Annotated in this window: 420 protein-coding genes, 9 tRNA genes, 3 rRNA genes, 1 other RNA gene, 2 pseudogenes and 1 riboswitch (2 of these 436 only partly in view); of the genes and pseudogenes, 280 read left to right on the top strand and 155 right to left on the bottom strand. The window is 71.3% G+C overall.

Annotation, left to right across the window (positions count from 1 at the left end):
* The 3 genes in view from ACL00U_RS12880 to ACL00U_RS12870 are tightly spaced (at most 12 nt apart) and all read right to left on the bottom strand, a layout consistent with a single transcriptional unit that may run on beyond the window.
* On the bottom strand, nt 1-187 hold the 5' portion of the coding sequence (locus ACL00U_RS12880) for a carbohydrate ABC transporter permease (protein WP_274006660.1). 734 nt of this gene lie to the left of the window's left edge; only the first 187 of its 921 coding nucleotides appear in the window; it begins with the start codon at nt 185-187; its stop codon lies off the left edge, out of view.
* Nucleotides 187-1,155, bottom strand: a complete 969-nt coding sequence (locus ACL00U_RS12875) for a carbohydrate ABC transporter permease (protein ID WP_274006659.1) — start codon at nt 1,153-1,155, stop codon at nt 187-189. The genes ACL00U_RS12880 and ACL00U_RS12875 overlap by 1 nt, the downstream gene beginning before the upstream one ends.
* A gap of 12 nt (nt 1,156-1,167) precedes the next feature.
* Nucleotides 1,168-2,466, bottom strand: coding sequence for an ABC transporter substrate-binding protein (locus tag ACL00U_RS12870; RefSeq protein ID WP_412873466.1), 1,299 nt, complete (start codon nt 2,464-2,466; stop codon nt 1,168-1,170).
* Nucleotides 2,467-2,598: 132 nt separating this feature from the next.
* On the opposite strand from ACL00U_RS12870, the gene ACL00U_RS12865 reads away from it, so the two are divergent.
* A complete protein-coding gene (locus ACL00U_RS12865) occupies nt 2,599-3,828 on the top strand; it encodes an ROK family protein (protein ID WP_017888422.1) in 1,230 nt (409 codons plus the stop codon).
* Here the strand turns inward: ACL00U_RS12865 and ACL00U_RS12860 are convergent.
* A complete protein-coding gene (locus ACL00U_RS12860; RefSeq protein WP_081612352.1) occupies nt 3,740-4,432 on the bottom strand; it encodes an NUDIX hydrolase in 693 nt (230 codons plus the stop codon). The genes ACL00U_RS12865 and ACL00U_RS12860 overlap by 89 nt on opposite strands.
* A 182-nt stretch (nt 4,433-4,614) precedes the next feature.
* Between ACL00U_RS12860 and ACL00U_RS12855 the strand changes: the two genes are divergently transcribed.
* The 12 genes from ACL00U_RS12855 to ACL00U_RS12800 all read left to right on the top strand — a co-directional run bounded on the left by ACL00U_RS12855 (nt 4,615) and on the right by ACL00U_RS12800 (nt 24,424).
* Nucleotides 4,615-5,946: an alpha/beta hydrolase gene (locus ACL00U_RS12855; protein WP_017888425.1), complete on the top strand. Its 1,332-nt coding sequence runs from the start codon at nt 4,615-4,617 to the stop codon at nt 5,944-5,946.
* Nucleotides 5,947-5,951: 5 nt separating this feature from the next.
* Nucleotides 5,952-8,450, top strand: coding sequence for a bifunctional lysylphosphatidylglycerol flippase/synthetase MprF (locus ACL00U_RS12850; protein ID WP_083389392.1), 2,499 nt, complete (start codon nt 5,952-5,954; stop codon nt 8,448-8,450).
* Nucleotides 8,451-8,488: 38 nt separating this feature from the next.
* Nucleotides 8,489-9,022, top strand: coding sequence for a hypothetical protein (locus ACL00U_RS12845; protein WP_017888427.1), 534 nt, complete (start codon nt 8,489-8,491; stop codon nt 9,020-9,022).
* A gap of 67 nt (nt 9,023-9,089) precedes the next feature.
* The gene (locus ACL00U_RS12840) at nt 9,090-9,395 is read left to right on the top strand and encodes a hypothetical protein (RefSeq protein WP_139179816.1); all 306 of its coding nucleotides are present in this window, start codon (nt 9,090-9,092) and stop codon (nt 9,393-9,395) included.
* A 284-nt stretch (nt 9,396-9,679) separates the two neighbouring features.
* Complete coding sequence (locus ACL00U_RS12835) at nt 9,680-10,141, top strand: hypothetical protein (RefSeq protein ID WP_071251979.1); 462 nt, start codon at nt 9,680-9,682, stop codon at nt 10,139-10,141.
* 67 nt (nt 10,142-10,208) lie between these two features.
* Nucleotides 10,209-10,637: a hypothetical protein gene (locus ACL00U_RS12830; RefSeq protein ID WP_071251980.1), complete on the top strand. Its 429-nt coding sequence runs from the start codon at nt 10,209-10,211 to the stop codon at nt 10,635-10,637.
* A gap of 188 nt (nt 10,638-10,825) precedes the next feature.
* Entirely contained in the window at nt 10,826-11,038 is a 213-nt protein-coding gene (locus ACL00U_RS12825) for a hypothetical protein (RefSeq protein ID WP_139179817.1), read from the top strand.
* 76 nt (nt 11,039-11,114) lie between these two features.
* Complete coding sequence (locus tag ACL00U_RS12820; RefSeq protein ID WP_412873465.1) at nt 11,115-21,608, top strand: amino acid adenylation domain-containing protein; 10,494 nt, start codon at nt 11,115-11,117, stop codon at nt 21,606-21,608.
* Entirely contained in the window at nt 21,605-21,814 is a 210-nt protein-coding gene (locus tag ACL00U_RS12815) for an MbtH family protein (protein WP_017888435.1), read from the top strand. Before ACL00U_RS12820 ends, ACL00U_RS12815 begins: the two co-directional genes overlap by 4 nt.
* On the top strand, nt 21,811-22,827 hold the full coding sequence (locus tag ACL00U_RS12810) for a daunorubicin resistance protein DrrA family ABC transporter ATP-binding protein (protein ID WP_017888436.1): 1,017 nt from the start codon (nt 21,811-21,813) through the stop codon (nt 22,825-22,827). The genes ACL00U_RS12815 and ACL00U_RS12810 overlap by 4 nt, the downstream gene beginning before the upstream one ends.
* Complete coding sequence (locus ACL00U_RS12805) at nt 22,824-23,621, top strand: ABC transporter permease (RefSeq protein WP_017888437.1); 798 nt, start codon at nt 22,824-22,826, stop codon at nt 23,619-23,621. Before ACL00U_RS12810 ends, ACL00U_RS12805 begins: the two co-directional genes overlap by 4 nt.
* The gene (locus ACL00U_RS12800; RefSeq protein WP_056070424.1) at nt 23,618-24,424 is read left to right on the top strand and encodes a 4'-phosphopantetheinyl transferase family protein; all 807 of its coding nucleotides are present in this window, start codon (nt 23,618-23,620) and stop codon (nt 24,422-24,424) included. The genes ACL00U_RS12805 and ACL00U_RS12800 overlap by 4 nt, the downstream gene beginning before the upstream one ends.
* Nucleotides 24,425-24,512: 88 nt before the next feature.
* Here the strand turns inward: ACL00U_RS12800 and ACL00U_RS12795 are convergent, their stop codons facing one another.
* The gene (locus ACL00U_RS12795) at nt 24,513-25,097 is read right to left on the bottom strand and encodes an SGNH/GDSL hydrolase family protein (RefSeq protein ID WP_162243012.1); all 585 of its coding nucleotides are present in this window, start codon (nt 25,095-25,097) and stop codon (nt 24,513-24,515) included.
* A 199-nt stretch (nt 25,098-25,296) separates the two neighbouring features.
* Here ACL00U_RS12795 and ACL00U_RS12790 point away from each other — a divergent pair, with 199 nt between their 5' ends.
* Nucleotides 25,297-26,391: an SGNH/GDSL hydrolase family protein gene (locus tag ACL00U_RS12790; RefSeq protein ID WP_412873464.1), complete on the top strand. Its 1,095-nt coding sequence runs from the start codon at nt 25,297-25,299 to the stop codon at nt 26,389-26,391.
* Between the two features lie 146 nt (nt 26,392-26,537).
* Here the strand turns inward: ACL00U_RS12790 and ACL00U_RS12785 are convergent, their stop codons facing one another.
* From ACL00U_RS12785 to ACL00U_RS12775, 3 genes are all read right to left on the bottom strand, one after another.
* Nucleotides 26,538-27,080: a sigma-70 family RNA polymerase sigma factor gene (locus ACL00U_RS12785; RefSeq protein ID WP_052481708.1), complete on the bottom strand. Its 543-nt coding sequence runs from the start codon at nt 27,078-27,080 to the stop codon at nt 26,538-26,540.
* A 214-nt stretch (nt 27,081-27,294) separates the two neighbouring features.
* Complete coding sequence (locus tag ACL00U_RS12780) at nt 27,295-28,275, bottom strand: alpha/beta hydrolase (RefSeq protein WP_017888441.1); 981 nt, start codon at nt 28,273-28,275, stop codon at nt 27,295-27,297.
* A complete protein-coding gene (locus ACL00U_RS12775) occupies nt 28,268-29,809 on the bottom strand; it encodes an MFS transporter (RefSeq protein ID WP_308202496.1) in 1,542 nt (513 codons plus the stop codon). The genes ACL00U_RS12780 and ACL00U_RS12775 overlap by 8 nt, the downstream gene beginning before the upstream one ends.
* A gap of 167 nt (nt 29,810-29,976) precedes the next feature.
* Here ACL00U_RS12775 and ACL00U_RS12770 point away from each other — a divergent pair, with 167 nt between their 5' ends.
* A complete protein-coding gene (locus ACL00U_RS12770; RefSeq protein ID WP_071251986.1) occupies nt 29,977-30,339 on the top strand; it encodes a hypothetical protein in 363 nt (120 codons plus the stop codon).
* A gap of 115 nt (nt 30,340-30,454) precedes the next feature.
* Here the strand turns inward: ACL00U_RS12770 and ACL00U_RS12765 are convergent, their stop codons facing one another.
* Together ACL00U_RS12765 and ACL00U_RS12760 are read right to left on the bottom strand one after the other, a co-directional pair.
* Nucleotides 30,455-31,417, bottom strand: coding sequence for a glycoside hydrolase family 16 protein (locus ACL00U_RS12765; protein ID WP_228499926.1), 963 nt, complete (start codon nt 31,415-31,417; stop codon nt 30,455-30,457).
* A gap of 282 nt (nt 31,418-31,699) precedes the next feature.
* Entirely contained in the window at nt 31,700-32,893 is a 1,194-nt protein-coding gene (locus ACL00U_RS12760; protein WP_042538277.1) for an alpha-hydroxy acid oxidase, read from the bottom strand.
* Between the two features lie 226 nt (nt 32,894-33,119).
* Between ACL00U_RS12760 and ACL00U_RS12755 the strand changes: the two genes are divergently transcribed.
* A complete protein-coding gene (locus ACL00U_RS12755) occupies nt 33,120-34,046 on the top strand; it encodes a metallophosphoesterase (RefSeq protein ID WP_042538276.1) in 927 nt (308 codons plus the stop codon).
* A gap of 198 nt (nt 34,047-34,244) precedes the next feature.
* The gene (locus ACL00U_RS12750) at nt 34,245-35,306 is read left to right on the top strand and encodes an NADP-dependent oxidoreductase (protein ID WP_081612354.1); all 1,062 of its coding nucleotides are present in this window, start codon (nt 34,245-34,247) and stop codon (nt 35,304-35,306) included.
* Between the two features lie 52 nt (nt 35,307-35,358).
* On the opposite strand, the gene ACL00U_RS12745 is transcribed toward ACL00U_RS12750, so the two are convergent.
* Genes ACL00U_RS12745 through ACL00U_RS12735 form a run of 3 tightly spaced genes read right to left on the bottom strand, consistent with a single transcriptional unit; the run spans nt 35,359 to nt 38,256 of the window.
* Nucleotides 35,359-36,219 carry an ABC transporter permease gene (locus tag ACL00U_RS12745; protein ID WP_017888447.1) on the bottom strand — a complete coding sequence of 287 codons (861 nt, stop codon included), beginning with the start codon at nt 36,217-36,219 and terminating at the stop codon, nt 35,359-35,361.
* Nucleotides 36,206-37,183, bottom strand: coding sequence for an ABC transporter ATP-binding protein (locus tag ACL00U_RS12740; protein ID WP_017888448.1), 978 nt, complete (start codon nt 37,181-37,183; stop codon nt 36,206-36,208). Before ACL00U_RS12740 ends, ACL00U_RS12745 begins: the two co-directional genes overlap by 14 nt.
* Entirely contained in the window at nt 37,180-38,256 is a 1,077-nt protein-coding gene (locus ACL00U_RS12735) for a LolA family protein (protein WP_042538274.1), read from the bottom strand. The genes ACL00U_RS12740 and ACL00U_RS12735 overlap by 4 nt, the downstream gene beginning before the upstream one ends.
* Before the next feature lie 125 nt (nt 38,257-38,381).
* Here ACL00U_RS12735 and ACL00U_RS12730 point away from each other — a divergent pair, with 125 nt between their 5' ends.
* Nucleotides 38,382-39,863 (top strand): FGGY-family carbohydrate kinase, encoded by a 1,482-nt coding sequence (locus ACL00U_RS12730; RefSeq protein WP_042538198.1) that lies wholly within the window; start codon nt 38,382-38,384, stop codon nt 39,861-39,863.
* Nucleotides 39,864-39,962: 99 nt separating this feature from the next.
* Here the strand turns inward: ACL00U_RS12730 and ACL00U_RS12725 are convergent, their stop codons facing one another.
* The 4 genes from ACL00U_RS12725 to ACL00U_RS12710 all read right to left on the bottom strand — a co-directional run bounded on the left by ACL00U_RS12725 (nt 39,963) and on the right by ACL00U_RS12710 (nt 44,755).
* Nucleotides 39,963-40,445, bottom strand: coding sequence for a ribose-5-phosphate isomerase (locus ACL00U_RS12725; RefSeq protein ID WP_017888451.1), 483 nt, complete (start codon nt 40,443-40,445; stop codon nt 39,963-39,965).
* Nucleotides 40,442-42,181 carry a dihydroxyacetone kinase family protein gene (locus tag ACL00U_RS12720; protein ID WP_412873463.1) on the bottom strand — a complete coding sequence of 580 codons (1,740 nt, stop codon included), beginning with the start codon at nt 42,179-42,181 and terminating at the stop codon, nt 40,442-40,444. Before ACL00U_RS12720 ends, ACL00U_RS12725 begins: the two co-directional genes overlap by 4 nt.
* A 73-nt stretch (nt 42,182-42,254) precedes the next feature.
* On the bottom strand, nt 42,255-43,571 hold the full coding sequence (locus ACL00U_RS12715; protein WP_042538194.1) for an MFS transporter: 1,317 nt from the start codon (nt 43,569-43,571) through the stop codon (nt 42,255-42,257).
* 29 nt (nt 43,572-43,600) lie between these two features.
* Nucleotides 43,601-44,755: a zinc-binding dehydrogenase gene (locus ACL00U_RS12710; protein ID WP_412873462.1), complete on the bottom strand. Its 1,155-nt coding sequence runs from the start codon at nt 44,753-44,755 to the stop codon at nt 43,601-43,603.
* 107 nt (nt 44,756-44,862) lie between these two features.
* Between ACL00U_RS12710 and ACL00U_RS12705 the strand changes: the two genes are divergently transcribed.
* Both ACL00U_RS12705 and ACL00U_RS12700 read left to right on the top strand, forming a co-directional pair.
* Nucleotides 44,863-45,720: a GolD/DthD family dehydrogenase gene (locus ACL00U_RS12705; RefSeq protein WP_412873461.1), complete on the top strand. Its 858-nt coding sequence runs from the start codon at nt 44,863-44,865 to the stop codon at nt 45,718-45,720.
* Nucleotides 45,721-45,773: 53 nt separating this feature from the next.
* Nucleotides 45,774-46,745 (top strand): sugar-binding transcriptional regulator, encoded by a 972-nt coding sequence (locus tag ACL00U_RS12700; protein ID WP_017888456.1) that lies wholly within the window; start codon nt 45,774-45,776, stop codon nt 46,743-46,745.
* 177 nt (nt 46,746-46,922) lie between these two features.
* Here the strand turns inward: ACL00U_RS12700 and ACL00U_RS12695 are convergent, their stop codons facing one another.
* Nucleotides 46,923-47,447, bottom strand: a complete 525-nt coding sequence (locus ACL00U_RS12695; protein WP_412873460.1) for a DinB family protein — start codon at nt 47,445-47,447, stop codon at nt 46,923-46,925.
* Nucleotides 47,448-47,639: 192 nt separating this feature from the next.
* On the opposite strand from ACL00U_RS12695, the gene ACL00U_RS12690 reads away from it, so the two are divergent.
* The gene (locus ACL00U_RS12690; protein ID WP_042538189.1) at nt 47,640-49,175 is read left to right on the top strand and encodes an MFS transporter; all 1,536 of its coding nucleotides are present in this window, start codon (nt 47,640-47,642) and stop codon (nt 49,173-49,175) included.
* A gap of 226 nt (nt 49,176-49,401) precedes the next feature.
* Here ACL00U_RS12690 and ACL00U_RS12685 read toward each other — a convergent pair whose 3' ends face one another.
* A complete protein-coding gene (locus tag ACL00U_RS12685; RefSeq protein ID WP_017888459.1) occupies nt 49,402-50,430 on the bottom strand; it encodes a GTP-binding protein in 1,029 nt (342 codons plus the stop codon).
* A 45-nt stretch (nt 50,431-50,475) separates the two neighbouring features.
* Between ACL00U_RS12685 and ykgO the strand changes: the two genes are divergently transcribed.
* Nucleotides 50,476-50,598, top strand: a complete 123-nt coding sequence (gene ykgO, locus ACL00U_RS12680; protein ID WP_017888460.1) for a type B 50S ribosomal protein L36 — start codon at nt 50,476-50,478, stop codon at nt 50,596-50,598.
* Nucleotides 50,599-50,626: 28 nt separating this feature from the next.
* Nucleotides 50,627-51,283 carry a histidine phosphatase family protein gene (locus ACL00U_RS12675; protein ID WP_017888461.1) on the top strand — a complete coding sequence of 219 codons (657 nt, stop codon included), beginning with the start codon at nt 50,627-50,629 and terminating at the stop codon, nt 51,281-51,283.
* A gap of 92 nt (nt 51,284-51,375) precedes the next feature.
* On the opposite strand, the gene ACL00U_RS12670 is transcribed toward ACL00U_RS12675, so the two are convergent.
* The gene (locus ACL00U_RS12670) at nt 51,376-53,115 is read right to left on the bottom strand and encodes an FAD-dependent oxidoreductase (protein WP_412873459.1); all 1,740 of its coding nucleotides are present in this window, start codon (nt 53,113-53,115) and stop codon (nt 51,376-51,378) included.
* Nucleotides 53,116-53,328: 213 nt separating this feature from the next.
* Between ACL00U_RS12670 and ACL00U_RS12665 the strand changes: the two genes are divergently transcribed.
* The 3 genes from ACL00U_RS12665 to ald all read left to right on the top strand — a co-directional run bounded on the left by ACL00U_RS12665 (nt 53,329) and on the right by ald (nt 56,520).
* Nucleotides 53,329-54,270 carry a sugar-binding transcriptional regulator gene (locus ACL00U_RS12665; RefSeq protein ID WP_017888463.1) on the top strand — a complete coding sequence of 314 codons (942 nt, stop codon included), beginning with the start codon at nt 53,329-53,331 and terminating at the stop codon, nt 54,268-54,270.
* A gap of 48 nt (nt 54,271-54,318) precedes the next feature.
* A complete protein-coding gene (locus tag ACL00U_RS12660; protein WP_083389395.1) occupies nt 54,319-55,278 on the top strand; it encodes a helix-turn-helix transcriptional regulator in 960 nt (319 codons plus the stop codon).
* A 141-nt stretch (nt 55,279-55,419) separates the two neighbouring features.
* Nucleotides 55,420-56,520 (top strand): alanine dehydrogenase, encoded by a 1,101-nt coding sequence (ald, locus tag ACL00U_RS12655; RefSeq protein ID WP_017888465.1) that lies wholly within the window; start codon nt 55,420-55,422, stop codon nt 56,518-56,520.
* Between the two features lie 83 nt (nt 56,521-56,603).
* On the opposite strand, the gene ACL00U_RS12650 is transcribed toward ald, so the two are convergent.
* Nucleotides 56,604-57,413, bottom strand: a complete 810-nt coding sequence (locus tag ACL00U_RS12650; protein ID WP_017888466.1) for a tryptophan-rich sensory protein — start codon at nt 57,411-57,413, stop codon at nt 56,604-56,606.
* A gap of 153 nt (nt 57,414-57,566) precedes the next feature.
* Between ACL00U_RS12650 and ACL00U_RS12645 the strand changes: the two genes are divergently transcribed.
* The 7 genes from ACL00U_RS12645 to ACL00U_RS12615 all read left to right on the top strand — a co-directional run bounded on the left by ACL00U_RS12645 (nt 57,567) and on the right by ACL00U_RS12615 (nt 64,811).
* A complete protein-coding gene (locus tag ACL00U_RS12645) occupies nt 57,567-58,550 on the top strand; it encodes a magnesium and cobalt transport protein CorA (protein WP_017888467.1) in 984 nt (327 codons plus the stop codon).
* A 79-nt stretch (nt 58,551-58,629) separates the two neighbouring features.
* Nucleotides 58,630-60,741, top strand: coding sequence for an alpha-galactosidase (locus tag ACL00U_RS12640; RefSeq protein ID WP_071251995.1), 2,112 nt, complete (start codon nt 58,630-58,632; stop codon nt 60,739-60,741).
* A 100-nt stretch (nt 60,742-60,841) separates the two neighbouring features.
* Nucleotides 60,842-62,125, top strand: a complete 1,284-nt coding sequence (locus tag ACL00U_RS12635; RefSeq protein WP_017888469.1) for a chloride channel protein — start codon at nt 60,842-60,844, stop codon at nt 62,123-62,125.
* 95 nt (nt 62,126-62,220) lie between these two features.
* Nucleotides 62,221-62,433, top strand: coding sequence for an antitoxin (locus ACL00U_RS12630; RefSeq protein WP_017888470.1), 213 nt, complete (start codon nt 62,221-62,223; stop codon nt 62,431-62,433).
* A 135-nt stretch (nt 62,434-62,568) separates the two neighbouring features.
* Complete coding sequence (locus ACL00U_RS12625; protein WP_412874070.1) at nt 62,569-63,861, top strand: aminotransferase class V-fold PLP-dependent enzyme; 1,293 nt, start codon at nt 62,569-62,571, stop codon at nt 63,859-63,861.
* Nucleotides 63,858-64,307: a Fe-S cluster assembly sulfur transfer protein SufU gene (gene sufU, locus ACL00U_RS12620; RefSeq protein ID WP_214532265.1), complete on the top strand. Its 450-nt coding sequence runs from the start codon at nt 63,858-63,860 to the stop codon at nt 64,305-64,307. Before ACL00U_RS12625 ends, sufU begins: the two co-directional genes overlap by 4 nt.
* 27 nt (nt 64,308-64,334) lie before the next feature.
* Entirely contained in the window at nt 64,335-64,811 is a 477-nt protein-coding gene (locus tag ACL00U_RS12615) for a GNAT family N-acetyltransferase (protein WP_412873458.1), read from the top strand.
* On the opposite strand, the gene ACL00U_RS12610 is transcribed toward ACL00U_RS12615, so the two are convergent.
* Complete coding sequence (locus tag ACL00U_RS12610; RefSeq protein ID WP_412873457.1) at nt 64,798-65,850, bottom strand: zinc-binding alcohol dehydrogenase family protein; 1,053 nt, start codon at nt 65,848-65,850, stop codon at nt 64,798-64,800. The two genes, ACL00U_RS12615 and ACL00U_RS12610, sit on opposite strands and share 14 nt — an antisense overlap.
* A gap of 95 nt (nt 65,851-65,945) precedes the next feature.
* On the opposite strand from ACL00U_RS12610, the gene ACL00U_RS12605 reads away from it, so the two are divergent.
* Entirely contained in the window at nt 65,946-66,521 is a 576-nt protein-coding gene (locus tag ACL00U_RS12605; RefSeq protein WP_194590678.1) for a TetR/AcrR family transcriptional regulator, read from the top strand.
* On the opposite strand, the gene ACL00U_RS12600 is transcribed toward ACL00U_RS12605, so the two are convergent.
* Together ACL00U_RS12600 and ACL00U_RS12595 are read right to left on the bottom strand one after the other, a co-directional pair.
* Complete coding sequence (locus ACL00U_RS12600) at nt 66,475-66,930, bottom strand: GNAT family N-acetyltransferase (protein ID WP_194590677.1); 456 nt, start codon at nt 66,928-66,930, stop codon at nt 66,475-66,477. The two genes, ACL00U_RS12605 and ACL00U_RS12600, sit on opposite strands and share 47 nt — an antisense overlap.
* Nucleotides 66,931-66,958: 28 nt before the next feature.
* Complete coding sequence (locus ACL00U_RS12595) at nt 66,959-67,408, bottom strand: MarR family winged helix-turn-helix transcriptional regulator (RefSeq protein ID WP_194590676.1); 450 nt, start codon at nt 67,406-67,408, stop codon at nt 66,959-66,961.
* Nucleotides 67,409-67,470: 62 nt separating this feature from the next.
* Here ACL00U_RS12595 and ACL00U_RS12590 point away from each other — a divergent pair, with 62 nt between their 5' ends.
* From ACL00U_RS12590 to ACL00U_RS12580, 3 genes are all read left to right on the top strand, one after another.
* The gene (locus tag ACL00U_RS12590) at nt 67,471-67,839 is read left to right on the top strand and encodes a VOC family protein (RefSeq protein ID WP_017888480.1); all 369 of its coding nucleotides are present in this window, start codon (nt 67,471-67,473) and stop codon (nt 67,837-67,839) included.
* A 137-nt stretch (nt 67,840-67,976) separates the two neighbouring features.
* Nucleotides 67,977-69,380, top strand: a complete 1,404-nt coding sequence (locus ACL00U_RS12585; protein ID WP_017888481.1) for an LLM class flavin-dependent oxidoreductase — start codon at nt 67,977-67,979, stop codon at nt 69,378-69,380.
* A gap of 4 nt (nt 69,381-69,384) precedes the next feature.
* The gene (locus tag ACL00U_RS12580; RefSeq protein WP_412873456.1) at nt 69,385-69,876 is read left to right on the top strand and encodes an N-acetyltransferase family protein; all 492 of its coding nucleotides are present in this window, start codon (nt 69,385-69,387) and stop codon (nt 69,874-69,876) included.
* A 6-nt stretch (nt 69,877-69,882) separates the two neighbouring features.
* On the opposite strand, the gene ACL00U_RS12575 is transcribed toward ACL00U_RS12580, so the two are convergent.
* The 4 genes from ACL00U_RS12575 to ACL00U_RS12560 form a co-directional block, all read right to left on the bottom strand.
* Nucleotides 69,883-70,650: an SGNH/GDSL hydrolase family protein gene (locus ACL00U_RS12575; RefSeq protein WP_412873455.1), complete on the bottom strand. Its 768-nt coding sequence runs from the start codon at nt 70,648-70,650 to the stop codon at nt 69,883-69,885.
* A 75-nt stretch (nt 70,651-70,725) separates the two neighbouring features.
* Nucleotides 70,726-71,655 (bottom strand): acetamidase/formamidase family protein, encoded by a 930-nt coding sequence (locus ACL00U_RS12570; RefSeq protein WP_412873454.1) that lies wholly within the window; start codon nt 71,653-71,655, stop codon nt 70,726-70,728.
* Nucleotides 71,652-73,058: an APC family permease gene (locus tag ACL00U_RS12565; protein ID WP_017888485.1), complete on the bottom strand. Its 1,407-nt coding sequence runs from the start codon at nt 73,056-73,058 to the stop codon at nt 71,652-71,654. Before ACL00U_RS12565 ends, ACL00U_RS12570 begins: the two co-directional genes overlap by 4 nt.
* 112 nt (nt 73,059-73,170) lie before the next feature.
* Nucleotides 73,171-74,076: a proline iminopeptidase-family hydrolase gene (locus tag ACL00U_RS12560; RefSeq protein WP_284761008.1), complete on the bottom strand. Its 906-nt coding sequence runs from the start codon at nt 74,074-74,076 to the stop codon at nt 73,171-73,173.
* Nucleotides 74,077-74,163: 87 nt separating this feature from the next.
* Here ACL00U_RS12560 and ACL00U_RS12555 point away from each other — a divergent pair, with 87 nt between their 5' ends.
* A complete protein-coding gene (locus ACL00U_RS12555) occupies nt 74,164-74,895 on the top strand; it encodes a FadR/GntR family transcriptional regulator (RefSeq protein ID WP_017888487.1) in 732 nt (243 codons plus the stop codon).
* 61 nt (nt 74,896-74,956) lie between these two features.
* On the opposite strand, the gene ACL00U_RS12550 is transcribed toward ACL00U_RS12555, so the two are convergent.
* Nucleotides 74,957-75,520: a VOC family protein gene (locus ACL00U_RS12550; protein WP_042538151.1), complete on the bottom strand. Its 564-nt coding sequence runs from the start codon at nt 75,518-75,520 to the stop codon at nt 74,957-74,959.
* Between the two features lie 240 nt (nt 75,521-75,760).
* On the opposite strand from ACL00U_RS12550, the gene ACL00U_RS12545 reads away from it, so the two are divergent.
* The 6 genes from ACL00U_RS12545 to ACL00U_RS12520 all read left to right on the top strand — a co-directional run bounded on the left by ACL00U_RS12545 (nt 75,761) and on the right by ACL00U_RS12520 (nt 83,021).
* Nucleotides 75,761-77,326 carry an NCS1 family nucleobase:cation symporter-1 gene (locus ACL00U_RS12545; protein ID WP_194589811.1) on the top strand — a complete coding sequence of 522 codons (1,566 nt, stop codon included), beginning with the start codon at nt 75,761-75,763 and terminating at the stop codon, nt 77,324-77,326.
* Between the two features lie 168 nt (nt 77,327-77,494).
* Nucleotides 77,495-78,259, top strand: a complete 765-nt coding sequence (locus ACL00U_RS12540; RefSeq protein ID WP_259552860.1) for an aspartate/glutamate racemase family protein — start codon at nt 77,495-77,497, stop codon at nt 78,257-78,259.
* Entirely contained in the window at nt 78,256-79,635 is a 1,380-nt protein-coding gene (gene allB, locus ACL00U_RS12535; protein ID WP_259552858.1) for an allantoinase AllB, read from the top strand. The genes ACL00U_RS12540 and allB overlap by 4 nt, the downstream gene beginning before the upstream one ends.
* A 43-nt stretch (nt 79,636-79,678) precedes the next feature.
* Nucleotides 79,679-80,935 (top strand): pyridoxal-phosphate-dependent aminotransferase family protein, encoded by a 1,257-nt coding sequence (locus ACL00U_RS12530; protein WP_259552856.1) that lies wholly within the window; start codon nt 79,679-79,681, stop codon nt 80,933-80,935.
* Nucleotides 80,932-82,191 (top strand): allantoate amidohydrolase, encoded by a 1,260-nt coding sequence (locus ACL00U_RS12525; RefSeq protein ID WP_140449028.1) that lies wholly within the window; start codon nt 80,932-80,934, stop codon nt 82,189-82,191. The genes ACL00U_RS12530 and ACL00U_RS12525 overlap by 4 nt, the downstream gene beginning before the upstream one ends.
* Complete coding sequence (locus tag ACL00U_RS12520) at nt 82,188-83,021, top strand: MurR/RpiR family transcriptional regulator (RefSeq protein WP_412873453.1); 834 nt, start codon at nt 82,188-82,190, stop codon at nt 83,019-83,021. The genes ACL00U_RS12525 and ACL00U_RS12520 overlap by 4 nt, the downstream gene beginning before the upstream one ends.
* Here ACL00U_RS12520 and ACL00U_RS12515 read toward each other — a convergent pair.
* The gene (locus ACL00U_RS12515; protein ID WP_056070522.1) at nt 82,988-83,482 is read right to left on the bottom strand and encodes an SRPBCC family protein; all 495 of its coding nucleotides are present in this window, start codon (nt 83,480-83,482) and stop codon (nt 82,988-82,990) included. The two genes, ACL00U_RS12520 and ACL00U_RS12515, sit on opposite strands and share 34 nt — an antisense overlap.
* 144 nt (nt 83,483-83,626) lie before the next feature.
* Between ACL00U_RS12515 and ACL00U_RS12510 the strand changes: the two genes are divergently transcribed.
* The 3 genes from ACL00U_RS12510 (at nt 83,627) to epsC (ending at nt 86,442) form a co-directional block, all read left to right on the top strand.
* A complete protein-coding gene (locus tag ACL00U_RS12510; RefSeq protein ID WP_017888497.1) occupies nt 83,627-84,664 on the top strand; it encodes a dipeptidase in 1,038 nt (345 codons plus the stop codon).
* Between the two features lie 258 nt (nt 84,665-84,922).
* Nucleotides 84,923-85,861 carry a cysteine synthase A gene (cysK, locus tag ACL00U_RS12505; protein ID WP_017888498.1) on the top strand — a complete coding sequence of 313 codons (939 nt, stop codon included), beginning with the start codon at nt 84,923-84,925 and terminating at the stop codon, nt 85,859-85,861.
* The gene (epsC, locus tag ACL00U_RS12500) at nt 85,858-86,442 is read left to right on the top strand and encodes a serine O-acetyltransferase EpsC (RefSeq protein WP_235045701.1); all 585 of its coding nucleotides are present in this window, start codon (nt 85,858-85,860) and stop codon (nt 86,440-86,442) included. The genes cysK and epsC overlap by 4 nt, the downstream gene beginning before the upstream one ends.
* Before the next feature lie 118 nt (nt 86,443-86,560).
* Here epsC and ACL00U_RS12495 read toward each other — a convergent pair whose 3' ends face one another.
* Nucleotides 86,561-86,860 (bottom strand): excalibur calcium-binding domain-containing protein, encoded by a 300-nt coding sequence (locus ACL00U_RS12495; RefSeq protein ID WP_017888500.1) that lies wholly within the window; start codon nt 86,858-86,860, stop codon nt 86,561-86,563.
* A gap of 141 nt (nt 86,861-87,001) precedes the next feature.
* Here ACL00U_RS12495 and ACL00U_RS12490 point away from each other — a divergent pair, with 141 nt between their 5' ends.
* Nucleotides 87,002-87,403: an MmcQ/YjbR family DNA-binding protein gene (locus ACL00U_RS12490; protein WP_412873452.1), complete on the top strand. Its 402-nt coding sequence runs from the start codon at nt 87,002-87,004 to the stop codon at nt 87,401-87,403.
* A 60-nt stretch (nt 87,404-87,463) separates the two neighbouring features.
* On the opposite strand, the gene ACL00U_RS12485 is transcribed toward ACL00U_RS12490, so the two are convergent.
* Nucleotides 87,464-88,093, bottom strand: a complete 630-nt coding sequence (locus ACL00U_RS12485; RefSeq protein ID WP_031260441.1) for an MOSC domain-containing protein — start codon at nt 88,091-88,093, stop codon at nt 87,464-87,466.
* 180 nt (nt 88,094-88,273) lie between these two features.
* Here ACL00U_RS12485 and ACL00U_RS12480 point away from each other — a divergent pair, with 180 nt between their 5' ends.
* From ACL00U_RS12480 to ACL00U_RS12460, 5 genes are all read left to right on the top strand, one after another.
* Nucleotides 88,274-89,110 carry an alpha/beta fold hydrolase gene (locus tag ACL00U_RS12480; RefSeq protein ID WP_017888503.1) on the top strand — a complete coding sequence of 279 codons (837 nt, stop codon included), beginning with the start codon at nt 88,274-88,276 and terminating at the stop codon, nt 89,108-89,110.
* A 130-nt stretch (nt 89,111-89,240) separates the two neighbouring features.
* The gene (locus ACL00U_RS12475) at nt 89,241-89,390 is read left to right on the top strand and encodes a hypothetical protein (RefSeq protein WP_156155306.1); all 150 of its coding nucleotides are present in this window, start codon (nt 89,241-89,243) and stop codon (nt 89,388-89,390) included.
* 9 nt (nt 89,391-89,399) lie between these two features.
* The gene (locus tag ACL00U_RS12470) at nt 89,400-89,954 is read left to right on the top strand and encodes an RNA polymerase sigma factor (protein ID WP_017888505.1); all 555 of its coding nucleotides are present in this window, start codon (nt 89,400-89,402) and stop codon (nt 89,952-89,954) included.
* Nucleotides 89,951-90,607, top strand: a complete 657-nt coding sequence (locus ACL00U_RS12465) for a hypothetical protein (RefSeq protein WP_139179820.1) — start codon at nt 89,951-89,953, stop codon at nt 90,605-90,607. Before ACL00U_RS12470 ends, ACL00U_RS12465 begins: the two co-directional genes overlap by 4 nt.
* Entirely contained in the window at nt 90,604-90,915 is a 312-nt protein-coding gene (locus tag ACL00U_RS12460; protein WP_017888507.1) for a hypothetical protein, read from the top strand. Before ACL00U_RS12465 ends, ACL00U_RS12460 begins: the two co-directional genes overlap by 4 nt.
* A gap of 88 nt (nt 90,916-91,003) precedes the next feature.
* Here ACL00U_RS12460 and ACL00U_RS12455 read toward each other — a convergent pair whose 3' ends face one another.
* The 8 genes from ACL00U_RS12455 to ACL00U_RS12420 form a co-directional block, all read right to left on the bottom strand.
* Nucleotides 91,004-91,876: a hypothetical protein gene (locus tag ACL00U_RS12455; RefSeq protein WP_139179821.1), complete on the bottom strand. Its 873-nt coding sequence runs from the start codon at nt 91,874-91,876 to the stop codon at nt 91,004-91,006.
* Between the two features lie 299 nt (nt 91,877-92,175).
* Nucleotides 92,176-92,631: a MarR family winged helix-turn-helix transcriptional regulator gene (locus ACL00U_RS12450; protein WP_017888509.1), complete on the bottom strand. Its 456-nt coding sequence runs from the start codon at nt 92,629-92,631 to the stop codon at nt 92,176-92,178.
* A 176-nt stretch (nt 92,632-92,807) separates the two neighbouring features.
* A complete protein-coding gene (locus tag ACL00U_RS12445) occupies nt 92,808-93,458 on the bottom strand; it encodes a GntR family transcriptional regulator (RefSeq protein WP_017888510.1) in 651 nt (216 codons plus the stop codon).
* 133 nt (nt 93,459-93,591) lie between these two features.
* Nucleotides 93,592-93,744 carry a DUF1810 family protein gene (locus tag ACL00U_RS12440; RefSeq protein ID WP_412873451.1) on the bottom strand — a complete coding sequence of 51 codons (153 nt, stop codon included), beginning with the start codon at nt 93,742-93,744 and terminating at the stop codon, nt 93,592-93,594.
* On the bottom strand, nt 93,741-93,845 hold the full coding sequence (locus ACL00U_RS12435; protein WP_017888512.1) for a DUF1810 family protein: 105 nt from the start codon (nt 93,843-93,845) through the stop codon (nt 93,741-93,743). The genes ACL00U_RS12440 and ACL00U_RS12435 overlap by 4 nt, the downstream gene beginning before the upstream one ends.
* Complete coding sequence (locus ACL00U_RS12430; RefSeq protein ID WP_052481703.1) at nt 93,842-94,633, bottom strand: YqjF family protein; 792 nt, start codon at nt 94,631-94,633, stop codon at nt 93,842-93,844. The genes ACL00U_RS12435 and ACL00U_RS12430 overlap by 4 nt, the downstream gene beginning before the upstream one ends.
* Nucleotides 94,630-95,028, bottom strand: a complete 399-nt coding sequence (locus tag ACL00U_RS12425) for a DoxX family protein (RefSeq protein ID WP_017888514.1) — start codon at nt 95,026-95,028, stop codon at nt 94,630-94,632. Before ACL00U_RS12425 ends, ACL00U_RS12430 begins: the two co-directional genes overlap by 4 nt.
* 78 nt (nt 95,029-95,106) lie before the next feature.
* Nucleotides 95,107-96,375 carry a bifunctional phosphopantothenoylcysteine decarboxylase/phosphopantothenate synthase gene (locus ACL00U_RS12420; protein WP_031260447.1) on the bottom strand — a complete coding sequence of 423 codons (1,269 nt, stop codon included), beginning with the start codon at nt 96,373-96,375 and terminating at the stop codon, nt 95,107-95,109.
* Nucleotides 96,376-96,439: 64 nt separating this feature from the next.
* On the opposite strand from ACL00U_RS12420, the gene ACL00U_RS12415 reads away from it, so the two are divergent.
* Nucleotides 96,440-97,231, top strand: coding sequence for an NRDE family protein (locus ACL00U_RS12415; protein WP_071252014.1), 792 nt, complete (start codon nt 96,440-96,442; stop codon nt 97,229-97,231).
* A gap of 335 nt (nt 97,232-97,566) precedes the next feature.
* On the opposite strand, the gene ACL00U_RS12410 is transcribed toward ACL00U_RS12415, so the two are convergent.
* Nucleotides 97,567-98,505, bottom strand: a complete 939-nt coding sequence (locus tag ACL00U_RS12410) for an SDR family oxidoreductase (protein WP_159556818.1) — start codon at nt 98,503-98,505, stop codon at nt 97,567-97,569.
* 166 nt (nt 98,506-98,671) lie between these two features.
* Between ACL00U_RS12410 and ACL00U_RS12405 the strand changes: the two genes are divergently transcribed.
* The 3 genes from ACL00U_RS12405 to ACL00U_RS12395 all read left to right on the top strand — a co-directional run bounded on the left by ACL00U_RS12405 (nt 98,672) and on the right by ACL00U_RS12395 (nt 101,497).
* Entirely contained in the window at nt 98,672-99,781 is a 1,110-nt protein-coding gene (locus ACL00U_RS12405) for an LLM class flavin-dependent oxidoreductase (RefSeq protein ID WP_017888518.1), read from the top strand.
* Nucleotides 99,782-99,973: 192 nt separating this feature from the next.
* On the top strand, nt 99,974-100,636 hold the full coding sequence (locus ACL00U_RS12400; RefSeq protein ID WP_412873450.1) for a hypothetical protein: 663 nt from the start codon (nt 99,974-99,976) through the stop codon (nt 100,634-100,636).
* 369 nt (nt 100,637-101,005) lie between these two features.
* On the top strand, nt 101,006-101,497 hold the full coding sequence (locus ACL00U_RS12395) for a pyridoxamine 5'-phosphate oxidase family protein (RefSeq protein ID WP_017888520.1): 492 nt from the start codon (nt 101,006-101,008) through the stop codon (nt 101,495-101,497).
* A 223-nt stretch (nt 101,498-101,720) separates the two neighbouring features.
* Here ACL00U_RS12395 and ACL00U_RS12390 read toward each other — a convergent pair whose 3' ends face one another.
* Nucleotides 101,721-102,968 (bottom strand): hypothetical protein, encoded by a 1,248-nt coding sequence (locus ACL00U_RS12390; protein WP_052481701.1) that lies wholly within the window; start codon nt 102,966-102,968, stop codon nt 101,721-101,723.
* 250 nt (nt 102,969-103,218) lie between these two features.
* Here ACL00U_RS12390 and ACL00U_RS12385 point away from each other — a divergent pair, with 250 nt between their 5' ends.
* Nucleotides 103,219-104,628: an MFS transporter gene (locus ACL00U_RS12385; protein ID WP_017888522.1), complete on the top strand. Its 1,410-nt coding sequence runs from the start codon at nt 103,219-103,221 to the stop codon at nt 104,626-104,628.
* Nucleotides 104,629-104,761: 133 nt separating this feature from the next.
* Complete coding sequence (locus ACL00U_RS12380; RefSeq protein ID WP_017888523.1) at nt 104,762-105,538, top strand: endonuclease/exonuclease/phosphatase family protein; 777 nt, start codon at nt 104,762-104,764, stop codon at nt 105,536-105,538.
* A 713-nt stretch (nt 105,539-106,251) separates the two neighbouring features.
* Here ACL00U_RS12380 and ACL00U_RS12375 read toward each other — a convergent pair.
* From ACL00U_RS12375 to ACL00U_RS12365, 3 genes are read right to left on the bottom strand one after another with little or no spacing between them, the layout of a single operon-like run.
* On the bottom strand, nt 106,252-106,926 hold the full coding sequence (locus ACL00U_RS12375; RefSeq protein WP_017888525.1) for a methionine ABC transporter permease: 675 nt from the start codon (nt 106,924-106,926) through the stop codon (nt 106,252-106,254).
* Nucleotides 106,923-108,032, bottom strand: a complete 1,110-nt coding sequence (locus tag ACL00U_RS12370; protein WP_412873449.1) for a methionine ABC transporter ATP-binding protein — start codon at nt 108,030-108,032, stop codon at nt 106,923-106,925. Before ACL00U_RS12370 ends, ACL00U_RS12375 begins: the two co-directional genes overlap by 4 nt.
* Nucleotides 108,032-108,982: a MetQ/NlpA family ABC transporter substrate-binding protein gene (locus ACL00U_RS12365; RefSeq protein WP_056070549.1), complete on the bottom strand. Its 951-nt coding sequence runs from the start codon at nt 108,980-108,982 to the stop codon at nt 108,032-108,034. The genes ACL00U_RS12370 and ACL00U_RS12365 overlap by 1 nt, the downstream gene beginning before the upstream one ends.
* 177 nt (nt 108,983-109,159) lie before the next feature.
* Here ACL00U_RS12365 and ACL00U_RS12360 point away from each other — a divergent pair, with 177 nt between their 5' ends.
* Entirely contained in the window at nt 109,160-109,669 is a 510-nt protein-coding gene (locus ACL00U_RS12360) for a 2'-5' RNA ligase family protein (RefSeq protein ID WP_412873448.1), read from the top strand.
* Between the two features lie 110 nt (nt 109,670-109,779).
* Here ACL00U_RS12360 and ACL00U_RS12355 read toward each other — a convergent pair whose 3' ends face one another.
* From ACL00U_RS12355 to ACL00U_RS12345, 3 genes are all read right to left on the bottom strand, one after another.
* Complete coding sequence (locus ACL00U_RS12355) at nt 109,780-111,027, bottom strand: D-arabinono-1,4-lactone oxidase (protein WP_412873447.1); 1,248 nt, start codon at nt 111,025-111,027, stop codon at nt 109,780-109,782.
* A 99-nt stretch (nt 111,028-111,126) separates the two neighbouring features.
* Entirely contained in the window at nt 111,127-112,608 is a 1,482-nt protein-coding gene (locus ACL00U_RS12350; RefSeq protein WP_140449020.1) for an MDR family MFS transporter, read from the bottom strand.
* A gap of 165 nt (nt 112,609-112,773) precedes the next feature.
* The gene (locus tag ACL00U_RS12345) at nt 112,774-113,055 is read right to left on the bottom strand and encodes an acylphosphatase (protein WP_052481700.1); all 282 of its coding nucleotides are present in this window, start codon (nt 113,053-113,055) and stop codon (nt 112,774-112,776) included.
* A gap of 144 nt (nt 113,056-113,199) precedes the next feature.
* On the opposite strand from ACL00U_RS12345, the gene ACL00U_RS12340 reads away from it, so the two are divergent.
* The 7 genes from ACL00U_RS12340 (at nt 113,200) to ACL00U_RS12310 (ending at nt 119,852) form a co-directional block, all read left to right on the top strand.
* Complete coding sequence (locus ACL00U_RS12340; RefSeq protein WP_017888532.1) at nt 113,200-113,907, top strand: NUDIX hydrolase; 708 nt, start codon at nt 113,200-113,202, stop codon at nt 113,905-113,907.
* A gap of 8 nt (nt 113,908-113,915) precedes the next feature.
* Nucleotides 113,916-115,187: a quinolinate synthase NadA gene (gene nadA, locus ACL00U_RS12335; RefSeq protein WP_042538107.1), complete on the top strand. Its 1,272-nt coding sequence runs from the start codon at nt 113,916-113,918 to the stop codon at nt 115,185-115,187.
* 32 nt (nt 115,188-115,219) lie between these two features.
* Nucleotides 115,220-116,956: an L-aspartate oxidase gene (locus ACL00U_RS12330; RefSeq protein WP_042538105.1), complete on the top strand. Its 1,737-nt coding sequence runs from the start codon at nt 115,220-115,222 to the stop codon at nt 116,954-116,956.
* A complete protein-coding gene (gene nadC / locus ACL00U_RS12325) occupies nt 116,953-117,855 on the top strand; it encodes a carboxylating nicotinate-nucleotide diphosphorylase (RefSeq protein WP_259575939.1) in 903 nt (300 codons plus the stop codon). The genes ACL00U_RS12330 and nadC overlap by 4 nt, the downstream gene beginning before the upstream one ends.
* A gap of 2 nt (nt 117,856-117,857) precedes the next feature.
* Nucleotides 117,858-118,997: a cysteine desulfurase family protein gene (locus tag ACL00U_RS12320; protein WP_412873446.1), complete on the top strand. Its 1,140-nt coding sequence runs from the start codon at nt 117,858-117,860 to the stop codon at nt 118,995-118,997.
* Nucleotides 118,998-119,076: 79 nt separating this feature from the next.
* The gene (locus tag ACL00U_RS12315; RefSeq protein WP_017888537.1) at nt 119,077-119,343 is read left to right on the top strand and encodes a hypothetical protein; all 267 of its coding nucleotides are present in this window, start codon (nt 119,077-119,079) and stop codon (nt 119,341-119,343) included.
* A 218-nt stretch (nt 119,344-119,561) separates the two neighbouring features.
* A complete protein-coding gene (locus tag ACL00U_RS12310; RefSeq protein ID WP_017888538.1) occupies nt 119,562-119,852 on the top strand; it encodes a hypothetical protein in 291 nt (96 codons plus the stop codon).
* Between the two features lie 22 nt (nt 119,853-119,874).
* Here the strand turns inward: ACL00U_RS12310 and ACL00U_RS12305 are convergent, their stop codons facing one another.
* The gene (locus ACL00U_RS12305) at nt 119,875-120,342 is read right to left on the bottom strand and encodes an MSMEG_6728 family protein (protein WP_017888539.1); all 468 of its coding nucleotides are present in this window, start codon (nt 120,340-120,342) and stop codon (nt 119,875-119,877) included.
* Between the two features lie 88 nt (nt 120,343-120,430).
* Between ACL00U_RS12305 and ACL00U_RS12300 the strand changes: the two genes are divergently transcribed.
* Nucleotides 120,431-121,027 carry an NAD(P)H-dependent oxidoreductase gene (locus tag ACL00U_RS12300; RefSeq protein WP_412873445.1) on the top strand — a complete coding sequence of 199 codons (597 nt, stop codon included), beginning with the start codon at nt 120,431-120,433 and terminating at the stop codon, nt 121,025-121,027.
* A 197-nt stretch (nt 121,028-121,224) separates the two neighbouring features.
* On the opposite strand, the gene aroQ is transcribed toward ACL00U_RS12300, so the two are convergent.
* Entirely contained in the window at nt 121,225-121,668 is a 444-nt protein-coding gene (aroQ, locus tag ACL00U_RS12295) for a type II 3-dehydroquinate dehydratase (RefSeq protein ID WP_017888541.1), read from the bottom strand.
* A gap of 142 nt (nt 121,669-121,810) precedes the next feature.
* Between aroQ and ACL00U_RS12290 the strand changes: the two genes are divergently transcribed.
* The 5 genes from ACL00U_RS12290 to ACL00U_RS12270 all read left to right on the top strand — a co-directional run bounded on the left by ACL00U_RS12290 (nt 121,811) and on the right by ACL00U_RS12270 (nt 125,821).
* The gene (locus ACL00U_RS12290; RefSeq protein WP_194589793.1) at nt 121,811-123,481 is read left to right on the top strand and encodes a sodium:solute symporter family protein; all 1,671 of its coding nucleotides are present in this window, start codon (nt 121,811-121,813) and stop codon (nt 123,479-123,481) included.
* Nucleotides 123,482-123,503: 22 nt separating this feature from the next.
* Nucleotides 123,504-123,839, top strand: a complete 336-nt coding sequence (locus ACL00U_RS12285; RefSeq protein ID WP_017888543.1) for a hypothetical protein — start codon at nt 123,504-123,506, stop codon at nt 123,837-123,839.
* A gap of 175 nt (nt 123,840-124,014) precedes the next feature.
* Nucleotides 124,015-124,431, top strand: a complete 417-nt coding sequence (locus ACL00U_RS12280; protein WP_017888544.1) for a VOC family protein — start codon at nt 124,015-124,017, stop codon at nt 124,429-124,431.
* Between the two features lie 37 nt (nt 124,432-124,468).
* Nucleotides 124,469-125,089, top strand: a complete 621-nt coding sequence (locus tag ACL00U_RS12275) for a DNA-3-methyladenine glycosylase I (protein ID WP_412873444.1) — start codon at nt 124,469-124,471, stop codon at nt 125,087-125,089.
* Nucleotides 125,090-125,140: 51 nt separating this feature from the next.
* The gene (locus ACL00U_RS12270; RefSeq protein WP_017888546.1) at nt 125,141-125,821 is read left to right on the top strand and encodes a DJ-1/PfpI family protein; all 681 of its coding nucleotides are present in this window, start codon (nt 125,141-125,143) and stop codon (nt 125,819-125,821) included.
* A 151-nt stretch (nt 125,822-125,972) separates the two neighbouring features.
* On the opposite strand, the gene ACL00U_RS12265 is transcribed toward ACL00U_RS12270, so the two are convergent.
* Both ACL00U_RS12265 and ACL00U_RS12260 read right to left on the bottom strand, forming a co-directional pair.
* Complete coding sequence (locus ACL00U_RS12265) at nt 125,973-126,443, bottom strand: GNAT family N-acetyltransferase (protein WP_017888547.1); 471 nt, start codon at nt 126,441-126,443, stop codon at nt 125,973-125,975.
* Nucleotides 126,440-127,243 (bottom strand): LysR family transcriptional regulator substrate-binding protein, encoded by an 804-nt coding sequence (locus ACL00U_RS12260; protein WP_259552845.1) that lies wholly within the window; start codon nt 127,241-127,243, stop codon nt 126,440-126,442. Before ACL00U_RS12260 ends, ACL00U_RS12265 begins: the two co-directional genes overlap by 4 nt.
* Nucleotides 127,244-127,276: 33 nt before the next feature.
* Here ACL00U_RS12260 and ACL00U_RS12255 point away from each other — a divergent pair, with 33 nt between their 5' ends.
* Nucleotides 127,277-127,666, top strand: coding sequence for a DUF5997 family protein (locus tag ACL00U_RS12255; RefSeq protein WP_017888549.1), 390 nt, complete (start codon nt 127,277-127,279; stop codon nt 127,664-127,666).
* Nucleotides 127,667-127,705: 39 nt separating this feature from the next.
* Nucleotides 127,706-128,212, top strand: coding sequence for a hypothetical protein (locus ACL00U_RS12250; protein ID WP_017888550.1), 507 nt, complete (start codon nt 127,706-127,708; stop codon nt 128,210-128,212).
* Between the two features lie 61 nt (nt 128,213-128,273).
* Here ACL00U_RS12250 and ACL00U_RS12245 read toward each other — a convergent pair whose 3' ends face one another.
* On the bottom strand, nt 128,274-128,723 hold the full coding sequence (locus tag ACL00U_RS12245) for a phage holin family protein (RefSeq protein WP_194589791.1): 450 nt from the start codon (nt 128,721-128,723) through the stop codon (nt 128,274-128,276).
* Nucleotides 128,724-128,900: 177 nt separating this feature from the next.
* Nucleotides 128,901-130,376, bottom strand: a complete 1,476-nt coding sequence (locus tag ACL00U_RS12240; protein WP_214518810.1) for an MFS transporter — start codon at nt 130,374-130,376, stop codon at nt 128,901-128,903.
* A gap of 122 nt (nt 130,377-130,498) precedes the next feature.
* On the opposite strand from ACL00U_RS12240, the gene ACL00U_RS12235 reads away from it, so the two are divergent.
* Nucleotides 130,499-131,065 carry a TetR/AcrR family transcriptional regulator gene (locus tag ACL00U_RS12235; RefSeq protein WP_042538093.1) on the top strand — a complete coding sequence of 189 codons (567 nt, stop codon included), beginning with the start codon at nt 130,499-130,501 and terminating at the stop codon, nt 131,063-131,065.
* A 9-nt stretch (nt 131,066-131,074) separates the two neighbouring features.
* On the top strand, nt 131,075-131,602 hold the full coding sequence (locus ACL00U_RS12230; RefSeq protein ID WP_017888554.1) for an Lrp/AsnC family transcriptional regulator: 528 nt from the start codon (nt 131,075-131,077) through the stop codon (nt 131,600-131,602).
* A gap of 43 nt (nt 131,603-131,645) precedes the next feature.
* On the opposite strand, the gene ACL00U_RS12225 is transcribed toward ACL00U_RS12230, so the two are convergent.
* Nucleotides 131,646-132,077 carry a GNAT family N-acetyltransferase gene (locus tag ACL00U_RS12225; protein WP_017888555.1) on the bottom strand — a complete coding sequence of 144 codons (432 nt, stop codon included), beginning with the start codon at nt 132,075-132,077 and terminating at the stop codon, nt 131,646-131,648.
* A gap of 111 nt (nt 132,078-132,188) precedes the next feature.
* Between ACL00U_RS12225 and ACL00U_RS12220 the strand changes: the two genes are divergently transcribed.
* From ACL00U_RS12220 to ribH, 5 genes and pseudogenes are all read left to right on the top strand, one after another.
* The gene (locus tag ACL00U_RS12220) at nt 132,189-133,526 is read left to right on the top strand and encodes a hypothetical protein (RefSeq protein WP_412873443.1); all 1,338 of its coding nucleotides are present in this window, start codon (nt 132,189-132,191) and stop codon (nt 133,524-133,526) included.
* An 87-nt stretch (nt 133,527-133,613) separates the two neighbouring features.
* Nucleotides 133,614-135,413: a hypothetical protein gene (locus ACL00U_RS12215; RefSeq protein ID WP_412873442.1), complete on the top strand. Its 1,800-nt coding sequence runs from the start codon at nt 133,614-133,616 to the stop codon at nt 135,411-135,413.
* Nucleotides 135,414-135,664: 251 nt separating this feature from the next.
* Nucleotides 135,665-135,799: riboswitch (FMN riboswitch) on the top strand.
* A 94-nt stretch (nt 135,800-135,893) separates the two neighbouring features.
* On the top strand, nt 135,894-136,568 hold the full coding sequence (locus ACL00U_RS12210) for a riboflavin synthase (protein WP_042538091.1): 675 nt from the start codon (nt 135,894-135,896) through the stop codon (nt 136,566-136,568).
* A pseudogene (gene ribB, locus ACL00U_RS12205) lies at nt 136,568-137,230 on the top strand (3,4-dihydroxy-2-butanone-4-phosphate synthase); the annotation flags it as partial. The gene ACL00U_RS12210 and the pseudogene ribB, both read left to right, overlap by 1 nt.
* A 23-nt stretch (nt 137,231-137,253) precedes the next feature.
* Complete coding sequence (gene ribH / locus ACL00U_RS12200) at nt 137,254-137,733, top strand: 6,7-dimethyl-8-ribityllumazine synthase (RefSeq protein ID WP_071252031.1); 480 nt, start codon at nt 137,254-137,256, stop codon at nt 137,731-137,733.
* A 91-nt stretch (nt 137,734-137,824) separates the two neighbouring features.
* Here ribH and ACL00U_RS12195 read toward each other — a convergent pair whose 3' ends face one another.
* Nucleotides 137,825-137,995, bottom strand: a complete 171-nt coding sequence (locus ACL00U_RS12195; RefSeq protein WP_017888559.1) for a hypothetical protein — start codon at nt 137,993-137,995, stop codon at nt 137,825-137,827.
* Nucleotides 137,996-138,061: 66 nt separating this feature from the next.
* Complete coding sequence (locus ACL00U_RS12190) at nt 138,062-138,610, bottom strand: TetR/AcrR family transcriptional regulator (RefSeq protein ID WP_017888560.1); 549 nt, start codon at nt 138,608-138,610, stop codon at nt 138,062-138,064.
* Nucleotides 138,611-138,765: 155 nt separating this feature from the next.
* Between ACL00U_RS12190 and ACL00U_RS12185 the strand changes: the two genes are divergently transcribed.
* The 5 genes from ACL00U_RS12185 to ACL00U_RS12165 all read left to right on the top strand — a co-directional run bounded on the left by ACL00U_RS12185 (nt 138,766) and on the right by ACL00U_RS12165 (nt 144,835).
* Nucleotides 138,766-140,802 (top strand): aldo/keto reductase, encoded by a 2,037-nt coding sequence (locus ACL00U_RS12185; RefSeq protein WP_017888561.1) that lies wholly within the window; start codon nt 138,766-138,768, stop codon nt 140,800-140,802.
* Entirely contained in the window at nt 140,781-141,788 is a 1,008-nt protein-coding gene (locus ACL00U_RS12180; protein ID WP_042538087.1) for a LacI family DNA-binding transcriptional regulator, read from the top strand. Before ACL00U_RS12185 ends, ACL00U_RS12180 begins: the two co-directional genes overlap by 22 nt.
* A gap of 213 nt (nt 141,789-142,001) precedes the next feature.
* A complete protein-coding gene (locus tag ACL00U_RS12175) occupies nt 142,002-143,525 on the top strand; it encodes an MFS transporter (RefSeq protein WP_017888563.1) in 1,524 nt (507 codons plus the stop codon).
* Between the two features lie 141 nt (nt 143,526-143,666).
* Entirely contained in the window at nt 143,667-144,176 is a 510-nt protein-coding gene (locus ACL00U_RS12170) for a flavin reductase family protein (RefSeq protein WP_412873441.1), read from the top strand.
* Nucleotides 144,177-144,220: 44 nt separating this feature from the next.
* Nucleotides 144,221-144,835, top strand: a complete 615-nt coding sequence (locus tag ACL00U_RS12165) for a superoxide dismutase (protein WP_017888565.1) — start codon at nt 144,221-144,223, stop codon at nt 144,833-144,835.
* 155 nt (nt 144,836-144,990) lie between these two features.
* Here ACL00U_RS12165 and ACL00U_RS12160 read toward each other — a convergent pair whose 3' ends face one another.
* Nucleotides 144,991-145,572 (bottom strand): TetR/AcrR family transcriptional regulator, encoded by a 582-nt coding sequence (locus tag ACL00U_RS12160; RefSeq protein ID WP_017888566.1) that lies wholly within the window; start codon nt 145,570-145,572, stop codon nt 144,991-144,993.
* 160 nt (nt 145,573-145,732) lie between these two features.
* Here ACL00U_RS12160 and ACL00U_RS12155 point away from each other — a divergent pair, with 160 nt between their 5' ends.
* A complete protein-coding gene (locus tag ACL00U_RS12155; protein WP_159556777.1) occupies nt 145,733-146,704 on the top strand; it encodes a carbohydrate kinase family protein in 972 nt (323 codons plus the stop codon).
* A 74-nt stretch (nt 146,705-146,778) separates the two neighbouring features.
* Here ACL00U_RS12155 and ACL00U_RS12150 read toward each other — a convergent pair whose 3' ends face one another.
* From ACL00U_RS12150 to upp, 5 genes are all read right to left on the bottom strand, one after another.
* Complete coding sequence (locus ACL00U_RS12150; protein ID WP_412873440.1) at nt 146,779-148,248, bottom strand: serine hydrolase domain-containing protein; 1,470 nt, start codon at nt 148,246-148,248, stop codon at nt 146,779-146,781.
* Nucleotides 148,245-149,594 (bottom strand): cryptochrome/photolyase family protein, encoded by a 1,350-nt coding sequence (locus tag ACL00U_RS12145; RefSeq protein ID WP_017888569.1) that lies wholly within the window; start codon nt 149,592-149,594, stop codon nt 148,245-148,247. The genes ACL00U_RS12150 and ACL00U_RS12145 overlap by 4 nt, the downstream gene beginning before the upstream one ends.
* Nucleotides 149,591-150,103, bottom strand: a complete 513-nt coding sequence (locus ACL00U_RS12140; protein WP_235045702.1) for a MarR family winged helix-turn-helix transcriptional regulator — start codon at nt 150,101-150,103, stop codon at nt 149,591-149,593. Before ACL00U_RS12140 ends, ACL00U_RS12145 begins: the two co-directional genes overlap by 4 nt.
* Before the next feature lie 257 nt (nt 150,104-150,360).
* Nucleotides 150,361-151,128, bottom strand: coding sequence for a winged helix-turn-helix domain-containing protein (locus tag ACL00U_RS12135; protein WP_017888571.1), 768 nt, complete (start codon nt 151,126-151,128; stop codon nt 150,361-150,363).
* A 491-nt stretch (nt 151,129-151,619) separates the two neighbouring features.
* The gene (upp, locus tag ACL00U_RS12130) at nt 151,620-152,255 is read right to left on the bottom strand and encodes a uracil phosphoribosyltransferase (protein ID WP_017888572.1); all 636 of its coding nucleotides are present in this window, start codon (nt 152,253-152,255) and stop codon (nt 151,620-151,622) included.
* Nucleotides 152,256-152,331: 76 nt separating this feature from the next.
* Between upp and ACL00U_RS12125 the strand changes: the two genes are divergently transcribed.
* Nucleotides 152,332-152,766 (top strand): nucleoside deaminase, encoded by a 435-nt coding sequence (locus ACL00U_RS12125; protein ID WP_042538238.1) that lies wholly within the window; start codon nt 152,332-152,334, stop codon nt 152,764-152,766.
* On the opposite strand, the gene ACL00U_RS12120 is transcribed toward ACL00U_RS12125, so the two are convergent.
* Nucleotides 152,747-153,703 (bottom strand): cation diffusion facilitator family transporter, encoded by a 957-nt coding sequence (locus tag ACL00U_RS12120; protein ID WP_017888574.1) that lies wholly within the window; start codon nt 153,701-153,703, stop codon nt 152,747-152,749. The genes ACL00U_RS12125 and ACL00U_RS12120 overlap by 20 nt on opposite strands.
* 64 nt (nt 153,704-153,767) lie before the next feature.
* On the opposite strand from ACL00U_RS12120, the gene proC reads away from it, so the two are divergent.
* Nucleotides 153,768-154,598, top strand: a complete 831-nt coding sequence (gene proC / locus ACL00U_RS12115) for a pyrroline-5-carboxylate reductase (protein ID WP_412873439.1) — start codon at nt 153,768-153,770, stop codon at nt 154,596-154,598.
* Nucleotides 154,599-154,667: 69 nt separating this feature from the next.
* On the opposite strand, the gene ACL00U_RS12110 is transcribed toward proC, so the two are convergent.
* Complete coding sequence (locus ACL00U_RS12110) at nt 154,668-155,363, bottom strand: potassium channel family protein (protein WP_217499818.1); 696 nt, start codon at nt 155,361-155,363, stop codon at nt 154,668-154,670.
* Entirely contained in the window at nt 155,356-156,789 is a 1,434-nt protein-coding gene (locus tag ACL00U_RS12105; RefSeq protein ID WP_017888577.1) for a TrkH family potassium uptake protein, read from the bottom strand. The genes ACL00U_RS12110 and ACL00U_RS12105 overlap by 8 nt, the downstream gene beginning before the upstream one ends.
* Before the next feature lie 75 nt (nt 156,790-156,864).
* Between ACL00U_RS12105 and ACL00U_RS12100 the strand changes: the two genes are divergently transcribed.
* The 5 genes from ACL00U_RS12100 to ACL00U_RS12080 all read left to right on the top strand — a co-directional run bounded on the left by ACL00U_RS12100 (nt 156,865) and on the right by ACL00U_RS12080 (nt 158,572).
* The gene (locus tag ACL00U_RS12100) at nt 156,865-157,380 is read left to right on the top strand and encodes an ArsR/SmtB family transcription factor (RefSeq protein ID WP_017888578.1); all 516 of its coding nucleotides are present in this window, start codon (nt 156,865-156,867) and stop codon (nt 157,378-157,380) included.
* 156 nt (nt 157,381-157,536) lie between these two features.
* Nucleotides 157,537-157,731, top strand: a complete 195-nt coding sequence (locus ACL00U_RS12095; RefSeq protein ID WP_017888579.1) for a helix-turn-helix domain-containing protein — start codon at nt 157,537-157,539, stop codon at nt 157,729-157,731.
* A 109-nt stretch (nt 157,732-157,840) separates the two neighbouring features.
* Nucleotides 157,841-157,939: a 30S ribosomal protein bS22 gene (locus tag ACL00U_RS12090; protein ID WP_003792170.1), complete on the top strand. Its 99-nt coding sequence runs from the start codon at nt 157,841-157,843 to the stop codon at nt 157,937-157,939.
* Between the two features lie 88 nt (nt 157,940-158,027).
* Entirely contained in the window at nt 158,028-158,282 is a 255-nt protein-coding gene (locus tag ACL00U_RS12085; protein ID WP_042538082.1) for a glutaredoxin family protein, read from the top strand.
* The gene (locus ACL00U_RS12080; protein ID WP_017888581.1) at nt 158,279-158,572 is read left to right on the top strand and encodes a Dabb family protein; all 294 of its coding nucleotides are present in this window, start codon (nt 158,279-158,281) and stop codon (nt 158,570-158,572) included. The genes ACL00U_RS12085 and ACL00U_RS12080 overlap by 4 nt, the downstream gene beginning before the upstream one ends.
* Before the next feature lie 109 nt (nt 158,573-158,681).
* On the opposite strand, the gene aspS is transcribed toward ACL00U_RS12080, so the two are convergent.
* The gene (gene aspS, locus ACL00U_RS12075) at nt 158,682-160,022 is read right to left on the bottom strand and encodes an aspartate--tRNA(Asn) ligase (RefSeq protein WP_017888582.1); all 1,341 of its coding nucleotides are present in this window, start codon (nt 160,020-160,022) and stop codon (nt 158,682-158,684) included.
* A gap of 171 nt (nt 160,023-160,193) precedes the next feature.
* On the opposite strand from aspS, the gene ACL00U_RS12070 reads away from it, so the two are divergent.
* Nucleotides 160,194-160,532: a hypothetical protein gene (locus ACL00U_RS12070; RefSeq protein WP_412873438.1), complete on the top strand. Its 339-nt coding sequence runs from the start codon at nt 160,194-160,196 to the stop codon at nt 160,530-160,532.
* Nucleotides 160,532-160,777: a hypothetical protein gene (locus ACL00U_RS12065; protein ID WP_152427343.1), complete on the top strand. Its 246-nt coding sequence runs from the start codon at nt 160,532-160,534 to the stop codon at nt 160,775-160,777. Before ACL00U_RS12070 ends, ACL00U_RS12065 begins: the two co-directional genes overlap by 1 nt.
* Here the strand turns inward: ACL00U_RS12065 and ACL00U_RS12060 are convergent.
* Nucleotides 160,754-161,128 carry a MerR family transcriptional regulator gene (locus ACL00U_RS12060; protein WP_040420144.1) on the bottom strand — a complete coding sequence of 125 codons (375 nt, stop codon included), beginning with the start codon at nt 161,126-161,128 and terminating at the stop codon, nt 160,754-160,756. The two genes, ACL00U_RS12065 and ACL00U_RS12060, sit on opposite strands and share 24 nt — an antisense overlap.
* 69 nt (nt 161,129-161,197) lie before the next feature.
* On the opposite strand from ACL00U_RS12060, the gene ACL00U_RS12055 reads away from it, so the two are divergent.
* The 6 genes from ACL00U_RS12055 (at nt 161,198) to ccsB (ending at nt 167,515) form a co-directional block, all read left to right on the top strand.
* Nucleotides 161,198-162,691, top strand: coding sequence for a SulP family inorganic anion transporter (locus ACL00U_RS12055; RefSeq protein WP_412873437.1), 1,494 nt, complete (start codon nt 161,198-161,200; stop codon nt 162,689-162,691).
* Nucleotides 162,692-162,758: 67 nt separating this feature from the next.
* Nucleotides 162,759-163,415 carry a histidine phosphatase family protein gene (locus ACL00U_RS12050; protein ID WP_159556761.1) on the top strand — a complete coding sequence of 219 codons (657 nt, stop codon included), beginning with the start codon at nt 162,759-162,761 and terminating at the stop codon, nt 163,413-163,415.
* On the top strand, nt 163,412-164,038 hold the full coding sequence (locus ACL00U_RS12045; protein WP_017888588.1) for a TlpA family protein disulfide reductase: 627 nt from the start codon (nt 163,412-163,414) through the stop codon (nt 164,036-164,038). Before ACL00U_RS12050 ends, ACL00U_RS12045 begins: the two co-directional genes overlap by 4 nt.
* Before the next feature lie 45 nt (nt 164,039-164,083).
* A complete protein-coding gene (locus tag ACL00U_RS12040; protein WP_042538234.1) occupies nt 164,084-164,782 on the top strand; it encodes a cytochrome c biogenesis CcdA family protein in 699 nt (232 codons plus the stop codon).
* Nucleotides 164,766-166,490 carry a cytochrome c biogenesis protein ResB gene (locus ACL00U_RS12035; protein WP_412873436.1) on the top strand — a complete coding sequence of 575 codons (1,725 nt, stop codon included), beginning with the start codon at nt 164,766-164,768 and terminating at the stop codon, nt 166,488-166,490. Before ACL00U_RS12040 ends, ACL00U_RS12035 begins: the two co-directional genes overlap by 17 nt.
* A 5-nt stretch (nt 166,491-166,495) precedes the next feature.
* Nucleotides 166,496-167,515, top strand: a complete 1,020-nt coding sequence (gene ccsB / locus ACL00U_RS12030; RefSeq protein ID WP_031260492.1) for a c-type cytochrome biogenesis protein CcsB — start codon at nt 166,496-166,498, stop codon at nt 167,513-167,515.
* Nucleotides 167,516-167,792: 277 nt separating this feature from the next.
* Here ccsB and ACL00U_RS12025 read toward each other — a convergent pair whose 3' ends face one another.
* Nucleotides 167,793-168,791, bottom strand: a complete 999-nt coding sequence (locus ACL00U_RS12025) for an o-succinylbenzoate synthase (protein ID WP_017888613.1) — start codon at nt 168,789-168,791, stop codon at nt 167,793-167,795.
* Between the two features lie 119 nt (nt 168,792-168,910).
* On the opposite strand from ACL00U_RS12025, the gene ACL00U_RS12020 reads away from it, so the two are divergent.
* From ACL00U_RS12020 to ACL00U_RS12005, 4 genes are read left to right on the top strand one after another with little or no spacing between them, the layout of a single operon-like run.
* Nucleotides 168,911-169,450 carry a hypothetical protein gene (locus tag ACL00U_RS12020; RefSeq protein WP_214561996.1) on the top strand — a complete coding sequence of 180 codons (540 nt, stop codon included), beginning with the start codon at nt 168,911-168,913 and terminating at the stop codon, nt 169,448-169,450.
* A 31-nt stretch (nt 169,451-169,481) separates the two neighbouring features.
* Nucleotides 169,482-170,411: a 1,4-dihydroxy-2-naphthoyl-CoA synthase gene (locus ACL00U_RS12015; protein ID WP_017888615.1), complete on the top strand. Its 930-nt coding sequence runs from the start codon at nt 169,482-169,484 to the stop codon at nt 170,409-170,411.
* On the top strand, nt 170,411-171,550 hold the full coding sequence (locus tag ACL00U_RS12010) for an AMP-binding protein (RefSeq protein WP_412873435.1): 1,140 nt from the start codon (nt 170,411-170,413) through the stop codon (nt 171,548-171,550). Before ACL00U_RS12015 ends, ACL00U_RS12010 begins: the two co-directional genes overlap by 1 nt.
* A gap of 37 nt (nt 171,551-171,587) precedes the next feature.
* Nucleotides 171,588-172,589, top strand: coding sequence for a 1,4-dihydroxy-2-naphthoate polyprenyltransferase (locus ACL00U_RS12005; protein WP_042541197.1), 1,002 nt, complete (start codon nt 171,588-171,590; stop codon nt 172,587-172,589).
* Nucleotides 172,590-172,626: 37 nt separating this feature from the next.
* On the opposite strand, the gene ACL00U_RS12000 is transcribed toward ACL00U_RS12005, so the two are convergent.
* The gene (locus ACL00U_RS12000; protein WP_017888618.1) at nt 172,627-172,962 is read right to left on the bottom strand and encodes a DUF4229 domain-containing protein; all 336 of its coding nucleotides are present in this window, start codon (nt 172,960-172,962) and stop codon (nt 172,627-172,629) included.
* 65 nt (nt 172,963-173,027) lie between these two features.
* On the opposite strand from ACL00U_RS12000, the gene ACL00U_RS11995 reads away from it, so the two are divergent.
* Both ACL00U_RS11995 and menD read left to right on the top strand, forming a co-directional pair.
* The gene (locus ACL00U_RS11995; protein WP_017888619.1) at nt 173,028-173,387 is read left to right on the top strand and encodes a PLDc N-terminal domain-containing protein; all 360 of its coding nucleotides are present in this window, start codon (nt 173,028-173,030) and stop codon (nt 173,385-173,387) included.
* Nucleotides 173,380-175,128, top strand: a complete 1,749-nt coding sequence (gene menD, locus ACL00U_RS11990; protein ID WP_412874069.1) for a 2-succinyl-5-enolpyruvyl-6-hydroxy-3-cyclohexene-1-carboxylic-acid synthase — start codon at nt 173,380-173,382, stop codon at nt 175,126-175,128. The genes ACL00U_RS11995 and menD overlap by 8 nt, the downstream gene beginning before the upstream one ends.
* Nucleotides 175,129-175,186: 58 nt before the next feature.
* Here menD and ACL00U_RS11985 read toward each other — a convergent pair whose 3' ends face one another.
* The gene (locus ACL00U_RS11985) at nt 175,187-176,446 is read right to left on the bottom strand and encodes an isochorismate synthase (RefSeq protein ID WP_017888621.1); all 1,260 of its coding nucleotides are present in this window, start codon (nt 176,444-176,446) and stop codon (nt 175,187-175,189) included.
* An 86-nt stretch (nt 176,447-176,532) separates the two neighbouring features.
* Here ACL00U_RS11985 and ACL00U_RS11980 point away from each other — a divergent pair, with 86 nt between their 5' ends.
* The 4 genes from ACL00U_RS11980 (at nt 176,533) to ACL00U_RS11965 (ending at nt 181,013) form a co-directional block, all read left to right on the top strand.
* Nucleotides 176,533-177,324 (top strand): demethylmenaquinone methyltransferase, encoded by a 792-nt coding sequence (locus tag ACL00U_RS11980; protein WP_017888622.1) that lies wholly within the window; start codon nt 176,533-176,535, stop codon nt 177,322-177,324.
* A gap of 31 nt (nt 177,325-177,355) precedes the next feature.
* Nucleotides 177,356-178,432, top strand: a complete 1,077-nt coding sequence (locus ACL00U_RS11975) for a polyprenyl synthetase family protein (protein WP_017888623.1) — start codon at nt 177,356-177,358, stop codon at nt 178,430-178,432.
* 86 nt (nt 178,433-178,518) lie between these two features.
* Nucleotides 178,519-179,892 carry an FAD-dependent oxidoreductase gene (locus tag ACL00U_RS11970; protein ID WP_159556751.1) on the top strand — a complete coding sequence of 458 codons (1,374 nt, stop codon included), beginning with the start codon at nt 178,519-178,521 and terminating at the stop codon, nt 179,890-179,892.
* 5 nt (nt 179,893-179,897) lie between these two features.
* Nucleotides 179,898-181,013: a heparan-alpha-glucosaminide N-acetyltransferase domain-containing protein gene (locus ACL00U_RS11965; RefSeq protein ID WP_017888625.1), complete on the top strand. Its 1,116-nt coding sequence runs from the start codon at nt 179,898-179,900 to the stop codon at nt 181,011-181,013.
* A gap of 189 nt (nt 181,014-181,202) precedes the next feature.
* Here the strand turns inward: ACL00U_RS11965 and cls are convergent, their stop codons facing one another.
* Together cls and ACL00U_RS11955 are read right to left on the bottom strand one after the other, a co-directional pair.
* Nucleotides 181,203-182,663, bottom strand: a complete 1,461-nt coding sequence (gene cls / locus ACL00U_RS11960) for a cardiolipin synthase (RefSeq protein WP_017888626.1) — start codon at nt 182,661-182,663, stop codon at nt 181,203-181,205.
* 39 nt (nt 182,664-182,702) lie between these two features.
* Nucleotides 182,703-183,191: a YajQ family cyclic di-GMP-binding protein gene (locus tag ACL00U_RS11955; RefSeq protein WP_017888627.1), complete on the bottom strand. Its 489-nt coding sequence runs from the start codon at nt 183,189-183,191 to the stop codon at nt 182,703-182,705.
* A 137-nt stretch (nt 183,192-183,328) separates the two neighbouring features.
* Between ACL00U_RS11955 and ACL00U_RS11950 the strand changes: the two genes are divergently transcribed.
* The 5 genes from ACL00U_RS11950 to ACL00U_RS11930 all read left to right on the top strand — a co-directional run bounded on the left by ACL00U_RS11950 (nt 183,329) and on the right by ACL00U_RS11930 (nt 185,882).
* Nucleotides 183,329-183,413: transfer RNA gene (locus tag ACL00U_RS11950), tRNA-Tyr, on the top strand.
* Between the two features lie 58 nt (nt 183,414-183,471).
* On the top strand, nt 183,472-184,302 hold the full coding sequence (locus ACL00U_RS11945; RefSeq protein ID WP_056070644.1) for an inositol monophosphatase family protein: 831 nt from the start codon (nt 183,472-183,474) through the stop codon (nt 184,300-184,302).
* Between the two features lie 148 nt (nt 184,303-184,450).
* A complete protein-coding gene (locus ACL00U_RS11940) occupies nt 184,451-185,611 on the top strand; it encodes a M23 family metallopeptidase (protein ID WP_017888629.1) in 1,161 nt (386 codons plus the stop codon).
* A gap of 93 nt (nt 185,612-185,704) precedes the next feature.
* Nucleotides 185,705-185,776: transfer RNA gene (locus ACL00U_RS11935), tRNA-Thr, on the top strand.
* Between the two features lie 32 nt (nt 185,777-185,808).
* A tRNA-Met gene (locus ACL00U_RS11930) sits at nt 185,809-185,882 on the top strand.
* 101 nt (nt 185,883-185,983) lie between these two features.
* Here ACL00U_RS11930 and ACL00U_RS11925 read toward each other — a convergent pair.
* Nucleotides 185,984-187,882, bottom strand: a complete 1,899-nt coding sequence (locus ACL00U_RS11925; protein WP_214518821.1) for an ABC transporter ATP-binding protein — start codon at nt 187,880-187,882, stop codon at nt 185,984-185,986.
* Nucleotides 187,883-187,984: 102 nt separating this feature from the next.
* On the bottom strand, nt 187,985-188,383 hold the full coding sequence (locus ACL00U_RS11920; protein ID WP_017888631.1) for a hypothetical protein: 399 nt from the start codon (nt 188,381-188,383) through the stop codon (nt 187,985-187,987).
* 155 nt (nt 188,384-188,538) lie between these two features.
* On the opposite strand from ACL00U_RS11920, the gene ACL00U_RS11915 reads away from it, so the two are divergent.
* The 3 genes from ACL00U_RS11915 to ACL00U_RS11905 are packed head-to-tail and all read left to right on the top strand — an operon-like array spanning nt 188,539 to nt 190,441.
* Complete coding sequence (locus ACL00U_RS11915; RefSeq protein WP_082047026.1) at nt 188,539-188,988, top strand: FAS1-like dehydratase domain-containing protein; 450 nt, start codon at nt 188,539-188,541, stop codon at nt 188,986-188,988.
* Nucleotides 188,985-189,410, top strand: coding sequence for a MaoC/PaaZ C-terminal domain-containing protein (locus tag ACL00U_RS11910; protein WP_042541105.1), 426 nt, complete (start codon nt 188,985-188,987; stop codon nt 189,408-189,410). Before ACL00U_RS11915 ends, ACL00U_RS11910 begins: the two co-directional genes overlap by 4 nt.
* 2 nt (nt 189,411-189,412) lie before the next feature.
* Entirely contained in the window at nt 189,413-190,441 is a 1,029-nt protein-coding gene (locus ACL00U_RS11905) for a UDP-N-acetylmuramate dehydrogenase (RefSeq protein WP_017888634.1), read from the top strand.
* Between the two features lie 103 nt (nt 190,442-190,544).
* Here the strand turns inward: ACL00U_RS11905 and ACL00U_RS11900 are convergent, their stop codons facing one another.
* Nucleotides 190,545-191,771, bottom strand: coding sequence for a pyridoxal phosphate-dependent aminotransferase (locus ACL00U_RS11900; RefSeq protein WP_017888635.1), 1,227 nt, complete (start codon nt 191,769-191,771; stop codon nt 190,545-190,547).
* A gap of 152 nt (nt 191,772-191,923) precedes the next feature.
* Between ACL00U_RS11900 and ACL00U_RS11895 the strand changes: the two genes are divergently transcribed.
* The 6 genes from ACL00U_RS11895 (at nt 191,924) to ACL00U_RS11870 (ending at nt 195,546) form a co-directional block, all read left to right on the top strand.
* Nucleotides 191,924-191,996: transfer RNA gene (locus tag ACL00U_RS11895), tRNA-Trp, on the top strand.
* Nucleotides 191,997-192,031: 35 nt separating this feature from the next.
* The gene (gene secE / locus ACL00U_RS11890) at nt 192,032-192,295 is read left to right on the top strand and encodes a preprotein translocase subunit SecE (protein ID WP_017888636.1); all 264 of its coding nucleotides are present in this window, start codon (nt 192,032-192,034) and stop codon (nt 192,293-192,295) included.
* Nucleotides 192,296-192,429: 134 nt separating this feature from the next.
* The gene (nusG, locus tag ACL00U_RS11885) at nt 192,430-193,482 is read left to right on the top strand and encodes a transcription termination/antitermination protein NusG (RefSeq protein ID WP_017888637.1); all 1,053 of its coding nucleotides are present in this window, start codon (nt 192,430-192,432) and stop codon (nt 193,480-193,482) included.
* Nucleotides 193,483-193,640: 158 nt separating this feature from the next.
* Entirely contained in the window at nt 193,641-194,072 is a 432-nt protein-coding gene (rplK, locus tag ACL00U_RS11880; RefSeq protein ID WP_017888638.1) for a 50S ribosomal protein L11, read from the top strand.
* A 90-nt stretch (nt 194,073-194,162) separates the two neighbouring features.
* Nucleotides 194,163-194,852, top strand: a complete 690-nt coding sequence (rplA, locus tag ACL00U_RS11875; RefSeq protein WP_017888639.1) for a 50S ribosomal protein L1 — start codon at nt 194,163-194,165, stop codon at nt 194,850-194,852.
* A gap of 85 nt (nt 194,853-194,937) precedes the next feature.
* Nucleotides 194,938-195,546, top strand: a complete 609-nt coding sequence (locus ACL00U_RS11870; protein ID WP_139179796.1) for a Pr6Pr family membrane protein — start codon at nt 194,938-194,940, stop codon at nt 195,544-195,546.
* 35 nt (nt 195,547-195,581) lie between these two features.
* On the opposite strand, the gene ACL00U_RS11865 is transcribed toward ACL00U_RS11870, so the two are convergent.
* The gene (locus tag ACL00U_RS11865; RefSeq protein ID WP_017888641.1) at nt 195,582-196,265 is read right to left on the bottom strand and encodes a YqaJ viral recombinase family protein; all 684 of its coding nucleotides are present in this window, start codon (nt 196,263-196,265) and stop codon (nt 195,582-195,584) included.
* 68 nt (nt 196,266-196,333) lie between these two features.
* Nucleotides 196,334-197,545, bottom strand: a complete 1,212-nt coding sequence (locus tag ACL00U_RS11860; RefSeq protein ID WP_017888642.1) for an ROK family transcriptional regulator — start codon at nt 197,543-197,545, stop codon at nt 196,334-196,336.
* A 143-nt stretch (nt 197,546-197,688) separates the two neighbouring features.
* On the opposite strand from ACL00U_RS11860, the gene ACL00U_RS11855 reads away from it, so the two are divergent.
* The 6 genes from ACL00U_RS11855 to ACL00U_RS11830 all read left to right on the top strand — a co-directional run bounded on the left by ACL00U_RS11855 (nt 197,689) and on the right by ACL00U_RS11830 (nt 204,080).
* Nucleotides 197,689-198,435, top strand: coding sequence for a sugar phosphate isomerase/epimerase family protein (locus tag ACL00U_RS11855; RefSeq protein ID WP_042541083.1), 747 nt, complete (start codon nt 197,689-197,691; stop codon nt 198,433-198,435).
* Complete coding sequence (locus tag ACL00U_RS11850) at nt 198,432-199,583, top strand: Gfo/Idh/MocA family protein (RefSeq protein ID WP_412873434.1); 1,152 nt, start codon at nt 198,432-198,434, stop codon at nt 199,581-199,583. The genes ACL00U_RS11855 and ACL00U_RS11850 overlap by 4 nt, the downstream gene beginning before the upstream one ends.
* Before the next feature lie 113 nt (nt 199,584-199,696).
* Nucleotides 199,697-200,998, top strand: a complete 1,302-nt coding sequence (locus tag ACL00U_RS11845) for an extracellular solute-binding protein (RefSeq protein WP_412873433.1) — start codon at nt 199,697-199,699, stop codon at nt 200,996-200,998.
* Between the two features lie 178 nt (nt 200,999-201,176).
* On the top strand, nt 201,177-202,172 hold the full coding sequence (locus tag ACL00U_RS11840) for a carbohydrate ABC transporter permease (protein ID WP_017888646.1): 996 nt from the start codon (nt 201,177-201,179) through the stop codon (nt 202,170-202,172).
* The gene (locus ACL00U_RS11835; protein ID WP_017888647.1) at nt 202,165-203,004 is read left to right on the top strand and encodes a carbohydrate ABC transporter permease; all 840 of its coding nucleotides are present in this window, start codon (nt 202,165-202,167) and stop codon (nt 203,002-203,004) included. Before ACL00U_RS11840 ends, ACL00U_RS11835 begins: the two co-directional genes overlap by 8 nt.
* Before the next feature lie 131 nt (nt 203,005-203,135).
* On the top strand, nt 203,136-204,080 hold the full coding sequence (locus ACL00U_RS11830; RefSeq protein ID WP_412873432.1) for a TolB family protein: 945 nt from the start codon (nt 203,136-203,138) through the stop codon (nt 204,078-204,080).
* A gap of 133 nt (nt 204,081-204,213) precedes the next feature.
* Here ACL00U_RS11830 and ACL00U_RS11825 read toward each other — a convergent pair whose 3' ends face one another.
* Entirely contained in the window at nt 204,214-204,891 is a 678-nt protein-coding gene (locus ACL00U_RS11825) for an ABC transporter ATP-binding protein (protein ID WP_031260507.1), read from the bottom strand.
* A 101-nt stretch (nt 204,892-204,992) separates the two neighbouring features.
* The gene (locus tag ACL00U_RS11820; protein ID WP_412873431.1) at nt 204,993-206,540 is read right to left on the bottom strand and encodes an ABC transporter permease; all 1,548 of its coding nucleotides are present in this window, start codon (nt 206,538-206,540) and stop codon (nt 204,993-204,995) included.
* Between the two features lie 161 nt (nt 206,541-206,701).
* Here ACL00U_RS11820 and ACL00U_RS11815 point away from each other — a divergent pair, with 161 nt between their 5' ends.
* From ACL00U_RS11815 to ACL00U_RS11790, 6 genes are read left to right on the top strand one after another with little or no spacing between them, the layout of a single operon-like run.
* Nucleotides 206,702-208,156, top strand: a complete 1,455-nt coding sequence (locus ACL00U_RS11815) for an oligosaccharide flippase family protein (RefSeq protein ID WP_412873430.1) — start codon at nt 206,702-206,704, stop codon at nt 208,154-208,156.
* A 22-nt stretch (nt 208,157-208,178) separates the two neighbouring features.
* Nucleotides 208,179-208,925 carry a sugar phosphate nucleotidyltransferase gene (locus ACL00U_RS11810; RefSeq protein WP_412873429.1) on the top strand — a complete coding sequence of 249 codons (747 nt, stop codon included), beginning with the start codon at nt 208,179-208,181 and terminating at the stop codon, nt 208,923-208,925.
* A gap of 54 nt (nt 208,926-208,979) precedes the next feature.
* Complete coding sequence (locus ACL00U_RS11805; RefSeq protein ID WP_017888653.1) at nt 208,980-209,615, top strand: D-sedoheptulose-7-phosphate isomerase; 636 nt, start codon at nt 208,980-208,982, stop codon at nt 209,613-209,615.
* Nucleotides 209,612-210,586, top strand: coding sequence for a hypothetical protein (locus ACL00U_RS11800; protein ID WP_017888654.1), 975 nt, complete (start codon nt 209,612-209,614; stop codon nt 210,584-210,586). The genes ACL00U_RS11805 and ACL00U_RS11800 overlap by 4 nt, the downstream gene beginning before the upstream one ends.
* Nucleotides 210,570-211,163, top strand: a complete 594-nt coding sequence (locus ACL00U_RS11795; RefSeq protein WP_071251875.1) for a D-glycero-alpha-D-manno-heptose-1,7-bisphosphate 7-phosphatase — start codon at nt 210,570-210,572, stop codon at nt 211,161-211,163. The genes ACL00U_RS11800 and ACL00U_RS11795 overlap by 17 nt, the downstream gene beginning before the upstream one ends.
* Nucleotides 211,160-212,038: a glycosyltransferase family 2 protein gene (locus ACL00U_RS11790; protein ID WP_140448988.1), complete on the top strand. Its 879-nt coding sequence runs from the start codon at nt 211,160-211,162 to the stop codon at nt 212,036-212,038. Before ACL00U_RS11795 ends, ACL00U_RS11790 begins: the two co-directional genes overlap by 4 nt.
* 5 nt (nt 212,039-212,043) lie before the next feature.
* Here ACL00U_RS11790 and ACL00U_RS11785 read toward each other — a convergent pair whose 3' ends face one another.
* From ACL00U_RS11785 to ACL00U_RS11775, 3 genes are read right to left on the bottom strand one after another with little or no spacing between them, the layout of a single operon-like run.
* Nucleotides 212,044-212,754, bottom strand: coding sequence for a glycosyltransferase (locus ACL00U_RS11785; protein WP_042541096.1), 711 nt, complete (start codon nt 212,752-212,754; stop codon nt 212,044-212,046).
* Complete coding sequence (locus ACL00U_RS11780) at nt 212,751-214,109, bottom strand: PIG-L family deacetylase (protein ID WP_140448987.1); 1,359 nt, start codon at nt 214,107-214,109, stop codon at nt 212,751-212,753. Before ACL00U_RS11780 ends, ACL00U_RS11785 begins: the two co-directional genes overlap by 4 nt.
* On the bottom strand, nt 214,103-215,137 hold the full coding sequence (locus ACL00U_RS11775; protein WP_056070689.1) for an acyl-CoA dehydrogenase family protein: 1,035 nt from the start codon (nt 215,135-215,137) through the stop codon (nt 214,103-214,105). The genes ACL00U_RS11780 and ACL00U_RS11775 overlap by 7 nt, the downstream gene beginning before the upstream one ends.
* Nucleotides 215,138-215,241: 104 nt before the next feature.
* Between ACL00U_RS11775 and ACL00U_RS11770 the strand changes: the two genes are divergently transcribed.
* From ACL00U_RS11770 to rplL, 4 genes are all read left to right on the top strand, one after another.
* Nucleotides 215,242-215,982, top strand: a complete 741-nt coding sequence (locus ACL00U_RS11770) for a response regulator transcription factor (protein WP_017888661.1) — start codon at nt 215,242-215,244, stop codon at nt 215,980-215,982.
* A complete protein-coding gene (locus ACL00U_RS11765) occupies nt 215,979-217,505 on the top strand; it encodes a sensor histidine kinase (RefSeq protein ID WP_214584940.1) in 1,527 nt (508 codons plus the stop codon). The genes ACL00U_RS11770 and ACL00U_RS11765 overlap by 4 nt, the downstream gene beginning before the upstream one ends.
* A gap of 279 nt (nt 217,506-217,784) precedes the next feature.
* On the top strand, nt 217,785-218,300 hold the full coding sequence (rplJ, locus tag ACL00U_RS11760; protein WP_017888663.1) for a 50S ribosomal protein L10: 516 nt from the start codon (nt 217,785-217,787) through the stop codon (nt 218,298-218,300).
* Nucleotides 218,301-218,351: 51 nt separating this feature from the next.
* On the top strand, nt 218,352-218,732 hold the full coding sequence (gene rplL, locus ACL00U_RS11755) for a 50S ribosomal protein L7/L12 (RefSeq protein ID WP_017888664.1): 381 nt from the start codon (nt 218,352-218,354) through the stop codon (nt 218,730-218,732).
* A gap of 175 nt (nt 218,733-218,907) precedes the next feature.
* Here rplL and ACL00U_RS11750 read toward each other — a convergent pair whose 3' ends face one another.
* Nucleotides 218,908-219,666 (bottom strand): hypothetical protein, encoded by a 759-nt coding sequence (locus ACL00U_RS11750; RefSeq protein ID WP_194589762.1) that lies wholly within the window; start codon nt 219,664-219,666, stop codon nt 218,908-218,910.
* 387 nt (nt 219,667-220,053) lie between these two features.
* Nucleotides 220,054-221,478 (bottom strand): amino acid permease, encoded by a 1,425-nt coding sequence (locus ACL00U_RS11745; protein WP_056070694.1) that lies wholly within the window; start codon nt 221,476-221,478, stop codon nt 220,054-220,056.
* A 126-nt stretch (nt 221,479-221,604) separates the two neighbouring features.
* Here ACL00U_RS11745 and ACL00U_RS11740 point away from each other — a divergent pair, with 126 nt between their 5' ends.
* From ACL00U_RS11740 to ACL00U_RS11720, 5 genes are all read left to right on the top strand, one after another.
* Complete coding sequence (locus tag ACL00U_RS11740) at nt 221,605-223,479, top strand: ABC transporter ATP-binding protein (RefSeq protein WP_017888667.1); 1,875 nt, start codon at nt 221,605-221,607, stop codon at nt 223,477-223,479.
* A 173-nt stretch (nt 223,480-223,652) separates the two neighbouring features.
* Nucleotides 223,653-225,017, top strand: coding sequence for a cystathionine beta-synthase (locus ACL00U_RS11735; RefSeq protein WP_259493969.1), 1,365 nt, complete (start codon nt 223,653-223,655; stop codon nt 225,015-225,017).
* Between the two features lie 13 nt (nt 225,018-225,030).
* Nucleotides 225,031-226,176: a cystathionine gamma-synthase gene (locus tag ACL00U_RS11730; RefSeq protein WP_412873428.1), complete on the top strand. Its 1,146-nt coding sequence runs from the start codon at nt 225,031-225,033 to the stop codon at nt 226,174-226,176.
* A 149-nt stretch (nt 226,177-226,325) separates the two neighbouring features.
* Nucleotides 226,326-227,756, top strand: a complete 1,431-nt coding sequence (locus tag ACL00U_RS11725) for an MFS transporter (RefSeq protein ID WP_017888670.1) — start codon at nt 226,326-226,328, stop codon at nt 227,754-227,756.
* Nucleotides 227,757-227,786: 30 nt separating this feature from the next.
* Complete coding sequence (locus tag ACL00U_RS11720) at nt 227,787-228,359, top strand: substrate-binding domain-containing protein (protein ID WP_042541130.1); 573 nt, start codon at nt 227,787-227,789, stop codon at nt 228,357-228,359.
* Nucleotides 228,360-228,370: 11 nt separating this feature from the next.
* Here the strand turns inward: ACL00U_RS11720 and ACL00U_RS11715 are convergent, their stop codons facing one another.
* Nucleotides 228,371-228,952 carry a TetR/AcrR family transcriptional regulator gene (locus ACL00U_RS11715; protein WP_152427349.1) on the bottom strand — a complete coding sequence of 194 codons (582 nt, stop codon included), beginning with the start codon at nt 228,950-228,952 and terminating at the stop codon, nt 228,371-228,373.
* Nucleotides 228,953-229,179: 227 nt separating this feature from the next.
* On the opposite strand from ACL00U_RS11715, the gene ACL00U_RS11710 reads away from it, so the two are divergent.
* Both ACL00U_RS11710 and ACL00U_RS11705 read left to right on the top strand, forming a co-directional pair.
* On the top strand, nt 229,180-230,436 hold the full coding sequence (locus ACL00U_RS11710) for a multidrug effflux MFS transporter (RefSeq protein ID WP_017888673.1): 1,257 nt from the start codon (nt 229,180-229,182) through the stop codon (nt 230,434-230,436).
* Nucleotides 230,437-230,475: 39 nt separating this feature from the next.
* Nucleotides 230,476-232,461 carry a helicase HerA-like domain-containing protein gene (locus tag ACL00U_RS11705; RefSeq protein ID WP_412873427.1) on the top strand — a complete coding sequence of 662 codons (1,986 nt, stop codon included), beginning with the start codon at nt 230,476-230,478 and terminating at the stop codon, nt 232,459-232,461.
* Nucleotides 232,462-232,480: 19 nt separating this feature from the next.
* On the opposite strand, the gene ACL00U_RS11700 is transcribed toward ACL00U_RS11705, so the two are convergent.
* Both ACL00U_RS11700 and ACL00U_RS11695 read right to left on the bottom strand, forming a co-directional pair.
* Complete coding sequence (locus tag ACL00U_RS11700; protein ID WP_017888675.1) at nt 232,481-233,125, bottom strand: hypothetical protein; 645 nt, start codon at nt 233,123-233,125, stop codon at nt 232,481-232,483.
* Nucleotides 233,126-233,424: 299 nt separating this feature from the next.
* Nucleotides 233,425-233,509 (bottom strand) — tRNA-Ser (locus ACL00U_RS11695).
* A gap of 121 nt (nt 233,510-233,630) precedes the next feature.
* Here ACL00U_RS11695 and pta point away from each other — a divergent pair.
* Together pta and ACL00U_RS11685 are read left to right on the top strand one after the other, a co-directional pair.
* On the top strand, nt 233,631-235,739 hold the full coding sequence (pta, locus tag ACL00U_RS11690; protein ID WP_017888676.1) for a phosphate acetyltransferase: 2,109 nt from the start codon (nt 233,631-233,633) through the stop codon (nt 235,737-235,739).
* A 49-nt stretch (nt 235,740-235,788) separates the two neighbouring features.
* Nucleotides 235,789-236,985 (top strand): acetate/propionate family kinase, encoded by a 1,197-nt coding sequence (locus ACL00U_RS11685; RefSeq protein WP_017888677.1) that lies wholly within the window; start codon nt 235,789-235,791, stop codon nt 236,983-236,985.
* Between the two features lie 743 nt (nt 236,986-237,728).
* On the opposite strand, the gene ACL00U_RS11680 is transcribed toward ACL00U_RS11685, so the two are convergent.
* Entirely contained in the window at nt 237,729-238,403 is a 675-nt protein-coding gene (locus ACL00U_RS11680; protein WP_159556719.1) for an SDR family oxidoreductase, read from the bottom strand.
* Nucleotides 238,404-238,440: 37 nt separating this feature from the next.
* Here ACL00U_RS11680 and ffs point away from each other — a divergent pair.
* From ffs to ACL00U_RS11620, 12 genes are all read left to right on the top strand, one after another.
* Nucleotides 238,441-238,537, top strand: an RNA gene (gene ffs, locus ACL00U_RS11675) — signal recognition particle sRNA small type.
* Nucleotides 238,538-238,720: 183 nt separating this feature from the next.
* Nucleotides 238,721-241,564 carry a DNA polymerase III subunit gamma and tau gene (locus tag ACL00U_RS11670; protein WP_412873426.1) on the top strand — a complete coding sequence of 948 codons (2,844 nt, stop codon included), beginning with the start codon at nt 238,721-238,723 and terminating at the stop codon, nt 241,562-241,564.
* The gene (gene recR, locus ACL00U_RS11665) at nt 241,564-242,163 is read left to right on the top strand and encodes a recombination mediator RecR (protein WP_017888680.1); all 600 of its coding nucleotides are present in this window, start codon (nt 241,564-241,566) and stop codon (nt 242,161-242,163) included. The genes ACL00U_RS11670 and recR overlap by 1 nt, the downstream gene beginning before the upstream one ends.
* A 116-nt stretch (nt 242,164-242,279) precedes the next feature.
* The gene (locus ACL00U_RS11660; protein WP_017888681.1) at nt 242,280-243,545 is read left to right on the top strand and encodes an aspartate kinase; all 1,266 of its coding nucleotides are present in this window, start codon (nt 242,280-242,282) and stop codon (nt 243,543-243,545) included.
* A gap of 43 nt (nt 243,546-243,588) precedes the next feature.
* Nucleotides 243,589-244,641, top strand: a complete 1,053-nt coding sequence (locus tag ACL00U_RS11655) for an aspartate-semialdehyde dehydrogenase (protein ID WP_412873425.1) — start codon at nt 243,589-243,591, stop codon at nt 244,639-244,641.
* A gap of 98 nt (nt 244,642-244,739) precedes the next feature.
* Nucleotides 244,740-246,227: a malate:quinone oxidoreductase gene (locus ACL00U_RS11650; protein WP_017888683.1), complete on the top strand. Its 1,488-nt coding sequence runs from the start codon at nt 244,740-244,742 to the stop codon at nt 246,225-246,227.
* Nucleotides 246,228-246,285: 58 nt separating this feature from the next.
* A complete protein-coding gene (locus ACL00U_RS11645) occupies nt 246,286-247,416 on the top strand; it encodes an Rv2578c family radical SAM protein (RefSeq protein WP_262117773.1) in 1,131 nt (376 codons plus the stop codon).
* 170 nt (nt 247,417-247,586) lie between these two features.
* Nucleotides 247,587-248,807: a sensor histidine kinase gene (locus tag ACL00U_RS11640; RefSeq protein WP_412873424.1), complete on the top strand. Its 1,221-nt coding sequence runs from the start codon at nt 247,587-247,589 to the stop codon at nt 248,805-248,807.
* Complete coding sequence (locus ACL00U_RS11635) at nt 248,804-250,057, top strand: hypothetical protein (protein ID WP_412873423.1); 1,254 nt, start codon at nt 248,804-248,806, stop codon at nt 250,055-250,057. The genes ACL00U_RS11640 and ACL00U_RS11635 overlap by 4 nt, the downstream gene beginning before the upstream one ends.
* Complete coding sequence (locus tag ACL00U_RS11630) at nt 250,044-250,745, top strand: response regulator transcription factor (protein ID WP_040420063.1); 702 nt, start codon at nt 250,044-250,046, stop codon at nt 250,743-250,745. Before ACL00U_RS11635 ends, ACL00U_RS11630 begins: the two co-directional genes overlap by 14 nt.
* A complete protein-coding gene (locus ACL00U_RS11625) occupies nt 250,745-251,371 on the top strand; it encodes a thymidine kinase (RefSeq protein ID WP_017888688.1) in 627 nt (208 codons plus the stop codon). The genes ACL00U_RS11630 and ACL00U_RS11625 overlap by 1 nt, the downstream gene beginning before the upstream one ends.
* A 449-nt stretch (nt 251,372-251,820) precedes the next feature.
* The gene (locus tag ACL00U_RS11620) at nt 251,821-252,882 is read left to right on the top strand and encodes an LLM class flavin-dependent oxidoreductase (RefSeq protein WP_412873422.1); all 1,062 of its coding nucleotides are present in this window, start codon (nt 251,821-251,823) and stop codon (nt 252,880-252,882) included.
* An 85-nt stretch (nt 252,883-252,967) separates the two neighbouring features.
* Here the strand turns inward: ACL00U_RS11620 and ACL00U_RS11615 are convergent, their stop codons facing one another.
* From ACL00U_RS11615 to ACL00U_RS11595, 5 genes are all read right to left on the bottom strand, one after another.
* On the bottom strand, nt 252,968-253,585 hold the full coding sequence (locus tag ACL00U_RS11615; RefSeq protein ID WP_412873421.1) for a response regulator: 618 nt from the start codon (nt 253,583-253,585) through the stop codon (nt 252,968-252,970).
* Complete coding sequence (locus tag ACL00U_RS11610) at nt 253,582-254,622, bottom strand: sensor histidine kinase (protein ID WP_263136504.1); 1,041 nt, start codon at nt 254,620-254,622, stop codon at nt 253,582-253,584. The genes ACL00U_RS11615 and ACL00U_RS11610 overlap by 4 nt, the downstream gene beginning before the upstream one ends.
* A 273-nt stretch (nt 254,623-254,895) precedes the next feature.
* Nucleotides 254,896-254,969, bottom strand: a tRNA-Pro gene (locus ACL00U_RS11605).
* A gap of 93 nt (nt 254,970-255,062) precedes the next feature.
* Nucleotides 255,063-256,019, bottom strand: coding sequence for a metallophosphoesterase (locus tag ACL00U_RS11600; RefSeq protein WP_140448972.1), 957 nt, complete (start codon nt 256,017-256,019; stop codon nt 255,063-255,065).
* Nucleotides 256,016-258,577, bottom strand: coding sequence for a transglycosylase domain-containing protein (locus tag ACL00U_RS11595; RefSeq protein ID WP_052481775.1), 2,562 nt, complete (start codon nt 258,575-258,577; stop codon nt 256,016-256,018). The genes ACL00U_RS11600 and ACL00U_RS11595 overlap by 4 nt, the downstream gene beginning before the upstream one ends.
* A 50-nt stretch (nt 258,578-258,627) precedes the next feature.
* On the opposite strand from ACL00U_RS11595, the gene ACL00U_RS11590 reads away from it, so the two are divergent.
* A complete protein-coding gene (locus ACL00U_RS11590) occupies nt 258,628-258,786 on the top strand; it encodes a DUF4177 domain-containing protein (RefSeq protein ID WP_017888699.1) in 159 nt (52 codons plus the stop codon).
* The gene (locus ACL00U_RS11585) at nt 258,783-259,244 is read left to right on the top strand and encodes a RidA family protein (RefSeq protein ID WP_412873420.1); all 462 of its coding nucleotides are present in this window, start codon (nt 258,783-258,785) and stop codon (nt 259,242-259,244) included. Before ACL00U_RS11590 ends, ACL00U_RS11585 begins: the two co-directional genes overlap by 4 nt.
* Nucleotides 259,245-259,323: 79 nt before the next feature.
* Here the strand turns inward: ACL00U_RS11585 and acs are convergent, their stop codons facing one another.
* Nucleotides 259,324-261,276 (bottom strand): acetate--CoA ligase, encoded by a 1,953-nt coding sequence (gene acs, locus ACL00U_RS11580; RefSeq protein WP_412873419.1) that lies wholly within the window; start codon nt 261,274-261,276, stop codon nt 259,324-259,326.
* A 748-nt stretch (nt 261,277-262,024) separates the two neighbouring features.
* Between acs and ACL00U_RS11575 the strand changes: the two genes are divergently transcribed.
* From ACL00U_RS11575 to ACL00U_RS11500, 16 genes are all read left to right on the top strand, one after another.
* Entirely contained in the window at nt 262,025-262,954 is a 930-nt protein-coding gene (locus tag ACL00U_RS11575) for a CpaF family protein (protein WP_412873418.1), read from the top strand.
* Nucleotides 262,951-263,784: a type II secretion system F family protein gene (locus tag ACL00U_RS11570; protein WP_042538868.1), complete on the top strand. Its 834-nt coding sequence runs from the start codon at nt 262,951-262,953 to the stop codon at nt 263,782-263,784. The genes ACL00U_RS11575 and ACL00U_RS11570 overlap by 4 nt, the downstream gene beginning before the upstream one ends.
* A gap of 84 nt (nt 263,785-263,868) precedes the next feature.
* A complete protein-coding gene (locus ACL00U_RS11565) occupies nt 263,869-264,108 on the top strand; it encodes a DUF4244 domain-containing protein (protein ID WP_071251849.1) in 240 nt (79 codons plus the stop codon).
* Nucleotides 264,109-264,118: 10 nt separating this feature from the next.
* Nucleotides 264,119-264,424 carry a TadE family type IV pilus minor pilin gene (locus tag ACL00U_RS11560; protein ID WP_412873417.1) on the top strand — a complete coding sequence of 102 codons (306 nt, stop codon included), beginning with the start codon at nt 264,119-264,121 and terminating at the stop codon, nt 264,422-264,424.
* A gap of 1 nt (nt 264,425) precedes the next feature.
* Nucleotides 264,426-264,905: an Rv3654c family TadE-like protein gene (locus tag ACL00U_RS11555; RefSeq protein WP_412873416.1), complete on the top strand. Its 480-nt coding sequence runs from the start codon at nt 264,426-264,428 to the stop codon at nt 264,903-264,905.
* A complete protein-coding gene (gene topA / locus ACL00U_RS11550) occupies nt 264,881-267,697 on the top strand; it encodes a type I DNA topoisomerase (RefSeq protein ID WP_140448967.1) in 2,817 nt (938 codons plus the stop codon). Before ACL00U_RS11555 ends, topA begins: the two co-directional genes overlap by 25 nt.
* On the top strand, nt 267,694-268,329 hold the full coding sequence (tmk, locus tag ACL00U_RS11545; RefSeq protein WP_412873415.1) for a dTMP kinase: 636 nt from the start codon (nt 267,694-267,696) through the stop codon (nt 268,327-268,329). The genes topA and tmk overlap by 4 nt, the downstream gene beginning before the upstream one ends.
* 25 nt (nt 268,330-268,354) lie before the next feature.
* Nucleotides 268,355-269,497 (top strand): DNA polymerase III subunit delta', encoded by a 1,143-nt coding sequence (locus ACL00U_RS11540; RefSeq protein ID WP_017888709.1) that lies wholly within the window; start codon nt 268,355-268,357, stop codon nt 269,495-269,497.
* A gap of 24 nt (nt 269,498-269,521) precedes the next feature.
* Nucleotides 269,522-270,157: a TetR/AcrR family transcriptional regulator gene (locus ACL00U_RS11535; protein ID WP_017888710.1), complete on the top strand. Its 636-nt coding sequence runs from the start codon at nt 269,522-269,524 to the stop codon at nt 270,155-270,157.
* 44 nt (nt 270,158-270,201) lie between these two features.
* Nucleotides 270,202-270,274: transfer RNA gene (locus tag ACL00U_RS11530), tRNA-Thr, on the top strand.
* 181 nt (nt 270,275-270,455) lie between these two features.
* The gene (locus tag ACL00U_RS11525) at nt 270,456-271,253 is read left to right on the top strand and encodes a glycoside hydrolase family 16 protein (RefSeq protein ID WP_412873414.1); all 798 of its coding nucleotides are present in this window, start codon (nt 270,456-270,458) and stop codon (nt 271,251-271,253) included.
* Nucleotides 271,254-271,321: 68 nt separating this feature from the next.
* On the top strand, nt 271,322-271,882 hold the full coding sequence (locus ACL00U_RS11520; protein WP_140448915.1) for a BLUF domain-containing protein: 561 nt from the start codon (nt 271,322-271,324) through the stop codon (nt 271,880-271,882).
* Between the two features lie 113 nt (nt 271,883-271,995).
* The gene (locus tag ACL00U_RS11515; protein WP_042538856.1) at nt 271,996-272,991 is read left to right on the top strand and encodes a Gfo/Idh/MocA family protein; all 996 of its coding nucleotides are present in this window, start codon (nt 271,996-271,998) and stop codon (nt 272,989-272,991) included.
* 73 nt (nt 272,992-273,064) lie between these two features.
* Complete coding sequence (gene dacB, locus ACL00U_RS11510; RefSeq protein ID WP_017888714.1) at nt 273,065-274,576, top strand: D-alanyl-D-alanine carboxypeptidase/D-alanyl-D-alanine endopeptidase; 1,512 nt, start codon at nt 273,065-273,067, stop codon at nt 274,574-274,576.
* Nucleotides 274,577-274,599: 23 nt separating this feature from the next.
* Nucleotides 274,600-275,220 (top strand): isochorismatase family protein, encoded by a 621-nt coding sequence (locus tag ACL00U_RS11505; protein WP_040420065.1) that lies wholly within the window; start codon nt 274,600-274,602, stop codon nt 275,218-275,220.
* A gap of 56 nt (nt 275,221-275,276) precedes the next feature.
* Nucleotides 275,277-276,755, top strand: a complete 1,479-nt coding sequence (locus tag ACL00U_RS11500; RefSeq protein WP_071251890.1) for an NAD-dependent succinate-semialdehyde dehydrogenase — start codon at nt 275,277-275,279, stop codon at nt 276,753-276,755.
* A gap of 52 nt (nt 276,756-276,807) precedes the next feature.
* On the opposite strand, the gene ACL00U_RS11495 is transcribed toward ACL00U_RS11500, so the two are convergent.
* From ACL00U_RS11495 to ACL00U_RS11450, 10 genes and pseudogenes are all read right to left on the bottom strand, one after another.
* Nucleotides 276,808-278,661 carry an ABC transporter ATP-binding protein gene (locus ACL00U_RS11495; protein ID WP_017888717.1) on the bottom strand — a complete coding sequence of 618 codons (1,854 nt, stop codon included), beginning with the start codon at nt 278,659-278,661 and terminating at the stop codon, nt 276,808-276,810.
* 7 nt (nt 278,662-278,668) lie between these two features.
* Nucleotides 278,669-278,884 carry a helix-turn-helix domain-containing protein gene (locus tag ACL00U_RS11490; protein WP_017888718.1) on the bottom strand — a complete coding sequence of 72 codons (216 nt, stop codon included), beginning with the start codon at nt 278,882-278,884 and terminating at the stop codon, nt 278,669-278,671.
* A gap of 315 nt (nt 278,885-279,199) precedes the next feature.
* Entirely contained in the window at nt 279,200-280,579 is a 1,380-nt protein-coding gene (locus ACL00U_RS11485) for an MFS transporter (RefSeq protein WP_412873413.1), read from the bottom strand.
* A gap of 219 nt (nt 280,580-280,798) precedes the next feature.
* Nucleotides 280,799-281,428, bottom strand: a pseudogene (gene ribA, locus ACL00U_RS11480) (GTP cyclohydrolase II); the annotation flags it as partial.
* A gap of 29 nt (nt 281,429-281,457) precedes the next feature.
* Nucleotides 281,458-282,537, bottom strand: a complete 1,080-nt coding sequence (gene ribD / locus ACL00U_RS11475; protein ID WP_307360291.1) for a bifunctional diaminohydroxyphosphoribosylaminopyrimidine deaminase/5-amino-6-(5-phosphoribosylamino)uracil reductase RibD — start codon at nt 282,535-282,537, stop codon at nt 281,458-281,460.
* 91 nt (nt 282,538-282,628) lie between these two features.
* Nucleotides 282,629-283,183 (bottom strand): GNAT family N-acetyltransferase, encoded by a 555-nt coding sequence (locus tag ACL00U_RS11470; protein WP_052481769.1) that lies wholly within the window; start codon nt 283,181-283,183, stop codon nt 282,629-282,631.
* Nucleotides 283,184-283,185: 2 nt separating this feature from the next.
* Nucleotides 283,186-284,196, bottom strand: coding sequence for a tryptophan--tRNA ligase (gene trpS / locus ACL00U_RS11465; protein WP_071251841.1), 1,011 nt, complete (start codon nt 284,194-284,196; stop codon nt 283,186-283,188).
* A 41-nt stretch (nt 284,197-284,237) separates the two neighbouring features.
* The gene (locus ACL00U_RS11460) at nt 284,238-285,080 is read right to left on the bottom strand and encodes an exodeoxyribonuclease III (protein WP_412873412.1); all 843 of its coding nucleotides are present in this window, start codon (nt 285,078-285,080) and stop codon (nt 284,238-284,240) included.
* Nucleotides 285,081-285,208: 128 nt separating this feature from the next.
* Entirely contained in the window at nt 285,209-285,481 is a 273-nt protein-coding gene (locus ACL00U_RS11455) for an HPr family phosphocarrier protein (protein WP_017888725.1), read from the bottom strand.
* 69 nt (nt 285,482-285,550) lie between these two features.
* Nucleotides 285,551-286,321, bottom strand: coding sequence for a DeoR/GlpR family DNA-binding transcription regulator (locus tag ACL00U_RS11450; RefSeq protein WP_017888726.1), 771 nt, complete (start codon nt 286,319-286,321; stop codon nt 285,551-285,553).
* Nucleotides 286,322-286,572: 251 nt separating this feature from the next.
* Here ACL00U_RS11450 and ptsP point away from each other — a divergent pair, with 251 nt between their 5' ends.
* From ptsP to ACL00U_RS11405, 9 genes are all read left to right on the top strand, one after another.
* Complete coding sequence (gene ptsP / locus ACL00U_RS11445) at nt 286,573-288,231, top strand: phosphoenolpyruvate--protein phosphotransferase (protein WP_412873411.1); 1,659 nt, start codon at nt 286,573-286,575, stop codon at nt 288,229-288,231.
* A 67-nt stretch (nt 288,232-288,298) separates the two neighbouring features.
* Nucleotides 288,299-289,846 (top strand): PTS mannitol transporter subunit IICB, encoded by a 1,548-nt coding sequence (locus tag ACL00U_RS11440; protein WP_071251839.1) that lies wholly within the window; start codon nt 288,299-288,301, stop codon nt 289,844-289,846.
* Between the two features lie 88 nt (nt 289,847-289,934).
* Nucleotides 289,935-290,372 carry a PTS sugar transporter subunit IIA gene (locus ACL00U_RS11435; protein WP_017888729.1) on the top strand — a complete coding sequence of 146 codons (438 nt, stop codon included), beginning with the start codon at nt 289,935-289,937 and terminating at the stop codon, nt 290,370-290,372.
* Nucleotides 290,369-291,526, top strand: coding sequence for a mannitol-1-phosphate 5-dehydrogenase (locus tag ACL00U_RS11430; protein ID WP_140448910.1), 1,158 nt, complete (start codon nt 290,369-290,371; stop codon nt 291,524-291,526). The genes ACL00U_RS11435 and ACL00U_RS11430 overlap by 4 nt, the downstream gene beginning before the upstream one ends.
* Before the next feature lie 90 nt (nt 291,527-291,616).
* Nucleotides 291,617-292,549, top strand: coding sequence for a quinone oxidoreductase family protein (locus ACL00U_RS11425; RefSeq protein ID WP_412873410.1), 933 nt, complete (start codon nt 291,617-291,619; stop codon nt 292,547-292,549).
* A gap of 103 nt (nt 292,550-292,652) precedes the next feature.
* Nucleotides 292,653-293,198, top strand: coding sequence for a DUF805 domain-containing protein (locus tag ACL00U_RS11420; protein WP_017888732.1), 546 nt, complete (start codon nt 292,653-292,655; stop codon nt 293,196-293,198).
* 82 nt (nt 293,199-293,280) lie between these two features.
* Complete coding sequence (locus ACL00U_RS11415) at nt 293,281-293,847, top strand: DUF805 domain-containing protein (RefSeq protein ID WP_017888733.1); 567 nt, start codon at nt 293,281-293,283, stop codon at nt 293,845-293,847.
* Nucleotides 293,844-294,368, top strand: coding sequence for a DUF805 domain-containing protein (locus tag ACL00U_RS11410; protein ID WP_071251836.1), 525 nt, complete (start codon nt 293,844-293,846; stop codon nt 294,366-294,368). The genes ACL00U_RS11415 and ACL00U_RS11410 overlap by 4 nt, the downstream gene beginning before the upstream one ends.
* On the top strand, nt 294,365-295,057 hold the full coding sequence (locus tag ACL00U_RS11405; protein ID WP_056070800.1) for a DUF805 domain-containing protein: 693 nt from the start codon (nt 294,365-294,367) through the stop codon (nt 295,055-295,057). Before ACL00U_RS11410 ends, ACL00U_RS11405 begins: the two co-directional genes overlap by 4 nt.
* A gap of 64 nt (nt 295,058-295,121) precedes the next feature.
* Here the strand turns inward: ACL00U_RS11405 and ACL00U_RS11400 are convergent, their stop codons facing one another.
* From ACL00U_RS11400 to ACL00U_RS11375, 6 genes are all read right to left on the bottom strand, one after another.
* Nucleotides 295,122-295,763 carry a TNT domain-containing protein gene (locus ACL00U_RS11400; RefSeq protein WP_031260557.1) on the bottom strand — a complete coding sequence of 214 codons (642 nt, stop codon included), beginning with the start codon at nt 295,761-295,763 and terminating at the stop codon, nt 295,122-295,124.
* A 50-nt stretch (nt 295,764-295,813) separates the two neighbouring features.
* The gene (locus ACL00U_RS11395; RefSeq protein ID WP_017888736.1) at nt 295,814-296,587 is read right to left on the bottom strand and encodes a succinate dehydrogenase iron-sulfur subunit; all 774 of its coding nucleotides are present in this window, start codon (nt 296,585-296,587) and stop codon (nt 295,814-295,816) included.
* 1 nt (nt 296,588) lies between these two features.
* Nucleotides 296,589-298,382, bottom strand: coding sequence for a succinate dehydrogenase flavoprotein subunit (gene sdhA, locus ACL00U_RS11390; RefSeq protein ID WP_042538838.1), 1,794 nt, complete (start codon nt 298,380-298,382; stop codon nt 296,589-296,591).
* Between the two features lie 49 nt (nt 298,383-298,431).
* Nucleotides 298,432-298,878: a succinate dehydrogenase, hydrophobic membrane anchor protein gene (gene sdhD, locus ACL00U_RS11385; protein ID WP_056070803.1), complete on the bottom strand. Its 447-nt coding sequence runs from the start codon at nt 298,876-298,878 to the stop codon at nt 298,432-298,434.
* 11 nt (nt 298,879-298,889) lie between these two features.
* Entirely contained in the window at nt 298,890-299,339 is a 450-nt protein-coding gene (sdhC, locus tag ACL00U_RS11380; RefSeq protein WP_017888739.1) for a succinate dehydrogenase, cytochrome b556 subunit, read from the bottom strand.
* 78 nt (nt 299,340-299,417) lie between these two features.
* On the bottom strand, nt 299,418-300,653 hold the full coding sequence (locus ACL00U_RS11375) for a glycosyltransferase family 4 protein (RefSeq protein WP_240048676.1): 1,236 nt from the start codon (nt 300,651-300,653) through the stop codon (nt 299,418-299,420).
* Nucleotides 300,654-300,840: 187 nt separating this feature from the next.
* Between ACL00U_RS11375 and ACL00U_RS11370 the strand changes: the two genes are divergently transcribed.
* The 13 genes from ACL00U_RS11370 (at nt 300,841) to ACL00U_RS11310 (ending at nt 315,201) form a co-directional block, all read left to right on the top strand.
* On the top strand, nt 300,841-301,956 hold the full coding sequence (locus tag ACL00U_RS11370) for a mannose-1-phosphate guanylyltransferase (RefSeq protein WP_017888741.1): 1,116 nt from the start codon (nt 300,841-300,843) through the stop codon (nt 301,954-301,956).
* A 198-nt stretch (nt 301,957-302,154) separates the two neighbouring features.
* Nucleotides 302,155-303,219, top strand: a complete 1,065-nt coding sequence (locus ACL00U_RS11365; RefSeq protein ID WP_017888742.1) for a BMP family lipoprotein — start codon at nt 302,155-302,157, stop codon at nt 303,217-303,219.
* Between the two features lie 194 nt (nt 303,220-303,413).
* The gene (locus tag ACL00U_RS11360; protein WP_017888743.1) at nt 303,414-304,934 is read left to right on the top strand and encodes an ABC transporter ATP-binding protein; all 1,521 of its coding nucleotides are present in this window, start codon (nt 303,414-303,416) and stop codon (nt 304,932-304,934) included.
* Nucleotides 304,935-305,048: 114 nt separating this feature from the next.
* On the top strand, nt 305,049-306,416 hold the full coding sequence (locus ACL00U_RS11355; RefSeq protein ID WP_083389422.1) for an ABC transporter permease: 1,368 nt from the start codon (nt 305,049-305,051) through the stop codon (nt 306,414-306,416).
* Complete coding sequence (locus ACL00U_RS11350; RefSeq protein ID WP_412873409.1) at nt 306,413-307,702, top strand: ABC transporter permease; 1,290 nt, start codon at nt 306,413-306,415, stop codon at nt 307,700-307,702. Before ACL00U_RS11355 ends, ACL00U_RS11350 begins: the two co-directional genes overlap by 4 nt.
* 110 nt (nt 307,703-307,812) lie before the next feature.
* Nucleotides 307,813-308,295 (top strand): cytidine deaminase, encoded by a 483-nt coding sequence (locus tag ACL00U_RS11345; RefSeq protein WP_017888746.1) that lies wholly within the window; start codon nt 307,813-307,815, stop codon nt 308,293-308,295.
* Nucleotide 308,296: 1 nt separating this feature from the next.
* On the top strand, nt 308,297-309,595 hold the full coding sequence (locus ACL00U_RS11340) for a thymidine phosphorylase (protein ID WP_042538834.1): 1,299 nt from the start codon (nt 308,297-308,299) through the stop codon (nt 309,593-309,595).
* 120 nt (nt 309,596-309,715) lie between these two features.
* Nucleotides 309,716-310,828, top strand: coding sequence for an adenosine deaminase (locus ACL00U_RS11335; RefSeq protein WP_017888748.1), 1,113 nt, complete (start codon nt 309,716-309,718; stop codon nt 310,826-310,828).
* A 3-nt stretch (nt 310,829-310,831) separates the two neighbouring features.
* Nucleotides 310,832-311,278 carry a PTS sugar transporter subunit IIA gene (locus ACL00U_RS11330; protein WP_017888749.1) on the top strand — a complete coding sequence of 149 codons (447 nt, stop codon included), beginning with the start codon at nt 310,832-310,834 and terminating at the stop codon, nt 311,276-311,278.
* Nucleotides 311,275-311,553, top strand: coding sequence for a PTS sugar transporter subunit IIB (locus ACL00U_RS11325; protein WP_017888750.1), 279 nt, complete (start codon nt 311,275-311,277; stop codon nt 311,551-311,553). Before ACL00U_RS11330 ends, ACL00U_RS11325 begins: the two co-directional genes overlap by 4 nt.
* A 29-nt stretch (nt 311,554-311,582) precedes the next feature.
* On the top strand, nt 311,583-312,425 hold the full coding sequence (locus ACL00U_RS11320; RefSeq protein WP_017888751.1) for a purine-nucleoside phosphorylase: 843 nt from the start codon (nt 311,583-311,585) through the stop codon (nt 312,423-312,425).
* Nucleotides 312,422-314,098, top strand: coding sequence for a phospho-sugar mutase (locus tag ACL00U_RS11315; protein ID WP_412873408.1), 1,677 nt, complete (start codon nt 312,422-312,424; stop codon nt 314,096-314,098). The genes ACL00U_RS11320 and ACL00U_RS11315 overlap by 4 nt, the downstream gene beginning before the upstream one ends.
* 383 nt (nt 314,099-314,481) lie before the next feature.
* Complete coding sequence (locus tag ACL00U_RS11310) at nt 314,482-315,201, top strand: hypothetical protein (protein WP_412873407.1); 720 nt, start codon at nt 314,482-314,484, stop codon at nt 315,199-315,201.
* A gap of 88 nt (nt 315,202-315,289) precedes the next feature.
* Here ACL00U_RS11310 and ACL00U_RS11305 read toward each other — a convergent pair whose 3' ends face one another.
* Together ACL00U_RS11305 and ACL00U_RS11300 are read right to left on the bottom strand one after the other, a co-directional pair.
* Nucleotides 315,290-317,077 (bottom strand): acetyl/propionyl/methylcrotonyl-CoA carboxylase subunit alpha, encoded by a 1,788-nt coding sequence (locus ACL00U_RS11305; RefSeq protein ID WP_259552798.1) that lies wholly within the window; start codon nt 317,075-317,077, stop codon nt 315,290-315,292.
* A gap of 79 nt (nt 317,078-317,156) precedes the next feature.
* On the bottom strand, nt 317,157-317,951 hold the full coding sequence (locus ACL00U_RS11300; protein WP_056070832.1) for a Maf family protein: 795 nt from the start codon (nt 317,949-317,951) through the stop codon (nt 317,157-317,159).
* Between the two features lie 14 nt (nt 317,952-317,965).
* Between ACL00U_RS11300 and ACL00U_RS11295 the strand changes: the two genes are divergently transcribed.
* The 4 genes from ACL00U_RS11295 to ACL00U_RS11280 all read left to right on the top strand — a co-directional run bounded on the left by ACL00U_RS11295 (nt 317,966) and on the right by ACL00U_RS11280 (nt 322,426).
* The gene (locus ACL00U_RS11295) at nt 317,966-319,225 is read left to right on the top strand and encodes a class I SAM-dependent RNA methyltransferase (protein WP_194589684.1); all 1,260 of its coding nucleotides are present in this window, start codon (nt 317,966-317,968) and stop codon (nt 319,223-319,225) included.
* A 176-nt stretch (nt 319,226-319,401) separates the two neighbouring features.
* Entirely contained in the window at nt 319,402-320,121 is a 720-nt protein-coding gene (locus ACL00U_RS11290) for a response regulator transcription factor (protein ID WP_017888757.1), read from the top strand.
* Nucleotides 320,122-320,126: 5 nt separating this feature from the next.
* A complete protein-coding gene (locus ACL00U_RS11285) occupies nt 320,127-321,380 on the top strand; it encodes a sensor histidine kinase (RefSeq protein ID WP_017888758.1) in 1,254 nt (417 codons plus the stop codon).
* Nucleotides 321,377-322,426, top strand: a complete 1,050-nt coding sequence (locus tag ACL00U_RS11280) for a hypothetical protein (protein ID WP_307360103.1) — start codon at nt 321,377-321,379, stop codon at nt 322,424-322,426. The genes ACL00U_RS11285 and ACL00U_RS11280 overlap by 4 nt, the downstream gene beginning before the upstream one ends.
* Before the next feature lie 601 nt (nt 322,427-323,027).
* Here the strand turns inward: ACL00U_RS11280 and ACL00U_RS11275 are convergent.
* Together ACL00U_RS11275 and ACL00U_RS11270 are read right to left on the bottom strand one after the other, a co-directional pair.
* Nucleotides 323,028-323,282: an acyl-CoA carboxylase subunit epsilon gene (locus tag ACL00U_RS11275; RefSeq protein WP_412873406.1), complete on the bottom strand. Its 255-nt coding sequence runs from the start codon at nt 323,280-323,282 to the stop codon at nt 323,028-323,030.
* Nucleotides 323,282-324,877, bottom strand: a complete 1,596-nt coding sequence (locus ACL00U_RS11270) for an acyl-CoA carboxylase subunit beta (RefSeq protein ID WP_017888761.1) — start codon at nt 324,875-324,877, stop codon at nt 323,282-323,284. Before ACL00U_RS11270 ends, ACL00U_RS11275 begins: the two co-directional genes overlap by 1 nt.
* 74 nt (nt 324,878-324,951) lie before the next feature.
* Here ACL00U_RS11270 and ACL00U_RS11265 point away from each other — a divergent pair, with 74 nt between their 5' ends.
* The 3 genes from ACL00U_RS11265 (at nt 324,952) to ACL00U_RS11255 (ending at nt 327,683) form a co-directional block, all read left to right on the top strand.
* Nucleotides 324,952-325,752 carry a biotin--[acetyl-CoA-carboxylase] ligase gene (locus ACL00U_RS11265; protein ID WP_056070837.1) on the top strand — a complete coding sequence of 267 codons (801 nt, stop codon included), beginning with the start codon at nt 324,952-324,954 and terminating at the stop codon, nt 325,750-325,752.
* A gap of 4 nt (nt 325,753-325,756) precedes the next feature.
* Nucleotides 325,757-326,305, top strand: coding sequence for a PH domain-containing protein (locus ACL00U_RS11260; protein ID WP_017888763.1), 549 nt, complete (start codon nt 325,757-325,759; stop codon nt 326,303-326,305).
* A 70-nt stretch (nt 326,306-326,375) separates the two neighbouring features.
* Nucleotides 326,376-327,683: a UDP-glucose dehydrogenase family protein gene (locus tag ACL00U_RS11255; protein ID WP_194589682.1), complete on the top strand. Its 1,308-nt coding sequence runs from the start codon at nt 326,376-326,378 to the stop codon at nt 327,681-327,683.
* 71 nt (nt 327,684-327,754) lie between these two features.
* On the opposite strand, the gene ACL00U_RS11250 is transcribed toward ACL00U_RS11255, so the two are convergent.
* Entirely contained in the window at nt 327,755-328,957 is a 1,203-nt protein-coding gene (locus tag ACL00U_RS11250; RefSeq protein ID WP_412873405.1) for a glycosyltransferase, read from the bottom strand.
* A 48-nt stretch (nt 328,958-329,005) separates the two neighbouring features.
* Here ACL00U_RS11250 and ACL00U_RS11245 point away from each other — a divergent pair, with 48 nt between their 5' ends.
* Complete coding sequence (locus ACL00U_RS11245) at nt 329,006-330,229, top strand: polysaccharide pyruvyl transferase family protein (protein WP_159556674.1); 1,224 nt, start codon at nt 329,006-329,008, stop codon at nt 330,227-330,229.
* Between the two features lie 107 nt (nt 330,230-330,336).
* Here ACL00U_RS11245 and ACL00U_RS11240 read toward each other — a convergent pair whose 3' ends face one another.
* Both ACL00U_RS11240 and ACL00U_RS11235 read right to left on the bottom strand, forming a co-directional pair.
* Nucleotides 330,337-331,335, bottom strand: a complete 999-nt coding sequence (locus ACL00U_RS11240) for a GH25 family lysozyme (RefSeq protein WP_200942684.1) — start codon at nt 331,333-331,335, stop codon at nt 330,337-330,339.
* A gap of 125 nt (nt 331,336-331,460) precedes the next feature.
* Nucleotides 331,461-332,744 carry an acyltransferase family protein gene (locus ACL00U_RS11235; RefSeq protein ID WP_017888768.1) on the bottom strand — a complete coding sequence of 428 codons (1,284 nt, stop codon included), beginning with the start codon at nt 332,742-332,744 and terminating at the stop codon, nt 331,461-331,463.
* Nucleotides 332,745-332,847: 103 nt separating this feature from the next.
* Here ACL00U_RS11235 and ACL00U_RS11230 point away from each other — a divergent pair, with 103 nt between their 5' ends.
* Together ACL00U_RS11230 and ACL00U_RS11225 are read left to right on the top strand one after the other, a co-directional pair.
* Complete coding sequence (locus ACL00U_RS11230; RefSeq protein WP_017888769.1) at nt 332,848-334,722, top strand: hypothetical protein; 1,875 nt, start codon at nt 332,848-332,850, stop codon at nt 334,720-334,722.
* Nucleotides 334,723-334,823: 101 nt separating this feature from the next.
* Entirely contained in the window at nt 334,824-335,855 is a 1,032-nt protein-coding gene (locus tag ACL00U_RS11225; protein ID WP_017888770.1) for a lysylphosphatidylglycerol synthase domain-containing protein, read from the top strand.
* Between the two features lie 278 nt (nt 335,856-336,133).
* Here the strand turns inward: ACL00U_RS11225 and ACL00U_RS11220 are convergent, their stop codons facing one another.
* Both ACL00U_RS11220 and ACL00U_RS11215 read right to left on the bottom strand, forming a co-directional pair.
* A complete protein-coding gene (locus ACL00U_RS11220) occupies nt 336,134-337,690 on the bottom strand; it encodes a DUF2142 domain-containing protein (RefSeq protein ID WP_412873404.1) in 1,557 nt (518 codons plus the stop codon).
* A gap of 15 nt (nt 337,691-337,705) precedes the next feature.
* Nucleotides 337,706-338,194, bottom strand: coding sequence for a GtrA family protein (locus ACL00U_RS11215; protein ID WP_017888771.1), 489 nt, complete (start codon nt 338,192-338,194; stop codon nt 337,706-337,708).
* 113 nt (nt 338,195-338,307) lie between these two features.
* On the opposite strand from ACL00U_RS11215, the gene ACL00U_RS11210 reads away from it, so the two are divergent.
* From ACL00U_RS11210 to ACL00U_RS11185, 6 genes are all read left to right on the top strand, one after another.
* Nucleotides 338,308-339,444, top strand: coding sequence for a 5-(carboxyamino)imidazole ribonucleotide synthase (locus tag ACL00U_RS11210; RefSeq protein ID WP_017888772.1), 1,137 nt, complete (start codon nt 338,308-338,310; stop codon nt 339,442-339,444).
* Between the two features lie 206 nt (nt 339,445-339,650).
* Entirely contained in the window at nt 339,651-341,306 is a 1,656-nt protein-coding gene (locus ACL00U_RS11205) for a glycoside hydrolase family 6 protein (RefSeq protein WP_051067421.1), read from the top strand.
* Between the two features lie 50 nt (nt 341,307-341,356).
* Nucleotides 341,357-342,457, top strand: coding sequence for a glycosyltransferase (locus ACL00U_RS11200; RefSeq protein WP_017888773.1), 1,101 nt, complete (start codon nt 341,357-341,359; stop codon nt 342,455-342,457).
* Nucleotides 342,458-342,511: 54 nt separating this feature from the next.
* Nucleotides 342,512-342,979 (top strand): 5-(carboxyamino)imidazole ribonucleotide mutase, encoded by a 468-nt coding sequence (purE, locus tag ACL00U_RS11195; protein WP_081612388.1) that lies wholly within the window; start codon nt 342,512-342,514, stop codon nt 342,977-342,979.
* 65 nt (nt 342,980-343,044) lie between these two features.
* Nucleotides 343,045-343,317 (top strand): hypothetical protein, encoded by a 273-nt coding sequence (locus ACL00U_RS11190; protein WP_017888775.1) that lies wholly within the window; start codon nt 343,045-343,047, stop codon nt 343,315-343,317.
* 239 nt (nt 343,318-343,556) lie between these two features.
* The gene (locus ACL00U_RS11185; protein WP_017888776.1) at nt 343,557-344,324 is read left to right on the top strand and encodes a family 16 glycosylhydrolase; all 768 of its coding nucleotides are present in this window, start codon (nt 343,557-343,559) and stop codon (nt 344,322-344,324) included.
* 13 nt (nt 344,325-344,337) lie between these two features.
* On the opposite strand, the gene ACL00U_RS11180 is transcribed toward ACL00U_RS11185, so the two are convergent.
* The 5 genes from ACL00U_RS11180 to ACL00U_RS11160 all read right to left on the bottom strand — a co-directional run bounded on the left by ACL00U_RS11180 (nt 344,338) and on the right by ACL00U_RS11160 (nt 351,510).
* Nucleotides 344,338-345,480 (bottom strand): glycosyltransferase family 4 protein, encoded by a 1,143-nt coding sequence (locus ACL00U_RS11180; RefSeq protein ID WP_017888777.1) that lies wholly within the window; start codon nt 345,478-345,480, stop codon nt 344,338-344,340.
* Between the two features lie 204 nt (nt 345,481-345,684).
* Nucleotides 345,685-346,536, bottom strand: coding sequence for a dTDP-4-dehydrorhamnose reductase (gene rfbD / locus ACL00U_RS11175; protein WP_017888778.1), 852 nt, complete (start codon nt 346,534-346,536; stop codon nt 345,685-345,687).
* Nucleotides 346,537-346,547: 11 nt separating this feature from the next.
* Nucleotides 346,548-347,534 carry a dTDP-glucose 4,6-dehydratase gene (gene rfbB / locus ACL00U_RS11170; protein ID WP_017888779.1) on the bottom strand — a complete coding sequence of 329 codons (987 nt, stop codon included), beginning with the start codon at nt 347,532-347,534 and terminating at the stop codon, nt 346,548-346,550.
* A 90-nt stretch (nt 347,535-347,624) separates the two neighbouring features.
* Nucleotides 347,625-350,579 carry a hypothetical protein gene (locus ACL00U_RS11165; protein ID WP_412873403.1) on the bottom strand — a complete coding sequence of 985 codons (2,955 nt, stop codon included), beginning with the start codon at nt 350,577-350,579 and terminating at the stop codon, nt 347,625-347,627.
* On the bottom strand, nt 350,569-351,510 hold the full coding sequence (locus ACL00U_RS11160; RefSeq protein ID WP_017888781.1) for a glycosyltransferase family 2 protein: 942 nt from the start codon (nt 351,508-351,510) through the stop codon (nt 350,569-350,571). The genes ACL00U_RS11165 and ACL00U_RS11160 overlap by 11 nt, the downstream gene beginning before the upstream one ends.
* An 85-nt stretch (nt 351,511-351,595) precedes the next feature.
* On the opposite strand from ACL00U_RS11160, the gene ACL00U_RS11155 reads away from it, so the two are divergent.
* From ACL00U_RS11155 to ACL00U_RS11145, 3 genes are read left to right on the top strand one after another with little or no spacing between them, the layout of a single operon-like run.
* Nucleotides 351,596-352,204: a dTDP-4-dehydrorhamnose 3,5-epimerase family protein gene (locus ACL00U_RS11155; RefSeq protein WP_017888782.1), complete on the top strand. Its 609-nt coding sequence runs from the start codon at nt 351,596-351,598 to the stop codon at nt 352,202-352,204.
* A 10-nt stretch (nt 352,205-352,214) separates the two neighbouring features.
* Complete coding sequence (rfbA, locus tag ACL00U_RS11150; protein WP_017888783.1) at nt 352,215-353,078, top strand: glucose-1-phosphate thymidylyltransferase RfbA; 864 nt, start codon at nt 352,215-352,217, stop codon at nt 353,076-353,078.
* A gap of 8 nt (nt 353,079-353,086) precedes the next feature.
* A complete protein-coding gene (locus ACL00U_RS11145; protein WP_412873402.1) occupies nt 353,087-354,934 on the top strand; it encodes a glycosyltransferase family protein in 1,848 nt (615 codons plus the stop codon).
* A 53-nt stretch (nt 354,935-354,987) separates the two neighbouring features.
* Here the strand turns inward: ACL00U_RS11145 and ACL00U_RS11140 are convergent, their stop codons facing one another.
* From ACL00U_RS11140 to ACL00U_RS11115, 6 genes are all read right to left on the bottom strand, one after another.
* A complete protein-coding gene (locus ACL00U_RS11140; protein WP_042538807.1) occupies nt 354,988-355,527 on the bottom strand; it encodes a DUF805 domain-containing protein in 540 nt (179 codons plus the stop codon).
* Between the two features lie 132 nt (nt 355,528-355,659).
* Nucleotides 355,660-356,514, bottom strand: a complete 855-nt coding sequence (locus ACL00U_RS11135) for a glycosyltransferase family 2 protein (protein ID WP_214518766.1) — start codon at nt 356,512-356,514, stop codon at nt 355,660-355,662.
* The gene (locus tag ACL00U_RS11130) at nt 356,511-357,662 is read right to left on the bottom strand and encodes a glycosyltransferase family 4 protein (RefSeq protein WP_412873401.1); all 1,152 of its coding nucleotides are present in this window, start codon (nt 357,660-357,662) and stop codon (nt 356,511-356,513) included. Before ACL00U_RS11130 ends, ACL00U_RS11135 begins: the two co-directional genes overlap by 4 nt.
* A gap of 74 nt (nt 357,663-357,736) precedes the next feature.
* On the bottom strand, nt 357,737-358,753 hold the full coding sequence (locus ACL00U_RS11125; protein WP_017888788.1) for a glycosyltransferase family 2 protein: 1,017 nt from the start codon (nt 358,751-358,753) through the stop codon (nt 357,737-357,739).
* A 59-nt stretch (nt 358,754-358,812) separates the two neighbouring features.
* Complete coding sequence (locus ACL00U_RS11120) at nt 358,813-360,042, bottom strand: ABC transporter ATP-binding protein (protein WP_017888789.1); 1,230 nt, start codon at nt 360,040-360,042, stop codon at nt 358,813-358,815.
* 3 nt (nt 360,043-360,045) lie between these two features.
* On the bottom strand, nt 360,046-360,948 hold the full coding sequence (locus ACL00U_RS11115; RefSeq protein ID WP_017888790.1) for an ABC transporter permease: 903 nt from the start codon (nt 360,946-360,948) through the stop codon (nt 360,046-360,048).
* A gap of 189 nt (nt 360,949-361,137) precedes the next feature.
* Here ACL00U_RS11115 and ACL00U_RS11110 point away from each other — a divergent pair, with 189 nt between their 5' ends.
* Both ACL00U_RS11110 and ACL00U_RS11105 read left to right on the top strand, forming a co-directional pair.
* On the top strand, nt 361,138-361,743 hold the full coding sequence (locus ACL00U_RS11110; protein ID WP_056070885.1) for a hypothetical protein: 606 nt from the start codon (nt 361,138-361,140) through the stop codon (nt 361,741-361,743).
* A 77-nt stretch (nt 361,744-361,820) separates the two neighbouring features.
* Complete coding sequence (locus ACL00U_RS11105; protein ID WP_052481761.1) at nt 361,821-364,313, top strand: hypothetical protein; 2,493 nt, start codon at nt 361,821-361,823, stop codon at nt 364,311-364,313.
* Between the two features lie 80 nt (nt 364,314-364,393).
* Here ACL00U_RS11105 and ACL00U_RS11100 read toward each other — a convergent pair whose 3' ends face one another.
* On the bottom strand, nt 364,394-365,680 hold the full coding sequence (locus ACL00U_RS11100) for a glycosyltransferase family protein (RefSeq protein WP_159556656.1): 1,287 nt from the start codon (nt 365,678-365,680) through the stop codon (nt 364,394-364,396).
* A 138-nt stretch (nt 365,681-365,818) separates the two neighbouring features.
* On the opposite strand from ACL00U_RS11100, the gene ACL00U_RS11095 reads away from it, so the two are divergent.
* Complete coding sequence (locus tag ACL00U_RS11095; protein ID WP_042538799.1) at nt 365,819-368,305, top strand: glycosyltransferase; 2,487 nt, start codon at nt 365,819-365,821, stop codon at nt 368,303-368,305.
* Nucleotides 368,302-369,048, top strand: a complete 747-nt coding sequence (locus tag ACL00U_RS11090) for a polyprenol monophosphomannose synthase (protein ID WP_017888795.1) — start codon at nt 368,302-368,304, stop codon at nt 369,046-369,048. Before ACL00U_RS11095 ends, ACL00U_RS11090 begins: the two co-directional genes overlap by 4 nt.
* Before the next feature lie 155 nt (nt 369,049-369,203).
* On the opposite strand, the gene ACL00U_RS11085 is transcribed toward ACL00U_RS11090, so the two are convergent.
* Entirely contained in the window at nt 369,204-370,490 is a 1,287-nt protein-coding gene (locus tag ACL00U_RS11085) for an O-antigen ligase family protein (RefSeq protein ID WP_194589669.1), read from the bottom strand.
* A 107-nt stretch (nt 370,491-370,597) separates the two neighbouring features.
* On the opposite strand from ACL00U_RS11085, the gene ACL00U_RS11080 reads away from it, so the two are divergent.
* Nucleotides 370,598-371,950, top strand: coding sequence for a hypothetical protein (locus ACL00U_RS11080; protein WP_412873400.1), 1,353 nt, complete (start codon nt 370,598-370,600; stop codon nt 371,948-371,950).
* A gap of 13 nt (nt 371,951-371,963) precedes the next feature.
* Here ACL00U_RS11080 and ACL00U_RS11075 read toward each other — a convergent pair whose 3' ends face one another.
* Entirely contained in the window at nt 371,964-373,343 is a 1,380-nt protein-coding gene (locus ACL00U_RS11075) for an O-antigen ligase family protein (RefSeq protein ID WP_259493921.1), read from the bottom strand.
* A 66-nt stretch (nt 373,344-373,409) separates the two neighbouring features.
* Between ACL00U_RS11075 and manA the strand changes: the two genes are divergently transcribed.
* The 5 genes from manA (at nt 373,410) to ACL00U_RS11050 (ending at nt 380,680) form a co-directional block, all read left to right on the top strand.
* A complete protein-coding gene (gene manA, locus ACL00U_RS11070; RefSeq protein ID WP_056070907.1) occupies nt 373,410-374,618 on the top strand; it encodes a mannose-6-phosphate isomerase, class I in 1,209 nt (402 codons plus the stop codon).
* A gap of 156 nt (nt 374,619-374,774) precedes the next feature.
* Complete coding sequence (gene galE, locus ACL00U_RS11065) at nt 374,775-375,737, top strand: UDP-glucose 4-epimerase GalE (protein ID WP_412873399.1); 963 nt, start codon at nt 374,775-374,777, stop codon at nt 375,735-375,737.
* A 188-nt stretch (nt 375,738-375,925) separates the two neighbouring features.
* Nucleotides 375,926-376,258 carry a WhiB family transcriptional regulator gene (locus ACL00U_RS11060; RefSeq protein ID WP_017888800.1) on the top strand — a complete coding sequence of 111 codons (333 nt, stop codon included), beginning with the start codon at nt 375,926-375,928 and terminating at the stop codon, nt 376,256-376,258.
* 178 nt (nt 376,259-376,436) lie between these two features.
* Complete coding sequence (locus ACL00U_RS11055; protein WP_017888801.1) at nt 376,437-379,274, top strand: glycosyltransferase; 2,838 nt, start codon at nt 376,437-376,439, stop codon at nt 379,272-379,274.
* Nucleotides 379,271-380,680, top strand: a complete 1,410-nt coding sequence (locus ACL00U_RS11050; protein ID WP_412873398.1) for a DUF5719 family protein — start codon at nt 379,271-379,273, stop codon at nt 380,678-380,680. The genes ACL00U_RS11055 and ACL00U_RS11050 overlap by 4 nt, the downstream gene beginning before the upstream one ends.
* A gap of 84 nt (nt 380,681-380,764) precedes the next feature.
* Here the strand turns inward: ACL00U_RS11050 and ACL00U_RS11045 are convergent, their stop codons facing one another.
* Nucleotides 380,765-381,205, bottom strand: coding sequence for a metallopeptidase family protein (locus tag ACL00U_RS11045; RefSeq protein ID WP_017888803.1), 441 nt, complete (start codon nt 381,203-381,205; stop codon nt 380,765-380,767).
* A gap of 59 nt (nt 381,206-381,264) precedes the next feature.
* On the opposite strand from ACL00U_RS11045, the gene ACL00U_RS11040 reads away from it, so the two are divergent.
* A complete protein-coding gene (locus tag ACL00U_RS11040) occupies nt 381,265-381,480 on the top strand; it encodes a DUF3499 family protein (protein ID WP_017888804.1) in 216 nt (71 codons plus the stop codon).
* 103 nt (nt 381,481-381,583) lie between these two features.
* Entirely contained in the window at nt 381,584-383,062 is a 1,479-nt protein-coding gene (gene ahcY, locus ACL00U_RS11035) for an adenosylhomocysteinase (RefSeq protein WP_412873397.1), read from the top strand.
* 116 nt (nt 383,063-383,178) lie between these two features.
* On the opposite strand, the gene ACL00U_RS11030 is transcribed toward ahcY, so the two are convergent.
* Nucleotides 383,179-384,048 carry an RDD family protein gene (locus tag ACL00U_RS11030; RefSeq protein WP_412873396.1) on the bottom strand — a complete coding sequence of 290 codons (870 nt, stop codon included), beginning with the start codon at nt 384,046-384,048 and terminating at the stop codon, nt 383,179-383,181.
* A gap of 42 nt (nt 384,049-384,090) precedes the next feature.
* On the opposite strand from ACL00U_RS11030, the gene ACL00U_RS11025 reads away from it, so the two are divergent.
* Nucleotides 384,091-385,089, top strand: a complete 999-nt coding sequence (locus ACL00U_RS11025; RefSeq protein ID WP_042538793.1) for a stage II sporulation protein M — start codon at nt 384,091-384,093, stop codon at nt 385,087-385,089.
* Nucleotides 385,090-385,101: 12 nt separating this feature from the next.
* Here the strand turns inward: ACL00U_RS11025 and ACL00U_RS11020 are convergent, their stop codons facing one another.
* From ACL00U_RS11020 to ACL00U_RS11000, 5 genes are read right to left on the bottom strand one after another with little or no spacing between them, the layout of a single operon-like run.
* Nucleotides 385,102-386,454: a DUF58 domain-containing protein gene (locus ACL00U_RS11020; protein WP_017888808.1), complete on the bottom strand. Its 1,353-nt coding sequence runs from the start codon at nt 386,452-386,454 to the stop codon at nt 385,102-385,104.
* A complete protein-coding gene (locus ACL00U_RS11015; protein WP_412874068.1) occupies nt 386,454-387,461 on the bottom strand; it encodes an AAA family ATPase in 1,008 nt (335 codons plus the stop codon). The genes ACL00U_RS11020 and ACL00U_RS11015 overlap by 1 nt, the downstream gene beginning before the upstream one ends.
* Before the next feature lie 5 nt (nt 387,462-387,466).
* Nucleotides 387,467-388,738, bottom strand: coding sequence for a DUF4350 domain-containing protein (locus tag ACL00U_RS11010; protein WP_307361818.1), 1,272 nt, complete (start codon nt 388,736-388,738; stop codon nt 387,467-387,469).
* On the bottom strand, nt 388,735-389,376 hold the full coding sequence (locus ACL00U_RS11005; RefSeq protein ID WP_056070922.1) for a DUF4129 domain-containing protein: 642 nt from the start codon (nt 389,374-389,376) through the stop codon (nt 388,735-388,737). The genes ACL00U_RS11010 and ACL00U_RS11005 overlap by 4 nt, the downstream gene beginning before the upstream one ends.
* Entirely contained in the window at nt 389,373-390,632 is a 1,260-nt protein-coding gene (locus ACL00U_RS11000; RefSeq protein WP_412873395.1) for a glycerophosphoryl diester phosphodiesterase membrane domain-containing protein, read from the bottom strand. Before ACL00U_RS11000 ends, ACL00U_RS11005 begins: the two co-directional genes overlap by 4 nt.
* Before the next feature lie 331 nt (nt 390,633-390,963).
* Here ACL00U_RS11000 and mtrA point away from each other — a divergent pair, with 331 nt between their 5' ends.
* The 6 genes from mtrA (at nt 390,964) to secA (ending at nt 399,620) form a co-directional block, all read left to right on the top strand.
* A complete protein-coding gene (mtrA, locus tag ACL00U_RS10995) occupies nt 390,964-391,638 on the top strand; it encodes an MtrAB system response regulator MtrA (RefSeq protein ID WP_017888813.1) in 675 nt (224 codons plus the stop codon).
* 5 nt (nt 391,639-391,643) lie between these two features.
* The gene (gene mtrB, locus ACL00U_RS10990) at nt 391,644-393,350 is read left to right on the top strand and encodes an MtrAB system histidine kinase MtrB (protein WP_017888814.1); all 1,707 of its coding nucleotides are present in this window, start codon (nt 391,644-391,646) and stop codon (nt 393,348-393,350) included.
* The gene (locus ACL00U_RS10985) at nt 393,350-395,032 is read left to right on the top strand and encodes a GerMN domain-containing protein (RefSeq protein ID WP_017888815.1); all 1,683 of its coding nucleotides are present in this window, start codon (nt 393,350-393,352) and stop codon (nt 395,030-395,032) included. Before mtrB ends, ACL00U_RS10985 begins: the two co-directional genes overlap by 1 nt.
* A gap of 97 nt (nt 395,033-395,129) precedes the next feature.
* Entirely contained in the window at nt 395,130-395,792 is a 663-nt protein-coding gene (locus ACL00U_RS10980; protein WP_156463840.1) for a ComF family protein, read from the top strand.
* Nucleotides 395,793-395,951: 159 nt separating this feature from the next.
* Nucleotides 395,952-396,668, top strand: coding sequence for a ribosome hibernation-promoting factor, HPF/YfiA family (gene hpf / locus ACL00U_RS10975; RefSeq protein ID WP_017888817.1), 717 nt, complete (start codon nt 395,952-395,954; stop codon nt 396,666-396,668).
* A 171-nt stretch (nt 396,669-396,839) separates the two neighbouring features.
* On the top strand, nt 396,840-399,620 hold the full coding sequence (secA, locus tag ACL00U_RS10970; RefSeq protein ID WP_017888818.1) for a preprotein translocase subunit SecA: 2,781 nt from the start codon (nt 396,840-396,842) through the stop codon (nt 399,618-399,620).
* Nucleotides 399,621-399,709: 89 nt separating this feature from the next.
* Here the strand turns inward: secA and ACL00U_RS10965 are convergent, their stop codons facing one another.
* Nucleotides 399,710-400,150, bottom strand: a complete 441-nt coding sequence (locus ACL00U_RS10965) for an Rv3235 family protein (RefSeq protein ID WP_017888819.1) — start codon at nt 400,148-400,150, stop codon at nt 399,710-399,712.
* A 118-nt stretch (nt 400,151-400,268) separates the two neighbouring features.
* Here ACL00U_RS10965 and ACL00U_RS10960 point away from each other — a divergent pair, with 118 nt between their 5' ends.
* Complete coding sequence (locus ACL00U_RS10960; protein WP_042538784.1) at nt 400,269-401,771, top strand: sensor histidine kinase; 1,503 nt, start codon at nt 400,269-400,271, stop codon at nt 401,769-401,771.
* A 173-nt stretch (nt 401,772-401,944) separates the two neighbouring features.
* Here ACL00U_RS10960 and ACL00U_RS10955 read toward each other — a convergent pair whose 3' ends face one another.
* Nucleotides 401,945-402,193 (bottom strand): WhiB family transcriptional regulator, encoded by a 249-nt coding sequence (locus tag ACL00U_RS10955; protein WP_017888820.1) that lies wholly within the window; start codon nt 402,191-402,193, stop codon nt 401,945-401,947.
* 261 nt (nt 402,194-402,454) lie between these two features.
* On the opposite strand from ACL00U_RS10955, the gene ACL00U_RS10950 reads away from it, so the two are divergent.
* Nucleotides 402,455-402,886 (top strand): hypothetical protein, encoded by a 432-nt coding sequence (locus ACL00U_RS10950; RefSeq protein ID WP_056070938.1) that lies wholly within the window; start codon nt 402,455-402,457, stop codon nt 402,884-402,886.
* A gap of 79 nt (nt 402,887-402,965) precedes the next feature.
* Here the strand turns inward: ACL00U_RS10950 and bcp are convergent, their stop codons facing one another.
* A complete protein-coding gene (gene bcp / locus ACL00U_RS10945; RefSeq protein WP_017888822.1) occupies nt 402,966-403,436 on the bottom strand; it encodes a thioredoxin-dependent thiol peroxidase in 471 nt (156 codons plus the stop codon).
* A 95-nt stretch (nt 403,437-403,531) separates the two neighbouring features.
* On the opposite strand from bcp, the gene ACL00U_RS10940 reads away from it, so the two are divergent.
* Nucleotides 403,532-403,604: transfer RNA gene (locus tag ACL00U_RS10940), tRNA-Lys, on the top strand.
* Between the two features lie 138 nt (nt 403,605-403,742).
* On the opposite strand, the gene ACL00U_RS10935 is transcribed toward ACL00U_RS10940, so the two are convergent.
* A complete protein-coding gene (locus tag ACL00U_RS10935; protein WP_056071084.1) occupies nt 403,743-404,393 on the bottom strand; it encodes a YigZ family protein in 651 nt (216 codons plus the stop codon).
* A gap of 100 nt (nt 404,394-404,493) precedes the next feature.
* Between ACL00U_RS10935 and ACL00U_RS10930 the strand changes: the two genes are divergently transcribed.
* The 7 genes from ACL00U_RS10930 (at nt 404,494) to ACL00U_RS10900 (ending at nt 409,622) form a co-directional block, all read left to right on the top strand.
* Complete coding sequence (locus ACL00U_RS10930) at nt 404,494-404,934, top strand: hypothetical protein (RefSeq protein ID WP_017888824.1); 441 nt, start codon at nt 404,494-404,496, stop codon at nt 404,932-404,934.
* Nucleotides 404,931-405,392: an ImmA/IrrE family metallo-endopeptidase gene (locus tag ACL00U_RS10925; RefSeq protein WP_159556636.1), complete on the top strand. Its 462-nt coding sequence runs from the start codon at nt 404,931-404,933 to the stop codon at nt 405,390-405,392. The genes ACL00U_RS10930 and ACL00U_RS10925 overlap by 4 nt, the downstream gene beginning before the upstream one ends.
* Nucleotides 405,389-406,315 carry a hypothetical protein gene (locus ACL00U_RS10920; RefSeq protein WP_159556634.1) on the top strand — a complete coding sequence of 309 codons (927 nt, stop codon included), beginning with the start codon at nt 405,389-405,391 and terminating at the stop codon, nt 406,313-406,315. Before ACL00U_RS10925 ends, ACL00U_RS10920 begins: the two co-directional genes overlap by 4 nt.
* Before the next feature lie 157 nt (nt 406,316-406,472).
* Nucleotides 406,473-406,685, top strand: a complete 213-nt coding sequence (locus ACL00U_RS10915) for an SCO4848 family membrane protein (protein ID WP_412873394.1) — start codon at nt 406,473-406,475, stop codon at nt 406,683-406,685.
* Between the two features lie 149 nt (nt 406,686-406,834).
* Nucleotides 406,835-407,512 carry a response regulator transcription factor gene (locus ACL00U_RS10910; RefSeq protein WP_017888828.1) on the top strand — a complete coding sequence of 226 codons (678 nt, stop codon included), beginning with the start codon at nt 406,835-406,837 and terminating at the stop codon, nt 407,510-407,512.
* The gene (locus ACL00U_RS10905; RefSeq protein WP_412873393.1) at nt 407,505-408,914 is read left to right on the top strand and encodes a sensor histidine kinase; all 1,410 of its coding nucleotides are present in this window, start codon (nt 407,505-407,507) and stop codon (nt 408,912-408,914) included. Before ACL00U_RS10910 ends, ACL00U_RS10905 begins: the two co-directional genes overlap by 8 nt.
* Nucleotides 408,915-408,962: 48 nt before the next feature.
* On the top strand, nt 408,963-409,622 hold the full coding sequence (locus ACL00U_RS10900) for a PepSY domain-containing protein (protein ID WP_262159625.1): 660 nt from the start codon (nt 408,963-408,965) through the stop codon (nt 409,620-409,622).
* Between the two features lie 10 nt (nt 409,623-409,632).
* On the opposite strand, the gene ACL00U_RS10895 is transcribed toward ACL00U_RS10900, so the two are convergent.
* Both ACL00U_RS10895 and ACL00U_RS10890 read right to left on the bottom strand, forming a co-directional pair.
* On the bottom strand, nt 409,633-409,932 hold the full coding sequence (locus ACL00U_RS10895; protein WP_042538775.1) for a hypothetical protein: 300 nt from the start codon (nt 409,930-409,932) through the stop codon (nt 409,633-409,635).
* Between the two features lie 79 nt (nt 409,933-410,011).
* Nucleotides 410,012-411,556 carry an amino acid permease gene (locus tag ACL00U_RS10890; RefSeq protein ID WP_017888832.1) on the bottom strand — a complete coding sequence of 515 codons (1,545 nt, stop codon included), beginning with the start codon at nt 411,554-411,556 and terminating at the stop codon, nt 410,012-410,014.
* A gap of 138 nt (nt 411,557-411,694) precedes the next feature.
* Here ACL00U_RS10890 and ACL00U_RS10885 point away from each other — a divergent pair, with 138 nt between their 5' ends.
* Nucleotides 411,695-412,864, top strand: a complete 1,170-nt coding sequence (locus ACL00U_RS10885) for a mechanosensitive ion channel family protein (protein ID WP_412873392.1) — start codon at nt 411,695-411,697, stop codon at nt 412,862-412,864.
* Between the two features lie 188 nt (nt 412,865-413,052).
* Here ACL00U_RS10885 and ACL00U_RS10880 read toward each other — a convergent pair whose 3' ends face one another.
* The gene (locus ACL00U_RS10880) at nt 413,053-413,241 is read right to left on the bottom strand and encodes a hypothetical protein (RefSeq protein ID WP_042538771.1); all 189 of its coding nucleotides are present in this window, start codon (nt 413,239-413,241) and stop codon (nt 413,053-413,055) included.
* A 93-nt stretch (nt 413,242-413,334) separates the two neighbouring features.
* Between ACL00U_RS10880 and ACL00U_RS10875 the strand changes: the two genes are divergently transcribed.
* A complete protein-coding gene (locus ACL00U_RS10875) occupies nt 413,335-414,486 on the top strand; it encodes an SLC13 family permease (protein WP_042538770.1) in 1,152 nt (383 codons plus the stop codon).
* An 18-nt stretch (nt 414,487-414,504) separates the two neighbouring features.
* Here the strand turns inward: ACL00U_RS10875 and ACL00U_RS10870 are convergent, their stop codons facing one another.
* Together ACL00U_RS10870 and ACL00U_RS10865 are read right to left on the bottom strand one after the other, a co-directional pair.
* Nucleotides 414,505-415,476, bottom strand: coding sequence for a magnesium transporter CorA family protein (locus ACL00U_RS10870; protein WP_042538769.1), 972 nt, complete (start codon nt 415,474-415,476; stop codon nt 414,505-414,507).
* A 114-nt stretch (nt 415,477-415,590) separates the two neighbouring features.
* Nucleotides 415,591-418,344, bottom strand: a complete 2,754-nt coding sequence (locus tag ACL00U_RS10865; protein ID WP_259552767.1) for a hypothetical protein — start codon at nt 418,342-418,344, stop codon at nt 415,591-415,593.
* Between the two features lie 238 nt (nt 418,345-418,582).
* On the opposite strand from ACL00U_RS10865, the gene otsA reads away from it, so the two are divergent.
* The 25 genes from otsA (at nt 418,583) to ACL00U_RS10740 (ending at nt 453,847) form a co-directional block, all read left to right on the top strand.
* Entirely contained in the window at nt 418,583-420,175 is a 1,593-nt protein-coding gene (gene otsA, locus ACL00U_RS10860) for an alpha,alpha-trehalose-phosphate synthase (UDP-forming) (RefSeq protein WP_017888838.1), read from the top strand.
* Nucleotides 420,168-420,950: a trehalose-phosphatase gene (gene otsB / locus ACL00U_RS10855; protein WP_017888839.1), complete on the top strand. Its 783-nt coding sequence runs from the start codon at nt 420,168-420,170 to the stop codon at nt 420,948-420,950. The genes otsA and otsB overlap by 8 nt, the downstream gene beginning before the upstream one ends.
* Nucleotides 420,951-421,020: 70 nt before the next feature.
* The gene (ilvD, locus tag ACL00U_RS10850) at nt 421,021-422,715 is read left to right on the top strand and encodes a dihydroxy-acid dehydratase (RefSeq protein ID WP_017888840.1); all 1,695 of its coding nucleotides are present in this window, start codon (nt 421,021-421,023) and stop codon (nt 422,713-422,715) included.
* 45 nt (nt 422,716-422,760) lie between these two features.
* A complete protein-coding gene (locus ACL00U_RS10845) occupies nt 422,761-424,584 on the top strand; it encodes an acetolactate synthase large subunit (protein ID WP_031260624.1) in 1,824 nt (607 codons plus the stop codon).
* Entirely contained in the window at nt 424,581-425,081 is a 501-nt protein-coding gene (gene ilvN, locus ACL00U_RS10840) for an acetolactate synthase small subunit (RefSeq protein WP_017888842.1), read from the top strand. Before ACL00U_RS10845 ends, ilvN begins: the two co-directional genes overlap by 4 nt.
* A gap of 70 nt (nt 425,082-425,151) precedes the next feature.
* A complete protein-coding gene (ilvC, locus tag ACL00U_RS10835; protein ID WP_017888843.1) occupies nt 425,152-426,177 on the top strand; it encodes a ketol-acid reductoisomerase in 1,026 nt (341 codons plus the stop codon).
* A 209-nt stretch (nt 426,178-426,386) separates the two neighbouring features.
* Nucleotides 426,387-427,577: a mannitol-1-phosphate 5-dehydrogenase gene (locus tag ACL00U_RS10830; RefSeq protein WP_017888845.1), complete on the top strand. Its 1,191-nt coding sequence runs from the start codon at nt 426,387-426,389 to the stop codon at nt 427,575-427,577.
* A gap of 73 nt (nt 427,578-427,650) precedes the next feature.
* On the top strand, nt 427,651-428,115 hold the full coding sequence (locus ACL00U_RS10825; RefSeq protein ID WP_017888846.1) for a hypothetical protein: 465 nt from the start codon (nt 427,651-427,653) through the stop codon (nt 428,113-428,115).
* Nucleotides 428,112-428,492, top strand: coding sequence for a hypothetical protein (locus tag ACL00U_RS10820; protein ID WP_017888847.1), 381 nt, complete (start codon nt 428,112-428,114; stop codon nt 428,490-428,492). The genes ACL00U_RS10825 and ACL00U_RS10820 overlap by 4 nt, the downstream gene beginning before the upstream one ends.
* 217 nt (nt 428,493-428,709) lie before the next feature.
* A complete protein-coding gene (gene serA / locus ACL00U_RS10815; RefSeq protein WP_056070972.1) occupies nt 428,710-430,299 on the top strand; it encodes a phosphoglycerate dehydrogenase in 1,590 nt (529 codons plus the stop codon).
* 13 nt (nt 430,300-430,312) lie between these two features.
* Complete coding sequence (locus ACL00U_RS10810) at nt 430,313-431,386, top strand: 3-isopropylmalate dehydrogenase (RefSeq protein WP_031260625.1); 1,074 nt, start codon at nt 430,313-430,315, stop codon at nt 431,384-431,386.
* A 15-nt stretch (nt 431,387-431,401) separates the two neighbouring features.
* Nucleotides 431,402-432,511: a branched-chain amino acid aminotransferase gene (locus ACL00U_RS10805; RefSeq protein ID WP_412873391.1), complete on the top strand. Its 1,110-nt coding sequence runs from the start codon at nt 431,402-431,404 to the stop codon at nt 432,509-432,511.
* 30 nt (nt 432,512-432,541) lie between these two features.
* Nucleotides 432,542-433,312, top strand: a complete 771-nt coding sequence (locus ACL00U_RS10800; protein ID WP_017888851.1) for a fumarylacetoacetate hydrolase family protein — start codon at nt 432,542-432,544, stop codon at nt 433,310-433,312.
* Nucleotides 433,313-433,831: 519 nt separating this feature from the next.
* A 16S ribosomal RNA gene (locus tag ACL00U_RS10795) occupies nt 433,832-435,353 on the top strand.
* A 433-nt stretch (nt 435,354-435,786) separates the two neighbouring features.
* Nucleotides 435,787-438,914: ribosomal RNA gene (locus ACL00U_RS10790) — 23S ribosomal RNA — on the top strand.
* A 157-nt stretch (nt 438,915-439,071) separates the two neighbouring features.
* Nucleotides 439,072-439,188, top strand: a 5S ribosomal RNA gene (rrf, locus tag ACL00U_RS10785).
* The 16S, 23S and 5S rRNA genes sit together here, the layout of an rRNA operon.
* A gap of 126 nt (nt 439,189-439,314) precedes the next feature.
* Nucleotides 439,315-440,802, top strand: coding sequence for a glutamate--tRNA ligase (gene gltX / locus ACL00U_RS10780; RefSeq protein WP_412873390.1), 1,488 nt, complete (start codon nt 439,315-439,317; stop codon nt 440,800-440,802).
* A gap of 6 nt (nt 440,803-440,808) precedes the next feature.
* Complete coding sequence (locus ACL00U_RS10775; RefSeq protein ID WP_310803774.1) at nt 440,809-441,885, top strand: NAD(P)/FAD-dependent oxidoreductase; 1,077 nt, start codon at nt 440,809-440,811, stop codon at nt 441,883-441,885.
* A gap of 45 nt (nt 441,886-441,930) precedes the next feature.
* Nucleotides 441,931-442,002 (top strand) — tRNA-Gln (locus ACL00U_RS10770).
* Between the two features lie 298 nt (nt 442,003-442,300).
* Nucleotides 442,301-445,099, top strand: a complete 2,799-nt coding sequence (locus tag ACL00U_RS10765; RefSeq protein ID WP_412873389.1) for an alpha/beta fold hydrolase — start codon at nt 442,301-442,303, stop codon at nt 445,097-445,099.
* A 392-nt stretch (nt 445,100-445,491) separates the two neighbouring features.
* Nucleotides 445,492-446,433: a glycosyltransferase family 2 protein gene (locus ACL00U_RS10760; protein WP_307362434.1), complete on the top strand. Its 942-nt coding sequence runs from the start codon at nt 445,492-445,494 to the stop codon at nt 446,431-446,433.
* Nucleotides 446,430-447,395, top strand: a complete 966-nt coding sequence (locus ACL00U_RS10755) for a glycosyltransferase family 2 protein (RefSeq protein WP_259575179.1) — start codon at nt 446,430-446,432, stop codon at nt 447,393-447,395. The genes ACL00U_RS10760 and ACL00U_RS10755 overlap by 4 nt, the downstream gene beginning before the upstream one ends.
* On the top strand, nt 447,392-450,943 hold the full coding sequence (locus ACL00U_RS10750; protein WP_412873388.1) for a glycosyltransferase: 3,552 nt from the start codon (nt 447,392-447,394) through the stop codon (nt 450,941-450,943). Before ACL00U_RS10755 ends, ACL00U_RS10750 begins: the two co-directional genes overlap by 4 nt.
* On the top strand, nt 450,930-452,858 hold the full coding sequence (locus ACL00U_RS10745; RefSeq protein WP_228500784.1) for a DUF7402 domain-containing protein: 1,929 nt from the start codon (nt 450,930-450,932) through the stop codon (nt 452,856-452,858). The genes ACL00U_RS10750 and ACL00U_RS10745 overlap by 14 nt, the downstream gene beginning before the upstream one ends.
* Nucleotides 452,855-453,847, top strand: coding sequence for a glycoside hydrolase family 16 protein (locus ACL00U_RS10740; protein WP_052481845.1), 993 nt, complete (start codon nt 452,855-452,857; stop codon nt 453,845-453,847). The genes ACL00U_RS10745 and ACL00U_RS10740 overlap by 4 nt, the downstream gene beginning before the upstream one ends.
* A gap of 42 nt (nt 453,848-453,889) precedes the next feature.
* On the opposite strand, the gene ACL00U_RS10735 is transcribed toward ACL00U_RS10740, so the two are convergent.
* From ACL00U_RS10735 to ACL00U_RS10720, 4 genes are all read right to left on the bottom strand, one after another.
* Complete coding sequence (locus tag ACL00U_RS10735) at nt 453,890-455,074, bottom strand: glycosyltransferase family 4 protein (protein ID WP_071251625.1); 1,185 nt, start codon at nt 455,072-455,074, stop codon at nt 453,890-453,892.
* The gene (locus ACL00U_RS10730) at nt 455,071-456,576 is read right to left on the bottom strand and encodes a lipopolysaccharide biosynthesis protein (protein ID WP_412873387.1); all 1,506 of its coding nucleotides are present in this window, start codon (nt 456,574-456,576) and stop codon (nt 455,071-455,073) included. Before ACL00U_RS10730 ends, ACL00U_RS10735 begins: the two co-directional genes overlap by 4 nt.
* Nucleotides 456,573-457,493, bottom strand: a complete 921-nt coding sequence (locus ACL00U_RS10725; RefSeq protein WP_017887126.1) for a beta-1,6-N-acetylglucosaminyltransferase — start codon at nt 457,491-457,493, stop codon at nt 456,573-456,575. Before ACL00U_RS10725 ends, ACL00U_RS10730 begins: the two co-directional genes overlap by 4 nt.
* Before the next feature lie 113 nt (nt 457,494-457,606).
* Nucleotides 457,607-457,834, bottom strand: coding sequence for a hypothetical protein (locus ACL00U_RS10720; protein WP_412873386.1), 228 nt, complete (start codon nt 457,832-457,834; stop codon nt 457,607-457,609).
* A 182-nt stretch (nt 457,835-458,016) separates the two neighbouring features.
* Here ACL00U_RS10720 and ACL00U_RS10715 point away from each other — a divergent pair, with 182 nt between their 5' ends.
* On the top strand, nt 458,017-459,309 hold the full coding sequence (locus tag ACL00U_RS10715) for a glycosyltransferase (protein WP_056069007.1): 1,293 nt from the start codon (nt 458,017-458,019) through the stop codon (nt 459,307-459,309).
* A 142-nt stretch (nt 459,310-459,451) separates the two neighbouring features.
* Here the strand turns inward: ACL00U_RS10715 and ACL00U_RS10710 are convergent, their stop codons facing one another.
* Nucleotides 459,452-460,177 carry the 3' portion of a glycosyltransferase gene (locus ACL00U_RS10710; protein WP_412873385.1) on the bottom strand. 594 nt of this gene lie beyond the right edge of the window, so only the last 726 of its 1,320 coding nucleotides appear in the window; its start codon lies beyond the right edge, outside the window; it ends in the stop codon at nt 459,452-459,454.

Genomic DNA, 460,177 nt, shown 5'->3' with positions numbered 1-460,177 from the left:
TCGTCAGGGTGACGTAGAGCGGCACGAGGACGGTCAGTGCGCAGAGGACGAGGACGACGGTGACGGGCCAGTTGGCGGTGCCGCCGCGCCGACCGGCGGATCGTCCGCCGGCGGATCGGTCGGCGTCGACGGACCGGATGCTGCCGGTCGCGGTGGTCCCCGGTCGCAGGGGTGCTTGCAGGGACATCAGAGCGCTGCCTTCCCGCGGGTCGCCCGCAGCTGGATCACGGCGATGACGACCGCGATGACGAAGAAGATCGTGGCGTTCGCCATCTGGTAGGCGTAGTCGCCGCCGTTGAAGCCCTTGAAGATCGACATCGCGACACTGGTGGTCGAGGTGCCGGGGCCGCCGTCGGTCAGGCCGACGATGATGTCGTACGAGTTCAGGAAGTTCTTGAACCCGATGACCAGGTTGATCAGGATGTAGCCCGCGGTCAGCGGTGCGGTGATCGAGACGAGTTGGCGCCAGGCACTGGCACCGTCGAGGGCCGCCGCCTCGTACACCTCGCCCGGGATCGAGAGCACCCCCGCGATGTAGATGAGGAGCGTCGAGGGGATCGCCTGCCACGCGGTGACGACCACGATCGCCAGCCACGCCAGGTCGGGGTTCGCCAGGATGCTCTGCTCGAGCGGCCCGAAGCCGATCGCGGTGGCGAAGGCCGGCAGGCTGTTCGCGAACAGGAACGAGAACACGTAGGCGATGACGATCCCCGAGATCACCATCGGCAGCACGAACACCGCACGCAGCGCGATCTTGCCGCGGATCTTCGACGTCAGCGCGATGGCGAGCAGGAACGCGATCGCGTTCACGACGATCACGGTGACGAGCGAGAACCCGAGCGTGAACAGGTACGCCTGCAGGATCGCCGGGTCGGAGAACACCGCGATGTAGTTGGTGAGCCCGGTGAAGCGGAACTCGCCGAAGCCGACGGAGTTCGTGAAGCTCAGCACGATGCCCATCACGGCCGGCAGCGTGATGGCGAGCGTGAAGAGCACCAGCGCGGGCAGCAGGAACGCCAGGAACAGTGGGTCGACGCGGGGCTTCCGGCGTCCGTCCCGCAGTCCCTTCCGTCGTCCGGCCTGGAGGCCCGGGGCGGCCCCGCCACGGCGGCGGCGGTCCGCCGTCGTGATCGATTCGGTGGTCGTGGTTGCCATTCGGACGTCTCCTTACGCGGCCGTGCGGAGCGCGAGACGCGCCCAGTCGGCGTCGAGGGTGCGGAGCTGGCGCTGCGGGTCGCCGCCGAAGGCGATCGACTGCGCGTAGTTCGCGACCGGGATCTCGGCGGGGATGAGCTGCGAGGCACCGAGGTAGAAGGCTGCGTCGTCGTAGTACGACTGCATGCCGCGCAGGGCGGGGTTCGACGCGGGGGGAGCGTCCTTGCGCACGCCGAAGCCGTTGTTGTCCGCGTTGTACTGGTCGTTGACCTTCGACTGCATCAGGAAGGTCAGGAACTCGCGGGCGGCCTCCTGCTTGCGCGACGCCTCCGGGATCCAGAGGGCCAGGTCGACGTTCACGCGCACCTTCCGGTCGGCCGGGTCGTCGGTGACGGGCAGCGGGAAGGTGCCGAGGTCCATGTCCTTGTTCGTCTTGGCGATCTCACCGAGCGCCCACGGTCCCTGCAGGTACAAGCCCGCCTTGCCCTGGGCGAAGGCGAGGTTGCCGTCGCCGTACCCACGGCTCGCGGCGCCGTCCTGGTGCCAGGCGCGGAGTCGCACCATGCGCTCCATCGGCTCCCGCAGGTCGCGCTCGAACGAGACGGCCGATCCCGTTCCGACGTTCGTGCCCTCGCGCCGCAGGGCCTCGAAGGTCGCCGGAGTGTCGATCATGCCGCCGATCGAGTAGTCGAACATGCCCTGGGCGATCGTCCAGTTGTCCTTGAACGTGCCGTAGATCGGCGCGATGCCGGCCTTCGTCAGGCGCTCGCACACGTCGGCGAACTCGCTCCACGTCGTCGGGACCTCGATCCCCTGCTCCGCGAACAGTGCCTTGTTGTAGATCACCGACGCCGCGGTCACCGAGTAGGGTAGGGCGCTCTTCCGGCCGGGGTAGTCGGCGGTCTGCTCCATGAGCGGCCACAGGTCGGGGTTGATGGTGTCGGCCTGCGGCAGGTCGGACAGGTCCGTCAGCGCACCGTGCTCGACGAACGGCACGACCGAGAAGTTGTAGTTCCAGCAGCCGAGGTCCGGCGGTCGGTTCCGGACGAAGTTCGCGGACATGCTCGAGGTCGAGTCGCGGACGACCCGGATCTTCGACTGGGTCTGGTGGAACCGTGCGATGAGCTCGTCGAAGTAGCCGATGACCTCGGGCTTCGACACGTAGAACGTGATGGTCTCCGGCCTGGCGCTCGAGGACCCGATCGGGGCGCACCCGGCGAGCGCGAGGCCCGCCCCGATGCCGCCCGCTCCCAGTAGGAACGAGCGTCGGCTGACCGAGGCTGCGTTCCTGGCGGTGGCGTGTGCTTGCACGTCGTCTCCGTCCGTCCGGACCCGGCGTCCCTGCCGTTCCGTCCCGCGAGCGGCTCCGATGCAGCCCGCGGAACTAAATGTAGCGAGAAAATCTAATTCTGCAAGGAACTCGTCGCACGATAGGGTCACGGCATGCCGCCACCCCGTGGAACGAGCGCAGAGACGCTGCTCGCGTACGCCTTCGACTCCGCGGCGTTCACCGCGACCGAGGCGATCGACGCCACCGGGCTGACCCGGTCGACCGTCCTGGGTGCGGCCGAGGAACTCGTCCGGCTCGGCTGGCTCCGCGAGCTCGACGACGCCCGTGCCGCGGGGGAGTACCGGATGGGACGCCCCGCCCGGCGCTACGAACTCGACACCGTCGCCGGGGTCGTCGTCGGCGTGGACGCCGGCCAGCACCGGGTCACCACCTTCGTCGCCGACCTGCGCGGCACCGTCCTGGGCCGTGCCGAGGGGGCGCTCGGTGCATCTGGCCTCGACGTGCCCGTGCGGCTCCGGGTCATCGCCGACACCGTGGCCGCTGCGCTCGCTTCGGCAGGCGTCGACCGCACCCGGGTCCTGGTCACCGTCGTGGGTGTCCCCGCACCGGTCGACGCCGCCGGTGCCTCGCCCGACGACGGCGGCTTCTGGGTCCGGATGAACCCGGGGTTCGACGGCACCGTGCCGGGCGGGCGGGTGCTCGTCGAGAACGATGCGAACCTCGCCGCGCTCGCCGAACGGCCGTCCTCGGGTGACGCGTCCTTCGCGGCGCTGCTGTCCGGCGAACGCTACGGCGCGGGCCTCGTCGTCGACGGGGTCCTGCTGCGCGGCGCCCACGGCGGAGCGGGGGAGATGCGGGTGCTCGAGCTCGTCGAGGGCGTCGGTTCGTCCGCCGGCATCGGCGCCGTCGCCCGAACCTTCGTGGCCGACGCCGTCGCCGCGGGGCGCATCCCCGCGGACGCCGCGCTCGCCGCGGACGCCGCACTGGTGTTCGCGGCCGCACGGAGCGGTGATCCGGTCGCGCGCACCATCGTCGACCGCCTGGGCGACCGCCTGGCCCGGGTCTGCGTCCTGCTCGCGAGCCTGCTCGACATCGACCGCGTGGTGGTCGCCGGCGCGATCGCCCAACCGGCGGTCGCCGTCATTGACCGTGCCCGCGACCTGCTCGCCGAGGGGCACTTCGACCCGGTGCCCGAACTCGTCGCGTCGTCGCTCGGCGCCGACGTCGTCGTCATCGGGGCCGTGGCCCACGCGGTCGATGCGGTGCGGGCCGACCCGCTGTCCTTTCCGCTGCTCAGCCGGGCAGCGGCACCTCGTGGTCCCGGTCCCACGGTTCCGTCCAGCCGAGTCGGTCGAACAGTGCATCCAGCAGCATCGCGGTGAAGCCCCACACCAGGTGGTCGTCGCCGTCGGCCTCGATCGTGAACGCTGCTCCGCGCCACTCCTGACCACCGCGGCGGATCACCGTCACGCCGCGGTTCGCCGGGTCGAGCAGATCGGCAACCGGCACCCGGAACACCGCGGCCGACTCGTGCTCGTCGACGACGTGGATCGGTGACGGGTCCCGCCACCAGCCGATGACCGGCTGGACCAGGTGGTTCGAGAACGCCAGCGGTACGGCGGGCAGGGGGCCGAGCACCTCGACGCCGGCGGGATCGAGGCCCGTCTCCTCCTGCGCCTCGCGCAGTGCGGCGGCGACGGCGTCCACGTCGCCCGGGTCGATGCGCCCGCCGGGGAACGCGACCTCGCCGGCGTGGGCGCGCAGGGTCGTGGCCCGGGCGAGGAGCAGGACGTCGAGGTCGCGCGGGACCCCGGGTGCCGTCGCGGGTCGGTCGCTCGGGATGCGGTCGAGGACGCCGAAGAGCATCAGGACGGCCGCCCGTCGCGGGGTGGACGTCCCGCCGGGCTCGCCGATCGGCCCGGCGTCGCCCCAGCCGTCCGCAGCGACCGCGGCGAGTGCTGCCCGTGCTGATCCGTCGTGCGTCACCCGTTCACCATAGATGCGGCCACCGGGAGCTCCGGTGACGCTGGCGCGCAGGAAGCTTCACTGGGGATTGTTCGGGCGTCTCCTGGGAGCGGGGCAGGTGGGAACTGTGGGAACCGGAAGCGCCTCGGTGCCCCGTTCGCAGCGGGCCACCGCCACGATGGCAACGTCCGCCGGGAGGCCCCATGTTCCACGATCTGCTCCGACCCCTGTTCCACATCGCCGTCGTCGCACCGTCCGTGCTCGTCCCGGTCGACGTCATCGCGGTGCTCCTCACCGTCGCCGCGCTCCTGCCCGCGTTCGGTCGTCGCTCCCGGCACCCGGTCCGGGGCCTGGTCTGGCGGCTCGGCGCCATGGCCGTCGGAGCCGTGCTCGGCTTGGTCGCGGTGTGGTGGTTCGGCGACGTGCAGGACCTGTACGGGGTGTCGTTCACGCCGGTCACCCGGATGTGGGTGGCCTTGGCCTTCGGCGGTGTCGGCCTGCTCGTCGTGGTCGTCGTCCAGGGCGGCTGGCTGCGCCGCGTCCTCGGCCTGCTCGCGGCGGTGGCGGTGGCGCTGGCCGCCGTCCTCGGCGTCAACGTCGACTTCGGCGCGTACCGCACGATCGAGCAGGCCGTGACGACGGATCCGTACCCATCCGGTCCGCTGGGACACGAGACGGGGGTGGGGCGCGCCTCCAGTCCGGTGGTGGACCCGGCCACCTGGCGGGCACCCGCCGGCATGCCGCGGCGTGGGAAGGTGCTCTCCGTCGACATCCCGTCGACCGTCTCCCACTTCCACGCACGGCCGGCGGTTGTGTACCTGCCGCCCGCAGCACTGACCGAACGACCGCCGACCCTGCCCGTCCTGATCAGCCTCGCCGGGCAACCCGGCCAGCCGAGCGACATGTTCCAGGCCGGCCGGCTCGGCGCGGTGATGGACGCCTTCGCTGCGGCACACCACGGGCTCGCCCCGATCGTCGTCGCACCCGACCAGCTCGGAGCGCCGGACCGCAACCCGATGTGCGTCGACTCGTCCCTCGGCCGCTCCGCGACGTACATCATGACCGACACCACGAACTGGATCCGGCAGCACCTGCGCGTCGGAGCGTCCCCCTCCGCCTGGGGCATCGTCGGGTTCTCGCAGGGCGCGACGTGCGCCATGCAGTTCTCCACCGCACACCCCGGCGTGTTCGGCACGACCTTCGCCATCTCGAGCGAGCTCGCACCCCTGAACGGCTCCGTCCAGCACAGCATCCAGTACGGGTTCGGCGGCTCGGCCTCGCGGTACGCCGCAGCGGCACCGCGGGCGATCATGCGTGCGCACGGTCCCTACCCCGGGCACCTGACGGTGTTCGCCTACGGCAGCGACGACGCCCCCTACGTCGCGTCGACCAGGGCACTCCGCGCCGCCGCGAACGCCGCCGGCATGCAGACCCGGCTGTTCGTGTCCGAGGGCTCCGCCCATGACTGGAACACCGTCCGCTACGCCCTGCGCGTCGGGATGCCCGGCGTCATCGCGCACCTGGGCCTCCGGTGAGCGCGATGGCCGCGGCCTTCGCATGGGCGAGACCGAAGCGTCTCGTGCCGGTGGCCCGTCGGTACCCGCTGACGAGCGTCGTCTCGGCCCTGACGGTCGTCGCCGGCATCGCCGCCGTGGTGCTCCGCTGCGTCGGTGCGCACGACGGCCGGACGCCCGACTCCCTGGGCGGGACGATGGGTCCGCTCGGCGTGGTCGCGGTGACGAGCAGCGTCGTCGGGTTCCTCGTCACCTTCGTCGCCGTCGTGGTGTGCACCGGGGCGTCCGAACGGCTGCTCGGCTGGCGGCGCACCCTGCTCGCGATGGTCGTCACGACCGTCGTGGGGACCGGCCTCGGAGCCGTGCTGCAGCTGTTCGACGGCGCCCCGGCGAACCGCGGTTTCCTCGTACACCTGGGGCACGTCGGACCCTGGACGTGGATCGTCGGCACCATCGTCACCGCGAGCGCGTTCGCCGGCGCCCTGTGGCGGCGCCGGATCCGGGTCGTGTCGATCGCCGTCGTCGCGGCACTGCTCCTCTACGCCGGACACGCGTCCGACCTGCACGCGGCGCTCGCCCTGGTCGTCGGCCTGGTGCTCGGTCGCGTGCTGCGACGGTCCCCGGTGCGGAGCGGCTGGACGCGGAGCTCCTCACGCGAGACCCGGGTGCTGCTGGTGGCCGCGGTGACGGTGTCGGCGGTCGGACCCGTGCTCGCGCTCGTCACCGGTGCCCAGTTCGGACTGCTCGCCCCGCTCGCCGTGGTGCTCGACACCGGGCCGACCGGGAGGATGCCGCACTGCTCGGTGACCGGGGTGACCGCCAGCTGTGTCCGGGCGCTCGCCGCGGTGCACCCGCACGGCTTGTTCCAGTCGCTGCTGGCCGTGATGCCGCTCGTGGTCCTGGCGGTCGGCGCCGTGGGACTCCGGCGTGGCAGCCGGTTCGCGCTGTGGCTTGTGGTGACCGTCGACCTGATCACCGGCATCGCGACCGCCGTGTCGTACGGGGTGCTGCCCGAGCGGCACCACGCCGTCGTGCAGCGTCTGGCATCGGACCACCTCGCGGTATCGCTCTCCCTCGTCGCATCGGTGTTGGTGCCGATCGCCACCGCCGTGGTGCTCGTCCTGCGCCGCGCCGACTTCCCGGTCCGGACCGACCGGCGACGACTGCTGACCTTCGCGATCACGGTCGCCGGCGCGGCCCTGGTGCTCGCGGTCGTCGTCGTCGGCGTCGCCGTGGCCTCGGGCGACAGCGTGCGGGAGCCCCTGCACCTGGCGCTCGCCGTGCTCGGCCCGATCGCCCCCGTGACCCTGCCCACACACCTGGCACTGGCCGAGCCGGCGCTGCGGTTCGTCGTGGGCATCTCGGGCCCACTCCTGTGGCTGGCGGTGGCGATCGCCGCGGTCCGGCCGACCGGTGCCGGACGCTCGGACAGCGACCTCGACGGGCAGGACGCCGCCCGGGTGGCCGCTCGTGCCCTGCTGGTCGCGGGCGGTGGCGACACCTTCGGGTGGATGACGACCTGGCCCGGCAACGAGTACTGGTTCACCGAGGACGGCCGCGCCGGGGTCGCGTACCACCGCACCGGCAGCGTCGCCGTGACGACCGGTGGCCCCTTCGGCCACGAGGACGCACGGCTCGCAGCACTCGAGGGCTTCGCACGGGCCGCGGACGACCACGGTTGGACGCCCGTCTTCTACGGCATCGACGCCACCCTCGGTGCTGCACTCGCACGACTGGGCTGGACGACCCTTCCCGTCGCCGAGGACGCCGACCTCGACCCGCGCACCTGGACGACCACGGGCAAGCGCAAGCAAGACGTCCGCACGGCCGTCAACAAGGCCGCACGCTCCGGCACCACCGCGCTCTGGTCGGACTGGGCCTCGCTGCCCGGCTCGGTCACCCGCCAGATCGAGGCGATCTCGGAGGAGTGGGTCGCCGAGCGCGAACTGCCCGAGATGGGGTTCACCCTGGGCGGGATCGACGAGATGCGCGACCCCGCCGTCCGCACGCTCGTCGCTCTGGGCGAGGACGGCACCGTGCTCGCCGTCACCAGCTGGCTGCCCGCCCACCGCGCCGGCCAGGTGGTCGGCTGGACACTCGACGTGATGCGCCGCGCCCCGGACGCCCCGAACGGCGTCATGGAGTTCCTGGTCGCGAGTGCGGTCGACCGGATGCGCGCCGACGGGGCCGAGCGGCTCAGCCTGTCCGCGGCACCGCTCGCGTCCTCGGCGGAACCGCAGACCGGCGGCCGGAGCGGCGTCGAATCGGTCCTCGACGTCGTCGGCGGAGCCCTCGAACCGGTCTACGGGTTCCGCTCCCTGCTGCGCTTCAAGGCGAAGTTCGGCCCCGACCTGCACCCACTGGTGATGGCGTACCCGGACCCGGTGGCGCTGCCCACGATCGGCGTCGCCATCGTCCGCACCTACCTGCCGGGGCTGTCGCTCCGCCAGGCGGTGGCGATCATGCGCGAACGGCGTCCGGCGCCCGCAGCCCGGGCCGAGCAGCCAGCCGCGCGCGTCGGCTGAACCGGACGGCTCCCCAGCGCCGTCGGTACGTTCGGTGCATGGGAACCGAACGCGCCGACGGACCGGCGGTGGACGAGCACGATCCGTACGAACGTCGCCCCGGCTACGTCACGAGCGTCGACGGCCGGACCGACCGGATGACCACGGACATGTTCGCGGGCGTCGTGGTCGGGTTCGTCCTGCTGCTCGTCTTCGGGTTCTTCCAGCTCGTCGAGTGGATCGCGATCGGAGCGGCCGTCGTCATCGGTGCGGCGGTGTGGTTGGTCCTGCGCAGCCGTCGACGGCGTGCAGATCGTCGCGCGGGTCGGTCCCCCGACGCCGTCCCACGTGCGCGTGACCGCGCCATCGCCGAGGCGAACGGTGGCCGCCACTTCTTCGTCGCCCAGAACCCGGTCGTCGTCATCGTGATGGGCGCGATCTTCATCGCTGTTGCGGTCGCCCCACTGCTGTTCGGCGGGTTCTCCGTCGGCCGGATCGTGACCGGGGTCATCGTCGTCGCGAGCGGCGTCCTGTGCATCGTGCAGGGGATCGGCACGCTGCGGGTGCGGCGCCGGGAGCGCAGCGGCGGCTGAACCGCGGTCGGCGGCCCGCCCGAAGTGGGCGCATCGGCGTGGCCCGAAGGCCAATAAGCTCACTTCCGTGACTGCAGTGCAGACCGGTCGACGCTTCGGCGCGACCCGAGGCGAATTCGCGCTCCTGATGACCGTGACCGTCGTCCTCGGACTCGTGGTCCCGGCAGGCGGGCTGCTCGCCGCCTTCGGCTCGCTGCTGACCGGCGTCCGCGACGACCGTCGCCGCGTCCGCGCCCTGTTCATCGTCGGCCTGGGCATGTTGGTGCTACAGGTGGCGTTCGTCGCCGTCGCACTCTGGGGCCCGGTGCAGGTGTGCAACTCGACGAACGGCAGCCCCGAGACCTGCCAGACGTACTGGCCCTGGGAAGGCTGACGCGTCTTCGACGCGACCACAGGGCGGACGGGAGGCCCGGTGCCAGCTGGCACCGTCCCTCCCGGCACGGCCGTCGCCCCGCTGGCGCGGTGCGCCGGTACCGGCGGGTGGGGCCCACCTCCCGGCACGGCCGTCGCCCCGCTGGCGCGGTGCGCCGGTACCGGCGGGTGGGGCCCACCTCCAGGCACGGCCGTCGCCCCGCTGGCGCGGTGCGCCGTGTCCGGATCGGCCGTCGCACGACATCTCTCAGTGAGCGACCCTGCTCCCACCGAAGGAGAGAACCGATGAACACACGAACCCGCTTCAGCGTCACCGCGGTGGCTGCCTGCGTCGTGGTCGCCGCCCTCAGCGGTTGTGCTGCGAGCACCCCGACTCCGGCGCCGTCCGCCACCACGGCGATGACCGGGGACAAGACCCCCGTCCCGTCCCCGTCCCCGACCGCGACGGACGCCGCGACCACGGACGACCAGACTCCGTCGACGTCCCCGTCGAAGGCCCCCGGGACGTCGGCGCTCGCGCAGCACATCTACGACGAGTGCAGCAAGGGGGCCGCGGACGCCGGGGTCACCCTGACCTTTACGGACGACCCGTCGGGGTACCCGGGCAGCGACGGGACCTACCAGCTCGTCTACCCCTTCACCTTCGACGACGGGCACACCGATCCGTACGCCGTCTACAACTGCACGCTCACCGACGACACGGTGGACTCCTCGTACGTCAGCAGCGGGATGACCGACAGCCACTGACCTGCCGGGGTGCATCCGTTGCCGGACCGTGACCCGGTGGGGCGTTTCGGTGGGTCATGCTCGTCCTGTGCAGAAGCGCCTCGTCATCACCGCCGTCGGACTCGTGCTGGTCGTGCTTCCGCTCCTGTCGGGGTGCAGCCGGCAGCCGGCGGATCCCATCGCGTCGGCCAGAACCCTCGCCGACGCACCGGACTGGGTCAGCACGCCGACCGGCACAGATTGCGGCGAAGTGGAGCTCGAGACCGACGGCGCGCTCCCGGCCGAGAGCCTGCAGTGCCTGACGGACGCGAGCGGAGCCGGCGACGTGGCGTCACTCGCCTGGGTACGGCGGACGACCGAGGGCGATCCGACCCCGTACTTCGTCCAGACGGACGGGGCAGGGGCGACGGTCGCGTCGACGGCGGCCTACGACACCTACGGCCAAGGCGGGTGGCACGAGTACGGGTGCCCGGACATCGCAGCGTTGCCGGGCTGCTCGGACGAGGCAGATCGGTAGCTGATCGGCTGCCCGGACAACGCCCGCTGGCCGGCCCGTCGAGTGCGCCGAGACGGTGTCCGCACACTAGGTCGCACGAGCGGAGCGATCTGAACACCGTGTGAACGACCAAACCGGTCACCACGGTGGCCCCGAACGACTCCACGGTGGCCGAAGTCCGGCCGCCGACAGTCGACGAGGAGCTTCCCGTGAAGAAGAACACCCGCATCCTGAGCACCGCGACCATCGCCGTGGCGCTGACGCTCGGCGGTCTCGCAACGAACGCGACCGCTGCGAACGCCGCCGAGGACACCTCCACGAACGCGACGTCCCCGGCACTCATCCAGGGCCCCCTCGTCCAGGGCCCGCTCATCGACATCGGCGGGATCCTCGACTCGCTCCGCATCGGTCAGTTCCAGTAGCGCCCAGAGGAACCGGAACCAGCGGAACCGCGATCCGGCCCGGTAGCGGCCGCGTCCCGACAGGAAGAGTCTCTCTGTGACGAGCAAGCACCACCATGGCGACCGGGACGAGCAGGAGGCCGGCATCCGCGTCCCGTTGACCTCCGCGCAACGAGGCATCTGGTACGCCCAGCAGCTGGACCCGTCGAACGCGACGTACCAGATCGGGCAGTACCTCGACCTCCGGGGCGCGCTCGACCAGCGGCTCGTCCGGATCGCGCTGAACACGGTGGTCGCCGACCTCGACGCGCTGTCCATGCGCGTCCGGTCGGACGCGGACGGTCCCTACGGGGTCATCGTCCGTCCGCGTCCGACCGACGACGTCGTGCAGGTCGTCGATTTGCGTCACCTCGATCCGGAGGCGGCGCTCTCCGAGGCGATGGCGTCCATGGACCGGGCGATGGAGACCCCGCGCGATCTGCAGGGTGACGACCTGTTCGGCGCGGTCCTGTTCCAGATCACGGACACCCGGTCGCTGCTCTTCCAACGGGTGCACCACCTGCTGCTCGACGGCTACTCGGCGGTCATCGCGCTGCGGTACATGGCCGAGGTGTACACCCGTCTTTCGCAGCCCGCACCGTCGAGCCGGGGCCTCGACGTCGCTGCCGAGCCCCGCGCACACCTCGCCGCCCGGCGGCCGTCGGTGCTTCCCGGGTTGGACGAACTCCACCGTGACATCGCCGAGTACGAAGCATCCGCGCAGCGTGACGCCGACGAGGCCTACTGGCGCGGCGCACTGGACGACGACGCAACGGTCGCCGGCCTCGAGGGCACCGCGAGGTCGGCCGCGAGGTCCATCGTGCGGGTCGCCGTGCCCCTCGACGACGCGCGTGCTGCACGCCTCACAGCACTCGGCCGGGACCTCCCCAAGACTGTCGTCGCCATCGTCGCCCTGTACATGGCGAAGATCACGGGGGAGGAGCGTGTCGCGCTCGGGCTCCCGGTCACCGCCCGACGGGGAAGAGTGGCGAAGAGCACCCCGTCCATGCTCTCGAACATCCTGCCGCTGCGGATCGACGTCCCCGCGAACGCCGAGATCTCGGACATCATCGCCCATGCTGGCGACGTCGTCCGGAGCGCTGTCGGACACCAGCGCTTCCGCGTCGAGTCCCTCGCCGGGGCACCTCGGCACGCGGGGCCTTCGGTGAACCTGTTGCCCGTCATCGACGAGATCCGCTTCGCCGACGCCGTCGGCGCGGTGAACATCCTCTCGACGGGTCCGGTCCACGACCTCTCCATCGTCCTGTCGGGGCTGTCCAGCGACGCTGCCACCGCAACCCTGCAGCTCGAAGGCGACGCTGAGCTCCACACGACGGCGAGTCTCGCCGAGCACGCGGACCGGTTTCTCGCGTTCGTCGACCGTGTGGTCGGCTGCCCCGAGGGTCTCACCGTCACGGGCGCGACGATCCTCGACGAGGACGAGGTCCCGCTCCTCCTCGGCCAAGGTGCCGGGGAGACCGTCACCCTCGACCCGGAACCGGTCATGGAGGCGTTCGCCGACGTCGCCCGTCGACGCCCGGACGACCTCGCCGTCGTCGCCGAGGACGGCACGACGACGTTCGCGGCGCTCGACGCCGACGCGACACGACTCGCGCACCACCTGATCCGCGAAGGCGTGGTTCCCGGGAGCCGGGTCGCCGTCCGCATCGAGCGCAGTGCTCTCCTGCCGATGCTCGTCCTCGCCGTGCTGCGCGCCGGCGCGGTCTACGTCCCGCTCGACCCGGAGTACCCGACCGACCGGGTCGCCGGGATGATCGAGGACGCGAGTCCGACGCTGGTCCTCACGAGCAGCGCGCAGCTCGTCCGTGACCGGGCCGCCGGCGCCTCCTGGCAGGTTCCCTCGCTCCCGGTCGACGCCGACACCACGGTGTGGCGACGCCGGACGGACGACCCGAGTGCTCTGCCAGCGATCGCCCCGGACGCGCTCGCCTACATCGTCTTCACCTCCGGGAGCACCGGGCGCCCGAAGGGCGTCGGCGTGAACCGGGCCGCCCTGCGGAACCTGTTCCAGCACCACCGGGCCGAGATGTTCGACCCGGCCGAAGCGCGGCTCGGCCGGCCGCTCCGCGTCGCGCACACCGCTGGCCTGTCGTTCGACGCGGCGTGGGATCCGCTGCTCTGGCTCTTCGCCGGACATGAGCTGCACGTCGTCGCCGACGACGTGCGTCGTGACCCCGAGCGACTCGTCGAGTACTTCGTCCGCCACCGGATCGACGCCATCGAGACCACCCCGTCCTTCGCGGAGGCACTGCTCGCCGCGGGCATGCTCGACGCCGATGTCCACCCCACGGAGATCGCCGTCGGGGGCGAAGCGGTCGGCCCGGCCCTGTGGGACGCACTGGCCCACCGCGACGACGTGCACGCCATCAACCTCTACGGCCCCACCGAGGCCACGGTGGACAGTCTCACCGCAGTGCTGGAACCGGGACGCCCGCCGCACATCGGCTCGTCAGTGCGGAACACGCGGCACTACATCCTCGACGCTGCCCTCACACCGGTACCCGACCGCGCCGTCGGCGAGCTCTACCTCGCCGGGGCGAACGTGGCAGAGGGCTACGTGGGACAGCCCGGGCTCAGCGCCGAGCGGTTCGTGGCTGATCCGTTCTCCGCCGACGGTTCCCGCATGTACCGCACGGGAGACGTGGTCCGTCGTCGCCGTGACGGGTCCCTGCGGTTCGTGGGACGCATCGACGACCAGGTCAAGATCCGTGGCTACCGCGTGGAGCTCGCCGAGGTCGAGGCCGCGATGATCCGCCACCCCGGGGTGGACCTCGCAGCGGCCGTCGTGCTGGGCGAGGGTCCTTCCAGTCGCATCGTCGGCTACGTCACCTCCGACGGCGACCTCGGGAACCTCCCGGCGGCGGTCCGGGAGGGCATGCGCTCCGACGTCCCCGACTACATGGTCCCCTCGGTCGTCGTCGCGCTCCGCGAGATGCCCGTGACGCCGAACGGCAAGCTCGATCGTCGCGCGCTGCCAGCACCGGAGCTGTCGGGTTCCGGCACGGTGCTGCCGCCACGGAACGACGACGAGCGCGTCGCCGCTGCGGTGTTCGCCGAGGTCCTCGGGGTCTCCGCGGTCGGGATCGACGACGACTTCTTCGCAGCGGGCGGCCACTCCCTGCTGGCAACCCGGCTCGCCGCGCGTCTGTCGGAACAGTTCGACCGGACGATCACCGTGCGGGACGTGTTCGAACGGCCGACCGTGGCTGCTCTCGTCGGAGCACTCGACACGGGCACGCCGACCGATCGCGCAGCCCGCCTGGCACGGAGGACGCGCCCGGACACGATGCCGTTGTCGCTCACGCAGCGGCGACTGTGGTTCCTGAACCGCCTCGAACCGGACTCCGCCGCCTACAACATCCCCGTCGTGCTCCGCCTCGACGGTCCCTTGTCCGCCGAGGCCCTGCGCGCAGCGTTCGTGGACGTCGCGATGCGGCACGAGCCGCTCCGGACGATCGTCCCGTTCGTGGGCGACGGGCCGGTGCAGCAGGTCCTCGAGGGTGCTGCCGCCGAACCGCCGTTCCTGACGGTCACGGTCCCCGAGCACCGCATCGACGACGTCGTCCGCGCCGAGGCGACGCGTGGGTTCGACGTCACGAGCGAGACGCCACTCCGCGCGGTGCTGCTCCGCATCGACGACGACCACCACGTGCTCGTCGCGACGATGCACCACATCGCGTCGGACGGGTGGTCGCTCGCACCCTTCGCCCGCGACCTCGGGACCGCGTACGCGGCCCGTGTCGCCGGGACCGAACCAGCGTGGCTGCCGCTGCCGGTCGACTACGCCGACTTCACACTGTGGCAGCGGGAACAGCTCGGCGACGCCGATGACCCCTCGAGCGAACTCGCCCAGCAGCTGGCGTTCTGGCGGATGGCACTCGCGGGCGCGCCGGACGAGATCTCCCTGCCCCGGAACCGCGCACGTTCCGTCGACGACGGAACCGTTCGACAGACCGTCGGTGCGGTGGAGCTGACCCTCGACCCCGCGCGGCACGCCGAGCTCCGCCGCTTCGCCGGGGACCACCGCACCAGTCTGTTCATCGTGCTGCACGCAGCCGTCGCCGCCGTGCTCCAGCAGCACGGCGCGGGTGAGGACGTCGTCATCGGGACCCCGGTCGCCGGACGGACGGACGCGCAGCTCGACGACCTGGTCGGCTTCTTCGTCAACACCGTCGCGCTCCGCACCTCGCTCGACGGTGATCCGAGCGTCGAGGACCTGCTCGAACGGATCCGATCGGGCAACTCCGCGGCGTACGCCCACCAGGACGTCCCGTTCGATGCTGTCGTCGACGCCGTCCGGCCACCCCGGTCGGTCGGTCGTCACCCGGTGTTCCAGGTGATGCTGACACTGCAGAACACCCGGCCGGCGGCCCTCGATCTCGGCGACGTCGCGGTGACGGTCCCCGCCCAGTCCACCAGTGCCGGGGTGAAGACGGACCTGCTCCTCGACGTGACGACCCCCGGTGGTGACGACGGTGGAATCGTCGTCACGTTCGGGTACGACGCGACACTGTTCGACGAGACGACCGTCACGCGGCTCCGCGACGCGCTCGACCGCGTGCTCACCGCCTTCGTCGAGGGTCCGCACCGTCGCCTGTCCGACATCCCGAACGTGGACGCTGAGACCGCCCTCGAACTCGACCACCAGTCGCGTGGCCGGACGTTCGTCGTGACGGGGACCGTGCTCGACCGCCTCGACACCACGGTTGCGAGCTCGCCCGACGCAGACGCACTTGTCGACACCGCCGGGACGGTGTCCTTCGCCGACCTGGCAGTGCAGACGACCGCGGTCGCGACCAATCTGGCGCGCCTCGGCGTGCGTCGTGGTGACCGCGTCGCCGTCGCCCTCCGGCGCAGTTCCGACGCGATCGCAGTGGTGCTCGGCGTCCTTCGGGCCGGTGCTGTGGCGGTGCCGATCGACGTCGCCTACCCGGACGCGCGCATCGGTCAGATCCTCGCCGGGGCGGAACCGACCGTCGTGGTCGCCCACGACGCGGAGCGCACCTGGTCGGTCGCCGACGCGGCAGGGGTGCCCGTGCAGGTCGTCGCGCCCTCGGCGCTCAACCGTGACGTCGGCGACGCCGCAGCTCCCGTCGCCCCTGCACCGGAGGACGTCGCCTACCTGGTCTACACGTCGGGGACCACCGGGACGCCGAAGGGCGTGCAGGTGTCCCACGCGGCACTCGCCAACGTGCTCGCGCAGCACGAGGACGCGATGATCCGTCCGGTCCGCGACCGCGTCGGTGGTCGAGCCCCGCGGATGCTGCACCTGTCCGGGCTCGGCTTCGACGCGGCGTGGGACCCGATCGTCTGGCTCGTCGCCGGCACGACGCTCGAGGTGGCCGACGACGCCACCCGGACGAACGCGGAGACGGTCGTTCGAGACGTGGTCGAGCACGGCATCGACGTGATCGAGACCACGCCGTCGTACGCCCGTCAGCTGGCCGCGGTCGGACTCTTCGACGCCGTCGCGGAGCGCGACGGTCACCTGACCGTCGCGGTGGGTGGAGAAGCCGTCCCCGCGGACTTCTGGAACGAGGTCGCCGAAGCCGACCACATCGACGGTTGGAACCTCTACGGACCGAGCGAGAGCACGGTCGACGCCGTCGTCGCGCGGATCGAGCCCGGCGCCGTCACCATCGGACGGCCGATCGCGAACGTGACGGCCCGCGTCCTGGACGACTTCCTGCAGCCGGTGCCGCCCGGAGTCGAGGGAGAGCTCTACCTGTCGGGCAGCTCCCTCGCGCACGGCTACCGCGGACGGTCCGCCGAGACCGCCAGCCGCTTCGTCGCCGACCCCCAGGGAGACGGCACCCGGATGTACCGCACCGGCGACGTCGTGCGTCGCCGCGTCACCGGGGAACTCGACTTCCTCCGCCGTGACGACGACCAGGTCAAGCTCCGCGGGTACCGGATCGAGCTGGCCGACGTCACCCAGGCCCTCGAACGGATCGACGGCGTCGAGGCTGCCGTTGCTCGTGTCGTCGTGCCCGGCGGACCGGACACCGCACGGCTCGTCGCGTGGGTCGTCGGGACCGTCGACGAACAGGGTGTCCGCCGATCCGTCGCCGCCGATCTCCCCGACTACATGGTCCCCTCGGCCATCGCCGTCGTCGACGCGATCCCGCTGACCCCCAACGGCAAGGTGGACACCGCCGCGCTGCCCGAACCGACCTCGACCGGCGGCGACGGCCAGCCCGTGAGCGACGACGAGCGGACGATGTCGCGGGTGTTCGGCGAAGTGCTCGGTGTGCGCGACGTCGGCATGCACGACGACTTCTTCGCGCTCGGTGGACACTCGCTGCTCGCGGTCGGGCTGATCGGGCGCGTCCGGGACGAACTCGGTGCCACGCTGCCCCTCCGCAGCATCTTCGACGCCCCCACCCCGGCAGGTCTCCTCGCCGCGGTCGGATCAGCGGGAGCCGCCACCCAGCAGGGCGACCGGCAGACCGACCCGGCGCTCCGCGCGTGGGCCGCGCAGCACCCGCGACGGGAAGGCGAGCAGCTGCCGCTGTCGCCGAACCAGGCGCGGCTGTGGTTCCTCAACCGGCTCGACCCCACCTCCACCGACTACTCCGTGCTGTTGCAGGCGACGTTCCGCGGCGATCTCGACACGGACGCGTTCGCCGACGCCGTCGACGACGTGGTCGTCCGGCACGAGATCCTCCGGACGACGTACCCGGAAGTCGACGGTCAGCCGGTCCAGCGCATCCACGACGTGGTGCCGGGCATCGTCACCAGCGCCGCGGTCGACACCTCAGCGGGCTTCGACCTCACGGTGGACCTGCCTGTCCGGGCCGGGCTCGTGGCGACGGGAGACCAGCAGTGGCGTCTCGACCTGTTGATCCACCACATCGCCACGGACGGGGCCTCGCTCGGCCCGCTGGCGCGCGACATCGCCACCGCGTACGCCGCGCGGACCGGGAGCACGGCGCGTGCGCAGCGTCCGCTCGAGGTGCAGTACGCCGACTTCGCGCGGATGCAGCGCGCCCTCCTGGAATCCGACGGTGGACGGCACGACGCGTCGTTGTCGGCGTGGGTCGAGCAGCTCGCCGGCATCCCGGACGAGCTCGCCCTGCCTGCTGACGGACGTCGGCCGGAGTCGGCGACCCGAGCTGCCCGGCAACTGCGATTCACACTGCCCGAGGACGTCGTCTCCGCGGTGCACGCCGCTGCCGGACAGGCGCAGGCCAGCAGCTTCCACGCGTGGCTCGCCGGGCTCGCCGGCTACCTGCACCGCATCGGTGCCGGTGACGACGTGGTGATCGGATCACCGTCCGCCGGGCGGTCCGACCCGGACACCGCTGACCTCGTGGGCTTCTTCGTGAACACGTTGCCGCTGCGCATCGGGATGACCGACGCACCGGACCTGGTCGCGACCATCGAACGGGCCCGAGCCGCAACACTCCACGCCATCGAGCACGAGTCGGTGCCGTTCGAGCGCATCGTCGAGGCGATGGCCCCCGAACGTCGACTCGGACGACACCCGCTCTTCCAGACCATGCTCTCGGTGGAGGAGGACAGCGGGGTCTCGATCTCGCTGCCCGGCGTGACGACCGACCGACTCGAGCCCGACAGCACCGGAGCAGCCAAGGTCGACCTGTCGTTCGTCCTGCGCCCGCGTTCCTCGGGAGAGGTCGACGGCGTCCTGGAGTACGACGCGTCGATGTTCAGCGATCGCGCGGCGCGAGGGTTCGTCGAACGGTGGACGGCGTTCCTGGCAGCAGCGGCCACCGCCCCCCGGCGGCCGCTCCTCGACGTCCCCGTGCAGGCCGGCACCGGGCGCCTCGATGCCTGGCCGGCCGCGACCGACCACCGGCAGCAGTCGATCCTCGAGGCGTTCGCCGACTCCGTCGCCGCCCGCCCGACCGCACCCGCCGTCGTGGCCGGAGGCGTCTCGCTCACCACGGCGGAACTCGACGCTCGCGTCGACGGGATCGCGGCCCGGATGATCGCCGCCGGGCTCCGACGCGGCGACGTCGTCGCGCTGCCCCTGGGCCGTGGCGTCGACACCGTCGCCGCGCTCCTCGCGGCGTGGCGCGCCGGCGCGGTCGCCGCTCCGATCGACGTCGAGCTGCCCCGCGACCGGATCGCCACGATGCTGCGGAGCGCCGACGTGCGTCTGGTGCTGCACCACGGCGTCGGCGGCGGGACGACGGACACCACACCTGCGGACGTGGCGACCCTCGCAGCGTCCGACGCGGGCGTGCCGTCGGACCGGCTGCTCCGGATCGACGACGATGCGGCATCGGGGCCCGCCGTGCCGGCGCGCGTCGAGCCGCCGCGGCTCGACGACCCCGCCTACCTGGTGTTCACGTCCGGTACGACGGGCGAGCCGAAGGCCGTGCAGGTGCCGCACCGCGCGCTGGCCGCGCTGTTGTCGAGCCACCGTGCGACGCTCCTGCCCGACCCCGAGGAACGACGCGTCCGCGTCGCGCACACCACCGGCGTCGGGTTCGACGCGGCGATGGACCCCGTGGTCTGGCTCGCAGCAGGCCACGAGGTGCACGTCGTCGACGACTCCACCCGGCGCGACCCCCAGGCCCTCGTCGCGCTCCTCGCCGAGCGTCGGATCAGTGCGTGGGAGACCACGCCGAGCTACGTCACCGCCCTCGCCGGACAGACGGAGCTCGAAGCGCTGTTCGATGACCGCGACGAGGCCGACCCGTTCGTGCTCCTGCTCGGTGGCGAACCGCTCGACGCAGGTCTCTGGTCGTGGCTGCGCGACCGGCCGGCCGTCGCAGCGTGGAACCTGTACGGTCCGACCGAGGTCGGCGTCGACTCCATGGTGGCGAGGGTGGCCGACAGCCCCGCCCCGGTACTCGGCGCGACGACGGTCGACACCGTCGGGTACGTCCTCGACTCCCGCCTGCGCCCGACCCCGGTCGGCAGCGTCGGTGAGCTGTGGCTGGCGGGCGAGCAGCTGGCGCACGGCTACCGCGGCCGGCCCGGCTCGAGCGCCGAGCGGTTCGTGGCCGACCCCTTCGCCTCGGACGGATCGCGGATGTACCGGACCGGTGACCTCGTCGTCCGACGAGACGCCGACGGGGACGAGCGTCCCGGCGTCGTCTCCCTGGGCCGCAGTGACGGGCAGGTGAAGATCCGTGGCCACCGTGTCGAACCCGGCGAGGTCGAGGCGGTCCTGCGCGGTGCCGGCGGCGTCACGCACGCCGTGGTCCGTCCGGTCGACACCGCACGCGGCACGGAACTCGGCGCCTGGGTCGTGACGGACGGAGTCGCCTCCGATGCGTTCCTCACCGCACTGTCCGACCGTCTCCGCTCCCGTGTACCCGACTACATGGTGCCCGCCGGGATCGCGGCGATCGACGCCGTCCCGCTGACGCCGAACGGGAAGGTCGACGTGCGGGCACTCCCCGAGCTCCGGATCGGTGGCGGTGCCGGGGCGGCTCCGAGCGGACCCGCGGAACTCGCGATCGCCGCGGCGTTCGCCGCGACACTCGGTGTCGACGGCGTCCGCGCCGACGATTCCTTCTTCGCGCTGGGCGGTCACTCGTTCGTCGCGCAGCCGACGATCCAGGCGGTCAACGAAGCCCTCGACGCGGACCTGCCCGTGCAGGCGCTCTTCCAAGCGCCGACCGTGGCCGGACTCGCCGCCTTGGTCGAGTCCGGCGGTGCGGACGTGGCGGAGTCGCTCCGGACGATCCTGCCCCTCCGGCCCACCGGGCAGGGTGCCCCCGTGTTCGCGGTGCACCCTGCGAGCGGCGTCGCGTGGAAGTTCTCCACGTTCGTCGCTCGTCTGGCCACGACCCGACCGATCCTCGGCGTCCAGATGCCCGGGATCGCGCCGGACCGTCCGGAACCCGCGACGGCCGGATCGTTGGACGAGCTGCTCACCGAGTACGTCACCGCCATCCGCGGCGAGCAACCCCACGGCCCCTACCTGCTCACCGGGTACTCGTTCGGCGGCCGGCTTGCGCACCACATCGCGGCGCGGCTGCAGGCCGAGGGCGAAGAGGTGGCGCTCCTCGCGGTGCTCGACGCGTACCCGACCGAAGCATCAGCGTTCGACGGTGTGGCCGACACCGATGACATGTGGCGCGGTTTCCTCGACGCGAACGGTGTGACGCCTCCTGCTGGCCACCTCGACGGCGAACGGGTGCTCTCCCTCCTCGCTGAGGCTGGCAACCCGCTGGCCGACGTTCCGGGCCCCGTCGTCGACCGCATGGTGCGGCGGTTCCGCCGGCTCGGGGAGCTCCTCGACGACGCTCCGGTCCCCGTCGTCCACGGTGATCTCCACGTGTTCGCCGCGACCGAGGACGTCCCCGCGAACCGTCCGGCCCCCGCGGTGTGGGAGCAGTTCGTCACCGGGACGGTGACGTCGAGTTCCGTGGGAGCCCGTCACCAGGACATGCTCACCGACCGGGCACTCGACGACGTCGCACCGGTGCTCGACCACCTCCTCGAGAACGTCCGACACACCGACGCACGCAGAGCGAACCGACTCGGCGCCGGCTCCGAAGACCCAGGTGGGAACACCCCTGCAGCTGACCCAGAGGAGCATCGACCGTGACGAACCCGTTCGACGATCAGGACGGCACCTTCCGGGTGCTCGTGAACGAAGCCGGACAGCACTCGCTCTGGCCCGAGTTCGCCGACGTTCCCCGAGGGTGGGTCGCCGTGTTCGGTCCCGCCGTCAAGACGGCGTGCACCGACTACGTGTCGGAGCACTGGCACGACATCACACCGTCCTTCGAGAGCACCCGCGTCGCGTCGTGATCTCCGTACGAGGGATCACGAAGCGGTTCGGGACCCACCAGGCGCTCGACGGCGTCGAACTCGAGGTGCCCGAGGGCACGGTGCAAGGGCTCCTCGGGCCCAACGGCGCCGGCAAGACGACGACCGTGCGCGTCCTCACGACGCTGCTGCAGCCCGACTCCGGCGACGCCTTCGTCGCCGGACGATCGGTGTTGACCGAAGGCCACGCCGTGCGACAGCGTCTCGGCGTGTCCGGCCAGTACGCAGCGGTCGACGAGAAGCTCACCGGCTTCGAGAACCTGACGATGGTCGGCGAGCTGTACGGCATGCGTCGGAAGGACGCGAAGGCTCGAGCACGTGAGCTCCTCCGGGAGTTCCGCCTCGACGACGTCCCCGACGACAAACGTGCGGGCACGTACTCGGGGGGGATGCGCCGCCGGCTCGACCTGGCCGGGGCGATCGTCGCCCGGCCCCCGGTCGTCATCCTCGACGAACCGACCACCGGGCTGGACCCCCGCGGTCGTCGCGACACCTGGGACGCGATCGAGTCGCTGGCATCAGGTGGGACCACCGTGCTCCTCACCACCCAGTACCTCGAGGAAGCCGACCAGCTCGCTGACTCCATCGCGGTCATCGACGGAGGACGCATCATCGCAGAGGGCACGGCCGCGCAACTCAAGGCCCAGACCGGCGGAGCACGGCTCGACATCGTGCTCGCCCCCGGTAGCGACATCGACCTTGCCGTGGACGCTGTCCGTCGGGTGGGTCACGAACCCGCCGTCGACAGGCGAGTGGGTCGCCTCACCGTCGGTGCCGGCGGAGGCAGCAGTGATCTCCTCGACGTCGTCGGCGCACTCCGAGCCGTCGGGCTCGAGACGTCCGAAGCGGCACTCCGGCAGCCGACGCTCGACGAGGTCTTCCTGCAGCTGACCGGGACGCCAGCTGATCCGGACGCGCCCGTCGCAGCGGTGGGGGCGAGGTCCTCCGAGCCCGACCCGGTGATCGCCGGGGGACCGACGGAGGCGAGCCGATGAGCATCGCGAGCGTCCTCCGCGACGGCCGGGTCATCGCCCGACGGAACATGCTCGGCGTCCGCCGAACGCCCGGGGCGCTGGTGACCGGTGTCGCGCAGCCCATCATCTTCGTGCTCATCCTCGGGTTCGTGTTCGCCGACGCACTCGGCGGAGACGACTACCGCGAGTTCCTCATCGGCGGTGTCCTCGCGCAGACGCTGACCTTCAACTCGTCCTTCACCGCCGTGTACCTGGCGAAGGACCTGCAGACGGGCCTCATCGACCGGTTCCGGGCCCTGCCGATGTCGCGGGTCGGGGTCATCCTCGGGCGCACGACCTCGGACCTCATGACGAACGCCATCTCGATCGTCGTCGTGATCGCGTGCGGCCTGGTGATCGGCTGGCGTGTGCACTCCGACATCGGGTCCGTGGTGCTGACGTTCGGGCTGCTGCTGCTCTTCGCGTTCGCGACGTCCTGGATCGGGGCGTTCATCGCGCTGACCGCTCGCAGCGTCGAGGTCGCACAGTCCCTCGGCCTGCTCTGGCTGTTCCCCGTGTGCTTCGTCTCCGGAGCGTTCGTGTCCGCCGACATGCTCCCCGGTCCGCTCCGGGTGGTCGCCGAGTGGAACCCCGTCACCGCCGTCGCCACCGCGGTGCGGCGGGGCTTCGGGAACGAGCCGCCGTCCGGGTTCGCCGTCGGGCACGGATGGCCGGCCGACAACGCGCTGCTCTACGCGTCCTTGTGCTGCGTCGCCATCATCGCTGTCTTCGCACCCATCGCCGTCGTGCAGTACCGACGCATCAGCAAGCGGTGATCCATCTCCTGCTGACCACCGTCGACGACGTCCTCGCCACCGGGGATCGCCTGCTCGGATCGACGGGCGGCGCGGGTGCTGCCTCGCTCGTCAGCGCAGCCGATCGTGCCGCTGCCGACAGCAGGCGAGCAGACCTGGATCGACGGCGGACCCTCGCCGGGCGACTCGCGCTCCGGTTCCTGGCCTGCGCCGTGCAGGGCCGTTCGTGGTCCGACGCCGCGTCCGTCCCGGTGGACCGGACCTGCGAGCACTGCAGCGCGCCGCACGGTCGCCCTCGTATCGCTGGGTCCTCCGCGTCCACCTCGACCTCTGGACGACTGGTGCTCGTTGCTGTCGGCGATGACGCGGCTCGGCTCGGGGTCGACGTCGAGGAGTACCCCGAGACCCTGTGGGACGGGTTCGACGACTACGCGCTGCACCCGTCAGAGCGGGCGGCGATGCCGACCGGACGCGATGGCCTCGTCCACCGGGTCCAGGTGTGGACCGACAAGGAGGCACTCCTCAAGTCAGTCGGTGTCGGCTTGCGCGGCGAACCGTCAGGGCTCCGCGTCGCCGCGGCATCGGCCGGCGTCACGACGGCAGCTCCCCTCCTCGGATGGCGCCCCGTGGCGCAGTCAGCCGACCCGCGGCTCGCGACGGCGTGGACCGTCACCATCAACGCCGGTCGCCGGGCGGCTGCCTCGATCGCGGCGGCGCACCCGACCCCGATCCGCCCCTGGAGGATGGACCGACAGGGGGCCGAACCGGTGCAGCCGGACGTCCGCCGCGACACGGCAGCCAGCGTCCCTGCAGCGACAGCGTGAGCAGCCGGGCCTGGAGGGACGGTGCAAGCTGGCACCGGTCCTCCCGTCCGCCTCCTGGCGCACTCCACGACGGCAGCCCGCGCGCTCGTCACGTCGAGAGCACGGAATGCAGTTGCGGCTCGACCGCTGCGGCGAGGGCGGCGTGGCCGTGGTCGTTCGGGTGCACGCCATCGGAGCAGAGCAGCGCGGGGCTGCGGTTGATCGCCGTGGCGAGCCCGGGAACGAGCGAGAGACCCACTCGTCGGGTCTCCTCGTCCAGGATCCTCCTGACCGCCCGCCACCCCGGCGGGTAGTCCGTCCCGTACGGCGAGTACAGGTCCAGAACCGCGAGCCGACCGCTGGGGAATCGCCCGTGGAGAGCTTCCAGGTCCCGGGCGATCGCCGCGCGCACGTCGTCCTCCCGACCGAGAACGATCACCGAGTCGTTCACGCCGAGCGCGACGACACACGCGTCCGCGCCGGAGGCCAGGACATCGGAGAGCAGCCCGAGCGTCGCTCCGTCGTCCGATCGGTCGATCCCGCGACGTCGCACGAAGCCGACACCGTCGATCGCGAAGTGCAGCGCACCCCACCCGAGACGCTTCGCGACGATCGTCGACCACCGGTTCTCCGTCCTGCTGATCCCGCGCCACCCCGTGACGATGGAGTCTCCGTAGAACGCGACTGTCGGCACGACTGCAGCGTAGAGCGCAGCGTCGACGCCACGCGGAAACGTGACACCGATGCAGGCCCGGACGTCCACCGAGGGTCGTGCGTGCCCTGCGCGAATAGCCCCCTGGTCGTCCTCTCATGGCGCGGGGCGTCGTACCGACCTACCGTCTACTTGTCAGACGATCGTCTGTCGAATAGGCCCTCTGGAAGGAACCTGCTCCATGCGTCACGCTCCTCGCCTCCGCCGGACCAACGCGCTGCTGATCACCAGCGGTGTCCTCACGGCGGCAGCGCTCGCTGTCGGGGCAGCCGGGCCCGTCTCCGCGGCCAACGCCGACGGTACGGCGCACACCCAGTCCGTGGCCGCCGCCAGCGGTGGGAACTACGTGGCCCTCGGCGACTCGTACGCGGGCGGCTTCGGCGTCGCCCCCTACAGCTCGGGTCCGGCGGCCGGCTGCTTCCAGTCCACCACCGACTACCCGCACCAGGTCGCAGCGTCGCTGGGACTCCAGCTCGACGACCGCGCCTGCGCCGGTGCCACCACCGGCAACATCTCCCGGGTCGCGCAGAAGACCGGAGCCGGAAGCGCCACTGCGCCCGTCCAGGCCGATGCGCTGTCCAAGGACACGGACGTCGTCACGGTGTCGATCGGCGGGAACGACCTGGGGTTCGCCGGAGTCATCGCGAACTGCGTCGCGCTGGACAAGGCCGGCCCGGTGTTCGCGGAGATCCACGGGAAGACCTACAACCACTGCAAGGACTACTACGCACCGGTCGTGCACGGGGTCGAGCGGGACCGTCTCGCAGCGCGCGTCCGCACCGTCGTGGCACCTCGGCTCGCGCAGACGTTCCGCGTGATCGCGCAGCGCGCGCCGCAGGCGAAGGTGTTCGTCGTCGGCTACCCGATGCTCGCGCCCGGCACGGCGCAGGCCCCGAAGGGATGCTTCTCGAGCCTCCTCGGTGACTCCGGACTCGAGCCGCCGTTCCCGCAGAACGCGTTCCCCTTCACCCCGACCGACACCGCTTACTTCCACCGCACCCAGAACGCGCTCGACGGAGCGGTCAAGGCTGCGGCGAAGGCTCGTGGGTTCACCTACGTCTCGACGCTCCAGGGCTCTGCTGCGCACACCCCCTGCGCTGCGTCGGGCTCGGCATGGATGTCGGGACTCACCCTGACCGATCGCGGTACCGCTGCGGACAGCACCCCGCTGGCCGGGACGAAGTACTCCATCCTGTTCGGCGCACTCCACCCGAACGCTGCCGGCATCGCGTACCTGCGTGACCAGACCAAGGCCGCGATCGTCGGATCGCGCTGACACTCCGACGGCGGATCTGGTCGCGTCGCTGACGCGACCACGAGACGGACGGGAGGAACGGTGCCAGCTGGCACCGGGCCTCCCGTCCGTCTGCTGGATGCAGCTTCCGTGCCCTCCTGACCGTCAGCACGGGTGGCGGTCGGTCTTCAGGCCGCCCGCGTGGCAGCGATCAGTCGGTGCGCTCGAAGAGCGCTCAGGCCGTCGCGGACACGGGTCTTGGCCGTCCCGACGGTGATGCCGAGCTGACTGGCGACTTCTGCGGTGCTCCGTTCGCCGAAGTACCGCAACACCACAGCGTCCCGCTGTTTGTCCGAGAGGTCAGCCAGAGCGATGCGCAGGGTGGGGCGGAGGAACAACGCGTCGCGCTGGTCGTCGTCGCGGTCGACGCTGTGGTGGTCACGAGTGCCGATGCGGAGCTCGCGTTTCCGCAGGGCTTCGAGACTGCGGATCCGGTCGATCGCCCGACGATGCGCCACGGTGCGCAACCACGACTGCAGATCGGCTCGGTCCGGATCGTACCGATCCGGGTGCTGCCAGAACTCGAGGAACGCTTCGTGCACGACGTCCTCCGCGAGGTGTCGGTCGACGATGACCGTCCCCACGAACCGTCGCAGTCCCGGAGCGTGCTGCTGGTACGCAGCGATGAAGGCGGCGGGTTCGGACTGATCGGCACTGTGTGTTCGACACATGTTGCCCCCTTGCGTTGCTTCAACGTAGATCGTTCTGGACGGATCCGTCTCCCCCCTTTCGGGGCGTGCGAGCAGGCGACGAAGCGCCGTGGGTGATCTGATCGTGGGGCGCGGGGGCGCGGGGGTGACGGCCGAGACGGGAGGCACGGTGCCAGCTGGCACCGTGCCTCCCGTCAGGTTCCGTGTGGGCTTCCGGGCCTCGGACTGCCCGCGCTCAGGCGGACTGGCCGAGGAGGCCTCCGGTGAACTCGCGCAGGGCCCGGGTCGCACGCTGCGACAGGGTTGCCTCCGGCATCATGCTGGTCGACCCGTGGAACGCTCCCGGCCAGACGTGCAGTTCCGCCTGGACACCAGCGGCCCAGAGCGCGCTGGCGTAGGCGACGGTCTCGTCGCGGAACACCTCGGTGCTGCCGCAGTCGACGTACGCGGGCGGGAGCCCGGCGAGGTCCCTCGCGCGGCCGGGGGCGGCGTAGATCGACACGTCCTCGCCACCCCGCCGGTCACCGAGGTAGGCGTCCCAGCCGAACCGTGTCATCTCCCGGTCGGCGACCCCGACACCGTCGAACTGCCGAGCCGACAGGGTCGCGTCGCGGTCGTCGAGCATGGGACTCACGAGCACCTGGCCGATCACGGTCGGCCCCTGTCGGTCGCGGGCGAGGAGGGCCGTGCCTGCGGCGAGACCGGCACCGGCGCTCTGCCCGACGAGGACGATGCGCTCCGGGTCGATGCCGAGTTCGTCGGCGTGCTCGGCAGCCCAGACGAGTCCGGCGTAGCAGTCCTCGACCGGGTAGGGGTCCGGGTGCTCCGGAGCCAGGCGGTAGTCGGGGCTGACCAGGACGACGTCGTGCACGAGCAGCCACTCGTCGTAGGAGTCGAGGTTGCCGAGGTGGTGGCCGAACATCATGCCGCCGCCGTGGATCGCGTAGGCCAGGGCGGCCGTGCCGGTGCGGCCGGTGCGCTGGATCACGGCGAGGTCGATCGGGTCGCCGCGGTGCCCCGGGACCGTGACGCTGCGGCGCTCGAGGCCGCGAGCACGCAGTCCTTCGTCGAGCTGCGCTTCGGTCATGTCCAGCTGTCGCATCTGCGGCAGCATCTGGGTCGTGAGGTGGAAGCGGCCGCGCGCGTCCATGGCGGTGAGGAAGGGGACGAACTCAGGATCGAACGGCGGGCGGGGGAGGGCGATGGTGTCAGACACGTGAGGGCTCCTCGGTGATGGTGGTCTGGTCGGTGTGTGCGGGGGTGGGGGCGGCAGGGTCGGCGCGGATCGTGCCTTCCCGGACGTCGCTCGTCCGGGCTCGGAGCATGCCGGCCACGACGAGCAGGGCTGCGATCACGGCGAGGCCGAGACCGGCGATGGTGAGAGCGTCCTGGAACCCCTCGAGCCGGGCGGCGGTCCAGGTGGTCGTGGTGATGCTCCCGGCGACGAAGGCTGCGACGATCGTCCCCGCCGTGGCGACCGCAACACCGCTCGCGAGCTCGCTCGAGGTGTCGACGAGCGCGGCCCCGACCGACGTGCGGTCCGCGGGGAGACCGGTGAGGACGGAGGCGCCGGCGACGACGCCCACCACGCGCATGCCAGCAGCGACGAGCACGAGCGCGACGAGCACCCACGGGTACCCGTACCGGCTTAGGGTGCCGAAGACCACGAGGCCTGCGACGACCGAGACGGCGCTCGTCCAGGCGGCACGGCCCAGGCCGACCCGCTGCACGATCGGTCCGACGAAGCGGCCTCCCACGAGCAGCACGACCACCTGCGGCAGCGTTCCGACCGCGGCCAGGGCCGGCGGCCAGCCCCAGGCGAACTGCAGCTGCAGGGTCACGAGGTACGACAGCCCCGCGACGGCGAGACCCGACGCGGCCTTGAACGCCAGTCCGCTCGAGACCAGTGGTCGAGCGAGCAGGTGCAGGTCGATCAGCGGGTGCCGGGCGGTCCGCTCCCGGACGACGAACCCCACCGCGCAGGCGACGGTCAGGGCGAGGGCGGCCCACCCCGACCAGTCAGCGGCTCCGGACTCGACCAGGATCGTCGGCGTCACGAGCGCCCCTGCGGTCGTCGCGGTGCCGAGCAGTGCCCCGATCACGTCGACCGGGTCGCGGCGGAGCCCTGCAGCATCGTCGCGGACGACACCGAACCGGATCCCGACGAGCGCGAGGACCGCGATCGGCACGTCGGCCAGCAGCAGCACCTGCCACGGCGCGACGGCGAGCACGAACCCGCCGACGGTCGGCCCGATGGCCAGACCCACGAGTCCAGCCGTCGAGATGACGGTGAGCGCCCGGACCCGGAGCCCTTCGTCGTCGAAGAGCCGGAACGCCAGCGCCATCGACCCGGGCGTCGTCATCGCCGCAGCGACGCCCATCGCGACCCGCACGGCGATCAGTTGCTCGGTCGACGTGACCACCGCCGTGGCGAGGCTCGCCAGGGCCAGCAGGACGAGCCCGGCGAGCATGACCCGGCGGCGACCGATGCGGTCGGCGACGGCGCCGAACAGGAGCATCAGCCCGCCGAAGGCGACCGAGTAGGCACCCGAGACCCACTGCAGGCCCGTCGTCGACGAGCCCAGGTCGCGACCGATCGTGGGCAGGGCGACGTTGAGCACGGAGTTGTCGAGCATCTCGAACAGGAACACCGCCGACAGTCCGGCGAGGGCGATCCATGCGTCGCGCAGACGAGGAGACAGGCCACCGGCGGGCACGTGCCCGGGGCTGCGAGGGGAACTGGGGGACACGATGGCGCACTCCTTCGAGGGAAGAAGTGGCGACTCGTTCGATGCCGCGTGCTGGTGCGTCGCAGATCGCGGCGCCTTTTACCTCAGTGATCCAGACCATACACGGACCGACCGGTCGACGGAAGTCCGCGCGCGGGAGCGGTCGCCGCAGGACCTACCCTGGACGGATGCTCTCCCGCCGCGAAGCCGCCGTCCGGCTCGACATCCCCCTCGAGATGGCGACCCGCCACGGCATCCCGTCGCGCCTGAGCGAAGCGGAGCTCGACGCGATCGAGCAGGACCCGCCCGCCTGGCTCGTGCAGTCCCGCGCCAACCGCACCGGCACCAAGAAGGTCTGGGCCCGTCTGGAGTGCGTGGTCTGCGGCTTCGACGAAGAGGCACGTCCGAAGAAGTGGTGGCCCGAGTGGGACTACTTGATGTGCGACTACCACGCCCCGTACCAGGCGCCCGAGCCCACCGCCGGACTGACGCGGCGCGAGGTCGAGGGCATCGGCAGCCGTTTCATCGCCCTCGTCGACGAGAAGCCCTAGCCCACAGGCTCCGCCGGGCGCGCTGCGGCAAGCAGACGCGACCACGCAGACGGACGGGAGGCCCGGTGCCAGCTGGCACCGGGCCTCCCGTCCGTCGTGGTGCGGCCTGCGGACGCTACTCGGTCGTCGAGACCCAGTCGATGAGCAGGTTGCCCTGCTCGCCCCAGTTGCCGACCTGGAACATGAAGCGGTGCGGGGTGGTCGGCACGTCGTCCGTGACGGTGTCGAGGACCGTGCCGTCGACGCTGTAGGTCACGGATTCACCGGGCACCCAGTCGACCTTGTACGTGTGCCACTCGCGCCACGAGACACCGGTGCCGACCTGGACCCGGTCGGACTCCTTGCCCGGGGTCATCGAGTGGTGGAACGCCGAGGGGCTGTCCTCGAAGTTGCCCTCGGGGAAGTCGATCTCGCCGTCGGACCACACGTTCGACGTCGGCCACAGCATGAAGGCCGCGCCGTTGCCGTCGCCGCCGGTCGCCTTCGCGCGCACCGAGAACGAGCCGCCGACGTGGTCCCAGGCGCCGTCGGAGGAACCGAAGGTGCCGGCCGCTCCGGCACCGGTGCCGAGGGCGACGTCCATCACGCCGTCGTGGACCGAGACGGTCTTGCTCGGCGCGTAGATGCCCGAGGTGCCGTCGGGGTACGGGTGCCACGACTGCGGGTAGAGCGACTGGACCAGGCCGGTGACGGCGTTCGTGGTGAAGTCCTCGACGAACGGGGCGTCGGGCGCGAGTGCGGACAGATCTGCGGGGGAGGCATCGGCGTCCGGGGCAGCGTCCACTCCGGGTTCCGCATCGGGCGCGGGCGCGGGCGCGGGTTCGGGTTCGACGACGGGCGCGGTGTCCTCGACCGGCGCGGAGTCCTGCGTGGGCTCCGCCTCCGGGGTCCACTCGTCGGTGGGGGCCGTGGGCTCCGTCTCGTCCGGGACCGGTGTCGGGGTAGGGTCCACCGGGGCGTGGTGCCGGTGGCGCTCCCCGTCCCAGCCCCACCAGGTGCGGGCGGAAGCGGCGGTCGGGACGCCGAGGACCAGGGCGCCGGCGGTCGCGGCCGCCAGGATCGCGCGGTGGCGGATCATCGGGTGCGCCCGTCGGTGGCCGCAGAGGCGGTCGTGGACCTGGGAGTGGACGGGTGTCGTGGGGTCGTGCCGCGCGGCGGCGTGCACGTGCTTCGGGTCGAGATGTCGGGCTCCTCGTGGATGCTCGGGCGCAGGATGCGGGGAGGGACGGACGCAGCAGCCGGCCGGGTGCCGAGGGTTTCGTTGACGCGTCCACGCACATCTTGCATCATCTGTGACCCGTTCGGGGGGTGTCACGGAAATCGACCGACGAACATCCGGTGGCCGCAGTCGAACGCGCGATCAGGCCCGGGGGATCGGCTGCAGGCGCTGCAGCTGCGTCACGTGTCCCGGCTCGAGCTCGTCGAGCGAGGCCACCCCGAGCAGCCGCATGGTCCGCTCGATCTGCTCGGACAGGATCTGGATCATCCGGTCCACCCCGGCCTCGCCGCCGGCCATCAGCCCGTACAGGTAGGCACGGCCGACCATCGTGAACGTCGCGCCGAGGGCCACGGCGGCGACGATGTCGGCGCCGGACATGATGCCCGTGTCGAGGTGCACCTCGGTGTCGTTGCCGACCTCCTTGACCACGGAGGGCAGCAGGTGGAACGGCACCGGTGCCCGGTCGAGCTGCCGACCGCCGTGGTTCGACAGCGTGATCCCGTCGACCCCCAGGTCGGCGAGGCGCTTCGCGTCCGCCAGGGACTGCACGCCCTTGACGACGACCTTGCCCTGCCACTGGTCGCGGATCCAGGCGAGGTCCTCGTAGGTGACCGTCGGGTCGAACATGTGGTCGAGCAGCTCCCCGACGGTGCCGGACCAGCGGTCGAGCGACGCGAACGCCAGCGGCTCGGTGGTCAGGAAGTCGAACCACCACCACGGCCGCGGGATGGCGTTCACCACGGTCCGAGCGCTCAACTGCGGCGGGATCGAGAACCCGTTCCGCTTGTCCCGCAGCCGCGCACCCGCGACGGGGACGTCCACGGTGACCAGGAGCGTGTCGAACCCGGCCTGCTGGGCGCGGGAGACCAGCGCCATCGACTTCTCGCGGTCCTTCCACATGTACAGCTGGAACCAGTTGCGGCCGTGCGGGTTGGCGTCGCGGACGTCCTCGATCGCGGTGGTGCCCATCGTGGACAGCGAGAACGGGATGCCCGCTCGCCCGGCCGCCCGGGCTCCGGCCCGCTCGCCCTCGGTCTGCATCATCCGCGTGAAGCCCGTCGGCGCGATGCCGAACGGGTACGACACCGGCGCCCCGAGCACCTGACGCGAGGTGTCCACCTTCGACACGTCCCGCAGGATCGCCGGGGTGAACTCGATGTCCTCGAACGCCTGCCGCGCACGGGCGAGCGAGATCTCCGCCTCGGCCGCGCCCTCGGTGTAGTCGAACGCGGCCTTCGGGGTACGGCGGGCGGCGATGTCCCGCAGGTCCCAGATCGTCAAGGCCTGTTCGAGGCGCTGACGCCGACCCGGCAGCGACGGCTTCTTGAACTGCATGAGCGGCGCGAGGTCCCGCACCGTCGGCAGCTGCCGCTTGACCCGCGTGCGAGCGGCGGACGCAGGTCCGGTCGCGGGTGCCGGTGCCCCGGTGGCGGGGTCGATCCGGTGCTGGTCGTCCGTCGAGGTCATGCAGACATCCTACGTCTCCGGATCGATCGAGGGCCGGGACGATCTGCCGTGGCCGCCGCACCGGACTGACGGGGGCCGTGGCTACCGTGGACGCATGCAGCCGCCAGCAGCCGGGACCCTCCGCATCCTCCACCTCTCCGACACCCACCTGACCGGCGACGGGGCCCTGCACCAGGGCGCGGTCGACACCACGGTCGCGCTCGAACGGCTGCTCGCCCACGTCGACGACGTCCCCGGCATCGGGCTGGTGGTGGTCTCCGGCGACGTCTCCGAGGACGGCAGTCCCGAGTCCTACGCCACCGTGCGGGACCGCGTCGGCGGCTGGGCGCAACGGCACGGTGCAGCCCTCGTCGCGGTGCCCGGCAACCACGACCTGCGCGAGGGCTTCCGTCAGGTCCTGACCAACGGGCACGTCCTGGGCGAGGGCGGCGCGGCGCTCGTGCACACCATGGAGTACCTGCCGCCGACGGTCCCGGTCTCCGGGCAGTCGGTCGTCGCCGGTCGCCGGATCGTGACCGTCGACACGAGTGTGCCGGGTGCCGGGTACGGCGAGCTCAGCGACACGGCGCTCGAGCACCTGCGCACGGCCCTCGCCGACGCGGACGGCGCAACCGACGCCCCGCACGGCACCGTCGTCGTGCTGCACCACCCACCGCTGCCCGCCCCGACCGAGCTGCACGAGGCACTCCGCCTGCAGAACCCCGAGGCGCTCGCCGACGTCATCCGCGGTTCCGACGTCCGCGTCGTCCTCGGCGGCCACTACCACCACCACTTCGCCGGGTCGCTCGCCGGCGTCCCGGTCCTCGTCGCCCCCGGCGTCGCGAACGACACCGACGTCGTCGGCCCCTACGACGAAGAGTCCGCCGTCGTCGACAGCGGCGCACTCGTCGTCGACGTCGCCGCGGACGGCTCGGTCTGGTCCACACCGGTCCGCGTGCCGCGCGGCGACGCCGACCCGCGGGCCTTCCACCTCGACGCCGAGACGGTCCGGTCCGTCATCGCGGCCGCCGGCAAGCACTGATCCGAGCGCCAGCGGGCGCCGCGCCCGGTCGTTGCGTGCGGTGCACGCGCGTCAGGACGGACGGGAGGCCCGTGGCGGGGCCGCCACGGGCCTCCCGGCCGTCGTCTGGTCGCGTCCACAGCCGTGGTACCCCGCGTCTTCGGGTTGCATGCGGGAACACCGAGTAGCACGGACGCACACCTGAGCGAAGGAGCACCCATGCGAGTCGGCAGTGCAGTGCAGTACGACCGGTACGGAGACTTCGACGTCGTCGAGCTCGTCCCCCAGGAGAAGCCCACGGCAGGTCCGGGCGAGATCGTCGTCGAGATCGTGGCCGCGGGCCTGAACCACATCGAGCGGTTCCTGCGCGAGGGGAAGCTCCGCGACCACGTCGACCTCGAGTTCCCCGCGCACCAGGGTGTCGACTTCGCCGGCATCGTGCGCGCGCGGGGCGACGGCGTGAAGGACCTCCGCATCGGCGACGAGGTGATGGGACACGCGCCGACCGGCGGCGCCCACGCCACCTGGATCGCGGTGCCGCGCGGCGCCGTCATCAAGAAGCCGGAGCACGTCGGGTGGGAGGTCGCCGGCGGCCTGTACCTGGCGGGCTGCACGGCGGTGTCGATCGTCCGGTCGCTGCGGCTCGGACCGCAGGACACCGTCGTCATCTCGGCCGCGGCGGGTGGCGTCGGGCACATCGAGTGCCAGTTGGCGCACGACGCCGGCGCGACCGTGATCGCCCTGGGCAGCCCGCGCAACCACGACTACCTGCGACAGATCGGGACGCTGCCCGTCGCGTACGGCGAGGGCGAGGAGGACCGCATCCGCGACATCGCCGACGGACGGCCCATCACCGCGTTCATCGACAACCACGGCGAGAGCAACGCCGAGCTGCTGGCCGAGCGCCTCGGCGTCGGGCAGGAGCGGTTCGTGTCGTCCGAGGAACGCCGGGACATCGAGGTCCGGTTCCTCCGCGCGCCCGCCGAGGACGAGGAGACCCGCGAGCTGCTGACCCTGCTGGCGAAGGCCGTGCAGGACCGTCGCGTGCAGGTCCTGATCTCGGGCTTCTACCCGTTCGAGTACATCGTCGAGGCGTACGAGGACCTGGCCGAGATGAAGTCCCGCGGCAAGGTCGTCATCGGGATGCAGACCGTGGAGACCGGGGCGCGGCTCGACTGGTACCGCTCCGAGAAGGCGCGTGACCTGCGCGACCGGTACGCCGACGCGCGGGGGACCGACACGGAGACGATGGCCGGCGGATCGGCCTCGCCCGCGAGCTGAGCGAGCTGAGCGTTGACGGGGCCCGGCACCTTCGTGCCGGGCCCCGTCCGCGTCAGCTCAGGATGTCCTTCGAGGCGAACCGGCTGTACGCCAGCGCTCCGAACACCACGACGTACCCGAGCTGCAGCACCGCGTTCGACCCGAACGAGTCGAACGAGATCGGGTCGCGCAGCAGGTCGCCGAAGCCGAGCCACTGGTGCGAGAACAGGTACGGGTGCAGCCAGTCGAGCTGGGGGAGCTGGTCGAGCACCTGCGACGCCCCGGCGAGCACGACCGTCGCCGCCATCGCCCCGACCGGCACGTTCGTCAGGGTCGAGGCGAACATGCCGATCGCCACGAGCCCGAGCATCGACATCGCGACGTACAGCGCGAGCAGCAGGGCCCGGCCGGCGTACGACCAGCCGTCGACCTGCGTGCCGGACAACAGCGTGACCGGCCCGATCGGGAACAGCACGGCACCGATCGCGGCGCCGACCAGCACGACGAGCAGCGTGGCGGCCAGGCAGAACGCGACGGCGCCGACGAACTTCACCAGGACGAACCGCACCCGGCCGGTCGGTGCGACGAGCAGGTAGCGGATCGTGCCGTGGCTGGCCTCGCCCGCGACGGTGTCCCCGGCCACCACACCCACGGTGAGCGGCAGGAACAGCGGGATCGACACGGTCAGCGCGGTGAACGCCACGAACAGCCCGTTGTTGGTGATGTCGCCGAGGAACGCCGGCCCGCCGTCGTCGCCGTCGGTGGTCAGCCGCACGGCGACCGCGATCAGGATCGGCACGAGTGCCAGCGCCCCGAGCATCGCCCAGGTGCGGCGTCGCCGGAACACCAGCGCGAGCTCCGAACCGAGCAGTGCGAACGTGCGCTGCCGACGGCGGACGGGCACCTCCCGCACGGCCACGTCAGGCTGCGACATCGAATCCCTCTCCGGTGAGTGCGACGAACAGGTCCTCGAGGGTGCCACCGCCGACGTCAAGGCCACGGACCCGGACGTCGGCGCGCACGAGTTCGGCGGTGATGGTCTCGGGCAGCAGCCCGTTCGGCAGGTCGGCCACGAGCACGTCGGCCCCGCCGTCGTGCCGAGGAGTCAGCCCGAGCCGCGTGAGGACGGTGCCGGCCTGGCCGACGTCGGGCGTCCGCACGGTCACGGTCCGGGCGCCGGCTGCGCGCAGCTCGTCGAGGGGGCCCTGCGCGACGATCTTGCCCGTCCGCATGACGGCCGCGTGCGTGCAGACCTGTTCGATCTCGGCCAGCAGGTGGCTCGACACGAACACCGTCGTGCCGTCGTCGGCCAGGGACCGGATCAGGTTGCGGACCTCGCGCGTGCCCTGCGGGTCGAGGCCGTTGGTCGGCTCGTCGAGCACCAGCAGGTCACGCGGCGACAGCAGGGCGTTCGCCAGGCCGAGCCGCTGCTTCATGCCGAGGGAGTACGCGTGCGCCTTCTTGTCGGCCGCGTGGGTCAGCCCGACACGGTCGAGTGCACCGGCGACGCGGGCCTTGCGGGTGCGCGGGTCCGACGTGGGGTCGGCCGCGTCGAAGCGCTGCAGGTTCGCCCGACCGGACAGGTACGGGTAGAAGGCCGGCCCCTCGACGAGCGCGCCGACGCGGGGCAGGACGTCGTGCAGCGCCTTCGGCATCGGTTCACCGAGCAGTTCGATGGTGCCGCCGCTCGCGCTCGACAGACCGAGCAGCATCCGGATGGTGGTGGTCTTGCCGGAACCGTTCGGCCCGAGGAACCCGAACACCGCGCCGCGCGGCACCGCCAGGTCGATGCCGTCGACCGCGCGCTGCTTGCGGAACACCTTCTGGAGGCCCGTGGTGCGGATCGCCAGGTCGGGCGCCGGCCCGGCCGTGCTCACCTGGTGGTCGGCCGTGCTCACTTCGCGGCGTCGACCAGGGAAGCCACCGGCACGGCGCCCGCGAAGACGCGGCCGTCGTCGGTCAGGTAGACCGACACGAGCGACGTCTGCACCGCGCGGCCGCCGTCGACGGGCTTCGTCAGCTGGTCGAGCAGGCCCGAGGCGTCTCCGTCGAGCCCGGACTGGTCGGCGGTGCCCGTGGGGAGCTCGGCGATGGTGCCCCAGCCCGTGCCCGTGAAGGTCGGCTCGTCACCGCTCGGGGTGCCACGGCGGTCGCCGTGCTCGCCCTTCGTGTGGGTGCCGGCGTCGGACAGGTCCTTCTCCGTCACCTTCGCGTTCGACGGCGGGGTGAAGTCGAAGAGCCGGGCTGCCGGGGCGCCGTAGTCGAGGCTGGTGAACCCGACCTGCACCGCGGGCTCGTCCGCGCCGGCGGCCTGGACGCTCGCACGGAGCGGGAGCCCGGTCTGCTGGTCGACGGCCAACCGGACGGCTCCGACGAGGGTGTCGGACGACTTCGGGGTCAGGGTGATCTGCCAGGCGTCGTGGCCGGCGACGCTGACCTGGGTCGGCTTCGACACGGTGGTGGTCGGGGTGATGGCGTCGATGGCCTGCTCCGCGATGTCGGCCGGGGTCGTCGTGCCGTCCTGCGGGTCCTTCGCGGTGTCGCTCGGCAGCGTCACGTGCGTGGCGGTGCGCTCCTTCGAGTCCCAGGTCCAGACGTCGGAGCCGTTGTGGACGACGTCCTGCTCGGCGAGCTGCTGCGTCAGCTGGACGCGCTGCTTGTCGGGGCCGTCGACGTAGACACGGGCGGTGTGCGACGCGGTGAGGAGTCCGAGCACGTCGGAGGCGTCGCCTTCCACCGAGGAGCCGCCGGACCCGGTGGGCAGTTCGGGGAGCCCGAGCGCGCTCGTCTGCGAGAGCTTGCCCGAGTACTGGGCATCCGACGACTTCGCGATGCTGGCGATGACGGCCGCCGCAGTGGGGTTCGTCCCCGCGATCGGGTCGTTCGCGGCGTTCGCGATCATCGGCGCGGCCACGGCGCCGGCGACGACGACCGGTGCGATGACGGCTGGCAGCCAGGCTGACTTCTTCATCGGGTTCCCCTCGTGGAGCATTCGAGTCGTGGGTACCGTACGTCCGGCCCCCGACAGGCAGCTGGGCGTCGCTCGTAGACTCGTGGGGCGACCGGCGGCGGTCGTGTGGCGGCGAAGGAGGCGGCATGCGCGCGGTGCTCGGTCTGGACATCGGGACGTCGAGCACGAAGGCCTTGCTGGCCCGGTTCGACGGCACCGTGCTCGCCGAGGTGAGCCGTCGCCACGAGGTCGACCGCCCCGAACAGGGCCTGGTCGAGATGGACTCCGACGTCTGGTGGGAGGAGTTCACGTCGCTCACCCGCTCCCTGCTCGACCGTGTGCCCGACGTCGAGGTGCAGGCGGTCGGCGTGAGCGGCATCGGACCGTGCGCGCTGCTGACCGACGTCGACGGTGCGCCGCTCGGTCCGGCGATCCTGTACGGCATCGACACCCGGACGGCGACGCTGCTCGACGACGTCACGGCGGAGCTCGGCGGCGAGGGCGCGATCCGCGCCCGCTGCGGGTCCGCCCTGAGCACGCAGGCCGCCGGCGTGAAGCTCGCCTGGCTCGCGCGGCACGAACCCGACGTCTGGGCGCGGGCCGTACGGTTCACGATGCCGTCGTCCCGCGTGGTCGAACGGCTGACGGGGGAGTACGTCCTCGACCACCACTCGGCCAGTCAGACGACACCCCTCTACGACGTGCACGCGAACGCCTGGATCCCGGAGTGGTGCGACCGACTGGCACCCGGTCTCGCGATGCCTCGCCTGCTGTGGTCCGGCGACCAGGCGGGCGTCGTGACGCCCGAGGCGGCCGCGGCCACGGGCCTCCCGGCCGGCATCCCCGTGACGGCCGGGACCATCGACGCCTGGGCCGAGGGCGTGAGCGTCGGCGAGTCCGTGCCGGGCCGGATGTTCCTGCAGTACGGCACCACGATGTTCATGATCGTGCCGACGGCCGAACCCACGTCGGTGCCGGGCATGTGGACGACCGTCGGCACGCACCCGGGGCAGCCGAGCGTGTCCGGTGGGATGGCGACCTCCGGGGCGATCACGGACTGGCTGCGACGGCTGGTCGACGGCGAGTGGTCGACCATGCTCGAGGAAGCGCGGTGCTCCGGCATCGGGGCGAACGGGCTGCTGATGCTGCCGTACTTCGCGGGGGAACGGACGCCGATCGCCGACCCGGACGCTCGCGGCGTGCTCGCGGGGTTGACAGTCCGGCACACGCGCGGCGACATCTACCGGGCGACGCTCGAGGCGACGGCGTACGCGGTACGGCACCACCTCGAGGCCCTCGGCGACGCGGGGGTCGAGGTCCGCGAACTCGTCGGGGCTGGCGGCGGGCTGCTCGGACGGCTGTGGCCCACGATCGTGTCGGACGTCACCGGGCTGCGGCAGACGGTGCCGAGCGTGACGATCGGTGCGTGCTTCGGCTCGGCGTTCCTGGCGGCCGAACTCGTCGCGGGGCCGGGCGACACCGTGGACATCGGTGCGTGGAACCCGCCGGCGACGGTGATCGAGCCGGACCCCGAGGCGACGGCGGCGTACGAGGCGGGGTACCGCGACTACCGCGACCTGTACGAGGCGACGAAGGCCGTCGTGCACCGCTTGGCCGCGCGGGGCTGATCGGCGGCGGTGCCGCTCCGCGGAACACCGGTGTTCGCGTGCCGAACACCCGAATGGGCGTGTTCAGTGCGCGAACACCGGTGTCGTGCGGAACCCTGCCTACGCCTGCGCGTCGACCCCGGCGGGGGCGCTGCCGTCGTACTCGCAGATCGCCTGCACCTTCGAAGCGCTGGCACTGGAACGGTCGAACTCGTAGCCGAGCCACTCCTTCGCCAGCCGACGGGCGAGCTCGACGCCGACGACGCGCTGCCCCATGCAGAGCACCTGGGCGTCGTTCGACAGGATCGAGCGCTCCACGCTGTACGAATCGTGCGCGGTGACGGCACGGATGCCCGGCACCTTGTTGGCGCTGATCGCCACACCGAGGCCGGTGCCGCAGATCAGGATCGCCCGGTCGGCCTCGCCGTTCGCCACCAGGCGCGCAGCGTCCACGGCCACGTGCGGGTAGGCGGTGTGGCCGTCCGCGTCGACGCCGACGTCGGTGACGTCCGACACCCGGTCGTCGGCGAGCAGGTCGGCCTTGATGATCTCCTTGTAGTCGAACCCGGCGTCGTCGGACCCGATCACGAGACGGTACGTCATGCGTGTGTTCCTTCCTTGTCAGCACGGGCGGCGAGGACCTCGCCGACCCGCGTGAGGATCATCCCCATCGAGGTGGCACCCGCGTCGGGTGTCCCCAGGCTCTTCTCGGCCAGCGGCCTGGCCCGTCCGACCTTCGGCGTGAGGTCGGCGGTCTTGTCGGCCTCGTCCCGAGCGACTTCCGCTGCAGCTTGCCACGCTCCGGCGAGTGGCTGACCAGCTTCGACCGAGGAACGCAACTGCTCCACGAACGGCAGCAGTGCGTCGAGCAGTGTCTTGTCACCGCGCGACGCCCCGCCCAGGTGGACGATCGAGTCGGCGAAGGCCTGTGCCGCGTCGACGACGTCGGCTGCCTGGTACGACTCGCGGTCGTCGCCGAGGGAGCGGCCGAACGCCTCGAGTGCGGCGCCCCACAGGACACCGGAGGTGCCGCCCGCGAACGCGGCCCACGCATCACCGGCGCGTCCGAGGACGAAGGCGACCCCGGCCTCCGGGCCGAGCCCGTCGACCGCCTTGCGCGCCGCACCGATCCCCTTGACCATGCCGCGGCCGTGGTCGCCGTCCCCGGCGACCGCGTCGATGCGGCCGAGCGTCTCCTCGTGCTCGCGCAGGAGCGCGTCCATCGCCTCGACGGCGGCTCGCGCCGTCTGCGCGGTCTGCCGGGAGGCATCGGTCGCCTCCGGCACGACCGTCGCCTCGTCCTCGGCGGCGTCCACCGCATCGGCCGGCACGAGCGCCGCGACCGGTGCCGCCACCTTGCGGTACGCGGGCGTGTAGGCGTCGGCGCGCCAGAGCCGTTCGAGTTCGTCGTCGAGCCACTGCAGCGTCAGCGAGCAGCCGCCCATGTCGAGGCTCGTGACGAGTTCGCCGACCTCGGGTTCGACGACCTCGAGCCCGGCGTCCTGCAGCAGCGGCAGCACCCGGCCCCAGAGCAGGAAGAGCTCCTCGTACTTGGTGTCACCGAGCCCGTTGAGGATCGGGGCGACCCGGGTGCCGGCCGTCGCGGGGCGGTCGGCGAGCAGTCGTTCGGCGAGCAGCGACGCCAGGTCCGTCGCACGGAGCAGCGGGACGTCCTGGATGCCCGGCTCGCCGTGGATGCCGAGCCCCAGGCCGAGGTGGCCGTCGGGGACGGTGAACAGCGGTTCGGTCGCACCGGGCATGGTGCAGCCGGAGAACGCGACGCCGATGGTGCGGGTGGCGGCGTTCGACGCCCGGCCGATCCGTTCGACCTCGTCGAGGTCGGCGCCCTCGGCAGCGGCGGCGCCCATCGCCTTGAAGACGGAGAAGTCACCGGCGATGCCGCGGCGCTTCGTCTCGTCGTCGGCACTGGCGATGTCGTCGGTGACCACGACGATGCGGGTGTCGATGCCCTCGGCACGCAGCCGCTCGGCCGCGAGCCCGAAGTTCATGGTGTCACCGGCGTAGTTGCCGAACGACAGCACGACACCGCGGCCCTGGTCGGCGGCCTTGGCGACCGAGTAGACCTGCGCGGTCGACGGCGAGGTGAAGACGTTGCCGACGACGGCGCCGGTGGCGAAGCCCGGGCCGACGACGCCGCAGAACGCGGGGTAGTGGCCGGAGCCACCCCCGACGACGACGGCGACCTGCGGTGCGGCCCCCTCGGTGGGCAGGGTCACGACGCCGCCGTGGACGCCGCGGACCCGGTCGGCGTAGAGCGCGAGCCAGCCGCTCAGTTGGTCTTCGGCGAACTCGTCCGGGTCGTCGTGGATCGTGGTCATGGTGCGGGTCCTCCGGAGGTGGTGGTGGGGTGGTGCACCGGGCGACGACGGGACGACCGTCGTCGCCCGGGTCTCAGTGTCCTCGGTCGCCCTGCGGGACCTTGAGGAAGTGGATCATCACGAACGCGCAGGCGTACAGGCCGACGAACGTCCACGTGGCGGCCTGGCCACCGCCGCCCAGGGCGAAGACCGCGGCGACGACACCGGTGCCGAGGAACGCGGCACCGCCGGCGGCCGTGGTGTACATCGCCATGGCGGCGCCCTTGTGCTCGGGGGCCAGCGCCGGCATGATCGCGCCCATCGGCACGAACCCGGCGAGCAGGCAGCCGAACACGCAGCCGGCGACGACGGAGAGCACGTAGCCCCAGTCTGAACCGGCGGGGACGAGCTGCGGCACGTACCACCAGGCGATGAGCCCGAGGGCGGAGCCGACGATGCCGAACCACTTGACGGTGCGCTGCCAGCCGATCTTGTCGCCGACCCAGCCGAACAGGGCGTTGACCAGGATGTTCGTGGCGTAGACGCAGACCGTCATGAGCAGCCAGCGGCTCTGGCCCCAGCCGCGCTCGTTCGCGATCACGGCGGGCAGGACGACGAACATGCCGAACTCGGGTGCGGTGTTGATGAGTCGGACGAGGAAGCCCATCAGGATCTTCGGCCGCGTGACCGTCAGGCGGATGCCGCTCGTCAGCACCTGCCAGGCGCTCTCACCGGCGGGGGCGATGCGCGTGAACCCGTTCGGCAGCCGGACGCCGAACAGCATGATGAGGAACCCGATCACGACGAGGGCGATCGAGGCGACCATCGCCCCGGTCTCGCCGACGGTCCCGCCGCCGAACACCGGGATCGCACCGATCGCGAACAGCGAGCCGAGGGTCGGCAGACCACCCGTGAAGGCGACGTAGAACCAGCCGACCGCGGAGCCGTTCCGTTCGACCGGGGTGGTGATGTTCACCCAGACCAGGAACGCGAAGGCGAACAGCGGGTACCCGAAGCCGCGCAACGCGTACGTGACGGCGGCGAACGGGACGCTGCCGGCGCCGAGTGCCAGCAGGAACAGGACCTCGAACACGACCCAGACGGCGAAGCCGAGGATCATCACCCGGCGCGGCCCGACCAGGTCGGACAGGGCACCCGAGACGTAGCTGCCGATCAGTGCGGCCAGGCTGTAGAACGTGACGATCGTCGCCACGGTGGCCTCGGGGCTGCCGAGCACGGCCACCATGTGCGGCGTGATGAAGTTCGACTCGACGCCGTTCCCGGTCATGAAGACCAGGACGGCGACGAACCCGAGGGCGAGCGGACGGGGGATGCCCATCCGGTCCAGGCGGCCCTCGGCGCGGGGGGTGGTCGTGCGGGCGCCGGTGGCGCGTGATGTCGTCGCTGACATGCTCGTTCTCTCCCTGCTGGTGGAGTCGGTCAGGCCTGCGGCGCGGCCGTGGTGGGGGCGGTCAGGGACGGGATGATCGACACCTTGACGCTGGCACCGGCGGAGTCGCCGACCAGGTCGAGCGCCTCCTGGAACTGCTCGAGCGGGAACTGGTGCGTGCAGATCTCCGACATCGGCAGGGTCTCGGCCTCGAGCAGCTTGATCGCCGCCGGCCAGGTGTGCGGGCCGAGGTGGGCGCCGCGGACGTCGAGCTCCTTGTCGTCGGAGATGATCGACCAGTCCACGGACACGTCGTCCTTGAACACCGAGTACTCGACGAAGGTCCCGAGCTTGCGGAGCAGGTTCAGTCCCTGCGGCACCGCGGACGGGTGCCCGGTCGCCTCGATGTAGACGTCGGCCCCGTAGCCGTCGGTGAGCTCCTTGACCCGGGCGACCACGTCCTCCTGGGCGATGTTGATCGTCAGGTCGGCGCCGACCTTGCGGGCCAGCTCGAGCTTCGCCTCGACCACGTCGAGCGCGATGATCCGGAGCGGGTTCTTCTGCCGCGCACCGGCGATGGCGGAGAGGCCGATCGGGCCGGCGCCGGCGATCACCACGGTGTCGCCGAACTTGATGTCACCGCGCTCGACGGCGTGGAAGGCGCACGACAGCGGCTCGGAGAACGCGGCGACCTGGCCGGGCAGGGCCTTCGACACCGGGTGGGTCAGTGCCTTGGCGGGCACGAGGACGTACTCGGCCATCGCGCCGTCGTAGCCCTTGAAGCCGAACATGTCGTGCACGTTGCACATCCAGTACGCGCCCTCGAGGCAGTAGCGGCACTCCCAGCACGGCACGATCTGCTCGCAGGCGATCCGGTCGCCGAGGTCGACGCCGCGCTTGGCCAGGGCGGCGTCGTCGCCGGCGACGATCGTGCCGACGAACTCGTGCCCGGGGATGCGGTCGCGCTCGGCCCAGGCCGCACGGTTCTCGTCGCCCCAGAACTTCGCGGCGCCGTGGTAGCACTTCAGGTCGCTCGCACAGATGCCGACGGCGTCGGTGCGGAGCAGGAGTTCCCCGGGGCCGGGCGTCGGCACCGGACGCTCCTCGAGCCGGTAGTCACCGGGGCCGTGGACGACGACGGCGCGCATCGTCGTGGGGATCGTGGTGGGGGCGGTCGTGGCCGCGTTCTCGGTCGTCGTCGACATGAGCTGTTCCTCCGTTGGGTGGCTTCGGCGATGACTGTACACCTTCGAGAACGTTTGTCCAGAACACAATTTCTGGTACGTTCTGCACCGAACGCAAGGGAGCGAACATGACGACGGACTTCGCCGCGGCCCTCCGACCGGGCCCCGACACGATCGACCTGACCAACGACTTCAGCGGCCGCACGGCGGTGGTCACCGGCGGGGCGTCCGGCATCGGCAACGCGATCGCCCGGGTCCTGGCGGCCCGGGGCGCCCGCGTCGCCATCGTCGACGTCCGGGCCGACGGTGCCACGTCGGCCGCGGCCGACCTGCCCACGTCCGCCGTGCCGTCGACGGCCGCACCGGACACCGCCGCCGACGGGGCGGACGCGGCCACGAGCCTCCACGCCGGGTTCGCCTGCGACGTGACCGACGCCGACTCGGTGACCCGCACCGTGGCGGACGTCGTCCGGCACTTCGGCGGCGTCGACGTGCTGGTGAACTGCGCCGGCATCGCCGCCCTCGCCCCGGCCGAGGACCTGGCAGCCGACACCTGGGCGAAGACCATCGACGTCAACCTGACCGGCACGTTCCGCGTGGCGCAGGCCGTCGGCCGGCACATGCTCGACGCCGGGTACGGGCGGATCGTGAACATCGCGTCGCAGGCGGCCCACGTCGGCATCGACGGGCACGCCGCCTACTGCGCGTCGAAGGCCGGCGTCATCGGCCTGACGACGGTGCTCGCGCTCGAGTGGGGCGGACGCGGCGTCACCGTGAACACCGTGTCGCCGACCGTCGTCCTGACCGACCTCGGCCGTGCTGCCTGGGCGAACGAGAACGGCATCCGGCACCAGGACGAGATCCCCACCGGCCGCTTCGCGACGCCCGACGAGATCGCCGCGGCCGTGCTGTTCCTGGCGGGGGAGTCGAGCGCGATGGTGAACGGCGCGGACCTCCGTGTGGACGGCGGGTTCACGATCCGCTGAGCCGTGCTCGGACTACGATCGCGGTGTCCGATCGAGTCGAAGGGTCCCGCTCCATGTCGTCCGAGAGCACTGCCGGCCCCGGCCCCGACTCGTCGCGGACCCGGTTCCCGCTGGACACCGTCTACCAGGCGGCGCGGATGTACTACCTCGAGGACGCCACCCAGGTCGAGATCGCCTCGCGCCTCGGGGTCTCGCGCCCGACCGTCTCGCGGCTCGTGGCCGAGGCCCGCAAGGCCGGACTCGTCCGCATCGAGGTCGTCGACCCGTTCCAGGACGAGACCGTGGCGCTCGCCGAACGCCTGCAGGTCGTGCTCGGGCTCCGCGCGGTGCACCTCGCCGCGGTCACCCACGCCGCGACGCTCGGCGCCGACCTGGCCGCACCGCTGGCCGCCGCGGTCGAGGGCATGGGACTCGTCCCCGGCGACGCCGTCCTGATGTCGTCCGGTCGCACCGTGTACGACGTCGCACGATCGGGCATGCCGACCATGCCCGGCGTCCAGCTCGTGCCGACCGTGGGTGGGCAGGCCGACCCGATGCCGTGGTTCCAGACGAACGAGATCACCCGGACGGCCGCGGAGCACTCCGGCGCGATCCCGGCGTTCCTGTTCGCCCAGGCGCTGCCGTCCCCGGCGATGCGGTCCACCCTCGACGAGGACCCGGCGTTCCAGCACGTCGTCGGACTCTGGAGCCGGGCGAAGGGCGCGATCCTCGGCATCGGTGCGCCGACCCACACCCGCGACGCGCTGGCCCGGGGCATCCCGGTCGAGGACGCCGCGTTCGACCGGGCCGCCGGTGACGTCTGCCTGAACTTCTACGCTGCCGACGGCTCGGCGATCGAGTTCCCCGGCAGCGACCGGATGGTGCGGACCTCGCGCGAGGTCCTGTCGACCGTTCCGCACGCCGTCGGGGTGGCCGTGGGCAGCGCCAAGGTCACGAGCATCGTCGCCGCGGTGCGGGGCGGCCTGGTCAACGAGCTGGTGACGGACGCCGCGACGGCACGTGCGGTGCTCGACGCACTCGCCTGAGTGACCGTTCCTTCCCATCACGCGCGCGATGGATGGTGCTTCCGGGCATCCCTGGTCGTTTGTTCGTGGCAGGTACGCCCGGTTCCGGCAGGTACGCCCGGTTCCGGGGGCGACCGCCTGCGGCCGGGAGGCGCGGGGCGGGGCCGCACCGCGCCTCCCGACCGGTGGTCCCCACGTCTAGCGCGTGCGCTGCACGTCCCACAGGTGGTGCACCGGGTCGTGCGCGTAGTAGGTGGCGAGCGTCGCGACGGTGAAGGCGCTGCCGTCGGACCGGAGCCCGGTGCGCTCGAGCACCTCGTCGGGGACGGCGGCGAAGGCCCGGGCCGCGCGGTCCGCCGACTCCCGCAGCTGCCGGGCGACGACCGCGGGGTCCTGCTCGCCGTAGCGGTCCTCGACGGCGGTGGCGTCCTGGTCCCAGTTCGCGAAGGCGGGGGCGTCCTCGGTGAGCATCAGGTCCAGGCGTTCGGCCATCTTCCGGTGCACGTCCCGCACGTGGGCGCCGTACTCGAGCGGTGACCACGTGTGGTCGTCCGGGCGGTCCCGGACGTCGTCGCGTCCGAGGACCTCGGGCCACCCTGCGGTGTTGTCGTCGATGATGCCCGGCACGTCGCGGATCGTCACGGCGCTGCCGTCGTAGCCGCACTCGGGGCACGCGGTCTCGATGACCCACGTCCAGCTCTTCGTCTCGGGTTCGATCGCCACGGGCCCGATGTTACGGCGTCGTTACACAGTTCCGTCCTTCCGCGCGCTGGTGCGGATCGGGCGTGACCCCCGTCCGGGTGACACGCCGGTTCCTGAGAATCCCCGGCCAATGACATTTCGGTTGCTCGGTAACGTCGCTCGCTGTTCTGGGCCGGTACCCGACGGCCCACCGATCTTCTCGAGGAGCAAGGCATGGGTTCCGACCCCAGCAGTACCAACACCCGACCACACCGACGGCTGCGTGAGAGCGACGTCACCGTGGTCGACAAGAGCATGATGCGACGAGCCGTCAGCGGCATGGTCGTCGGCAACACCATGGAGTGGTACGACGTCGGCGTGTACGGCTACCTGGCCGTCACGATGGGGAAGGTCTTCCTGCCGACGGCCGAACCCTCGGTGCAGATCCTGTTCAGCCTCGGTGTCTTCGCGGCGACGTACATCGCACGCCCCCTGGGCGGCATCGTGTTCGGACGCCTGGGCGACAAGATCGGCCGCCAGAAGGTGCTCGCGACGACGCTGATCATGATGGCGGCGTCGACGTTCCTGATCGGTGCGCTGCCCGCGTACGCCACCATCGGCGTCTTCGGTCCGATCCTGCTCGTCGTGCTGAAGCTCGCGCAGGGCTTCTCGACCGGTGGCGAGTACGCCGGGGCCACGACCTTCGTCACCGAGTACGCCCCGGACCGCCGTCGCGGCTTCTTCGCGAGCATCCTCGACTTCGGCAGCTACCTGGGCTTCGCGCTCGGTGCCACCGTCGTGTCGGTGCTGCAGATCACCCTGGGCGACGAGGCGATGACCGCCTACGGCTGGCGCTTCCCGTTCCTGGCGGCCGGTGTGATCGGTGTCGTGGCCATCTACTTCCGTCTGCGCATCGAGGAGTCGCCGGTGTTCCAGGCGACCCAGGCCGCGCAGGAGGCCGCGAGCGAGTCCCGGGCGTCCTTCGACGGTGAGCGTCCGGCCAACGTCGTCGCGATGGTCCGCCAGCACTGGCGCCCGATCGTCATCGCGATCATGCTCGTCGCCGCGTCGAACACCGTGGGCTACGCCCTGACCTCGTACATGCCGACGTACCTGACCGACTCGCTCGGCTACTCCGCCATCGACGGCACCCTGCTGACGATCCCGGTGCTCCTGCTGCTCGCGGTGATGCTCCCGCTGACCGGCAAGCTCTCCGACCGCCTCGGCCGCCGCGTCGTGATGTGGATCGGTGCCGCCACCACGGTCGTGCTCGTCGTGCCGGCGTTCATGCTGATCGGGCACGGGGCGCAGTGGTCGACGCTCGCCGGCCTCGGGCTGCTCGCGCTGATGACCGCGCTGTGGGTGTCGAACCAGGCCGCGTCGCTGCCGGCGCTGTTCCCGACGTCGACGCGGTACGGCGGCATGGGCTTCGCCTACAACATCGCGATCGCGGTGTTCGGCGGGACCACGCCCCTGATCGTGCAGGCGCTGCTCACCGCGACGGGTGACGAGCTCGCCCCGGCGTACTTCCTGATGGCGATGAGCGTCGTCGGCGCGATCGGTGTCTTCTGCATGAAGGAGTCCTCGCAGCGCCCGCTGCCCGGCTCGATGCCGGCCGTGGAGACCGAGGACGAGGCGAAGGAGCTCGTGCTCACGCAGGACACGAACCCGCACCTGGACCTCGGCGACCTGCCGTTCGCCGCGCAGGACGCCGCGGCTGCCGCTGCGCGCGAGGCCGCCGCTGCGCGTGAGGCGTCACCGGCGCGTTGACGCTGCGGCTCTCGACGTGACCACGGACGGGAGGCGCGGTGCGGGTCCGACCCGCACCGCGCCTCCCGTCCGTGCGTGCGTGCGTGCGCTGCGACGATGCACGCGACGATCGACTCGTGCCCTGTCGCAACCTGCGCACGCAGCGGATGTGTGCGCATGAGACGACGATGCACGAGTCGATCGACTCGTGCTCTGTCGCGAGACGTGTGCGTACCCACGCGCGCCCTCACTCGTGCCGGTGCTCCGACGCCGGGTCCACCGCGGGCCACTCCGGGAACGGGTCCGCCCAGCTGCGCCACACGTCCGGCCCTGCGAGCAGCTCCGACGGCGTGAGCAGCGCCCCGTCGAGGGCCCGCTCGATCGCCCGGACGTCGAGCTGCTCGCCGACGAACCACAGCGCCTGCCCGATCGGGGCATCGGCGTCCCACGACGGGTTCGCGGTGGGGTCGAGCGCGAGCATCGACCCGAAGCTCGACCACGAGCCGACGTGGTCCGGCCGCGATGCCAGGCGGAAGAACCCCCGCGACCGCAGCACGCGGCCGTTCACCCCGGCGGACAGGTCCTCGGCGATGACGGACGACAGTCGCCCGGGGTGGAACGGCAGCGGCTCCCGGTAGCGCATCGAGACCAGGGCGTCGCGGGCGTCGCGCCCGGTGTCCGCGCCGCTCGACAGTGCGCGCATCCAGCCGGCGCCGGTGGCGAGCACCCGTGCCGCGCCGCCGTTCGAGGCCGGCAGGTCGGCGGCGCTCCGGATCGCGGGCAGGGCGACGATCACGGCCTGGGGCGCCATCCGGTGCAGCAGGGACACGAGCGCCCGACGCCGACGGCCGGACAGCGGCTCGATGCGGTCGAGGGCGATCACCGTCGCGTACTCGACGAGTGCCGCCATCCGGTCCGCGGCCACGAAGGCGTCGTCGACGTCCGACCAGAGCAGGTGTGCGACGTCGTCGGCCCGCAGCACGCCGACGACGTGCCTGAGCACCCGGTCGTCGCCGGTCTCGGACCGTGCCGCGTTGGCGAGCAGCATGCCGACGGCGCGGGCATCGGCCCCCGGGTGCAGGGTGACGACGAGCCCGTGGTCGGCCTCGGGCCCGCAGAGCCGGTCGAGCTGGTCGGCGCGGTCCGCCACGGCACGGGCGGTGGCGAAGGCGCTCCCGGCGACGTGCATCCGGTGCCCGTCGGAGATCCGGGCGGCGACGCGGTCGGCGTCGACCTGGTGCAGGGCGGTGACGAGGGTGATGGCAGCAGCACGCATGTGGGCTACTGTAACTGAAAACCGTTATCAACAAGGAGGCTCGTCGTGAAGGTCCGCAACTCCCTCAAGGCGCTCAAGAAGATCCCCGGCTCCCAGGTCGTCCGGCGCCGCGGCCGCGTCTACGTCATCAACAAGAAGAACCCCCGCTGGAACACCCGGCAGGGCTGACGTCAGCGGCGGTCCGTAGGGTGGCGGCATGCGACTGCTGCTCATCCGCCACGGCCAGACCCCCGCGAACGTGCACGGCATCCTCGATGCCGTGGTGCCCGGACCAGGACTGACCGAGCTCGGGCAGCAGCAGGCCGACGCCCTGCCCGCAGCGCTCGCCGACCGCGGGATCGAGCGGCTGTTCGTGTCGTCGATGGTCCGGACGCAGGTCACGGCGGCGCCCCTGGCGGCCTCGCTCGGCCTCGAGCCCGTGGTGCTGCCGGGCCTCCGCGAGATCGAGGCGGGCGACACCCAGGGCAAGAGCGACACGGTGTCCGTGCAGACCTACATCTCCACCGTGCACGGCTGGTCCGGCGGTGACCGCACGACCCGGATGCCCGGTGCCGAGAGCGGCGTCGAGTTCTTCGAGCGCTACGACGATGCCGTCCGCCAGATCGAGGCCACCGGGGTGGCGGTGGCCGCCGCCGTCAGTCACGGTGCCGCGATCCGCACGTGGGCGAGTGCAGCTGCGCAGAACACCCCGGACCACTTCGGCACGAAGCGCCACCTGGAGAACACCGGCATCGTCGAACTCGAGGGCTCGTTCGCCGACGGCTGGCGCCTGGTCGACTGGGAAGGCGAGCCCGTCGGCGGCGACCAGCTCATCGACCGCACGGCGCTCGACCCCACCGGCGAGCGGTTCTGACGCGACCAGCGGGCCGCCAACGCGACCCCGAACGGACGGGAGGCCCGGTACCAGCTGGTACCGGGCCTCCCGTCCGTCCGTCGGGGCGTCGACTACGCGAGCTGCGACGTCGGCGCCGAAGCGGACGTCAGCGGCACGATCACGCCGTGCGACTCGCGCAGGACGTCGAGCGTGCGCTGGACCTCGTCCGCGCGCTCCTCGGTCGTCCAGCCGAGCGCACCGGCGAGCACGTCGGCCAGCTCGTCGAGCAGGTCGATCGTGACCCCACCGACGAACGCCAGGTTCGTGCGGCGCAGGACGACGTCCACCAGGTGGACGGCCTGCTCGTGGCGGGCGAAGTAGGCGACCTCGGCGCGGGTGAGCGACGGGTCGGACTCGAGCGGCTCCACCGGGCCGTCGGTCAGGACGTCCACGACCTCGGCGGCACGGGTGCCGTAGCGCTCGAGCAGCCCCTCGACCAGTGACTCGTCCAGCCCGTCGCGGTGCGACTTGATCCACAGGGCGCGCTGGGCGTCGGTGGTCGGGAACTCCTTGCCACCGCCGATCGGCATGCCGGTGGTGTCGACCTTGCGGCTCATGCCGAGCTTGGTCGTCGCCTCGGTGGACAGGTGTGCAGCGAGGGCACGGAACGTCGTCCACTTGCCGCCGACGAGCGACAGCACGGTCGACTTCGGCAGGCCGGCGATCTGGGTGTCCACGATCCGGTAGTCACGCGACACGAAGCCGGGGGCGGTGTCCTCGTGGCGGGGGAGCGGGCGGATGCCGGAGTAGCTGTAGACGATGTGGTCGCGGGTGACCTCGATCTGCGGGAACACGTGCTTGACGAGCCCGAAGAAGTAGTCGATCTCCTCGTCGGTCGTCGTGACCGGCTTCGCGGGGTCGGCGTCGATGTCGGTCGTGCCGATGAGCACCCGGCCCTTGAGCGGGTAGATGAGGACGATGCGGCCGTCGTCGTTCTCGAAGAACAGCTCGCGGCCCTTGGTGGCTTTGAGCAGCTCGTCGTTGTGGACGACGATGTGCGAGCCCTTCGTGCCGCCCATGAACTTCGTCTCGCCGCCGAACGCCTCGTTCGTCAGGTCGGTCCAGGGGCCGGAGGCGTTGATCACGACGTCGGCCGTGAAGACGAACTCGTCGCCGGTCTCGCGGTCGCGCAGCAGGACGCCGCCGTCGCGGGTGCCGGCTGCCTCGACGTAGTTGACGGCGCGTGCCTTGTCGGCTCCCGCGGCCAGGCCGTCCTTGAGGACGTCGAGGGCCAGGCGCTCGGGCTCGTGCACGCTCGCGTCGTAGTAGGTGCCCGTGTACTTCAGGTCCTTGTTGAGGGCCGGCATGTCCTCGAGCGCCGCCTTCTTGGTGCGGAAGACGTGCTTCGGGACGGAGCCGCCGTCGCGCGAGAAGGAGTCGTAGATCGTCATGCCGATCTTGATGAGCATCGCGCCGCGCTCCTTGGTGGAGCGCTGCTTGTGCGTCAGCATGCGCAGCGGGGCGTTCATGATGCCGGAGAACGTCGAGAAGATCGGCATGGTCGTCTGCAGCGGCTTGACGTAGTGCGGGGCGATGCGGATCAGGCCGTTGCGCTCCTGCACGCTCTCGCGCACCAGGCGGAACTCGCCGTTCTCGAGGTAGCGGATGCCGCCGTGGATCATGTGGCTCGAGGCCGCGGAGGCGCCGGAGGCGTAGTCGCCACGCTCGACCAGGGCGACGTCGACGCCCTGGAGTGCGAGGTCACGGAACGTCGCGATGCCGTTGATGCCGCCGCCGACGACGAGGACCTGCGCGTTCGGGCGCTCGGTGAGGGCGGTCACCGTGTTCCGGGGCTGTGTCTTCTTCGACATGGTTCGTCGCTTCCTTCGTCTGTTCGTGGGGTCAGGATCGATCGTGCGCTCGTTCGACAGGGCGGGCAACTCGCGTGCACGAACGTGCAGCACACGTGTCGTCCAGGCCCGACGCGGCGGTCTGGAGGCGCGGCCGGGGTTGCAGAGGCCCTGCACGTCCGTGCATGGTTGCGTTCGACAGATCGGAGCACCATGAGTGACGCGGCTCAGCCCATGCGCACGCAGCAGGCGCTGCGCGCCGCCCACCTGTACTACCTGCAGGACCTGACGATGGACGCGATCGCCGACGAACTCAGCACCTCGCGCTCGTCGGTGTCGCGGCTGCTGAAGTACGCCAGGGACACCGGGCTCGTCGACATCCAGATCCGGTCGCCCCTGGACCAGGCCGCCGCGCTGAGCCGGAGCATCCGATCCCGCTTCGGGGTGCACGCGCACGTCGTCCCGGTGCCGGACCACACGAGCGACGTCGACCGGCTCGAGCGCGTCGCACTGTCCGCCGCCCGGATCCTGACGCAGTACGTCGAGTCGAACATGGTGATCGGGATCTCGTGGGGTTCGACCGTGAGCGCGGTCAGCCGGTACCTGGTGCCGAAGACCACCCACGGCTCGACGATCGTGCAGATCAACGGCGCCGCGAACACCCGCACCACCGGCATCGTCTACGCGTCCGAGATCCTGCGGCGGTTCGGCGAGGCGTACGGGGCGTTCGTGCAGCAGTTCCCGGTGCCGGCGTTCTTCGACGACCCCGCGACGAAGGAGGCACTGTTCCGCGAGCGCTCGATCCGCCGCGTGCTCGACCTGCACGAGCGGATGGACCTCGTCGTGTTCGGTGTCGGCGCCCCGCAGGCCCCGGTGCCCTCGCACGTCTACTCCGGCGGGTACCTGGACCCCGAGGACCGCGATGAGCTCACGCAGGCCGGGGTCGTCGGGGACGTCTCGACGGTGTTCTACCGGTCCGACGGCTCGTGGAAGGACATCGGCGTGAACGCACGGGCCGGCGCTCCCGACCTCGACACGATCAAGCGCGCGCCCCGGCGGGTCTGCGTCGTCGCCGGGCGGTCGAAGGCGGCGTCACTGCGGGGTGCGCTGGCCGCCGGGCTGATCACGGACCTGATCCTCGACGAGAGCGTGGGGCAGGCGATCCTGCAGCCCTGAGTCGGGATCTGACGCAGTTTGTCGGTGGTCCGTCCTACGTTCTGGTGCATGGTGCTTTCTCTCGAACGGCCCGGGCCGCGGTACTTCCGGCGGATGGTCGGCAGTGACGTCGACCAGGCCCTCGCGTTCTTCACGGGCGACTACGACTTCCGTGCTCCCGTCGTCCGGCGCACCCACGAGAACGCCCACTGGGACTTCGCGGGCGTCGGTGACGAGCGGATGTCCCTGCGCTCGTCGCGGTTCATGGTCGACCTGCGCAGCGAGAGCCAGGTCGACGACGAGTTCCTGGTCGCGTGGCTGCGCAGCGGTTCGAGCCGGATCACCACGGGCGGCGAGACGTTCGAGCTCCAGGCCGGGGTGCCGGTCGTGCTGCCGTTCGCCGAGCCCTACGCCCTGCACCACCACGACATCGCCCTGAACCTGGTGCAGCTCGACCGCGACTTCGTCCGTGCCGTCGCCGGTGACGACGACTTCGCGTTCGAACCGATGCGCCGCCCGACCGCCGACGGCATCGCGCTGTGGCGATCGGTGGTGCGGAAGTACTCGGCCGTCTGGCTCGACGTCGAACAGGCCATGAGCCCGATGGTCCAGCACGACATCGCCGAGGCGTTCGCGACCGCGGCGATCCGTGCGTTCCCGCGGCGCAACAAGTGGCGTGCGTCGGTGTCCGGCAGCGGCCCCGAGCACGACCGCCTGCGCCGGGCGCTCGAGTTCGTGCACGAGCACGCGCGTGAAGCGATCGGCACGCCGGACATCGCGGCGGCGGCCGGCCTCAGCCCCCGCGGGTTGCAGCAGTCGCTCCGTCGGCACCTCGACCAGACGCCGGGGGAACTCCTGCGCGGCGTGCGGCTCGACGGCGCCCGGACGGACCTGGTCGGCGGTGCGCTGGACGAGACGACCGTGGCCGAGATCGCGCGGACGTGGGGCTTCGGGCACCTCGGTCGCTTCTCGGCGACCTACCGCAGCCGCTTCGGTGAGCTGCCGAGCGAGTCGCTGCGCGGGCACTGACCGACTGCTGCGGCGGACGGTTCCGCCGAATCTCGTGACACGGATCGCGCTGCCGCTGTCCGGATGTTCGGCTCAGCGCTGCTGTGGGCGAATCCGGTGCTGAATGGACGGGACGAACGCACCGCCCACGAAGGAGTCCGCATGCGCATCGGCGTCCCCACCGAGATCAAGAACAACGAGTACCGCGTCGCGGCCACCCCCGCCGGTGTCGCCGAGCTCGCATCGCACGGCCACCAGGTCCTGGTGCAGGCCGGCGCCGGGTCCGGTTCGGCGTTCACCGACGACGAGTACCGCACCGCCGGCGCCACGATCGTCGACACCGCGGCCGAGGTGTGGGAACGCGCCGAGCTGATCCTCAAGGTGAAGGAGCCGGTCGCGTCGGAGTACCCGATGATCCGCCCGGGGCAGGTGCTCTTCACCTACCTGCACCTCGCCGCAGACCGCCCCCTGACCGACGCCCTCATCGACTCGGGTGCGACGGCCATCGCCTACGAGACCGTGCAGCTGCCGGACCGCTCGCTGCCCCTGCTGTCGCCGATGTCCGAGGTCGCCGGGCGGCTGTCCGCCCAGGTCGGCGCGTTCCACCTGATGCGGACGAACGGCGGACGCGGACTGCTGCTCGGCGGGGTCCCCGGCACGCCGAAGGGCCGCGTGGTCGTCATCGGCGGCGGCGTCGCGGGGGAGCACGCCGCGACGATGGCGCTCGGCATGGGGGCCGACGTCACCGTGTTCGACATCAGCCTGCCGCGGCTCCGGGCCCTGGACGCCCGGTTCGACGGGCGTGTCACGACCCTGCGGTCGTCGGCGCACGCCATCGCCGAGGCCCTGCGCGACGCGGACCTGGTCATCGGCTCGGTGCTGATCCCCGGGGCCTCGGCTCCCAAGCTCGTCACCGACGCCATGGTCGCCGACATGCGACCCGGCTCGGTGCTGGTCGACATCGCGATCGACCAGGGCGGCTGCTTCGAGGGTTCCCGCCCGACGACCCACGACGACCCCACGTTCGCCGTGCACGACACCGTGTACTACTGCGTGGCGAACATGCCCGGCGCCGTCCCGCGCACGAGCACGATCTCGCTGACGAACGCCACGCTGCCCTACGCCGTCGCGATCGCCGACCGCGGGTGGGAAGCCGCGCTCGAGGCCGACCCCGCCCTCGCCGGAGGCCTGAACGTGCACGCCGGCCGGGTCACGAACGCCGCGGTCGCCGCCGCGCACGGCCTGGTCGTGTCCGCGCGCTGATTCTTCGCGCTGAGCGACACCTCACGGCCCAATCGCTGCGTGAGGTGTCGCTCAGCCCGAAACGACGCGCAGGCAGTCGCGCGTCAGGCCGCCACCGGAGCCGCCGCCCGACCGGCACGGCCGCCGACCCAGCCGGCGCGGGCCCGCACCACCACGGTCACCACGACCACGGCCGCCGCAGCCACCACGGCCGCCACCGCCGTCGGGACGGAGACGAGCGGCCCGTCGAACCGGGCCACCGCGACCCACGCCAGGCCCCACGCGACCGAGGCCATCGGTGCCAGGCGTCCCCGGCCCCACAGCGCGATGAGCACCCCGACGAGCCCGGCCACCGCGGCGACGAGCACGCCCCACGGGTCCTGTCCGAGTCCGAAGCCACGGAAGCCCGCCGCCGTCAGCACCGCGGCGGTGTTGGCGGCCGTCGCGACACAGACCCACCCGAGGTACAGCCCGAACGTGCCGTCGGTCAGGATCGCCTCGACCACGCCCCGGGACGGGGTCCGGCGCAGGATCGTGAACGTCCAGATCAGCACGACGAGCAGTGCGACGATGATCGGTTCGCTCGCCCACAGGAACCCGAACTGCACCGACAGGATCCACGCGGCGTTGAGCAGCAGGGAGAGCACCGCCGGCACCACCAGCCGCTCGTGCCGTTCGTCGTTCGCGGTGCGGAAGAGCTGCAGCACCGCGTAGCCGATGAGCCCGGCGTAGACCACACTCCAGATCGAGAAGGCCGGGCCGTCCGGGGCGATCGCGGTCGAGGACGCCGACAGGGCGCCACCGGCGGCGTCCTGGATGGGCGTGCCGCCGGCAGCGCCCGACCCCACGTACGCGCCGATGACGGCGACGACCGCGCTCACGGCCACCGCGATGCGCTTCCAGATCCTCTTCATGACAGTCCCTTTCGTCAGCATGCTGATGACCTGCACCGTAGGCGGCCGGTGGCGGCGGTCGTGCAGCGCGCGTTCAGGCAGGACGCGGGGCGTGTGGCGGAGCCGGCACGGGCCTCCAGGCCGGAGACCGGCCACCCTGCGTACGGTGGGCGCGTGAGCGTCGAACTGAACACCGTCTACATCGACCGGATCGCCCCGATCGCGAGTCCGTCCCTCGACGACACCTTCCGGATGCTCGACGAGCAGGGCGCCAGTGCGTGCATCGTCCTGCACCAGCCCGACGCCCAGGAACTCGGCGACGTCGCGGTCGCCCTCGGTCTGCACGAGCTCGCCGTCGAGGACTCCGCCGAGGGGCACCAGCGACCGAAGCTCGAGCGCTACGGATCGACGCTGTTCGTGGTGCTCAAGCCCGCGCTGTACAACGACCAGCAGGAAGAGGTGGCGTTCGGCGAGGTGCACGCCTTCGTCGGTGAGACGTTCTTCCTCGTCGTGGTGAAGGCCGACCCGCGGGGCAAGCAGACCGTTCCCCGGGCACTGCAGCGGATGAGCGGCAAGCCGGGTCTGGTGACGGTCGGGCCGCAGGCGCAGCTCTGGGCGCTCATGGACTCCATCGTGGACGGCTACGTGCCGGTGATCGACGGGCTCGAAGAGGACATCAACCAGATCGAGGACCAGCTGTTCTCCGGCGAGGCCGGGGTGTCCCGCCGGGTGTACGAGCTGTTCGGCGAGGTCGTCGACTTCCAGCGTGCAGCGCGTCCACTCGTCTACATCATCGAGAACCTGCACCGCGGTGCCGAGAAGTACCACCTGCCGGTGGAGATGCAGCGCCGGTTCCGCGACGTCCTCGACCACTCGATCCGGGTGGTGGAGCGGCTCGACACCTTCCGGCAGCTGCTGCAGAACGCCCTGACCGTCGACTCCACCCTGGCGGCCCAGAAGCAGAACGACGACACGAAGAAGATCTCCGGCTGGGCGGCGATCCTGTTCGCACCGACGCTCATCGCCGCGATCTACGGGATGAACTTCACGCACATGCCCGAACTCGGCTGGACGTGGGGGTACCCGCTGTCGATCGTCGCGATGGTCCTGTTCGCGGCGATCCTGTACGTGGTGTTCAAGGTGAAGCGCTGGTTCTGAGCCGCGCCGCAGCCGGATTTGCAGCGGACGGCCCCGGACCGGAAAGCTCTGACGTGCAACGACGCCGACTGGAGCCCGCATGCCGCACGAACTCGTCCACCTGAGCGCCGGTGGCGTCTCGCTCGTCCTCGACTGCCGCGACGACGCGCTCCCCGCCGTCGTGCACTGGGGAGCGGCGCTCGGCCCGCTCGACACCGCCGCGCTGACGGCCCTCGCCGACGCCGACGTCACCCCGGTGTCCCCGAACGAGATGGACGCCCCCGTCCGCCTGTCGGTACTGCCCGAACCGCACCGGGGCTGGAGCGGCCGTCCGGGGCTCGCCGGGCACCGGGACGGTGCCGACTGGTCGCCGGCGTTCACGGTGACGGCCCTCGCGGTCACGGACACCACGGTCACCGCCGACGCCGCGGACACCACCGCCGGGCTCACGATCCGGGTGGTGGTCGAGATGCTCGGCTCCGGGCTCGTGCGGGCCCGGGCGAGCGTGACGAACACCGTCGACGGTGCCTACACCGTCGACGACCTGACGCTCGCGATGCCGATCCCGTCGGGGGCCCGCGAGATCCTGGACTTCGCCGGCCGCTGGGGCAAGGAACGGACCCCGCAGCGCCGGGAACTCGTCGTCGGCACCCACCAGCGCGAGGGACGGAAGGGCCGCACCGGCACCGACGCGGCGACCGTGCTGACGGTGGGGGAGCCGGGCTTCGGCTTCGCCCGCGGCCAGGTCTGGGGCGTCCACACCGCGTGGAGCGGGAACCACCGGCACCACGCCGAACGGCTCGCCACCGGCCGCCAGGTCATCGGCGGCGGCGAACTCCTGCTGCCCGGCGAGGTCCGGCTCGACACCGGTGCCACCTACGAGGGGCCGTGGGTGTACTTCGCGCACGGCGACGGACTCGACGACCAGGCCCGACGGTTCCACCGCTGGCTCCGCAGCCGCCCGCAGCACCCGACGACGCCGCGCCCGACGACGATCAACGTGTGGGAGGCCGTGTACTTCGACCACGACCTGGCCCGCCTCGTCGACCTCGCCGAGCGTGCTGCGGCCCTCGGCGTCGAACGCTACGTGCTCGACGACGGCTGGTTCCGCGGGCGCCGCGACGACCACGCCGGCCTCGGCGACTGGTACGTCGACGAGGACGTCTGGCCGGACGGGCTCGGCCCCCTGGTCGACCGCGTCCGTGCACTCGGCATGGAGTTCGGCCTGTGGTTCGAACCCGAGATGGTGAACGAGGACAGCGACCTCGCCCGCGCCCACCCGGAGTGGATCCTGCAGGCCGACGGACGACTGCCCGCGCGCTCCCGCGACCAGCAGGTGCTCAACCTGGCGATCCCCGAGGCCTTCGCGTACGTGCTCGAGCGGATGACGGCGATCATCGGCGAGTACGGCATCGAGTACGTCAAGTGGGACCACAACCGCGACCTCGTCGAGGCGGGCTTCCCCGGTGGCGGTGCAGCGGTCCACGAGCAGACCCTCGCGGCGTACCGGTTGATGGCCACGCTCGGCGAGCGGTTCCCGGCGCTCGAGATCGAGTCGTGCTCGTCGGGTGGCGGCCGCGTCGACCTCGGCGTCATCGAGCACACCGCGCGGGTGTGGGTGTCTGACGACATCGACCCGCTCGAGCGTCAGCAGATGCACCGGTGGACGCAGCAGCTCCTGCCGCCGGAGCTGCTCGGCTCGCACATCGCCAGCGGCCGGAACCACACCACCGGTCGGGTCCACGACCTCGCCTTCCGCGCCGGTACCGCCCTGGTCGGGCACCTCGGCATCGAGTGGGACCTGGCCGGTGCGACCGCCGAGGAGTCCCGGGCGCTCACCGAGTGGATCGCGCTGTACCGGGAGCTCCGCCCGCTCCTGCACGGCGGCGACCTGGTGCGCTCGGACGAGGTCGACGACTCGCGGCTCGTGTACGGCACGGTCACGCCGGACCGGCAGCAGGCGGTCTTCTTCCTGGCGAGCATCGGGCGCTCCGAGGTGTCCGGCACCGGCCGGGTCACCTTCCGCGACCTCGACCCGGACACGTCGTACCGCGTCGACCCCGTGGTCATCGGGGCCGGCCATGACCTGGTTCGACCGGACTGGTGGTCCGGCCCGCGCGTCTTCAGCGGACGGGTGCTCGGCACGGTCGGCCTGCAGCCGCCGCTCATGCCGGCCGAGGGCGTGGTGCCGTTCCGGGTGACGGCCGTCTGACGGCGGGTGGTCGGGACACCCGGCCTGGAGGCCCGCCCCGCGTCCGGCGGACCCGTCGCGGTCCGTCATCGGGTGCGTCCGGCCCGTTAGGCTTCCGGTCATGCCGCACTCCGGACACGCGACCCCGGTCTGGGCCCTCAAGCTCGCCGTCGTCACCGCCCTGGTGGGCGTCTCCGGCGGCATCGCCGGCATCGCGGTCTGGCTCGCGCTCCAGCTCATCCAGTTCGTCGCCTTCGGGTACGGGTTCGGTGGGCACCTCGAGGCGGCCGACGCCCCCTCCGGGCTGAACCGGTTCCTCGCGCTCACCGCCGCCGGGGTCCTGACCGGGTTCGCCTGGTGGGCGCTCCGTCGGTGGGGTCGTTCGATCGTCTCGGTCACCGCGGCCGTCGACGGCAAGCGGATGCCCGCCCTGGCGACGCTCGCGAACGCCGGCGTCCAGATCCTGGCCGTGGGGCTCGGGGCGTCCATCGGCAAGGAAGTCGCGCCGCGCGAGGTCGGGGCCTGGCTCGCCCAGCTCGTCACCCGTCGTGCGGGGCTGACGGCGCGCGAGACGAAGATCCTCGTGGCCTGCGGTGCCGCGGCCGGCCTCGCCGCCGTGTACGACGTGCCCCTCGGCGGTGCCCTGTTCGCGGTCGAGGTCCTGCTCGGCGAGATCAGCTTCGCGACCGCGCTGCCCGCCTTCGCCACGAGTGCCGTCGCCGCCATCACCGCCCGGCTCGTGATCCCGGACGAGGTGCTCTACCACGTGCCCGCGATGCACCTGTCGCCGTCGCTGCTGGTCTGGGCGATCGTCGTGGGGCCGGTGCTCGGGCTCGCCGGGGTCGGGTTCGTGAAGCTGACCAACCGACTGCAGGGCATCGCGCCGAAGGGCTGGCACCTGCTCGTCGTGCTGCCGCTGGTGTTCGCGATGGTCGGGCTCATCGCGATCCCGTTCCCGGAGATCCTCGGCAACGGGCGGGCGCTCGGCCTCGTCGCGATGAACAGCGCCCTGGACGATTCGTCGTTCGCCGGTCTCTCGCCGGTGGTGTTCCTGCTGCTGCTCGGGGTCCTGCGGACCGTGACCACCTCGGCCACCATCGGCGCTGGTGCGGTCGGTGGCACGCTGACCCCCTCGATCGCGATCGGTTCGGCGATCGGCGGCGGACTGGGTGGCGCGTGGCTGCTGCTCTGGCCGGCTGACGGCCCGAGCCTGGCGGCCTTCGCGTTCGTCGGTGCCGCGGCCTTCCTCGCCACCACCATGCGCGCACCGTTCACGGCGCTCGTGCTCGTCGTCGAGTTCACGCAGCAGGGCACCGACATCCTCGTGCCCTCGTTGCTCGCGGTGTCCGGCGCGGTCGCCGTCGGGTACGTCCTCGCCCGTCGTCGCAGCGCCCAGATGGTGTGAGGACCCCGGACGTTCCGGTGCGGACGGCGGCCCAGGGGCCTACTGTCGGCGCCAGGACGGAGCGACGGGCTCCGCACCGAGACGAGGAGCAGCCGATGGCGGGGTTCGACGACATCACGAAGAAGGCCCAGGAGTTCCTGAAGGACGGCAAGGTCCAGGACGCCCTGAAGAGCGAGAAGGCCGAGGACGTCAGCGACAAGGTGCTCGGCGGCGTGGCCGACGCGGTCAAGAAGGCCACGGGCGGCAAGTACGACGACAAGATCGACGGCGCCCGCGACGCAGCGGACGAGAAGATCGGCAACGAGTAACGAACGACGTGCGACGGCCCAGGTCCCGGCGTGGTCCTGGGCCGTCACCGTGCCGACTGGACGCGGTCGGGAACAACGGACACCATGGACGGGTTGCTCCGGACAGCAGCACCAGGAGGACGAGACGTGACAGTCGTGGCGCCGAACCAGCCGCTCACCGAGACCGAGGTCGAGGCGATCAAGCAGGACTTCCCGATCCTCGCGCAGGACGTGAACGGGCAGCCGTTGGCGTACCTGGACTCCGGGGCGACGGCGGAACGCCCGCGTCAGGTCCTCGACGCTGAGCGACGCTTCCTCGAGCACGACAACGCCGCCGTCCACCGCGGTGCGCACACGCTCGCGGCGCTCAGCACCGACGCCTACGAGGACGCCCGTGCCACCGTCGCCGGGTTCATCGGCGCGGCTGCCCCGGCCGAGGTCGTCTGGACCGAGAACGCCACCGACGCCCTCAACCTCGTCGCCTACGGCATGGCCAACGCCAGCCGCGGTCGCGGGGGCGTCGACGCCGCACGCTTCCGGCTCGGCGCCGGCGACGAGATCCTGGTGACCGAGGCCGAGCACCACGCCAACCTCGTGCCGTGGCAGGAACTCGCAGCCCTGACCGGTGCGACCCTGCGCTGGATCCCGGTCGCCGACGACGGCACCTGGACCGCCGACGACGCCGCAGCGCTGATCACCGACCGCACGAGGGTCGTCGCGTTCTCGCACGTCTCGAACGTCACCGGGATGATCGCCCCCGTGGAGCAGGTCGTCGGCCTCGCCCACGCCCGCGGTGCCCTCGTGGTGCTCGACGCCTGCCAGTCCGCGCCGCACCGTCCCCTCGACGTGCAGCAGCTCGGTGTCGACTTCGCCGCGTTCTCCGGGCACAAGATGCTCGGCCCGAACGGCATCGGCGTGCTCTGGGGACGGAGCGAGCTGCTCAACGCCCTGCCGCCGTTCCGCACCGGCGGCTCGATGATCACCACCGTGACGATGGAGGGCTCCGAGTTCATGCCGGCGCCCGAGCGGTTCGAGGCCGGCACGCAGCCCGTGTCCCAGGCGGTCGCCCTGGCCGAGGCCGTGCGCTACCTGCAGGGCATCGGCATGGAACGGGTCCGCGCCCACGAGGAGCACCTCGCCCGCCGGATGCTCGTCGGCCTCGCTGCCGTGCCCGGCATCCACCTGGTCGGCCCGCCCGCCGGTGTCCCGCGCTCCGGCCTGGTGTCCTTCGACGTCGACGGTGTGCACGCCCACGACGTCTCGCAGTACCTCGACGCGCAGGGCATCGCCGTGCGCTCCGGCCACCACTGCGCCCAGCCCCTGCACCGCCGGCTCGGCCTCGTCGCGACGAGCCGTGCCAGCACGTACGTGTACACGACCGAACACGACGTCGACCGGTTCCTCGCAGCCGTCGCCGAGATCCGCGACTACTTCGGAGCGACCGCGTGAACGCCCTCGACAGCCTGTACCAGCAGGTCATCCTCGACCACGCCAAGTCGCGGCACGGCGACGGTGCGATGCCGGACGCGGACGCCTCGCACTTCGAGCGGAACCCCACGTGCGGCGACGAGATCACGGTCAGCCTGCGGCTCGAAGCCGGCACCGACCGCATCGCCGGGCTCGCCTGGCAGGGTGACGGCTGCTCGATCTCGATGGCATCGGCATCGGTCCTCACCGACATGGCCGTCGGCCGCACGGTGCCCGAGTTCCTCGAACTGACCGAGGAATTCCGTACCATGATGCGCTCACGCGGCGTCGGTGAACCCGACGAGGACGTCCTCGAGGACCTCGTCGCCTTCCACGGCGTCTCCAAGTTCGTCATGCGCGTCAAGTGCGGCATGCTCGCCTGGGTCGCGGCGGAAGCCGCCGCGCGCGAGGCGACCGCGTCCCGCTGAGCCGGGTGCGGCCACGCAGGGGGCGCGATGATCTTCGAGACGGAGCGACCCGGCGCAGGCCGGGCCGACGCGATCGTGCGGGCCTACCTGACCGAGGTCGCGTCGCGGTGGTACGGGCGCGCGGCGACGTCGGCCGAGGTCGACCGTGCGCTCGACGAGGAGCCGTACGACGACCTGCAGGGTGACTCCGGGGTGTTCGTCGTCGCGAGTGAAGGGGAAGCCGCTGCCGCCTGCGCCGGCGTGCGCTTCGTGGGTGCCGTCGGCGAGCTGACGAAGGTGTTCACACTGCCGGAACACCGCGGCCGAGGCATCGGTTCGGCGCTCCTGCGCCACGTGGAGGACTTCTGCCGAGACCGCGGGACCACGTCGCTGCGGCTGGACACGCGGGCCGAGCTCGCCGAGGCCTGTGCGCTCTACGAACGGCTCGGCTTCGTCCGGGTGTCGCCGTTCAACGATGATCCGTACTCGGACCGCTGGTACGCGAAGTCGCTCAGGGGAGCGTGACGACGAGCTTCCGGGCGGAGACACCGTCGCGGAGCTCGGCCAGGGCGTCGGGGATCGCGGCGAGTCCCGATCCGACGACGGAGGCGGTCGGGGTGGCACGGTACCGACCCGTGCGGAGCGCTTCGGGCAGGAAGTCGCGGTAGATCGCCGGGCCGACCTCGGACTCCGTCGGGCGGCCACCCCAGATCGCGGTGATGTGCACCCCGTGTCGGCGCTCGAGCCGCGCACGGATCGTCGTCACCGGTGTCGGGTACGCGGATGCGAGCCGGCCGGAGCCGGTGGCCGTCCGGACGATCGGGAGCGTGCGGGTCAACGAACCCTGACCGAAGGCGAGGGTGCCGGCGAGCTCCCGGTCGCCGAGTGCGTCGAGGATGCGGCGTGCGGCACCGTCGTCGCGGTAGTCGAACACGGCCTCGGCCCCGAGGCCCTGCACGAACCCGTGGTTCTTCGGCGATGCGGTGCCGATCACGGCGTACCCGGCGGCGCGGGCGAGCTGGACGGCGTTGGCACCGACGCTCGTGGACGCACCCCACACCAGGACGACGCCGTCGCGGTCGACCGTGTCTACCGTCGGCAGTGACAGTGCGAGCTGGTCCGGTTCGAAGAGACCGGCCGCTGCGGTCGAGACGGCGAGTGGCAGGACCGCCGCCTGCTCGGCGGACAGGTCGTCGGGCACCGGGGTCGTCACGCGTTCGAGCAGCAGGACCTGGTGCTGGAAGGCGCCTTCGGCAGCGCTGTTCCGGTGCTGTTCCTGCCCCGCCGCGTGCCCGACGACCCGGTCGCCCACGCGGAACCGCTCGACGTCCGGGCCGATCGCGACCACGGTGCCGGCGACGTCCGACCCGAGGACCGCGGGGAACCGCAGCTTCGGGAACACCAGGTGCCGGAAGAGCCCGCTGACGGCGTCGACCGGGTTGACCGCGACGGCCTCGGCACGGACGACGAGTTCGCCGGGGCCGGGCTGGGGGACCGGAGCGGGTCCGACGGCGAACCGTCCGGTCGACGTGGTCCACAGTGCTGCGTTGCCGGATGACGACATGGTGTCCCGATCTCTTGCTCGAAGTGAGTCATGACACGACGTGTCATCGCCCAGTCAACCATGACACGCCGTGTCATCGCCACTACTGTGAACACATGCGTTGGTCTCCGGATGCCCGAGGGCGACTCGAACGAGCGGCGTTCGAGTTGTTCGCCGAGCAGGGCTACGAGGCGACGACCGTGCCGCAGATCACCGCACGGGCCGGACTCACGACCCGCACCTTCTTCCGGCACTTCGCCGACAAGCGCGAGGTGATCTTCGCCGGCGACGAGATCCCCGACCTCGCCCGGGCCGCCATCCAGGGCGCGCCGGCCGGGGTCGACCCGCTCGACATCGTCGTGCGCGGCCTCCGCACCGTCGCCGACGAGCGGTTCGAGGGGCGTCATGACCAGGTCGGTTCGGTGCGGCGGCTGGTGCTGTCCGAGCCGTCGCTCCGGGAGCGCGACGCACGGAAGCGTGCCGACCTGACGGACGCCGTGCGCGAGGCCTTCGTCGGCCGCGGGCTCGACCCGTCCGAGGCGGCGGTCATCGCCGAGACGACCGTGATGCTGTTCCACCTGGCGCTCGAGGCCTGGCTCACCGGACCGGCCGAGCGCCGGATGGCCGACATCGTCGACGAGCAGCTCAGTGCGCTCCGTGGGGTGCTCGATCGGCGGCCCGCAGCGTCATGAACACGTCGACACCGTCGTCGGTGTCGAGCACGAAGCCGTGTCGTTCGTACAGTCGGCGGGCAGGGCTGCCCACCAGCACGTTGAGCCGAGTCGAGCCGTCGTGGGGCTCGTCGAGGACGGCGCGCAGCACGGTCGACCCGACCCCACGGCCCTGGACGTCGGGCGCGAGGTAGAAGTGCTCGACCCAGCGGACGCCGTCCTCGTTGCGCACGGTGATCGAGCCCACGTCGCGGCCGTCGACCACGACGATGCGGGTCAACTGTGGCTGGAACGCGTCGCGGAGGCGCTGTCGCACACGCGCCTCGTCGAACACCTCGAGTCGTGTCAGGTCGTCGCGCAGCACCACGGCCCGGAGCTCGACGAGCCACTCGAGGTCTTCGGTGGTGCTGTTCCGCAGTGCGACGTCCATCCGCTCAGCCTACGAACCCCGCGAGCGCTCAGACCGCACTGCGGAGCGAAGTGACCATGCTCCGCAGGATCTGACGGGCCTCGGTCTGCTGGTCCGCGGTCAGGTCGGTGAGCATCCGCTGCTCGACCCCGCGGATCGCCGCACTCGCCTGCGCCAGGCTCCGTCGTCCGCTGTCGGTCAGCTGCGTGGGGAGCGCCTTGCCGACCGACGGCTCGGTGGCACGGGTGACGAAGCCGTCCCGCTCCAGGGTCTGCAGCAGCACGTTCATCGACTGCCGGGTGACGAACGTGCCGCGCGCGAGCTCGGAGTTCGACAGGCCGGGTCGCTGCGCCAGCAGTTCGAGGCAGGAGTAGTGCGTCACCGTCATGCCGAGTGGGCGCAGCACGGCTTCCATCGAGGCACGGAGGGCGCTCGCGGTCTCCTTGAGCAGGTAGCCGATTGACGTCTCGAGGTGGATGCCGGTGTCGTCTTGACGCATGTCAGTAGTCTGACATAGGTTGTCCCGTGTCAGAAGACTGACACGAACCTGAGGAGCACCACATGCCCGTCACCGGCCCCGACTTCATCTCCCTGCAGACCCGCGACCTCGATGCCTCGCAGGCGTTCTACGAGCGGTACCTCGGTCTCGTCCGTTCCCAGGCCGGCCCGCCGCACGCCGTCGTGTTCGAGACGACGCCGATCGCCTTCGCCCTGCGTGACATCGTCCCCGGCACGGACCTCGACGCGGTGGCACAGCCCGGCATCGGCGCTGCGATCTGGCTGCACGCGACCGACGTCCAGGCGATCCACGACGCGCTGGTCGCCGACGGGCACCGGATCGTCTCGGCGCCGATCGACGGCCCGTTCGGCCGGACGTTCACGTTCGCCGACCCCGACGGCTACCACGTGACGCTCCACGACCGCGCCTGAGCCCCGGAGCCGGCCATGCGTCGGGCGCGGGCGGCGCGCCGGACGCGGGGCGGGCCTCCAGTCCGTCGCCGGAGCCGACCGTCACGCTTCGTCACGATCCGTGACGGTCCGAGGTGTCCGACGTAGCGTCTCGACCCGTGACCACCAGCAGCGAGCACCGGCAGATCCGCTTCAACGCGTTCGACATGAACTGCGTCGCGCACCAGTCCTCCGGACTGTGGCGGCACCCCCGCGACCGGTCGCGGGACTACCGCGACCTGACCTACTGGACCGACCTGGCGAAGACGCTCGAGGGCGGGGCGTTCGACGGCATCTTCATCGCCGACGTCCTGGGCACCTACGACGTGTACGGCGGCTCGAACGAGGCCGCGCTCCGCACCGGGTCGCAGGTGCCCGTGAACGACCCGATCCTGCTCGTCTCGGCGATGGCGTCGGTGACCGAGCACCTGGGCTTCGGCATCACGGCCGGCACCGCGTACGAGCACCCGTACCCGTTCGCCCGACGCATGTCGACGCTCGACCACCTGACGAAGGGCCGGGTCGGCTGGAACGTCGTCACCGGGTACCTGCCGAGCGCCGCACGCAACATGGGCCAGACGGACCAGCTGTCGCACGACGACCGGTACGACGTGGCGGACGAGTACCTCGAGGTCCTCTACAAGCTGTGGGAGGGCTCGTGGGAGGACGACGCCGTCGTCGCCGACCGCGAAGCCGGGGTCTTCACGGACCCGGCGAAAGTGCACCCGATCGAGCACCACGGGACGCACTTCGACGTGCCGGGCATCCACCTGTCCGAGCCGTCCGTGCAGCGCACGCCCGTCATCTACCAGGCGGGCGCGTCGCCGCGCGGCATCCGCTTCGCCGCCGAGAACGCGGAAGCGGTCTTCGTGGGTGCACCGACCGTCGAGCAGCTCGCGTCGACCGTCGCGAAGGTCCGGGACGCCCTGGAGGCAGCTGGTCGCGACCGGTACGCCGCCCGCGTCTACACGCTGCTCACCGTGATCACGGACGCCACCGACGAGCTGGCCCAGGCGAAGTACGAGGACTACCTGTCGTACGCGTCGGAGCTCGGTGCGCTGGTGCTCAACTCCGGCTGGATGGGCGTCGACCTGTCGCAGTGGGACCCGGACCAGCCCCTCGGCGACGTCGAGTCGAACGCGATCCAGTCGGCGGCGGCGAACATCGCGGCAGCGACCGGCGAGGACGGGTCGAAGTGGACGATCCGCGACCTGGCGCGGCAGACGGCGATCGGCGGGCTCGGCCCGGTGGCGGTCGGTGGGGGAGCGACCATCGCCGACCGGCTGCAGGAGATCCAGGAGCTGACCGACGTCGACGGCTTCAACCTGGCGTACGCGGTCACCCCGGGCACGTGGGAGGACGTCATCGAGTTCGTGATCCCGGAACTCCGTGCCCGCGGGGCCTACCCGGAGGCGTACGAGCCGGGTTCGCTCCGGCAGAAGCTGCACGGCCGCGGGGACCGGCTGCCCGACGAGCACCGTGGGGCGTCGTTCAGGATCGGGAGCCGGGCGGTCGTAGGCTGATCGGGTGATCGAGTCGTCCGTGGTCGTACGTCCTGCGGCCCCGGACGAGACCGACACCTGCATCGACCTGTGGGCTGCGGCCGTGGCGGCCCGTGACGGCGTCGCCGAGGACCCGGCGGTCCGGGAGCGCGCCCGGCAGAAGTTCGCCGCTGACCACGTCGCCTGGCTGGTGGCGCCCGGACCGGACGGCGCGGTGGACGGCTTCGTGCTGGTCACGGCACCCGGCACCGGACGGTCGACGGACCCGGCGGACGCCGCCTACCTGTCGTTGCTCGCGGTGCGTCCCGGCGTGCAGGCCCGCGGGGTCGGACGGTCGCTGCTGTCCGAGGCCGTGCACGATGCCCGGGTTGCCGGCCACCCGCGCGTGGTGCTGCACGTGCTCGGCGACAACGACCGGGCGGTGCGGCTGTACGAGGCGGGCGGCTTCGTGGCGACGGGCGACGAGTTCGCGCACGCGCTGAGCGGAGTCACCACCCGCGTGTACGTCGCGGGCTGACGCTGGCTACGCGTCCCGACCGTGCACCGGCGTCCACGTCGGGTAGGTCGCCGAACGCCCGTCGCCCGACGACGTGCGGGTGATCCGGCGCTGCAGCCACGGCAGGACGTACTCACGGTAGTAGCGGAGCTCTTCTCCCAGGCGGGCCCGGGTGGCGCCGGCATCCGTGGGCTCGACCGGCACGGGGCCGTCGAGGACCGCGTGCAGCGCCAGGTCCGCGACGCGCTGGTGCCCGGTGGCGTTCATGTGCAGCCGGTCGTCCGACCAGAACTCGGCGCGGCCGAGGTGCGGGTCGCGGGAGACGTCGACGAACGGCAGGCCGCGGCGTCGGGCGAGGGTGCCGAGCGCCTCGGCCCAGGCGTCACCGCGGCGGTTGATCAGGGAACCGAGGGGCAGGCGGGCGCTCGGGTCGGCCGGGCTGAGGAGCGCCAGGCGTGCGCCGGTGGCCTCGACCCGGTCGGCGGCGGCCTCGACCTGCCCGATCAGCGCGTCCACCTCGAAGCGCGGGCGCAGCAGGTCGTTGCCGCCGGCGCAGAAGGTGATCAGGGTCGGCGCCGGGTCGAGCGCGAGGGCGGCCTCGAGCTGACCGCCGAGGACCCCGGCGAGCAGTCGGCCGCGCACCGCGAGGTTGGCGTACGAGACGTGGGCGTCCGAGGCGCCCGCCATCGCGCTCGCGAGTCGTCCGGTCCAGCCGGGGAACGGAGCGGCCCCGGCGTCGCCGATGCCCTCCGAGAAGCTGTCGCCGATCGCGACGTAGCGGATGGTGTCGTGCATGCGCCCATCATCGTGCACATGCCTGTGCAGGTTCCCGGCACGACAGTCGTACCGGGAACCCGCATCAGCGAACCCTCACAGCACCGACTTCGGGACCCGGTGCAGGGTGACTGCGCCGACGGCGGCGAAGGGGTGCAACGGGTCCGGCGCGGTGGAGCCGGTCGGCCCGCCGAGCTTCGAGTCACCGACCGCGCTGAGCACCGCGTAGGCGTCCTCGGCGGTCCAGCCGTGCTCGTCGACGAGGAACGCGAAGGCGTCCTCGTACCCGCGCCGGACGCTCTCCTGCACGGGGTCGCCGAGACCGACGAACAACCAGTCGTCAGCGGTCTCGATGCGGGGTGCGCGGAGCACGGGGCCGCCCTTGACCAGGTCGACGGAGACGATCGCGGTGCCCTGGGCCTCGATGGCGACGAACGACGACTCGCCCTCGGCCATGAGCGCGTGGATGTCGCCGATCGACAGCAGTGCACCGGGGACCCGGACGGGCAGGGACACGATCGAGCCGGGGCGGGCCTCGGTGACGTCCATGTTGCCGCCCTCCGGGTAGGCCGGCATGATCGTCGAGTTCTCACCCTCGGCCGGGGCCGTCCCGATGCACCCGATCATCGGCCGCACGGGGAACCGGTGCCGGTCGGACACCTGCACCGTGCCGTCCGAGATCGGGCATCGGCGGGCGAAGACCCGGTCGCCCATCACGTGCTGCAGGGCCCCGGAGCCGGGCAGGGACACCGACCACCCGTGCGTGGTCAGCTCGATGGCGTGGATGGTCACCACGAGGGTGTCGCCGGGTTCTGCCCCCTCGACGAACACCGGGCCGGTCACCGGGTTGATCGGTGCCTGCAGCTGCGCCATGTCGTGGTGCTGGTCGAGTTCGGCGTAGACGGCGTCGGTGGTCTCGAAGCCGATGGTCTCGCCGGTGCCGGGGCGGACCCGCAGCACGGGCTCCCGGTCTGCGGAGAACCCGGGGCGGCCGAGGGTGTTCGGCAGGAAGTGGTCCGGGGTCATCGTGCGTCCTCCGTCGTCGGTTCTGCTTCCGAGCCGACCTCGGTGGAACGGCCGGTGCGTCGGTAGTACAGGAACACGGCCGCGCCGACGATCAGCCAGACGATGCCGCCGACCTTCGCCTCGACCGCGGCGTTCAGCAGGACGTACCCGATGATCAGGAACCCGATCAGCGGCACGACCAGGTGCAGCAGCCAGTTGCGCGACTTCCCCTTGACGACGTGGTGCACGAAGACGGACACGTGCAGGAGCATGAAGCCGAACAGCGCGCCGAAGTTCACGAGCGACGAGATCGTGTCGATCTGCCCGACGAAGAACAGCACCAGGATCGCGGACAGCACCGAGACGACGATGATCGCGTTCTGCGGCACCTGGCGACCGTTGAGCTTGTGCAGGAACGCGGGCAGCTGACGGTCGCGGCTCATCGAGAAGAGGAGGCGGCTCGTCGCGGCCTGCGCGGCCATGGCGTTCGCGATGCCGACGGCGAGCACGTTGACGGCGAAGAACGCGGTGGCCCACCCGCTCGACGACGCCTGCTCGACGATGGTGAAGAAGGCGTTGCCGGCCTCACCCTTCGGGAACGCGTCACGACCCCCGGCGAGGGCGCTGGCGAGCCAGGTCTGCAGGATGAACAGGAACGCCACGATGACGAGCGCCAGGATCATCGCCGTGCCGGCTCCGCCACGACGGCCGGTGGACTCCTCGGACAGGGTGGAGATGCCGTCGAAGCCCAGGAAGCTCAACACCGCGATCGACAGCGCCGACGCGATGAGCGGGGCCGACACCTTGGCCGGGTCCCAGATCTGCGCGGTGCTGAAGGACGCGTCCGGGATCGTGCCGCCGGTCAGCGCGACGATCGCGATGACGACGAAGATCGCGACGAAGACGAGCTCGATGAGCAGGAAGATGCGGTTCGCGAGCTTGAGCGAGGACACCCCGGCCAGGTTGATGACGGTGTTGATCGCGACGAACACGAGCGCCCACAGCCAGCGGGGCGTGCCCGGGAAGATGCCGACCATGCTCTCGGCGGCGAACACGTAGAGCAGCGTCGGGACGAGCAGGTAGTCGAGCAGGATCGCCCAGCCGGCGAAGAACCCGGCGGTGGGGTGGATGCCGCGGCCGACGTACGAGAACACGCTGCCGGCGAGGGGGATCGACTTCGCCATCTGCGCGTAGGCCAGAGCGGTGAAGATCATCGCGACGAGGCCGACCAGGTACACCAGCGGCACCATGCCGCTGGAGGCGTTGTAGACGGTCCCGAAGATCGCCCACGGGGCGATCGGGACCATGAAGACCAGCCCGTAGATGAGCAGGTCGGTGGTGCTGACGGAGCGCTTGAGCTCCTGCTTGTAGCCGTAGGCCTCGAGCTGCTGCTGTGCGGAGAGCTCGCTGTGCTGCTGCGACATGTCGGGTTCCGTTTCGGGTGGAGGGACGGGTGCGGCTGTGGGGGGTGGGGACTTCCGGTCTGGAGGCGCGGGGCGGGCCCGCCCCGCGCCTCCAGGGATGGTCGTGGCCGGGTCAGGCGTCGTCGTGCGCGGCCAGGAAGGCCCCGACGACCCGGCGGAACTCCGCCGGCTGCTCCAGGTGCGAGCAGTGGCTCGCGCCGGGGAAGACGTGCTGTCGGACGTCGGCGATCCGCTCGACGAACGGGGCCCACGTGGCGGGGGTGGCCTCGTCGTGCTCGCCGGCGACGACGAGCGTCGGCACGGCGACGCGGTCGAGCCGGTCGACGATGGTCCAGTCGCGCATCGTGCCGACGACGTGGAACTCGTTCGGGCCGTTCATCGTGTGGTAGACCGTCGGCTCGCGCTCCATCTGCTCCTCGGAGTCGACGAAGTCCGGATGGCTCGGGACCACGCGGCAGACGTGCCGCTCGTAGAAGACCTGCGTCGCCGCAAGGTACTCGGGGTCGTCGACGGTGCCGGCCGTCTCGTGCCGGGTCAGGGCGTCCTGCACGTCGGCGGGCAGCTGCGCGCGGAGCTCGGCGGCGCCGTCGACCCAGAGCTGCATCGACGCGGGGGAGTTGCAGATCGCCAGCGAGCGGAGGCCCGCGGGCTGCTGCACCGCGATCTCGGCGCCGAGCATGCCGCCCCACGACTGCCCGAGCACGTGGTGGTCGCCGAGCCCGAGGTGCTCGACCAGGGCGGCGTACTCGTCGACGAACAGCTGCGGCTGCCAGGTGTCGGCCGGGGCGTCCGGGCGGTGGGTGCTCCGGCCGCAGCCGAACTGGTCGTGGTGGACGACGGTCCGGCCGGTCTCGTCGGCCAGGGCCGCGAGGTTCCGGAGGTAGTCGTGGGCCATGCCGGGCCCGCCGTGCAGGACGACGAGGGGCAGCGCGCCGGCGACCGGGGTGTCGGGCGTGGTGACCCGGTACCAGGTCTCGCCGTCGCGGAACGGCATCGTGGATTCGGTGATGCTGGACATGGGGGTCAGCATGGAGCGGAAAAAGGTCCCACGCAATACCTTTTCTGCTGCCTTAACGTGGTCGTAACACCGTGAAGGGGGGTCCGTGTGTCCGATCGTGCGACCGAGACGCGCGTCGACGAGGTCGAGGACCGCCTCGTGACCGCCGTCGCCGTGGGCGAGTACCTGCCCGGCGCGAACCTGCCGCCGGAACGCGAACTGGCCGGCCTGCTCGGCGTCGCCCGGGTCACCGTTCGCAGTGCGATCGCCCGGCTCGTCGAACGGGGGCTGCTCGAGACCCGTCGAGGCCGGGGCGGTGGCACGTTCGTCCGCACCGAGTGGCCGGACAGCTCGTCGGACGCCGTCGGGCGGGTGCTGCTCGCGCGGTGGGAGGCGATCCAGGACACCGCCGACGCCATCGCGCTGCTGCACGGGGCGCTCGCCACGGCCGCCGCGGAACGGGTGACCCCGGAGGACGCCGCCCTGATCCGGGCACGGCTCGAGGTGTTCCGCGACGCCACCTCGGGCCTCGAGAAGCAGCAGGCCGACGCCGTGCTGCACCGGACGATCATCGACGCCGCGCGGAACGACGCCCTGCGGACGGCGCTCGCCGGGTTGGAGGCGCAGATCTCCATCGCCGCTCCGGCGCACCTGTGGGGCACGGCCGAGGGCATGGCGGAGATGGAGACCCGTGCGCTCCACGAGCACGAACGGCTGGTGGACGCGGTGTGTTCTGGCCGCGCACCCGAGGCGGGCGTGATCGCCCGGCAGCACGTCGGGATCGACGTCGAACTGCTCGAACGGGCCGTGCGGCGGACGGGGCAGGTGCCCCGGCACTGAGGGGCGGTCTGTCGGTCGGTGTGTTGCTTCTCGGTTGGTCGGTCGGTGCGGCGGTTGCTCGTCAGTGCACGGCGGGTGCCGGCACCGGGTAGACGTCGTCCGGCATCGGCCACGGCGCCCACTTCGGCCGCGGCGCGTACACCAGGTACGGCTGCGGCGTCGGGTAGCTGACGAGCTCGAGCGTCGATCCCCACGGCGTGCGGGTGTAGACGAACCGGTTGCCGGCCCCCGCCTCGTCACCACGCAGGTCGCGGGGGTCGGAGTTCCGGGTGCCCCCGGCCGCCTCGACCCGGGCGAGCGTCTCGTCCAGGTCGTCGGCGTAGATCGCCAGGTGCTGCCACCCCAGGTCGGACGGGTGTGCGGCGTACCGCTGCTCGGGTCCCAGGTACTCGAACAGCTCGAGCCCCGGGCCTTCGGGCAGCGCGAGCATCCGCATGGCCCCCTGCGCCATGGTGCTCGGGATCCCCAGGTACCCGTGGGCCTCGGGACTGCTGTTCGGCATCTCGTCACGACGGCGCATGTCGTACAGGACGACGGCGTCGAACGCCGCCTCGAAGAACTCCGTGGCTGCGTCGATGTCCGGCACCGTGACGCCCACGTGATCGATCCTGATTCCCCTGCTCATGGTCGATTCGTACCACCGGCAGTCGCCACCGCTTCTGTCCGGGCGAGGTCCGTGCGGGGTGCGTGCCCATCGATGCGGCAAGCCGCAGTGCGGGTCTCCTGCGACCTTCCGGAACGGTCGTTCCAGGACGGGGGCTGGGACACACGACCGTTACACGAGGGAAACGGCGGGGGCGAAGTCGCTCCGTAGCTTCGTGCTCAAGCACGCACCGCCCCGCTTCCCACTCCCTCGGAGGACGCCATGGCTACCGACATCGCGACACCAGTCGCCGCGCCCCACGCCCCCACCACGACCGCCGCTCCTGCCCCGGCGGGTGCCGGCGTCGTCAAGCCCGGGTACGACCCGGCGCTCACGAACGAGGACCTCGCCCCGCTCCGCGAGCAGCGCTGGACGAGCTACAACTTCTTCGCCTTCTGGATGTCGGACGTGCACTCGGTCGGCGGCTACGTCACCGCCGGGTCGCTCTTCGCCCTCGGCATCGCGAGCTGGCAGGTGCTCATCGCCCTGGTGGTCGGCATCCTGATCGTGCAGGTCTTCGCGAACCTGGTCGCCAAGCCGTCGCAACGCACGGGAGTGCCGTACCCCGTGATCAACCGCGCGGTGTTCGGAGTGCTCGGCGCGAACGTCCCCGCCATCATCCGCGGTCTCATCGCGATGGCCTGGTACGGCGTGCAGACCTTCCTGGCGGCACAGTCGCTGAACATCATCTTCCTCAAGTTCATCCCGGCGTCGGCGGGGCTGCTCGACCACTCGTTCCTCGGGCTGTCGGCCCTGGGGTGGATCTCGTACGCGATCCTCTGGGTGGCGCAGGGGGCGCTGTTCTGGATGGGCATGGAGGCCATCAAGCGGTTCATCGACTGGGCCGGACCGGCGGTCTACGTGGTGATGATCGTGCTCGCGGTCTACCTGGTCAGCCAGGCGGGCATCGGCAACATCTCGTTCACCCTGTCGGCGGGCGAGCCGCTGTCGTTCGGGGCGTCGATCCCGGTGATGCTGTCCGCGGTCGCCCTGGTGGTCAGCTACTTCTCCGGCCCGATGCTGAACTTCGGTGACTTCTCGCGCTACGGCCGGTCGTTCCGGGCGGTCAAGCGCGGCAACTTCTGGGGACTGCCGATCAACTTCCTGTTCTTCTCGGTCCTGACGGTGCTCTGCGCGAGTGCGACGGTGCCGGTGTTCGGCAAGCTCATCACCGACCCGATCGAGACCGTGCAGGCCATCGGAGCACCCTTCGCGATCCTGCTCGGTGGCCTGACGTTCGTCACCGCGACCGTCGGCATCAACATCGTCGCGAACTTCATCAGCCCCGCGTTCGACTTCTCGAACGTGGCGCCCCGGAAGATCTCGTGGCGTGCCGGCGGCATGATCGCCGCCGTCGGCTCGGTGCTCCTCACCCCGTGGAACTGGTACGGCAACGACCAGGCGATCCTGTACACGCTCGGTGTGCTCGGTGCGCTGATCGGCCCGCTGTTCGGCATCCTCATCGCGGGCTACTACATCGTCGGCAAGCAGCGCATCGCGATCGACGACATGTACTCCACCAGCCGCACTGCCCGGTACTGGTACCGCGGCGGCTTCAACCCGAACGCCATCTGGACCCTCGTGGTCACCGGCGCGGTCTCGGTCGCGAGCGCGGTCCTGCCCCCGGCGCTGGGCGTGCTGCCGTGGCTGTCGAGCTACAGCTGGTTCATCGGCTGCGGCCTGGGCCTCGTCGTCTTCTGGGCACTCGAGCGCGCCCGGCCGAGCATGCCCGTGCTCGACGCGGACGACCCGACGGTCGACGACGGCGCGGCCGTCGGTCGCGCCTGACCGTCGGCGTCGCGGCCCGTCCTCCACAGGGCGGGTCGCGACGCTCGCTCGTCCACGGATCCACACCACGGCCGGGAGGTCCGCCCCGGCCCCGCCACGATGGTCACCACCCAGCACCACCGGTTCCACCGCTCCACTCGTTCCACCCGCTCCACCGGAAGGACCCCGATGCGCATCCGCGTCGTCAACCCCAACACCACCGCGTCGATGACGCGTTCGATCGGCGTCGCAGCCCAGGCCGTCGCCGCGCCCGGCACCCTGATCGAAGCGGTCGAGCCCACGATGGGGCCGTCCTCGATCGAGAGCCACTACGAAGAGGCCCTGGCCGTCCCCGGGTTGCTCGAGCAGATCGCCCGCGGTGAGCAGGACGGGGTGGACGCCTTCGTCGTCGCCTGCTTCGGGGACCCGGGGCTCGACGCCGCGCGGGAACTCGCGACGGTGCCGGTGATCGGGATCGCCGAGGCCGGGTTCCACGCCGCCGCGATGCTCGGCCGCCGGTTCGGCGTCGTCACCACCCTGGCGCGGACGACCGGCCGCGCCCACGAGCTCGCCCAGCGCTACGGGTTCGCACCGCTCGTCACCGAGATCCGTGCGTGCGAGGTCCCGGTGCTCGAGCTCGACGACCCCGCGTCCGGTGCGCGGGCGCTCGTGACCGAGGAGTGCCGAGCCGTCATCGACGGGGGAGCCGATGCCGTCGTGCTCGGGTGTGCGGGCATGGCCGACTTCTGCGCCGAGATCTCGCTCGCGATCGGGGCGCCGGTCGTCGACGGTGTCGCGGCTGCCACGGTCCTGGCCGAGTCGCTCGTCCGCCTCGGGGTGTCCACGGGCAAGCGTGGTGAGTACGCCCTGCCGCCGACGAAGGCGATGTCGGGGCTGCTGGCCGGCTTCGAACGCCACCCGGTGGCGGTCGCGACGGCCGGGGCGGGCGCGTGACGGGCCTCCCGGCGGCGGCCGCCACCGCCGACCTCGTCGTCCGCGCGCACCGAGCCTGGGTCGACGGCACGTTCCGTCCGGCCGCGGTCGTCGTCCACGACGGACGGGTCACCGACGTCCTGCCGGTCGATGCGGTCGTCGACACCGTGCAGGACCACACCGTGCCGGACGGGCAGGTACTGCTCCCCGGGCTCGTCGACACCCACGTGCACGTCAACGAGCCCGGCCGCACCGAGTGGGAGGGCTTCGCATCCGCGACCCGGGCCGCTGCGATGGGCGGTGTCACCACGATCGTGGACATGCCGCTCAACTCGATCCCCGCGACGACCACGGTCGAGGCGCTCGCCGTCAAGCGGGCGAGCGCCGAGGGCCGGGTGGCGGTCGACGTCGGGTTCTGGGGCGGTGCGGTCCCCGCGAGCCTCGGGACGCTCGACGCCCTGCACGACGCCGGCGTCTTCGGCTTCAAGTGCTTCACGGCGCCGAGCGGTGTGGACGAGTTCCCGCACCTCGACCCCGAGCAGCTCCGCGCCGCGATCGCCGAGATCGCGCGGATCGACGCCCTGCTGATCGTGCACGCCGAGGACCCGGAACACCTCGTGCCGCACCAGGCGCTCGGTGGCCGGTACGCGGACTTCCTGGCCACCCGGCCCGTCGCCGCCGAACGGTCCGCGATCGCGCAGGTCATCGACGGCGCACGGGCCACCGGGGCACGGGTGCACGTGCTGCACCTGTCCGACGCGGGCGCGCTGCCGATGCTCCGCGCGGCGAAGGACGACGGCGTGCGCATCACGGTCGAGACGTGTCCGCACTACCTGTCGTTCGAGGCGGGCACGATCCCGGACGGCGCGACCGCCTACAAGTGCTGTCCGCCGATCCGTGACGACGCCAACCGCGACGCGCTGTGGGCGGGCGTGCTCGACGGCACGATCGACCTCGTGGTGTCGGACCACTCGCCCTCCACCGCGGACCTGAAGACCGACGACTGGGGCCTGGCCTGGGGTGGGGTCGCCGGGCTGCAGGTCGGGTTCCGGGCGGTGTGGACCGAGGCCGAGCGTCGCGGAGTCCCGCTCCAGGCACTGCTGCCGCTGTTCACGACCGGTCCCGCAGCCCTGGTCGGGCTGCACGACCGCGGCGTTATCGCGCCCGGTGCGCTGGCCCACTTCGCCGTGTTCGACCCCGCTGCCCGGTCCGTGGTCGACGTCGCCGGGCTCGAGCACCGCAACCCGGTCTCGGCGTTCGACGGGCTCCGTGTGCGCGGCAGCGTCACCGAGACCTGGCTCCGTGGCCACCGCATCGCCACGGCCGACGGCGGCGTGGTGCGGGTCGAGGGTCGCCTGGCCGGTCGTCCCGTGCTCGCGTCGGAAACACCCCTGTAACGATCGTTCCGGTATCGTCGGATCAGGAACGGAAGGAACCACCATGCTCCCAGTGAACCCACCTGCCCGTCTCCTCATGGGCCCGGGGCCGATCGACGCCGACCCGCGCGTGCTCCGGGCGCTGTCGACGCCGCTCGTCGGCCAGTACGACCCGTGGATGACCGCGACGATGAACGAGACGCAGGCGCTCTACCGCCGTGTGTTCGGCACGCAGAACGACGCCACGCTGCTCGTCGACGGCACCTCGCGTGCGGGCATCGAAGCGGTGCTCGTGTCCCTGCTCGCCCCGGGGGATCGCGTGCTCGTGCCGGTGTTCGGCCGGTTCGGACACCTGCTCGCCGAGATCGCCGGCCGTGCCGGTGCCGAAGTCCACACCATCCAGACCCAGTGGGGCCAGGTCTTCACGCCGTCCGCGATCGAGTCGGCCATCGCCCGCGTCCGGCCGAAGGTGCTGGCGGTCGTGCAGGGCGACACCTCGACCACGATGAACCAGCCCCTCGACGAGCTCGGTGTGATCTGCGAGCGGTACGGGGTCCTGCTCTACACCGACGCGACCGCGACCGTGGGTGGCAACCCGCTCGAGGTCGACGCCTGGGGGATCGACGCCGTGAGCGCCGGGCTGCAGAAGTGCCTCGGCGGCCCGTCCGGCAGTGCTCCCGTCACGCTGTCGCCGAAGGCCGTGGCGGTGCTCGACGAGCGGCGGAGCGTCGAGGCCGGCATCCGCGAACCCGGCGACGTCGTCGCCGACGAACCGATCCGCTCGAACTACCTCGACCTCGCGATGATCCTCGACTACTGGGGTCCGCGCCGACTGAACCACCACACCGAGGCCGCGTCGATGCTCTACGCCGCCCACGAGTGCGCCCGCATCCTGCTCGAAGAAGGCCGCGACGCCGTCGTCACCCGCCACGAGACCGCCGGGCGCGCGATGCTCGACGGCGTGCAGGCCCTCGGCCTCCGGGTCTTCGGCGACGTCGCCCACAAGATGCACAACGTCGTCGCCGTCGAGATCCCGTCCGACGTGGTCGGCGACCAGGTCCGCGCCGCGATGCTCGACGACCACGGCATCGAGATCGGCACGTCGTTCGGGCCGCTGCACGGGCGGGTCTGGCGCCTCGGCACCATGGGCTACAACGCGCGGAAGGACACCGTCGTCACGACCCTGGCCGCGCTCGAGCACGCCCTGCGTCGGGCAGGGCACGCGGTGCCGCACGGCGGCGGGGTCGACGCGGCCCTCGACGTCTTCCGCGACACCACCGCCACCGCCACCGCACGCGCCCAGGCCGAGGTGCTCGCGTGAGCGCCGTGCCCGTCCTGAACGCGACCGCCGTGGGCACCGCCGACGCCGAACTCGTCGCCGGCTGGTGCGACGAGCTCGCCGCCCTCAGCGCCGAACCGGCCCGGATCACCCGCGTCTACCTGTCGCCGGAGCACGCTCGGGCCAACGCCCTCGTCGCGGGCTGGATGCAGGACGCCGGACTGTCCACGTGGCAGGACGCCGCCGGCAACCTGCACGGTCGGGCCGCGGGCGCGACGCCCGACGCCCCCGTGCTGCTGCTCGGCTCCCACCTGGACACCGTGGTGGACGCCGGCCGGTACGACGGCATCGTCGGGGTGCTCATGGCGATCCGCACCGCCGCCCGGCTCACCGCCGACGGCCCGCTGCCCGTCGCACTCCAGGTCATCGCGTTCTCCGACGAAGAAGGCACCCGCTTCGGCAAGGCACTGCTCGGGTCGTCCGCCGTGGCCGGGGTCTGGGACGACGCCTGGTGGGACCTTGCCGACGATGACGGCACGACCCTGCGGCAGGCCTTCACCGACTTCGGCCTCGACCCGGAGCGTGTCGGTGACGCTGCGGTCGACCCGGCCTCCGTGGTCGGCTACCTCGAAGCGCACATCGAGCAGGGGCCGCACCTGGAGCAGGCCGGCCAGGCCCTCGGGGTCGTCACGAGCATCGCGAGTGCCCGGCGGTTCTCGGTCGAGGCCGTGGGTGAAGCCCGGCACGCCGGCGGCACCCCCTACGAACGACGGCACGACGCCCTGCTCGCCGCTGCCGAAGCGGCGTTGGCGGTGGAACGGATCTGCCGGGCGTCGCACCAGGTCGGCACGGTCGGCACGATGACCGTCGAACCCGGAGCCGTCAACGTGGTCCCCGGACTCGCACGGTTCTCCGTCGACCTGCGGGGCGAGTTCGACGACGAGCGCGACGAGGTCTGGGACGAACTCACCAAGGCCTTCACGCTCATCGGTGAACGGCGCGGGGTGAGCGTCACCCCGACCGAGGTGCACCGTGCGCCCGCGGTGTTCTGCTCGCCCCGGCTGATGGACGCCGTCCGCGCCGGGATCGTGTCGACGGGCGAAGCCGCACCGATGGAGCTGTTCTCACGAGCCGGCCACGACGCGATGTCGCTCGGGCTCATCACCGACGTCGCGATGCTGTTCCTCCGCAACCCCGACGGCATCAGCCACCACCCGGACGAGTTCGTGTCGACGCCGGACATCGCCCTCGGCCTCGACGCCCTGGCCGTCGCCGTCGATCGGGTGGCACGCGCATGAGCACCGCCGGCCCCGACGTCCGCGCCCGGATCGACTCCGTCTGGGAACAGCTCTCGCCCGCGGAACGACGAGTCGCCGCCATGGTGCGGCACGATCCGGAACTCCTGCTCGTCGGCACCTCCGCTGAACTCGCGGCCGAGTCCGGCACCTCGAAGGCCACGGTCTCGCGACTCGTGCGGTCCCTGGGATTCCAGGACGCCGCCGAGGTCCGGCAGAACCTGATGTCGGCGCGGGGCTCGGGCCTGCCGTGGGTCGCCGAGGACGCCGCCCACGTCGACCAGCGTGCGGTGGAGACACGGAACCTCGACGCAGCCTTCGCGTCCCTCGGCCGAGCGGACCGGCCGCGGCTGGCCCGTCGGATCGTCCGTGCCCGCCGGGTGCTCGTCCTCGGCGAACGCGGGGCCTACCCGATCGCGCTGCAACTGCGGTCCCAACTGGCGCAGGTGCGGTCCGACGTCCGGGTCGGTCCGTCGCCCGGGCAGCGGCTCGGGGAAGAGGTCGCCGACCTCGACCGGCACGACCTCGTCGTCCTGGTGACCGTGCGCCGGCACACCGCCGGGGTCGAACGGATCGTCCGGCACTGCGTCGACTCCGGCGCGGACGTCGTCGTGCTCGGCGACCCGACGGCCGCGGTCATCGCCGCTCCCGCCACCACCGCGATCCTCTGCCCGGTCGACTCACCGTCGGCGTTCGACTCGATGGCCGCGCTGTTCGCCGTCGTCGCGGCGATCACGAACGACGTCTACGACGCCTCGGGTCCCGGTGGCCGGGTGCGGGTCGACGCCGTCGCCACCGCCTACGACGCCCTGGGGGAACTCGCAGCGCCCTGATCGCCGTCCCCGCCGCGCAGCTCGGCGGCGAGCGAGGCGTTGCGGTCGGCGATGAGCTTCGGCATGTACCGGGCCAACGCGAGCACCTCGGCCAGGCGGCCCAGCGGACCGAGCGGAGCGCGGAACGTGATGGTGTCGACCATGCGCGTCCCGCCGGCCGACGGCTCGAACCGGTGCTCGTGGTGGAAGCGGGCGAACGGCCCACGCACCTGTTCGTCGACGAACCGGTGGGGAGCCTCCAGGGCGGTGATGCCGCTCGTCATCTTCCAGACGATCCCGAAGTGCCGCGCCCGCCAGGTGACGGTCTCGCCCAGGCCGATCGTGCCGGTCGTCGTGCCGGCGACGGCGCGTTCGTCGGTCGCTGCCATCGAGCGCTCGTGCGCGCCGATGTCGAGCGACAGTGCGAAGGCGCGCTCCGGCGGCACCGGCAGTTCCGTCACGACACGGAACGAGACGGTCACGACGTCGGCCAGATCGTCGGGGCGGACCGGTCGTCGTCGGCATCGCTGATCTCGGGGACCGAGAGCACCAGGCGCTCGGTGCGGAGGGTGACGGGCTGCACAGAACGAGCCTAGCCACGACGGCGCGGGCGGTAGCGTCGGGGGATGACGTTCGACGCGCTCCCGTTCCCGGTCATCGACGGCCACAACGACCTGCCCTGGGAACGCCGTGACAGCCACGACTCCGGCGTCGACGGCATCGACACCGAGACCGACTCGCTGCACACCGACATCCCGAAGCTCCGTGCCGGCGGCGTGGTCGGGCAGTTCTGGTCGGTGTTCGTGCCCGCGGACGACCCGGACCCCGTGACGACCACCCTGCAGCAGGTCGATCTCGCACACCGGATCATCGAGCGTTACCCCGACGACCTCGCGCTTGCCCGCACCGCCGCCGAGGTCCGTGCGGCGGTCGACTCCGGCCGGATCGCGTCCCTGCTCGGCGCCGAGGGCGGGCACTCGATCGGCGACGACCTGGCCGTCCTCCGCACCCTCGCGCGGCTCGGCGTCCGGTACATGACGCTCACACACAACGACGACACCCCCTGGGCCGACTCCGCGACCGGGGAACGGGCGCACGGCGGCCTGACCGACCGCGGGCGACAGGTCGTCGCCGAGATGGAGCGGATCGGCATGCTCGTCGACCTGTCCCACACCGCCCCGGCCACCATGCGGGACACCCTCGACATCGCGACCCAGCCCGTCGTGTTCAGCCACTCGTCGACCGTCGCGATCGACGACCACCCGCGGAACGTGCCCGACGACGTGCTCGCCCGGCTCGCCGACAACGGTGGCGTCGTGATGATCACCTTCGTGCCGAAGTTCGTGTCGCGGGTGTGGGCCGACTGGGAGGAGTCGGGCATGGCCGGCGAACCGCCCCTGGTCACGGTGTCGGACGTCGCCGACCACGTCGAGCACGCCCGCGACGTCGCCGGTGTGGCGCACCTGGGCCTCGGCGGCGACTACGACGGCACCCCGGTGCTGCCGCCGGACCTGCGCGACGTGTCGCGGTACCCGGTGCTCGCGGCGGAGCTGGTCCGCCGCGGCTGGGGCGAGTCGGACCTGCGTGCGCTGGCCGGCGGCAACGTGCTGCGGGTGCTCGAGGCGACCGACGAGCGGTTCGCCCTGACGGCGTTCGTGCGCTGACGCGGTCGATCGCGCCACGAAAGCGACTCTCCTCGGCGCTGGTCGTGCTCACTCCCGCGAAAGCGACAGAACCCTGCGAACCTTCCGCGGACACCTGTCGCTTTCGCAGGCCGGGACCCGGGCGTGGATGCGCGAATCGGGTCCGGCGCGCACGCGCCGTCACGAACAGGACCACCTGGGGTCCGGTGGCTAGGATCGGGCGCACACCGCGCCTCCAGGAAGAGCGATGCGCGACCTGAGCTGCGAAGGACGGACCGGATGAGCGGCACCATCTACGAGAACATCTCCCAGGCGTTCGGCAACACCCCCCTCGTCAAGCTGAACCGCCTGCCGAAGGCGGGCGGCGCCGAGGTGCTCGCGAAGCTCGAGTTCTACAACCCGGGCGCCAGCGTCAAGGACCGCCTGGGCGTCGCGATCATCGACGCCGCCGAGGCCTCCGGAGCGCTGCAGGCCGGCGGCACCATCGTCGAGGGCTCGTCCGGCAACACCGGGATCGCCCTGGCCCTGGTCGGCGCCGCCCGTGGGTACCGGGTCGTCATCACGATGCCCGAGACGATGAGCGTCGAACGCCGTGCGGTGATCCGTGCGTACGGGGCCGAGATCGTCCTGACCCCCGGGCCCGAGGGCATGAAGGGCGCGGTCGCCAAGGCCGAGTCGATCGTCGCGGAGACCCCCGGCGCGATCCTCGCCCACCAGTTCGAGACGGCCGCGAACGCCGAGATCCACCGGAAGACCACGGCGGAGGAGATCCTCCGCGACACCGAGGAGCACGTCGACGTGTTCGTCGCGGGTGTGGGCACCGGCGGCACGATCACCGGGGTCGGGCAGGTGCTCAAGGAGCGCGTGCCCGGCGTGCAGATCGTCGCCGTCGAGCCGAAGGACTCGCCCCTGCTCACCGAGGGCAAGGCTGGTCCGCACAAGATCCAGGGCATCGGCGCGAACTTCATCCCCGAGGTCCTCGACCAGAGCGTCATCGACGAGGTGTTCGACGTCGAGCTCGACGACGCACTCCGTGTCGCCCGCGCCCTGGCGACCGAGGAGGGCATCCTGTCGGGCATCTCGTCCGGCGCGATCATCCACGCGGCCCTCGAGATCGCCGCCCGCCCCGAGAACGCCGGCAAGCGGATCGTCGCCATCGTGTGCGACACCGGAGAGCGCTACCTGTCGACGGTGCTCTTCGAGGGACTCACTGCGTGAGTCGTCCCGTCCGACGAGGCGTGCTGCGGACCATCCGCGAGGACCTGGCCGCAGCACGCCGCGGTGACCCTGCTGCGCGCGGCGACCTGGAGAACGCGATCGTCTACTCCGGGTTGCACGCCATCTGGACGTACCGGGTGACCCACCGGCTCTGGAACGCACAGGGGCTGCCCGGGTCGCGGTTCGCGGCGCGGCTGCTCGGGCAGGTCGCGCGGTCGGTCACCGGGATCGAGATCCACCCGGGGGCGCGCATCGGCCGCCGGTTCTTCATCGACCACGGCATGGGTGTCGTCATCGGGGAGACCGCGGTCATCGGGGATGACGTGCTCGTGTTCCACGGTGTGACCCTGGGTGGACGCGGTGGCGACCACGGCCCGAGCGCCCGACGGCATCCGGTGGTGGGGGACCGCGTGGTGCTCGGCGCGGGGTCGTCGCTCATCGGGGCGATCACGATCGGTCCGGACTCCGTCGTCGGCGCCAACACCGTGGTCACGAAGGACGTACCGGCGGGGTCGGTGGTCACCGGGGTGGCCGGGACGCCTCGTCCCCGGTCCGGGCACGAGGGCGTCCCGTCGCTCTGAGCGCGTCGCACCGCGCCTGGCACGCAAAACACCGGTGTTCACGCATTGCACCCCGGCGTGCGGGTGTTCAGGACGCGAACACCGGTGTCTTGCCGGTGTCACCGAGCGAGCGTGAGCGTCAGCTCTTCTCGCAGGCGATGCCGTCCTTGTCGCGGTCGAGCTTGGTGTTCGCCCGGTACAGCGCGTCGTCCTTCTTCACCGTGCCCTTGAGCGCGCGGTAGGTGGCCTTGCCACCGGAGACGACCTTGTTCTTCTTGACGGACTTCTTCGCGATGCCGCCGGAGTAGACCTTGTGCACCGCGGTGCAGTTGGCGTAGGACTTCGGTGCTGCCTGGGCGGTCGAGGTCCCGCCGACGACGACGGTGGTCGCGAGGACGGCGGTGGCGGCGGCGATGCCGAGGGTACGGATGATGCGCACGGGTTCCCCCTGGAACTGGTGGTGATCGCGCGAGCGATCGCCGCGTCGGGTACGCGGCGTGGTGATCCTACGACGTGATCGACGCTCACGACCTGCCCCCGAACGGGGTGCGCTGTCGGCGGCCTCGGGCATCCTGGTCAGATGGACGGCGAGCAGTTGCACGAGATCGCGAGCCGCACGGCCCTGGCGCTGCCGGCGGCCGTCGAGACGCACCCGTTCGGCGAGGGCTCCGTCGTCTACAAGGTCGTCGGCAAGATGTTCGTGATGGTCACCGAGGTACGCGGGACACCGATCGTCAACCTGAAGTGCGCGCCGCCGCACGGGGCGGCGCTGGTGCGCGACCACGACGAGATCACGCCAGGGTGGCACATGAACAAGCGGCACTGGATCACGCTGGCGCCGGGTGGCGGCATCGACGAGACCCTGGTCGAGGACCTCGTGGCGAACGCCTACGACCTGGTGGTCGCGGGACTGCCCGTGGCGAAGCGCCCGATCGACCCGTCGCGGGGCGCGCTGCCGGGCCGACCGGACGCAAGGAGCTGACCGGACGCAAGGAGCTGACCGGACGCACGGAGCGGCGCGGACGCACGCGGCTCGACGGGCTCAGGCCCGCGCGGCGACCTTCGACAGGTCCTGCACGACCTTCGGCGCCAGCCGTTCCCCCGACTCGAGCACGGCCCGTGCACGTCCGGGCGACAGGTCGCTGAAGATCTCGCCGATGGTCACCCCGTGCTCGGGCCGGTACGTCACCGCGATGGGGTCGCCCGCTGTCACCGATCCGGACTTGACCACGCGGAAGTACGCGCCGGGTCGGCCCTCGTCGGCGAACCGCTTCACCCACTTGTCGATCCCCATGCGCCTGGCGAAGGTGCCGCACGGGATCCGGGGGATCGTGACCTCGAGTTCCAGGGTGTCGCCGATCCGCCAGCGTTCCCCGGTCACGGCACCGGTGACGTCGATGCCGCTGGTGCGCAGGTTCTCGCCGAACAGGCCGGGCGTGACCTCGCGGTCGAGCAGCTCGGCGAAGTACGCGGCGTCCTCGTCGGCGTAGGCGTACACGGCCTGGTCCGGACCGCCGTGGTACTTGCGGTTCGCCTGCACGTCGGCACGCAGGCCGAGGGGCCGGACGCGGACGCTGCCGGCGACCGGGCGCTTGTCGATCGCGGTGACGCCGATGATGCCGGAGTCCGGCAGCAGGCGGTCGACGCGGCAGACGGCGGTGACGAGCGGCATGGAGCCACTCTGGCGCACGCAGGGCCCGTGCGCCAAGCCGCGCTCGCACCGGCCTGACACGTTGGTGCTAGCGGGTGAGCCTCCCTCGGAACTACGGTGAACGAGTTCCGGCCTCCCGCCGACGTGGAGGCAGCGGCCAGCCCGCGTCACGAGTGGAACAGACAACCAGGGAGGCACGAGATGGCGTTCGTCACCACGAGCGATGGGGCAGAGATCTTCTACAAGGACTGGGGGCCGCGCGACGCGCAGCCGATCGTCTTCCACCACGGCTGGCCCCTGTCTTCGGACGACTGGGACGCCCAGATGCTGTTCTTCCTCGGCAAGGGCTACCGCGTGATCGCGCACGACCGTCGCGGGCACGGGCGGTCGTCGCAGATCGGCACCGGACACGACATGGACCACTACGCGAGCGACACGGACGCGCTCGTGCAGCACCTGGACCTGCGGAACGCGGTCCACATCGGCCACTCGACCGGCGGTGGCCAGGTCGCGCGGTACGTCGCACAGTACGGCGAGCCCCAGGGCCGGGTCGCCAAGGCGGTCCTGGTGTCCTCGGTGCCGCCGATCATGGTGCAGAGCGACTCGAACCCGGAAGGCACGCCCATCTCGGTGTTCGACGGGTTCCGGAGCGCGCTCGCCGCGAACCGCGCGGAGTTCTTCCAGGCCGTCGCCGAGGGGCCGTTCTACGGCTTCAACCGGCCGGGGGCAGAGGTGTCCGCCCCGGTGGTCGCCAACTGGTGGCGCCAGGGGATGACGGGCAGCGCCCTGGCCCACTACGAGGGCATCAAGGCGTTCTCCGAGACCGACCAGACCGAGGACCTCAAGGCGATCTCGGTCCCGGTCCTCGTGACCCAGGGCGACGACGACCAGGTCGTGCCCTACAAGGCCGCAGCCATCAAGCAGGCGGAGCTGCTGCCCAACGCGACGCTCAAGATCTACGAGGGCTACCCGCACGGGATGCTGACGACCCACGCGGACGTCATCAACCCCGACCTGCTCGCCTTCATCCAGCAGTAGGACCGCCCAGCACACGAAGCGGCCCGGTCAGGGGCGCACACCGGCACCGTCCGGGTGCGTCCCTGACGTCGTGTGTGACGAAACGGGTCCGGCGTCCGTCTCATCGGTGACCACACCACGAGGAGCCGACGTGACCCGCACCGCTGCAGTCCCCAGGAACGCCCCCGCGCACGTGCTCGCCCTGGCGCGTGTCCGCTCGCTGGCCGCCCGACCGGTCGGACCGTTCACGGTCGTGCCGGCGCATCCGCGCACCCAGCCGTTCACCATCCACCACCAGTAGAAGGAACGCGTGCACCACCAGTCCCTCGCCGAGCTCGACGACGCGGTCCTCGCCGGCCGGTCGTCCGACGGCGACGTCCGGGCCTTCGAGGTCCTGATCCGTCGCCACACCCCGCTGCTCCGTGCCTACGCCCGTCGGACCCTCGGTTCCACCGACGAACTCGACGACGTCGTGCAGGAGACCTTCATCACCGCGTGGGACCGCCTCGACTCCCTCGACGACCTCGCCCGCGTGAAGTCGTGGTTGATGCGCATCCTCAGCCGGAAGTGCCTCGACCGCATCCGTGCGCGTCGCATCCACGACGACGTCACCGAGCTCGAGGTCGCCGCACCCGCGGACGACGCACCTGACCGGGTCGCTGAAGCGCGTTCCCGCGAGGACGCGGTGGAACGTGCACTGGCCGAACTGCCCGAAGCCCAACGACGGTGCTGGATCATGAAGGAGGTGCTCGAGTACCGGTACGAGGAGATCGCCGCCGAACTCGACCTGCCACCATCGACGGTCCGGGGACTGCTGTCCCGAGCGAGGAAGAACATGATCCGACTCATGGAGGGATGGCGATGACCGACCACGACGGCATCCGTCCGGACCTGCCCGACAGCTCCGAGGCGCTCGACGCCCTGGAGCCCGGCGACCTCGACGGTCACTCGATCGACGAGCTCACCGACTACCTCGACGCGGGGATGCAGCCGGCCGACCCGAGCATCGACGACTCACCCGCGTGCCAGAACGCCCTCGCGGCGATCATCCGTGTCCGTCACGCGTCGCTCCGATCACTCGAGGTGGCGGCGCGTGAGGAGGCCCCGGCCGACGAGTCGTGGATCAGTGGCGTCCTGGCGAACATCTCGATCGAGGCCCGATCCGGCCGCGACGTGCCGCTCCGCCCCCTGTCCGAGACGGAGCGCCCGGTGATGACCGAGGGCGCCATCCGTTCCCTCATCCGGCGGACCGGCGACGCCGTCACCGGCGTGCTCGTCGCCCGCTGTCAGCTGGAGGGCGACGTCACCGAGCTCGCGTCACCGGTGCGCGTGGTGGTCGAGATCGCGATCGCCCCGGGCCTGTCCATCCCGACGGCCGCCGACCTGGTCCGGACCGCGGTGGGCGAGGCGCTGGCGGAGCAGACCGACCTGCTCGTCGAGGCGATCGACGTGGTCGTCCGCGATCTGCTGCCGGAGCACGACGACGCGACCGGCACCGACCCGGAGGAGGCACGATGACGACCACCGACGAGGCCCTCGCGGCGATCGAGACCGCGGTGACCGAGGTCTCCGGGGTCACCGACCTCTACCGCTCCCGCCCGCTGGTCGCGAGCGCCGTGCAGGCGGTCCGGAGCATCGCCACGAACGCCGGCCCGCTCAGGATCGTCGTCGATGACGAAGGGGTCCTGCGCGTCGTCATCGGCACCGACGGCTTCCGCCCGGCCCCGGAGGTCGCCCGCGCCGTCCACGACGTCGCCCTGGCGACCGCCGCGGCCCACGACCTGGCGCTCAGCCGCGTCGACGTGCGCGTCGCGCGGGTGGGCTGACCGCGACCACACGACGAACGGGAGGCCCGTGGCGGATCCGCCACGGGCCTCCCGTTCGTCTGCCGGTCGCCGTCGCGACCCGCGCCGATCAGTAGAAGTTGCTCGCCTGCGAGTGCGCCCACGCCGCGCACGGGGTGCCGTACGCCGAGCTGATGTACCGCAGACCCCACGTGATCTGGGTGGTGGCGTTGGTGCGCCAGTCCGATCCGACCGTGGCCATCTTCGACCCGGGGAGCGCCTGCGGGATGCCGGTGGCACCGCCGTTGGCGTTGACGGCCTGGTAGTTCCAGCCGGACTCCTTGGTCCACAGGTTGTCCAGGCACTGGAACTGGTCGGCGCCCCAGCCGTACTCGGACGACGCGAGCGAGGTCGCCGTGGCCTTGGCCCCCGCGACGGTGTTGCCGGCGGCGAGCTTCCGGGCGGCCTCGGCTGCCTCGGCGGCGGCCTGCCGGTCGGCGGCGGCCTTCGCGGCGGCGGCTGCCTTCGCGTCGACGTCCCGCTTGTCCTGCGTCGCACTCGCCTCGGCGACGTGCGTGGCGGACGCGACGGTCGTCGAGATCCGGTTCGTCAGCGCCGCACCGGACAGTTCCGGGTAGTCGCTCAGGGCGTCGACCCGCTGCTCGAGCGACGAGGTGTCGACCTTGGCGTTCGCGGTCTGCATGACGGTCTTCGCCGTGGTGATCGTGGCGGCGGCCTGGGCGCGGTCGAGTGCGGTGCCGTGCAGCGCGGGCTGGGCGGTCGCCGAGGCACTCGGGGTGCCGGTCGGCATGCCGAGGGCTTCGCCGATCGCGGGCTGCGTGCCGACGGTCAACGCGCCACCGGCGACGGCGAGGACCGCGGCGCCGCCGGCGATCATCGTCGCCCGGTGTCGCAGGGCACGGCGCATCCGGCGGCTGGGGGTGTTCAGCGCCTCACGTCGGGTCGAGGCGGTGGGGGTGGGGAGCTCAGGGGTGTGTCGCATCGGTTCCGCAGGTCGGCGGCTCGGTGGGGACGGACTCCTGCTCGCACAACGGGTCGTGCGGGCGTGCCGGATGCTGGCGGTGTCGGTGACACCGTCGGCGACGACGGAGGAGTCCTCGAGCCGGTGAGGACCGGACGGTGGTGTGGGGCCCGTCCGTCCGCCGGGTACGCGGCCGTGGGGTGGCCGCGGTCAGGCGGAGCGGTCACTGTGACCGGTCCGACTGGGCAGCGCGTCCAGGAACGCTGGCAGAACGGTCCGTCCACCGCTTGGTAACGGTTCGGTAACGGTCCTGCGCGAGGCTAGAAGGTGTGAGGTTCCTGGGCGTGCTCGCCCTGGGCCACACGCTCGAGTGCGGCCAGGGCTCCGGCGATCGCCTCGACGTCCGGTTCGTCGAGCTCGGCGATGAGCTCGGCCACGATCCCGGTGCGGTTCGCGCGGGCCTGCTCGACCGCCTCGATGCCCTCCGGCGTCGCCGTGACCATGAACGCCCGACCGTCGCGCGGGTCGGCTTCGCGCTGGATGAACCCGCGCTGCTCGAGTTCGGTCAGGATGCGGGTCATCGTGGGCTTCGTGACCACCTCGATCCGCGACAGGTCGCCGGGGCGCAGCGGTCCGTGCCGCTGGATCGACGCGAGCGCGGAGACGATGCCGTACCCGAGCGAGGCCGAGTCGGTGCGGGCCCGTCGGTTGATCCGACCGACCGCTGCGGCCAGGCGTGCGGCGACCTCGGTACGGTCCGTCGGGCGGGGGTTCATGTGCTGCTCCGGGTGCCTGGTTCAGGTGGTCGCCAGCGATGCTATCGGTCCGTGCGGCCCCGGGACTGGGAGCGCCGGGCGCGTGGCCGGCGCTCCGGCCGGGAGGCCCGTGGAGCGCCGAGCGCCCGCCTCGCGTCGGCGAGACGGGCGGTTCCTGAACGCGGGTACAGGTGGACTCAGCGCTTCTCGCCCGGCAGCTGGTGGATCGCCTCGGTCGCGAGCTCGGCCGCGACGTTGTCGCCCGACTCGGTGGCCGCGCGCAGGCGTCGGAAGTCCTCGGTCATCCGGTCCCAGTCGACCAGTTCGTCGAGGTTCGGCAGCCGCAACCGGAACGCCAGGCCGTCCATCGTGTCGCGGCAGACGCGCTGCAGGTTCTCGTTGCCGCACTCGGCGACGTACAGGGCGAAGACGTCGAGGGCGTCGTGGTTGACGGCGGCGACCTCGTGGGCCTCGAGCTCGGTGATCGTCTTGTCGAGCTGGGCCAGGATCTTCTTCCGGCTCGCCGTGCCGAGGCGCGGGACCGCGAGCCGGACCACACCGCCGAACAGCACGCCGAGGGTCTGCATCGCCTCGATGACCTCGGCGGGGTCCGGCGTCGTGACGCGGGTGTACCGGTTCGGGGCCATCTCGATCAGGCCGGCGCGGGACAGCTGGCTCAGGGCCTCGCGGATGGGCGTGCGGGAGACGCCGAGCCACGAGATGAGCTCGTCGTCGTTCAGTCGTTCCCCGGGGAGCAGGGTGCCGTCCATGATCGCGTCGTGGATCTTGTGGCGGACGGTGTCACGGAGCAGCTGGTGCTCGGTCGGGGCGCTGCGGGGGACCGGCATGCGTTCTCCTTCGGGGGTGGCGGCGTCGGGGCGCCGGGCGAACGGGCACGGTCGACATCGCACGTGCTCGCATCACCGTACCTGATATGACAACGGCGTTGCGATCGGTTCAGCGCGTGTCAGTACCGGGGTGTCAGGTGCCGGTTCGGGCGGGTCCTCGATCGACGAGCAGGCGGATCGTGGCCGGGTCCGCGGCAGCGTCGTACCAGCGCTCCAGCACGGCGACGAACGGGCCCGGGTCGGCGGCGATCCGGGCGAAGAGCGTCATCGACGACCGGAGCTTCACCTCGACGACTTGCGGCCGCGGCGGAGTTCGTCGAGTGCGACGTCGTGCACCCCCTGCTGGGCGCGGACGAAGCGGTCGAGGTCGAACGGGTCGTCGGTCACCGGACGACCCCGCCCCAGCCGTACCGGACCGTCGTGCCGTCGACCACGAGCAGGGAGTCCGGCGCCCGGTCGAACAGCCCGGGCATCCCGACCGCGTCGGGCAGGTCGCCCTCGAGCCGGTCGAGCGTGGCCGCACGGGTGGTGAGCACCGGGTGCTGCCGCTGCCAGAACAACGTCTGCGCCAGGTACCGCGCGTGGATCCCGGCCCGGGTCGTGAGCTCCGCGGCCAGCGGCGTGTCGACGACCTCGCCCACGGTCACCCGCACCGACGCCGCGTGCTTCGGCTTGGCCGCCCCCGTCGGGCGTTCCTGCCGGAGCGACCGCGCCCACCGCACCGGGTGCAGTGCGCGGGTCGGGTGCCGGACGGAGCGGTGCGCGATCGCGTCACCCCGGCGCCGGGAGCGTGCGTGCGCGAACGTGTACGGCACGCCGAGCAGCGCGTGCGCCGCCACGATGGCGGGCACGTTCGCGGTGTCGACCGTGCGGTAGGTCACCCCGCGCCGCCCCTGGTCGTCGACCGTCAGGACCTCGATCGTGACCTCGGTCATGGTGCCGAGCCGCCCGGCGGACGGGAACGGCGGGACCCGGGTCTCACGGAACACGTACGCCGACAGTCCCACCCAGGCGCTGCCGTCGACGACGTCCGGGCGGGTGCCGCGCGGCACGAGCCGCCGCAGCGACGCCGGGTCGTGCCGCCAGTGCGCGAAGACGATGTCCTCCCACGCGTGCTGGGTGACCGGGCGGTGCAGCAACGGCACCGCCGCGCGGGTCCACGACGGCTGGGTCACGGCTTCGGCGCGTGCCGACCGACCCGGATGCTCCAGAGGACCAGCGGCAGCTGCAGGGGGAGCCGCAGGACCCCGACCAGCCGCATCGCCCGGCTCGAGGTGGGGTGCTCGAGCAGGTCGTTCGCCATCTTCAGGTTCGCCGGGAACACCGCCGCGAACAGTGCCGCCGCAGCCCAGCCCGAAGCGCGGCGGGTCGCGGGGAACGCGAGCCCCGCGGCGATCCCGAGCTCGGCCACGCCGGAGGCCAGCGTGGTCAGCCGCGGCGGCAGGGCCTCCGGCACGATCCGGTCGAAGTGGGTGGGGCGCAGGAAGTGCATGGCACCCGCCCCGCCGAGGGCCACTGCCAGGATGGTGGCAGTGCGGTTGGCACGTCGGATCCGCTCACGTCGTCGCATGTGCCCATCGTGCCCGCTCGTCCTCGGAAGCAGCCGGAGGCGCGGCTCAGTTCAGTGCGCACGCACGGCAGTGCGCGTTCACGTCAGTGCGGTCGCGACGAGGTCGAGGACCGCCGTCGCCACCTCGGCCTTCGTGCCGGAGGTCTCGCGGACGACCTGGCCACCGGGGACCAGGACCTCGATCGCGTTCTCCTCGCGTTCGAAGCCGGCCGACCAGCCGACGTGGTTCACGACGAGCAGGTCCGCGGGCTTCCGGCCGATCTTGGCGCGCCCGAGTTCGACCCGGGCATCGCGGTCGGGTTCGGTCTCGGCGGCGAACCCGACGATGACCTGCCCGGTCCGCCGTGCTGCGACGAGGTCGGCGAGCACGTCCGGGTTCCGCACCAGCTCGAGCGTCATGCGCTCGCCCTGCGCGTCCTTCTTGAGCTTCTCGGAGTGCACCTCGGCCGGTCGGTAGTCGGCGACCGCTGCGGTCATCACGACGACGTCGGCCTCGGCGGCGGCCGCGTGCACGGCGTCGGCGAGTTCGAGCGCGGACCCCACGGGCACCACCGTCGCGTCCAGTCCGGCGGTCAGCGAGCCGTCCACGTTCGCGGCGACGAGGGTCACGGACGCGCCACGACGGACGGCTTCGGCGGCGATCGCGATGCCCTGGCGGCCGCTGGAGCGGTTGCCGACGAACCGCACCGGGTCGAAGGGTTCGCGGGTGCCGCCGGCGCTGACGACGACGCGGACGCCGGCCAGGTCCCCCTGTTCACCGCGGGCCCCGGTCCCCGCGCCCGTGCTGGTCCCCCCACCGCGGCGGCCGGCCGGGGCGGGGTGCTCGTCGAGCACCGCGAGTGCCGCGACGACGATGTCCTCGGGCTCCGCCATCCGTCCGATGCCCGCGTCGTCGCCGGTGAGCGCGCCGACGACCGGTCCGACCAGGTGGACGCCGCGGTCACGCAGCGTGGCGACGTTCGCCCGGGTCGCGGGGTGCTCCCACATCTGCGGGTGCATCGCGGGGGCGACGACGACGGGTGCCTCGGTCGCGAGCAGCGTCGTACCGAGCAGGTCGCTCGCCAGGCCGTGCGCCATCCGGGCCAGCGAGTCCGCGGTGGCGGGGGCGATGACGACCAGGTCCGCCCGGCGACCGAGCGCGACGTGGCGCACCTCGGCGACGTCGTCCCACACGCTCGTGGTGACGGGGTTGCGGCTGAGGGCCTCGAGCGTGGGCAGACCGACGAAGCGCAGTGCGCCCTCGGTCGGGACGACGTGCACGTCGTGGCCACGCTTGACTAGGTCGCGGACGACCCCCACGGCCTTGTAGGCGGCGATGCCCCCGGTGATCCCCACGATGACGGTCAGGGCGCGCTCTGCTGCTGCGTTCACCTGGCTCACGCTACCGGGGCCACGTGCGAGGATCGACGGCATGTGCACCGTCGTCGTCCGCGTCGACCCCGGGTCCGCGTGGCCCGTCACCGTCCTGGCCCTGCGGGACGAGTCGCCCGAACGCCCGTGGGACCCGCCCGCCGCGTGGTGGCCGGACCGCGACCCCGAGGTCCGCGGTGTCCGTGACCGTTCCGCCGGTGGAGCCTGGCTCGCTGCGTCCGACCGTGCCGGACTGGCCGTGGTGCTCAACCGCGCCGAACCCGTCGCGAGCGCCGACGGGACGTGGACGACCCGCGGGGTGGTGCCGGTGGACGCCGTCGCCGACGACCTGCTGCCCGGACACGACGGCACGCTGCCGACCACCCGGGCCTTCAACCTGGTGCGCGCCACGGCCGAGGGCGCCTCGGTGCTGACCTGGGACGGCGATCAGGTCCGCACCACCGAGCTCGGTCCCGGCGTCCACATGGTCACCCACGGTGCGGCGGACGACCCCGCGGCACCGCGCATCGGTCGGTGGCTCGAGGCCTTCCGCTCGGTCGACGCGCCGACCGGCCCGCCGGTGCTCGGCCCATTCGACGAACTCCGCACCGTAGACGCCGGTGCCGACGCCGGGGACGGGTGGGGTGGTTGGTTCGGCGTGCTTGCGGAGTCCGCAGCGCTGCCGAGCGACCACCCCGACGCGATCCTCCGCGACGTGCACGAGACCGAGGGGCACATGACGACGCTGTCGATCGTCGCGGCAGCGATAGCTCCGGGCCGCACCGTCCTGCAGCACGCCCGGCTGACCGAACCCGGTCGGCTGGACGGGTCGGTGGAGCTGCACCGCGCCTGACGCGCTCGGCGCGCCGGACCCGACCCGGGCCTCCCGGCTGCGCCCCGCGCCCGTCGCGAGACGCCGGCGTCTCGCCGAGACGCCGCCGAAAACGGCGGCGTCTCGTGCGTTCCGGGGCGTCTCGGGATGACGCCGGCGTGCAGCGTGCGCTCCCCACCACCGGACGGGAGGCCCGTGGTGGCGCGACCACGGGCCTCCCGTCCGCCTGTCCCTGCGTTCTCGAGCGCGCGAGACGCCGGTGTGCCTGTCAGGCGCCGCCAGGTGCGCGAGACGCCTCCGGATTCGGCGGCGTCTCGTGGAGCTGGAGGCGTCCTGGGGAGACGACGGCGTCTCGGCTAGAGCGGCGGGCGCGTCCCCGTGAGGTCCTCGGCGACCGCCCAGAGCGAGCGGGCGAGGTCGGCGCTCCGCGCAGAGCCCGGGATCGACACGGTGGTGGTCGGACCGGTCATGCCGAACGGACCGGAGGGCCCGTAGTACGCGCCACCCACGGCGTTCGGGCCGACCGCCGCGTAGAGCAGCGGTTCGGTGCCCTGCTCGACGGCCTGGGTGAAGGGCAGCGCGCGGTTGCTCGACCGCACCGGCTTCGACCGACCGAGCGAGCGCCCGGCGGCCTGCAGGTTCGTCCGGGTGTAGCCGGGGTGGGCGGCGGTGCTGACCAGGGGCACGTCGGCCTCGACCGTCAGGCGGTGCAGGTGCAGCGCGAGGAGCAGGTCGGCGAGCTTCGACTGCGCGTAGGCACGCCAGCCGTTGTAGCCGCGCTCCCACTGCAGGTCGGCGAAGCGGATCCGGCCGGGGATCGCGGCGAGGCTCGACATCGTCACGACACGGGGTGCCTCGGCCAGGGGTGCACCGGTCCGGGCTGCCCCGGCGCGGAGCAGCGACGGCAGCAGCAGGTTCGTCAGGGCGAACGGGCCGAGGAAGTTCGTGCCGAACTGCAGCTCGAAACCGTCGACGGTCTCGAAGCGCTCCGGCGGGGCCATCACGCCGGCGTTGTTGACCAGGACGTCGATCGGACGTTCCTCGTCCACGATGCCGCTCGCGAAGCGGCGGACGCTGGCCAGGTCGGCGAGGTCGAGTTCGCGGACCTCCACGTCGGCGCCGGGGTGGGCGGCGCGGATGCCGGAGGCGGCGGACTCGCCCTTCTCGGTGCTGCGGACGGCGAGCACGACGCTGGCGCCGGCTCCGGCGAGGCGCAGGGCGGCCTCTCGTCCGGTGCCGCTGTTGGACCCGGTGACGACGATGCGGCGTCCGGTCTGGTCGGGGAGGTTCGGCATGCGGGTGACCGTACTCGTCCGGGCTGGCCGACCCCGGCCGGGCCTGTGCCGGACCGGTCGCCGACCCCGGCCGGGCCTGTGCCGGACCGGTCTCCGACACCGTGCGCGCTGGGGCGCATCGTGCTATGTTGATGCAAACGCATGGAAATGCGATCAGGAGGACACCATGAGCAACGCATTCGGCACCGACCGTCCGTCGGACGTCCCGCCGCCCGCACCCGATCGGGTCGGGCCCCTGCAGCTCGGCCTCGACACCTTCGGCGACGTCACCGAACGCGCCGACGGCAGCCTGCAGTCCGACGCGCAGAGCATCCGCGACGTCGTCGACCAGGCCGTCCTCGCCGACCAGGTCGGCGTCGACTTCATCGGCGTCGGGGAGCACCACCGCGCCGACTTCGTCGTCAGCGCCCCCGAGGTCGTCCTCGCCGCCATCGCCGCCCGCACCGAGCGCATCCGCATCGGCTCGGCCGTCACGGTGCTGTCCTCCGACGACCCCGTCCGCGTGTACGAGCGCTTCGCCACCGTGGACGCGCTGTCGAACGGCCGCGCCGAGGTCATCCTGGGCCGCGGCTCCTTCACCGAGTCGTTCCCCCTGTTCGGCTACGAGCTGAGCGACTACGAGGTCCTGTTCGAGGAGAAGCTCCAGCTCTGGGCAGCCCTGCGCGGCGGCGACGCCGTCACCTGGTCCGGCACCAAGCGCGCGGGCCTGGTCGACCAGGACGTCTTCCCGAAGCTCGAGCACGGCGCCATCCCGACCTGGATCGGTGTCGGCGGGTCCCCGCAGTCGGTCATCCGTGCCGCGTCCTACGGGATGCCGCTCTTCCTCGCCATCATCGGCGGGCAGCCGGCACAGTTCGCCCCCTTCTCGCGCCTGTACCGCCAGGCCCTCGCCCAGCTCGACCTGCCGCAGCAGCCCATCGCGATGCACTCGCCGGGCTTCGTGGCGGCCACCGACGAAGAGGCCGCCGAGCGCTACTGGCCGTACCACAAGGCCGTCACCGACCAGCTCGGACGGGAGCGCGGCTGGCCGCCCCTCGACGTCGCCGGGTACCGTGCGAGCCTGTCTGCCGGCGGGTCGCTCTACGTCGGCTCGCCGGAGACCGTCGCCCGCAAGGTCGCACGCAACATGCGGATCCTCGGCGCCTCGCGCTTCGACATGCGGTACGCGACGGGTCGCCTGCCGCACGCCGACATGATGCGGTCGATCGAGCTCTACGGCTCCGAGGTCGCGCCCCGCGTGCGCGAACTGCTGGCGCAGCCCGTCCCCGTCGCCTAGCGACCGGTCCCGGTCCGTGTCCGCAAAACACCGGTGTTCGCACTCCGCACCGCCCTTCGCGGGTGTTCGGAGCGTGAGCACCGGTGTCTTGCGGGTAGGTTCCGGCGGTCAGCGCGGCGCGCGGGCGACGGCCGGGAGGTCCGGGGCGGCCACCGAGATCGGCTCACGGGGGCCGCGGGTACGGTCCAGGGCATGTCGTCACACCCCGACCACGCCTCCGGTCCCGTTCCTGGTCACGCCTCCGACTCCGTCGTCGAGCGCCGGTTCCGCGGGCGGATCATGGGCGTCGGCACGACCTCGGGCGTCCGCATCGTCGTCGGCATGTGGGACCGCTCACCGTTCGGGCCGTTCACGGACGTGTTCCTCGAGCTCTCCGACGGCACCAGCGTGCTGCTCGCCCCGGACGAGATCGTCGCCGCGTACGTCTCCGGCACCTACCGCTTCGACACGGTCTCGGTCGTGGACGTCCACGCCCGCCGCACCGCCCGCGGCCTGGAGCTGAGCGCCGGTGCGCTGCAGGCCTCGATCGACGTCGGCGGGATCTCGCCGCTCGGCCGTATCCTGCGCATCGTGCCGAAGCCGATTGCCCGAGACCCGCGCTGGCTCGCTGCGATCGACCCCGTGGCGCGCCTGCTCGCGCCTGGGTCGGGCACCGCGGGCTCGGCGGGCAACGGCCGCCGCGAGTACTACGGCGTGACCGGGGCGCACGACGTCACCGGTGTGCGCGGCACCTGGGCGGGGGAGTCCCTGGGGGACCTTGCGCCGCTCGACCCGCCCGTGGCGTTCGGCTTCGCCTCGATGCCGAAGATCCCGCAGGTCGTCGACGTCGAGACCACCATCCGCGAACCCGTCTGAGCCCGGCCGGCCGGGAGTCGGTTCCGTGCGTGTGCATGTTCCGACGATGCACGTGTCGAACGACTCGTGTCCGATCGCTCGATGCACACGCATCCGGTGCGTGTGCATGCAACGACGTTCCACCTGTCGATCGACGCGTGTGGTGTCGCATCCTGCACACGCATGTGCGGCCCGACGGCCGGGATCTGCCGGGGCGGGGGCGGCGAGGCGGAGGTGCGCCGGGCCTCCAGGCCGACCTCGACCGGACCACCTCGACGCGCGGGGCTGACGCGTCCAGCGGCGGAGGGGCACACTGGTCGGAACGGTACGGCCCCGTGAACCGACGGTCGCACGTCGGGCGGATCGGGGCGCATGACGCAAAGGAGCACCATGACCGACACACAGACGGAGCAGCGCGCCGCGATCTCGGACATCGTCCACGGCGCCCACACGGCACTGCTCACCACGGTGAGCGAGGACGGGAACCTGCACGCCAGGCCCCTCGCGGTGCAGGACAAGACGTTCCACGGGACCCTGCGGTTCCTGGTGCAGGACGGCAGCGAGAAGGTCGAGGACATCGCGCGGAACCCGCACGTCAACGTCTCGATCGAGTCGCAGGGCGGGTACCTGTCCATCGCCGGGACCGCGACCGTGACCCAGGACGACTCCGTCGTCGACGAGCTGTGGTCGCCGTTCGCCGAAGCGTGGTTCCCGGAGGGGCGTCAGGACCCGACGATCCGGCTCCTGACGGTCGAGGGGGTCTCGGTCGAGTACTGGACCCAGGACACCGGGCCGGTCGGCAGCCTGGTGCAGATGTTCAAGGCGGCACTCGGCAAGCAGAGCCAGCCGGACACGGGCGACCACGGGACGCTCGAGCTCTGAGGCTCTGACGGCGTGGTGGGCCCGGCCCGGCCCGGTGCTGTGCTGTGGCGCCGGCTTGGTGCGCTGACGCCGTCGTGTTGCTGTGGCGCCGCCTCGCGCGCATGACGCCGCCGGATTCGGGGGCGTCCTGCGCGCGAGGCGGCGTCGTGACGAGACGCCGGCGTCCTGCCGCGACGAGACGACGGCGTCGCGCGAAGACCAGCCCGGTCTGCGCGTCAGCTGCTCACGGCGGGCCGAGCAACCAGAGCACCGCGACCAGCACCGGCTGCCCCGCCAACGCCGCGGACACGAGCGTCCACCGCATCCAGGGCTTCGCGACCAGCTCGGGCGACCCGAACAGCGGCGCGAGCGGCATGAGCAGCCGCGGGGTCGAGGCCATCGGCAACGACACCGCGAAGACGTACAGCGCGTACCCGGCCGAGTACAGCACCGTCGTGGGTCCGAGCCGGCGCGTCGACTTCCGGAGCAGCCAGATCGGGTACGCGACGAGCAGGAACACCACGATCAGGATCCCGCCCACGCCGAGCCAGCGGCCCGCGATGAGGAACCACGGCGTCAGCGGCACGAAGTCCACCCGGCCGATGAAGTTCACCCACCAGGACATCTCCGTCTCCAGGTACGCGTTCGGCGTCCCGGTGACGTGCGAGGCGATCACCGGCCAGGCGAGTCCGGCGGCGACCATGGTCAGGCCGGCGGCGACGACCCCGACCTGCTCGCGGAGCGGGAAGCCCTCGAACACGCGGCCGGTCTCCCGCCGCGCACGGACCCACCGGACGAGCGCGACGACGCCGAGCACGAGCGGGATCGCCAGGGCACCCGGGCGGGTGAACGCCGCGGCGACCCCGAGGGCGGTCAGGAGGGCGTACCGCCGACGTTCCAGCGCGAGCAGCGCCCCGAACGACAGCACGAGGAACATGCTCTCCGCGTACCCGACCTGCAGCAGGAACGACAACGGACCGCAGCTGAAGAAGAAGACCGCCCACATCGCCGCTGCGTGCCCCGCCCGGTCCCGCACCAGCCGGTGCAGCAAGAAGGTGGCGAGCAGGCCGGCGACGATCGCGACCAGCGGTGCGCCGAGGTCGAAGGGCACCCCGGTCGAGGCCGTCAGCGCCCGGATGGTGAAGGGGAACGCCGGCAGGAAGGCCCAGGCGTTCTGGGCCACGTTGCCGGCAGCGTCGAGGGGCAGGGCATCCGGGTAGCCGTGCAGCGAGATCTGCTCGTAGTACTGCCCGTCCCAGGCGACCAGGAACGCGCCGAACCCGTGTTCGTTGCCCCAGATCGCGTTGTCCGGCAGGGCACGACCGATGAGCGGGTACGCGAGCGCGAGCCACAGCGTGGACAGCACCCGGCCGCCGGTCCAGACGAGCAGGACCGCCGCCCACGCGGGCAGCGACGTCACGGTGTCGAGGGCACGCCGTCGGCCGGCGGACCACCGCCCGGCGAGCACGCCGGCACTGTCGGTGCGGCTCACGCGCGAGTTCCTCGGCGTTCGGGTGGTCGGGTCGGCACCCGGCCAGGGTAGTCGGCCCGAGCGTGAGGATCGCCCCGCACCGCGCCTGGAGGCCCGACCTGCGTCGTGCAACCCACCTCGCGCCCGGTGGACGGCCGGTGCCGAGTGCGGTGGGCGGCTCGTTCCGCGCGCCGTCTCGACGCCCGGTTCCGCGTGGGGACGGGCGACGCCGTGACGGCAGGGACGTCCGCGGGCATAGTCTCGATGGGCGATGACGACGACGGCGACGACACCCAGACGACGGACGGGCAGCACGGCGGTCGCCGTGCTGGTGGCCGGGGCCTACTTCATGGAGCTGCTGGACGGCACCATCCTGGCGACCGCCGCGCCGGCGATGGGGCGTGACCTCGGAGTCGACTCCGCCGCGGTCGGTGTCGCGATCACCGCCTACCTCGTCACCCTCGCGGTGTTCATCCCGGTGTCCGGCTGGCTCACCGACCGGATCGGTTCGCGGACCGTCTTCGCCGGGGCCATCGCGCTGTTCACGATCGCGTCCGCACTGTGCGCGCTGTCGACCGGGCTGGTGGAGCTGACGCTGTGGCGCATCCTGCAGGGCCTCGGCGGAGCGCTCATGGTGCCCGTCGGCCGGCTCGTCGTGCTCCGGAGCGCCGGGCGCGAACAACTCGTCACCGCCATCGCCATCCTGACCTGGCCGGCCCTCGCCGCCCCGATCATCGCGCCGTTCATCGGCGGCGTGCTCGTCGAGACGCTGTCGTGGCACTGGATCTTCCTCATCAACATCCCGCTCGGCGTCATCGCGTTCGTCGCTGCCCTGGTGCTCGTCCCGCAGGAGCGTGCGGCGCAGCGGGTGCCGTTCGACTGGTTCGGGTCGCTGCTCGCCTGCGTCGGGCTCGGCTCGCTCGTCGTGATGGCGTCCCTGCTCGCACTCGATGTCATCCCGGTCCTGGCAGTCGTCGTGTCCGGTGTCGTCGGAGCCGTCTGCTGCTGGTTCGCGATCCGGCACTTCCGTCGGGCGCCGCACCCGATCATGGGGCTCGACGCGTTCCGGCTCGAGACGTTCCGGGTGTCGCACGCCGGCGGCAGCCTGTTCCGTCTGGCGGTGTCCGCGGTGCCGTTCGTGCTCCCGCTGCTGTTCCAGGACGCCTGGGGCTGGAGCGCCGTGCTCGCCGGGTCAGCGGTGCTCTGGGTGTTCGTCGGCAACCTCGGCATCAAGCCGATGACGACCCCGTTCCTGCGCTGGTGGGGCTACCGCCCGGTGATCATCGTGTCGTCGGCCATCGCCGCGCTGACCGTGGTCGCGATGGCGTTCATGACCGAGGACACCCCGTTCTGGCTGCTCGCCGTGCTGCTCGTCGTCAGCGGTGCTGCCCGCTCCGTCGGCTTCACGGCCTACAACACCATCGCCTTCGCCGACGTCGAGCAAGCAGACATGACCCCGGCGAACACGCTGTCGTCGACCCTGCAGCAGACCGCGGCAGGCTTCGGGGTGGCCGTCGCCGCGGTGGTCATCCGCGCGGCCTCGGGGCTCGGGGGCGACGGACCGTACACGGTGGCCTTCTGGGTCATCGCCGCCCTGCTCGTGGTCGCCTGCGTCGAGGGCATCCTGATGAGTCGCTCAGCGGGCGACACCGTCCGTCCGGTCCGCCGTGTCCGCGCCTGATCCCGCCGCTGTCCGTTTCCGTCACGGTCACACGGACGAAACCCGGCAGGCGTTACAGTCTCAGCAACCGTCCGCGGTACCCGAGTACGGTGACCGCGGCAGGGTGACCGGAACACCCGGACAGGAAGGCAGCATGGCCGCGCCAGAGCAGCAGAGCACGATCGCATCGGACCAGACCGTGCAGCCCACGCAGCTCCGTGTCGTCAGCTACAACCTCCGCGAGCACACCGCCAACGGCGAGCTCGCCGCACTGGCCGAGGCATCCGACGCCGACGTCCTGTGCGTGCAGGAGTGCGACAGCAACGACCTCGCTCCGTCGATCGGCGGCCTGTCGCTCGCCGCGTCGACCCGCACCAACCGACTCGGGCTCGCGATCTACAAGCGCGACGACCGCTTCGAGGTGCAGGACTTCAGCATCCACTCGCTGCAGAAGTCGCTGCACGACCGGGTCCTCGCACCCGCGCACGAACGGCTCATCGCGATGCACCTGCGCGACACCGAGGCCGACGCCGAGGTCGTCGTCGCGTCGTTCCACGCCTCACCGTTGACCGCGACGAACTCCCTGCGCCGCAAGCAGATCGAGGCGGCGCACCAGTTCCTCCGCGAGCTGGCGAAGGACGTCCCCGCGGTCATGGTCGGCGACTTCAACTACCCGTGGTTCCAGACGAACCTGCGTCGCAAGATCGAGCAGGGCGGGTTCGCACTGTCGCTGTCCGACCAGCCGACGTACCTGCGCTACCGAAAGTTCACGGGCCACTTCGACTTCGCGACGAGCGTCGGGCTGCACATCGCCGGCGTCGAGACCCTGCCGGCGGGCATCTCCGACCACCGTCCGATCCTGGTGCGAGCACACTACGAGCACCCCGGCGAGACCGGCGCCGTCACCACCGTCGAGGCTCCCGCCGCCTGACCGGGTGCCCTCAGGCGCTGGCCGCTGGCTACCGCGGTCGCGCGACATGCCGCGCGCGCATGGCCGGCTGGTCACGAACTGTCGGTTGGCGGCCGGGTGGGCGACGGTTCGTGCGCCCGCGGCGGACGTGAGCGGGGAGTCGCGACCGCTCGGTGGTGGGCGGTCGGGCGTGTTGGCGTCGCGTTCCGGGGGCGCGACCTGCAGCGCGCGCATCGCCGGCTGGTCACGAAGTGTCGGCTGGCGGCCGGGTGCGCGACGTGCCGCGGGTGTGCCGCCGGCTGGTCACGAAGTGTCGGTTGGCGGCCGGGCGGGCGACGGTTCGTGCGACCTCGGCGGACGCGAGCGGGGAGTCATGACCGCTCGGCGGTGGGCGGTCGCGCGCGTCGGTGTCGCGTTCCGGGGCGTACGACCTGCCGCGTGTGCGCCGCCGGCTGGTCACGAAGTGTCGGCTGGCGGCCCGGCGGGCGACGGTTCGTGCGACCTCGGCGGACGTGAGCGGGGAGTCGTGACCGCTCGGTGGTGGGCGGTCGGGCGTGTCGACGCCGCGTTCCGGGGGCGCGACCAGCCGGCGGACGTGAGCGGGGAGTCGTGACCGCTCGGCGGACGACGCTGGGCGCGCCCGTTCAGCCCGCAACGCACTGGAGGCCCTGTGCCGGTCTCGTGGACCGGCACCGGGCCTCCAGGCGGTCGCCCGCAGAGCCCGCGACTGCGGGTCAGCGGCGCAGGGTCGCCCGCGCCAAGCGGTTGCCGATGAACTGGCCGAGCTGCACGATGACGACGATCGCCGCCACCGAGACGTAGACCACCCACCAGTCGTAGCGCTGCGAGCCGTAGGTGATCGCGTACTCGCCGAGGCCGCCGCCACCGATCAACGCACCCTGCGCCGTCATGTCGACGATGCCGATGTAGATGAACGTGTAGCCGAGGATCAGGGGGCCGAGACCCTCGGGGATGAGCACGGTCAGCAGGATCGAGACGGGGTGCGCGCCCGACGCCCGAGCCGCCTCGACGACGCCCGGGTCGACCGACAGCAGGTTCTGCTCGACGATCCGGGACACCGCGAAGGCCGCGGCCAGCGAGATCGCGAAGGTCACCGCGGGGACGCCGATCGTGGTCTGCACGACGACCCGCGACAACGGGGCGATCGCGGCGAGGAAGATCACGAACGGGATCGGGCGGATCAGGTTCACGAACACGTTGAGCACCGTGTACGCGGTGCGGTTGCCGAGCACGTTGCCCGGCCGGGTCGCGTAGAGCAGCAGGCCGAGCGCGAGGCCGATGACCCCGGCGATGACCAGCGAGATCAGCGACATCACGATGGTGTCGCGGATCGCTGCCAGGAAGACGTCGAACGTGTCGATCACGCTCTGGAACGAGTTGTTGTTCACGCGGCGGCCTCCTCGTCGGTGGTGACGCCGTCGGCGCGGAGCGCGGCGATTGCCCGGTCGATGGCGTCGGAACCGCCGGTCACCCCGGGCCCGCCGGACGCTCCGGGCCCGCTGGGCACTCCGGGCCCGCCGGAGGCACCGCCCGCTGCGCTCAGCTCGTAGGTGAGCGAGCCGATCCGACGCTCCCGGATCTCGCCGACCCCGCCGTAGACGAGCTCTGCGGTGACCCCGGCGGCGCGGAACGCGGCGTCGATGCGGTTCTGCAGCCCGGCCTCGTCGGTGATCTGCACCGTGACGAGCCGACCCGGGTGTCGGTCCCGGAGACGCCGGAGCGTCTCGGGTGAGGGCCGGTCGTGCAGCGCGGTGCGGACGAAGCGCTGCGCGGCACCGGTCTTCGGTGCGGAGAACACGTCGTAGACGTCCCCGACCTCGACGACCCGGCCCTGCTCCATCACGGCGACCCGGTCGGCGATCTGCCGGACGGCGTCCATCTCGTGCGTGATGACGATGATCGTGACGCCGAGCTCCCGGTTCACCCGGCGCAGCAGCGCGAGCACCTCGGACGTGGTGTCCGGGTCCAGGGCGCTGGTGGCCTCGTCGGCGAGCAGCAGGTCGGGCGACGCCGCCAGGGCGCGGGCGATGCCGACGCGCTGCTTCTGGCCGCCGGACAGCTGTTCCGGGTAGGCGTGGGCACGCTCGAGCAAGCCGACGAAGTCGAGCAGCTCGGCGACACGGCGGTCCCGCTCGACCTTCGGCACACCGGCGACCTTGAGCGGGTACGCGACGTTGCCGGCGATCGTGCGGGACCGGAACAGGTTGAACTGCTGGAAGATCATCCCGATGTTCCGACGTGCCAGACGGCGGTCCCGCTCGGGGATCGCCGTCAGTTCACGGCCCGCGACGGTGACCGTGCCGGAACTCGGCAGCTCGAGTGCGTTGACCAGGCGGACCAGGGTGGACTTGCCGGCACCGGAGTACCCGATGACGCCGAGGACCTCTCCCTGGTGCACGTCCAGGGAGACGTCCTCGACGGCCACCACGGTCTCGCCGGTGTCGGCGCGGCGGTAGTGCTTCGAGACGCCGCGGAGTTCGACGAGGACCGGCACTACTGCTTGGCCGCCTTCGCGTCCTGCTCGACCTGGGCGAGCTCGTCCTGCAGCTTCGAGGCGCTCTCGTCGCGGGCGACGGCCTCGGGCAGGTCCTTCGCGAAGGCCTTCTGCACGGCGTCGTCCTGGAACAGCTCCGCCAGCTCGAGGTAGGTCTTGTTGCCCTTGTCCTCGTCGCGGACGGCGAACACGTTCACGTACGGGGCAGCGGTCGCGCTCGAGGGGTCGTCCTGGTAGATCGCGTCCGAGATCGGCAGGCCGGCCGCGGTGGCGAAGTTGTTGTTCACGACGGCGGCGGCGACGGAGCCCTGCTGCAGCGCGTTCGCGGTCTGCGAGGCGTCGAGGGGCTGGACGTCGACCTTCTTCGTCTCGATGTCGTCCGCGGTGGAGAACGCCGAGCCACCGTCCTTGAGCGTGATCAGGTCCGCCGCCTGCAGGATCAGGAGCGCACGGGCCTGGTTGATCGAGTCGTTCGGGATCGCGACCTTCGCGTTCGCGGGCAGCTCGGACGGCTTGTCGTACTTCGTCGCGTAGAGCGGCAGCGGGTACACGGCGGTGGAGCCGATGGGCTGCAGGTCGTCGTCGGACGTGACGTTGTAGTCCGCCAGGTACTGGATGTGCTGGAACTGGTTGATGTCCAGCTGGCCGTCCTTGAGCGCGGGGTTCGGCAGCGAGTAGTCCGAGAAGTTCGTCAGCTTGACCGTGACGTTGAGCTTCTCCTTCGCCAGCTTCGTGTACGTGCTCCAGTAGCCGAGCGACTTGTCCGAGACACCGATCGTGACGGTCTTCGGCGCTGCGTCGCCGGCTGCTCCGGCACCGTCGCTGCCGGAGCGCAGGGCTCCGACGACCACGGCGACGACGATGGCCACGACGACGATCGCGGCGGCGACGATCCAGCCGATCGGACGCCTGCCCTTCGGCTTCTCGGGCAGTGCTGGGGCTGCGGACATGCTGGTGCTCCTCGTGGGCCGTGCGTGCGGGGGAGCCGCGGTGGTCCGCGGCGTGGAGACGAGTGTGACCTGCGCCCCACCGCCGGAGCGAGTTCCGTTCCGTCGTGTTACGCAGCACTCGACCCGTGCCGCGTGCGTCGCAGGACGCGTCCCGACACGACTTGGTTGACTCGGACCGTGCGCAGCATCGAACTCGTCCTCGGCCCGGGGTCGGACGCCGCCGTGCGGTCGGCCTGGCAGGCCCTGATCGACGCCGACCTGCCGAGCCTGGGACGACACCCGTCCCCGTCGAACGCGCCGCACGTCACCCTGGCCGCCGGGGAGACGCTGCCCGTGCCCGCCGGGTTCCGCACCTCGGTCCCGACGTCGATCCGGCTGGGCGGGCTGCTGCTCTTCCCCGCGGGCGCCGGCCGTTCGGTGCTCGTGCGCGCGGTGGTCCTCGACACGGCGCTCACCACCTTCCACGACGAGGTGCACGCGGTCGCCCCCGGCGGCGTCGAGACGTCGGTGCCCGGGCACTGGTCGCCGCACGTCACGCTGGCGCGCCGGGTGCGCGACGAGGACCTGCCACGGGCGGTCGCGGCACTGCGTGCCGTGCCGCTGCCGGAGACGCTGGACGTGGGCGGTGTTCGGCACTGGGACGGTGAGACGCGGACGATCACGCCGCTCGCGTTCACGTCGATCTGACCTCCGGCGGGGCGACGGCAGCACTGCCCGGCACTGCGCGGCACTGCGCGGCACTGCGCGGCGCTGCGCGGCGCTGCGCGGCACTGCGCTGCGCGGCCTGGAGGCCCGGGTCAGGTCCCGAGCACCCGCTCGCCGAATGCGGATGCGAACGTCCGACCCGGGTCGGCTCGGGCGGCCAGGTCGCGGAAGTCCGCCAGTCGCGGGTACAGCGCGGCGATCGCCGCGTGGTCGAGCGAGCTCATCTTGCCCCAGTGCGGTCGGCCGTCGAAGGGCGCGAGCCGGGCCTCCAGGTCGGGCAGGAGCGCGGCGACCTCGGCCGGGTGCTTCTGCCAGGTGAACGCGATGCAGAGGACGTCCTCGCCCTGGGTCGGGCTGAGCCAGAGGTCGTCCGCGGCCATCGTCCGGAGTTCGCAGACGTGCAGGTGCGGCTGGATCCGGTCCGCCAGTCCTCGGAGCGCGTCGAGGGCTCCAGCCGCGTGCCGGAGCGGGACGAAGTGCTCGCTCTGCACCTCGGATCCGTGGCTCGGGACCGACCCGATCGGGAAGTGCGGCAGACGGTCCCACCACGGGCCGACGGAGCCGTCGCGCGCGGTCCGGTGGTCGTCGCCGGGGGTGCCGGGCAGGCGGGGCGCCCCGGCCAGCGCGTCCGGAACCGGCACGTCTTCGGCCCCCTCGGGCACGCGCGACTTCACCAGGACCTCGGTGATCGCGTCACCGAACACCGTGTACGCGCACACCGAGTACGCGGCGGCGTGCACCTCGGCGACGTTCGCCGTGAAGGTGTCCCAGGGGATCGAGCCGTAGACGTCCTGACGCATCCGGTAGGTGGGCTCGACGTCGAGGGTCACCCGGATCACGATGCCGAGCAGGCCGAGGTGCAGCACGGCACCGTCGAACCCCGGGTCCGTCCGGTCGATCGTCCGGGCGGAGCCGTCCGGACCGAGCACCTCGAACGCGCGCACGGCGGTGGCGAGTGACCCCAGCGCCGTGCCGGAGCCGTGGGTACCGGTCGCGACCGCGCCCCCGACGGAGATGTGCGGCAGTGATCCGGTGTTGTGCAGGGCGAACCCGGCGCGGTCGATGTCGGACGCGACGTCGCCGTACCGGGTGCCGGCACCGAGCGTCACCGTGCGGTGCTCGGCGTCGACGACCAGGTCGGTGGGGATCCCGGTCAGGTCGAGCAGGACGCCCGGGGAGTCGGCGACGTCGTTGAAGGAGTGCCGGGTGCCGAGTCCGTGCGCCCGTTCGGCGTCCGCCACGACCTGGGCGGCCTCGTCGATCGACGACGGACGGACGACCCGTTCGGCCGTGTACGTGACCGTGCCGGACCAGTTGAGCTCGCTCGTCGTCGACCGCATGGCGCCCACCCTGCCACGCAGTCCGGCGCCCGGCGCGAGCCGGGTGTGAGCCGGGCGCCGGTCCCCGTCACGGGGTCGGCGCCCGGCGGGGTCCGTCGGTCAGTGCGCGGGCGGGGGCGTCGGTGCGCCCTCGGGCACCTCGGGTCGGCGGACGAACACCGACGCCAGGATGCCGAACAGCGAGATGATCGCACCGACCATGAAGGCGGTACCGACGCCCGACGCGGTGGCCACCTGGACCCCACGGGCACCGGAGCCCTCGACGGCGGTGGCCGCACCGATCGTCAGCAGCGTGACGAACAGGGCGGTGCCCGCCGCACCGGCGAGCTGCTGCGCCGTGCCGAGCACCGCGCTGCCGTGCGAGTACAGCTTCGGGGGCAGCCCGCCGAGCGCCGCGGTGAACAGCGGCGTGAAGGTCAGGGCCAGCCCGATGCTCAGCACCACGTGCGCACCGAGGACGAACCACACGCTCGTGTCGACGCCGACGGTGGAGAGCGCCCAGAGCACGGCGCTGACGATGATCGATCCGGGGATGAGCAGCACGCGCGGGCCGCGGCGGTCGTAGATGCGACCGACGATGGGGGAGAGCAGGCCCATCAGCAGACCACCGGGGAGCAGCAGCAGGCCGACCTGCAGGACCTCGAGCCCGAGGACGCGCTCCAGGTAGATGGGCAGCAGGATGAGCGTGCCGAACATGGCCATGAAGCTCAGACCCATCGCGACGATCGGCACCGTGAAGCCGCGGGTGCGGAACGTGCGCAGGTCGAGCAGGGCGCTGTCGGTGCGCTGCAGGCGCGTCTGCCGGACGATGAACACCGCGAGGGCGACGGCGCCGACGACCAGGGCGGTCACCGGGACGAGCGGACCGGTCGCGCCGGCTTCACCGATGCTGGACAGGCCGTAGACGATGCCGCCGAACGCGAAGGCGGAGAGCACCACCGAGACGACGTCGATCGGCGCCTTGCGCGGCGTCGAGACGTTCTGCACCTTGACCATGCCGAGGATGAGCGCCGCGATCGCGATGGGCAGCACGAAGCCGAACAGCCAGCGCCACGAGAAGGCGTTGAGGATCAGGCCGGAGATCGTCGGGCCGATCGCCGGTGCGACCGAGATGACGATGGAGATGTTGCCCATGATGCGGCCACGGTGCGCGGGGTCGACGAGGGTCAGGACCGTCGTCATGAGCAGCGGCATCATGATCGCGGTGCCGCTGGCCTGCACGATGCGGCCGATGAGCAGCACCGTGAACCCGGGGGCGAGCAGGGCGATCAGCGTGCCCACCGAGAACAGGCCCATGGCCCAGACGAACACCGGGCGGGTGTTGAACCGCTGCAGCAGGAACCCGGTGATCGGGATGACGACCGCCATGGTGAGCAGGAAGCCGGTGGTCAGCCACTGACCGGTCGCGGCGCTGATGTCGAGGTCGTCCATGAGCCGGGGCAGCGCCACGCCCATGATCGTCTCGTTGAGGATGACGACGAACGCGGAGACGAGCAGCAGCCCGATCACGAGTCGGGTCTCGGCAGCGGACGGCTGCGAGACGCTTCCCGTGCGGGGGGCGGAATCGACGGCCTGGGTCATGCGGGTGCTCCTGGTGGGTCACGACGGGTGGAACGGGTGTGGCGCAGGACGCGCAGACAGGCCAACTCCCTGAGTGGATGCGATTATTCCGCTTCGCTGGCGACGTCCGCAGGTGGACGATTGGCACCGCCCCCGACGTGCCCGCGCGACGTCGGGCGTGTCCGCTCAGTGCAGGATCGCGAACCCGTCGGCGTCCCCGTGCGGCACGACCGACCGCAGGGAGACGTCGGTCACGGTCGCCGACGGCGGCCCGGTGCGCAGGCACGCCATCAGGGAGTCGACCGCGACCGAGGGGCCCTCGGCCTCGACCTCGACCGTGCCGTCCCAGAGGTTCCTCGCGTAGCCGACCAGGTCGAGCCCGTCGGCCTTCCGAGCGGTCCAGTACCGGAAGCCGACCCCCTGGACGGTCCCCGACACCACGGCATGCACCCTCGTCACCGTCGTCATGCCCTCCACGCTAACCGCGGCGTGCTCCCGGGAGTTTTCGGCCCCGTGACGATCTGTTTCCGGCTCGTGACGAGCGCACCCCGTCGGCAGTGATAGTGTCATCCCAACCCGAACACTTCGAGTCAGATTGACACTATCTACCTCATGGACGAACCAGGCATCCGCGTCGCGGTCTCCACCGTGATCGTGGCGCTGCGCCCGCACCCCGACACCGGTGCGCCGGCGCTGTGGATGCCACTCGTGCGTCGCGTCGCCGAACCGTTCGAGGGATCCTGGGCGCTCCCCGGCGGCTGGGTCGGCGACGACGAGGGGCTCGAGGACTCGGCGGCCGCCCGACTGCGCGAGACGACGAACGTCCAGCCGCGCTACCTCGAGCAGCTCTACGCGTTCGGCGACGTCGGACGCTCCCCGAGCCGGGTCGTGTCGATCGTGTACTGGGCGCTCGTGCACCCGGACGAGGCGAACGTCGTGCCCGACGACTGGAACGTCCGGTGGTTCCTGGCCGACGAGCACCCGCCGCTCGCCTTCGACCACGACCGCATCGTCGAGTACGCCCTGTGGCGGCTGCGCAACAAGATGTCGTACTCGCGGATCGCGCAGGCGTTCCTCGGTGACCGGTTCACCCTCGCCGAACTCCGCGGCGTGTACGAGGCGGTGCTCGGCCGAGCACTCGACCCCGCGAACTTCCGTCGGCAGGTCGAGAAGACCGACGCGGTCCTGCCGACCGACGAGACCACGAGCGGGGGCCGGCACCGTCCGGCTCGGCTGTACCGCTCGAACCCCGACCTGGCCTACGCGGACAACGGCCCGCTGCAGACCGGGGCCGATCAGCACCAGCAGCGGAACCGATAGGAAACCCCGTGTCCATCGCCACGACGATCGAGCTCATCTCCAACGGCAAGGCCGGCGGCAGCACCTGCACGCCCGACCTCGCGATGCCGACGTGGGACTTCGACTCCCGCCCCGGGTACGGCCCGGGATCGTCGATGTCCGACGTCATCCCGACGAGTGCCCCGCGCCAGGGCGTCCTGCCCGACGAGTACAAGACGGCCCCGACCGACGAGCTCGACGAGCGCATCGAGCGGGCGAAGGCCACCCTCGGCGACCGGGTCGTCGTCCTCGGGCACTTCTACCAGCGCGACGAGGTCGTCCGGCACGCGGACTTCCTCGGTGACTCGTTCCAGCTCGCGAACGCCGCCCTGACCAAGCCCGACGCCGAGGCGATCGTGTTCTGCGGCGTGCACTTCATGGCCGAGACCGCCGACATCCTGGCGCGCGACGACCAGCGCGTGATCCTGCCGAACCTGGCCGCCGGCTGCTCGATGGCGGACATGGCCGACATCGACAGCGTCGAGGCCGCGTGGGCCGAGCTCACCGCCGTGTACGGCACCGAGCCCGACGCCGACGGCCGCGTGCCCGTGATCCCGGTCACCTACATGAACTCCGCCGCCGACCTCAAGGCCTTCTGCGGGCGCAACGGCGGCATCGTCTGCACCTCGTCGAACGCAGCGACGGTGCTCGAGTGGGCCTTCGAGCGCGGGCAGCGCGTCCTGTTCTTCCCCGACCAGCACCTCGGCCGCAACACCGCGAAGGCGATGGGCATCAGCACCGACCTGATGCCGATGTGGAACCCCCGGAAGCCCCTCGGCGGCAACGAGACGAGTGACCTCGAAGCGGCGAAGGTCATCCTCTGGCACGGCTTCTGCTCGGTGCACCGTCGCTTCACGGTCGACCAGATCGACCGGGCCCGCCGCGAGCACCCGGGTGTGCGGGTCATCGTGCACCCGGAGTGCCCGATGGCCGTCGTCGACGCTGCCGACCACGCCGGCAGTACCGACCTGATCCGGAAGACCGTCGCTGCCGCCACCGAACCGACGACCTTCGCGATCGGCACCGAGATCAACATGGTGAACCGGCTCGCCGCCGAGTACCCGCAGCACACGATCTTCTGCCTCGACCCGGTCGTCTGCCCCTGCTCGACGATGTACCGGATCCACCCGGGCTACCTCGCCTGGGTGCTCGAGGCACTCGTCCGCGGCGAGGTCCTCAACGAGATCGTCGTCCCCGCCGACGTGCAGGCCGACGCCAAGGTCGCGCTCGAGCGCATGCTCGCTGCCAAGCCCCGCGGCTGACACACGAGTCCGACCGAACGAGGGAGACCACCGTGCACGTCGTCATCGTCGGCTCCGGCATCGCCGGGCTGACCGCAGCGATCCGCGCCAGTGCCCTGCACGACGTCACCCTCGTGACGAAGGGCGCGCTCGCCGACAGCGCCACCGCGTACGCCCAGGGCGGCATCGCGGTGGCGCTCGGTGCCGACGACTCCGCGGCACTGCACCAGGCCGACACCCACGTCGCCGCGGCCGGCAGTGCCGACGCGCGTGCCGTCGAGGTCCTGTGCACCGACGGCCCGGCCCGCGTCCGCGACCTGCTCGCCCTCGGCGTGCCCTTCGACCGGTCGTCGGACCCGGCGACCCTCGACCGGTACGGCGACGACCTGGCCCGCGGTCGTGAAGCCGCGCACGGCCGGTGGCGCGTCGTGCACGCCGACGGTGACGCGACCGGGGCCGCCGTCGAGCGCACCCTCATCGCGGCACTGCACCGACGGCACGTCACGATCCTGGAGCGCACCAGCCTGACCGACCTCGTCGTCCGTGACGGGGTGGTCGTCGGCGCCGACGTCCTGGACCTGCTCGGAGAACCCCGCCGGCTCGACGCGGACGCCGTCGTCATCGCGTCCGGGGGAGCGGGGCACCTGTACCGCGAGACGACGAACCCCCTGGTGGCGACGGGCGACGGGGTCGCCGCCGCCTGGCGAGCCGGCGCCGTCCTCGCCGACCTGGAGTTCGTCCAGTTCCACCCGACGCGGCTGGCGGTCCCCGGCGGCGGCCTGGTGTCCGAAGCCGTCCGCGGTGAAGGTGCCGTCCTCCGCGACGCCGCCGGACACCGCTTCATGACGGACGTGCACCCGGACGCCGAGCTCGCCCCGCGTGACGTCGTCGCCCGCGGGATCGCCGCCGCGGTGCGCGACCAGGGCAGCGCACCCGTGCTCCTCGACGCCACCGGCCTCGACGCCGGGTTCCTGGTCGCCCGGTTTCCCGGACTCACCCGGGCCACCCGCGCCGCCGGGTTCGACTGGACCCGCGAGGGCGTCCCGGTCGCACCGGCCGCGCACTACTCGATGGGCGGCATCGCCACCGACGCCGAGGGCCGCACCAGCCTGCCCGGACTCCTCGCCGTCGGTGAAGCCGCCTGCACCGGGGTCCACGGCGCCAACCGGCTCGCCTCGAACTCCCTGCTCGAGGGGCTCGTCTTCGCGGTCCGCGCAGCGGACGCGGTCACCGCACCGCGACCCGGCCTGCTCCGCCTGCGCGGGGACGCCGGTCTCCACGTCACCAGCGTGCCCCGAGCGGCCGACGCGACCCCTTCCTCCCCCCATCTGCTCGGCCGTCACGCCGCTCCGCAGGCTCCGCAGCGCGCCGGAACCGGCAGGCGTGGGCCCAGTCCGACCCGGCCTGGAGGCGCGACCCACCTCGACGACGCCGGTGCCGTCCGGCAGGCGGTCCAGTCCGTCATGACGGACCGCGTCGGCCTGCTCCGTGACGCCGTCGGGCTGGCGAGCGCGCGCCGCGACCTCGACGCGCTGACCGCGCCGACCGGCGGCGGCGTGCGCGAGCACGAGGACCGTGCGCTCCTCGACCTGGCCCGACTTGTCGCGCTCGCCGCCGAGGCCCGCACCGAGTCCCGCGGGGCGCACGCCCGCACCGACCACCCCGACACCGACCCCACCGCCCCGGCCTCGTACGCCTGGGTCGCCGACCGCACCGACGCCGGTCCCGACCAGCACGCCCACGAACGCGCCGACGGTTCCGCAGCCGTCCCGCAGGAGGTACCCGCATGACCACCGACCCCGGCACCATCCCGCCGCACGCGCTCCGTCGCGTGATCGAGACCGCGCTCGAGGAGGACGCGCCCTGGGGCGACGTCACCAGCGAGACCCTGATCCCCGTGGAGGCGACCGCGACCGCCACCCTCGGCGCGCGCGAGTCCGGCGTACTGAGCGGCGGGTCGGTGTTCGTCGCCGTGATGCACGCCGTCGACCCGTCGATCCAGGCTGTGGTGCACGTCGCCGACGGCACGCGCTTCGCGGCGGGCGACGTCCTCGCGACCGTGACCGGGTCGGCGCGGGCCGTGCTGCGGGCCGAACGGGTCGCCCTCAACCTGGTGCAGCGGATGTCGGGCATCGCCACGGTCACCGCGGCCCACGTCGCCGCCGCCGCGGGCACCGCTGCGCGGATCGTCGACACCCGGAAGACGACGCCGGGCCTCCGGGCACTCGAGCGGTACGCCGTCCGGTGTGGTGGCGGACACAACCACCGCACCTCGCTCTCCGACGCCGTGCTCGCCAAGGACAACCACCTGGCGGTGCTCCTGGCCGGCGGGATCGGCATCGGCGACGCGATCGCCCAGGCCCGCCAGCGGCTCGGGCACACCGTGCACGTGGAGGTCGAGGTCGACCGCATCGACCAGATCGAAGCAGTCGTCGCGGCCGGGGTCGACACGGTCATGCTCGACAACTTCACCCCCGACGATCTGGTGACCGGGGTCGGGATCGTCGCCGGGCGCGCGCTCGTCGAGGCCTCGGGAGGCGTGTCGCTCGACACCGTCGCGGCGATCGCGGCCACCGGCGTCGACGTCATCTCGGTCGGGGCGCTGACCCACTCGGCGCGGGCGCTCGACCTGGGGCTCGACATCGACGTCGCGGTGCCCGAGCACGTCGCGGTGCCCGTGCAGGACTAGTCGTGTTCTACCTGGACCGCGCGGCCACCACCCCGGTCCGCCGCGAGGTGCTCGAGGCGATGTGGCCCTACCTGACGGGGGTGTTCGGCAACCCCTCGTCGACGCACGGGGTCGGGGACGAGGCCGCGCGAGGACTCACCGCCGCACGGGCCGCCGTCGCCGCGGTGCTCGGGTGCCGGCCCGCCGAGGTCGTCTTCACCACCGGCGGCACCGAGGGGGCGAACACCGGGATCAAGGGGATCGCCCTCGCCGCGCCCCGCGGTCGGCACGTGGTCACGAGCGCCATCGAGCACGAGGCCGTGCTCGAGAGCTGCGCCTACCTCGCCCGCTTCCACGACTTCGACGTCACCGTGCTGCCCGTCGGGCCGGACGGCCGCGTCGACCCGGCGGTGCTGCGCGCGGCGCTCCGCCCCGACACCACACTCGTCTCGATCGCGCACGCCGACAACGAGATCGGCACCGTCCAGGACGTCCCCGTGCTCGCCGCGGTGGCGCACGAGGTCGGGGCGCGGTTCCACACCGACGCCGTGCAGTCCGCGCCCTGGCTGCCGATCGGCCTCGGGACCCTGGGCGTCGACGCGCTGTCGTTGTCCGGGCACAAGCTCGGTGCTCCGAAGGGCACCGGCGTGCTCGCCGTGGGTTCCGGCGTCCCGCTCGAGCCGCTGCTGCACGGCGGTGGTCAGGAACGGGGCCGGCGGTCCGGCACCGAGGACGTGGCCGGAGCGGTGGCGGTGGCCACGGCGCTCGGGCTGGCGGCGGAGACGGTGCGGTCGGGGGCAGGCACGGCGACCACGGTGCGCGACGCGGTGCTCGACGGCGTGCTCGCCGCCGTCCCCGGTGCGTTCGTCTCCGGGTCGCGGGAGCACCGGCTGCCCGGGCACGCGTCGTTCTGCTTCCCGGGCGTCAACGGCGAGACCGTCCTGCTCGAGCTCGAGCAGCGCGACGTCGTGTCGTCGTCGGGCAGCGCCTGCGCAGCGGGCAGCACGGAAGCCTCGCACGTGCTCACGGCGCTCGGGATCCCCGAGGACGTGGCCCGGACCGCGCTCCGTCTGACGTTCGACGCGACGCTCACGGCCGGCGATGTCCCGTTCGTCGTGGGGGCCGTGGCCGACGCCGTGGCGACCGTCCGCGCCCTCGGCTGAGGTGTACTAGACGTTCTACTCCATCTCTGGGTACGTGTCCCCTCTTCTGCGGACAACCGATCTGCGTCAGAGTGTCGTCATGGCGAACGTGATGGTGGCCCGGACACGACGGGACGACCGCTTCCGAGCGGTGCAGCTCCTGCCGGCGCCGGCCACTCTCGTCGCGCTCGCCCTGGCAGCGCAGCACGACCTCGGCACGGCCCCGCTCGGGCTCATCGCCGTGGTCGGAGCGCTCGCGACCGCCGGGAGTGCCCTGCTCCCGATGGTCCGGCCAGCCGCCGCCCACCGGTCGATGCCTGCACCGACCGAGACGGACCGGTACCGAGAGGACACCGAACACCCTTGAGGTCCACCACCGTGCGGTTCCCCTGAACCGAGCCGCGCGGTGGACCCAGACCGGATGTCGACCCCCTGATCGGCGTCCGGCGCGGGGCGCGACGTTCCCCTGTCGTCGTGTCCCGCCGTACACCGCGATCCCGCCGTGGGTCGACGTCCGCACCCCTCCAGCGGCGTCGGTTCCCCTGCAGCCCACGGCGGGATCCGGTTCCCCGGTAGCGTCGTCGCATGCCCTCGTACCGCGTGACCCTGGCGATCGGCGCCCTCGCGCCCGGGACGGCACCGGACGCCGTCCTGCCCGCCGCTGCCGCCCTGGTGCGCGAACACGCCGTGGTCGAGGCCGAGGACGTCCGGCTGCTCCGTGGCGTCCCGTGCGCGGTCGTGCGCTTCGAGGCCGAGGACGACCGTGTCGCCGCGGCCGTCCGCGACGCCGCCGTCGACGGGCTGCGGGACGTGGTCGAGATCCGCTCCGACGTCGTCACCCGGCGCGAGGGCGGTCGCTGGATCCCGGTCGCCTGACGGTCTGGCGGTCGCCTGACCCTCAGACGGGGTGCTTCGCCGGCTCGGGGGTCCCCGGCCAGACGTAGTCCAGGTCGTCCGGCACGTCGGGGAACAGCTCCCGGTAGTGCTCCGGCGCCTTCTGCACGAGCTTCGACCGGTGCGAGACGTGCAGGGCCTCTTCGTCGTTCCACGGCGGGATCGGCACGTCGCCGCGCTCGTACACCGCCAGGTCCTCCGGCACGCGGCCCAGGTCGAGCAGGGTCTTCTCGAGACAGGTGTCTGCGTACCCGCGCTCGGCCCAGACGCGGCACGTGGCCTCCTGGTACGCCATCAGCGCCGGACGGTAGCCGCGCCACATCGCCGTCACCGGGTGGTGCTGCCAGCCGTAGTCCGGGAGCGTCAGTGCGCGCATCACCTGGAGTGTCTCGACCCGCTGCTTGCCGAGCCGCCGGTCGTCGAGGACCTCGGCGGATGCCCGGAAGTCGGCGTACGGCAGGAAGGTCTGCATGGCGCGGACGCTACCCCGACCGACTGGCACCCGACACATGTCGTCACGAACGTGCCGCCCGCCCCGGCAGCGTGTGAGCATCGACCCCATGAGCGGAGAACTGGTCGTCGGCGTCAGTGGCAGCCCATCGGACCCCTCGCGGACCTCGACCCTGGTCGCGGCGACGGTCGCCCGGCTCGCCGAGGAGATCGACGGGGCCCGGACCGAGACGATCGAGATCGGGCCACTGCTCGCCGACCTCGGCGCGGCCTCGGGTCGCGAGACGATGTCGGACCGCACCCGACGGGCACTGGAGACGGTGGAGTCCGCCGACGTGCTGGTGGTCGGCAGCCCGGCCTTCCGCGCGGCCTACTCCGGCGCCTTCAAGCTGTTCTTCGACTGGGTCGGCCAGTACGACCTCGTCGACACCCCGGTGCTCCTCACTGCCACCGGTGGCAGCGACCGGCACGCCCTGCTCGTCGAGTACCAGATGCGCCCGTTGTTCGGCTTCTTCCAGTCCACGACCCTGCCGCTCGGGGTGTTCGGCAACGAGCGGGACTTCACCAAGCGCGAGGGTGGCTACGACATCGCGAGCGTCGACCTCGAGCTCCGCATCGACCAGGCCGTGCGCCGCGCCGTACCGCTGGTCCGTGGCGGCTTCGCCACCGCAGGCCTCACCGACGTGCGGCGTCCCGCCGACTTCTGATCCGCGCGCGTGCGCCCCGTCCTTCCGGGCGTACCCGGTGCTTCCGGGTGTCCCTGGTCGGAAGTTCCCATCAGGGACGCCCGGAACCACCTGGCATCGCGCGTGCGATTGGAAGGAACGGGCGCGACCCAGCGTGAGCAGCAGGCGGACGGGAGGCCCGTGGCGGCGCCGCCACGGGCCTCCCGGTCTTCTGTGGGTCAGGCGAGCAGGGACGCGACGTGCGCGACCGCCAGTCGGTAGCCGTCGGCACCCGCGCCGGCGATGACCGCCGTCGCGGCGGTGGCGACGTGGTCGACGTGGCGGAACGGCTCGCGCTTCCACGTGTTCGACAGGTGTACCTCGACGACGGGGACCCACAGGGCCTCCACCGCGTCGTGCAGCGCGACCGAGGTGTGCGCGTACGCGGCGGGGTTGATCACGACCGCGGCGAAGTCGTCGAGCGCCTCGTGCAGCCACTCCACCAGCTCGCCCTCGCGGTTGGTCTGGCGGAAGTCGGCCTCGAGCCCGTGCACCGCCGCCTCGGTGTGCACGATCGCCTCGATCTCGGCGAGCGTCACGGTGCCGTACTGCTCCGGGTCGCGGCGCCCGAGGATGTCGAGGTTCGGGCCGTTGAGGACGAGGATGCGCGACGCGTCGGTCATGGGCCGAGCGTAGCGAACCGGGGGAGCGATGCGCGGCGCGGACGATGCATGCGCGGGCTATGTGAACGGTCACAAACCGGTGTAACGTCTTCGTCCGGGTCGGCAGAGTTGTCGACTGCAACACACTGACGTGGAGATGTGAATGGTTCTCGCTGCAGCGAACGAAGGGATCCGGCTCGACTTGGGCTGGGTCGACTACCTGATGATCATCGTGTACTTCGCGGTCGTCATCGGGATCGGGTTCACCGCCCGCAAGCAGGTCCGGACGAGCATGGACTTCTTCCTGTCCGGCCGCTCGATGCCGGCGTGGATCACGGGCCTGGCGTTCGTGTCCGCGAACCTCGGTGCCACCGAGATCCTCGGCATGGCGGCGAACGGTGCCCAGATCGGCATGGCCACCCTGCACTACTACCTCGTCGGCGCCGTGCCCGCGATGGTGTTCCTCGGCCTCGTGATGATGCCGTTCTACTACGGCTCGAAGGTCCGCTCGGTGCCGGAGTTCATGCTGCGCCGCTTCGGCAAGGCGCCGCACCTGGTGAACGCGATCGCGTTCGCGGTGTCGAACGTGCTCATCGCGGGCATCAACCTGTACGCGATGGCCATCGTCATCGAGGCCATGCTCGGCTGGCCGGAGTGGCTGGCGATCATCGTCTCCGCGGGCTTCGTGCTCGTCTACATCACCCTCGGCGGACTCTCGAGCGCGATCTACAACGAGGTCATGCAGTTCTTCGTGATCATCGCCGGGCTCATCCCGCTGACGATCGTCGGTCTGCACCGCGTCGGCGGCTGGGACGGCCTGTCGAAGGCGATCACCGAGACCCAGGGTGTGCAGCACCTGCAGGCCTGGGCCGGCACCGGCTTCGGTGACGTCACCAACCCGATCGGCGCCAACTGGCTCGCCATCGTGCTCGGCCTGGGCTTCGTGCTCGGGTTCGGGTACTGGACCACCAACTTCACCGAGGTGCAGCGTGCATTCTCGGCGAAGAACATGTCCGCGGCCCGCCGCACCCCGCTCATCGCCGCGATCCCGAAGCTCTTCATCCCGGCCATCGTCGTCATCCCCGGCCTCATCGCCGCGGCCGTGGTGGGCAACCAGTTCGCCGACGGCACGCTGACCTACAACGACGCGATCCCGAAGCTCATCCAGATGTACCTGCCGACCGGTGTGCTCGGCATCGCCGTGACCGGTCTGCTGGCATCGTTCATGGCTGGCATGGCGGCGAACGTCTCGTCGTTCAACACCGTCTTCACCTACGACATCTGGCAGCGCTACATCCGCCCGAACATGCCCGACCTGCACTACCTGAAGACGGGCCGCTGGGTCACCGTCGTCGGCGTCGTGGTCGGCATCGCGACCGCGTTCATCGCGGCCCAGGCGTCGAACATCATGACCTACATGCAGACGCTGTTCTCGTTCTTCAACGCACCGCTGTTCGCCGTGTTCATCCTCGGCCTGCTGTGGAAGCGCATGACGACGCAGGGTGCGCTGTGGGGCTACGTCCTCGGCATCGTGACCCCGACGATCACCTGGATCGCGTACCTGGTGAACCCCGACCTGTTCGCCACGGCCACCGCGGAGACCCTGTACGGCGCGATCATCTCGTTCGTCACCGTGCTGGTCGTCGGCTTCGTCGTCTCGATGCTGACCAAGCCGAAGGACGAGAAGGAACTCGGCGGGCTCGTCTACGGCATCGGCAAGATCGACCTGCACGGCGACTCGGTCGCGACGGACACCGCCTGGTACCGCTCGCCCGCGCTGCTCGGCACCGTCGCGCTCGTGCTGTGCGTCGTCCTGTACCTCCCGTTCCTCTGATCCGCGAAGGAGACCACTGCTCATGAGTGACACCACCACCCCCGGCGCGATGACCGAGGAGCAGAAGGCAGCCCTGGTCCGCTCCACCCGCCGGCTCGACCTGCGCCGCATCCTCGGCGGCCTGTTCGTCCTGTACGGCGTGATCACCACCATCGTCGGGATCGTGCACTGGAACACCGACCCCGAGAAGACCGGCGGGATCCACATCAACCTGTGGGTCGGGATCTCGCTGCTCGTCGGCGGCGGGTTGTTCTTCCTCTGGGACCGCCTGAACCCCGTGCCCGCCGAGGACATCATCGGCCAGGCCGAGGCCGAGGCACACCAGCGTGCCGCGGGCGAGGGGCGCGAGCTGGCCTGAGCCCGTCTGGCTCGGGCGTCCCCGGCCGACGCAGAACGACGAAGTCGCTGTCGCACGACAGCGACTTCGTCGTTTCCGCCCTCGTCGTCGGACGCCCGTACCGGTTGGTTCCCCCACGAAACGGTTGCGCGCTGATCCAGCTGGGTCCAGGTTGAGCGGAACGAAAGGAACCGCCATGGAAACGATGGTCTTCATCAACCTGCCCGTCACCGACCTCGAGCGCTCGAAGGCGTTCTACGAGGCGCTCGGGTACTCGATCAACCCGGCGTTCAGCGACGACACCGCGGCGTGCGTGGTGGTGAGCAACACGATCTCCGTCATGATCCTGACGACGGCGAAGTTCGCGGACTTCACCGACAAGACGATCGCCGGTCCGGACACGATCGAGGTCATCAACTCGCTCAGCGCACCGTCGAAGGAGGACGTCCACCGTGTCGTCGACGCCGCGGTGGCAGCCGGCGGCACCGAGGACCGCCCGGAGATGGACCTCGGCTTCATGTACCAGCGGAGCTTCACCGACCCGGACGGACACCGCTGGGAGTACGTGTGGATGGACGAGCAGGCGACGCAGGACGATCCGCCCGCCGAGTGAGTCCCGGGGTGTCGGCGGCGCCCGCCAGGATGGTCGCATGAGCACCGAGCCCGTCGACGCCCCGCCCGTGCCCGACCTCGTCACCGGTGACGACGGCCTGGCCCGGCCGGTCTGGGCGTCGTCGGACGACCTGCTGCGCGCCTACTACGACACCGAGTGGGGCATGCCCGTGCGCGATGAACGCGGGGTGTTCGAGCGGCTGTCGCTCGAGGCGTTCCAGTCCGGCCTGTCGTGGCGCACGATCCTGGCGAAGCGACCGGCGTTCCGTGCAGCCTTCGCCGACTTCGACGCCGACACCGTCGCGGCCTTCGGCGAGGACGACATCGAGCGGCTGATGGCCGATGCCGGGATCGTCCGGAACCGCGCGAAGATCCTCGCGACGATCACCAACGCGAACGCCACGATCGCCCTGCGGCAGGACGGCGGGCTCGCCGGCTTCGTGTGGTCGTTCCGGCCGACGACCACGCCCGAGCCTCGGTCCTCCGCCGAGGTCCCGACGAAGTCGGACGAGTCCCTCGCGCTGTCGAAGGCGCTGCGGAAGCGCGGCTTCGCCTTCGTCGGGCCGACGACGATGTACGCCCTGATGGAAGCGCTCGGCATCGTCGACACCCACCTGGTCGGCAGCCACCGGCGCGGGACCTCGGGCGTCTGGAACTGACGGCCGAGCCCACGAGCACGAGAACGAGAGCGCCGGGACTATGGTCACGACATGGCCGACGAGATCCGGATCGCGTTCCTGCTGTTCCCGCACCTGACCCAGCTGGACCTGACCGGTCCGGCCCAGGTGCTCAGCCGCGTGCCCGGCGCGCGCGTCGAGTACGTCGCGGCGACGCTCGACCCCGTGCCGAGCGACTGCGGCCTCGCGCTCGTCCCAACCGTGACGATCCAGGATGCAGGCGCCGCGGACGTGCTGGTCGTCCCCGGCGGTGACGGTGCCTTCGACGCGATGCTCGACCCGGACGTCGTGGCCTTCGTCCGGCGCCAGGCCGAGGACGCCACGTGGATGACGTCGGTGTGCACCGGGGCCTTCGTGCTCGGCGCCGCCGGGCTGCTCGCCGGCCGACGCGCGACGACCCACTGGGCCTCGAAGCCGATGCTCGAGGCCTTCGGTGCGCAGCCGGTCGACGCCCGGATCGCTCGGGACGGCGCCGTCGTCACCGCCGCCGGGGTGAGCGCGGGCATCGACATGGCGCTGTGGCTCGCGGCCGAGCTCGCCGGACGCCCCGCGGCCGAGGCGATCCAGCTGCAGATCGAGTACGACCCGCAGCCACCGTTCGACCACGGATCAGCCGAGCGCGCCGACGCCGTCGTCATCGCCCGGGCCCGTGCAGCAGCCGAGGAATCGCGCGGCGACCGGGTGACCCGCGCCGCCGCAGCCGTCCTGCGCTGACGCGGACCTCCACACGGTCACGAATCCCCGCTGGTCTCCGCCGAGTGGTCACGACACGTCGTTCCGGGCGCGGCCAGCCGACACTTCGTGACCGCTCGGGGCCATGCAGGCGGGGGGGTGTGACCGGCGCCGCGCCCGCGGCTGTCCTGCGCTAGCGCAGCGGCTTCCGCATCTGCGCCGACGTCACCTGGTACCCGAGGGCCGCGTACAGCTCCTGCGCTCCCGTGTTGTAGCCGAACACGTTCAGCCCGATGCTCGTCGCACCGCGTTCGGCAGCGGCGCGGTGCCCGAGCTCGAGCGCGCGACGGGCGTGCCCGCGACGCCGGTGCGCCTCGTCGATCTCGACGTCGAACACCCACCAGTCGGTGCTGCCCGTCGTGAACGGCCCGATCCAGAGCGACCCGACGACGGTGTCGTCCTGGTCGAGGACCTCCCACACCAGGTGGCCGTCAGCGGGGGAGCCGTCCGGGAACCAGCGGTCCCGCGACTGCTGCTCGTTCGCCTCGGCCTGCTCGCGGCTCTCGCCCGCCTGCATCCGCGACTCGACGTACTCGGCCATCGTGCGGTGGAGCCAGGCCGGGAGGCGCGTGGCCGGCATCGCGACGAGCCGCGTGTCGGTCATCGGTTGCCCTTGGAGCCCCGGCTCGGCTTGCCGCGCATCTTGCCGCGTCCGGGCGTGGGCCCCTTGCCGGTGTTGGACTTCTTGCCGGCGCCGGACTTGCCGCTGCCGGGTGACTTCGCCTTGGCCTTGCCGCCGGCGCCGCCGGCGCCCTTGGAGCCCGACGCACCCGACCCGCCCGACGCGCCCTTGGCGCCCGAGCCGGCCTTGGCGCCGCCACGAGCCGGACGCGAGTCGTCGTCGCCGTCGCGATCCGGGCCTCCTGGTTGGCGCGAGCTGTTGGCGGTCCGCCCGCGCACCACGCCGATGAACTCCTCGGTGGTCTCGGTGGCGTCCTCGTCCCGCCAGACCAGCGCGATGCGCGTGCCCTCGGCGTCCATGAGCGGACGACCGACCAGGTCCTTGCGGCTGGCGGCGCGGAACAGCGACTGGGGGAGCACCACGACGCCGACGTTCGCCTCGACCAGGTCGAGCGATCCGTCGATGTCGGCGGGCACCGGGCCCGCGTCGATCACGTGGACCTCGGCGTCGGCGAGGTCGACCTCGGCGAGTTCGGCGAGGGGGGAGTCCTTGGGCATCGCGACGACGGCCGTCTCGGTCCAGAGCGGGATGGCGTTGTGCCGCTCGGACACGGGCATGCGCGCGAAGACCATGTCAGCCTCGCCCGCCAGCGTGTCGTCGACGTCGTCGGCACCGATCGGCCGCAGCCGGAGCTCGATGGAGGGGAAGCGATCCCGCCAGACACGGGCCCACTTTGCGGGGGAGACCCCCGGCACGAAGGCGATGGTGAGAGCCGCGGTCATGCAGACGAGCATAGGGGCCGTACCCTTGTCCTCATGGCGCAGGAACAGACCATGAAGCCCGAGACGGCTGCGAAGAAGCTCGGCATCTTGCTGACGGCCGCTCCGGAGTCCTTCCAGAGCGCTCCCCTCACGCGGACCGCCTTCGACGAGCTCCGGACCGAACCCCCGACCTGGCTCGAGGACCTCCGACGCGACGGCCCGCACCCGCGACCCGTCGTGGCGCAGAAGCTCGGCATCTCGATCTCGGGTCTGAGCCGCGCCGGGATCGACGACGCGCTGACGACGGCGGACATCAAGACGCTGCTCGAGCAGAAGCCCGAGTGGCTCGTCCGTGAGCGTGCGACGCAGGCCGCCGTGCACGCCGAGAACGCCCGCGTGAAGCAGGAGCGTGCCGCCAAGGCCGCTGCCCGCGCCGAGGACTGACCCCACCCGCACCACTCCGCCGCACCGAGGACGCCCCACGTGCACGAGACCGTCGCCGACGCCATGCTGGTCGTGCCGCAGTTCGCGTCCGTGTGCTGCATCGTCGGTGACCGCTACCGGCCGCGTCCGGGCGTGATCGTGCCGGCGGGCGTGATGCTCGTCGCGATGCTCATGCCCGTCGTCGACGCCGGCGCCGTGTGGACCCTGTTCGCCGCCACCCTGCTGCTGTTGCTCGCACCGCTGCCCGTCATGCGTCGACGCCGCGCCGACGGCCGCCGTGCGGAGCCGATGGACGTGCACCGCGCGCTCTCCGCCGTCGTGATGGCGGGGATGCTGCTGATGGGCCACGCCTCGGGCGTCGCCGGTGACCACGCCGGGCACGGCATCGCGCTGTCCGCGGTGCTCGGTGCCGGCGTGATCGGCTACTGCGCCTTCAGTGGCTGGCTGCTCCGGTACGAGTGGGGGCGCGAGGACCGGCGAGCCGTCCGCAGCGGCGAGGTCTTCGCGATGACCGTCGCCGTGGTCGGCATGACCCTGGCGATGTAGCCCAGCCCAGCCCGCGCCGGCAGCAGCGGCTGCGCCCGCAGCGACGGCGGGAGCGGGGGCGTCAGTCGCGCGCGGCGCTGTCCGCCGGGGCGTCCGCCGCGTGCGTCACCCGCTGCTTGGCCGCCCGGATCGTGTCCTTCGGCACCGGCGGTACCCCGCGCCGGATCCCGCGCAGGCCGACGACGAACAGGATCGCGGTGACGATCGCGAACGCCGCGAACGTGATCCCGGTCGCCGCCCACAGCGGCAGGGCCAGGGCCAACAGCGCCACCGCGAAGCCCGCCAGTGCGACCAGGGTCGTCAGGGCGAACCCGACGGCCACCCCGGTGAGCACCAGCCCGGTCTTCGCACCGCTGGCGCGCTCGCCGATCTCCCGCCGCGCCGAGGCGACCTCCTCACGTACCGCGCGCAGCACCGGCTCGAGGGCCTTCTGCACGAGTCCGGCGGTCACGGTGTCGCGGAACGACGGCCGGCCGGGTGCGGTGGTGTCGTCGTGATCGGTGCTGCTCATGAGGGTCTCCTGTCCGGGCGCGGCGGTCCGCGTCCCCTGACAGGACGCGACCGACCCGATGATCGTCACGCCGCCGCGCGTGCGTGCGGTGCGTTCCCAGGTTGTGCAACGGACGCGGAGGCCCGCCCCGCGTCGACGACGCAGGACGGGCCTGGCGGGGTGGCCGGGTCCACCGCGCTACTCGGTGACCTCCTCGAGGTCGTCGATCCCGCGGGCGGCGGCCGCTGCGCGGCGGGCACGCATCGACGGGGCGACGAGTGCTGCGAGCACGGCCACGACCGCGACCCCGGTGCACGCCCAGAACCCGATCGTGAAGGCGTCGTCGGTCGGCAGCCCCTGCGGCGTGCTGTGCGAGGTGATGAGCGCGGCGATGACGGCGGTGCCGACGCTCGAGCCGATGGTGCGGACGACCGTGTTGGCGCTGATGGCCTCGCCGGTCTGGTTCGCGGGGACGCTCTCGATGATCGCGTTCGAGCAGGCTGCCAGGGCCATGCCGATGCCGATGCCGGTCAGGACGCCGGAGGCCACCACCTGCCACAGCTCGGCGTGTGCGATGGCTGGCAGCACGAACGCGGCGACGATGGCGAACCCGCCGATGAGCATCGGCGGCTTCGGGCCGACCTTGCGCACCAGGACGCCGGCGATCGGCCCGGCGACCACCATCATCACGACGGTCGGCAGCAGGAAGAGCCCGGCCTGGGTGACGTCCTTGCCGAAGCCGTAGCCGAGCGCCGTCGGGAGCTGCAGGAGCGTCGGGACGAGGACGAAGGTGCCGAACATCGCGAACCCGAAGACCAGTGCGACGACGTGGGCGGTCCAGACGCCGCGGACGGCGAAGAGCCGCACGTCGATGAGCGGCTCGGCGACCCGCAGCTCGACGAGGACGAACACGACCAGTGCGACGGCGCCGAGGACCAGCAGGCCGATGGTCTTGGCGTCGCCCCAGCCCCAGGTCTCGCCCTCGCTGACGGCGAGCAGGATCGCGACGAGCGACACCGCCAGGACGAACGTGCCGGCCATGTCGAGGCGTCCGGGCTTCCGCACCGGGGACTCCGGCATGCCGAAGACCGCCCCGAGCAGCGCGATGACGACGAGCACGGCGGGGAGCCAGAACAGCCAGTGCCAGGACAGGTGCTCGACGATGGGTCCGGCCGCGACGATGCCGACACCGGCACCGATCCCGAAGATCGCCGACAGCAGACCGATCGTGACGCTGACCTTCTCCTTCGGCAGCTCGTCCCGCACGATGCCGATCGACAGCGGCATCACGGCACCGGCGGCGCCCTGCAGTGCCCGTCCGACGATCAGCACGCCGAGGTTCGGCGCGAGCGCGGCGAGCACGGCCCCGACGAGCAGGATCGACAGCACGACGATCAGGACCTTGCGCTTGCCGATCATGTCGCCGAGGCGACCGAGGATCGGCGTGAGCACCGAGGCGGAGAGCAGGTAGGCCGTGAGCACCCAGCTCGTCGCACTGGTGGAGGCGCCGAGGTCCTGTCCGATGGTCGACAGCGCCGGGGCGACCAGCGACTGCAGGACCGCGAAGGACAGGCCGCCGAGGGACAGGGAGACGATGATCGCCGTGCTGTTCGGCCGGCGCCCGTTCGTGGTGGGGTGCGAGCCGGTCCGTGGGCTCTGCATGGTGTCGGTCATCGTGCTCCGTGTCCTCGTGGTCGATGGCGATGTAAACAACTGCTGACATCACGAGCGTACGCCGGAACGACCGCATGTCAACGCTTGCTTACATCCCTGTGAGGACCGCTAGGCTGCGCACCATGAGCAAGGACGCCGCGGCCACCCGACTCCTGCTCGTGCAGGCCGCCCGCCGACGGTTCGCCTTCGACGGGTACCGCGCGACGACCGTGCGCGAGATCGCCGGGGACGCCGGGGTCAACGTCGCCCTGATCAACCGGTACTTCGGGTCGAAGGAAGGGCTGTTCCGCGCCTGCCTCGACCGCGTCGTCCGTGACCTGGGCGCCGAGGAGACGAGCGAACAGGGGCTCGAGCGGGCGCTCACGGGGATCATCACCCACATCGTGCGGACGCCCACCGACGACGACTCGCTGCAGCTGATGCTCCTGCTCCGGTCCTCCGGCGACGACGGTGCCGACGCCATCCGCCGCGAGACGCTGCGTCGCTACGCCGAACGGCTCGCGGGCACCGTCGGCGGTGCCGGGTCCGACGCGCTGCTCGTCCGGGCCGAGATCGCGCTCGCGGTGGTGCTCGGGATGTCGATGCTCCGGCAGTCCACCGCGGTGGAACCCCTGGCATCCGCCGCCGACGCCGTCGTGTCGGCGGCGCTCGAGGACGCCCTCCGCGCCCTGCTCGCGCCGCCGCGGTAGCGTCGAGGGGTGTCCGACCGACCCGCACGTCGCCCCGACCCCGCTCCGCGCCTGGACGAGGTCGACGAGCGCATCCTCTGGACCCTCGCCGCGGACGCCCGGATCCCGAACAACCGGCTCGCGGCCGCGGTCGGCATCGCGCCCTCGACGTGCCTCGCCCGGGTCCGTGCCCTCGAGGACGCCGGGGTGATCCGCGGCTACCGGGCCGAGGTGGACGTCGCGCGCCTGGGGTTCTCGATCGAGGCGATGGTGTCCGTCCGCGTGCACGCCGCCGCTCGCCACGAACTGCGGGACTTCGCGAAGCGCCTGCTGCGGGTGCCGGTCGTGCAGGACGTGTCGTTCCTGGCCGGGGACAAGGACTTCCTCGTGCACATCGCGTGCGAGTCGACCGAGCAGCTCCGGGACTTCGTCGCCGACGAGCTCAGCGGTGACCCCTCGGTGGCGACGACGCAGACGAACATCGTGTTCGAACGCCTCGTCGCCGACCGCGCCGCCCAGGGCCGCTCGTTCGACGAACTGCGGCGCTGGCGGGCCTGAGGCACGAACCCCGCGTCAGGGGCCCCGGGGCAGTAGCTCCGGGTCAGCGCTTCCGCGTCATCGGGATGTGCGGGATGCGGTCCTCGAGGTACTCGTCCCCGGAACGCACGAATCCGAAGCGGCCGTACCACTGCTCCAGGTGGGACTGGGCGCCGAGGGCGATGCTCGGCGAGCGCGACTCGGCGATCGCCGCCTCCATGAGCTGCCCGGCGAGTCCCTGCCCGCGGGCATGCTGCGCGGTGGCGACCCGGCCGATGCGCTCGGTGCCGTCGGGCTCGCGGAGCAGACGCAGGGTCGCGTCCACCGAGCCGTTGCCGGCCCAGAACTGCACCGTCCCCGGCTCGAGGTCGCGGCCGTCGATGTCGCCGTACGCGGCCTCCTGCTCGACGACGAAGACATCCTGCCGGAGCCGCAGGATCTCGTGCAGCGTGACGATGTCCAGGTTGCGGGTCGGAGCGTTGAAGATCGAGACCACGGACGGCCCTTCCTGAGTATTTCTTCCGAAACAGGGTGTGTTCCGGACCGGATCGGCGTACATTGCCGATCAACCACTCTACGTGCGCAGCCGAGATCAGGAGGTGAGCGCATGGACAACCCGTTGCGCGCACCCTGGCGCGCCGCACTCCGCATCGTCCTGCTGGGCGTCGGGACCCTCGCTGCCCTCGTGCTGCTGTCCCTGCTGCTCGGCGCGCGCCCGGCATCCGCCGCCACGACCGCCCCGCCTGCTGCCGAGCAGCGCGGACTCGTCGGCAACGTGGTCGAGGGCGTCGGTGGCACCGTGCAGGGGGTGACCGGCGAGGTCGGCAAGGTCGTCGGCGGCGTGACGGACCCCGTCCGCAAGGCCGTCGTGCCGGCACCCGCGGCACCGGCACCTGCTCCCGCAGCCCCGGCACCGGCACCGGCAACATCGGCGCCTGCTCCCGCAGCCCCGGCGCCTGCCGCGGTCCCCGCCGCACCTGCTCCCGCCGCTCCCGCGCCTGCCGCCCCGGCCCCGTCGAGCCCCGCTCCGGTCGCCTCCACACCGGCTGCCCAGCCGACCACGACCGCCCCCGCGGCCGACCCGGCCACGCGCCCGGTGCGACAGGTCGTCGACCAGGTGACCAGTGCCTCCCGGCCGGTCACCGACGCCGTCGCGAACGTCCTGCGTCCCGTCACCGGCACCGTGGAACACGTCACCGGCGCACGCCCCGTGACCGCCGTCGTCGACACCGTCGACGACGTGGTCGGCAGCGTCCCGGTGGTCGGGACGGTCCTCGGCGACGACACCCTCGGCACCGTCACCGGTCCGGTCACGGGCCTGGTCGACGACACGCTCGGCTCGGTCGGCACGACCGTCGGCACCGTCCCTGCCATGGTCGAGGGCGTTGTCCCGTCCGTGGGCGGCGCCCTGCCAGGAGGCACGGATCCCGTCGTCGACGTCCCCGCACTCCCGGTGGGCGGCGGCTCGAACCCGCCCGCCGGGCCCGTCCCGTCGGCGCCGGTCGCCGACGTCCCCGTCCGGCCCGGAACCGTCGCCACGCAGGGCGCCACGGTGCCCACCGCACCCGCATCGGCGCGTGTCGTCGCCGCCGGTGCGGTGGGCGACCGCGCAGCCGGACTCCGGCCGTCGGTGCCGGTCGACGTAGCCGCCACGACGGCCACGGTCGGTCCGGTCGTCACGGCCGTCGATGTGCAGGACGCGACCCTCGGCGGACACGCGCTGCTCGTCCCCGAGGACGGCGAGGGCCACGGGCTCCCGTTCGACGGAGCCGACGCCGGCGTGCTCGGTGGCAGTGCCTCCTCGACCTCCGGCGGCGCAGCAGCCGTCGGCATCGTCGGCTCGACCGACGACATCGTCTCCCTCGCCGCGGGGTCTCGCGGCACGCTCTCCGACGACGCGGTCCCCGCATCGGTCGTCGGCGAGCACGACGTCGCCCCTGACTGAGATCGGTGCGCCTGTCCGCCACGGCAGGCACGCACACATCCCGGCTGCGTCCGCGGTCGGTGACGATCTCGATCAGGGAGCACGACCATGAACAAGTACGTCTCCAGAGGGCTCTGGTTCGCCCTCTTCGTCGGCGGGCTCACGCTCGGCGGCACGGCTGCGGCGAACGCGGCCACGACATCCGGTGCCGACGGCACCGTCTCGGGCACCCAGGTGGTGCCCTCCGTGGACGCTCCGGTGTCCCTCGGCGGCAACGCGATCGGCGTGCTCGGTGACGCAGTGTCCACCGTGACCGGCTCGGCCGGCGCTGCCCCGGCCCCGGCGGCTGCTCCGGCGCCCGCCGCCGTGTCCCCGAGCACCTCGGGCGAGGACGGCACACTCTCCGGCACGCAGGTGGTGCCGGACGTCGCAGCACCGGTGACGGTCGGGGGCAACGCCGTGGCCGTCGGCGGCGACGCGGTCTCGACGAGCGCCCCCGCGGCTGCCCCCGCGGCTGCTCCGGCTCCGGCCCCGGCGCCGGCGGCTCCCGCTCCGGCCCCGGCGGCTCCCGCTCCGAGCACCTCGGGGGAGGACGGCACCGCCTCCGGCACCCAGGTCGCCCCGACCGTGACGGCCCCGGTGACGGTGTCCGGCAACGGCATCGGCGTCCTGGGTGACGGCACGTCGACATCGACCGCCCCCGAGGCGACGGCACCGACGACCCCGACGGCCCCGGCCGCCGAGGCCCCGGCAGCGCCGACCACCTCGGGAACCGACGGACTGCTCTCCGGCACCCAGGTGACCGGTCTGGTCGACGTCCCGGTGACGATCGGTGGCAACGGCATCGGCGTCCTCGGTGACGGCAGCTCGACGAGCACGGCTCCGGCCGCAGGCACGAGCACGGGCACCGGGACCGCCCCGGCGGCCGGTGGTTCGACCTCGGGTTCGGACGGGACGGCCTCGGGCACGCAGGTGTCACCGGTGGTCTCGATCCCGGTCACGGTGGCGGACAACGGCATCGGACTGCTCGGGACGGGTACCTCGACGAGCACGGCTCCGCCCGCAGGCACGACCACGGGCACCGGGACCGCTCCGGCCGCCGGTGGTTCGACCTCGGGTTCGGACGGCACAGCGTCGGGCACGCAGGTCAGCCCGGTCGTCGCCGTCCCGGTCACCATCGGTGGCAACGGGATCGGCATCGTCGGTGACGGCACGAGCACCGGCACGACGGCTCCGGCCACCGGTACCGGCTCCACGACACCGACGACCGGCGGCACGACCTCCGGTGACGGCGGTCTGCTCTCCGGCACGCAGGTGACCCCCGTGATCAGCCTGCCGGTCACCATCGGTGGCAACGGGATCGGCATCGTCGGTGACGGCACCAGCACCACCCCGGGCACCGGCATCGTCGGTGACGGCACCAGCACCACCCCGGGCACCGGCACCGGCACGGACCCCGGCACCGACCCGGGTACTGACCCCGGGACCGACCCGGGCACGGACCCCGGAACCGACCCGGGCACGGACCCCGGAACCGACCCGGGTACTGACCCCGGGACCGACCCCGGCACGGATCCCGGCACCGACCCCGGGACCGACCCGGGAACCGTCCCCACCGGGACGGACCCCGGAACCGGCACCGAGCCCGGCACCGTGACCACCCCCGTGGGTGTGGTCGACGTCGTCGAGCCGACCCGGGCCTCCACAGCGGGCGTGGCGACCACCACGACCGCCGCCACCAGCGGGGTCCGGACCAGCGCCGGGACCGTCGCGGCGGCCGCCGCGGCCGGTGACGGCCAGCCGGAGCTCGCGTACACGGGAGCCGGCTCGCCGGTCCTGCCGGCCGGGTTCGCGCTCCTGCTGCTCCTCGCCGGAGCCGGCACGCTCGTGCTCCGTCGCCGGCACTGACCGCCGGGTGATCGAGGGGCGTCACACCGTGGCGCCCCTCGTCACCGTGCCGGGGGAGACCTCCGGTCACGTCGGCGCATCGGATGCGTGTGCAAGTTCCGACGGACCGCTCGTCGATCGACTCGTGGATCGTCGCGGTCTGGACGACGGACACCGCGGACGCAGGACCCGTCCGGGGGAGACGCCCGGTTACGACGGCGCTCACGAGCAGGGCGCGGCCGTCAGCGGCCTGGGGTATCGTTCCGACTACGCAAGCGCTCCGGGGTCGGTGGAAATCCGAGCCGGTGGTGACAGTCCACGAACTGACGACGGGTGCGAACCCGCCAGATGTTGACCCGGTGGAAATCCGGGACCGACGGTGAAAGTCCGGATGGGAGGCGCGCTGGGCGGACAGGACGACTCCACGACCCGTGGGGTGCGACCCGTCCGTCGATGCCGACGATCGTCGAACGCCCCCGGAGTCCCGTTGAGAGGACACCAGTGTTCACCGGCATCATCGAGGAACTCGGCACCGTCACCGCCGTCGAGCAGCAGGGCGACTCCGTCGCGCTCACCGTGCACGGCCCCGTCGTCGTGCAGGACGCCCGGCACGGCGACTCGATCGCCACGAGCGGTGTCTGCCTGACCGTCGTCGAGCAGACCCCCGAGACCTTCACCGCCTTCGTCATGAAGCAGACCCTCGACATGAGCGCCCACGGCACACTCCGGGTGGGGGACCGCCTGAACCTCGAGCGCGCTGCGTCGGTCGGCGACCGCCTGGGCGGACACATCGTGCAGGGCCACATCGACGGCACCGCCACGGTGCTCGAGACCTCCGACGGCGACGGCTGGCGGCGTGTGCGGTTCTCGCTCGCGCCGGCGCTCAGCCCGCTCGTGGTCGACAAGGGCTCCGTCGCGCTCGACGGGGTCTCGCTCACGGTCAGCGCCGTCTCCCCGGAGGACACCCACCCCGACGCCGCCTGGTTCGAGGTGAGCCTGATCCCCGAGACGCTCGAGGCCACGACGCTCGGGCTCCGTGTGCCGGGTGACCGGGTGAACGTCGAGACCGACGTGCTGGCCCGGCACGTCCGCCGCATGCTGCGGCTCGACGCCGCGGCGCAGTCCCTCGAGACCGCCGCGCAGCCGCTCGAGACCGCCGGATCGGAGGCCCGGTGATGGTCGCCGAGGCCGGCACCGTCCCGCAGGCGCTCGGCTCGTCGAGCATCGAGACCGCGATCGCGTCGATCGCGGCGGGCCGCCCCGTCATCGTCGTCGACGACGAGGACCGTGAGAACGAGGGCGACGTCATCCTGTCCGCCGAGCTCGCGTCGCCGGAGTGGATCGCCTGGACGGTCGCGCACTCGTCCGGGTTCATCTGCGCGCCGGTCAGCACCGAGATCGCCGATGCGCTCGACCTGCCGCCGATGGTGGCGCACAACGAGGACGTCCGCGGTACGGCCTACACGGTCACCGTCGACGCGGCCGTCGGTGTGACCACGGGCATCAGCGCCCACGACCGCGCCCGCACCCTGCGGGTCCTCGCCGACCCGGACTCGGTGCGCGACGACCTGCACCGACCCGGCCACGTGGTGCCCCTGCGCGCCCGACCGGGTGGGGTCCGCGAGCGCGCCGGGCACACCGAAGCAGCGATCGAGCTCGTCACCGCGGCCGGACTCCGTCCCGCTGCGGCGATCTGCGAGATCGTCGACGAGGACGGCAGCATGATGCGACTGCCGGCGCTCGTCGCACTCGGGGCGCGCGAAGGCGTGCCCGTCATCACCATCGCTGCGCTCGCCGAGTGGCTGGACGCGGCAGACCGGGCGGCGGCAGCGACTGCCGCGCCCACGGAAGGAACGACACGATGAGCGGAGCAGGCGCGGCGGACCGCGACCAGGTCGACGGCACCGGGATCCGGGTGGCCATCATCGCCGGACAGTGGCACGACACGATCGCTGCGGGACTGCTGGCCGGGGCGCAGCGCGAGGTCGAGCGGCTCGGGGCGACGGCCGACGTCATCCCCGTCCCCGGCAGCTTCGAGTTGCCCGTGGTCGCGAAGACCGCGCTCGGCGCCGGTTTCGACGCCGCGGTCGCGCTCGGCGTCATCATCCGCGGTGGCACCCCGCACTTCGAGTACGTCTCGGGCGCCGCGACGACCGGGCTGACGCAGGTCGCGATCGACACCGGCAAGCCCGTCGGGTTCGGTGTGCTCACCCTGGACGACGAGCAGCAGGGCCTCGACCGTGCGGGGCTGCCCGGCTCCAAGGAGGACAAGGGCGCCGAGGCCGCACACGCCGCGATCAGCACCGCGGTGACGTTGCGGTCGCTGCGCGTCCTGGTCTGAGCTGCTCTCGGCCTGACGCTCCACGCAGAACGGCCCCGCACCGGTGAGGTGCGGGGCCGTTCTGTCTGCGCTCGTCGAGCGGCTGCGCCCGCTAGCGCTTGCCGAACACGTGGATCGGCAGGAAGAAGGAGAGGCTCATCAGGAGCACACCCGCCATGAAGACGAAGGCCTGGCCCGACTCGACCTGGAAGGCGAACCCGAACAGGTACATCGACACCAGCAGCAGCAGGATCGAGAAAACAGCGGCGATGACGCGGCCCACGGGATACCTCCGGGTGTCGACGAGTGGATCGTTCCCCAGTCTATCCCCAGCAGGGGGTGTGCCGGTTCACGCGCCGGGTCGGGTCGCGATCAGACGGTCGACGACGGCGAGCAGGGTCTCCATGTCGACGCTGCCGCGCTTCGGTCGGACCTCGCTCGCGGCCCCGAGTGAGGCCTGGTGGTACAGCCCGTCGCCGAGGAGCTTGACGGCCTGCGCGGTCGGCTCGTCACCCAGGGCGTCGACGAGTGTCGTGAGCCAGGCGTTCTCGGTGTCGTCGAGGGTGCGACCCGCCTCTTCGTAGCCGGCCTGCTGCAGGCGGCTCGCGGCGAGCAGGGCGAGGTCGAGCTCGCTGCCGACGAACAGGCAGTTGCGGACGAAGTAGCGCGCGGCGCCGTCCTCGGCGTCCTGCATGCGCTCGACGTCGATCGCGGACAGGTCCGACAGCCGTTCGCAGAGCCCCTCGACCAGGGCGGCCTTCGAGCCGAAGTGGTAGAGCAGCCCACCCTTCGAGACACCGGCGCGCGCGGCGACGGCGTCGAGGGTGGCGGGGCGCTCGCCCTCTTCGCACACGATGGCGACGAAGCTGTCGAGGACACGGTCGCGGGCACTGGCCATGCCGAGAGTCTAGGAGCAGTTCCCGGGGGCGCGGACGCCAGCACGGCCGCAGTCGCCGTGAACGCTCACGAAGTGCCGTGTGCCCGTTGCTGATCGCGCCCGCAGGGGCTAGGGTCGGAGCGACCGTGAAGGTTCACGAGACGACAAGGATCCGCATGTCAGCGCAGACGGCGAACACCGCCACCACTCCGACCCCGACCACCACGGACCGCCCCGGGTGGGCCGTCCTCGGCCCCGGCGGCATCGCCCGACGCTTCCTCTCGCAGCTGCCCGCCAGCGGGGGCGTCCTGGTGGCGGCCGGCAGTTCCTCGACCGAACGCGCACAGGTCTTCGCCGACGAGGCTGCCGGGTACGGGTTCGCCGACGTGACCGCCGGCACCTACGACGAGGTCCTCGCCGACCCGCGCGTCGACGCCGTCTACGTGTCGACCGTGCACACCGGGCACGCCCGGCTCGTGCTCGCCGCACTCCAGGCCGGCAAGGCCGTGCTGTGCGAGAAGCCCCTCGCCGTGAACCACGGCACCGCGATGGCGCTGACCGATGCCGCTCGCCAGGCCGGCCTGCCGCTCGTCGAGGCGTTCATGTACCGCTTCCACCCGCAGACCGCGGCGCTGGTCGACCTGGTCCGCGACGGCGTGATCGGCGACGTGACCCACATCGACGCCTCGTTCGCGTTCCGGACGGGGGAGCGCACGGGGCGGCTGTTCGACGTCGACACCGCCGGCGGCGGGATCCTCGACGTCGGCGGCTACCCGGTGACGATGGCCGCGGCGATCGTGCAGGCCGCCACCGGGGTCGCGGTCGCCGAGCCCGTGGACCTCACCGCCACCGGCACGCTCGGACCGACCGGCGTCGACGAGTGGACGGTGGCGCAGCTCACCTACAAGGGCGGGGTCACGGCCTCGGTCCGCACCGGCGTCTCCGTGCAGGACGACAACGCGGTGTCGGTGTACGGCACGCGCGGCCGCATCGTCCTCACCGACCCCTGGACGCTCGGCGACGACCCCACGATCGAGATCCGCACGGTCGACGAACCCCCTCGTTCGCTTTCTTTCGCGGGAGAGCACCCCTACGCCCGAGAGGCCGACGCCACCACCGACGCCCTGCGTGCCGGTGCGGTCGAGGCAGCGCAGATGACCATCGACGAGACCCTCGCCACCGCGCGCACGCTCGACCGGTGGCGCGCGGCGATCGGCCTGCGCTACCCGTTCGAGGCCGAGTCCGCCGACATCCCGACGGTGTCCGGCCGACCGCTCGCCGTGCAGGACGGCAACCCGATGCGGTACGGCGAGGTGCCGGGGGTCGGCAAGCGGATGTCCCGCCTGGTGATGGGCGTCGACAACCAGCCCGACCTGGCCCACGCCAGCGCGATCTTCGACCTGTTCGTCGAGCAGGGCGGCAACGTCTTCGACACCGGGTACATCTACGGCGGCGGGGTGCTCGAGGGTCGGCTCGGGAAGTGGATCCAGAACCGGGGGATCCGCGAGGACGTGGTCGTCATCACGAAGGGGGCCCACACCCCGCACTGCGACCCGGAGTCGATCACCCGGCAGCTGCTCGAGAGCCTGGACCGACAGGGCACCGACTACGCGGACATCTACATGATGCACCGGGACAACCCGGACATCCCGGTGGGGGAGTTCGTCGACGTGCTCGACGAGCACCGTCGTGCCGGCCGCATCCGCGTCTACGGCGGCTCGAACTGGACCCCCGCACGCTTCGACGAGGCGAACGCCTACGCCCGGGCCAACGGGAAGCACGGGTTCGAGGTCCTGAGCAACCACTTCGGTCTCGCCGAGGCGTACGACGTGCCGTGGGACGGCTGCGAGCACGCGACCGACGCCGCGTCGAAGGCCTGGCTCGAGGAGCGCCAGGTCCCGCTGCTGCCGTGGTCGTCGCAGGCCCGCGGCTTCTTCACCGGCCGCGCGACGCCCGAGGACACCAGTGACGCCGAGCTCGTCCGCTGCTACTACTCGGACGACAACTTCGAGCGGCTCCGGCGTGCACGCGAACTCGGGGAGCAGTTCGGCGTCCCGGCGACGGCGATCGCCCTGGCGTACGTGCTCCACCAGCCGTTCCCGACGTTCCCGCTCTTCGGACCCCGTACGATCGCGGAGGCCCGGTCGTCCATGACCGGGCTCTCCGTCGACCTCACCCCGGAACAGGTGGCATGGCTGGACCTCCGCGCCTGACCCCGGGCGGCCGCGCGACGATCATCGACGTCGCCGCGGCCGCCGGGGTGTCCCGGCAGACCGTCACCCGCGCGATGAACGGCATGTCCGGCATCAGCGCGGCGACCAAGGACCGCGTGCTCCAGGCCGCGGCGGCGCTCGACTACCGGCCGTCGCGGTTCGGCCGCGGGCTCGTCACCGGCGGCGACCACCAGCTCGGACTCGTCGTCAACGACCTGCGGAACCCCTACGCCCCCGCGCTCGCGTCGGCGGTGCTCGGCCTGGCCGCCGCTCGCGGGTGGAACGTCATGCTCGCGGACGTCGGGCTCGCGAGCGACTCGGACCGGATGGTGGAGTCCCTCGGCGCGCAGACCGACGTCGTGATCGGCTACCTCGGGTCCCGGGCGCCGGAGTGGATCGAACGGCTCGGCTCGGTCCCCGTCGTCGAGCTCGACCCCTCGGGCCCGGTGACCCGCGCCGCGGTCCGGATCGACCCGACCGCCGCGATCGAGGACCTCGCCGACCACCTCGTCGACACCGGGGTGAAGCACCCCGTCGTGCTCGACGCCGCCGCCGACGGTGTGCCGAGCCAGCGGGGGGAGCGCATGGTCGCGGCGCTGCGGCACCGCGGGTACCTGCCCGACCTCGTCATCGCGTCCGTGCCCACCGCCGAGGCCGGTGCCGAGCAGACCGAGCGGATCCTCGCCGAGCACCGCCGTGTGGACGCGGTCCTGGCGTTCAACGACGTGCTGGCCCTCGGCGTGCTGTCGGCGTGCCGTCGTGCCGGCGTCGACGTCCCCGGTGACGTCCGCGTGGTCGGTGTCGACGGCCTGCCGCTCGGGACGCTCGTCGCGCCGACACTCACCACGCTGGCCGTCGACCTGGACGAGGTCGCCGGCCAGGCCCTCGACCTCGCGCTCGGCATGCTCGCGGGCGAGCTGCCGCGCTCCGGCGCAGCCGTGGAGCGCACGGTGCGACACCGGTTGCTGCTCCGCGAATCGGCGTAGGTCCGAGAACGCGACCAGAGGACGGCCCGACGGCAGACGGCACGACCGCCACGGGCCTCCCGGCCGTCGTCAGTTGCACTTGCAACCAAAACCGTCCGGACGGTACACTAACGGAGTCCTGACGGGGCGCGTGTCCATCCCGCGTCCCGTCTCGTCTGCCCCACGTACCACCCGCCGTCGACCTGGTCCGGCTCGAAGTCCCAGGAGTCCGCCGTGTCCGCACTGCTCACCAGCCCCGTCGCCACCCGCGTCACCGGGAGCCGCGCCCGACGGTTCCTGGCGCTCGCCGTGCTCATGCTGCCGGTGCTGCTCATCTCGGTGGACAACACCATCCTGAGCTTCGCGCTGCCGTCGATCAGCCGCGCGCTGAACCCGGACGCCACCACGCAGCTCTGGATCGTGGACGCGTACCCGCTCGTGCTCGCCGGACTGCTCGTCGTCATGGGCAGCATCGGCGACCGGATCGGCCGCAGGCGGATCCTGGTGATCGGCGCGACCGGCTTCGCCCTGTTCTCGGTGGCCGCGGCCTTCGCGACCGACGCCTGGATGCTCGTCGCGGCACGGATCGCGATGGGGGTCTTCGGCGCGATGCTCATGCCCGCCACGCTGTCGATCATCCGCAACGTGTTCGTCGACGCGGGGGAGCGGCGGATGGCGCTCGCCGTCTGGTCGACGATGTTCGCCGCCGGCAACGCGCTCGGCCCGCTCGTCGGTGGCGCCCTGCTCGCGCACTTCCACTGGGGCAGCGTGTTCCTGGTCGCGGTGCCGATCCTCGTGCTCATGCTCGTCGGTGTGCCGTTCTGCGTGCCGGAGTCCCGCGACCCGCTGCCCGGGCCGGTCGACCTGCCGAGCATGTTCCTGTCCCTCGGAGCCCTCGCACCGATCGCCTGGGCCATCAAGTCCGTCGTGCACCCGGAGGAGCGCGGCCTCGCGATCGCCATGCTCGCCGTCGGTGTCGTCTGCGGCATCGCGTTCGTCCGCCGGCAGCTGCGGTCCCGCACGCCGATGCTCGACCTGCGGCTGTTCCGCAGCACGGCCTTCACCGGCAGCGTGCTGATGAACCTGGCGGCGATGTTCTCGCTCACCGGGTTCCTGTTCTTCATCGCCCAGCACCTGCAGCTCGTGGCCGGGCTCGATCCGTTCGCGTCCGGCGTCGTGCTGATCCCGGGGTCGGTGCTGACCATCGTCGCCGGGCTCGCGGTCGTGCCGGTCGTCGCCCGGGTCGCACCGCGGTGGGTCGTGTCGGTGGCGCTGCTGTTCTCGGCGGCGGCGTACGCCCTCGTCGCGGTCCTCGGACACCACGCGTCCATCGCGGCCCTGGCGTTCGCGTTCGTGCTGCTCGGCATCGGCATCGGGGCGTCCGAGACGGTGACGAACGACCTCATCATCTCGACGGCCCCGGCGGACAAGGCCGGTGCGGCATCGGCGATGTCCGAGACGGCGTACGAGATCGGCGCCGTGCTCGGCACTGCGGTCCTCGGCACGATCCTGGCGACGACCTACCGGGCGCACGTGGTGGTGCCCGACGGGTTGTCCTCGTCGGCGCACGTCGCGGCACAGGAGACCCTCGGTGGCGCGGTCGCCGCGGCCGGTCAGCTCGGTGGTGGCGCCGGGCAGGCACTGCTCGAGTCGGCACGGGCGGCGTTCGACTCCGGCGTGACGATCACCGCGGGCGTCGCGGCGGTGCTCATGGTCGTGGCGGCAGCGGGTGCGCTCGTCATGCTCAAGCGCCGCTGAGCGGGCGCGGAGTCGTCGCCACGGCGCGCCCGGCCGTGCCCGAACCTGTGAATCGTTGACCTCAACCAGGGTTCAGGTCATACGTTGGGTGACAGCCGCCGAGTGACGGCAGCCCCTCCCGAAGGAACGACCACGATCACCATGCCCGACGAAGCAGCGGCCACCATCGCCGACGCGTACAAGTCCGCGTTCCGCGGGCACCCTGCCGGCGTCGCCGTCATCACGGCCGAAGGCCCGGACGGACCGACCGGCCTCACCGCGTCGAGCGTCGCGAGCGTCGCCGTCGACCCACCCGTCCTCGTCTTCTCGCTCTCCACCAACTCCGGCTCGGCCGGGGTCGTGCTCGGTGCGCCGATCTTCGTCGTGCACCTGGTCGACTCCCTCGGGGTCGCACTGGCCAAGCGCTTCGCCTCGACGGGCAGCCCGGCGGCCGACGACCCGATCTGGGGCACCTTGCCGTCCGGCGACCGCTACCTGCCGAGTGCGGCGAGTGCCCTCCGCTGCCGACCGCTGTCGACGACCCCGATCGGCAGCTCGACCGTCGTCGTCGCCGAGGTGCTCGACATCGTCGTCGGAGCCGACCGTGGCGAGCCGCTGGTCTACCACAACCGGGAATTCCACTCCCTCACCGATCGTTCCCGGCTCTCGTGAGCCGCGGAGCCGCGTCCACAACCCACTGATCGAAAGGACCTCACATGGCTGAGTACACCCTGCCGGAACTGCCGTACGACTACGCCGCGCTCGAGCCGCACATCAGCGGCAAGATCATGCAGCTGCACCACGACAAGCACCACCAGGCCTACGTCACCGGTGCCAACACCGCGCTGCAGCAGCTCGGTGAGGCCCGTGAGTCGGGCAACTTCGGTGCGATCAACAAGCTCGAGAAGGACCTCGCGTTCCACCTCGGTGGTCACGTGAACCACTCGATCTTCTGGACCAACCTCGGTCCGGACACGAAGGTCCCCGAGGGCGAGCTCGCCGCGGCGATCGACGAGTTCTTCGGTTCGTTCGAGCAGTTCCAGGCGCAGTTCGCCGCCGTCGCGAACGGCATCCAGGGCTCCGGCTGGTCCGTGCTGGCCTGGGACACCGTGGGCCAGAAGCTCACCACGTTCCAGCTCTTCGACCAGCAGGGCAACATCCCGTTCGGTCTCGTCCCGATCTTCATGCTCGACATGTGGGAGCACGCCTTCTACCTCGACTACCTCAACGTCAAGGCGGACTACGTCAAGGCCGTCTGGAACATCGTCGACTGGGAGAACGTCGCCGCTCGTTTCGAGAACGCGAAGTCGCAGCGGTTCGTCACGCTCTGATCCGCGTCGGCGGGTCACCACGGTGACGACCTGACGAACGGGAGGCACGGTGCCAGCTGGCACCGTGCCTCCCGTTCGTGGTCCCGGGGCGCTCCGGGCCGGGCGCGACTGCCGGGGACGCGATCGGTTGGTCGTGGGGACGCCGCCACGCGGGCTCAGCGCACGGCGTCGCGGCCGGGCGCACCGGCGGCGAGGTCGTGGGCGATGCGACGCAGTGCGGCGTCGACGTCGGTCTGTGCACGGTCGACCAGCGCGCTCCACTGGGCTCCGCGTGCGGCCATCACCGTGCGTTGGGCAGCTCGTTCGGCGAGGACGGGGTCGGCACCGTGTTCGCGGCACCACGCCCGGATGGCCGCGACGTGGCAGCGGTGCGCACGGCGCTGTCGGTCGCGCCCGTCGAGGGACTCGACCGATCCGAGTTCGAAGGTGAGTCGTGCGGCCAACGCGCGGTGCGGGTCGTCGAGTCCGCCGAAGGTCGCGACCAGGTGATCGGCGAGGGCATCCACATCGGATGCCGGATCGAGCGCCGTCGCCGGGCGGTTGGCCGCGAGGTGCTCGACGACGGAGTCGATCAGGGCGTCCCGCGAGCCGAAGTGGTACACGACGGGGTAGGCGCTCGTCCCGAGCACACGGCCGAGGCCCCGGACCGTGACGTCCTCGATCTTGGTCTCGACGAAGTGGTCGACCACCTTCTCGAGGATCGCGGGTTTGCGGGTCGGGTCGGGCTTCCTGGGCATGGCATCTCCGTCGTCGTGGCGGTGGTCGCGCGACCGTTCACATACTAGCATCGGTATATCAGTTTCGGGAGCGGACCTGACAGGAGGCATATCCTTGGTGCACCCTCCGTTTCCACCGATAGAAACGGAGAAATACTCGTTTCCAAGTACACTGTTGCGGATGTCCATGCCGTTCGAGCGCGCTCTGCCGCCGTCACGGCCCGAGGGGACCCCCGCTGGACGGGTGGTCGCGGGCCGTCGCCGTGGCGCCGGAAAACGCTTCCTGGTCGTCGGCGACGTCCTGGACGGCGTCCTCGTGCACACCACCGCGCACCGGATCGGGGTGCACGACCCGGCAGCGCAGATCCGCCACCGTCCGACCGGGGCCGGCGGCAACACGGCCACCTGGCTCGGCTGGCTCGGGGCCGAGGTCGACGTCGTCGCCCGGGTCGGGGTCGACGACGTCTACCGGCACGAGCGTGCGCTCGAGGACGCCGGGGTCCGAGCCCACCTGCGCTACGACGCGATGACGTCCACCGGCGTCGTCGTCTCCGTCCGCAACGACCACGGCCGCACCGCGATGTCCGATCCGGCGGCGAGCGGGAAGATCAGCGCGGCCGACGTCCCGCCCTCGTTGGTCGCACGTGCTGACATCGTGCACCTGACGGGTGCCGCCATGCTCGGCGGCGGGGTCGACCGGCTCGCCGCACTCGTCGCGTGTGCCCGGACAGGGCCGGCGCGCGTCGCGGTGGACCCCTCGTCGGTCGCGGTGATCGAGACCGTCGGCGCGGACCGGTTCCTCCAGGCGCTGCGGGGCGTCGACGTGCTCTTCCCCGACCAGCAGGAGGCGCTCGCCCTCGGCGGAGGGGACGACCTCGACGCCGCGGTGCGCCGGCTGACCGAGCACGTCCCGCTGGTCGTCGTCACGGCGGGGGCGGACGGCGCACTGATCGGGCGCCGGGGGCGGAGCGTCCAACGGGTCCCTGCGACGCCCGCGACCGTCGTCGACACCATCGGCGCCGGGGACGCCTTCGTCGCCGGGTTCGTCCGCGCCTGGGCGACCGACCCGGTGCGGGTCGGTGCGGCGGCACGCGAGGGCACCCGGGTCGCCGCTCGGGCACTCGGTTTCGTGGGCGGTCGGCCGCCGGTCTGAGCGACCTGAGCGACCTGGGTGATCTGCGTGATCTGCGTGCTCTGCGCGATCTGACCGGCGGTGCTGCCTGCGGGTCAGCGCTCCGACGGCTCGGCGACCACGTTCAGGGTCTGGACGAGTCCGGCACCCACGGGTGCGAGCCGGATCTCGACGCGCAGCCGCCCGCACGCGCCGGGCATCCACCAGCGCAGGTGCGACGGTGCGGAAGAGGACTCGGCCACCGGTGTCGCAGCGAGGTCGGCGTCGACCTCGGACACGGCCTGGGCGACCGCGCGCCGTCGACGGTCGTAGGGCACGTCCATCGCCACGTTGGGCGTGCAGATCGCGTCCGCCAGGTCGTCGCGCCAGTCGGCCAGGAGGCGCATCACCGCGGCCTGCGCGGCTCGCGTCGCGCGGCTGGTCACCCCCACCCCGGTGCTCGGTCCGGTCGCCGCGGGTGCGTCCGTCGTCAGCGCCGCCTCGAGCACGAGATCGTGCGCCTGCTGCGCGGCAGCGGAGACCTTGGCCTGGGTGGCGTTCTCGAACGCGACGACCCCGAGGCCGTCGCGCACGGACCACCGCATGTGGGCGGAGAAGCCCGGGTAGCCGCCGGAGTGGGACACGAGTTCGCCGAAGCGGTCGTCCTGCTCGACGAACAGCCCGAAGCCGTACGCGGTTGCGCGGGGCGAACCCGGGACGACCGACGGGGGGACGACCCGCATCGCCTGCTGCATGAGCCGGCGGTCGGCGGGGGAGACCGGACCGGGTTCGGGCGCGCCGGAGAAGCCAGAGCCGAGGTGGGTCGCCCAGCGAGCCAGGTCGCGCACGGTCGAGAACAGTCCACCGATCGACGAGAACGCGCCAGGCCCGGTCATCGGCAGGGGTTCCCAGTCGCCCTCGTGCCCGCGGACACCGGTGACCACGAACCCGCTGGACTCGTCGGCGCGGAACACCGTGTCGGCCAGTCCGAGGGGACGCAGCACGATCTCGCTGGCGGCCTGGGTGAAGGGCTGCCCCGTCACGACGGCGACGACCCGGCCGAGCAGTGCGTACCCCAGGTTCGAGTACGCGAAACGGGTGCCGGGCAGCGAGTCGAACAGCAGGCCAGCACGCAGGACCTGGTCGAGCTCGGTGTCCGAGATGGACTCCTGGCGGTCGGCCCAGGGATCGTCGGTGGGGAACCCGGCCGACATCGTCAGCAGCATCCGCACCGTGGGGACGGGAGAGTCCGGGGTCGGCAGGGCGACGGCGTCGAAGGCCGGCACGAAGTCGGTGATCGGGGCGTCGAGGTCGAGCAAGCCCCGGGCGACGAGCGTCAGCAGGGTCGCGGCCGTGACGCTCTTGGTGCACGAGGCGATGCGGTACACGGTGTCCGCGTCCGGCCGCTGACCGTCACCGCGGTCGCCGTGCCCGCCCGAGGCGACGAGCCCGGAACGGTCGAACACACCCCACACACTGCTCGGCGCGATGCCCTGTTCGACACGAGCGCGGAACAGCTCGTCGACCTGGTCGACGACCGCAGCCGCCGCGGGGTGCGCATCGTTCGCGAGCGGCGCATCCTTCACGAGCGGCGCATCCGCTCGTAGGCGTCCAACGCCCGCTGGCGTGACGCCTTCAGGTCGACCATCGGCTCGGGGCGCAGCTCGTCGGCGGGGACCCAGCGGTGGACGTACTCGCGGTGCGGGTCGAACCGCTCGAGCTGCCGATCGGGGTTGAAGACACGGAAGTACGGTGCGGCGTCGAAGCCGGAACCCGCGACCCACTGCCAGTTCGCCGCGTTGTTCGCGGGGTCGGCGTCGACCAGCGTGTCCCAGAACCACTGCTCCCCGACGCGCCAGTCGACGAGCAGGTTCTTCACCAGGAAGCTCCCGGCGGCCAGCCGCACCCGGTTGTGCATCGCACCGCTGTGCCAGAGCTCGCGCATGCCGGCGTCGACCAGGTCGAAGCCGGTCAGGCCCTGTCGCCAGCGCTCGAGCTCGGCTTCCTCGGGGTCACGCCAGGGGAACGCGTCGAAGTTCCGACGGACGTTGACGGTGGCGATGTCGTCGCAGTGGAAGTACTCGTTCCAGTTGAACTCACGCCATGCCAGCTGCCGGAGGAACGCCGAGGCGTTCTGGCGCTGCGCGGGCTCGAGCCGCTCGTGCAGGCGGTGCCACACCTGGTACGGGCTGATCTCGCCCCACCGCAGGAACGGGGAGAGGCTGCTCGTGGCCTCCATCGCGGGCTCGTCCCGCTGGTCGTAGTCCTCGAGCGCGTGCTCGACGAAGTGCTCGAGCTGCTGCCGGGCGCCGTGCTCGCCCGGGGTCCAGGCGTCGCGGAGCCCACCGGCCCAGTCGGGCTCCGTCGGCAGCAGCGCCCAGTCGGACAGTGCGTCACCGGTGACGTCGGCCGCAGCGGGCAGGTCGTCCGGATCCGGCAGGGGGTGCCGTGGCTCGGGCAGTGCCTGGACGGCGTTCCAGAACGGCGTGAACACCTTGTACGGCTCGCCCTGGCCGGTGAGCACCGTCCACGGTTCCCAGAGCAGGTTCGCGGCGAAGCTGTGCGCCTCGATGCCGCGATCGTGCAGTGCGCCCTTGATCCCGGCGTCGATGTCGCGCTCGACTGCGCCGTACCGACGGTTCCAGTACACGGCGTCCGCGCCCGTCTCGGCGACGAGCTGGTCGATAGTCTGCGCCGCGGCACCGCGTCGCAGGACCAGCCGGGAACCCCGCTCGCACAGGTCGGCGTCGAGCGCGGTCAGGGAGTGGTGCAGCCACCAGCGGCTCGCCGCACCGATCGGACGGAGTCCGGGGGACTGCTCGTCGAGGACGACCACCACGGTGACGTCGCCGCCGTGGTCGATCGCCGCACGGAGCGCCGGGTTGTCGGACAGCCGCAGGTCGTCACGGAGCCAGACGATCGCGCCGGTCACACCGTCGCCGAATCCAGCGTGGTGACCGCTCGGGGCGTCGACCGCCGGCCCGGTGCCGTGCCGACTGCCAGCCGGAGCTTGGTGCAGAGTTCGGTGAGGGTGCGGAGCTCGGGGTCGGACAGGCCGGCGCCCACCTGCTGGGCGATGCTCGCCGCGTGCTGCACGGCGACCTGCCGGTAGACGTCGAAGCCGTGCGGGGTCAGCGCCACGATCACGCCGCGGGCATCGGTGGGGTCCGGCTGCTTCTCGACGATGCCGCGGGCGAGCAGTCGGTCGACCAGGCGGCTGACGCTCGGCTGGGTGAGCAGCAGGTGCCCGGTGAGGTCGCGCATCCGGCAGCGTCGACCGGGCTGGGTCGACAGGTTGAAGCACACGTCGTACTCGTTGAACGAGATCTCGTCGCCGGGGAAGTCCGCGTTGAGACTCCGCATCACGGCGACCTGGGCGCGGAACAGCGCTTCCCAGGCGGCCACGGCGGTCGCCTTCTCACTGCGGCGTGTCTCGCTCACGTTCGCGTTCCCTCCGGTCGTCGGACTGACCACACTACCGACGGGCTCCGACAGGAGCCGGGCGACATGCACGAGGGCCGGCCACCTGTCGGCGACCGGCCCTCTCCCTTGCACCAAGAGTTTCCTGCAATCACATTCCGCAGGCGGTGCCACAGCAAACACCGTCTGCACCACCGACTGTATAACGAAGCGGTAACGGGGCGCCAGCCTCTCCGGGCCCGGTTCGCTGCGAGTTCACCAAGAGCAGTCGGAGCGTTTCAGAAGAGGTCGGGTGACGGGGTCGACGCGTACCGCACTGCGACGTCCGCGTGCCGGTCGAAGCGGTAGCCGACGCCGCGCACGGTCCGGACGATCTCCTCGAAGGCGCCGAGCTTGGAGCGGAGGCGACGGACGTGCACGTCGATGGTGCGCTCGTTCGGGGTCTCGTCCTCGCCGTCGGACCACAGGCCCTCGATGATCGCTGAGCGGTCGACGGTCTGGCCCTCGCGGAGGACCAGGAACTGCAGGAGCTCGAACTCCTTGTAGGTCAGGGGCGCGGCTTCACCGTCGAGGGTCACGCGCTTCCGGGAGATGTCGATGACGACGCCCGTCTCCTCGGGTTCGGGCTTCTCGGCCTGCTTGCGGGCGGCCACCGCGGAGCGGTCCTGCAGCGCGAGGCGGACGACGTCGACGTCGCGGCCACCGGAGTGCTCGGCGGCGACGGCGACGGCCGCGTAGGTCTCGGACGACGGGACGAGCTGGGCGGTGAGTGCCTTGAGCTGCTCGACGACCGCGGCCAGGGTCGTGCCGGCGGCCGCGGCCTTGGCTTCGTCGATGCCGACGTACAGGGCGAAGCCGCGAGCCTCGGTGCCCTCCGGCAGGGCGCGGTTCCGCTGCGGCGCGACCACCGGGCTCGTCGGCGCGGTGGCCGGTCCGCTCGCCGCCGGGGAGACGGGTCGCGGGCGGATCGGCGTCACGGTGCCGAGGTCGGTCGGGGTCGGTACCGAGCGGAGCGCGGTGCGGGGCTGGGCGATGGTGAGCGACATGGTGGTTCTCCGGGCGGTGTGGCCGGTGCGCGGGTGGGCGGCGGCCGGTGTCGAATGCGTCATCCCGGGTACGGCGGTACGCCGATGTGCCCTGCGGTCCTGCTGCGGACCGGGGCCGACCCGGGGGAACGGGAGACAGACCTCGTGACGTGGTGCGCGTCGCCGACGGTGTCCGTCACCCGGGGATCACGCTCGCGCGACGGGGGTGGTGTCGCGGGGGATCCGGCTGGAACGGGTGCCGATCAGGCACACATTCGACAACGCATGACCGACATGGTCGGCATCATCGTGCCGACGGTCCCCACTGCCCCTGCGGAGGAGCACGCCTCGGAGAGGACGCGGGTGGACACGGTTGCAGTCATGTGACGAGTATCTGCGGTATACCAACGCGGTGTCAACCGTCCGCACGGACGGTGCGGTGAGCGCGACCGCACGGACGACAGGAGGCGCGGTGCCGACCGGCACCGCGCCTCCTGTCCGTGGGGTGGTCGCTACTCGGCCAGGCCGTAGAGCCGGTCGCCGGCGTCGCCGAGACCCGGGACGATGTAGCCGTTCTCGTCGAGCTTCTCGTCCAGCGCGCCGAGGACGATCGAGACGTTGCGGTCGCCGACGGCCTGCTCGACCATCGCGAGGCCCTCTGGCGCGCCGAGGATGCACACGCACGTGACCTCCTGCGCACCGCGGGCGAAGAGGAAGTCGATCGCAGCAGCCAGGGTGCCACCGGTGGCGAGCATCGGGTCGAGCACGAAGCACTGGCGCCCGGTCAGGTCGTCGGGCAGGCGCTCGGCGTAGGTCTGCGGCTCGAGGGTCTCCTCGTTGCGGGCCATGCCGAGGAAGCCGACCTCGGCCGTCGGGACGAGCTTGACCATGCCCTCGAGCATGCCGAGCCCGGCACGGAGGATCGGGACGACGAGCGGGCGCGGCTTGGCGATCGCGACGCCCATGGTGTGCGCGACCGGTGTGTCGATCGGCGTCGCCGTGACCCGGACGCCCCGCGTGGCCTCGTACGCGAGGAGCGTGACGAGCTCCTCGGTCAGGGCGCGGAACGTGGGAGAGGGCGTCGTACGGTCGCGGAGCACCGAGAGCTTGTGGGTGATGAGCGGGTGGTCGGCGACGTGGACTCGCATAGGGTCGAGCCTAGCGTGCCGTCGACCGTCAGGAGGTCCCGTGGAGGAGCCCGCAGCCCGCCCGTTCGTCCAAGCGATGGAGCGCGCGCTCGACGAGGCTCGACGGTGCCTGGAGACCGACGACGTGCCGGTCGGCGCCGTGGTGCTCGACCGCGACGGGGCCGTGGTCGCCACCGGCCGGAACGAGCGCGAGGCGCGGCAGGACCCGACCGCCCATGCCGAGGTCCTCGCACTGCGTGCCGCCGCGGCGGTGACGGGGGACTGGCACCTCGAGCAGCACACGCTCGTGGTGACGCTCGAACCGTGCCCGATGTGCGCCGGCGCGGTCATGGCCGCGCGGGTGCCCCGGGTCGTGTTCGGCGCGTGGGACCCGAAGGCCGGTGCCAGCGGCAGCGTCTACGACATCGCCAGGGACCGCCGGCTGCCGCACCGCTCCGAGGTCATCGGCGGGGTGCTCGAGGCGGCGTGCGCCGAGTTGCTCGACGCCTTCTTCAGTCCGCGGCGAGGATGACGATCGCCTCGGTCGGCGGCTGCGGACCGGTGCGCAGGACGTCCGGCTCGACGTAGATCACCCGGGCGATCGGCACGGCGCTCCGGACCCGCTGCTCGACGGTGTCGATCCCCGCGGCGACGTCACCGAGCCGGCGGTCCCCGTCGACGGCGACCTTCACGCCGACCATGAGCTCGTCCGGCCCGAGGTACAGGGTCTTCAGGTGGATGATCGCGTCGACCTCGGGGCCGTCGAGCACCGCCTGCTTGATGCGCTCGACGTCGGCGGCGGTGGCGCCCTCGCCGACGAGCAGGCTCTTCGTCTCGATGCCGAGCACCACTGCGACGGCGATGAGCAGCGCCGCGATGAGCATGGTGCCGATCGCGTCGAACACCCCGTTGCCGGTGATCGCGGTCAGGCCGACGCCGAACAGGGCGAACACCAGGCCGAACAGGGCAGCGGTGTCCTCGAGCATCACGACGGGCAGCTCCGGGGCCTTCGCGCGGCGGACGAACTGCACCCAGCTCTGCGAGCCCTTCTGCGGCCGGGCTTCCTTCAGGGCCGTGCGGAGCGAGAAGCCCTCGAGCCCGATGGCGATGACGAGCACGACGAGGGGCAGCCACCAGTTCTCGAGCGGGTGCGGGTGGGCGAGCTTCTCGATGCCCTCGTAGAGCGAGAACACACCGCCGACCGAGAACAGGATGATCGAGACGACGAACGCGTACACGTAGCGTTCACGGCCGTAGCCGAAGGGGTGCTCTTGATCCGCGGCGCGTCGGGCCTTGCGGCCACCGAGCAGCAGCAGGAGCTGGTTCGCCGAGTCGGCCAGGGAGTGCACACCCTCGGCCAGCATCGACGCGGAGCCGCTGATCGCCGCCGCGATGAACTTCACGATCGCGATGCCGATGTTGGCACCGAGTGCGGCGAAGATCGCCTTCGTGCCTCCGGAAGCGCTCACAGCTGTCCCCTTCTCGTGGTCTGCGACACGATCCTAGGCGGGTGGCGTCGGTAGGGTCGGGAGCATGACGATCGACCTGCCCCGCACCGCCCTGCTCGGGGTCGGTTCCATGTCCGGCGCGGTCCTCGACGGCCTGCTCGCCGCGGGACTCGACCCGGCCACCGTGACCCTGACCACCAAGTCCGAGGCATCCGCAGCGGCCCACCGTGAGCGCGGTCTCGACGCCACGGCGAGCGACACCGACCCGGACGCCAACCGGGCGGCGGTCCGCGGAGCCGCCCTCGTCGTGGTCGGCGTGAAGCCGTACATGATCGCGGACCTGCTCGACGAGGTCGCCGGTGTCCTGGAGCCCGGCGCCGTCCTGGTCAGCGTCGCCGTCGGTACCACCACCGCGAGCATGGAGGCACGGGTGCCCGCCGGTGTCCGGGTCGTCCGTGCCCTGCCGAACACCCCGATCGGCGTCGGCCACGGCGTCACCGGCATCAGCGCGGGTACCTCGGCCGATGCCGAGGCCGTCGCGCTGGCGTCGTCGGTGTTCACCGCCTCGGGCGAGGTCATCGAGGTGCCCGAGTCGCAGCTCGACGCACTGTCCGCGGTGTCCGGCTCCGGACCCGCCTACGTCTTCCTGCTGGTCGAACAGTGGCAGCGTGCCGCCGAGGAGCTCGGGTTCAGCCACGAACAGGCGGCGATGATGGTGCAGGGCACGGTCCGGGGCGCCGTCGAGTTGCTCGGGCGCTCCGGCCGCGAGCCCGCCGACCTGCGCCGTGCGGTCACCAGCCCGAAGGGCACGACGGAGCGTGCCGTCGCGGTGCTGCAGGACGCCGACCTGGCGGACACGCTGCTGCGCGCGTCGCGCGCCGCGATCGCACGTGCCGAGGAGATCGCCGCGTCGTAGACGCAACCGCAGTGCGGACGGGAGGCCCGTGGCGACGCCGCCACGGGCCTCCCGTCCGTCCGCTGGTCGTTACTCGTACGCGGCGAAGCGCTCCAGGTCGGTCTCGGAACCCGAGACGATGATGACGTCGTCCTCGCCGATGACGCTGTCCGGCGTCGCCGGCACGAACGGGCTGCCGGGCGGCTTGATGCCGAGCACCGTCAGGCCGAAGCGGGTCCGGATGACCGTGGTGGCGAGGTCCTTGCCGCGGACCGCGCGCGGCGGGAACATCTTGACCACGGCGAAGTCGTCGTCGAACTCGATGAAGTCGAGCATCCGGCCGGAGACCAGGTGCGCCGTGCGCTCGCCGGCCTCACGCTCCGGGTAGACGACGTGGTTCGCGCCGATGCGGGACAAGATCGTGCCGTGCGACCGGCTGATGGCCTTCGCCCAGATCTGCGGGACGCCGAGGTCGACCAGGTTCGCCGTGATCAGGACGCTCGACTCCAGGTCACTGCCGGTGCCGACGACGGCGATGGCGAAGTCCTGTGCGCCGATCTGGCGGAGCGCGTCGATGTCGGTGGCGTCCGCCTGCACCGCGTGGGTGACCCGGTCGGACCACTTCTGCACCAGCCCGGCGTCGGTGTCGACGACCAGCACCTCGCGGTCCTGGCGTTCGAGCTGGCCGGCGGTGGCGGCACCGAAGCGACCGAGCCCGATGACCAGGACGGGAGCGTCGTGACTGATGGCACCGTGCTGGTGCGACGAACGGGTGCGGTCAGCCAACGATCGGCCTCTCCTCGGGACGGCGGAACAGTTGCCGGCTCTGGCTGGCGGCCAGGGCAGCGGCGATGGTCACTGTACCGACCCGGCCGAGGAACATGGTGGCGGCGAGGACGTACTTGCCCGGTTCGGGCAGGTCCGCGGACACACCGGAGGACAGGCCACTGGTCGAGAACGCCGAGATCACCTCGAAGAGCACGCGGTCGAGCGAGTCGTCGGTGATCTGCAGGAGCACCACCGTCGCGACCGCCACGATCGTCGCGCCCCAGAGCACGATGGCCACCGCGACCCGCAGGACGTCGCTCGGGATCCGGCGGCCGAAGGCCTCCATGCTCTGACGACCGCGGGCCTCGGCGACGGCGGCCAGGAACAGCACCGCGAGGGTCGTGACCTTGATGCCACCGGCGGTCGAGGCGGACCCGCCGCCGATGAACATGAGCATGTCGGTGACGAGCAGGCTCGAGCCGTTGAGCTGGTCGAAGTCGACGAGCGAGAAGCCACCCGACCGGGTCATGGTCGACAGGAAGAGTGCCTGGAACGCGGTGCGCCCGGCGCCTTCCTCGCCGAAGGTCGTCGGGTTCGACGCCTCGAGCGCGATGTAGACGGCCGCGCCGCCGAGGAGCAGGACCGCGCTCGTCGCCAGGGTGAGCTTGACGTGGATCGGCCAGCGGCGCGGGGTGCGCAGCTGCTTCGTCAGGGCACGGATCACCGGGAACCCGATGGACCCCGCCACGACCCCCACCATCAGGAGCGACAGGAACCAGTAGTCGTGGGCGAACGGGTCCAGGCCGTCGGCGTTGGGCGAGAACCCGGTGTTCGTGAAGGCCATGGCCGCGTAGTAGAAGGAGTCGCCGACCGCGGTCCAGAACGGGATGCCGGCGATGAGCACCGACGGCAGGAGCAGCAGCCCGAGGACGATCTCGATCGACAGCGTGCTCACCGCCACGGTCGCGAGCAGGGTGCCGACCTCGCCGAGCCGGACGGCCTGGCCCTCGGGCACGGCGCCGTGGTGGGTGCGGAGCGGGTTCGAGTCGCCGGCTGCCATCAGCTTGGCGCGCAGGCCGAGCTTGCGGGTGACGAACAAGCCGAGGATCGACGCGAAGGTCAGCACGCCGACGGCGCCGATCTGGGTGCCGATGACCACCAGGACCTTGCCGAACACCGACCAGTGCGTCGCCATGTCGACCGTGGACAACCCCGTGACGCAGACCACCGACGCGGCGGTGAACAGGGCGTCCGCAAAGTGGGTGCTGCTGCGGTCCGCCGTGGCCCACGGCGTCATGAAGAGCACCGTGAACAGGAAGATCAGCGCGATGAACACGACGATCGCCAGCCGGGACGGTGACGAGCGGAGCACCGTCGCGATCCGGCTCGCCCGTCGTCGGCCGACACCCACGTGGTGCGGGATCGGCTCGGTTCGGTCGAGCATGCGTATGCCTCCGAGGACATGGGCCGGGACGGTTCGTCATGGTACATCCGTGGCGCCCCGGCTAGCCTTGCCACCATGGCCGACATCTTCTCCGTCGTGGCGGACCCGACCCGGCGCGAGCTGCTCGGCACCCTGCTGTCCGCCTACGGTTCGGACGTCACCGGCGGGGAGCTCAGCGTCGGCCAGCTCGTCGAACGCCTCGGGGTCAGCCAGCCCACGGTGTCGAAGCACCTGCGTGTCCTGCGTGACATCGGTCTCGTCACCAGCCGTGAAGAAGGGCAGCACCGCTACTACCGACTCGACCCGGAGCCGCTCGTGCGCCTGGAGGAGTGGGTCCTGCCGTTCACGGGGGCGGTCGACGCCGACGGCACCCCGGCCACCACGGCGTGGACGCCGGACGGCCAGCCCGTGTCGATCCGCCGGAACGGTGCGGCCGGCAAGGCGACGGTGGAGGTCGGCACCGAACTCGGTCGCGTCATGGCGGAGGCGTCGTACCGGGCGACCGCCGCGATCTCCGGCGCGCAGCAGGGCTGGGAGCGCGTCGTCGACCGCAGCCGCAAGCGCTTCACCCGTCGGGGCGACGAGGACTGAGTCCCGTCACACCCGCCGGCGAGCACCTGGCGAGGGTCGGTGCGCGCTGCTCGGACTGATCCTGGACACCGGGTCGCACGCGCCTCTACAGTTGCCACTGACCACACAGGTCACACCACTGGCGTGCGCAGCGCGTGCGAGCCCCGAAGGCGGACCATGACCGGCAGTTTCGACGATGTGCGCTTCCTCACCGTCGCTGAGGTCGCCGAGATGATGCGCGTCTCGAAGATGACCGTCTACCGGATGGTGCACGCCGGGGAGCTCCCCGCGATCCGCTTCGGCCGCTCCTTCCGCGTCCCCGAGTCAGCCGTCGCCGACGTGCTGCGCGGTGGTGTGGCGGACGTCGGCTGAGCGCGCGTTCGACATCACAGCGGGCAGCCGGTAGACTCGGGCAGGTTGATTTTCCGCGGTCTCTTCGGCCCGGTGTCCGTACATCAGCATCAGTCCGAGCGAGGTCCACATGGGTTCTGTCATCAAGAAGCGTCGTAAGCGCATGGCGAAGAAGAAGCACCGCAAGCTCCTTCGCAAGACGCGTCACCAGCGACGCAACAAGAAGTAGATCCTCAACAGGTCTGCGCAGGTCGAAGGACCTGCACGAGAAGCCCCGGTTCGCCGGGGCTTTTGCGTTCCCGGGCTACGCTGGGACCATGCCCGCAGTGACGTTCCTGACGAAGCCCGGATGCCACCTGTGCGACGACGCCCGGCCCGTGGTCGAACGCGTCGTCGCCGACCACCCGGGGGTCACCCTGCAGGAACGCTCGATCCTCGACGACGACGCCCTCCGCCAGGAGTACGCGGAGGACATCCCCGTGGTGCTCATCGACGGGCGCGTCCACAGCAACTGGCACGTCGACGCCGACCGGCTCGCACGTGCCCTCGAGAAGGCCGGTTCCCCCGCATGATCTCCCACGTCGTCGCCTGGACCCTGCGCGAGGACCTCGACCGCGCCGCGTCCATCGCCCGGATCCGTGAGCTCCTGACCGGCCTCACCGGCACCATCGGGTCGATCCGTTCGCTCGAGGTCGTCGAGAACGTCGCCTACCCGGAGAAGAACAGCGACGTCGCGGTCGTCGCCACCTTCGACGACCTCGCCGGACTCGACGAGTACCAGGTGCATCCGGCGCACCAGGCCGCGGCAGCCGAGATCCGCGACCTGGTCACCGCGCGGGCCGCCATCGACTGGCAGAGCTGAGCCGGGCCTCCCGTCCCGCCCCGGCGCTGCGTGCGTTGCGTGCGTCCAGTGAGCAGAAGAGGTCGCCTCCGATTTCCGGAGGCGACCTCTTCTGCTCACTCGCTGGTGACTACGGGGTCAGGCGCGTCGGGCCACGGAACAGGTACGTGACCTCGCGGATCGACGGCTCACCGAGCATGAGCATCAGCACGCGCGCGAGGCCCATGCCGAAGCCGCCGTGCGGCGGGACGCCGTAGCGGAAGAAGTCGAGGTACCAGCCGAGCTCCTCCGGGTCGAGACCCTTCTCGACGGCCTGCGCCTCGAGCACGTCGACACGGTGCTCGCGCTGGGCACCCGTGGAGATCTCGGCGCCGTTGAAGATGAGGTCGTAGCTGTTGGTGACCGACGGGTCGCCGGGCTTCCGCATGTGGTAGTACGGCCGGATCGAGGCGTCGTACTCCGTGACGAAGACGAACTCGGAGCCGTGGTGCTCCTTCGCCCAGGCGGCGACGCGGCGCTCGCCCTCGGGGTCCAGGTCGCCGTCGGCGCGGACGACGTCGTAGCCGCTGTCGGCGACGATCTTGCGCGCGTCGGCCAGGGTCACGCGGGGGAACGGCGTCGCGGGGACCTGCAGCTCGAAGCCGAAGACCTCTTCGATGTCCTTGCCGTACTTCTCCTTGACGGCGGTGATGCCGGCGACCAGGACCGCTTCGTGCATCGCCATGACGTCCTCGTGGGACTCGATCCACGAGAACTCGGCGTCGACGCTGGTGAACTCGGTGGCGTGACGGCTCGTGAACGAGGGGTCGGCGCGGAAGGCGTCGGCGATCTCGAACACGGCACCGAAGCCGGCCGGCTGCGCCATCTGCTTGAAGTTCTGCGGCGACTGGGCCAGGTAGGCGGTGGTCTCGAAGTACTCGAGCTGGAACAGTTCGGCGCGCGACTCGGACGCCGACGCCATCAGCTTCGGGGTGTGGATCTCGATGTAGTCGCGGTCGACCCAGTACGTGCGGAACGCGTGCTCGAGCGTCGTCTGGATGCGGAAGATCAGGTTCTGCTTGCGGTTGCGCAGGTCGAGGAAGCGCCAGTCGAGACGCTTGTCGAGCGACGAGTCGTCGGCGATCGGGGTCTCCGGGATCGCGGCGCTCACCACCTGCAGCGCACCGATCTTGACCTCGAGCCCGCCGAGCTTCACGCGCTCGTCGTGCTTCAGCGTGCCGGTGACGTGCACGAAGGTGCCGTGCGCCAGGCCGGAGATCTCGTTGGTGGTCGCGAGCGCGGACTGTGCGGCGTCGTCGCCGTCCTCGGCCTCGCGCGTCGCCGGGTTCACGAGCTGGACGGCGCCGGTCTCGTCGCGCAGCACGACGAACTGCACCTTCTTCTGGTCTCGGACGGTCTCGACCCATCCGGCCACGGAGACGGGACCGTCGGGGAGGGCTGCCAGGTCGGCGATGCGGGTGCGTTCGATCACGGTGGTCGAGTCTAACCGCCTGCGTCCGGGGGCGTGGGCGGCAGCGCTCCTCCCTCAACAGGGCCGCCCGCGTCCGGCGTTCTCCACCGATGGCCGGGAGGCCCGTGGCGGCGTGCGAGGACTCCCTAGCGTTGTCGACGTGGCCGGGTCGCGGGACGAGAGGGGGACCGGGTGGGGACGGGGACGGGGGAGCTCGCGACCTGGCCGCCTGCGGCGGTCGCGGTGGTGGTGGCGGCGCTGTGCACTGCGGCGTTCACACTGCTCGCGGCGTTCGTCGGTGGGCTGTGGGCGGTCATCCGGTGGCGGCGGGACGTCGGGCGGGAGCAACGGGACCGCTACTGGGCGCGGTTGACCGTGGTGTTCGACCTGATCACCGCGGCCGAGGTCGGGCGTCGCGAGATCGGCCGGAATCTGGCGCAGGCGATGTACGACATGCAGAAAGTCCCCGCCGGAGAAGAACCCGCTGCAAGGGTGTCGGCGGAACTGTTCATCGAGAAGAGGAGACAGTGATGACGACTCGTCTGCGCCGTGCCTGGCGAGAGCTGGTGCGGAAGGAGGACACGGTTCCCGTGGAGCGGCCGTACATCGGTCCTGCGCCGGGCGAGAGCCCGTGGGACTGGGCGCAACGCGGGGCGATCGACTGGCAGCTCCATGTCGAAGAAGGGGAGCTGAAGCTCGAACTCGAGCGGCAGCGCATGCGTGCCAGGGTGCTCGCCGAAGACGGCGCGACGTCAGGGGAGCGACGCGCGGAGTGACCCGAGGGTGCCGATGAACTCCTCGGCCATGCCGGCGCGCTCGACGAGCTTCGCGTGGCGGGTGCGGGCGTCGTCCAGGTACGCATCGAGACGTGCAGCCAGCGCGGGTTCGTCCTCTGGGTCCTTCGCCGCGAGGGCGTCGACCACACGGAGCAGCTCGGCCATCTCGTCGAGCGTGAACCCGAGCGGCTTCATCCGGCGGATCACGAGCAGCCGTTCCAGGTCCTGCGCGGTGTACACCCGGAACCCGCCGGTGGTGCGGCCGCTCGGCACGAGCAGCCCGACCTCGTCGTAGTGCCGGATCGTGCGCAGGGACATGTCGGCGCGGTCGGCGAGTTCGCCGATGTGCATCGTGTCGGGGACGTCGCTGGTGCTCACGGAGCGCGACTCTACCCTCACGTGAAGGTAGAGTTCCGAACGATGTCCGTGATCACACACGCGCCGACGGCCCCGAGCGTCCTCGCCGCCCTCCGCTCGCCCCGCATGCTCACCCGGGAGGTCCTGGCCGGCATCGTCACCGCGCTGGCCCTCATCCCCGAGGCGATCTCGTTCTCCGTCGTCGCCGGCGTCGATCCCGCGGTCGGCCTCTTCTCGAGCGTCATCATCGCGATCGTGATCTCGATCGTGGGCGGTCGACCCGCCATGGTGTCCGCCGCCGCCGGTTCGGTGGCGCTCGTCATCGCGCCGCTCGTCCGACAGCACGGGATCGAGTACCTGGTGCCCGCGATCGTCCTGGGCGGTGTGTTCCAGCTCCTGCTCGGGTTCCTCGGGGTGGCGCGGCTGATGCGCTTCATCCCGCGCAGCGTCAACGTCGCGTTCGTGAACGCCCTGGCCATCCTCATCTTCACCGCCCAGCTGCCGAACCTGCTCGGCGACGACGTCCCGTTCATCGTCTGGCCGCTGACGGCACTCGGCATCGCGATCATCGTCGGGTTCCCGTTCCTGACGAAGGCGATCCCCGCGCCGCTCATCGCGGTGGTCGTCATCACCGGCATCACGATGGTGTTCAGCGTGGCCGTGCCGACGGTCGGCGACGAGGGGGCACTGCCGACGGCACTCCCCGGCTTCAACGGCATCGTGACGCCGTTCAGCTTCGAGACCCTGCAGATCATCGCGCCCTACGCGTTCGGCGTCGCGATCGTCGGCCTGATCGAGACGCTGCTCACCGCGCAGCTCGTCGACTCCATCAGCGAGACCGGGTCGAGCAAGTGGCGCGAGTCGTGGGGCCAGGGCGTCGCGAACATCGCGTCGGCGTTCTTCGGGGGGACCGGTGGGTGCGCGATGATCGGCCAGACGGTGATCAACGTGAAGACCGCGGGCGCCCGGACGCGCATCTCGACCTTCACTGCCGGCGTCTCGGTGCTCGTCCTGACGATCGTGCTCCACGACCTCGTCGCCCAGATCCCGATGGCGGCCCTGACGGCGGTCATGCTCATGGTCTGCGTCGCGACCTTCGACTGGCACAGCATCCGGCCGCGCACCCTGCGGCGGATGCCGCTCGGTGAGACCGCGGTCATGCTCATCACCGTCGTGGTGGTCGTCGTGACCGAGAACCTCGCCACCGGGGTGCTCGTCGGTGTGGTCGTGGCGGCTCTGGTCTTCGCCCGACGGGTGGCGCACGTGGTGACCGTGGTGCGCGAGCCGGTCGACGACCGCACCGTGCGGTACCGGGTCCGCGGGGCGCTGTTCTTCGCCTCGTCGAACGACCTCGTCACGCGGTTCTCCTACGCAGAGGACCCGGAGCACATCATCATCGACATGGCCGACGCCCACGTGTTCGACGCGTCCACGGTCGCGGCGCTCGACGGTGTCGAACAGCGGTTCGCCAAGCACGGCTCGACGGTCGAGGTGGTGAACCTCAACACGGGGTCGATCGCGCTGCACGGACGGCTGTCCGGAGAGCTCGGCGGCTGAGTGCTTCCGCATCCGGTGAATCTCCTGAGGGGGCGGTGGGAACCGCGGGCGACCTACACTGGAACCCATGCCCGCGACCCGTCTCCACCTCGTCCGGCACGGAGAGGTGCACAACCCGGGCCGCGTCCTCTACGGCCGGCTCCCGGGCTTCGGGCTGAGTGAGCTCGGCGCGCAGATGGCCGAGGCCTCCGCGGCCGCCTGGAAGGACGCCGGCATCGACGTCCGTCGGGTCGTCGCGTCCCCGCTGCAGCGCACGCAGGAGTCCGCCGCGCCCTGGTCGGCGGCCTACGGGCTCGACGTGACGCTCGACGAGCGGCTGATCGAGCCGACCAACCGCTACGAGGGGCAGCCCCCCGGGTTCACGAAGCGCTCGCTCGGCCGTCCGGCGGAGTGGCCGTGGATCGCGAACCCCCTGCGCCCCAGCTGGGGCGAGGCGTACGAGTCGATCGCGAACCGCATGCTCGCGGCGATGACCACGGCGTGGGAGAGCGTCGACGAGGGCGACGTCGTCCTGGTCAGCCACCAGCTGCCGATCTGGATGGTCCACCGGAAGCTCGCGGGGGAGCCCCTGTGGCACGACCCGCGCAAGCGTCGCTGCGACCTGTCGAGCATCACCACCGTCGAGCGTGTGCCCGCCACGTCGAGCGGTCGGTTCACCGAGGTCGGGTACGCGGACCCCGCGCAGGAACTGCGCGCGACCGCCGTCGACGAAGGAGCAGTGTGAAGACCACGACCAGCAGGAAGCGCATCGCGACGATCGCGGCGACGGTCGTCGTGGCCGCCCTCGCCCTGGCGGGGTGCTCGACGGACAACAGCGACCTCGCGAAGCAGTACGGCAACGGCACGACCCAGAACTACATCTCCGGTGACGGCGCGGTGACCGAGGTCTCCGCAAAGGACCGCACCGACCCGGTGACCTTCCGGGCCGAGGACTCGAACGGCGACACCGTCTCGTCGAAGGACCTCCGGGGCAAGGTCGTCGTCCTGAACTTCTGGTACGCCAGCTGCCCGCCCTGCCGTGCCGAGGCGAAGTACCTCAACGAGGTGCACGACGAGTACGCCGACTCGGACGACGTCGCGTTCATCGGCGTCAACGTCCGCGACGAAGCAGCGACCGCGGCCGCCTTCGAGCGCACCTTCGACGTGCAGTACCCGACCGTCCTCGACCAGCGCACGGGCACGATGCAGCTCGCGATGTCCGGGCAGATCGCGCCGAACGCGGTGCCTGCGACGATCGTCCTCGACACGAAGGGGCGCGTCGCTGCCCGCGTCCTCGGCGCGGTCGACGGCACGGGCATCCTGAAGACCCTGGTCAGCGACGAGCTCGACGCCGGCAAGGCCTCCTGACCCGTGGCCTCCAACCCCTTCGCCGACGCGATCCTGAGCGGCCAGATGGCCGTGGCGCTGCCCGTGGCGGCGCTCGCCGGGCTCGTGTCGTTCCTGTCCCCGTGCGTGCTGCCGCTCGTGCCGGGGTACCTCGGGTACGTCGGCGGTGTCGCCGAGGGCGGGCAGCGTCGGGGTCGTGTGGTGCTCGGTGTGCTGCTGTTCATCGTCGGGTTCACCGCGGTGTTCGTGGCGTACACGACGGTGTTCGGGGCACTCGGCTTCTGGCTCGTCCGCTGGCGTGACCTCATCACGCAGGTCCTCGGGGTCGTCGTCATCGCGATGGGCTTGGTGTTCGTCGGACGGTTCACGTTCCTGCAGCGCACCATCAAGCCCAGCTGGACCCCCGCGACGGGGCTGCTGGGCGCACCGCTGCTCGGCATCGTGTTCGGCCTCGGCTGGACGCCGTGCCTCGGCCCGACCCTCGCGGCCATCAACCTGCTCAGCGTGCAGTCGGGCAGTGCCTGGCAGGGCATGTGGCTCGGTGTGGCGTACTGCCTCGGGCTCGGCATCCCGTTCGTCCTCGTCGCGCTCGGCGCCGGCTGGGCCACGGGAGCCATCTCGGCGGTGAAGCGTCACATGCGCACCGTCAACATCATCGGAGGAGCGATCCTGATCGTCATCGGTCTGCTCATGGTCACCGGAATCTGGTCGGCCGTCATGTCGAGCGTCGGGGCGGTGATCCAGAGCTTTGTCCCCGCGGTCTGACCCGAACGAGCACACCCCGACGGGTGCAGGCGAGGGAGCCGACACCGCTTCGGACCCGCAGCGACCGTCCGACCACGTCGACGGCTCCGGCCCCACCGACGGCGGCGTCAACCAGCCGAAGCTCGGCTTCGTCGGGTACCTCCGGTTCTTCTGGCGGCAGCTGACGAGCATGCGCACGGCGCTGTTCCTGCTCATGCTGCTGGCCCTCGCGGCGATCCCGGGTTCGCTCGTGCCGCAGCGCACCGCCGACCCGAACGGCGTCGTGCAGTACAAGGCGGACCACCCGCAGCTCTTCCCGGTCCTCGACAAGCTCCAGGTCTTCGACACCTACACCTCGGTGTGGTTCTCGGCGATCTACCTGCTGCTCTTCGTCTCGCTCATCGGCTGCATCGTGCCCCGCACGAAGCACCACTGGCAGGCCCTGCGCACCCGTCCGCCGAAGACGCCCGCGCGTCTGACGCGACTGGCGGGATTCCGCACCGTAGCGGTGCAACCGGACGCGATGATCGACGGCACCACCGGGATCGACCCGGCCACGGGCCTCCCGTCCGCCGAGCACGCGGTGACGCGCGCGATGGCGATCCTGAAGCGCTCCGGGTACCGCGTCGAACGGTTCGGCGACTCGGTGAGCGCGGAGCGCGGCTACCTGCGCGAGACCGGCAACCTGGTGTTCCACTCGGCCCTCGTCGGGGTGCTCCTGGCGGTCGGTGTCGGCGGTGGCTTCGGCTTCACCGGTCAGCGCCTGCTGGTGGAGGGCCAGACGTTCTCCAACGTGCTCGGCTCGTACGACTCGTTCAACCCCGGGCGCTGGTTCCAGCAGACCGACCTCAAGGGCTACAACCTGACCCTCGACAAGTTCGTGACGAAGTACGAGGAGCGGAACCTCGACGCCCTCGGCCAGGCGCTCGACTACTCGGCCACCGTCACGAGCACCGAGAAGGGCGGCGAGCCGAAGACCAGCCGTCTCGGCGTGAACGACCCGCTGCACGTGGGTGGCACCAACGTCTACCTGCTCGGCAACGGTTACGCGATGCAGGTCACGGTGCGCGACGGCGACGGCAACGTGGCGTTCAAGGACGTCGTGCCGTTCCTGCCGCAGGACGCGAACTACACCTCGCTCGGCGTGATCAAGGCCCCGGACGCCAAGCCGGACCAGCTCGGGATCCGCGGGTTCTTCTACCCCACCGCGGTGAAGAACGCGAGCGGCGCCTACACGTCCTCGTACCCGGACACCGAGAACCCGCTCCTGACGCTGCAGGTCTACACCGGTGACCTCGGCCTCGACGACGGCGTGCCGCAGAGCGTGTACACGCTCAACACCGGCGGGCTGAAGCAGATCGCCGGCACCGACGCATCGACGGCGAGCCTCGCGCTGAAGCCGGGGCAGACGAAGAAGCTCCCGGACGGTGCCGGGTCGATCACGTTCGACGGCGTCAAGCGGTACGTCTCCCTCGACGTGCACCACGACCCGTCGCAGCTGTGGGTGGGCGGGTTCGCCCTGCTCTCCACCCTCGGTCTGCTCACCTCGCTGTTCGTCCCGCGCCGTCGCGTCTGGGTGAAGGTCGTCCCGCGCAAGGACACGCAGGGCGGCGAGTACGACCTCGAGTACGCCGGCCTCGCACGCGGCGAGGACCCGAACCTCGAACGGGCCGTCGCGGACATCGCACAGCGCCACACGTCGGACCTCGGAGTTAGGATGCCCCAGTGAACGACATGACCACGAACCTCGCGACCTACTCGGTCGTGCTCACGTACTCCGCGATGGCGGTGTACGTGGTCGCGTTCATCTCGTTCGCCCTCGACATGGCCAAACGCTCCGGTGAGGTCACGGCCGCCGCGAAGAACGCGGGCGCCGACGACAGCTCGGCGGGTGCGGCCAGCGCTTCTTCCGCACGCGGGGCGAAGACCGTCGCGACCGTCCGTGGCGGCACCGTCGTGCTCGAGCAGGTCGCCGCGCCGCCAGCGGGCGGTTCGTCCGGCCGCAGCACGAAGTTCGAACGTGTCGGCATGGCGATGACGATCCTCGCGCTCGTCCTGCACGTCGCCTCGGTCGTCCTCCGCGGCATCGCGGCCGACCGTGTCCCGTGGGGCAACATGTTCGAGTTCTCGCTGACGGGCACGGCGCTGATCACGCTGATCTTCCTGCTCGTGCAGTTCTGGCAGAACCTGAAGTTCCTCGGCGTCTTCATCACGGGCCTGACGATCATCCTGCTCGGCATCGCGACGGTGAACTACTGGGTCCCCGTCGTCCCGCTGCAGCCGGCCCTGCAGTCGTACTGGCTCGTCATCCACGTCTTCGTGGCGATCTCCGGCACCGGGTTCTTCGCGCTCGGGGCGGGGCTCGCGGTGGCGCAGCTCGTGCAGACGTACCGCCAGGGCCGCACCGCCTCCGGCAAGCTCCGCTTCATGGCGACGCTGCCCGACGCCGACCGGCTCGAGGTCCTGACCTACCGCGTCCTGCTCGTCGGTTTCGTCCTCTGGACCTTCACCCTGATCGCCGGTGCGATCTGGGCCGAGCGTGCCTGGGGTCGGTACTGGGGCTGGGACACGAAAGAGGTCTGGACCTTCATCATCTGGGTCGTCTACGCGGGCTACATCCACGCCCGTGCGACCCGCGGCTGGCGCGGTGCGCGGTCGTCCTGGCTGGCCTTGATCGGCTTCGCCGCGGTGATGTTCAACTTCTCGGTCGTGAACGTCTTCTTCAAGGGCCTGCACAGCTACTCGGGTCTGTGAACCACACCGGTCGCTGAGGCGGCTCTGGTCGTGACCACGGCCGGACGGGAGGCACGGTGCCAGCTGGCACCGCGCCTCCCGTCTGTCGTTCGGTCGCGTCCACGGACAAGAAGACGCCGTCGTGTCGGCTGGACGCCGCGTCCTCGGCGTCGAACGGAGACGACGGCGTTCTGCGGAGACGACGGCGTTTTGCGGAGACGACGGCGTCTTGCGGAGACGGCGGCGTCTTGCGGTGACGACGGCGTTCTGCGGAGACGACGGCGTCCCGCGCCCGGAGCTACTCGGCAGCAGCTGCGGCCAGCACGGTGTGCACACGTGCCACCCGCTCGCGCCACCACGCGGTGCGTTCCGGCGACGCGGCGTACCGCTCGACCATCTCCGCCGCGACGTCCACCCGACGCACCGGCACGCGGCCGTCCACCGGCAGCAGGGGCTCCGCCGTCACGTCCCCGGCGAACATCGCCGCCGTCCCGAGGCCCGCGGCGTACCCCGGGGTCATCGCCGCGGCGGCCAGGAACGCCCCCATCCCGAGTCCGACCGACGTGTCGAGCGCACTCGAGACGACGCACGGCAGCCCGGCGTCGGCGATGACCGCGCCCGCCGCGGTGATGCCCCCGAGCGGCTGGGCCTTGACCACCAGGACGTCGGCTGCGCCGGCCCGGGCGACCGCGAGGGGGTCGCTCGCCTTCCGGACGCTCTCGTCCGCGGCGATCCGCACCCCGAGGCCGGCGATCCGCGTCCGGAGCTCGGCGAGCTCGGGCAGCGTGGCGCAGGGCTGCTCGGCGTACTGCAGGTCGAACGGTGCGAGCCGCTCGAGTGCCGCGGCTGCCTGCTCGACGCTCCACAGCCCGTTCGCGTCGACGCGGACGGAAGCATCGGACCCCATCACCCGGCGGACGGCCGCGACACGGGCGACGTCGTCGTCGACGGTGGTGCCGGGCTCCGCGACCTTGACCTTCGCGGTGGCGCAGCCGGGGTAGCGGGCGAGCAGGTCGGCGACGTCGTCGGCGGCGATCGCCGGGACGGTGGCGTTGACCGGCACGGAGTCGGCGGCCGGCTCGTGGTCGGTCCACCCGAAGTCGACGGTGGCGCGCAGCCATGCCGCTGCCTCGGCGTCGTCGTACTCGACGAACGGCGAGAACTCCGTCCAGCCTGCGGGGCCGCGCAGCACGACCGCCTCGCGCGTGGTGATGCCGCGGAACCGCACCCGCATGGGCAGGGCCACCACGTTCGCGTCGGCGAGGAGTTCGGCGAGGTCGGGGAGCACGTCCGCCATCCTCCCACCGCACCCAGGTCGCCCGCCGGTTCCTCGGAGGGGACCGCCAGGGCAGGGCACTAGCATGCATCGGTCGGCTCCGGTCGGCGAGGGGAACGACCCGGAACGAGGGAGGCTCGGTGGCGGTGGATCCGCGGCAGCGCGCAGCACAGCAGCGGGCAGCACAGCGCCAGGCCGACCCGTCGAGCGCCGGCGCTCGTCCGGCAGCCCGTCCGGCGTCTGCAGCCCGTCCGAGCGCGGATGCCCGACCCGCGGCGAACCCGTCCCGAGCGACGGCGCGTCCGACAGCCGGGTCCGACGACTTCGCCCGGCTCATGCAGCGCAACACCGTCGACGTGCGGCAGGCGGCCTCCAAGAAGCGCCGCAACCCCGTCGTCGGCAAGATCGCCCTGGGCCTCGCCGTGGTCTCCGCTGCGGTCGACGCCAGCGCGTTCGCCGTGTTCATGGGCGGTGACACGAACTTCGCGTTCGGCATCTGCTTCGTCGTCGTGTTCCTGACGCTCATCGCCGCCGTGCTCGGGTTCGTCGCCGCCGTCGGATCCTTCGGCCGCTGGTACGGCGCCGTCGGGGTCGTCCTGGCGTTCTTCGCGAACCCCGTGATCCTCATCGTGATCATGGTGTTCGTCGCGCCGGAGCTCCTGACCGACATGGGCGCCTGACCCGGCAGACGCCCGGCGGTACGTTGGGGGCATGGCTGCTCCCGTCTCCGACCTGTTCGACCCCGACGTCTGGACCACCGCTCCGATCGCGGAGCAGTTCACCGACATCACGTACCACAAGCACGTCTCCAAGGGGATCGTCCGTGTCGCCTTCGACCGTCCGGAGGTCCGGAACGCCTTCCGCCCGCGCACGGTCGACGAGCTCTACCGCGCCCTCGACGACGCCCGGCAGGACCCCCGCGTCGGTGTCGTCCTGCTCACCGGCAACGGCCCGAGCCCGAAGGACGGCGGGTGGGCGTTCTGCTCCGGCGGCGACCAGCGCATCCGTGGACGGAGCGGCTACCAGTACGTCGGTGACGAGGGTGCACCGCCCGAGGGCGTCGACCCCGCGGCCGCGCAGGCGTCGATGGGGCGGCTCCACATCCTCGAGGTCCAGCGCCTCATCCGGATGATGCCCAAGGTCGTCATCGCGGTCGTCCCCGGCTGGGCCGCCGGCGGTGGGCACTCCCTGCACGCCATCTGCGACCTCACCATCGCGAGTGCCGAGCACGGCAGGTTCAAGCAGACCGACGCCGACGTCGGCTCGTTCGACGGCGGGTACGGCAGCGCCTACTACGCCAAGCAGATCGGGCAGAAGTTCGCCCGCGAGGTCTTCTTCCTCGCGCAGGAGTACTCCGCCCAGCGCGCCTACGAGATGGGTGCGGTGAACGCCGTGGTCCCCCACGAGGACCTCGAGCGTGAGGCGATCCGCTGGGGCGAGATCGTGCTCGGCAAGTCCCCGACGGCGATCCGGATGCTCAAGTACGCGTTCAACGCCGTCGACGACGGCATGGTCGGTCAGCAGGTCTTCGCGGGCGAGGCGACGCGGTTGGCGTACGGCACCGACGAGGCGGTCGAGGGCCGCGACTCGTTCCTCGAGAAGCGCGCTCCCGAGTGGACCGCGTTCCCCTGGCACTACTGATGCCCCGTCCGCTGGTCGCGACCGGTACGTCGGACCCGTCGGCCGTGCTGCGCGCCCTGGAGGCAGCGCTCGCCGGCGGCCCCGCGCTGCTCCCCGTCGCCGAGGGGGCTCCGGCGCGGCCGAAGGCACCTCCGGCCGAGGTCCGGCAGGCGGTCGCCCTGGTGGTCGAGACGAGCGGGTCCACCGGGACCGGCAAGCGCGTGGCGCTGTCGTCCGAGGCGCTCCTCGCCGGTGCGGCGGCGGCCGACGCGGCGCTCGGTGGTCCGGGGCGCTGGGTGCTCGCGCTGCCGACGCACTACATCGCCGGCCTCAACGTCCTGACCCGCTCGATCACCGCCGGCACCGAGCCCGTCGTCGTGGCACCCGGCCACTTCGCGGCCGCCGCGTTCACCGAGGCGGCCGAACGGCTCGTCACCGGTCCGGCCGCGCCCCGTCGGTACACCTCGCTGGTGCCTGTCCAGCTCGCCCGGGTGCTCGACGACCCGGACGCCACCCGCGCCCTCGCCGGGTTCGACGCGGTCCTGGTCGGCGGACAGGCGACCCCCGCGCCGCTCCGGCAGCGCGCGCACGACGCCGGGGTCCGGATCGTGACGACGTACGGCGCGAGCGAGACGAGCGGTGGGTGCGTGTACGACGGCGTCCCGTTCGGCACGGTGCGCACCGCACTGGTCGACGACGAGCTGCACCTGGCCGGGCCGATGCTCGCCGAGGGGTACCTCGACGACGACGACCGCACGGCATCGGCCTTCGTCGAGCGGGACGGGCTGCGGTGGTACCGGACCGGGGACACCGCGACCCTGTCCGGCGGGGTCGTCCGCGTGCTCGGACGCCTCGACGACGTGGTGATCTCCGGTGGCGAGAAGGTCCAGCTCGGGGCGGTCGAACGGCTCGTCCGGGGGCTGCCCGGGCAGCAGAGCGCCGTCGTCGTGCGGCGCTCGGCGGGGGAGTGGGGCGAGGTCCCCGTCGTCGTCACCGAGCAACCGCTCGACCCGGACACCGTGCGCGCCCACGTCGGAGCCGCCCTCGGCCGTGCCGCCCGGCCGGCCGACGTGGTCCTGGTGGGCCGGATCCCGATGCTGGCGTCCGGCAAACCCGACCGGCGGGCCGTGCAGGCGCTCGTCGACCCGGCAGGGCCGTAGGGGCGAGCCGCCGGGCGCCGCATCGGCAATAAGATCGGTGCTCGTGGCACGAACGAAGAACTCGACGCAGAAGCAGGGCCGGTCCGGCAACCCGGCGAAGGCCGCTGCCCCCGCCCGCACCAAGCGGAAGGCGACCGCACGCGACTGGATCGGCGGCGCGCGTCTGCGCACCCTGACCCTCGGCGTGGTCCCGGTCGTGCTGGGCACCGCCGTCGCGTTCGTCGACAGCGGTGAGCCCGGGGACTTCGGTGACTACCTGGCGAAGGGCAGCCACCTCGCCGTCGCGCTGCTCGCCCTGGCCGTGGCGCTGTTCCTGCAGATCGGCGTGAACTACAGCAACGACTACTCCGACGGGGTCCGCGGCACCGACGAGTACCGCGTCGGACCCGCACGGCTCACGGGTGCCGGGCTGGCCAAGCCCCGGACGGTGCTCACGGTCGCCCTGACGTTCTTCGGCCTGGCAGCCGTCGCCGGCCTGGTCATCGTGCTGCTCACCCAGCTGTGGTGGCTGCTGCTCGTCGGGGCCGCCGCCATCGTCGCCGCCTGGTTCTACACGGGCGGCAAGAAGCCGTACGGGTACAACGCCCTGGGCGAGGTGTTCGTGTTCGTGTTCTTCGGACTCGTCGCCGTGCTCGGTACGCAGTTCGTGCAGATCCGCGAGGTCACGCTGAGTGGCTGGGCCGCCGCGGTGGCCGCCGGGTTCTTCGCCTGCGCGGTCCTGATGGTGAACAACATCCGCGACATCGACGAGGACCAGCTGGCGGGCAAGCGGACGCTCGCCGTGGTCGTCGGTCGTCCGGTCGCCCGCGTGCTCTTCGGCCTGTTCCTGATGCTGCCGTACGTCGTGCTGCTCTGGTTCGTGCTGCTGTACTTCCGCACGGGCTTCACGTACTTCTCGCTGCTGCTGGCGCTGCCGGCCCTGGCGATCGGGGTGTCGTCGCGGAAGCCCCGCGAGCTCATCACGGCGCTGCAGCTGTCGTCGTTCGCGTCGCTCGCCTTCGGCGTGGTGCTCGGGATCACCCTGGCCGTGCAGCCGTAACCGTTTCGGCTCCGACCTGACGACCCCGTGCCCGGGGTCAGTCGGCGTCGGCGTCCCGGCGTGCTTCGTGCCGGTCCGCGTCGGACACCGGACGGACGACGGGAGCGGCCGCGGCATCCGAGTCGGCGGCGTCGACGAAGTCGTCCTCGAAGTCCGAGTCGGCGTCGCGCTCGGGGACGCCGCGGCGGTTCGCCAGGCTCAGGGCGACCTGCGTGCGGAGTCCGGACAGTGCGATGTACGAGATGAGCAGACCCACCAGGGCGGCGATGATCGTCGCCCAGTACCACTTCAGCGGCGTCAGGAGCAGGAGGAGCACGAGCGCCACCACGAAGATGCCGAGCCGAGCCAGGGTGTACAGGAGCCACGCTTTCACACGGTGAGTCTACGGAAGCGCCGACCGGCAGGGGCATCACAGGGTCGCGACCTAGACTTCACCGCATGGTCCGCTTGTGGTTGATCGTCGTCGTGGCCGCCGTTGCCTTCACGGTGTACGCGGCCATCGACTGCGGCACGATGCCCCGTCAGCGCATCCGTTCCCTGCGTCGCGGTGTGTGGCTGCTGCTCGTGATCATCCTGCCCGTGCTGGGCGGCGTCCTGTGGTTCCTGCTCGGTCGCACCCCCGCGACGGACCCCGGTGCATCCGCCCGGTACCGTGGACCCGAAGACGACCCGGACTTCCTCGGCACCACGCCGGAGCCGGGCGACACCCTCACGGACAAGGACCAGGACGACGCGACCCTCCGAGACCTCGAAGACCAGTTCCACGAGCGCGACGACGACGGCCGCACCGATCGCTGACGGCCCCGCCGGCTCGGGCAGCCCGGCGACCGACACCGCGCTCGCGCTCCTGCAGGAACTCGTCCGCGCCGGCGTCACCGACGTCGTGGTCAGCCCCGGTTCCCGGTCCCAGGCACTCGCGCTCGCCGCGGTCGCCCTCGAGCGTGCCGGCGGACTGACCGTGCACGTCCGGTTGGACGAACGGACCGCCGGGTTCTTCGCGCTCGGGCTCGCGGTCGAGACGCACCGAGCCGCCGCGGTCGTGACCACGTCGGGCACCGCGGTGGCGAACCTGCACCCCGCCGTGCTCGAGGCGCACCACTCGGGCGTGCCGATGATCGTGCTGAGTGCGGACCGCCCCGACGAGCTCCGCGGCATCGGGAGCAACCAGACCACTGTGCAGCCGGGGATCTTCGGCGAGGCCGTCGCCTTCGTCCGCGACGTCGAGGCCCCGTCGGCGCACGGCGTCGATGCCTCGGTCCGCGACACCCTGCGCGCCCTCGCCCGACAGACGGTCGCCGCCGCAGCCGGGCACACCGGGCAGCCGGGGCCCGCACAGCTCAACGTCGCGTTCCGTGAGCCGCTCTCCGCCGGGCTCACCCCGGAGCACGTCACCGCCGTCCCCGACGACGAGATCGACCTCGCCTTCGCCACCCGCCGCGCCCACACCGGTCTCCCGGTCGCCGAACTCACCCCGGACGACGAGCCGGCCACCGTCGTCATCGCCGGGCACGACGCCGGCGAGGAAGCTGAGCGGATCGCCTGGGAACTCGGGGCGCCGCTCCTCGCCGAGGTCTCCAGCGGCGCGCGCTTCGGCCGCAACCTGGTCGTGGCCTACCGTGAACTCCTGCGCGACGCGGACCACGGTGGCGCCGTCCGCCGCGCCGTCGTGCTCGGCCACCCGACCCTCAGCAGAGAGGTCCCCGCGCTCCTGCAGCGCGACGGGGTCGAGACGATCGTCGTCCGCGGACCGGCGGCCGACCCCTTCGACCCGGGGCGTGCCTCCCGACCGGACGCCGCGACCACCTTCGTGTCCGACGTCCGCGTGACGGGCCGCACCCGCCCGGAGCACCGTGCGTGGGTCGGCCGCTGGGTGAGTGCCAGCCGACGGATCCTGGGGGACGGCGACGCCGGCCCGGACCTCGACGCCAAGCGCTCCGCCGACCGCGCCGAGCGGAACAAGTTCCTGCGTGACGAGGTCGCGCTCCGTCGCCGACCCGTCGACCGGGCCATGCTCGCCGACGCCGTCTGGGGGGTGACCTGGCCGCACGACCGCCTGGTCCTCGGCGCCTCGCAGCTCATCCGCGAAGCCGATGCCCGGGTGCTCGGCAAGAAGATCCGGGTGCACGCGAACCGCGGACTGGCCGGCATCGACGGCACCGTCTCGACCGCGCTCGGCATCGCCGCGGCACTCGAGCAGTCCTCCGCCTCGGTGGGCACCACGCGCGTGCTCCTCGGCGACCTGACGCTGCTGCACGACCTCGGCGCGTTCGTCACCGGCACCGAGGAACGCACCCACCGGGTGCAGGTCGTCGTCGGCAACGACCACGGTGGCGCCATCTTCCGCGGGCTCGAGGTCGCGAAGACCACGCCGGACGCCGACATGCGCCGGATGATGTCGACCCCGCAGCACGTCGACGTCGAACGGGTCGTCACGGGTCTCGGGTGGGAGTACCGCCGGGCGGCCACGTGGGGCGACCTCGAACGGGTGCTGACGGACCCCGCCGAGCGCGTCGTGATCGAAGTACCGCTGGCCGACTGACCGGCCACGGGTGCCCCGGCCACGCTTCGACCCTGTCTCCGCGCGGCCCCTGGGTGCTTCAGGCCAGGGCGTCGGTGATCGGTCGGAACTTCAGGGCCGTCTCGGCGACCTCGCGCTCGGGCTCCGAGCCGGCGACGATCCCGGCGCCCGCCCAGGCGCGGACGCTGCCGTCGTCGTCGATCCGTGCGCTGCGCAGCGCGAGCATCCACTCACCGTCGCCCGTCGCGCTCATCCAGCCGACCGGCCCGGCGTAGCGACCGCGGTCGACGCCCTCGAGCTCGGCGACGAGCCGCACCGCGACGTCGGTCGGGGTGCCCGCGACCGCGGCCGTCGGGTGCAGCGCGTCGGCGACGTCGAGCGAGGTCGTGTCGGGCGGCAGCGTCGCCTGCACGTCCGTCGCCAGGTGCCACAGGTTCGGCAGCTGCAGCCGGAACGGTTCGGCGTCGGCGCGCAGGTCCGTGGCGAGCGGTGCGAGGGCCGCGAGCAGGCTGTCGATCGCGAAGGCGTGCTCCTCGACGTCCTTGGCGCTGCTGGCCAGGGCCTCGGCGGCGGCACGGTCGGAGACCTCGTCGGTGCCCCGTGCGGCGCTGCCGGCGAGCACCCGCGCGGTCAGCCGCGTGCCGTCGGTGCGGGCGAGGGTCTCCGGCGTGGCACCGACCAGCCCGTCCACTGCGAAGGTCACGCACTGCGGGTAGGCGGCGGCGAGGTCGAGCAGGACGGCTCGTCGATCGGCCCCCGACGGCAGCGTGCCGACCAGGTCGCGGGCGAGCACCACCTTCTGGGCGCTCCCGGCCACGATGCGGCGGACGGCCTCGGACACGTTGGCGGCGTAGGTGGCTTCGTCGATCTGCCCGGGACGCAGCTCGACGGAGACGTGCGGTCCGACCCGGGGGACCGGGACCGAGGTCCGGGTGAAGGCCAGGGGCTCCGCGCCGGCCGTGGTGTCGATGGCCGTCAGCCAGGCCTTGCCCCGACGGCGGCCGAGGACCACCCGGGGCACGATGAGCACGCTCTCGTCGGCGGAGTCGTCGGCGAACGCGAACGACCCGAAGGCGACGAGCCCCGAGCCGCGCAGCTGGACGGGGTCGTCGACGACGGCGGTCGCGACGACACTGCGCCAGAGCGCGGCCGCGTCACGCATCCGGTCGGGGCCGGTGAAGGTGAACCGCAGCGCCTCACCGATGCCGACGATGCCGTCGCCGTTCCGGACGAAGGCGAGGGGTCGATCGCGGAGCGTGTGGCGGAGGACGGTGCCCGGGTCGTCGAGGATCCGGGTCGAGACCGTCAGCGGGGGCGCCGCCGTGGTGGTTCGGGTCACGGCTCCGATGCTACGCGCCGATCCCGCACCGCCCGGGTGGCTGCGAGTCCGGTGAACGCTCGGTCGGGACCTCTAGGATTGACCACGTGAGCAGAGCGGACCTGAACAAGCGCCCGGACGAGGTGGCGGCGATGTTCGACGACGTCGCGGCCAAGTACGACCTCACGAACGACATCCTGTCGGCGGGCAACGCCCCGCTGTGGCGTGTCGCCACCGTCCGCGCGGTCGACCCCCAGCCCGGCGAGAAGGTCCTCGACATCGCCGCGGGCACGGGCACCAGCGCGGCGGCCTTCGCCAAGAAGGGCGCCGAGGTCACCGCGCTCGACCTGTCCGCGGGCATGATCGCCGTCGGCCGTGAGCGTCACCCCGAGATCACCTTCGTCGAGGGCGACGCCGAGCAGCTGCCCTTCGACGACGACACGTTCGACGCCGTCACGATCTCGTTCGGACTGCGCAACGTCAACGACCCGAAGCAGGCGCTCGCCGAGATGCTCCGCGTCCTGAAGCCCGGTGGCCGCGTCGTCATCTGTGAGTTCTCGACGCCGCCGCGTGCGCTGCTGCGCTTCGGCTACGGCACCTACCTGAAGCGCGTGCTCCCGGGCATCGCGCGGCTCTCGAGCAGCAACCCGGCTGCCTACCGGTACCTCGCCGAGTCCATCGACGCGTGGCCCGACCAGCAGGTGCTGACCCAGTGGCTCCGCGGTGTCGGCTTCTCGGTGGTCGCCTACCGCAACCTGACGGCCGGTATCGTCGCACTGCACCGTGGCCGCAAGCCCGTCGCCGACACGGTGCGCGAGTCCGCGGCACGGCGTGCGAAGGCCCGCCGTGACCACCAGAACACCGGCGAGCAGCCGCGCGTCGACCCGGCCGCCGACTGACCGGTCACCACCCCCGAAGACGGAGCAGCACTTGAATCCGAGCGTCCCGGTCGCACGTCGCGCGCCGAGCCTGCGCGCGTCGCTGGGCATCGGCGAGCGGTTGTTCGCCACGCCCGCCGACCGTCGCTTCATCTCCGCGGTCGACGACGGGCTCGAGCTCGTCGAGCAGGGGCTCGAGGACGCCATGCGCTCCACCGACACCCTCGCCGACACCACCAGCCGGTACCTGCTCTCCGCCGGGGGCAAGCGCATCCGTCCGACGCTGACGCTCCTCATCGCGCAGCTCGGCGACGGCGTGACCGACGCCGTGGTCAAGGCCGCGGTGAGCATCGAGACCACCCACTTGGCGTCGCTCTACCACGACGACGTCATGGACGAGGCGCCGGTGCGCCGCGGGGTCCCCGCCGCGCAGATCACCTACGGCAACAACGTGGCGATCCTGACCGGCGACCTGCTCTTCGCCCGCGCCAGCCTGATCACCGCGGACCTCGGCACCGAGGGCATCCGGATGCAGGCCGAGACGTTCCAGCGCCTCTGCATGGGCCAGCTGCACGAGACCACCGGTCCGCAGTCGCACGACGACCCGCTGGAGCACTACATCCAGGTGCTCAGCGACAAGACCGGTTCGCTCATCGCCACCGCCGCCCGCGCCGGTGTGATGTTCTCCGGTGCCGACCGGGCCTACCTCGACGCCGTCGGCACGTTCGGCGAGAAGGTCGGTGTGGCCTTCCAGCTCGTCGACGACGTCATCGACCTCGCCCCCGCGACGGACAAGACCGGCAAGATCGCCGGCAACGACCTGCGCGCAGGCGTCGACACCCTGCCGATGCTGCAACTGCGGCGGATGGCCGTGACGGACCCCTCGGCACAGCACCTGGTCGAGCGCATCGAGCGCGACGTCAACGGCGCCCCCGACGACGTGGTCGACTCCGCTCCGTACCAGTCGGCCGTCTCCGCCCTCCGTGAGCACGAGGCCACCGCAGCGACCCGTGCGGTCGCCGTCGCCTGGGCCCGCGAAGCCGTCGACGCCCTCGCTCCGCTGCCCGACGGCATCGTGAAACGGGCGCTCACCCGCTTCGCGGACTCCGTCGTCGACCGAAGCCGCTGAACACCCCTCCCGACACGGCACGCCCACCGCGGCACGGTCGGGAGGCACCCCCGGGAACCCCCACCCGAACGAACTGGAGACGATCAGTGCCCACCCTCCGACTCGCCATCGTCGGCGCCGGCCCGGCCGGCATCTACGCCGCGGACATCCTGCTGCGCGAGGCCCGCGGTTACGACGTGTCGATCGACCTGTTCGAGCAGCTCCCGGCGCCCTACGGCCTGGTCCGGTACGGCGTCGCCCCCGACCACCCGCGGATCAAGGGCATCATCAACGCCCTGCGCGACGTCCTCGACCGCGGGGTCGTCCGGCTGTTCGGCAACGTCCGCTACGGCGAGGACATCACCCTCGACGACCTCAAGAAGCACTACAACGCCGTCGTCTTCTCGACGGGTGCGATCAAGGACGCCGACCTCGACATCCCCGGCGTCGACCTCGACGGCTCGTACGGTGCAGCCGAGTTCGTGAGCTGGTTCGACGGCCACCCCGACGTCCCGCGCACCTGGCCGCTCGAGGCCGAGAGCGTCGCGGTCATCGGCGTCGGCAACGTGGCCCTCGACGTGTCGCGCATCCTGGCGAAGCACGCCGACGACCTGCTGCCGACCGAGATCCCAGAGAACGTGTACCAGGGACTCAAGGCCTCGCCGGTCACGGACGTGCACGTCTTCGGCCGCCGTGGCCCGGCGCAGGTGAAGTTCACACCCCTCGAGCTCCGTGAGCTCGGCGAGGTCCGCGACGTCGACATGGTCGTCTACGACGAGGACTTCGACCACGACGAGGCATCGAAGACCGCGATCGCGACGAACAAGCAGGTCATGGTCATCAACCGTGTCCTCGAGCAGTGGCGCACGCGCGAGGTCGGCCAGGCCAGCCGTCGGCTCCACCTGCACTTCTACGCGAAGCCGATCGAGTTCGTCGGCGACGAGCAGGGCAAGCTGACCGCCATCCGTTACGAGCGCACCCGTCCGAACGGCGAGGGCGGCGTCGAGGGCACCGGCGAGATCCGCGAGATCCCGATCCAGGCCGCCTACCGCGCCGTCGGGTACTTCGGTTCCCCGCTGCCCGGTGTCCCGTTCGACGAGCGGCACGGCGTCATCCCGAACCACGAGGGCCAGGTCCTCGACGACGACAACCAGCAGATCCCCGGTGTGTACGCCACCGGCTGGATCAAGCGTGGTCCGGTCGGGCTCATCGGGCACACCAAGTCCGACGCCATGGAGACCGTGCAGCACATCGTCAACGACCAGGCGAGCTGGTGGACGCCGGAGGACCCCTCGGACGAGGCGATCCCGGCCCTGCTCCGCGAGCGCGGTGTCGAGTACACCGACCTCGAGGGCTGGCACCACCTCGACACCCACGAGCAGGCCCTCGGGTCGATCGACGGCCGCGAGCGCATCAAGGTCGTGCCGCGCGACGAGATGATCGACGTCTCGCTCGGCCGCGTCGACGCACCGACGAGCTGACTGCCGTGACCGACACGCGCCCCGTCCCGCCCACCGCGGTGCGGGGCGCGTCTGCGTCGGGGGTCCGGTTGCAGGGCGTCGACGTGGCGCGCGCGATCGCGCTGCTCGGCATGGTGGCCGCCCACGTCGGCGCCATCGCGGAGCAGCTCGAGTGGACCGACCCGGCGACCTGGACCGCCGTCGCCCACGGCCGCCCGTCGACCCTGTTCGCAGTCCTGGCCGGTGTCTCGATCGGCTTGACGAGCGGCCGCACGGACCCGCCCGGCCCGCCGACGATCGGACGGATCCGCGCCCGGCTCGCGATCCGTGCGGTGGTGGTGGTCGTCATGGGCTTCGCGCTGATGGCGCTCGACACCCCGGTCTACGTGATCCTGCCGACGTACGGGGTGCTGTTCCTGCTCGTGGTCCCGGTGCTCCGCCTCCGGCCGGCGGCGCTGCTCGGCATCGCCGCCGTCTGCGCGCTGCTGTCGCCCGTCGCCGCGCTGGCGATCGCCCCCGCCTACGCGGATGCGGGCATGGTCGGTGTCCAGCTCGGCCTGGTCTACCCCGTGGTCACCTTCCTGGCGTACGTCCTGGTGGGGCTCGCGGTCGCCCGGGTCGGCCTGGAGGACCGTGGCCGGCAGGTCGCGCTCCTCGTGTCCGGCGCACTGGTCGCCGCCACCGCGTACGTCGCGGGCTCGTTCCTCGCCCCGCTGCCGGACGACGCGGCCCTGGCGTTCCCCGGCGTGCCGTACGCGGGCGAGGGCTCGACCCCCGGCCAGGCGCTCGCCCAGCTGTTCCTGTCTCCGCGTGACCACTCGTCGTCGGTCGTCGACGTGCTCGGGACGGCCGGCGTCGCGGTCGCGCTCATCGCGCTCTGCGTCCTCGTGTTCGACGGCCGCGGGCGGGTCGCCGAGCGGATCGCGTTCCCGCTCGCCGCTGTCGGGTCGATGCCCCTGACGGTGTACTCGGGGCACCTCGTGGTCCTCGCGACGCTGCCGACGTACCCCGAGTCGGCCGAGGCCTGGGGCTGGTTCGCCCTCGGCTCGGTGGTCTTCGCGATGCTGTGGCGGCGGTTCCTCGGCCGCGGCCCGCTCGAGCGGGTGGTGGGAGCCCTGGCGTCCCTCGTCCCGCTGCGCTGAGCGCACCTGGCGGACCCGCGCCGGCCACGGAACGCTTACCGCACCGTGCAGGGTTGTCCGTTCGCCGCGGGCTTGCTCGCAGGGTGCCCCGCTGTCGCGACGCACGGTGCGGCCAAGGTCGCACCGGGTGGAGGACGACGCACGGTGCGCGCCGCCACGGTGCGCGCTGCGACGCTGCGACAGCGTCGGCTACTGCAGCGCCGCCGTGAGCCGCGCGACGTTGTCGAGCACCTTGGAACGGCGCGGACGGTCGACCCACTCGTCGAGCGTGAGTTCGAAGCTGTGCTCCTTGTACGCTTCCTGCACCTCGCGCAGGGCGTCGACGAAGCGGTGACCGCGCACCATCACGGAGACCTCGAGGTTCAGGCTGAACGAGCGCATGTCCATGTTGCTCGAGCCGATCACCGACACCTCGTCGTCGATCGTGAAGTGCTTGGCGTGCAGGATCGTCGGCGCGCGGTAGAGCCAGATCTTCACGCCGGCCCGCAGGAGTCCCTCGTAGTAGGAGCGCTGCGCGTGCCAGGTCATCGTGTGGTCGCCCATCTCGCCGACGAACAGTTCGACCTCGACCCCACGCTGCGCCGTCGTGGTGATGGCGTAGAGCATCGAGTCGTCGGGCACGAAGTACGGCGAGGTGATCGACACCTTCTGCTGTGCGGAGTAGAGCAGCGCGTTGAACAGGCGCAGGTTGTTCTCGCCGTCGAACCCCGGTCCGGACGGCACCACCTGGCAGTCGAGCGCGTCGCCGCGGTCGGCCCGCTGGACGGGGTCGCTCTCACGCAGCAGCAGCTCGTCGGTCTCGCTGTACCAGTCGGTGACGAACAGGGCGTTGAGCCCGGCGACGACCGGCCCCTCGAACCGGGCGAACAGGTCCTTGTAGACCATGCCCTTCTCGACGTGGGACCTGATGTCGTAGGAGGCGTCGATCAGGTTCTGCGAGCCGGTGAACGCGACCGAGCCGTCGAGCACCATGATCTTCCGGTGGTTGCGGAGGTCGGGACGCTGGAACTTGCCCTGCAGTGGCAGGAGCGGGAGCATCAGGTGCCACTCGATGCCCGCCTGGTCCATGAACGCCAGGGTGTCCTTGTACCCCGGGTACCCGCGGCTGGCCCAGTGGTCGAGCAGGAACCGCACGGTCACACCGCGGGACTGTGCCCGCGCGAGCGCCTCGAAGAAGGGCCGGGTGGTGTCGTCGAGCGTCGCGATGTAGAACTCGACGTGCACGAAGCGGCGGGACTGGTCGATCGCCCGGGTCATCTCGGCGATGGACTCCTCGGAGTCGGGGTAGAGCTCCGCCGAGTTGCCCCCGACCAACGGCATCGCTCCGAGCTCGCGGTTCAGCCGTGTGACGCTCTCCAGCCACGCGGGCCACGGGTGGTCACGGCGGACCCGCTCGATGCCCTCGGTCTGCTCGAGGATGTACGCGTTGATCTCGGTCTGCTTCTCGCGTCGGGCGCGCGGGAGCTTCGTCGACCCGATGACCAGGAAGACGATGAAGCCGATGTAGGGGATGAGGAAGATCGCGAGCAGCCACGCCGTCGCGGTCTGCGGCTTCCGGTTGATCGGGACGTAGATGATCGAGAAGACGCGGATCGCCAGGTCCAGCAGGACGAGCAGGACGGTGATGACGACGGTGAGCCAGTGCTCCACGGGGTGCCGGTGTCGGGTGTCGTTCGCAGGGGCCGCGGGTCAGCGGAAGTTGATGAACTGCAACGGGACGTCGAACTCTTCACCCTTGAGGAGCTGGATCGTGTTCTGCAGGTCGTCACGGCTCTTCGACGAGACGCGGAGCTCGTCACCCTGGATCTGGCTCTTCACGGTCTTCGGGGCGTTGGCACGCAGGAACGCACCGATCTTCTTCGCCACGTCCTGCTCAATGCCGTTCTTGAACTTGACCTCGATGCGGTACTCCTTGCCCGAGGGGTACGGGTCGCCGGCGTCCAGGCTCTTCAGGCTGATGTTGCGCTTGATCGCCTTGCTCTGCAGCACGTCGAGGACCGCCTTGGCGCGCTCTTCCGAGTTCGCCTTGATCAGGACGTCCTCACCGCTGAACGCGACCGAGGCGTCGGCACCCTTGAAGTCGTACCGCTGCTCGATCTCCTTGGCCGCCTGGTTGAGGGCGTTCTCCGCCTCCATCTTGTCGACCTTGCTGACCACGTCGAAGGAACTGTCTGCCATGCGGAACAGCCTAACGGCGGACAGGAGGCCCGGTTCCGGTCGCGCGGATCGGCTGACGGTGGTCACGACCACCGTCAGCGATCCGCTATGCTTTTGTGCGCGCCTTCGGTTGGTGATCACACCGGCTGGGTGCGCATGGCAAGTTACCCAAGCGGCCAAAGGGATCTGACTGTAAATCAGCCGGCGTAGCCTTCGGGGGTTCGAATCCCTCACTTGCCACCATCTGATCGGCCCCGTCCACTGCGGACGGGGCCGACGGTGTTTCCGGGAGGATGGGTGCATGGCCTCCGACCTCACCCCCGCCCAGTTCGCCGACCTCGCCGAGTCGATCGCCCGTGACGCCGCGGCGCTGGCCGCACGGCGCCGCGCCGAGGGGGTCGAGGTCGCGGACCGGAAGTCGAGCATCGTCGACGTGGTCACGGCCGCTGACCGCGAGGTCGAGGCGCTGATCCGTGCCCGCATCGCCGAGGCCCGTCCCGACGACGCCTTCCACGGCGAGGAGTCCGGATCCGCCTCGGGTGCCTCGGGCATCACGTGGGTGGTGGACCCGATCGACGGCACGGTCAACTACCTGTACGGCAGCGACGAGTACGGCGTGAGCATCGGTGTCGTCCGCGGCGGGGCCGACCCGATGACCTGGGAGCCGATCGCGGGCGTCGTCGTGGCACCGGCGACGGGCACCGTCTTCCGCGCGGCCGCCGGACAGGGCGCGACGCGCGACGGGGAGCCGTTGTCCGTCGCCGCGCCCGGGTCGCTGGCGGAGACGCTCGTCGCCACCGGGTTCGGGTACACGGCGGACCGTCGCCGCGAGCAGGTGGCGGTGCTCGCCGGTCTCATCGGCGAGGTGCGGGACATCCGCCGTGGGGGAGCGGCGTCGCTCGACTGCTGCGCGGTCGGGGCGGGGACGGTGGACGCCTACTACGAACGCGGGATCAACCCGTGGGACATGGCGGGCGGGGCCCTCGTGGCACAGGAGGCCGGCGCGGCGATCCGCATCTGGGAGGCCGGGGGGACCCGCTCCTTCCTGTTCGCGAGCCCCGCCGTCGCCGACGAACTCGAGGCGCTGGTGCGTCGGCTCGAGGCCGGTGCGCTCGGATCCGTGCCGGCCTGACGACCCGCCGGGCACCACCTCCGGGGGTGCTGGGTGGACATGACCACGACTGGCGACCTGGGACGTCGCCTGCTAGCGTGCTCAGGTCCCGTTATCTGCTCGTTACCAACGAGTGGGCCCTTCTCCGATCAGGATCGCCACCGCACGCATGCCCCGTACTCCTCTGTCGTCCGCTCCCACCGACGGTTCCGTCGACGCCGCCACCCCGGTCGTCCACCAGACCCGACGCGCTCGGATCGAGGCAGAACGAGCAGCGGCCAAGGGCTCGACCACGGCGCAGGACTCGACGGGTCCGAGCTTCGACGACGTCATCGGAGCGGCCACGCCGGGGACCCCTGCGGCCCCCGTGTCGCCGATCGACTTCGCGCCGGCATCGCCCGCGCGCCCGGCCTCGCGCATCCAGACGCCGCCGGCACCCACCTCGCCCGACGTGCAGGCGCAGTCCGTCGCCCCCGTCGTTCCCGTGTCCGAGCCCCGCCGCGTGGCCGGTCAGGTCCCCGCCTCGCGCCGCCGCAACGGCCGGACAGCCACGACGGCCCCGGCCCCGGTCGACCGCGCGACGCGCCACATCCCCTCCACCAGCACGCCCGTCGCAGCGCCGACCCGGAAGCGGGGCGCGTCGTTCCGCCGGTCGGCCTCGCGCGTGACCGCCGTCGGCGCCCTGCTCTTCGCGGCCGGCCTGGTCGTCTCGACCTCCCTGCCGGCGCAGGCCCTCTGGGTGCCCGAGTCCGGGTCGACCGCGGCTCGTGCCACCTCCGGTGGTGCCACCCAGTCGATGCAGGTCGGGGCTGCCGCCGACGGTTCCACCGCCCGAGACCAGTTCACGGTGTCCGATGCCACGCAGTACGCGAACGTCGACTCCTCGAGCTTCACGAACGACCCGACCGGCACGATCCAGTGGCCGTTCCTGACCGGCGTCCCGATCACCTCGGGCTTCGGGGGCCGCCAGGTCGCCGGGTGCTCGTTCTGCTCGACGAACCACATGGGCGTCGACTTCGCACCGGGTGAGGGCACCCCGATCGGTGTCATCGCCGCCGGCACCGTGATCAAGGTGCAGGCGAACGACGGCGGCTTCGGCAACGACGTCTGGGTGGAGCACGACGTCGACGGCAAGCAGTTCGTCAGCGTCTACGGCCACATGGAGGACAACTCCTTCAAGGTGGTCACCGGCCAGCACGTCGAGGTCGGCGACATCCTCGGTCTCGTCGGCAGCACGGGCAACTCCACGGGCCCGCACCTGCACCTCGAGGTCCACGTCGACGGAGTCCCGGTGGACCCGCTGGCGTGGCTCAAGGCCAACGCGAACTAGCGGCCCACGACGCGGCACGCCCGGGCGTCTCGTCCGGTTCCGGAGCAGCGTCGGAGGTCTGCTATCCTCGTGTGGTGCCGTTCGCGGCACATCGCCCCGATAGCTCAGTGGTAGAGCACCTCCATGGTAAGGAGGGGGTCGTCAGTTCAATCCTGACTCGGGGCTCCGACCCGGTGCGCACGCCGCTCCGGATCTCTGGCGGGGTAGCTCAGTTGGTTAGAGCACACGACTCATAATCGTGGGGTCGCGGGTTCAAGTCCCGCCCTCGCTACGCGCAAGGCCCTCTCGTCCAGGATCCCCTGGGTCAGGGGGCCTTCTCTGTTGGTGGCGGCGCAGACCCCTGCTGCGCCGCCCGACTGCCCGACTGCCCGCTCAGTCCACCGCTGCTTCCGCGTCGGTATCGACGTTCTCCTGCGCGGCGAACTGGGTCCGGTGCAGCTCCTCGTACCGCCCACCGGTGGCCAGCAGCTCGTCGTGCGTACCGCGCTCCACGATCGAGCCGTCCTCGACCACCAGGATCAGGTCCGCGCTGCGGATGGTGGAGAGTCGGTGGGCGATCACCATCGCGGTCCGTCCCTCGAGCGCCTCGCCGAGTGCGGCCTGCACGGCGGCCTCGGACGTCGAGTCCAGCGCTGCCGTCGCCTCGTCGAGGATGACGACGCGCGGCTGGGCGAGCAGGAGCCGCGCGATGGTCATGCGCTGCCGCTCACCGCCGGACAGCCGGTAGCCGCGTTCTCCCACCATCGTGTCCAGCTGGTCGGGCAGGGACCGGATGAGCGGTTCGAGACGAGCGCGACGGACGGCGTCCCACACCTCGTCCTCGGTCGCCTCGGGCCGCGCGAACCGCAGGTTGGAGCGGATGGTCTCGTGGAACAGGTGGCCGTCCTGCGTCACCATGCCGAGGGTGTGCCGCATCGAGGCGAAGGTGACGTCGCGGACGTCCGTGCCCGCCAGGCGGACGGTGCCGCTGTCGACGTCGTACAGGCGCGAGAGCAACTGCGCGACCGTGGACTTGCCCGCACCCGACGTCCCGACGAGGGCGACGGTCTGGCCCGGCTCGATCCGGAAGGACAGCCCGTGCAGGACCTCCTCGCCGCCGCGGGTGTCGAGCGTCGCGACCTCCTCGAGCGAGGCGAGGGACACCTTGTCGGCCGACGGGTAGGCGAACCGGACGTCGTCGAACTCGACGGACACCGGCCCGTCGGGGATGGTGACCGCGTCCGGCTGCTCCTGGATGAGCGGTTCGAGGTCCAGGACCTCGAAGACGCGCTCGAAGCTGACCACGGCGCTCATGATCTCCACCCGGGCGTTCGCCAGGCTGGTCAGCGGCGCGTACAGGCGGGTGAGCAGGAGCGCCAGGGTGACGACCTCGCCGGTGTCCAGCCGCCCGGCGAGCGCGAGGAAGCCGCCGAGCCCGTACACGAGCGCCAGGGCGAGTGCGGAGACGAGCATCAGTGCGGTGAAGAAGACGAACTGCAGCATCGCGGTCCGGACCCCGATGTCGCGGACGCGGGCAGCGCGGACGCGGAACTCCTCGGCCTCCTCGTCGGGCCGGCCGAACAGCTTGACGAGGGTGGCGCCGGGTGCCGAGAAGCGCTCGGTCATCTGGGTGCTCATCGCGGAGTTGTGGTCGGCGGCCTCGCGGCGCAGTGCGGCCAGGCGGCTGCCCATCCGGCGCGCGGGGACCAGGAAGAGCGGCAGCATCACCACGGCGAGGACCGTCACGAGCCACGAGGTGCTGAGCATGACGATCAGGGTGAGGACCAGCGCCACCAGGTTCGTGACGACGCCGGACAGGGTGCCGCTGAAGGCCTGCTGCGCACCGATCACGTCGTTGTTCAGGCGGCTCACGAGCGCGCCGGTCCGGGTGCGGGTGAAGAACGCGATCGGCATCTTCTGCACGTGGTCGAAGACGGCGGTGCGGAGGTCCAGGATCACGCCCTCGCCGATCCGTGCCGAGTACCAGCGTGTCGTCAGCGACACGGCGGCGTCGGCGACGGCGACCAGGGCGATGACCACGGCCAGCCGGACGATGGTGGCGACCTCGCCCCGGGCGACGATGACGTCGACCACCTGTCCCGCGAGCACCGGCGTCGCGACGGCGAGGAAGGCACCGACGACGGAGAGGGCGATGAACACCAGCAGCTTCGCCCGGTACGGCACCGCGAACGTCAGGATCCGTCTAACGGTCGCGCGGGAGAACCCGTGCTTGCCGCCCTGCGCGGACGAGATCTTGTACAGCGAGCTCCAGGCAGCGCTCTCCATGCTCATGGCGGTTCCTTTCCCGGGCCCCGCGCCCAACCTAGATGGCCGACGGGGTCATCGGTGACCGATCCGGGCACGGTGCGCCGGGCGGCCACGTGCTGCAGCCCGCTACCGGGTGCGGTGGGAGCCGGTGTCGGTCCGCGTCGCGAGCACCCCGGCGGTGCGGAACGCGTCCTCGACGGCGGCGGTGACCTCGTGCCAGGCGGCCCGACGCCGGTTCGCTCCGATGCTGCCGCCGGACACGGCCGTGCCGTGCCCGGCCCGGCGCAGCGAGATCGTCGTGGTCGCACCGTCCACGACGGTGGACAGCTCGTACCGGCGGTACTCCCGGGCCGGCTGCACGAGCGCGCCGAGCAGGATGGTGAGCGCCCGGCTGCCTGCCGTCGCGGTCATCGTGCCACCGGTCGACTCGACGTGGTGACCGGTGCGGCGCAGCGCGGCGGCGGCGACCTCCATGGCGGTGCACCGGTCGCCCGTGTGCACGGCGAACTCCGTCGTGGTGTCCATCGGCCCTCCCCGTCCCGAACGAACGCGTGCCGAACGGCACGCACCGATTCCCCCGAATCGGTCTCAGACAGTCTAACTGATGCGTTCTCATGGCCGACAGTGCGGCCCGCGCGCCAGACGGACCCGCCCGGACGGGCCTTCAGTAGACTGCCGTGGTGTCAGTGAACCCCGAGCTCGTCGGCAGGACGTTCCCGCCGGCCCAGCCCTACCTGGTCGGCCGCGAGAAGGTGCGCGAGTTCTCTCGTGCGGTGTTCGCGACCAACCCCGTCCACCACGATCCGGACGCCGCCCGCGCCGCCGGGTACGCCGACGTGGTCGCACCCCCGACGTTCGCCGTCGTCGTGCAGGAAGCCACGCTCGCGCAGCTCCTGAACGAGCCCGACGCCGGCATCGACTTCTCCCGCGTGGTCCACGGCGAGCAGTCCTTCACCTACGACCGTCCGATCGTCGCCGGTGACGAGCTCACCGCGACCCTGACGGTGACCAGCGTGAAGACCCTCGGCGGCAACGCGATGGTCACGGCCCAGAGCACCATGAACGACGCCGAGGGGGAGCACGTCGTCACGGCGACCTCCACCCTCGTGGTCCGAGGAGACGACGCATGACCGCCGCACCCGCCACCGCGCTCGAGGTCGGCACCGTCGTCGCCGAACGTGCCGTGCACCTCACCCGTGATTCGCTTGTCCGGTACGCCGGCGCCTCGGGCGACTTCAACCCGATCCACTACCGCGACGACGTCGCCGCCTCGGTCGGTCTGCCCGGCGTCCTCGCCCACGGCATGCTCACCATGGGGATCGCCGTGCAGCCGGTGGCCGAGTGGCTCGGCGACCGCGGCTGGGTCGCGGGCTACGGCGTCCGTTTCACGCGCCCCGTCGTCGTCGACCCGGAGCAGGGTGCCACGGTCGGCATCGTCGCGAAGGTCGGCACCGTCGACGAGGACGGCCGTCCGAAGCGCATCGACCTCACCGTGACCGCCGCCGGGCAGACCGTGCTCGGCAAGGCGCAGGTCACGGTGGTGTTCCACTGACCGTGTCCGAGCCGGTGCTGGCCGACCTGACGACGCTCCGCGTCGGCGGGCCCGCCACCCGGCTGCTGACGGCGACGACGACCGACGAGCTCGTCGCCCACGCGACCGACGCCTTCGACGACCACGAGTGGCTCGTCCTCGGCGGCGGCAGCAACCTGTTGGTCGCCGACCAGGGCTTCGACGGCACCGTCGTGCTGGTCCGCACGACGGGCGTCGACGCGGACCGCGACGCCGACGGCGTCACCGTCCGCGTCGCCGCCGGTGAACCGTGGGACCCGTTCGTCGCCACGACGGTCGCGAACGGCTGGACCGGCCTGGAGGCCCTCAGCGGCATCCCGGGCACGGTCGGTGCGTCCCCGGTGCAGAACATCGGCGCCTACGGGGTCGAACTCGCCGACGTGCTCACCCGCGTCGAGTTCCTGGATGCGGCCACGGGGGAGCGCGCGTGGGTCCCGGCAGCCGAGCTGGCGCTCGGCTACCGCACGTCGACCCTCAAGCACGGTCGGCGCGGTGTCGTGCTGACGGTCGAGTTCCGGCTCGGACTCGCGGGGGAGCACGGCGTGCCCGTGCAGTACGCGCAGCTCGCCGGTTCGCTCGGGGTCGACCTCGGCGCGCTCGTGCCGCCCACGACCGTCCGCGACGAGGTCCTGCGGCTGCGCGGTTCCAAGGGCATGGTGCTCGACGGGGACGACCACGACACCTGGAGCGCGGGATCGTTCTTCACGAACCCGATCGTCTCGCCCGCGTTCGCCGAGACCCTGCCAGCTGATGCTCCGCGCTGGCCCGCGGGCGACGACGTCAAGCTCAGTGCGGCCTGGCTCATCGAGCACGCCGGCGTCCACCGGGGGTACGCGGTGCCGGGTTCGCGCGCGGCGATCTCGTCGAAGCACACCCTCGCACTGACGAACCGCGGCGGGGCGACGGCCGCGCAGGTGGCCGAGCTCGCCCGGTACGTGCAGGTGAGCGTCCTGAACCGCTTCGGTGTCTCGCTCGTCCCGGAACCCGTGGTGGTGGGGGACCTGCTCGGCTGAGCGTCCGCGCGATGGGACCGACGAGCACGACGCTCCACGGGCCTCCCGGAACGGGAAGAACGGGCCACCTCGACGAGGTGGCCCGTTCCGTGTCCGGCAGTGTCTACGCGAAGAACTCCGCCAGTCGGGCGACGCCCTCGGCGATGTCGTCGTCGCCCAGCGCGTACGACAGACGCAGGTAGCCGGACGGACCGAAGGCCTCACCGGGGACGACCGCGACCTCGGCGTGCTCGAGGATCAGGTCCGCCAGCTCGAGCGTGGTCGTCGGGGTGGCGCCGGCCCATTCGCGGCCGAGCAGTTCGGTGACGTCCGGGTAGACGTAGAAGGCACCCTGCGGGGTCGGCGTCCGGAACCCCGGGATCGCGTTGAGGCCGTCCACGATCGACCGACGTCGACGATCGAAGGCCTCGCGCATCGCGGCGACGGGTTCCTGGGGACCGGTCAGCGCGGCGATGGCGGCGCGCTGCGACACGTTGGAGACGTTGGACGACAGGTGCGACTGCAGGTTGGAAGCGGCCTTGACGGCGTCGGTCGGGCCGATGAACCACCCGACGCGCCAGCCCGTCATGGCGTAGGTCTTCGCGACGCCGTTCACCAGGATCGTGGTGTCGGCGAGGGCGGGGACCTCGGCCAGGATGCCGGCGAAGCGGACGCCGTCGTACACCAGGTCCTGGTAGATCTCGTCGCTGATGACCCAGATGCCGTGCTCGAGCGCCCACTCGCCGATCGCCCGGGTCTGCTCGGCCGAGTACACCGCGCCGGTGGGGTTCGACGGCGAGCAGAACAGCAGTGCCTTGGTCTTCGGGGTGCGGGCTGCCTCGAGCTGCTCGACGGTCACCAGGTAGTCCTGGTCGCTGCCGGCGAAGACCTCGACCGGCTCGCCACCGGCCAGGCGGATGGCCTCGGGGTAGGTGGTCCAGTACGGCGCGGGCAGCAGAACCTCGTCACCGGCGTCGACGATGGTCTGGAACGCCTGGTAGACCGCCTGCTTGCCGCCGTTCGTCACGATGACCTGAGACGGCTCGACCGTGACGCCGGACACCCGGGCGGTCTTGTCGGCGATGGCCTGCTTCAGTTCGGGCAGGCCGGTGGCGGGGGTGTAGCGGTGGTTCTTCGGGTCCTGCGCCGCGGCGACGGCGGCATCGACGACGTGCTGCGGGGTCGCGAAGTCGGGCTCGCCGGCGGCGAACGAGATCACCGGGCGCCCGGCGGCCTTGAGCGCCTTGGCCTTGGCATCGACCTTGAGCGTCGCGGACTCGGCGATGGCGGCGATGCGGGACGCGATGCGCGGGTGATCGGCCGACGCGGTGGCGAGGGTGTCGGGGGACACGTGGGCGGTGGACTCGGGGCCTGGGGCTGCGGTGCTCACGGGGCTCAGCCTACCGGCGCGGCACGCCGTGGAAGGGGTCAAGTGGACACCGTGTGACGGACTCCCGTAGACTCGTCCACCGGAACGCGGATCGGTGACGAACCGTGTTGCGAAGGGCGGTGGCTCAATTGGTAGAGCAGCGGTCTCCAAAACCGCAGGTTGCAGGTTCGAGTCCTGTCCGCCCTGCAACTCTGGAAGGGTAGAAGTTGGCGAGCAAAGACATGGAGACGACGGCGGACGACGTCGTCGCCCAGGCGAAGCAGGACCGGGCCGAGCGCCGCGGGCCCATCGCTGCCATCGTGCTCTTCATCCGTCAGGTGATCGGCGAGCTGCGCAAGGTCGTGACGCCGACCCGCAAGGAACTCTTCAGCTACACGGGTGTCGTGCTCGTGTTCGTCGTCGTCATGATGATCCTGGTGTCGATCCTCGACTTCGTGTTCGGTCTCGGCGTCGGGTACGTCTTCGGCAACGGGCCCACGGCCTGACCCCGACGTCGGTTGCCGTGCGCAGCCGTTCCGAGGAGTACGGTCGCCCGAGACGGCGTCGAGCGTGACGGCGTCGATCGTGACCATGACCGACCGCCAACCCGACCCGAACCACCGAACGGAAAGAATCGACTGTGTCTGACAACTCCCGCGATGACATCGACCTCGCGACGGCTGCCGAGCAGTCCTCCGAGGTCGAGGAGAACCAGGAAGGCGACGTCGAGACCGGCGAAGGACGCTCCGTCGAGTCCGCTGAAGAGCGTGCGATCTCGATCGAGGGCGACGACGACGAGTCGCTCGGCCTCAGCTCCGAGCCCGACGACGGCACCGTCGACGCCGGCCTCGACGAAGCGCTGACGGCTCTGCAGGAGTCCCGCGACCCCGAAGCCGACGCCGTCGTGGACGACGCCCTCGAGATCGACTCCGCCGACGAAGCCGAGGCCGCCGTCGAGGCCGTCGAGGACGAGGAAGAAGTCGAGCTCGAATCCGAGACCGCCGCCGAGGCCAACGAGACGCTCGCTGCCGACGAGGCACTCGACGCCGAGGACGAGGACGACGAGCCCGCCGAGGTCGACCCGTACGAGGCCTTCAAGGCCGAGCTGCGGATGAAGCCGGGAAAGTGGTACGTCATCCACTCCTACGCGGGCTTCGAGCGCCGCGTGAAGTCGAACATCGAGAACCGCATGGTCTCGATGTCGATGGAGGACTACATCTACCAGGTCGAGGTCCCGATGGAGGACGTCGTCGAGATCAAGAACGGGCAGCGCAAGCTGGTCACCCGCGTCCGGATCCCCTCGTACGTGCTCGTCCGCATGGACCTCAACGAGGACTCGTGGTCGGTCGTCCGCCACACCCCGGGCGTCACCGGCTTCGTCGGCAACGCCCACAACCCGACCCCGCTCCGCTTCGACGAGGCGTTCGGGATGCTCAAGTCCCTGGTGCAGGTGGCCGAGGCCGCTCCGACCAAGGGCGGCGCGAAGGGCAGCGGCTCGCTGCAGGCACAGCCCGCAGCCGAGGTCGACTTCGAGATCGGCGAGACGATCACCATCAAGGAAGGCTCGTTCGCGGGTCTTCCGGGTTCGATCTCCGAGATCAAGCCGGAGAGCGGCAAGCTCACCGTCCTCGTCTCGCTGTTCGAGCGCGAGACCCCGGTCGAGCTCAGCTTCGACCAGGTCACCAAGCTCTAGCGACCACCACGCTGTAGCGATCACCGAGATCGACTACACTGAACGGGTTTGGGCCCGCGCGCCTCGTGCGAGCGGGCCTTCACCGCTGTCCGGAACGGCCGGACCAGCGGGAGAGTGCACGGATCCCCGTGTGTTCGATTCCAGGAGGAAGACAAGTCATGGCACCGAAGAAGAAGGTCACGGGCCTGATCAAGCTGCAGATCAACGCGGGAGCCGCCAACCCGGCACCCCCGATCGGTCCGGCGCTCGGTCAGCACGGCGTCAACATCATGGAGTTCTGCAAGGCGTACAACGCGGCGACCGAGTCGCAGCGTGGCAACGTCGTGCCGGTCGAGATCACCGTCTACGAGGACCGTTCGTTCACGTTCGTCCTGAAGACCCCGCCGGCCGCCGAGCTCATCAAGAAGGCTGCTGGTGTGCAGAAGGGGTCCTCGACCCCGCACACGGTCAAGGTCGCGAAGATCTCGATGGACCAGGTCCGTCAGATCGCCGAGACCAAGCAGGCCGACCTGAACGCCAACGACATCGAGCAGGCCGCGAAGATCATCGCCGGCACCGCACGCTCGATGGGCATCACGGTCGAGGCCTAAGCACCGATCGGGCTCCGGCCCACCACCAGACACCTTTCCGTGGGAGAGCCTCGCCGGCTCGCCAACCACGTATCTCGCAAGGAGACCACCATGGCGAAGAAGTCCAAGGCCTACCAGGCCGCGGCCGCGAAGATCGAGGCCGACAAGTTCTACACCCCGACCGAGGCCGTCGCCCTGGCCAAGGAGACCGGTTCCTCGAAGACCGACTCCACGGTCGAGGTCGCGCTCAAGCTCGGCGTCGACCCCCGCAAGGCCGACCAGATGGTCCGCGGCACGGTCATCCTGCCGCACGGCACGGGCAAGACCGCCCGCGTCATCGTCTTCGCGACGGGCGCGGCTGCTGAGGCCGCCATCGCCGCCGGCGCCGACGAGGTCGGTGGCGACGAGCTCATCGCGAAGGTCGCCGAGGGCTACACCTCGTTCGACTCCGCCGTCTCGACCCCGGAGCTCATGGGCAAGGTCGGTCGTCTCGGCAAGGTGCTCGGCCCGCGTGGCCTCATGCCCAACCCGAAGACCGGCACCGTGACCCCGAACGTCGCGCAGGCAGTCAACGACATCAAGGGCGGCAAGATCGAGTTCCGCGTCGACAAGCACGCCAACGTGCACTTCGTCGTCGGCAAGGCCTCGTTCACGCCGGAGCAGCTCGACGAAAACATCTCGACCGCGCTCGAGGAGATCAACCGCCTCAAGCCGTCGTCCTCGAAGGGCCGTTACGTCATGAAGGGCGCCGTCTCGACGACCTTCGGTCCCGGCATCCCGCTGGACGTCAACAGCATCTGAGTCCACTGACTCGTGGAAGGACCCGCACCGGCAACGGTGCGGGTCCTTTCCGCATGTGGGGCGCGTGTCCCGATAACGTGGTGTGGTGCGCACCCTCGTGAACTCGCTCCGGCTGATCGCCGTCATCGCCATCGTCGTCGCGGTCGTCGCGCAGTGGCTCGAGAGCGCGAAGTCCCCGACCTACTCGTTCTGGAACTTCTTCGGCTACTTCACGATCCAGTCGAACCTGATCATCGCCGTGGCCCTCGCGGTGACGCTCGTCGCCGCGGCACGTCGCAAGCGGGCGGACCTCGCCGTCTCGGTGCTCCGCGGTGCCGCCACGGTGTACATCGCGACGACGGGCATCGTCTACAACACGCTGCTCACGGGCGCGAACGTGTCGGCCTCGGTGCCGTGGTCGAACGACATCGTGCACAAGATCATCCCGGTGTACGCGGTGCTCGACTGGCTGCTGTTCTCGGACCGAGCACGGCTGCTGCTCCGGCACGTGTGGTGGTTCCTGCTCTACCCGGCGGTCTGGACCACCGTGGTGCTCGTCCGCGGTGCGACCGACGGGTGGGTGCCGTACCCGTTCCTCGACCCCGCGCAGGGCTACGGTGTCGTCGCGATCTACGTCGTCGGGATCGCGGTGTCGATCACCTTGCTCGGGATCCTGGTCGTGGGGATGAGCCGGTTGCGGCTGGTGAAGGTCTAGCTGGTGACGGTCCAGCAGACGGTCCAGCTGACGGTCTAGGAGCGGAAGCCGCGCAGTTTGTCGAGCACCAGGTCGGCGAGCTGCACCAGCCCCCGGATCTGGTCGTCGTCGCGGTCGACCCAGCGGCACTCGGGTTCGTCGGCCACCGGGACGAACCCGTCGTGGCGTTCCCAGACGAACAGGGTGCGGTCGGCGCCGAGCACGTACTGCTGCCACCAGATCTGCCGCAGGTAGTGCCGGGGGATGCTCCGCCAGCCCTTGCCGGTGGTCTTGATCTCGGCGAGCACCACACGGGACGACTCGTCGACCCCGACGCCGTCCGGGGTGGCGAGGTGCGCGCGGTTCGCGGCGGCGTGGAACAGGTGCGCCGAGGGCTGGATGCCGTGTGTGGCGGCCACCCAGGCGGCGATGACCGGTTCGCGGTCCTTCCCGTGCTCGGTGAACGCGTTGCCGGAGAACCGGGAGCCGTAGCGCTTCTCGGTGACGACGGCCTCGACGGCGCGCAGGGAGGCGAGCCGGGCGACGTCGGTGGCGGTGATGCCCATGGCGCGGGCGCGGAGCCACGCGACGCGGTCCGAGGAGTGCGCGACGATGCGCTCGGTGTGGCCGCGCAGGGCGGTGAACGCGTCACGCGCGGCCGGGACCGGCGTACCGGGGGCGGGATACGCCTCCAGACCGGGGTCCAGGTCGCCCCACAGGGTGGGCTGCACGATCGTCACCCCATGATTGTCCCCCCGACCACCGGCAGGACCGAAACCGACGCGCTCACGCGGCGGGCGGGTGTGCGTCAGGAGGCCAGTTCGCGGCCCTCGGCGAAGGCGACGAGCTCGTCGACCCCGGCGGGGGAGAGGGCGTAGCCGATGGCGAGGGCCGCGGCACCCTGCAGCGCTGCGAGGGAGCCCGCACGGGACTGCACGATGACGAGGTGCTCGCTGGCGAGGGGCATCGAGCGGGAGTAGACGACCTCACGGACGCCGGCGAGCAGGTGCTCACCCGCCTGCGTGATCGATCCGCCGAGCGCGATGACGGACGGGTTGATGAGCGAGATGCACGTCGCCAGCACTTCGCCGATGTCACGGCCCGCCTGCCGGACGGCGTAGATCGCGTCGAGGTCAGATCGGTTCACCAGGTCGATGACGTCGGCTCCGGTGTGCACGTCGTGCCCCTTCGCGCGGAGGGCCCGGGCGATGGCCGGACCGGAGGCGACGGCCTCGAGGCAGCCAGTGTTGCCGCAGTGGCACGGGACGTCGCCCGCCCGCGAGACGCGCACGTGCCCGATGTCCCCGGCGGTGCCCTGGGCGCCGCGCTGCAGTCGGCCCTCGGACACGATGCCGGAACCGATGCCGGTGGCGACCTTCACGAACAGCAGGTGGTCGATGTCCGGCCAGCCGTGCTCCCGTTCGCCGAGCGCGGCGATGTTCACGTCGTTGTCGAGCAGGACGTGGGCGGCGATGTGCTGGCGGAGCCACGAGGGCACGTCGAAGCCGTCCCAGCCGGGCATGATCGGCGGGTTGGCCGGTCGTCCGGTGGAGAACTCGACGGGTCCGGGGACGCCGATGCCGATCGCGATGACGTCCTGTCGGTTGCGCCCGACCTCGGCGAGCAGGTCGTCGATCGTCTCGACGAGCCACGACAGCGTCGGTACCGGGCCGGCCGCGATGTCGATCCGGGCATCACGGGTGGCGAGCGGTGCCGCGACCAGGTCGGTGACGGCGACGCGGCCGTGCGACGCACCGAGGTCGGCGGCGATGACGAGCCGGGCGCGGGGCTTCAGCGCCACCTGGGCGGGCGGACGGCCGCCGGTGGAGACGGCGGTGTCGACGGCACCGACGAGTCCGATGTCGATCAGGGAGTCGAGGCGCACGCCGATGGTGGAGCGTGCGAGTCCTGTCAGTGCGGCGAGCTCGGCCCTGGTGCGCGGCACGCCGTCGCGGAGGATCTGGAAGAGCTCGCTCGTCCCGACCGGAGGCGACGCTGCCGTCCGGTTCAAGTCGACCATGTGGGGAGTGAAGCACACATCGTTCGCGCCACGCAATGAAGTCCGTCGACATTCCTTCGACTTCTGCTTGACCGCCGACAAAAGTGCTCGTAGTGTGACGATCGGTCACTGACGACCGCACCATCTCGACGAGGAGAACCCTGGTGACCCAACCGCTCTCGGTCCAGCTCTACACGGTCCGCGATGCCCTCAGCGCCGATCTGCCCGGCACCCTGCAGCGCATCGCCGACATCGGCTACACGAACGTCGAGGCCTTCGGCTTCGTCGACGACGCCGACGAACTCGCCGCCGCCCTGCGGAGCGCAGGCCTCGCCGCCCCGAGCGGCCACGCCCGGCTGCTCGACGCCGGCGAGCAGGACCTCGAGCGCATCTTCCACGCGTCCACAACCCTCGGGTTCGGGACGCTCATCGACCCGCACATCGACGAGGCTCGCTGGACCACCCGCGAGGACGTCGAGGCGATCGCCCGCGAACTCAGCGCGCTCGCCCCGCGGGCGGCCGACCACGGTCTGGTGCTCGGCTACCACAACCACGCGTTCGAGTTCTCGAACCGCATCGACGGCGTCAGCGCCTACGAGGTCTTCGCCGACGCCCTGTCCGACGACGTCGTGCTCGAGCTCGACACCTACTGGGTGCAGGTCGGCGGGGACGACCCGGTCGCGGTCATCGGCAAGTACGGCGACAAGGTCCGGTTCCTGCACGTCAAGGACGGCGACGGCTCGCACGACGACAAGCAGCAGGTCGCCGTCGGCAACGGCATCATGCCGATCCGCGACATCATCGCCGCCGCACCCGACGCCCTGCACGTCGTCGAGCTCGACGACCACGACGGTGACGTCCTCCAGGCCGTCGCCGACTCCTACACGTTCCTCGAGGGGGCCCGCGCATGACCGACACCACGACCGCCGCTGCGACGGCGACCGACAGCACGCTGCGCACCGGCCCGGTCGGCGTCGGCGTCATCGGCGCCGGGGTCATCTCGGACCAGTACCTGTCGAACCTCACGGTCTTCCCCGACGTGACGGTCCGCTTCATCGCCGACATCGACCTGCCGCGCGCTGCCGCCCAGGCCGAGAAGTGGAGCGTCCCCGGCTCGGGCACCGTCGAGGAGCTCCTGGCCGACGACGACATCGAGATCGTCGTGAACCTGACGATCCCGGCTGCCCACGTCGAGGTCGCGCTGCAGGCCCTGGCCGCAGGCAAGCACGTCTGGGGTGAGAAGCCCTACGCCCTCGACCGTGCCAGCGCCGCGGAGCTCCGTGACGCTGCGGTCGCCGCGGGCAAGACGGTCAGTGTCGCCCCGGACACGTTCCTCGGCGCCGGCCTGCAGACCGCGCTCCGCACCATCCGCGAGGGCCGCATCGGCACGCCGCTCAACGGCCTGACGCTGTTCCAGAGCCCCGGCCCGGAGTCGTGGCACCCGAGCCCCGAGTTCCTCTTCGCGTACGGCGCCGGTCCGCTGTTCGACATCGGCCCGTACTACATCACCACCCTCGTCCAGGCGTTCGGACCGGTGAAGAAGGTCACGGCGACGGCGTCGAAGTCCCGCGCCACCCGCACCATCGGCTCCGGACCGAAGGCCGGCACCGAGTTCCCGGTGGACGTCCCGACGAACCACTCGGCGCTCATCGAGTTCGAGAACGGCGGGAGCGCGCAGAGTGTCTTCTCGTTCGAGTCCGACCGGGGCCGGACCGGCTTCGTCGAGATCGCGGGGGAGACCGGCACCGTCGTGTTCCCCGACCCGAACAACTTCGACGGCGACACCGAGCTGTACCTGCTCGGTGCCGAGGAGCCCGAGACGATCCCCGCGGTCGGCTCCACCTCCTCGCGCGGCACCGGCGTGGTCGACCTGGCCCGCTCGCTGCGGGCCGGCGAGACGAACCGCGTCCCCGGTGCGCTCGCCTTCCACGTCCTCGACGTGATGGTCTCCATCGCCGAGGCAGCAGAACGTGGCGAGGCGGTGCTCGTCGAGAGCACCGTGTCGCCCTCCCCGACCCTCCCCGAGGGCTGGGACCCCGCGGAACGCACCCTGGCCTGACCGCCGGGGTGCTGCCCGCAACCCACAGCAGCACCCGACCAGCACCATCCGCAGCACCAGCTCCACCTCTGCACCATCCCTGCACCATCTCAACGACGAGAAAGTAGAGAGTCATGCGCACTGCCATCCGCGCACTGGCCATCACCGCGGCCGCCGCACTCACCGTGACCGGCCTCGCAGCCTGCTCCTCCGGATCGTCCGGCGGCGCCGGCGACTCCAAGACGCTCACCTACTGGGCGTCCAACCAGGGCACGTCCCTGCAGAACGACAAGGAGGTGCTGACCCCCGTCCTCGAGAAGTTCACCAAGGAGACCGGGATCAAGGTCGACCTCCAGGTCATCGGCTGGAACGACCTGCAGAACAAGATCCAGACCGCCGTCACCTCGGGCCAGGGCCCGGACGTCGTCAACATCGGCAACACCTGGGCGACCTCGCTCCAGGCCACCGGCGCCTTCCAGGAGTTCGGTGACGCCGAGATGAAGGCGATCGGCGGCGCGGACAAGTTCGGCAAGGTCGCCCTGTCCACCGGTGGCGCGCCCGACAAGACGGTCACGAGCGTCCCGCTCTACGGCCTCGCCTACGGCCTGTACTACAACAAGAAGATGCTCGCGGACGCCGGGATCACCCCGCCCACCACGTGGGAGGACATGGTCGCCGACGCGAAGAAGCTGACCAAGGGCGACACCTACGGCTTCAGCCTCGCCGGCGGCTCGTACACCGAGAACTCGCACTTCGCGTTCATCAACTCGGCGCAGAACGGTGGCGAGTGGTTCGACAAGGACGGCAAGCCGACCTTCACCTCGAAGGCCAACGTCGACGGCATCAAGCGGTACCTCGACCTCATGCAGGACTCGAAGGTCGCCAACCCGTCGAACGCGCAGTACGACAACGCGACGCAGTCCACCACGGACTTCGCGAAGAAGAAGGCCGCGTTCATCCTCAACCAGAACAACGCGAACGCGACCATCGAGTCGCTCGGCATGAAGTCGTCCGAGTACGGCGTCGTGGCCCTGCCCGCCCCGAGCGGTGGCGAGCAGATCGCCTCGTTCCCCGCTGGCATCAACCTGTCGGTCTTCAAGAACACGAAGAACAAGGACGGCGCGCTCGAGTTCGTCAAGTACATGACGAGCATGGACACGCAGACGACGCTGGACAAGCCGTACTCGGCCCTGCCGGTGCTCGCCAAGGCTGCTGACTCCGTCACGGACGAGCAGACGAAGACGTTCCTCGACATCTACAACAACAAGGCGAAGCCGCTCCCGCTGGTGCCCGCCGAGGACCAGTTCGAGTCCACGGTCGGCAAGGCGATGAACGACATGTTCGCCAAGATCGCGACCGGTTCCAAGGTCTCCGAGGCCGACATCAAGTCGGCTCTGCAGACCGCCCAGGACCAGGTGTCCCAGGCCGCCGGTTGATCCACCCTGGAGGCCCGGGTCGCGTCCGCAGGACGCGCCCGGGCCTCCAGCCCCTGACGCTCCAGAGCCGACCACCCGTCGGCCGTGAGGCACACGCCCCACGCACCCCGCGCCTCCCGGCTGCCACGGCACGCGCGGACCGCACCTGCACGCCCCTCCTGCCGAAAGGCCCCACCAGATGTCCACGACGGTCCTGCCCGACTCGGAGCGCATCGACCTGACGCACACGAAGGCCCCGACGATGTCGGGCCGTCCGCCAGGTCGCAAGCGCAAGACCCACTGGCTGCCCTACGCGCTCGTCGCGCCGGCCATCCTGTTCGAGCTGCTCATCCACATCGTCCCGATGCTCACCGGCATCTGGATCTCGTTCATCCAGCTCACCAAGTACTTCATCGCGAACTGGGGCGCCGCGCCCTTCGCCGGGTTCCGGAACTACCAGGTCGTGGTCGACTTCGACCAGGCGATCGGCCGCGGGGTCCTCAACTCGTTCCTCATCACGTGTGCCTTCACGGTCCTCGTGGTCGGGCTCTCCTGGACGTTCGGCATGGCCGCAGCCGTCGCGCTGCAGAAGCCGTTCGCCGGACGCGGGCTGTTCCGCACCCTGTTCCTCGTGCCGTACGCGCTGCCGATGTACGCCGGCGTCATCACCTGGAAGTTCATGTTCCAGCGGGACTCGGGGGCACTGAACCACCTGCTGGTCGACCAGCTCGGACTGTTCGGTGGCAACGCCCCGTTCTGGCTCATCGGCAACAACGCCTTCGTCGCGGTCGTCGTCGTGGCCATCTGGAAGACCTGGCCGTTCGCGTTCCTGATGCTGATGGCCGGCCTGCAGTCCGTGCCGAACGACGTGTACGAGGCCGCCTCGGTCGACGGCGCGAAGCCGTTCCGGCAGTGGCGCTCGATCACGCTGCCGATGGTCCGTCCGGTCAACGTGACGCTCGTGCTCGTGATGTTCCTGTGGACGTTCAACGACTTCAACACCCCGTTCGTGCTGTTCGGCTCGACCGCGCAGCCACCGGCCGCGGACCTGCTGAGCTTCCACATCTACAACGCGTCGTTCATCACCTGGAACTTCGGTTCCGGCGCCGCGATGAGCGTCCTGCTCCTGCTCTTCCTGCTCGTCGTCACCGGCATCTACCTCGCCGTGACCAACCGGAGGTCCGTCCGTGCGTGAGACAACTGGCGCCAAGTCCTTCAAGATCATCACCCTGGTCGTCCTGACGCTGTTCACGGTCGTGCCGCTCTACGTGATGATCACCACGGCCATCAAGCCCCTCGGCGACGTGCAGGACAACTTCACGTGGATCCCGTCACGGATCACCTTCCAGCCGTTCATCGACATGTGGTCGACGGTGCCGCTCGGCCGGTACTTCATCAACTCGCTCGTCGTGTGCACGGTGGCGACGGTGTTCTCGCTGATCATCGCGACGTTCGCCGCCTACGGTGTCTCGCGCTGGAACTTCAAGGGCAAGAGCACCTTCACCACCGCGGTGCTCTCCACCCAGATGTTCCCCGGCGTGCTGTTCCTGCTGCCGCTGTTCCTGATCTTCACGAACCTCGGCAACACCCTGGGGATCCAGCTCGTCGGGTCGTGGCTCGGGCTGATCATCACGTACCTGACGTTCACGCTCCCGTTCTCGATCTGGATGCTCGCCGGGTACTTCGAGACCATCCCGCGCGAGCTCGACGAGGCCGCGATGGTCGACGGTTCGGGTCCGATGGGTGCCCTGTTCCGGGTCATCCTGCCGTCGGCCCGTCCGGGTCTGGTGGCGGTCGGGATCTACTCGTTCATGACGGCCTGGGGTGAGGTCCTCTTCGCCTCGGTCATGACGAACGGGCTCGGTTCGACCCTGGCGGTCGGTCTGCAGCAGTACTCGACGCAGACGAACGTGTACTGGAACCAGGTCATGGCGGCGTCGCTCGTCGTGTCGATCCCGGTCGTGGCCGCGTTCCTCGTGGTCCAGCGCCAGTTCGTGGCCGGCCTGACCGCGGGTGCCGTGAAGTAGGCGGAGCCCCTTTCCGCAAAACACCGGTGTTCGCGCTCGACGCCCCCGCATCACGCGGTGCGCAGCGTGAACACCGGTGTTCTGCCGTTCCCCACCGACCCCGGCCACCCGACGACCGACAGGATGGAAGCATGAGCGACGAGACCCGGGGGCGGCAGCTGCTGCCCGGACAGACCAGCCGCGTGCACGTGTACGACGTCGGGTCACGGACCGCGCGGCTCGTGTTCGAGTCGGCAACGGTGCTCGTCGAAGCGCCGAACGTCCTGGACGCCGACACCCTGGTGCTGAACGGCGACGGCGACCTCTGGCTGCTGCGGTTGCCGTCGACCGACAGCGGCACCGTGCTCGACGAGACCGCGCTCGTGCCGGTGCCGATGGACGGCGTCGACGAGATCAACAACGACCACGTGCTCGACCCGTCCGGCACCTCGATCGTGGTGAGCGCCCGCGACGGCGAGCTGTACCGGGTCCCGTTGCCGGACGGCGGCCCCGCGACCCGGATCACCGACGTCGCCGCGGCCCTGCCGACCAAGCGGAAGTTCTACCTGCACGGCATCGCCCCGGACGGCAGCGCGCTCGCCGCGGTCGTGGGTGAGCTGTCCGAGGACGGCGTCTGGACGACCGACGTCGCGATGGTCGACCCCGCGACCGGTGAGCCGACGTTCGTCACGCGGGACGAGCACGCCGACGACGGCTGCACGATCACCGCCGACGGCACGCTGCTCTGGAACACCGAGCGCTTCACACCGGGGACCGCGCAGCTCGCGTCACTCCGGCCCGGCGCCGACGACCCCGTCCGGATCACGAACGACGAGCGGGTGAACTGGTTCCCGCACCTGTCGCCCGACGGCGCACACCTGCTGTCCCTGTCGTACGAGCCCGGCGTGCAGGGCCACCCGGCCGACCACCGCGTCGAGCTCCGGCTGCTGCCCGGCTCGCTCGTCCGCGGCGCCCGGATCGCCGTGCAGCCGGAGACCCTGGTAGCGCTCGACGGCGGGCAGGGGACGGTCAACGTGCCGCCGTGGGCGCCGGACTCGACGTGGTTCGCGTACTGCGACTACCCGGTGGCGCGGTAGCGGGAGCGCCGGGGGGATCGGCGGCGTCCTCACGCGCTGAGCGACAGTCCACGCGCTCCTGGAGGCGTGGACTGTCGCTCAGCGCGGAACGCGGACGGACGCCCCGCGCCTGCCCGCGCACCCGCCTGCCCCGCTAGACCTCGCACACCTGCCCCTGCTTGATGTGCAGGCGCCGCTCGGCCCGCTTCGCAACCCACGAGTCGTGCGTGACGATGACGACGGTCAGCCCGCGCTCCCGCCACTGCTTCTCGATGAGCGCCATGATCTCGTCGCGGGTCGACTCGTCGAGCGCACCCGTCGGCTCGTCGGCGAGCAGCACGCTCGGGTTCTTCACCAGCGCCCGGGCGATCGCCACCCGCTGCTGCTGTCCGCCGGAGAGCTCGGCCGGCAGGTGCTCCATCCGCTCACCCAGCCCGACCTCGCGGAGGGCAGCCACCGCACGCTCGCGGACCTCGGTCCGGGACCGGTTCGCGAGCGACCCCGCGAACGCCGTCTCGACGTTCTCGAGCGCCGTCAGCGTCGGTATCAGGTTGAAGCTCTGGAACACGAAGCCGATCTCGGTCGCGCGCAGGTCGGTCAGCGCGCCGTCGCCGAGCTTCGCCACGTCGCGGTCGCCACCGAGGTGGATCGACCCGGCACTCGGCCGGTCGAGCGCTCCGAGCATCTGCAGCAGCGTCGACTTCCCGCCGCCGGTCGGCCCCTGGACGGCCACGAGCTGCCCCTGCGGGATCGTCAGGTGGACGTTCGTCAGGGCGGTGACGGTCCGGTTCTTCTGCTGGTAGGTCTTGCTGACGTTCGTCAGCCGGTACATCGGACTGGAGGCACGGCGCGCCTCCGCCTCGCCGGTCGCGGTGTCGGTGCTGGTCACGGGTGCTCCTGTCGTCGGTTCGGTCGTGTCGGTGCGGCCGGGCATCAGGCCACGCTCCGGAGCGCTTCGGCCGGACGGAGCCGGCTCGCACGCCAGCCGCCGAGCGCGCCGGCGATGAGCCCGCCGAGGATCGCCAGGCCGATCGCCAGCAGGATCACCTCGACGGTCACCGGGGCGTGCAGCACCACGTCGGTCGTCGACGCGGTGCTCGCGCCGCCGCCGAAGCCACCGGCCGGTGCACCGCCCGTCGTGCCGCTGCCCGCGGCCGCGGTCGCTGCGCCGCCGGGCATGCCACCGCCGCCACCGGCACCCCCGCCGGTCGTGCTCGAGGCGCTCGCCGAGATCGTCGGGCTGATGACGTTCAGCACGAGGATGCCGATCAGGCCGGCCGCAGCGCCGAGCACGCCGCCGATCAGGCCCTGCACCAGGGACTCGCCCGCCACCTGTCGGGTGATGCGGCCGTTCGACCAGCCGATCGCCTTGAGGGTCCCGAACTCGCGGGTGCGGCGGGTCACGCCGGAGATCGTGAAGAGGATCGCGATGAGGAACGCCGCGGCGAGCACGACGATCGACAGCCACGTGCCGAGGTTCGAGACCAGGCTCGACGCGGTGCTGAGCGACCCGGACACGCTCGAGGCCAGGTCGGCCTCGGTGGAGACGGTGGCACTCGGCAGCTTCGCCTGCAGTGCGGACTTGATGGTGCTGACGTCGGACGACGACTCGGCGGAGACGGAGATCGAGGTGACCTTGCCGTCGAGGTCGGCGAGCGCCTGCGCGGTGTCGAGCGGGATGTAGGTGTTCGAGCCCGTGGTCGAGGCCGAACCGGTGGAGCTGACGATGCCGATGACGGTGAAGTCCGTGCCGCCGATGTCGACGGTGTCGCCGACCGCCTTCGACTCGCTCTTCGCGTACGACGCATCGAGCACGACGACGTCCTTTCCCGCGTCCTCCGCGGCGAAGGTGCGCCCCTTCGTGAGCTCGGTGCTCGTGAGCGGACCGACCGTCGCGCCGGACACCGGGATGCCGGTCACCGTGAACGAGTCGACGCTGAACGACCCACCGCCGAACCCGCCGCCAACGCCGGTGTCCCCGCTCGGTGGGCCCTGCTGGGTCGTGCTGTCGCTGCTGGAGTCGCTGCTGCCGTCCGTGCTGCTGTCGTCGGTCGACTGCTGCTGGACCTGGCCGGAGAACGTGCTGTTCTCGAGGGTCAGGACACCCGTCGCGGCCTCGACGCCGTCGGTGCTCGTGATCGTCGACAGGTTCGCGGCGTCCAGGGTGCTCGTGCCGCGCGCGACCGCGAGCCGCGACTGCGACAGGTCGGTCGAACCGCTGTCGTCGTCGCTGTCGCCCCGGCTGCCGAAGTCGAAGCTCGGACGCCCGCCGTTCGTCGACGCCGTCGCGGTCTTGGTGACGGTGATGTCGGTGCCGACGCCGTAGACGGACTGCAGGACGCTCGACTGCGCTGCCTGCACGCCACCCGAGATCGACGACACGATCACCACGAGGGCGATGGCCAGGGCCATCCCGATCGCGATGATGACCGTCTGCTTCTTGCGGTTCGTGAGTTCGCGCCTGAGGTAGGTCAGGAACATGGTTCTCCTCGGTGGTGGCCGGCTGGGGTCACCGGCCGCGCAGAGCACGCGGCGGGGCCGACGGAGGAGAACCTAGGCAGCGTGGTTGTGGCGGTCACTGCTGCTTCCGATGAACCGCGTAAGCACCCCCGGCAAAGGATGACACGTGATATTCTGGATGCGTGGCGATCGTGCGGAGTGGGGTGTTCAGCATCGCCGCGACCGCTTTCCGGGCCTCCGTGCAGATCGTCTCGAACGTCGTCGTGGCACGCGTCTTGGGGCCGGACGCCTACGGGGTCGCCGCGGCGGTGCTCGCGCTCGGTGTCGTCCTCGAGCTGGTCCGCAACAGCGGGTTCGCTGCGGTCGTCCTGCGTTCGGGTGCGCTCCCGGCGGACGTCCACGTCGCACTCCACCGGGCGAGCTCCCTGACTGGGATCCTGCTGGGGGCCCTCGTCGCCGCCGCAGGTCTCCTCGTCCTCCGGGCGCTGCCGTCGTCGCCGTCCGGCGGGCTGCTCCTGGCGATCGCAGTGGCCTTCCCGCTCGCCGGCCTCGTCGCCGTCCCGATCGCCTCGATGGTGCGCCAGCACGAGATGGGACGGGTCGCACTCGTCGAGTCGATCGCCGTGGTGCTCGGTTCCACCCTGTCGATCGGTCTCGCGCTCGTCGGCGCCGGACCCGTCGCGATGGTGGCGCAGGTGGTGGCCCTGTGGATCGTGATCACGGTCGGCGTCGTCGTCCTGCGCCGCGTGCCCCGCGGCACGGCAGCACCGTGGCGTTCGGTCCGCACCATGGCCGCGCTCGCGCGGGACGTGTCCTTGGTCCAGCTGGTCTCGCTCGTCGCCAGGGCAGGGGACCGCGTGCTGGTGGCGGCGCTCTTCGGCCCGGCGGCGTCCGGCTTGTGGGTCCAGGCCGTGCAGCTGATGACCTTGCCGCTGGACCAGATCGGGGCGGCTGTCCAACGGATCGCGGTCCCGGCGATGGCGGGCGTCGACGCCGTGGTGCTCCGTGAGCGGTTCCGGCGACTCGTCGGCACGGTGACGCTCCTGGCGTGGCCGGTCCTCGCCGTGCTCGGGGTGCTCGCCGGCCCGATCGTCCACCTGCTGTTCGGTGACGACTGGCTCGGCTCCGCGGCACTCCTGCCGTTCCTCGTCGTCGCGGGCGGGGCGCAGGCGCTCGGGTTCGCGGCCGTCTGGTACTTCATCGCCAGTGGCCGCGCCGGGCGACAGGTCCGTTGGGCGCTGGTCACCCAGCCGGTCCTCGTCGGCGCCCTCGTCGTCGGCACCGTCTGGGGGCCGCAGGGCATGGCTGCCGCGTACGCGGTGGCCTGCTCCGGGCTCGTGGTGCCGGCCTTCCTGGTGGCGACGAAGGGATCCGGTCTGCGGTTGCGCGACCTCGGACTCCCGGTCCTCCCCGCGGCCGCGGCCACGAGCGCCGCGGTCCTCGTGTCGGCCGTGGTCCGAAGCGGGTTCGGTGCTGATCCGATCGGCTCCGTGCTCGTGCCGGGCATCCTGGCAGCACTGGCGGCACTGCTCGTCGCCCTCGTCTTCCCCGACGTCCGATCGGCCCTGCCCCGTCGGCGCCGACGACCTCCCCGTCCCCGTCCCAGGAAGGCGCTCGCCCGTGGCCCGGTTCCCTGATCCCGTCCCCCCGGTCCCACCCGTGCGGACGGCTGTCATCCCCGCCGCCGGTCGCGGCACCCGACTCGGTCGTCTGACGCAAGCGATCCCGAAGGAGCTGCTGCCACTCGGCGACCGGCCGACGCTGGACATCGTGGTCGACGAACTGATCGGCGCCGGGATCGAGCGCATCGTCCTCGTCACCCGGCCGGACAAGACGGCCTTGAACGACTACGTCACGGACGTCCTCCGGCCGGACGCCCGAGCCCGGGGTGTCGAGTTGGAGACCTGTCTCCAGACTGCCGGGCCGGGCAACGGGGGAGCGATCCTGTCGGCTGCGACCCGCGTGCGCGATGAGTCCTTCCTCGTGCTCTGGGGTGACGAGGTCGTCTTCGGTGAGAACCGCAGCGCCGTCGTGCTCGACCGTCACCGCAGGACCGGACTGCCCGTCATCGCTGTCGTGCGTGCTCCGCGTGCGGCGCTCCGACGCTGCGGTGTCGCTCGTGTGGACGCCAGCGGGAGGGTCGTCGAACTCGTCGAGAAGCCGGTCGACCCGCCCGTCGACGGGCTCGCTTCGGTCGGTGGGTACGTGGTCACGCCAGCGGTGCTCGGAGCGCTGCGCGCCGTGGCCCCCGCGGCCGACGGGGAGCTCTACCTCAGTGCTGCGCTCGGCGCGCTCGCACTCGACGGGGGCGTGCAGGCCGCACGGATCCACGGCGACTGGCACGAGACCGGGTCGATCGACGGCTACACGACCGCGTTCGCCGCAGCGGTTGCCTCCCGCCGTTGATATTTCGCATGTGTAATGGGTATGCTGGTCGTCGACACCGAACGAAGGACAGCCATGCTCACCACCACAGCCCCTGACCTGCGGGCCGCCGCGCAGATCGTCGAGGCGTACTCCGTCCAGGTCGACCGGTTCGCCCGTCGGTTCCCCGTCGACGAGATCGCGCGCATCGCGGCCGTGCTCGTCGACGCCCACCGCGACGGACGCTCGGTCTTCGTCTTCGGCAACGGGGCCTGCGCGGCGTTGGCGAGCCACATGGCGGCCGACCTCGCGAAGAGCCTGGCTCCGTCCCGTCAGGCCGACCCGCTCGCTCCGGTCGCCGAGCGGCTGCGGATCCTCGCCCTGACCGACAACGCCGCAATGATGACCGCCGTCGGCAACGACTTCGACTACGACGACGTCTTCCTCGAGCAGCTGCGGGTCCTCATGCGCACCGGGGACGTCGTGTTCGGGCTCAGCGCCTCCGGGGGATCCGCCAACGTGCTGCGCGCGCTCGACTTCGCCCGCGACCGCGGCGCCGTCACGCTCGCCTTCACCGGGGCGATGCAGGGACTCCCGCCGATCCTCGACCTCGTCGACGTCGCCGCCGTGGTGCCGTCGTGTGACATCGACGTCATCGAGGACTTCCACGTCGCGTACCACCACGCGCTCACCCGTGCCTTCGTCGCCGGCGTCCAGGTCGCCCGCTCGTGATCATCGCCCGCTCCCCGCTCCGCGTCTCCTTCTTCGGTGGGGGCAGCGACCTCCCCGCGTACTTCTCCGAGCAGCCCGGGTGCGTGGTCAGCACCACGATCGACCTGGCCGTCGAGACCGTCGTCCGCCCCCGTGCACGTGGTGGGATCCGCGTCGTGACCGACGGCGTGCAGACGGCGGACTCCCCGGCAGCCATCGAGCACGACTTCGTGCGCGAAGCCCTGCTGCACGACACCCCGGCGGTCCCGGTCGACGTCTCGATCCACTCCGACGTCCGGAGCTCCGGGACCGGCCTCGGCACCTCCGGCGCGGTCGTCACCAGCCTGGTGGCGGCGTTGGCGGCACTCCGCGGTGCCGACCTCGAGCCGAGCGCGCTCGCCGCCACGGCCAGTGAGATCGAGATGATCCGCTGCGCGCGTCCGGTGGGCCTGCAGGACCAGACCGCGTCCGCCCACGGGGGACTCCGTCGCTACGACTTCGGCACCGACGGCTCGACGGTCGCGACGCCCATCGACATGCCGGAGCGTGCCAGGCAGGACCTCGAATCGTCGCTCGTGCTGGTCGACACCCTGATCGGGCGGGACGCCGGACAGCAACTCGGCCGCCAGTCCCGCACGATGTCGCGGCCGGGCGGAGCGCGGGACCGCGTGACACGGATGGTGGAGCTCGCCCGGGTGATGGGCGACGAGCTCGCCGCCGGTCGCACCGACTCGTTCGGCCCGGCCCTGCACGAGGCATGGACGCTCAAGGCCGCGGTGCTCGGAACGACGGCGAGCCCCGTCGTCGAGCTGTACGAGCACGGACGCACGCTCGGGGCCACCGGCGGGAAACTGCTCGGTGCCGGCGGAGGCGGGCACATGCTGTTCGTCGTGCCCCCGTCCGAGCGTGCTGCGTTCGTCCGGGCCCTCGGCCCCGAACGCGTCGTCCCGTTCGCCTTCTCGGAGACCGGGACCCGTGTCCGCGTCGCGTGACCGCCACCGGTCGTTGGAACGGCTCTCCGAACGGCCGCTCGACGGCGTCGATGCACTGTTCCTCGACCGGGACGGTGTGCTCATCGTCGACCACGGACACGTCGGGTCGCTCGACCGCACCGAGCTCGTCCCCGACGCCATCGAATCGGCTGCTGCGGCCTGGCACGACGGCATCCCGGTGGTCGTCGTGACGAACCAGAGCGGCATCGCCCGGGGCTGGTACGACTGGTCCGGCTTCGACACCGTGAACGGGCGCATCCGCCGAGCCATGCAGTCCCACGGCGCGGACGTCGACGTGATCGTCGGGAGTGCTCGACTGCCCGGTGACCCGGACCCGTGGCGGAAGCCCGGACCCGGCATGGTCCTCGCGGCGGCAGCGACGTTCGGCATCCGGCTCGCCGGGTCCTGGATCGTCGGTGACCGTCCGTCCGACCTCGCCTGTGGTCGGACCGCCGGGCTCGCCGGCGGTGTCCTCGTCGGCGACCTCCACGCCACGGGGGTGACCCCCGCCGCCGGGATCACCACGGCGGCCACGATGATCGGCGCGACGGCCGGACGACGGGAACCCGCACGATGAGCGGCGTCGCACCCCAGCCCACGGTCGGCGTGGTCATCCCGGTCGGACAGCGCACCACTGTCGAGCTCGGCCCCCAGTTCGCAGCGCTCGCCCGGCAGACGTGGACCGGACCCGTCGAGATCGTGGTCAGTTGCAACGGTGAACCCCGTCACCTGGTCGATGCGCGGATCGCTGCAGAGGAGTGGCCGCGCGGCTGGACGGTCCGCTCCATCGACTCGTCCGCGATCCGAGGCGCTGCCCCGGCGCGGAACGCCGGTTGGCGGGCACTCCGCTCCGACATCGTGCTGTTCTGCGACGCTGACGACGTCGTCGCGGACACCTGGATCGCGGGGATGGTGCGCGGGCTGGCCGATGCCGGTGTCTGCACAGGTCCGCTGCTGCACGACGCGCTCAACGAGCCGTGGATGTGGGAAGCGCCCGAGCAGGCGTGGCCGATCGTGCGGTTCGGGCACCTCCCGCACACGTCCGCAGCCAACCTCGGCATGCGGCGCACCGTCCTCGAGGCCACCGGGGGCTTCGACACGTCGCTCGGTGCCGCCGAGGACATCGACCTGGCATGGCGTGCGACCTACCTCGGGTTCCCGACCCACTTCGAACCGTCCGCATCGGTGCAGTACCGACTCCGCCGGGGCACCCGGGAGCTGTTCCGGAACAACCGGCACTACGCGCGCTGGGACCGTGTCCTCGTCGACAAGCACCGAGCGCACGGCGCCGCCTGGCGTCCCCGCGAGGTCCTCCGTCACCTCCTGGCGACCGGATGGGCGCTCGTGGGCGCACCGTTCGGCCGACGGCGACGACGTGCTGCGGCGATCCGCCTCGGGACGGTCGCCGGCTGGGTGGAGCGGTTCACCGGCCGACGCCCCACCTCCACCTAGGACGGTCAGCCGACGTCGCCGTACTGCTGGCGCAGGTGTTCGGCGTACCCGCCCGGGGTCCTGCCGGCGAAGCGCCCGCTCGTCACCACCGGCAGTTCGACGGTCGCGTCCACGCGGAACCCGAGTGCTCGGGCCCGGGTGACCAGGCGGGCGTCCTCGTGTTCGGGGACGGGGTCGAACCCGCCGAGCGTGACGTACGCCGCGGCGAGCACGCCGAGGTTGGCGCCGTGCACGTGACCGAGCGCGGCGCCCGGCGGGTGCGCCCGCGTCCACCGGTCGATCACCGCGGGCGCCAGGTCGTCCGGGTCCGGGACGACGGCGCCGACGAGCACCTGCGCGCCGGATTCCAGTGCGTCGGACTGCTGGACGAGCCACCGCTCGTGCACGCGCGAATCGGCGTCGGTGTGCGCGAGCCACCGAGCCACCGGGTCGCCGTCGTGCGCTCGCAGCGCGTGCGTCGCCCCGATGGACCGTGCCCGACCGACCCCGACACGGTCCGTGGTCAGGACGTCGACCGGGTACCGATCGACCACGGCAGCGGTGTCGTCCGTGCAACCGTCCAGCACCACCGTGATCGCCGCGTCGACCCCGGGCCGCTCCGTGGCGAGCCGGTCGACCGCCACCAGGAGCGATCCGAGGCACGCGGCGATCCGGTCGGCCTCGTCGTGCGCCGGGACGACCACGTCGATGCGCGGTCGGTGGTGGGGTCCGGTCACCGGACGATCCCCTCGGCCCGGGCCACCGAGGTGACCGCCGGGCCGGGCAGCACGCTCAGCACGAAGTCCGCTTCCACGTGCCGGAGCAGGGCGGGACGCGGCCAGCGTTCGGTCAGCCGCGCGTCCACCGCGTCGCCGCTCGACACGGCCTCGTCGTCGGGGTGCCGCCAGTGACAGGCGACGAGCACGCCGTCGTCGTCGAGCGAGGTGAGCACGCGGTCGATCGTGGCGTCGAGGTCGGCCGGGGACAGGTAGTACCCGACCTCGGACATCACCACCAGGTCCCAGCGGCCCTCCGGCCACTCGGACGGCAGGGCCGCCTGCACGAACCGCGCGGTCGGGGCACGGCGGGCGGCACGCTCGAGCGGTGCCGCCGAGATGTCGGTGCCGAGCACGTCGTCCGCGCGTTCGGCCAGGGCGGCGGTCAGGACGCCGGTCGCACAACCGAGCTCGAGCGCCGAGCGGAAACGCGGGCGGGGGAGCGCCGCCAGTGTCACGGCCCGCTTGCGCTGCTCGTACCAGGACCCGTCGAAGTCCCACCCCTCGGGCTTCCGGTCGTAGTGCGCGTCGAACGACTCGCGAGACCGCGACGCGGCGGACTCCGGCACGAAGAACCACTCGGTCGTCCGCAGGTGGTGTGCGGCGTGCCGGTCGTCGACGATCGCCTCGTCGCCGACCGCGGGCGAGAGCGGCCGGGTCTGCGACGGGTAGGCATCGAGGGCGGCGCGCTTCCGGGCGACGAGGTCCTCGGTCAGCGGCAGCGCTCGAGCGCGGTCCCACGGGGCGACGGTGTGCTCCGGCTCGTCCCAGTGCCACGCCCAGATCGGGTACGCGAGCAGGTCGACGTCGGGGGCGCTCGCCGCGGCGGCCTCGGTGACCTCGCCGGCGATGCGGTGGTCACGGTGCCCGTCTCCAGGCCACGGTGCGACGAGGAGCACCGGGTGCGCGGCCGCGGCCAGCGCCTGGTCGACGGCCTCCGTCACGCGGTCGCGGTGTTCGCGGGTCGTGCCGTCCGGGATCCCGACCGAGGTCGACGTGACGTCGGGGTGCAGGACGCGCACGGCCGCAACGAACTCCGCGTCGCGTGCGGCGGCGAGCGCCTCCGCGGTCGTCGTGGGGGAGTCCGGGTGGGAGCGCTCGCCGCGGGTGAGGAGCAGCACGTGCACGGGGGTGCCAGCCTGCGCAGCCGCCGCGATCAGGCCACCGGCACCGAGGGTCTCGTCGTCGGGGTGCGGTGCGACGACGAGCACGGACCCGGTGTCGGCCAGGTCGATCGCCGGTGCGTCCACGCCGTCGAGGAACCGTGTCCACGCCGCCGGGTCGGTCCCCGGTTCGCGGTGGTCGAAGTTCACCACGCGACACCGCCGCGCTCGAGCACCATCCGGCCGATGCGGGCGAGGTCGCGTGCACCGTGGTCCTGCAGGACGTAGAGCTCGAGGTCGGCGACCCGCGCGGCGACGGCGGCATCGGCGGTCAGCGGTGCCGGGCCGATCGTCGCGACCACCCGTTCGCGCACCGCGTCGACCGACCGGCGCACCCGCGATCGCACCGTCTGGGCGAGCAGCCGCCAGTCGGTGTCGTCGGAGGCCGGGTCGGAGCCGTCGATCCGGGCAGCGGCGTCGGCGAGGGCGTCCTCGGCGTCGGCGAGGTCGGCGACGGTGGCACCGAGGGCCGCCTGCAGCAGCTCGGACTCCGGGTGCGCGGCCGCGGCGTCGCGGAGCACCCGTGCGAGCCCGACCGCACCGCCCCACCAGCAGGCCGCGACGCCGATGCCGCCCCACGCGAAGCCCGGACGCTCCAGGTACCAGCCGGGGGCGCCGACGGGTCGTGCCCGGACACCGTCGAAGTCGACCGGTCCGCTCGGCACGTCGGGCATGCCGCGTGCGACCCAGGCCTCGTCGTGCACGGTGACGCCCGGCTGTCGCAGGTCCACGGCGACCAGGACGCGTTCGTCACCCAGGTGCGCGGTGACCAGGGCGTGCGAGAGCGTCGAGGCGAGCGAGCACCACGGCTTCCTGCCGTGGAGCAGGACCGTGCCGTCGTCCTGTGGTGCGGCGTCGAGCCGCAGCCCCAGGCCCTCGGCGGCGAAGACGCCCCAGGTGGAACCGTCCGGGGCGTCGACCCCGGCCTGCGCCAGGATCCCGAGGGCGTCCAGGTGCGGTTCGACGGTGCGGGCAGTGGCGACGTCCGCTGCGGCGACCGCGGCGAGCGTGCCGAAGAAGCCGCCGGCCGTGCCGGCGGACAGGGGCGGGGTGGCGGCGGCGACCGCCTGCGCGACCGCCAGGCGGTCCGTCGGTGTCGAGCCGGGCCTCCCGGTCGTCCGTTCGATCCGCGCGGTTTCCAGGTGCCGGGCCGACGACGGCCAGGCTGCAGATCGCAACATGCTCCCAACGTACGGAGCGTCGGGCCGTGGACGTGTCCTCGATCCACAGAACGCACTGGGCTGGGCCACAGACGACTCATAGGAACTTCTCGATACTCGAAGACGTGACCATCTCCCAGCCCGCAGCAGCCCCGCGCCTCACACGTGCCGACGGAACCCCGTTGCGCATCCTGGTCGTCGACGACGAAGCCAGCCTCACCGACCTGTTGTCCATGGCGCTGCGGTACGAGGGCTGGGACGTGAAGAGCGCGAACGGCGGGCAGGACGCCCTGACGACCGCGCGGGAGTTCAAGCCCGACGCGATGGTGCTCGACGTGATGATGCCCGACCTCGACGGGCTGCAGGTGCTGAGCCGGCTGCGGCAGAACAACGACGACACCCCGGTGCTGTTCCTCACCGCCAAGGACTCCGTCGAGGACCGGGTCACCGGACTCACCGCCGGTGGTGACGACTACGTCACGAAGCCGTTCTCCCTGGAAGAGGTCGTGGCGCGTCTGCGCGGGCTCATCCGCCGCTCGCAGATCTCGATCTCCGAGGCCGGAGACTCGCGCATCGTCGTCGGCGACCTGGTGCTCGACGAGGAGTCGTACGAGGTGCACCGCGCCGGCCGGCCGATCGAACTGACGGCCACCGAGTTCGAACTCCTTCGCTTCCTGATGCGGAACCCCCGTCGCGTGCTCTCGAAGGCGCAGATCCTGGACCGTGTGTGGTCGTACGACTTCGGCGGCAAGTCCTCGGTCGTCGAGATCTACATCTCCTACCTGCGCAAGAAGATCGACGCCGGCGAGACGCCGATGATCCACACGGTGCGCGGCGTCGGGTACGTCATCAAGCCGACCTCGTGACCCTGCGGCGTCGGCTCGTCCTGAGCATCGTCGCCCTCGTCGTCGCCGTGAGTGCGGTGATCGGGGCGGGGAGCATCATCGCGTTGTTCTCGATCCAGCGCTCCGCGATCGACGAGCAGCTGCAGTTCGCCACGAACCGTGCGCAGCGATCCGTCGAGCAGCAGGGCGGGAGCGGCCCGGGTCTGGACATCGGCCGCCCGTCCGGACAAGCGTCCGGGACCCTGACGGTCTACTTCCTCAACGGGGACGTCATCGTCGGGAGCGTGCTGGACAACGCCGGGGGGATCGAGCGTCTCTCGGCGCCGGTGGTCGCGCCGCTCGGCGGGGTGCACGTCGACGGGCGTCCACACACCATCGACCTCGGCGGTGACCTCGGTCGCTACCGGGTGACCGCGGCGACCGTCGGGCCTGCCGTGCTCGTGGTCGGCCTGCCGATGGCACCCGTCTACGAGAGCGTCTGGAAGCTCCTGGGGGTCGTGCTGGTCGTCACCGGACTCGCACTCCTCGCCGCCTCACTGGTCGCCGCCCTCGTGGTCCGGCGTTCCCTGCGGCCGCTCGACCGCGTCGCCGAGACCGCCTCGACCGTCGCGCGCATGCCGCTCGACCGCAGTGACGCCCTCGACGGTGTCCGTGTGCCGGACACCGACCCCCGCACCGAGGTCGGCCGGGTCGGCAGCGCCTTCAACCGGATGCTCGGGCACATCGGCAGTGCGATGCAGGCGCGGGAACGCTCGGAGCAGAAGGTGCGGCAGTTCGTCGCCGACGCCTCGCACGAGCTCCGGACCCCGCTCGCCTCGGTGCGCGGGTACGCCGAGCTCACCCGGCGCATGGGCGGCGACCTGCCGAAGGACGTCGTCTACGCGATGAGCCGCATCGAGTCCGAGTCCATCCGGATGACCTCGATGGTGGAGGACCTGCTGCTCCTCGCCCGACTCGACGAGGGCCGCGAGATCCAGTTCGCCGAGGTCGACCTGACCGGCCTGGTGCTCGACGCCGTGAACGACGCCCACGCTGCCTCACCCGAACACCCCATCGAGGTCGACGTCCCACCGGAGCCGGTCACCATCACGGGGGACGCCGCACGCCTGCACCAGGTCATCGTCAACCTCGTCACGAACGCCCGGACCCACACGCCCGAGGGCACCCGCATCACGGTCGGGCTCGCCCCGGTCGACGGCGGCGTGGACCTGACCGTGCGCGACACCGGCCAGGGCATCGACCCGGAGTTCCTGCCGAAGCTGTTCGAGCGGTTCGCCCGTGCCGACAGCTCGCGCTCCCGCACGGTCGGGTCGACCGGGCTCGGGCTCGCCATCGTCGCCGCGGTCGTGCAGGCGCACGGCGGGCGGGTCGAGGTCACGAGCGAGCCCGGGGACACGGTGTTCACGGTGCACCTGCCGCGCGACCCCGCTGCGGCTGCTGCCGCGGCGGGGTCGGTCGCGTCGTCGTCGTCGGCCGAGCCGGCCGAGGGGGCCGGGTCCGCCGACTGGTCGGCGACGCCCGCTGCGGTGGACCGCACCCACTGACGGAGGGGAGGCGCGGGGCGGGCCCGCACCGCGCCTCCCGACCGCTGTTTGGTCTCGTCCACGGCATCTGCTACTGTTCTCGAAGCCAAAGACCGCCGGATGTCGTGCTGCTTGCAACGTGTTTGTGAACATCGTGACCGAAGGTCCTCACTCGTGAGGCATCCCGCGCAGGTGTTCCGAACCACTCCCACCATCTGGTGAGAGCAGCTCCGAGCCTCTGCGCCGGAGCTTTTTTCGTTCGTGGACCTGGGGCTGCCGGCAAGACCCCCAAGGAGAACCATGGCGAACAAGGAAGCTGCGGTCGCCGAGCTCACGGAGTCCTTCCGTAGCTCGAACGCCGTTCTGCTCACCGAGTACCGCGGTCTCACGGTCGCGCAGCTCAAGGAGCTCCGCAACTCGATCCGTGAGCACGCCACGTACGCCGTGGTGAAGAACACGCTGACCAAGATCGCGGCGAACAACGCCGGCATCTCGTCGTTCGACGACGAACTCGCCGGTCCGTCCGCTCTCGCCTTCGTCCACGGTGACACCGTCGCCGTCGCGAAGTCGCTGCGTGCATTCGCCAAGGCGAACCCCGAGCTCGTGGTGAAGGGCGGTTACTTCGACGGTAACCCGCTCACCGCGACCGAGGTGGACAAGCTCGCCGACCTCGAGTCCCGTGAAGTGCTGCTCGGCAAGCTCGCCGGCGCACTCAAGGCCTCGCTGTTCGGTGCTGCGTACCTGTTCCAGGCACCCCTCTCGCAGGCCGTCCGCACCGTGGACGCCCTTCGCGAGAAGCAGGAGTCCGCGGCCTGATCAGGCTCGCGTTCATCAACCACACGTACTAGCTAGTAGTAGGAGAAAATCATGGCGAAGCTTTCGCAGGACGAGCTCATCGAGGCCTTCAAGGAGCTCACGCTCATCGAGCTCTCGGACTTCGTGAAGAAGTTCGAAGAGGTCTTCGAGGTCACCGCTGCTGCCCCGGCCGCTGCTGCCGCTCCGGCCGCCGCTGCCCCGGCCGAGGCCGCTGAGGAGAAGACCGAGTTCGACGTCATCCTCAAGTCCGCTGGTGACAAGAAGATCCAGGTCATCAAGGAGGTCCGTGGCCTGACGTCGCTCGGCCTCGGTGAGGCCAAGGCGCTCGTCGAGACCGCCGACGCCAAGATCCTCGAGGGTGCGAACAAGGAGACCGCCGACAAGGCGAAGGCGACCCTCGAGGCCGCTGGCGCCACGATCGAGCTCGCGTAGTCTCGACCGTTCCGGTCACGAAGGCCGCTGCCCCTCGGGGTGGCGGCCTTCGTCGTGTGCGGGGTGGGGGCTGTCTGCGGCACCTTTCGCCGAGACTCGGCTGAGCGGACACTTTGCCAGCCGCTGGAGCGGGAAGTTGTCCGTTGAGCCGAGACTCGATTGTCGCCGATGCTGCTCACGGAGTGATCAACACCCCGTGCGAACGGAGCAGCGCACGGAACCGGTCGAGGCTCTCGAGGTGCCACCAGGTCACTCGGATGACGGACCGAACTTCTCGGTGGGTACGGATGCGGTCCTCCCGGCGCTTCTCCTGCCAGAGGACCTCGCTGGGATCGCGACCTGCGAGCATCTCGCGGTCGACGTACTTCTGCTTGCCATCGAACTCGACGACGACTCCGGCGTCGGGCAACCAGAAGTCGACTCGGTCACGGAACCCGTTCGTGATGAACTCATGCTGCGGGTGGATGTTGGTCACTCCCAGTTGCACGAGTCGGATCGAAGAGTAGGACTCACCGGGTGACTCGTGTGCCGGATCGAGCGCGGTGGCGACGAGCCGAGCCCTCCGGCCACCGCGCGATGCGGGCGGCGGCAGGTGCTCCTCGAACACTTTCCTGTCGATCGCCTTCATGCGCACTGCATGGTCGATGGCCACGGCGGCGACCGCCGGGTCGCACGTTCGCGCGACGGCCACCGCCGTTCCGAGCGCATCGACCACAGGGACGCCGTCGAATCGACTGGGGCCGAGGCACAGGCCAGCGGGGTCGATGCCGTGTCGAATGAGCCCGACCCGGTGTTCGACACCGACCAGCGTCCAGTCGACGACGTGGATCCGCTCCGGAGCCGGTCCGATCAACGGCCAGCCATGGATGAGTGCAGCCGTGACGTGGGAGAACGCGCTGGTCGGACTCAGGTCAGGAGCGAGAGCCCAAGCCATGGCGAGGTGCTTGTCCGACGTGTCGAGTGCATCCCACACCCGCTTGTCGAGGTAGACACCCGCACGGAGCCGGATGACTCGCCCAGCGGCATGGAGCCGTCGGAGTTGTCGTGCTCGCGATGGATCCGACCGCTCGGCGCGGAGGAGATCGGGGCGTGTCCGGTGAAGCTGCATGATGCGAGTGTGCGGACTCGGATGTGCGCTGTGTGCCCTCCGGCGGGATCTGTGGAGAGCGCAGGTGCACGACTGTCCCGAGGGATGTGCCGAGTCTCGTCTGGGCAGACACTCTCGCGCTTTCGTGAGCCGTAGAGAGTCCGCTTGGCCGAGACTCGTCGCGGGCGGGGCGGGGCGGGGCGGGGCGCGGCCGCGGCGGGGCAGCGGGGCGCGTCAGCGCAGCGTGCTGTGGCGGCGGCCGTAGGCCAGGTAGAGCAGGGCGCCGGCGACCATCCAGATGCCGAACGCGATCCAGGTGGTGGCGCCGAGGAACACCGCGAGCAGCACGCAGCTCAGGGCGCCGAGGATCGGGACGACGGGGAACAGCGGCACCCGGTACGAGCGCTCCAGGTCGGGCTGCGAGCGACGGAGCACGATGACGGAGACGTTCACCAGGGCGAAGGCGACCAGGGTCCCGATGCTCGTGGCGTCGGCGAGCTCCCCGAGGGGCACGAGCGCGGCGACGATCGTCACGGCGATGCCGATGATCAGCGTGTTCGCGATCGGGGTGCCGGTGCGGCGGGAGACCCGGCCGAAGACCTTCGGAACCAGGCCGTCGCGGGACATCGTGAGCAGGATGCGGGTCTGGCCGTACAGGACGGTGAGCACGACACTGGCGATGGCGACGACCGCCCCGATCGAGAACACGAGGGCGACGAGCGGCTGCCCCGTGACGTCGACCACGATGCGGACGAGCGACGCCTCGGACGACGAGAACGCCGTCCACGAGCGGGCCCCGATGGCGGCGATCGCGACCAGGATGTACAGCGCCGTGATGAGCGCGATGGAGCCGATGATCGCCCGTGGCAGGTCACGGCGGGGGTTCTTCGCCTCTTCACCTGCGGTCGAGGCCGCGTCGAAGCCGATGTACGAGAAGAACAGCCGTGACGCCGCTGCGGTGACCCCGGCGGCGCCCATCGGTGCGAGCGGCTCGAAGTTCTGCGCCCGGAACGCCGTGAACGCCACGACGACGAAGAAGACCAGCAGGGCGATCTTCACGACCACCATGACCGTGTTCACCCAGGCGCTCTCGCGGGCTCCTGGCAGCAGCACGACGGTGGCGAGCAGGACCAGGACCGCGGCGGGCAGGTTGACCACGCCGCCGTCGACCGGGGGAGCGGCGAGCGCGGTGGGCAGGTGCAGCCCGAACACGCGGAGGGTCTCGTCGACGTACTCGCTGGCACCCACGGCGACCGCGGCCACCGAGACGGCGTACTCGAGCACCAGGCACCAGCCGCAGATCCAGGCGATGCCCTCGCCCATCGTGGCGTAGGTGTACGAGTAGCTGGACCCCGAGGTCGGGACGGCACCGGCCATCTCGGCGTACGACAGCGCCGAGAGCAGCGCGGCGATCCCCGCGACGACGAACGAGATCCAGACCGCGGGACCGGCGAGCGGGACCGCGGTACCGAGGACGACCAGGATGCCGGTGCCGAGCGTGGCCCCGACGCTGATCATCGTCAGCTGCCAGACCCCGAGCGACCGACGGAGCGGTTCACCGTTCACCCCGCGGGAGGCTTCGGCCTGCAGCTGCTCGATCGGCTTGCGGCGGGCGAGCTGCGCCCCCAGGGACGTGGGACGTGACGGCGCGGACGACATGGGACCTCGGTGGTGCGGGGACGGGGACGGCACATGCTCGCACGCCCCCTGAACGGGGTCAAATACTGCGGTGCTGTGGAGAGGACGGTCGATGTCCGAGCGCGGGGCTACGGTGGCTCCATGAGCATGGGACACAGCGGGCGGGGTGGTGGTCCGCGCGGGAGCGGACGCATCTCGAGCGGTGACTTCCGCGCGCAGAAGGCCGCCAACGCCGAGGCGCCGAAGATCCCGCACCTGGTCCGTCGCATCGCCGCGCTCTTCGAGCCGCACCGCCGGGCGATCGGGCTCACGATCGTCCTCGTGCTGGTCGGCGCGGCCATCTCGGTCGTGCCACCGCTGCTCACCCAGCAGGCGTTCGACCGCGGGCTGTTCCCGCCGTCCGGCCGCCCCGACGTCCCGGTGCTGGTCGAGCTCGTGTCCGCCATGGTCCTGCTCTGGATCGCAAGCGCCGGGGTCGGCGTGTGGCAGACGTACCTGACCGCGACCGTCGGCAACAAGGTCATGGGTGCGATGCGGATGCGCCTGTTCGCGCACCTGCAGCGGATGGAACTCGCGTTCTTCACCCGAACCAAGACCGGCGTCATCCAGTCGCGCCTGCAGAACGACGTCGGTGGTGTGGCGAGCGTGCTGAACAACACGATCTCGTCGGTGCTCGGCAACACCGTGACCGTGATCGCCGCCGTGGTCGCGATGCTGCTGCTGAGCTGGCAGATGACGCTCGTCGCGGTCGTCCTGCTCCCGCTGCTCGTCATCGCGCAGCGCCGGGTCGGGCAGGTGCGAGCGCGGATCGCCGGGCAGACGCAGGAATCGCTGTCCGACATGACGGCCATCACGCAAGAGGCCCTGAGCGTCTCCGGCATCCTGCTCGCGAAGAGCTTCAACCAGCAGGCCAGCGAGACCCGCCGCTACGGGGACGAGAACCGCAACCAGATCACCCTGCAGGTTCGGCAGCAGATGTCGGGGCAGTGGTTCTTCGCCATCGTGCAGATCTTCCTGTCGATCATCCCGGCGATCATCTACGTCGTCGCCGCGTACCTGATCATCGGCGACGTCCCGATCACGGCCGGCACGATCGTCGCGTTCACGACGGTGCAGTCCCGCCTGCTGTTCCCGACGGTCGGGCTGTTGCGCGTGGTCCTCGACCTGCAGACCTCCGGTGCGCTCTTCGCCCGCATCTTCGAGTACTTCGACCTCGAGCCGGCCATCACGGACTCGCCGACCGCGCAGCCCGTGGACGAGTCGAAGGTCGGCCACGTCGCCTTCGAGGACGTCGTCTTCACCTACCCCGACGGTGAAGCCGACAAGCCGACCCTGCGCGGGGTGTCGTTCGAGCTCCACCCCGGGCAGTTCGCCGCCTTCGTCGGGCCCTCCGGCGCCGGCAAGACGACGGTGTCCTATCTGGTGCCCCGGCTGTACGAGGCCACCGAGGGGTCCGTGCGGTTCGCCGGCCAGGACGTCCGCGACCTGGTGCACGAGGACCTCATGCGGCACGTCGGCATCGTCAGCCAGGAGACGTACCTGTTCCACGCCACGATCGGCGAGAACCTGCGGTACGCCAAGCCCGACGCCACCGACGACGAGCTCGAGCGAGCGGCCCGCGCGGCGAACATCCACGACACGATCGCGTCGTTCCCGGACGGCTACGACACCGTCGTGGGGGAGCGCGGCTACCGGCTGTCCGGTGGCGAGAAGCAGCGCATTGCCATCGCCCGGGTCATGCTCAAGGACCCGCCGGTGCTCGTCCTCGACGAGGCCACCAGTGCGCTCGACTCCATCTCCGAACACGTCGTGCAGACGGCCCTCGACACCGCGGCGGCCGGTCGGACCACCATCTCGATCGCGCACCGGCTCTCCACGATCCGCGACGCCGACGTCATCTTCGTCCTCGACCACGGCCGGATCGTCGAGCAGGGCACGCACGACGAACTCCTGGCCCTCGACGGCACGTACGCGCAGCTGCACCGGCAGCAGAACACGACGGCGGACGTCGTCCGCCCCTGACGGCGGTGGGCCGGACCGGGGGCCGGACAGGAGGCCCGGGGCGGCGTCCGCACGGGCCTCCCGTCCGCCGCGCAGCGCGACCAGGCCGGGCGACCGGCGAGGCGATCAGGATGCGTTGTCCGCGCACGACACATCCCAGCGCGACGCGGGGACCGCGTCCTAGACTCCATGCCGTGCGTTACGCGAACTCCGTCGTCGACCTGGTCGGCGACACCCCGCTCGTCAAGCTCAACCGGGTGACCGAGGGGGTGCGGGCGACCATCCTGGTGAAGGTCGAGTACCTGAACCCCGGTGGGTCGTCGAAGGACCGCATCGCCACCCGGATCATCGACGCGGCCGAGGCGTCCGGCGACCTGCGTCCCGGCGGCACCATCGTCGAACCGACCTCCGGCAACACCGGCGTCGGCCTGGCCCTGGTCGCACAGCAGCGCGGCTACCGGTGCGTGTTCGTGCTGCCCGACAAGGTCGGCGAGGACAAGCGCAACGTCCTGACGGCGTACGGCGCCGAGATCGTCGTCACCCCGACCGCGGTCGCGCCCGACGACCCCGAGTCCTACTACTCGGTGTCGGACCGGCTCGTGCAGGAGATCCCGGGCGCCTACAAGCCGAACCAGTACGCCAACCCGAACGGCCCTCGCAGCCACTACGAGACCACCGGTCCGGAGATCTGGCGCGACACCGAGGGGCAGATCACCCACTTCGTCGCGGGCGTCGGTACCGGCGGCACGATCTCGGGCACCGGACGGTACTTGAAGGAGGCGTCCGGCGGCGGCGTCCGCATCGTCGGGGCCGACCCCGAGGGCTCCGTGTACTCCGGCGGTACCGGTCGTCCGTACCTGGTCGAGGGCGTCGGCGAGGACTTCTGGCCGAGCGCCTACGACGCCGGCGTGCCGGACGAGATCATCGCCGTGTCGGACGCCGACTCCTTCGCGATGACCCGTCGTCTGGCGCGTGAAGAAGGACTGCTCGTCGGCGGGTCGAGCGGCATGGCCGTCGTCGCGGCACTCCGCGCGGCCCGTGACCTGACCGAGGACGACGTCGTGGTGGTGCTGCTGCCGGACGGCGGACGTGGGTACCTCGGCAAGATCTTCAACGACCGGTGGATGCGCTCGTACGGGTTCGCCGAGACCGACGACGAGCGCACCGTCGGCTCGCTCATCGCCGGCAAGGACGGCCGCCTGCCCGACCTGGTGCACGCGCACCCGACGGACACCGTGCGCGACGTCGTCGACATCATGACCACGTACGGCGTCTCGCAGATGCCCGTGCTCAACGCGGAGCCGCCCGTCGTCATCGGCGAGGTCGTCGGTGCCGTCGAGGAGAAGGCACTGCTCGAGCAGGTGTTCACCGGTACCGCGAAGATGTCGGACGCCCTGTCGGACTTCGTCGGCGACCCGCTGCCGCTCATCGGCGTCGGCGAGTCGGTGTCAGCGGCTCGTCGTGCGCTCGAGTCGGCCGACGCGCTCCTCGTCGTCGCGGACGGCAAACCCGTCACCGTGCTGACCCGGCACGACCTCCTCACCTACCTCTCCGAGTAAGGAACCACCGAGCATGACCGAGTTCAGCACCCGGGCCGTCCACGCCGGCCAGGAGCCCGACGAGACCACCGGCGCCGTCATCCCGCCGATCCACCTGACGTCGACCTACGTGCAGGACGGCGTCGGTGGCATGCGCAACGGCTACGAGTACTCGCGCGCCGGCAACCCGACGCGTGACTCGCTGCAGGTGCTCCTGGCCGACCTGGACGGTGGCGTCGCGGCGTCGTCGTTCGCGTCCGGGCTCGCCGCCGAGGACGCCCTGCTCCGCGCCGCGCTGGTCCCCGGTGGCCGCGTCGTGATGGGCAACGACGTGTACGGCGGCACCCACCGCCTGGTGAGCCGGCTGCACGTGCCGTGGGGCGTCGAGCTCGTCGTCGTCGACATGAGCGACCTCGACCAGGTCCGGGCAGCGCTGCAGGACGCACCGGCCACCACCGTGCTCTGGGTCGAGACGCCGACGAACCCGCTCATGAAGATCGCCGACATCGCCGCGCTCGCGACCCTCGGGCACGAGTCGGGCGCGCTGGTGGTCGTCGACAACACCTTCGCGTCGCCGTACCTGCAGCAGCCGCTGTCGCTCGGCGCCGACGTCGTCGTGTACTCGACCACGAAGTACCTCGGCGGACACTCCGACGTCGTCGGCGGCGCCGTCGTGCTGGCGGACGAGGAGCTCGCGGCGAAGGTGCAGTTCCTGCAGTTCGGCGCCGGTGCGATCTCGTCGCCGTTCGACGCCTACCTGACCACCCGTGGCATCAAGACGCTCGCCGTGCGGATGGAGCGGCACTCGCGGAACGCGCAGGCCGTCGCCGAGGCCCTCGTCGTCGCGCCGGGTGTCGAGCGCGTCTACTACCCGGGCCTGCCCGACCACCCGGGGCACGACGTCGCCGCCCGTCAGATGCGCGGGTTCGGCGGGATGCTCTCGGTCGCCCTGTCCGGTGGTGCCGAGGCCGCGAAGCGGTTCGCGGAGTCGACGGAGCTGTTCGCCCTGGCCGAGTCGCTCGGCGGTGTGGAGTCGCTCATCGGGTACCCGAGCGAGATGACCCACGCGTCGGTGAAGGGCACCGAACTGGCCGTGCCGGAGAACGTCGTGCGGCTGTCGGTGGGCATCGAGGACGCCTGCGACCTGGTGGCGGACCTGGAGCAGGCGCTGACGCGCTGACGCGGGACCTGCTGCCGCGCTGACGCGCTGACGCGGGACCTGCTGCCGCGCCGACGCGCTGACGCGCTGACGCGGGACCTGCTGCCGCGCCGACGCGCGCCCGCGGGACACGCTGACGCGTCGTCGGCGGCCGCCCCTACGATGATCGGGTGAGCACGACGGCGTCGCGGACCAGCCTGTTGAGCGGGCCGTACGCCCTGGCGACGATCGGCATGGTCGCGATCGTCGGCGTCGCGGCGTTCCAGAACCTGGCGATGACGACGATCATGCCGGTGATCAGCCGCGACCTGGACGGCGAGACCCTGTACGCGCTCGCCTTCGCCGCCCCGCTCGCCGCCGGGGTGCCCGGCATGGTGCTCGCCGGCAACTGGAGCGACCGCGCGGGCGGCCGGATCGTGGCCTGGGTGTCGGCGGTGTTCTTCGCGGTGGGGACCGCCGTGGTGATGCTCGCGCCGACCATGGAGGTGTTCCTGGCCGGGCGGCTCATCGAGGGCTTCGGCGCCGGGGCCATCGACGTGGTGCTGTACGTGCTGGTCGCCCGGATCTTCCCCGCGGAGCTGCACGGACCGGTGTTCGCCGGGTTCGCCGCCGCCTGGGTGGTACCGGCACTGATCGGCCCTGCCCTGGCCGGCATCGTCACCGACACCTGGAACTGGCACTGGGTGTTCGCCGGGGCCCTGGTGATCGCGCTCGCCGCGTTCGTCCTGCTCGTGCCGACGCTCGGCCGGCTGCACCCTCCGGCGGCGGCGCTCCGCCCACCGTGGCAGCGGGCCCGGATCAGCTGGTCGGTGGCCGCGGCCGTGTCGATCCTGCTGCTCAACGTCGCGCCCGACCTGACCCCGTGGGGCATGGTCGCAGCCGTCGTCGTCGGGCTGGTCGGCACCTGGTTCGCCCTGCGGCCGCTGCTGCCGACCGGCACGTTCCGGGCCGCGGCCGGGTTGCCGTCGGTCGTGCTGCTGCGGGGGCTCGTCGCCGCGTCCTTCTTCGGGAGCGAGGCGTACGTGCCGTTCCTGCTGCAGGCCGAACACGGGCTGTCACCGTCGGCTGCCGGACTCGCCTTGACGGTGGCGGCGATCAGCTGGGCCGCGTCGAGCTGGGCGCACGGCCGCCTGGGGGAGCAGCGGCTCACCGCTCGTCGGACCTTCGGGGCCGGACTCACACTCGTGCTCGTGAGCCTGGTCGCAGCGCTCGCGGTGGCCACGTTCGACCTGTCGTGGTGGGTGCTGGTCGCCGGCTGGTTCGTCGGCGGCGCGGGCATGGGAGCGATCTACCCCCGCGCGTCGATGCTGACCCTGCGCTTCTCGGGTGAGGGCGACGACGGGTTCGCGAGCTCGGCCCTGACGATCGCGGACGCCGCGGGCAGCGTGATCGGCCTCGCGGTGACCGGCCTGCTCTTCACCGCGACCGGCGGAGCCGACGGGACGGTGTCGTTCCCGCTGGTGTTCGCGGCGATGATCGGCTTCGCTGGCGTCGCGATCGCGGCCGTCCGAAGGCTCGGTCCCGTGCCGGCACCAGCGACGACGGCCTCGGCGGGCCCGGGCGGAGCCGTGTCGTCGTCGCAGGGCCCGGCCGCCGGGTAGCGTGGCACACCGGACCGAAGAGGAGACACCGTGCTGCGCATCGTCGCCGTGACCGTCGCCCTGGCGGCGGCCCTGACCCTGGCCGGGTGCCAGGGGACGACGTCGGCTGCCCCCACGCCGGTGCAGAGCACCGACCTGACGAGCTCCGACGGGGGCTTCGACCAGCAGGCCGTGATCGGTGTCGTCCTGGTCCACGACGACGCGGCCCTGGCCGACCGGCTCCGCACCGACCTGGCCGACGCCGGGTTCCGGCCCGACGTCCGCGTCGCTCCGGCATCGGGTGCCGCTGCATCCCAGCGGACCGCGGTCGCCCAGCTCGTCCGCAAGGGCGCCAAGGCCCTGCTCGTGCACCCCGCCCGGGCCTCTGCACTGACCGGCGTGGTCCAGACCGCCCACGACGCCGGGGTCGTGGTGGTGTCCCTGGGGGATCCGCTGCCCGCGACCGGCACCGGTGGCGACGGGGTGTCCGCCGACTACCGCGTGCCGTCAGAGGGCGACGACGCGGCCACCGCGGCGGCGGCGGTCCAGGTCGTGCAGTCCCTGCAGCGTGGTGAGAAGCCGGAGAGCGAGCCCACCGACGGCGAGACGGCCGACGCCGAGTAGGAGCAGTCCGCTCAGCTCCACCACGCCGGGAACGACAGCGTGATCGTCTCCACCAGCGCCTTCCGCGACCGTCGGGGCCCGGCGAGCCAGGCCTCGATCGCCCCGACGAACCCCTGCGCCACGAACCCCGCGGCGACGTCGTCGAGCAGGTCGGGCCGACGGGCGGGGTCGAGCTCGCGGATGTGCAGGGCGCTCGACACCGTGAAGTGCTCGACGAGCAGCCGGTGCAGCGAGGCGTCGTTCGGGTCGGGGAGGGCCTTGCCGTAGATGTCACGGTGCGTCATCACGTGCTCGACGACGGCGTTGATGCCGCGCCGGGTGATGGTCGCGAGTTCGTCGGCTCCGGCGCCCCGGTCGGCGGCGGCCCGGCGGTCGTCGGCGTCCTCCTGCCGGATGCGGTCGAGCTCCGGTGTCAGGACGTCGGCGAGCAACGACCCGGGGGAGACCGCGTGCGAGTAGAACGTGGCGCGGTTGATCCCTGCGGCACGTGTGACGTCGGCGACGGTGATCTCCGAGACCGGTCGGTCTGCGGCGAGGCGCAGGATCGCCTCGCGCAGTGCTGCTGTGGTGTGCAGGATCCGGGCATCCACCATGACGCCCACCCCCTTCTGATCCGCTTCACCCGGAAGGCCCCCGAGCAGTCCGACGCTACCGCATGGTCCGCGCGCGGCAGCGGGACAGCACGAGCCGCTTCACGCGGGCGGCCGGCACCGGCGGCGCCGAGCACACACGGGCGACCGTAGGATGGTTCCGCGGACGAATCGATTCGATCGGCCCGCGATCACCCTCCGCCCCCTCATCGTCGAAGGACTCCTGTCTCGTGACCGCGCCCGCCACCACCGGTTCGCTCCGGGTCGTCCTGCACCCGGGAGACTCGCTCTCCCGCAGGCAGCGGCTCGTCTACGTCTTCGTCCTGGGCGCCCTGACGGCGCTCGGCCCGTTCACGATCGACCTCTACCTGCCGGCGTTCCCGGCGATCAAGGACCAGTTCGGCGTCACCGACGGCGCGGTCCAGCTGACGCTCACCGCGACGACGCTCGGCTTCGCCATCGGGCAGCTCCTGGTCGGCCCGTGGAGCGACAAGGTGGGCCGCCGCCTGCCGCTGATCATCGCGACGACGGTGCACATCGCCGCCTCGATCGGTGCGGCGACCGCACCGGACATCGAGCTGCTCGCGGTGTTCCGCGTGCTGCAGGGCATGGGTGCCGCGGCCGGTGGTGTGGTGGCGATGGCGACGGTGCGCGACCTGTTCGGCGGCAAGCCGCTCGTGCGCATGTTGTCCCGGCTGGCGATGGTGAACGGCCTCGCGCCGATCCTCGCGCCGCTCATCGGTTCGCAGATGCTGCAGTTCACCAGCTGGCGCGGCATCTTCGTCTTCCTCGCCTGCTACGGCCTCGCCGTGGTGATCGCCTCGGTCCTGCTCATCGTCGAGACCCTGCCGCCGGCCCGCCGGCACGAGGCCGGGCACTCCACCATCGGCCAGCGCTACAAGGCGCTGTTCTCCGACCGGATCTTCGTCGGCGTCGCGCTCATCGGCGCGATGGTGTTCAGCGGCCTGTTCTCGTACCTCAGCGCGTCGCCGTTCCTGTTCCAGCAGGTCTACGGTCTCGACGCGCAACAGTACGGACTGCTCTTCGCGGTCAACTCGGTCGGGGTCGTCCTCGGTGTGCAGATCTCGTCGCGGCTCGCCCAGCGTGTCGGTCCGCAGTGGATCCTGGCGTGCTCGACCGCGACCCTGCTGCTGGCGTCGCTCGCGATCATCGTCCTCGACCAGCTCGGTGCCGGTCTGGTCGGCGTGCTCGTGCCGCTCTGGTTCTTCATCGCCGCGTGCGGGTTCTCGTTCCCGCTCGTCCAGGTCATCGGTCTCGCCGCCCACGGGAAAGAGGCGGGGACCGCCGCCTCGGTGCTCGGCGCCCTGAACTTCGGCGTCGCCGGGCTCATCTCGCCGGTGGTCGGCTGGCTCGGCATCACGACGGCCAGCCCGATGGCGATCGTGATGGCGTCGACCGCCGCGGTCGCGATCCTCGTGCTCTGGTTCGTGGTCCGCCCCAGGACGGTCCCCGCGCTCACGCACTGACCCCGAACCGCCGCGGGTCAGACTCCCTAGGCTGTGCCCATGAGCGACGCGACGGAGCGGGCACGGGCGGCTGCCGAGGCAGCGAGGCAAGCTGCCGACGAGGCACGTCGGCTCGCCGACGAAGCGGTGCGGCGCGCCGAGGAGCTCGCCGCCGCCCTGACGGCGGAGGAGCAGGCGAGCCAGACCCCCGACGCGGAACCCGCGGTCGTCGGGTCCCCGCCACCCACCGGCCAGGAGGCGCGGCTCGCGCCCGACGCGGAGCCCACCGCTCCGGTCGCACCGGTTCCCACCACCCCTGGCGCGCGGGTCGACGCGACCGCCCCGGATCCGGTGGCGACGACGGCGACCGGCACCGTGCCTCCCGTCCGTGCCGAAGCCGGCCCGCTCGGACCGGACGCGGTCGCCGCGATCCGCGACGGCTACGCCGTCGACGGCGGCGCGATCGAACTCGGCGCCCTGGTCAACGGCGCAGCGGTGCCCGACGTGCAGGTCCGGATCCCGCTCGCGATGCTGAACCGGCACGGGCTGGTGGCGGGGGCGACCGGCACCGGCAAGACCCGGACGCTCCAGGTGCTCGCCGAGCAGATCGCGGCGAACGGGGTGCCCGTGTTCGCCGCCGACGTCAAGGGCGACCTGTCGGGTCTGGCCGTCGCGGGGCAGGCGAACGACAAGCTCCTCGACCGCACCGCGGGCATCGGTCAGCAGTGGCAGGGCGTCGCGAGCCAGGCCGAACTGTTCTCGCTGGGCGGGCAGGGCACCGGCGTGCCGATCCGTGCCACCGTGTCGGGCTTCGGACCGCTGCTGCTGTCGAAGGTGCTCGGGCTGAACGACACGCAGGAGTCCTCGCTCGGCCTGGTGTTCCACTACGCCGCGCAGCAGGGCCTCGCGCTGGTGGACCTCGACGACCTGCGGAGCGTGCTGACGTTCCTGGTGAGCAACCAGGGCAAGGGGGAACTCGCCGAGCTCGGGGGCCTGTCGAAGCAGACCGCCGGGGTGATCCTGCGCGAGCTCGTCACCTTCGCCGACCAGGGTGCCGACCAGTTCTTCGGCGAGCCCGAGATCGACACACAGGTGTTCCTGCGGACGGCGGCGGACGGGCGGGGGATCGTCAGCCTGCTCGAGGTGCCCGGTGTGCAGGACCGGCCGGAGGTCTTCTCGACGTTCCTGATGTGGTTGCTGGCCGACCTTTTCAACGAGCTGCCCGAGGTCGGCGACCAGGAGAAGCCGAAGCTCGTGTTCTTCCTGGACGAGGCGCACCTGTTGTTCAGCGGTGCGTCGAAGGACTTCACCGAGCAGATCGTGCGGACCGTTCGGCTCATCCGGTCGAAGGGCGTCGGGGTCTTCTTCGTGACGCAGACCCCGAAGGACGTGCCGAACGACGTGCTCGCGCAGCTCGGATCGCGCATCCAGCACCAGCTCCGCGCGCACACGCCGGACGACGCGAAGGCGCTCCGGGCGACGGTGTCGACGTACCCGACGAGCGACTACGACCTGGGGGAGGTGCTCACGTCGCTCGCGACCGGTGAGGCGATCGTCACGGTGATGAACGAACGTGGTGCTCCGACCCCGGTCGCGTGGACCCGGCTGCGCGCACCGCAGGGGTCGATGGACCCGATGCCGGCCGACGAGATGGCCGCCCGGGTGCAGGCCTCACCGCTCCTGGCGACCTACGGCACCCGCGTCGACCCGGACTCGGCCCGCGAGGTGCTCGCGCGTCGCATGGAGGCCGCGGCCGCCGAGGCCGCTGCTGCTGCCGAAGCCGCCGCTGCCGACACCGCCGCGGACGCGTCGGCGGTCGAGGCCCAGCGGGAGTTCGAACGGCAACAGCGGGAGTTCGAGCGTGCCGAGCGGGCGTCGGAGTCGCGGCGTTCCGGTCGGACCGGTGGTTCCGGTCGGACGACCCGGCCCGGGACGCGGCGCTCCGCGGACGACCCGCTGACCGATCTGCTCGGCGCAGGGCTCGGCGGGACCATCGCGAAGGAAGTGGTCCGGGGGATCTTCTCGACGCTGCGGCGGCGACGCTGACCGATGCCGTGCGGCTGGTTCAGCGGGCGTCGAGGCCGGCGAACTCGACGGCGAGCAGCCCGCCGACGACCAGCACGACGAGGCCGCCCACGAGCAGGAACACCGCACGCTGCTCGTACCAGGCGCGGCTCGTCGGGTACCGCTTCGCGAAGGTGCGGACCGAGACCGGCCGAGCGTCCTCGACGACCTGCACGCCGAGCGCGTCGACCACCCGGTCGAGTCCGTCGTCGCCCCAGACGTCGGCCCGGAGCCGGAACAGGTGAGTGCCGATCCGGTCGAACGCGACGAGTTCTCGCACGGTCCGGTCCACCGACGAGCCGAACGTCGTGGCGAGGACCAGGCTGTGCACGCGGTCACGGGGGATCCGGCGGTGCGCGGTGAGCACCCCGCGGATCGTCACGCCGTCGTCGTCGATCCCGATGAACGCGGTGTGCAGCCGGACGAACACGACGCCGACGGCCGCGGCCATCGCGACGACGATGCCGGCGAAGACAGCCCAGGTGCGGAACGGGAACGAGACCCAGACCAGGGCGACGGCGAGCGGCACGGCCGAGAAGGCGATGCTCAGCGCCGTGGAGCGGACGAGCGAGCGGCGCGGGCGGAGGACCGTGTCGAAGACGGACAGGCGAACGGGCACGGCCGCCGGCACGGTGGTTTCCCCCATGGCGCGTCTCCTCGTCCCCTCGGGTGTTCCGGGCACGCTGACCAGCACGCCTTCCGAGCGACGCCCCTGCCGCTCGATGCACCGCGGTCGGCTCGTCCCGGAGCCGTTCGCTCGGCCAGCATAGGCGACCGACGGGTATCGGGGACAGCCCGTTCCACCCCTGATCAGCGTTTCCCGGCCAACGCAGGGGCACCAGGGCACGTGCTGGTCCGCCGGGTGGGGGACCACTGCGCCTGCGGAACGACGAAGGACCCACACCGAGCCGGTGCGGGTCCTTCGTTCGTGCTGTTCGTTCGCTGCGGAGAATGGGGGATTCGAACCCCCGAGGGCTTGCACCCAACACGCTTTCCAAGCGTGCGCCATAGGCCACTAGGCGAATTCTCCTGACACCGTCTCGCGACGGCGACACCCAATGGTACAGGTTCTGCGCGGTGCTCACGACCGCGTGTCGTCGGCGCCGGTGCTCCCAGATGTCGTGACACGTCCGGCGACTACCCTGGGCGTCGTGTCGACCCGCATCTACATCACGTCAGCAGAAGGGCACACGGGCAAGAGCACCGTCGCCCTCGGTGTCCTCGAGACCCTCGCCCGGTCCGTCGGCCGCGTCGGCGTGTTCCGGCCCGTCGCCCGCTCGGTGGTCGAGCCCGACTACGTCCTCGAACTGCTGCTGCAGCACACGGCCGTCGGCATCTCCTACGACGACGCCGTCGGGGTCACCTACGACGACGTGCACGCCGACCCCGAGGCGGCGCTCGGCACCATCGTCACCCGGTTCGCCCAGGTGGAGCGGCAGTGCGACGCCGTCGTGGTGCTCGGGTCCGACTACACCGACGTCGGCAGCCCAACCGAGCTGTCCTTCAACGCGAAGGTCGCCGCGAACCTCGGCGCCCCGGTGCTCCTCGTGCTGGGTGGCCGCGACGCCGCCGAGCGTGCGGCCCGCAGCCCCGAGGGCATGGCGCAGGTCGCGGACGTCACGACCAGCGAGCTGCGGGCGGCACACGCGCAGCTGTTCGGCGTCGTGGTGAACCGCGCCGACCCGGACGCCCTCGCCGCCATCGTGACGAGCGTCGAGCAGGCCGTGCACGACGACCACCCCGACGTCCCGGTGTGGGCGATCCCCGAGGACCGCGTGCTCGTCGCCCCGACGGTCCGCGCTCTGCTGCAGGCCACCGGTGCCACCCTGGTGCGCGGTGACGACGCCCTGCTCGACCGCGAGGCACTCGGCACCGTGGTCGCGGGCATGAGCATGGAGAACGTCCTGCCCCGGCTGATCGAAGGCGGCATCGTCGTGGTCCCCGGTGACCGGAGCGACGTCCTCATCGCCACGCTGCTCGCCAACCAGTCCGAGACCTTCCCGAGCCTGGCCGGCGTCATCCTGAACGGCGGGTTCGAGATCGCCCCGCAGGTGTCCCGGCTGCTCGAGGGCCTGTCGAGCTCGCTGCCGATCGCGCAGAACGACCTCGGAACGTACGACACCGCCCTGCGCATCACCCAGACCCGTGGCCGTCTGGCCGCGGACTCGCCCCGGAAGGCCGACCTGGCGCTCGCGCTGTTCGAGCAGCACGTCGACGCCGAGGCCCTGCGCGACCGCCTGCAGCTCGCCCCCTCCGGCGTCGTCACCCCGCTGATGTTCGAGCACGGTCTGCTCGACCGGGCCCGCAGCTACGGCAAGCGCATCGTCCTGCCCGAGGGCGAGGACGACCGCATCCTCCGCGCCGCCTCCACCCTGCTGCAGCGCCAGGTCTGCGACCTCACGATCCTCGGCGACCCCACCGCCATCCGCACCCGGGCGACCGAGCTCGGCCTCGACCTCGAGGCCGCGCAGCTCGTCTCGCCGTTCGACCCCGAGCTGCGCGAACGCTTCGCCGAGGAGTACACCCGGCTCCGAGCCCACAAGGGGATGTCGATCGAGCTCGCCCGCGACACCGTCACCGACGTCTCGTACTTCGGCACGATGATGGTGCAGCTCGGGCTCGCCGACGGCATGGTCTCCGGCGCGAAGCACACCACGGCGCACACCATCCGGCCGTCGTTCGAGATCATCAAGACGCGTCCGGACACCTCGATCGTGTCGAGCGTGTTCCTGATGGCGCTCGCCGACCGCGTGCTGGTCTACGGCGACTGCGCGGTGATCCCGGACCCGACGAGCGAGCAACTCGCCGACATCGCGATCTCCTCCGCCGAGACCGCGACCCAGTTCGGCATCGACCCGCGCGTCGCCATGCTCAGCTACTCCACCGGCGACAGCGGCTCCGGCGCCGACGTCGACAAGGTGCGCGCCGGCACCGCGTTCGTGCGGGAACGCCGCCCCGACCTGCTGGTGGAGGGCCCGATCCAGTACGACGCCGCAGCCGACCCCACGGTCGCGTCGACCAAGATGCCGGACTCCCCGGTGGCCGGCCGGGCGACGGTGTTCATCTTCCCGGACCTCAACACCGGCAACAACACGTACAAGGCCGTGCAGCGCTCGGCCGGTGCCGTGGCGATCGGCCCGGTCCTGCAGGGCCTGCGCAAGCCGATCAACGACCTGTCGCGCGGCGCCCTGGTGGGCGACATCGTGAACACCGTCGCGATCACCGCGATCCAGGCCGGCACCGCGACCGACGCGGCCTGACCGCCCGACCCGCACCGCGCCTCCAGGCCCGACAGAAAGTGACCACCCCGTGACCGCAGCCCTCGTCGTCAACTCCGGCTCGAGTTCGTTCAAGTACCAGCTCATCGAGCTCGAGGACGAGCGCACGCTCGCCTCCGGCCTCGTCGAGCGCATCGGCGAATCCGCCGGGGCCTGGAAGCACACCAACGCGCTGACGGGGGAGTCGTCGTCGAACGACGCCGCGTCGGTGCCCGACCACGCGGCCGGGTTCCAGGCGATGATCGACGCGTTCGCGAAGGTCGGCCCGTCGTTCGACGAGCACCCGCCCGCAGTCGTCGGCCACCGCGTCGTCCACGGCGGCACCACCTTCGACCGCGCGACGGTCGTCACCGACCAGGTCGAGCAGCAGATCGAGGACCTCAACAGCCTCGCGCCGCTGCACAACCCCGCCAACCTCGAGGGGATCCGGGCCGCGAAGCAGGTGTTCTCGGACGTCCCGCACGTCGCCGTGTTCGACACCGCGTTCCACCAGACGATGCCGCCGCACGCCTACACGTACGCGATCCCCGCCGACCTGGCCGCCGAGTACGGGATCCGCCGCTACGGCATGCACGGCACCAGCCACAAGTACGTCTCCGAGCAGGCCGCGGAGTTCCTCGACCGGCCGCTCGCCGAGCTCAAGACGATCGTGCTGCACCTGGGCAACGGCGCCTCGGTCGCAGCGATCGACGGCGGGAAGTCCATCGAGACCTCGATGGGGCTCACCCCGCTCGAGGGGCTCGTCATGGGCACCCGCTCCGGCGACCTGGACCCCGCGGTCCTCATCCACCTGCACCGCGAGGCCGGGATGACCTTCGACGAGCTCGACACCATGCTCAACAAGCGGTCCGGCCTGCTCGGCCTGACGGGCAGCGGCGACATGCGCGACGTGCAGGACGCCGCCACCAAGGGCGACGAGCAGGCGGAGGCGGCGCTCGCCGTGTACCGCCACCGCATCCGTCGCTACGTGGGCGCCTACACGGCACAGCTCGGCGGGCTCGACGCGGTCGTGTTCACCGCAGGGGTCGGCGAGAACAACGCGCTGCTGCGGCGCCGCGTGCTCGCGGGGCTCGAGCACCTGGGCATCGAGGTCGACCCGGACCGGAACGAGCTGGCGTCGCGGGACGCCCGCCGCATCTCGACGGACGGCTCGCGGGTCGCGGTGCTCGTGATCCCGACGAACGAGGAACTCGAGATCGCTCGGCAGTCGGCTGCGGTCGCGCTCTGAGGGGTGCCGCCGAGGCGTCGCACGTCGCACGTCGCGGTGTCGCGGCGGCACGGTGCGGTGTTCGTCGGCTGGTGCGGGGTTGGCTGCTGGGTGTGCGTTTGCGGCGCGGCACGGGGCGCGGAAGTCCGCACGGGGTGAGTAGGTGCGCACGGTGCGGACGGGAGACGCGGGGTGGGTTGGCTGCGTGCCTCCCGTCCGTCGGTGGGTTGCGTCGCGGCGGCACGGTGCGGTGTTCGTGGGTGGGTGCGGGGTTGGCTGCTGGGTGCGCGTTTGCGGCGCGGCACGGGGCGCGCAAGTCCGCACGGGGTGAGCAGGCGCGCACGGTGCGGACGGGAGGCGCGGGGCGGGTTGGCTGCGTGCCTCCCGTCCGTCGGTGGGTTGCGTCGCGGCGGCACGGTGCGGTGTTCGTGGGTGGGTGCGGGGTTGGCTGCTGGGTGCGCGTTTGCGGCGCGGCACGGGGCGCGCAAGTCCGCACGGGTTGAGCAAATGCGCACGGTGCGGACGGGAGGCGCGGGGCGGGTTGGCTGCGTGCCTCCCGTCCGTCGGTGGGTCGCGTCGCGGCGGCACGGTGCGGTGTTCGTGGGTGGGTGCGGGGTTGGCTGCTGGGTGCGCCTTTGCGGCGCGGCACGGGGCGCGCAAGTCCGCACGGGGTGAGCAGGCGCGCACGGTGCGCGGCCCGGCACCTTCGGCGAGGAGCTCGCACGGGGTGACGAAGCGCGCACGGTGCCGGCTGCACCGACGGGTCAGGTGAGGGCGTTCAGCGCCGCCGGGATCGGGGTGTCGCCACTGGTGACCTCGAACTGCACGCCGACCGCGGCATCGTCGAGCAGCGCGTGCAGGACGACGGTCGCGACGTCCGCACGGGGGATCGAGCCCCGTGGCACCGTTCGGCCGACGTCGACGGTTCCCTGCGGGGGAGTGTCCAGCAGCCCGCCGGGACGCACGATCGTCCAGCGGAGGCGTCGAGCCCGCAGGTTCGCGTCGGCCTCGGCCTTCGCCCGCAGGTAGACCTGGAACACCGCGGCGTCATCCTGGGCGGGCACGACCGCGAGCTGGGGGTCGTAGGTGTCGGCCGCCATCGCCGAGATCATCACGTAGCGCTCGATGCCGGCGCGCTCGGCGGCGTCGGCGAGCAGGATCGCGCCGTCGCGGTCGACCGTGAGCTTCCGTTCGGCGCCGCTGTTCGGTCCGGCACCGGCGGCGAAGACCACGGCGTCCACCCCACGCAGGCGCAGCGCCAGGTCGTCGTCGCCGAGCTGCTCCAGGTCCGCGACGATCGCACGGGCCCCCTGTTGCTCGACATCGGCCACGTGCGCGGGGTTGCGGACGATGGCGACGGCGTCGTGGCCGGCGTCGGTGATCTGGCGGGCGAGGAGCAGGGCGATCTGGCCGTGTCCTCCGGCGATGGCGATCTTCATGTGTTCGAGTCTGCCCGTCGCGTCCGGTAGACTTCTCGGCGGCTCCTCACGTGACGCCATCCAGGCCAACTCCCCCAGGGCGGAAACGCAGCAAGGGTAACCAGGCTCTGGCGGGTGCGTGAGGAGTCTTCTTCGTTCCCGGAGGGTAACCAGGGCTGCGCTGATCTCGTGTGCGGGTGCGTGAGGAGTCTTCTTCGTTCCCGGAGGGTAACCAGGGCTGCGCTGATCTCGTGCGGGTGCGTGAGGAGTCTTCTTCGTTCCCGCCGGGCCTGTGGACGGGCACGCGGGTTGTCGGTCGTGACGGCTACCCTTGTCGCGTGGTCACCGCCCTGTATCGCCGTTACCGGCCCGAGAACTTCGCCGAGCTGATCGGGCAGTCGCAGGTCACCGACCCGCTCCGCACGGCGCTCCGCACGAACCGCGTCAACCACGCCTACCTGTTCAGCGGGCCCCGTGGCTGCGGCAAGACGACCTCGGCCCGCATCCTCGCGCGCTGCCTGAACTGTGCCGAAGGCCCGACGGACACCCCGTGCGGTGTCTGCCCGAGCTGCGTCGAACTCGCCCGCGACGGCAGCGGATCGCTCGACGTCATCGAGATCGACGCGGCGAGCCACAACGGTGTCGACGACGCACGTGACCTGCGCGACCGTGCCGTGTTCGCCCCGGCTCGCGACCGCTACAAGATCTTCATCCTCGACGAAGCGCACATGGTGACGCCGCAGGGCTTCAACGCGCTGCTCAAGCTGGTCGAGGAACCCCCGGAGCACGTCAAGTTCATCTTCGCGACGACCGAGCCCGAGAAGGTCATCGGCACCATCCGGTCGCGCACCCACCACTACCCGTTCCGGCTCGTCCCGCCCGCGGTGATGCTCGAGTACATCGAGCAGCTCTGCACGCAGGAGTCCGTCTCCGTGGCACCCGGCGTCCTTCCCCTGGTGGTGCGCGCGGGTGGCGGGTCGGTCCGCGACACCCTCTCGTTGCTCGACCAGCTGATGGCCGGCAGCGAAGACGGCGCGATCGCCTACGAGCGTGCCGTCGCCCTGCTCGGTTACACCGACGCAGCCCTGCTCGACGACGTCGTCGACGCCCTGGCCGTCGCCGACCCGGCTTCCGCCTTCGCCGCGATCGACCGCGTCGTGCAGACCGGGCAGGATCCCCGCCGCTTCGTCGAGGACCTGCTCGAGCGCCTGCGCGACCTGATCGTCGTGGCGGCGACGAACGAGAGCGCCGCCGCCGTCCTGCGCGGCGTCTCGCCGGAAGAGCTCGACACCATGAGCCGCCAGGCCGGGGTCTTCGGTGCGACGGGGCTCTCCCGCTCCGCCGACATCGCGAACCGTGCCCTCACCGACATGACCGGTGCGACCTCGCCCCGGTTGCACCTCGAACTCATGACGGCCCGGATGCTCGTGCCCGAGGCCGACGACACCCAGCGCGGAGCCCTCGCCCGGGTGGAGCGCCTGGAACGTCGCGTCGGTGTCGGTGACGTCGGTGGACACGACGCCGGTGGGCACCAGGTCGGCGCCGGTGAGCAGTCCGCTCCGGCCGTCGCCGCTGCACCGCGTCGTGAGCAGCCGGCGGCCGCGGCTCCCGCAGCTCCTGCTCCCTCCCTCGCGCCGACGCCCGTTCCGGCACCGGGTGCGGCTCGCACGACGGCCCCCGAGCGTCCGGCTGCACAGCAGAGCGCGCCCCAGGCCGATTCCGGGGCCGTCGCTCGTGACGCCGCGGCGTCCTGGGCCGCGGTCGCTCCGAGCGCTCCGGAAGCGCCCGCACAGACGCCGACCTCGACCGGGGCCTCGAAGCCCCAGGACGCGAAGTCCGGGGCTGAGCCGGTCAGTCCGTCGTCCACCGGTCAGGGCACGACGATCGGCGACGAGCCCGCCGTCCGGACCGTCGGTGCCGTCGGCTTCCAGCAGATGCGTGACTCCTGGCCGCAGATCGTCGAGCACGTGCAGCACGCCAAGCGTTCGGCGTGGTCGGTGGTCGTCACGGCGCAGGTCACCGCGCTCCGCGACGACGTCCTGACGCTGACGTTCCCGAGTCAGCAGGACGTTGCTTCGTTCAAGGAGATGTCCGATCCCTCGGCCAGCGTCAGCGAACTGCTGCGCGCCGCCATCGTCGACGTGCTCGGGCTCCGCGTGAAGTTCGTCGCCCGCGGGCCGGGTCAGCAGCAGCGTCAGCAGCAGCAGCAGCAGTCGGCTCCGGCCCAGCAAACGGCTCCGGCCCCGCAACCTGCTCCGGCCCAGCAACCTGCTCCGGCGCAGCAGGCTGCACCGGCCCAGCGTCCGGCTCCCGTTGCCCAGGCCCCCGCCGCCGCGGCACCGGAGTCCCCGGCGCCGAAGTCTGCTGACGCGCCCGCGCCCGCGACAACGGCTGCTCCGGCGCCGGAGTCGCAGGCAGTGCCCGCTGCAGCTGCGGAGCCGGAAGCAGCCCCTGCGGCAGCAGCGGTACCCGAGGCTGTGTCGGAACAGCAGGCGGCGAAGGCCGCGCCGGCACCGGAGGCCGCGCCGGCCCCCGGAGCACCGACCTCGCCCGCGCCGCAGCGTGACGCGGCACCCGCCGATCCCACCCCTGCTCCCTCGGGCGCACCGGTGACCGACTGGGCGGTCGCGACGATCCCCGCCAACGACCCCACCGCCGACGCCGTCCCGGAGTCCGTCGAGCCGAGCTGGGCAGCACCGTTCGGCACCGCACCGGCGTCCGCACCGGTCGCCCCCGCCGAGACCACCACGACGGAGCCGACGCAGCCAGCAGCACCCGCGCGACCTGCTGGTGCCACGGGTGGGCAGCCCGACCAGCCGACCACCCCGGGGCAGCAGGCGGCGTCCGGAGCGGCAGCCGTGCCTCCCGGCGGTCCCGTCGTGCCGGGCGTCCCCGTCGACGACTACCCGCTCGACGACGAACCGTACGACGACGGCGCACCGTTCCCCGACCCGGGGATCGGTCGCGGCGCGGCGACCGCAGCCGCCGCGCCGGCGGCCCCGGCGCAGCAGGCCGCGCCGCAGCGCGCGTCCCAGCCGTCGGCACCTGCCGCCGCTGCTCCGCGCACCGCGCCGCCCGCGCGCCGCGCGCCGGTCGCGGGTCGGTACGGCGAGGCGGTCGTGCGTGAGATCCTCAACGCTCAGTTCATCGAGGAGACCGCCCTCCACCAGGACGGTGCCTGATGTACGACGGGATCGTCCAGGACCTCATCGACGAGTTCGGCCGCCTGCCCGGCATCGGCCCGAAGTCGGCGCAGCGCATCGCCTTCCACATCCTGCAGACCGAGTCGTTCGACCCGAGCCGACTGTCTGAGCTGCTCGCCGACGTCAAGGAGCGGGTCCGCTTCTGCGAGATCTGCGGCAACGTCACCGAGAACGTGCAGTGCAGCATCTGCCGTGACCCGCGTCGTTCGCCCGCCACCATCTGCGTGGTGGAAGAGGCGAAGGACGTCGCGGCGATCGAGCGGACCCGCGAGTTCCGTGGGCTGTACCACGTGCTCGGCGGGGCGATCAGCCCGATCGACGGCATCGGCCCGGACGACCTGCGCATCCAGCAGCTCATGACGCGCCTGGCCGACGGCACCGTGGCCGAGGTCATCATCGCGACCGACCCCAACCTCGAGGGCGAGGCGACGGCGACCTACCTCAGCCGGCTGCTCGTCCCGATGGGCATCCGCACCACGCGGCTCGCGTCGGGGCTGCCGGTCGGTGGCGACCTGGAGTACGCCGACGAGGTCACACTCGGTCGTGCCTTCGAAGGCCGCCGCGTCGTCGGCGGCTGACCGCCACGCAGGATCCTTGCGTCGGGGCCCACTCGCACGCAACATCCCCGAAACACCCTCTACCATTGTGAGACCGCGTGACCTCGCGGTGTCGCCGTCTCCGGGAGTACCAGCCAGTGGCCTTGATCGTGCAGAAGTTCGGTGGTTCATCCGTCGCGGACGCCGAGAGCATCAAGCGCGTGGCGAAGCGGATCGTCGAGACGAAGAAGGCCGGCAACGACGTGGTCGTGGCGGTGTCGGCGATGGGCGACACCACCGACGAACTCGTCGACCTGGCGCACTCCGTCACGCCGATCCCCGCCGGCCGTGAACTCGACATGCTCCTGACCGCGGGGGAGCGCATCTCGATGGCGCTGCTCGCGATGGCGATCAAGAGCCTCGGGGTCGAAGCGTCGTCGTACACCGGCAGCCAGGCCGGCATGCTCACCGACGCCCAGCACGGCAAGGCCCGCATCGTCGACGTCACCCCGAAGCGCGTGCGTGAGGCGCTCGACTCCGGCCACGTCGCGATCGTCGCCGGGTTCCAGGGCTTCAACCGCACCACGGGCGAGATCACCACGCTCGGTCGCGGCGGCTCCGACACCACGGCCGTCGCCCTCGCCGCAGCGCTCGACGCCGACGTCTGCGAGATCTACACCGACGTCGACGGCATCTTCACCGCCGACCCCCGTGTCGTGCCGAAGGCCCGCAAGGTCGACCGCGTCACCAGCGAGGAGATGCTCGAGCTCGCAGCCTCGGGTGCCAAGGTCCTGTACATCCGCGCCGTCGAGTACGCCCGTCGGCACGGGGTCACGCTGCACGTCCGGTCCTCGTTCAACAACAACGAGGGCACCATCGTCTACAACCCTGCCGAGGGGGAAACCGTGGAAGAACCGATCATCACCGGGATCGCCGGAGACCTCTCCGAGGGGAAGATCACCGTCGTGGGGGTCCCGGACCAGCCGGGCAAGGCCGCTGAGATCTTCACCAACGTCGCGCGCGCCGGGGCGAACATCGACATGATCGTCCAGAACGTGTCGGCTGCGTCGACCGGGCGGACGGACATCTCGTTCACCCTGCCGAAGGACCAGGGCCAGACGGTGCTGACGGCACTCGAGGTCGCGAAGGCCGACATCGGCTACGAGAGCATCCAGTACGACGACCAGATCGGCAAGCTCGCCCTGGTCGGCGCTGGGATGCGCACGAACGCCGGTGTCTCGGCGCAGCTCTTCCGCGCCCTGCACGACGCGTCGATCAACATCGAGATGATCTCCACGTCCGAGATCCGCATCTCCGTCGTGACCCGCGCCGACACCCTGAACGAGGCGATGCGGGTCGTGCACAGCGCGTTCGGCCTCGACGCCGACGCCGAGGCCGTCGTCTACGCCGGCACCGGCCGCTGACACCCGCCGGCTCGTTGATCCGCTGAACCACCAGGAGCACCGCATGACCACCCTCACCGTCGCCGTCGTCGGCGCCACCGGCCAGGTCGGCGCCGTGATGCGCCGCCTGCTCGAGGAGCGCGCGTTCCCGGCCGACCGGGTCCGCTTCTTCGCGAGCGCTCGTTCCGCCGGCACGACGCTGCCGTTCCGCGGCGAGCAGATCGTGGTCGAGGACTCCGAGCTCGCCGACCCGTCCGGCATCGACATCGCGCTGTTCTCTGCCGGGGCCACCGCCTCGCGGGCCCTCGCGCCGAAGTTCGCCGCCGCCGGGGCGCTCGTCGTCGACAACTCGAGCGCCTGGCGCATGGACCCCGACGTCCCGCTCGTCGTGAGCGAGGTGAACCCGCACGCCATCGACCAGGCGCCCAAGGGCATCATCGCGAACCCGAACTGCACGACCATGGCGATCATGCCGGTGCTCAAGGTGCTCGACACCGAGTCCGGGCTCCGTCGCCTCGTCGCCACGACCTACCAGGCGGTCTCCGGCTCCGGGCTCGCCGGCGTCGAGGAACTCCTGGGCCAGGCGAAGGCCGCCCTCGAGCAGGACACCGCTGCGCTGACGCACGACGGATCCGCCGTGACGTTCCCCAAGCCGGTCAAGTACGTCCGCCCGATCGCGTTCGACGTCGTGCCGCTCGCCGGCAGCATCGTCGAGGACGGCCTGGGCGAGACCGACGAGGAGAAGAAGCTCCGCAACGAGAGCCGGAAGATCCTCGAGCTCCCCGACCTGCTCGTCGCGGGCACGTGCGTGCGCGTCCCCGTGTTCACCGGTCACTCCATCTCGGTGCACGCCGAGTTCGAGCGTCCGCTGTCGCCCGAGCGCGCGACGGAGATCCTGTCGAGCGCGCCCGGCGTCGAGCTGTCCGACGTCCCGACCCCGCTGCAGGCCGCGGGCAAGGACCCGGCGTTCGTCGGCCGCATCCGCGCCGACCAGTCCGCGCCCGAGGGCCGCGGCCTGGTGCTGTTCGTCAGCAACGACAACCTGCGCAAGGGCGCCGCGCTCAACGCGGTGCAGATCGCCGAGACCATCGTCGCGCGTCGCTCCGTCGACGCGTAGCGCGCGCCGAGCGCGACCAGCAGACGGACGGGAGGCCCGTGGCGACACCGCCACGGGCCTCCCGTCCGTCTGTCGGGGGACGCCGGTAGGATCGACGGGTGGCAGAGAAGCAGGTGGACCCCATCGACGTCGTCCTGATCGGCGGAGGCATCATGAGTGCCACGCTCGGGGCCATCATCCACAAGCTCGAACCGAGCTGGAAGATCCGCGTGTACGAGCGGCTCGGCACGGTCGCGCAGGAGTCCTCGAACCCGTGGAACAACGCGGGGACCGGGCACTCGGCGCTGTGCGAGCTGAACTACACGCCCGAACTGCCGGACGGCCGCGTCGACATCGCGAAGGCGGTCACGGTCAACGAACAGTTCCAGGTCTCGCGACAGTTCTGGGCGCACCTGGTCGAGACCGGCGTGCTGCCGGAACCGACGAACTTCATCAACCCGACGCCGCACATCTCCTTCGTCTGGGGCGAGGCCAACGTCGCCTACATGCGTGCGCGGTACGAAGCGATGCGCGACCACCCGCTCTTCGCCGGCATCGAGTTCTCCGACGACCCCGCACAGATCCGGCAGTGGGCACCGGCGCTCATCCCCGGTCGCAAGAAGGACCAGCCGATCGCTGCGACGTACTCGGCGGCCGGCTCGGACGTCGACTTCGGGTCGCTCACCCACCAGCTCTTCGACCAGCTCGAGCTCGACGGCGTCGAGATGGAGCCCTCGCACCAGGTCACCAACCTGACCCGCTCGAAGGTGTCCGAGGGCTGGGTGCTCAACGTCCGCAACGAGATCGGTCGGTCGACGCAGCGGATCGCCGCGAAGTTCGTCTTCGTCGGAGCCGGTGGTGGCGCCCTGCACCTGCTGCAGAAGTCCGGCATCCCCGAGATCCGCGGCTACGGCGGTTTCCCGGTCTCGGGGGAGTTCCTGCGGACCGACGACCCCGAGGTGGTGCAGAAGCACTCGGCCAAGGTCTACGGCAAGGCGAGCGTCGGTGCTCCGCCGATGTCGGTGCCGCACCTCGACACCCGCATCGTCGACGGTGGTTCGTCGCTGATGTTCGGCCCGTACGCCGGGTTCAGCCCGAAGTTCCTGAAGCAGGGATCGGTGCTCGACCTGTTCCGCTCGATCCGACCGCACAACCTCCGCCCGATGCTGAGCGTGGCGTTCTCGAACTTCGACCTGGTCCGCTACCTGGTCGGTCAGCTCCTCGCCTCGAAGCGCACCAAGTTCGAGGCGCTCCGTGACTTCATGCCGAGCGCCGAGCCCGAGAACTGGCACCGCATCACGGCTGGACAGCGCGTCCAGGTGATCAAGCCCGACAAGGACAAGGGCGGCGTGCTGCAGTTCGGCACCGAGGTCATCACCGCCGCCGACGGCTCCATCGCGGGGCTGCTCGGGGCGTCACCGGGTGCGTCGACGGCCGTGCCGATCATGCTCACGATGCTGCACCGGTGCTTCCCCGACCGGTGGGACGGCTGGCAGGACGACGTCCGCGCCATGGTGCCGACGTACGGGCAGGACCTCGGTGACGACCCGGAGCTGGCCGACGCCACGCTCGAGCGCACGGCGAAGGTGCTCGGCCTGCACCACTGAGGCCTGCAGCGATCCGCTCCGGCTTGCAGTCCGTTCGAACGTGTGTTCGAATGACGACATGCGGTGGAGTGGACAGGCGATCGACGCGGAGCAGAGCGACGCGCTGCCCGGGATGGAATCGAACAGCGGGTTCGTCCGGAGCGTGACGACGCCCGAGTTCGCCGGGGTGACCTTCCACGAGGTCCTGGCGAAGAGCGCCCTGAACCGGGTGCCGAGCGCAGACGGGTCCGGCACGTACGGCTGGACGATCAACCCCTACCGCGGGTGCAGCCACGCCTGCGTGTACTGCTTCGCCCGCCCGACGCACACGTACCTGGAGTTCGACGGCGGCGCCGACTTCGACCAGCAGATCGTGGTGAAGACGAACGTCGCCGACGTGCTGCGTCGTGAGCTCGGCAAGCCCACGTGGGACCGCCACCCGGTGGCCCTCGGCACGAACACCGACCCGTACCAGCGGGCCGAGGGACGCTACCGGCTGATGCCCGGGGTGATCGAGGCGCTGGCGGAGTCGCGCACTCCGTTCAGCATCCTGACGAAGGGCACGCTGCTGCGGCGCGACCTGCCGCTCCTGGCCGAGGCGGCGAAGGTCGTGCCGGTGGACCTCGCGATGTCGATCGCCGTGTACGACGACTCGTTGCAGCAGTCGGTCGAGGCGGGCACCCCGACGACGTCGGCGCGGCTCGCGACCGTGCGTGCCATCCGTGACGCGGGGCTCGACTGCTCCGTGTTCCTGATGCCCGTGCTGCCGTACATCACCGACACCCGGGCGCACCTCGACGACGCCGTCGGTCGGTCGGTCGCGGCCGGAGCGACGAGCATCACGTACTCGGCGCTGCACCTGCGGCCGGGTGTGAAGCCGTGGTGGTTCGAGTGGCTCGGCCGTGAACGGCCCGACCTGGTGCAGCGGTACCGCGCGATGTACCTCGACAACACCTACGCACCCAAGGACTACCGGCGGTGGTTGTCGGAGCGCATCCGGCCGATCCTGGCGGCGCACGGGGTGGGGCTCGGGCGGGTGGACCCGGCCACGGGGTCGATGGGGTTCTCGGGGCCGCGTGCGCTGCCGCCGGGTGTGCCGGACGGCCCGCCGCAGGAGCAGTCGGTGCCGACGGTCTCGCCGCTGAAGCGTGCCGACCCCGGGTTCGACCGACGGTTGCTCCGGCCCCAGGTGTCGCAGACGCTCTTCTGATCGGTGATCCGCCGGGCGCTGGCCGGTCCACGTTCGGGGGACAGCAAGACCCGAGGTCGGGTGGCTATCATCGAGCGGGTCGCCGTACGGCCCGGGTTTCGGGGTACACGGCCGCTGCTCCGGTGGTTGGATCGTGGACGGCGCCCTCGCCACCCGGAAGGACTCACCTCGTGCTCGGCATCCCCACGCACCTCGCGCCGCGAGTGAACGCGTGGTCGACCGTGCGCGCCTTCCACGCCGGCGCCGTCGGGTCCCTGGTGGCCGCGGTGATCACGCTCGTGCTCTACGGCGTGTCCGAGCCCGGGGTGCAGGTGGTCGGCACCGCGCTGGCGGTCGTCCCCATGCTCGCCATGATCGGCGTGCACGTGCAGTTCGGCACCCGGCTCTCGGCGATCGCGTTCCTGGCGGTCGGCGGCGTCTGCGCCTGGTGGTTCGCCGTCGGGGTCCAGCAGCAGGTCCCGACCGGCTGGGTGACCTCGTACCTGATGTCCCTCGCGGTGATCCCGCTCATCCTGGTCGGGGGAGCCGGTGCCGTGCCGCGCCGCGTCGTGCTGTGGTCGTTCGTGGGCTTCCTGACCGGGCGACTCGCCACCTGGATCGCCATCGCGCAGGACGGTGCGCCGCCCCGGCCGCTCATCCTGGCCTGGATCACCCTGGGCTTCGTGGTCTCGCTCGTGCTCTTCACGACCCGCAGCACGGGGCGGAGCGAACGGGTGCAGCCCGAGCTCCTGCGCTCGGCCCGCGAAGAGCACGTCTCCGCCTACCGTGCCGGGGTCGAGGCCGAGGCGTCCGCGATCCTGCACGACACGGTGCTCAACCACCTCGGCGCCATCGCGCTGGCACCGGACGGTCCGATGGACCCGCACCTCGCCGAGACCGTCGACGCCGACGTCGCGGTGCTCACCGGCAAGGGCTGGCTCGCCCCGGCCGCCCGTCCGCGCCCGGGTGCGGCGGCCGAGACGTTCGGCAGCATGGTCGACGAGCACCGTGCGCTCGGACTCGACGTCACCGTGTCCGGTGACACCTCGGCGCTCGACCGCCTCGACCAGCGCGCACTCTCGGCGATCGTCCGGGCCGTCGCGCAGTGCCTGGCGAACGTGCGGAAGCACGCCGGCACCGACGCAGCCGAGGTCAGCGTCTTCGATGACAGTGCGTCCTGCACCGTCATGGTCGTGGACGACGGACGAGGGTTCGACGAAGACGCCACCGGCGCCGACCGGATGGGGCTCCGCGGGTCGGTCCGCGACCGCATCGGACGGGTCGGGGGTGACGTCCAGATCTGGTCGTCGCCGGGTTCCGGGACGAGCGTGATGATGACGGTGCCGTACGTGCCGGTCACCGGTGCCGTCACCGTGCCGGCCGCCGCCGACGACCGAGGGGCTGTGCGGTGACCGCGGTCCGTCCGGGCCGGGCGACCAGCCCTGGTCCCCGCCGCACCGCGCAGCAGTACGACCCGCTCGGCGCGATGGGGTCCCGCCCGCTCGTCGTCGTGCTCGGGGCGGGCAGCGTCGTCTGGGCCCTGCTCGTGTCGATCTTCGACCGCGACGTCGTGGGCAGCCCCACGCTGAGCGCCCTCACGGTGCTGCTCGTCGCGGCCTCGGCGGTGGTGGTGTTCACCGCCTCGAGTCCGTTCCGCGCGCCGTTCCCCCGCTGGGCCTTCATCGCACACGTCGGGTTGCTCGGCCTGGCCTCGGTCGCGAGCATCGCCGCGCAGTGGGGGCCGGACCGCAGCGCCTTGAACGACTTCATGTCCCTGCTCACCGCGACGGGCATCGTGATGGTCGCCCCGTACCGACCGTGGACGGACCTGACGATCGGCGGGCTCGTCCTGGCCGCGGTCAACGCCGTCGCCTGGGGGGCGGGCGCAGCGGAGTTCCCGCACGAGGTGCCGGTCGCCGTCGCGGCGTTCCTGGCCGCGGCCCCGACACTCGTGCTGACCGCTGCTGCGGCGGTGTTCGCACGGACCTTCGCGGGGCTCGCCGAGCGGGTGCAGATCCGTGCCGGGTCGTACTCCGTCGCTCGCGCCGAGCGGGACGGCATCGCGGCGAGCGTGCAGCAGGACCATTCGACCATCCTGTCCCGTGACGTCGCCCCGTTCTTCGCCGAGCTCCGCACGCGCGACGTCATCACCGACGCCGACCGTGCCCGTGCGCGTGCGATCGCCGACGGCATCCGGGCGTCGATGGTCGCCGACGCGGACCGCACCTGGTTCGAGCTCGCCGTCCGGGTGGACGGCGGTGCAGCACCGCTGGTCGACGACCCCGACGGCCTCATCGCGACGCTCGACACCGACCAGCGGACGGTGGTCCGCACCTTCGTCCGAGCGGCCCTGCGCGCCTCGACGGTCGACCCCGCCGGGTTCCGGACGACGGTGCGACGAGCCGACGCTGCGTCAGGCTCCGCGTCAGGCCCCTCGTCAGGCCCCGCGTCGGGCCCCGCGTCGCCGGCTGGCGCGCCGACGCCGGCCACGCCACCAGCCCGCGTAGAGGTCGACATGGAGCTCGCCGTCGCGGACTCCGACATCGGCATCCACCGCACCTTCGACCCGTACTTCGCCGTCCTCCGCGTGACGTTCCCCGACCTCGACGTCGCAGTCCGTCCTTCCGCCCTCGCACTAAGGTTCTCCTATGACCAGCACTGACCCGAACAGGCTCTCGGAGGGGTCGCCGTCCCTCCCGAACCCGGGAGCACGACGTGTTCGGTTGGCCATCCTCGACGACCACGAGGTGCTGCTGGACAGCCTGTCGAGCTGGATCGCGGTGAACGCGTTCGACTTCGACCTGGCCCTGACCGCGCACACCTGGCTCGAGATGGTCCACAGCGACAGCTTCCCGACCGACCTGGTGTTCCTCGACTTCCAGCTCAAGGAACCCGTCTCCATCGAAGCCCGCGTGCGCACCTGCCGTGCCGCCGGGGCGAAGGTGATCGTGCTCTCGAGCGTCGACAGCCGTGAGTCCCGCGACCGCGCCCTGGCCGCCGGCGCCGCGGCGTTCCTGTCGAAGTCGCTGCCGATGCGCGAGGTCATGGACGTCGCGCGCGAGATCATGGGCGTCGCCCGCGAGACCCCGCAGCCCCGCGAGTGGCGTCCGCTGCCGACGGGGGCCACCGCGCACCAGCGGCCGAAGCTCAGCGCCGGTGAGGAAGAGGCGCTGCGGCTCTACGTGTCCGGCTACTCGACGAACGAGGTCGCCGCGCAGATGAACGTGCAGTACGAGACCGCGAAGACCTACCTGCGTCGCGTGCGCGAGAAGTACAGCAAGGTGGGCCGCCCCGCCTCGAAGAAGTCCGACCTCATCCGTCGGGCCGCCGAGGACGGGTTCCTCGCGTAGTGGCGAAGCTCTACTTCCGCTACGGCGCGATGAACAGCGGCAAGAGCACGGGCTTGCTGCAGGCCGCCTACAACTACGAGGAGCGCGGGCACCGGGTGCTGCTCGCCAAGCCCGCGGTGGACACCAAGGGCGACCGTGAGATCGTCTCCCGCCTCGGCGTCACCCGGACCGTCGACATCGTGTTCTCGCCGGATGCCGACGTCCGCGACGCCGTCACCGCCGCCGGAGCCGTCGACCCCGAGTCGGACCGCCTGGACGGCATGGTGCGTCCGGTCAGCTGCGTGCTCGTCGACGAGGCGCAGTTCCTCACCCCGCGCCAGGTCGACGACCTGCTGCGCATCGCGGTCCTCGACCAGGTCCCCGTGATCACCTACGGCATCCGCACGGACTTCCGCACCGAGGCGTTCCCCGGCAGCGCCCGCCTGCTCGAGGTCGCGCACTCCCTCGAGGAACTCAAGACCATCTGCCGCTGTGGCCGCAAGGCGGTCTTCAACGCCCGCACGGTCGACGGCCGCTTCGTCTTCGACGGCTCCCAGGTCGCGATCGACGGTGTCGACGTCGCCTACGAGTCGCTCTGCGCCAACTGCTACCTGACGGAGTCCGGCGGCCGCCTCGACGGCGCCTGACCGCTCGTGCCGGCTGGCGACGACACGACGTCGGATTCGTCGAGTGGTCGCGTCCCGTCGATGATGCGCCCTGATCGTGTCCACTTGCCGGTCACGACACCCCGCTTGGGTTCGCCGCGCGGTCACGCCGCGTCGGCGGTGCGCCCGTCGAGCGACCGTCCGTGACCGGTCCGAAAGGCGCGCGCGGCACGTCGTGACCGCTCGGCGTCCGAGACGGAACCGAAGGCCGGCCGGGAGGCGCGGCGCGGCCCCGCCACGGGCCTCCCGGCCGTCGCATCGCGCGTCCAGGGCACGCCGCGTGCGTCAGCCGAGTGGTCGCGGACTGTCGGTGCCGCAACCTCCAAGCGTCACCTGGTGACCGGTCGGCGGCGGTGCGGCGGCATGTCCTGACCGGTCGAGGTCCCGGTGCCGCGTGGAATGCAGGTGCGCCGGAGCGCGTTGGTGACCACATGACCGACGACACCCTGCACCTGTCCGTCCTCGACCTGGCCACACGCGAGTACGGCCAGTCCAACACCGAGGCCCTGCAGGGGTCCGTCGACATGGCCGTGCACGCCGAGCAGCTCGGGTACGAGCGGTTCTGGGTCGCCGAGCACCACGGGATGCCGGGCATCACGTCCTCGGCCCCGGCGGTGCTGCTGAGCGCGGTGGGCGCGGCCACCTCGACGATCCGCATCGGATCCGGTGGCGTCATGCTGCCGAACCACGCACCCCTCGTCGTCGCCGAGCAGTTCGGCACCCTCCGTGCCCTGTACGGCGACCGTGTCGACCTCGGGCTCGGGCGCGCTCCCGGCACCGACGGCGCGACCGCCATGGCGCTGCGCCGAACCGACCGACTCGACGTCGACGACTTCCCGCAGCAGCTTGCCGACCTCATCGGTTTCTTCACCGGGATGGACGAGGCGAACCCGCTGTCCCGCATCCGCGCCGTGCCCGGGTACGGGGACGTGCCGGAGTTCTGGCTGCTCGGGTCCTCCGGCTACAGCGCCCAGGTCGCGGGTGCGCTCGGCATCTCGTTCGCCTTCGCCCACCACTTCGCGTCGGACAACACCGAGGCGGCGCTCGCCCTGTACCGCGACTCGTTCCGTCCGTCGCGCTTCCGGCAGACGCCGAACGCGCTGATCGGCGTGCAGGTCGTCACCGACGAGGACCCCGCCGTGATCGAGGAGCAGAGCGCGCCGGGCATGATCTCCTTCATCCGGATGCGCTCCGGCCGGAAGCCCGAGCCGGTGTCGATGGACGAGGCGCGTGCGTACGAATTCAACGACCTGGAGCGTCGCTTCATCGCGGCTCGCACCGAGCGTCAGGCCTACGGCAACGCCGAGCAGGTCGCGGAGAAGATCAACGCGCTCGTGGCGTCGACGGGGGCGAACGGCGTGATCGTGGCGCCCGGCGCTGCGCAGGCGCGGTACCGGCACCAGGCGCTCGACGTCGTGGCGGGGCTGCACGCCGCCGGCACGCTCGTGCCCGCGGGTGCGTCAGCTGGCGCCGGGGCGTCGTCCGTCGGCTAGTCCGGGTTCGTTCGTCGAGTGAGCAGAATATGTCGGGCCCCCGCTCGTGACTCGACTTCTTCTGCTCACTCGTTCGTGTGGTGCCTCAGGTGAGCAGGCCCAGGCGCGTGGCTGCAGCGACCGCCCCGACGCGGGACCCGACGTCGAGCTTGCGGAAGACGTTGTAGACGTGCCGCTTGACGGTGCCGATCGCGAGTTGCAGGTCGGCGGCGATCTCGGCGTTGGTGCGCGCGGCGGCGAGGAGTCGCAGGACCTCGAGCTCGCGGTCGCTCAACGGTGAGCCGGCACGGGCCTCGGTGACCAGGTCGACGGGGAACGTGACCGGTGCCGCATCGGCGTGGGCTGCCCGGGCGATCCGGTCGACGAGCTCGCGGCTCGGGGTGTCCTTCGTGACGAAGTCGACCGCACCGGCGTCGAGCAGGGTGCGGCGGAGGACGGCGTCACGGTGCATCGTGAGCACCACGACGCGGATGTCCGGGCGGGTGCGGCGGACCGTGGCGATCGTGGTGCGCGCCGGCGGGCCGTCGAGCTCGACGTCGAGGAGCAGGACGTCGATGGCGGCGGCCTCGGGGGAGTCGAGGACGTCGGACGGTCGTTCGCCGTGTGCGACGATGCGGATCGTGGGGACGGCGGCCAGGATCGTGGCGAGTCCTTCGCGGAACAGCCGGTGGTCGTCGACGATGGCGACGTGGGTGACGGTCACAGGGTGCCCCTCGGGATCGTCAGGCGGACGGTGGTGCCGGTGCCCGGGGAGCTCTCGACGGCGAGCCGAGCGCCGATCACCGCGGCGCGCTCGCGCATCGTCTGCTGCCCGAGGCGACCGCCGGCGCCGCCCTGCACGTCGAAGCCCGGGCCGTCGTCGGCGACCGTCACGACCACGGCGGCGGGGGACCACGCGAAGCGCACCGAGGTCGTCGAGCCCGGGGCGTGCTTGCTGCGGTTCGTGAGCGCCTCGAGCAGGATCGTCAGCGCTTCCTCGGCCTGCCAGTTCGGCAGCGCAGCGGGCGTCCCCGTCGACTCGATAGACAGCCGGTCGTCGTCGGGGAACAGGTCGTGCACGTGCCGGCGCAGCGCGTCGTCGAGCAGCGCGTCACCGACCCGGGCGTGCAGGCTCACCGCGAGGTCCTGCACGTCGCCGAGGGCGCTCCGGAGCAGCCGTGCGGCGTCCTCGAGCTGGTCGGCGCGCTCGTCGGACGGCGGGTCCGTCAGCAGGACGAGGTCGAGGCGCTGCAACCCGGCGAGGATGCCGTGGGCGACGCGGTCGTGCAGGTCCCGCGCGATCTGGGTGCGGGAGTCCAGGTGCGCCGTGGTGAGGCGTTGGCGCAGTGCCTCCGTGTACGCGACTGCCCCGGCCGGGAACCGGCTCCAGATGCCGGCGTGCAAGGCCCTCGTGGCCCGCAGGACCTCGGCGGTGGACGTCGCACCGACCTCGTCGACGAAGACCGGCAGGTAGGCGTCGAACAGCATCTCCGCCGCGAGCATGGCACCGGCCGGGTGCTGCGCCTGCTCGGCGTGCAGACTGCCGGTCGCCAGGTGGTCGGGATCCAGGTGGTCGGGATCCAGGTAGGCGTTGCTCACCACGCTGGCCTCGGCTCCAGCTGCGTAGCGCTCGTGCGCCTCGGCGATCATCGACGTCACGTTCTCGACCAGGTTCTGCGTCAGCACCGGGTCGTCGGCGATGTCGGGGAACTGCGCGGCGATCTGCGCGAGGAGGGCAGCGAGTCGATCGGGGATGTCCATGACGGTCGCGAGCGTATCGGCCGTGGTGCCGCGCGGATGTGTCGCACGCCGCACGATGGGCCACCGGACACATCGCGCGCTGCTCGCCCGGTGCGTTGACGGACTCGTCGCCGAACGAGCCCGTACCCGCCGCTCGAGGTCCGCTGCCGTCGCGCTCGCGGCGACCCGACGGCGGGACCTGGAGTGGTTCTTCGATGTCGAGGGTGTCCGGGGAAAGCAGAAGGCCCTGGTTCCGGAGAACCAGGGCCTTCTTCGTACTGTCTCAACACAGTGTCGGGGTGACAGGATTTGAACCTGCGACCTCCTCGTCCCGAACGAGGCGCGCTACCAAGCTGCGCCACACCCCGCGGTGTGATCACTCCGTACCGGAGCAACCAGACAATACTATCCGATGATCCAGGGTGCTCACGACCATCCGGCGAACTCCCGGGCGCGTCGGTTCAGGAAGCCCGCGCGGTGAGGGTGACCACGACGGCCTCGGGTCGGCAGGCGAACCGGACGGGCGCGTAGATCGAAGTTCCGAGACCGGCCGAGACCTCGAGCCACGACCAGTGGTTGCGGTGCTCCCACTTGTGCAGCCCGCTGGCGTACCGGCGGGGGAGGTCACAGTTCGTGACGAGCGCACCGACCCCGGGGACCGCGACCTGGCCGCCGTGGGTGTGCCCGGCGAAGATGATGTCGGCGCCCTGCGTCACGAAGGCGTCGAGCACACGGCGGTATGGGGCGTGCGTGACACCGATCGCGACGGGAGCGGGGCCGTCCTCGTCCTCGGACCACGGCACGTCGCTGCGCATCTCGTCGACGTTGGTGGGCAGCAGGTCGAGGCGGTCCCAGTCGCGGTGCGCGTCCGAGGTGCCGAACAGCTCGAACCGGGAGCCGCGGAGCTCGATCGCGTGCGCCTGGTCGTTCAGGTCGAGCCAGCCGAGCGACTCGAAGAACGCCGTCTGCCGGTCGATGTCGAGACCGACGGGCTCCGCCGCCTTGTGCATCCGGCTCGGGCCCGAGAAGTACTTGAGCGGGTTGCGCGGGGACGGCCCGAAGAAGTCGTTCGACCCGTAGGCGAAGACGCCGGGGACCCCGCGGAACGGCTCGAGCGCGTACTCCACGGCAGCGTTCGCGGTCGCGTGGCCGAGGTTGTCGCCGGTGTTCACGATGAAGTCCGGCTCGACCAGGCTCAGGTCGCGCAGCCACTGCTGCTTGTCGGCCTGCCACGGGGCCATGTGGATGTCGGACAGGTGCAGGACGGTCACGTCACGGGAACCCGGCGGGAGCACCGGGACGGTCTCCCACCGGATCCCGAAGCGGCGACGTTCGACGAGCGAGCCCCACGCTGCCGAAGCAGCCCCGACGGCCGCGCCTGCAGCGAGGACGCCGAGTGCGGCGCGGCTGCGGGTCACTTGCAGTCCTTGGGCGCCTTGCCGTCCTTGTCGCCGTAGAGCTTGATCCGCACCTGGTCGTCCTTGTTCGCCGTGGAGCTGATCGCCGGGTCGACCGCGGCGACCTTGCAGGTCTTGCCGCCGCCGCCCTTGGCGTAGTCATCGGTGATGCTGACGTTGGTGAAGCCGGCGTCGTTCAGGGCCGAGCGGGCATCCCCGAGGGAGTTGCCGCCGATCTCCGGAACGGTCGCCTGGGTGCCGTCCGACGTGTAGACCGTGACGCTCGAACCCGAGGACAGGAGCGCACCCGCCGCCGGGGAGGTGGAGGTCACGGAACCGGGGTTCCCCGGGCCGGGGCGTGCTCCGCCGTCGACGTAGGTGAACCCGGCGCCCGAGATCGCCGCGCGGGCCTCGTCCGCCGTCTTGCCCTGCAGGTTCGGCAGGGCCTTGGCGTTGCCGCGGATCGCGGTCTGCTGTGGGTCCGTGAACGGGCCAGCGGGGTAGATCGCGTTGATCGGGGTCATGGCCTCGCGCCACACCTTGGCGCGGTCTCCGGCGTACGTACCGCCGACACCGTTGCTGTAGTGACGGAGGTTGTTCTTCTTACCGTCGGTGTTGCCCTGCCAGTAGGCGGTGGCGACTCGCGAGCTCGCACCCACGAGCCAGATCTGGTCAGCCTCGTCGGTGGTACCCGTCTTGCCGAACAGCTGGGTTCCGTCCGGCGTCTGCGCGCCCACTGCCGTTCCGCTCCTGATCGTGCCCTTCATCGCGTAGATGGCCGCCTGGGCGAAGGCCGGATCGACGGCCTGCTGGCAGTCCTTGGTCTGACCGCCCAGCTTCTTGCCGGACGGGGAGGTGATCTCGTCGATGGCGATCGGCTTGCAGTAGATGCCGTTGTTCGCGACGGCGGCGTAGGCAGCTGCCATGGTCATCGGAGCGATCTCGTTCGTGCCAAGGATCGCGGAAGGGTTCTGGTACTGGAGCTCTCCGCCGTCCGCCCGGTGGACACCGAGCGACTGCGCGATGTCACGGATGTCGCAGAGGTCGAGCTTCTGGGCCATCGAGGCGAACGCACCGTTGATCGAGCCCGCGGTGGCTCCCATCACGCTCCAGTTGCCGCCCTCGCCCGGGGCGTCGTTCGACACCGGGAAGGGGGTTCCAACGGTTTCCCCACAAATGGTCCAAGGGGAAATGGTCCGTTCCGCGCCGCTCACGGTTTCGTTCAAGCCGTGTCCGGCCTTGACCCAGTCGAGCAGGGTGAACAGCTTGTACGTTGAGCCCGTCTGGAAGCCGCCCGAGCTGCCGTACTTGTAGTCGACGCTGTAGTTGATGCTGGTCGACGTGGGTGCGGACTTCAGCGACTCGTCGAAGTCCTTGTTCTGCGCCATCGTGATGATGCGCCCCGAACCGGCCTCGATCGAGTTGAGCGTCGACCCCAGGGCCAGGTTCGTCTCGGCCTTGTTGTCGTAGGTGTTCAGCAGGCGCTTCTGCTCGGCGTTCAGATCGATGTTCAGCGTCGTCTGGATCTTGTAGCCGCCGTTGCGCCACGCGGTGTCGCGGGCCTTCTGCGAGGAGCCGAGCTGCGACATCTCGAGCACGACCTTCTTGGCGTAGTCGCAGAAGAACTGCGAGCCGTCGCCGACCGAGGACCGGCACCCCTGCGAGGGCTGCGTCAGGTGCACGTAGTCCGCCGGCTTCGACAGGCGGGCCTTGCGGTACTCGGCCTCGGTGAGGTTCTTCTGGGCGTACATCGATCGGAGCACGACGTTGCGTCTGGCGACGTTGGCGTCGTACTTCTTCGGGTTCGACAGGTTGCGCGCCTCGGGGTACTGCACGATCGCGATGAGCGACGCGGCCTCGGCCGGGGTCAGGTCGGTGGCGCTCTTGTTGTAGTAGTGCTGCGCCGCGGCCTGGACGCCGTACGTCTGGTCGCCGAAGTAGGCGATGTTCAGGTAGGCGGTGAGGATCTCCTTCTTGGAGTACTTCTTCGCCAGCCCGATCGCGAGCTTCATCTCCTCCAGCTTGCGGGGGATGGTCTGCTCGACGGCCTCGTTGTAGGCCTTCTCCTGCTCCTTCTTGGTGGGGAGGTTCAGGGCTTCGTTCATCTTGATGTTGCGGACGAGCTGCATGGTCAGCGTCGACCCACCGCCTGAGTCGCCGAGGCCGCCCGCGATGCTGCCCACACCGGCGCGGATGAGCGACGTCATGTCGACGCCGCCGTGGTCGTAGAAGCGCTTGTCCTCGCCGTCGATCGCCGCGTTCTTCAGCTGGTCGCTGATCTGGTCGAACTTCAGCTCTTGGCGGTTCTGGTCGTACAGGGTGGCGAAGTGCACGGACTTGCCGCCCGAGTACGCGTACAGCTCGTTGCGCTGCGGCAGGTCACCGATCTCGATGTACTCCGGCAGGGACTCGAACACGCCGATCGTGGACGTCGTCGTGACACCGGCGACGGCGATGGCCGGCGTGACGCCGATCGTGACGAGCAGGCCGGCGAGGGCACTGAACCCGACGAATCCGATGAAGGCGCCGACTGCTGAGACGGGCTTGGTCCGCGATGCAGACGTCTTCTGGGCAGACATAGGATGCAGCCTAAACGACACCCCCGACTGAAAGGCTGGCAAGGAACCGCATGACTCGCTGGGAGTACTTCACCACGCCGCTGATGATCCACAACACCACCGCGATCCTCAACAACTACGGGGACGAGGGTTGGGAGCTGGTCCAGATCGTCACCGGACCCGAGGGTGGCCTCGTCGCCTACCTGAAGCGCCCCAAGGCCGACGCATGAGCGTCTCGGACCGACTCGCCGAACTCGGCCTGACGATCCCTGAGGTCGCGGCGCCCGTCGCCGCCTACGTGCCCGCCGTCGTGACGGGCCAGTACGTCTACACGGCGGGCCAGCTGCCCTTCGTCGACGGCACCCTGCCCGTGACCGGCAAGGTCGGTGCCGACGTCGACGCGGAGACCGCTGCCGCCCAGGCACGCGTCGCCGCGCTGAACGCCCTGGCCGCCGTGCAGTCGGTCGCCGGTTCGCTCGACCGCGTGGCCCGTGTCGTCAAGGTCACCGTCTTCGTCGCGTCGGACCCGTCGTTCACCGGTCAGCCCGGCGTCGCCAACGGCGCGTCGACCCTGGTCGGCGAGGTCTTCGGTGACGCCGGCGTCCACGCGCGGAGCGCGGTGGGCGTCGCGGTGCTCCCGCTGGACGCACCGGTCGAGGTCGAGCTGGTGGTGGAACTGACGTCCTGACGGACCGTCAGCAGTGAAGCGAACGCAGGTGGGGCCTCCCGTCCGACATGGACTGGAGGCCCCACCTGCGTGACACGGACTACATGAGTTCCGCGATGGTCGCCATGATCGTCGGGTCGGCCAGCGTCGTCGTGTCGCCGATGCGACGGCCCTCGGCTGCGTCGCGGAGCAGCCGCCGCATGATCTTGCCGGAACGTGTCTTCGGCAGTTCCGGCACGATGACGACCTGGCGCGGCTTCGCGATCGCACCGATCCGTTTGCCGACCCAGTTGCGGAGCTCTGCGGCGGCGGTCTCGCGGTCGACGTCGGCGGCGGCCTCGGCCGTCAGGATGACGAAGGCGACGACGGCCTGCCCGGTGGTCTCGTCGGCGGCGCCGACCACGGCGGCCTCGGCGACGCCCTCGTGGCCGACCAGGGCGGACTCGATCTCAGCGGTGGACAGGCGGTGGCCCGAGACGTTCATGACGTCGTCGACGCGACCCTGCACCCAGATGTCGCCCTCGCCGTCGAGCCGCGCACCGTCGCCGGCGAAGTAGCGGCCGGGGAACCGGGACCAGTAGGTCTCGACGAAGCGGTCCGGGTCGTTCCAGATCCCGCGCGCCATCGACGGCCACGGCTCGGTGATGGTGAGGTAGCCACTCTCGCCCGGTTTTGCGCGATTGCCGTCGTCGTCGACGATCTCGGCGACGATGCCGGGCAGTGGTGTCTGCGCGGCACCGGGCTTGAGCTTCGTGACGCCGGGCAGGGCGGAGATCATGATCGCGCCGGTCTCGGTCTGCCACCACGTGTCGACGATCGGCGTGCGGTCGTGGCCGATGACCTGCCGGTACCACTGCCACGCCTCGGGGTTGATCGGCTCGCCGACGCTGCCGAGCAGGCGGAGGGTCTCGAGGCTGCGGGCCTCCGGGATCTGCCGGCCGGCCTTCATCGCCGCACGGACCGCGGTGGGCGCGGTGTACAGGACGGTGACGCCGTACGCGTCGACCAGGTCCCACCAGCGGCCGGGCTTCGGCTCGTCCGGCGTGCCTTCGTAGAGCACCTGGGTGACGCCGTTGGTGAGCGGGCCGTAGACGACGTAGGAGTGACCGGTGATCCAGCCGATGTCGGCGGTGCACCAGTACACGTCCTTCTCCGGGTGCATGTCGAAGACGTTCTTGTGCGTGTAGGCCGCCTGGGTCAGGTAGCCGCCGGAGGTGTGCACGATGCCCTTCGGCTTCCCGGTCGTGCCCGAGGTGTACAGGATGAACAGCGGCGTCTCGGCGGGGAACGCCTGCGCCTCGTGGGTCGGTGCCGCCTTCGCCAGCTCGTCGTGCCACCACACGTCGCGGTCGTTCCACGCGATGTCGTTGCCGCCGCGCTTGACGACCAGGACGTGCTCGACCGTGTCGGTGCCCTCGCCGGTCAGCGCCTCGTCGACTGCGGGCTTGAGCGGAGAGACGGCGCCGCGCCGCCAGCCACCGTCGGCGGTGACGACGAGCTTCGCGCCGGCGTCCTCGATCCGGGCACGGAGGCTCTCGGCGCTGAACCCACCGAAGACGACCGAGTGCACGGCGCCGATGCGGGCGACGGCGAGCATCGTCACGACGGCCTCGGGGATGAGCGGCAGGTAGACGACCACGCGGTCGCCCTGGCCGACACCGAGGTCGGTGAGCATGTTCGCGGCGCGCTGCACCTCGGCGGTGAGCTCGGCGTAGGTGATCCGGCGCGTGTCGCCCGGGGCACCCTCGAAGTGGATCGCGACACGGTCGCCGTTGCCCGCCCGCACGTGCCGGTCGAGGCAGTTCTCGGCGACGTTGAGCGTGCCGTCGGCGAACCACTTCGCGAACGGGGCGCCGGACCAGTCCAGGGTCTGCGTGAACGGGGTGCGCCAGTCGAGCAGGGACCGGGACTGCTCGGCCCAGAATGCCTCGCGGTCGGCTGCGGCTGCGTGGTGGAGGTCCTCGCCGGCGACCGCGTCGGCCACGAACTCGGGTGGCGGCGCGAACGTCGCTCCGTCGTCGCCTCGGGGGTCGGTCTGGGTCGGAGTGGACATCGATGTCCTTTCGCGTCGTTGCGGCCTCTGGTGGCATCCGTCGCCGGTGCCTGCGTGCATCCGGAGACTACCCCTCGGCCGGGTCGGGGTGCGGCACGCCCGGAGGTCGTGTCCGGGGTTGCCCCGGAGGGGTGATCGTGGGGTACAGTAGTTCTCGCTGGACTCGTTTCCGGCGGCATCGAATCGGATTCCCCCCAATCCCTCGATGTCAAGGCGGCACCTGTTCCCCCCAACCGGTGCCGCCTCTTCTGTTTCCCGGGGTCTGACTCGAGCATCGGCCGCTCGTCGGGCTCTGGCGTGTGCCCCGATCCGCACAAGGACGCCGGTCGCGTGGACAGACCGGTCCATGCTCGTGCATGCATTCTGCATGTTCTTGCGTAGCAGGTGCTACGTCCAGTCCGGACGCCGGGAGCAGGGGCGGTGGGTGATCCCGGTGGCATCGGTGTCCGATCATCGACCGGGGTACGGCTTTCCGTTTCGGGGGACAAACCGGTCCGTTGGTGGGGCAGCTCGGTGTTGTCCACAGAAGTGGGGACCGGCCGATCGGCGCCCTCGAGCGCTCCCTACCGTCGGCGGCATGCCACTCCACCGTGCTCCTCCGCTTTCTCCGCTTGCGCGTGGTTCGTCCACGTCGGCGTCGCACGCGCTGACGTCGTCTGCGTCTGCGTCGGCAGCGCTCTCGCCACCGCCCCCTCCTTCCGCCCCGTTCCTGCCCGGCGCCGCACCGCCGGCACGTCGCCGTGCGGCCGTGGTCGTCGAGTTCGAGGAACTCGCGGCCCTGGTGGCAGACGCCGCCGTGACGGACGTCCTGGTGCTCGGCGGCGTGGGGACGTGGGTCGACCGCGGCACCGGACTCGAAACCGTCCAGCCTCGGCTGACCGAGACGCGTGCCCGCGAACTCGCGACCCGCCTCGTCGCGCTCGGTGGTCGTCACGTCGACGAGACCACGCCGTGCGCGGACGTCCGGCACGGTGACGGTGTCCGGGTCCACGTCGTCCTGGCCCCGGTGTCGGTCGGGGGCACCGCCGTGTCGATCCGACTGCCACAGGTCCACCGGCCATCGCTCGCCGCCCTCGAACGCGGCGGGACCTTCGCGTTCGTTCCGCGGTCGGTCGTCGAGGACGCCGTCGCCGCGCGCCGGAACGTCCTGGTCACCGGTGCGACCGGCAGCGGCAAGACCACCCTGCTCGCGGCGATGCTCGGGAGCGTCCCCGTCGACGAGCGCATCGTGACGGTGGAGGACGTCGCAGAGCTCCGGATCGCCCACCCGCACGTCGTCGCGCTCGAGGCGCGGCAGGCGAACGCCGAGGGGGTCGGCGCGCTCGGTCTCGACCGACTCGTGCGCGAAGCGCTCCGGATGCGACCCGACCGGATCGTCGTGGGGGAGTGCCGTGGCGCCGAGGTCCGCGAACTCCTCTCCGCGCTGAACACCGGGCACGACGGCGGAGCGGGCACGGTGCACGCCAACGGCATCGCGGACGTCGCCGCGCGCCTCGAAGCACTCGGAGTGCTCGCCGGCCTCGGTGCCGAGGCGCTGGCCCGGCAGGCCGTCAGCGCCTTCGGCCTGGTCCTGCACGTGGAGCGACGAGCCGGACAGCGGCGGCTGGGCGGCGTGGGCACGTTGCACGTCGGTCCGGACGGGAGGCTCGAGGTGCGCCCGGTGGACGGGCTGCGGTGAGCCGACACACCGCTGACGGCCCCGCTCGGGTGGCGGGGGTGCTCGACCGGGTGGCGACGCTGGTCGCGGCGGGTGTCCCGCCGCCGCGAGCGTGGCAGCTCGTCGGCGGGCTGCCCGGCGCCGGCGGACCGGCCCAGCAGGACGTCGCCGTCGTCCTGCGCGTCGCGGACCGGACGGGAGCACCCGTCGCCGAGACCCTCCGCGGGCTCGCCGGCGCGCTCCGGCGCGCCGCCGCCTCGGACCGCGCGATCCGGGTCGCCCTGGCCGGTCCGCGGACGAGCGCCCGCGTCGTCCTCGCGCTGCCGCTCTTCGGGTTGGGCCTCGGGGCGGCCTGGGGTGCGGGCGCCGTCGAGGTCCTGGTCGGTTCGCCGGCCGGCTGGGTGTGCTCGGGCACCGCCGCAGCCCTCGTCCTCGCCGGACGACGGTGGACGGCGCGGCTGGTCCGTTCCGCGACGCCCGACGGCCACGTCCCCGGGGTGCTCCTCGACGCCTGGGCCGTGGCGGTGGCCGGAGGCGGATCGTGGACCACCGCCGGGCAGGCCGTCGCCGAGGCGTCCGCCGCAGCCGTCCCACCCGCGGGGGACGTCGATCGTCTGCGGGAGGTGCTCGACCTCGCCCGGCGCGCTGGGGTCCCCGCCGCGGGGCTGCTCCGACGCGCTGCCGAGGACGTCCGCGACGAAGCCGCTGCCGACGGGCTCGTGGCGGCGGAACGCCTGGCCGTGCGCCTGGTGCTGCCGCTCGGGGTGTGCGTCCTGCCGGCGTTCGTGCTCGTGGGGGTGGTGCCCGTGGTGGTGGGGGTCCTCTCCTCCACGGTGGGCGGACCGGGGTGACCTCTCCACAGATGCGGTCGGGACACCGTCGTCGCCACCGCAGCCCGGACAGGCTGGTCCCACCGAACAGAAAGGACGGACTCCATGAGCACCACGTCACCTCCCGACCACCGCATCCGTCGGGCCATCCGCCACCGTCGCCACCGTTCCCTCGTCGCACGGTGGCGCGCCCGACTGCGCGACGACCGGGGATCGGCCACCGCCGAGTACGCGGTCGTCATCCTCGCCGCCGTGGCCTTCGCCGGAGTGCTCGTCGCGGTGATGCGCTCGGGCGAGGTCCAGACCATCCTCACCGACCTCGTCCGTGGCGCGCTCTCGCTGTGAGCGTGGCTCGGTGACGGTCGAGTTCGCGGTCGCGCTGCCCGTGGTGGCCCTCGTGCTGACCGCGCTCGTCGCGGCGGTGCTCGTCGTCGATGCGCAGGGTCGGCTGCAACTCGCCGCCGCCACCGCAGCGCGGGCGATCGGTCGCGAAGACGACTCCCAGGGGCGGTCCGCGGCCGAACGGATCGCCCCGGGGGCCTCGATCGTCGTCCGGGCCGACGGCGACATGGTGTGCGTCGACGCCACGCGCGGCGGGACCGGTCCCTTCGCGGCGCTCCCGCTGACCGCGACGGGGTGCGCCGTGGCCCGAGGGGGCTGACGTGGTGAGTTCCGACGGTCAACGGGGCTCGGCGACCGTGCTGCTCGTGGCGGTCCTCGGCGTGGGGGTCCTCGTCGGGTCGACGGCGCTCGCCGCAGCCGGCCACCGCACGCAGGCCCTCCGCGCACAGGGTGCCGCCGACGCCGCGGCCGTCGGGACCGCTGCGGCCGCCACCGGGCTCGTGTCGGGGGAGCCGTGCGCGGTCGCCACCCGGATCGCGACGGCGAACGGGGCCACCCTCGACACCTGCGAACTCCTCGCGACCACGGCCCGGGTCCGCGTGGTCGTGGGCACCGGTCCGTTCGTCACCGGCGCGCTCGCGGTGGCCGGTCCGGCAGGCAACCCGCCCGAACACTATGTGTATGGTGTGCCTGTCGGCCCGCGGTCACCGATGTCCCGGTCGACCCGGACACGCTCGTGGACAGGGCCGATCAGCACCATCGATCAAGGAGACACGTGCCAGGCACGAAGAAGCTCGTGATCGTCGAGAGCCCTGCGAAGGCGAAGACGATCGCGCAATACCTCGGTGACGGATACGAAGTCCAGGCCTCTGTCGGACACATCCGCGACCTCGTCGAGCCGAAGAACCTGCCGCCCGAGCTCAAGAAGGGCTCCCTCGGCAAGTTCTCGGTGGACGTCGACAACGGCTTCGAGCCGTACTACGTCGTGTCCGACGCCAAGAAGAAGACCGTCTCCGAGCTGAAGCGCGCCCTGAAGGACGCCGACGAGCTCTACCTCGCAACAGATGAAGACCGCGAGGGCGAAGCCATCGCGTGGCACCTGCTGCAGGTCCTGAAGCCGAAGGTCCCCGTCAAGCGGATGGTCTTCCACGAGATCACGAAGGAGGCGATCCAGCGCGCGCAGGAAGCCACCCGTGAGCTCGACACCGCCCTCGTCGACGCACAGGAGACCCGCCGCATCCTCGACCGTCTCTACGGGTACGAGGTCTCGCCGGTCCTGTGGCGCAAGGTCGCCCCCGGACTGTCGGCCGGCCGTGTGCAGTCCGCCGCCACCCGTCTCGTGGTCGACCGTGAGCGCGAGCGCCTGGCGTTCGTGTCCGCCAACTACTGGGACCTGTCCGCCCGGTTCGAGAAGGCCGGAGAGTCCTCCTTCTCCGCGCGACTCGCCCGGATCCACGGCACCCGCGTCGCCTCCGGCCGTGACTTCGACGACCGCGGCGCGCTCAGCGGCGACGTCGTCCGCCTCGACGAGGCCGCTGCCGCGTCGCTGACGACCGTCCTCGAGCGCGCCGGTGACGCCACCGTCCGCAGCGTCGACTCGAAGCCCTACACGCGACGCCCGGCCGCTCCGTTCACCACGTCGACGCTCCAGCAGGAAGCCGCGCGCAAGCTCCGTCTGTCGCCGCGACAGACCGCCCGTGCCGCGCAGACGCTGTACGAGAACGGGTACATCACCTACATCCGTACCGACTCGGTCTCGCTCTCGAAGCAGGCGATCGACGCGGCCCGCAAGCAGGCGGCCGACCTGTACGGCTCGGCCACCGTCCCCGACAAGCCCCGCCTGTACGCGAGCAAGAGCAAGAACGCGCAAGAGGCGCACGAGGCGATCCGTCCCGCCGGCGACTCCTTCCGCACCCCGCAGGACCTCCAGGGCACCCTGACCGGTGTCGAGTGGCGTCTCTACGACCTCATCTGGAAGCGCACCATCGCGTCGCAGATGGCCGATGCCAAGGGTTCGACCGCGTCGATCGTGCTCGGCATCGCCTCCACCGAGTCGGTGGAGGGCATCGCGTCGACCGCGAACGGCACCGACGCCGAGTTCACCGCCTCCGGCACCGTCATCACCTTCCGCGGCTTCCTCAGCGCGTACGAAGAAGGCCGCGACGAGGACCGGCACGAGTCCAGCGATCGCGCCGGCCAGGACGTCGCCCTGCCGAACGTGGCCAAGGGCGAGCACCTCGCGGTCACCGACGTCGAGGCGAAGGGGCACGACACCACCCCGCCGCCGCGCTTCACCGAGGCGAGCCTGATCAAGACGCTGGAAGAGCTGGGGATCGGACGCCCGTCGACCTACCCCACGATCAGCCCGACGATCATCGACCGCGGCTACGTCTCGCTCCGCGGCACGCAGCTCGTGCCGAACTGGATCGCCTTCAGCGTGGTGCGCCTGCTCGAGGAGTACTTCGGCGAGCTCGTGGAGTACGACTTCACCGCCGAGATGGAAGAAGACCTCGACCGCATCGCCCGCGGCGACGCCGACCGGGTGGACTGGCTCAAGGGCTTCTACTTCGGTGGCGGCGACGACGACCAGCGCGGCCTGCGGACGGTCATCGACAACCTCGGTGAGATCGACGCTCGCGAGATCAACTCGGTCGAGCTCGCTCCGGGCCTCACGCTCCGGATCGGTCGGTACGGTCCCTACATCGAGGTGCCGAGCGACGACCCCGAGAAGCCCCGGCGCGTCAACGTCCCCGAGGACCTCGCCCCCGACGAACTGACCGTCGCGAAGGCGAAGGAACTCGTCGACGCTCCGGTGATCGGCGACCGCGTCGTCGGGATCAACCCGGAGACCGGCAAGGAAGTCCTGGCGAAGGACGGCCGCTTCGGTCCGTACGTCACCGAGCGCACCCCGGAGCCCGAGCCCACCGTGGACCCGAAGACCGGCGAGGTCGTCGAGTCGCCTGCACCGGCAGAGGCGCCGGCGACCGAGGCGGCTGCTGCGACCGCGACGAGCGAGACGGCGACGGCGAAGAAGGCCCCCGCGAAGAAGGCCCCTGCGAAGAAGACGACGAAGAAGGCCGCGGCTCCGAAGGAACGCACCGCTTCGCTCTTCAAGTCGATGGACCCGCAGACGGTCGACCTCGAGACCGCGTTGAAGCTCCTCGACCTGCCCCGCGTCGTCGGTCAGGACCCGGAGACCGGCAACGACATCACGGCGCAGAACGGCCGGTACGGTCCGTACCTGAAGAAGGGGACCGACACCCGGACCCTGCCCGGCGAGGACGCGATCTTCGACATCGACCTGCCCGGCGCACTCGAGCTGTTCGCACAGCCGAAGTACGGCGGCCGCACCGCCAGTGCCGCGCTCAAGGAGTTCGACGCCGACCCGGTGTCCGGCAAGGCGATCAAGATGAAGGACGGCCGGTTCGGTCCGTACGTCACCGACGGCGAGACGAACGCGACCATCCCGAAGGGCGAGGACGTCGAGGCCGTCGACCACGCCCGCGCCGTCCAGCTCATCGCGGACAAGCGCGCCAAGGGGCCCGTCAAGAAGAAGACCCCGGCTCGTCGGACGGCGGCCAAGAAGAAGTGACCGGTCGCTTCATCACGCTCGAGGGCGGCGACGGCGCGGGCAAGACGACCCAGGCGGAGCTGCTCTCGGCGTGGCTCGGTGCGCACGGCCGGACGGTGGTGCGCACCCGCGAGCCCGGTGGCACCGACCTCGGCGTCCGGATCCGCCAGATGGTCCTGCACGAGCGGGGCCACGTCGCGCCCCGGGCCGAGGCGCTGCTGTACGCGGCTGATCGCGCCCAGCACGTCGAGACCGTCGTCCGTCCGGCGATCGCACGCGGTGACGTCGTGCTGCAGGACCGCTACATCGACTCGTCCGTCGCCTACCAGGGTGTCGCGCGGGGGCTCGGCGCCGAGCAGGTCCGCTCGGTGTCGGAATGGGCCGCCGACGGCCTGGTACCGGACCTCACGATCCTGCTCGACCTCGACGTCACGCTCGGGCGTGCCCGGGTGGCCGCGGCACGGGGGGACACCTTCGACCGCCTCGAGTCCGAGGCCGCGGCGTTCCACGAGTCCGTCCGGCAGGCGTTCCTCGCCATGGCGGCCGCGGAGCCCGCACGCTTCCTCGTGGTCGACGCCGCAGCTCCGACCGATGCCGTGCAGGACGCAGTCCGTCGCGCGGTCGCCCCGCTCGTCGGGATCGACGCAGCGTGACGGTGGTCACTGACAGGATGGTCCCGTGAGCGTGTGGGACGGCCTGACCGGGCAGGAAGAAGCGGTCGCATCGCTGCGCAATGCAGCCGAGTCGACCGACGGTACCGGCGGCATGACCCACTCGTGGCTCATCACCGGCCCGCCCGGGTCCGGTCGGTCGAACGTGGCGACCGCCTTCGCGGCTGCGCTCGTGGGCAACGGCCCCGACGACGACCACACCCTGCGGCAGATCACCGCGAAGACCCACCCCGACGTCTCGGTGCTCACGACCCAGCGCGTGATCATCACGATCGACGAGATCCGGCAGCTCGTCACCTCGTCGTACTACTCGCCGTCGGTCGGGCGCTACCGCGTCGTCATCATCGAGGACGCCGACCGCATGACCGAGCGGACCTCGAACCTGCTGCTCAAGGCGCTCGAGGAACCACCGGAGCGCACGGTGTGGATCCTCTGCGCGCCCAGTGAAGCCGACCTGCTGCCGACGATCCGGTCGCGCGTCCGTTCGGTCCGCCTGCGTGTGCCCGGCATCGAGTCCGTCGCCGACCTGCTCGTGGCCCGGACCGGTGTCGACCGTGCTCTCGCGATGGACGCCGCTCGTCAGGCGCAGAGCCACATCGGCATGGCGCAGCGCCTGGCCACGAGCGAGCCGGCCCGTGATCGTCGACGCCGGACCCTGACCACCGTGCTCGGTGTGCGGAGCGTCGGTGACGCCGTCATGGCTGCCGCCGAGCTCCTCGCCGTCGCCGACGAAGACGCCAAGTCCATCACCGAGCAGCGCGACTCGGAAGAACGCGACGCGGCCCTGCGCTCGCTCGGTGTCGAGCCGGGCGGGACGATCCCGCCGGCACTCCGGTCGCAGCTCCGTGCGCTCGAGGACGACCAGAAACGCCGAGCGACCCGGAGCCTGCGCGACGGGCTCGACCGGATCCTGGTGGACGTCTCGTCCCTGTACCGCGACCTGCTCCTGATGGGGCTCGGTGCTCCGGCGGAACCGGTCAACCTGGCCATGCGTGAGCAGCTCGAGCACGCACTGCCGACGACCCCGCCCGCCGCCGCGCTCCAGGTGCTGGACGCCGTGGCCCTGGCGCGTCAGCGCATCGCTGCGAACGTCGCGGCACTGCTGGCCCTCGAAGCGCTGCTCGTCACGATCGCACGCGCCCGCCGCTGAGGCCGGGCATGCGAGAATCACGGCATGCCCGACGCTGAACCCGGCCTGCGCGAACGGAAGCGCCGCGCCACCCGGCGCGCCATCCAGCAGGCTGCGCTCCGGATCGCCATCGAGGACGGCCTCGGCGCGGTGACGGTGGACGAGATCTCCCGCCGTGCCGACGTCTCGCCCCGGACGTTCTTCAACTACTTCCCGAGCAAGGAACAGGCGATCCTCGGCGACGACCCGCAGCTGCCGGACGACCAGGCGTTGCAGACGTTCGTCGCCGGGGGGCCGAACGGTGAACTGCTCGCTGACATCGGCACCCTGCTCGTGCACTCCACGCGCGAACTGATCGAGGAACGTGGACTCATCGAGGAGCGGCAGCAGGTCCTCCGCGCCAACCCGGAGCTGTTCAGCCGGCGGATGGCGTCGATGAAGGAGTTCCAGGCGGAACTGCAGGCTGCCGTCGCACGTCGGCTCGAGCGCGCCGACCCCGAGCTCGCCGCGGACGCCGATGCGCTCCGTCGCCGCGCCGGTCTCGCGGCCATCGTCGCCCTCGCCGCCCTGCGCCACGCGTGGTGGGAGTGGTCGGGTTCCGAGGCCGGAACCCACCTGGTCGACGAACTCGAACGGTCCTTCTCCGAGCTCGGCGTGCTGGTTTCGCGTTCACTCGTCTGAACCTGTATAGTCATTGCTCGTGCCACTCCGGACATGGAGTGTGCGCCGCCTTAGCTCAGTCGGTAGAGCGATTCACTCGTAATGAATAGGTCGTCGGTTCGATTCCGACAGGCGGCTCCGTGAACACCCCGGTCAGGCCTGCTCGAAGTGGCTCTGACCGGGGTTTTCGTATTCCGGACGAAATCCGTGTCCCTCACCCGAGGGACAGACCCCTGGCGTTCGCGCGGACTAACCTTGTCCGCGATACGGGGGACACCATGACCGAGCGCCAGCTCATCGCACCGACGGCAGTGACGCCGTGTTGAAGCGTGTGCTGGTCGTCGTCCTGGTCGCCGCCACCGCCGGAGCGCTTGCGATGACCGCAGCGGCCGTGCCCGAGTCGCGGGCGACATCTGCGTCGACCGCGTCGCCGGGTGCCCCATCGTCCGCGACGCCGACGGGGTCCTCGACCGGGCCGGCGTACCTGGCCGACCGTGAGCAGACCTTCTCGGAAGACTTCGACACCCCCGCTGCGGCCGGTGGTCCCTTCGCCGAGACGTACCGGAACTCGTGGCAGCCCTACCCCGACGGCGCCGGCGGCAAGTACTACTCGGACGAGCTCATCAGCGCGCACGACGGCTACCTGGACGTCGCGTTGGACGGTGAGCGGGGCGCCGCCGGCACCTTCGGCACCCCCACCGGCGCCTGGTCGCACGTCGGCGGCACCTTCAGCATCCGTGCGCGGGCGACCGGGGGCGACGGCAACGGGATCGCGGTGATGCTCTGGCCGACGTCCAACGCCTGGGCGGACGGCGAGCTGAACTACCCGGAGGGCCAGTTCGACGGCTCCCCGCGGGTCTTCCACCACTCGATGCTCCAGGGACTCGAACGCCGCACCGAGCACTACAACACCCGGGTGTCCTGGAACGACTGGCACACCTACACGACGGAGTGGGTGCCGGGGAAGATCATCCGGTACTACCTCGACGGCAAGCTCGTGTTCACGGTGCCGCGGAACGTGCCCACCACCCCGCACCGCTACATGTTCCAGATCGGCAACTGGGGCGCCCCGGGGCACGTCCAGATCGACTGGGTCCGCACTTACGACGCGGAGTGACCAAACCCCCCGGACGGGGGCTCCGAATCAGTCCGGTCGTACGACCCGACACCCGTGTGCTCGCGTCGATGACCCGAACCTCGACGCGGGTGCGCGGGTGGGGCCGTTCCCCGTTCTGGGGCTGCCCGTCGTCGTCGGGGCGGTCCACGATGAGTGGGAACCCGTTCCGTCGTCACCGAGAGGTCGTCATGCTGCTGTCCCTGGTCTACATGAGCGCGGCGAACCAGGTGTTCGACCAGGAGCTGCTCGACGCGTTGCTCGAGCACGCGCGGGAGCACAACACCGCGTCCGACCTGTCCGGCCTGCTCGTCTACAAGGACGGCCGGTTCATGCAGCTGCTCGAGGGTCCCGAAGCGGCCGTGCTCGAGACCTACCGGCGGATCACCGACGACCCGCGGCACACCGAGATCGGCCTGCTGGTCGAGGAGCGCATCCACACCCGGCGCTTCGGCGAGTGGAAGATGGCGTTCCACCGCGAGGTCGATGGCGACCTGCCCGACGGCTTCGACGCGTTCCTCGCCCAGGGCGACGCGAGTGCGGACACCAGCCGCGCGCGCGAGCTCCTGCGCTGGTTCCGGAACCACCCGCTGGCCGCTCCCGACGCCGCGCTCGGCAAACACCGCCGCTGACGCACGGCACCGGCCGCACCGCGCAGCAGCCCAGCACCGCGCAGCATCGGCAGCCCCGCGCAGCAGCCCAGCACCGCGAGGCGCCACCGCCGCGGCGCTGGTAGACAGGACCCATGACGGTTCGCTGGGGAGTCATCGGTACAGGCGGCATCGCACGCTCCTTCGTGGGTGACTGCACCGCGGCAGGCGTCGTGTTCACGGCTGTGGGCAGTCGCACCGGCGCGCACGCCGAGGCCTTCGCCGCCGAGTTCGGCGTCGAGCGGGCGCACGGGTCGTACGAGGACCTCGTCGCGGACGACCAGGTCGACGCGGTCTACGTCGCGACCCCGCACGTCCGGCACGCCGAGGACGCCCTGCTCGCGATCCGCGCGGGCAAGCACGTCCTGGTCGAGAAGGCCTTCACGATGACCGCGGCCGAGGCCCGGACGGTCGTCGACGCCGCGAGGCAGGCGGGTGTCGCGGTGATGGAGGCGATGTGGACGCGGTTCCTGCCCCAGATGGCGATGATCCGCGAGGTCGTCGCCGAGGGCCGCATCGGCCGCCCGATGGTCGTCGAGGCGACCCACCACCAGGCCCTGCCGACGGACCCCGACCACCGGCTGCGCGACCCGGCACTCGGTGGGGGAGCGATGCTCGACCTCGGGATCTACCCGGTGTCCTTCGCGGTGGACGTGCTCGGGGTGCCGACAGCGCTGGTCGCGGCGGGCACGCTGAGCGAGCAGGGCGTCGACGAGCAGATGGGCCTGGTGATGACACACGAGGGCGGCGCACAGTCGATGATCCACTTCGGCATGGACCTGCGCAGCCCGAACACGGCGTCGGTCATCGGTGAGTCCGGCCGCATCGACATCGACTCCACCTGGTACACGCCGACCACCTGGCGGATCCGCGATCGAGACGGCGTCGTGGTCGAGGAGTTCGACGGTCGCGAGGAGCTCGCCGGCTACGCGCACGAGGCCCACGCCTTCGAGTCGATGATCACGTCCGGCCGCCACGACGGCGGCCCGATGGACCCGGACGAGACGGTCGCGATCATGGCCGTGCTGGACGAGGCACGTCGCCAGGTCGGGGTCCACTACCCGGCCGACGGTCCCGCCACGGCGCCCTGATCCGGCTCCCGTCCGCCACGGATCCCGCATCCGGCCTGGAGGCTCCTGCCGCAGTTCCGTAGGATCGGTCGAGATGTCCGAGCAGCAGCCCACCCCGCCTTCCGTCCCGGAGCGGTTCCGCGCCGCCGTCGCCGCGGTGCGTGCCTCCGCGGCGCGACGCCCGGTGCCCTGGATCGCGGGTGGGCTCGCGGCGCTCCTGGTGGTCGGCTCCGGTGGGGCCGTCGCCGTCGCGGCGGCCACGACCTCGGACTCCCGGTCGGCCGCCGCGCCGAGCCCGACCCGGAGCGGGTCCTCGGCGCCGGACTCGACGACCACCACGAAGCGCCCGGCGACGAAGCCGTCCCCGACCCCGACCGCGGCCGCCCGTGCGGTGCCGAAGGACCTGGCCGGCCCGTCCGCACTCCGGACCTGTTCGATCGCCACCGCCGCGTCGGCGAGCGGCCTCGGTGACTTCGAGGGGTACGTGATGGACGCGAAGACGGGCAAGGTCCTGTTCTCGAAGAACGGGGAGCGGGCTGCCCAGACCGGCAGCGTCATGAAGACCCTCACCTCGGCGACCGCGCTCTCGGTGCTCGGGGGCGACCACCGCATCCCGACGACCGTCGCTCGGGAGTCCGCGAACACCGTCGCCCTGGTCGGCCACGGGGACGCCACCCTGTCCGCCGGTGGTGGCACCGTCTACCCGGGCGCCCCGACCCTCGCGCAGCTCGCGCAGCAGGTGAAGGCCAAGGTCGGCGACACCCCGATCACCACGATCGTCACCGACGACTCCTACTGGAGCGACGCCGACGCCTGGGACCCCACGTGGCCGGTGTCCGAGCGCACCATCGGGTACCAGCCGGAGGTCACCGCGCTGATGGTCGACGGTGACCGGGCGAACCCCGCCGCGGCGACCTCGCCCCGGTCGGAGGACCCCGTCGGTCGTGCCGGCGCCGCGTTCCGGACGGCACTGGCCAACGCGGGCGTCGCGGGCGCAGGTTCCGCGCAGATCGTCAAGCGTGCGACCACGGGTACCGAGACGATCGCGACGGTGAACTCGCAGCCGGTGTCGACGCTCATCGGGCAGATGATCCCGAACTCGGACAACACCCTGGCCGAGATGCTCGCCCGGATCTCGTCGAAGGAGTCGGGGTCGAACGGCTCGGCGGCCTCACTGACATCGGTGTACCAGTCGGCGCTCCGCTCGTACGGCCTCGACCCGGCCGGCATCACGATCAAGGACGGCTCGGGCGAGAGCGCCGCGAACGCCGTGTCGCCGGAGTTCGTCGCGCACCTCATGGTGCAGGTCGCCTCGGGCGCGAAGGGCCTCGGGACGCTCGCGAACGCCCTGCCGGTGTCCGGGCAGTCCGGCACCCTCGCCAGCCGGTTCACCGGGGCGAACGCCGTCGCGCGCGGCAAGGTGCACGCGAAGACCGGCTGGATCGACAGCGCGAACACCCTCGGCGGCTACATCGACGCTGCTGACGGCTCCCGGTTGACCTTCGCCTTCTACGCCATCGGTTCACCACGCGCGGCCGCCCTGCCGGCACTGGACGCGGTGACGGCCGCCACCTACTCGTGCGGGAGCAAGCTCACCGGCTCCTGAGCCGACGGGTGTTGGATGGATCCATGGCAAGAGCACTGCTCGTCGTGGACGTCCAGAACGACTTCACCGAGGGCGGTGCGCTCGCGGTCACCGGGGGAGCGGCGCTCGCGGAGCGCATCACGGCGTTCCTCGGTCGGCACGGGGACGAGTACGACCTGATCGTGGCGTCCCGTGACTGGCACCACGGCGACGACGACAACGGCGGGCACTTCGCCGGACCCGAGGGACCCGACTTCGTGGACACCTGGCCGGTGCACTGCGTCGCCGGCTCGCCGGGTGCTGATTACCATCCCGATCTCGACACCGCTCTGGTCGACGTCGAGGTCTTCAAGGGCCAGGGCACGCCGGACTACTCGGCGTTCCAGGCCCGGACCGAGGCGGGTGTCCCGCTCGCCGCAGTACTCGCCGAACGCCGCGTGCACACGGTCGACGTCGTCGGGATGGCGACCGACCACTGTGTCCGGGCATCGGCACTCGACGCCCGTGCCGCGGGCCTCGACGTCGCCGTGTACCAGGACCTGGTGGCCGGCGTCGACGCTGAGCGCAGTGCCCGGGCGCTGGACGAGATACGGGCGGCCGGCGGACACGTCGACCGCAGCGACATGGACGAGGGCCTCGCGAACCCAGGAGGAGCACGACTGTGACCGAAACCACCACGAACGACACCCCCACCACCGACGCCGCGGACGACGCGCGTCTCGTGACGACCGTCGGGGACGAGCACGTCCGCGTCCAGGGCGTCCCCACCGGCCTGTTCATCGGCGGCACCTGGCGTGCCTCGTCGAGCGGGTCCACCTTCGCCGTGCACGACCCGTCGACCGGCGCCGTGCTGGCCGAGGTCGCCGACGCCAGCGCCGAGGACGGCATCGCCGCGCTCGACGCCGCGGCCGCAGCGCAGGAGTCCTGGGCGGCCACGGCCCCGCGCACGCGTTCCGACATCCTCCGCCGGGCCTTCGACCTGGTGCACGAGCACACCGACGACCTGGCGGCCCTCATGTCGCTCGAGATGGGCAAGCCCCTGGCCGAGGCCCGGGGTGAGGTCGTCTACGGCGGCGAGTTCCTGCGCTGGTTCTCGGAGGAGGCCGTCCGCATCACCGGCGACTACCGCACGAACCCCGAGGGCACCGGCCGGGCGATCGTGCTGAAGCGTCCGGTCGGCCCCGTCTACGCCATCACGCCGTGGAACTTCCCGCTCGCGATGGCGACCCGGAAGATCGGCCCAGCGCTGGCCGCCGGTTGCACCGTGGTCGCGAAGCCTGCCGACCTGACCCCGCTGACGACCCTGTTCCTGGTCGAGCTGTTCCGCCGCGCGGGGCTGCCGGACGGTGTGCTCAACGTGATCCCGTCGAGCGACGCCAAGGGACTGTCCGGACCGATCATCGCCGACCCGCGCCTGCGCAAGCTCACGTTCACGGGCTCGACGCCGGTCGGGTCGGCACTGCTCAAGCAGGCGGCCGACAACGTGCTCAAGACGAGCATGGAGCTCGGCGGCAACGCTCCGCTGCTCGTGTTCGACGACGCCGACCTCGACACGGCTGTGGACGCCGCGATGCTCGCGAAGTTCCGGAACACGGGCGAGGCCTGCACCGCTGCGAACCGGTTCTTCGTGCAGGACGGCATCGCCGACGCGTTCGTCGCGGCCCTCACCGCGAAGGTCGACGCACTGCGCGTCGGCCGGGGCACCGAGGACGGGACGACGCTCGGACCGCTCATCGACGACCGCGCCGTGGACAAGGCCGCCGGGCTCGTCGACGACGCCGTCGGCCGGGGTGCGCGGCTCGTCACCGGCGGACACCGGATCGACCGTCCGGGCACGTTCTACGAGGCGACGGTGATCGACGACGTGCAGCCCGGCTCGGAGATCATGACGACGGAGATATTCGGACCGGTCGCGTCGGTCACGCGCTTCAGCACCGAGGACGAGGGCATCCGGCTCGCGAACGACACCGAGTACGGCCTCGTCGCGTACGCCTTCACGACCGACTTCCGGCGTGGTCAGCGGCTCGCCGAGCGCCTGGAGACCGGCATGCTCGGCCTGAACACGGGCGTCGTGTCGAACGCGGCGTTCCCGTTCGGCGGCGTGAAGTCGTCGGGCCTCGGTCGTGAGGGGGCACACGAGGGCATCGAGGAGTACCTCGAGACCGTCTACGTGCTCACCCCGGACCCGTTCGCCGCCTGAGCCTGCGCGTGGTCCCACGGTGCGGCCGCGGTGGACGCGGCCGCACCGACGCTCACACCAGCAGCTGGTGCTTCGCCAGGTCGCGGTAGAGCGGGGTCGACTGCACGAGCTCGGAGTGCGTGCCGCTGCCCACGACGCGGCCGCGCTCGAGCACGACGATCACGTCGGAGTCGACCACGGTCGACAGCCGGTGGGCGATGACGAGGAGCGTGCGGTCTTCGGCGACGGCGTCGATCGCGAGCCGCATCTTCTGCTCGTTGACCCCGTCGAGGGACGACGTCGACTCGTCGAGCAGCAGGATCGGGGGAGCGGCGAGCAGCGCACGGGCGATGGCCAGGCGCTGCCGTTCCCCGCCGGAGAGCATCACGCCGTCCTCACCGACCTGCGCGTCGAGGCCGCGGGGGTCGCGGTGCAGGACCTCGCCGAGGTTGACCGCCTCGAGCACGCGGACGCAGTCGTCCTCGGTGGCGTCGGGCGACCCGAGCAGCAGGTTGGCGCGGATCGTGCCGGCGAGCACGGGTGCGTCCTGCTCGACGTAGCCGATCTGGGCACGGAGCTCGTCGCGGTCCATGCCGCGCACGTCGATGCCGCCCAGGCGGATGACGCCGTCGGTGGGGTCGTAGAACCGCTCGATCAGCGCCAGGGTCGTCGACTTGCCGGCACCGGACGGACCCACGAGTGCGACGCGCGACCCGCGCGGCACGCGGAACGACACGTCGTGGAGCACCACGTCGTCGACCGGTCGCTCGTCGTCGACGCGATCCGGGCCTCCTGGGTGATCCGCGGCGTCGGACGCGACCGCGCCGTCGGCACCCGAGGCGTCCGCCTGGCCGCGGTACCGGAACGACACGTGCTCGAACGCGATGGCGTCGTCGGTCGCGACCGCCGCAGCCGGCCGGACGGACGCGTCGTCCTGGGACTCGGTCGGCAGGTGCAGGATCTCCTCGATGCGGCCGAGGGCGCCGAGCGCCTGGGCGACGGCGACGACCGCGCCCATCGCCTGGCCGAGCGGCATGATCATCATGAAGAGCAGCAGGATGAACGTGATGAGCGTCGCGATGGTGATGGTGCCGGCCGCGACCTGCGCGCCGCCGACGCCCAGGACGGCGATGAACGCGACCTGCATGACGATGCTCGCGACGGGGACGACGAAGGCGGACATCTTGGCGATGTCGAGCCCCCGCTTGTACGCCTCGGTCGCGTGGCCGTCGACCTCGTGCACCTCGCGCTCGGTCGCGCCGGCTGCACGGATGGTGCGGACCGCGCCGATCCCGCGTTCGACCGCGGCGGTGAGGTCGCCGACCTTCTCCTGCGCGCGCTTCGACGCGACCCGGATGCGACGGCTCAGTCCGCCGACGACGACGATCGCGACCAGGACGATGACCACGACGATCACGAGCAACAGCGGGTCGATGACGGCCATCGCGATGACGGCGCCGACGAACGTCAGCGCGCCGCCGATCGACTCGATGAGCCCCTGGGTCAGGACGGCGCGCAGGAGCGTGGTGTCGCTGCCGACGCGGGACACCAGGTCGCCGGTGCGGCGGGTGTCGAACTCCGAGATGGGCAGGTTGAGGATGCGCGCGATGAGCTTGCGGCGGGTGGAGAGCACCACGCCCTCACCCGCGCGCTGCAGCAGGAAGTGCTGCACGCCGTTCAGCACGCCCGCGATCATGACGAGCCCGACCAGCAGCCACACGAGCGTGCTGAGGGTGTTGCCCTGCTGCACCGCCGTGATCACCTGGTTGACCAGCAGCGGCTGGGCGAGCGACGCCCCCGCGCCGAGGACGCTCAGCACGATGATGACCACCATCGCGGGCTTGTTCTCGAACAGGTAGGACAGCAGGCGACCGAACGTGGCGCGGGGGCCGTCGGAGGTCTTCGGGCGTGCGAAGGGGAAGCTCATCGTGCTCCTAGTTTCTGCCGTACTTCTTGTGCACTGCCTGTCGGCTGACACCGAGCAGCGTCGCGATCTCCTGCCACGATGCGCCGGCGGTGCGTGCACGGCGTGCGGCGAGTTCCTCGGCCCGGTCGAGCTCACGACGCAGCTCCCGCACGCTGGCGAGGGCGGAGAACGGGTCGTCCCCCGAGGCTCCGGCCGCGAGGCTCGTGATGGTCGGTCGGTCCATGCCTGTCAACCTACATTGACGCACTGACACTCGTCAATCTGGGTTGACGAGTGCTGGGTGCGGTGCGCAGACGCCGGCGTCTTCGTTCGACGCCGTCACTCGCGCGAGACGCCGCCGGATTCGGCGGCGTCTCGGCGGGCTTGCGGCGCCTTGCCGGTACGACGGCGTGTTGCGCGGGGCGCGAGGCACGCACGCGACGGACGGGAGGCCCGGTGCCAGCTGACATCCCTCCCTCGCAGGCTCGGTCGGCGCACCTCGCGCAACGCTTCGCGTCGCTGCTGAGCGGGGGCCTCCCGTCCCTCAGGTGGTCGCCGATCAGGCGTCGGCGATGTCCTTCGACTTCGTCTCGCGCACGAAGAGCAGCGCGACCAGCGTCACGACCGCGGCGATCGTCAGGTACAGGCCGACGAGGAAGATGTCGCCGTCCGGCCGCCAGAGCGCCAGCGCGACCGTCGGCGCGAGCGACGCACCGAGGATCGACGCGACGTTGTAGGCGATGGCCGAGCCGGTGTACCGGACGTTCGTCGGGAACAGCTCGGGCAGCAGCGCACCCATCGGGCCGAAGGTCAGACCCATCAGGGAGAGCCCCACGATGAGGAACGTCACCACCGTGATCGGCCCGCTCGACGCCGCGAACCAGAACTGGAACGTCAGGCCGAACAGCGCGATGCCGATCGTGGTCGGGATGAGGGTCTTGCGGCGGCCGAACCGGTCGGCGAGCAGGCCCGCGATCGGCGTGAAGATCCCGAAGAACACGACGCCGATCATCAGCAGCGTCAGGAACTCACCGCGGGAGTACCCGAGACCGACCTTCGGCACGAGCGCACTGTTCACGGTGCCGGTGGTGCCGTACTGCAGGGTGAACGTCGTCAGGAAGTAGAAGAGCACGTAGGTGGCGACCATGCCGAAGGTGCCGACGATGACGGCCTTCGACGAGGTGCGGAACACCCGGCCGAGCGGGACCTTCGCGACCGTGCCGGACTCCTGCACCCCGCGGAACACCGGCGACTCGACGAGCTTGAACCGCACGTACAGACCGATGATGACGAGCACCGCGGACAGCAGGAACGGGATGCGCCAGCCCCACGCCTGGAAGTCGGCGTTCGGGGTGCCGTCGGCACTGGCGGGCATCGCCGCGTTGATGGCGATGAACAGGCCGTTCGCGAGCAGGAAGCCGATGGGGGCACCGAGCTGCGGCATCGAGCCGAACACGCCGCGCTTGCCCTTCGGCGCGTTCTCGGTCGCGAGCAGCGCCGCACCGGACCACTCGCCGCCGAGGCCGACGCCCTGGGTGAAGCGCATCACGGCGAGCAGGACCGGAGCCCACACCCCGATGGTGTCGAACGTCGGCAGGCAGCCGATCAGGAACGTGGCCGTGCCCATCACGAGCAGCGACGCGACGAGGGTGGTCTTGCGGCCGATCCGGTCACCGAAGTGCCCGAAGATGATCGACCCGACCGGCCGGGCGAAGAACGCCAGGGCGAAGGTGACGAACGACGACAGCTGCGAGGCCGTCGGGTCCTCGTTGGGGAAGAACAGCGTGGGGAAGACGAGCACCGCGGCGGTCGCGTAGACGTAGAAGTCGTAGAACTCGATCGACGTGCCGACGAGGCTGGCGATGACGACGCGGGAGCGCGGGTTGCCGGCGGGGGCCGGAGCGGAGGTGGGCGTTGCGGGTGCCGGAGCGGCGGTCATGACAGGGCGGGGTCTTCCGTGCTGCGTGCTCCCGGGGGAGAGCACGAGGGTCCGGACGGCGGACACCGATCGGTTCGCGCGGGGTGGCGCGGGCGCCGATCGGGTGCGTTCGGCTGAGGGGGACCGCTTGTGACGGAAGCCCGATCATACGACAGATGTCGTCTGGCTGCGAATCAGCCCAGAGTCAGCTGGTCGCGGCCGTCCGTTGCCCGTGCGCGCTCAGGCGCCGGCGCCGGCCCCGGCTTCGAGGTGCTCGGGCAGCTGGTGGCCCATCCGGTCGCGCTTGGTGTCGAGGTACCCGGCGTTCTGCGCCGAGATGCCGACGACGAGCGGCACGAGGGAGTCGACGGTGATGCCGTGCTCCTCGAGCTGGCGGCGCTTCTCGGGGTTGTTCGACAGCAGCCGGACGCGGGTGATGCCGAGGTCGGCGAGGATGCCCGCGGCACCGCCGTAGGCACGGGAGTCCGCAGGCAGCCCGAGCGCGAGGTTGGCGTCGAGCGTGTCGAGACCGTCTTCCTGCAGGCGGTAGGCCTTGAGCTTGTTGATGAGACCGATGCCGCGGCCCTCGTGCCCGCGCAGGTAGATCACCACGCCGCCCTCGGCCGCGATGGTGTCGAGCGCCGCGTCGAGCTGGGGGCCGCACTCGCACTTCAGCGAGCCGAAGGCCTCGCCGGTCAGGCACTCGGAGTGCACGCGGACGAGCGCGCCGTCGGCGGGCAGCGAGCCGTCGGGCAGGGCGCCGATGATGGCGACGTGCTCCGCGCTCGTGACGAGGTCGCGGTAGGCGCGCATCTGGAAGGTGCCGTGGGTGGTCGGCACGTTCGTGGACACCTCGAAGTGGACTGGGCTCCCCGGCGTGGGCGAGGTCAGCGCGTCGGTCATGTGGTGCTCCGGTCGTTCGTGGGCCCGTCGTTCCCGAGCCCGGATGTCGCGTCGTGCTGCCGCTGCAGCTGGTGGTCGTGGTGCTGTGTCCGCTGCGGCCGGGCTCGGACCAGCAGGTCGGGGCCGAGGCTGGTGGTCGATAGTACGTCCAACCGGCGACGGTCGGAGATGCTTCCCACGCCCAGGTCGCCGAGGGCCACTCGGGGACCGCCGAGCAGGACCGGGGCGATGTACACGAGGTACTCGTCCACGAGTCCGGCGGCGATCAGCGCCGAGGCGACCGTCGGACCCCCTTCGACGAACACCGAGTGCACGCCGTGCCCACGCAGGGCTCCGAGCGACGTGGCCAGGTCGTGTCCGGGCAGGGCGGTGAGTCCGCGCGGGTGCCGGCGGACCGCGGCGTCGTCGGGCACCGGGCGGTCGCCGAGCACCACGGCGAGCGGCTGGTCGGCGAGCAGCTCGCCGGCGTCGCCGCGGGCGGTCAGACTCGGGTCGTCCGCCAGGACGGTGCCGGTGCCGACGAGGATCGCGTCGTGGGCGGCACGCTGCTCGTGGACGTGCTGGCGGGCGGCGGCGCCGGTGATCCACTTGCTCGTGCCGTCGGCAGCGGCGGCACGCCCGTCGAGGCTGGACGCCCACTTCACGGTGACCCACGGGCGACCGAGCCGCACCGACAGGAGCCACCGTTCGAGGAACGCTTCGGCCTGGTCGGCCAGGACCCCGGAGACGACCTGGACCCCCGCTGCGCGCAGTCGGTCGGCGCCGCCGTGCACGTCGGCTCCGGGGTCGTCGATCGCGTACACGACCCGGGCGACTCCGGCGTCGAGCAGTGCCACGGCACAGGGGCCGGTGCGACCGACGTGGTTGCAGGGCTCGAGGGTGACGACCGCTGTCGCGCCGCGGAGCAGCGCCGGGTCGACCTTGGCCATCGCGTCGACCTCGGCGTGCGGGGTCCCGGCACCCTTGTGCCAGCCCTCGGCGAGGACCTCGCCGGTGGGGGACAGGATCACCGCGCCGACGCGTGCGTGGTCGCCGACAGCGGGTCCGAGGGCCGCGAGTTCGAGCCCGCGGCGCATCGCTCGGACCTCGGTGGGTCGTGCCGTGTCGCTCACGGGCCGAGCCTACCGGCGGCATTCGGGTGACGCGTCACCATGGTTGTGAGCGTGTTCAGACGACGGGCCACGGGAGGTCGGAGGCAGGTGCGCCGTCGGCGCGTCGGAGCGCCGTCCACGCCGCCGTGGGGCCCCCGTCCCGGTCCGGCACACGGGCTTCGCCGCGGCCCGTGTACGAGAACCCGGCCGCACGGGCGACAGCCGCCGACGCCGTGTTGCCCTCGTAGCACTCCCAGTAGACGTCCGGGGCGCCCTGCTCGAGCGCCCAGTCGACGACGAGCCGGACGGCGTCGTGCATGATCCCGGCGCCGCGCGCGGACGGCGCGAGCCAGAACCCGAGGTCGCGGCCGGCGGTGCGGTAGCTGATGATGCCCGCGAGCCACGTCGAGCCGGCGGGCCTGATCGCCCAGGTGTACTCACGGTCCGAGGCCCAGCCCGGGCCGACGAGCGCGTCGACGAAGGTGCGGGCGTCCTGTTCGCGGTACGGGTTCGGGACCGTGGTCCACCGGACGATCTCCGGGTCCTGGCAGGCTTCGGTGATCGCCGCGGTGTCGGCGCGGGTGGGCAGGTCGAGCCGGACGCGCGCCGACTCGAGCGTGACGGGCTGCACGCTCAGCCGCGCGACCGCGGGACGAACCCGATGCGGTCGTAGACGCGGGCCAGGGTGTCCTGCGCGATGGACTCGGCACGGTCGGCACCGACGGCGAGCAGGCGGTCGAGCTCGGCCGGGTCGTCGAGCAGTTCGAGCGTGCGGGCGCGGACCGGTTCGAGCTCGGCCACGACGGCGTCGGCCACCTCGCCCTTCAGGTCGCCGTAGCCCTTGCCGGCGAACGACTCCTCGAGCGCGGCGATCGACGTGCCGGTGAACGCCGACAGGATCGACAGCAGGTTCGTCACACCGGGCTTGGCCTGGCGGTCGGCCCGGATCTCGCGCTCGTCGTCGGTGACGGCCGACTTGATCTTCTTCGCGGTGCGCTTCGGGTCGTCGAGCAGGCGGATGAGGCCGTTCTCCGACGCTGCGGACTTGCTCATCTTGCTGGTCGGGTCCTGCAGGTCGTAGATGCGCGCGGTCTCGGTCAGGATCCGCGCCTCGGGCGTGACGAAGGTGTCGCCGAACCGCGAGTTGAAGCGTCCGGCCAGGTCGCGGGTCAGCTCGACGTGCTGTCGCTGGTCGTCACCGACCGGCACGACCTTGGTGTCGTACAGCAGGATGTCGGCGGCCATCAGGATCGGGTAGGTGAAGAGCCCGACCGACGCCGCCTCGGCGCCCTGGCGCGCCGACTTGTCCTTGAACTGGGTCATCCGGCTCGCCTCGCCGAAGCCGGTCAGGGTGTTCAGCACCCAGGCGAGCTCGGCGTGTGCGGGGACGTGGGACTGCACGAACAGCGTCGCCTTCGACGGGTCGATGCCCGACGCGATGTACTGCGCGGCCGTGGCCCGGGTGTTCGCACGGAGCTCGGCAGGGTCCTGCGGGGACGTGATCGCGTGCATGTCGACGACGCAGTAGATGGCGTCGTAGTCGTCGAGCAGAGTCCTCCACTGCATGAGTGCCCCGACGTAGTTGCCGAGGTGCAGCGAGCCGGCGGACGGCTGGATGCCCGAGAAGATGCGGGTCTTGGTCATGGTGGTGCTCCGGTGCGTCAGGTGAAGCGAGAGAAGAGAGGTCAGAGTTCGTAGTCGACGACCACGGGGGCGTGGTCGGACCATCGCTGGTCGTACGCCGCAGCGCGGTCGACCGTGTACTCCGTGACCTTCGCGGCCAGGTCGGGCGTCGCCATCTGGTAGTCGATGCGCCAGCCCGTGTCGTTGTCGAAGGCCTGACCGCGCCACGACCACCACGTGAACGGCCCGTCGACGTCACCGGCCTGGGCGCGCCCCACGTCGACCCACCCGAGGCCGGGACCCGTGGAGCCGTCGGCGCCCTCGACGGGCTCGCCGTCGGCACCGAAGAACCGCGAGAAGTAGGCACGCTCGCGCGGCAGGAAGCCGGCACGCTTGACGTTGCCCTTCCAGTTCTTGATGTCGCGCTGGTCGTGCCCGACGTTCAGGTCACCGACGACGACCGCGAGCGGGTTGTGCGCCCGGAGTGCGGGCAGCCGCTCGGTCATCGCGTCGAGGAACTTCCACTTCTCGTCCTGCTTGGGGGTGTCGACCTCGCCCGAGTGCACGTACGTCGAGACGACGGTCACGGTGGTGCCGTCGATCTCGTAGTCGGCTTCGAGCCACCGGCCGGCGGAGTCGAAGTCGTCCGGTCCGAGCGCGACGCGGTGGATCTGCGCCGAGTGTCGGGACGCGATGGCCACGCCGGCGCGACCCTTCGCGGTCGCCGGGTCGTGCACGATGTCCCACTCGTCGCCGAGCAGCGCCGTCAGGTCGTCGCTCGACGCGCGCACTTCCTGCAGGGCCAGCACGTCGACGTCACGGGTGGCGAGCCAGTCGCCCATGCCCTTGCGGAAGGCGGCGCGGACGCCGTTCACGTTGACGGATGCGAGGCGCAGGCGTGTCATGCAGAACACCTTATCGGCGGGTGCCGACAGCCCTGGACGCCCCCGACGGACGGACGGGAGGCACGGTGCCAGCTGGCACCGTGCCTCCCGTCCGTCTGGTGGTCGCGTGCAGGACGCGACCTGCGCGATCAGGCCGCGTCGTGGTCCGTCCCGAGGAACTCGACCAGGCTGTCCGCGGTGGTCTCGGCGTCGTCGCCCGAGACGGTGAGGGTGACCTCGTCGCCGTGCTCGATGCCGAGTCCGAGCAGGGCGAGGATGCTGCCGGCGTTCCCGGACTTGTCGCCCTTGGCGATCGTGACCTGGTGCCCCGACGCCGTCACGGTCTGGACGAAGAGGGAGGCGGGGCGAGCGTGCAGGCCGGATGCGCTGGCGACGGTCACGGTGCGGGTGGCTTCGGACATCGATGTACTCCTGTCGACGGGTGGTTGGCTCATGCTAGCGAGCGCTGGGTGGGCGGGAACGGGGCACGGTCAGGCTCGGCCGGGCCAGAAGACCTCGGTGCCGGCGGCCTCGACCTCGCGGACCAGGTCGAGGTTGACGGCGGGGTCGGTGATGATCGTGTCGATCGCGGCGAGCGGGGCGACGCGTCCGAACTCCTCGCGGCCGAACTTGGTGTGGTCGGCGAGCAGGATGCTCCGCCGTGCGGACTTGATCATCGCGCTCTTCACGGCGGCCTCGGCCACGTTGTGGGTCGTCAGGCCGCGCTCCGGCGTGATGCCGTTGATGCTGATGAAGGCGACGTCGACGCTGACCATGCCGATGAGCTGGTGCGTCCACGTGCCGACGCCGGCCAGCGAGTCGCTGCGGATGTTGCCGCCGAGCAGGTGCAGGTCGAGGCCCGGGCGGTTCGCGACGGCGGTGGCGACCGGCAGCGAGTGCGTGACGACCGTCAGGCCGCGGTCGGTCGGGAGCATCTCGGCCAGGCAGATGGTCGAGGTGCCGGCGTCGATCATGATCGAGCCGTTCTCGGGCAGTTCCGCCAGGGCGGCCTCGGCGATGACCATCTTCTCGGTCTGGTTGATGCCGCCGCGGTCACCGACGCCGGGGTGCAGGGTGATGCGCTCGACCGGGATCGCCCCGCCGTGCGCGCGCCGGACGAGGCCGCGGCGCTCGAGGCTCGTCAGGTCGCGGCGGATGGTCTCGGGCGTGACGGCGAGCAGCTCGGCCAGGTCCTTGACGTCCACCCGGCCCTGCGCGCGCGCCTGCTCGACGATGCGCTGGTGGCGTTCTGGTGCGTACATCGGACCTCGTCGTCTCGGGTCGGAACGGAACGGACATGTTCGGGCGCGACATCCGTGATGTCGGTGCCGTCGGTCGATCCGCCAGACGCAAACGGGCATCTGTTTCTGTATTTTTATCCCCGGATGTGTTTGTTTGTCAACGCTGATCGGGGTAGTGTGCTGATCAGCCGCACGGGCGTGGTCTGTTCCCGTGCCGCGTGCACCGAACGATCCACCCCACCGCAAGCGCGTGTGAGATGAAGGAGTCTCGAATGTCCGAACTGCTCGGCACCGGCGTCGGCCGTGGCGTCGCCCACGGCCCCGTGCTCCGGATGGCTGACCCGCTCGGCGAACCGTCGAAGGATGCCCTGGTGGGTTCTGCGGACGACGCGAAGCAGGCCGTGCACGACGCACTCGCCGCCGTGGCGGACGACCTCAACAAGCGCGGACAGCTCGCCGGTGGCGACGCCCAGGCCGTGCTCGAGGCCCAGGCGCTGATGGCGCAGGACCCGACGCTGCTCGACGACGTGCACGCCCGCATCGACGGCGGCACGAACGCCGAGCGTGCCGTGTACGAGGCCTTCGCACAGTTCCGCGACCTGCTCGTCGGCATGGGCGGCTACATGGGGGAGCGCGCGGCCGACCTCGACGACGTCGCCCAGCGCATCATCGCCAAGCTCCGCGGCGTGCACGCCCCCGGTGTCCCCGAGTCGGACACCCCTTTCGTCCTCGTCGCCCGCGACCTCGCACCGGCCGACACCGCCCTGCTCGACCTCGACAAGGTCCTGGCGCTCGTCACCCGTGACGGCGGCCCGACCTCGCACACCGCCATCCTCGCCCGTGCCAAGGGCATCACCGCAATCGTCGGTGTGACCGGTGCGGACGACCTGGTCGACGGCCAGTCCGTCGTGGTCGACGCCATCGCCGGCACGGTCGTGACCGACCCCGACGCCGCACTGGTCGCGGACGTCGAGCGCCGCATCGCCGACCGCCTCGCCGCCGCAGCGGCACCGCTCACCGCCGGTGCCCTCGCCGACGGCCACGTCGTGCCCCTGCTCGCGAACCTCGGCAGCCCCGCCGACGCCGCCGGCGCCGTTGCTCTCGGTGCGGAGGGCGTGGGGCTCTTCCGCACCGAGTTCCTCTTCCTCGACTCGCCCAAGGCCCCCACGGTCGACGAGCAGACCGAGTCGTACCGCCAGCTCCTCGCGGCGTTCCCCGGCAAGAAGGTGGTCGTGCGTGCGCTCGACGCCGGCGCCGACAAGCCGCTGCCGTTCCTCACCGACAAGGACGAGGAGAACCCCGCCCTCGGGCGCCGCGGTCTCCGTGCCCTGCGGAACCACCCCGAGGTCCTGCGCGACCAGCTCACCGCGCTCGCCCAGGCCGACGCCGCGACCGAGGCCGACCTGTGGGTGATGGCCCCGATGGTCGCCGACGCTGAGGAGACCGAGTACTTCGTCACCCTGGCGCGTGAGCTGGGCATCCGCACCGCGGGCGTCATGGCCGAGGTGCCGTCGCTCGCGCTGATGGCCGACCAGGTGTTCCAGACCGCCGACTTCGTGTCGATCGGCACGAACGACCTGACCCAGTACACGATGGCCGCCGACCGCATGCTCGGCACCGTCGCGTCCTACCAGGACCCGTGGCACCCCGCCGTCCTGCGCCTCGTCGCGCAGCTCGGCACCGCGGGCGCGACCGCCGGCAAGCCCGTCGGGATCTGCGGCGAGGCAGCAGCCGACCCGCTGCTCGCCGTCGTCCTGGTCGGTCTCGGCGCCACCACCCTCTCCATGACCCCCGCGGCCCTGGCCGACGTGCGCGCCGAACTCGGTCGCTACACGCTCGAACAGGCCCGCGAGATGGCGACGGCGGCACTCGCCGCGAGCACGGCGGCGGCCGCGAAGTCCGCTGCCGCGTCCGCGGTGCACGCCGCCTGACCCACCACTCCCAGCACCACCCTCCCAGCACCACGCAGCAGCTCCACCACACAGAAAGTCACCGCACATGACAACGTCGTCCGTTGCAGCGCCCGACGCACCCGCGAAGTCGCGGGGCGGCGCACGCGTCGCCGTTCAGAAGTTCGGCACGTTCCTCTCCGGCATGGTCATGCCCAACATCGCGATCTTCATCGCGTGGGGCATCATCACGGCCTTCTTCATCCCGGACGGCTGGACGCCGGTCGCAGCCCTCGGCGGGTCCCGCGACGGCAGTGTCGTGGGTGTCGTCGGCCCGATCCTGACGTACCTCATCCCGCTCGCGATCGCGTTCCAGGGTGGCCGCATGGTCTACGAAACCCGCGGTGCAGTCGTCGGCTCGATCTTCGCGATGGGCGTCATCCTCGGCTCCGACTCGACGATGATCCTCGGTGCGATGATCTGCGGGCCGCTCGGTGCGTACATCATCAAGCAGCTGGACCGTCTCTGGGACGGCAAGATCAAGCCGGGCTTCGAGATGCTGGTCAACAACTACGCCGCCGGCATCCTCGGGTTCGGGTTGTTCCTGGCCGGGTTCTTCTGGCTGTCGAAGGTCTTCACCGGGATCGCGACCGCACTGGGTGCAGCCGTCGAGTTCCTGATCAACCACTCCCTGCTCCCGCTCGCGAGCGTCTTCATCGAGCCGGCGAAGGTGTTCTTCCTCAACAACGCGATCAACCACGGCGTGCTCGACCAGCTCGGCGTGGACCAGGTCAAGGAGTCGGGCAAGTCGATCCTGTTCCTGCTCGAGGCGAACCCCGGCCCCGGCCTCGGCCTGCTGCTGGCGTTCACCATCTTCGGTGTCGGCATCGCTCGTTCGACCGCCCCCGGCGCGATCATCATCCAGTTCTTCGGCGGCATCCACGAGATCTACTTCCCGTACGTGCTGCAGAAGCCGGTCATGTTCATCGCGGTGATCCTCGGTGGCGGCACGGGCGTGCTGACGAACGTCATCTTCAACTCCGGCCTGACGGCACCTGCGTCCCCCGGGTCGATCTTCGCGGTGTTCCTGAACACGCCGCGGGACAGTTTCCTCGGCGTCATCCTGTCGGTCGTCCTGTCCGCGGCAGTCACGTTCGCGGTCGCGTCGTTCTTCCTCCTCGCCACCCGCAAGCGTGACCGCGAGATGGGCAACGACGGCGACATGAGCGCCGCGATGGCGAAGCTCCAGGCCAACAAGGGCCGCGACGTCAACTCCGCGACCGCCGGCCTGCTCGGCAACAACTCCCCGGCCAACGAGGAAGAGGCCGAGGCCTCCCTCGGCGGCGTCGGCTCGGCGAGCACGGCGACGGCGACGAAGGTCCAGAACCTGGTCTTCGCCTGCGACGCCGGCATGGGCTCCAGCGCCATGGGCGCCAGCGTCCTGCGCAACAAGATCAAGAAGGCGGGCATCGAAGGGGTCACGGTCTCCAACAAGGCGATCGCGAACCTGTCCGGTGACGAGGACCTGATCATCACGCAGGAAGAGCTGACGGACCGTGCGAAGCAGAAGAACCCGAACGCGCAGCACGTGTCGGTCGGCAACTTCATGAACGCGCCGCAGTACGACCAGGTCGTCGAGCAGCTGAAGAACCAGTAACGCCACAACCAGTAACGAAGTGCAGTATCGGAGGGGACGGGGCTGACCCGTCCCCTCCATCACGTCCTCAACACAAGGAGAACCCCCGATGCCCGTCCTGCAGGAGAGCCAGATCCGCATCCACACCGAGGACACCGCGCCGACCAAGTCGGAGGCGATGAAGGAGGCGGCCGAGATCCTCGAAGCTGCGGGCGCGGTCACGGCCGACTACTACCCGGCGATGCTCGAGCGCGAGAAGAGCGTGTCCACCTACATGGGCAACTTCCTCGCGATCCCGCACGGCACCAACGACGCGAAGGACGCCATCAAGTCGTCCGCCCTGTCGTTCATCCGTTACGCCAGCCCGATCGACTGGGACGGCAACCCCGTGCGCTTCGTCGTCGGCATCGCCGGCGTGAACAACGAGCACCTCGACATCCTGTCGAAGATCGCGATCGTGTTCTCCGACGAGGACGAGGTCCAGAAGCTCACCGACGCCGCCGACACCGCCGCGATCCTGGCGATCCTCGGCGAGGTCAACGAGTGAGCACCAGCACCGCCGTCCACTTCGGCGCCGGCAACATCGGCCGTGGCTTCGTCGGGCTCCTGCTCCACCAGGCCGGGTACGAGGTCGTCTTCGCCGACGTCGCCGCCCCGCTCATCGACGCCCTGGCCGCAGCCGACTCGTACACCGTGCACGAGGTCGGGTCCGGCGCCCAGGACCACGAGGTCACGGACTTCCGCGCACTGAACAGCGCGCAGGACGAGGACGGCGTGGTCGCCGAGATCGCGACGGCCGCGATCGTCACGTGCGCCGTCGGCCCGAACGTCCTGAAGTTCATCGCCCCGGTCATCGCACGCGCGCTGGTCGCCCGTGACGCGGACGCCGCACCGATCGCCGTGATGGCGTGCGAGAACGCCCTGAACGCCACGGACCGCCTGCGCGAGTTCATCGTCGCTGCCCTGCCCGAGGACGGCCGCGACGCCGCCCTGGCGAAGGCCGTGTTCGCGAACACCGCCGTCGACCGCATCGTGCCCGCGCAGCCCGAGGGCGGCGGACTCGACGTGACCGTGGAGACCTACTTCGAGTGGGCCATCGACCGCACACCGTTCGGTGGGAACGAGCCGGAGATCCCCGGCGCGCACTACGTCGACGGCCTCGCCGCCTCGATCGAGCGCAAGCTCTTCACGGTGAACACCGGACACGCCACCGTCGCGTACCACGGCTTCGTCGCCGGGGCCGACAAGATCTCGGACGCCATCGCGATCCCCGCCGTGCGCTCCGAGCTCGAGTCCGTGCTCGCTGAGACGAGCGATCTGCTGGTCCGCCGGCACGAGCTCGACCCCGAGGTGCACCGCGCCTACGTGCAGGCGATCATCGGCCGGTTCGAGAACCCGCACCTGCCCGACACGGTGACCCGCGTCGGCCGACAGCCGCTCCGCAAGTTGTCGCGTGACGAGCGGTTCGTCTCGCCCGCCGCAGCGCTGGCCGAAGACGGCACCGAACCGACCGCGCTGCTCGACGCGATGGCCGCTGCGCTCCGCTTCGACGTCGCGGACGACGAACAGAGCCTCGAACTGCAGGCTCTCCTCGCATCGGACACGTCGGACGCCGACGTGGCCACGCAGATCACCGGTCTCGGTGCGGAGCACCCGCTGCACGCCGCGTTCGCCGACCGGATCCGGTCCGCACGCGCCTGACGACGTCAGCACCGACGAACGGGAGGCCCGTCACCAGCTGGTGACGGGCCTCCCGTCCGTCCCGGGGCCGCGACGCGTAGCGTCGCCCGCATGACGAAGCACTGGGTGGCCCCACGGTTCGGCGGCAGCGAAGTCCTGGAGTACGTCGACACCGAGGTGCCGGCGCCCGGTCCCGGCGAGGTCACGATCGCCGTCCGCGCCGCCGGCATGAACCCTGCTGACACGAAGCACACCCGCCAGGGAGACCCCGCGGACCTGCCGATCGCCGTCGGGTACGAGGTCGCCGGTGTCCTGTCCGCCGTCGGCCCCGACACCGAGATCGCGTCCGGCGGGGGAGCGGTCGGCGACGAGGTCCTCGCCTTCCGCATCAGCGGCGGCTGGGCCGAGTCGGTCACGGTGCCCGCGGCCGACGTCTTCGCGAAGCCCGCCGCGCTCGGTTTCGCGGAGGCCGCCAACCTGCTCCTCGCCGGCTCGACCGCCGCCGACATGCTCCGCGTCACCCGCGCCGAGGGGCGCGACACCGTCCTGGTGCACGGCGCCTCGGGCGCGGTCGGCGTCAGCCTGCTCCAGCAGCTGCGGCTGCTGGGCACGCGCGTCATCGGCACCGCGTCGCAGCGTGGTGCGGACGTCGTGCGACGCTTCGGTGGCGAATGGGTCGCGTACGGCGACGGCCTGGAGGCGCGTGTCCGTGATCTCGCCCCCTCCGGCATCGACGTGGCACTGGACTGCGTCGGCACCGACGAGGCCGTCGACGTCTCGCTCGCGTTGGTCGCGGACCGGTCACGGATCGTGACGATCGCCGCGCAGGCGCGGGCCGCATCGGACGGCATCGCCGCCGTGGGTGGGGCGCAGCCGGCCAGCAAGGCGTTCCGGGACTCGGTGCGGCAGCGGCTCATCGACCGCGCCGGTGCCGGAGGGCTCGAGGTCCCGGTCGCGCGGACGTTCCCGTTGTCCGAGGCGAAGGCGGCGGCGGAGTTGCTGGAGTCCGGGCACCCCGGCGGCAAGCTCGCCCTCCTGCCCTGACGCGAGACCGAGCCGGGTGTCGTCCCCGCGGATGACGCTCGCCGGCTCGGGGGAGTGCCACACTCTGTGTGGACCGACAGCCCGCGCCGGAAGGAACGCACGCATGAGTGACCAGTACCCACCCAGGGACCCGTACGGGCAGCAGCCGGGTCAGTCCGGCCAGCAGCCGTGGGGGCAGCCGGGTCAGCAGCCTCCAGGGCAGTACGGGCAGCCCGGTCCGGGTCAGCCGAGTGGTGGGAGATCCGAGCCGCCGCTCTGGGCGCCCTGGTACGGCATCCCCTTCCCCCAGGCGTTCCTGCGGTTCTGGAAGAAGTACGTGCGCTTCGACGGTCGGGCCAGCCAGTCGGAGTACTGGTTCTGGGCGCTGTGGTACCTGATCGGGTCGGCTGCCGCCGGCATCATCGGCAGCGGGTTCGACGTGTTGCCGTTCGTCAACGACGGCTCGGATGGACTCGGCAGCCTCTGGAGCCTCGCCTGCGCCCTCGGGTTCATCGCGTTGACCGTACGCCGGCTGCACGACGTGAACCTCAGCGGCATGTTCGCGCTGTTCTTCATCATCCCGCCCATCGGCATCCTGTTCTCGTTGATCATCGGCCTGATGTCGACGAACCCGCAGGGGCAGCAGTACGACCGGCCGCAGCAGGGGTAGCGCGGCGGATCGGCCCTGCCGCCCGCTCGGGAGTTCTGGTTGACTCGGACGTGTACATCAGCCAACACTCGAGGGGGACCACGTGAGCGACCAGTACCCGCAGGATCCGAACAACCAGCCGAACGCCCAGTTCGGTGGCACGCCGCAGTACGGCCAGCAGCCGCCGACCGGGCCCGACGGGGAACCGCCGCTGTGGGCACCGTGGTACGGGATCTCGTTCGGCAAGGCCGTCGGCCGCTTCTTCAAGAAGTACGCGACCTTCAGCGGTCGCGCCAGCCGGAGCGAGTTCTGGTGGTGGTACCTGGCCAACGGGATCATCGGCATCGTCCTCGGCATCCTGTACGGCATCGGCATCGCCACCTCCGAACGCTCGACCGTGTCGATGTCGACTGCGACGTCCACCAGCGTCCAGTCGACCGTCACCGAGCCGTCCGCCCTCTTCGTCATCGTCGGCATCGTCGCCCTGCTCTGGGGCCTGGCGATCATCGTCCCGACGCTCGCCCTCGGCTGGCGCCGACTGCACGACGCGAACCTCCCCGGTGCGCTGTGGATCATCGCGCTCTTCGTCGGCATCGTCGGCATCGTCTTCGGTCTGCTGCCCTCGAACCCGCAGGGCGCGCGGTACGACCGTCCGCAGGGTGTCCGATGACCGAGAGCACGCAGCAGTGGACGCCCGCGGAGCAGACCGGTCAGTCGACCGGCGCCGCGGGCGTCCCGCCGCGATGGGCTCCGTGGTACGGCATCTCGTTCCCGAAGGCCATCGCCCGCTTCTTCGCGAAGTACGCCACGTTCAGCGGTCGTGCGAGTCGGAGTGAGTTCTGGTGGTGGTTCCTGGCGAACACGATCGTCACCGGGGCCCTGGTGACCATCGGCGCCGTCATCCGCCTCACCACGCTCAACGCCCGGACGGTCGACTACTACGGCACTGCGTACCAGGTGGTGGACCCGGTCCCGCCGATCTTCTGGGTGGTGCTCGTCCTGCTGGTGCTCTGGGGCCTCGCGACCCTGGTGCCGTCGCTCGCCCTGGGCTGGCGACGCCTGCACGACGCGAACCTGTCCGGTGCACTGTGGATCATCGCGCTGTTCATCGGCGTCGCCGGTGTCGTCTTCGGACTGCTGCCGTCGAACCCGCAGGGCGCTCGGTACGACCGTCCGGACACGAGCCGATGAGCAACGACGGGACGCCGCAGTGGGGCCAGCCGGGCGGCGACCAGCCGCAGGGGCAGCCCGGGTACGGGCAGCAGCCTGGGTACGGGCAGCAGCCGGGCTACGGGCAGCAGCCCGGGTACGGGCAGCAGCCTGGGTACGGGCAGCAGCCTGGGTACGGGCAGCAGCCGTACGCCCAGCCCTACGTCGACCCGTACCCGCAGTTCGCGCAGCCGATCCCGCTCGGGCCTGATGGCACCCCGCCGCTCTGGGCGCCGTGGTACGGCATCGGGTTCCTCGATGCGTTCACGCGGTTCTTCAAGAAGTACGCCCGGTTCGACGGGCGCGCCAGTCGGAGTGAGTTCTGGTACTTCGTCCTCGCCAACGCCATCGTGACCATCGTGTTGTTCGGCGGGTTCTACGCCGTCCTGTTCGCGACGGTCGGGGCGAGTAGCGGCGTCGACGAGTACGGCAACCCCACGGGGAGCAGCGCTCCGTCGCCGTTCGCCTTCGTGCTGCTCGGCCTCTCCTTCCTGTGGTGGCTCGCCACGATCGTGCCGGGCATCGCGCTGGGCTGGCGTCGCGTGCACGACGCGAACCTGGCAGGCCCGTTCTGGCTGATCGCGCTGTTCGTCAGCGCGGCTGCGATCGTGTTCGGCTGCCTGCCGTCGAACCCGGCCGGCGCGCAGTACGACCGCCCTGACCTGCGGTAGCTCCACGAACGAGAACAGCCCACCCCACGCATCGAGCGCAGGGTGGGCTGTTCTCGTTGGACGGTCAGACCACCCGGAGACGGACGAGCGCGCCGTCGACGACCAGGTCGCGCACGGTGGCGGACGGGTCGGCGATCTGGAAGCGCAGGGCACCGCCCGGCTGCTCGAACCACGGCTGGACGAAGCGGACGTTCACCAGGAACGGCCGGTCGACGACGTAGCGGTGCGTCTCGGGCGACGAGGTCACGTGCGGCGGCAGCGAGCGGCTGGGCAGCGGGGTGTCGAGCGGGTGGAGCAGGTAGCCGTCCGGGCCACCGATGCGGTCGACGGGGACGCCGGCCGGGATCTGGATGGTCAGGCCCTGTTCGCCCGCCTGGGAGACCTGCTGCGCGAGCTGCGGGTAGGTCGACGCCGCACGGTCACGGAGCCCGTCGAGCTCGTGGCGGGGGATGTCGCGCGGCTGCGGGAACGGACGGTTCAGGAACCGGCGCAGCATCTCCACGGCGTCGTCCTCGCCCGTCGCCTGCGCGAGCCGACGAGCCGTGCCGTAGTCGACGACCTCGAGCGCGTAGTCGGAGGCGTCGGTCTGGACGATGCGGAGCGCCCCCTCGACCGGCGGTTCGTGCAGGGTCTCACCGGGGAGCTGCACGTACCGGGTCGTGTAGCCGAGCTGGTCGAGGATGGGGCGGGTGTCCGCGAACGTCATGGTCGGGAGCCTATCGGTCGGCGTGGTGCGGAGCTTGGACGGAGCCGGGACTACGCCCGACCCCGCATGATCGCCTGCTTGACCTCGGAGATCGCCTTCGTCACCTGGATTCCGCGAGGGCACGCGTCGGTGCAGTTGAAGGTTGTCCGGCAGCGCCAGACGCCTTCCTTGTCGTTGAGGATGTCGAGACGGACGTTCGCGGCGTCGTCGCGGGAGTCGAAGATGAAGCGGTGGGCGTTCACGATCGCGGCGGGGCCGAAGTACTGCCCGTCGGTCCAGAACACCGGGCAGGACGACGTGCACGCCGCGCAGAGGATGCACTTCGTGGTGTCGTCGAACCGGGCGCGGTCGGCGACGGACTGCACACGCTCCTTGCCGGGCGTCGGGGCCGACGAGGACTGCAGGAACGGCTGCACCTCGCGGTAGCTCTGGAAGAAGGGCTCCATGTCGACGACGAGGTCCTTCTCGAGCGGCAGGCCCTTGATCGCCTCGACGTAGATCGGCTTCGAGACGTCGAGGTCCTTGATCAGGGTCTTGCACGCCAGACGGTTCCGACCGTTGATGCGCATCGCGTCGGAGCCGCAGACACCGTGCGCGCAGGAACGCCGGAAGGTCAGGGACCCGTCCTGCTCCCACTTGATCTTGTGCAGGGCGTCGAGGATGCGGTCGGTCGGCAGCATCATGACGTCGAAGTCCTGCCAGCGCGGCTCGTCGTCGACGTCGGGATCGAAGCGACGGACGATGACCGTGACGGAGAAGGATCCGGGAGGGGCGTCCTGCACGGTGTCGGTGCGGGGTGCTTCGGAGACCAGGGTGTCGGTCATCTCAGTACTTCCTCTCCATCGGCTGGTACCGCGTGATGACGACAGGCTTCCAGTCGAGCGTGATGTGGTCGTCGGCGAGTGACGAGTGCGGGTCGCCCGTCAGGTACGCCATGGTGTGCTGCATGTAGTTCTCGTCGTCGCGCTTGGGGTAGTCGTCGCGCATGTGTCCGCCGCGGCTCTCCTTGCGGTTGCGTGCGGAGTAGACGACGACCTCGGCCAGGTCGAGCAGGAACCCGAGCTCGACGGCCTCGAGCAGGTCGGTGTTGAACCGCTTGCCCTTGTCCTGCACGGAGACCTGCATGAAACGGTTGCGCAGTGTGTGCAGGGTCTCGGTGACACGGGCGAGCGACTCGTCCGTGCGGAACACCTGCGCGTTCTTGTCCATCTCCTCTTGCAGTTCCTTGCGGAGGGCAGAGACGCGCTCGGTGCCGGTGGAGGCGCGGAGCTGGTCGAGCATGCCGCGGACGCCAGCAGCCGGGTCTTCCGGCAGCGGGAGGAACTCGGCGGTCTGGACCCACTCGGCGGCGTTGTTGCCCGAGCGCTTGCCGAAGACGTTGATGTCGAGCAGCGAGTTCGTGCCGAGACGGTTCGAGCCGTGCACGGAGACGCAGGCGCACTCGCCGGCGGCGTACAGCCCGGGGACGACGGTGGTGTTGTCGTACAGGACCTCGGCCTTGACGTTCGTCGGGATCCCGCCCATCGCGTAGTGCGCGGTCGGCATGACGGGGACCGGCTCGACGACGGGGTCGACACCGAGGTACGTCCGGGCGAACTCGGTGATGTCCGGCAGCTTCGTCTCGAGGACCTCGGCACCCAGGTGCGTGCAGTCGAGCAGCACGTAGTCCTTGTTCGGACCGGCGCCGCGACCTTCTGCCACTTCCTGCACCATGCAGCGCGCGACGATGTCACGCGGAGCGAGGTCCTTGATGGTGGGGGCGTACCGCTCCATGAAGCGCTCACCCGAGGCGTTCCGGAGGATCGCGCCCTCACCGCGGGCACCCTCGGTCAGCAGGATCCCGAGCCCTGCGAGGCCGGTCGGGTGGAACTGGAAGAACTCCATGTCCTCGAGCGGCAGGCCCTTGCGCCAGACGATGCCGACGCCGTCGCCGGTCAGGGTGTGCGCGTTCGAGGTGGTCTTGTACATCTTGCCGAAGCCACCGGTCGCGAAGATCATCGCCTTGGCGTGGAAGACGTGGAGCTCACCGGTCGCGAGCTCGAACGCGACGACGCCGGCCGGCTGCTGGCGGGTGACGCCGTCCTCGCCGACGACGTCGACCATGATGAGGTCGAGTGCGTAGAACTCGTTGTAGAACTCGACGCCGAGCTTCACGCAGTTCTGGAACAGCGTCTGCAGGATCATGTGCCCGGTGCGGTCGGCGGCGTAGCAGGCCCGGCGGACCGGGGACTTGCCGTGGTCGCGGGTGTGCCCACCGAAACGACGCTGGTCGATCTTGCCCTCGGGCGTGCGGTTGAACGGCAGGCCCATGTTCTCGAGGTCGATGACGGCGTCGATCGCCTCTTTCGCGAGGATCTCGGCGGCGTCCTGGTCGACCAGGTAGTCGCCGCCCTTGATCGTGTCGAAGGTGTGCCACTCCCACGAGTCCTCTTCGACGTTCGCGAGGGCTGCGGCCATACCGCCCTGCGCCGCACCGGTGTGCGACCGGGTGGGGTAGAGCTTCGAGATGACGGCCGTCTTCGCCTTCGGGCCGGCTTCGATCGCGGCTCGCATGCCCGCGCCTCCGGCGCCGATGATGACGATGTCGAACTGGTGGTGGTGGACGGTGGTCTCGGTCACAGGGGTCTTTCCGTAGACGGTGGGAACGCGGGCAGCAACGGTGGTGGTGCTACTGCGCCGGGCAGAAGGACGGCAGGTCGGCGGCAGCTGCGCCGGCGGGGCACGGGTCGAAGGTCCAGCAGACGAGGAGCCCGAGCACGATCAGCACGACGCAGGCGGCCAGGATCGCGATGAGGAGCGTCTTGCGGATGCCCGGCTTCGACACGTAGTCGTTGACGATGGTGCGCATGCCGTTCGAGCCGTGGATGAGGGCGAGGACCAGCATGAGCGAGTCCCAGACCTTCCAGAAGGGGTTGGCCCACTTGCCGGCGACGAAGGCGAAGTCGATCTGCTTGACGCCCTCGCCCGCCACCATGTTGACGAAGAGGTGGCCGAAGATCAGCACGACGAGCAGGACGCCCGAGGCGCGCATGTAGATCCAGCCCCACTTCTCCCAGTTGGTGGTGCTCCGGGCGGCCGCTGCCGAGCGGGGAGGTTCGACGATCTGCGTGGTCATGTCCGTGCCCCTCAGTTGAAGTCCGCGACGAGGTTCATGAGCTGGCGGGGCAGGAAGCCCGCGATCGCCACCGCCCACAGGACCATGACGATCCAGAACATGGCCCGCTGGTACTTCGGGCCCTTGGACCAGAAGTCGATCAGGATGATCCGCAGGCCGTTGAACGCGTGGAACACGATGGCCATCACCAGCGCGATCTCGCCGAGGTTCATGATCGGGGTCTTGTACGTGCCGATGACGGCGTTGTAGGCCTCGGGGGAGAGCCGCACGAGTGCCGTGTCGAGGATGTGCACGAGCAGGAAGAAGTAGATCGCGACGCCCGTGATGCGGTGGAGGACCCACGACCACATCCCGATGGATCCGCGGTAGAGCGTGCCCTGTGGCGTCCGAGAAGCCCTGGGCGCTTCGATCGAGACGTCGGGCACCGCCGTCGCCGTACCCCCGCCGGTGTGCTCAGCCATGAGCTCGTCCTTCCATAGGACGGGCTCGCCCGATCGGCGAGCCCTTGCCGTTCGTGTTCGTGTGGAACACGACCCATCCTATGCGCGAGCGCTGACCTTCTCGTCCCGACCTGCCCGGAGGCCCCGTCCGACGGGCGGCGCGCCGATGGTCCGGGCCGTGTCGTGGTGGTCGAGGAGCTGGTCGCCGACGGCCTCCCACGTGGTCCCCTCGACGCGGAGCCGACCGGCCGAACCCATCCGCTCGGCCAGGGCGCGGTCGTGGTGCAGCCGCAGGACGGCGTGCCGCAGGGCCTGGGGTGCGTCGGCGTCGTAGAGCTCCCCGTCGAGCCCCGGGGCGACCAGGTCGAGCGGGCCGCCGGACGCCGGTGCGATCACCGGTAGGCCGGAGGCGTGGGCCTCCTGCAGGGTCTGCCCGAAGGTCTCGGCCGGACCGGTGTGCACGAACAGGTCGAGTGCTGCGTACGCGTCGGCGAGGGCGTCGCCGCGCAAGGGGCCGGTGAAGGTGACGTCGAGGTGCCGGAGCCGCCGCTCGAGCATCGCCCGCGACGGACCGCCGCCGGCGACGACGACCCGGATGCCGGGGACACCACCGAGTTCGGCGAGTCGCTCGACCTCCTTCTCCGGGGCGAGGCGACCGACGTACCCGACGATCGTCTCGCCGTTCGGGGCGAGCCGGCGGCGGAGCGCCCGCACGTGCCCCGACGTCCGGCGTGCGGGGTGGAACAGCTCGGTGTCGACGCCGCGACCCCAGCGGGCGACGCGCGGTACGCCGTCCTCGGCGAGCATCGCGGCCGTCGCGCTCGACGGGGCGAGCGTCAGCGAGGCGCCCGCGTGGATGCGTCCGAGGATCTTCCGCACCAACGGGACGGTCGCGGTCAGGCCGTTGCGGCGGGCGAACCCGGCCACGTCGGTCTGGAAGACGGCGACGGAGGGGATGCCGAGCCTCCCGGCCGCCGTGATCGCGCGCCCACCCAGCAGGAACGGACTCGCGGCGTGGAGCACGTCGGCGCCGGAGGCGGCGAGGATCGTGTCGAGCACCGGGTGGGGGAGCGCCACCGGGAACTGCCGGTAGGCGACCGCAGGGACACGGTGGACGTCGAAGGAGCGGTAGCGCTCGACCGCGCTGCGCGAGCGGAACTGCGCGAGTCCGGGGGTGTCCGGGGCGATCACGACCGCGCGGTGACCACGTCGTTCCAGGTGGTCGAGGACCGCCAGGACACTCGTGGTCACGCCGTTGAGGGTGGGCAGGAAGCTCTCGGTCACGACGGCGACGGTCCGGGGGGACGTGCCGCGCTCCACGCTGCGTGCGCTCATGGTGCTGCCCATGCTCCGGGCGTGACGTGACCCGACGGGGCCGACGACGTGAACGGGACGCGCGCGCCGGGTGAACAACGCGACGCCCTCCGTTGCGGACGCCGGACGGCGCCCTGCGGGAGGCCGCATGCGGGAATCGTGCGGAGACCAACCAGGATCCGCCCGGCGGGGGCGGTACGGTGAGCGCGTGGCTGACGCTCTCGAAGACTTCTACGCGATCATCCCCGCAGGGGGCATCGGATCGCGCCTGTGGCCGTTGTCGCGCGCGGACGCACCCAAGTTCCTGCACGACCTGACGGGTTCCGGCACCTCGCTGCTGCGGCAGACCTGGGACCGCCTGGCGCCGCTCGCCGGCGACCAGCGGATCATGGTCGTCACCGGCCGTGCGCACCGCGTCGCGGTCGAGTCGCAGCTGCCCGGCGTCGAGGACCACAACGTGGTGCTCGAGAGCGAGCCGAAGGACTCGACGGCGGCCATCGGCCTGGCCGCGGCGATCCTGGTGCGCCGCGAGCCCGACGTCGTCATCGGGTCCTTCGCGGCCGACCACGTCATCGGCGACGCACGCGGTTTCCGCCGTTCGGTCCGCGAAGCCGTCGCCGTCGCACGCGCCGGCTACGTCACGACCATCGGCATCACGCCGACGGAGCCCGCGATCGGCTTCGGCTACATCCACGCGCACGGCGACACCCTGGACATCGAGGGCGCACCGACCGCGCACGCCGTCCGGTCGTTCGTCGAGAAGCCCGACCTGGACACCGCCCGCTCGTACGTCGAGCAGGGCACGTACCTGTGGAACGCGGGCATGTTCATCGCCCGCGCCGACGTGCTGCTCGAGGAGATCGGCCGGAACAACCCGACGCTGCTGGCCGGCATCAACGAGCTGGCGGACGCCTGGGACACCTCGGCGCGCGGCGCGGTCGTCGACGCGGTCTGGCCAACGCTCGAGAAGATCGCGATCGACTACACAGTCGCCGAGCCCGCTGCTGCTGCTGGTCGCATGGCCGTCGTGCCCGGCGACTTCGACTGGGACGACGTGGGCGACTTCGCCTCGCTCGCCAAGCTGCAGTCCGGTGGGCGACCGAACAACCTCGCGGTGCTCGGGGACGGCGCGCGCATCCTGGCGGACTCGTCGAGCGGCATCGTGATCTCGCACAGCCAGCGACTCATCTCGCTCATCGGCGTCGAGGACATCGTCGTCGTGGACACCCCGGACGCCCTGCTCGTCACCACGAGCGCGAACGCCCAGCGGGTGAAGGGTGTCGTGGATGCCCTGAAGATCAGCGGCCGGGGCGACGTCCTGTAGCGCTCCACCGACAAACCCCTCGAACTGGGGGTGAGCGGGCGGCCCCGCGTTACGGGCGCGTTTCGGCGGGGTCGCGATCCCGTAACCGATCCACGGGACCCCCGCAACGGGTCCTGTACCGACCCGACGGTCGTGTACTGTCGCCACGATCGCCCGGAACGCACGTGGTCCGGGCACGCTCCCCGGAGGAACCAACCCGTGACATCTCGTACCCGACAGGTCGTCCTCAGCGGCCTCGCGCTCGCCGGCACCGTCGCCGTCCTGGCCGGCTGTGCCTCGGCGCCGTCCACCACCGAAACGGCGAAGAAGACCGACTTCCGCCCCTGCATGGTCTCCGACGCCGGTGGGTTCGACGACAAGTCGTTCAACCAGCTCGGCTACGAGGGCATGAAGGACGCCGCCAAGGACCTCGGCGCCACCTACAAGGAAGCCGAGTCCAAGGACGCCACCGTCTACGACTCGAACATCGAGCAGCTCATCGGCCAGAACTGCAACCTCGTCGTGACCGTCGGCTTCAACCTGGCCGACGCCACGAAGAAGCAGGCCGCTGCGAACCCCGACACCGACTTCGCGATCATCGACGACAACTCGATCGACGCCAAGAACGTCAAGCCGATCACGTTCGACACCTCGCAGGCCGCGTTCCTCGCCGGCTACGCGGCGGCGTCGTACTCGAAGACCGGCGTCGTCGGCACCTTCGGCGGCATGCAGATCCCGACCGTCACCATCTTCATGGACGGCTTCGCGGACGGCGTGAAGTACTACAACGAGCAGAAGGACAAGGACGTCAAGGTCGTCGGCTGGAACGTCGACACCGGCAAGGGTTCCTTCACCGGTGGCTTCGAGGCCGGCACGCAGGCCAAGTCGGTCGCGCAGACGCTCCTCGACCAGGACGCCGACGTGATCCTGCCCGTCGGTGGCCCGATCTACCAGTCCGCTGCCGAGGCCATCAAGGACGCCGACAACGGTTCCGTCCTGATCGGCGCGGACAGCGACCTCTACGAGGCCGACCCCCGCTACAAGGACATCGCCTTCACCTCGGTCGAGAAGGGCATGCGCCCGGCCGTGAAGGACGTCGTCGAGCAGGCGGCTGACGACAAGTTCTCGAAGGAGCCGTACGTCGGCACCCTGAAGAACGACGGCGTCGGCATCGCTCCGTTCCACGACTTCGAGTCCAAGGTCGACAAGGGCCTGCAGGGCGAGCTCGACGACGTGAAGGCCGGCATCATCGACGGCTCGATCAAGGTCAAGACCCAGTCCTGACCCGGTGAACGCGGGCGGGGGAGCATCCCTCGCCCGCGTTCTCGTGCGCCCAGGTGGCGCACCCCAGACCGTGCATCCCCAGGGTGCACCCCAGACCGTGCACCCAAGGGTGCGCGCCAGACCGTGCTTCCGCAGGGTGCACGCGACACCGTGCGCCCGCGTGGCGCGCGCGAGACAGAAATAGACTCCCGAACATGAAGCTCGAACTCCGCGGCATCACCAAGCGGTTCGGCGCCCTGGTCGCCAACGACCACATCTCGCTCACCGTCGAGCCGGGTGAGGTCCACTGCCTCCTGGGTGAGAACGGCGCCGGCAAGTCCACCCTGATGAACGTCCTGTACGGCCTGTACGACGCCGACGAGGGCGAGATCCTGCTCGACGACGTGGTGCAGGACTTCGACGGCCCCGGTGACGCCATGCGCGCCGGCATCGGCATGGTGCACCAGCACTTCATGCTCGTGCCCGTGTTCACGGTCGCCGAGAACGTGATGCTCGGGCAGGAGCAGACGACCTTCGGTGGCCGTCTCGACCTGGCCGGTGCCCGCAAGCGCGTGCAGGAGATCTCGGACCGTTTCGGGTTCGACGTGGACCCGGACGCCAAGGTCGAGGACCTGCCCGTCGGTGTGCAGCAGCGCGTCGAGATCATCAAGGCGCTGTCCCGCGATGCCTCCGTGCTGGTGTTCGACGAGCCGACGGCCGTCCTCACCCCGCAGGAGACCGACGAGCTGATGGGCATCATGCGCCAGCTCCGCGAAGCCGGCACCGCCATCGTCTTCATCACCCACAAGCTCCGTGAGGTGCGCGAGGTCGCCGACCGCATCACGGTCATCCGCCTCGGCAAGGTCGTCGGCGAAGCTTCGCCGACCGCCACGAACAACGAACTGGCCGCGCTGATGGTCGGCCGCGCCGTCTCGCTCGTGGTCGACAAGGAACCCTCGACCGGTGGCGACGACGCCCTGGTCGTCGAGCACCTCACCGTCACCGACCCGTCCGGCATCGTGCTCGTCGACGACGTCTCCTTCACGGTGCGTCGCGGCGAGGTCCTGGCGATCGCCGGGGTGCAGGGCAACGGGCAGACCGAGCTCACCGAGGCGATCATGGGCCTCGAGCCCGCGCACGGTGGCCGCATCACCCTGGACGGCAAGGAACTCACCGGCCGGAGCGTCAAGCAGGTGCTCGACGCGGGCGTCGGCTTCGTCCCCGAGGACCGCAAGGAGGACGGCCTGGTCGGCGAGTTCACCATCGCCGAGAACCTGATGCTCGACCGCGCCGACCACGCCGAGTTCGTCCGCGCCGGCACCATCCGGTCGGCGGAGCGTGACGCGTTCGCCGACGAGAAGATCGCCGAGTTCGACATCCGGACGCCTGGTCGCACCACCGCTGCCGGTCGGCTGTCCGGCGGCAACCAGCAGAAGATCGTCCTGGCGCGCGAGCTGAGCCGCGAACTGCGGCTGTTCGTCGCCGCGCAGCCCACCCGCGGCATCGACGTCGGCTCGATCGAGTTCGTCCACAAGCGCATCGTCGCCACCCGCGACACCGGTGTGCCGGTCATCGTCGTCTCCACCGAGCTCGACGAGGTCGTCGCACTGGCCGACCGCATCGCCGTGATGTACCGCGGCGGCATCGTCGGCATCGTCCCCGCGACCACCCCCCGCGACGTCCTCGGCCTCATGATGGCCGGGGAGATCCCTGAAGGAACGGAGCTGGCCGCATGACCGGTTCGGCCGGCGAGATCCACGCCACACCCACGACCGGAACGGAGCTGGCCGCATGACCGGTTCGGCCGGCGAGATCCACGCCACACCCACGACCGGAACGGAGCTGGCAGCGTGACCACCCCACCGCCAGACAACACGCAGCAGCCGGCCCCGGCGGCGAACGACACCGCCGACGCCCCGCTCACCGACGACCGTCTGCAGGAGGTCGAGTCGACCCCGCACCTGATGACGGACTCGGCAGCGGACACCGAGCGCCGCAACGGCGCCGGCGGCGACCGCTGGCACGCCGCCCTGCAGGGGATCCTGAACGGCTCCGTGCTCGTCACGGTGCTCGCCGTCGTCCTCGCGCTGGTCGCCTGCGGCATCCTCATCGCGGTGACGGACGAGAACGTCCGTGCCACCGCCGGGTACTTCTTCGCCCGCCCCACGGACATGCTCCAGGCGGTCGGCACCGCGGTCGGCGGCGCGTACGCCTCGCTGTTCCAGGGCTCGGTGTTCAACTTCGGCGCGGACTCGTTCCAGCAGGCGATCGGGCCGCTCACGCGCTCCGTCGACTACTCGGTGCCGCTCATCGCCGCAGGCCTGGGGATCGCGCTGTCGTTCCGCGCCGGACTGTTCAACATCGGCGGTCAGGGCCAGATCCTGATGGGGGCCGCGGCCGCCGGGTGGGTCGGGTTCTCGTTCGACGGGCCCGCCGCGGTCCACATCCCGCTCACGATCCTCGCCGGCATCGTCGGCGGCGCCGTGTGGGGTGGCATCGTCGGGGTGCTGAAGGCCCGGACGGGTGCGAACGAGGTGGTCGTCACGATCATGCTCAACTACGTCGCGCTCTACCTGGTCAGCTACCTGCTCCGCACCCCGGGCCTGCTGCAGGCCCCGGGCAGCAGCAACCCGATCTCGCCACCCACGAAGGACAGCGCCCTGCTGCCGCAGCTCTTCGGCGTCCGGTACGGCGTGGACCTGGGGTTCATCGTCGCGATCCTCGCGGTCGTCGTGGTCTGGTGGCTCGTCAACAAGTCGTCCCTCGGCTTCCGGTTCCGTACCATCGGTGAGAACCCCCGTGCCGCCCGCGTGGCCGGCATGAGCGTCCCGTCGCTGACCATCTGGGTGATGCTGATCTCCGGTGCCCTGGTGGGCATCGCCGGCGCCTACCAGGTGCAGGGCGCCGTCACGTCGGGCTTCACCTCGGGCATCGACGCCGGCATCGGCTTCGACGCCATCACGGTGGCCCTGCTCGGCCGTTCCAAGCCGTGGGGCGTGTTCTGGGCGGCCATCCTGTTCGGCGTGCTGAAGAACGGTGGCTACGCCATGCAGGCCGCCAACGGCATCCCGATCGACATCGTCGGGGTCATCCAGGCCCTCATCGTCCTCTTCATCGCGGCGCCGCCGCTCGTCCGCGCGATCTTCCGGATCCCGCAGCCGGGCGCCCGCAAGCGCACGAAGACGAACAAGACCAGCAAGAAGGCGGTCGCCGCATGAGCACCCTCAGCCCCACCGCGGCCCCCGCGTCGCCGCTCGCGGACCGCCCGCTCGAGACCACCAGGAGCTGGAAGCTCCCGATCGGGTACGGCGTGTTCACGCTCATCGCGATCGTGCTGTTCGGCCTGCTGCCGCGTTCCGGCACCACCACGTTCCGCCTGGCGAACGCCGGTGACTTCTTCGCGCTGCCGAACGTCCCGTTGCCCGCGCTCGGGACGGGCATCGTCGTCATCGTCCTGCTCGCGATCCTGACGGTCTACGCGTTCATCGAGACGCGTGCGCTGCGCCGGGTCGCGCTGTGGGTCACGTCGGTCTTCGCGGTGGTGTTCGTCGTCGGGTTCCTGACCTGGGCCGCCGCCGGTTCGTCCCTGCCGATCCCCGGCCTGCTGCTCGGCGCGCTGAGCCTGAGCGTGCCGCTCGTGTTCGGTGCCCTCGGCGGCGTCATCTCCGAACGGGTCGGCGTCGTGAACATCGCGATCGAGGGCCAGTTCCTCGCCGGTGCGTTCAGCTCCGCGATGGTCGCGTCGATCACCGGGTCGCCCTGGGTCGGCCTCGTCGCCGCGCTCGTCGCCGGCATGCTCGTGTCGTTCGTCCTCGCGGCGTTCAGCATCAAGTACCTGGTCGACCAGGTCATCGTCGGTGTCGTCATCAACGCGTTCATCTCCGGCCTGACCGGCTTCCTGTACTCGCAGGTGCTCTCCCCGAACGAGGAGACGCTCAACATCGGCATCCGGTTCCCGAAGGTCGAGATCCCGCTGCTGCACCAGATCCCGGTCATCGGACCGGTGTTCTTCGAGCAGACCGTCGTGGTCTACCTCGCCTACATCGCCGTCGCGGTGGTCACCTTCGGGCTGTTCAAGACCCGCTGGGGGCTGCGGCTCCGCGCCGTCGGCGAGCACCCGCAGGCCGCCGACACGGTGGGCATCAACGTCACGAGCACCCGGTTCTGGAACGTCTCCCTCGCCGGTGCGATCGCCGGTCTCGGCGGGGCGTACTTCACGCTCGACGCGGTCGGGCCGTTCACGAAGGACATGACCGCGGGGGCCGGCTACATCGCCCTGGCCGCGGTCATCTTCGGCCGGTGGGATCCGATCAAGGCGACGCTCGCGGCGCTGCTGTTCGGCTTCGCGTCGAACCTGCAGAACACGCTCGGGGCGATCGACTCGCCCGTGCCGAGCGAGTTCCTGCTGATGCTGCCGTACGTGGTGACGATCTTCGCCGTGGCAGGCCTGGTCGGGCAGTCGCGCGGCCCCGCCGCGTCCGGCAGGCCCTACATCAAGAGTTAGTTCCCTTCCGCAAGACACCGGTGTTCGTGCTCCGCACCGCGGTTCGCGGGTGTTCGATTCGACGAACACCGGTGTTTTGCGGACCACCCACCGGCCTGGAGGCACGACACATGACCGACACGCACGCTGCGGGTGACCAGGGGGTCACCGCCACCGACCTGACGGACGCGGCCACGGGCCTCCCGGCCGACGACGTGGACTGGGGCGCCCTGCGGGACGCCGCCACGGCCGCGATGCGGCGCGCCTACGCGCCGTACTCGTCGTTCCCGGTGGGCGCCGCGGCGCTCACCGACGACGGCCGGATCGTCTCCGGCTGCAACATCGAGAACGCGAGCTACGGGGTGACGCTCTGCGCCGAGTGCTCCCTCGTGTCGCAGCTGCACATGACCGGCGGCGGCAAGCTCGTCGCGTTCACGTGCGTCGACGGCGACGGGGCGACCCTGATGCCGTGCGGGCGCTGCCGCCAGCTGCTGTTCGAGCACTCCACCGAGGGCATGCTCCTCGAGACGCTCTCCGGCATCCGCACCATCGACGAGGTCCTGCCGGACGCCTTCGGGCCGCGCACCCTCGCCACCTACCAGCAGGAGCACTGACATGGCAGTCGAGCCGTTCGACACCGTCGACCTCATCCGTACGAAGCGCTCCGGCGGCGCGCTGAGCACCGCCGAGGTGGACTGGCTCGTCGACGCGTACACCCGCGGCTACGTCGAGGACCCGCAGATGGCCGCGATGGCGATGGCGATCTTCCTGAACGGCATGGAGCGGCGCGAGATCAAGGACCTCACGCTCGCGATGATCGCGTCGGGGGAGCGGATGTCGTTCTCGTCGCTCGGCAAGACGACGGTCGACAAGCACTCCACCGGCGGGGTCGGCGACAAGATCACCCTGCCGCTGGCACCCCTGGTGGCGTCGTTCGGTGTCGCCGTGCCGCAGCTGTCGGGCCGCGGACTCGGGCACACGGGCGGCACGCTCGACAAGCTCGAGTCGATCCCCGGGTGGCAGGCGTCGATCTCGAACGACCGCATGATGCAGGTGCTGCAGGACGTCGGCGCGGTCATCTGCGCCGCCGGGTCCGGGCTGGCCCCCGCGGACAAGAAGCTCTACGCGCTCCGCGACATCACCGGCACCGTCGAGTGCATCCCGCTCATCGCGTCGAGCATCATGTCGAAGAAGATCGCCGAGGGCACCGGTGCGCTCGTGCTCGACGTCAAGTTCGGGTCCGGCGCGTTCATGCCGACGTACGAGGCGTCGAAGGAGCTCGCGCAGACCATGGTCGACCTCGGCAACGACGCCGGGGTGGCGACCTCGGCGCTGCTGACCGACATGGAGGTCCCGCTCGGGCTGACGATCGGCAACGCGCTCGAGGTGCGGGAGTCGGTCGAGGTGCTCGCCGGTGGCGGACCGGCCGACGTCGTCGAGCTGACCGTGGCACTCGCGAGCGAGATGCTGACGCTCGCCGGACTGCCCGACGCCGACCCCGCTGCGGCACTCGCCGACGGCCGGGCCATGGACACGTGGCGTCGGATGATCGAGGCGCAGGGCGGGGACCCGTCCGCGGCGCTGCCCGTCGCCCGGGAACAGCACGTCGTGACCGCGCCGACGTCCGGGGTCCTCACGCAGCAGGACGCGCTGCCGTTCGGCGTCTCGGCCTGGCGGCTCGGAGCCGGTCGTGCCCGTGCGCAGGACCCGGTGCAGGCCGGTGCGGGCATCGAGCTGCACGTCAAGCCGGGGGACACCGTGACCGAGGGGCAGCCGCTGTGGACGCTGCACTCCGATGACGCGTCGCGGATCCCGCGCGCGCTGGAGTCGCTCGAGGGGGCGTGGGCGATCGGCTCGGCGGACTCTCCCGCCGCAGCACGTGGTCCGATCGTGCGCGAGCGCATCGGGTCCTGAACCCGGCCACCCGGCCGACCGGAGGCTCCCTGCACAGCTGTGGGGAGCCTCCAGTGTCTTCCGTTGTGGGTTGTGCACAGGTGCCTGCGCGGCGGCGGTGACCACCGATAGCCTGGGGGAATGAGCGCCGACGCCCCGACCTACCGCCTGCCCGACGCCGGGGCGGTCATCAACGACCTGCCGAAGGTCTCGCTGCACGACCACCTCGACGGCGGCCTGCGTCCCGCTACCATCATCGAGCTCGCAGCCTCGGCGGGTGTCACGCTCCCCACCACCGACCCGGAAGAGCTCGGGCAGTGGTTCGCCGACCAGTCGAACTCCGGCTCGCTCGTCGAGTACCTGAAGACGTTCGACGTGACCACGTCCGTCATGCAGACCGCACCGCAGCTCACCCGCGTCGCCCGCGAGTTCGTCGAGGACCTGGTCACCGACGGCGTCGTCTACGGCGAGGTCCGCTGGGCGCCGGAGCAGCACCTGCAGGGCGGGCTGACGCTCGACCAGACGGTCGAGGCCGTGCAGGCCGGCATCGAGGAAGCCGTCGACGCCGCCGGTGGGCGCATCCGTGTCGGCCAGCTCGTCACCGCGATGCGGCACGCCGACCGGTCGCTCGAGATCGCTGAACTCGCCGTCCGGCACCGCGACGCCGGGGTCGTCGGCTTCGACATCGCCGGTGCCGAAGCCGGGTTCCCCGCCTCGAACCACCGCGCAGCCTTCGACCACCTGGCCTCCGAGCTGTTCCCGGTCACCGTCCACGCGGGCGAAGCCGACGGACTCGCCTCGATCCGCTCCGCGCTCGTCGACGGCCGGGCGCTCCGCCTCGGACACGGCGTCCGCATCTTCGAGGACGTCGCCCTGTCCGACGCCGGTGACGGCTCGACGCTGGCCTCCCTGGGCGAGGTCGCCTCGTGGGTCCGTGACCGTGAGATCCCGCTCGAGGTCTCGCCGTCGTCCAACCTGCAGACCGGGGCGATCGCCGCGTGGGGCGACGACCTCGCCGACCACCCGTTCGACGTGCTCTACCAGCTCGGCTTCCGCGTCACGGTGAACACCGACAACCGCCTGATGAGCGGCACCTCGCTGTCGAAGGAGCTCGCACTGCTCGCCGGCACGTTCGGCTACGACCTCGACGACCTGGCGGCGTTCCAGATCAACGCCGCGCTCGGCTCGTTCCTGCCGCTCGAGGACCGCGAGGAGATCATCGCCACCATCACGGCCGGGTACCAGGAGGCCTGACGCATGGGACTGCCACCGCTGCCGGACACCGCCGTCCTCCTCGGTGCGGACGCGCCCGCATGGCGTGACGCGATGCGCCTGGTCGGCGGTGCGCTCGTCGCGTCGGGCGCCACCACCGACGAGTACACCGACGCCATGATCGGCATGGTCGAGGAACACGGGCCGTACATCGTCATCTCGCCGGGGCTCGCGTTCGCGCATGCCCGGCCCGGTGGCGCCGTGGTGCGGGACGGACTCGCGGTCGTGACGCTCGCATCGCCGGTGGCGTTCGGCCACCCGCACAACGACCCCGTCCGTGTCGTGTTCGGGCTCGCGGTGGCCGAGGTCGGCACCCACCTGGAGTCGATCGGCGAGATCGCGAACCTGTTCAACGACGCCACCGTCACCGGGCGGATCGCGGCGGCGACCACGGCGGACGAGGTCCGCGCGATCATGGGGGTCTCCGCGTGAAGATCGTGACCATCTGCGGGGCCGGCATCGGGTCGAGCGGCATCCTCAAGGTGAACGCCGAGAAGGCGCTCGACACCCTCGGGCTGTCGGCGTCCGTCGTCGCTGCGGACGTCGCCTCGGTGCGGGACGTCTCCGACGACGCCAACGTGATCCTGACGAGTCAGGAGTTCGTCGAGGCGATCGGGGACACCTACGCCGAGGTGATCGTGATCAAGAACCACTTCGACCAGGGCGAGATCACGGCGGCGGTCGACCGGGCGCTCGGCGAGCACTGAGCGCGTAGTGCGCCCTTTAGAGTTGGGGCATGAGCACCGAGAACCCGCTGAACGACCCCGCTGCCGACCCGTTCGAGGTCGCGCGGGACGCCGCCGCCGTCATCGCTGAACAGTCCGGCATCGAGCGGCACGACATCGCCCTGACCCTCGGTTCGGGCTGGGGCAAGGCCGCCGACATCATCGGTGAGACCGTGTCCGAGATCCCGGCCGACCAGGTCCCCGGGTTCAGCGCCTCGGCCGTCCCCGGACACTCCGGCACGATCCGGTCGATCCGCCTCGCCGACGGCCGCCACGCGCTCGTCATCGGCGCCCGCACGCACTACTACGAGGGTCACGGCGTCCGCCGGGTCGTGCACAGCGTCCGCACCGCCGCGGCGACGGGTGCCTCGGTCATGGTGCTGACCAACGGTGCCGGTGGCATCAAGGAACACTGGACGCCCGGCACCCCGGTGCTCATCAGCGACCACATCAACCTGACCGCCGACAGCCCACTCGAGGGCGCGACGTTCATCGACCTGACCGACCTGTACTCGGCGCGCCTGCGTGAGATGGCCCGGACGGTCGACCCGTCGCTCGACGAGGGCGTGTACACGCAGTTCCGCGGCCCGCACTACGAGACCCCGGCCGAGGTCCAGATGGCGAAGGCCATCGGCGGGCACATCGTCGGCATGTCGACCGCGCTCGAGGCCATCGCTGCCCGCCAGGCCGGCATGGAGGTCCTCGGGTTCTCGCTCATCACGAACCTCGCCGCCGGCATCCAGAAGACGCCGCTGTCGCACACCGAGGTGCTCGAGGCGGGCAAGCAGGCGGAGCCGGTGATCGCGGACCTGCTCGCACGCGTCGTCACCGCACTCGGGCAGCCGGCGTCGTGAAGCTCGACCTCGACCGGGTGCTCGGCACCGCGCGGGCGTGGCTGGCGCAGGACCCCGACCCGGAGACCCGCGACGAGCTGGCCGCGGCGATCGACGAGGCCGCCGACGGTGACGGTCCCGCGGTCCGGGCGCTCGCCGAGCGGTTCGACGGGCGACTGCAGTTCGGCACCGCCGGACTCCGCGCCGAGCTCGGCTGGGGCCCGCTGCGGATGAACCGCGTCGTCGTGACCCAGGCGGCGGCGGGGCTCGCACGGTTCCTGATCGAGACCGGGCGTTCGCCGAGCGTCGTCATCGGCTACGACGGCCGGGTGAACTCGGACGTCTTCGCGCGCGACTCCGCCGAGGTCATGCGGGGTCTCGGACTCGAGGTCACCCTGCTGCCCTCGGCCCTGCCGACGCCGGTGCTCGCGTTCGCCGTCCGGCACCTCGACGTCGGTGCCGGCGTCATGGTGACGGCGAGCCACAACCCACCGCGGGACAACGGGTACAAGGTCTACCTCGGACAGGACGACGACGGTTCGCAGATCGTGCCGCCCGTCGACGGTGAGATCGCGGCCGCCATCGACGCGGTCGCCGCTGGTTCGGTCGCCGATCTGCCGCGCGGCACGGACTACACCGTCGCGACGTCGGCCCTGGTCGATGCCTACGTGGCCGCCACAGCCGCGATCGTGCCCGCTCCGGCGCTCCCGCTCGACGAGCAGCCGAAGGTCGTCTACACGGCCATGCACGGCGTCGGGTGGGAGACCGCGCGTGCGGTGTTCGTCGCCGCCGGGTTCGCGTCACCGACCGTGGTGCCGGAGCAGATCGAGCCGGACGGTGCATTCCCGACGGTCTCCTTCCCGAACCCGGAAGAGCCCGGCGCGATGGACCTGGCGATCGCCCGTGGTCTCGCCGTCGGCGCCGACCTGGTGATCGCGAACGACCCCGACGCCGACCGGCTCGCACTCGCGATCCCGACGGCCGCGGACGCCGGTGCGCCGTCCTACCGCCGGCTGTCGGGCAACGAGGTCGGCTGGCTGCTCGGGTGGCGTGCCGCTGCACGGGCGTCCGAGTCCGGCGCGACCGGCACCCTCGCTGCGTCGATCGTCTCGTCGCCGGCCCTGGCCCGGGTGGCTGCGCGCCACGGGCTGGAGTACCGCGACACCCTGACCGGCTTCAAGTGGGTGTCGCGGGTGCCCGGGCTGCTGTTCGGCTACGAGGAAGCCCTGGGCTACCTGGTCGACCCGTCGGTCGTGCGCGACAAGGACGGCATCTCGGCGGCGCTGGAGCTGCTGTCGTTGGCGTCGGACCTCGCCGCGGCCGGGTCGTCGATCGCCGGGCAGCTCGACGCCTTCGCCGCCGAGTTCGGGGCGTTCGCCTCGGGGCAGGTCGCGACCCGGGTCGACGACCTGTCGCGCATCGGCGAGGTCATGGCGTCGCTCCGGTCCACGCCGCCTGCGTCCCTCGGTGGCCTCGACGTGCACACGGTGACGGACTACTCGGACGGGGTGCAGGGCTTCCCGCCGTCGGACATCCTGCGCTACGACCTGGCCGGCGACGCACGGGTGATCGTCCGCCCGAGCGGGACCGAGCCCAAGGTGAAGGTCTACATCGACACCGTCGCGAACACCCCCGCCGAGGCCCAGCGCCTGGTCGACGCCATCGCCGACGCCGTGCGCCCCTTGGTGTCCTAGGGCGGGGTGGGCTTCCGCAAAACACCGGTGTTCGCGCTCTGAACACCCGCACAACGCGGTGCAGAACGCGAACACCGGTGTTTTGCTGTTCCTCCACAGGGGGTGGGGGAACGCTGGCTGCTCACAAGGAGGGGGAGGCCGTCGTGTAGGCCGCGCGGAGCCGTGACGGTTGGGCCATGGCTCACATCACGGTGTTCGGCGCGGCTCCGAGCGATCCCGATCCGAGAGCGCACCGACGGCTTGCAGATGCCGCGCGCCGCGGGACCCTCATCCGCCTGACGGCGGGTCGGTACGTTGAACGAGAGGCGTTCGAATCAGCGAGTGCAGCGGAGCGCCATCGTGCACGGGTCGAAGCGGTCGTGCCGAACATCCACCCTGCCCTCGTGATCTCCCACGAGTCGGCTGTGGCGATGCTCGGACTCCCGTGGCTCGGGGAGTTCCCCACGCACGTCGTCGCCACCGATCCGCGTCGAGCCACCGGTCAACGTCGCGCGCACCTGCAGAAGGTCGGAGGGGCGGGTCGCCCCATCACCTGTGCGAGCGTCGGCGGCCTGCCCGTCACGACCCTCGTGGTCACCGGGGTCGACGTCGCGCTCCGAGCGTCGTTCCGCACGGCGGTGGTCGTGTTGGACGCGGTCCTGGCCCGAGGAGTGCCGCAGGACGCGCTGCTCGCCGAACTGCGCAGCAGGGAGCCCCGTCCGCGGGCGTCCACCCGTGCGCGACGCGCGATCGAGTTCGCGGACGCTGCTGCTGACTCGCCGGGTGAGTCGGTGGCGCGGCTGTGCTGGGCAGAAGCGGGGTTCCCGCCGCCGGTGCTGCAGCAGGAGTTCCGCGATGCGGCCGGCCTGATCGGCCGCGTGGACTTCTGGTTCGAGGACGCCGGCGTCGTGGTGGAGTTCGACGGGCTGGTCAAGTACCGCGACCGGACGATGCGCGCTGGTCGATCGCCCGAGCGCGTCGTCATCGACGAGAAGCTCCGGGAGGACCGCCTCCGTGCGCATCGCCACGTCCGTCGGGTCGTCCGCGTGACGTGGCCGGACGTGGAGCCAGGCGGCAACGGCCCCGTGGCACTCGAGGCAGCCGGAGTGCGCCGTGTTCGATGAAGCAAAACACCGGGGTTCACGAGCCGAACCGCGGCATGCACGTGTTCGACCGGCGAACACCGGTGTTTTGCGAGAGGGAACCCGCGCGCTACGCGAGCTCGAGCAGCACGTGACCGGACGAGACCGTCTGGCCGACCGGGGCGTTCAGCCCGGTGACGACGCCGTCCTTGTGGGCCTGCACGGGCTGCTCCATCTTCATGGCCTCGAGCACGACGAGCAGGTCGCCCTTCACCACGGTGTCACCCTCGGCGACCGCGAGCTTCACCACGGTGGCCTGCATGGGCGACGCCACGGACGACCCGGACTTCGCCAGACCGCCACGGACGGCCGACGAGCGGCGCTTCGGGGGAGCGGTTGGCCCGGCGGGACGACGACCGGCGACACCGGCACCGGCAGCACCGCCACCGACGATCGACGGCATGGTGACCTCGATGCGCTTGCCCTGCACCTCGACGACGACGCTGTCGCGCGCAGCCGGGGCCGGCAGTTCCTCGGGGGAGCCGCTCCACGCCGGGATCTCGTTGACGAAGTCGGTCTCGATCCACTGCGTGTACACCGAGAACGGCGAGGAGTCGTCGGTCGCGAACGCCGGGTCGGACACCACGGCACGGTGGAACGGGAGCACGGTCGGCAGGCCGGTGACCTCGAACTCGGCCAGTGCGCGTCGGGAACGCTCGAGCGCCTCGGTACGGGTGGCGCCGGTGACGATCAGCTTCGCGAGCATCGAGTCGAACGAGCCGGACACGACATCACCCGCGACGACACCCGAGTCGACGCGGACGCCGGGGCCGGACGGTGCGTTGAACGCGTGCACGGGGCCGGGCGCGGGGAAGAAGTTGCGGCCCGGGTCCTCGCCGTTGATGCGGAACTCGAACGAGTGTCCACGCGGTTCCGGGTCCGAGTAGTCGAGCACGCCGCCCTCGGCGATGCGGAACTGCTCGCGCACCAGGTCGATGCCGGTGACCTCTTCGGACACGCAGTGCTCGACCTGCAGGCGGGTGTTCACCTCGAGGAACGACACGGTGCCGTCGGCGCCGATGAGGAACTCGCAGGTGCCGGCACCGACGTAGCCGACCTCGCGCAGGATCGCCTTCGACGACTCGTACAGCGCGGTCTGCTGCTCGGGCGTCAGGTACGGCGCCGGGGCTTCCTCGACGAGCTTCTGGTGGCGACGCTGCAGCGAGCAGTCGCGGGTGGAGACCACGACGACGTTGCCGTGCTCGTCCGCCAGGCACTGGGTCTCGACGTGGCGCGGCTTGTCCAGGTACTTCTCGACGAAGCACTCGCCGCGACCGAACGCGGCGATCGCCTCGCGCGTGGCGGACTCGAACTGCGAGGCGACCTCGTCGCGGGTCCGTGCGACCTTCAGCCCGCGGCCACCGCCACCGAACGCCGCCTTGATGGCGACCGGCAGGCCGACCTCGTCGGCGAACGCGATGACCTCGGAGGCGTCCTTGACGGGCTCGATGGTGCCGGGAGCGAGCGGCGCGCCGACCTTCTCGGCGACGTGGCGCGCGGAGACCTTGTCGCCGAGGCGCTCGATCGAGTCCGGCGACGGTCCGATCCAGACGAGCCCGGCGTCGATGACGGCGCGGGCGAAGTCGGCGTTCTCGGCAAGGAACCCGTAGCCCGGGTGCACGGCGTCCGCACCGGAGCGGCGGGCGACCGAGATGATCTTGTCGATGACCAGGTACGTGTCGGCGCTCGTGGTGCCGTTCAGCGCGTAGGCCTCGTCGGCGAGGCGGGCGTGCTGGGCATCGCGGTCCTGGTCTGCGTAGACCGCGACCGACGCCTTGCCCGCGTCGCGGGCCGCGCGGATGATGCGGACGGCGATCTCGCCGCGGTTCGCGATGAGGACCTTGCTGATACGGGGCATGACACAGCAGCGTATTCGTGCGGCGTGCGTGCGTTTTGACTGACGCCCACAAAGAAGCACCCGGATCAGGTGCGGATGTCTACAGTGCCCACAGATCGTGCCAGTCGATGCCGAAGCCACGCAGGAGCATCGAGCGCAGCATCGGCAGGGACATCCCGATCACCGCGGACGGTGCCCCGTCGATCCGCGTGATGTACGCGGCGGCCCGGCCGTCGATGGTGAACGCGCCGGCGACCTCGAGCGGCTCGCCGGTCGCGACGTACGCGTCGATCTCGTCGGGGGACACGTCGTCGGCGAAGGTCAGCACCGCGCTGTCGACGGCGACGACGCGGTCGCCGTCGGCGGCCAGCGCCGACCCGCCGGGGGCGACGTCGCCGAGCTCGGGGACGCCGGCGGCGGACGTGACCAGGGACCGGACGGGAGGCACGGTGCGTGCCGGTCCCGTGCCTCCAGGCCGTCCCGTGGTCGGCTCCAGGTCCGGGCGCCGGTCGTCCCGTCGCCGGTCGATCACGCAGTGCCCGCTCCACAGCGTGCCGCCGCCGGCGGCCAGCATCTGCCGCCAGCGCTCGCGCGCGACCTCCGGGTCGTGCGGCTTGCCGTACAGCTGCCCGTCGACCTCGAAGGCGGAGTCGCCGCCGAACACGACCCCGTCGACCGGCGACCCGGCCACCGTGGCGTCCGCGACGGCCGACGCCTTCGCGACGGCGAGGAGCGAGACGAGTTCCGGACCGGTCAGGTCGCGCCCGAGCGATGCCGCGGCGGCGGCGCCGACGGCGTCCTCGTCGACCCCGGGGGACACGAGGACGGGTTCGATCCCGGACTGGGCGAGGAGTGCTCGGCGGGCGGGGGATGTACTCGCGAGGTACAGACGCATGGGACCATCTCACCATGGGTGAATCCGTCGGCACGCTGCTCGAACTCGACGTCACCGGGATCGCCCACGGCGGCATCTCGGTGGCACGGCACGAAGGACGGGTGGTCTTCGTCTCGGACGCGATCCCCGGGGAGCGCGTCGTCGCCCGGGTGACCGAGGACCGCAAGAAGTCGTTCTGGCGCGCCGACACGGTCCGTGTCCTGACGCCGAGCGAGCACCGCGTGGACCACGTCTGGCCCGAGGCCGCGCTCGATCGCGACCCCGAGACGCGCCCGGGCGGTGCCGAGTTCGGCCACATCGCCCTTGCACACCAGCGCACGCTGAAGCACGACGTCCTCGTCGACTCGTTCGCACGCTTCGCGCGGATGGACCTCGCCGAGGTGCTCGGCCACGACGTCGTCGTCGAGGCCGCGCCCGGCGACGACGCGGCGAACGGCCTCGGCTGGCGCACCCGTGTCCGACTGCACGTCGACGAGCAGGGCACCGCCGGCCCCTTCGCTGCCCGCTCCCACTCCGTGATCCCCGTCGCCAGCCTGCCGCTCGCGACCGCCGTCGTGCAGCAGAGCGCCCCGCTCGGCCGTGGTGCGCTGCCGGGCTCGTCGGTCATCGACGTCCTCGCGCCGAGCGGTTCCGAGGGGGCACGGCTCGTCATCGACGACCAGAAGCCCACCGTGGTGACCGAGGTCGTGGGGGAGCGCACCTTCCAGGTCGACGACAACGGGTTCTGGCAGGTGCACCGTGCCGCCGCTTCCGTGCTGACCGAGGCCGTGCAGGACCTGGTCGACCGCGACCGCCTCGACCCCGAGGGCACCCACCTCGACCTGTACGGCGGTGTCGGTCTGCTCGCCGCCGCACTCGGCGACCTGGTCGGCCCGAAGGCGCGCATCACGAGCGTCGAGAGCGCCGCCCGTGCCACCGAGCACGCGCAGGAGAACCTGTCCGAGTGGCTCGGCGCACGTGCCGAGACCGGCCGGGTCGACCGCTGGCTGACGAACACCGTGGCCAACGCCTCGCGCGCCGAGAAGGACCGCTTCCGCGCCGGCACGGTCGTGCTCGACCCGCCGCGCTCCGGCGCCGGGCGGGACGTGGTCGTGCAGATCGCCGCGCTCCAGCCGGAGCAGGTCGTCTACGTGGCGTGCGACCCGGTGGCACTGGCACGCGACGTCGCGACGTTCGCCGACCTGGGGTACCGGCTCGAGGCCCTGCGGGCCTTCGACCTGTTCCCGCACACCCACCACCTGGAAGCCGTCGCGCGCCTGGTCCCCACGCGCTGAGGGCCGGGGCTCGTTCGACCGCCGTTCCTTGCGTGTCGGGGTGTCCACCAATAGGCGGACCGACCAGCGTGGCGCGGCCGAGAAGCCCCGCACCTGAGTCCGGGCTGGGTATCCTGGGTCGTTGATGGCACTCCGGTTTCAGGGGCCGGCGTCGCGCATCGGAACGAGAGGCCACAGTGGCAGCAGGAACGACAACCACCAGCACCGAGACGTCAGGGGCGGCCACCAGGCCGGTCCGGGTCGCGATCGTCGACGACCACGAGTCCGTCCGACTCGGGATCCAGGCGGCGTGCCAGAACGAGGGGTTCGAGGTGGTGCTCACCGCCGCCAGCGTCCCCGAGTACGTCCAGAACCTCGACGGGCGAGAGGTCGACGTCGTCGTCCTCGACCTGTCCCTCGGTGACGGCTCGACCGTCACCGAGAACGTCAAGGGCGTGCAGGGGACGGGATCGGCGGTGCTCGTGCACTCCATCGCGGACCGGGTCGCCAACGTGCGTGAGGCGCTCGCAGCAGGGGCTGCCGGCGTCATCCCGAAGTCCTCCGCCACCAAGACGGTGATGGCCGCGGTCGCCACCGTCGCTCGGGGCGACGTGCTCAACAACCTCGAGTGGGCGAGCGCCATCGACGCCGACCGTGACTTCGCGAAGGCGCAGCTCGGCCGCCGCGAGCGCGAGATCCTGCACCTCTACGCCTCGGGGCTCCCGCTCAAGCTCGCCGCCCAGCAGCTCGGCATCGGCTACTCGACGGCGCGTGAGTACCTCGACCGGATCCGGGTGAAGTACGTCGAGGTCGGCCGTCCGGCCCCGACGAAGGTCGACCTGCTGCGTCGGGCCGTCGAGGACGGGATCCTCCCGGGGCTCGACTCGGGCATCGACCCCGACGGCGACGGTCGCTGACACGGATGGTCACCGCGGCTGAGCCGGGGCGGACGGCCGTCGAACCGGCACCGTTCGGTGCCGATCCGGCGCGCAGCGTCCGCGCCTCGATCACGCAGGCATCGGTGGAGCGGGCGTTCGCGATCCTCCTGGCGATGGCCGCGATCGGGCTCGGCATCGTCGACGCGCCGGCGGTCGTGCAGCAGCTGCCGTACCTCGACCCGTTCTGGGGGCCGACGCTGATGCTCGCGCTCGCGGCGTCGTTCGTGCTCATCGGCGTAGCGGCCTTCGTGCAGCGGGTCGCCCAGATGGCGCAGATCATCTGCGCGCTGCTGTTCCTCGTCGCGCTCGTGACGTGGACGGCGACCGTGCAGGAGCCCATCCCGTCGTCGCAGCAGCCGTGGCCGTGGTGGTTCTGCACGGTCGGCTGCACGGCGGCAGCGATGGGCTTCGCCACGTGGCGTGCGACGGTCTACACCGCGCTCGTGCCGGCGGTGTACGTCGTCGTCCGGCTCAGCCCGCTCGGCGGCGACGTCGGCGTCCTCGCGGTGCTGCTCGACGGGGTCTACACGGCGCTCCTCAGCGGCGCGGTGCTCGTCATCGCGGTGGTGCTGCGCCGCGCGGCCACGGCGGTCGACACGGCGCAGTCCACGGCCGTGCGGCGGTACTCGCTCGCCATCCGGGAGCACGCGACGGAGGTCGAACGGGTCCAGGTGGACGCGATCGTGCACGACAGCGTCCTGACGACGCTGCTCTCCGCTGCACGTGCCGACACGCTCGAGGCCAAGACCCTCGCGGCGAGGATGGCCCGGAACGCGATCGACCACCTCGAGGCCGCGGCCACCGACGGCCCGGGCGACGTCGAACCCGTCGCGCTCGGGGAACTCCGGGCGCGCATCCGCGAGGGGATCGGCGCCCTCCCCGCGCCCGTCCGCCTCGTCCCGACGACGACCGGGTCGGTCCGCCTGCCCGCGTCGGTCGCGGACGCGCTGGCCTCGGCGGCGCTGCAGGCCGCGGTGAACAGCGTGCAGCACGCCGGCGACTGCGACGTCTCCCGCTGGGTCAGCATCGAGCAGCAGGGGCAGGGCGTGCGCGTCGAGGTCGGCGACGACGGCCGCGGGTTCGACGTCGCGGCCATCCCCGCTGAACGCCTGGGGGTCCGCCGCTCCATCGTCGAGCGGATCGCGACCGTCGACGGGCACGCCGAGGTGCACACCGCGCCGGGCGAGGGCACCCGCATCGTGCTCACGTGGTCGCCGGCTGCGAGGACGACCGCATGAAGGTCTCCCTGCCGGCGAGCATCGCCCTCGGACTCGCGTCGCTGTTCTCCGTCTACCACCTGGTCCTCGCCGCGGCCACGCTCCCGCGCGTCGACCAGGTCGCCCCGATCATCGCCTGCATGGCGCTCTACGCCGCGGCCACCGGCCTCGCACTGTTCGTCCCCGGCAAGGTCCTGCCGGTCTGGACGGCCTGCTTCTCCCTCGCCACCGCGATCGTGATGCCGGTGATCGCCGCCCCGGTCGTCGTCGAGGGTCGCGGACCCGGCTCCGCCACCTGGTGGATCGCGGCGATCGGCACGCTCATGGTCGTGCTCGTCGTGCGCGGCCGGGGTCCGTTCGCGTGGGCCGGCGTGCTGTTCCTGACCGTGTACACCGTCGCCTGGGCCGGCCTCGGCTCGCTCGGCGGTCTGGGCGTGGTCGGCAGTGTCGCCTGGGTCGCGATCGCCACCGTCTTCGCGGCCGCGATGAGCCGCGCCATCCGCAACACCCGTGAGCTCGTCCTCGCCGAGCAGGAGACCGCCGACTGGCAGGCTGCGCAGGACGCCCACGTGTTCGAGCGGCAGTTCCGGCTGAGCCAGACCACGCGGATGGCCCTGCCGATGCTCCAGCGCATCATCGACTCCTGCGGGGACCTGGACGAGGCCGACCGTGCCGAGTGCCTGCACCTCGAGCAGGCCATCCGTGACGAGATCCGCGGCCGGTCGCTGCTGTCGGACGACGTCCGCGACGAGGTGATGCGCCTGCGTCGCCGTGGAGCGACCGTCCAGCTGCACGACGACGGCGGGCTCGACGACCTGGATGCCCCGGACATCCGTCGCATCCACGCCCGCGTCGCCGAGGCGCTGCGGCAGACCCGCGACGCCGACAACGTCATCGTCCGGACCGTCAGCGAGGGCTCCGACTCCGCGGTGACCGTCGTCGGGCTCCGCCTCGACGTGGCGGCGAGCGAGTCGGCCGCGCTCGGAGCGGGGCTGGACGATGACGACGGTGACGAGGACGACTCCGTCGCGCTCTGGCTCGAGATCCCGCGGCACGAGCCGGCGTAGCGCGCGGCCACGCGGCCGCGCGCGTGTCGCGACGATGCACCACGTGATCGACGCGTGGATCGTCGCGAACGTGGTGCGGACGCGCGCACTGCCCTGGACGCGATGGGGGACAGCCGGGAGGCGCGCGGCGGCCCCGACATGGGCCTCCCGGCCGTCAGGGGGGCGCGCCGGGCTGGCGCGTGCGTGGAAGCGACCACGTCGCTGTCGTACGACGGCGACGCTGTCGTTCCGCATCGGCCCCGCGAGCCGCACCGACGCCCGCCAGCACGCGCTGGACGCCCCCGGGAACGGGGAACGGGCCGGTCGGATACCGACCGGCCCGTTCGCGACCCGAGGCTGAGCGACAACCCGAATGTCGCCCTGCCCCGCAGCGGGCGGTGGCTTCGTACCCTAGTCGGCCACCGACCAGCGATGTCTTTCGTTGAAGGACACCGAACACCAACTACTATGCCCACGCACCAGCTGCATGTCAGTCGTCATTATGGGGGACAATTTCGGCATTTCCGGTCCGCATCCGCAGATCGTGTCCCCCGAGCGAGGGGATACCGACCGGGAAGTGCGCCCCGTGACCGTCATGATCGGCCGCGCACCGAGGGGTACATCAGCGGAGCGATCGACCCCAGGCGCCCGGTCCGTCCTCGAGCGGGCGGCGGAGCCCCCGAGCCGCCACGTCCCAGCCGGTGCGCGGTTCGAGGACGACGGCAGCGCGTCCGGCCGCCGCGGCCTCGTCGGCCTGCCGCTGCAGGACGGCCACGACGGCGGCGAGCTCCTCGGGGGTGGGTTCGCCGGAGACCACCCGGACGTCCGCCACCGAAGCGGGCTCGTCCGAGGGCACGGGTGCTGCGTGGCGTCCCATCAGAGCGGGATGTTCCCGTGCTTCTTCGGCGGCAGCGTTGCACGCTTGCCCCGCAGCGACCGGAGGGCCTTGATGACCGACACGCGGGTGGCGTGCGGCTGGATGATGCCGTCGAGCTCACCACGCTCGGCCGCCAGGTACGGCGACGCCACGTTGTACGTGTACTCGTTGGCGAGCTTCGTCCGGACCGCAGCGACGTCCTCGCCGGACTCCTCGGCCCGCTTGATCTCGGCGCGGTACAGGATGTTGACGGCGCCCTGACCGCCCATCACGGCGATCTCGGCGGTCGGCCACGCGAGGTTGATGTCGGCGCCGAGCTGCTTCGAGCCCATCACGATGTACGCGCCGCCGTAGGCCTTGCGGGTGATGACGGTGACGAGCGGGACGGTGGCCTCTGCGTAGGCGTAGAGCAGCTTCGCGCCGCGGCGGATGACGCCGGTCCACTCCTGGTCGGTGCCGGGCAGGTAGCCGGGCACGTCGACCAGGGTCAGGATCGGGATGCCGAAGGCGTCGCAGAACCGCACGAAGCGGGCGGCCTTCTCGCCGGCGTCGATGTTCAGCGTGCCGGCCATCGCCTGCGGCTGGTTCGCGATGATGCCGACCGTGCGGCCCTCGACCCGGCCGAAGCCGATCAGGATGTTCGGCGCGAAGAGCGGCTGGACCTCGAGGAACTCACCGTCGTCGACGATGTGCTCGATGATCGTGGTGACGTCGTACGGCTGGTTCGTGGAGTCCGGGATCACGACGTCGAGCTCGTGGTCGGCGTCCGTGGTCTCGAGCTCCGGGGCGACGTCGTACGCGGGCGGGTCGGACAGGTTGTTGTCCGGCAGGAACCCGATCAGCGAGCGGGCGTAGTCGAGCGCGTCGGTCTCGTCCTCGGCCATGTAGTGGGCCACACCGGAGACCGCGTTGTGCGTCTGGGCGCCGCCGAGCTCCTCGAAGCCGACGTCCTCGCCGGTGACGGTCTTGATGACGTCCGGACCGGTGACGAACATGTGGCTGGTCTTGTCGACCATGATCACGAAGTCGGTGAGGGCGGGGGAGTACACCGCACCGCCGGCCGCCGGGCCCATCACGATGGAGAGCTGCGGGATGACGCCGGAGGCCTGGGTGTTGAGGCGGAAGATCTCGCCGTACTTGCCGAGCGCGACGACGCCTTCCTGGATGCGGGCGCCGCCGGAGTCGAGGATGCCGATGATCGGCACGCCGGTCTTGAGCGCGTGCTGCATGACCTTGATGATCTTCTCGCCGGCGACCTCGCCGAGCGACCCGCCGAAGACCGTGAAGTCCTGCGCGTACACGGCGACGTTCCGGCCGTGGATCGTGCCGACGCCGGTGACGACCGCGTCACCGTAGGGGCGCTTGGCGTCCATGCCGAACGACGTGGTGCGGTGCCGCACGAACTCGTCGAACTCCACGAAGGAGTTCGGATCGAGCAGCTGCTCGATGCGTTCGCGAGCGGTGCCCTTGCCCTTCGCGTGCTGCTTGGCGATGGCGGATTCGCCCGCGGCGGTCACGGCCTCGTGGTACCGGTCGCGGAGGTCGGCCAGCCGGCCGGCCGTCGTCGACAGATCGGGGGTGTCTCCTGAAGTCACCCGCTCACCCTACCGGCGGGTGGGACGCTGCCGGTTGGAGGACCCCCACGGTTCCTGCCCGTACATTTGCGTGCATGTCCACATCCCCGTCGCCGTCGTTCCCCGCCACCAGCGAGGCGGTCCGGTCGACGGGCGCGACCATCACCGCCCCCGCCGAGACCGGGTCCACCAACGCGGACCTGCTCGCCGCAGCGCCCGAGCAGCAGCACGGCAGCGTCGTCGCGACCCTGCACCAGACCGCGGGGCGGGGCCGGCTCGACCGCACCTGGACCGCTCCGGCCGGTGAGACGCTCGCCGCCAGCGTGCTCGTCCGCGCCGACCTCGACGACCACGACCGCGGCTGGCTGCCCCTGGTCGCCGGTGCGGCGATGCGCGACGCGATCGCGTCGGTGCTCCCCGCCGGCGCGGACGTCGTCGTGAAGTGGCCGAACGACGTGCAGGTCGGCGGGCACAAGGTGTGCGGAATCCTCTGCCAGGTCGCCGCCGACGGCAGCGTCGTGGTCGGCGCCGGCGTCAACCTGACGATCCCGGCCGACCGGCTGCCCACCCCCACGTCCACCTCGCTCCTGCTCGCGGGCGCGGCCGACGACGCACCCGCCCTGGCCGACGCGGTCCTGTCCGCGTTCCTGCGCTCCGTCCTGGAGGCGGTGGCCGGCCTGGTCGCGGGTGGTCACGCCGCCGAGACGGTCCGGACCCACGTCCGCGCCGCGTGCGGCACGATCGGTCGCCGCATCCGTCTCGAGCTGCCGGACGGCAGCGTCGAGGAAGCCGACGCGACCGGCATCGACGACGCCGGTCGCATCACGATCCGGGACCAGGCGGGGCGCACCAGGGGCGTCGCGGTGGGGGACGTCACCCACCTGCGGTATGCATGACGGCATGACCGCCGAGCCCCCGCCCGAACGTGTCGTCGCACGCCTGCGACCGCACGCCCGTCGGCTGGTGCGCCCGGCGGTGTTCGTCGTGCTCGTCACCGCGGCCGGCGGGTTCGGCTTCGGCGTGTTCCAGGCCCAGCTGGCGTGGCTGAACGCCGTCGTCGCGCTCGTCGTCCTGGTGCTCGTCGTGTTCGGCGGCGCGGTCCCGCTGTTCCGCTGGATGTCGGAGCGGTACGTGGTCACCACCCGTCGTCTGGTCGTGGTGGGCGGCCTCGGCACCCGGACGCGGCGGGAGCTCCTGCACTCCCGCGGCTACGACGTCACGGTGCGGCGTCGGGGCCTGCAGGGCCTGTTCCGCTCCGGTGACGTGCTGGTGTTCCCCGGGGACGACCCGGCGGTGGTCCTCGCCGACGTGCCGCACGCCGACCTCGTCGTCGCCGTGCTGCACGACCTGGTGGAGGCGTACGAGGCCAGGCGTCGGCACCGTGAGCCGGACTGGGACGAGATCGTCGGCGGTCCGGACCGTCCGCCGTGGGGCGACGTGCGGGCCTGACCGCGGACGCCGCGACACCCCCTGGGGAGCAGTGGTGAGACTTCGGCGAGAAACCGGTACCGTCTTCGACGTGCGTATCTCTGTCATCGGCTGCGGCTACCTCGGTGCCGTGCACGCCGCCTCCATGGCCAAACTCGGACACGAGGTCGTCGCTGTGGACGTCGACCCCACCAAGATCGAGCGGCTCGCTGCCGGCGAGGCCCCCTTCTTCGAGCCCGGCCTGCCCGAGATCCTGACCGAGGCCCTCGAGTCCGGTCGGATCCGCTTCACCACCGACATGGCCGAGGTCGCCGGTGCCCGCGTGCACTTCCTCGCCGTCGGCACCCCGCAGGGCCCCACCGGCGCCGCGGACCTGACCTACGTGAACGCCGCCGTCGCCGCGCTCACCCCGCACCTGTCCGCCGGCGAGTTCGTCGTCGGCAAGTCGACCGTGCCCGTCGGCACCGCGGCGCGCCTGGCCGCCGAGGTCAGCGAGGCCGTCCCCGGTGCCACGCTCGTCTGGAACCCCGAGTTCCTGCGTGAGGGCTTCGCGGTGCAGGACACCATCGCGCCGGACCGCTTCGTGTACGGCGTGCCCGACGGTGCGGCCGGCGAGCAGGCCGTCGCCGCCCTCGACGAGGTCTACGCCGAGGCACTGTCCACCGGCACGCCCCGACTCGTCGTCAACCTGCCCACCGCCGAGCTCGTGAAGATCAGCGCCAACGCGTTCCTCGCCACGAAGATCTCCTTCATCAACTCGATGGCCGAGATCGCCGAGGTCGCCGGTGCCGACGTCACGGCGCTCGCCGACGCGATCGGCCACGACGCCCGCATCGGCCGCAAGTTCCTGAACGCCGGTCTCGGCTTCGGTGGCGGATGCCTGCCGAAGGACATCCGCGCGTTCCAGGCGCGGGCGAACGAGCTGGGCGTCGGGGAGTCCCTGGCGTTCCTGGCCGACGTCGACGCCACGAACCTGCGCCGTCGCGCGCACGTCGTCGAGCTGGCGCAGGAGCTGCTCGGTGGGGTCGTCAGCGGCAAGCGCGTCGCCGTGCTCGGCCTGGCCTTCAAGCCGAACTCCGACGACGTCCGCGACTCGCCGGCACTCGACATCGCTGCTCGCCTGCACGAACTCGGCGCCGTCGTCTCGGCGTACGACCCCGAGGCCGTCGTCACCGCGCGCCGCGTGCACCCCGAGCTCGACTACGTCGAGAGCGCTGCCGAGGCGCTGGGTGGAGCGGAGCTCGTGCTCGTGCTGACCGAGTGGACCGAGTTCCGCGAGCTCGACGCGACGGCCGCTGCCGCGCTCGTTGCGTCGCCCGTCGTCATCGACGGCCGCAACTGCCTCGACCGCGAGGCGTGGACCGCCGCCGGCTTCACGTACCGCGGCATGGGGCGCTAGCCGCGACCGACAGGAGGCCCGGTGCCGGTCCGTGGGACCGGCACCGGGCCTCCTGTGCGTTCATCGCGTCGTCAGCCGATGGCTGCGCGCAGCACCGCGCGGTACCGCTCGCCGATCCGTTCGGTGGAGAACTCCGCCGCCGAGACGACGGCCTGCTCCTGGTAGCGCGTCCGCGCCGTGTCGTCGGTGAGCACGCGCTGCAGTGCCGCGCGGAGTGCCGGGACGTCGCCCGGGGGCACGAGCACGCCGGACACGTCGTCCTGCACGACGTCACGGATGCCGGGCAGGTCGCTCGCCACGATCGCGGCGCCGACCGCCGCGGCCTCGAGCAGGGTCACCGGCAGGCCCTCCTGGTCGCCGTTCGCCGCCGGGATCGACGGAACGGCGACGACGGTCGCCGAGGCCAGGGTCTCGAGGACCTCGGTGCGGCCACGCTGGCCGAGGAACGACACCGGCAGCCCTGCGGCCTGCTGCTCGAGCTGGGTCCGGTACGGGCCGTCTCCGACGACGGTGAGCCGCCACGGCACGTCGTCGCCCAGGCCGCGGAGCGCCTCGATCAGGTTGCCGAAGCCCTTCTTCTCGACCAACCGCCCGACGGCGACCACGTGGTGCTCCTGTGGCGCGACGCGCGCGCGGGTGTCGCGGGCCGGGCCCAGGTCGACACCCATCGGGATCACGGTCGAGCGTGACTCGGGCACGCCCCACTCGGTCAGCCGATCACGCATCTCGGAGTTGACGGTGGTGACGTGCGCTGACCGCCCGAAGATCCACCGCTTGAGGCGGACGAGGGGAGCCGCACGGAGCGCGTAGATGTCCCCGCCGTGGGTGGTCACGACGACAGGCACGCCCGGAGCGGCCAGGGTCGCGACGAGGGCCTGGGGGATGGCCCAGTGCGCGTGGATGACGTCGGGCTTCGCGGAACGCACCACGCGCCGCACGGCCAGGTACTGCGCGAGCACCAGGGCGGGCACCTGCACGATGCGGGAGCGGCGTTCCTTGAGGTTGTCGAGGATCGCGCCGTCGGCCAGGTCCTCGAAGCGACGCGGGAAGTACGGGTAGCGACGGACCGCGACCTCGCCGATGCGCTCCTTCGTGGCACCGCCGGGCACGCGGGGCGTGAGGACGAGGGTGTCGAACTCGGTCGCCTCTTGGTGGGCGAGGTCGAGCACGAACGCCGGCACCCCGTCGTCCGGTCTGGCCGGGAACGTCGAGCCCAGGACGAGCAGGCGGGGGCGTCCCTGGCGGGAGCGGGCGGAGCGAGTGGTGCGGGACATCGTGCCTTTCCGGGGGTGGCGGGGGACGGTCCGGTAGGCTCTCACCCCGTGCGCGTACTGATCCACAATAGCGATTCGCCCCACAACCGCGGGGACCGGGCGATCCTCGCCGGCAACGTCGAGCTCGTCCGCCGCCGGTGGCCCGACGCCGAGATCGTGTCCCTGTCCCAGTACCCCGAGCGGGACGCCGCGTGGTTCGGGATCCGGTTCCTGCCGGTCTCCCCGTACAGCACGGGCATCGGCGACCTGTTCGCCCTGCTGCGTGCCGCCCGCGGCGCCGACGTGGTGCTCTGGGGTGGCGGCGAGATCCTGAAGGACTACACGAACAAGCTCGGCCTCGTGTACTGGTTCGGCAAGATGCTGCTCGTCCGTGCGGTCAACAAGAACCTCGTCGGGGCGTTCCAGGGCATCGGCCCGACCACCGCCGGGGTCAGCAAGCGCCTGATCCGCGCCACCGTCGACCTGTGCAGCGCGTTCGCCGTCCGTGACGACGAGTCCCGCGAGAAGCTCCTGTCCTGGGGCGTGACGACGCCGATCGTGTCGTCCTTCGACCCCGCCGTCGTCGGGACGGTCACCCCGCCCGACGCCGAGGTGCTCGAGCGGCTCGAGCGCACCACCGGCCTGACCGCCGAGCAGCTCGACGGCTCGATCGGCTTCGGCGTCCGCCGCTGGTTCCACTACAAGCGCAGCGGCTGGATCCCGTTCCGGTTCCTGCCGAAGCGTTTCCGCCAGACCGGTGTCGACAGCGACAAACTCGTGACCTACCGCCAGGCCGTCGCCGACCTGGCCGACCGCGTCATCGACCGCTGGGACGCCGACGTGGTGTTCTACCCGATGCACATGGAGGCCTCCGAGGGTGACGCCGCGTTCGCCCGCGAGGTCATCGCGCTGATGCGGCACGCCGACCGCACCCACGTGGTCGAGGCCGACGAGTTCTCGCCGTCCGAGTACGCCGGGCTGATGTCCCGCAGCCGCCTGTTCCTGGCGAGCCGCCTGCACTCGGCGATCGTGGCGACCATCGCCGGGGTGCCGGCCGCGGTGCTCTACTACGTCGACAAGGGCCGGCTGTTCTTCGAGCAGATGGGGCAGCAGGCGTACTCGAAGCCGATCGAGGCCGCGCTCGAGCCCACGTTCGTCGACGACGTCACGGCGCAGCTCGAGGCGCTCGACGCGGACCGCGACACGGTCCGTGCGCAGCTCGCCGAGGGCGTGGCCCGCATGGCGACCGCACTCGACGCCGACTTCGCCGAGGCGACGCGCGACGTCCGCTGACACGACGGGCGCGAACGCGCGCCCGTGACGGACAGGAGGCCCGTGGCGACACCGCCACGGGCCTCCTGTCCGTCGTGCGCACGGTGCAGCCGCGTGCCTGACGGACGTCAGCTCGTCCGGGAGGCGAAGCGCTTCAGGTAGGTGATGTCGTTGCGGTAGACGTCCTGGTCGCCGGGGAGCGTGCCGCTGGACGCCCACTGCCAGAAGGTCCACTTCGACCAGCTGCGGCCGAGGGTGCCGGGCGTGGTGAAGTCCTTCACCGGGTAGATCGCGACGAACAACGGGTTCTTCGAGAACTGGTTGCTGTTGTTCGTGCAGCGCTTCCACCAGTCGGTCGTGGTGTAGATCGCGGGGTACCGACCCGTCTTGGCGACGACCGTCCGGTTGAAGTCCTTGATCCAGCTGCGCATCGACGACCACGACTTGCCGTAGCAGGTGCCCTGGGCGGCGCTGCCGTACTCGATGTCGAGCAGCGGCGGCAGGGTCTTGCCGTCCTTGCTCCACTGGCCGCCGTGCGCGAAGAAGTAGTTCGCCGTCGCGGCGCCGCTCGCCTGGCTCGGCTGGGCGTAGACGTAGCCACCGCGGTACAGGTTGCGCTGCTTCGCGGTCGCGTACTGCTGCTTGTACGTCGAGCTGACGTACGAGGTGCCCTCGGTCGCCTTGACGTACACGAACCGGGCGCCGTTGCCGTACGCCTGCCGGAAGTTCACGCTCGGCTGCCACGCGCTGATGTCGAAGCCCTGCACCCGGCCCGGGGGCGGACCGCCGGCGGAGGCGGCAGCGGCGGAGGAGCTGAGGGCCTGCGCGCTCACGCCGCCGGACAGGGCGTCGGGCGAGGCGGTCGTGACGTGGGACTCGCCGGCGTGCGCGGCGATGCCGGCACCCATGGTGTGGTTGCCGGTGCGGTCCATCTCGGCGATGGACAGCTGCTCGGTGGGTGCCTCTGCCGCCGGCGCCGCTGCCGACGTACCCGCCGTGGGGGCCGGTGCCGCGGTCGCGGGGTCGGTCGTGGTGACGCCGACGGCCGGGCCGCTGGCGAAGGTGATGGCCCCGGCGACGACGGCGGCGGTGCCGAGTCCGAGGAGTCTGCTGATCGGTGCGCGCATGTGGTCTCGTCTTCCCTGTCGAGATGCCGTGGGCCTGATCTCCCACGCCGAGGTCCGAGTGATGCTACCCGGCCTCGGCGACACATGTCCGTCAGGCGCACACGGGCGGCACCCGCCGCGGTGGGCTACCGCCGCCGGCGCGGCGCTGTGTCGGTGTCGTCGGTCTCGACCTCCGGCAGGCGCCCGCGCGAGGCGACCTCGCGCGTGGCGTGCTTCTGCCGGCGGTTGAGGAAGTTGCGCTCGACGAGCCACCACATCCCGACGCAGATGGCCAGGGTGACCGGGATCACCACGAAGACCATCAGCAGGAACTGCCACTTCGGGTACAGGCCCATCGGCAGGAGCAGCAGGTTGCCGAGTCCGAGCAGCGGGCTGTGGAAGAGGTAGACCGAGTACGACACGAGGCCGGCGAGCACGAACGGCTTCCAGGCGAAGAACCGTGCCAGCCAGGTGTGCTGCCCGGACACGGCTCGGCGTCCCATCCAGGTCAGCAGGATGCCGGCGAAGATGCCGAGGACGACCTCGGACGGCCAGGTCTGGTGCTGCCAGTAGTCGCGGTTGCGGAAGAAGACGAGGAGCATCCCGACGAACATCGCGGCGACGAACACGCCGCCCTGCCACCGCGGGCCGCCGAGCTTCGAGGCGTTCAGCTTGCCGGTCAGGTGCTCGTCACGGGCCTTCACGGTGAGTTCGGCGGCCAGCATGCCGACCGCGAAGAGGCCGACGAACCACGGGTGCATCCACGAGTAGCGGCTCTCGGAGCCCATCCACATGCCGATCAGGACCAGCGAGGACGCCGTCGCCCAGCCGCCGAAGACCTTCCAGAGCGGCAGGATCAGCAGCGGCATGAGGAAGTAGATCTGCCACTCGACGGCGACCGTCCACATCGGGCCGTTGATCTTGCCGATGTACTGCGGGAAGAAGTCGTGCACCAGGAAGAAGTGCGTGAGGAAGGTTCCCCAACCCATCGGCAACTTCGTGTCCCACTGCGTGCCACCCGGCTGCCCCATCACGGGGACGAACAGGATGATGAGCGCGAAGACGACGAGCGACGCCCAGTACGGCGGGATGATCCGTCGTGCGCGGCGCCAGATGAACTTCCAGAAGCCGCCCGGCAACCGGTAGCGGTCGAACCGGGTCACGACGGGGAGCATCAGCACGTAGCCGGACAGCACGATGAACAGCGGGACGCCGAGGTAGCCCCACCCGATGAACGGACGGAGCCACGGCAGCTCGGTCGGACCGGTGCCCCGCATCCCCGTGAAGAGGTACGCGTGGTAGAACACCACGGCGAGGGCGGCGAGTCCGCGGAGACCGTCCAGGTACGGGAACTCGAGACGGCCCCCGGCTCGGGGAGCGGCGGCCCTCGGTTCGGCTGCGGTTTCGGCTGCGCGGGTTTCGGTGGCCAACGAACGTCCTCGTGGTGGTCGGAGCGGGGTCCCCGGCAGTCTCCCACACGCCGAGCGTCCCTCGCGATCCGGCCCGGTGCGGTCCGACAAGCGATCGGATGTCATGATGAAGCACGTGACCGTGACGACGCCCGCAGCACCGCAGTCCGCCCACGAGCCCGTTCGAGGCCGTTCGGGGACGGCTTCCCGACGGTACCGGCACCTGGTCGCACCCCTGCTCCTCGCGGTCCTCACGGTGGTCGGCGTCGTCCTCTGCGCTGCGGTGGCCTACCACAACCGTCTCGGCGTCACCAACGTCGACGGCATCTCCTACATGGGCATCGCGCGCGAGTACGCGAACGGCTGGCTGCCCGATGCGATCAACGCGTACTGGTCGCCGCTGGTCTCGTGGATGATGGCGCCGTTCGTCGCGCTCGGCCTCGGCCTGCAGACGGCCTTCGCGATCGTCAACTGCTTCGCCGCGGCCGTGGTGCTCGGCATCGGCGGGTGGCTCGTCTGGTCGCAGAACCACCGCATCGTCCCGGCCCTGGTCTTCATGGTCACGGCGATCCCCGCGCTGATGAGCGCCGTGCCGGTGCAGACCCCGGACCTGCTCGTCGTCGCGTGGGTCGTCGGGTTCCTCTGGGCACTCCGGTGGGCCGACCAGGCGCTGCACGGATCGACGCGGGCGCGGGTCGTCTCCGGGGCCGTGCTCGGTGCCGTCGCAGCCCTCGGCTACTTCACCAAGCTGTTCCTGCTGCCGGTGGCCATCGGGGCCGTGATCCTCTGGCTGCTGCTGCGCGTCTGGTCCGCCCGCCGTCGCCACGAGCCCGTGCGGCACTGGTGGACGGCGCCCGTCGCGACGATCGTCGTGTTCGTCGTCGTCATCGCCCCCTGGGTCGGTGCCCTGACCGCCAAGTACGACACCGTGACGCTCGGGTCGTCGCTGTCGGTCAACATCGGCTCGAAGTTCGACGACGGCGGTCGAGCCACGGACTGGCCGTTCCTGCCGGTCCCGCCCAACGACCACGCCTTCTCGCCGAACGAGGACTTCACCCCGTCGGTCTACAAGCAGGGCCCGATGGACAACCCGGACCCCGCCGTGGTGCCGCCGGCCACCTCGTCGTCCAGCGACGACACCGCGCCGAAGGTCACGAAGGAGTCCGGCATCGCCGCCCGCGCCGGCTACTACCTGCACGAGCGCATGCTCGCCCTGCCGTACTACCTGCAGAAGATCAGCACGTTCGCCCCGTTCGCGGCGCCGATCGCGCTGCTCTTCGCCGCCGCACTCGTCATCGGTGTCGTGCGCTTCCGCCGCTACGCCTTCACCTGCATCGTCGCCGCGACGACCCTGGTCTACTTCGTCGGCTACGGCATGATCACGTCGTCGTCGAGCGGCGGCGGCAACGCGCGCTACTACTGGCCGCTCTTCTACCTGACCGCGATGATCGGTGCGCTCATGCTGCCGGCGGTCTGGCGACTGGTGCGCCGTCGTGGTGTGGTGCGGACGATCGTCGCGTGCCTGGCGATCGCCGTGGTGCCCCTGGCGTCGTACACGCAGAACTGGCTCGGATCGCCGGCGCCGTTCTACCCGTCGGTGAACCGGACCGAGCCGCTGCGCGTCCTCGGCCCGACCCGGGTGCCGGAGATCGTCCGGCTCGCCGACCAGATCCGGGCGAGCGGCGCGCTCCCCGAGGACGCCACCGTCATCGGGTCGAACTACCGGTCGCTGGCGTCGCTCGCCTTCCTGACCGACACGCGTGTGTACGGTCGCTCAGGTCAGGGGTACACCTACCAGTCGGACGCGATGCGCAAGCTGTTCCTCGACCAGGGCGTGCAGTACTTCGTGCAGTTCGACGCGGCCACCGCCCCGGCGCGCGACTACTCGGCGGCCGGCAAGGTCGTCGGCACGTACAACGCGACGATCTCGTGCAGCACCGACCGGTCGACCGACCCCGAGGTCCCCTGCCGCGTCCAGGTCATCAAGCTCGCCCGGTAGCGCGAGCGACGGGGCGAGCGAGGGCCGCAGCGGCACCGCAGGGAGCGGCCCGCCCCACCGTCTACCATGACCTGAGCCCGAGACCTGAGCAGGAGACCCGTTTGTCCGTCAGCACCAGCGACACCCCCGCGCCCGAGGGGAAGCGTCCGTCGAAGCGACGACGGTTCCTCGGCAAGGCGATCCCGATCGTCTTCTACGTCCTGCTCGCGGTGTTCCTCGTGCTGTACGTGCGCGGCGTCGACTGGGGGCAGCTCGCCGGACTCGACTGGCAGTGGTCGTGGGTGGCCCTCGCGACGGTGATCAGCCTCGGGTTCCGCTACTGGGGTGTCGGCATCTGGTTCTACCTGCTGCGACGACTCGGTGCGACCGGGCTGAAGGGCAGTGGCGTCACCCTGACCTACGTGTACGCGAAGTCCTGGATGGGCCGCTACATCCCGGGTGCTGCCACCTGGATCATCGGCAAGGTCTACTTCGCCTCGAAGCACGGCGTCTCGAAGGCCCGTCTCGGTGTGAGCGGCCTGCTCGAGGGAGCCCTACAGATCGCCGCGACCCTGGCCCTGGCGCTCGTGCTGCTGCTCATCGACCCGCGCACCCACAACCTCGACCCGTGGCTCATCGTCCTGATGATCGCGGCGTTCGTCGGCTGTGTCGTCTGCCTGATCCCGCGGGTCTTCGTGTTCCTGATCGGGATCGCGCTGAAGATCCTGCGCCGCAAGCCGCTCGAAGCCGACGTCCGCCCGAACCTCGGCACCGTCCTCGGCGGGGCCGGTCTCTACGTCGCCGGAGCGGTGCTGTCCGGCACGGCGTACTACTTCATCACCCTCGGGGTGTACCCCTCGCTGAAGATCACCGACGCGGCCTTCGTGATCGGTGCCGCCAGCATGGCCTCGGCGATCAGCATGCTGGCCGTCTTCGCGCCCGGCGGGCTCGGTGTCCGCGAGGGCGTCCAGGCCCTCCTGCTGGCCCTCGTGATGCCGGTGCCGATCGCCCTCGTGGTCGTCGTCGTCACCCGTGTCTGGAGCCTCGCGGTCGACGGACTCTTCCTGCTCTGCGCCGCGGCCCCCACGTGGTTCCGGCGCGACCGGCCGACGGACGACCCCTCCGCGGTCGAGGGTGGCGTCCCCGCCGCCTGACGCGGCAGCGAGTGTGCAGAAGACGTCGGGTCCCGTGTCGGGACCCGACGTCTTCTGCACACCGGGCGGCCGTGGCGCGCCTGGCGACGGACGGGAGGCCCGTGCCAGCTGGCACCGGGCCTCCCGTCCGTCTCGCAGGGGCGTCCAACCCGCGCCGTGCGCCGTCCGCCGAGTGGTCACGAAGTGTCGCCTGGAGACGCTCCAGACGACGGTTCGCGACCCCTCGGGGCCGCGCCTGCGGCACGTCGTGCCCGCCCGGCGCTCCGCGGCCGGGCGTGTCAGCGGACGGGAACCGTCGTCGACAGGGCGCGACGGTCGGCGCGCGCGACCTGCACGACCGAGGCGACGAGGCCCACCGCGACCAGCGCCACGACGACCACGAGCACCGCGGGTGGCACCGGGCCGATCTCGGAGTAGCGCAGCAGCCCACGCCCCGTCACCGGGAACACCGCCGCGTTCCAGAACCAGGCGGACGCCACCGCGAAGCCGTACACGCCCACGGCGGGCAGCACGACGGCCAGCGCCAGCGCGACCCAGGCGCGTGCCCGGCCGGCCGGTACCAGCCGCCGCCACGCGAGCGCGCTCAGCACGATCAGGCAGACGATCGCGGGGAAGTAGTACCGGCCCTGGGTGGCGGCGACCTCGGTGGTGGTCAGGTACGAGTGCGCGCTCGTGCGGTTCTGGATGCCGATCAGGAGCGCCGGGAACACCGCGAGGCAGAGCGCCGTCCGCAGGTCCGGGCCGCGGCGGAACGCCCAGCCGACGAGCACCACGAGGGCGACCAGGGTGAGGACGGCGGTGAGCAGATCACCGATCGTGACCTGTGCCCGGCCGCCGAAGCTGCCCCAGAACGTGCGGGCGAGGGTGCCCCAGCTGACGTCGAGGAAGTGCCCGAGCGTGGGGCTCTCACCCGGCGGGAAGTCCTTCGGGGGCCGCATGGCCGTGTAGCCGTTCGGCTGGATCCGCCCGTACGACACCAGGTTGTGCAGCCACCACCACGCGCCGATGCCGCCGGAGACCGCCATCGCGACGACCGAGCGCACGATCCGTTGCCGCAGGGACAGCACCCCGGCGCCGGCGAACAGCACCACCACCGCGACGAACGGCACCGCCGGCAACCCCGTGCCCTTGATCCAGACCAGGGCCCCGAGGACCGCAGCCAGTGCGATCGCGGTGCGCCAGCGGGTGTCCCCGGTGAGCAGACGCGTGGCGAGCCAGACGACGATCCCGGCGACGAGCAGGACGGGGGCGTCGTTGGAGAACGACGAGCCGATGGACGCGAGCTCGGGCGTCGCGAACACGGCGAGGGCGCCGATCAGCGCGGCGCGGGGGCTGCGGGTCACCCGGCGCACCGACGCCCAGGCGAGCAGCGGCAGCGCGGTCACGGCCAGCACGTCGGCCAGGCGGAGGGCGATGAACGCGTGGTCCCAGCGGAGCTCGCCGAAGTCGACGGCACGGAGCACGGCGGCTCCGGCCAGGTAGGCGGTCGGCGGGTGCTGGGTCATCTGGTTGACCGTCGCCGAGGGGCCGGGGGCGTTCTGCAGCAACTCGCCCACCGTCGACCACTCGTCGGACGGCTTCGTCGCCTGCTCGACCTTGGCGGCCTGCACGGCGTTGGTGACGAACAGCTCGCCGGGGGCCGCCCACGCGTCGCCGACGGCGAGGTGCACCGAGGCGTCGATGTGCGCGGTCTCGTCGGGCGCTTCGAACACCGGGACGATCAACGCCCACGCCACGAGCCACAGCCCGAAGGTCGCCGTGATCACCGCGATCGCGACACGTTCCCAGCGCGCGGTGCGGGGTGGAGCAGGGGTGGTGGTCGTCTCGGCCGTCACCCCACCGATCCTAGGTCAGGCGTCGTGGGGGACCCGCGGCCCGTCGGACACCGACTCGTCGGCGGTGGCCGGCTGCGTGGCGGTGCGCTCGGGGTGGTAGACCCAGACCTTGTAGAGCCAGAACCGGAAGACCGTGCCGAGCACGAGCCCGACGATGTTCGCGACGTTGTCGGCGAGCACCGAGGTGAGCCCCATGGCGTAGTGCGAGACCCCGAGGCAGGCGAGGGCGATGACCATGCCGCCGAGCGAGACGACGACGAACTCGACACCCTCGCGGGTGGCCACGGCGCGACGCTGCTCACGGAACGTCCAGTACCGGTTGCCCATCCAGTTGACGAAGATCGCCACGACGGTGGAGATGACCTTCGCCCAGAACGGGCCCGAGTGGACGTCCTCGGGGTTCAGGACGGTGATGCGCAGCACGTTGAACACCGTGGTGTCCACGACGAAGCCGACGGCACCGACGACGCCGAAGCGTGCCAGCTGGGCGATGAGGCGCCGCACGAGCCCTCCAGGATCCGTAGAGTTGTGACCGGTCGTCCAGAGCACGACCCGAACAGCGATTGTAGACAACGCGTTCCCACCGCGCGGTGGGAGCGCCGGAAGGATCACACAGCATGGCGTTGCGCGTCGGGGTCATCGGTGGGGGACAGCTGGCACGGATGATGGTGCCGGCCGCGGTCGAACTGGGGATCGACATCCGGGTGCTCGCCGAGGGGCCGGGCATGTCGGCGAGCATCGCCGCCACCGCCGAGGGTGACTACCACGACGCCGCCACGGTGCTCGAGTTCGCCCGACAGGTCGACGTCGTCACCTTCGACCACGAACACGTGCCCCAGGACGTTCTGCGCACGCTGGTCGACGCGGGCGTGGCGGTCCACCCCGGCCCCGACGCGCTGGCCGTCGCGCAGGACAAGATCACGATGCGTCGCCGGCTGAGCGACCTCGGCCTGCCGGTGCCCGACTGGGCGGCGGTGCACGACCCCGACGAGCTCCGCGGGTTCCTGGCCGACCACGGTGGCCGAGCCGTCGTCAAGACCCCGCGGGGCGGGTACGACGGCAAGGGTGTCCGGGTCGTCTCCGACGCCGCCGAGGTCGACGACTGGTTCATCGCCGTGGCCGAGGCCGGCGGCGACCAGGCCCTCCTGGTCGAGGAGCTCGTCCCCTTCACCCGCGAACTCGCGCAGTCCGTGGCACGCCGCCCCTCCGGGCAGGTCGTCGCCTGGCCGCTCGTCGAGACCGTGCAGCGCGACGGCGTCTGCGCCGAGGTCATCGCTCCGGCCCCGGACAGCGCCGGCCGGATCGCCGACCTGACCGAGTCGATCGCCGTCCGCATCGCCGAGGAACTCGGGGTCACCGGCGTGCTCGCCGTCGAGCTGTTCCAGACCGACGACGAGCGCATCCTGATCAACGAGCTCGCGATGCGTCCGCACAACACCGGGCACTGGACCATCGACGGCGCCACCACGAGCCAGTTCGAGCAGCACCTGCGTGCCGTCCTCGACCTGCCGCTCGGTGCCACCGGCTCGTTCGCCCCGGCGTCCGTCATGGTCAACGTGCTCGGCGGACCCGCCGACGGCGACCTCGCCGCCCGGTACCCAGCCGCACTCCAGGCCTTCCCCGAGGCCAAGTACCACTTCTACGGCAAGGCACCCCGGGCCGGGCGGAAGATCGGGCACGTCACGGTGCTCGGTGACGACGTCGACGACGTCGTCTACCGCGCTCGCGCGGCCGCGGCGCACTTCGACGACTGAGGTCGCCTCCTCGACGTGACCGGATCACGACACGGGAGGCCCGTGGCGACGCCGCCACGGGCCTCCCGTGTCGTGTCGGCGCGGGACGCACTTGTCGGCCGGTCTGCGGACACCCCCTCGGGTGGCACCCGCTCGGGAGGCTGGTGGGGGACGGGAACGCGTGTTCTCCTGGAGCATTCAGAGAACACACGTCCAGGGGAGTCTCCATGCGCCGCCGTCCGCGCCGTACCGCCGTCTGCGCCGCCGCAGTCGCCCTCGTCGCTGCCGTCGCCGGCCTGCTGCCGACCGCGACCGCGTCGGCAGCGACCTCGGCATCCGCCATCCGCTCGGCGACGTCCGCGTCGCTCTACGGCGCCGGGCCGTACCGGTCGCCCACGAGCGAGGCGGCGAAGGCCCAGACCGCCCTCGCAGCCACCGATCCGGCCGGTGCCGCGGCGGCGGGGACCATCGCCCGCTACCCCGTCGCCACCTGGCTCGGCGACTGGACGCAGGGGACACAGCTGACCAAGACCATCAGCACCGCCCTGACCGGGGCCGAACAGTCCGGCACCACCCCCGTGTTCGTGCTCTACGCGATCCCCGACCGTGACTGCGGCGGGTACTCGGCTGGCGGGTTCGACGAGCGTTCCTACGACGACTGGGTCGACCAGGTCACCGCGGCGCTCACCGGGCACCGTGCAGCCGTCGTCGTCGAACCGGACTCGCTCGCGATGCTCAGCAACGCCAAGTGCAGCACGGCGCTCGACGAGCAGCGCTACCGGATCCTCTCCCGCACCGTCGCCGGCCTGACCGCTGCCGGGGTCCCCGCGTACCTGGACGCCGGCAACTCGAACTGGGTGCAGCCCGCACTGATGGCATCGCGACTGAACAGCGCGGGGGTGCAGCAAGCCCGCGGCTTCTTCACGAACGTCGCGAACTACTACCCGACCGCCCAGGAGCAGGCGTACGCGCAGAAGGTGTCCGCCGCGACCGGGGGTTCCCACTACGTGATCGACACCTCGCGCAACGGGCAGGGCTGGCGCGGCACGTGGTGCAACGGACCCGGCGCCGGGCTCGGTACCTCGCCCCGGGTGGTGTCCGACGGCACGGCGCTCGACGCCCTGCTGTGGGTGAAGACCCCCGGTGCGAGCGACGGCACCTGCAACGGTGCCCCGGCCGCCGGCAAGTGGTTCTCGGCCTACGCACAGGCCCTCGTCGCGAACGCCCGCCTGGGGGCACCCGCTGCCGACATGACACCCCGTGGGTCGCTCGAGGCCGTCGCCGGCACCGGCGGCGGCGTCCGCGTGTCCGGGTGGGCCTACGACGAGGACGACCCCACGCAGCCCGTGCGGGTCCGTGCCACCGTGGACGGGGCCGCGGCCGGCGTCGCCACCGCCGGGCTCGACCGTCCCGACGTCGACGCCCGTGCCGGTGTCGGCGCGACCCACGGTTTCGACGTCGTGCTGCCCACCGCGGCCGGCGCTCGCCGTGTCTGCGTCACCGCGGTGAACATCGGCGCCGGATCGGACACCGCGCTCGGCTGCTCGACCGTCCGCGCCTACCGGCACGACCCCTACGCCGGGCTCGAGTCCGCCACGGCCGTGGCCCGCGGCATCGCCGTGCGCGGCTGGGCGTTCGACGGCGACGCGGTGACCGCGGCGACCCGGGTGGCGATCACGGTCGACGGCAGACGGGTGACGTCACTGGACGCCGGCCGGAAGCGTGCCGACGTGGACGCGACCTGGGGCTCCGGCCGTTCGCACGGCTTCGCGGGCACGGTCCGGGTGGCGGCCGGCAAGCACACGGTCTGCGCGGTCGCGCACAACACCGGGACCGGAGCGGACCGCACGGCGTCAACGTGCCGGACGGTGCGGGTGCGCTGAGGCGGCGCTCGGCGTCCGGTGCGAGGTTCCGGGTGCGAGAGGATGGACGCATGCCGCGTGATCTCGTCCGCCGGGTCGCCCGACGCCTGCGCCGTGTGCTCGTCGGGGCCCCACCGCAGCCGGTGCCCCTGCCCGTGCTCGGGTACGTCGTCGCCGGCGGTGGGGGCGCGCACCCGGCCTCGGCACACGTCCGTGTCGTCCGGCGCACCGAGCACCTGGCGTCGAGCGGCACCGCCGAGGCCCGTCAGGTGGACCCGGCCGCGTTCGTCGACGGCTCCGACACGACGCCGTACGCCGCACTCCTGGTGCAGCGTGACATCCTGCCGCGTGACGACGTGCAGCCCTTCCTGGCGGCCGCCGCGGCCCGGGGGATCCGCGTCGTGGCCGAGGTCGACGACGACTTCTTCACCGATTCCGGGCGCGAACGACTGGCCCGTGCCGAGTACGACCCCGACCGGCTCGCCTCGATCGACGCCCTGGTGCGGGGTGCCGACACCGTCGTCGTGAGCACGCCCGAACTCGCCGACGTCGTCCGTCCGGTCGCGCGGGACGTCGTCGTCGTGCCGAACGCCCTCGACCCGGAGATCTGGACCGCCGGCCCGACGGACGACGATGACGACGAGCGCCCCGAGGGGGAGCACCGGGTGCTGTACATGGGCACGCTCACCCACGCCGCCGACCTCGAACTGCTCCGTGACGTCTTCGCCGACCTCGCCACTGCGGACGGCACCCCGGTCCGGCTCGAGGTCATCGGCGTGACGGACGAGGGCGGCGCGGACTGGTTCCGCCGGGTCGTCGTCCCCGACGGGCACTACCCGGCCTTCTCCCGCTGGCTCGTGGCGCACCGGGAGCGCTGGCGAGCGGGTGTCGCACCCCTGCGCGACGAGGAGTTCAACCGCGCGAAGAGCGACCTGAAGTTCCTGGAGTACACCGCGCTCGGACTGCCCGCCGTGGTCTCGGACCGGCCGTCGTACGCGGTGGCACGGGCGCACGGCGCCGTGGCCGTCCCGGATGACGTCGGAGCGTGGCGGGACGCCGTGCGGACCGCTGTCGAACGTGGCCGACCGGACGAGCGCGCTGCGCGCTGGGTCGCCGAGGACCGCACGATCGGCCACGACGGCGACACCTGGCGGCGGGTCCTGCTCGGCTAGGCTCGTCGCGTGACCGACACCGCCGCACCCGCACAGCCGCTCGTCTCGATCATCATGGGGTCGGACTCCGACTGGCCGACCATGCGGGCCGCGGCGGAGATCCTCTCCGAACTCGGCATCCCGTTCGAGGCGGACGTCGTGTCGGCGCACCGCACCCCGGACAAGATGACCCGCTTCGCCCGCGCCGCCGCCGAGCGCGGCATCCGGGTCGTCATCGCCGGGGCCGGCGGCGCAGCACACCTGCCCGGCATGGTGGCCTCGATGACCACGCTGCCGGTGATCGGCGTCCCGGTGCAGCTCGCGCGCCTGGACGGCCTCGACTCGCTGCTCTCGATCGTGCAGATGCCGGCGGGCATCCCGGTGGCGACGATGGCGATCAACGGTGCCGCCAATGCCGGTCTGTTGGCGGCGCGCATCATCGGTTCCTCGGAGCCGGCCGTCGCCGCTCGGCTGACGGAGTACGCCGACGGGCTCGAGCGCCTGGTCGAGGAGAAGGCTGCGCGCCTCCGCGACGCACTCTGACGGGCAGGGCGGCGCGGGGCAGGGCGGGGCCGCGATCGGGTCCAGGGCCGCGCTACGGTAGCGGGATGCGCCGCGCCGTCCCCGTCCTCGTCCTCGCCGTGATCGCCGTGGTCGCCGCGGTGGTCTGCGGGTTCGCCCTGCACGCCGCCGGTCCGTTGAACCCGGTGTCCGGCTGGTTCGGCCCTGCTGAACGGGGCTTCGTCTCGACGAAGTCGCAGTACGACTCCATGCTCACCTCGGTGCACGTCGCCGAGGTCGCGGCCGTGGTCGTCGTCGTCGCGGTGCTGGCAGCCGTCGTGGTCGCGCTCGTCATGCGTCGTCGTCGCGCCCGGCCCTGATCGGACGGCGCAGACGACGACCCCTGCTCGAGTCGACGGGGCTCCCGGTCGCGCCACGCGCTCTGACCAGGACTCCCAGCCGACGGTTCGGTCATCGTGCAAGGCCCGCGCACTGGGGGTACGCAGCTGTGTCAACCCCCGGACGCACATCGTGGACAGCAACTACCGTGAACGCCGGGCAGCCGAGATCCGGTCGCCCGGCACCCACACCGAACGGGTGCGAACCGTCACGTCAGGGAGTGACCGAGCCCATGCAGGAACGCGCCACCAGGAGAGCCGCACTCGCCGTCGTGCTCCTCGGAGCAGCACTCGTCGCCGGCCCGCTCGGCCAGGGGACCGCAGCGACCGCCAGCTCGGCACCGCTCGGCGACGTCGGGAAGTTCAAGCAGACCTTCCGCGAGCAGTTCAGCACCCCGGCCAGCGCCAAGGGGGCCTTCGCGAAGCAGTACGCGAGGTCGTGGCAGCCGTACCCGGACGGCACCGGCGGCATGTACTACTCGGGGTCGCAGATCAGCTCGCACCACGGGTACATGGACGTCAAGCTCGACGGCAAGCACGGCGCCGCCGGCACCTTCGGCACGCCGACGGGCGCCTGGGGCCACAAGGGCGGGAAGTTCATCGTCCGCGCCAAGGCGACCGGTGGTGCCGGCAACGGCGCGGCCTTCATGCTCTGGCCGTCGTCCGACCGCTGGGCCGACGGGGAGATCGACTACCCCGAAGCCAACTTCGACCAGCAGCCGATGCTGCACCACCACTCGATGATCGCGGGACAGGAGGCGAACGCGGTGAGCGTGGGCACCGGTGTCTCCTGGCGGTCGTGGCACACGTACTCGATCGAGTGGATCCCCGGGAAGTCCGTCCGCTACCGCCTCGACGGCAAGGTGATCAAGACGGTCACCAGCCATGTGCCGAAGACGGCGCACCGGTACATGTTCCAGGTCGGCGACTGGGGCGACGCGGGGCACCTGTACATCGACTGGGTCAGCACCTACACGTACAAGGGCTGACGCGGTCCGACCGTCAGAGGTCGGCGTGCAGCTGCCAGGTCTCCGCCGCGGAGTCCGACCAGTCGTACATGCGTGCGCGGTCCGGACCCGCCACCGCCAGTCGGCTGGCCAGGTTCGGGTCGTGCACGACCTGGTAGACCGCCTGGGCGAGTCGTGCCGGGTAGGACTCCCGCGGCGACCGGGCGACGGTGACCCCGGCGTCCGAGGCGACCTCGGCCACGGCGGGGTCGTCGGAGTGGATCACCGGGGTACCGAAGCTCATCGCCTCGATCACGGGCAGGCCGAACCCCTCGGCGAGGCTCGGGAACACGAACACCGTCGCGCGGTCGTAGACCACCGCGAGGTCTGCGTCGTCGATGCGGCCGAGGACCTTCACCCGGTCGCGTGACAGGCCCGCACGCTCCGCGGTGCCGTACACGTCGACGTCTCCCCAGCCGTCCGGGCCCGAGATGACGAGGGGGATGTCGGCCGGAGCGTCCGGGTGGGCCATCGCCTCGATCAGGGAGGCCAGGGCCTTGCGGGGCTCGAGCGTGCCGACCGCGAGCACGTAGCGGTCGGGCAGGCCGAGACGTTCCGCGCGCAGGTCGGCGTCGACGGGCAGCCGGAGGCGTCCGCTCGGGGCGCCGCCGATGACGCGGAGCCGGTCGTCGAAGCGGTGGATCTCGTTCAGGGCCCCCGCGACGGCGTGGGTCGGCACCACGACGGCGTCGGCGTGCTTCCACGCTCGCTTCACCATCGCCTTGTGGAAGTGGACGCCGCGCGGCGTCAGGGTCTCGGGGTTGGTCCACGGCACGACGTCGTGCACGGTGACCACGGTCTGCCGACCCGGGTCCTGGAAACGGTCGTGCTTGACCAGTGGTGCGAGCACGCTCGGCGCGTGCACCATGCCCTTCGCAATGCCGCCGACGAACCCGCCCTGCCAGGCGAGCGACAGCTCGCGCCGCGGCAGCGGGAGCCGCTGCAGGTCGGACAGCCCCGGCAGGAGCGTCCGCAGGTGCGCCATCTCGTCGGACCCGACGGCGGAGACCACGCCCGCGACCTCGCACCCGCTCGGCGCGTGCTCGACGAGGTGCCGCGCCAGTTCCTCGGCGTAGCGCCCGATGCCGCCCGGCACGGGAGCGACGATCTGGTCGACGATGACGTGGAGGGTGGTCATGGTGCTGTGCTCCTCGTCGTGGTTCGTGGACCGGTGGTCCGTGGACCCCTGGTCAGGGGCCGAGAGCCGGCCCCGCGCTCGGCTGCCCGACACTACCAGGGTGGTCCCGGCGCCCCCTGGGCGCGGTCGGTGGGCGGTCTGGAGGCGCGGGTCGGGTTCCCGACGTACCGGGACCGACCCGCGCCTCCTGGCCGAGAGCCGCGCCTACGCGGTCAGCGCACCCGCCGCGACGGCGGCGTGCAGCGCCTCGCGCCAGTCGCGCATCGGCGCGAGGCCGGCGCGCGACCAGCCGTCGTGGCCGAGCACGCTGTACGCCGGACGCGGTGCCGGACGGACGAACGCCGCACTGTCCGTGGGCAGGACGCGCTCCGGGTCGAGCCCGAGCTCGCGGTAGATGGCCTGCGTGAAGTCGAACCAGGACCCCTGGCCCGCGTTCGTGCCGTGGTAGATGCCGGCCGGGGCGTCCCCGTCGACGAGTTCGACGATCCGGGCGGCGAGGTCGCCGGTCCACGTCGGCTGGCCGACCTGGTCGGTGACGACGCTGACGGTGTCGTGCGAGCCGGCGAGCCGGAGCATCGTCGCGGCAAAGTTCGGCCCGTGTGCGCCGTAGATCCACGCGGTGCGGACGACGTACGAGGTGTCCGGGGCGATCGCGCGCACCAAGGCCTCGCCGGCGGCCTTCGTGCGGCCGTAGGCGTTGATCGGGTCGGTCGGGGCGTCCTCGGCGTAGGGCGCCGTGCCGTTGCCGTCGAACACGTAGTCGGTCGACACGGTGACGAGCTTCGCGCCGTGGCGGACGGCGGCCTCGGCGAGGAGCTTCGGCCCGGTCGCGTTCACCGCGTGGGCGTCGTCCTCGTGGTCTTCCGCGTCGTCGACCTTGGTGTACGCGGCCGAGTTGACCACGACGTCGTGCCCGGCCACGGCGGCGTCCACCGCGGCCGGGTCGGTGATGTCGAGGTCGGCCCGCGACAGCGCGGTGACGTCGCGGCCCGCGAGCGCGGCCTGGAGGTCCTGGCCGAGCATGCCGGCCGCTCCGGTGATGAGGTACCTGGTCACGGTGTGCCGGTTCAGCTCAGGGCCGCACGCTGCTTGAGCGGCTCCCACCAGGCGCGGTTCTCGCGGTACCACTGCACGACGTCGGTCAGGCCCTGCTCGAACGGGACCTGCGGCTCGTAGCCGAGCTCGGCCTGGATCTTCGAGATGTCGACCGAGTAGCGCAGGTCGTGCCCGAGTCGGTCGGCGACGCGGTCGACGTACGACCAGTCCTTGCCGGTGGCGTCGAGGAGCAGCTGCGTGAGCTCCTTGTTGGTCAGCTCGGTGCCGCCGCCGATGTTGTAGATCTCGCCGGCGCGGCCGCGGGTCAGGACCATCGCGATGCCGCGGGTGTGGTCGTCGACGTGCAGCCAGTCGCGGATGTTGTTGCCCTCGCCGTACAGCGGGACGTGCACGTCGTCGATCAGGTTGGTGACGAACAGCGGGATGACCTTCTCGGGGAAGTGGTACGGGCCGTAGTTGTTCGAGCAGCGCGTGATCGAGAGGTTCAGCCCGTGCGTGCGGTGGTAGCTGCGGGCGAGCAGGTCGCTGCCGGCCTTCGACGCCGAGTACGGCGAGTTCGGCTCGAGCGGGCGTTCCTCGTCCCACGAACCCTCGCTGATGGAGCCGTAGACCTCGTCGGTGGAGACGTGCACGAAGCGCTCGGTGCCGTGGCGGAGTGCCGCGTCGAGCAGACGCTGGGTGCCGACGACGTTGGTCTCGACGAAGATGCCGGAGTCGCGGACCGAGCGGTCGACGTGGGACTCGGCGGCGAAGTGCACGATCGCGTCGACGGTCGGGACGACCTCGTCGAGCTTCGCGGCGTCGCGGATGTCACCGTGGACGAAGGTGTAGCGGGGGGAGTCGGCGACCGGGGCGAGGTTCGCTTCGTTGCCGGAGTAGGTCAGCGCGTCGTAGACCACGACCTCGGCGCCCTCGAGGCCGGGGTACGCGTCCTCCAGCGTGCGGCGGACGAAGTTCGAGCCGATGAAGCCGGCTCCTCCGGTGACGAGGATCTTCACGAGGTCTCTTCCTTTGCGTTGTCGACGGGGACGCGGATGGCGGCACCGGCGGGGTCGTCGGATCGAAAGCCGATTGTACGGGGCCGAGGCTCAGTCGGCCGTGGGGGCACGTCGACGTCGACGACGGCCGACGACGAGCACGGTCACGGTCGTGAGCACGGCGATCCCGACGGTCCCGCCCGTGACGAGCCACCCGGCGGTGAGCCCGGGCACCGAGTAGGACAGCCGGACGGTGTGCGAGCCCCGCGGGACCCAGACCGCGCCACCGGCGTTGTCCGCGGCGACGAGGTCGGTCGGCTCGCCGTCCACCGTGGCGTGCCAGCCCGGACGCCGGAGCGAATCCGCGACCACGAGCCAGCCGCCACCGGTCGCGTCGACGTCGGCGACGGTCTCGCTCGGGGCACTCGGCCGCAGCCGGACCACGGCGTCACCCGTCCGGTCGGCCCGGTGGCCGGTGGAGGTGCTGAGGACGACGGTGTCGTCGGAGAGCGCGTGCCCGGCGAGTGCCGCGAGCCGGTTGTCCGTCGACGCGAGCACCCGTTGGTCGGACGCCCACCGCACCCGGTCGAGCGCCGAGCTGCGCTGGTAGATCGTGGCGTCGCCGGTGTGCACGACCGACACGCCCTGGCCGGCGACGGGCCGGACGGTGTCCAGGACGGCCTTCCCGCCGGTGCCCGTTCCGATCGCGACCGGCTGCGACTGCCCGGTGACGGTGATCTCGGCGTGCCACTGCACACGCGACGGGATGCTCGACCCCGCGACGGCGACGTTGCGGGGGCCGCCGAGGGCGGGCACCCAGCTCTCGGTCTCGGCGAGGGTCTTCCCGGTGCCGTCCGCGACGATCGCGACGGTGAGGGTCATGCCCCGAGCCGACGTCGTGAGCTGCGGCGGGCCGGTGAGGGTCACACCGTTCACGGGGCCGGAGTTGCTCGGCCCGTCGACGGACGGTCGCCTCGTCGTCAGGTCGGTCCACCCCGTACGGCGGGCGCCGGCCTCGGGGGTCCCGGCGATCGGGGCGGAGGGGTCGGCGACGACGTACTTCGTGGCGACGCGGTCGAGGACGGCGGAGTCGACCAAGTGGGTCATCTCGTCGGGCGCGAACGTCAGGTACGTGGCCGTCGGGTACGTCGTCGGGTCGACGGTCCGCATGAGCTGCTTCCACTCCCGCGTCTGGAACGCGTGCCCGGTGGTCGAGCGGATGCCGTAGTACGAGGCCGACCCGGGCAACGTGGCGGTGCCGGCGGTGGCGAAGCGGTCCTGGGCGGACACGTGCTCCTGCAGGTAGTCGATCGCCGGCGACGACGGGTAGAACGTCGAGTTCGGCGCGATGGGCCACCAGCGGACCGTCGCGGCGACGGCGGGCACGCAGACCGCAGCGACGATGCCCATCGCGGCGGCGATCCGGAGCGCACGGATCCGCACGAGCCACGGAACGAGGACGAGGACGGCCGTCCCGGCGCCGACGACCCCGGTGACGAGGACGAGGAGCTTGGTCCGGTGCAGCACGTCGGCCGGCACCGTGTCGAGCGCCAGCGCCGTCTGCAGCCCGACCGACGCGGTGAACAGCACGACGAGGACGACCGTCGCGATCCGGCCCGCGCGCCGGAGCGGCGTGGCACGGCGGAACCGTGCGAGTTCGTCGCGCAGCGTCTCGGGCTCGACGACGCGTCCGAACCCGATGCCGGCGAGCACCGCGGCGAAGAAGCCCACGACGACACGCGCTCGACCGATCGGACTCGAGTCGAACACCGGGAGTTCCCGGACCGCGGCCAGGAGCGGGCCGCCGAGGAACACCAGCACGACGCTGAACGCCAGCACCGACGCGACGATCGGCACGACACCGCGCTGCCGACGCCGGACCAGCGCCGCGTCGGCGTCCCGCGCCGGTGCGGTGGCGGGCGCAGCGTCGACGGTGGGCGCTGCGTCGACGGCGGGCGCTGCTCCGCCAGCGGACGCTGCGTCGCGTCGACCCGGGCGGATCAGGACGGCGGCGGCGATGAGCACCACCGCGGCGATGCCGATGTACGAGTACTCCTCGACCGGGTTGCGGAGGCCCCACGCGCGGCCGGTGCTCGCCAGCGACGTGATGTCCGGGATCCAGGAACTCACCAGGGGCGCGGACCCGATGCCGGCACCGCCGCGCTGACCGCGACCGCCGAAGTCGACGACGTTCGCGGCGCTGATCGCGAACGGCACGAGTTGCCAGGCGGCGAGCAGGACACCGAGGACGATCCCGCCGAGGGCGATCCCCGCACTGACGAGCACCTGGCGGAGTGCGCGGTGGGCCACGATCGTGCGGGCCAGGAAGAAGAGGCCACCGACGAAGAGCCCGTAGCCGACGATCGCCGGGAAGCCCCCGAGCAGCATCGCGGTGACGACGAGGCCGACGCTGAACAGGTCGCGTGCACGGAGCTCGACGGCGGCCCGGTCGATGGCCCAGAACAGCAGCGGCAGGAAGGCGGCCACCCGGGTCTGCGGCCAGTTCGACCACGCGACCATGAAGCCGGACGACGCGAAGACGAGCGAGGCGATCGGCCACGCGGCCCGCGGGACGCCCCACCGACGCAGCAGCAGGGACATGCCGGCCGTGATCGCGACGATCTCGAGGAGTTTCACCGCGCCGGCCGCGGCCGAGAACGGCAGGATCCACCAGGGGAGCGACAGCGGGGACCACGCCCCGGAGTTCGGCACGCCGCCGAGTTCGACGCCCCCGGCGACGTACGGGTTCCATGACCCGAACACGCCTTCGTGCGCGAGCTTGACCAGGAGCGTCGTCTGGGGTGTGACGCTGTCGAGGGTGTCACTGCTCAGGATGTTCGTCGAGTTCCGCAGGGTCTCGAGCGACTCACCCCACGGGGTGTACCGGCTGAGCATGCCGGTGTTCAGGAACGTGCCCTGACCGATCAGCGCGGGCCCGATGGTGCAGGCGACGAACGCCACGAGCGCGGCCCAGGCGACGATCTCGACCCAGGACGAAGGGCGACGGAGCCAGAGCGCGAACCGCGTTCGGCCCTTCAGCATCGCCGACGCCGGGTCAGTCGCCATACCGCTGCAGTTTCTGCAGGTCGAGCTGCTCCTCGGCCAGCGTGCGGTTCAGGCGGGTGAGGTCGGCCACGACGCCGATGACGATCGACAGGAGCGCGGTGATGAGCAGGACGACACCGAGGATGATCGACTGCAGGTGGTTGCCGCCGGTGTGCATCGCCAGGAGCACCAGGTACCGGATGAGCGGCCAGAGTCCGAGTGCTCCGAGCACCGCCGCGACCCAGAGGAACAGCGCCATCGGCCGGTACATCAGGTAGACGCGGGCGATCGCCGAGCCGGACTCGAACATGTGCTGGAAGATGTTGTTGAAGAGCCGCGACTCGCGGGTCTTCGGGTTCGTCGTGATCGGCACCGACGCGATCGCCAGGCGCTTGTACCCGGCCTGCACGATGGTCTCCATGCAGTAGCTGAAGCGCGTCACGATGTTCAGGCGGATGAGCGAGTACTTCGAGTACGCGCGGAACCCGCTCGCCGCGTCGGGCAGGTCGAGCCCGGCCGCACGGCTCGCGACCCACGAGCCGAAGCGCTGCATGGCCTTCTTGAAGCCGGAGAAGTGCTCGATGGTGCGCGTCTGCCGGTCGCCGATGACGATCTCGGCTTCCTTCCGCAGGATCGGCTGCACGAGTTCGGCGATCTGTGCCTGCGGGTACTGGTTGTCCCCGTCGGTGTTCACGACGATGTCGGCACCGTGGAGCAGCGCGTAGTCGACGCCGTCACGGAACGAGCGGGCGAGGCCCATGTTCGTGGTGTGGTGCACGAAGTGCTTGACGCCGTGCTCCTTGGCGACCTCGACGGTGCGGTCGGTGCTGCCGTCGTTGATCACCAGGATCTCGATCTCGTCGATGCCGTCGATCTCCCGTGGGATGGAGTCGATGACGCTGGCGAGGGTGTTCTCCTCGTTGAGGCAGGGGATCTGGACGAATAGCTTCACGGGCTCGCTTGGTCTCGTTTCGGGAGTCGGCAATGCGCAGAACCATGACAGCCTATGCGAACTCACGGCTTGCTAGGCTTCCACGGTGCAGATCCGCGAACTGAAGATCCCTGGCGCGTGGGAGTTCACGCCCGTCCAGCACGGCGACGCACGAGGAGCATTCCTCGAGGCGTACCGTGCCGACGTCCTCGAGGAGACCGTCGGTCACCCGCTCGACCTCCGCCAGGTGAACATGTCGATCTCCGCGGCCGGTGTCGCCCGCGGCATCCACTACGCCCTCGTCGCACCGAGCCAGGCGAAGTACGTCACCGCCGTGCGCGGGGCGTTCATCGACTACATCGTCGACATCCGCGTCGGGTCCCCGACGTTCGGCCAGTGGGACTCGGTCCGCATCGACGACGTCGACCGCAAGGCCGTCTACCTGTCCGAGGGGCTCGGCCACGCGATCGTCGCGCTCGAGGACCAGTCGACGGTGAACTACCTGGTCAGCGCGCACTACGACCCCGAGCGCGAGAAGGGGATCACCATCCTCGACCCGACGGTCGGGCTCGACCTGCCCGAGGGTCTCGGCGAGCTGGTGCTGTCCGAGAAGGACACCAGCGCCCCCACCCTCGAAGAAGCCGCGGCCCAGGGGCTGCTGCCGACGTACGAGGAGTGCGTCGCGTACACCGAATCGCTCCGGACGAAGAAGTAAGGGGAAAGCGATGAAGGGCATCATCCTCGCCGGCGGTTCCGGCACGCGCCTCTGGCCGATCACCAAGGGCATCAGCAAGCAGCTCATGCCGATCTACGACAAGCCGATGGTCTACTACCCGCTGTCGACCCTGATGATGGCGGGCATCCGACAGGTGCTGGTCATCACGACGCCGGAGTACAACGACCAGTTCCGGGCCCTGCTCGGCGACGGCTCGGCGTTCGGCATGGAGATCGAGTACGCCGTCCAGCCGTCCCCGGACGGTCTCGCCCAGGCCTTCGTCATCGGTGAGGAGTTCATCGGCGACGACAGCGTCGCGCTCGTCCTCGGCGACAACATCTTCCACGGCACCGGCCTCGGCACGAACCTGCGGAAGAACACCGAGGTCGACGGCGCGACGATCTTCGCCTACCACGTGGCCGACCCGAAGGCGTACGGCGTCGTGGAGTTCGACGACGACTTCACCGCCGTCTCCATCGAGGAGAAGCCGGCCGAGCCGAAGTCGAACTACGCCGTCCCCGGCCTGTACTTCTACGACAACAAGGTCATCGAGATCGCCAAGACCATCGAGCCGAGCGCCCGCGGGGAACTCGAGATCTCGACGGTCAACGAGCGCTACCTCGAGGCCGGTGAGCTCGGCGTCCAGGTCCTCGACCGCGGCACGGCGTGGCTCGACACCGGCACGTTCGAGTCGATGATGCAGGCGTCGGAGTACGTGAAGGTCATCGAGGACCGTCAGGGCTTCAAGATCGGGTGCATCGAGGAGATCGCCTGGCGCAACGGCTGGATCGACGACGCGCAGCTCGCCGAGCTCGCCGCGCCGCTGGTCAAGGGCGGCTACGGCGTCTACCTCCAGCGACTCCTCGGCGTCTAGCACCGCCCGTGGCCTCCGGTTCCGGGTGGTTCGGTCGCCGTCGTCGCGACGCGACGGCTGCCGACCACCCCGACCGGGAGGCCCGTCCCGCGCCCGCGACGACGGCTGAGGTCGTCCGCGTGGCCGGGTTCCCGGACCCGCTGCCGCGGCTGGACCACGACGTCACGGTGCTCGTGACGACCCGCTCGGACCGGCACGCCGAGGTCGCCCGGCTGGTGTCGGTCGCCCACGATGCCTTCGGTCGTGGCGCTGACGTCCGGGCCGTGAGCTACGTCGCCGATGCGTCGCCGGTCGACCCGTTCGGGCGTCGCCTGCCGTGGGTGCGGACCGTGCCCGTGGACGGCCTGGGGTCCGCGATCAACGCCGGCCTCGCCGCCGGGGTCGGACGGGTCCTCCTGCTGGTCGACACCTCGGTGACGATCGATGCCGGCGGTCTCCTGGCACTCGCCGAGACCGGAGTCCACCGCCTGGTGCAGGCCTCGGTGCGCACGGCGGACGGTTCGGCGAGGAACGGTGCACTGCTCATCCGTCCCGGCGCACTCCCGTGGTCGGACGACCGTCCGTTCGGCACGGGGGACTCGGTGTTCGGTGCCGATCAGCCCGTGCTCGCTGTGCCCCGGGCCGCGATCGTCCCTGTGCCCGTGCTCACGGACGAGCCGACGACGCTCGTCGGGTGGACGCACGCGTGCGCTGTGCGCCAGCGACCGCAGTCGGGTCCCACGATCCTGGTGGAGGACGTCGGTGAGACCGTCCGACTCACTGAACCCGGGCGGACGATCGACGCCGCCACCGTGGACGCGTTCTCGGCCTGGCGGGACGCGAGACGGGACTCGGTCGACGGCCGGGGTGCTGCAGTCTCCGCCGGGCCGCCGTTGCCACCGTGGGGAGCGCGCCCGGTGACCCCGGTCCGTCAGACGCCTCGTCGCGCCAGCGATACGCTCGCCTGGTCGCTGAAGATCGCCGCGCCTGCCGGGCCGGAGGGCGACGGGTGGGGCGACGTGCACTTCGCCGCCGAGCTGGCCGGTGCCCTCGAACGGCTCGGGCAGCGCGTCCGGATCGACCGGCGGGACGCCCACGTGCGCGACGACGATGCTGCGGACGACGTGACGCTGGTGATCCGCGGGCTGGATCGGGTGCCGCCGAACCCCGCCTCGGTGAACCTGCTCTGGGTGATCAGCCACCCTGATGACGTCGCCGACACCGAGCTGCGGTCGTTCGACGTCGCCTTCGCGGCCGGTCCGGTGTGGGCGGCTGCCGCGGCCGATCGTTCGGGCGTGCCGGTCCGGACGCTGCTGCAGGCGACCGACCCCGCGGTGTTCCACCCGGGCGCGCGGGCGGCGACGAGCCCCGATGCCGACCGCGTGGTGTTCGTCGGCTCGACCCGCGGCGCCGCGCGCCCCATCGTGTCCGACGCGGTCGGGCTCGGTGCCGACCTGCGCGTGCACGGTCCGGGGTGGGACGAGGTCGTCCCCGCGGAGTCGCTCGGCGAATCGTCGCTGACCCGGCCCGAGGTCGCGGCGGCCTACGCCTCGGCGCGTGTGGTGCTCAACGACCACTGGCCGGACATGGCGGCGGGCGGCTTCGTGTCGAACCGGGTGTTCGACGTGCTGGCGTCCGGGGGAGTCGTCGTCACCGACGAGGTCGCCGGGCTGTCCGACGTGCTCGACGTGCCGACGCTCGCGGTCGCGCGCTCCCGCGACGAACTCGCCGCGCTGCTGGACCCGTCGTACGCCTGGCCGACTGCTGCCGAGCGGGCCGTCGTGGCCGAGTACATCGCCGCCGAGCACTCCTTCGACGCCCGTGCCGCCGTCCTGCTCGAGGCAGCTCGAACCGAACGCACCCGCCTCCGCTCCTGACCCGACTCCTCGCGAACCAGGTTCCGGCGCGGGCGGGGTTCGGCTCAGGCGGGTCAGGCGGCGCGGTGGGCGACAGGGAGTTCGGCGCCTGACGGGTCCGGTTCCGGTGGGAGCGTCGGGCGCCAACTACGTCGGAGCGCGCCGAGTAGGAGGAACCAGTCGATGACCGGGAAGGCGCCGAAGAACGCCATCCACGCCGGGGTCCCGATGTCACGGAGCCGCCGTGCGCCGAGTGCCAGGTTCGGGATCGCGGTGACGATGCACCACGCGAAGAGCACCCACTGCGACGGGGAGCCCTCGGCGAGGATGCGCCATCCGTGGTCGCTGCCCTCGAGGGTCAGGACGGACTGTCCGATCCCGAGGAACCCGGGGGTGTTCTGGAAGTCGGTCATCGAGTCGTCGGCGCCCCGGACACCGGTGATCATCGGCACGAGGGTGAGCACGAGCCAGACCACGAGCAGGTCGGCCCCGCGTGCCCACCAGAACTCGGCGCGGCTCGCACGGCCGCTGCGGAACGTGAAGGCTCCGGTCCAGTAGCGGCGGGCGGCGTCGATCGGGCCGCAGCCGAGCCAGGGTCCGGGATCACGTTGCACGGCGCCGAGCCTAGTGGCGCCGGGTACCCGCCAGACACCGGTGTTCGCACGTCGAACACTCCCAGATCGCGGTGTAACACGTGGACACCGGTGTTTTGCGACCTGGGCGACCGGGGTACCGGTGGGCGGGGGCTACTTGCGCGTCACCCAGCGGGCGCGGAGCGACAGGCCCGCGTGCAGGACGACCCGCAGGGGCCAGAGCCACCACGCCCGGTACTTCCGCGACAGGAACCGGTAGGCGCTCCGGTGGTGCTCGATCTCCATGCGGCGGCGGTTGGACGACGTCGAGTGGGCACCGGTGTGGGTGACGACCGACGACGGCACGTACACGTTCGCCCGGCCGGCACGACCGACGCGCTGCCCGAGGTCGACGTCCTCGAAGTACATGAAGTACGACTCGTCGAAGCCCCCGAGCTGGCGGAACAGGTCGGTGCGGATGAGGAAGCACGCACCCGAGAGCCAGCCGGCCTCGCGTTCGACGACCTTCGTGGTGGACCAGTACCGCTGGCTCCACGGGTTCGCGGGCCAGAACCGCGAGAACGCCGCGTGGCCGAGGCCGGTCCGGAGCGAGGGGAGCTGCCGGGCGGACGGGTAGGTCTCGCCCTGGTCGTCGAGGATCCGGGGGCCGAACGACCCACCGGACGGCATCCGGTCGGCCGCGGCCACGAGCTCGTCGATCGAGCCCTCGCCGAGCACGACGTCGGGGTTCGTCACGAGCAGGAACTCCGGTCGCACGTCGGGCAGCACGTCGTCGAGGGCGCTCAGGGCTGCGTCGATCCCGCCGCCGTACCCGCGGTTGCCGCCGGAGGACACCACGACGGCGCCGTAGGACTCACCGATCGCCCGGAGCGCGTCGATGTCGGCCGAGCCGTTGTCCGCGATGACGACGGCGACCGGGTCCTTCGAGGCGCCGGCGACGCTGGCCAGGAACGGCCGGATGGTCTCACCGGTGTTGTAGGTGACCGTGAGCACCGCGACCCGGATCACCGCGTCCTCCCACCGACGGACTCGTACGCCTCGACGTGCACGGCGGCGGTGGCGTCCCAGGTGAACTCGTCCGCCCGCGCCAGCGCCGCCGCACGGTGCGAGGCCACGAGCGCCGGGTCGTCGAGCAGCGCTGTCATCGCGGCGGCCAGTGCCGTCGCGTCGGGCTCGGTGTAGACGGCCGCGTCGCCACCGACCTCGGGCAGCGACAACCGCCGGGTGGTCAGGACGCAGGCGCCGGAGGCCATCGCCTCGACCACGGGCAGGCCGAAGCCCTCGCCCAGGGACGGGTAGACGACGAAGTCCGCACCGCCGAGGAAGCCGGCGAGGTCCTCGAGCGGCAGGTACCCCGCCTCGATGACGTGGTCGGTGGGCTGCAGGGCGTCGAGGCGTGCGATCGCGGTCTCGTCCCAGCCGCGCGCCCCCGACAGGACCAGCCACGGCGTGTCCGCGCCGCCGGCCGCACGCGCGGACCGCACCGCGGCGTACGCGTCGAGCAGCGCGGTGACGTTCTTCCGCGGTTCGATGGTGCCGAGGAACGCGATCCACGGAGCGCCCTCGGGCAGGGTGGCGGCGATCCGGGCGTCCTCGACCGCGGCGACGTCGGGCTCGTGGAAGACCGTGCGGTCGACGCCGAGCGGTGCGACCCGGACGTCGGCACGGATGCCGCGGACGACCCGGGCGGCCTCGGTCGCGGTGGCCGCGCTCGGCACGATGACGACGGGCCGGGTGCGCAGCGAACGACGGCTCCACCACGTGAAGAAGGTGCGCTTCAGGCGCGAGTGCCACTCGGGGTTCGAGAAGAACGTGGCGTCGTGCAGCGTGACGACGGACCCGCCGCGCCAGCCGAACGGGAACGTGTAGTGCGGGGAGTGCAGCACCCGCGCCCCGAGCCGACGGCCGAGCGCCGGCAGTCCGGTCTGCTCCCACAGGAACCGCAGCGGTACCGAGTCGGTCCACGCCGGCGCCGTGTGCACGGTGGCGTTCGGCGCGAGCGAGCGGAAGTGCGCGGCGTGCACGGGACGGACGACCAGGTGGACGTCGAGCGACGGGTCGCTCAGGTGCGACACGACCCCTTCGACGTAGCGTCCGACGCCGCCGAGCGCCTGCGGTACCGCGGTCCCGTCGACGAGGACGGTGAGCTGCGGCACGCGTGGTTCCTTCCGGGCGGGGGCGTCGTGGCCGTGGCCGTCGACGGGGGAGTGTCCAGGATAGCCCGCTGCGCTCATGCGCCCGGGTCCACGCGGCGGCGCGGGACGGACGCGCGCCGGGTCTCGCGCAGCCGGCGCGCGAGGTGGACCGGCAGGGTCCCCGCGACGTCCGCGAACGCTGCCAGGACGAGCCGCGCCTCCCGGCGGGTGCGACCGGAGGCCAGCCCGCGCAGACCGCGGCCCAGCGTGCGGACGCTCGCCCGCGCGACGGTCGGCCAGGGGGCGTGCCAGAGGGCGACGACGATGCGGTTGCGGGCGTTCCGGAAGACGAACAGGTCGCTCTGCACGCCGGACGACGCCGAGTGGTCGTGCTCGACGACCGCGTCGGCGGCGTGCTCGACGCGCCAGCCGCGGCGGCGGAGCCGCCAGGCGAGCTCGGTGTCCTCGTAGTACATGAAGAGCGACTCGTCGAGCAGGCCGACGTCGTCCAGGGCCGTGCGCCGCAGCGCGGAGGCGCCGCCGGAGAACCCGAAGACGTCGACGTCGGCGACCCGGTCGACGGGCGCGAACCAGTCGCGGTCCATGCCGTTGCCGTCGCGGTCGACGCGGACGCCGGTCGAGTTGAGCCGGACCTCGCCGTCCGCCGACGGCGTCCAGCGCCGCCCGTCGTGGTCGCGCATGACGCGCGCATCGGGCGCTGGTTCCGCACCGGCCGGGAGGACCGTCCAGCGTCCGGCGAGCACGATGCGGCCCGTCACCGCCGCGACCTCGGGCCCGGCGTGCGCCAGGTGGTCGCGGAGCGCCGCGACGAAGCCCGGCGCGGGCACGGCGTCGTTGTTCAGGAGCACGACGACGTCGGCGTCGGTGTGCCGGATGCCGGTGTTCGCGCCGGCCGCGAACCCGCCGTTGTCGTCCCGCGCGACGACGGTCGCGTCCGGCAGTGCCTGGCGGAGCACGGCGACCGAGTCGTCCGACGACCCGTTGTCGACGACGATGACGTCGTCGGCGGTGCCCTCGTCGAGCACGGCGCGGACGGCCGCGGTGGTCAGGTCGGCGCGGTTCCAGTTGACGACGACGACGGCGGTGCGCAACGTGTCGTCGGCTCGGGGAGCGCCGACGGCACGGGCCCCGGTGTCGCCGTCGACCGGGGTCAGTCGAGCTCCTCGACCGTGGGCTGCGCGTAGACGGTGCCGACGGCGTTGCCGAACGAGGGGACCTCGAACGAGTCGCACTCCGGCATGTCGTGCAGGTGGCGGCCCGCGGAGTCCATCATCGACACGTTGATGAAGTACTTGCCGGTGCCGAAGGCGGTGTCCGCGATGCGGAGACGGAGCTTCCGGCGGCCGTGCAGCGGGTGCAGTTCGAGGCCCATGATGCCGGTGGTGGTGCCGTAGACGACCTGGCCGCCGGCGTTGTTGATCTGGACTGCGGCCTCCCAGTCGGCGATGCCGTCCAGGTGCTCGAACTCCATGTCCACGACGAGGTCGTCGCCCGGCATGACGTCCGCGCGGGGCTCCTTGCCGTCGACGTGCACGCTCGCACCGAGGACCTTGCCGCGGCCGACGGCGACGTCGGTGCTGAGCTCGCCCTGGCGGCGTTCCTCGAGCACCTCGCGGAACATGCTCACGGCCTGCACGGGGTCGCCGTCGTGCAGCACCTTGCCCTTGTTGAGCAGGACGACGCGGTCGCACATCTCCTGCACCTGGCTGAGCGAGTGCGTGACGATGATGATCGTCTTGCCGGCTTCCTGGAAGGTGCGGATGCGGTCGAGGCACTTGCGCTGGAAGGCCTCGTCACCGACCGCCAGGACCTCGTCGACGAGCAGCACGTCGGGGTCGGTGTGCACGGCGACGGCGAAGGCGAGCCGCACGTACATGCCTGATGAGTAGAACTTCACCTGCGTGTCGATGAAGTCCCCGATGCCCGAGAACGCCAGGATGTCGTCGAACTTCTCGTCGGTCTGCTTGCGGCTGAGGCCGAGCAGGCTCGCGTTGAGGTACACGTTCTCGCGGCCGGACAGGTCGGGGTGGAACCCGGCGCCGAGCTCGAGCAGCGCGGCGAGGCGACCGCGGCGGGACACCGTGCCGGACGTCGGCTGGATGATGCCGCCGATCGCCTTGAGCAGGGTCGACTTGCCGGAGCCGTTCTGACCGATCAGTCCGACGGTCGAGCCGGCCTGGATCGACACGGTGACGTCGTCGAGGGCCCAGAAGTCCTGGCGGTGCTTGCGGCCGGCGCGACCGAGGGTGACGATGCGCTCGCGCAGGGTGTTGTCCTTGCGCACCGTGAAGCGCTTGCGCACGTGGTCGATGACGATGACGTCGGGACGGTCGGCGGTGTCGCCGGTGGTCGTCGGGGCGACGGGGGTGCTGATGGCCATGGTCTAGAGCTCCTGCGCGAAGTTGCCCTGCAGGCGGGAGAAGATCCGCTGCGCACCGATGAGGCAGAAGAGCCCGATCACGAAGGCGATCCCCAGCCGCAGCATCAGGTGTTCCGGGTACGTGACGTCGGCCGGGTCGTGCAGCCAGATCGCGTTCTGCAGGCCGAGCACCGCCAGCGTCAGCGGGTTGTTCGTGTACGCGGTGATGAGCCAGTCGGCGTTCACCGTGGCGACCACGCGCGCGTAGGAGTAGACGATCGGCGAGGCCCAGAGCAGGACCATCAGGCCGACGTCGATGACGAACTGCACGTCGCGCAGGTACACGTTGAGCGCGGACAGCACGAGACCGATGGCCGCGCCGTAGACCAGGATGACGGCGAGCGAGGGGATCAGGTAGACCAGGCCCTCGTGCCAGGGGAAGACCCCGATCACGACCGTCGCGGCGAGCAGGATCGCGAACTGGATGGTGAAGTTCACCAGGGCCGCGCCCACACTGGCGAGCGGGAAGACCTCGCGCGGGACGTAGACCTTCTTGATCAGCCCGGAGTTGCCGACGATCGAGCCCGTCGACCCGGCGACGATCTCGCTGAAGAGCGTGTAGGCGGTCAGGCCGGTGAAGACGTAGATGGCGAAGTTGTCGATGCCGTTGGCGGCGCCGAGGACCTTGCCGATGACGAAGTAGTAGATGAGCAGCTGGGTCAGCGGGCGCACGAGCGTCCAGACGAACCCGAGTGCCGAGTCCTTGTACCGGGCCTTCAGGTCACGTCGGACGAGCATGCCGAGCATCTCGCGCTGCCGGAAGACGTCGCGCAGCTCGCGGAAGGTTCCGCGGAAGGCGCTCGTCGGAGCGCCGATCACGACGAGGGGTTCCTTCGCGAGCGCGGTCATGCGGGCTTGGTCGACCATACGTCTCTTCGTTCGTGGGGGCAGGACCGGAACAGCATACTCACCGGGCCCGCGTGGCGGGGTTGGGCGACGGCCGTCGTGCACCCCGAGTGGGGGTGATTCCGGCCGATCCAACCCTCAACCTTCACTTTCGAGTTACCGTTGTTGCAACCCGGACCCTTGTCAACATCCTCAGGACGGCCCGTCAGCATGCTCCTCGCATCCAGGCCGATCGCTGCGTTCGCGGTGGTCGGTGCACTCAGTCTCCTCGTGGCCGGTTGTTCCGGCGGTGGCGACGACGCCACCCCGTCGCCGTCGGCCTCCGCCACGCGCACCCCGAGTGCGACCCCGACCGGCGACGCCTCGGCGACCGCGGCACCCACCGGAGCGGCCCCGTCGCCGACCGACGGTGCGTCCGGCGACGGCGGCTCCGACTCCGGCGCCGGAGACGACGACACCCCCGGTCCGTTCCCGGGCAGCGGCGCGACGAACCAGCCGGACACCGACCCGTCGGAGTTCCCGGCCACGGCCGTCGTGACCTACGCCGGCTGGGACACCGGCTCGAAGACGCTCCAGGCCGGCGGCCTGGTCTCCGGCACCACCGACACGAGCGGGAAGTGCACCTTCACCGCGACGAAGAACGGCGTCACGCGGAAGGCCACGAGCACCGCGCAGGCGAGTGCCTCGTCGGTGAACTGCGCGCAGGTGTCGTTCCCCGCGGCGAAGGTGCCGAGCGGCACCTGGTCCGTCACCCTGACCTACGCCATCGGCTCCGCGTCGACGACGTCCGACCCCCTGACCGCCGAGGTCCCGTGATGCGCCCCACCCGTTCCCCCCGTCCCGACAGCGATGACCGCCCCGTCCGGCGGTCCCTCCGCAGCTCCCTCGCGCTGGTGGCGTCCCTCGCCGTCGCGGTGAGCGGTCTGACCTTCGGCACGGTGCTCTCGGAGCAGACCACGACCCGGTCGGCGTCGGCCGCCGTCGCCTCGGACTTCGACCCGGGCAACATCATCAGCGACGCGAACTTCTACAACGGCTCGGCCATGAGCGCCGCAGCCGTGCAGTCGTTCCTGACGAGCGTCGCACCGAACTGCCGCAAGGCCTCGGGTGGGCCCGCCTGCCTGAAGGACTTCTCGCAGAAGATGAGCTCGATCGGCGCGGTCTCCGGCCGGTGCAAGGCCATCGCCGGCGGCACCAAGAGCGCCGCGACGATGATCGCCCAGGTCGGTGCCGCGTGCGGCATCAGCCAGAAGGTGCTGCTCGTGCTCCTGCAGAAGGAGCAGGGCATCGTGACGACGTCCTCGCCGACGTCCTACATGTACCTGCACGCCACCGGCTTCGCGTGCCCGGACACCGCCCCGTGCGACCCGGCGTACTTCGGCTTCGGCCAGCAGGTCTACGCCGCGGCGCTGCAGTTCAAGCGGTACCAGGCGACGCCGACCTCGTGGGCGTACCAGGCGGGCCGGACGAACTCGATCCTGCTCAACCCGAACGCCGCGTGCGGCCGCAAGTCCGTCTACATCCAGAACCAGGCCACCGCGGCGCTCTACATCTACACGCCGTACACGCCGAACGCCGCGGCGATGTCGAACCTCTACGGCAGCGGCGACGGCTGCTCGGCCTACGGCAACCGCAACTTCTGGCGCATGTACACCGACTGGTTCGGCGCCTCCAGCGGCAGCGGCAACCCGGTCGGCAACGTCGACGCGGTGACCGCCACCGCCACCTCGACCCTGACGGTCCGGGGATGGGCCGCCGACCCCGACACGACGAACCCCCTGCGCGTCGCGTTCTACGTCGACGGCGACGGCGCGAAGACCATCACCGCCGACGCGAACCGCAGCGACCTGGCGGGCACCCTCGGGGCGAACAACACCCGGCACGGGTTCTCGACGACCCTGACCGGGCTGAGCCTCGGCAAGCACAACGTCTGCACGTACGCCATCAACCAGGGCCGCGGCGGCAACACCCTGCTCGGCTGCTACACCCGCACCGTCACGAGCGAAGCGCCGAAGGGCGTCCTCGACTCGGTGACCGGCGGCGTCGGCACGATCTCGGCGAGCGGCTGGGTCCTCGACCCCGACTCGTCGAAGCCCGGCTCGTGGAAGATCCTGGTCGACGGCGTGAGCAAGGCGACCGGCACGGCCGACACGACCCGCACCGACGTGGCGAAGGTCTACCCGGGCGTCGGCAGCACCCTCGGCTTCTCGAAGACGATCGGTGGGATGTCCGCCGGCAAGCGCGCGGTGACGCTCTACGTGGTGGACAAGCCCGGCACGAAGTACGTCAAGGTCGCGTCGAAGTCCGTCGTCGTCGACGCCCCCACCACCGGCAAGACCGGCAAGACCGGCAAGGTCCGCGGCTCGTACGACTCCGTCACCGGCGGCGTCGGCACGGCCACCGTGCGGGGCTGGGCGATCGACCCGGACGTCTGGGACCCGGTCAAGTACAAGATCCACGTCGACGGCGTGAGCACGAACAGCGGTGTCGCGGACGCCACGCGCACCGACGTCGCGGCGGACCACCCCACCTGGGGCTCGGACGTCGGCCTGACGCTCCGGCTCACCGGACTGAAGGCCGGCAAGCACACCGTGCGCGTCTACTTCCAGGACCTGCAGGGCGGCAAGTACGTCAGCTTCGGCACCAAGTCCGTGACCGTGACCGCCGCATCGTCCGCCGAACCCGACGCGTCGGGGACGACGGGCAAGACGGGCAAGACGGGTTCGGTCAAGGGCGCGTACGAGTCCGTGACCGGCGGCGTGAACAGCGCCACGGTGCGCGGTTGGGCGATCGACCCCGACGTCTGGGACCCGGTGCAGTACAAGATCCACGTCGACGGTGTCGCCATCGCCCCCGGAGCCGCGAACGCGAAGCGGACCGACGTCGAGGCCGTGCACCCCGCCTGGGGTTCCGACGTCGGCCTGTCCCTGAAGATCCCCGGGCTGACCGCCGGCACCCACTCGGTGCGGGTGTACTTCCAGGAGCTGCCGAGCGGCACCTACAAGAGCTTCGGCACGAAGAGCGTGCGGGTCACCGACCCGCCCACCACCGGCAAGACGGGCAAGACCGGTTCGGTCAAGGGCCTGTACGAGTCGGTCACCGGCGGCGTCGGCACCATCACGGTCGCCGGCTGGGCCATCGACCCGGACGTCTGGGACCCGGTCGGCTACAAGATCCACCTGGACGGCGTGGCCGTCTCGCCGGGCACCGCGAACGCGACCCGGACCGACGTGCAGGCCGCACACCCGGACTGGGGGTCGGACGTGGGACTGTCGCGGAAGTTCACCGGGCTGAAGAAGGGCACGCACACCGTGCGCGTCTACTTCCAGGACCTGCCGAGCGGCACCTACAAGAGCTTCGGCACCAAGACCGTCACCGTGCAGTAGACGGTCACCACGACGGACGGGAGGCCTGGTACCAGCTGGTACCGGGCCTCCCGTCCGTCTGTTGGTCGCGTCGACCGCCGTCAGCGGCGTGCGCGCCGCGCCATCAGACCGACGCCGTGCAGCAGCCGGTACTCGGGCGAGCGCGTGAGGCCCTCGAAGCGGGCCGCGATCTGGTCGCGCTCCGCCTCGGCCCGGCGGCGTGCGGTGTCGTACGCGCCGACCTGCTGCTCCGACGCGACCAGGCGTGCGTTGATGTCGTGCACGCCGGACAGGTGGACGTCGCGGTCGTGCTCGGCCTGCCGGAGCGTCTCGCGCTGGGCGGTGGCCCAGCGCAGGAACGCCCCACGCTCGCCGCTCCGACCCGAGGCGGCGGCGACGGCGGCGTCGAGCGACGGGCCGACCTGCTCGGCACGGGTGCGGAACGAGTGCCGCTCGAGCACCACGGCGCGGAGCCGGGCGACCAGGGCCGTGCGCTCGTCGCGGGGCATCGCGAGCACGCGCTCGAGCGAGTCGGCGTCGTCGAACACCGGCACGTCGGACAGGCCGAGCTCGTCGAGCCCGAGCGCGCAGTCGGTGACGGGCAGCGCGCCGGACGCGAGCGACTCGTACAGGCGGGAGTTCAGGGTGCCGTACTCGGCGGCCGGCTCGATCACGTCGTCGACGACGAAACCGGCTGCGCGGTAGACCTCGGGCAGCGCGAAGTAGGACACCGCTGGGCGGAGCTCGACGCCGGCCGAGGCCTCGACGTGGTCGACGTTCGCGGCGAACCAGACGATCGGTTCGGTCGGGGCGACCTCGGCCAGGACGTCCTGCACACGGCGGCGGACACCCCAGAAGTTGACGGTGGTGACGGCGCGGTCGGTACGTTCGCGCGGTGCGGTGGCGTCGGTGGTGAACAGCTCGGTGTCCACGCCGATCGGCACGACCTCGACGGGGCCGCTGTAGGCCGCGGCGACCGCGTCGCGGGCGGCCTCGGACGAGGTCCAGACGGCGTCGAACTCGTCCAGGTACGGCAGGGCTGCCCACTTGGCGGTCCAGTTCCGCACCCACGCCACCAGGGCGGTGCCGGCGGGGACGTAGCCGGGCACGAAGGACTCGATCATGCTGACCACGACGGTGGTGTCGGCGGGGAGCTCCTCGCCCCAGCGCGCCAACGGCCACATCGCCACGCCCCAGCCCTCGGCCCGGAGTGCCCGCGCGAGGCCGAGCGCGACGAACAGGTCGCCCTTGCCCTCGGCCGGATCGGCGGTCGAGACCGCGAAGCGGATCGTGCCGCGGGGGCCCTCGGCGTGCTCGTCGGCCGCGAGGGCCGCGTAGTCCTCGCGGAGGGGGGAGGGCATGGGGGTGCTCGGGATCACAGCGGTCACGCACGCCATTCTGCACGAATCCGCAGCGGCGGCAGGGAGTCCGTGGGCGCGCCTTGTAGGGTGTCATCGGCCCGCGGCACCCCGCTGGCCGAGCCACCTACCCGCGCCCGGTGCGCGGCAGCTGCTGGAGGAACTCGCGTGACAGAGCGCAAGCCGGGAGTCGTTTCCGTCATCCTCGTGAACTACAAGGGCACGGACGACACCCTGACGAGCATCGCGGAGCTCCGCAAGCAGGACTGGCCGCAGGACAAGCTCGAGGTGATCGTCGTCGAGAACGGTTCGGGCCCCGAGCACCTCGGTCGGCTGAAGGCCTCGTCCCTCGACTTCACCCTGATCGACGCGGGTGCGAACCTCGGGTTCACGGGCGGGTGCAACCTCGGCGTCGAGAAGTCCTCCGGCGAGGTCGTGGCGTTCCTCAACAACGACGCCCGTCCGGACACCGGCTGGGTGCGCGAGGCCATGGCCACGTTCGCCTCCGGTGCCGACATCGGTGCCGTCGCCTCGAAGGTCCTCGACTGGGAAGGCGTCAACGTCGACTTCACCGAGGCCGCGATGACCTGGTACGGCATGGGCTACAAGCCCTTCGCCGGGTCGCCGGACACCGGCCGGTGGGAGAGCGAGACCGACGTCCTGTTCGGCACCGGCGCCGCGATGTTCATCCGCGCCGAGCTCTTCGAGCAGCTCGACGGCTTCGACGACCGCTACTTCATGTTCTACGAGGACGTCGACCTCGGCTGGCGGCTCAACCTGCTCGGCTGGCGCTTCCGGTACCAGCCGAAGTCCGTCGCGTTCCACAAGCACCACGCGTCGATGAACAAGTTCGGCGACTTCCGCGAGACCTACCTGCTCGAGCGCAACGCACTGTTCACGCTCTACAAGAACCTCGGTGACGAACAGCTCGCCGCGGCGCTGCCCGGTTCGCTGGCGCTCGCCGTCCGCCGTGCCGTGGGCCGCGGGGAGCTCGACTCCACCGAGCTCGACCTGCGCAACCCCGGCGACGACAGCGTCCCCACCATCCCGGTGCCGAAGACGAGCATGGCGGGCATCTACGGCGTCGACCAGTTCGTCGAGCAGCTGCCGTCGATGACCGAGTCCCGCCGCCAGATCCAGGCGACCCGTGTCCGGTCCGACCGCGAGCTCCTCCGCCTGTTCGGCAACCGCGACGAGCCCGCGTACCCGATCGAGAACTACCTGGCCGGCTACGACAAGATCGTGCACTCCCTCGGCGTGCTCGAGGTCGGCACCCGTCGCCGCGTCCTCATCATCACGGGCGACTCGATCGGCGCGAAGATGGCCGGTCCGGCGATCCGTGCCACCCAGATGGCGAAGCAGCTGGCATCGGAGCACGACGTCCGCGTGGTCAGCCTCACCCGCTCGTCGCCGATCGACCCCTCGTACGAGGTCGTCACGGTCCCGCACCGCCACCCGCGCCAGATGGTCGAGCACGAGGGCTGGGCCGACGTCATCATCGTGCAGGGCCACGCGCTCCGGCTGTTCCCCGTGCTCGAGTCGACCAGCAAGATCCTGGTCGTCGACGTCTACGACCCGCTGCACCTCGAGCAGCTCGAACAGGGCCGCAGCGACGACGTCGACAAGTGGAACCGCCAGATCCTCGACGCCTCGGACACGCTGAACCACCAGCTCGAGCTCGGCGACTACTTCATCTGTGCCTCGGAGCGTCAGCGGATGTTCTGGCTCGGGCAGCTCGCCGGCTCCGGCCGCGTGAACGCCCGCACGTACTCGCGTGACGCCGACCTGCGCTCGCTCATCGGCGTCGTGCCGTTCGGCCTGTCCTCGACCCCGCCGGTGCACGACCAGCAGCGGGTCAAGGGCGTCGTGCCGGGCATCGGCAAGAACGACAAGCTCGTCGTCTGGGGCGGGGGGATCTACGACTGGTTCGACCCGATCACCCTGGTCCGCTCGATCGCCCGGCTCGCCGAGCGCCGTCCGTCGGTCAAGCTCTTCTTCATGGGTGTGCAGCACCCGAACCCCGACGTCCCCGAGATGGACATCGTGGCGAAGGTCCGCGCCGAGGCGGACGCCCTCGGGCTCACCGGCAAGCACGTGTTCTTCAACGACCAGTGGATCCCGTACGAGGAGCGCGGCGCCTACCTGCTCGAGGCCGACGCCGGCGTCTCGACGCACTACGAGCACCTCGAGACGACGTTCTCGTTCCGCACCCGCATCCTCGACTACCTGTGGGCACGTCTGCCGATCGTCACGACGGCCGGCGACTCGTTCGGTGACCTCGTCGCGGAGCAGAAGCTCGGCATCGCGGTGCACGAGCAGGACGTCGACGGCCTGGCGACCGCGCTCGAGACGGCGCTCTTCGACAAGAAGGCCCGCACCGAGTTCATCGGCAACGTCGACCGTGTGCGCGAGCAGTTCACGTGGGAGAACGTCCTCGCCCCGCTCGTCGAGTTCTGCCGGAACCCGATCCGCGCTGCGGACAAGTCGGTGCGCGACACGACGTCCTCGATCGAGCCGCACAAGATGCGCGTCCGCGTGCCGGAGCGCAAGAAGCTCTCCGGTGTCCGCTACGACCTCGGTCGCGCCGTGCACTACCTGCGCACCGAGGGCCCCCGCAGCGTCGCAGGCAAGGTGAAGCGGCGCCTGAACCGGTGACCCCGGGGGACACCGCCGCCCTCGTCATCGTCCCGACCTACGACGAGGCCGAGAACATCCGCGCGATCACGGCCGCCGTGCTGGCGGCGGTGCCCGGTGCCCACGTGCTCGTCGTCGACGACGGCAGCCCGGACGGCACCGGGGACATCGTGCGGTCGCTGGCCGCCGCTGACGACCGCGTGCACCTGCTGCAGCGCCCCGGCAAGGCCGGGCTCGGCACGGCGTACGTCGCCGGCTTCCGGTGGGGTCTGGAGCGCGGCTACCCGCTGCTGGTCGAGATGGACGCCGACGGCTCGCACCCGGCCGACCGGTTGCCGGCCATGATCGACGCCGTGACCGCGTCCGAGGACGTCCTGCTCGCGATCGGGTCCCGCTGGGTGCCGGGTGGCTCGGTCGTCGACTGGCCGCTCCGACGCCAGGCGCTCAGCCGCGGGGCGAACACCTACGCCCGCCTGGTGCTCGGCCTGGACGTGCGCGACATCACCGCCGGGTACCGCGTGTACCGCTCGTCGGCGATCGCGCGGATGGACCTCGGGTCGGTGGACTCGAAGGGGTACTGCTTCCAGGTGGACATGACGCTGCGCGTGGACGCCCTCGGCGGCCGCATCGTCGAGGTGCCGATCCGGTTCCGCGACCGCGTGCACGGGGTCTCCAAGATGAGCCGGTCCATCGTGGTCGAGGCGATGCTCCGTGTCACCCGGTGGGGTGTGCAGCGCCGTCTCGGTCGCCGCACGCGCCCGTAGCGCGGGCCCCGGAGCGCGCGATCGCTTCGTGCACAGGAACGGTCGGGTCCCGTCCGCCGGGGCGACCACTCCTGCTCACGATGCTCGCGCCCGGAACGTTCGGCGTGACGGCCTGGAGGCGCGGTGCGGGGCCGCCACGGGCCTCCGGTCCGTCGCTACACGCGCGGCAGGTGCCGGCGCCACGAGCGCCGCCGCGCGGCGATCACGAGCACCGTCACGAAGAACATCAGCCCCGCACCGTGCAGCAGGTAGCTCTCCGCCGTGCTGGTGACGGCGAGCAGCACGAGCACCGCGGCCGGCCACACGTACGCCACCCCGGGGAACGTCGTCGCCGTCACCCAGGCCCGTGCGAACGCGAGCAGCGCCGTGATCCCGAGGATGAGCGTGCCCGCGAAGCCGATCTGCAGCCAGGCGTCCACGAAGGCGTTCAGGCCCGAGGTGAAGCGGACGCCGGCGGGGTCGATGAGCGTCACGTACGGCACCACCGGCTCGGTCGGCCAGGTCCCCACCCAGCCCCAGCCCTGGATCGGGTAGCGCTCCACCAGGACCCGGATCTGGGACCACAGGTCCGTGCGCGTCGCGGTGCCGCCGGCCGCCCCGATCTCGGCGAGCAGCCGGTGCCGCGCGAGCACCCCGACGGCCAGGGTCAGCAGGACGACCGCGCCGAGGACGCCGTTGACCACCGGTCTGGTCGCCGGTCGCGCGTGCCGGAGTGACCAGAGCGCCAGTGCGGTGACGGCGAGTGCGATCATCGCCAGGCCGGTGATGGGGGACTGCACGAGCATCAGGGCGATGACGGCGAGCGAGGTCGAGGCGATCGCGCGCCAGAGCGTGACGGACCGGGTGAGGAACTCGATCACGAAGGTGACCAGTGCCATGGCGGCGATGAAGCCCATGAAGTTGCGTGTGCCGCCGATGCCCTGGATCGGGCCGCCGTACGCGATGTCACCGCGGATGCCGAACGCCGGGAACGGGACGTCGAGCACCAGGCCGGACAGGACCTCGAGCCCGAGGGCGGTCACGAGCAGGATCCGGAAGGCGTCGCCCGAGGCCCGGATCACCTGCACCAGGTCGCGGCCGAGCGCCAGGTACAGCCCGAGGCCGATGAAGCACACGGTCTGCACGAGCCCGCGGAGCGCGAACCAGGAGTACTCGCTCCACAGCACGCTCAACGCGCAGTAGCCGACGAAGGCCAACAGCGAGAGGGGGAGGACCCCGTGCCACTCGATCCGGTAGCGCTGTCCCAGCAGGCTCAGCCCCGCGAGCACGAACAGCGTCACGAGCACCGCCCAGGTCCCCGCCTGACCGACGAGTGTCTCCACCGTGGGCTGGCCGAACCCGAACAGCACGATGACCGTCGCGAGCGCCTGGCTGAACCGTCCACCGGCCGAGAAGCCGATCCAGGCGGAGAGGTACCGGCGCCCGAGCACCTGTCTGCTCACCCGGCCGTCCGTCACGCGTCCATCTTGGCGCACGACCTTGTGACGAGCACACCACATCGCGGTGTGGCTGTATCGACGATGCGCGATGAGCGATCTATCCTCACCGAATGGACGTCGCGCGCAGGGTCGTCGGCGTCCCGCTCGTCGCGGTCCTCGTCGGCCTGCTCACGACCGCACTGGCCTGGTACCGCCTCGGTCCGGTGGCGCGGACCACCGTCTGGGCCGAGGACGGCGGCGTGTTCCTGCGCGAACGGATCGCGATGGGGCCCGTCGACACGCTGCTGCACCCCTACGCCGGCTACCTGCACCTGCTGCCCCGGCTCATCGTCGACCTCGGCTACGCGCTGCCGCCCGAACGGTACGCGCAGGTGGTGGCACTGGCGTCCTGCGCGGTGGTCGGCTGGGTCTGCGCCCTGGTGTTCGTGCTGTCCCGCGACGTCGTCCGCCCGTGGCCGTTCCGGCTGGTGCTCGCCGCCGTCCCCGTCGTCCTGCCGCTCGCCCCGTACGAGATCAGCGGCAACGCGGCGAACCTGCACTGGTTCCTGCTCGTCCTGGTGCCGTGGGTCTTCACCTTCCGCAGCCGCTCCTGGTGGGGCGCTGGCGCGCTCGCCGTGGTCGCTGGTGTCGCCGTGCTCACCGAACCCCTCACCGCACTGTTCGCGCCCCTGCTGCTCCTCGCGTGGACACCCCGAGGCCGAACGCCCGGCGCATCCGGCCGGTGGTCCGCGCTGCCCGTCACGGTCGTCGTGGTCGTCGCCCTGGCCGCGCAGGGCGTCACGGCCCTGACGAATCCGCGTGCCCTGGCCACGGGGTCGCCGGCGGTCGTGGACGTGCTCGCCGGGTACCTGCTGCGTCCCGTGGCGGGTGCCTGGGGTCCGGACCTCGGCGCCGCGCTGACGGCGGTGGTGGAGCACGGCTGGGCCGTGGTCCTGGTCCCCGCCGCCCTGCTGCTGGTCGTCCTGGTGGCGGCCGTGGTCGTCGGGCCGACAGGCACCCGGTGGATGGTCACGGCACTCGCCGCCGGTTCGGTCGCGGTGTGGTGGGTGGCCGTCCTCGCCAACCACGGTGCCGGCGTCCGCTGGTCCGCGCCGGTGAGCGCGATGGCCGCCCTGCCGCCGCAGCGCTACGCCGCCGCTGCCGGCCTGCTGCTCGTGAGCGCCGCGGTGGTCGCCGCCGCCGCGCTGGTGGACGCGCCCCGCTGGTCGCGTGTGACGGCACGGACAGGAGGCGCGGGTCGCCTCGTCGGCGCGCTGGCCGGTTGGTGCGTGGTCACCGCCGTCGTCGCGTCGGCCGTGCTGCACGTCGCGCCGGCGGACACACGGCGCAGCGACGGCCCGGTGTGGGCCGGGCAGTTGCCGGCGGCGGTCGAGGCGTGCGACGCGGACCCGTCGCTCGAGGTCGCCCGGGTGCGGTCGAACCCGTGGTCGTCCCCGGTGGCGTGCTCCTGGCTGTCGCGCTGAGGGACCGTCCGGGTCAGCGCGTGCCGGCCCAGCGGAACTCGCGCTTGGCCAGCGGCGTGCGGGGGCCGTCGCCGGTGGACACGGGTTCCTCGCCGGTCAGCACGATGCGGGTCTTGATCGCGAGCAGGGCGAAGAGCACCCAGTTCCCCTGGTAGAGCAGGCGGGACTCGGCGACGGACTGCACGAGCAGCACGACGACGACCAGGAGCGGCAGGAGCGACACCGGGTCGAACGACCGCGGACGCAGCGTGGCGTCGTACCCGATTCGGGTCGCGCAGGCCCACGAGCGCGACAGCGTCGTCACCACGTAGATCGCGAAGAGCACCAGGCCGATGATGCCGGTCTGCATCCAGACGTCCAGGTAGGCGTCGTGGGCCTGCAGGTAGGTGACACCCTTGCGGTGCGCCAGGTCGGCGAGCGTCGGGATGCCGGGCCACCAGTACCCGATCCAGCCCCAGCCGCCCACGGGGTGCTGGTCGATCAGCCCAAGCACCTTGCCCCAGATCTCGCCCCGACCGGTGGCGTCCGAGCCCTTGCCGAGCAGCTCGGAGACCGGACCACGCAGCACGGCCGCGGCGACGGCGACGACGATCGCGCCCACCGCGAGCAGCAGGTAGCGCGGGGTGCGGCGCTCGGTCGGCACACGGCGCATCCACACCGCGACCAGGGCGACCACGGCGACCACGAGGGCAGCGGCGATGACCGTCGACGAGCGGGTGAGGACGAAGCCGAGTGCGGCGACGAGGAGCCAGCCGATCGCCTGGTTGCGGCGGATCCGGCCCTCGGCGAACTGCACGGCGACCACGATCGCGACGAGCAGGGCGACCATGGCGAGCAGGTTCGCGTTGCCCGGCAGGCCCTGGATCCGACCACCGGTGAAGAGCTCGGCGCGCGAGAAGTAGAACGCGTCGGGGACGTCGCGGTCGCCGTAGTCGGTCCAGATCGGCGCGATCGGGTGGCGGACGATCACCGCGACGACGGCTTCGAACAGCAGCGAGAGCATCAGGACCCAGCGGAGCGCGAGGCTCATGGCGTCGGTGATCCGCCGCCACGTCAGGGTCGAGGCGATCGTGAACGCCACCGCGGCGCAGATCACCTGCACGGTCAGGCTCGAGATCGTCGCGAACCGCCAGTGCGACCAGACCAGCGTCACCAGGCACCAGCCGAGGAACGCCCAGAGCGCCCAGGGGGTGCGGACGAGCGGCGGCTTCGCCCGGACCAGGATCGTGGTGCCCCAGGCGGCGACGAGGGCCCAGAGGACACCGGCCCCGACCCAGGTGAGGGTGTTCGGCACGGCGTCGCCCGCGAACAGCACGAACAGGGTCGTCGCCCCGAAGGCGAACGCCTCGCGCTCCGGTACGGCCCCGCGCGCCAGCGGCCAGGTGTTCGTCACGACGCCAGGGTACCGGCCGGTCGCCGTCCGCAGGACTCCCTCGACGGCGCCGGTAGGCTCAGGCCCATGTTCCTCGGCATCACGAACACCCCCCGCGACTATGCCTGGGGCTCGGTCACCGCGATCCCGGAGCTCCTCGGCCGCACCGTCACGGGTGCCCCGCAGGCGGAGCTCTGGCTCGGCGCCCACGCCGGCAGCCCCAGCGTCGTCGTCAACCCCGCCATGGTGGGCGGAGCCGACACGCTCCGCGACTGGATCGCCGACGAGCCGGAGACCGCCCTCGGTCCGGACCGCACCGACCTGCCGTTCCTGCTCAAGGTGCTCGCGGCGGCCGCACCGCTCTCGCTGCAGGCGCACCCCACCCCGGAGCAGGCGGCGGAGGGCTTCGCCCGTGAAGAGCGCGAGGGCATCCCGCTCGACGACCCGGCTCGCAACTACAAGGACCCGTTCCCGAAGCCCGAGCTCGTCGTCGCGCTGAGCGAGCGGTTCGAGGCGCTGAGCGGCTTCCGCCCCGTCGAGGAGACCCTCGCCGAGGTGCGCGTGCTCGACGCCGGCACCGGACGGCTCGGTCCGCTCGAGGTGCACCTGCTGCACGGGCTCGAGGACACCGTCCGCTGGCTCGAGACCGCCGACGAGTCCGCACTCGCCGTGGTGCAGGCCGCGAGCGACCTGGCCGTCGCCCTCGACGACGACCTGCTCACCCCGAACACCGCGACCGTGCGCGACCTGGCGACCAGCTGGCCGGGCGACCCCGGCATCGTGGTCTCCCTGCTCATGCACCGTGTGACGCTCGGTACGGGGCAGGCGATGTACCTGCCCGCCGGCAACATTCACGCGTACCTCGACGGGCTCGGCATCGAGCTGATGGCGCCGTCGGACAACGTGCTGCGCGGCGGGCTGACGCCGAAGCACGTCGACGTGCCGGAGCTCCTGCGGGTGCTCGACTTCACCGCGTACCCGGCCCCGGTCCTCGAGCCGGAGCGCATCGCCGGCGGCGTCGACCGGTTCGCACCGGACGGCGTCGGCTTCGCGCTGCTGCGGGTGGACGGCGACGGCCGCCCGGCCGGCCTGAGCACGGGCGGGGTCGCGCCGCTCGTCGGACCGTCGATCGCGATCTGCACCGAGGGCGTCGTCACGCTCGTCGGCGCGCAGTCGGCCACCCTGCTCCGCAAGGGCGAGTCGTGCTTCATCACGCCGGACGAGGGCGACGTGACCGTCGAGGCGGACTCGTCCGACGGCATCACGTCGACGGTGTTCATCGCCACCGGCGCCTAGGACCGGCGCCTAGGACCGGCGCCCAGGACCCGCGCGCGCCCAAGACAGGCGTCCTGGCCGGGGACGCCGTCGCGGAACCGGCGCGGAACCGCACGCGGCGGCGCGGATCCGCACACCGCCACCGTGGCGTCGCCGACGTCCGCTAGCGTGGCGAGCATGAGTTGGCTGGTCACCGGCGGTGCCGGGTACATCGGGTCCCACGTCGTCCGAGCACTGCGCTCGGCCGGCATCGACACGGTCGCGTTCGACGACCTCTCGAGCGGCTTCCGCGCGTTCGTGTCGGACGACGTGCCGTTCGTCGAGGGCACGATCCTCGACGGGGAGCTCGTGGCGCGCACCCTGCGCGAGCACGAGGTCACCGGCGTGGTCCACGTCGCGGGGTTCAAGTACGCCGGCGTCTCCGTCGAGCGCCCGCTGCACACCTACGAGCAGAACGTCACCGGCATGGCGACCCTGCTCCGCGCGATGGCCGAGACCGGCGTCACCAAGGCGGTCTTCTCGTCGAGCGCGGCGGTCTACGGCACGCCGGACGTCGAGACCGTGGTCGAGTCCACCCCGAAGAACCCGGAGTCGCCGTACGGCGAGTCGAAGCTCATCGGCGAGTGGCTGCTGCGCGACATGGAGGTCGCCGCCGGCTTCGCCACCACGTCGCTCCGGTACTTCAACGTCGTCGGCTCGGGGGAGCCCGACCTGTACGACGCCAGCCCGCACAACCTGTTCCCGCTGGTCTTCGACGCGCTGCTCGCCGGCCGGACCCCGCGGATCAACGGCGACGACTACGCCACCCCGGACGGCACCTGTGTCCGCGACTACGTGCACGTGGCCGACCTGGCGCACTCGCACGCCGTGGCCGCACGGAAGCTCGAGGCCGGGGAGCCGCTCGAGCGCGCCTACAACCTCGGCAGCGGCGACGGCGTGAGCGTCCGGCAGATCATGGACGCGATGGCTGCCGGCACCGGGATCGCCTTCGACCCCGAGATCGCACCGCGGCGCCCCGGCGACCCGGCCCGCATCGTCGCGACCGGCGAAGCCGCCGCCCGAGACCTCGAGTGGGCGATGCGGCACTCCCTGGACGAGATGGTCTCGAGCGCGTGGGAGGCCCGCCGCAGCGCCTCCTGAGCGCCTGAGGACGAGTCAGTTGTCCCCCGGAAGGCCCACCCGAGCGGCGCGACACGCCCAAACGGGGGACATGACACGCTGGAGCGGTCAGTGCCTTCTATGATCCGCGACTTGACTCAGGCGAATGACACCGCTGTAATTACAGGCAACGGCCGCAAGAGTTGGGGTTCGTTGTCGAGGCGGCAGGGGTGATCAGGGTGAACGGTTCCGAGTTCCACGCCGGAGTTCCGGAGGACTGGCACGTCGATCCCGTGGCGCTCGGCGTCCCCGGGGTCCGACGTCCCGAGGCGGACGACGAGGAGAACCCGCTTGCCTGGCAGGTCGACTCGCTGTGCGCACAGACCGACCCCGAGGCGTTCTTCCCCGAGAAGGGCGGCTCCACGCGCGAGGCGAAGAAGATCTGCACCTCGTGCGAGGTCCGGGCGCAGTGCCTCGAGTACGCGCTCGAGAACGACGAACGCTTCGGCATCTGGGGTGGCCTCTCCGAGCGGGAACGCCGCAAGCTGCGGAAACGGGCGTAGGAGCGTCCACGGCGCGCCAGCGCCGTGCGACTGCGCCCCTGAGGAGCCTGCGACGAAGGCGCCGGAAGGCCACCGCCTCTGCCCGCCCCGCACCGCGCGGTGAGCGCGTCCACAGCTTCACGGCGCGCCGCCGTCCGCAGCCGGCACCGCGCCTCCAGACCGTAGAGTGACGCCCGTCATGCAGCCCAGAGTCACCGCGATCCTCGTCGCCGCCAACGGGGCGGCCCACCTCGACCGGACCCTGGACGCGCTCGCCGCCCAGACCCGCCACCCCGAGAACCTCGTGGTCGTCGACGTCGGCACGACCGACGGTTCGACCGCCGAACTGTCCTTCGGTGGGTCCGCGCAGCTCGTCCGCCTCCCGGCGGGCCGGTCGTTCGGTGACGCCGTCCGGCAGGGCGAGCGCAGCGCGCCGCCCGCCGCGACTGACGAGCCGGTCGACGAGTGGCTGTGGATCCTCGGCCACGACAACGCGCCGGCACCGACCGCGCTCGCCGACCTGCTGGGCGCCGTCGAGATCGCGCCGTCGGTCGTCGTCGCCGGTCCGAAGCTCGTCGCCGACGACGATCCGTCGCTGATCCGCGCGTTCGGCGAGAGCATGACCCGCTTCGGCCGCTCGATCGTCCTGGTGCAGGACGAGCTCGACCAGGGCCAGCACGACCGCAACACCGACGTGCTCGGCGTCACCGCCGGCGGCATGCTCGTGCGTCGCTCGGTCTGGAACGAACTCGGCGGCTTCGACCCGGCACTGCCGGACGTCGACGCGGCGCTCGACTTCTCGGTCCGGGTCCGCCTCGCCGGACACCGCGTGGCCCTCGTGCCCGAGGCCAGGGTCACCAGCGCCGGACCGATCGAGGAGTTCGGGCGCAAGCGTGTGTCCGAGGCGCGGCGCGTCCGGATGCACCGGCAGGCGCAGCTGCACCGTCGGATGACGTACGCCCCCATCGCGCTCGTCTGGCTGCACTGGCTCACGCTCGTGCCCTTCGCGGTCGGCCGCGCCCTCGGGCACCTGGTCGCGAAGCACCCAGCCGCCGTGGTCCCCGAGCTCTCCGCCGCGTTCGCGGTCGCGTTCGGCGGCGGCACGGGCCGTGCACGCAAGAACCTCGCCCGCACGAAGCAGCTCGGCTGGGCGGCCGTCGAACCGCTCCGGGTGAGCTGGCGTCGGGTGTACGAGCACCGCACCACCTCGCGCGACGTCGAACTCGCCCGCGTCGAGGACGCCCCGATCGCCCGGGCGTCGTTCCTCGGCGACGGCGGGATCTGGGTGGTCCTGGCCGCCGCGGCGCTCAGCGTCGTGACGCTCTACCCGCTGCTCGGCTCGCCGGCCCTGACCGGCGGGGGACTCCTGCCGCTCTCCGCGACCCCCGGTCAGCTCTGGCAGAACGTCGGGTACGGCTTCCACTCGCTCGGCACCGGCTTCACCGGCCCGTCCGACCCCTTCACCGCGGTGCTCGCCGTGCTCGGCTCGATCGTCTTCTGGTCGCCGTCCACCGCGGTCGTGCTCGTCATGCTCGTCGCGTTCCCGCTGTCCGCCCTCGGTGCCTGGTTCGCGGTCCGCAAGGTCACGACCCGCACCTGGGTGCCGGTCATCGGCGCGTCGCTCTACGCCATCGCCCCGTCGCTCGTCGGCGCGGTGACGACCGGGCACCTCGGCGCCGTGATCGCGCACCTGGTCCTGCCGTGGCTGTTCGTCGCCGTGCTCGAGGCGCACCGCTCGTGGGCCTGGGCCTCGGGTGCGTCGCTGCTGTTCGCCGTCGTCGCCGCCTCGGCTCCGTCGCTGCTGCCGGTCCTGCTGATCGGCTGGCTCGTGGCGCTGCTGGTCGGCTGGCGCCGGGCCCACCGTCGCGTGTTCATCCCGGTGCCGACCGCGGTGCTGTTCCTGCCGCTGATCCTGGCGCAGGCGGCACGCGGCAACCTGCTCGCCGTGTTCGCCGACCCCGGGGCGCCGTCCGCGACCCGGGCACCGTCCGCCCTGCAGCTCGCCATCGGGCAGCCCCTCCCCGACTGGAGCGGCTGGCTGCCCGCGACCTCCGGGCTGACGCTCGTCGTCGGGGCCCTGCCGATCGTGATGGCCGTCCTGGCTCTCCCGGTCGCCGTCGCCGCGATCGGGGCGGTGCTCGGCCACCGCTGGGCGGTCGCCGGCTCCGCGCTCGTCATCGCGCTCCTCGGCTTCGCCACGGCCTTCGCCGCCACCCACGTCACCGTCACCGGTGTCGGTTCCACCACCACCATCGTCTGGCCCGGCAGCGGGTTGTCCGTGTACTGGCTCGCCCTCGTGGTGGCGGCGTGCATCGGCATCGACGTGCTGCCGAAGGCCGCCCCGGTCACCGGACTCGTCGCGACCGTGCTCGCGGGGATCGCCGTCGCGCCGGCGTTCGCGGCGTTCTACCTCGGCACCGCCACGATCGAGCCGACCACGGGCCGCGTGCTCAGCGCCTACGTGAACGCCGAGGCCCAGGCGAACCCCGACGTCGGCACGCTCGTGGTCGTGCCCCAGGACGACGGGTCGCTCGCCGTCACGCTCGAACGCGGGCAGGGGTCCACCCTCGACGACCAGTCGACGCTCGACGCGACCGCGCTCCGGCTGAGCGAGTCCGGCTCGCGGCTGACCACGCTCGCGGGCAACCTGGCCAGTCGCAGCGGGTACGACCCCCGGCCGGCGCTCCGCGAACTCGGCGTGAGCTTCGTGCTCATCGACGACGCGGGCGACGACCCCGAGGCGCAGACGGTGCACGACCGGGCCGCCGGTGCCATCGGCCAGAACGCGCTCTTCACCAGCATCGGCGAGACCACCAACGGGCAGCTGTTCCACTACGACGGCGAGGTCGACCGCACGCGCTCCGGCTCCGCGGCGACCCAGGCCACCCACGTGCTGTACCTCGTCGTGCTCGGCGTGGTCTTCGGCGCCGCAGCCCTGCTCGCGGTCCCGACGGCCCCGCGCCGCCGCCGTGCCACCTCGAACGTCATCGAGGCCGAGGAACCCGCCACCACCTTCGACGAGGAGCGCGACGAATGAGCACCACCCCCTCCTCCGTCCGGCGCTGGATCGTCCGCGGCACCGCCACGGCCGTCGCCGTCGTCGTCGCGGCCGGCGCCGTCACCGCGGCCCACGCCATCGGCACCGAGTCGGAACCCGGCCGACCCGCCGGGCGCACCGTCACGCCGGTCCCGGCCGCCGCCGAACGTGTCTGCGCCGGCAGCGCACTGCGCCTGTCCGACGACGCGGGCAACGACGCGACGCAGGCGAGCACCGTCGGCACCGCCACCGTCGCGACCGCGACGACCGGTTCCACGGTCGAGCGGTCCGCGCTCGACGCCTCGACCACCGGCGGCAGCGACCCCCGGCTCCTGACGGCGCCAGCGGGGGAGACGACCCCGCAGGTCGCGGGCAGCAGCTTCCAGAGCGTCTCGAGCGGCGACCTGGTGGGGGCCGGAGCGGCCTCGTGCGACGACCCCACCCAGTCCACGTGGCTCGTCGGCGGATCGACCGAGACCGGTCGCACGAGCCTCGTGACGCTCTCGAACCCGACGGACGTCAACGCCACGGTCGACCTGGCGATCTACGACGGCGACGGGACGGTCAGCGCCCCCGGGACCACCGGCATCGTCGTGGCACCGAACACGCAGAAGGTCGTCCCGTTGTCGGGCTTCGTGTCCGACGCCGCGTCGACGGTCGTGCACGTCACGTCGTCCGGCGGGCAGATCGTCGCACACATGCAGGAGACCGTCGTCCGCACCCTGACCCCGGGCGGCTTCGACATCGTCTCCGGGGGCGCTGCGCCGTCCCGGTCCCAGGTCATCCCCGCCGTCGTCCTCGCCGACGCGCAGGCCGCCCAGCGTGGTGACGACACGGCCGACGCGGCACCGGTCGTCCGACTGTTCGTGCCGGGCACGAAGTCGGCCCGCGTCACCCTCGGCATCAGCACGGCCGACGGCGGCGGCACGACCGTCAACGCCACCGCCGAGCCCGGCGTCGTCACCGACGTCCCGCTCGACGACTTCCCGGACGGCCGGTACTCGTTCACCGTCACGTCGACCCAGCCGATCGTCACCGGGGCGCGCACCACGACGCCCACCGACGGCACCAGCACCGGCACCGACCTCGGGTGGTTCGCCTCCGCCGAGCCGCTCGGCGACGAGACCATCACCGCCATCGCGCCGGGCGAGGGTGTGCGGCTGAACTTCGTGAACCCCACGAGCGAGGACCGCACGGTCACGGTGCGGTCGGGCGACGAACGACGCACCCTGACGCTCCTGTCCGGCGCCACCGGGACACTGTCGGTGCCGACGGCGAAGCAGCTCACGCTGACCGGCACCGACGGCGTCGTCGCGGGGGTCACGTACCGCGGCGCTGACGGGATCGCCGGGTTCCCGGTGCGCCCGGCCACCGACGCGTCCACACCGGTGCGCGTCTACCCCTGACGGGTGGTGCCAGCGGCCCGGGTGGTCGGCACGGTGCGGTCGGTCCGGCTCACCGGCGGGTCGGCGCGGTGCGGCCGGTCCGCTTCACCAGTGTCGGTAGCGGTCCGGTGCCAGGTCCCACGGGTCCTTGCCGATCAGCTCGCCCACCGCGCGGAACACCGCGGTCTCGATGATGATGCGGCGGTCGGAGTCGTCCTTCTCGGGGCTCCGGTTCACCCGCTCCACGGGGATGCGGAACACGGTCACGCGGCGGGTGTCACGGTCGATGCGCCAACGTGGCATCTCGTCCGGCAGGGTCTGGTCGCTCGGCATGTCCGCCACCTGGAAGACCACGCCCGCGAGTTCCTCGGGCCACAGGCCGAGCAGGTAGTGCGCACTGTCACCGACGATGCGGTCGAACGCCTCGGCGCGGGTGATGATCGGCGCGAGTTCGGGTCCGGTGACGCTCGAACGCCCGCCACGGCCGTGCCGGGAGCGCCCCCGACCGCGATCGACCGGGGTGACGAGGCGAGGCTTCCGACGCATCCCCACATCGTACGCGGGGACGGGTGCACGCCGGACGCTCCGCTAGGCTCCCTGACGACATGGACGTGCGGATCTGCAGCAAGGTGGCGTGTGCCAACAGCGCTTCGTCGACCCTGACGTACGACTACGGCGACTCCATGGTCGTCATCGGTCCGCTGTCGACCCGGGTCGAACCGCACGGCTACGACCTCTGCGCCCGCCACGCGGCCACCCTGCGCGTCCCGCGCGGCTGGCAGGTGGTGCGGCGCGAGCCGCTCCCGCGCGACGCGGACTGACGGCGCGCGTCCGCGGCGTGGGTGGGGGGCGATCTGGAGGCCCGGGGAACGTGACCGGGATCGGCTGGTGACCCGCGCCTCCCGGCATGGAAGACTGACGGGCATGCCCACCGAAACCCGCACCGCTGCTGTGTTCCGCGTCGCCGACCTGTCCCTCGCCGAGGCGGGCCGGCACCAGATCCGCCTCGCCGAGAACGAGATGCCGGGCCTGATGTCCCTGCGTGACGAGTTCGCGGCGGCGCAGCCGCTCGCCGGCGCGCGCATCGCCGGGTCCCTGCACATGACGGTGCAGACCGCCGTGCCCATCGAGACGCTCGTCGCCCTCGGCGCGCAGGTGCGCTGGGCCAGCTGCAACATCTTCTCCACCCAGGACGAAGCCGCCGCAGCCGTAGCCGTCGGACCCACCGGCACCCCGGACGCCCCCGCCGGCGTCCCGGTGTTCGCGTGGAAGGGCGAGACGCTCGAGGAGTACTGGTGGTGCACCAGCCGCATCTTCGACTGGAGCGACGAGGCCGCCGCGGCCGGTGCCGACTGGACCGGCCCGAACCTGATCCTGGATGACGGCGGCGACGCCACCATGCTCGTGCACACCGGCGCCGACGCCGAGGCCGCCGGTGCCGCCCCGGTCGCCGAGCCGGACGCCAGCGCCGAGTGGAAGATCGTGCTCGACACCGTCGCGCGGTCGCTCGAGACCTCGTCCGACCGCTGGACCCGCATCGCGGCCGACATCCAGGGCGTCACCGAGGAGACCACGACGGGCGTGCACCGTCTGTACGAGCTGTTCCGGAACGGCGAGCTGAAGTTCCCGGCGATCAACGTCAACGACTCCGTGACGAAGTCGAAGTTCGACAACAAGTACGGCATCCGGCACTCGCTGCCCGACGGTCTGAACCGCGCCACCGACGTGCTCATCGGCGGCAAGGTCGCCTTCGTCGTCGGCTACGGCGACGTCGGCAAGGGGGCGGCCGAGGCGCTCCGCGGGCAGGGCGCCCGCGTCATCGTCAGCGAGGTCGACCCCATCTGTGCGCTGCAGGCGGCGATGGACGGCTACCAGGTCGCGCGCCTGGCGGACGTCGTCGACACCGTCGACATGGTCATCACGTGCACCGGCAACCTGGGCGTGGTCGGGGTCGACGAGATGCTCGGGCTGAAGCACCTGGCGATCGTCGCGAACGTGGGGCACTTCGACAACGAGATCGACATGGCCGGGCTCGAGGCGCTGCCCGGCGTCTCGAAGGTCGAGATCAAGCCGCAGGTGCACGAGTGGCGGCTGCCGACCGGGCGGTCGATCCTGGTGCTGTCCGAGGGGCGGCTCATGAACCTCGGCAACGCGACGGGCCACCCGTCGTTCGTGATGAGCAACTCGTTCACGAACCAGGTGCTCGCGCAGATCGAGCTACACACCCGGCGCGACGAGTACCCGACCGGCGTGTACGTGCTGCCGAAGCACCTGGACGAGAAGGTCGCGCGCCTGCACCTCGACGCCCTCGGGGTGCAGCTGACGTCGCTGCGTCCGGAGCAGGCGGCGTACATCGGTGTCCCCGTCGAGGGCCCCTTCAAGCCGGACCACTACCGCTACTGAGGTCGGCGTTCCTGCGCTCCCGCACGACACCGGTGTTCGCACGTTGCACCCCTGCACGCGGGTGTTCGGCGCGCGAACACCGGTGTCTTGCACGCAGCCCGGCGCCGCGCGCTGCGTCAGCGGGGGAAGCCCGGCGGGCGCGCCGACGCCGTGGACCCCGCTGCGGTGAGCAGCTCGGCGCGGGCGCCCAGCGCCCGGACGTCCCGACGACGACGCAGCACGACGACCCCGGCCAGGAACACCTCGGGCGGCACGGGCGGCACGGGGTGGGCGAACGCCGACACCTCGGCCGCGAGCGACTGCGCCGCTGCCTCGCGCAGTTCCGGTCGCATCAGCGCCGCCCCGCGGAAGAACGCGCCGAGCCGGTTCTCCAACCGCTGCGGCAGCGCCGAGACGTCCGCGACGCCGGCCCACGCCGCCAGTTCCGGTGGCAGGAGCACCTCGGGGTCGCGCTGTTTCGGCAGGCGCTCGTGCTGCACGATCGTGCCCGCGAGCAGGTCCCCGAGGCGCCTCGGCCGGGTGCCGAACAGTGCGACGAGCAGGGCGACCGACCCGAACGTCATCCAGAGCTCGAACAGGCCGACGAGCGACCGGGTGAAGGCGTGCCGGAACCCGATCGAACCGCCGTCGAGCCGGACCACCCGGGTGCCGGTGGCGAACCGTCCGACGCTCCGCCCCTTCGTCACCGTCTCGACCGCGGCGGGGACCAGCACCAGCACGACGACGAGCAGCACGATGTTCAGCGCAGCACCCCAGGCGGGTTCGAGGCCCCGCGGCCAGAGTCGTGCGACCCCGAACATCGCGAGCACGAACAGGACGAGGACGCACAGGCCGTCCAGCAGGGCCGCTGCGAGCCGCAGCACGAGTCCGGCGGGTTGGACGTCGAGCGCGACACCCTCGCCCACCACGAGCTCGTCGGCGGTCTCGTCGAGATCGCGCGAGAACCGGGCGTCGGCGAGGTCACGCGGCGTGCGGGGCTTCAGCATGGGATCATTCTGTCGGAGATCGCGCGACCTGAGGGGGAACTCGTGGACCTGGATGCCTACGCCGAGGTGCATCGTGACCGGTGGCAGGAGCTCGACCGGCTGGCGCGTGCCCGGCACCGGTCCGGAGCGGACGTCGACCGGCTCGTCGCCGGCTACCAGGAGGCCGCCACCGACCTCGCCCGCATCCGCGGTGCCGCACCGCGCACCGTGACCGGCGACCGGCTCTCGCTGACGCTGTTCCGCGCCCGACTGCGCTTCACCGGTACCCCCGTCGACCCGCTGACCGCGGTCGCACTGTTCTTCACGCGGCAGCTCCCCGCGGCGCTCTACCGGATCCGCTGGGTGACCATCTGGGTCGCGCTCGCGACGGTGGCGATCGGGGCGATCGTCGCGATCTGGATCACCACGACCCCCGGCGCGACGGCGACCTTCGGCAGCGACGAGGCCCTGCGCCGGTACGCCACGCAGGACTTCGTCGACTACTACTCGAACCGCGGTCTCGGGGCGTTCACGGCGCAGGTCTGGACGAACAACGCGTACATCGCCGCGACGATGGTCGCCTTCGGGATCACCGGGGTCTTCGTACCGTTCTCGATCATGCAGAACGCCGTCAGCCTGGGGGTGTCCGCAGCGATCATGCACTCCCAGGGACGCCTGGCCGACTTCTTCCTCTACATCTCCCCGCACGGGCAGCTGGAGCTCTACTCAGTCTTCCTGGCCGGTGGCGCGGGGCTGATGATCTTCTGGTCGTGGGTGGCACCGGGCCCCGGTCGCACCCGCGCCCAGGCTCTCGCCGAGGACGGCCGGGCACTCATCACCATCGCGATCGGCCTGACCCTGACCCTGCTGCTGTCCGGCATCGTCGAGGGCGTGGTGACGCGGCAGGACTGGCCGTGGCCGATCAAGATCGGCATCGGCACGATCGCCCTGGCCGCGGTGCTCGCGTACCAGTGGGTGCTCGGCGGCCGCGCCTACCGGGCGGGGGAGCGCGGCGACCTCGAGGAGTTCGAGCGCGGCTCCACCGCCCTGGTGGCCGGCTAGGGCCTGCCCGGTTCAGAGTCGGCCGGAGGCCTTCGCCCGGATGTAGGCGTCGGCGACGAGCGGCGGGACGTCCGCCGGCGCGCCACGGACGACCTCGGCGCCGGATCGGCGTGCGACGTCGGCCGCTCCGTCCGCGTCGAGCAGCGTGCGTTCCGCGGCGGCGCGTCGGTAGACGTCGCGCTCCGCGCCGGTGGGGAGGCCCGGCACCCGTCCGCCCCGCGCGGTGCGGATCGACGTGGTCGGGTCCACCCCGCCGTGCGCCATCCGCTCGACGGCCGGGTCCTCGATGCTCGTCACGACCACCGCGTGCCGCCGGGACAGCCGGGGGAGCACGGCGAGCAGGTCACCCGAGCCACCGACGGAGTCCAGGCTCGAGGCGAGGACGACCAGTGCGCGCGAGGTCGTGATCGAGTCGACGAGTGCGGGCACGGACGCCCAGTCGGTCGCGGCGAGCCCGGGTTCGGCCATCGCGAGTGCTTCGCCGAAGCGCTGCACGACGTCGGTGCGGGTGGCGCCGTGCACGCGGTCGTGCGCGGTGTCGTCGAGGACGACCAGGTCGACCCGGTCACCGGCGGCGGCAGCGAGCGCGCCGAGGAGCAGCGCCGACTCGATGAACGTGTCGAGCCGTGGCTCGTCGGCGACACGGCCGGCACCCGCTCGCCCCGCGTCCACCACGACGACGACGCGCCGGTCACGCTCCGGCCGCCACGTGCGGACGACGAGGTCCTGTCGCCGAGCGGTCGCCCGCCAGTCGATGGAGCGCACGTCGTCACCGCGGACGTAGTCGCGCAGCGAGTCGAACTCGGTGCCGTGCCCGCGGAGCTGCAGGGTGGTCTCGCCGTCGAGCTCGCGGAGCCGTGCCAGGCGTGACGGCAGGTGCCGCCGCGACCGGAAGGGCGGCGTGACGACGAGTTCGCCCGGTGCTGCCACGACCCGCTGGCGCGCCGCGAGGCCCAGGGGGCCGAAGGACCGCACGGCGACCCCGGTGGTGCGACGTCGGCCGCGGCGGAACGGTGTGAAGCGCATCCGCGCCGTCCGTCGCTCCCCGCCGGGCACCGTCATCCGGATCCGCCGGGGGCGGTGGCCGGCCGACGGCTCCCACATGTCGCGGACCACGCCACGGACCGTCCGGGTCCCGTCGTTCGCGAGCACGAGCGTGCCGTCGGCGGTGCTGTCACGTCGGGCGAGCCGCGGCATCCGGCGTTCCACCCGGACCCGGCGCAGGTCGGCGGCGAGCAGGACGTCGAGCACGGCGGCGAGCAGCACCACCCCGACCCACGCCAGACCGGCCCACCCGCTGCCGAGCAGCACGGTGGGGACGAGGGCGACGGCGAGGAGCGCGACGAACCGACCGGAGACCGCCACTAGATCGGCACCCGCACCTGCTCGAGCACCTGCTGGAGCACGCCGTCTGCGCCGACGCCCTCGAGCTCGGCGTCCGCGGCGACCCGCAGGCGGTGCCGCCAGACCGGCAGCGCCATCGCCTGCACGTGGTCCGGGGTGATCGCGTCGTAGCCGGTGAGCCACGCCCAGGCCTTCGCGGCCGCGAGCAGGGCCGTCGCGCCACGGGGGCTGACGCCGACCCGGACCGAGGGCGCCTGACGCGTGGCCCGGGCCAGGTCGACGATGTAGGCGAGCACGTCGTCGCGGGCACCGACGCCGCGGACTGCGCGCTGCGCCCGCACGACCTCGTCGACGCCGACCACCGGGGTGATGCCGGCCGACCGCACGTCGCGCGGGACGAACCCGTCGGCGTGGCGTCGGAGCACCTGCCACTCGACGTCACGCGGGGGGATGTCGAGGGTCAGCTTCATCAGGAACCGGTCGAGCTGCGCCTCGGGGAGCGTGTACGTGCCCTCGAACTCGATCGGGTTCATCGTCGCGGCGACGAAGAACGGGTCGGGCAGCGCACGGGCGTCGCCGTCGACGCTGACCTGGCGTTCCTCCATCGCCTCGAGCAGGGCCGACTGGGTCTTCGGGGGCGTCCGGTTGATCTCGTCGGCGAGCAGGACGTTGGTGAACACGGGGCCCTCGCGGAACGGGAACGTGCCGGTCGACGCGTCGTAGACGAGCGATCCGGTGACGTCGCCGGGCATCAGGTCGGGCGTGAACTGGATGCGCTTCGTGTCGAGCGTCATCGCGGCGGCGAGGCTGCGCACGAGCAGGGTCTTGGCGACACCGGGGACGCCCTCGAGCAGCACGTGCCCCTGGGCGAGGAGGCCCACGATCATGCCGGAGACCGCGCCCTCCTGGCCGACGACGGCCTTGGCGACCTCGGTGCGGACCCGGCCGAACGCGTCGCGCAGGTCGGTGCCGGCGGCGCTCGAGTGGTCGGGCTCCGCCGCGGCGTGCTCGGTGGTGGCAGGGGGCAGGTCGGTCACGGTCGTGCTCCTGGTCGGTCGGGGTCAGAGGTCGGGTGGTCGCCGGAGGTCACCCGGCGGACGGCGCGTTCGAGGTCGTCGAGCGCCGCGGTGCCGTCGACGAGCGCGCGGTCGTCGTCGGTGGTCCCGCCGACGAGCACGGCGCCGACACGGGTGTGCGGGATGCCGGTCGCCTGCGCAGCGGCGCGGACGACCTCGTCGACGTGGGCGGAGCGGGGGAGCCCGAGCAGCCGGGCGATCCGTCGGACGGCGGCGACGCGCAGGGTGTCCAGCGCGTGGGTGCGGTCCCGCGTGCGGGCGTACATCCGGGCGCGTCCCTCGGTCGTCTCGGCGGCCCGGACGACGACGGGCAACCGCTCGACGACGAGCGGGCCGAGGCGCCGACCACGCCAGACGCCCGCAGCCACGGCGACGAGGGCGAGCAGGGCGAGGGCACTCGGCACCCACGGCGGGGCGAGCTCGCCGAGGGTCGGAGCGGCGTCGGGTGTCCCGACCGTCGGGGTGTACCAGACGAGCCGCTCGTCGCCGCCGAGCAGCCCGAGGGCCAGCGCGGCGTTCCCGGCGGTGGCGATGGTGTCGTTCCGGAACGCCGAGGTGGTGCCGACCAGCGTCACGTCACCGCCCGGGGTGGTGGTGCGGACGAGGCCCCAGACGCGGGAGTCGCCCGCACCGGTCGGCGCGCACCGCTCGGCGCTCTCGTCCTGCACGGTGTACCCGGAGCCTGCGGTCGTGACCCGCGCTGCCGAGGCCGCCGCGGGGATCCCGCACGAGGTCGTCGAGACGGTGGCGTCGCCGTCGATCTGGCCGGGCGGGTCGATCGGGAAGCCGAGCAGCGCGTCGAGGCCGGCGCCGCTCGTCCCCACGACCACGACGTGCCGGGCGGTGCGCGCGATCCGTTCCGCGACGGCGGGGTCGAGCGCGCCGTCGGCGTCGTCGATGAACACCGTGCCGCCGTCGATCGCGCCGGTGCCGTCGAGGGTGTCGGTCACGGTGACCGCGGTGCCGCGCTGCTCGAGGACGCGCACCAGGGCGGCGGATCCGCTCGCCGTCGTCGAGGTCGGGTCGAGTGCGCGCGGTGCGCCCTTCTCGGTGCCCTGCACGACCGCCGTCAGGGCGGCGAGCAGGACCCCGACCAGGACGATCACGACCCAGAAACCGAAGCGGAACCGGCGTCCCTCGGCCGGACCGGAAGCCGGATCCGAGGCCGGAGCCGAGGCCGGGGCCGAGGCCGGGGCGGCGCTCGTCCGGGTGGCGGTGTCGGCCGTCATGCCGGCACCACCGGTGCCTCGACCCGCGCCGGGCGGGCCTGTCGGACGGTCTGCTCGGTGTCGAGCACGCGGAGGGCGGTGTCCTGGTCGGCCTCGGCGCCGAGGTACCGGACCGCGTCGAAGGACGTCGCCGCGGCGTCGAGCGCACCGGCTGACGCGGGGAACGGCACGGCGCCGCGTGCGGCGATCGTGCGGGCGGTCGCACCGGGCACGTCGGGCACCAGGTCGCGCTCACCGAGTCCGCGGGCGATCGCGCGGAAGCCGTCCAGCACCGCTGCCGACCAGTCGGCGCGGCGCACTGCGGCCTGGGCCGCCTCGAGGAGTTCGCGGGCGGAGCGCAGGTCGTCGGCGTCGAAGACCCCGCCGGTGTCGCCGTCGCCAGCCCGGGCGCGCCGTCGGGGGAGCCCCCGCGCGACGACGACGAGCACGACGACCGCGACGAGCACCACGATCGCGATCACCAGCGCGGTGCGGGCCGCGGCGGGGGAGTCGAGACCGTCGGCGCGGAGCGAGCCGAGCCAGTCGAGGAAGGACCGCGAGGCCCGGTCCCACCACGTCGGCTGGGCACCGTCGTAGGCGGACCGGTCGAGTTCGCGTTCGAGCAGACGACGCGCCTCGTCCGGGTCGACCGCCGTCACGCGTTGCCGTTCGGCGGCGACTGGCCCGGACCCTGCTGCCAGGGCGGCTGCTGCGACTGGGACTGCGGCTGTTGCTGCTGTTGCCCCGACTGCCACGGCTGCTGGGTGGGGTGCCACTGCGGTTGCTGCTGCTGTGCGGGCTGCCACTGCGGTTGCTGCTGCCCGGACCACTGCTGCTGCCCCGGCCACTGCTGCTGCTGCGCCTGCCACTGCTGGCCGCCCCACTGCTGCTGCGGGGGCCACGGCGGCCGCGCGACGGGCTGGGACGGCGCGAAGGGGTCGGTCGGCTGCCCGGAGTCCAGGTGCGACGCGATCTGCTGGTCCAGGGCCTCGGTGCGGATCCGCCGGTCGATGGCCAGGAACGTGGTGACCGACGCGCTCAGGACGTCGGTGATGCACTGCACCGCCATCGCGAGCAGGCTGCCGATGACGATCGCGATGACCGCACCGGCGCCGGCGCCCGACGGACCGCCGGTCTGCCCGAGCGGGTCGAACGTGCCCCCGACGAGCACGGTGCCGACGGTGAGCGGGATCGACGCGATCGACGCCGCGAAGCCGAACATCAGCTGCACGAGCAGCAGGATGCCGAAGGTCCGCCAGAAGGCCCCGCGGGTCAGGCGCCACGACTGGGCGGCAGCGGCGAAGACCGGTCGGCCCTCGAGCGCGATCGTCGGGACGGTGAACACGAAGCGGATGCCGAGCCACACGACGACGACACCGAGCCCGAGCACGAAGAGCACGAGCGCCAGCACGAACCAGCCGGTCCCGGAGCCGGCGGCACCGATCGTCGCGAAGACCCCGAAGAAGACGAGCCCGGCGACGATCGCGATGACGACGCCCGCAGCGGTCTGCACGAGCATCCACGCGACGACCGGCCAGCGGCGTCCGGCCAGCAGCGCCCACAGCCCGCGGAACGTGGCGCGGCGGCCGAGCACCCGCTGCCCGGTGTCCGCGGCGACCGGCGCGACGAGGAACCCGCGACCGAGGTAGGCGAGGAAGGGCAGCCCGATCGACATGAGCGCCGTGAGCGTCAGCGTGCCCGCGGCCACCGAGCCGGCGCCGCTGCCGCCGTCGAGGGCGGAGAACATCCGCGACTGCAGTGCCTGCTGCCCGAACGTGCTGGCCAGCGTCGACAGCAGGCCGAGCACACCGCTCAGCAGCACGCTCCAGAGCAGCAGCACGCGGGCGTTCCGACGGAAGACCGTGAACGCGCCGGCCAGGACGTCGCCGAGACCGAGCGGGCGCAGCGGGATCACCGGACGCGAGCCGCCGGACGGACCGCCCGGTCGCCCCGGACCCGACCCCGGGGCGGGCTGCGGCGGCACCGAGAAGCGGGGCGGGCCTCCTGGCTGGGGTCCGGGTCCCTGTGTCGGTCCGGACGCCGGCGGTGTCGGCGCACCCTGCTGCCCACCGCCCGGTGTGTGCCAATCGGACATGACTCCAGCCCCCTCGTCGTGTCGGACCGTGCCAGCGATGCACGTCCCACCCCCATCCTGTCGGAAAACCCCGCGCGGCGGGGCCTCGGCTATCGTGTGGGGACACGTGCCGACCACGGCACTCCCGCACGCCACCCGGAGTCCAGATCACATGACACCGCGCATCCTCGTCGTCGACGACGACCAGGCCCTCTCCGAGATGATCGGCATCGTGCTCCGCTCCGAGGGGTACGAACCCGAGTTCAGCGCCGACGGCAACGACGCCGTCGACGCGTTCCACGCCACCAAGCCGGACCTCGTCCTGCTCGACGTCATGCTGCCCGGCATCGACGGCATCGAGGTGTGCAAGCGCATCCGTGCCGAGAGCGGCACACCGATCATCATGCTCACCGCGAAGAGCGACACCGCCGACGTCGTCCTCGGGCTCGAGAACGGTGCCGACGACTACGTCGTGAAGCCCTTCAACCCGAAGGAGCTCGTCGCGCGCATCCGCACCCGACTGCGGCCCAGCGCATCCGACGCCACCGTGCTGCACGTCGGCGACGTCACGGTCGACGTCGCCGGGCACGAGGTGCGCCGCGGCGACACCGTGATCGCGCTCACGCCGCTCGAGTTCGACCTGCTCCGGGCGCTCGCCGAGAAGCCCAACCAGGTCTTCACCCGCGAGATGCTGCTCGAACAGGTCTGGGGCTACCACTACAAGGCGGACACCCGGCTGGTGAACGTCCACGTGCAGCGGCTCCGCGCGAAGATCGAGCACGACCCGGACAACCCGAAGACCGTCACCACGGTGCGCGGCGTCGGGTACCGCGCCGGAGGAGCCTGAGCACCGTGCCGCCCTCGACGCGCCCGTCGGGCCCGGCCCGCGGTGTCAGCGGCGCCACGGTCTCGATCGGTGTCGTCGACCGTGGCCGTCGCCGGATGCGGCGCTGGCTCCGACGGGGCTGGCGCCCGATCGCGTACCTGTGGCGGCGCTCGCTCATGTTCCGCTCGGTCGCCATCACCGTGATGACGACGGGGCTCGCGGTGGGGATCATCGGCACCGCGGTCATGGTGAGCATCTCGACGAACGTCTACTCGCAGCGCCGTGACCAGATCGAGTCGGAGTCGGCCCGGGCCACCATCGTCGCCCAGGGGATCTTCGACGCGGCGACCGCGGCCGAGGACAACAACCAGTCCGAGCTCGAGACCCTGCAGAACGAGGCGCAGCAGGCGATCCTGTCGAACACGACGAGCCCCGGCGGGACGAGCATCGCGATCGAGCGGAGCCCGGGCCAGTCCACCCCGCAGACGCTGCAGACCATCGCCAGCCAGGACTTCCCGGACGCGGTGATCACCGACGACCTGCGGAAGGAAGTGGGGCAGAACACCGGTCGACTCAGCCTGCAGCCCGTCCAGCTCGACGACGACGGGCGCCGCGTGCCGGGGCTCGCCGTCGGGTCAACCCTGCAGATCCCGAGCGCCGGGCAGTACGAGCTCTACCTGGTCTACGACCTCTCGGACGCGCAGCAGACCCTGGACTTCGTGTCCCAGACGCTGTCCATCGGCGGTGTGGCGCTCATGGTGCTCATCGCCCTGGTCACCTCGCTCGTCGTCCGGCTCGTCGTCGTGCCGATCCGCGGTGCCGCCGAGACGAGCCGGAAGATCGCCGCTGGTCGCCTTGACGAACGCATCCCGGTGCGCGGCCAGGACGACCTGGCGACCCTGGCGCGGAGCTTCAACGGCATGGCCGAGGCGGTCAGCCGCCAGATCACCCAGCTCGCCGAGCTCTCGCGCGTGCAGCAGCGGTTCGTCTCCGACGTCTCGCACGAACTCCGCACCCCGCTCACCACGATCCGGCTCGCCGGCGACATGCTCTACGACTCCCGGCACGCGTTCGAACCGTCGGTCGGTCGGTCCGCCGAGCTCCTGCACGCCCAGGTGGAGCGCTTCGAACTGCTCCTCGCCGACCTGCTCGAGATCTCCCGCTACGACGCCCAGGCGGTCCAGCTCGACACCGCGCCCGTCGTGCCGGCGTCCATCGCCGCGGACATCGTCGACGAGTTCCGGCCGCTGGCCGAACGCGCCGGCATCGACCTGCAGCTCGCCACGCCCGGCGGCCACACCACCATGCGGCTCGACGCCAAGCGCGTCCGCCGGATCCTCCGCAACCTGGTCGGCAACGCGATCGAGCACGGCGACGCCAAGCCCGTGCAGGTCGTCGTCGACAGCGATGCGCGCACCGTCGCCATCGCCGTCCGTGACCAGGGGGTCGGCATGCCGCCGGAGGACGCCGGACGGGTGTTCGACCGTTTCTGGCGCGCCGACCCGAGCCGCAAGCGCACCATCGGCGGCACCGGGCTCGGTCTCGCGATCAGCCTCGGCGACGCCAAGCTCCACGGTGGCCGCATCGACGTGTGGTCCCGGCCGGGCGAAGGGTCGACGTTCGTGCTGACCCTGCCCCGCAACGAACAGGGGACGACCGCCACCTCGGCCATCCCGCTGCCCGAACTCGACGAGTCGTACGACGGCCCCCGCGCCGTGCGAGAGGAGTCCTGATGCGCCACCGGATCCGCCACGTCCTCGTCGTCGCGCTCGCCGCGGTCAGCCTGTTCGCGGTCACCGCCTGCGCAGCGATCCCCACCGACGGCGCCGTGCGCACCGGGCAGACCATCAAGGACGAGTCGCTCTCGGGCGTCGACTTCCGGCCGGACAAGCCGATCACCGGATCCGACCAGACGGCCATCCTCCGCGGGTTCATCGCCGCGGCCACCGGCGCCCAGGACAACTACGCGATCGCCCGGCAGTTCCTGGCGGACGACTTCGCCCAGCGGTGGAACCCGCGGCAGGGCGTCACGATCCGCGACGGCAGCGGCACCGTCGAGCGCGCCGACGACCGTGAGCTCACGTACACGATGACGGCCAGCGCCACCGTGGACGCCGAGGGGGAGTACACCCAGGCCGTCCGCCCCACCTCGTCGACGCTGACGTTCCAGTTCGTCCGCGAGGACGGCGAGTGGCGCATCGCCTACGCCCCGGACGGCATCATCCTGTCGCCGGTCAGCTTCGAGTCGGTGTTCCAGCCGCACGCGCTGTACTTCTACGACCCCACCTACCGCTTCCTCGTGCCCGACCAGCGCTGGTTCCTCGCCCGGTCCTCCACCAGCACCCGCATCGCCAGCGCCCTGCTCGCCGGCCCCGCCGACTGGCTGAAGGGGGCCGTCGTCTCGTCGTTCCCGGAGGGCACCCAACTGTCCCTCAACGCGGTGACGATCGACAGCGGCACGGCCCTCGTCGACCTGTCGAGGGACGCCCTGGGCGCGAGCACCATCGACAAGGTCCGGATGCGCGAACAGCTCAGCAAGTCCCTCGCCTCGGTCGCCACCATCTCGTCGGTGTCGATGACGATCGAGGGCGCGACGCTGTCGGTGCCGGACTCCGGGGGAGCGGACGCCCAGCAGAACCCCGACGTCGACCCCAGACCGCTGGTCGAACACGACGGCGTCGTCGGCTACGCAGCCTCGGGCACCGGCAAGGTCGCCGAACTCGGCAGCGGCGTCGGTGCGGCGATCGCCGGCCTCGACCCGACCTCGATCGCCCTGTCGGCATCCGGCACCACCGCGGCCGTCGGCAACCGGGACGGCGCGGTCGTCGTGCGCGGCAAGGACCGCCTGCGCGTCGACGCGCGCGAGGACCTCGTCGCCCCCGCGGTCGACGACCTCGGCTTCGTGTGGGTCGGAGAACAGTCCGACACCCGCCGCATCACCGCGTACGGCCTCGGCGGCGACCCGCACGAGGTCCGCACCACCCTGCCGCGCGGCGACCTCGTGTCGTTCCAGGTGTCCCGCGACTCCACCAGGGCGCTCGCGCTCATCGAGACCGCCGACGGGCCCGGCCTGTACGTGATGGCGATCATCCGCGGGTCCGACCGGTCACCCACCTCGTTCGGTGCCCCCGTCCGGGTGCAGGCCGCCAGCGGCACCGCCGTGGACGCCACGTGGGTGAACGACACCGACGTCGCCTCGGTCGGACAGACCACCAGCGGCCCGAACATCGTGCGCACGACCATCGGCGGCAAGTCGAGCACCCTGCCGAAGCCCGACGGTCGTGCGACCGCGATCAGCGGGGGCAGCGGCGGGGCGCTGCTGCTCCGGATGTCGAGCGGTGACGTCCTGCAGTCCACCGGTGGTGGCTGGGACACGACGGGCGTCACCGCCGACGTGCTCGGCGTCCAGCGCTGACGGCACCCTCCTCCACACCGCACCCGGCCTGGAGGCCCGTCCACAGCCCGGCACACCGGCCCACCGCCGTCGTCCGGTCACCGCCACGATCGTGGTCGTGCCCCCTGACGACGCCCCCACCCCGTGGCGTGACGCCCTGCTCGCCGTGCTCGGACTGTTCCTCCCCGTCGCCTGCCTGGGCTGCGGCCGCCCGGACCGCGCACTCTGCCCGCCGTGCCGCGCGGCGCTCGACGCACGCCCCGGGCGCGTCCGGCTCGTCGCCGGCGTCCGGCTCGACGCCGCCTTCGAGTACGAGGGGCTGGTCCGCACCCTGGTCCTCGAGCTGAAGCTGCGCGGCCGGGTCGACGTCGCCCGTCCGCTCGGTGGCCGGTTCGGTGCACTCGTCCGGACGGCGCTCGCCGCGGCACCGGACGGCACCGTGGTGCTCCGCGTCCCGCCGTCCCGTGCGGGTGCCCGGCGCCGCGGGTTCGACCCGGTGGTGCTCCTGCTCGCCCGCGGCGGTGTCCGGCGGACGGGGCGGCTCGTCCGGACCCGGGCCGGACGCCGGGGTGCGGGGCCCGGGCAGAAGGAACGATCGGCGGTGGAGCGGGTCGCCGCCACCGTCGGCACCCTGCGCGCGGTCGGGGTCGCCGGCCGCCACGTGGTGCTCGTCGACGACGTCGTCACGACCGGCGTGACGATGGCCGAGGGTGTCCGCGCCGTGCGGTCGGCGGGTGGTCGGGTGGTGCGCTGCGTCGCCCTGGCGAGCGTCGACGACTGACGGCTCCGTGAACACCCGGTGTCCACTGTGCGTCCGGTGAGTGTCCGACAGACTCGCCGACGCCCCGTGACGCCGAGGGTGCGCCGGGTCTAGCCTCGCGGCAAGGCGTTCGGGTCGCCGGACGGAGGCGACGCGCCGACACTGGATGGGAGCCGCCACATGGACGTGACGATCACGGGCCGGAACGTCGGGGTCACCGACCGTTTCCGCACCTACGTCGAGCAGAAGTCCGAGAAGATCGACGTGCTCGCCGACCGCGCCCTCGCCTTCGAGGTGCGCATCAGCCGCCACCACGAGAAGTCGAGCGGCAGCCAGGGCGAGGACCGCGTGGAGCTCACGCTGATCGGGCCGGGGCCGCTCGTGCGGGCCGAGTCCGCGGCGTCGGACAAGTACGCCGCCTTCGACCTCGCCTTCGCGCGGATCATGGAGCGCCTCCGTCGGGCGCGTGACCGCCGCAAGGTGCACCACGGCCGCCACCGTCCCACCTCGGTCGCCGAGGCCGCCGGCAGTGCGTTCGACGGCATGGGTGTCGTCCCCGCCGACGGCAAGCTCATCGAGGAGGTCGCGACCGGTGCGGTCCCGGTCGTCGACCAGGACACCGCCGAGGACGAGAACGAGGTGTACAGCCCGGTCGTCATCCGGCACAAGGTGTTCGAGGCCGCCCCGATGACGGTCGACGACGCCCTCTACCACATGGAACTCGTCGGGCACGACTTCTACCTGTTCCTCGACGCGGAGACCCGTCGTCCGAGCGTCGTCTACCGACGGAAGGGCTGGGACTACGGCGTGATCGGGATCGACGAGGTGCCCGCCGGCCAGGCGCAGGCCTCGGCCACGGCGGACTCCGACGCGGAGCGCGCAGCGGCGATCGCCTGACGTCCTCGCGGAGCCTCCGGTTCCGCTCCGTGTGCGCGGTCCGTTCGCGGGCCGCGCACACCCGTGTCCGCGGCAGCCGCGGCGCTCACAGCGCCGAGCGTTCGCGGGTTGCTAGCATGACTGGTCGATCGGGCGTGCAGGTCGCGCGCGACGACCCCGTAAGGAGTTCACGTGGCAAACGTGCTGGAGAAGGTCCTCCGCATCGGCGAAGGACGAACCCTCCGTCGGCTGAAGGCGTACGCCTCGGCCATCAACGACCTCGAGGACGACTTCTCGAGCCTCACCGACGAGGAACTCCACGGCGAGACCAAGGAGCTGCGCGAGCGGTACGCCAACGGCGAGACCCTCGACGACCTCCTGCCCGAGGCGTTCGCCGCCGTGCGTGAAGCCGCGAAGCGCACCCTGGGCATGCGGCACTTCGACGTGCAGCTCATGGGTGGCGCGGCCCTGCACCTCGGCAACATCGCCGAGATGAAGACCGGTGAGGGCAAGACCCTCGTCGCGACGACCGCCGCGTACCTCAACGCGATCCCGTCGCGCGGCGTGCACGTCATCACGGTCAACGACTACCTGGCCTCGTACCAGTCCGAGATCATGGGCCGCGTCTTCCGCGCGCTCGGCATGACCACCGGCTGCATCATCGCGAACCAGAGCCCGCCCGAGCGTCGCGAGCAGTACGCCGCCGACATCACCTACGGCACGAACAACGAGTTCGGCTTCGACTACCTGCGCGACAACATGGCGTGGCAGGCCTCCGACATGGTGCAGCGCGGCCACTTCTTCGCCGTCGTGGACGAGGTCGACTCGATCCTCATCGACGAGGCCCGGACGCCGCTCATCATCTCCGGTCCGTCGTCGGGCGAGGCCAACCGGTGGTTCACCGAGTTCGCCTCGATCGCCACGCGCCTGACCCCGGGCGAGGACTACGAGGTCGACGAGAAGAAGCGCACCGTCGGCGTCCTCGAGCCCGGCATCGAGAAGGTCGAGGACTACCTCGGCATCGACAACCTGTACGAGTCGGCGAACACCCCGCTCATCTCGTTCCTGAACAACTCCATCAAGGCCGTCGCCCTGTTCAAGAAGGACAAGGACTACGTCGTGATGAACGGCGAGGTGCTCATCGTCGACGAGCACACCGGCCGCATCCTGATGGGCCGCCGCTACAACGAGGGCATCCACCAGGCGATCGAGGCCAAGGAAGGCGTCGAGGTCAAGGCCGAGAACCAGACCCTCGCCACCGTCACGCTGCAGAACTACTTCCGCCTGTACCAGAAGCTCTCCGGCATGACCGGTACCGCCGAGACCGAGGCGGCCGAGTTCATGTCGACCTACAAGCTCGGCGTCGTCGCCATCCCGACGAACAAGCCGATGCAGCGCATCGACCAGACGGACCTCGTCTACAAGAACGAGAAGTCGAAGTTCGAGCAGGTCGCCGAGGACATCGCGGAGCGTCACGAGAAGGGCCAGCCCGTCCTCGTCGGTACCACGAGCGTCGAGAAGTCCGAGTACCTGTCGAAGCTCCTCGCCAAGCAGGGTGTGAAGCACGAGGTCCTCAACGCGAAGAACCACGCCCGTGAAGCCGCGATCGTCGCCCAGGCCGGTCGCTTCGGCGCCGTGACCGTCGCGACGAACATGGCCGGTCGTGGTACCGACATCATGCTCGGTGGCAACGCGGAGTTCCTCGCCGTGCAGGAGATGCACGCGAAGGGCCTGTCGCCGACCGAGACCCCCGACGAGTACGAAGCCGCGTGGGACGACGTGTTCGCCCGCGTCAAGGCCGAGGTCGAGGAAGAGGGCGACAAGGTCCGCGCAGTCGGCGGCCTGTACGTGCTCGGCACCGAGCGCCACGAGTCGCGACGCATCGACAACCAGCTGCGTGGTCGTTCCGGCCGCCAGGGTGACCCGGGCGAGAGCCGCTTCTACCTGTCGCTGACCGACGACCTGATGCGCCTGTTCAACTCCGGTGCCGCCGAGAGCCTGATGGGCCGCTCGAACGTCCCCGACGACCTGGCGATCGAGAACAAGCTCGTCGGCCGCGCGATCCGGTCCGCCCAGTCTCAGGTCGAGGGCCGCAACGCCGAGATCCGCAAGAACGTCCTGAAGTACGACGACGTCCTGAACCGTCAGCGTGAGGCGATCTACAGCGACCGCCGCCACATCCTCGAGGGCGACGACCTGCACGACCGCGCGCAGGCGTTCCTCAAGGCGGTCATCGACGACGTCATCGACACCCACACGGGCGAAGGCTCCCCGGACGACTGGGACCTCGACGCCATGTGGACCGAGCTCGGCACCCTCTACCCGATCTCGATCTCCATCGACGAGGTCATCACCGAGGCCGGCTCGAAGGGCAAGGCGTCGCGTGACTTCCTGGCCCGCGAGATCCTCTCCGACGCCAAGCTGGCCTACCAGCAGCGTGAAGAACTCCTCGGCGACGAGGCGATGCGCGAGCTCGAGCGTCGTGTGGTGCTCTCGGTGATCGACCGCCGCTGGCGCGACCACCTGTACGAGATGGACTACCTGAAGGACGGCATCGGCCTCCGCGCGATGGCGCAGCGTGACCCGCTGGTCGAGTACCAGCGCGAGGGCTACGCACTGTTCCAGACGATGATGGGGCAGATCCGCGAAGAGTCCGTCGGCTACCTGTTCAACCTCGAGGTCCAGGTGCAGTCCGACGGCGAGAACGCGGTCATCGAGGCCAAGGGGCTCGGCGAGGACGAGGTCTCCGGCCTCGAGTACTCGGCACCGTCCATCGACGGCGAGGTCGAGGTCCGCGACGAGAAGGGACGCCTCGAGCAGGCCGCCACCGCTCGTGCGCAGCGCGCCCAGGCCGAGGCCGAAGCGGCTGCCGAGCCGGAGCAGGGCTCCGCGTTCGGCAACGCGGCCACGGCCTCCGGTCAGGCTGCGGCGAGCAACCGCGCCGAGCGTCGACAGGCCACCAAGAAGAACTAGCGTCCCGCGCGCGAGCGATGCGTGCCGCCTGCCGGATCGGAGGCCCGTGGCGGCGCCGCCACGCGCCTCCAGGTCGGCAGCGGGCGCGCCTACAGGACGCCGATGGCGGTCGCCTGCCACCGACCGTGCCGCGTCTCGAGCCGCATCGCGACCGCTCGCGCGTGGCTGCGCGTGTGCACGATGACCGTTGCCTCTGCGACGCCGTCCGCGGGGCGGCAGACCAGGACGCTGCCGACCCGGAGCACCGGGCGCCCTCGGGCCCGCTGGCCGGATCCCCGGGCGTGCGCCGCCACCGCGGCCCGCTGCTGCAGGTGTCGCTGCACGTCATCGCTGATCCACCGGGCGATGCTGTCGACCTCGCGTGCCCCGGTGAGCACCTCGGCGACGCAGAGCCCGAGCGCCCGAGCGGTCGACTCGGGCTCCGGGGGACCGGACGCCGCGGCTGGTTCCGGTGCCGGTTCCACGATCCGCAGGGGCGGTGGGTGCACCGCCGTCGTCTCGTGATCGATGCGGCGTGCCTGCTCTGCCACCCCTGCCCCTTCCGTCGTTGGAGCGAGCGTATGGGGCGTACGACATACGAAATACAACGCTGTCTCCCCTGTGGAGAGGGCGACGTTCTCCACAAGGCGGCGGACCTAGACTGGCTGGGTGTCGACCCTCAGTGACCTCGTCCTCGCGCAAGGCCGTTCCTCGGAAGCAGACGTGGAGTGGCTCCACCTGCTCGTGGGGGACTGGCAGCTCCTCGCTGACCTGTCCTTCGCCGACATGGTGCTCTGGGTCCCGACCGCCGAGGACGGCTCGTTCGTGGCCGTCGCGCACGCCCGCCCGAGCTCCGCGGCGACGCTGTTCTACCGGGACATCGTCGGGCAGGAGATCCGCGAGGAGTGGCGCGGCCAGGTGACCGAGAGCTTCGCTGGTTCCCGCGTCGTCGACTCCGCCGAGCCGGACTGGTACGAGGACACCCCGACCCGCGTCCGCGCGATCCCGGTGCTCCGCCGCCTGAGCCCGAAGAGCGCCGAGACCACCGAACGGCCGATCGCCGTCGTGACCCGGCACTCCAACCAGGACGAGATGCGGACCCCGAGCCGCCAGGAGCTCAACTTCACCGCGAGCGCGAACGACCTGTTCGGCATGATCGCGACCGGTGACTTCCCCGACCTCGGCGCACCGGCGGGCCCCCGCCGTGGGGCGCCCCGCGCCAGCGACGGCCTGCTGCGCCTGGACACCGCCGGCACCGTGACGTTCGCGAGCCCGAACGGCCTGAGCGCCTTCAACCGGATGGGCTTCGAGGGGGAACTCGAGCGGAAGTCCCTCGCCGAGGTCACCACCGAGCTCATCGGCGCCCAGCTCGACGTCGACGAGTCCCTGCCGCTCGTGGTCACCGGCCGGGCGCCGTGGCGGGCCGACATCGAGTCGAAGGGGGTCACAGTGTCGCTCCGCTCGATCCCGCTCCGCGACCACGGTGAGCGCATCGGCGCCATCGTGCTCTGCCGCGACGTGTCCGAGCTGCGGCACCAGGAGCGCGAGCTCATCACCAAGGACGCCACGATCCGCGAGATCCACCACCGCGTGAAGAACAACCTGCAGACCGTCGCCTCCCTGCTGCGGATCCAGGCACGACGCACACACTCGGACGAAGCGCGGACCTCGCTGCAGAACGCCATGCGCCGTGTCGCCGCCATCGCCGTCGTGCACGACACGCTGTCGAGCGGCCTCAGCCAGACGGTGGACTTCGACGAGGTGTTCGACTCGGTCCTCAAGTTGGTCACCGAGGTCGCCGCGTCGCACAACACGACCGTGCACCCGAAGAAGACCGGTGAGTTCGGGGTGCTGCCCTCCGAGGCCGCGACGCCGCTCGCCCTCGGCCTCACCGAACTCGTGACGAACGCCGTCGAGCACGGGCTGGACGGCCGCGACGGTGAGGTCGAGATCGTCGCCCGCCGTTTCGACGACCACCTGGAGATCGAGGTCCGCGACAACGGCGTCGGGCTCCCCGAGGGCAAGGTCGGGTCGGGCCTCGGGACGCAGATCGTCCGCACGCTCATCCAGGGCGAGCTCGGCGGCACCATCGACTGGCACACGCTGACGGGCAGCGGCACCGAGGTGACGATCAGCATCCCGTTCCGCTGGCTGACCGCCCCCGCCGCCTAGTCCGAGCGCCGCACAACACCGGTGTTCACCGGTCGAACACCCATGTCCCGGTGTTCGATGCGTGAACACCGGTGTTGTGCATGACGACCCTCGCGCATGCCGATCCCCGCGCGCACGACGACGCCCGCCGTCCCCGAAGGGACGACGGGCGTCGTGGTGTCAGACGACCGGGGTCAGGACGCGCGGCGGGCGCGAGCGGCGCGACGCTTCAGCGCACGACGCTCGTCCTCGCTGAGACCACCCCAGACACCCGAGTCCTGGTTGTTCTCGAGTGCGTACTGCAGGCACATCTCGGTGACCGTGCAACGCGCACAGACCGACTTGGCCTTCTCGATCTGGTCGACGGCGGGCCCGGTGTTCCCGACGGGGAAGAAGAGCTCGGGGTCTGCGGTGAGGCAGGCAGCCTTGTCACGCCAGTCCATGTGTGGTGCTCCTTGATGTCGATGCTCGAACGGCAGGCCGGGGCCGTGGTTCGGGGGATCGGAACGCTGACCATGCATGAGGCATGGAGGGGACAACTGTGGGGAGGAGTCCGCATGAAGCGAATCTGACGCCCGCGAGACGCTCGGGGGAGGAGCGATGAACCACGGGAGACGCACACCACATCGTGCCGTCCAAACGACCTCCAATATCGTTCCATACTGGTAGGGCCAAATCAAGGGTTCCGATGCTGGAGGATCACTGTGCACGACGACACCCCGAACGACACCGAACCCTCCGCCCCCGTCGCGCGCCGGTCGCCGGCGATGCTGGGGTTGCTCGTCGTGGTCGGCCTCGAGTTCCTCGCACTGGTGGTCGTGACCGTCGTGCTGATCGTCGAACTGCTCGTCGCGCCGGCCACGAGCATCGCGTCGGGCATCGCCCTCACCGTCCTCGTCGCCATCGCTGCGCTCTGGCTCGGTGCGCTGCTGAACGGCCTGTGGCACGGCCGGTCGTGGGTGCGCTCGGGCATCATCGTCTGGCAGGTCCTGCAGGGCGCCATCGCGATCGGAGCGTTCCAGGGCGTCTTCCGGGTCGCCGCGGTCGGCTGGGTGCTGCTCATCCCGGCCCTGCTCGGCATCACGCTGGTGCTGTCGCGGTCGGTGACGGCCGCGCTCGCGCGCCCGGTCGAGTAGACGGTCTGGTCCGCCACACACAGGAGGCCCGGTGCCGGTTCTCGGAACCGGCACCGGGCCTCCGGTGCGTGGCCGGCTCTCAGACCAGGCCGAGCTTCTTCCGCAGGCTCGCCACGTGCCCGGTGGCCTTGACGTTGTAGAGCGGCAGCTGCACGGCGCCGTCCTCGCCGACCACGATCGTGGAGCGGATCGTGCCGGTGACGATCTTGCCGTAGTTGTTCTTCTCGCCCCAGGCTGCGTACGCCTTGTGCACGGCGAGGTCGGGGTCGCTCAGCAGCGGGAAGGTCAGCGCCTGCTCGTGCTGGAACGTCTTGAGCTTCGCCTGGTCGTCCTTCGAGACGCCGAGCACCTCGTAGCCGGCGGCCTGCAGCGAGGACATGTTGTCGCGGAAGTCACAGGCCTCGGTGGTGCAGCCCGGGGTGGAGGCCGCCGGGTAGAAGTACACGATGACCTTCTTGCCGCGCAGGGCGGCCAGGGAGTGCTGGACGCCGTCCTGGTCGGGCAGCGTGAAGTCGGGGGCGGTGTCGCCGGGGACGAGACGGTCGGTCATGGTGCTCCTGTTCGCGTCGTGCGCCCGCGAGTGGTCGTGGGCGCGCGAAACCCATGCTATTGTTGATTCCCGTTGCGGCACGGAAGCCGGAACATGCACCTCTAGCTCAATTGGCAGAGCAACTGACTCTTAATCAGTGGGTTCTCGGTTCAAGTCCGAGGGGGTGCACCGCAGGACGAACGCCCCGGCTCATCGAGTCGGGGCGTTCGTGCGTTCCAGGGGTCTTCGCGCTCCGGCACCTGGACACGCCCGAGGTGCGCCGGAGCGCAGAAGTCAGTCCGGACCGGGCTTCGGTCGGACCGGACGTCAGCCGGTGGGGACGTTAACGATCCGTTCCTCGCCGACGACGGGTTCGAGCGCGCCGGCCGACGCCGCGGCGAGGTCGGCGGTCAGCGCCCCGAGCGCGTCGTGGGGGACCCACACCTCGAAGGTCGCCGCCTGCCCGTACTCGGTCGGGCCGAGCGTCGCGTGGTGGTGCCGGACCCAGTCGCGCAGCACGTTGTCGAGCCGCCCGGCATCGGCGTGGTCGACGTCGAAGCGCACCTGCGTCAGGGCCTCGCGACGAACGGGCACGGCGGTGTCGAGCGCTTCGGAGACCGAGGTCGAGTAGGCCCGGACGAGCCCGCCCGCGCCGAGCTTCACCCCGCCGAAGTAGCGCGTGACGACCACGACGACGTCGGTCAGGTCGCGGCGGCGCAGGACCTCGAGCATCGGGACGCCGGCCGTGCCCGAGGGTTCCCCGTCGTCCGAGGAGCGGGCCTGGTCACCGAGCACGCCCGTGACCATCGCCGTGCAGTTGTGCCGGGCGTCCCAGTACCGTCGGCGGACCTCGGCGATCACGCGGTCGGCGTCCTCGACGCCGGACACGGGCGCCACGGTGGTGATGAAGCGCGACTTCGTGATGACGATCTCGTGCTCGACGCGTGCCGCGACGGTGGCGGGGAAGCGGCGGGGCATGCCCACGAGGGTAACGGCGCGGTGTCGGGTGTCCGCGCTAGCATGGCGTCCACGCGCCGGACCGACACCCCGCGCGGACACGGCTGGGGAGGAGTCCGAGATGGACACGGGTGATCTGAAGGGCGGGGCGCTCGACGCCGCCGAGCTCGCGCGCCGCCTCAACCTGCTCCTCGACTTCGAGGAGTCCCAGCGCGGTGCCCCCGTGCCGTTCGCCTCGATCGAGGAGTACGTCGCGGCCCACGGCGGCTCCCTGTCCCGGGCCAAGTGGACCTACATGCTCTCCGGCGACGGCCGCCGCAACCGCGACACCGAGCTCCTGCGCCTGCTGGCCGGGTTCTTCGAGGTCGACGAACGCTTCCTGCTCGAGGACAGCGAGGTACCGGAACGCATCGGCGCCCAGCTCGCCCTCGTCCGGTCCCTGCGGTCCGCCCGCGTGAGCGGCTTCGCGGCGCGGACCTTCCCCGGCGAACTGTCGCCCGACGCGCTCCGACGCATCGCCGAGGTGCTCGAGGAGGAATCGCAGCGGGGGAGCGTCGCATGACCGACGCGCTCGTCGACGCGTTCTGGGCTCGTGGTGCGGCAGAGGGCTGGTCGGACGTCGACCAGGCCGTCGCTGCCGCGGCCGACGTCGTCGGCAAGCCGATCGTGGTGCGCGAGGAGTCGTTCCTGGCTGCCGAGCCCGTCTGCGGCTTCGTGGCCACGCTCGACCACGCGCACCTCGTGATGATCTCGCCGACCGCGTCGCCGACCTTCCGGTCGTTCGTCATCGGCCACGAGCTCGGCCACGTCCTGCACCGGCACCAGGAGCACGCCCCGCAGAGCGCCTACATCCGCGACGTCATCCCCGACCTGCCCGAGTACAAGGTCGAACGGGCGCTGGCCCGTGGGCTGTTCTCGAACACGTACGAGCACGAGGCCGAGGTCTTCGCCGACCGCCTGGCCACCGTGATCCGCCAGCACCGCGGCCGCCCGAGTGCCTTCCGCGGGGTCTTCGGGTGATCATCGCCGTCGTCCAGGCGGTGCTGCTCCTCGTCGGGACGATCGTGCTGCTGGTCCTGCAGCGCGGGCAGGACCGCACCCTCGCGTTCACGTTCCTGCTCTTCGCCGCCACCATCGTCACGAACGTCGACCCGCTGTACCGCTGGCTCGATCCGCGGCTCGGTGGGTTCAACGTCGTGACCGTGATCAGCGACTGCCTCATGGTGGCCGGCACGAGCACGCTGCTGTGGGGCGTGGCGAAGGCGGTCGGGGCGGCACGACCCTGGCTCCGGAACGCGGTCCTGGTGTCCTTCGTGGTGGTGATCGTGGTGGTCCTCGTCGCGTTCACCGTGCTCGACAAGCCCGCGACCACGACGACCTTCATGCTCGACGCCGGTTCGCACCCGGCGGCCACGGTCTACTCGATCGCGCAGACCGTCTACCTCGGTGTGGCACTCGGCGCGACGGGGTTCATCTGCGTGCTGCGCCTGCGTGAGGCCCGGACGACCACGGACCTGGTGGGGTTGTGGGTCCTGATCCTCGGCGGTGTCCTCGGGGTCGTCCGCATGGTCGTGGTCGTCGTGATGGACGTCGCCCACGTCGTCGGCGACCTGCAGGTCACGCACGCGCTCTCGCTGCCCTACGACGTCACCACGCCGGGAGCGGTGCTGTGCGTGGCGTCCGGGATGCTCCTGCTCGTGTTCGGGCACCGGATCTCGCGCCGAGGCCGTGCCCGCAGGGTGGACGCCGCGCTGCAGCGTCTGGCGCCCCTGCACGAGCGGCTCGGGGTGGACAACGCCTACCCGCCGACCGACGACCCCGCGACGCTCCTCAGCCGCCGCATCGTCGAGATCAACGACGGGGTCCGCGGTGCACGGGCGTCCCTGACCGAGTCGGAGCGTGCCGTCCTCGCCGATGCCGAGGCCGCCCTCGAGACCGCGTAGCCGTTCGGTGCTCGACGCTGTGGGGCATGCCGTGTACAGTCTGTAGCAAGTGCTACAGATCCTGTGGCCTCGCCGGGTCGGGACTCGGCCGCGTTGGGGGCGGCCGAGCACCACCTGCCCGGTCTCGTCCCGGTCGTGGGTTGTCTAGGATCGTACCGTGCTCTTCTTCGCCGCAGTCGTCCTGTTCCTCGGTGCCGTGTTCAACGTCATCACCTGGCCGCGCTTCTTCCAGCGCGTCGCGAAGGACACGCGTGCCCGTGACGCCGCCGGCAAGCCGACGACGTTCTACACGGTGCACCTCGTGCTCCTGCTCGTCGCGCTCGCCATCGCCGTCGCCTCCGTCATCGCGGGGATCCTGCTGCTGGTCTGAGCCCGCGCAGGCGGGCCGCGCGGCCCTGGTCCGGACCACCGCCGGACAGGAGGCGCGTGGCGGTGCCGCCACGGGCCTCCCGTCCGCCCCTGGCCACCATCGCGGCCCGCTTCAGCCCTGCTTCAGCGGGACACGGCAGGATCGGTGCCATGCGTGTGCTGGTGGTCGACGACGAGGTCCGGCTCGCCGACGGGGTGCGCCGCGGGCTCGAAGCCGAGGGGTGGGCGGTCGACGTCGCGAACGACGGCGTGGACGGCCTGTGGCACGCGCGGGAGTTCCGCTACGACGCGATCGTGCTCGACCTGATGATGCCCGGCCTGAGCGGCTGGGCCGTGTGCGCCCAGCTCCGTGCCGACGGTGACTGGACCCCCGTGCTGATGCTGACCGCGAAGGACGGCGAGTGGGACCAGGTCGAGGCACTCGACGCGGGGGCCGACGACTACGTCACGAAGCCGTTCTCGCACCCGGTGCTCGTCGCCCGGCTCCGGGCGCTCGTCCGCCGCGGCGCACGGGAGCGCCCCACGGTGCTGACGCTCGGCGACCTGGTGGTCGACCCCGCGGCGCGCACCGTGGCCCGGGGCGGGACCCAGGTCGAGCTGACGAGCCGCGAGTTCGCCGTGCTCGAGTACCTCGCACGGCACCCGGGGCAGGTGCGGTCGAAGCGGGACGTCATCGAGAACGTCTGGGACGTCGACTTCGAGGGGGACCCGAACATCGTCGAGGTGTACGTCGGGCACCTCCGCCGGAAGCTCGACCGGCCCTTCGGGCGTGCCGCGATCGAGACGGTCCGCGGCGCCGGGTACCGGTTGGCGGCCGACGGTGGCTGACGGGTCGAGCCCGGGCACGCGTCCCGGCGCGCCGACCCGACCACGGCGCTTCCGGTCGGTCCGCGCCCGGACCACCCTCGGCGCGGGGCTCGTCGTGCTCGCGGCCCTGGTCATCGGCGCGGTGGCGTTCGTCGTCGTGCTGCGGCTCGTGCTGCTCGACGGCGTGCGCACCTCGGCCGAGGCCGGGCTCGAGCAGGTGTCCTCCCGGGTCGAGGCGGACGGCGCGTCCGCGGTCACCGACTACGAGGACGTCCTGGTGCAGGTGATCGGCGACGGCGGAGCGGTCCTGGCGCACGGCGAGGACGCCGACGGCGACGCCCTGCCCACCGCCGACGAGTCCCGGTGGTCCCACGACGGTGAACGGTGGCTGCTCGTCGCGGACGACGTGGACCTGCCGGGCGGCGGCGAGGCGACGCTCGTCTACGGCGCCTCGCTCGACCAGGCCGACACCGCGGTCCGCACCGCCGTCGCGCTCCTCGCGGTCGGGGTGCCCGTGCTCGTGCTGCTGCTGGTGGCGGTCACCTGGGCCGTCACCGGGCGGTCGCTGCGGCCCGTGGAGCGGATGCGCACCGAGGTCGAGACGATCCGTGCCGCCCACCCGGACGCTCGGGTCGAGGTGCCGGACACCGGTGACGAGGTCGCGCGGCTCGCGACGACGATGAACGCGATGCTCGACCGCCTCGACCGGTCCGCGGAGAGCCAGCGGCGGTTCGTCTCCGACGCCTCCCACGAGCTCCGGTCACCGATCGCGTCGATCCGGCAGCACGTCGAGGTCGCCGTCGCCCACCCGGAACGCTCCGACGTGGCCGACCTCGCCGACGTCGTCAGGTCCGAGGCGGTGCGGCTGCAGGACCTCGTCGCCGGGCTCCTCGAGCTCTCCCGCCTCGACGAGGGCGGGATCCGGGCACGGCGCCCAGTCGACCTCGACGACCTCGCCCTCGACGCCGTGGCCCGCGCACGAGCACGGGCCACGACCGGGGCAGAGGCCGGGGCATGGTCCGGACCGGACGGCGCCGTGCGCGCGGTCCGGGTGGACGGTTCGGCGATCTCGGCGGCGCGGGTCCTCGGCGACGAGCGCGTGCTGGCCGGAGTGGTCCGGAACCTCGTCGACAACGCCGTCCGGCACGCGAGCACCCGCGTCGCAGTCTCGCTCACCGAGCACGACGGCTCGGCGGTGCTCACGGTGGACGACGACGGCGCCGGCGTGCCCGAGGGCGAGCGGGAACGCGTCTTCGAGCGGTTCGTCCGTCTCGACGAGGCCCGCAGCCGCGATGCCGGCGGCGCGGGCCTCGGGCTCGCCATCGTGCGGGATGCCGTCCGTGCGCACGGTGGCGACGCGACCGTCGTCGCGTCGCCGCTCGGCGGCGCCCGGTTCGTCGTCCGCATCGCACTCGGCGGCTGAACAGGTCGCTTCAGGCCTGCTTCAGCACCCCGACGAGATGCTCGTCACATGAACTTCCGCACCCAGCACCAGAAGCCCTCCGCCCGCCGCGTCGCCGCGTTCGCCGCCCTGCCGATCGTGGCGGCCCTCGCCCTCACCGGTTGCGCCAGCGACGACTCCGACGACGACACGGGCTCGGCCGGCTCCGGCTCGGTCGGCTCGTCGGCCACGGACTCCGCCGGCAGCGGCAGCGGCACCGGCTCGTCCTCGCCCGGCGCGGCGGCGGTCGGCTCGAACAAGGCCCTGCTCGCAGCGGTCGCCACCGCACGCGGCGAGGTCGGCTCGGGCACCGTCATCTCGGTCGAGCAGGAGCAGGGCGCCTCCGCCTACGAGGTCCTCGTCGTGACGAAGGACGGCACCGAGCACGAGGTGCACACGAACGCCGACGGCACCTCGGTCGCCGGCACCCCGCAGACCGAAGCCGGCGACGCGGACGACACGGCCGAGCACGAGCGCTTCGTCGCAGCCGCCGACCTGAGCGTCAAGCAGGCCGTCGACGCCTTCCAGGACCTGCACGCCGGGACCGTCACCGAGCTCGGGCTCGACGACCACGTCGGCACGGTGGTCTGGGAGGGCGACGTGCTCGACTCGTCCGGCACGAAGCACAGCGTGCGCATCGACGCCGGCTCCGGTGACGTCGTCACCGACCGCGTCGACACCGACGACTGACCCTGCGCCCTCAGGACTCCAGCGGGGGCCCGAGCACCTTCCGGATCGCCAGCGCAGCGAGCTGCTCGTCCGGGGTGTCGAGCAGCACCCGGTAGGTCTCCTGCTCCGCGACGAACTCGACGCAGACCGCGTCCTCGTCGCACGGCCCGAGGCGCCACCCCTGCACGGCGTCCATCGGCACCACCGTGCGTGCCTCGCGCTGGTAGTCGGTCTCGGCCTCGAGCCGGTCCGCGAACACCCGGAGGCGTCCGAACGCACCCCGCCAGCTGAGCTGCAGGTCGAGGGTGGGGGAAACAGAACGGTCCGGCACCCGCTGATGGTAGCGACGGGTGCCGGACCGTTCGTGATCGCGCGGTGCGGCCTTGCGTTCCGGGGACAACCGGGGCGTGCTAGACCCCGTCTCCGTTCCGGTCGTCGTCACGGCGGACCTGGGCAGCCGGGTTGCGGACGCCGATCGGGTACGGACCCGTGACGCCCTCGCGCAGGGCGGCGATGCGCAGGATGCGGTCGCGCTGCAGGAACCAGCCGACGATGAGCAGCGGGATGATGACCACGAGGGACGCGATCGTGTACGTGCCGACCGGGTAGTCGATCGCCATCAGGACGATGACCGAGGCGAGGAACGCCAGGGTCAGCCAGGCGGTGACCGGAGCGCCGGGCAGCTTGAACGAGGGTTCCTTCGCCAGACCCTGCTTGGCCCACTGGCGCAGCCGCATCTGGCACAGGATGATCGTGCCCCACGCGGTGATGATGCCGAGACTGGCGATGTTCAGCGCGATCTCGAACGCCTGCTTCGGGACGAAGTAGTTGAGCACGACACCCGCGACGGTGAAGGCCGCCGTGAGCAGGATGCCGGCGTACGGCACACCGCCCTTCGACATCTTCGTGGTCCACTTCGGCGCGGACCCGTTCATGCCCATCGAGTGCAGCGCCCGGCCGGTCGAGTACAGGCCCGCGTTCAGCGACGACAACGCGGCGGTGAGCACGACGAAGTTCATGATGCCGCCGACGATCGCGCCGACGTGCGGGTTGCCGAGCGACGAGAAGAACGTCACGAACGGGCTCTCGCCGTCCTTGTACGAGGTGTACGGCAGCAGCAGGGAGAGCAGGACGATCGACCCGACGTAGAACACCGCGATGCGGAAGACGACGGAGTTGATCGCACGCGGGATGACCTTCTCGGCGTTCTGCGTCTCACCCGATGCCGTGCCGACGAGTTCGATCGCGGCGTAGGCGAAGACGACGCCCTGGATCACGATCACCGCGGGGAGCAGCCCCTTCGGGAACAGCCCGCCGTTGTCACCCCAGATCGTGAACCCGGTCCGGACGGCCTCGCCACCGGCCTCGACGGGGAACGCGAAGACGAGCCAGACGATCGCGACGACCAGGAACGCCACCAGCGCGGCCACCTTGATCAGGGCGAACCAGAACTCGAGCTCGCCGAACACCTTCACGGCGACCATGTTCGCCGCGAGGACGACGATCAGGGCGATCAGTGCGAGCAGCCACTGCGGCGCCGCGGTGAAGGCGGACCAGTACTGCAGGTAGATCGCGACGGCGGTGGTGTCGACGATGGAGGTCATCGCCCAGTTCAGGAAGTACATCCAGCCGGCCGCGTACGCGAACTTCTCGCCGTAGAACTCTCGGGCGTACGAGATGAAGGACCCCGAGGACGGCCGGTGCAGCACGAGCTCGCCGAGTGCACGCAGGATGAAGAAGGCGAAGACGCCGGCGACCAGGTACGTCAGCGCGAGCGCGGGGCCCGCGGTGTGCAGTCGTGCGCCGGCACCCAGGAAGAGCCCGGTTCCGATCGCGCCGCCGATCGCGATCATCTGCAGTTGCCGGGGCTTCAGACCGTGCTGGTAGCCCTCCTGCTCGTGCGAGAAGTCGTTCGCCGGCGCTCGGTTCACACCCGTGTCGTTCTGCGCTGTCATGCGCGACAACCTACATGCGCTCCGGACCGGGCCGTCACGCAAACCCCCGTTCCGACGAACGGAAGCTGCTGAACGTCCGCACAGCCGACGGCGGCCCGAACCTGAACGACGGCCGTCGTCCGTTGCTTGCATGGAGGGATGGACATCCTCCTCCGACTGCTCGTCGCGACCGGGTTCGCCCTGCTCGTCACCGCCGTCGTCGCCCTCGTCCTGCACCTGGTCCTGCGGGCGGTCGCGCGCCGGGAACGCTGGGCCGGCGTGCTCTCTCGCCGGACGAAGCACCCGTTCCGGACCGTGCTGCTGGTGGTGCTGCTCTGGATCGCGTTCACCTCGAGCATCCCGCGGGACCCCGACGCCTACCCGTGGCGGGACGAGGTCGTGCACGGCTTCCTCATCGTCACGATCGCGGTCGGCTGCTGGCTCGCGTGCCACGTCGCGATCTTCCTCGAGGACCTCGGGCTGCACCGCTTCCGCATCGACGTGCCCGACAACCGGCAGGCGCGCCGCATCCGCACCCAGGTGCTCATCATCCGTCGGCTCACGGTCGCCCTGCTCGTCATCATCGCCGTCGGAGCGATCCTGCTGACCTTCGACGGGGTCGAGGCGGCGGGCGCGAGCGTGCTCGCCAGCGCCGGCCTCATCTCCGTCGTCGCGGGCCTCGCCGCGCAGTCCACACTCGGCAACGTGTTCGCCGGCATGCAGCTCGCCTTCTCCGGGTCGATCCGGGTGGACGACGTCGTCGTGGTCGAGCAGCAGTGGGGGCGGATCGAGGAGATCACGCTGACCTACGTCGTCGTGCACCTGTGGGACGACCGGCGGTTCGTGCTGCCGTCGACGTACTTCACGAGCACCCCGTTCGAGAACTGGACGCGGACCGGCAGCGAGCTCCTCGGCGCCGTCGAGTTCGACCTCGACTGGCGGGTGAGCCCGGCCGACATGCGCGCCGAGCTCGACCGGATCCTCAAGACGTCGACGATCTGGGACCGCCGGGTCAAGGTGCTCCAGGTCACCGACGCCGTCGGGGGACTGGTCCGCGTCCGCATCCTCGTGACGGCGCCGGACGCCGGCGGCCTGTTCGACCTGCGCTGCTACGTCCGCGAGGAGATGGTCGAGTGGATCCAGCGCACCCACCCGGATGCCCTGCCGGTCCAGCGGGTGCAGCTCACCGAGCCGACCGCACCGGCCCTGCGCCGACGCGGACGCGGTCGCGCGACCGAGGGCGACTCGCAGCTGTTCGGCGACGACGAGCGCGGAGCGCTCTTCACCGGACCGATCCAGACCTCCGGCATCCCGGATTCCGAGCGCTGACCCGGTTGCGGCACCGGTTGCCGTGGACGGCACGGAAGACGGACGGGAGGCCCGGTGCCAGCTGGCACGCCTCCCTCGTAGGCTCGGTCGGCGCGCCCCGCGCAACGCTTCGCGTCGCCGCTGAGCGGGGCGCGCCCGTCCGTCCGTCCGTCAGTGGGTCGCGACCGCGGCCCCTTCGGCCTTCCGACCTACTGGCGCGCCTTGACGGCGCGGTCGTCCTCGACGACCGTGCCGATGGCCACGATGGTGGTGGCGATCCACGCGACCCAGGTCAGCGCGAGCCGCCAGTCACGCGGTCCTTGTCGGGTGGTCTGCAGCACGCTGTAGCCGCTGATGAGCGAACTCCACACCGCACCGTTGAACATGAACTTGCGCACAGAGGCCTCCTGTCGTCGTGCTGACAACGCTACCGGCCCGTACATTGGAGCGCCGCCGGTCACCCGGCCGCGGCACCGGGTGAAGGAGCGTTCGTGCGTCAAGCGGTCATCGGAGCGGCCCTGCTCGTGGTCGGCGCGGTCTGCGTCGTGTTCGGGTTGCTGCCCCTCGACGACCTCGCCGTGCTCGCCGACCGGGTCCTGCCGGTCCTCGGGTTCGTGCTCGGGCTGACGATCGTCGCCGAGCTCGCTGCGGACGCCGGGGTCTTCGACCGCCTCGCCGACGTCGCCGCCCGGGTCGGTGGCGGGCGCACCATCGGCCTCTGGGGCGCGGTCGTCGTGCTCGCCGTCCTCTGCACCGTCTTCCTGTCGATCGACACCACCGCGGTGCTCCTCACCCCCATCGTGATCTCGCTCGCACGGCGCGTGGGTCTGCCCCCGATGCCGTTCGCGCTGACCACCGTCTGGCTCGCGAACACCGCGTCGCTGCTGCTGCCGGTGTCCAACCTGACCAACCTGCTCGCCGTCGACCGGATGGGGCTCGCCGGCCCGCTGGCCTTCGCCGGACTGATGGCCTGGCCCGCGGTCGCCGGTGTGGTCGTGCCGTGCGTCGTCCTGCTGGTGGTGTTCCGGGGCAAGCTCTTCGGCCGCTACACGCCGGTGTCCGTCCGCAAGCCGAGCGACCCGGTGTCCTTCTGGGCTGCCTCCGCCGTGCTCGTCGCGCTCGTCGTCGCCCTGACCGCCGGGGTGACCGTGTGGATCGCCGCGGTCCTGGCCGCCGTGGTGCTCGTCGTGGTCGCGGCCTTCCGGTCGCCGTCCGAGCTCCGGGTGTCCCGCGTGCCGTGGTCCACCCTGGTGTTCGCCGCCGGGCTCTTCGTGGTGGTCGAGGCGCTCCACACGACCGGCATCACCGACCCGATCGTGCACGCGCTGCAGGGTGGAACCGGCACGGGGCCGCTGCTGCTGCTCGGTGGTGCCGGCGCGGTGGCGGCCAACGGCATCGACAACCTGCCGGCGTACCTGGTGCTCGAACCAGCTGCCGGGCACGAGGCCCTGCGGTACGCGGCACTGCTGATCGGTGTGAACGCCGGTTGCCTCATCACGCCGTGGGCCTCGCTCGCGACGCTGCTGTGGCACGCACGGCTGTCGGCCGAGGGTGTGCACCTGTCGTGGGGCCGGTACATGGCGCTCGGGTGCATCGTGGCGCCGCTCACCGTCGTCGCCGGGGTCCTGGCGCTCGCCCTCTGACGCGGGCGGGGCTGTCGCTCAGAGCCAGTCGCGGGTCTTGAAGACGCGGTAGAGCACGAGCGACGACGCGGTGATGATCGCGAGCGACGCCCAGAGTCCGCTCCAGGCGCCCTCGCCCGGGAACGCGACGTTCTGCCCGAAGAAGCTCGTCACCCCGGTCGGGATCGCGATGATCGCCGCCCAGCTCGTGACCTTCTTCATCACGGTGTTCTGCCGGTTCGATGCCAGGTTCAGGGTCGTCTCCAGCACGCTCGACACGGCGTCGCGGAGCTGTTCGACCGAGTCGGCGATCGAGACGAGGTGGTCCTCGACGTCGCGGAAGTAGGGCCGGATGCCGTTCGAGATCGTCTCCGCGTCGCCGTGCAGCAACGACGCGACGCTGTCCCGCGTCGGCACGACCAGCCGCCGGAGCACCCCGAGGGTCTTGCGGAGCCGGAACGACCGTCGCTGGACCTGCTGCTCACGGGGATCGCCCGGCTCGAACAGGTCGTCCTCGAGCGCATCGATCTGCCGCTCCAGGTCCTCGACGGTGTCGGTGGCCCGGTCGACGACGGCGTCCAGCAGCGCCCACACCAGCCACGGCACGCCGTGTCCGGCCATGTCGGCGTTCGCGCTCAGACGGTGCTCCATCCGGGCGGTGTCGACGTCGGACCCGTGGATCGTGACGAGGGCGCGTTCCGTCACGAACGCCTTGACCTCGTGCGTGATCAGGTTGCCGGCGTCGTCCGTACCGCCCACGTCGTAGACGACCAGGAACAGGCTGTCCCGGTACCGGTCGAGTTTCGGGCGTTGGCCGTGCTCGACGGCGTCCTCGACGGCGAGGGCGTGGATCCCGAGTTCTTCCTCGATCTGCTCGAGGTCGGCCGACGTCGGGTCGGTGTGGTCGATCCACACGAAGGTGTCCGGGTCGGCGACGAGGTCGGAGATCCGGTCGACGGGGAAGTCCCGCTCGACCGTGTCGCCCTTGCACCACGCCCGTGTCCTGACCATGTCCGTCAGCCTACTGAGACGGCCGACCCGCGAGGATCGCGGGTCGGCCGTCGTGGTGCCGGGGAGTCGGTGCAGCGACTCCCGTTCAGCCTGAGCCGATCAGTCGGCTCCTGCTCAGTACGCCGAGACGAGCTTGCCGTCCTCGACCTTCAGGTACTCGCTCACGCTGAACGAGTCCTCGCCGCGCTTCTTGTCACCGAGGTAGGACTTGTAGTCGTACGAGACGCTCCCGTCCTTCGTGCTCGTCACCATCACGGTGCCGGAGCGTGATGCCTCGACCTCCAGCTCGGGCATCGACGTGACGTCGTACCGCACGCCGCCGTCGGCGTCGTACGGTCCGTACCAGGGGCAGCCGCTCAGGGCGCGGAGCTCGGTCTTCTCGGCGCAGTCGTCGATCAGGTCGGACACGTACTGCTCGGCGTCCTGCTCGAGGGCCTTGGTGGCCTTCGGCGCGAAGTCGACGTAGCCGGACGAGACCGCCCCGACGCTCACCTTCTCGGTGCCGCCGGTGAAGTACTTCGACCCGCCGACCGAGACCTCGTAGCTGCCGGGGTAGGCGAGGGACGTGAACTTGCCGTCGCTGATCTTCCCGATCTCCTTGCCGCCGACGGTCACCGGTGCACCCTCGAGCACTTCGGACGCCGTCAGGGTCACCTGCTGGGCGAGCGGCTGCGTGACACGCCACTCGTCCTTCACCAGGAACGAGGTGCCGGTCCGGCGCAACGTCACCTGACCGGAGCGGTTCTTGCCGTCCTGCGTGTAGCTCAGGGTGGCGATCGCCGAGTCCCCGGTCTGGGCGACCCGCCCGACGTGGATGTCGGACGGACGGTCCTTCGCGCTCCGCAGCACCTTCGTGTCGAGCATCGCGGCCTCGTCCGGCACGTCGCTCAGGTCGGCGGCGGTGTCGGCGTCACCGCTGGCGATGGCCTGCACGTACGACTTGACCGTCGGGGCCGGGCCCCACACGTTGGCGCGGAGGACGCTCGTCGTGACCGCACCCGCGACGACGACCACGATCACGGCACCTCCGGCGATGAGCGAACGGACCAGGATCTTCTTGGCCCGCGGGGACATCGGGGCGGGGGCCGGGGCGCCGCCGCCGATGAACGGCTGCGACCCGTACGCCGGCTGGCCGCCGGACTGCGGCTGCGCACCGTAGGGCGGCAGGTTGCCCGCGCCGTAAGGCGGCTGCGACCCGTACGCGGACTGCGGGGCGGACCCGGACGGCGGGTACGACGCCTGCTGGTCGGCGGCCGGGGGAGTGGTCCACGCGGCGGCAGCCGGATCGCCGGCAGCCGCCGGAGCACCCGATGCACCGGGAGCATCCGGCACACCGGGCGCGGCAGGCGCACCGGGAACGGTCTGGTCGGCGGGAGCCGCCGGGGCAGCGGGCATGCCCGTGTCGGCGGGGGCTGCGGCCGGGAACGCCTGTGGCACCACGGGGCGGGGGTCCGCCCCGACCACACGCGACGTGCGGAGCACCACGGCACCGCCGAGACGGGGCAGGAGCACCGGAGCCAGGTACCGGGCGACGACCTCGATCGCGCCACCCCACAGGGCGAAGACGATCGGCGTCCAGGGCGCGATGCCGATCGACCCGGACCCGTCCACCGAACTCGTGCTGCTCACCTGGTACGAGACGACCCCGGTGCCGAGGACGAAGAACAGCAGGCCGAGGGCGAACCACACGAGCGGCGTGACGACCCAGTCCAGCGTCGAGCGCATCCGGTCGTTGCGGCGGACGGCGAGTGCGAGCCCGGCCACGATCGAGGTGACGACGACGAACAGCACGACGAGCCAGGTCCAGCCACCCGCTCCGCCGAACACCGAGGCGGTGTCGCTGGCGGACCCGAAGCCGGACGTGCCCACACCACCGAAGAACCCGAGCGCCGTGAGCCCGATCGCGACGTTGCCGAGCAACAGCGGCAGTGCGGAGCCGTAGGAGGGCTGGGCGATGAGCGCGACGACGATGACGACGACGGCGACCAGCACGACGAGGACCGTCAGCTGCGACGCGGCGACGCGGAGCGTGCCGAGCAGACGGACGGCGAAGACGCTGCGACCGGCGAGCACGGAGGGCCGAGCGAGGAGCGCCGCCAGGGCACCGATGACGAACGCCCCGAGGATGCTGCCGACACCGACGGCGTGCACCGGCTCGATGACCGCACCGGAAACCGACGGGAACCGGATCGCGAACAGTGCGGCCGCGACGTTCGTGAGCACCGTGGTCACCAGACCGGAGACCACCGCGGTGACGAGCACCTGGGAGCGACCGAGTGCACGGCTGCGGATCCGCCGGGTGAGCACGACGGCCAGCACGACCTGCGCGGCGAGCACCAGCGCCGGCACCACGGCGAGCGAGCCCGATCCGGAACCGAGGAACCCGATCGACCCGGACAGGTGCAGCCGGCCGAGGTCGGCGAGGGCGACGAGCTGCGCCGGCGCACCGAGCAGGACGCTCACGCCGGAGAGCAGGGACTCCACGTCGGGGGCCTGACCCGCGCCGAGGTCGGTGCCGGACCCGGTGGACGGAGCGGCCGAACCGCTGCCGCCGGACGCGAGCAGCCCGACGGTGATGAGCAGGGAGAGCCCCGCGACGACGTAGGCCGCGACCCAGCCGCCGACGGCGGCGAGGACGGCCGCCAGCCAGTCGCGACCGGACACGGACCGCAGGAAGCGACCGAACGCATCGGACGGCTGCGCGGCGGGGGCGGGCTGACCCGGCCACTGCTGCGGGCCTCCAGGCTGCTGTTGCTGCTGCCAGGCGGGCTGGCCGTTCCAAGCCGGCTGGCCGGGGCCGGGCTGGCCGCCGGGCTGGCCACCGGGCTGCGACGGCGGGACGGGCTGGTTGGGCGGGTTCTCGCTCACGGCTGGGGGTCCTCTCCGACCGGGAGGCCGGCGCCGCACTCCAGCACCCGTGTCCCCCCGACACGTGCCTGCAGCGTAGCGGAACCGCCGATCGCCCGTGAATGTGCTGTCCCCACGCTGGTAACTTCGGCAGCGCACCCGGCGCAGCACGCCGGACCCGGCACACCACGCCGGCCGACGCACCGACGCACCCGACGCACCCGGCTCCGGCCGGGCGGAACGGAGATCACACCACCCCATGCCTGCAGACCGCACCGAACAGACCCGCTACTCGTTCGTCGTCGCCTCCAACCGTCTCCCGGTGGACCGCGTCGTCGACCAGGACGGCAACGAGGGCTGGCGGCACTCGCCCGGCGGCCTCGTCACCGCCCTCGAACCCGTGATGCGCGCGAACGACGGAGCCTGGGTCGGCTGGGTGGGGCAGGCCGAGGTCGAGGTGGCACCGTTCGACAACGAGGGCATCCACATCGTGCCCGTGCCGCTCTCCGACGACGACGTCGAGGAGTACTACGAGGGCTTCAGCAACGACACGCTCTGGCCGCTGTACCACGACGTCATCGAGCACCCGAGCTACCACCGCGACTGGTGGAACGCGTACAAGCGGGTCAACGAGCGCTTCGCCGAGCAGATCGCCGAGATCGTCGAGCAGGACGGCATCGTCTGGGTGCAGGACTACCAGCTGCAGCTCGTGCCGGCCCTGCTCCGGGCGAAGCGTCCCGACCTGACGATCGGCTTCTTCAACCACATCCCGTTCCCGCCGGTCGGCATCTACGCACAGCTGCCGTGGCGTGCGCAGATCCTCGACGGGCTGCTCGGCGCCGACGTCATCGGCTTCCAGCGTCACGACGACGCCAGCGACTTCCTGCGCGCGGTGCGGCACATCAAGGGCTACACGACCAAGGGCACCACGATCGACGTCCCCGTCGACGACCCGGCCGCCCCGCGCAGCCGAAAGGGCATCACGGTCCGTCACGTCGAGGCACGGCACTTCCCGATCTCGATCGACGCCGAGAGCTTCGAGGCGATCGCCCGCAAGCCCGAGGTGCAGGAGCGTGCGCGGGAGATCCGCGCGAGCCTCGGCAACCCCAAGACGGTGCTGCTCGGCGTCGACCGGCTCGACTACACCAAGGGCATCCGGCACCGCATCAAGGCCTTCGGTGAGCTGGTGGAGGACGGCCGCATCGCGGTCGAGGACGCCACCCTCATCCAGGTCGCGAGCCCGAGCCGCGAGCGTGTCGACTCGTACGCGGCGCTCCGCGACGAGATCGAGCTGAGCGTCGGCCGCATCAACGGCGACCTCGGTGTCATCGGCCACCAGCCGATCTCGTACCTGCACCACGGCTACCCGCGCGAGGAGATGGTGGCGCTGTACCTGGCCGCCGACATCATGCTCGTCACGGCGCTGCGGGACGGCATGAACCTCGTCGCGAAGGAGTACGTCGCCGCCCGGTTCGACAACGACGGCGTGCTGATCCTGTCCGAGTTCGCCGGGGCAGCCGACGAACTCAAGCAGGCCGTGATCGTCAACCCGCACGACATCGGTGCGCTCAAGGACTCGATCGAACGTGCGATCCAGATGCCGCGTCGCGAGCGGTCGACGCGCATGCGTGCGCTCCGCAAGCGGGTCCGCGACAACGACGTTGCGCGCTGGTCGCGCTCGTTCCTCGAGGCGCTCGACCGCCACGCGCCGCGGAACGCCCAGATCGACCCGTCCGCCGCCGACCCGCGCGAGCAGCACCGTGAGGCGCAGACCGACAACATGTCGATCTTCGACCAGGACGCCCAGTCCGCCAGGGCTGCCGAGGACACCCGGGAGGCACGTGATGACTGAGACCACCACCGACCAGTCCGCCATCGACGCGGCCCTCGAGACGCTCGCGGCTGCGCCGCGACTCATCGTCGCCCTCGACTTCGACGGCACGCTGGCCCCCTTCGCCGACGACCCGTCGCAGGTCGGGGCGCTGCCCGGCTCGTGGGCGGCGGTGCTGACCCTGCACCGCGCGAAGGACACCGAGGTGGTGCTGGTGTCCGGGCGTCCCCTCGGCAGCCTCGCCGAGGTGACCCACGCGCCCGAGGACATGGCGCTCGTCGGCTCGCACGGCGTCGAGTGGCGCGTGGACGGCCACGACGAGGCCGCGCTGACGGACGACGAGGTCGATCGTGTCGCACGGATCGGTGCGGCGCTCGACGAGGTCGGGGCACGGTTCCCGGGCGTCGTCATCGAGCACAAGCCCGCCGGGCACGGGGTGCACACCCGACGTGTCTCCGCCGAGGTCGCAGCCGAGGCGGACGCGGCGGCGAGCCGTGCTGCGCACGAGGCCGACCCCGAGGTGCTCGAGCGCGGTGGCAAGGACATCGTCGAGTTCGCGGTGCGGCACGTCACGAAGGGTGACGCCATCGCCCGGCTCCGCGACCTGCACGGCGCCGACGCGGTGTTCTTCGCCGGCGACGACGTCACCGACGAGGACGCCTTCCGCGTGCTCGGCGACGGCGACGTCGGGGTGAAGGTCGGACCGGGCGAGACCCGGGCCGGGTACCGCATCGCCGACCCGGCGGCACTGACCGGGGTCCTGAAGCAGCTGGCGAGGCTGCGCGCCACCCGCTGATAACGGCCCCCGAGCATGAGAAAGCACGGGGGTGGACGGCTGGTATCCCAAACCGTCCTAGACTCATCCCATGCCTGATATCGACGTCAAGCCGCGCAGCCGGGTCGTCACCGACGGGATCGAAGCAACCACCTCGCGTGGCATGCTGCGGGCCGTCGGTATGGGAGACGAGGACTGGAGCAAGCCGCAGATCGGCATCGCGTCCTCGTGGAACGAGATCACGCCCTGCAACCTGTCGCTCGACCGTCTCGCACAGGGTGCGAAGGAGGGCGTGCACTCCGGTGGCGGATACCCGCTGCAGTTCGGCACCATCTCCGTCTCCGACGGCATCTCGATGGGCCACGAGGGCATGCACTTCTCCCTCGTCTCGCGTGAGGTCATCGCGGACAGCGTCGAGACCGTCGTCAACGCCGAGCGCCTCGACGGCACGGTCCTGCTCGCGGGCTGCGACAAGTCGCTGCCCGGCATGCTGATGGCCGCCGCACGCCTCGACCTGGCGAGCGTCTTCCTGTACGCGGGTTCGGTCATGCCGGGCTACGTGAAGCAGGCCGACGGCACGATGAAGGAAGTCACGATCATCGACTCCTTCGAGGGCGTCGGCGCGTGCAAGGCCGGCACCATGAGCGAGGAAGAGCTCAAGAAGATCGAGTGCGCCATCGTCCCCGGCGAGGGCGCCTGCGGTGGCATGTACACCGCGAACACGATGGCCTCGGTCGCCGAGGCCCTCGGCATGTCGCTGCCGGGTTCGGCTGCTCCGCCGAGCGCGGACCGTCGCCGTGACTACTACGCGCACCGCTCCGGCGAGGCCGTGGTGAACATGCTCGAGCACGGCATCACCGCACGCCAGATCCTCACGAAGGAAGCCTTCGAGAACGCGATCGCCGTCGCGATGGCCCTCGGCGGTTCCACCAACGTCATCCTGCACCTGCTCGCGATCGCCTACGAGGCCGAGGTCGAGCTGTCGCTGGACGACTTCAACCGCATCGGCTCGAAGGTCCCGCACCTGGCCGACATGAAGCCCTTCGGCAAGTACGTCATGGTCGACGTCGACCGCAACGGCGGCATCCCCGTGATCATGAAGGCGCTGCTCGACGCGGGCCTGCTGCACGGCGACTGCATGACCGTGACGGGCAAGACCGTCGCCGAGAACCTCGCCGAGATCGACCCGCCGGCACTCGACGGCGAGGTCTTCCGCACCCTCGACAACCCGATCCACGAAACCGGTGGCCTGACCGTCCTGCAGGGTTCGTTCGCACCCGAGGGCGCCGTGGTGAAGACCGCGGGCTTCGACGCCTCGGTCTTCGAGGGCCCGGCTCGTGTGTTCGACCGTGAGCGCGCGGCGATGGACGCCCTGACCGAGGGAGGCATCCAGAAGGGCGACGTCGTCGTCATCCGCTACGAGGGCCCCAAGGGCGGCCCAGGCATGCGCGAGATGCTCGCCATCACGGCGGCCATCAAGGGCGCCGGCCTCGGCAAGGATGTACTACTCTTGACCGACGGTCGATTCTCAGGCGGCACAACCGGCCTCTGCATCGGCCACATCGCACCGGAAGCAGTGGACGCAGGTCCAGTCGCTTTCGTTCGTGATGGCGACCGCATCCGTGTCGACATCGCGGCTCGTTCGCTCGACCTACTGGTCGACCCGGCCGAGCTGGAGGCCCGCCGTGATGGCTGGGCCCCGCTGCCCCCGCGCTACACCCGCGGAGTCCTCGCGAAGTACGCCAAGCTCGTCAAGTCCGCTGCCCAGGGCGCGGTCACGGGCTAGCGTCCGACACCCGCACCACCGCCACCACTCAGGCAAGGACCACTCATGCCCACGGAAGCAACTCCGTTGTCCGCGGCCGCCGGTGCACGCCGGTCGCCGGAGATCCTGACCGGCTCGGGAGCCGTCCTCCGGACGCTCGAGCACCTCGGGATCACCGACGTCTTCGGCCTGCCCGGCGGAGCCATCATCCCGTTCTACGACGAGCTGATGGCGTCCACCACGATCCGGCACATCCTCGTCCGTCACGAGCAGGGCGCCGGCCACGCCGCCGAGGGCTACGCCTCGTCGTCCGGCAAGGTCGGCGTCGCCATCGCCACGTCGGGTCCCGGCGCGACGAACCTCGTCACCGCCATCGCCGACGCCTACATGGACTCGGTGCCGTTCATCGCGATCACCGGCCAGGTGTTCTCGACGCTGATGGGCACCGACGCCTTCCAGGAAGCGGACATCGTCGGCATCACGATGCCGATCACGAAGCACTCGTTCCTGGTGACCGACCCGGCCGACGTGCCGGCGACCCTCGCCGCGGCGCACCTCATCGCGACGACCGGTCGCCCCGGCCCGGTGCTGGTGGACATCACCAAGGACGCGCAGCAGAAGTCCGCGCCCTACGTGTGGCCGCCCAAGCTCGACCTGCCCGGCTACCGCCCGGTCACCAAGGCGCACGGCAAGCAGATCACCGCGGCCGCCCAGCTGCTGTCCGAGGCGCAGCGTCCGGTGCTCTACGTCGGCGGCGGCGTCATCCGCTCCGGTGCGACCGCCGAACTCCTCCGCTTCGCCGAGGCGACCGGTGCGCCGGTCGTCACGACGCTGATGGCGCGCGGCGCGTTCCCGGACTCGCACCCGCAGCACCTCGGCATGCCCGGCATGCACGGCACGGTGCCGGCGGTGCTCGGGCTGCAGGACAGCGACCTGATCGTCGCCCTCGGTGCCCGCTTCGACGACCGTGTCACCGGCAAGGCCGACGAGTTCGCGCCGGACGCCAAGGTCGTGCACGTCGACATCGACCCCGCCGAGATCTCGAAGATCCGCTTCGCCGACGTCCCGATCGTCGGCGATGCCCGCGAGGTCCTGGTCGACCTGCTCGACGCCTGGGGTGGCATCGCGGTCGAGGACCGCGCCTCGACGGAGGAGTGGTGGGCGAAGCTCCACCAGCTCAAGACCGACTTCCCGCTCGGGTACGCCGAGCCGACCGACGGGCTGCTCGCCCCGCAGGGCATCATCAAGCGCATCGGGGAGCTCTCCGGCCCCGAGGCCGTGTACGCCTCCGGTGTCGGGCAGCACCAGATGTGGTCCGCGCAGTTCATCAAGTACGAGCGGCCCAACGCCTGGCTCAACTCCGGCGGTGCCGGCACCATGGGCTACTCGGTCCCCGCGGCGATGGGGGCGAAGGTCGCCCAGCCCGACCGCGTGGTCTGGGCGATCGACGGCGACGGCTGCTTCCAGATGACGAACCAGGAACTCGCGACCTGCGTCATCAACGACATCCCGATCAAGGTCGCGATCATCAACAACTCGTCGCTCGGCATGGTCCGGCAGTGGCAGACGCTGTTCTACGACGGCCGGCACTCGTTCACCGACCTCGAGACGGGGCACGCCTCGCGCCGTGTGCCGGACTTCGTGAAGCTGGCCGACGCGTACGGTGCCCTCGGCATCCGCGTCGAGAAGGCCGACGAGGTCGACGCCGCGATCGAGCTCGCCCTCGCCACCAACGACCGTCCGGTGGTCATCGACTTCGTCGTGAGCCGTGACTCCATGGTCTGGCCGATGGTCCCGCAGGGCGTCAGCAACTCGTCCATCGAGTACGCCCAGGCACTCGCGCCCACCTGGGACGACGAAGACGCCGACATGACGGGAGAAACCGCATGAGCCACGTCCTCTCCCTCCTCGTCGAGGACAAGCCCGGTCTGCTGACCCGTGTCGCGGGACTGTTCGCCCGACGCGGGTTCAACATCGAGTCGCTCGCCGTCGGCAACACCGAGGTGGACGGCCTCAGCCGGATCACGGTCGTCGTCGACGTCGAGGACCTGCCGCTGGAACAGGTGACGAAGCAGCTCAACAAGCTGGTGAACGTCATCAAGATCGTCGAACTGGACTTCTCGCAGTCGGTCCAGCGCGAGCACATGCTCGTGAAGGTGCGCGTCGACAACCAGACGCGTTCGGCGGTGCTCGAAGCAGTGAACCTGTTCCGTGCCCAGGTCGTCGACGTGGCGACCGACTCCCTGATCGTCGAGGTGACCGGCGACCCCGGCAAGATCCAGGCGATCCTCCGCGTGCTCGAGCCCTACGGCGTCAAGGAGCTCGCCCGTGCGGGTCTCCTCGGCATGGGCCGCGGACCGAAGAGCATCACCGATCGGGTGCGCTGAGCGCCCGTCACACCCTTCCCGGGCGCCGACGGTGCCCGGCACTCCCACAGAACCAAGGAGACACACCCTCGTGACTGACATCGTGTACGACGCTGACGCCGACCTGACGCTCATCCAGGGCAAGAAGGTCGCGGTCATCGGCTACGGCTCGCAGGGCCACGCCCACGCACTCAACCTCCGTGACTCGGGCGTCGAGGTGAAGATCGGCCTCAAGGAGGGCTCGAAGAGCCGGCAGAAGGCCGAAGAGGCGGGCTTCGAGGTCCACACGCCGGCCGACGCCACGGCCTGGGCCGACGTCGTCGTCATCCTCGCGCCGGACCAGGTCCAGCGCATCGTCTACGCCGAGGACATCCGCCCGAACCTCAAGCCGGGCGCGACGCTCGTCTTCGGCCACGGCTTCAACATCCGCTTCGGCTACATCGAGGCCCCCGAAGGCGTCGACGTGTCGCTCGTCGCGCCGAAGGGTCCCGGTCACACCGTCCGCCGCGAGTACGAGGCCGGCCGTGGCGTCCCCGTCATCGTCGCCGTCGAGGTCGACGCGTCCGGTTCCGCCTGGGACCTCGCGTGGTCGTACTCCAAGGCCATCGGCGGGCTCCGCTCCGGCGGCATCAAGACGACCTTCACCGAGGAGACCGAGACCGACCTGTTCGGTGAGCAGGCCGTCCTCTGCGGTGGTACCTCGCAGCTCATCCAGTACGGCTTCGAGACCCTGGTCGAGGCGGGCTACCAGCCGCAGATCGCCTACTTCGAGGTCCTGCACGAGCTCAAGCTCATCGTCGACCTCATCTGGGAGGGCGGCCTCACCAAGCAGCGCTGGTCGATCTCCGACACCGCCGAGTTCGGTGACTACGTCTCCGGCCCCCGCGTGATCTCGCCGGACGTCAAGGAGAACATGAAGGCGGTGCTCGCGGACATCCAGAACGGGGCCTTCGCGAAGCGCTTCATCGACGATCAGGACGCCGGCGCCCCCGAGTTCAAGGCACTCCGCGCCAAGGGCGAGGGGCACCCCATCGAGGCCACCGGCCGTGAGCTCCGCGCGCTCTTCGCGTGGAAGCAGAACGACGGTGACTACGTCGACGGCTCGGCCGCGCGGTAGTCTTCCGAGAACACTCGACGACGAGGCGGCGGTGCACCCTGCACCGCCGCCTCGCGATGTGACCCGAACGTTATGCAGCAGCTCTTCTCCAGCCCCCACGCCGCGGACCGGCATGCCTCCGCGCTCCCCGCGGCCGATTCCCGACACTCGTCGGCCGTGCTGCGCTCCGGCGGTCAGGACCGCCCCGACCAGCATGGGATGATCGTCGGATGGCGGTGACGAAGCGAGCGGTCCACATCGGCGCCGGCAAGATCGGGCGCGGGTTCGTGGGCCAGTTCCTCGTGGCGAGCGGCTACGAGCTCACCTTCGTCGACGTCGACGAACGCGTGGTCTCGGCCCTCAACGAAGCCGGACGCTTCGTGGTGCACGAGGTCGGCGAGATGCCGGTCGAGCACCTCGTCTACGGGTTCCGTGCCCTGAACAGCAAGACCGACCGCGAGCGCGTGGTCCGGGCCATCGCCGAGGCCGACGTCGTGACCACCGCCGTGGGGGCCCGCACGCTCCCGCTCGTCGCGCCGCTCATCGCCGAAGGGCTCGCGGCACGACCGCTCGAGCACGGCGACGTCACGATCGTCGCGTGCGAGAACGCGTTCAACGCGACCGACTCCCTGCACGCCAGCATCCGCCGCGCTCCGATCCTCGAAGACCGCGACATCGCCGCCGTCTTCGCGAACTGCGCCATCGACCGCATCGTGCCCGACCAGTCCGGCGTCCTCGGCCAGTCGGGTGGCCTCGACGTCGTGCTCGAACCGTTCTACGAGTGGGTCATCGAGCGCACCCCGTTCCTGGGTTCCGACGCCGAACCGCCGACGATCGAGGGCGTCACCTGGGTCGACGACCTGCAGCCGTTCGTCGAGCGCAAGCTCTACACGGTGAACACCGCCCACGCCACGGCCGCCTACCACGGGTACGTGCGGGGCATCCGGCTCATCCGTGAAGCCCTGGAGGACGACGCCGTCCGCGCCGAGGTCGACGGCGTGCTCGCCGAGACCACCGCGCTGCTCATCGCGAAGCACGGCTTCGACCCCGAGGACCACGCGCGGTACGTCGCCGCGAACCTGTCCCGCATCGCGAACCCGCACCTGCCGGACTCCACGGCGCGCGTCGGACGCAATCCGCTCCGCAAGCTCGGCCGTCGTGAACGCTTCGTCGGCCCGGCATCGCAGCTCGCCGAGCGCGGCCTGCCCGTCGAGCACCTGCTCGGGGCCGTCCGTGCGGCACTCGCCTTCGACGACGAGAACGACCCGGAGTCGATCGAGCTGCACGCGCTCCTGCGTTCCGGGGCGACCGCGCACGCGCTGACCGAGATCCTCACGGGCCTGATGGAGAGCCACCCGCTCTTCCCGGCAGTCCGTGACGTGGTCGCCGGGGTGCTCGCGACGCAGCCTGCCGACGTCTGACCGACGCCGCCGCCGCGCCACTCGCCGACACCCGCTGGTCCGCCCGACGTCGCGTCCCTCGTAGAATCGGGGCATGACCACGGCAGCATCCCCACCAGACGGGTCGATCGACCCGGACGTGCCGAACGCCGTCGACACCGACGACGCCGCCCTCAGCTGGGGTGACGCCGACGACGCCACGCACGTCGACGCGGCGCACAACCCGGTGGCGGTCCGCGACCGGGTTGTGCGCGACCCCGAGGCCCCCGAGACCTCCGGTGCACTCGTCGGGTTCGGCATCTTCGGTGGCCTCTACCTGCTCTACACGGTGGCCTGGCTCCTCACCGCGTCGACCGCGTACGTCTCCGGCGTCGACACGGTCCTGACGCTCTTCGTCGAGGTGCTCCGCTTCCTCGCGATCCTCGCGCCGGCACTCTGGTTCACGGTGGTGCTCTGGGCGGCGCGGAGCAGCCGCACGCGGACCCGCCTGCTCTGGATGCTCCTCGGTGCCGTCGTGCTCTTCCCCTGGCCCTTCCTCCTGACCCGGAGCTTCGGGTGACCGGGGCCGTCCCGACGACCCGTCGGGCCACCGCTCCCGTCGTCGCGAAGCTCGTGGTCTGGGTCGTGTTCGCGGCGCTGTTCGCGTACATGACGGTGCAGGCCGTCGGCAACCTCACGCAGATCAACCAGCGGGTGGACGCCTTCAACGCGTTCCTCCAGACGACCTCCGGTGGCGACTCGCTGCAGACCAGCACCCCGTGGCTGTGGCTCGTGCTCGACATCCTCATCGCGCCGGTCGCGTTCGTCGCGGCGATCGTCATCACCCGGCGTTCGAGCCTGCCCGTCACGATCGCGGTGTTCGTGGTCGCCTTCGCGGGCGCCGGCGCCCTCTGGCTCGACCTCCAGCTGTTCGTCCCGACGCTGCTGGACTTCTGACGCGACCCGCCGACGGCCAGGAGGCGCGGTGCGGCACCGCCCCGCGCCTCTCCCCACCGGCACGGCCGGACCGCCGCTGGCGCGGCGCTCCGGAACCGGCGGCGTGGGCCCTGGCCGTCGTGTGGTTCTCCACAGGACCGCTCCCGCGGTCGTCACCACCGGCCCGCGTCGATAGCATGGTGGGATACCAACCGTCTCGAGTGAGGAAACAGCTGCTGTGTCGAAGCCGGTCGTCCTGATCGCCGAAGAACTCTCGCCCGCAACGGTCGACGCCCTCGGGCCCGACTTCGAGATCCGGAACGTGGACGGCACCGACCGTCCGGCGCTCCTGGCGGCGCTGTCCGACGCGCATGCCGTCCTCGTGCGGTCCGCCACCAAGATCGACGCCGAGGCGATCGCCGCGGCACCGGTCCTCAAGGTCGTCGCCCGTGCCGGCGTCGGCCTCGACAACGTCGACATCAAGGCGGCGACGACCGCCGGCGTGATGGTCGTGAACGCACCGACCTCGAACATCATCTCGGCGGCGGAGCTCACGGTCGGACACATCCTGTCGCTCGCGCGGCACATCCCGGCCGCTCACGCCTCGCTGGCCGCCGGTGCGTGGAAGCGCTCGTCGTACACCGGTGTCGAGCTCTACGAGAAGACCGTCGGCATCATCGGCCTCGGCCGCATCGGCGCGCTCATCACCCAGCGGCTGCAGGCCTTCGGCGTGACGGTCATCGCGTACGACCCCTACGTCACCACGGCACGTGCGCAGCAGCTCGGGGTCGAGCTCGTCTCCCTCGACGACCTGCTGCGTCGGGCGGACTTCACCACGATCCACATGCCGCGGACGCCGGAGACGCTGGGCATGATCTCGGACGCCCAGTTCGCGCTCATGAAGCCGACCGCGTTCGTCGTGAACGTGGCCCGCGGCGGCCTGATCGACGAGGACGCCCTGCACCGGGCCCTCACGTCGAACACCATCGCCGGTGCCGGTCTCGACGTCTTCGTCGCTGAGCCCCCGAAGGACTCGCCGCTCCTGGCGCTGCCGAACGTCGTCGTGACGCCGCACCTCGGCGCCTCCACCGACGAAGCGCAAGAAAAGGCGGGCGTCTCGGTCGCCAAGTCGGTCCGTCTCGCCCTCGGCGGCGAGCTCGTCCCCGACGCCGTGAACGTCGCCGGCGGGGTCATCGACCCGTACGTGCGCCCCGGCATCCCGCTCGTCGAGAAGCTCGGCCAGGTCTTCACCGCGCTCGCGACCTCGCCGGTCACCAGCATCGACGTCGAGGTGCACGGCGAGCTGGCCGAGTACGACGTCAGCGTGCTGAAGCTCGCGGCACTCAAGGGTGTCTTCACCGACGTCGTGAGCGACCAGGTCTCCTACGTCAACGCCCCGCTCATCGCGGAGCAGCGCGGGGTCACCGTCCGTCTGATCACCGAGACCGACAGCCCCGAGTACCGCAACGTGCTCACCATCCGCGGCGCGCAGTCGGACGGCCCGGCGATCAGCGTGTCCGGCACGCTCACCGGCCCGAAGCAGGTCGAGAAGCTCGTCGAGATCAACGGGCACGACGTCGAGGTGCCGCTCGACCGGCACCACGTCGTGATGGAGTACACCGACCGACCGGGCATCGTCGCGGTCTACGGCAAGGAGTTCGGCCAGGCCGGCATCAACATCGCCGCGATGCAGATCTCGCGCGAAGCCGCGGGCGGCCAGGCGCTGAGCGTGCTGACGGTCGACTCACCCGTCCCTGCCGAGATCCTCGAGCACGTCCGCTCGGCGATCGACGCCTCCTCGCTCCGCGAGATCGACATCACGCTCTAGGGGAGTGGCGGACATGAGCACTGCGCAGACGATCCGACTCGCGGTCATCCGTGGCGACGGCATCGGCCCCGAGGTCGTCGCCGAGGCGCTGAAGGTCCTGCACGCGGTCCTGCCGGACGACCTCGTGGTGCAGGAGACCCCGTTCTCCCTCGGTGCCGCACGGTACCTGGAGACCGGGGACATCCTGACCGACGACGACATGGCGGCCATCGCGCAGCACGACGCGATCCTGCTCGGTGCGGTCGGCGGCGACCCGCGTGACCCGCGGCTCGCCGGCGGCATCATCGAGCGGGGGCTCCTCCTCAAGCTCCGCTTCGCGTTCGACCACTACGTGAACCTGCGCCCGACGACGGTGCACCCGGCCGTCCCGACGCCGCTCGCCGACCCCGGCGAGGTCGACTTCGTGGTCGTGCGCGAAGGCACCGAAGGGCCGTACGTCGGCAACGGCGGTGCGATCCGGACCGGTACCCCGCACGAGATCGCGACCGAGGTCTCGTTGAACACCGCCTTCGGTGTCGAGCGGGTCGTGCGGTACGCCTTCGCGTTGGCGGACCGACGCCCGCGTCGGCACCTGACCCTCGTCCACAAGAGCAACGTCCTGGTGCACGCCGGAGCCCTCTGGCAGCGCACCGTCGCGGCTGTCGGCGCCGAGTACCCGGACGTCACCGTCGACTACCAGCACGTGGACGCGGTCACCATCCACATGGTCCGTGACCCCGCACGGTTCGACGTCATCGTCACCGACAACCTGTTCGGCGACATCATCACCGACCTGGCCGGCGCGATCAGCGGCGGCATCGGTCTGGCGGCCTCGGGCAACATCAACCCGGACGGCACGTTCCCCAGCATGTTCGAGCCGGTCCACGGTTCCGCACCGGACATCGCAGGCCAGCAGCAGGCCGACCCCACTGCCGCGATCCGCTCCGTCGCCCTGTTGCTCGACCACCTCGGTCGCGGTGACCTGGCGGCGGCGGTGACGGCTGCGGTGGAGTCCGACCTCGCAGACCGGGGCACCACGCCGCGTCGCACGGCCGAGATCGGCGACGCGATCGCCGCCGCGGTCACGGCACGCACCACCACCGCCTGAGAAGGAGTCCTCCCCATGAGCACCGACACCGCCTTCGGACTCGAGTTCGCCAGCACCCCGTCCGCCGACCGCCGCGCAGCCGCGGAGCGGGAGCAGATCCTCGCCGACCCGGGCTTCGGCAAGCACTTCACCGACCACATGGCCACGGTCGAGTGGACACTGGACGACGGCTGGCACAGCGCGTCGATCCACCCGTACGGCCCGCTGTCCCTCGACCCGAGCGCGAGTGTCCTGCACTACGCCCAGGAGGTCTTCGAGGGGCTCAAGGCATACCGGCACGCAGACGGCTCGGTCTGGTCGTTCCGGCCGGACGCCAACGCGAAGCGCTTCCAGCGGTCCGCCCGACGCCTGGCGCTCCCGGAGCTCCCGGTCGAGGCGTTCGTCGAGTCGATCCGGCAGCTCGTGCAGACCGACGTCGACTGGGTACCCTCGGCGCCTGAGACGAGCCTGTACCTGCGGCCGTTCATGATCGCGACGGAGTCGTTCCTCGGGGTCCGCGCCGCCCAGGCCGTGGCGTACCACTGCATCGCGAGCCCGGCCGGGGCGTACTTCACCTCGGGCCCGAAGCCGGTGTCGATCTGGCTGTCGACGCAGTACGCCCGAGCCGGCAAGGGCGGGACCGGCGCCGCGAAGACCGGCGGCAACTACGCTTCGTCGCTGCTGCCCCAGCAAGAGGCCTACGAGCACGGCTGCCAGCAGGTCATGTTTCTCGACTCGGTGGAGGGCAAGTACCTCGAAGAACTCGGCGGCATGAACGTCGTCCTGGTCAAGTCCGACGGCACCCTCGTGACGCCCGACTCCGAGTCCATCCTCGAGGGGATCACGCGTGACTCGATCCTGCAGCTGGCCGAGGACCGCGGCCTGACGGTCGAGAAGCGCCGGGTGACGCTCGACGAGTGGCGTGACGGCGTCGCCGACGGCTCCATCACCGAGGCCTTCGCGTGCGGTACCGCCGCCGTGGTGACCCCGATCGCCGAACTCCGGGGCGAGGGCTTCACGATCGGTTCGCCGACCGTGGGGGCCGGGGAACTCACGATGTCGCTGCGCGACGAGCTCACCGACATCCAGTACGGCCGTCGTCCCGACCCGCACGGGTGGATGACCAAGCTGACCGACGCGTCCTGATCGACCGGCAGGCGTGGGTAGGGTCGAACGGTGAAGATCGCACGGTTCAGCAGCAAGGGTGAAGACCCCCGGTACGGAATCCTCGACGAGCGGCACCTGGTGGTGCTCGCCGGGGACCCGATGTACCAGGGGTTCGAGACCACGGGGGAGCGCGTCGCACTCGCCGACGCCAAGCTCCTCGCCCCCGTCATCCCGCGGTCGAAGGTGATCGGCGTCGGGCTCAACTACTCGGAGCACGCCTCCGAGATGGACGAACGTGCCGGTGACGACCCGGTGGTGTTCCTCAAGCCGAACACCTCGGTGATCGGTCCGGACGAACCCATCCGACTGCCGGCGGACATCGGCCGCGTCGACCACGAGGGCGAGCTCGCGATCGTGATCGGGTCGCTCGCCAAGAACGTCCGGCGCGAGGACTTCGCGAGCGTCATCCTCGGCTACACGATCGCCAACGACGTGACGGCCCGTGACCTGCAGGCGCGGGACGGGCAGTGGACCCGATCGAAGGGCTTCGACACGTTCTGCCCGCTCGGCCCGGTGATCGAGACCGAGATCGACCCGTCGGACATCCGCCTCGAGACCCGCGTCGACGGTGACCTGCGACAGGCGGCGTCGACGAACGAGATGGTGCACGACATCCCCTCGCTCGTCGAGTTCGTGTCCTCGATCTGGACCCTCCTGCCCGGCGACGTGATCCTGACCGGCACCCCGGCCGGCGTCGGCCAGATCCGCGACGGTGAGATCGTCGAGGTCACCATCTCCGGCATCGGCACGCTCAAGAACCCGGTCATCGCTCGGCACTGACAACGCTCTCGGACGGCCCGTTCCCCAGGTGGGGAGCGGGCCGTCCGTCGTTGTCGGGGGAGCCGTCGTCCCGGGCGGGATGACCGACACGCCCGGGATGTGGCCCGGCTTGGCGCTGCCGTTCACCTCTGCGTAAAGTAATCACTCGTTGCCGCTGAGGCGGAGAACGGAACGGCCGAGACGATCACCGGGTTGAACACCTGGAGATGCAGTCCGGACGGGGTCCCGCTCAGGCAACCAGCCCTCGGATCCATGACCTTCTGGTCGTGAGCCCGGGTGTTGTACAAGACGAATGCCTCTCTGGCGGAATCCTTTTGTGGGTCGAGCGGGGAGTGCGTCTGGTCCTTGAGAACTCAACAGCGTGCACATTGTCAATGCCAATTTATTGATTGACCTCGTGCCTGGTCGGCTTGCTGACTGGGTCATGAAGCAATTCCTTTTGGATTGAAGATTGTCAGTAGACAGTCAACAGTCAGAATCAACTCGGTCTGATGCCTTCGGGTGTTGGGTCTGTATTTTTTTACGGAGAGTTTGATCCTGGCTCAGGACGAACGCTGGCGGCGTGCTTAACACATGCAAGTCGAACGATGATGCCCAGCTTGCTGGGTGGATTAGTGGCGAACGGGTGAGTAACACGTGAGTAACCTGCCCCTGACTCTGGGATAAGCGTTGGAAACGACGTCTAATACTGGATATGATCACTGGCCGCATGGTCTGGTGGTGGAAAGATTTTTTGGTTGGGGATGGACTCGCGGCCTATCAGCTTGTTGGTGAGGTAATGGCTCACCAAGGCGACGACGGGTAGCCGGCCTGAGAGGGTGACCGGCCACACTGGGACTGAGACACGGCCCAGACTCCTACGGGAGGCAGCAGTGGGGAATATTGCACAATGGGCGAAAGCCTGATGCAGCAACGCCGCGTGAGGGATGACGGCCTTCGGGTTGTAAACCTCTTTTAGTAGGGAAGAAGCGAAAGTGACGGTACCTGCAGAAAAAGCACCGGCTAACTACGTGCCAGCAGCCGCGGTAATACGTAGGGTGCAAGCGTTGTCCGGAATTATTGGGCGTAAAGAGCTCGTAGGCGGTTTGTCGCGTCTGCTGTGAAATCCCGAGGCTCAACCTCGGGCTTGCAGTGGGTACGGGCAGACTAGAGTGCGGTAGGGGAGATTGGAATTCCTGGTGTAGCGGTGGAATGCGCAGATATCAGGAGGAACACCGATGGCGAAGGCAGATCTCTGGGCCGTAACTGACGCTGAGGAGCGAAAGCATGGGGAGCGAACAGGATTAGATACCCTGGTAGTCCATGCCGTAAACGTTGGGCGCTAGATGTAGGGACCTTTCCACGGTTTCTGTGTCGTAGCTAACGCATTAAGCGCCCCGCCTGGGGAGTACGGCCGCAAGGCTAAAACTCAAAGGAATTGACGGGGGCCCGCACAAGCGGCGGAGCATGCGGATTAATTCGATGCAACGCGAAGAACCTTACCAAGGCTTGACATACACCGGAAACGGCCAGAGATGGTCGCCCCCTTGTGGTCGGTGTACAGGTGGTGCATGGTTGTCGTCAGCTCGTGTCGTGAGATGTTGGGTTAAGTCCCGCAACGAGCGCAACCCTCGTTCTATGTTGCCAGCGGGTTATGCCGGGGACTCATAGGAGACTGCCGGGGTCAACTCGGAGGAAGGTGGGGATGACGTCAAATCATCATGCCCCTTATGTCTTGGGCTTCACGCATGCTACAATGGCCGGTACAAAGGGCTGCGATACCGTAAGGTGGAGCGAATCCCAAAAAGCCGGTCTCAGTTCGGATTGAGGTCTGCAACTCGACCTCATGAAGTCGGAGTCGCTAGTAATCGCAGATCAGCAACGCTGCGGTGAATACGTTCCCGGGCCTTGTACACACCGCCCGTCAAGTCATGAAAGTCGGTAACACCCGAAGCCGGTGGCCTAACCCTTGTGGAAGGAGCCGTCGAAGGTGGGATCGGTGATTAGGACTAAGTCGTAACAAGGTAGCCGTACCGGAAGGTGCGGCTGGATCACCTCCTTTCTAAGGAGCATCTGGTCAGTGCTGGTCGCCCATTAGGGGTGGTTGGTTGCTGGTCCAGGCGCCTGTTTCGGACCGAACGTGTCCGACGGGTAGCTCATGGGTGGAACATTGACAGTGCAGTTGGGAGTGATGCTTCCGACCTCAGTACGCTCTGCTTGCAGGGTTGGGACGGGTCGGGGGTGGAGCGCTCAGCTGGTGCACGTTGTTGGGTCCTGAGGGACCAGGCTTCCTGCTGCTACGTGAGTGGTGGTGGGGGTTGGGCCTACGGGTCCTTCGTCGGGCCAGTGTGATCCTGCTGTTGTGGTGGGGGAGTGCTGGTGCCGATCGTATGTTGAGAACTACACAGTGGACGCGAGCATCTTTGATTCGCGTCATCCATGATCAGCCTTTGGGTTGTTGAGTGGTGACGTTGGATCGCAATTTTAATCTTTGTGGTCAAGTTTCTAAGAGCAAACGGTGGATGCCTTGGCATCTGGAGCCGATGAAGGACGTAGAAATCTGCGATAAGCCTCGGGGAGCTGATAATCGAGCTGTGATCCGAGGATTTCCGAATGGGGAAACCCCGCCAGGCGTTTTGCGACCTGGTGACTCCCGCCTGAATATATAGGGCGGGTAGAGGGAACGTGGGGAAGTGAAACATCTCAGTACCCACAGGAAGAGAAAACAACATGTGATTCCGTGAGTAGTGGCGAGCGAAAGCGGATGAGGCTAAACCGATCATGTGTGATAGCCGGCGGGCGTTGCATGGTCGGGGTTGTGGGACACGTCACTCAGTTCTGCCGGACTGGGGCGGTTACAGCGCATCATAGTCGAACCGGTTTGAAAGCCGGGCCGTAGTGGGTGCCAGCCCCGTAGACGAAATGGTGTTATGGCCGGATGTGTATCCCAAGTAGCACGGGGCCCGAGAAATCCCGTGTGAATCTGTCAGGACCACCTGATAAGCCTAAATACTCCCAGATGACCGATAGCGGACAAGTACCGTGAGGGAAAGGTGAAAAGTACCCCGGGAGGGGAGTGAAATAGTACCTGAAACCGTTTGCTTACAAACCGTCGGAGCCTCCTTAGTAGGGGTGACGGCGTGCCTTTTGAAGAATGAGCCTGCGAGTTAGTGATATGTGGCGAGGTTAACCCGTGAGGGGCAGCCGTAGCGAAAGCGAGTCTGAATAGGGCGTTTGAGTCGCATGTTCTAGACCCGAAGCGAAGTGATCTATCCATGGCCAGGTTGAAGCGACGGTAAGACGTCGTGGAGGACCGAACCCACTTCAGTTGAAAATGGAGGGGATGAGCTGTGGATAGGGGTGAAAGGCCAATCAAACTTCGTGATAGCTGGTTCTCTCCGAAATGCATTTAGGTGCAGCGTTGCGTGTTTCTCGCCGGAGGTAGAGCTACTGGATGGCCGATGGGCCTCAACAGGTTACTGACGTCAGCCAAACTCCGAATGCCGGTGAGTGAGAGCGCAGCAGTGAGACGGTGGGGGATAAGCTTCATCGTCGAGAGGGAAACAACCCAGACTACCAACTAAGGTCCCTAAGCGTGTGCTAAGTGGGAAAGGATGTGGAGTTGCACAGACAACCAGGAGGTTGGCTTAGAAGCAGCCACCCTTGAAAGAGTGCGTAATAGCTCACTGGTCAAGTGATTCCGCGCCGACAATGTAACGGGGCTCAAGCACACCACCGAAGTTGTAGATTTCGCACTATAGACAAGCCTTCGTGGTTCAGTCGTGCGGAGTGGTAGGAGAGCGTCGTGTGGCGAGTGAAGCGGCGGAGTGATCCAGCCGTGGACGCTACACGAGTGAGAATGCAGGCATGAGTAGCGAAAGACGGGTGAGAAACCCGTCCTCCGAAAGACCAAGGGTTCCAGGGCCAGGTTAATCCGCCCTGGGTAAGTCGGGACCTAAGGCGAGGCCGACAGGCGTAGTCGATGGACAACGGGTTGATATTCCCGTACCGGCGAACAACCGCCCAAGCTAATCCAGTGGTGCTAAGAGTCCTAACCCGGTACAACCGGATCCCTTCGGGGTGATGGTGGCCGGTCTAACGCTCGACCCCATGCTGGTGCGGTTAGCGTATGAACAGGTGTGACGCAGGAAGGTAGCTGAGCCAGGCGATGGTATCCGTAAGGTGAACCTGGTGTAAGGATGTAGGGCTGACGATAGGCAAATCCGTCGTCTGTGTGCCTGAGATCCGACGCGTACCCGTAAGGGGAAATCAGTGATCCTATGCTGCCGAGAAAAGCATCGACGCGAGGTTGCAGCCGCCCGTACCCGAAACCGACTCAGGTGGTCAGGTAGAGAATACCAAGGAGATCGAGAGAATCGTGGTTAAGGAACTCGGCAAAATGCCCCCGTAACTTCGGGAGAAGGGGGGCCGGACACGTGACCGGATTTACTCCGTGAGCGTTGAAGGCCGCAGAGACCAGTGGGAAGCGACTGTTTACTAAAAACACAGGTCCGTGCGAAGTCGCAAGACGATGTATACGGACTGACGCCTGCCCGGTGCTGGAAGGTTAAGAGGAAGGGTTAGCCTTTGGGCGAAGCTCTGAATTTAAGCCCCAGTAAACGGCGGTGGTAACTATAACCATCCTAAGGTAGCGAAATTCCTTGTCGGGTAAGTTCCGACCTGCACGAATGGCGTAACGACTTCCCAGCTGTCTCAACCGCGAACTCGGCGAAATTGCACTACGAGTAAAGATGCTCGTTACGCGCAGCAGGACGGAAAGACCCCGTGACCTTTACTACAGTTTGGTATTGGTGTTCGGAGTGGCTTGTGTAGGATAGGTGGGAGACTGTGAAGCGGGCACGCTAGTGTTCGTGGAGTCATTGTTGAAATACCACTCTGGTCACTTTGGATGTCTAACGTAGGACCCTGATCGGGTTCATGGACAGTGCCTGATGGGTAGTTTAACTGGGGCGGTTGCCTCCCAAAGAGTAACGGAGGCGCCCAAAGGTTCCCTCAACCTGGTTGGCAATCAGGTGGCGAGTGTAAGTGCACAAGGGAGCTTGACTGTGAGACTGACAGGTCGAGCAGGGACGAAAGTCGGGACTAGTGATCCGGCAGTGGCTTGTGGAAGCGCTGTCGCTCAACGGATAAAAGGTACCTCGGGGATAACAGGCTGATCTTGCCCAAGAGTCCATATCGACGGCATGGTTTGGCACCTCGATGTCGGCTCGTCGCATCCTGGGGCTGGAGTAGGTCCCAAGGGTTGGGCTGTTCGCCCATTAAAGCGGTACGCGAGCTGGGTTTAGAACGTCGTGAGACAGTTCGGTCCCTATCCGCTGCGCGCGTTGGAAATTTGAGAAGATCTATCCCTAGTACGAGAGGACCGGGATGGACGAACCTCTGGTGTGTCAGTTGTTCTGCCAAGGGCACCGCTGATTAGCTACGTTCGGACCGGATAACCGCTGAAAGCATCTAAGCGGGAAGCCGTCTTCGAGATGAGATTTCCATGCACCTTGAGTGTGAGAGGCTCCCAGCAGACTACTGGGTTGATAGGCCGGATGTGGAAGCGGGGACTAACGACCCGTGGAGCTGACCGGTACTAATAAGCCGAAGACTTGATAACACACTGATTTCCGTGCACTTGTTGCACGGGCTCGCGTCCACTTTGTGGTTCCCGACAGACGATCGGGAATCGAAACTGAATACACCGCTCTGCCCTCTTCACGGAAGGCAGTAGCTGGGACAGCTTTGAGACCAATGTATGATCTGGTCGAGAGTGTTCCGGTGGTCATAGCGAGAGGGAAACGCCCGGTCACATTCCGAACCCGGAAGCTAAGCCTCTCAGCGCCGATGGTACTGCAAGGGGGGCCTTGTGGGAGAGTAGGACGCCGCCGGACTTAACGTAGTAACAACAGGGAACCCCTGACCATTCATGGTCAGGGGTTTTCTGCGTTCACGGGGCTGTTCTGCGTCATCCACAGCGCAGGAAGGACGGGCAGGTGCCGCGGTAGGGTTGGCGGGTCATGACTGCGCCATTCACCACCGCCTCCGGCTCCGACATCCGCGTCCGCTTCTGCCCGAGCCCGACGGGGACCCCGCACGTGGGGCTCATCCGCACCGCGCTCTTCAACTGGGCCTACGCCCGCCACACCGGCGGCAAGCTCGTGTTCCGCATCGAGGACACCGACGCCGCCCGCGACAGCGAGGAGTCGTACGCGCAGATCCTCGACGCGCTCCGTTGGCTCCGGCTCGACTGGGACGAAGGCGTCGACGCCGGTGGCGAGCACGGACCGTACCGGCAGTCCGAGCGCGCCGCGATCTACGCCGACGTGATCGCGGAGCTCAAGGCGTCCGGACACATCTACGAGTCCTTCGTCACGCCGGACGAGATGGAAGCCCGCAACAAGGCAGCCGGTCGTGATCCCAAGCAGGGCTACGACAACCACGAGCGTCACCTGACGGACGCCGAGCGCCAGGCCTTCCGTGACGAGGGCCGCGAGCCAGCGCTCCGTCTGCGTGTGCCGGACCGCGACCTGAGCTTCGACGACCTGGTGCGCGGCGAGATCACGTTCAAGCAGGGCACCTTCCCGGACTTCGTGGTGGTCCGCCCGAACGGCAAGCCGCTCTACACGTTCACCAACCCGGTCGACGACGCCCTGATGGGGATCACCCACGTGCTCCGTGGTGAGGACCTGCTGTCGTCGACCCCGCGACAGATCGCCCTGTACGAGGCGCTGTACGAGATCGGCCTCGCGCCGTCCATCCCGGTGTTCGGACACCTGCCGTACGTGATGGGGGAGGGGAACAAGAAGCTCTCGAAGCGTGACCCCGAGTCGAACCTGTTCCACCACCGCGCCGCCGGCATGATCCCCGAGGGGCTCGTCAACTACCTGGCACTGCTCGGGTGGTCGATCGGCCCCGACCGCGACGTGTTCTCGATCGACGAGATGGTCGCGGCGTTCGACGTCACCGACGTCAACCCGAATCCGGCCCGCTTCGACCACAAGAAGGCCGAGGCGATCAACGGGGACCACATCCGGCTGCTCGCACCGGACGACTTCCGGTCGCGCCTGCTGCCGTACCTGACGGAGTTCGTCAGCGACCCGGCGACCCCGGAGCAGCTCGAGGTCCTGACGAAGGCCGCCCCGCTCGTCCAGGAGCGCATGCAGCTGCTCGGTGAGGCACCGGCGATGCTCGGGTTCTTGTTCACGGCCGACGCCGACCTCGTGGTCGAGGACGACGCGCTGGCATCGCTCAAGGGCGACACGGCGACCGTCCTGACGGCGAGCATCGCGGCGCTCGAGGGGGTGCAGGACTGGACCACCGAGTCGATCGAGGGTGCGCTCCGTGCGACCCTCATCGATGAGCTCGGCCTGAAGCCCCGCGTGGCCTTCGGCCCGTTGCGCGTCGCCGTGTCCGGGCGTCGGATCAGCCCGCCGCTGTTCGAGTCGATGGAGATCCTGGGCAAGGAGTCCACCCTGACCCGGCTCCGCGCCCTCGCGGCGCGCTGACCGACCGTGAGCAGCACCGAGCAGGCCGTGCCGTTCGTGCACGACGTGGCGGTCATCGGCGCCGGGCCGGCCGGCCTGAGCGCGGCGCTCAACCTGGTCCGGGCGAAGCGGACCGTGCTGCTCGTCGACGCGAACCGGCCCCGGAACGCCGCCACCCTGCGGTCGCACGGGTTCCTGACACGGGACGGCATCTCGCCGCTCGAGCTCCGGAAGCTCGGCCGGACCGAGGTCGAGGGCTACCCGGAAGCGACGGTCGTGCAGTCCGTCGTCGACCTGGTGGCTCCGGACCCTGACACGGACGCCTGGCGGGTGCACGGTTCGTGGCGCGGCACCGAGCTCGACGCCCGCGCCCGGACGGTCGTCGTCGCCACCGGGCTGCGTGAGGAGTTCCCGGCACTGCCGATGCTCCGCGCGTTCTACGGTACGGCGGTGCACAGCTGCGTCGAGTGCGATGCGTACGACAAGGCCGGGCAGCCGCTCGCGTTCATCTGCGAGACCGACGACGTGGTCGACCGCGCGCTGCTCATCGCGTCGTGGACGGACGACCTGATCGTCTACACGAACGGCATCGCGCCGATCGATGATGCGGGTCGCGCACGCTTGGCCACGGCTGGCGTCGTCGTGGACGAGCGAGCCGTCGAGGACCTGGAGGGGGACCGCACCGGGATGACCGGCGTCCGGCTCGCCGACGGCCACGTCGAGCCACGCACCGGCGGGTTCGTCCGCCCGGTGTGGCACGCGGACCTCGACTGGCTGCACACCAGCACGGGCACCGGCGCCGGCGCCGGCGAGAGCACCAGCGCCAGTACGGGCACCAGCGCCAACGTCGGTGGGAGCACGACGACGACCGCGGACGCCGACACGCCCGGGTCGCTCGGAGGCCTGCAGCGCGACCCGCAGGGACTCCTGGTGGTCGACCGGGTCGGCCGGACATCGGTCCCGGGGCTCTACGCAGTGGGAGACGTCACGCCGCCCGGCCCGGAACAGCTCATCGTCGCCGCCGGGCACGGAGCCGCGACCGCCGCTGCCGTGCACCGAGACCTGGTTGGTGGTCTCACGGACCTCCGGGATGCTGTACAGTAGTTGATCGTGCCCCGGGTGACCGGGCCAGAAGGCCGACAGGCCTTTTGGGGTATGGTGTAATTGGCAACACAGCGGTTTCTGGTACCGTCGTTCTTGGTTCGAGTCCAGGTACCCCAGCACTCGATGAACAGCCCCCGGGATATCCCGGGGGCTGTTCTCGTTCCGCGGGGCGGTTGCGCGGAACCGCACGATCCCAGAGCGATGAGCCACCGCTCCGGGGGAACTGCCCGGGGCGGTGGACCGATCGTTCCGGATCCGCAGCCTCCGTGGCGGGCGCGGGCCGCGCCTCCAGGCCGGATTGCGGTTCCCCGCACCCACCCGGCACCTGCTCGCGTGCGCGGGGAGCGCGGTCCTACGGTCGGAAGACCGTCGCGGGAGTCGTGGCGGTCCGCTGCCGAGCACCCGAGGTGTCATCGTGACCTCCGCCGACCCGCTGACGACCGTCGATCCCTGGCACCACCCGACCGCCGTCCCCGCGGCGGCCGACCACTCCGTGTTGGACCGCTGGGACCGCGTGGTGGCGCTCCGGGGCGACGCCGCCGCGCTCGCGGGGAACGGCCGTCCGTACACCTACGCCCAGGCGGACCGGGCGTCCCGCGCGCTGGCCGCAGCCCTGACCGTGACGCTCCGGCCCGACGACCACAGCGGCGCCGGCGTGGACGAGACCCCCGGCGGGGCGTCGAAGCCGGTCGGGCTGATGGCGGGACAGTCGACCGAGGCCGTGATCGGGATCCTGGCGCTGGTGCGTGCCGGACGGACCGTGGTGGTGCTCGACGACCACCTGCCCACCGCTCGGCTGGCGCACGTGGCCCGGCTCGCCGGAGTCGACGAGATCGTGGCCGACACCGAACGAGCGGCACCGGCCGCCGGTGTCGTCGCGGAGCGGGACGGCCGGGTGCACGCACTCGGCGAGCTGCTGGACGTGGGCGCACCCGGCGATGCACCCACGACGGACACCGCAGCGGCACCCGGCGATGCCCCCGCGACGGACACCGCAGGCGCCCCCGGCGGGCGGAACCCCTTCGCGATCGTCTTCACCTCCGGCTCGACCGGTATGCCGAAGGGCGTGGTCCTGACGCACCGGCAGCAGATCGCCAACGCCGAGCAGGACGCCCTCGCCCTGGGCCTCGGACCCGGCGACCGCCTCGGTGTGGTCCTGCCGCTGTCGTTCGCGGCCGGGCTGCTGTTCTCGTTCGACACACTGCTGTGCGGCGGCACCATCGTGCTGCTCGAGCCGCGTGACCTCGGTGTCGAACGGCTGCTCGGACGGTTCCGGGACGACGGCGTCAACGTGCTCGTCTGCACCCCGCACCTGCTGCGCTCGATCGTCGGGTCGCAGAGCGCCCCCGGAGCGCACGGGACCGCAGCCGGGACCGCACCGGTGCTCGGCGGCCTGCGCTTCCTGATGACCACGGGCGAACCCGTCACCGGCGCCGACCTCGCCGCAGCCCGACCGCACCTGGACCCGGACACGCTGCTCCTGAACGCCTTCGGTTCGAGCGAGACCGCGTGCGTCGCGTACTGCCCGGTGCCCCCGAGCGAGCCGGTGCCCGAGGGCGTGGTGCCCGCCGGGTGGCCACTGCCCGGCAAGACCGTGCTCGTGCTCCGTGAGGACGGCAGCCGGGCCGACCCGGGGGAGACCGGCGAGCTCGTCGTCGTCTCCGACGCCCTGACCGCGGGCTACTGGGGCGCGCCGGAGAAGACCGCCGAACGGGCCGGTCGCACCGGCGAGGCCGAGTCCGCCGTCGGCATCCCCGTCGGGACCCCGAGCTGGCGGCAGGGCGACCTGGCACGCGTCGACCCCGACGGCCGGCTCGTGCTGCTCGGCCGGTCCGACGACGCCGTGAAGGTCCGCGGCTACCTGGTCGAACCGAGCGAGGTCGAGGCGGCGCTCCGGGCGGTCCCCGAGGTGCACGACGCGGTCGTGACGGCACAAGTCGATCCCGGTTCCGTCACCCGGCTCGTCGCCTACGTGGTCGGCCGGCCGGGGCAGCGCACCCCGGCACCGGGTGCGCTCCGACGGGCACTCCGCGACCGGCTGCCCGAGTACATGGTGCCGGCGTCGATCGTGCCGATGACCGAACTGCCGCGGAACGAGCGGGGCAAGGTCGACCGGGCCGGACTCCCCGGGGCGCCGAGCGTCGAGACCGAGATGGTCGAGGGTGAGTACGACCAGTGGGAGCTCGTCGTCGGGCAGATCTGGGCCGAGGTGCTCGGGCTCCGGGGCGTGCACCTGGACGAGGACTTCTCCGCGCTCGGCGGCGACTCGCTGTCCGCCGAGGAGATGCTCGCCGTCGTGCAGGACCGGCTCGGGGTCGACCTGCGCTCGTCCGACGTGCTCGAGCACCCGACGCTCCGCGCCTTCGCCCGCCGTGTGCGGAGCGGGACGAGCGCGCTGCCGAGGCACCCCGACGTCGTGAAGGTGTCCGAGGCGCGCGAGGGCGGCCGTCCGCCGGTGTTCTGCTTCGCGGGTGGCGGTGCCCTGGCGCTGACGTTCCTGCCGCTGTCGCGCCACCTGCCTGAGCACGACGTGTACGCGTTCCAGCAGCACGGGCTCGAACGCCGCGGGGTGCCGGACTGGACCATCGAGCGGAGCGCCCGCCGCTGGGTCGCCCTGATGCGCATCGTCCAGCCCCGGGGACCGTACGTGCTCGTCGGGCACTCGCTCGGCGGACTGGTCGCGCTGGAGATCGCACGGCTGCTCACCGAGAGCGGCGAGCAGGTCGAGCACCTCGCGCTCCTCGACACGTACCTGCCGCGGACCGGGTCCGACACCGCTCGGCTGCACTTCGGTCGGCTCGAGCCGCGCGAGCACCGCAACCCCACCGTGCGGGCCGTGCGGCAGCGCGTGGACGGGGCACTCCGGCGCGTGCTGCCGTCCGGGACGTCGTGGGGCGACCACGTCGCCAAGCGCCTCCGGGCCTACACGGCCGGCGTCCTGCGTCACGGCGGCCAGCGACACTTCGACGCGTTCTTCGACCAGGCCGAGCTCGTGACCAGACGGCACCACCCGACGCCGTTCCACGGGCGCGCCACCTACGTGCTCGCCGACGCGAACCCCGACGCCGCCGGCTGGTCCGCGCTGCTGCGCGGGGAGACCGAGACGGTACGGATCGCCGCCGAGCACAGCTCGCTGCTGCGGGAACCGCACGTCGCCGACCTCGCGACGGCGCTGCGGGCCGCGTTCGCGACGGAGCACGCACCCCGGAGCTGAGCGGCTGCGCACCGGGTGCGGTGGTCGCGACCAGGAAGCGGACGGGAGGCGCGGGGCCGGCCGGCACCGCGCCTCCCGTCCGCTCGTGGCTCGTCCACCACCCGTCGGCCGCCGCGCCCGGCGGCCCACCTGCGCGAGCGTTGCGGGTTTCCGTATCCGCACCCGGGTGTCCGCAAGGGACCGCAGCGTGCATTGACCCTCCCGCCGGCCACGGCGATGGTTGGAACCGCGGGGGAGAGTACCCACTCACCCGCGGCAAGCCGGCGGCGTCGTACCCGCGTCCCGCTGCTCGACCGACGACGATCACCGTCGTCGAGGCGTCATCCGAGGACGCACCGCTCGTCTCGACGAGCCACCACCCGACAGCAACCCTGACCCGACAGGACCGCGCCATGCCCGTACGTACCGTCCGCCCTGCAGACCCGAGGGTCTCCGTCGTCATCCCGGCGCGGAACGAGGCCCGCAACCTTGAGATCATCCTCCCGAAGCTCCCGCCCGTGTACGAGGTGATCCTGGTCGACGGCAACTCCGTCGACGACACGATCGCCACGGCCCAGCGGGTCATGCCCGGCATCCGCGTCGTGCACCAGACGCGCAAGGGCAAGGGCAACGCCCTGGCGTGCGGGTTCGAGGCCGTCACCGGCGACGTCGTCGTGATGTTCGATGCCGACTGCTCCGCGGACCCCGACGAGATCCCGCGCTTCGTCCAGGCACTCGTCGAGGGCGCCGACGTCGCGAAGGGCACCCGGTACTCGCTCGGCGGCGGCAGCGACGACATCACGATCGTCCGCAACCTGGGCAACCGCGGCCTGAACCTGCTCTGCAACGTCATCCTCGGCACCCGCTACAGCGACCTCTGCTACGGCTACAACGCCTTCTGGGCCGATGTGCTGCCGGAGATCGGTCTGCTGTCGTCCGAGCTGCCGAAGCCGGCCGACGGCTCGATGCTGTGGGGCGACGGGTTCGAGATCGAGACCGTCCTCACCTGCCGCTGGTCGGCCGCCGAACTCGCGATCACCGAGGTGCCGAGCCACGAGAAGCTCCGTGTGCACGGCTCCAGCAACCTGCACGCCGTGACCGACGGGATCCGCGTGCTGAAGTCGATCATGCACGAGCGCCGTCGCGCCGCCATCGGCCGTGCCGAGGTCCGCCGGGCGGCGATGAGCGTCGTGCCGCCGGCCCAGCAGCTCGTTGCCGGGCACGCTCCGGTGCACGCCGCCGGACACGCTCCGGTGCACGCCGCCGGGCACGCTCCGGTGCACGCCGCCGGGCACGCTCCGGTCGGCACCCCCGTCGCCGCGACCGCCGGCATCCTCGAAGAGGACGTCGCGTGACGAGCGTCGCGGTCGTCATCTGCGCCTACACCCAGCAGCGCTGGGGCGACCTGCAGGACAGCGTCGAGTCGGCCAGGCGTCAGCCCGAGGCGCCCGAGGTCGTCGTCGTGATCGACCACGAGCCCGAGCTCCTGCTGCGCGCCGCGGCCCGCTGGCCCGGACTCCGCGTCGTCCCGAACACCGAGGACCGCGGGCTGTCCGGTGCCCGGAACACGGGCGTCGCCCTGACGGACGCCGACGTCGTCGCGTTCCTGGACGACGACGCCACGGCGGACCCGGACTGGCTCGGGCACATGCTCACCGCGCTCGAGGACCCCGAGGTCGTCGGCGTCGGGGGCCGCGCCACCCCGTCCTGGCCGACCGCCACCGGCGCCGGCCCGTACGCCGACGAGCTGCTCTGGATCGTCGGCTGCTCGTACCGCGGCCTGCCGGAGACCCCCGGCGACGTCCGCAACGTGATCGGCTCGAGCATGGCCTTCCGCCGCGACGCGATCCTGCTCGCGGGCGGGTTCCGCTCCGGCATCGGTCGGGTCGGCAACCAGCCGCTCGGGTGCGAGGAGACCGAGCTCTGCATCCGCATCGCCCAGGCCCGTCCGGGTGCGCGGATCCGCCACGAACCGCGGTCGAACGTGTCGCACCGGGTCTCACCGGACCGTGTCACCATGCGGTACCTGCGTCGTCGCAGCTACTACGAGGGCATCTCGAAGGCCGTCCTGAGCCGCCGGGTCGGCACGGGGGACTCACTCGCCAGCGAGTCGACCTACCTGACCCGTGTGATCCCGGGTGCCGTGCTGCGGGAACTCCGACAGGTCGGTCGTGGCGGAGGCCTGCGGGCGTACGCCATCGCGCTCTCCGTCGTCTCGACGGTCGCGGGCTACGCCGTCGGCCGGGTCCTCGGCACCCTCGTCGTGCGGACCCCGCCCGCACCCGCCCCGCTCCCGCAGACGGTGGGGACGCCGTGACCCGCGCGACCCTGGCGATGGTCCTCTCGCCGATCGTGAGCGGACCGCTCGTCCCCACGTGGGACGGCGCGCTCTGGATCGGCGAGGTGGACCGGGCCGACGTGCACGCGTCGAGTCACCGGGACGTCATCGCCCTGCAGGGATCGGCCGGGTACGGGCGTGCCCGGCTGCTCGTCCGCGACCGCGGTGAGCCGCTCGGCTTCGTCGAGACCGAGATCACCGAACGCCGTCGCATCGGCGGCACGATCGACGTCCGTGCGCTGCAGCGCGCGATCCGGCCCATGCCGGCCCCCGAGCGTCGGCCGGCAGCAGGTCTGGTGCTGCCGTCCGTCACCGTGGTGCTCTGCACGGACGGCGCCGCCGGCACGACCATGCGCTCGGTGCTGGCGAACCGGCACCCCGACTTCGACGTCGTGGTCGTCTCCCGCGGTGCCGACGGCGAGGGCGTGGCGACGGTCGACATCGGCGGACGCCGGGTCACCACCATCGCCGCGCCGGGTGAGGGGCTCGCTGCCGCGCGGAACGCCGGTCTGCTCGCCGCCTCGGGCGAGGTCGTCGCGTTCGTCGACGAAGGCGCCGTCGTCGACGGTGACTGGGTCGACGCCGTCGCCCGTGCCTTCGCGGCCGCTGACGACGTGGACTGCGTCACCGGTCTCGTGCCGAGTGCGGAACTCCGCACCCCGGCACAGCGCTGGCACGACGCCCACACCCCGGGGGCGCGCACCGTCCGTCGTCGGGTGTTCCGGCTCGACGACGCGGTGGACGACCTGCCGCTGCACCCCTTCGCCGCCGCCGCGTACGGCACCGGCGCGAACCTCGCCGTCCGCCGTGCGGCCGCGCTCCGGATCGGTGGGTTCGACACCGCCTTCGGTCCCGGCACCAGCGTCGGTGGCGGCGACGACCTCGACCTCTTCACACGACTGCTGTTCGCCGGATCCGCGATCGCCGTCGAACCGGCCGCCATCGCGTGGCAGCGATCGGCGGACGACGTCGCGTCGCTCCGCGCGGCCGCCGCTGCCCACGGCCACGGACTCGGAGCCTGGATGACCAAGAACGCCTTCGACCGCGACACCTTCACCGCTTCGGTGGACGCGGCCCCCGAGGCGATCAACGCCTTCGCCCGGCTCGGTCTCGAACAGGGCGACCGTGCGTCGGACGTCGCCGGGGACACCCGCACGGACCGGGCCCGCGCGACGGACCCGGTCGACGCGGAGTTCGCCGCGACCGAACGGCGGCTGCGGGGCGTCGAACGACGGTCGGTGCTCACCGCACCCGTCCTGGCGCTCGTCGAACGCCTGCGGGGTGGCGGCACCATCGACCGCACCGCACGCGGTCGTCACGAGCTCCGGCACGGCCTGGCCGGTACCCGCTCGGGCCGCCCGGTGGTGGCGGACGCCATGGGGCCGCTCACCCGCCTGAGCGCCGCGGGGCTCGTCACCGCGACGCTGCTCGTCGCGGTCGTCGGCGCCGTCGGTGACCTGCCGGTGCTGCGGGGGAGCGCGATCGGCGTCTTCCTGTTCGCGCTGCTCGGTGTCGCACCGCTCCTGCTCGTCCGTCCGATGCCGCTCGCCCGGTTCAGCGTCTTCGCCGTCACGGCGTCGCTGGTCGGCACGATCGCGATCGGCTACACGATGGCGACGTTCCGGATCTGGGAACCGACGGTGCCGTTCGTCGGGGTCGTCGTGCTCACCGCCCTCGCCCTGGCGATCGCGGTGCCGCGGGACCTCGCCGAACTCCGGCGCGCCCGCCTGCTGCCCACCGACGGTGCCGCACCGGCGCGCCGGTGGTCACCGACGCACACCGTGACCGCCGCTTCCGTGGCCGGTCTGCTCGTCATCGTCGTCGCCGCGCTGACCCACGTCGGCGATCCGGTGCCCGACGGCCTGTTCGGATCGCTGGGCCCCGGCCTGGTGATCGGCCTCGCGATCGTCGTCGCGGCCGCCGTCGTCGCCGTGGTGCGCGGCCGCGGACTCGCGGTCCCCGTCGTGGTGCTCGGTGGGAGCATCCAGCTCGCCCAGGCGATCACCTACGGCATGCCGACCGTGATGGCGGCCGCCCGGCACATCGGGGTCCTGGAGTACATCCGACGCTGGGGCGGGACGAACCCCACGGCCGACATCTTCCAGACGTGGTCCGGCCTGTTCGCTGGTGGCGCCTGGGTCGCGGACGTCGGCGGCATCGACAACGCCATGACCATCGCCGCGTGGGTCCCCGTCCTGCTCGCCTTCAGCACGACGATCGCGGTCGGTGTCCTGGCCGCCAACTGGCTGCCGGGCAACCGTCGTCCGTGGATCGCCGCGTTCCTGACGGCGATGACCGGTTCGCTCAACACGACGTACTTCTCGCCCCAGTCCGTCGGCATCCTGATGTCCCTGGTGATCCTGGTGCTCGCCGTCGGCCCGCTGCGCCGGACCGCCGTGACCACCGACGACGGCCTGCGGACCACCGTGCTCCGTCCACGCCGTGTCGGCCTGTCCCGGATCATCGCGATCACGGCGATCGGCATCGTGCTCGTCGTGACCCACCAGATCTCGCCCTACCTGACGGTCGCGGCGCTCGTGACCCTCGTCGTGTTCCGGTTGCTCCGCCCCTGGTGGCTGCCCGTCGTCGTGCTCGTGCCGGCGATCGGGTTCGCGATGCTGAACGGCGACGTGCTCGGCAAGTTCCTGTCCCTGGCGGCGGTCGGCAAGGTGCTCGACAACGTGCAGCCGCCGTCGCACGACATGACGGTGCTGCCGAAACCGCTCGTCACCCGGCTCGCGTTCGACGTGCCGGCCGTGGCACTCATCGTGCTCGGCCTCGTGGCGGTGCTCACCGTGCTCATGCGTCGTGACCGCGTGCACTGGGGCCTGCTCACCGCCGCCGCGAGCCCGATCTCGTTGCTCGTCGCGACGAACTACGGCCAGGAGGGCATCTTCCGGGTCGTGCTGTTCGCGACACCATGGATCGCGATCCTGGCGGCCGGCCTGCCCAGGCCGAGCGGCCGCTTCGCGTGGGCCGGTGAGCTGCTCGAGCGCACCTTCCGACCGACGGCGGTCACGGCCGTCTTCGCCGCCGCCGCCGTGGCCGCGATGGTCGCCGTCGGCGCCTTCGGCCAGACCGCCCTCGACTGGAACCGCGTGCCCCCGCGCAGCCAGTCCGCCGCGACGCAGTTCTACGACGCCACCGCCCCGAAGGGTTCCGTCATGCTGCTGACCGGTTCGGCGAACGCCGTCCCCAGCAACACCGGGTCGCGCTACTTCGACGTGGGCTGGTTGTCCCGCGAGGTGCTCGGCGACTACCCGGGACCCCGGGGCTACGACGCCGTCGACGACGTCTCCGAGATGACCCGTTCGCTGGTGCTCGAGTGGCCGGCCACGCAGTACTACGCCATGGTCGCGGAGCCGTTCGGCGCGTACGACGAGCGCTACGGGTACCAGACCGAGGTCGACTACCAGCGGGTCCGGGCAGCCATGGCCGACTCGCCGTACTGGAAGCGTGTGTGGGGCTCCGGCACCACGACGGTCTACCGGATCACCCAGGCGGGCCTCGCGCATGCCGCGGACTGACCGTCGGCGGACCGGGCGGGCGTGGCGCATCGGTGCCGCGTCCGCCGCGGCGGTCCTCGCGCTGGTGGCGCTCGCCGCCCCGGCCCTCGACGCGACGCGTGCTGCGGCCTCGGCATCGACGCCGACCAGCCGTTCCGAGGGCGGTGGTCCGGCGGTGCCCGGCCCGGCCGGTGTCGACTGCAGCGCCGGTCGTGTCCTCACCCTGGTGGCGCACGCCGACGACGACCTGCTGTTCTCCGGCACCGAACTCCGTGCGGACGTCGACGCGGGCAAGTGCGTCCGCTCCGTGGTCGTCACCGCTGGCGACGCCGGCAAGCCCGCCTGGTACTGGCAGGCGCGTCAGGACGGGCTGATGGCGTCCTACGCCGAGATCGCCGGCGTCGACCCGGTCTGGACGACCGGACAGGCCACCGTCGCGGGACGCACACTGCACACCGAGACCCTGGCCACCGACCCGGCGCTCAGCCTGGTGTTCCTCCAGCTGCCGGACGGCGACGTCGACGGTTCGGGCTTCGCGGCCGACGACGACGAGAGCCTCGAGAAGCTGTACCAGGGCCACATCCCGACGATCCACACCGTCGCCGACGCGTCGCAGCCGGCGTCGTACTCCCTCGCCGACCTGCGCGCGACCGTCGGCGGACTGTTCACCGACTACGCGCCCACCGAGGTCCACACCCTCGACCACGGCGGGTCCTACGGTGACGGCGACCACAGTGACCACCACACCGTCGCCTACCTGGCCGCCGAGGCCCAGGCCGCGTCGGCGACGTCCCACACCTTCACGGGGTACCTCGGCTACCCGATCGCGGACCGACCCTCGAACCTGACGGCGGCACAGACCGCGGCCAAGTCGGCGGCGTTCTTCGCCTACGCGGCGCACGACGGGGAGACCTGCGCGTCGACCTCGGCGTGCGCGTCCCGCCCCGAGGGCTCCTGGCTGAGCCGGCAGTACACCGTCGGGTCGTCCACCGAACCGCCGACGGACCCGCTGCCCGAGCACGGCACCGACGTCACCTCCGGCGCATCGGTCACGGCGAGCGCCGAGAACCCGGCCGACGGCCAGACCGCCGCCAAGGCCGTCGACGGCGTCGTCAGCGGCTACCCGGACGCCCCGACGGCCGAGTGGGCTGCCCCGTGGGGCGGCGTCGGGACGTGGATCCAGCTCGACTGGGCCGCGGGTACCACGTTGCACGAGGTCGACCTCGCCGACCGGCCGAACGGGGACGACCGGGTCACCGGCGGCACGCTGACCTTCTCGGACGGCTCGAGCGTGGCCGTCCCGGCGCTCGACGACGGCGGTGCCGTGCAGCGCGTGGCGTTCGCTGCGCGCCACGTCACGTGGGTCCGGTTCACCGTCGGCTCGGTGAGCCGGACGACACGGAACGTCGGTCTGGCCGAGATCCGGGCGTTCGCCCCGGAGCCGCCGCCGACGCCGACGCCGACGCCGACGCCGACCCCGACCCCGACGCCGACCCCGGATCCGACGCCGACGGCATCCGACGTCACCGCCTCGGCCGTGCCGACGGCCGCGTGGGACGACGCGTCCACCGGGCAGACGGTCGACAAGGCGGTCGACGGGGTCGTCTCGGGCTACCCCGCCGACACCACCGCCGAGTGGGTCGCCCCGTGGGGGCGGACCGGCGTCTGGATCCAGCTCGACTGGGCCGCCTCGCAGCGCCTCGGCCGGATCGTGCTGCACGACCGTCCGAACAGCGCCGACCAGGTCACCAGCGGGATCCTGACGTTCTCGGACGGCAGTCAGGTCGCGGTCGGTTCCCTGCCGGACGGCGGCGACGCCCTGACCGTCGACTTCACCCCGCGCAGCGTCTCGTGGGTGCGCTTCACGGTGACGGGCGTCTCGGACAGCACCGGCAACGTCGGACTCTCCGAGCTCCGCGCCTGGACGACCGGATGACCGACGACCAGGGGGACCGCCAGGAGGCCCGCCCCACGTGGTCGGAACACGTCGCCGACGACGCGGCGTCGGCCAACGGCGCGGCACCGGCACACGGACGCGGCCTGTCCCGGCACCGCCCGCCGCGCCGCCGCGCACGACGCGCCGCCTTCGCCGCCGGTGCGCTCCTGGCCGCCGCCGGCATCGTCGCCGGCACCGCGACCGCCACCACCACCGCGAACGGGGACGACGTGACCCTCGACGATCCCAGTGGCGTCTCGATGCCCTCCGACCAGCCGGCCGGGTGGACCCGGGTGTTCGGCGAGGACTTCGCCGACACCGCCACGAACCGCACCTTCGAGTCGCGGTACGCCGAGCGCTTCGTCGCGTACCACGGCTTCGCGGACACCGCGGGGACCGGGCGGTACCAGGCGTCGACGCTGTCCACGCACGACGGCCTGCTCGACGTGCGACTCCGGACCACCAGCGCCGGTGTCCCGCTCGCCGGCGGTGTGGTGCCGCTCGTCGACGGGCACTGGGGCGGACAGACCTCCGGCCGCTACAGCATCCGGATGAAGAGCGACGAGGTCGACGGGTACGGCGTCGCCGTCCTGCTGTGGAGCGATCAGAACCTGTGGTCGGACGGTGAGATCGACTTCCCGGAGGGGGCACTCGGTGCGCCGGCCTGGCTCAACGTGCACTGCCTGTCCGATCCGGCCGAGAAGTGCGTCCACGAGCAGACCTCGGCCTCGCTGGCCGACTGGCACACCTACACGATCGAGTGGACGCCCGAGCGGATGTCGTTCCTGGTCGACGACGAGGTCGTCGGCACCACGACGGAGAACATCCCGACGGCACCGATGCACCTGGTCGTCCAGGCGGGCTCGAACGGTGGGGACCCGCCCGCCGACGCCGAGGGCTCGCTGCTCATCGACTGGCTGACCATCGACGTGCCGTCTGCCGGGGCCGCGCCCGCGGCGACGCTGCCGTCCGACGCCCCGACCGACTGAGCTGCTCCGGACCCCGCACCGAGACCGGGGCGTGGTCGACGCTCAGTGCTCCGCGTGGTCGCGGAGTGCCTGCAGCAGCGCCGCGACGTGACGGTCACGGCCGTGGTGGTCCCGTACCCAGGCTCGGCAGCGGTCCGCCAGGCCTGGCTCGGTGCCGCTCGCGTGCAGTGCCTCGATCAGCGTGTCGGCGAGCGCGTCGGTGTCGGTCGGTTCGACGGTGAACCGGGCCCACTCGCCGCGCAGGATCTCGGCGGTGCCGCCCGATGCGGCCGCGACGACGGGGCGGCCGGTCGACATCGCCTCGACGACGACGCGGCCGTAGCCCTCCGGTTCGATGGAGGGCGCCACCACGACGTCGGCGGCGTGCAGCACGGGGACGACGTCGTCGCGCTCCGGCACCACGATGACGGACCCCGGTGGCAGCGCCGCGATTGCGCGGCGCACCGCGGGGGCGTCGGCGGCGGAGAGCGCTCCGGCGAGGACGAGCACCGGGGCCGGGGCGGGCGGTGTGCCGTGCCCGACGAGGACGCGGGTCGACGCGTGGACGCGCCCCCAGGCCTCCAGGAGGGCGAGCACGCCCTTCGAACGCGTGAGGCGACCGTAGTGGAGCACCACGGGGCGGTCGTCGTCGATGCCGAGCGCCGCACGGGCGCGGCGGGTGCTGGCGGGCGTGGCCAGCGGGAAGGCCGAGGTGTCGACGCCGTTCGGCACCGCGTCGATGCGGTCGGCCGGTGCCCCGGCTGCCGTCCAGGCCCGCGCCATCGCGGTGGAGACCGCGAAGAACCGCGTCCGGCCCCCCGCGAACGGCCCGAGGCGGCGGTAGTTCGGGGCGTGGTGCAGGTGCACCGCGAGGGGGACGCCGGACACGAACGACACGACGCGGCCCCACGGCAGGAACTCCGGCCGGTTCAGCCAGAGGACGTCGGGGCGGGACCGGCGGAGGCGGAGGCCCTCGCCGACGAAGCGCAGCAGGTCCCGCGGTGCGGTCCGCACCGAGAAGGAGTAGTCCCGTGCTGGGCGGAGCCGGACACCGAGACGGTCGAAGGGGGCACGGCCGTCGTCCGGGCGACCGGTCGGCGCAGGGCGGTGCCAGACCTCGACGTCGTGCCCAGCGGACACGAGCTCGCCGACGTCCTCGAGGACGCAGCGCTCGACGCCGCCGGTGATGGTGAGCCCGTTCGTGGCGACGACGACACGGAGTGTGCGGTGGGCGGTGGGACTGGTCATGCCGAGCCTCCGCGGGCGAGTTGCAGTCGACGGAAGAACCAGGGCATGCAGGCGACGACACCGACGACCCTGACGATGTTCCAGGTGAGGTCCTGCGGTGCCAGCAGCGACGCCGCGGCGAGCACCAGGGCGATGCCGACGGCCAGCAGCACCCAGCGTCCGGGCCCCCGCCACTCGCGGCGGTCCGGGAGCGCCGCCTGCTGCAGGACGGCGAGGATCCCGTAGGCGATCACGGTCGCGATGCCGGCGCCGACGATGCCGGTCAGCGGCACGAGCACCAGGTTCGCGGCGATGTTGACGACACCGGCGACCGCACCGATCACTCCCACGGTCACGCCGCGGCGCTCCACCAGCAGCAGTCGGCCGGTGGCGCCGCTCGCGACCACGGGGAACGCGGTCAGGGCGACCACGAACACGACGACGGTGAGCGACTCGACGCGGTACGAGGCCGGCGCGAGGATCGGCAGGGCCACGGGCGACACGAGCGTCACGGCGAGGAGCACGGGGGCGAGGAGCACGTAGAGCTCGTCGCGGGCGTGCATCGCGAGCCGACGACGGGCGACGGCGTCGCGGAGGGCGGCGAAGTGCGGCGCCCACGCCTGGTTCGTGAAGGTCAGCAGCAGGATGACCGCGGACCCGACGACGTAGGCGATCTGGTAGCGGGCGACCTCGTCGGCACCGAGCAGGCGCTGCACGACGAGCCGGTCGCCGGCGTTCAGGACGAAGTACGACAGGCTGCCGAGCGCGATCGGGACGCCCAGCCGGAAGGCGCGAGCGGTGGTGCGGTGGTCGAACAGGCCACGGAACCGGGGTCTGGTCGCGACGATGCCGATGACCATCGCGACGCCCTGGGCGACGACGCCGCCCCAGGCGTAGGTGGTGGCGTCGGCGTGCACGGCGGCCAGCAGCCCGAGGCCGATGACCGACCCGCCGACCGACGACAGCAGGCTCGTCACCGCGAAGACCCGGATGCGGTCCTGCGCCACCAGCAGGGCGAGGGAGAGCTGCACGATCGCGGCGGGCCCGGTCCACAGGACGGCCACCAGGAGCAGCGGGTGCTGGTCGACGAAGCCCGCGGCGTCCCCCCACAGCGGGATCGAGACGAGTGCGAACACCGTGACGGTGACGGCGGTGACCATGCCGACGAACAGCAGGCCGCGCGCCCGTCGGTCGTCGCCGTCCTCGGCCCGCTGCAGCACCGCCGCCTGGTCGATGCCGCACACCGCGACGACCACGAGCGCCTGGTAGAGCGCGATCGCCGAGGCCAGCACACCGAACTCGGCCGGTGGCATCAGGTGCGCCAGCACGGGCGAGATGAGCGAACTCACGACGAGCTGCATCGACCACACCACGACGTAGAGCAGGCCGCGTCCGAACAGCACCGACGAGCCGCGGGCCACCGCCGTCGAACCGGTGTCCGTGGAGAGCGCTCCGGGCGAGGCGGGCTGCTCGACGGCGGCCTCGGCTGCACGGGCCTCGCGTCGGGTCTGGGGGACGGTCACCGCGACACCACCGCCGGTTCGTCGTCGCGTCGGGCACCGGTGCGCAGCCCGAACGCGGCGTCGACGACGTCGAGCAGGTCGCCGCTGCGTTCCGTCGAGAACTTGCGGGCGAACAGGAACGGGGCGGACTGGTCGGCCGAGGCACGGCGTTCCAGCACCCGTCCGGCGTCCTCGATCCCGAGCCACGGCGGGCTCTTCTGCTTCGTGCCGTCCCACCCGATCCACCACAGCGGGTGCGCGACGTGGGCGTCGGCGAAGTCGGGGGTGAACGCCGGGGTCAGCAACACCGACGGCACGAAGGTCTCGTCACCGATCCACACACGCTCCCAGAAGGTCACCAGGTCCGGCCGGCCGTCGACCACGTCGACGACGCCCTGCGCATGGTGCCGCGCCAGGACCTTGAGCTGCGAGCCACCGCCGAACACGACGCCGCGCGGCGCCCTGCGGGGGATCGGCAGGCGCAGCATGTGCTTCCGCCACGCCCAGTGCCGGAAACGCACGCGGGAACGGCCACCGTCACGACCCCACGCGGGGTGCGGGAGCGGCTGCACGTCGACGAACGACCGACCGGGGTTCGCCGTCATGACCGCGGCGATCTCCGCGGCACCGGCCAACGGGTAGTCGCTGCCGGTCAGCACGGCCACGTGCGTCGCGTCGGTCTCCGCGAGGGCAGCACGGTAGCCAGCGACCTCGGCCGCGACGTTCTCCCACTTCGCCCAGCCGGTGCGCATCCGGGGCAGCACACGGACCCGCTCGGGCAGGTCGGCCGTCATCGCTGCGAACGCGTCGTCGTCGGTGCTCGCGTCGCAGTGCAGGAACACCGGGAACGGGTCGAGCGCCGCCACGAGACGACGGACGTGCGTCGGGTCCTCGTGGGCGAGGACGATGCACGCGAGCGGCGTGGGGGAGATGGCCATGTCCGCGACGCTAAGCGGGCCCGGGAACCCCGACAAGGCCGGTCAGGGGCGGGTGCGGGGGAACGGCGGTTTCCCGCAGACCGGCCGCTCGGACCGATCGGACGCGGGGCCGGTCAGCGGCTGCGGCGGAACTTCGGGCAGTCGCAGAGGGCGCAGTCGGTGCCGGGACGGTAGTGCTCGTGCGCCCCTTCGGCGTGCCCGCAGCTCGAGCAGCCGGACCCGGTCGCGTCGTCGTCGGCCACGAGCGTGAGGAGACCCCCCGAGGTCTCGGGCACCAGGTGCAACTGCGGCCGCGGACGCCTGGTCGGGCCGGGCCGGGCCAACGTGCGAGCCTGGGGCATTCGTCCTCCTCGTGCTCGGCGGGCAGCCGGTGCGCACCGGGGCGATCGCCCGGCGTGTTCGCCACTCTACTGGCGGCAAACCGCAGGCTCCCCGCATCCTCCGAGCAACGCCGTTGACCCCCTGTCGTCGGCCGGTGACCATGGCCAGGTCCACCCGATGAGAGCGGCCCGACGGGACGAGCATGACCGACCACACCACCACCGCGGCCCGAGCCCTGACACTCGAGCCCGCGATGCCCTCGACCCACGCCCCCACCTGGGCCGGAGCCGCCTGGGTCGGTGCCGTCGACCGGTCCGCCGCGCTCGCCGCGGACACCGTCCAGCTGGCCGGCGCCACCGGCTTCCGCCGGGCACGCCTGATGGTCCGCGACGGCGACGACGTCGCCGGGTTCGTGGACGTGCGCGTCGACGAGGGCGGGGCGGTGGACCCGGCCGAGCTCGGACCCGTCCTGCGCCGACTGCCGGCACCGGGCCCCGCGGTCGACGCGCCCGCATCCGGCGCACGCGTCTCGGTCGTCATCGGCACGCGCGAACGCGCCGCGTCACTCGACCGCGCCGTCCGGTCCGTCCTGGCGTCGGCGTACGACGACTTCGAGGTGTTCGTCGTCGACAACGCGCCGGTCACGACCGGGACGCGCGACGTCGTCGCCGCGCTCGGTGACCCGCGGGTGCACTACGTCCTCGAGCCCCGCGCCGGAGTCTCGCGTGCCCGCAACGCCGGCCTCGCGCTCGCGTCCGGCACGGTCGTCGCCTTCATCGACGACGACGTCGTCGCCGACCCGCGCTGGATGGCCGCCATCGCCGCCGCCTACGAGCGGGACAGCGACGTCTGGTGCGTCACCGGACTGGTACCGAGCGGCGAGCTCCGCACCCCCACGCAGCGCTACTTCGACGAGCGGGTCACCTGGGCCCGGAACCTCGAGCGCCGGGTCCTCCGCACGGCGAGCCCTCCGGTCGACGAACCCCTGTTCCCGTTCACCGTCGGGGCCTTCGGCACGGGGGCCAACATGTCCGTGCGCCGCGACGCGGTCCGCCAGCTCGGCGGCTTCGACGTCGCCCTCGGCCCCGGCACCCGGGCCCGGGCCGGCGAGGACCCCGACCTGTTCACCCGGGTCCTGCTCGCCGGTGGGGCGCTCGCCGTGGAGCCCTCGGCCGTCGTGTGGCACGAACACCGGAAGGACCGTGCCGCCCTGCGGTCGCAGGCCATCGGTTACGGCACGGGCCTCGGCGCGTGGGTGACGAAGCTCGTCCTGCGGCCGTCGACCGCGTTCGCGGTGCTGCGGCGGGCGGCCGGGGCTGTGCGGCGGCTCGGTGCCCTGGGGCAGGGAGCGGACGATCGCCCGGTCGACGCGATCGGCGGCTGGCCCGTGGACGCCGAGTTCACCGAGGCGACGCGCGGGCTGAAGCGCGCTGAACTCGTGGCCGCGCTGGGCGGGCCGTGGCGGTACCTGGCCGGGCGGCTGACTGCGCGCTGAGGCGCGGGCACGCCGGCACCGGCTTTGCGACAGAGCACGCGTCGATCGACGCGTGCTCTGTCGCGCTCCGCGTGCGCGGCAGAACGGACGGGAGGCCCGTGGCGACGCTGCCACGGGCCTCCCGTTCCGCGCGGGGGACCGGCTAGGGCCGGAACCGTCCCGCCTCGACGTCGCGCCAGCGACGACGGCTCCGGAACCAGGCGGCCGGACCCGCGGGGAAGCCGCGCAGCTCGTGGTACGCCAGGGTCTTCGGGATGCGTGTGGTCGAGGCCTCGTTCGTGACCTCGGTGGCGGCGTCGCGGCGCCCGGCCAGACGGGACACCATCTGCTTCGACTTGACCTTCGCGGCGAGCGGCATCAGGCGGGCGAGGACGGCGACGTGCCGCTTGTCCTTCGCGGCGAGCGCGAACATCAGCGCGGTGAACCCGACGCCGTTGCCGTGCAGCTGCTTGTGCAGGTCCTCGATGGTCTGACGGTGCCGGTGGTGCACGACCGCGCGGGGTTCGAAGCCGATCCTCCCGCCGCGCCAGAGCGTCTCGACGAACATCGCCAGGTCCTCACCGCCGCGGGCGGGGGAGCCGGCGCCGAGCGTGGGGTCGAAGCCACCGACGGTGTCGATCAGGGTGCGTCGGTAGGCCATGTTCGCGCCGGCGCCGTACGCCCCGATGCCGTAGACCGCGAAGCGCTTGAGCACCTGGCCCGACGGGGTGAGGGCACGGACGCGGGCGTGCCGCATGGTGCCGGGGACGTCCTCGGGGACGATCGTGACGGGCGAGAAGGTGCGCTCGGCGCTGAACCCGCCGTAGTACGCCTCGTACCAGATCTGCGCGGGGGTGGTGAGCTCGCTCGGCAGGATCACGCCGGTGAC

The organism is Curtobacterium poinsettiae (genome assembly GCF_047226435.1).
GTDB lineage: Bacteria > Actinomycetota > Actinomycetes > Actinomycetales > Microbacteriaceae > Curtobacterium > Curtobacterium poinsettiae.
This window is presented reverse-complemented; position numbering and strand designations above follow the sequence as displayed.

Coding starts and splice junctions, on each gene's coding strand:
- ACL00U_RS12265 (WP_017888547.1), bottom strand. CDS start 126,443: ATGACCGACACGCGGCTCGTCGCGATGCCGGCCACGCGCCTCCCGGCC.
- ACL00U_RS12125 (WP_042538238.1), top strand. CDS start 152,332: ATGGAGCGCGCGCTCGACGAGGCTCGACGGTGCCTGGAGACCGACGAC.
- secE (WP_017888636.1), top strand. CDS start 192,032: ATGGAGACGACGGCGGACGACGTCGTCGCCCAGGCGAAGCAGGACCGG.
- ACL00U_RS11790 (WP_140448988.1), top strand. CDS start 211,160: ATGAGCGGCGTCGCACCCCAGCCCACGGTCGGCGTGGTCATCCCGGTC.
- ACL00U_RS11705 (WP_412873427.1), top strand. CDS start 230,476: ATGAGCGACGCGACGGAGCGGGCACGGGCGGCTGCCGAGGCAGCGAGG.
- ACL00U_RS11420 (WP_017888732.1), top strand. CDS start 292,653: ATGAGTGACCAGTACCCACCCAGGGACCCGTACGGGCAGCAGCCGGGT.
- ACL00U_RS12720 (WP_412873463.1), bottom strand. CDS start 42,181: ATGACCACGATCCACGACGACCCGGACGAGTTCGCCGAAGACCAACTG.
- ACL00U_RS11345 (WP_017888746.1), top strand. CDS start 307,813: ATGACCGACACGCACGCTGCGGGTGACCAGGGGGTCACCGCCACCGAC.
- ACL00U_RS10870 (WP_042538769.1), bottom strand. CDS start 415,476: ATGGTCAGGACACGGGCGTGGTGCAAGGGCGACACGGTCGAGCGGGAC.
- ACL00U_RS11285 (WP_017888758.1), top strand. CDS start 320,127: ATGGTCACCGCGGCTGAGCCGGGGCGGACGGCCGTCGAACCGGCACCG.
- ACL00U_RS11335 (WP_017888748.1), top strand. CDS start 309,716: ATGAGCGCCGACGCCCCGACCTACCGCCTGCCCGACGCCGGGGCGGTC.
- ACL00U_RS11190 (WP_017888775.1), top strand. CDS start 343,045: ATGCGCCGCGCCGTCCCCGTCCTCGTCCTCGCCGTGATCGCCGTGGTC.
- ACL00U_RS10845 (WP_031260624.1), top strand. CDS start 422,761: ATGCCCACGGAAGCAACTCCGTTGTCCGCGGCCGCCGGTGCACGCCGG.
- ACL00U_RS11110 (WP_056070885.1), top strand. CDS start 361,138: ATGCTCCTCGCATCCAGGCCGATCGCTGCGTTCGCGGTGGTCGGTGCA.
- ACL00U_RS12700 (WP_017888456.1), top strand. CDS start 45,774: ATGTCGTCCGAGAGCACTGCCGGCCCCGGCCCCGACTCGTCGCGGACC.
- ACL00U_RS11405 (WP_056070800.1), top strand. CDS start 294,365: ATGAGCAACGACGGGACGCCGCAGTGGGGCCAGCCGGGCGGCGACCAG.
- ACL00U_RS12135 (WP_017888571.1), bottom strand. CDS start 151,128: ATGTCGCTCACCATCGCCCAGCCCCGCACCGCGCTCCGCTCGGTACCG.
- ACL00U_RS12675 (WP_017888461.1), top strand. CDS start 50,627: ATGCGACTGCTGCTCATCCGCCACGGCCAGACCCCCGCGAACGTGCAC.
- ACL00U_RS11740 (WP_017888667.1), top strand. CDS start 221,605: ATGGGACACAGCGGGCGGGGTGGTGGTCCGCGCGGGAGCGGACGCATC.
- ACL00U_RS12185 (WP_017888561.1), top strand. CDS start 138,766: ATGTCAGCGCAGACGGCGAACACCGCCACCACTCCGACCCCGACCACC.
- ACL00U_RS11210 (WP_017888772.1), top strand. CDS start 338,308: ATGGCGTTGCGCGTCGGGGTCATCGGTGGGGGACAGCTGGCACGGATG.
- ACL00U_RS12750 (WP_081612354.1), top strand. CDS start 34,245: ATGCGAGTCGGCAGTGCAGTGCAGTACGACCGGTACGGAGACTTCGAC.
- ACL00U_RS12400 (WP_412873450.1), top strand. CDS start 99,974: ATGTCGTCACACCCCGACCACGCCTCCGGTCCCGTTCCTGGTCACGCC.
- ACL00U_RS11030 (WP_412873396.1), bottom strand. CDS start 384,048: ATGCTGAAGCCCCGCACGCCGCGTGACCTCGCCGACGCCCGGTTCTCG.
- ACL00U_RS12220 (WP_412873443.1), top strand. CDS start 132,189: ATGGACAACCCGTTGCGCGCACCCTGGCGCGCCGCACTCCGCATCGTC.
- ACL00U_RS11700 (WP_017888675.1), bottom strand. CDS start 233,125: ATGGGGGAAACCACCGTGCCGGCGGCCGTGCCCGTTCGCCTGTCCGTC.
- ACL00U_RS12650 (WP_017888466.1), bottom strand. CDS start 57,413: ATGAAGAGGATCTGGAAGCGCATCGCGGTGGCCGTGAGCGCGGTCGTC.
- ACL00U_RS12570 (WP_412873454.1), bottom strand. CDS start 71,655: ATGACCCCGGACCACTTCCTGCCGAACACCCTCGGCCGCCCCGGGTTC.
- ACL00U_RS11515 (WP_042538856.1), top strand. CDS start 271,996: ATGACGGTTCGCTGGGGAGTCATCGGTACAGGCGGCATCGCACGCTCC.
- ACL00U_RS12405 (WP_017888518.1), top strand. CDS start 98,672: ATGAGCAACGCATTCGGCACCGACCGTCCGTCGGACGTCCCGCCGCCC.
- ACL00U_RS11715 (WP_152427349.1), bottom strand. CDS start 228,952: ATGGTGGATGCCCGGATCCTGCACACCACAGCAGCACTGCGCGAGGCG.
- ACL00U_RS10740 (WP_052481845.1), top strand. CDS start 452,855: ATGACCGACGACCAGGGGGACCGCCAGGAGGCCCGCCCCACGTGGTCG.
- ACL00U_RS12660 (WP_083389395.1), top strand. CDS start 54,319: ATGGTGCTTTCTCTCGAACGGCCCGGGCCGCGGTACTTCCGGCGGATG.
- nadC (WP_259575939.1), top strand. CDS start 116,953: ATGACCACCGACCCCGGCACCATCCCGCCGCACGCGCTCCGTCGCGTG.
- ACL00U_RS12065 (WP_152427343.1), top strand. CDS start 160,532: ATGACGACTCGTCTGCGCCGTGCCTGGCGAGAGCTGGTGCGGAAGGAG.
- galE (WP_412873399.1), top strand. CDS start 374,775: ATGAGTTGGCTGGTCACCGGCGGTGCCGGGTACATCGGGTCCCACGTC.
- ACL00U_RS11260 (WP_017888763.1), top strand. CDS start 325,757: ATGACCGCCGAGCCCCCGCCCGAACGTGTCGTCGCACGCCTGCGACCG.
- acs (WP_412873419.1), bottom strand. CDS start 261,276: ATGTCCACTCCGACCCAGACCGACCCCCGAGGCGACGACGGAGCGACG.
- hpf (WP_017888817.1), top strand. CDS start 395,952: ATGGACGTGACGATCACGGGCCGGAACGTCGGGGTCACCGACCGTTTC.
- ACL00U_RS12530 (WP_259552856.1), top strand. CDS start 79,679: ATGCTCCCAGTGAACCCACCTGCCCGTCTCCTCATGGGCCCGGGGCCG.
- ACL00U_RS12270 (WP_017888546.1), top strand. CDS start 125,141: ATGGCCGACGAGATCCGGATCGCGTTCCTGCTGTTCCCGCACCTGACC.
- bcp (WP_017888822.1), bottom strand. CDS start 403,436: ATGACCGACCGTCTCGTCCCCGGCGACACCGCCCCCGACTTCACGCTG.
- ACL00U_RS10930 (WP_017888824.1), top strand. CDS start 404,494: ATGGACACGGGTGATCTGAAGGGCGGGGCGCTCGACGCCGCCGAGCTC.
- ACL00U_RS10745 (WP_228500784.1), top strand. CDS start 450,930: ATGCCGCGGACTGACCGTCGGCGGACCGGGCGGGCGTGGCGCATCGGT.
- ACL00U_RS12240 (WP_214518810.1), bottom strand. CDS start 130,376: ATGACCGACACCATGCAGAGCCCACGGACCGGCTCGCACCCCACCACG.
- ACL00U_RS12085 (WP_042538082.1), top strand. CDS start 158,028: ATGCCCGCAGTGACGTTCCTGACGAAGCCCGGATGCCACCTGTGCGAC.
- ACL00U_RS12805 (WP_017888437.1), top strand. CDS start 22,824: ATGAGCATCGCGAGCGTCCTCCGCGACGGCCGGGTCATCGCCCGACGG.
- ACL00U_RS11435 (WP_017888729.1), top strand. CDS start 289,935: ATGCCCGTCCTGCAGGAGAGCCAGATCCGCATCCACACCGAGGACACC.
- ACL00U_RS10935 (WP_056071084.1), bottom strand. CDS start 404,393: ATGCCCCGCCGCTTCCCCGCCACCGTCGCGGCACGCGTCGAGCACGAG.
- ccsB (WP_031260492.1), top strand. CDS start 166,496: ATGACCACGAACCTCGCGACCTACTCGGTCGTGCTCACGTACTCCGCG.
- ACL00U_RS11200 (WP_017888773.1), top strand. CDS start 341,357: ATGCCGCGTGATCTCGTCCGCCGGGTCGCCCGACGCCTGCGCCGTGTG.
- ACL00U_RS11425 (WP_412873410.1), top strand. CDS start 291,617: ATGACGAAGCACTGGGTGGCCCCACGGTTCGGCGGCAGCGAAGTCCTG.
- ACL00U_RS12235 (WP_042538093.1), top strand. CDS start 130,499: ATGAGCAAGGACGCCGCGGCCACCCGACTCCTGCTCGTGCAGGCCGCC.
- rplK (WP_017888638.1), top strand. CDS start 193,641: ATGGCACCGAAGAAGAAGGTCACGGGCCTGATCAAGCTGCAGATCAAC.
- ACL00U_RS12100 (WP_017888578.1), top strand. CDS start 156,865: ATGGCCGACATCTTCTCCGTCGTGGCGGACCCGACCCGGCGCGAGCTG.
- ACL00U_RS12285 (WP_017888543.1), top strand. CDS start 123,504: ATGAGTGACACCACCACCCCCGGCGCGATGACCGAGGAGCAGAAGGCA.
- ACL00U_RS12520 (WP_412873453.1), top strand. CDS start 82,188: ATGAGCACCGCCGGCCCCGACGTCCGCGCCCGGATCGACTCCGTCTGG.
- ald (WP_017888465.1), top strand. CDS start 55,420: ATGCGCATCGGCGTCCCCACCGAGATCAAGAACAACGAGTACCGCGTC.
- ACL00U_RS11730 (WP_412873428.1), top strand. CDS start 225,031: ATGACCGAGTTCAGCACCCGGGCCGTCCACGCCGGCCAGGAGCCCGAC.
- ACL00U_RS11840 (WP_017888646.1), top strand. CDS start 201,177: ATGTCCACGACGGTCCTGCCCGACTCGGAGCGCATCGACCTGACGCAC.
- ACL00U_RS12510 (WP_017888497.1), top strand. CDS start 83,627: ATGACGTTCGACGCGCTCCCGTTCCCGGTCATCGACGGCCACAACGAC.
- ACL00U_RS11610 (WP_263136504.1), bottom strand. CDS start 254,622: ATGGACATCCCCGATCGACTCGCTGCCCTCCTCGCGCAGATCGCCGCG.
- proC (WP_412873439.1), top strand. CDS start 153,768: ATGACGATCGACCTGCCCCGCACCGCCCTGCTCGGGGTCGGTTCCATG.
- ACL00U_RS12665 (WP_017888463.1), top strand. CDS start 53,329: ATGCGCACGCAGCAGGCGCTGCGCGCCGCCCACCTGTACTACCTGCAG.
- aroQ (WP_017888541.1), bottom strand. CDS start 121,668: ATGACCGACGCGTCGCGCATCCTCGTCCTCAACGGCCCGAACCTCGAC.
- ACL00U_RS11010 (WP_307361818.1), bottom strand. CDS start 388,738: ATGACGGCCGACACCGCCACCCGGACGAGCGCCGCCCCGGCCTCGGCC.
- ACL00U_RS12460 (WP_017888507.1), top strand. CDS start 90,604: ATGACGACCACCGACGAGGCCCTCGCGGCGATCGAGACCGCGGTGACC.
- ACL00U_RS12790 (WP_412873464.1), top strand. CDS start 25,297: ATGCGTCACGCTCCTCGCCTCCGCCGGACCAACGCGCTGCTGATCACC.
- ACL00U_RS11340 (WP_042538834.1), top strand. CDS start 308,297: ATGGCAGTCGAGCCGTTCGACACCGTCGACCTCATCCGTACGAAGCGC.
- ACL00U_RS11250 (WP_412873405.1), bottom strand. CDS start 328,957: ATGTCCCGCACCACTCGCTCCGCCCGCTCCCGCCAGGGACGCCCCCGC.
- ACL00U_RS10805 (WP_412873391.1), top strand. CDS start 431,402: ATGAGCACCGACACCGCCTTCGGACTCGAGTTCGCCAGCACCCCGTCC.
- gltX (WP_412873390.1), top strand. CDS start 439,315: ATGACTGCGCCATTCACCACCGCCTCCGGCTCCGACATCCGCGTCCGC.
- ACL00U_RS12455 (WP_139179821.1), bottom strand. CDS start 91,876: ATGCGACACACCCCTGAGCTCCCCACCCCCACCGCCTCGACCCGACGT.
- ACL00U_RS12315 (WP_017888537.1), top strand. CDS start 119,077: ATGGCGAACGTGATGGTGGCCCGGACACGACGGGACGACCGCTTCCGA.
- ACL00U_RS12635 (WP_017888469.1), top strand. CDS start 60,842: ATGCCGCACTCCGGACACGCGACCCCGGTCTGGGCCCTCAAGCTCGCC.
- ACL00U_RS11330 (WP_017888749.1), top strand. CDS start 310,832: ATGGGACTGCCACCGCTGCCGGACACCGCCGTCCTCCTCGGTGCGGAC.
- ACL00U_RS12090 (WP_003792170.1), top strand. CDS start 157,841: ATGGGTTCTGTCATCAAGAAGCGTCGTAAGCGCATGGCGAAGAAGAAG.
- rplA (WP_017888639.1), top strand. CDS start 194,163: ATGGCGAAGAAGTCCAAGGCCTACCAGGCCGCGGCCGCGAAGATCGAG.
- ACL00U_RS11410 (WP_071251836.1), top strand. CDS start 293,844: ATGACCGAGAGCACGCAGCAGTGGACGCCCGCGGAGCAGACCGGTCAG.
- ACL00U_RS12025 (WP_017888613.1), bottom strand. CDS start 168,791: ATGGCGGACGTGCTCCCCGACCTCGCCGAACTCCTCGCCGACGCGAAC.
- rplJ (WP_017888663.1), top strand. CDS start 217,785: ATGGCGAACAAGGAAGCTGCGGTCGCCGAGCTCACGGAGTCCTTCCGT.
- ACL00U_RS10725 (WP_017887126.1), bottom strand. CDS start 457,493: ATGGCCATCTCCCCCACGCCGCTCGCGTGCATCGTCCTCGCCCACGAG.
- ACL00U_RS12395 (WP_017888520.1), top strand. CDS start 101,006: ATGACCGACACACAGACGGAGCAGCGCGCCGCGATCTCGGACATCGTC.
- cysK (WP_017888498.1), top strand. CDS start 84,923: ATGAGCGGCACCATCTACGAGAACATCTCCCAGGCGTTCGGCAACACC.
- ACL00U_RS12705 (WP_412873461.1), top strand. CDS start 44,863: ATGACGACGGACTTCGCCGCGGCCCTCCGACCGGGCCCCGACACGATC.
- ACL00U_RS12760 (WP_042538277.1), bottom strand. CDS start 32,893: ATGCAGTTCAAGAAGCCGTCGCTGCCGGGTCGGCGTCAGCGCCTCGAA.
- ACL00U_RS12595 (WP_194590676.1), bottom strand. CDS start 67,408: ATGCGTCAAGACGACACCGGCATCCACCTCGAGACGTCAATCGGCTAC.
- ACL00U_RS11240 (WP_200942684.1), bottom strand. CDS start 331,335: ATGCGCGCACCGATCAGCAGACTCCTCGGACTCGGCACCGCCGCCGTC.
- ACL00U_RS12345 (WP_052481700.1), bottom strand. CDS start 113,055: ATGACGACGGTGACGAGGGTGCATGCCGTGGTGTCGGGGACCGTCCAG.
- ptsP (WP_412873411.1), top strand. CDS start 286,573: ATGTCCGAACTGCTCGGCACCGGCGTCGGCCGTGGCGTCGCCCACGGC.
- ACL00U_RS10760 (WP_307362434.1), top strand. CDS start 445,492: ATGCCCGTACGTACCGTCCGCCCTGCAGACCCGAGGGTCTCCGTCGTC.
- ACL00U_RS12155 (WP_159556777.1), top strand. CDS start 145,733: ATGTCCATGCCGTTCGAGCGCGCTCTGCCGCCGTCACGGCCCGAGGGG.
- ACL00U_RS11055 (WP_017888801.1), top strand. CDS start 376,437: ATGCAGCCCAGAGTCACCGCGATCCTCGTCGCCGCCAACGGGGCGGCC.
- ACL00U_RS11485 (WP_412873413.1), bottom strand. CDS start 280,579: ATGACCGCCGCTCCGGCACCCGCAACGCCCACCTCCGCTCCGGCCCCC.
- ACL00U_RS12350 (WP_140449020.1), bottom strand. CDS start 112,608: ATGACCCAGGCCGTCGATTCCGCCCCCCGCACGGGAAGCGTCTCGCAG.
- ACL00U_RS12565 (WP_017888485.1), bottom strand. CDS start 73,058: ATGTCGCAGCAGCACAGCGAGCTCTCCGCACAGCAGCAGCTCGAGGCC.
- ACL00U_RS12605 (WP_194590678.1), top strand. CDS start 65,946: ATGCGTTGGTCTCCGGATGCCCGAGGGCGACTCGAACGAGCGGCGTTC.
- ACL00U_RS11350 (WP_412873409.1), top strand. CDS start 306,413: ATGAGCACCCTCAGCCCCACCGCGGCCCCCGCGTCGCCGCTCGCGGAC.
- ACL00U_RS11360 (WP_017888743.1), top strand. CDS start 303,414: ATGAAGCTCGAACTCCGCGGCATCACCAAGCGGTTCGGCGCCCTGGTC.
- ACL00U_RS12095 (WP_017888579.1), top strand. CDS start 157,537: ATGACCGGCAGTTTCGACGATGTGCGCTTCCTCACCGTCGCTGAGGTC.
- ACL00U_RS12450 (WP_017888509.1), bottom strand. CDS start 92,631: ATGAACCCCCGCCCGACGGACCGTACCGAGGTCGCCGCACGCCTGGCC.
- ribD (WP_307360291.1), bottom strand. CDS start 282,537: ATGCGCCGCGGGCTCGAACTCGCGGCCCTCGGACCCGCTGTCGGCGAC.
- ACL00U_RS11275 (WP_412873406.1), bottom strand. CDS start 323,282: ATGGGACGCCACGCAGCACCCGTGCCCTCGGACGAGCCCGCTTCGGTG.
- ACL00U_RS12875 (WP_274006659.1), bottom strand. CDS start 1,155: ATGGCAACCACGACCACCGAATCGATCACGACGGCGGACCGCCGCCGC.
- ACL00U_RS11280 (WP_307360103.1), top strand. CDS start 321,377: ATGAAGGTCTCCCTGCCGGCGAGCATCGCCCTCGGACTCGCGTCGCTG.
- ACL00U_RS12415 (WP_071252014.1), top strand. CDS start 96,440: ATGTGCACCGTCGTCGTCCGCGTCGACCCCGGGTCCGCGTGGCCCGTC.
- ACL00U_RS11680 (WP_159556719.1), bottom strand. CDS start 238,403: ATGAAGATCGCCATCGCCGGAGGACACGGCCAGATCGCCCTGCTCCTC.
- ACL00U_RS11520 (WP_140448915.1), top strand. CDS start 271,322: ATGACCCGAACCTCGACGCGGGTGCGCGGGTGGGGCCGTTCCCCGTTC.
- ACL00U_RS12310 (WP_017888538.1), top strand. CDS start 119,562: ATGCCCTCGTACCGCGTGACCCTGGCGATCGGCGCCCTCGCGCCCGGG.
- ACL00U_RS11630 (WP_040420063.1), top strand. CDS start 250,044: ATGACCAGCACTGACCCGAACAGGCTCTCGGAGGGGTCGCCGTCCCTC.
- mtrA (WP_017888813.1), top strand. CDS start 390,964: ATGACACCGCGCATCCTCGTCGTCGACGACGACCAGGCCCTCTCCGAG.
- purE (WP_081612388.1), top strand. CDS start 342,512: ATGGGGTCGGACTCCGACTGGCCGACCATGCGGGCCGCGGCGGAGATC.
- ACL00U_RS11955 (WP_017888627.1), bottom strand. CDS start 183,191: ATGGCAGACAGTTCCTTCGACGTGGTCAGCAAGGTCGACAAGATGGAG.
- ACL00U_RS12730 (WP_042538198.1), top strand. CDS start 38,382: ATGCGCGCGGTGCTCGGTCTGGACATCGGGACGTCGAGCACGAAGGCC.
- trpS (WP_071251841.1), bottom strand. CDS start 284,196: ATGACCAAGACCCGCATCTTCTCGGGCATCCAGCCGTCCGCCGGCTCG.
- ACL00U_RS12545 (WP_194589811.1), top strand. CDS start 75,761: ATGGCTACCGACATCGCGACACCAGTCGCCGCGCCCCACGCCCCCACC.
- ACL00U_RS12080 (WP_017888581.1), top strand. CDS start 158,279: ATGATCTCCCACGTCGTCGCCTGGACCCTGCGCGAGGACCTCGACCGC.
- ACL00U_RS10910 (WP_017888828.1), top strand. CDS start 406,835: ATGCGTGTGCTGGTGGTCGACGACGAGGTCCGGCTCGCCGACGGGGTG.
- ACL00U_RS10715 (WP_056069007.1), top strand. CDS start 458,017: ATGACCGACCACACCACCACCGCGGCCCGAGCCCTGACACTCGAGCCC.
- ACL00U_RS12725 (WP_017888451.1), bottom strand. CDS start 40,445: ATGACGTACCGTCTCGTGATCGGGTCCGACGACGCCGGGTTCGACTAC.
- ACL00U_RS12600 (WP_194590677.1), bottom strand. CDS start 66,930: ATGGACGTCGCACTGCGGAACAGCACCACCGAAGACCTCGAGTGGCTC.
- ACL00U_RS11995 (WP_017888619.1), top strand. CDS start 173,028: ATGGTCCGCTTGTGGTTGATCGTCGTCGTGGCCGCCGTTGCCTTCACG.
- ACL00U_RS11045 (WP_017888803.1), bottom strand. CDS start 381,205: ATGCGTCGGAAGCCTCGCCTCGTCACCCCGGTCGATCGCGGTCGGGGG.
- ACL00U_RS12245 (WP_194589791.1), bottom strand. CDS start 128,723: ATGAGCAGCACCGATCACGACGACACCACCGCACCCGGCCGGCCGTCG.
- ACL00U_RS10735 (WP_071251625.1), bottom strand. CDS start 455,074: ATGACCAGTCCCACCGCCCACCGCACACTCCGTGTCGTCGTCGCCACG.
- ACL00U_RS11620 (WP_412873422.1), top strand. CDS start 251,821: ATGACCGACGACACCCTGCACCTGTCCGTCCTCGACCTGGCCACACGC.
- ACL00U_RS11590 (WP_017888699.1), top strand. CDS start 258,628: ATGACTCGCTGGGAGTACTTCACCACGCCGCTGATGATCCACAACACC.
- ACL00U_RS12190 (WP_017888560.1), bottom strand. CDS start 138,610: ATGGCCAGTGCCCGCGACCGTGTCCTCGACAGCTTCGTCGCCATCGTG.
- ACL00U_RS11120 (WP_017888789.1), bottom strand. CDS start 360,042: ATGGCCATCAGCACCCCCGTCGCCCCGACGACCACCGGCGACACCGCC.
- ACL00U_RS10830 (WP_017888845.1), top strand. CDS start 426,387: ATGGCGGTGACGAAGCGAGCGGTCCACATCGGCGCCGGCAAGATCGGG.
- ACL00U_RS12275 (WP_412873444.1), top strand. CDS start 124,469: ATGAGCACCGAGCCCGTCGACGCCCCGCCCGTGCCCGACCTCGTCACC.
- ACL00U_RS11945 (WP_056070644.1), top strand. CDS start 183,472: ATGGCCTCCGACCTCACCCCCGCCCAGTTCGCCGACCTCGCCGAGTCG.
- ACL00U_RS11180 (WP_017888777.1), bottom strand. CDS start 345,480: ATGACCACCCTCCACGTCATCGTCGACCAGATCGTCGCTCCCGTGCCG.
- ACL00U_RS10885 (WP_412873392.1), top strand. CDS start 411,695: ATGGACATCCTCCTCCGACTGCTCGTCGCGACCGGGTTCGCCCTGCTC.
- ACL00U_RS12575 (WP_412873455.1), bottom strand. CDS start 70,650: ATGCACGACACCATCCGCTACGTCGCGATCGGCGACAGCTTCTCGGAG.
- ACL00U_RS11490 (WP_017888718.1), bottom strand. CDS start 278,884: ATGGACCGACCGACCATCACGAGCCTCGCGGCCGGAGCCTCGGGGGAC.
- ACL00U_RS12765 (WP_228499926.1), bottom strand. CDS start 31,417: ATGATCCGCCACCGCGCGATCCTGGCGGCCGCGACCGCCGGCGCCCTG.
- ACL00U_RS10810 (WP_031260625.1), top strand. CDS start 430,313: ATGAGCACTGCGCAGACGATCCGACTCGCGGTCATCCGTGGCGACGGC.
- ACL00U_RS12465 (WP_139179820.1), top strand. CDS start 89,951: ATGACCGACCACGACGGCATCCGTCCGGACCTGCCCGACAGCTCCGAG.
- ACL00U_RS12280 (WP_017888544.1), top strand. CDS start 124,015: ATGGAAACGATGGTCTTCATCAACCTGCCCGTCACCGACCTCGAGCGC.
- ACL00U_RS12850 (WP_083389392.1), top strand. CDS start 5,952: ATGGCCGCGGCCTTCGCATGGGCGAGACCGAAGCGTCTCGTGCCGGTG.
- ACL00U_RS11230 (WP_017888769.1), top strand. CDS start 332,848: ATGATGAAGCACGTGACCGTGACGACGCCCGCAGCACCGCAGTCCGCC.
- ACL00U_RS12745 (WP_017888447.1), bottom strand. CDS start 36,219: ATGTCGCAGCCTGACGTGGCCGTGCGGGAGGTGCCCGTCCGCCGTCGG.
- ACL00U_RS11505 (WP_040420065.1), top strand. CDS start 274,600: ATGGCAAGAGCACTGCTCGTCGTGGACGTCCAGAACGACTTCACCGAG.
- rfbA (WP_017888783.1), top strand. CDS start 352,215: ATGAAGGGCATCATCCTCGCCGGCGGTTCCGGCACGCGCCTCTGGCCG.
- ACL00U_RS12785 (WP_052481708.1), bottom strand. CDS start 27,080: ATGTGTCGAACACACAGTGCCGATCAGTCCGAACCCGCCGCCTTCATC.
- ACL00U_RS12015 (WP_017888615.1), top strand. CDS start 169,482: ATGGCTGCTCCCGTCTCCGACCTGTTCGACCCCGACGTCTGGACCACC.
- ilvD (WP_017888840.1), top strand. CDS start 421,021: ATGCCTGATATCGACGTCAAGCCGCGCAGCCGGGTCGTCACCGACGGG.
- ACL00U_RS12055 (WP_412873437.1), top strand. CDS start 161,198: ATGTCCGTGATCACACACGCGCCGACGGCCCCGAGCGTCCTCGCCGCC.
- ACL00U_RS11265 (WP_056070837.1), top strand. CDS start 324,952: ATGTCCACATCCCCGTCGCCGTCGTTCCCCGCCACCAGCGAGGCGGTC.
- ACL00U_RS12060 (WP_040420144.1), bottom strand. CDS start 161,128: ATGCACATCGGCGAACTCGCCGACCGCGCCGACATGTCCCTGCGCACG.
- ACL00U_RS11395 (WP_017888736.1), bottom strand. CDS start 296,587: ATGACCGACACCCTGGTCTCCGAAGCACCCCGCACCGACACCGTGCAG.
- ACL00U_RS11805 (WP_017888653.1), top strand. CDS start 208,980: ATGCTCACCACCACAGCCCCTGACCTGCGGGCCGCCGCGCAGATCGTC.
- ACL00U_RS12365 (WP_056070549.1), bottom strand. CDS start 108,982: ATGTCCGCAGCCCCAGCACTGCCCGAGAAGCCGAAGGGCAGGCGTCCG.
- ACL00U_RS12710 (WP_412873462.1), bottom strand. CDS start 44,755: ATGTCGACGACGACCGAGAACGCGGCCACGACCGCCCCCACCACGATC.
- ACL00U_RS12160 (WP_017888566.1), bottom strand. CDS start 145,572: ATGCCCAGGAAGCCCGACCCGACCCGCAAACCCGCGATCCTCGAGAAG.
- ACL00U_RS11940 (WP_017888629.1), top strand. CDS start 184,451: ATGCCCCGTACTCCTCTGTCGTCCGCTCCCACCGACGGTTCCGTCGAC.
- ACL00U_RS12550 (WP_042538151.1), bottom strand. CDS start 75,520: ATGAGCAGGGGAATCAGGATCGATCACGTGGGCGTCACGGTGCCGGAC.
- ACL00U_RS12355 (WP_412873447.1), bottom strand. CDS start 111,027: ATGCGGTCGACGACGAGCGAGCTCAACTGGTCCGGCACGGTCACGTAC.
- ACL00U_RS12540 (WP_259552860.1), top strand. CDS start 77,495: ATGCGCATCCGCGTCGTCAACCCCAACACCACCGCGTCGATGACGCGT.
- ACL00U_RS10720 (WP_412873386.1), bottom strand. CDS start 457,834: ATGCCCCAGGCTCGCACGTTGGCCCGGCCCGGCCCGACCAGGCGTCCG.
- ACL00U_RS11820 (WP_412873431.1), bottom strand. CDS start 206,540: ATGTTCCTGACCTACCTCAGGCGCGAACTCACGAACCGCAAGAAGCAG.
- ACL00U_RS11050 (WP_412873398.1), top strand. CDS start 379,271: ATGAGCACCACCCCCTCCTCCGTCCGGCGCTGGATCGTCCGCGGCACC.
- ACL00U_RS12215 (WP_412873442.1), top strand. CDS start 133,614: ATGAACAAGTACGTCTCCAGAGGGCTCTGGTTCGCCCTCTTCGTCGGC.
- ACL00U_RS11745 (WP_056070694.1), bottom strand. CDS start 221,478: ATGTCGTCCGCGCCGTCACGTCCCACGTCCCTGGGGGCGCAGCTCGCC.
- ACL00U_RS12425 (WP_017888514.1), bottom strand. CDS start 95,028: ATGCGACGACGTGAGCGGATCCGACGTGCCAACCGCACTGCCACCATC.
- ACL00U_RS11860 (WP_017888642.1), bottom strand. CDS start 197,545: ATGGTCGACTTGAACCGGACGGCAGCGTCGCCTCCGGTCGGGACGAGC.
- ACL00U_RS11910 (WP_042541105.1), top strand. CDS start 188,985: ATGACCGCCGCACCCGCCACCGCGCTCGAGGTCGGCACCGTCGTCGCC.
- ACL00U_RS12610 (WP_412873457.1), bottom strand. CDS start 65,850: ATGTCGTCATCCGGCAACGCAGCACTGTGGACCACGTCGACCGGACGG.
- ACL00U_RS10925 (WP_159556636.1), top strand. CDS start 404,931: ATGACCGACGCGCTCGTCGACGCGTTCTGGGCTCGTGGTGCGGCAGAG.
- ACL00U_RS12560 (WP_284761008.1), bottom strand. CDS start 74,076: ATGTCCAGCATCACCGAATCCACGATGCCGTTCCGCGACGGCGAGACC.
- ACL00U_RS11595 (WP_052481775.1), bottom strand. CDS start 258,577: ATGTCTGCCCAGAAGACGTCTGCATCGCGGACCAAGCCCGTCTCAGCA.
- ACL00U_RS12290 (WP_194589793.1), top strand. CDS start 121,811: ATGGTTCTCGCTGCAGCGAACGAAGGGATCCGGCTCGACTTGGGCTGG.
- ACL00U_RS11845 (WP_412873433.1), top strand. CDS start 199,697: ATGCGCACTGCCATCCGCGCACTGGCCATCACCGCGGCCGCCGCACTC.
- ACL00U_RS12255 (WP_017888549.1), top strand. CDS start 127,277: ATGGCGCAGGAACAGACCATGAAGCCCGAGACGGCTGCGAAGAAGCTC.
- ACL00U_RS11655 (WP_412873425.1), top strand. CDS start 243,589: ATGACCACCCTCACCGTCGCCGTCGTCGGCGCCACCGGCCAGGTCGGC.
- ACL00U_RS12165 (WP_017888565.1), top strand. CDS start 144,221: ATGGCTGAGTACACCCTGCCGGAACTGCCGTACGACTACGCCGCGCTC.
- ACL00U_RS11440 (WP_071251839.1), top strand. CDS start 288,299: ATGACAACGTCGTCCGTTGCAGCGCCCGACGCACCCGCGAAGTCGCGG.
- ACL00U_RS11450 (WP_017888726.1), bottom strand. CDS start 286,321: ATGTACGCACCAGAACGCCACCAGCGCATCGTCGAGCAGGCGCGCGCG.
- ACL00U_RS12640 (WP_071251995.1), top strand. CDS start 58,630: ATGCCGCACGAACTCGTCCACCTGAGCGCCGGTGGCGTCTCGCTCGTC.
- ACL00U_RS10825 (WP_017888846.1), top strand. CDS start 427,651: ATGACCACGGCAGCATCCCCACCAGACGGGTCGATCGACCCGGACGTG.
- ACL00U_RS12755 (WP_042538276.1), top strand. CDS start 33,120: ATGCAGCCGCCAGCAGCCGGGACCCTCCGCATCCTCCACCTCTCCGAC.
- manA (WP_056070907.1), top strand. CDS start 373,410: ATGTTCCTCGGCATCACGAACACCCCCCGCGACTATGCCTGGGGCTCG.
- ACL00U_RS11925 (WP_214518821.1), bottom strand. CDS start 187,882: ATGAGCATGGAGAGCGCTGCCTGGAGCTCGCTGTACAAGATCTCGTCC.
- ACL00U_RS12490 (WP_412873452.1), top strand. CDS start 87,002: ATGGACGGCGAGCAGTTGCACGAGATCGCGAGCCGCACGGCCCTGGCG.
- otsB (WP_017888839.1), top strand. CDS start 420,168: ATGACTGAGACCACCACCGACCAGTCCGCCATCGACGCGGCCCTCGAG.
- ACL00U_RS12590 (WP_017888480.1), top strand. CDS start 67,471: ATGCCCGTCACCGGCCCCGACTTCATCTCCCTGCAGACCCGCGACCTC.
- ACL00U_RS12385 (WP_017888522.1), top strand. CDS start 103,219: ATGACGACGACGGCGACGACACCCAGACGACGGACGGGCAGCACGGCG.
- sdhD (WP_056070803.1), bottom strand. CDS start 298,878: ATGACCACGCAGATCGTCGAACCTCCCCGCTCGGCAGCGGCCGCCCGG.
- ACL00U_RS11305 (WP_259552798.1), bottom strand. CDS start 317,077: ATGCCCCGTATCAGCAAGGTCCTCATCGCGAACCGCGGCGAGATCGCC.
- ACL00U_RS12260 (WP_259552845.1), bottom strand. CDS start 127,243: ATGACCGCGGCTCTCACCATCGCCTTCGTGCCGGGGGTCTCCCCCGCA.
- ACL00U_RS12305 (WP_017888539.1), bottom strand. CDS start 120,342: ATGCAGACCTTCCTGCCGTACGCCGACTTCCGGGCATCCGCCGAGGTC.
- ACL00U_RS10985 (WP_017888815.1), top strand. CDS start 393,350: ATGCGCCACCGGATCCGCCACGTCCTCGTCGTCGCGCTCGCCGCGGTC.
- ahcY (WP_412873397.1), top strand. CDS start 381,584: ATGCCCACCGAAACCCGCACCGCTGCTGTGTTCCGCGTCGCCGACCTG.
- ACL00U_RS12690 (WP_042538189.1), top strand. CDS start 47,640: ATGGGTTCCGACCCCAGCAGTACCAACACCCGACCACACCGACGGCTG.
- sdhC (WP_017888739.1), bottom strand. CDS start 299,339: ATGGCTGAGCACACCGGCGGGGGTACGGCGACGGCGGTGCCCGACGTC.
- ACL00U_RS12050 (WP_159556761.1), top strand. CDS start 162,759: ATGCCCGCGACCCGTCTCCACCTCGTCCGGCACGGAGAGGTGCACAAC.
- rplL (WP_017888664.1), top strand. CDS start 218,352: ATGGCGAAGCTTTCGCAGGACGAGCTCATCGAGGCCTTCAAGGAGCTC.
- ACL00U_RS12180 (WP_042538087.1), top strand. CDS start 140,781: ATGGCTGGACCTCCGCGCCTGACCCCGGGCGGCCGCGCGACGATCATC.
- recR (WP_017888680.1), top strand. CDS start 241,564: ATGTACGACGGGATCGTCCAGGACCTCATCGACGAGTTCGGCCGCCTG.
- ACL00U_RS12770 (WP_071251986.1), top strand. CDS start 29,977: ATGCTCTCCCGCCGCGAAGCCGCCGTCCGGCTCGACATCCCCCTCGAG.
- ACL00U_RS11375 (WP_240048676.1), bottom strand. CDS start 300,653: ATGAGCGCACGCAGCGTGGAGCGCGGCACGTCCCCCCGGACCGTCGCC.
- upp (WP_017888572.1), bottom strand. CDS start 152,255: ATGCGAGTCCACGTCGCCGACCACCCGCTCATCACCCACAAGCTCTCG.
- ACL00U_RS11295 (WP_194589684.1), top strand. CDS start 317,966: ATGGGTGAATCCGTCGGCACGCTGCTCGAACTCGACGTCACCGGGATC.
- ACL00U_RS12445 (WP_017888510.1), bottom strand. CDS start 93,458: ATGCCGGTCCCCCGCAGCGCCCCGACCGAGCACCAGCTGCTCCGTGAC.
- ACL00U_RS11585 (WP_412873420.1), top strand. CDS start 258,783: ATGAGCGTCTCGGACCGACTCGCCGAACTCGGCCTGACGATCCCTGAG.
- ACL00U_RS12380 (WP_017888523.1), top strand. CDS start 104,762: ATGGCCGCGCCAGAGCAGCAGAGCACGATCGCATCGGACCAGACCGTG.
- ACL00U_RS11565 (WP_071251849.1), top strand. CDS start 263,869: ATGAGCACCACGTCACCTCCCGACCACCGCATCCGTCGGGCCATCCGC.
- ACL00U_RS11455 (WP_017888725.1), bottom strand. CDS start 285,481: ATGTCCGAAGCCACCCGCACCGTGACCGTCGCCAGCGCATCCGGCCTG.
- ACL00U_RS12170 (WP_412873441.1), top strand. CDS start 143,667: ATGCCCGACGAAGCAGCGGCCACCATCGCCGACGCGTACAAGTCCGCG.
- ACL00U_RS11165 (WP_412873403.1), bottom strand. CDS start 350,579: ATGGCGACTGACCCGGCGTCGGCGATGCTGAAGGGCCGAACGCGGTTC.
- ACL00U_RS12010 (WP_412873435.1), top strand. CDS start 170,411: ATGCCCCGTCCGCTGGTCGCGACCGGTACGTCGGACCCGTCGGCCGTG.
- ilvN (WP_017888842.1), top strand. CDS start 424,581: ATGAGCCACGTCCTCTCCCTCCTCGTCGAGGACAAGCCCGGTCTGCTG.
- ribH (WP_071252031.1), top strand. CDS start 137,254: ATGAGCGGAGCAGGCGCGGCGGACCGCGACCAGGTCGACGGCACCGGG.
- ACL00U_RS11080 (WP_412873400.1), top strand. CDS start 370,598: ATGGACGTCGCGCGCAGGGTCGTCGGCGTCCCGCTCGTCGCGGTCCTC.
- ACL00U_RS12615 (WP_412873458.1), top strand. CDS start 64,335: ATGATCTTCGAGACGGAGCGACCCGGCGCAGGCCGGGCCGACGCGATC.
- ACL00U_RS10890 (WP_017888832.1), bottom strand. CDS start 411,556: ATGACAGCGCAGAACGACACGGGTGTGAACCGAGCGCCGGCGAACGAC.
- otsA (WP_017888838.1), top strand. CDS start 418,583: ATGCCTGCAGACCGCACCGAACAGACCCGCTACTCGTTCGTCGTCGCC.
- ACL00U_RS11495 (WP_017888717.1), bottom strand. CDS start 278,661: ATGAGCTTCCCCTTCGCACGCCCGAAGACCTCCGACGGCCCCCGCGCC.
- ACL00U_RS10900 (WP_262159625.1), top strand. CDS start 408,963: ATGAACTTCCGCACCCAGCACCAGAAGCCCTCCGCCCGCCGCGTCGCC.
- ACL00U_RS12630 (WP_017888470.1), top strand. CDS start 62,221: ATGGCGGGGTTCGACGACATCACGAAGAAGGCCCAGGAGTTCCTGAAG.
- ACL00U_RS11920 (WP_017888631.1), bottom strand. CDS start 188,383: ATGGACACCACGACGGAGTTCGCCGTGCACACGGGCGACCGGTGCACC.
- ACL00U_RS12040 (WP_042538234.1), top strand. CDS start 164,084: ATGGCCGTGGCGCTGCCCGTGGCGGCGCTCGCCGGGCTCGTGTCGTTC.
- ACL00U_RS12865 (WP_017888422.1), top strand. CDS start 2,599: ATGCCGCCACCCCGTGGAACGAGCGCAGAGACGCTGCTCGCGTACGCC.
- ACL00U_RS11040 (WP_017888804.1), top strand. CDS start 381,265: ATGGACGTGCGGATCTGCAGCAAGGTGGCGTGTGCCAACAGCGCTTCG.
- ACL00U_RS12300 (WP_412873445.1), top strand. CDS start 120,431: ATGAGCGGAGAACTGGTCGTCGGCGTCAGTGGCAGCCCATCGGACCCC.
- ACL00U_RS12340 (WP_017888532.1), top strand. CDS start 113,200: ATGGACGAACCAGGCATCCGCGTCGCGGTCTCCACCGTGATCGTGGCG.
- ACL00U_RS11115 (WP_017888790.1), bottom strand. CDS start 360,948: ATGGTCGACCAAGCCCGCATGACCGCGCTCGCGAAGGAACCCCTCGTC.
- ACL00U_RS11460 (WP_412873412.1), bottom strand. CDS start 285,080: ATGACACGCCTGCGCCTCGCATCCGTCAACGTGAACGGCGTCCGCGCC.
- ACL00U_RS11775 (WP_056070689.1), bottom strand. CDS start 215,137: ATGTTGCGATCTGCAGCCTGGCCGTCGTCGGCCCGGCACCTGGAAACC.
- ACL00U_RS12685 (WP_017888459.1), bottom strand. CDS start 50,430: ATGCGTGCTGCTGCCATCACCCTCGTCACCGCCCTGCACCAGGTCGAC.
- ACL00U_RS11300 (WP_056070832.1), bottom strand. CDS start 317,951: ATGCGTCTGTACCTCGCGAGTACATCCCCCGCCCGCCGAGCACTCCTC.
- ACL00U_RS11825 (WP_031260507.1), bottom strand. CDS start 204,891: ATGTACCGGCTGACGAACGTCAGCAAGACCTACCAGCAGAAGAACCGG.
- ACL00U_RS11320 (WP_017888751.1), top strand. CDS start 311,583: ATGAGCACCGAGAACCCGCTGAACGACCCCGCTGCCGACCCGTTCGAG.
- ACL00U_RS11830 (WP_412873432.1), top strand. CDS start 203,136: ATGAGCGACGAGACCCGGGGGCGGCAGCTGCTGCCCGGACAGACCAGC.
- ACL00U_RS12105 (WP_017888577.1), bottom strand. CDS start 156,789: ATGCTCGACCGAACCGAGCCGATCCCGCACCACGTGGGTGTCGGCCGA.
- ACL00U_RS11750 (WP_194589762.1), bottom strand. CDS start 219,666: ATGGCTTGGGCTCTCGCTCCTGACCTGAGTCCGACCAGCGCGTTCTCC.
- ACL00U_RS12735 (WP_042538274.1), bottom strand. CDS start 38,256: ATGAAGAAGTCAGCCTGGCTGCCAGCCGTCATCGCACCGGTCGTCGTC.
- ACL00U_RS10955 (WP_017888820.1), bottom strand. CDS start 402,193: ATGGACTGGCGTGACAAGGCTGCCTGCCTCACCGCAGACCCCGAGCTC.
- ACL00U_RS12835 (WP_071251979.1), top strand. CDS start 9,680: ATGAACACACGAACCCGCTTCAGCGTCACCGCGGTGGCTGCCTGCGTC.
- dacB (WP_017888714.1), top strand. CDS start 273,065: ATGTCCGAGCAGCAGCCCACCCCGCCTTCCGTCCCGGAGCGGTTCCGC.
- ACL00U_RS12410 (WP_159556818.1), bottom strand. CDS start 98,505: ATGCCGAACCTCCCCGACCAGACCGGACGCCGCATCGTCGTCACCGGG.
- ACL00U_RS11645 (WP_262117773.1), top strand. CDS start 246,286: ATGCGGTGGAGTGGACAGGCGATCGACGCGGAGCAGAGCGACGCGCTG.
- ACL00U_RS12715 (WP_042538194.1), bottom strand. CDS start 43,571: ATGTCAGCGACGACATCACGCGCCACCGGCGCCCGCACGACCACCCCC.
- ACL00U_RS11205 (WP_051067421.1), top strand. CDS start 339,651: ATGCGCCGCCGTCCGCGCCGTACCGCCGTCTGCGCCGCCGCAGTCGCC.
- ACL00U_RS12485 (WP_031260441.1), bottom strand. CDS start 88,093: ATGCCGCTCGTCACCGCCGTCTGCCGCGTCGACCGCCTGCTGCCGGAC.
- ACL00U_RS11850 (WP_412873434.1), top strand. CDS start 198,432: ATGACCGACACCACGACCGCCGCTGCGACGGCGACCGACAGCACGCTG.
- ACL00U_RS12845 (WP_017888427.1), top strand. CDS start 8,489: ATGGGAACCGAACGCGCCGACGGACCGGCGGTGGACGAGCACGATCCG.
- ACL00U_RS12670 (WP_412873459.1), bottom strand. CDS start 53,115: ATGTCGAAGAAGACACAGCCCCGGAACACGGTGACCGCCCTCACCGAG.
- ACL00U_RS11535 (WP_017888710.1), top strand. CDS start 269,522: ATGCCCGACGCTGAACCCGGCCTGCGCGAACGGAAGCGCCGCGCCACC.
- ACL00U_RS11400 (WP_031260557.1), bottom strand. CDS start 295,763: ATGACGTTCGCGGACACCCGCCCCATCCTCGACCAGCTCGGCTACACG.
- ACL00U_RS12855 (WP_017888425.1), top strand. CDS start 4,615: ATGTTCCACGATCTGCTCCGACCCCTGTTCCACATCGCCGTCGTCGCA.
- ACL00U_RS12480 (WP_017888503.1), top strand. CDS start 88,274: ATGGCGTTCGTCACCACGAGCGATGGGGCAGAGATCTTCTACAAGGAC.